The sequence below is a fragment of the Micromonospora sp. IBHARD003 genome (genome assembly GCF_056106285.1).
Map to the genome: position 1 here is coordinate 515,570 of NZ_JBWBBX010000001.1, position 459,099 is coordinate 974,668.

The window sequence follows — 459,099 nt, forward strand, 5'->3', positions numbered from 1 at the left end:
CCCGCCGTGAGCGGTAGGCGAGCAGGGCGTCCATGCTGTCGCGGGACAGCTTGATCCAGCCGCAGCCGGGGAAGTGCTGTTCGATCATCTCGCGCCAGGTCTTCACCGGCATCCGGTAGGTGGCCTCCCGGTCCCAGGGCACCGGTTCGACGTGGAATCCGCCGGCGCCGGTGAAGGCGGTGCCGGAGAACAGCATGAGCAGCGGCACGTCTCCCTGGGACAAGGCCCGGAAGTAGCGGCTCGCGGCGATGTCCATGTCGTAGGTGCAGGGAACCACCAGGTCGGCTTCCGTCTCCCCGGTGAAGCCCTGAACCGTCACGGGGACCTGGGCGAACTGCACCGGGTGGAGGGTGCTCCCCCAGCGTGAGCGCTCGCCGAACAGATCGGTGAGCCCGCTCGCCTCCTCGGTGTCGTATCCGCGCCGGGCGGGCTCGATGCGCATCTGGCAGCGCAGGGCCATGGCGTGCACCCGGGTCCCGGGAGTGGCCGTGATGCGCAGCCGGAAGACGAGGGTCGGGCCCGCGGCGTAGGCGTCGGCGCGTACGCCGGTGCAGCTGAAGGTGAACTCCGTCGGTGGGGTCGGCTGGGACGACTGGGCCGGGCGAGCCGGTGAGGTCGGGTGAGCCGGCGGGGTCGAGTGGGTCGGCTGGGTCGAGTGGGTCGGCTGGGTCATGGACGGCTCCCCTGCAGGGCCTTGGCCTGCCGCCGTACGTGGGCGAAGAGGGCGTCGAGATCGGCCCTGGCCTCCGCCCCGCCGTCGAAGCCCTGCCAGCGCAGCCGCATCCGCCCCACCAGCTCGTAGCAGATGTCGATCGGTACGAGGAAGCACTCGGTGCGGCCCTCGGAGCGGCGCAGGAGCAGCGCCTCGACGTCGGCTTCGAGCAGGGCGGCGAGCCGGGTGCCGGCGAGGGCCGTCTGCCAGGACGCGGGTTCCAGTTCGCTCTCGGTCGCACCGGCGGGGCTCGGGTAGAGAGCGACGAGCCGGTCCAGTGCGGCGTTGCGGAAGAAGAAGGCGACGCCGACCGGGATCCGCAGCAGTTCCCAGGCGGTGTCGTCGATCCGGTGCCGCGGGTCGCTCAGGAAGCGTCCGGGCACGGCACGGAAGCGGCCGTTCGACGAGCCTGGGCGGGCGAGCAGTTGGGCACACGGTGTGCAGGCACAGGCCAGCGCCCTCTTCTCGGTGTCGACGAGGTGCCGGTGACGCTGGTCGTTCAGGGGCGTGCCGCACAGCTCGCACTCCTCCTCGCGCGGGGCGCGCGGTGTGACGAAGCGGCGCAGCCCCCTCGGTGCGGGTCCGGTGGGCGTCTGTCCGTGGTCCGGGGCGGGCCACCGCAGGGGCCCCGGACCTGGAGAGGACGGGCTCACCGCGCCGTGACCGAGGACCGGACTGCCGGGGTGGCACCCAGGGCTTCGGGCGGGCCCGTGCCGATCTGGAGGAGGGCCGGTTCGCGTGCGGCGGCCCGTTCCAGCTCCACGGCCGTCACTTCGGGCGCGAAGCAGGCCAGGGCCTCGACGGCGGCCTGCCGTGCGACCTCCTGGGTGCTGGGGCAGCCGCAGCCCGTCGAGCCGGTCACCCGCAGTCTCAGCACACCGGTGGTCTCGTCGAAACCGGCGGATTCGACGGAGTGCCGGACGCCGTGCAGGGCGCGGGCGATCCGGGTGGGGACGTCCTCGGGGTGCAGGTCGTGCAGGACGAGCAGCCCTGCGACCACTTCGTCGCCGAGCAGTTCCGTGAGCGGTCCGGTGCCGGACGCGCGGTCGGCCGGGCGGCCCAGCAGTTCGACGGTCCTGGCGATGCCGGCGCCGTAGAAGTCCATGAGGACCCGTACGAGTTCCTCGACGGCCGCGCATGCCCGCTCGTCGCCGGAGGAGGCCAGCCGGTCGAGGATCTCCTCGACCCGCCGGCCTGCCTCTTGCGCGGTGACCGGGCTCATCCGGCCAGACCGCTCAGTCCGGTGGGCACGTGCAGCGACTTCACCGTCCGGCCGCCGCCCACGTACATGTGGACTCCGCACGGCAGACAGGGGTCGAAGCTGCGGACGGCGCGCATGATGTCGATGCCCTTGAAGTTCTCCGGGGAGTTCTCCTCGAAGATGGGCGTGTTCTGCACGGCGTCCTCGTAGGGCCCGGGAGTGCCGTAGGTGTCGCGGGTGCTGGCGTTCCACGGGGTCGGCGGGTACGGGTGGTAGTTGGCGATCTTGCCGTCCCTGATGACCATGTGGTGGGAGAGGACACCGCGCACGGCCTCGGTGAAGCCGACTCCGATGGACTCGTCCGGGACGTCGAACTTCTCCCAGGTCTGGGTGCGGCCGGCGCGGACCTCCTCGAGGCCCTTCTCGGCGCAGTGCAGGGCGACGGCCGCCGCGTAGGCCTGGAAGTAGGTGCGGGCGCGGTTGCGCTCCAGCGCGTTGCTCCACTGCGGGATCTTCCACTCGAAGGTGGTCTCCGGCTTGGTGAGCGTGCGCGGCAGGTTGATGACGACGCTGTGCCCGGTCGCCTTGACGTAGCCGATGTCGACGAGGCCGGACAGGGCCGTGGACCACAGTCGGGCGATGGGGCCGCCGCCGGTGTCCAGCGGCAGGTGGTCCTTGCCGTCGAACCAGCGCGGGGACATCACCCAGCTGTACTTGTCGTCGAAGTCCCGCTTCTGCGGGGCGGGGATGGTGTGCTGGTTCCACGGGTGGCGGGGATCGACCGGGTTGCCGAGCGGGTCGTGGGTGACGAACTGCTCCTGGCCCTCCCAGTCCTCGTAGTACGAGCTGCCGAGCAGGATGCGGATGCCGAGGTTGATCTGGGTGAGGTCGTTGGTGACCAGTTTGCCGTCCACGACGACGCCCGGGGTGACGAACATCTTCCGTCCCCAGTCGGTCATGTTGGCGTAGGTGAAGTCGCAGTACTCGGGGTCGTTGAGCGCTCCCCAGCAGCCGAGCAGCACACGCCTGCGGCCGACCTCCTCGTAGCCCGGCATGGCCTCGTAGAAGAAGTCGAAGAGGTCGTCGTGCAGCGGGACGACGCGCTTCATGAACTCGACGTAGCGCATGAGGCGGGTCATGTAGTCCGTGAAGAGCTGGACGGACGCGACCGTGCCGACGCCGCCCGGGTAGAGCGTGGAGGGGTGCACATGGCGGCCCTCCATCAGGCAGAACATCTCCCGGGTGTAACGGCTCACCTGGAGGGCTTCGCGGTAGAACTCGCCCTCGAGGGGGTTGAGGGAGCGCATGATGTCGCCGATGGTGCGGTAGCCGTGCTCGGCGGCGTGCGGCGCCTCCGTGCGGTCGGCCTGGTCCATCACACCGGGGTTGGTCTCGCGGACCATCTTCTCGCAGTAGTCGACCCCGACCAGGTTCTCCTGGAAGATGTTGTGGTCGAACATGTACTCCGCGGTCTCGCCGAGGTTGATGACCCATTCACCGAGGTGAGGCGGCTTCACCCCGTAGGCCATGTTCTGGGTGTAGACCGAGCACGTGGCGTGGTTGTCACCGCAGATGCCGCAGATACGGCTGGTGATGAAGTGTGCGTCGCGGGGGTCCTTGCCCCGCATGAAGACGCTGTAGCCGCGGAAGACCGACGAGGTGCTGTAGCACTCCGCGACCCGCTTCTGCTTGAAGTCGATCTTGGTGTGGATGCCGAGACTGCCCACGATCCGGGTGATCGGATCCCAGGACATCTCGACCAGGCCGTCGCCGGCTCGCGTCTTCGTTGCCATCGTCTGTGCGGTGCCCTTCTTCGGTCTTCAAGCAGGTGGTGGGATGGTCGGTGTCCTCTGTGGCCCTGTCACCACGGCGGCCGGTAGCCGGTCGTGATCTTGTCTCCGGTGTGCCGCCACTTCGGCTCCTTGTCCACGGTCCTGGCCGTGATGTTGCGGAGCCTGCGGATCACCGCGCCGTATGCGCCGCTGGAGGTGGTGGAGACACGCGCTCCGGGCGGCTCGTCCATGAACGGCATGAACTTGTCGGGGAAGCCGGGCATGGTGCAGGCGATGCAGATGCCGCCGACGTTGGGGCAGCCGCCGATGCCGTTCATCCAGCCGCGCTTGGGCACGTTGCACTTGACCACGGGGCCCCAGCAGCCCAGCTTGACCAGGCACTTGGGCGAGTCGTACGAGTCCGCGAACTGGCCCTGCTCGTAGTAGCCGGCGCGGTCGCAGCCCTCGTGCACCGTGGCGCCGAACAGCCAGGTCGGGCGGAGCTTGTCGTCCAGCGGGATCATCGGCGCGGACCCGGCGGCCTGGTAGAGCAGATAGGTCAGGGTCTCCGCGAAGTTGTCGGGCTGGATCGGGCAGCCGGGGACGCACACGATCGGGATACCGGCCTTGGACGTCCAGTCCCAGCCCAGGTAGTCGGGCACACCCATGGCGCCGGTGGGGTTGCCGGCCATCGCGTGGATACCGCCGTAGGTGGCGCAGGTGCCGATCGCCACGACGGCCAGGGCCTTGGGGGCCAGCCGGTCGATCCACTCGCTGGTCGTGATGGGCTGGCCGGTCTCGGGGTTGTCACCGAATCCGCACCAGTAACCCTCCTGTTTGATCGACTCGTTGGGCACGGAACCCTCGATCACGAGCACGAACGGATCGATCTCGCCGCGTTCCCCCTTGAAGAACCACTCGATGAAGGTGTCCGCGCCCCCCACGGGCCCGCATTCGAAGTCGATCAGCGGCCAGTGGACCTGGATCTTCGGCAGGCCGGGCAGGGCGCCGAGCGCGATCTCCTCGATGCTGGGCTGCATGGCCGCGGTCAGGGCGACCGAGTCGCCGTCGCAGCTCAGTCCCGCGTTGATCCAGAGGATGTGGATCGGCTTCTCGTCCGTGCCCACCGCCGCGCCGGACGGGTCCGCGGCGTCGGCCGTGGTCGGCGTTGCTGCATCCATGAGGACGTCTCCCGGAGTGGTATGCGACAAAGGCCCGCTTTCAGGCCTTTGTCCTTGCTAACAGGCAGCCGGTTCCCCTGCCACCGCAGGGGGTTCCGAAGAAGTACGGGGAGGTTGCTCCTTCCGGGTGAACGCCCGGCGCAGTGCGTGGTACGGGGCGTGCGGGTCACGGAAGGTCCGCAGCATGCGGGCGAGTTCCTGTTCCCGGTAGACGGCGAGCGGCCGGGTCGCCTCCCGGCGCTCGCTCTCGGCCTTCTTGGCGGCGATCCGCGACGGCGTCGCCGGGAAGGGCGCAAGCCGGGCCGCCCGCGCGGCGACCTCGGTGCCGAATTCCTCCGGGGCACAGTCGACGACCTGGTCCACCAGGCCCATCCGCAACGCGGAGGCGGCGGTCACCGGTTCCGCCTTCCGGGTGAGGCGTTCGGCTGTCGCCGCCCCCACTTTGCGGGGCAGTGTGTACGTCCAGTACTCCGAGCCGTACAGCCCCATCAGCCGGTAGTGCGGGTTGAGTACCGCGCCCGCCCGGCACCAGACCTCGTCGGCGGCCAGCGCGAGCATGACCCCGCCGGCCGCTGCGTTGCCGCCGAGCGCGGCCACCACCAGCCGGTCGTTCGTGGTCAGAACGGCCTCCACCAGGTCGTTCATGGCGTTGATATTGGCCCAGGACTCGGCCGCGGGGTCGTCGGAGGCCTCGATGACATGGAGGTGGATGCCGTTGGAGAAGAAGTCCCGGCCGCCGCCCAGCACCAGCACCGAAGTGGGCCGGGAGCAGGCCGTGCGGTACGCGTCCAGCAGCCGCCGGCAGTGGGCCGTGCTCATCGCCCCACCGGGGAAGGAGAACGAGAGGAAGCCGACCGGGCCCTCCTCCCGGTAGCGGATGTCGCTCCAGGTCCGCCCTCGCCCGTCCGGCCGCAGTGGCGGGGGGAGTTCCGGCAGTCGCGGGAGCCTGTCCGCCAGGGCGAGGGTCGCGGGCAGTTTGAGGACGGCCGGCCGGCCCGGGCGGCGCCGGGGGCGCAGTTCGGGAATCCACACCGCTCCGTCGGCCGTGGCCCGGCAGATGGCTCCGGCACGGGTGGCGAGCAGCTCCCCGGGGCGGCCGTGCAGCCCGTCCTCGGGGTGGCCACCGTGAAGGAACCATTCGCCACCGAGCAGCTCGTCGAGCACGCCCGGTTGCGAGTCGGCGGCGCGCAGGGTGCGGACAACCGTCGCGGTGGAGTCGTCCGCCCAGGAGATCCGGCGCAGCTCCTGGCGGAAGTACGGCCGGGTCCGCACGGCGTCCGACATGGCCGTCTGCGGCAGCGGAGTGTAGCCGCCGGACGCGAAGCGCTCCACGGCCAGCAGCACGGCGGTGAGCGCGGCGTCGGAGACCTCGCCCCGGTACAGGTCGCTCTTGGCGACGGGCGGAACGGCGAAGTCCGCCGTGGCCCAGATATCGCCCGCGTCCATCTCCTCGCCGGCCTGCAGGACCGTGACACCCCATCTGACGGCGCCCTCGCGGATCGCCCAGTCGAGTGAAGACGGCCCCCGGTCGCCGGCCGGGCCCGGATGCACGACCAGGCAGGTCCGGACCGCCCATACCTCCCGGGGAAGGGCGGTCTTCAGCATCGGCGCCACGACCAGGTCGGGATCGTGCCGCCGCACCGCGTCGCACACGGCCTCGCCGTTGCCGGTGGTCTCCAAGGCGACTCCGTGGCCACGGTCCCGCAGCTCGGCGTGGACCCGCTGGGTGAGGCTGTTGTAGGCGCTGGCGACGAGCAGGATGTGCATGGCGGCCTTCCAGCGGCTCCGGCGGCTCCTGGTCCCGGCCGGCGGGGAGCCGACCGCCTGCGATCGTCCGACACCTCGGTCCGGCTCCGGCGGTACGAAGCCGTGGGGGTCACTCGAAAGCGGCCGTCACCGGGACCGATCGGCGGCGCCGCGAAGCCGGGAGCCCACGGCCCTCGGGGACTCAGAACGCGGTGTACCGCTCCGGCATGGGAAGTTCGACACCGTCGAACTCGAGCGTGCATCCCGGTTTGACCCGCACCAGATGCGGTTGGTGCACCCGCACCCGGAAGCTGCGGACAGGTGTGTCGGGGAGCTCGCCCGTGAGCACCGTCGTTCCCGTGCCGTGCTCCCGCCGGTACGCGATGACTTTCCCGTCCACCAGCAGCTCGATGCCACCGTTCCTACCGGGGCCCACGTTCACGGTGATCGAGTGACTGCCCCGGTCGACGTGGAAGTGGTGGTTGCGCGACATGCCGCACCTCCGCAGTCCGGCCGGCCTCCAGGCCCGGTCCGGCCGGAGTCCAGCCTAAGACCGCGGCAACCGGTGCGCAGCGGCAGTGACCGGCGCCGACGATCCCCCCGGGGGGCGGGAACTGTATGTGGTGGGCGTGTGTCTATGGTGTGGAGAGCTTCCGAGGCCCGCAGCACCCCGCGCGGGCCCGGCCTGCGAGGGGCGGGGCGGGATGAAGGCATGGTCGGTCCCCGGGTACACGGAGACCAGAGAACTAGGTGCAGGTGCCAGCGGTCGCGTGGTCCTCGCCGTCCACGACGCGACGGGCATCCCGGTCGCCGTCAAGTATCTCGGCGACCGGCTGCGCCAGGACACGACCTTCGTACGGGAGTTCCGTTCGGAGGCGCAGCTGCTCGGGGGGCTGGACTCGCCGCACGTCGTAGGGCTCTACGAGTACGTCGAGGCACCCGAGGGTGCGGCCATCGTGATGGAGCTGGTCGACGGCGTCGCCCTGGGCACGCTCCTGGCCAGGGAAGGGCGCACCGATCCGGAGCCCGCGCTGGTGGTGCTGAAGGGCTCACTGCTGGGACTCGCGGCGGCCCACCGCGCCGGTGTGGTGCACCGGGACTACAAACCCGCGAACGTCCTCGTGGCCGCCGACGGTTCGTCCAAGCTGGTCGACTTCGGCATCGCCACGGGCCGGGGCACGACAGCCGGTGTGGCCGGCACTCCCGCGTACATGGCGCCCGAGCAGTGGAGCGGCGAGCCCGCCTCACCCGCGGCCGACGTCTATGCGGCGACGGCGACCTTCTTCGAGTGCGTGACCGGCCGCAAGCCGTACGCGGGGCAGAACTTCGCCGAGCTGGCGCTGCAGCACACCAGTGCCCCGATCCCGGAGGAGGAGGTGCCGGAAGCGATCCGTCCGCTGATCCGGCACGGGCTGGCGAAGACTCCGCAGGAGCGGCCCGCGGACGCCGAGGTGTTCGTGGCGGAGCTGGAGCGGATCGCGGTCGGCGCCTACGGCCCTGACTGGGAGGAGCGGGGACAGCGGAAACTGGCCGCGCTCGCCGCGCTGCTGCCCCTGCTGTTCCCGTCGGCGGGCGCCCCGCCCGCGCAGACCGCGGCGGTGGCGACGACGACGCTGGAGGAGCCCGCCAGCCGGCTCCGCGACCTGTGGCCCGGAGGACAGGGGCTCATCGCCGGCGGACTCGCCCTGGTGCTGGGACTGGTCCTGGTCCTCGCCGCGCGGGCCGACGGTGAGGAGGGAACGGGACGTACGACGGCGCAGGCGGTGGCCACCACCAGCGCCGTGCCGGGCACCACGCCCGCCGGGGCACCACCGTCGGACGGGGCGACGGCGAGCCCCACGGTCTCCGGCTCCCCGTCACCTTCGGCGAGCACTGCGGACCCGACGTCCTCGGACTCCCCGGGGCCGTCCGGCGGACCGTCGTCGCCTGCCGTATCGGACTCCCCGGTCGTTTCGGACCCGCCGGACGTGTCCGTCCCTCCGGTCACATCGGATCCGCCGGTGACTTCCGACCCGCCGCCTCCGACGAAGCCCGCGCCGACGGGCGTCGTCTCGGTCTCGGTCGGCTCGCTGCGGCAGACGGGGGTGGTGACCGCGCAGGCGACCGTGGACGTCGTCACGGACGGGACGGGCCCCGTGACCATCACCGTGGACTGGGCCACGAGCGACGGAAAGGGCACCCCCGGCTCTCCTGACGGCAGCCCCGTCACCTTCCGCCGGGAAGGAGCCACCCGGTATTCCCTCACGGTCGACCACGCCTTCCGCGGCAACGGCTGCTACTGGATCGCCCGGGCAGGGACGTCACCCGCGGCGGGCAACGGCAGTTCCGAGCAGCGGATCCTGATCAGGCGGTGTGTGATCACATGAGCGAGCCGCGCGACACGTCCACCGGGACCCCGGAGCCGGACGACGACTACAGCGCCACGATGCTGGCCAGCCACTGGGTCGAGAGACCGGCGGAGGAGGACGAGACCCTCCTCGAACGGGCCGAGGACATCACCGCCCCTGAGGGTGCCGAGGACATCACCGTCCTCACCCAGCCGGACGACGCCACCGTCCCCGAACGGGCCATGGACGCCACCGTCCCGGAAGGTCCCGTGGACATCACCGTCCTCACCCAGCCGGACGACGCCACCGTCCCCGAACGGGCCGAGGACATCACCCTCCTCGCCCAGCCGGACGACGCCACCGTGCCCGAGCCGACCGAGCGCATGGCGGTCCCCGACCGGACCGAGGGCACGGTGCTCCGCTTCGGCCCGGGAGTGACGGCCAACGACCACGCCCGTTTCGAACGGGAACGGCGGAACGACACCGCCACCGTCTGGCACGGCACGCTCCCCGGCGTGGCGCTCGCGCCGCCGGAGCGCACCGAGTCCCGGTTCGCGGGCCTGCGCCGCTACACCCTCGCCGCCGTCATCCTGGTCGCCGTGCTCTGCTACCTCGGCTGGGAGCGGTACGGGAGCGGTGTCGCGGTGAGGGACCTGTCGGTGCACACCGCAGACCGCGGCCCCGGCTGCGACGGCACCGCGGAGATCACCGCGCTGGTGGAGACCAACGGGCGGCCCGGCACCGTGACCTACCGCTGGGTGCGCAACGACGGGACGGCGTCGGAGGAGCTGACCGAGCGCGTCGCCCGCGGACAGCGCCGGGCGAGGATGGAACTGCAGTGGACGTTCCATGGCGAGGGCGCCTTCGACGCCCGCGCCGAACTGCAGATCATCTCGCCGGAGCGGCGTACCGCGGCGGCCCGTTTCGGCTACCGCTGCCCCTGACGATCCGGCCCGCAGCCCCGGTCCCCGTGCGCGGGGAGCCGGGGCTCCCGGCCCCCGGCGGGCTGCACCTGGCGCTCCCGTATGGCCCCATAGGGCTCAGCGGTGCTACAAAGACACCGTGATCAGGCGCTTCGACCGACTCCGGGGCGTGTCGGTTCGGCCACTGATCCAAAAACGCCCCTTGAGCGTCGCCGGGCAGGTCTTCGTCCTCCAGGTGGCGGTCGTGGTCCTGCTTGTGCTCGGGGCCATCCTGGCGCTCGTCCTGCAGTCCCAGCACGACACCGACCGCGAGGCACGAAACCGCTCGATCGCCGTGGCGGAGACCTTCGCGCACTCCCCTGGCCTGCAGGCCACGCTGAAACTTCCCGATCCGTCCCGGGTGCTCCAGCCGATCACCGAGGAGACCCGCAAGGCGGCGGGCGTCGACTTCATCGTGGTGATGGACACCAAGGGCATCCGCTACACGCATCCGTTGCCGGAGCGGATCGGGCACCGGTTCGTCGGCACCATCGAGCCCTCGCTGCGGGGCGAGGTCCTCCTCGAGAGCGTCCACGGCCCGCTCGGCCACGAAGTGCAGGCGGTGGTCCCCGTGACCGCCCGCGACGGCTCGGTGGTGGCTCTGGTCTCCGCGGGCCTCAAGGTCAAGAACGTGACCGGTGCGGTGAACCGGCAGCTTCCCGTGATCCTCGGTGCCGGAGCGGCCGGTCTGGCCCTCGCCACGGCCGGCACCGCGCTGACCACCCGACGGCTCAAACGCCAGACCCACGGCCTCGGGCCGGCCGAGATGACCCGTATGTACGAACACCACGACGCCGTGCTGCACGCCGTGCGCGAAGGCGTCGTCATCGTCAGCGGCGACGGCCGGCTCCTGCTGGCGAACGACGAGGCCAAGCGGCTGCTCGACCTCGGCCCCGAGTGCGAGGGGGAGCCTGCCGCGGAGCTGCCGGGTCTCGATCCCGCGACCGCCGAGCTACTGGGTTCGGGACGCGCGGCCACCGACGAGGTGCACTCGGCCGGGGAACGGCTGCTGGTGGTCAACCAGAGGCCCACAGACGGGCCGGGCGGCCCGCTGGGCACGGTCGCGACCATCCGCGACTCCACGGAGCTCCAGGCGCTGACGGGCCGCGCGGAGGTGGCGCGCAAGCGCCTCCAGCTGCTCTACGACGCCGGGGTCGGGATCGGGACCACGCTGGACGTCACCCGCACCGCCGAGGAACTGGCCAATGTCGCGGTTCCCCGGTTCGCGGACTTCGTGACCGTCGATCTGGCCGACCCGGTGCTCGACGGCGAGGAGCCGAACGGCGCCGGCGCGCAGATGCGCCGCACGGCCGTCAGCGGCATACGCGACGACCATCCGCTCTACGAGCTGGGCACCCTGATCGCCTTCCTCCCGTCCACTCCGCAGGCCCGCGGGCTCGGCACCGGGCTGGCCGAGCTCGTGCCCGTGCTGTCGGAGGCACCGGGCTGGCTGGCCCAGGAGCCGGACCGGACGCACGCCGTCGTCTCGTACGGGATCCACTCGCTGATCACGGTGCCGCTGCAGGCCCGCGGTGTCGTCCTGGGTGTGGCCAACTTCTGGCGCTCGGAGAAGCCCGGACCGTTCGAGGAGGAGGATCTGTCGCTGGCGGAGGAGCTGGTCGCCCGGGCCGCGGTGTCGGTCGACAACGCCCGCCGCTACACGCGTGAGCACGCGCTGGCCGTGACCCTGCAGCGCAGCCTGCTGCCCCGCGCCCTGCCCGAGCAGAGCGCGGTCGAGGTGGCGCACCGCTATCTGCCGGCCCAGTCCGGGGTCGGCGGCGACTGGTTCGACGTGATTCCGCTGCCCGGCAGCCGGGTCGCCCTGGTGGTCGGCGATGTGGTCGGCCACGGGCTGCACGCCGCCGCGACGATGGGACGTCTGCGCACCGCGGTGCACAACTTCTCCACCCTCGATCTGCCCCCGGACGAGCTGCTCGGCCATCTCGACGATCTGGTGGGACGCATCGACCAGGACGAGCCGGGCGGGGAGGGCAGCCCGTCGATGACGGGCGCGACCTGCCTCTACGCGGTCTACGATCCCGTCTCGCGCACCTGCACCATGGCCAGGGCCGGGCATCCGCTGCCCGCGCTGGTCCACCCGGACGGCAGGGTCGAGTTCCCGGAGCTTCCCGCCGGGCCGCCGCTCGGTCTCGGCGGCATGCCGTTCGAGTCCGCGGAGCTCACGCTCGAGGAGGACAGCCGGCTGGTCTTCTACACGGACGGCCTGATCGAGGACCGTACTCGGGACATCGACGTCGGCATCGAACTGCTGCGGCAGGCCCTCTCGCGCGCCGACCGCACCCCCGAGGAGACCTGCCAGGACGTGCTGGACGCCCTGCTGCCGGCCCGTGCGAAGGACGATGTGGCCCTGCTCATCGCCCGTACCCGGCACCTCGGTCCCGACCGGGTCGCCGAGTGGGAGGTGCCGTCGGATCCAAGCGCCGTCGCCGGGATGCGGGCGAAGGCCGTCAGCACCCTGGACGACTGGGGACTGTGCGATCTGGCCTTCGGTACCGAGCTGATCCTCAGCGAGCTGCTCACCAACGCGATCCGCTACGGCACGGGCCCGATCCGGGTCCGGCTGCTCCACGACCAGACCCTGACCTGCGAGGTGGCCGACGGCAGCAGCACCTCACCGCATCTGCGATACGCCGCCACGACCGACGAGGGCGGCCGTGGGCTGTTCCTGGTGGCCCAGCTCGCCCAGCGCTGGGGAACGCGCTACACCCACGGCGGAAAGATCATCTGGGCGGAGCTGCCTCTGCACGGGACCGCGTCCCCCGGAGCCGGTCCTTCCCTGCTCGGCTTCACGAACGGCGAGCTGCTCTGAGGCCCGGGGGCCTTCCCGTCGCTCCGGCCCATCCGCCTCCCCTCCGCCTCCCGTGCTCAGCCGTCCCGCTGCGGCGGTTCGGGCACCACGTGCTCGCCCGGCGTCGCGAACTCCTCGACGGCGTCCGCACCGACCACCGCTCCCGTCGACTTCCGCCCGCGCCGCAGCCGCCGCTCAAGGCGCGCCGCGCACGTGGTCAGAGCGATGTTCAGCACGATGAAGACGACGGCGACGACGGTGAAGCTGGCGATCGTGTTGGCGCCGTAGTTGGCGCTCATCGGGCGGACCGACGACAGCAGCTCGGAGAAGCCGAGCAGCGCCCCGCCGAGGGCGGTGTCCTTCACGATGACCACCATCTGGCTGACGATCGCCGGCAGCATGGCCGTCACCGACTGCGGCAGCAGCACGTACCGCATCGTCTGGCCCTTGCGCATACCGATCGCCTTGGCCGCGTCCGTCTGGCCCCTGGGCAGGGACAGAATGCCCGCCCGCACGACCTCGGCGAGGACCGAGGCGTTGTAGAGCACCAGCCCGGTCACCACGGCGTACAGCGGACGGTCGTCGGGACTGATGCCGGTGAACTCGGCGTACGCCGCGTTGGCGAACAGCATCAGGATCAGCACCGGGATGGCGCGGAAGAACTCCACGACCGTGCCGGCGACGCCCCTGACCCACCGGTGGTCGGAGAGCCGGGCGATACCGAAGACCGCACCGAGCGGCAGCGCGATCACCAGGGCGAGGGCCGAGCCGATCAGGGTGTACTTCAGTCCGGGCAGGATGTACGTCGTCCAGATGCGCGGGTCGGTGAAGAACGGCGCCCACTTGGACCACTCCAGCTGGTTCTTCTCGGCGAGGCTCGCCACGACCCACCAGCCCAGGGCTGCGAGCGCGACCAGGAAGACGGCCGTGTAAACGGCGTTGCGCCGCCGGGCGCGCGGCCCCGGTACGTCGTACAGGACGGAGGTCATCGCCGGACCGCCACCTTCCTCGCCACCCAGCCGAGCAACAGGCCCATGGGCAGGGTGAGGCAGATGAAGCCGACCGCGAAGATGGCGGAGATCAGGATGAGCTGGGCCTCGTTCTCGATCATCTCCCGCATCAGCAGCGCGGCCTCGGCGACGCCGATCGCGGCGGCCACCGTGGTGTTCTTCGTCAGGGCGATCAGGACGTTCGCCAGCGGCCCGACGACCGACCGGAAGGCCTGCGGGAGCACGATGAGGCCGAGCACCTGAGGGAAGCTCAGGCCCAGGGCGCGCGCCGCCTCCACCTGGCCGACGGGCACCGTGTTGATGCCGGACCGCAGGGCCTCGCAGACGAACGCGGCGGTGTAGGCGGTGAGCCCGAGGACGGCGAGACGGAAGTTGATCCCCTCGAAGGTGCCCGCGCCGAGGGTGACGCCCAGCGTCTGGAAGAGGCCGAGCGAGGTGAAGACGATGATGACCGTCAGAGGGATGTTGCGCACGATGTTCACGTACGCGGTGCCGAAGCCGCGCATCAGCGGGACGGGGCTGACGCGCATGGCGGCCAGGACCGTCCCCCACACCAGGGAGCCGACGGCGGAGAACACCGTGAGCCGGATCGTGGCCCAGAAGGCGCCCAGCAGGTCGTATCCCTCGAGGAAGTCGAACACGGTTCTCCCGCCTAACGCGTGTCGTGGAGGGCGACGCGCACCGCGTGCGGCGGGGCGGCGCGCCGGCCGTCGTGCGGTCAGCCGACGATGACGCCGATCTTCGGCGGGGGCTCGTTCCGGTAGCCGGACGGGCCGAAGTTCTTCTTGACGTAGGCGTCCCAGGAGCCGTCGGCGACCATCTTCTCCAGGGCGGCATTGATCTTGTTCTTGAGTTCGCTGCCCTTCTGGACCCCGATGCCGTAGTTCTCGTTGCTCAGCTTGAAGCCGCCGAGCTTGAACTTCCCCTTGAACTGGTCCTGCGCGGCGTAGCCGGCGAGGATCGCGTCATCGGTGGTCAGTGCGTCGACGGCCTTGTTCTCGAGGCCGGTCAGGCATTCCGAGTAGCCGCCGTACTCCTGGAGCTGGGCCTTCGGGGCGAGTTTCGTCTTGACGTTCTGGGCGGAGGTCGAGCCGGTGACCGAGCAGAGTTTCTTGTTGTTCAGATCGGCGGGCTTGGTGATGGAGTCGTCGTCCGCGCGGACGAGCACGTCCTGGTGCGCCAGCAGATACGGTCCGGCGAAGTCGACCTTCTTCCTGCGCTCGTCGTTGATGGAGTACGAGGCCGCGATGAAGTCCACGTCGCCCCGCTGGAGCAGCGTCTCGCGGTCGGCGCTCTTGGCTTCCTTCCACTCGATCCGGGCCGGGTCGTAGCCCAGTTCCTTGGCCACATAGGTCGCCACATCGACGTCGAAGCCGGTGTACTTGCCGTCCGGGGTCTTCAGTCCGATGCCGGGCTGGTCGTACTTGATACCGACGGTGATCTTGTCCTTGCCGTCCCCGGCCGAACCGCCGCCGCCGTCGCCGCAGGCGGTGGCGGTCAGGGGCAGGACGAGCACGGCGGCCGCCGCGGTGACCTTGCGAAGCTTCATGGTGATCATCCCTGGTGATTGCGGGGCGGCGCGGGATCCACCGCGCTCAGTGGTGCAGGATCTTCGACAGGAAGTCCTTGGCCCGGGCGCTGCGCGGGTTGGTGAAGAACTCGTCGGGCGTGGTCTCCTCCACGATCCGCCCGTCCGCCATGAAGACCACGCGGTTGGCGGCCGAACGGGCGAAGCCCATCTCATGGGTGACGACGACCATCGTCATGCCGTCGCTCGCGAGCTGCCGCATGACCTCCAGCACCTCGTTGATCATTTCCGGGTCGAGCGCCGAGGTCGGCTCGTCGAAGAGCATGACCTTCGGGTCCATCGCCAACGCCCGGGCGATGGCGACACGTTGCTGCTGGCCGCCGGACAGCTGCGCGGGGTACTTGTCCGCCTGGGCGGCGACGCCCACCCGGTTCAGCAGCGAGCGAGCACGTTCCTCCGCGGCTCCCTTCTCCTTCTTGCGGACCTTCAGCTGCCCCAGCGTGACGTTCTGCAGCACGGTCTTGTGGGCGAAGAGGTTGAAGGACTGGAACACCATGCCGACGTCGGCACGCAGCCGTGCCAGCTCCTTGCCCTCGGCGGGGAGCGGCTTCCCGTCGATGACGATCTCGCCCGAGTCGATGGTCTCCAGCCGGTTGATGGCGCGGCAGAGGGTGGACTTGCCCGACCCGGACGGCCCGATGACGACGACCACCTCGCCCCGGTGGACCGTGAGGTCGATGTCCCGCAGCACATGGAGTGCGCCGAAGTGCTTGTTGACCTTGTTCAGCTCGACCAGGGCGCTGCCCGCAACCGGCACGGCATGGTGCTTGCTCACTGTCGCTCCGCTCCTCGGCTTCATGCTCCGTCCTTGCCGGGCCTGCCGCACGCCGGAGGCAGCCGGGAGCCGGGAGCCGGTCTCCCCGGGCCGTGGCCGCGGCTATCCGCCGGGATCCGGGGCGCCGGTCAGCCCCTGTTCCGTCCAGATGGTCTTGCCCGTTCCGGTCAGCCGCGTTCCCCAGCGGCTGCTGAGGTGGGCGACCATGTCCAGCCCCCGGCCGCCTTCGTCGTCGTCCGCGGCGTGCCGCAGATGGGGGGCCGCCGTGCTGGTGTCGGAGACCTCGCAGATGAGCGTGGAGTCACGGATCAGGCGGAGCCCGACGTCCCCCGAGGAGTAGCGGACGGCGTTGGTGACGAGCTCGGTGGCGATGAGCTCGGTACTGAAGCCCAGCTCTTCCAGCTCCCACTCGGCGAGCAGCCGGCGGACCAGGCGCCGGGCGGCCGCCGCGCTGGCCGGTTCGCCCGGCAGGGCCCAGGTGCCGATGCAGTCCGCGCCGAAGACGCGGGTGCGGGCCATCAGGAGGAGGGCGTCGTCTTCGGGCGCTTCGGGGAGCAGCGTGGCCACGAGCGAGTCACACAGGTCCTGCAGAGGAGCGGCGGGCCGGTTCAGGACGGCGCGGTAGCGGGCCAGTGAGTCGCTCGGCCGCCCCTGGTGGAGCCCCTGGTTCCGCACGGTGACGACACTGCCCTCGGGGAGTTCGACGGCGGTGTTGGTGTACTCGCCCACGCCTCTGCCCAGGACCGGCCCGTCGGGACAGTCGACGATCTGGACGCTTCCGTCCGGGCGCGCGAGGACGGGCGCGGGGTGGCCGGCCCGGGCGAGGGAGCAGATCCCGCTGGCGGGGTCGTACACCACATAGATGCAGGAGGCCGTGAGGAAGGGCTCGTCGGGCCCCTGGGCGGGCAGCTCGCCGCCGAGTCGCACCGTCACGTCCTGAAGGCGCGCGAGGACTTCGGCGGGCTCCAGGTCCATCGCGGCGAAGGCACCTACGGCCGTGCGCAGCCGGCCCATCGTCGTCACGGCGCGCATGCCCCGTCCGGCCACGTCGCCGGCCACGAGCGCCACCCGTGCTCCGGAGAGCGGGAGGACGTCGTACCAGGCGCCGCTGGAGGCCACCGGCAGATAGGTGTACGCGGTCTCCACCGCGGTGTGGGCGGGCAGCAGGAAGGGCACCAGGGTGCGCTGGGTGAGCCGGGCCAGCGTGTGCTCGCGGGTGTAGCGGCGGGCGTTGTCCACACAGACGGCGGCCCGGGCGACCAGGGTGCGCGCGAGGTCGAGGTCGGCTTCGTCGAAGGAACCCGAGCCCCGTGTGCGGTAGAAGGCCGCCATGCCGAGTACGACGCCCCGGGCCGTGAGCGGGACCGCCATCAGGGAGTGAGCGCCCGCCTCCCGCAGCACTGCGGCCCATCCCGGGTCGCGTGCCAGCCAGGCGTCGTCGGTCCCGAGCTCTCGCGCCAGCCGGGGCCGCAGATCGCTCAGGGCCTGGGCGAAGGGGGTGCCGTAGTGCATGACCCGGACGTCTCCGACCTTGAAGGGGCTCATCCCGGCGATGGGGCCGGCGCACCGGAGGCCCGCCCTGCGGACGGTGAGGTGGTCCGTGAGCGGGCCGGGCGCGGGTGCGTCGCCGTGCAGGACGGAATCGAGGATGTCGACGACGACGGCGTCGGCCAGCTCGGGTGCGGCGGCGTCGGCGAGTTCCTGGGCCGTGCGGAAGACGTCCAGGGTGGTGCCGATGGTCTCACCGGCCCGGTAGAGCAGGTCGAGTCGCCGCTCGGCCTTGTCCCGCTCGGTGATGTCGACGGCGGTCGTGGCGACCCCGAGGGGCCGCCCGCCGGGATCGTGGAGGCGGAAGGCGGAGACGGAGAGCAGCCGCTGCTCGCCGCCGAGGCTCGGGAGGCTCACCCGGCAGCGCAGGTCGCTGAACGGCTCGCCGGTCGCGAGCACCCGGCGCACCGCCTCCTCGGTCCCGGCGTCGATGACTCCCAGCTCGCGCCAGGTGCGGCCCAGCACCTGATCCGCGTCGAGGCCGCGGACTCCCGGCGCCGCGGAGTTGAACCGCACGATGCGCAGCTCGCGGTCCATCACGTGCAGCCCGATGGGGGGCTGGGTGAAGAGCGCCTCGAGCACTGCCACATCGAAGTCGGGATCCATGCCGTACGGGCCTCCTTTGTCGTACGGCGGCTTTGCACACCTTGCCCTCCATTCACCCGCGCCGGACGGGCCGGCGCACCCCGGCTCCGGACCAACCGGGTGATGCGCCCGGAACCGGCCGTCGCCGGGCACCGGCAGTAGCCGCCGCGCACACGCTCGGCGACGACACGGACACGGTGTGCGCCCGGGTTGGCGGCTTCGGCATGCGGAGAGCCGCGTGGCGCACCGACCACTCCGGCCACATCGCCCGCCTACTGACGCCCCTTCCCCTTCTGCCGCCCCCGCAATGCCACGGCGGCCGGCGGCGCACCAGCGCCTTCGGTCCACGCGCGGGGGCGCGGAGGCGCGACGCGCATCCTTCTGGCCGAAAACACTCGGTGCCGCCCTCGGCCACCTTGTCTGGACCACTGGCACATGTAAGCGTTTACCCTCCGCGCCTGCTTGATCCCGCCTCGCACGGAGAGGCATTGACGCACTCTGCCGAACCTCGGCCACCTGCGCTTTTTCGTCAACTTTCACCAGAGGCGCACATAAAGCACACGGAGCCTCCACTATGTGACCGATAGGGCACGACGGCTCAGCGCTCGGGGAGGGCGCCGTCGTCGTGCCGGGGGGGTTACGGGGAGGGATCTCACCGCATGCAGCGGACCCGCACCAAGCGGACTCTACGCACGGCCACGCTCACCGCAGGGGCGCTCGGCCTGCCGGCGGCTCCGGTCCAGGCCGCCGACGGGACATCACCTACCGATCTGCGGGTGCCTGTCGTGTCCGACGGCGGCCCCGCCACGGCGGCCATCGCGGCCGGACCGGAGGGCGCCGGCAGACCGGGCGGCGCAGCTGCCCCCGTCACGGCACCCGCGCCGGACGTCCCGTGTCCACCGGAGCCAAACGCCCGGTAGCTCCCAGCACCGCTGAGTTTTCCCGCCCGGATCGCACCGGACCCGTCGGCCCCCCGTGAGACAGCGGGTTCACAGGCCGACGGCGCCCGGGATCCGGCGCTCGCCCTCCGCACCACTTTTCTTCTTTCTGCCGTGGAGCTCATCCATGCACGTTCAGCACCGCGCGCCGCGCCCGGGCGCGGCGCGCGTCACCCTGCTCACCGAAGGCACCTACCCGCACAGTCACGGCGGAGTGAGTGTCTGGTGCGACCAGCTCGTCGGGGGTATGCCCGACATCGACTTCGACGTGATCGCGGTGACCGGCACCGGCCGGGAGCCGCTGGTCTGGGACCTGCCTCCTCATGTGTCCGAGCCCGTGTCCATCCCCATGTGGGGGCCGGCGCCCACGGGTTCACCTGCGCGCGGCCGCCGCGAGCGGCGGCTGATGGCCGCCTACGAGAGCTTCCTCACCGCCCTGCTGGACCCGTCCGCCGAGGACGGATTCGGGCCCGCGCTGTACGAGTTGGCGCACGCCGCCCGTGACGGGCAGCTGGGCCCCGCACTGCGCGGTGACCGCGCTCTGCGGATCCTGACCGGGGTGTGGAACCGGCCGGGCCTGACCGTACGCGAGGCCCGGCCCACCCTGCACGACGCCGTCACCGCCACCGGACTGCTGGAGCACGCGCTGCGCCCGCTCACCGCGCGTCCCCCGGAACACGGTGTGGCACACGCGGTGAGCGGGGGCGTCGCCGTGCTCCCGGGGCTCGCCGCCCGGGAGTTGCACGGTGTGCCCCTGCTGCTGACGGAGCACGGGGTGTATCTGCGGGAGCGCTATCTGGGCTACCGGACCGCGCCGTACCGCTGGCCCGTCAAGGCGGTGCTGCTGGGCTTCTTCCGGCTGCTGGCCGAGGAGACCTACCGCCAGGCCGCCCTGATCACCCCCGGCAACCGCTACAACCGGCTGTGGGAGGAGGAGGGCGGCGCCGATCCGGGGCTCATACGCACGGTCTACAACGGCGTCGACCCGGCGGCCTTCCCGCCCGCGGGTCCCGAGCCACAGGGTCCGACCCTGAGCTGGGCGGGCCGGGTCGACCCGATCAAGGACCTGGAGACCCTGATCAGGGCATTCGCCCAGGTCCGCGGTGTCCTTCCGGACGCCACCCTGAGGCTCTTCGGTGGTACTCCGCGCGGTGGCGAGGCCTACCGCGAGCGTTGCGAGGCGCTGGCCGCATCGCTGGGGCACGGTGACGCGGTCACCTTCGAAGGCCGGGTCGACGACATACGGGACGCCTACGCGGCGGGCAATGTGGTGATGCTGTCCAGCATCAGCGAGGGCTTCCCCTTCACCCTCATCGAGGCCATGTCGTGCGGCAGGGCCACCGTCTCCACCGATGTGGGCGGAGTACGGGAAGCGGTGGGCGAGGCCGGCCTCGTCGTACCGCCGCGCGACCCGGGGGCCATGGCCGAGGCGGCACTGGAGCTGCTGGCGGATCCGGCGCGACGGGCGGCCATGGGGGAGGCGGCCCGGCTGAGGGTCATCGAGCAGTTCACGCTCCGTCAGACCATCGACACCTTCCGGGCCATCTACCTGGAGCTGTCGGTGCGCGGCTCGTTCCAGCTCGCCGATCCCTGGAGCACGGACCTCGACAGCGGGGCGATGCTGAGGAGCGTGGCCGGATGAGCGGCCCCCTGTCCCTCGAACCGGACGGCGGCCGGGACGACACGCTCGCACTCCGCCTGGCCGCCCCGCCCCCCGACACCACGCTCGCGCTACGGGTGCCGAGGGCGCCCGACGACCCGGTGGACATGCTGGCGGCCCGGATGGCCGACCGGATAGGTCCCGCCGTGCACGCCTACGAGGTGGCGGCCGTCCTGGAGTCGGAGGGGCTGACCGCGCAGCAGATCAGGGAGCGGTACGGCCATCCGAGTCTGTTCTCGCTCGCGGGAGACCTCTACGGGCGGGTGCCGCGCAGCTTCCCGGAACCGCCGCCGGGTCCCGATCCCTGGGCGCCCGACCATGTCCGGTGCGCCCTGCGTGGCGCCCTGTTCGCCCTGCCGGGGCTGGCGTATGTGCTGACGGGTCGGCTGTGGCACGGCGAGCGGGGGGTGTACGCGCTGGTCGCGGCCGGGCTGCTGTCCTGGGCGTGGGGGCAGGCACTCAGCCACCGTGCGTACCTCCGGCTGGGATGGGGACGGCAGGAGGCGGGAAGGACGCTGCTCCACGGTGCCCCGGCCGGTGCCCTGATCGCTTCGGCGGCGGCACTGGCCGTGGCGGGGCGCGGTCCGGCGGCGTTGTTCGCCGCGGGCCAGTCGCTGTATCTCGCGGCGGCCGGGGTGCTGCTCGTGTGCGGGAAGGAACGGCTGCTGCTGCTCACGCTCACTCCGCTGATCGCCGGCTCCGCGGTACTGCCGTGGTGGGATCCGGGGCCGGTGGCGCGGGTCGGACTGCCGTCGCTGACCGTGCTGTTGTCGGTCGTCGTCGCGGGGCACGCCGTGCGGGGCATGCTCAGCGACGGGCCCGCCACCGGGGGCGGCGAACGGCCGCGGCTGGCCGCATCGCTTCCGTACGGGCTGTTCGGACTGTCCGCCGGCGCGCTGGTGATGCTCGTGGGTCAGCGCAGCCCCTTCGCCGTCATCGCACTGACGGTGAGCATGGGACCCGCGGAATGGCTGCTGTACCGCTATCGGGGGCTGTCGCTGGCGGCGCTGAGGGCGACGGCGGACGAAACCGCCTTCCGGCTGCGGTCGGCGGGAACGCTCGCGCTCTGTCTCGGCGGCTATCTCCTCCCGCTCGTGCCCGCGGCACTGCTGACGGGTGCCCCACCGGGGCCGCTCCTCGCCGTCGCGGCCCTGTTGTGGACCGCGCTGCTGCTGCAGGCTTTCGGCATCGCGTGGATTCCCGCGGCGGTCACGCTCACGGCGGCGTCCGGCGCGGTCCTCGCGACGGTCGAGGCACGACCACCTGATGCCACCGTCCTGCTGCTGTGCTGCGCCACCGCGGCGGGAGTCCTCACCGCCGCCGCCCTGTGGCAGCTGGGACGGCCCACCGCACACGCCTGACCCCCAACGGATCCCGGGCGGGCGGTCACGCACCGACCGCGGCCACTACCCACCGCACGGAAGCGATCACCGAGAGCGTCCGGACCCGAGAGAACACCCGCCGCCGGCGCCACACCGCACACCGGCCGCGCACCAGAACGGAAAGAGCACCACGACCCAACGCACAACGACAACACGACCCCACGACCCCACGACGACACGACTCAACGCACCACGAACTACCCAGCACTCACGGCACATCCGGTCAGACACCGGAACCGCTGCCGACAGCGACACCCGGGAAAGGACCCACGTTGACCTCCGCACCTCTCGCCGCCGTCACCGGAGCCGAGGGCTTCATCGGCTCGCATCTCACCGAGACCCTCGTGGCCTCGGGCTACCGCGTCCGCGCCATGGCCCAGTACAACTCCTTCTCCTCCTACGGCTGGCTGGAGACCCTGCCGTCCGAGGTGCTCGACCAGGTGGAGATCGTCCTCGGCGACGTCCGCGACCCCGGCTCGGTCCGCGCCCTCGTCCAGGGCGCCGACGCGGTCTACCACCTGGCCGCGCTCATCGCGATCCCGTACTCGTACCAGGCACCCCACAGTTATGTGGACACCAATGTCACCGGGACGCTCAATGTGCTGGAGGCGGTGCGTGCCCTGGACATCCCCCGCTTGGTGCACACCTCCACGAGCGAGACCTACGGGACCGCGCAGACCGTGCCGATCACCGAGGACCACCCCATCAACACCCAGTCCCCGTACGCCGCGTCAAAGGCCGGCGGAGACAGGCTCGCGGACAGCTACCACGCGAGTTTCGGCACTCCCGTGGTCACTCTGCGTCCCTTCAACACCTTCGGCCCCCGGCAGTCCATGCGGGCCGTGATCCCCACCGTCATCGGCCAGGTCGCCGCCGGAGCGCGCACCATCACCCTCGGAGATCTGCGCCCCACCCGGGACTTCACGTTCGTCAAGGACACCGCGCGGGCCTTCCTGGCCGTGGGCACCGCCCCGGCCGACGCGGTCGTGGGCCGCACCTTCAACGCGGGCACGGGCGGTGAGATCTCGGTCGGGGACCTGGTGCGCCTCATCGGAAAGGTGATGGAAACCGACCTCGACGTGCAGGAGGACGAGCAGCGCATCCGTCCCGCGGCATCCGAGGTCATGCGCCTGGTCGCCGACGCCTCCCGGCTGCGCGCGGCCACCGGCTGGGAGCCGGACCACGACCTGGAGCAGGGCCTCCTGAAGACCGTCGAGTTCTTCCGCGACCCCGCCAACCTCGCCCGCTACAAGACCGACATCTACAACATCTGAGCCGGACGGACCATCCCGCATGTTCCTTCCGAACGCCGTACCCACAGGGGGCTCCTCATGCACGCAGTAATCCTCGCCGGAGGCAAGGGCATCCGTCTGCGGCCCTACACCACCGCCCTGCCCAAGCCGCTCGTACCGATCGGCGACCAGCACGCGATCCTCGAGATCGTCCTCCGCCAGCTCGCCGCCTGCGGCTTCACCAGCTGCACGATCGCCGTCGGCCATCTCGGGCAGATCATCCGCGCCTACGTCGGCAGCGGCTCGCGCTGGGGGCTGAGCATCGACTACGCCATCGAGGAAAATCCCCTGGGCACCATGGGCCCGCTGCTGACCATGCGGGAGCGGCTGCCCGAGTCGTTCCTGGTGATGAACGGCGACGTCCTCACCGACCTCGACTACGCGGATGTGCTGCGCCGGCACCGTGACTCCGGAGCGGCACTGACCATCGCCACCTATGCGCGCAAGGTCCGCATCGACTTCGGGGTGCTGACCACGGACGCGGACCGCGTGGTGGGCTTCGCCGAGAAGCCGAGCATGGACTACCGCGTGTCCATGGGCGTGTACGGCGTGTCCCGGGACACCCTCGCCGACTACACGCCGGGGCTGCCGCTGGGCTTCGACGAGCTGGTGCTCGACCTGCTCGGGACGGACAACCCCCCGCATGCCTACGAGTTCGAGGGCTACTGGCTCGACATCGGCCGCCCCGACGACTACGACCGGGCCAACGCCGAGTTCACCACGCACCAGTCGCTGTTGCTCAAGGGAGCCTGAACTCCACATGCGCATTCTCCTCCTTGGCTCCACCGGATATCTGGGCCGGCACATCGCCGGGCAGCTGCGCGCGCTGGGAGGCGTGCGGCTGTTCGGCGGCGGCCGGGCCCCGGCCGCGGACCTGTGCGTCGACCTCGCGAAGGCCGAAGCCAGGCAACTGGCCGAAGCACTGGCCGACTTCGCACCCGACGTCGTCGTCAACTGCGCGGGGGCCGTCGGCGGTGACACGGTGACGCTCGCGGAGGTCAACGCCCGGGGGCCGGCCGTGCTGTGCGCGGCACTGCGGGAGGCCGCGCCCACGGCCCGGCTGGTGCATCTGGGTTCGGCGGCCGAGTACGGGCCGGGCGAGCACGGCACACGGGTGGCCGAGACCGCTCCGGCAGGGCCACGCACCCCCTACGGTACGACCAAGCTCGCGGGCACCGTGGCGGTGACCTCGTCCGGGCTCGACGCGGTCGTGCTGCGGGTGGGCAACCCGGTCGGACCGGGGGCGCCGGCGGCCGGTCTGCCCGGCGGCACCGCGGAGCGACTGCTGCGAGCGGGCAACGACCCCGGTGCCGTGGTCCGCTTCGGCGCGCTGTCCGCGTACCGCGACTTCGTCGACGTACGGGACCTGGCGCGGGCGACCGCGCTGGCCGCCACCGCGCCGGGGCCGCTCCCCCGGGTCCTCAACATCAGCGGCGGAGAGGCCGTTCCGATCCGGGACCTGGTGTACGGGCTGGCGGCCGAGGCCGGCTTCACGGGCCGCATCGACGAGGCCGGGGCAGGAGGTTCGGCACGGTCCGCCGGGGTGGACTGGCAGTGCTCCGACATCACCGCGGCACGGGAGGCCCTGGGCTGGGAACCCCGGCATCCGCTCGGGGAATCGCTGGCCGCCCTGTGGGCGTCGGTGTCCCCCCGGCCGGAACCGGACACCGCGCCATGAGCCTGCTCGTGCCGCTGTATGTGCACCCCGCGCAGGACCCGGAGGCCTGGCGGCTGCTCGCCTCGGCCGCCGACCGTCTCTACGGCGTGGTGCTCAACACCGCGAACGGCCCGGGCACTTCGCCCGACCCGGCGTTCGTCTCCGCCGCCCGCGCCCTGCGGGCGGCGGGGACCCGCGTCCTCGGCTATGTCGACCTCGACTACGGGGTCCGCCCCGCCGACGCCGTCCTCCGCGACGTCGAACGGCACCGTGAGTGGTACGACGCCGACGGCTGCTTCTTCGACCAGGTGCCGGCCGACCGGTCCGCGCTGCCCGGCTGCCGCCGGCTGGCACGGGCGGCACGGCAGCGGGGTGCGGCGACCGTCGTGATGAACCCGGGCGTCCATCCCGCGCCGGGGTACGCCCGGATCGCCGACCTGCTGGTGACCTTCGAGGGCCCCTGGTCGGTGTATCTGTCGTCGTTCACCCTCCCCCGCTGGACGGATCGCCATCCTCCCGAGCGCTTCTGTCATCTGGTGTACGGGGTGCCGCCCTCGCTGGCCCGGGTCGCGGAGCGGGCGGCCCATGAGCGCGGGGCGGCCGTGTCGTGCGCGGTCGCGGACTCCCTGCCCAATCCGTGGGGCGCCCCGCCACCGGTTCTGTTCGAAGGGGCGCCGTGACTTCCCGTACCCCCGTGTCCCGGGCTCTGCCGCTCATCGCCGTCTGCCTGCTCCTTCTCGCGGGATGCACGGAGCAGCCGCGCCCGCATCCGGCGCCGGACCGCGCGCGATGGTTGCCGAAGCCCGGTACGCCCTGGCAGTGGCAGCTGAGCGGACGCGTCGATCCGAAGGCCGCCGATGTGCCCGTCTACGACATCGACGGCTTCGAGAACGACGCGGACGACGTGGCCCGGCTGCACCGCGACGGCCGGAAGGTCATCTGCTACATCAACGCCGGGGCGTGGGAGGACTTCCGCCCCGACCAGGCCGACTACCCCGCAGCCGTGCGGGGCCGGCCGAACGGCTGGAACGGTGAGCGCTGGCTGGACATCCGCCGGCTCGACGTGCTGCGCCCGCTGCTGGAGCGGCGTTTCGACATGTGCCGTGACAAGGGTTTCGACGCGATCGAGCCGGACCTCACGGACGGGTATCTCAACGACACGGGCTTTCCCCTGACGGCGGAGCACCAGCTCGCGTTCAACCGGATGCTCGCCCGCCTCGCCCATGAGCGCGGGCTGTCCGTGGGGTTGAAGAACGATCTGCCGCAGATCCCCCAGCTGGTACGGGACTTCGACTTCGCGGTCAACGAGGAGTGCGCCCAGTACGGGGAATGCGCCCGGCTCACCCCGTTCGTCAAGGCCCGGAAGGCCGTTTTCCACGTCGAATACGCCCTGCCCACAGCGGAGTTCTGCGATCAGGCCCGCAGGATCGGGCTGTCGTCGATGCGCAAGAAGCTGAAGCTGGACTCCTGGCGGCAGCCCTGCTGACCGCGGTCAGGAGCCGGGGCGCAGAAAGCGCCGGAGTTTGGTGAGCGTCCAGGTGTTGACGATGTCGTCCTTCGTCAGCCAGCCCCGCTGCGCCGTGGCCACTCCGTACCGCATGTACGCCAGATGGGTGGTGGAGTGGGAGTCCGAGTTCACCGCGAACTTCACCCCGTACCGCTTGGCACGCAGGATGTCCTCGTCGCACAGGTCGAGACGCTCGGGGTGCGCGTTGATCTCCAGGGCGGTGCCGGTTCTGGCACATGCCTCGAACACGGAGTCGAAGTCGGCGTCGATGCCGGGGCGTTTGCCGATGCGGCGGGTGGTGGGGTGTCCGATGATCGCGACGTACGGGTTCTCGCAGGCGCGGATGAGCCGGCGGGTGAGTGCCTGTCTGCTCTGGTTGAAGTGCGAGTGGATCGAGGCGACGCAGATGTCGAAGCCCGCGAGGAAGTCGCCGGGCCAGTCGACGTCACCGTCCGGGCCGATGTTGAGCTCGGTGCCGTGCAGCAGCCGCATCCCCCGGTGCTTGCGGTCGAGGGCGCGGACCTGCTCGCGCTGGGCGAGCGCCTTCTCCTTGGTCATACGCTGCATGGCGAGGTCCGGGGCGTGGTCGGTCACCGCGTAGTAGGAGTAGCCGCGCGCGGCGGCCTCGGCGATCATCTCCTCCAGCGGCGCGAGTCCGTCCGTGAGGTCGGTGTGGGTGTGCAGATCACCCCGGATGTCTTTGTCGGTGACCAGGTCCGGGAGCTCGCCGCGCAGTCCGGCGGCGATCTCGCCGCGGTCCTCACGCAGGGTGGGCGGGATCCAGGGCAGACCGAGACGCTCGTAGATCTCCTCCTCGGTCCTGGACGTGATCTTCTCGCCGCTCTCGGCGTCGAAGAGTCCGTACTCGGACAGTTTGAGCCCCATGCGTACGGCGATCTCACGGGTGCGGATGTTGTGCGCCTTGGAGCCGGTGAAGTACTGCAGTCCCCCGCCCCAGGAGTCGGGAGGAAGGACCCGCAGATCGACCTGGAGGCCCTTGGTGTTGCGGATGGAGGTCTTCTTCTCGCCGTGTGCGATGACCTCGGCGGTGTAGGGCAGGCGGCTGAGAGCCTCCATGAAGGGCGCCGACCCCTTCGCGGCGACGAGGATGTCGACGTCCCCAATGGTCTCGCGCATCCGGCGCAGCGAACCGGCGTAGGTACAGCCCTCACAGCCCTTGATGCCCGACAGCTCGGCGACGATCTGCTCGGCGGAGTCCATCGCGGCGTTGAGGAGGATCCGGCTTCCGGCCTTCTGCATCAGGGCGATGCCATGGAGGAGGTTCTGCTCGGTCTTCTCCCCGAAGCCCTTCAGATCACGTAGCCGCTCCTCGTGGATGGCGTCGAGGAGCTGGTCCACGGAGGAGACCTCCAGCTCCTGGTAGAGCAGCATGGCCTTTTTCGGCCCGAGCATGGGGATCGTCATCAGCTCACGGACGCCGGACGGGATGGACCGTCTGCGCTCCTCGACCGCGGAGATCTGCCCGGTCGTCAGATACTCGGTGACCTTGTCGGCGATGGACTTGCCGACATTGGGGATCTCCCGCAGGCCCTCGGCACCGAGTTTCGCGACGTCGGCGTGGTAGCCGCCGATGGCGCGGGCGGCCTTCTCGTAGGAACGCGCCCGGAAGGCGTCACCGCCGGTGATCGCGATGAGGTCGGCGTACTCCTGGAGCAGCGCTTCGATCTCCTCGTTGGCCCTGGGCATGATTCCAGCCTCACACGCGGCCCCGCACCGTGCCCTGCGGCCGGGACAGCGGCGCTGCGGAGGTCGAGCGGGTCTGTCCGGGTGGCTGGGAACAGGCGGCTGGGAACATTCGAGCGACCCGCCACGTTGTGCGCTGCAAGCCTGCCCCTGTCGCTGCGCTGTGCCGTGGTGCACCCTCCTCGGTACATCCCGGCATCCGTCCCGGAGAGCCATGTCCCCTTCCCGAACGCTCGTCACCGTGGTCTGCGGCGCCGCCGTCGTCGTCCTGGCCGCCGGCTGCGCTCCCGGTGGCGGCCCCGGGGCAGCCTCCGCGCCCGGTACGGCAGCGGTCGGCGCGGCGGGCGGAGGTGCGGCGGCCCCGGCACCTGCTGCGAGCACCCCCTCGGAACGCCCGGTGGCGGATCGTTCGGCAGCGGCACCGCGGTCCGCGGCGGCACAGGCGCCGGCGGCCTCGCTCGCCCGGCTGCGGACGGAGCCGGCCTCGCTGTCCATACCGGCGATAGGCGTCGGCGGTCTGACGGTCGTTCCCTATGAGGGGACGACCGACGACCGCCCCGGCACGCGGATCCAGGACCGCGGCATCGCCGCCAGTCCCTACGGGCACCGAGGCGGCACCGGCCCGGGTCAGCTGGGCAATTACCTCGTCACGGCGCACCGGCTCTCCGCCGGCGGACCTCTGCGGATGCTGCCGGACCTCGGGGTGGGCGACAAGGTCCTGGTGACCTGGGGCGGGACGGTCTACGAGTACCGGATCACCGAGCTCAGGAAGACGTCGTTCCGTTCCGAGAGTTCACTCGCCGAGCAGCGGGCGGCGGTGCCGGGCTTCCCCGGCAGGGAGGCCACCAAGGCGATGATCACCCTGTCCACCTGTGCCACGCCCGAGGACCATGCGGCGGGGAACTTCTGGCGTGACGACAGGGGCAATCCGGAGCACCGTATCGACCGGGTCGGTGTGCTGACGTCGGTGACCCGGGCGCCGCAGCAGCGCTGAGCGGCCAGGTCCTGTCCGCCCGGCCAGGACCTGGGCGGGAGCCGTGATGCGCTACGGGATGGCCCGGCCTAAGGGGGCCTAAGGGCTGTCCCGCAATACCCGGCAGACCAGCGCGCGGCGTCAGATGCGGTGCATCGCAAGGCGGAGAGGCATCCCCATACTGGGCGTATGTGGATGATTCGACAACGCAGCGTGGGGGTACCTCCCAGCGGTAGCTGGGGGAGGGCCGTAGCTGGCGTTGCGCGCGTGGCGGGAATTGCGGGACAGCCCTTAGCCTCGAATGAGTGGTCCGTTCGGGGGAATCGAGGGAGAAGAGCCGATGTCAACCGCCTATCTGCCCCATGCACCCGTACTCGAGCCCGAGGCCTCGGAATTCGCCGCGGCCACGGGCAACCACCCGTTCCTGTTCGAGATACCTCCGGCCGAAGGCCGCAAGGCCGTCGACGACGTACAGTCCGGCGATATCACCATGCCGGCGGTCGACGACGAGTGGATCACGGTGCACAGCGGCCCGACCGGTTCTCTCCGTGCCCGGATCGTCAAGCCGGCGGGCGCCACCGGGACCCTCCCCGTGATCCTCTACATCCATGGCGCCGGCTGGGTGTTCGGCGACGCACACACCCATGACCGGCTGGTCCGCGAACTCGCCACCGGAGTGGGCGCGGCCGTCGTCTTCCCCGAGTACGAGCGCTCGCCCGAGGCCCACTACCCGATCGCGATAGAGCAGAACTACGCGGTCGCCCGCTGGGTCGTCTCCGACGGCGCGGGCAAGGACCTGGACGCCTCCCGGATGGCCGTGGCCGGAGATTCGGTGGGCGGCAACATGGCCATCGCCCTGACGCTGATGGCGAAGGAGCGCGGCGATGTGTCCCTGGTGCAGCAGGTGCTCTTCTACCCGGTGACCGACGCGAACTTCGACACGGCCTCGTACCACCAGTTCGCCGAGGGGTACTTCCTGCGCCGCGACGGCATGCAGTGGTTCTGGGACCAGTACACGACCGACGAGCGCGAGCGGGCGCAGATCACCGCGTCACCGCTGCGCGCCTCCCTGGACCAGCTGAAGGGTCTGCCCCCCGCCCTGGTGATCACGGGAGAGGCCGATGTGCTGCGCGACGAGGGCGAGGCGTACGCCAACAAGCTCCGCCAGGCCGGTGTGCCCGTGACCGCCACGCGCTACCAGGGCATCATCCATGACTTCGTGATGCTGAACGCCCTGCGGTCCACCCATGCCGCACAGGCGGCGATCGCCCAGGCCACGGCGACGCTCAGGGAGGCCCTGCACGGGCCGGGGGCCTGAGGGCGGAGTTACCGAAGGGCCCGAGGGCGGGCCGGCGGCGACCGCGGCCGCGCGGCACACGGCAGGTCAGGCGACCGCGGCCAGGGTGTCCACGAGTCTGCGGCGTGCCGCGCGTGCCGCGGGCAGGACCGACAGGGCGACGGCTCCCAGCACGGCCGCGACCGCCAGCAGCGCCAGCAAAGTGACCGACGGCGCATGGGCGATCCCCGCACCGATCCCGCTGGAGCGGCCCTCGGCGTCGATCAGCCACTGGGCGAGCGGCACCCCCAGGGCCGCTCCGACCACCGCGGCGGCCAGCGCGGTGAAGCCGACGGCGACCACCGTGACCGCCGTGATCTGCCGTGGGGACAGCCCGATGGCTTTGAGCGCGAGCAGATCGCGTTCGCCTTCCCGTACGGTGCCACCGATCGCCGTGGACACTTCGGTGAGCCCGATGAGGGCCAGCACGGTGATCAGCCCCACCACCACCCCGCGCATCGCCGACAACCGGTCGGCGGGGCTGGTCACCTCGTGGATGTCGAGCCGTCCCTGTGAGGCCTGCGAGAGCGCCGTGCGCACCTGAGCGGGGTCGGCGCCGGGGCGCAGCTGCACCTGGTACAGCGTGGCCCGCAGGGCGGGGTCGTTCTCGCGGAGGGTGTCGAGCGAGGTGGAGACGGTACGGCCGGCGTTCTCCGGCTCGATGCTGCGGCCCACGATGTGCAGCACCTGCGGATGACCTCCGACGGTCATCCGCACCCAGTCGCCCACGCGTACGTCGAGCAGGTCCAGCAGTCCCTGTCCGGCGACCGCCTCGTCGGGGCCGTGGGCCGCTCGGCCCTCGGCGACCGAGTAGGGGTAGGGCTGCTCCCGGGTGCCGAGGCCGCGCAGGGCGATCGTTCCGGTCTGGCCGGGCACGAGCGCCGCGACCTCCACCCCGGGATAGGCCGCGGCGACCCGGCCGTCGCGCTCGAGGAGGTCCTCGGCCTCCCGGTCGCCGATGCCCTTGTCCGGGCGGGCCGTGAGCGCCGCTGCGAGTCCGAGCTCCTGCGGGCTGCTGTCGAAGCGGGCGATGGACGTCCAGGCGCTCAGGGCCACGGTGATCAGCAGGAGGGGCAGTGCAAGCCGGGCGACGGTGGCCGGGGCCTGGGGGCCCCGGCCGAACGCCCGGTGGAAGCCGAGCACGAGGGCCGGGGGCACTCTCATCGCCAGGGCGCGGCGGGCCGGAACGGCCAGCCGTCCCCGGGCGCCCGGCGCGGCCGGGAGCACGGGCACGGGAGGCACACGCCCCGCCCGCCAGGCGGCGAGGCAGGTCGTGACGCCGATGAACAGCACGGCTGCGACCGGCACGGCGAGCAGCGCCGCGGTGTGGTCGGGCAATCCCTGCCACACGCCGACCGCCTCGCCGAGTCTGCCGGGGATCCGGCTGCCGAGCGTGCCGGTGAGCACGGTGGCGGCGAGCGCGCCGAGCGCGGCGAACGCCAGGTGCTGGACCAGGAAGACGCGCACCACCTGGCCGGGTGTGAAGCCGATGGCCTTGAGGACCGAGATGTCCCGCAGATGGCCCCGGACGCGGGTGCTGATCGCCCCGTAGACGGCCAGGGCCGCGGCGAGCAGGGCGCCGAGCCCGAAGAGACCGAGCACCTGGCCGAGCAGCCGGGTGTCGCCCTGGGCCTCCGCACGCGCCTGCTGCCAGCTCGACACATCGGTGACGGCTCCGGCGCCGAGCCGGGTGACGGCTCGCTGCACGGCGTAGTCGGTGTCGTCGGGGTCGTCGAGCAGCAGCCCGACGACCTGCCCGGAGCGGTCCGCGGCGCCCCGTGCCACTTCACGCACGGCAGTGGGGTGCGCCCAGACGGTGCCGGCCCGCTCACCTGGGCGGTAGCGGGTCTCGGCGCTGTCCGCGACGCCGAGGACGGTGAGGTTGCGACTCGTTCCGGGCACGGTGAGGACGTCGCCGGGCCCCGCGACCAGCGCGCGGGCCAGGCTGCTCTCCAGGACGACCCCTTCCGGGTCGCCTGCGGCGAGCCAGCGGCCCGAGGTGAGCAGCGGCCGGCCGGTGGCGGGCGGTTCCGCGCCCGCGCCGCGCAGTTCGACCGCCGCTCGTGCGCCGCGTGACTCCACCGCGGCGAGGGCGGTGCGGTAGGGGCCGGAGACCGCGTCGACCCCGTCGAGCTCGGCGAGACCGGCCGCGTCGGCGTCGGGCCCGGTGTGGATCCAGACGTGCGCCCCGTGGGACTGGGCGAACACCCGCTGCCAGGGGTTGGTGGCGTAGCCGAAGAGGGCGGCGGCCAGCAGCAGTGCGGCGACGATCCCGGCGGTGGCCGAGACGATGAACAGTGCCTCGCCCCGGTGGGTGCGCAGATCGGCGTGCGCCCAGCGCAGCATGGCCCGCACGGTCAGTCCTTCAGCTCGAGGACGCCGGACAGCCCCGTGCCGCGCGCCGGTGTGCCGCCGAGTTCGGCGTCGTCGGCGATCCGGCCGTCGAAGAAGCTGATGACCCGGTCGGCGGCGCTGGCCAGCCGGGCGTCATGGGTGACCAGCAGGATCGTCTGGCCTTGCTGGTGGAAGCGGGAGAGCAGCCGCATGACCTCACGGGTGCCCTTGCTGTCCAGGCTGCCGGCGGGCTCGTCGGCGAGCAGCAGCCGCGGGTGGTTGACCAGTGCCCGGGCGAGGGCGACCCGCTGCTGCTCACCGCCGGAGAGCTCGCCGGGCATGCTGCGTGCCTTGCCCTCCAGGCCCAGGTCGGCGAGCAGTTTCTCGCGTTCGGCGCGAGCCTGCTTGGGGCCGGTGCCGGCGAGCAGGGCGGGCAGCTCGACGTTGTCGGCGACGGTGAGGTTCGACACCAGGTTGAAGAACTGAAAGACGATCCCGATGCGGCGCCGGCGCTCCATCGCCCAGCGGGCCTCGCCGTAGGAGTCGGTGCACTCGCCGTCGAGCCAGATGCTGCCGCTGTCGGGGCGCTGCAGTCCGCCGAGGAGGTGGAGCAGTGTCGACTTGCCGGCGCCGGACGGGCCGGTGACCGCCACGAACTCGCCGTGACGTACCGAGAGGTCCACTCCGCGCACGGCATGGGCGGGAGCGCCTTCCCCGTGGTGGGTCTTGACGAGGCCCTCGGCCCGCAGCAGGGGGACCTGGGCGGAATCGGCGGTGCGGCTCATTCCAGCCCCTCCAGCTCCTCCTGGCAGCGCTCCAGCCAGTCGAGGTCGGCCTGCAGATGCAGCATGGCGCCTTCGATCAGCAGGTGCGCTATGCGGTTGTCCCGGTTCTCGGTGGCGGACAGCTTGGACAGATTGCGCATGGTGTTGAGGTACTCGCGGCGCTGCTTGTTGATGAGGGCGATCTGGTCGGCGAGTCCGGTCCGGGGGGCGAGCGCGAGCTTCATGAAGAAGTCGTCCCGTACCCGCGGCTCGTCGGCCGTCTCCTCGAACCAGGCGCGCAGTGCCTCCGTCCCGGCGTCGGTGAGGCGGTAGATCTTCTTGTTGGGCCTGCTCGACTGGGCGACCTCTTCGCCCTCGATCAGTCCCGACTTCTCCAGCCGGCCGAGCGTGACGTAGATCTGGCCGACGTTCGGCTGAGGGTACGCGGAGCCCAGCAGTTGCTCAAGGTCCTGCTTGAGCTCGTAGCCATGGGCCGGGCCCCGCGAGAGGAGTGCCAGGAGGGGCAGGCGCACTCGTGCTCTCCTCCCTTTTTCCCCGCTCTTGCCGAGCCGGTTCCGTGCGTGGCCGCAGCGGGGCCCGCACGGTCCGTGATGTGGCCCGGATCGCTCTCGTCATCCGATATGGGCCCTAGTATCGCCCATGCCTAACGGGTATACATGCCCCTGAGCCGGACGACGAGGCCCGGTGCCGAGGTACAGGGAGGAACCTATGCGGTGGATACGTGCCGCCGGTAGGGGTCTCCTGATCGCAGCGGTCGTGATGGCGGGCTATGTGTCGTCCGGCGCCGGCGGCGGCTCCTCCCCGGGGGGTCCTCACGGCGATGGCCGCGGCCCTGTGACACTTGCCACGGCGGGCGATCTCACCGGTTACCTCGGCCCTCTGCTGGAGGGCTGGAACCGCGGTCACCCCGGCGAGAAGGTCACGCTCGTGGAGCTGCCGGACTCGGCCGACGAGACCCGCGCCCAGATGACGACCGAACTGCGCTCGGGTGCCGGCCGGTTCGACATCCTCAACATCGATGTGGCCTGGACCTCGGAGTTCGCCGCCGCGGGCTGGATAGCCCCGCTCGAGCGCGGACGCTTCCCGTTGGACAGCTTCCTGCCGCCGGTCGTGGACACGGCAACCTTTGACGGCAGGCTGTACGCGGTCCCTTATGTGACCAATGCCGGAATGCTCTACTACCGCAAGGACATCCTCGACCGCGAGGGCGAACAGCCGCCGGACAACTGGGCGGAGCTGGAGCGCCAGGCCAGGACGATCGCCCCGCGGTACGGCATCGGCGGCTACGCAGGCCAGTTCCTCCCGTACGAAGGGCTCACCGTCAACGCCACCGAGGCGGTCTACTCGGCGGGCGGCACGGTCCTCGGCGGTGACGGCCGGGTGACGCTGGACTCCCCCGCGGCCCGTACCGGTATCGGCTTCCTCGCCCGCGGGGTGCGTGACGGCTGGATCCCCGCGGAGGCGCTGACATACAAGGAGGAGGAGTCCCGGCAGGCCTTCCAGGACGGCCGGCTGCTCTTCCTGCGCAACTGGCCCTACGCCTACGCCGGGGCCTCCGGCGCCGGGTCGCGGATCGCGGGGAAGTTCGGTGCCGTGCCGCTCCCCGGCCCCCACGGGCCCGGCACGAGCGTGCTCGGCGGCTCCAATCTCGCGGTCAGTACCGGAGCCCGGCATCCGGAGACCGCGGGCGACCTCATCGCCTATCTCACCAGCGCCCCGGTGCAGCGGAAGGTGCTCACCGAGGGCGCGCTTCCGCCCGTACGGGCGGCGGTGTACCAGGATCCGGCGCTCATACGGGAGTTCCCGTATCTGCCCGCACTGCGCAAGAGCGTGCTGGCGGCCGCTCCCCGGCCCAAGAGCCCGCGGTACGAGCAGGTGAGCCTGGCCGTACAGGCGGTCGTCCATGACGCCATGGCCCAGCACCAGGGGCCGGACGCCGCCGTGCGCCGGCTGAGCGACGAGCTGGCCGCCATAGCCCGCCGCGGCTGAGTCCCCTCCATCTCGTTTAGTTAACCGTTAGGCATCCAGCGGGTGCACCATGCCTTTTTCCCGGGTGGGCAAAAGCGGGCATATCACCCAACTCTCCGGTACGCCTCCGCACAACCGTTGACACCTTCTCGACACCCCTACTTAACATGCATGCATAACCGCTGGCCGCACTCCGGGCCGCGGACACCCTTCGTGCAGAAACGGGTCAACGGGTGATGCTCACAGCTCCGGCCGGCGACGGCCTCACGCACCGCGGCGCGGACCGCCTCACGCAGCACCACTGGTGGCGTGACGCGGTGATCTACCAGGTCTACGTCCGCAGCTTCCTCGACAGCACCGGTGACGGAATCGGCGATCTGGCCGGAGTCCGCTCCGGACTCCCGTATCTCAAGAAGCTCGGCGTGGACGGAATCTGGCTGAGCCCCTTCTACCCCTCGCCGCAGCACGACCACGGCTACGACGTCGCCGACTACTGCGATGTCGACCCGGTGTTCGGGGACCTCACCGAGTTCGGCCTGCTGATCGCGGACGCCCACCGGCTGGGCATGAAGGTGCTGCTCGACATCGTGCCCAACCACTGCTCGAGCGAGCACGAGTGGTTCCGCGCGGCCGTGACATCGGGACCGGGCAGCGAGGCACGCGCCCGCTTCCACTTCGCCGAGGGCCGCGGCCCCGGCGGCGACGTGCCGCCCAACAACTGGCACGCGATGTTCGGCGGGCCCGCCTGGAGCCGGGTCGTCGAAGCGGACGGCAGCCCCGGCCAGTGGTACCTGCACATGTTCACGCCCGAGCAGCCCGACCTGAACTGGCGCAACCCGGAGACGGCCGCGTACTTCGAGCACGTCCTGCGCTTCTGGCTGGAGCGCGGCGTCGACGGCTTCCGTATCGACGTGGCCGCCGGGCTCTACAAGCACCCCGAACTGCCCGACTCGGCCGACCCCGAAGCCGACGCCCGTACCCGCGACTCGGTCAATCCGCTCGCCTGGAACCAGCCCGAGGTCCACGAGGTGTGGCGTCAGTGGCGGGCGGTGTGCGAGGAGTACACGGCAGCGGACGGGCGCGAGCGGCTGCTGGTCGGCGAGGTCTCCGTGCCGACGGCTCGTGAACACGCCCAGTACGTCCGCCCGGACGAACTGCACCAGGCCTTCTTCTTCGACCTGCTCTCGGCGCCGTGGGACGCCGGCACGTTCCGCAAGGTGATCACCGAGGCGATGCAGGACATCGCGGGGACCGGCTCCACGGTCACCTGGGTGCTCAACAACCACGACCAGGTCCGCACCGTGACCCGTTACGGGGAGTCCGGCACCGAGGGCAGCGGTCTCGGCGCCGCCCGGGCCCGGGCCGCCGCGCTGCTGATGCTGGCGCTGCCCGGAGCCGCGTACATCTACCAGGGCGAGGAGCTGGGCCTGCCCGAGGTCGTCGATCTGCCGGACGAGGTGCTCACCGACCCGATCTTCCGGCGCACGGGCAGCCGGGCGCGGATCCGGGACGGCTGCCGGGTGCCTCTGCCGTGGTCGGGCCACGCCTCCCCGTTCGGCTTCACCTCGGGTGCCGAGGGGGCCAAGCCCTGGCTGCCGCAGCCCGGCTGGTTCGCCGAGCACGCCACCGACCGCGCACTCGCCGACACCCGCTCGTTCTGGCACCTCTACCGCGACGGGCTGCAGCTGCGCCGCAGCCTGCCGCAGCTCGGCGAGGGGTCCCTGCGCTGGCTGGAGTCGGCGCCGGGGGTGCTCGCCTTCACCCGGGGCGACGGATTCGTCTGCGCCGTCAACTTCACCACCGAAGCCGTGGCCCCACCCGTCACCGGAGCGCCGCTGCTCTCCAGCGGGCCCTGCCCGCACGGCGTACTGCCCGGATCCACCGCCGCCTGGTGGATCGGTGACGACACGGCACCCTGATCCGCCCCCGTCCCCGCCCGTCCCTCCCGCTCCCCTCCGTCCCCTGCCCACCAAGGAGATCCCTGTCATGACGCGACGTCTCATGCTTACGGGCTGCACCGCCCTGACCCTGGCCCTCGGGGCCACCGCCTGCGGCGGCAGCCCCGTCACCACCGCGAACGGCGGTGACAAGTCACTGAACGGCCAGACGATCACCGTCGCGGGCGTCTGGTCCGGCGCCGAGCAGAAGAACTTCCAGAAGGTGCTCGACGCCTTCACCGCCAAGACCGGTGCCAAGGCCCAGTTCGTCTCGACCGGCGACAACGTCTCCACCGTCGTCGGCAGCAAGATAGAAGGCGGCAACGCACCCGATGTGGTGATGGTGCCCCAGGTCGGTGTGCTCCAGCAGTTCGCGAAGAACGGCTGGCTGACCCCGCTCTCCAAGACCGCCGAGAAGGCCGTCGAGACCAACTTCGCCAGTGTGTGGAAGCACTACGGCAGCTTCGAGAGCACGGCGTACGGCGTGTACTTCAAGGCCGCGCACAAGTCGACGGTCTGGTACAGCCCTGACGCACTGGACCAGGCGGGTGTGAAGGCGCCGAAGACGTACGCCGAGCTTCTCAAGGCCGGCCGGGCCGTGTCCGACTCGGGAGTGCCCGCCTTCGCGGTCGCCGGCGAGGACGGCTGGACCCTTACCGACTGGTTCGAGAACATCTATCTGTCCCAGGCCGGTCCCGAGATGTACGACCAGCTCGCCGCACACGGCATCCCGTGGACCGACGCGACCGTCGTCAAGGCGCTCACCACCCTCGGCCAGCTGTTCGCCGACAAGCAGCTGATCGCCGGCGGTCAGAAGGGCGCGCTGAGCACGGACTTCCCCGGCTCGGTGGAGAAGGTCTTCGGACCGAAGCCGGAGGCCGGCATGGTCTACGAGGGCGACTTCGTCGCCGGTGTCGCCAAGGACCAGTTCGGCAAGAAGATCGGCGAGGACGCCGCCTTCTTCCCCTTCCCCGCGGTCGACGCGGGCAAGGCGCCCGTCGTCAGCGGCGGTGACGCGGCCGTCGCCCTGGAGGACGGCAAGAACAAGAAGGCCGCCATGGCCTTCCTGGAGTACCTCACCACGCCGGAGGCGGCGGCCGTGTGGGCCAAGGCCGGCGGATTCCTGTCCCCGAACAAGAAGCTGGACCCCGCCTCCTACGGCGACGACGTGACCCGGCAGACGGCCAAGTCGCTGATCGACGCCGGGGACTCCGTCCGCTTCGACATGTCCGACCAGGCGCCCGCGGCGTTCGGCGGCACGAAGGGCGCGGGCGAATGGAAGCTGCTCCAGGACTTCCTGCGCGACCCGTCGGACCCGAAGGGCACCGCGGCCAAGCTCGAGGCCGCTGCGGCCAAGGCGTACAAGGGCTGACGTGATGACCGCTGCCACCTCCCCCACATCACAGAAGGCGGGCCCCCCAGCGGGGCCCGCCCGGGCCGCGGATCCCCGGCACAGCCCACGGCGCCGCGCCCAGCGGCGCAGGCGGATCGTCGCCGTGGCCTTCATCCTGCCCGCGCTCCTGCTGCTCGGTGCGCTCGTCGTCTACCCCGTGCTGTTCTCCGTCGGCCGGAGCTTCTTCGACGCGGGCGGCACACGCTTCGTCGGCGGTGAGAACTACGCCGAGATATTCCGCGACCCGGCGACCCTCAAGGCCATCCGGAACAGCGCCATCTGGGTGGTCATCGCACCGACGCTGCTCACCGGCCTGGGGCTGATCCTCGCGGTACTGGTCGAGAAGGTCCGCTGGGCCACTGCGTTCAAACTGCTGCTGTTCATGCCGATGGCGGTGTCCTTCCTGGCCGCCGGCATCATCTTCCGCCTCGCCTACGAGGAGGACCCCGACAAGGGTGTCCTCAATGCCGCAGTCGTCGGGGTACACGACGCCTTCAAGGGCACGTCGTCCTATCCGAGCGCCCGCGCCCGTGACGGACAGGGGCTGACGAAGGACGCCGACGGCTCGTACACCACGTCGGACACGGTGTCACCCGGCGACCGGAGCGTCTCCCTGGGGCTGGTCGGCGTACCCCCCAAGGAACTGCCCCCGGGCACCGGGCCCGCGTACCCGGCGGCCGGCAGGCAAGCCGGGGAGGGTGAACTGCTCGGTGTCGTCTACCTGGACTTCACACCCGGCGGAGGCGGTAAGCAGGGCACGGTCGACAAGACCGAGAGCGGGCTGCCGAAGATGACGGTCGAGGCGGTACGTGACGGGCGCCCGGTCGCCACCGCCACCACCGCGTCCGACGGCTCCTTCCGCTTCCCGGACCTTCAGGCCGGTGCGTATACCATGCGGCTGCCCGCGCAGAACTTCGCCCCGCCCTACGAAGGCGTGTCCTGGCTCGGCCCGGCGCTGGTCACTCCGGCGATCATCGGCGCGTATCTGTGGATCTGGACCGGCTTCGCGATGGTGCTCATCGGCGCGGGCCTGTCGTCCCTGCCGCGTGACACGCTCGAGGCCGCCCGGATGGACGGCGCCAACGAGTGGCAGGTGTTCCGCAGGATCACCGTGCCCCTGCTCGCCCCCATCCTGACCGTGGTCTTCGTGACCCTGGTGATCAATGTGATGAAGGTCTTCGACCTCGTCTACATCATCGCGCCCGGGCCGGTGCAGGAGGACGCCACCGTGCTGGCCACCCAGATGTGGCTGGTCTCCTTCGGCGGCGGCAACAACCAGGGCCTCGGCAGTGCGCTGGGTGTGCTGCTCCTGTTGCTGGTCATCCCGGCCATGGTCTTCAACGTCCGCCGCTTCCGCAGGAGCCAGTCATGAGCGCCACCGTCACCGATCCGACCGTCGCGAAGCACGCGTCGCCCGGGCCTCGTGCGGCCCGGCGCCGGCGCTCGGGGAGCCGGCTGGGGAAGTGGCTCGGCAACGGGGTGGTCCAGGCGTTCCTGGTCCTCGTCGGGCTCGTGTGGATCACGCCGCTTGCCGGTCTGCTGCTCTCCTCGCTGCGTTCGGCGCAGGACAACGCGGGCAGCGGCTGGTGGGCGGCGCTCACCGCACCCGGGCAGCTGTCGTTCGACAACTACTCCACACTGCTCGGCAACGCGGGAATGACCCAGGCGTTCTGGAACACGGTCATGATCTCGGTGCCCGCGACCGTCCTGGTCATCGTGATCGCGGCGCTGGCCGGCTATGCCTTCGCCTGGCTGGAGTTCCCTGGCCGGGACTGGCTGTTCCTGCTGGTGGTCGCGATGCTGGTGGTGCCGGTGCAGGTCGGACTGCTGCCGGTGGCGAAGCTGTTCGGCCAGTTGGGTCTGTTCGGCACGATCCCGGGCGTGGTGCTCTTCCACGTCGCCTACGGGCTGCCGTTCGCCATCTTCCTGCTGCGCAACTACTTCGCCGACATCCCGCGCGAGATGTTGGAGGCGGCGCGGATGGACGGCGGCAGCGAGTGGCGGATCTTCACCCGGCTGGTACTGCCGGTGGGCCGTCCGGCGATCGCGAGTCTGGCGATCTTCCAGTTCCTGTGGGTGTGGAACGACATGCTGGTGGCGCTGCTCTTCGCGGACAGCTCCTCCCAGCCGCTCACCGTCGAGCTCCAGTCCCAGGTGCGCCAGTTCGGCAGCAACATCGATGTGCTGGCGCCCGGTGCCTTCCTCTCCCTGATCGTGCCCGTGGTGGTCTTCTTCGCCTTCCAGCGGCACTTCGTCCAGGGGGTGATGGCGGGCTCGGTCAAGTGAGCGGGCCGCGGCGGCACGCCGGCAGCGGTCCGCCCCGCCGGTGCCTCACGGGGGTGGGCACCTGCGGGGCGGACGTCTGCCGTCGCCGAGGGGGTCAGGGACGGTTCACGAGCGGTACAGCAGCGCCTTCATGGCCTTGGTCAGAACCGCCTCGGGGTCGGACTCCATCCCGGGCGAGCGCCACGCCATGAACCCGTCCGGGCGGACGACGACGGCCCCGTCGGGTGCGGCGCCGTGCAACTCGGCCCAGTCGAAGCCGGTTTCCGGGATCAGGTCGGCGTCGGGTCCCTCGGCCACGACATAGGCGTCGAGCACGCACGAGAGCCGGTCGGCGACGGCTCGCGCCGCCTCGCGCCAGGCCTGGCCGCCCGGGCCGGTCAGCAGTACGTAGGACCGCTCGTACAGGTCCAGCGTGGAGATCCTGCGCTGTGCGCCGGGGCGGTGCAGCCACATGTGCGGGGCACGGCTTCCGGGTTCGCCGGTGAGCTGGATGCCCTTGGGGACGACGGGCATGTCGGGGTCCGCGCCGAGGACGGCGCCGTGCGGGTAGCGGTAGCCCATCGCGACGGCCAGCATCCCGCCCGGGCTTCCACCGGGACCACCGGCGATGCTCGGACCACCAGGACCACCAGGACCACCAGGACCACCGGGTCCGCCGGGGCCACCAGGTCCGCCCGCGCCCGGACCGCCCGGACGACCGGGGCCTCCCGCGCCCGGGCCACCGGGACCACCGGGACCACCTGAGCCTCCCGGGCCGCCGGGACCGCCGCCGCGGCCGGCCACCGACGACGGGTCGTACCCCGGGTGGCTGTGCTCCTCCGACCTGCTCGACGCCCGCATACCCGTGGCCCTGGCCACCGGCAGGCGCTCCGCCTCGTAGGTCCCCAGCAGCCCGGGCCCCGCCGAGCCGTCCAGCACCAGGGCAAGCTTCCAGGCGAGGTTGTGCGCGTCCTGGATACCGGTGTTGGAGCCGAACGCCCCGGTGGGGGACATCTCGTGGCAGGAGTCGCCGGCGAGGAAGACCCGGCCCGACGCGTAGTGCTCGGAGACCCGCTCGGCGGCGTGCCAGGGGGCCTTTCCGGTGATCTCGACGTCGATGTCCGGGGCGCCGGTCGCCTTGCGGATGTGGGCGATGCAGCGCTCGTCGGTGAAGTCCTCGAGCTTCTCGCCCTGGTCGGGCTGCCAGGGCGCGTGGAAGACCCAGTTCTCCACGTTGTCCACCGGCAGCAGGGCGCCGTCCGCCTCGGGGTTCGTCAGATAGCAGACGATGAAACGGCGGTCGCCGACGACATCGGCCAGAGCACGGGACCGGAACGTGACGCTGACGTTGTGGAACAGGTCGCCGAGGCCCGTCTGGCCGATGCCGAGCTTCTGGCGCACCGGACTGCGCGGGCCGTCCGCTGCGACGAGGTAGTCCGCCCGCACCGTGCGGGTCCGGCCGGTCTCACGGTCCTCGATGACCGCGGTGACGCCTTTCGAGTCCTGCTCGAACGAGGTGAGTTCGGTGGAGTAGCGCAGATCGCCGCCGTTCTTGCGGGCGCACTCCAGCAGCACCGGCTCCAGGTCGTTCTGGCTGCACACGCACCAGCCCGAGGGGCTGATCCTGGCCAGTCCGTCGCCGGGGTCGATCGCCTTGAGCAGCCACTCGCCCTCGTCGCCGACGAGTGACGGCGTCTGGAGGATGCCGTGGTTGCCGGCGAGTGCGGAGGCGGCCTCGTGGATGAGCGGTTCGGCGCCCGCCACCCTGAACAGCTCCATCGTGCGTACGTTGTTGCCGCGTCCTCGCGGGTGCCTCGAGGTGCTCGCGTGCCGCTCGACGAGCATGTGCCCGACGCCGAGCCGGCCCAGGAACAGCGACGTGGACAGGCCCACCAGCGAGCCACCCACGATCAGGACCGGTACGCGGTCGTCGAAGTTTTCTTCCATCAGTAGCTCCAGCTCCAGGCGCCGGTTGGGGGGAATGGAGTTTCCATGCCCTTGCGGGAGCGCCTCGATCGCCCCTTCACCCGCATGGTTCACACATCTCGCGCCACCCGTGGTATCGGCACAGGATCGAAGCCGGACAGCCACACCGCGCGAGCGCTGACCGGCCGTCCCTATGCGTCGGACCTCTTACTCCGAACCCCGGAGAGCCGGCTCCGTCACTTGCTGACGGCTTCACTGTCTCGAAGGAGATGCGTGGAACATGACAACTCTGTCGGAACGTATATCTCAGTCGGCCTTCGACGGCTCCAGGCTGCGGGTCGTACTGCTGGTGGATCTTCACGACGGTGCGCAGCAGACCTTTCTCGCCGCGTACGAGCACATGCGCAGCCAGGTGGCGTCGGTACCCGGCCATCTGAGCGACCAGCTGTGCCAGTCGATCGAGAACCCGTCGCAGTGGCTGATCACCAGCGAGTGGGAGAGCGCGCCGCCCTTCATCGAGTGGGTGAACAGCGAGGAGCACGTCGACGTGGTGAAACCGCTGCACAGCTGTGTGCGGGACACCCGTTCGCTGCGCTTCAGCGTGCTGCGTGAGACGGGCAAGATCCACACGGAGGCCCGTGCCGCGGAGCTCGGCGGTTCCCTGCAGCCATACGCGCGGATGGGTGACGGTGTGGTCCGACACGCCCTCACCTTTACCGTCAAGCCCGGCAGCGAAGAGGTCGTCGCCGAGATCCTCGCGGGCTACAAGTCACCGGAACCGCGGGTCGACGACAACACCCGGTTGCGCCGTACCTCTCTCTTCATGCACCGCAACCGTGTGATCCGCGCCGTCGAGGTGCAGGGCGACCTGCTCGCCGCCCTGCGCCATGTGGCCCGGCAGCCCGAGGTGCAGGCTCTGGAAGAGGCCATCAACCCCTATCTGGAGCAGCACCGCGATCTCAACGACCAGGAATCGGCCCGGATGTTCTTCACCCGGGCCTCCCTCCCCGCCGTCCACCATCTGGCGGCTGTCGACGGGGAACACCCGGATTCGCAGCGGCACGCGCTGTACTACCCGGCCAAGCGGGGCTGCGGTATGGCCCTGGCCAAACTGCTCGCCCGTCAGGACGAGGAGGCCGCGAACGATCCTTCCGGGGTCATCGAGAGCAGCACCATCTTCCTGCGCGACGACGTCGTCATCCGGCTCGTCGACGTGCGTGGCGGTCTCGAGGCCGCTCCGCTGCTCGCGGGGGGAGCGCACGGTCCCCGCAAGGCCGGCATGGTGGCCCGTCTGCTCGACGAGGACGCGTTCGGCGGCGCTTCTCAGGCGACGGATGCGGACATGGTCCGCTTCCTCGCACGCGCCGACATGCGCCTGATCACCGATCGCCGGTCCCCCGCCGGCCCCTGAACCGCCCGCCCTGCGCCGCGCGGTGCGGCGCGCCGGAGCGATCCGGTCCGCCGCACCGCCGGCCCAACGCCATACGGCCACGTGGAGGAATCTCATGACCACACCTCATCGCATCGTCGACCTCAGCGAGACCCAGCCCAACACCAGGCGCGGAGGCGATCTGCGCGCCATGCTCACGCCCACCACGGTGGGGGCGACGAGCGGCTTCATGGGCCTGGCGATCGTGGAGCCCGGCGACCGCATCGGTGAGCACTACCACCCGTACTCCGAGGAGTTCGTGTACGTCGTCAGCGGAGCACTCGAAGTGGACCTGGACGACGAGACATACGCGCTGCGCCCGGACCAGGGTCTGCTGATCCCCGCGTACGTACGGCACCGGTTCCGCAACGTGGGCAGCTCGGAGGCACGGATGGTGTTCCATCTCGGTCCTCTGGCGCCGCGTCCGGAGCTCGGCCATGTCGACACCGAGGAAACCCCGGCCAAGGCCGGCACCGCAGGGCACCGGCCGCCCGAACGGACGAGGACGGCTTCATGACACGGCGGGTAGCAGTCACCGGCGTCGGCATAGTGGCGCCGGGAGGCGTGGGCATACCGGCGTTCTGGGACCTTCTGGCCAACGGCCGCACGGCGACGCGGGGCATCACGCTCTTCGATCCGACGGGCTTTCGCTCGCGGATTGCCGCCGAGTGCGACTTCGACCCGGCAGCCCACGGTCTGGACTCGGAGACGATCCAGCGCGCGGACCGGTACGTCCAGTTCGCGATGGTCGCCGCCCGGGAAGCGCTGCGTGACTCGGGGATCGACCCGGAGCGCGAGGACCCGTGGCGCATCGGGGTGTCCCTGGGCACCGCGGTCGGCGGCACCACCCGTCTGGAGCACGACTACGTCAAGGTCAGCAGCTCCGGGCGGCGCTGGGACGTGGACCACAGCGAGGCGCAGCCGCATCTGCACCGGGCCTTCTCGCCCAGTGCCCTCGCTTCCGAGGTCGCGGAGCAGACGGGGGCCCGGGGCCCGGTGCAGACCGTGTCGACGGGCTGCACCTCCGGTCTCGACGCGATCGGCTATGCGTTCCACGCGATAGAGGACGGCAGGGTCGACGTCTGCATCGCCGGCGCCTCGGACTCGCCGATCTCCCCGATCACGGTGGCCTGCTTCGACGCGATCAAGGCGACCTCCGCGAACAACGACGATCCCGCCCATGCCTCGCGCCCCTTCGACGCGAACCGGGACGGTTTCGTGATGGGCGAGGGCGGAGCCGTCCTCGTCCTGGAGGAGCTCGAGCACGCCCGTGCCCGCGGCGCCACCGTGTACTGCGAGCTCGGCGGCTACGCGACCTTCGGCAACGCGTACCACATGACCGGGCTGACCCGGGAAGGCCTGGAGATGGCGCGGGCGATCGACACCGCGCTCGACCACGCCCGTATCGGCGGCTCGGACATCGACTACGTCAACGCGCACGGCTCGGGCACCCAGCAGAACGACCGGCACGAGACCGCCGCGGTCAAGGAGTCGCTCGGCGCCCATGCCTACAAGGTGCCGATGAGCTCCATCAAGTCCATGGTGGGCCACTCGCTCGGCGCCATCGGGGCGATAGAGATCGTCGCCTGTGTGCTGGCGCTGGCCCACCAGGTGGTGCCGCCCACGGCGAACTACGAAACCCCCGACCCCGAGTGCGATCTCGACTATGTGCCCCGCACCGCGCGCGCCCTCAAGCTGCGCAACGTGCTCTCGGTCGGCAGTGGATTCGGCGGATTCCAGTCCGCCGTGGTGCTCACCCGGCCAGGAGGGAGGACACGATGAGTCCTCGGCAGGACCGGCGTCCGGTCATCACCGGAATGGGTGTCGTCGCCCCCAACGGGGTCGGCACCGATGCCTTCTGGAAGTCCACGCGAGAGGGCCTCAGCGTCCTCGACCACATCACCAGGGAGGGCTGCGAACACCTGCCGGTCCGCATCGCCGGCGAGGTTCGCGGCTTCGAGCCCGAGTCGCTGGTGGAGGAACGTTTCCTCGTACAGACCGACCGGTTCACCCATTTCGCCATGGCCGCCGCCGACATGGCGCTGGCCGACGCGGGGATCGTCCCGGGCGACTACGCCGACACCCCCTTCGGTGTGGGAGTGGTCACCGCCGCCGGTTCCGGCGGCGGTGAGTTCGGCCAGCGCGAGCTGCAGCGGCTGTGGGGGCAGGGGTCGCGCTACGTCGGCCCGTACCAGTCCATCGCCTGGTTCTACGCGGCGAGCACCGGCCAGATCTCGATCCGGGGCGGGTTCAAGGGTCCCTGCGGTGTGGTGGCCAGCGACGAGGCGGGCGGTCTGGACGCCATCGCGCACGCCGCCCGGGCGATCGGCAGAGGTACCGACACCGTGGTCATCGGGGCGGCCGAGGCGCCGCTCGCCCCGTACTCGCTCGTGTGCCAGCTCGGTTACCGGGAGCTGAGCCTGTGTGAGGAGGCGGAGCGGGCCTACCGGCCCTTCACGCCCAGCGCATGCGGCTTCGTGCCCGCCGAGGGCGGCGCGATGCTCGTGGTCGAGGCGCATGCCACGGCCCGCGAGCGGGGCGCCGCGGTGCGCGCGGTGGTGGCGGGCCACGCCGCCACCTTCACCGGCGCCTCGCGCTGGCAGCAGTCCCGCGAAGGGCTCGCCCACGCGATCCGTGGCGCCCTGGCGGACGCGGAGTGCGCCCCCGAGGAGATCGACGTCGTGTTCGCGGACGCGCTCGGCATCCCCGAGGCGGACCGGGCCGAGGCCATGGCGATCGCCGACGCCCTGGGCCCGCACTGCACACGCGTGCCTGTCACGGCCCCCAAGACCGGCACGGGCCGGGCCTATTGCGGCGCTCCGGTGCTGGACACCGCCGCCGCGGTGCTCGCCCTCCAGGACGGTCTCGTCCCGCCCACACCCAATGTGTCCGACGTGTGCCACGACCTGGAAGTGGTGACCGGCAGGGCCCGTCCGGCCGATCTGCGTACGGCCCTGGTGCTCAGCCGAGGACTGATGGGCTCGAACGCGGCGCTCGTGCTCAGGCGCGGCGCCGACAACCCCTCGTGAGAAGGAGGACTCTCACATGACCACGCAAATCACCAAGCTGACCATCGAAGAGCTGGCCGCTCTGATGAAGAAGGGCGCGGGCATCACGGTCGACCCGGCGGATATGGGCGGCCGGCCCGAAGCCCGGTTCGATGAGTACGGCCTCGACTCGCTTGGCCTGCTGGGCATCGTGGGCGAGCTCGAGAACCGCTACGGACGCCCGCTGCCCGCCGACGCGGACCGCTGCAAGACCCCGCGTGAATTCCTCGACCTCGTCAACAACTCCCTCATGGCAGGAGCGTGAAGTGTCCGGGCACACCGAGAACCAGATCACCATCGACGCCCCCCTCGATCTCGTCTGGGACGTGACCAACGACATCGAGAACTGGCCCCAGCTGTTCAGCGAGTACGCGTCCGTCGAGATCGTCGAGCGCGACCGCAACACCACGACGTTCCGGCTGACCATGCACCCCGACGAGAACGGGAAGATCTGGAGTTGGGTGTCGGAGCGCACGACCGACCGCAAGGCGCTGACGGTCCGTGCCCGGCGTGTCGAAACGGGTCCTTTCCAGCACATGGACATCCGCTGGACCTACAAGGAGACCCCGCAAGGCGTCCTGATGCACTGGACGCAGGACTTCGCGATGAAGCCCGACGCCCCGGTCGACGACGACTGGATGACCGACAACATCAACCGCAACTCCAAGGTCCAGATGCAGCTCATCAGGGACAAGATCGAGCAGCGGGCGCGTGAGCGCGAGGCCGTTGCCGTGACCACCTCGGACTGATCCGGTCCGCACCACCCACCCGAAGGGACTCCCCCGCGATGCACCATGCTCTGATCGTCGCCCGTATGGCCCCTGGCACGGCCCCCGACATCGCCAAGGTGTTCGAGGAATCCGACCGGGGCGAACTGCCGGAACTCGTCGGGGTCACCCGGCGCACGCTGTTCCAGTTCGGCGATGTCTATCTGCACCTGGTCGAAGCCGACCGCCCGCCCGGGCCGGCGGTCGCCAAGGTGGTGGACCACCCCGCGTTCCGGGACGTGAGCGACAAGCTCTCCGCCTATGTCAGTGCGTACGACCCCAAGACGTGGCGCAGCCCGAAGGACGCGATGGCCCACGAGTTCTACCGCTGGGAGCGCGGCGCCTGACGGAGCCCGGGCCTCGGCCGAAGGCCGGGGAGAGTACCGAGCCCCGAGCACCACAGTCGCCGGCCCCGCGCCCGGGGAGAACGCGGAGCCGGCGAGGGGGAAGAGGAAGACGAAAAACGAAGACGACGGATGAAACAACAATCCCCCCACGAGGCCCCCACGAGGGGCAAACAGCAGAGACAAGGCCCCCGTCCGAAGACGGGGGCGCTGCTCTGTGTGGTGTTCGGTTGTGGTCCGCGTCCGGTTCAGGTGCTCAGGCCGCCGGAGTGATGCTCTCGATGGCGTGCAGATACGGGTTGACGGGACGGACGTCGCCGACGATGAGCCCGGCATCGGCCATCCGGCTGATCATGCTGTCCTTGGTGTGCTTGGCACCGCCGACGTTCAGAAGCAGCATCAGGTCCATCGACGTGGTGAACCGCATCGAGGGGGTGTCGTCGACGAGGTTCTCGATGACCACCACCCTGGACCCCGGGCGGGCCGCCCCGATGACGTTCCGCAGGGTCCTGCGGGTGCTCTCGTCGTCCCATTCCAGGATGTTCTTGATGATGTAGACGTCGGCCTCGACGGGGATGGCTTCGCGGCAGTCGCCGGGGACGATGCGGATCCGTTCGGCGAACGCCCCGCCGTCGCGCAGCCGGGGGTCCGCGTTCGCCACCACCCGCGGGAGGTCGAGCAGGGTGCCCCGCATATGGGGGTACTTCTCCAGCAGGCAGGCCAGCACATGGCCCTGGCCTCCGCCGATGTCCGCGACGGTCGTCACCCCGGTGAGGTCGAGGAGTTCGGCGACCTCACGGGCCGACTGCATGCTGGACGTGGTCATGGCCCGGTTGAAGACCTGGGCCGACTCCTGCGCGTCCTCGTGCAGGTAGTCGAAGAACCCCTTGCCGTACAGCCGGTCGAAGACGCCCGAGCCGGTCCGTACCGCTTCGTCGAGGAGCGGCCAGGCGTCCCAGGTCCAGGGTTCGGTGCACCAGAGCGCGATGTTCTTCAGGCTGTGCGGGTCGTCATCGCGCAGCATGCGGGACATCTCGGTGTGGGCGAACCGTCCGTCCCCCCGCTCCTCGAAGATCCCGTAGCAGGACAGGGCCCGCAGCATCCGCCGGAGCGCCCGGGGGTCGCTCCGCACGGACGCCGCCAGCTCCTCGGCCGTGGCGGGGCTGTCGCCGAGCGCATCGGCGACCCCCAGCTTCGCCGTGGCGCGTACGGCGGCGGCGCAGGCCGCCCCGAAGACGAGCTCCCGCAGCCGCATGGACGGCGGAGTGGTGGCCTCCTGCGAGGTGGTGGTGCTTACGGTCGTCATTCCGCCTCGTTTCTCATGGTGTGGGGGAGGTGCGTCGGCGCCCGTGTCAGCACATGCCGGCGGGTTCGGAAGCCTTGCAGTAGTTGCCGCCGAACTTGTTGCCCTCGCCGGTGTCACGGTTCGCGAGATCCGGCACGGTGTTGGCCACCAGAACGTTGTCGCTGACCTCGTTGCGGCTGTTGGGCGAACCCACCACGCTCTTGAACAGCACGATCCCGCCGGCGAACGGGGACTTGCCGGTGTGACCCCAGAGCACGTTGGACTCGACGGTCGTGTGCTCGGCACCGGTCAGCACGATCCCGGCGCCCTGGATCTCGGGCAGCCTTGCGGTCTTCGCGCAGAACTTGTTGTTCTGGAACACACTGTTCCCGCGTACGGCCAGATCGCCGGTGCGCGGTACGCCCTCGTCGCCGACGATGAACACACCGCCGCAGTTCCCGGTGATGGCGTTGCCTTCGACGACGAGATTGCGCAGTCGGCGGATCGTCACCCCGATACGGTTGCCCGCCAGGTAGTTGCCGGCGACCACGGCACCCTTGGTGTCCAGGGCACCGGCCTCCGTGTCGGTCGTGTTCGACAGGAAGATGCCGGACTCGGCGTTGTCACGGGCGACGTTGCCGCGGAAGTCACCCCCGACCGAGCGCTCCTGGGCGATCCCCCAGTTCCCGTTCTTCTCCACGGTCACCTTGCGTACGGACAGCCCCTTGGTGCGGGAGGCGAAGATGCCGTTCTTCTTGAAGGCCCGGACCGTGAGCGCCTGGATCTGCACGCCCTCGACCGACTTGGCCTCCGTGCCGAGGACGCAGATCCCGTTGCCCTTCTGGGCACAGGCGTCCTTGGCCGCCTTCACCGGCGGAGCGATGACGGTGCGCTTGCCCGCGCCGCGCAGCGTCAGGTCCGAGGTCGTGATCGTGACACTCTCGTTGTAGGTTCCGGCGGCGATGTCGATGACATCGCCGGGCTTCGCGGCATTCACCGCGGCCTGGATCGATTCCCCGGGCTGGACGTCGTGATTGTCCTTGGCATGGGCGGGCGCTGCGACGCCGACGCCAGAGGCGACGATGAGGGCGGCGCATCCGAGATAGGTGATCTGTCGTTTCGTCATGAGTTGAAATTATGGGCAGTTATGACAATTCGCCACATACTGTGCCGTTAGGGTCGCGCACCGTAGTCCGAACGGGCACCCTCTCGGCGTGTCGCCGACCGGCGACCGGCGAAACGCAACGCCGCATCCCACGTCACCCCATCCCCGGACCCCGCACACGGCGTCAGAGCGCGGGCGAGCACGGGTCCGATGCCCTCGTCGCCCCACACGCCCCGACCGAAGCCCTCCCGGCTACCCTGAGTGACGGCTTGCACGGTGAGATAACGGAACGTGTTCGATCGCGCCTCCGTTCCGTGCAGCCGCGCTCCCCCTCTGCGAAATGCGTCCGACCTCTCTACTGTCGGATCAGAGCTCGACCCTGACGGAATGCCCTGGGACACCCATCCGAACCCGGAGGTCCCCATGCCGGAGCTGTTCATCGGCGGCGCCTGGACCGCCGCGGCCGATGGGAGGACACGGGAGATCCGGTGCCCTGCCGACGGCACCCTGGTCGCCACCGTCGACGAGGCCGGGCCCAAGGACGCCGCCGCCGCGGTCGCCGCGGCCCGCGACGCCTACGACCGGGGGCCCTGGCCCGGCACGCCGGCGGCGGAGCGCGGGGCACTGCTGCTGCGGGTCGCCGCCCTGCTCGAACGGGACAAGGACGCACTCGCGCGCGCCGAATCGCTCGACACGGGAAAGCGGCTGGTCGAAAGCGCGTACGACATGGACGACATCGCCCGGTGCTTCCGCTACTTCGGCGGTCTCGTCGCCGCGGGCGGCCGCGACCGTGTCGTCGACACCGGCGACCCGGGAGTGGACAGCAGAGTGGTCCACGAGCCGGTGGGCGTCTGCTCCCTGATCACGCCCTGGAACTACCCGCTGCTGCAGACCGCCTGGAAGGTCGCCCCGGCCATCGGCGCCGGCAACACCTTCGTCCTCAAACCGAGTGAGCTGACACCGCACACCGCCGTCATGCTGATGCGGCTGCTCACGGAGGCCGGTCTGCCCGACGGGGTGGCCAATCTGGTGCTGGGCGCGGGCGCCGTCGTGGGTGCGCCGCTCACCGAGGATCCACGGGTCGACATGGTGTCGTTCACGGGCGGGCTGGTCACCGGCCGGCGCATCATGGCCGCGGCCGCACCGACGGTGAAGAAGGTGGCGCTGGAGCTCGGGGGCAAGAACCCCAACATCGTCTTCGCCGACGCCGCGTTCGACGCCGCCGTGGACCATGCGCTCACGGCGGTGTTCCTGCACTCCGGCCAGGTCTGCTCGGCCGGGGCCCGGCTGCTCGTCCAGGACGAGCTGCACGACGCCTTCGTCGCCGAGATCGTCAAGCAGGCGGAGGCCATCCCTCTCGGCGGGCCTTTCGACGAGAGGGCCCGTGCGGGGCCGCTGATCTCCGCGGCGCACCGCGACAAGGTCGAGGCCTATGTGGCAGCGGGGATCGCCGAGGGCGCGGTGTTGCGCTGCGGCGGTATGCGCCCCGAGGACCCCGCGCTGCGGAACGGCTTCTACTATCTGCCGACCGTGCTCGACGAGTGCACCCCGGGAATGTCCGTGGTGACCGACGAGTCGTTCGGCCCGGTGCTCACCGTGGAACGGTTCCGGAACGAGGACGAAGCGGTCGCCCTGGCCAACGACACGGTCTACGGGCTCGCGGGGGCCGTGTGGACCGAGGACACCGCCCGCGGCCACCGGGTCGCCTCGCGGGTGCGCGCGGGCACCGTATGGATCAACGACTTCCATCCGTACGTCCCCCAGGCGGAGTGGGGCGGGATGAAGCAGTCCGGCTTCGGCCGCGAACTCGGCCCCACCGGGCTGGCCGAGTACCAGGAGGCCAAGCACATCTGGCGCACTCTGTCACCCAGCCCGCAGAGGTGGTTCGCATGACGACGGACACCGGTCCCGCCCCCCAGGCGCAGGGCCCATCCCCCGGCCACGGCGGCCACGACGACGACGCCGCGATCGCCGAGCTCGGGTACAAGCCGGAACTCAAGCGCACCCTAGGCAACTTCCACACCTTCGCCGCGGGCATCAGCTACATCTCCATCCTCACCGGCACCTTCCAGCTGTTCTACTTCGGCATCGCCTTCGGCGGACCCGCCTACTGGTGGTCCTGGCCCATGGTCTTCGTGGGACAGCTGATGGTCGCCCTCTGCTTCTGCGAACTGGCCGCCCGCTATCCGGTGGCCGGTTCCGTCTACAACTGGGCGAAGAAGATGGGCGGCCCTCATGTGGGCTGGCTGGGCGGCTGGATGATGCTCACCGCGACCATGGTGACGCTGGCCGCGGTGGCACTCGCCTACCAGATCACCCTGCCGCGGATCGATCCGTTCTTCCAGTTCATCGGTAACGGCACCGGCTCCAGCGCCGCGGCCAACGCCGTCCTCCTGGGCTCGGTGCTCATCCTCTTCTCCACGCTCGTCAACGCCTTCGGCGTCAAACTCATGGCGCGCATCAACTCCGCGGGCGTCTTCATCGAGCTCGTCGCCGCCGTCGCCCTCATCATCTGCCTGGCCGTCCACATCACCCGGGGACCGGGCGCCGTCCTCACCCAGACCTACGGACTCGGCGCGGACTACACCTGGGGCTACTTCGGTGCGTTCCTGACCGCTTCCCTCGCCTCCGCCTATGTGATGTACGGCTTCGACACGGCCTCGTCGCTCGGCGAGGAGTCGCACAGCCCGGCACGCAACTGCCCACGCGCCATCCTGCGGGCGCTGATCGCGTCGTTCGTCATCGGCGGACTCATCCTGCTCTTCGCGCTGATGGCCGTACCGAACCTGTTCGCGAAGCAACTGTCCACGGAGGGCCTGCAGTACGTGGTGCTGGCGACACTGGGACCGAACATCGGCGAGGTCTTCCTGTGGTGCGTCGTGATCGCGATCACCGTCTGTGTGCTGGCCGTGCACGCCGCGGGCATCCGGCTGATGTTCGCCATGGCCCGGGACAACAACCTGCCCGCGGGCTCGAAGCTCGCCCGGGTCAGCCCCCGGTTCCAGACGCCCGTCGTACCTGCCGTCGTCATCGGCGTGGTCGGTGTCGTGGTTCTGGTCATCAACATCAACCAGCCGCAGATCTTCTCGGTGATCACCAGCATCGCGATCATCATGATCTACATCGCCTATCTGCTGGTCACCACACCCATGCTGATCCAGCGGCTGCGCGGCACCTGGAAGCCCGTCGAAGGACGCTTCTCGCTCGGCAGGTTCGGGCTGCCGGTCAACATCCTCGCCGTGCTGTGGGGCGCCGCCATGTCCCTCAACCTCGCCTGGCCGCGTGCCGAGGTCTACAACGCGACCGGCCCGCAGCACTGGTATCTGCGCTGGGGCGCGTTCCTGTTCATCGGCATCGTCGCTGCGGGCGGGTTCGCCTACTACTGGTTCGTGCAGCGGCACCGTACGGGCGTGCTCTCCGAACACGCCGCGCAGGTCATGGATCCGACGAGTCCCTGACAGCGGGTCACCCGGGCGCCGTTCCCCGGAGTCCCGGCCGCCCGCCCGTGCGCACGGTATCCCGTCCGCCGTCCGGCACCTGCGACCTCTCTGGAGCTCCGATGACCACAGACAGCCCCCTGGCGGAGTTCGACCACGTGGTGGTCGGCGGTGGCACGGCGGGAGCCGTGATCGCCGCGCGGCTGACCGAGGATCCGGACGTCACGGTCTGCCTGGTGGAGGCCGGACCGTCGGACGTGGGCGATGACGGCGTCCTCAGGCTGGAGGGCTGGATGGCCCTGCTCGGGTCCGGCTTCGACTGGGACTACCCGATCGAGCCCCAGGAGCACGGCAACGACTTCCTGCGGCACGCCCGGGCCAAGGTGCTCGGCGGCTGCTCCTCGCACAACTCCTGCATCGCCTTCTGGGCACCCGCCGAGGACCTCGACGAGTGGGGCGCGATGGGCTGCACCGGCTGGAGCGCCGCGGACTGCTTCCCGCTCTACCGGCGTCTGGAGACCAATGAGGCGCCCGGCGGCCACCACGGGCGCTCGGGCCCGGTCCATCTGCGCACGGTCCCCCCGCGCGACCCGTGCGGGCGCGCCCTGCTGGAGGCGTGCGAGGCGGCCGGTATTCCCCGTACGCCGTTCAACACCGGGACCACCGTGGTGCGCGGAGCCGACTGGTTCCAGATCAACTCCTTTCCCGACGGCACGCGGGCGTCCGCCTCGGTGTCGTATCTGCACCCGGTGCTCGGCAAGCGCCCCAATCTGGAGGTGCGGACCGGCCGCCAGGCCCGGCGCCTGCTCTTCGGCGACGACGGGCGCTGCACCGGTGTGGAGTATCTGGAGCCGGACACCGTTCGCACCGGAGCCGTCTCCGCGCGGCGCGAGGTCATCGTGTGCTGCGGTGCGATCGACTCGCCGAAGCTGCTGATGCTTTCGGGCATCGGACCGGCGGAACATCTGCGGGGGGTGGGGATCGACGTCCGGGTCGACTCCCCCGGGGTCGGATCGAATCTGCAGGACCACCCGGAGGGCCTGATCATGTGGGAGGCGAAGCAGCCCATGGTCACCACCTCCACCCAGTGGTGGGAGATCGGGATCTTCACCGGCACCGAACCGGGTCTGGACCGGCCGGACCTGATGTTCCACTACGGGTCCGTGCCCTTCGACATGAACACCTACCGGCGCGGCTATCCGACGTCGGACAACGCCTTCTGCCTCACGCCCAACGTCACGAGGGCCCGTTCACGGGGCACGGTGCGGCTGCGCACCCGCGACTTCCGGGACAAGCCGATGGTCGACCCGCGCTACTTCACCCATGAGCACGACCGCCGTGTGATGACGTACGGGCTGCGGCTGGCCCGCGAGATCGTGGCGCAGGCTCCGATGGCCGACTGGGCCGGTGCGGAGCTGGCTCCGGGCCCGGGTGCCCGCAGCGACGAGGAGTTGTTCGCGTACGTGCGCGACACGCACAACACCGTCTACCACCCGGCCTGCACGGTGCGGATGGGCGCGGACGAGGACGCGGAAGCGCCGCTGGACGCCCGGCTCCGGGTCAAGGGTGTGCGGGGGCTGCGGGTGGCCGACGCCTCGGTGATGCCGTTCCTCACCGCGGTCAATCCGTGCATCACCACGATGATGATCGGCGAGAAGTGCGCCGACATGGTCAGGGAAGGCTGACGGCGACGGGAACGGCAACGGCCCACGGTCCGTGGCCCGGATCGGGGGCCTCGGACCGTGGGCCGGGGATTGCGGGACAGCCCTCAGGGTGTCCTGGTGATCCAGCGCCGGAGCGTCGCGTTGGTCGTGTCGTCCAGCAGGCAGAGTGCCTCGATGGCTTCGAGGTCGCCGGGCAGCGGCGCGATCCCGGCGGAGGTGAGAGCCGTGTGCAGGTCCAGACGACGTGAATCCGCCGGGCTCAGCGCGATGGGAAGCCGCTGGTCCGGATCGGGGGCCGGCAGAAGAAAGTCACCGGCGTGGATACCGCTGGAATCGCCCAGCCTGCCGAAGATGTCGGCGCCGGGAAAACGGTAGAGATCAACAGCCATGAGAGCCTCCTCAGTGGTGACACTGAAAGCCAGGAGTCCCCCACCGCCGGGACCGGTTGCGGAAGGGGCCGACGACCACCCGAATGGCCCTGTGGTGGTGTGTCACTGCTCTACGAACGACCCCTGGCCTGCGCTCGGTTGACGGTCCCCGGGGCGCGGGGCACGGCCTCCGCACACCGCCGGCAACCTGTGACTTCGCCGTCGCCGCGCGGGCGAGGAGCGCCGGCTCACGCACGCGGCGGCCCGACCACACTCCCGGCACCGGCTCGGCCCGGGGCCCGGGCCCTTCGTCTGGCTCCGGGCGGCGACCGGACGCCCGTATTTTCCGGCCACCGGGCCACGTCGTCCGGCCACGTCACCTGGACGGATCTGCGCGGCAACAGGCCGCTATGCAGCGCTCCGCTCCGCGCTTCGCGACGGTTGCCCGCGCACACCCATGGCCGAATGCGCGACCATGCCAGTAAGGTCTTCGCCGAGTCGGCACCCCCCGCAACCATGGCGTCGTCCGCTCCTTGACTCGCCCACTCGGTCCGGAGCGGGACAGCATGGAGGGAGGGGCCGCCGGCGGTGGCTGCCCGCGCAGGGAGGCGCTACAGACAGTGACCAGGCAAAGCTTTGCGTTCTGTGGGGCGGAGCTGGCCGCTGTCTATGTGCTCGCCGAGGGGGGCCAGGAGCTCCATCTGGCGGAGATGACCGGCGACCGCAGTGTGCTCTACGGGCTGCCGGCGATCCTCGCGGTGGAGGGGCACTCACCGGCCGCCGACGCCTTCCGCGCCGGGGCCTCACTGTGGCTGAACCCGAAGGAACTCGCCGCGTACATCGAGAGCGACCCCCATCACTTCCCCGGCCGGATCATGCGGAACACGCCAGGATCGTCGACCGCCAAGGTCTCCCTGGGTGCCCTGCCCCTCGGACGCGGCGCCAAGGAGCTGGGGTGCCTGGTGGTGGCGGGAGAGGTCACGGACGGTTTCAGCCCCGACCGCCGCAGCCTTCTGGAGCTCTACGCCGACCAGGTCGCGGCAGGGCTCGAATCCGTCGCGGCCCGTGTCCCGGGCCGTGCCACGCCCCGGCCCCAGCTCGGGCAGAGTCTGGTGCCGCTGCGAGGCGGCGCGTTCATCCTGGAGCTGGGCACCGGACGCATGGAGGCGCACGCGCACGTCCTGGACCTGCTCGGTATCGATCGCGAGCACTTCGACGGCCAGGTGGAGACCCTGCTGGCCTGCGCGGTGCCGGACGACATACCCGCCCTGATGGCCGTCGTGGAACCGGACCGGCTGTCCGCCACCTCGCAGCAGCTGGCGTTCCGCATCCGCCGCCCGGGCGGCGAGCTGCGCTGGCTGGGGCTTCGATGCCGGGTCGAGGTGGACGCCGACGGGACACCGGAGCGGGTCCTGGGCGTGGTCGCCGACGCCGCCTATCTGCGTCCCAGCGCCGACGAGGTCTCCATCGTCCAGCGGCTCTCGGCCACTCTGGCGCGGGCCAGGACGATCCGGGACGTCAGCCAGCTCGTCGTCGACTCGCTGCGGGAACCGCTGCGGGCCAGCCGGGTCGCCGTCGCCGAGCTGGAGGCCGACCGGCTGGTCGTCACCCTCCTGGACCCTCCGGAACCGGATGCCTGGCCGGACCTCTGGCGTTCCGAGTGGCGATCCGAGTGGCCCGACGCGCCCACCCACGCCCTGCCGACCCTGCAGACCGCGCTGAGGGAGGGCCATGTGAGCCTCTGGCCCGCGGGCGCGGACCTCGAACCCGGGCTGGGGGGCATCGGGCCCGGCGGGCTGGCCGTGCTCCCGCTCCCGTCCGACGGCCGGATGGTCGGGGTGTGCCTGGTCGGGTGGGACGAAGAGCACCTGTTCGAAACGGAGGAGCGGTCGCTGCTGACCGCGACCGCCGGGCTGGCAGGCCAGGCCCTGATGCGGGCCCATGCGCTGGACGCCGGGCACGAACTGGCCACGATGCTGCAGCGCAGCCTGCTGCCCCGGAAGCTGCCGGAGCTGCCGGGCGGGGTGGCCGTGGCCCGCTATCTGCCCGCGACGGCCGGGCTCGAGGTGGGCGGCGACTGGTACGACGTGATTCCGCTGCGCGACGGCCATGTGGCGCTCGTCATCGGGGACGTACAGGGCCACAGCGCCGGAGCGGCCACCATCATGGGCCAGATGCGCACGGCCGTCAGGGCCTACGCGGTCGAGGGCCATCCGCCCGATGTGGTGGTCGCCCGCGCCAACCGGCTGCTCGTGGGCATGGAGACGGATCTGTTCGCCACCTGCCTCTACGTGGACCTGGACATGGAGGAGGGCATCGCCCGGCTGGTGCGCGCCGGCCATCTGCCGCCGGTCATCCGCTTCCCCGACGGCAGCACCGAGGTGATGGCCATCGAGGGCGGCCCCCCGCTCGGCGTACTCGCCGACGAGGAATTCCCCCTGAACGAGGCCGGCCTCGCCCCCGGCACCCTGCTCATCCTGCTGACGGACGGCCTGGTGGAATCCTCGACCCTGCATGTCGACGACGGCATGCGGCGGGTGTGCGACGTGCTCGCCGCGGCCGATCCGAGCGAGCCCGGACGGGTCGCCGACGAGCTCCTCGTCAGCGCGAACCGCCGTGACGACGACGTGGCCGTGCTGGTCCTGCGCTACGACGGCACCCGGGTCCGGCCCCTGCGGACGCACTGGACGGTGTGGCGGCTCCCCAACGCGGTGCTGCACGCGCGGCGCTACACGGCCCGCACGCTGCGCTCGTGGGGCGTGGTGGAGGAGCTCGACGCGGTCCTGCTGGTCGTCTCGGAGCTGGTGACCAACGCCATCGCTCACACACAGGGCGAGGTCCGCCTGGAGCTGACGCTCTCCGCCGACCGGCTGCGCATCGCCGTGAACGACACCTCGCCCCGTAGCCCCGTGAAGCCGGCCGCCGTGGACTGGGAAGCCACGGGCGGCCGTGGACTGCTCATCGTCGAGGCGACCACGGCGGCGTGGGGGTCGGTGCCGCTGTCCGGCGGCAAGCAGGTGTGGGCCGAGATCCCGCTGGCGCCGCGGGAGCGGCTTGCCAAAGCCTCGTAGCCCGTCGCTGCCCCGCACGACACGACCCACCCGCGTCCCCACCCGCGTCCCCACCCGCGTCCCCGTTCCCTTCCCCGGTCACGACACCCCCGCCCTCGCGTACCCACGAGTAGACACTGTCTACCAAGTTTTGGTAGACAGTGTCTATGACCGAAGAGGACACAGGGCTGCGCGCCCGACTGATCGATACCGGAGTCGACTTGGTGCTCCGGGAGGGGGTACAGGCGCTGTCCCTGCGGGAGATCGCCCGCAGGGCGGGGGTCTCGCACGGGGCGCCGCGGCGCTACTTCCCGTCCCACCTGGATCTGCTGTCCGCCATCGCACGCCGCGGTTTCGCGGAGCTGGCCGACCGGGCCGCCTCGACGATCGCGGAGGTGCCCGCGGACCCCCGGGAGCAGCTGGCCGCGCTCTCGCGCGCCTATCTGGACTTCGCGCTCACCCGCCGCGGCATGTTCGAGCTGATGTTCCGTCACGATCTGCTGGAGAGCAATCGTCTGGGCCTGCGGGAAACGAGCCTCCCGCTGTTCGGTCTGCTGGTCGAGCTGGTGGCCAGGGCCTGCCCGCACCTCGGCTCCGCAGGCGGCACCGCTCACGGCTCCGCACCGGTCGCGGCACCCGGCCGGGCGGCGAACACGACGCCGGGCGCGGTCGCAGACACCCCGCCGGACACGGCCGGGGACCCGGCGGCGCCGTCCGTCGTCGCCGCGGCGCTCTGGGCGAATCTGCACGGCATCGCCCAACTGTGGCTGTGGGGCAGCCTTCCCCTCGTAGCCGGGCTCGACGATGTCGAGCCGCTGCTCCAGGCCGCGCTCGACGCCCATCTCGGCCCGGTGAGCCGATGAGTGGGGCACCCCACCGCGGCGCGACACTCGTCTGCAGCATCGCCGGTGCCTCGATCGTCGCTCTGGACGGCACCGTACTGACCATCGCCCAGCCGACGCTGCAACGGGATCTGCACGCCTCGTTCGCGCAGGTCCAGTGGACCAGCACCGGATATCTCATCGCCGTGGCCGGGCTGCTCGTCTTCGCCGGCAGGCTGGGCGACCGCTACGGCCACCGGCGGGGCTTCGCCGCCGGGACGCTGGGGTTCGGCGCGGCATCGGCGGGGATCGGCCTCGCCCCCGACGTCGGCTGGGTGATCGCCCTGCGCATCGTCCAGGGGGTCTTCGGCGCCCTGCTCCAGCCGGCGACCCTCGGGATGCTGCGCGCCGTGTATCCGCGTGACGGGCTCGCACGGCCCATCGCCCTGCGCACCAGCGCCATCGCCGCGGCAGCGGCGGCCGGCCCGGTCGTCGGCGGAGCCCTCACCACCCACCTGGGCTGGCGCGCCGTCTTCTTCCTCAACGTCGTACCCGCGCTCGCCGTCGGGGCGCTCGCGCTGACCGTCCGCGTTCCGGTGCCGCAGGACCGTTCCACCGGGCTCGACATGCCGGGAGCCGCCCTTCTGTCGGCTGCGCTCGCCTGCCTGGTGTACGCGCTCGCCGGCGTCCCGGATGACGGCTGGACCACGACGACCACGGCGGCGGCGACCGGAGCCACGGTGGCGGCGGCGGCCTTCGTCAGGCACGAGCGCCGCACCCCGAACCCGCTGGTGCCCGCGGCTGTGATCGGCTCGGTACCCGTCGCCTCGTCACTCGCCGTACTGCTGGCGGCTTCCGCCGCGATGTTCGGTGCCCTGTTCGTCGGTACGTACTTCCTTCAGGGCGTTCTCGGCCTCGATCCGCTGTGGAGCGCGCTGGCCGCTCTGCCGGGCCCGGTGGGCATGGTGGTGGGCGCCCCGGTGGCGGCGCGGCTGCTGCGCAGGTGGGGAGCCCGGCGGACGGCCGTGGCCGCGGCCCTGCTCCTCGCCACCGGCATCCTCGCGCTCTCACGACTCGGCCCGACGGCCTCGTCCACGGCGGTCGGGGGGTCGTTCCTGCTGCTGGGCGCGGGGTTCGGCACGGTGATGGTGACCGCGACCGCCGTCGTCGTACGCCAGGCACCGGTTCACCACGCGGGGGTGGCCGGCGGGCTCCAGCAGACCGTGATGAACATCGGTCCTGCGCTGGGGATCGCCGCGGCGACCGCGTTGCTGGGCGCCGCGGCCCCGGGCAGGCCACAGGGGGACGCACACCTGGCAACCGGCGGTTTCGCGTCGGCGATGCCGCTCACTCTGGGGGTGCTCGCCGCGGCCGCCGCGGCCGGGGCAGTGATCGCCTGCGGGCTTCCACGGCGCACGCGCGCGGTGGCCGAGCGCAAGCCGCATCCGGTCACGGCGGACGCACCCTGAGGGGCGTGGAGGGCCGAAAAGCACCCACGGCGGCCGCCTTCTCAGGCCGACGGCCCCTGCGGCTCGAGCCTGCGCAGGCGCTCGGCGTCACAGACGCGGGGGCACGTGCCGCAGGCCTCCGCCGGGCGGATCGTGTAGTACAGGCAGCAGCCGAGCCGGTCGCGCGTCGGGTGCGAGCGCCCGTCGCGCCCGGCGAGCCGCCGGAAGTCCGCTCCGCCGGGGTAGGGCGGCAGGGGGCCGGGAAGCAGTTCGTGGGCCGCCCGTACGCCCTGCTCCTCCTGCCCGAGCATCCGGCCGAGGTACCAGATCCCGGAGACCAGGTCGTCGCCCACCATGCCCCACAGGGCACGCGGCCCCCGCCGCAGCCGCGGCCCCATCGCGGCCAGCAGGGGCCGCACATGGTCGGCGACCGCCGCACGCAACTCGGCCCGCAGCGCCTCCTCGTGCGCCACGACACGTACGCCCGGCAGTGCCGCGGCGGGGTCGCCAGGCAGACAGGCGAAGCCCCCGGGGACGACCGCGTAGCCACCGGTGGCGAGGGCGACCCTGACGTCGGCCGGGCGGATCCGGGGCACCCGGCGCTCGAGGTACCAGGGGCCGCTCATCAGCAGGCACACGGACCACAGATAGCCGTGCAGCGCGCGGGAGGCGACCACGTCGGGGCGGGCGGTGTGACCGTACTCCCGCTGGATGCCCAGGGCCTCGGACTCGAGGAAGACGTCGAGGCATTCCGGACGGGACGCCAGTTCCGCACCGTCGGCCCACCCCTGGCCGGCCGGCATGCCGGGCGGGAGGACGTCGGCCTCCCACGGCGGGCAGACCGCGCGGAGCCGCCGGTAGACGGATGCCAGCAGCGCGTTGCAGCTCATGGCGGATCCGGCCGACGGTAGTGCCGGGGCCAGGGTCACGGGCGCTCCTCAGCGTACGGTCACCACACCAGGGATTCGGTAAGGCAAGGCTCACCTTAACCATATGAAGATCCATCCGCGTCAACCGGGGCCGCGTCGCGGCGAATTGACAGACTTAGGTGTGCCTAACCTAGGCTCTCGCCCCATGGTCCTGTCCGGGTGATCTCCGAGGACGGCGGAGATCACCCGGACAGGACCATGCCCCGGACCTCCGGCCGGGGCCACGCACCTCAGGCACGGAAGTGATCCCTCATGCGGATGTATCTGCTCGCGCTGAACCCGACCGACTCGGTCAGCGAGGGATTCCTCCCCGCGGCCGGCCGGCTGGGCATAGACATCACCGTGCTCACCGACCAGCCCGCGGCACACCGCGCCCGCCGTCCGGACCTCGAGGTCCTCGCGTGCGACGTACGGGACTTCCGTGCGGTGATCGGCCGGATCTCCGCCCACCGGCCTCCGGACGCGGTCTTCACCAACAGCGACCATCTGCAGACCCAGGCCGCCCTGGCCGCGGACTACTTCGGGCTGCCCGCCAAGGACTGGCGGGCCGCACTGCGTACCAAGGACAAGGCCGAGATGCGGCGTCATCTGGCCGCACGCGGTGCCGACACGGTCCGCTCGGCGGAGCTGCCCGCCGGGCAGGACCCGGCCGCGGCGCTCGACCGCGCCGGGGTGCCCTTCCCCTGTGTGGTCAAACCGCGCGAGGGTGTGGCCAGTGAGGACGTCGTCCTCGTCGGCGACGGACGGGAGCTTGAGGTGCGCTGTGAGGAGATCCGGACGCGCCGGCCGGGTGCCGCGCTGGTCCTCGAGGAGTTCCTGCCGGGCGGGCTGTACACGCTCGAGACACTGGGTGACGGACGGGTCCGCCATGTGCTGGGCGGCTTCCACACCGAGCTGTCCGCGCCCCCGTACTTCATCGAGGAGCGGCTGACCTACGTCCCCGTCCACCCCCGGCCCATTCAGGACCAGGTACTGGCCCAACTCGACGCCCTCGGGGTCGGCTTCGGGGCCTGCCACACGGAATTCGTGGTGCACGAGGGGCGCGCCCGCATCATCGAGGTCAACTACCGCGCCATCGGGGACCAGTGCGATCTGCTGCTGGCCGAGCTGCTGGGTGTCCCCCTCTTCGAGAACATCCTGCGGACGCATCTCGGAGAACCGCTGCCGGATGATCTCGGGGCGCGCACCGACGGAGCCGCCCGGCTCGACTATCCGTATGCGGACCGCGCCGGAACCCTGGTCGCCGCGCCCGGCGCCGCCGATCTGGAGTCCGACGGTGTCAGGCTGACGTACCGACCGCTGCGGGACGTCGGGGAACGGCATGAACTCCACGGCACCAACCGCGACTTCCTGGGTGTCGTCCGGGCGACCGGCACCGACCGGGAGCGGGTGGACCGGGCCGTGACCACGTTCCTCGCCGCGCAATGCTGGGAGATCGCACCGTGACGGCACCGGCCGCCGGTGCCACGGCGGATGCGGAAGCGGTTCGCGGGACGCGTACGGGCACCGGCGCAGACGCGGACACCCCATCAGACGCGGATACCGAAGCAGGCACGCACGCCGAGACGGAGACGGGCATCACGCCGGGGACGGGCACGGACGAGGCGGCGGACACCGAAGCCGATACCGGCGCCGAGGCGGAGCTGGTCCTGCGCGTCCTGAGCGCGCTGCTGCGCGAGGACGTGCTCGGACTGCGCACCCGGAGCACTGCGGTCAAGGGCCCGGACGGGACCTGGCTGCGGCTCGGGACACCCGGGCCCGACGCGTTGCTGCTGCCGGTGTGCGACGACGGCTTCCAGTGCCGCTGGGCCGCCCGGCGGCCCCTGCTGCGACGGGAGTCCACCGGGGCGCTGCTGACGACCTGCGACGGCATCCTGGCCGCGCTGGGGACCCTCGCAGCCGACGAGGACCGTCCCGGGTTCGACGCGTTCGCCGAGGAGTGCCGGCAGACTCTCGCCACCGTGCGTCTGCACGACGGTTCGCACGAGCAGGTGCTCGGGGCACTGTCCGCTCGCTACGGCGCCGACCCCGCCCACTGGACCGGGCCGGCCGGGTCCCTCGCCCATGACACCCTCGCCGCACGGCTCGACCACCCCGTCTACCCCACCGCTCGCGGCCGGTCCGGGCTCACGCCCGGTTCGCTGCGCGCGTACGCGCCGGAATTCCACCCCCGCTTCGCGCTGCGCTGGCTCGCCCTGCCCAGGGAAGCGGTCACCGTAGCGGGACAGATCGCCTTCCCGCGCCCTTCGTCCCTGGGTATCCCCGGACTCGACGACAGCCACCTCGCACTCCCGGTCCATCCGCTGACGGCCTCCGGGCCGCTGCGGCAGGCTCTGCGCACGGCCGGACTGACCGATCGGGCCGTGCTGGCCCGAAGACCCCACCTGGACGTCGTGCCCACGCTGTCCATGCGCACCGTGGCCCTCGCCGACGACCCCTCACTGCACCTCAAACTCCCGCTGGCCACCTCCACCCTGGGCAGACTCAACCGGCGCACCATCAAGCCGGGCACCCTGGCCGACGGCGCGGCGGTGCAACGGCTGCTCCAGTCCGTGATCGCCCGTGAGCCGCGCTTCCGTGACACCGTGCTGCACGCCGACGAGACGGGCTACGCCCATGCCGGCCATGAGCTGCTCGGTGTGCTGGCGCGCCGCTGGCACGCGGGACTCGACGGCGCGGCCGTCGTGCCGATGGCGGCCCTGCTCGGCCGGGCTCCGGGCGGCCGGCTGGTCGTCGACCATCTCACCGACCGCTTCCACGGAGGTGACACCGCCGCCCTGTTCGACGACGTGCTGTCGCTCCTCATCGACTGGCAGACCATGCTCCTCGGCTACGGAATCGCCCTCGAGTCCCATCAGCAGAACGTGTCGGTGGCGTGGGACGAGCGGGCGGGCAGCCCGCGGATCAGACTGCTGTTCAAGGACAACGACGGGCCGCGGATCAACCGGGTCCGTCTTGCGGCGGCTTTCGGAGGTCCGCCCCCGGAGCTGTCCGCCCTGGACGATCCCCGGATCACCGTCGACGAAGACCGCCCGGTCCTCGATCTGTTCACCACCATCACCGTCCATCTGTGCGCGGGCGCCTACGCGTTCGGGCTCGCCCGGCACGGCCGCGCGGCGACGTCAGACCGGCTGCTGGCGCTCGTACGCACACGGCTCACCGAAGCCGCGGAGCGCCTCGGCACGGGGCCCGGTGAGGCCGGCGCCGTTTTGCGCGAACATGTCCTGGACGCGGCGCAGTTGCCCGTCAAGGCGATGGTCAGCGCGGGAACCCTGCTCACCAAGGACCGTTCGGGAGCGTCCGACATCAACAAGTACTACACGACCGGCCCCAACTATCTGCTGCGGGGAGTGTGACCGCCCATGACGTCCACCCGCTCCTCTGCTCATCAGTCCTCGCACCACCCTTCCGGTCACACTCCGCGGCCACCCGCGCAGCGCCGCGCACCGGCCGGACCGCCCACCGCCGACGAGGCCGTGGCCCACACCCTGCTCAACTGCCTGCTGCGTGAGGTCTCCGGGCCCGAGCACCAGACCGCGGTCATCGACGGCCGTCTGCTGCTGCGTCTGCCACGCCGCGGGGTGCTGCTGCGGGTGGGGCTGCGCCGTACCTCACTGCTCGGGGCGCACCGCTTCTCCGGTCCGGTCGCCGAGCAGACGGACGACGGCTGGGCCGCACTCGGCTGGCAACGGCTGGCGGAGCACATCCATGCGGAGCTCTCCCTGCGCACGGGCACCGGCAACGACGAGTTCCTGGCCCAGGTCGCCTCGAGTCACCAGGGGGTCTCCGCGTCCCTGGCCACCCGCAGGGGGCCCGTCGGCGCGGCCGCGGTCCGGCCGCGAGGCATGGATCCGCTGGCCGCCTATCTCGCCTCGGAGCAGTCCCTGGCCCTGGGCCACCGCTTCCACCCGACGCCCAAGGCCCGGGGCGGTGACCCCGTCGCCTGGGCCGCCTACGCGCCCGAGGCGGCCGCGTCCTTCCCGCTGCGGCTGCTGGCCGTCCGTGACCGTCTGGTCGTCGAGGAGTCGGTGCCGTACACGCCGCCCGGTGAGTACGGCGGAGACCGTGCCGCGAACCCGCTGGAGGCGCTCGACCGCCTCGGTCCCGTCCCGGACGGCTACCGGCTGCTGCCCGCGCACCCCTGGCAATACCGCCTGCTGCGGGACCATCCGGCGCTGCGGGAGGCGCTGCGCCGCGGTGACATCCTCGACCTGGGCAGGGGGCACAGACCGTTCGCCGCCACCGCGTCCGTGCGCACCCTCTACGACGGTGAGGTGTTCCTGAAGTTCAGCCTGAATGTGCGCATCACCAACTGCCTGCGCAAGAACGCCCGTTACGAACTCGACGGCGCGGTCGCCCTCACTCGTCTGCTCGGCCCCGCACTCGCCGACCTGGCCGCACGCTTCCCGGACAGCGGTCTGCTGCGGGAGCCCGGCTACCGCAGCGTCGCCCTTCCGGGTGCGGACGGCACACCCGAGCTCGCCCTGCTCGAGGGCTTCGGGGTGATCGTGCGGGAAGGGCTCGGCGGCAGGCTCCGCCCCGGGGTCACCCCGCTGCTGGCCGGTGCCGTCGCCGACGAGTACCCCGGGGGGCCGGGCCATGTCTCACGGCTGCTGGCCGACGGGGACCCCGGTACAGCCCTCTCGTGGTGGCGCGCCTATCTGGAGCTGCTCGTACCGCCCGTGCTGGCCGCGTACTTCGACCACGGCGTCGTACTCGAACCGCATCTGCAGAACGTCGTCGTCGGCGTGGACGGGGACGGCAGACCGGCCCAGATCCTCTTCCGCGACCTGGAGGGGACCAAGCTGCTTCCCGAGCACCACGCGGACACCCTCGCCGCGCTCGGCCCCGAGATCGGTCGTCCGCTGACCTATGACGCCGACCGCGGCTGGGACAGGGTGGTCTACTGCCTGCTGGTGAACCACATCGCGGAGGTGCTCGCCGCGCTCGCCGATCTGCATCCGGCCACGGAGGTGGCGCTGTGGACACAGGTGCAGCGGACCCTGCGCGCCTACTCCGAGCGGCATGGACGGCCGCCCCGGCTCGTCGCACTGCTGGCGGGCGAACCACTGCCCGCCAAAGCCAATCTGCTCACCCGCTGGGCGCGCAGAGCCGATCGTGAGGCAGGCTATGTCCGCCTGCCCTCCCCGCTCGCCGAGGACGTGCTGTCCGGGGCGATCGCCGCCGACGCCATCTGGAACGCACGGTGAACACCGCCCCCTCGACCACCGATCCGTCGGCCGGCGGTCTGCCGGCCTCCGGACCGCGGCCCGCCCGCCCCTCGGCCTCATGGCTGCCCACCGAGGCGGTGCGCGCACACGCCCTCGCGCTTCCGTCCGGTGAACTCCCCTCTTATATCTACGATCTGACGGCCCTTCGGCGCCATATGGCCACGGTCCGGTCCGCGCTGCCGGACCGTGTCGAGCTGTACTACGCGGCCAAGGCCAACCCCGAGCCGGAGATCCTGGCCGCGCTCGGCCCGTACGTGGAAGGCTTCGAGGTCTCGTCGGGTGGTGAACTCGCCCATGTCGCCCGGGCAGTTCCGGGGCGGCCGCTCGCCTTCGGCGGTCCCGGCAAGACTCCGGAAGAGATCGAGGGGGCCCTGGCGGCGCGCGTGGCACGGTTCCATGTCGAGAGCGCCCAGGAGCTGCGGATGCTGGCGGACCTGGCCGCCCGGGTGGTGCCGGGTGAGCGCGTCGCCGTGCTGCTGCGGTTCAATCTCCCGCTGGCCGAGGCCGCTCTGGAGGGGAGTGCGCTCTCCATGGGCGGACGGCCGACGCCCTTCGGCATCGACCCGTCGGAGGCCGACGCGATGGTGCGCCTGCTCACCGCGGGGGACGCCTTCCCCCAGCTGGAACTGCGCGGGATCCACGCCCATCTCGCGAGCGGCCTCGACGCCGCCGCGCAGATCGCCGTCGCCGAGTCCGTCGTCACCTGGGCCGCAGGCCTCGCCGGGCGCCACGGAACCGTCCTGCGCGAGGTGAACGTCGGCGGTGGTATGTCGGTCGACTACCGCGATCCGGAGGCCGGGTTCGACTGGGCCGCCTATGGAGCGGGGCTGGCCCGGCTCACCGCTTCGCACCCAGGGCTGCGCCTGCGGATCGAGCCCGGCCGTGCGCTGACCGCGTACTGCGGCTGGTACGCCACCGAGGTCCTGGACGTGAAGGGCAGCCACGGCGAGGAGTTCGCCGTGGTCCGCGGGGGCACGCACCATCTGCGCACCCCCGCGACGAAGGGCCACGACCAGCCGTGCGCGGTGCTGCCGGTGGACCACTGGCCGCATCCCTGGCCGCGGGCGGTGTCCCGGCTGGACCGGGTCACGCTGGCCGGTCAGCTCTGCACGCCCAAGGACGTCCTCGCTCGAAGTGTGCCGGCGCCGGGACTGCGGGCCGGGGACCGTGTGGTGTTCGGGCTCGCGGGGGCGTACGCATGGAACATCTCCCACCACGACTTCCTGATGCATCCGCGGCCCGGGTTCCACTTCCTGGACGCCGTCAGCGGTTGAGGCGTCAGTGGTTGAAGCGTCAGCGGTTGAAGCGTCAGCGGTTCATGGGCGGTTGAAGTGACTGAATCCCACTTCGAAGCGCTCGACCGACGTGATCCGCTGGCCTTCCCTGCGCGCGGTTTCCTCTCGGATCAGGCCGGCCCTCTCCTCGCTGTCCCGCATCGCCTGCTCGTCCTCCCACAGGGTCAGCGACACCGCCGTCCCCGAGGACCGGTCGACGAGATAGTAGACGCCCACGAACCCGGGCGCGTCCTGGACCTGCTTGACCACTGCTTCCGAACTCGCCGAAAGATCACCGTGAGCCGGCACGGGCGATCCCTGATAGGTGCTCAGTCTCGCGAACATCGCAGCACCCCTTTCTCGACGACCGGCGACCCGGACAGCCGACGGTCCCGGGACCAGGGTGCCCCCGCGGGCGGCGGGCCGCAATCCGCCGGCCCGCGAGCCGTCGCGGGCCGGGCGCCCCGCCCGCCTGTCCCGGCCGACACAGTGCCACTGGATAGAATCACCGGGTGATCATCGAACGTGCGTACGCACACCGTTTCCCGGACGACGCGGGCGCATGGCCGTGGTCCGTCCCCTGCGTCGGACAGCTCGTCGAGGAGGGCCTGCGCTTCACGGCACCGGTGACCTTCCTGGTCGGCGAGAACGGCTCGGGGAAGTCCACTCTGGTCGAGGCGCTCGCGGAGGGCTTCGGCCTCGACTCGTACGGTGGTTCGCACGACTGGGCCTACGCCTCCCACCGCCCCAAATCGGTGCTGGGACAGACCATCCGGTTCGACGCCGCACCGGGCGGCCGGCGCATGGCCACCAGCTGGTCGGCGCGCAAGGGCTTCTTCCTGCGCGCCGAGACCGCCGTCGACGCCCTGGACCGGGAGGGCTTCGCCCCGGACAGTGTCAGCCACGGCGAGGGCTTCCTCGCCGCCTTCCGGGGGAAGTTCCTGAAGACCGGGCTCTATGTGATGGACGAGCCGGAAGCGGCACTGTCCTTCGCGTCCTGCCTCGAACTCATCGGCCATGTAGACCAGTTGGCGAAGAGCGGCAGCCAGATCATCTGTGCGACGCATTCGCCGCTGCTCACCGCGCTGCCGGGCGCGGACATCATCGAAGTGGGCGAGCACGGCATGCGGCACGTCGAGTGGCACGAGCTCGCCCTCGTCGACCACTGGCGGCGGTATCTCGCGGATCCGCAGGCCTATCTGCGGCACGTGATCGAGCCGCCCGGCCCCGGCGACCGGCCCCGGGCCTGAGGCAGGACCGGGGCCGGTCGCCGGGGCCGGTGCGTGCGACCGGGCCGCGCGGCGGCCGGACACGTGGGCGAGGAGGACTCAGCCGGCCTTGACCGTCCTCACCACCGCGCCGTCGAAGTCGGCGGCAAGGTACCCGGACGCGTTGTACTCGTCCGCCACATAGACGTTGACCGTGGGCACGTTCTCGAAGACCGGGCCGCGGACGATGACGTAACGCATCGTCGGCTTCTCGACGCCGAGTTCCTTGTCGGCCTTCCGGATCAGCGCGGGCAGCACGTCCCACTTCACCTTGGCGACGTCGATCGGTCCCGAGTCCCCGAAGGTGACCGTGCCGCCCGGGCCCTCCTTCGAGGCATAGCCGTTGCGGTACTCGTACCGGTCGTACTTCTTCTTGCTGCCGGGCACGAGCACCTCGGCGATCGCGTACTCCTCGTACACCGTGAACTCGAGGAACTTGGTGGTACGCGTCTTTTCCTTCAGCGCCTTGATCACACCGCGCACACCGGCCGGGGTGAGGAGGTTCTTGGTCTCCTTGGAGGGAGGCAGCGCGACCTCGGTCGGCTTCCGGGCGCCGCCGCCCTCTCCGCCGCCCGCACCGGAGGCGTCACCGGCCCGTGCCGAGGAACCCGGCTGCTGTGTCCGCTCCTGCTTCGCGTCCGCGCCGAAAGGAATGATCCTCAGTGCGACGACCGCCACCGCGGCCACCACCGCCACGGCGCCCAGCACGGCCACCGGCCGCTTCCACTTCGCCGGCGCGGCGGCGGGGTTGCCGCGGTACGCGTCCCCCACGGTGGTGTGCGGGTGGGGCGCGCCGTAGGCACCGCCGGCGGTGGCGGGCACGGGCGTCGGGGCATAGGGGCTGCCGGCGACGGGCGCCATGGGGGCCGAGCCGTACGGGTTGCCGCCGGCGGGTGGCACCGGGGGCGCCGCATACGGATTGCCCGCGACCGGTCCGCCCCCGGGCGTGGCGGACGGCACGGTGGACGGCGGAGCACCGAACCGCTGCTCTGGTGGAGTGGCCGCGTGCGGTGGCGCGGCGGGCGAGCGCAGGGCTTCCCTGCCGGCCTCGGCGAGCATCCGTTCCAGCCGCTCCGCGTCCGGACGCGCCGCGGTGTCCCGCATCAGCAGGGCGTTCAGTACGGGTGTGAACGCTCCCGAGCGCACCGGCGCGGGAATCGGCTCGTCGAGGACCGCGACCAGCGTCGACAGACTGGTGCTGCGGCGCAGCGGATGGGTGCCTTCGAGGGCGACGTAGAGCAGCATGCCGAGCGACCACAGGTCGGAAGCGGGATTGCCCTCCTCGCCGCGGATGCGCTCGGGGGCGATGTACTCGGGCGACCCGATCAGATCGCCCGTGGCCGTGAGGCTGGTCGACTCACGCAGTGCGGCGATACCGAAGTCGGTCAGCACCGGGCTGCCGCTGGGGCGCAGGAGGACGTTGGCGGGCTTCACGTCACGGTGCTGGATGCCCTCCGCATGGGCGGCCCGCAGGGCCGACAGCACGCCCTGGCCGACCTGCAGCGCCTCGGGGAAGGTCAACGGGCCACGGGCGAGCCGCTCGTGCAGCGACTCGCCGGGGACCAGCTCCATCACGATCCACGGATAGGGATCGGCCGCCTGGCCGGAGCTTCCCGAGCCGTCGACGACGTGGTGGATCGTGACCACGTGCGGGTGGGCGAGCCTGGCGAGCGCCCTGGCCTCGCGCAGTACCCGCTCGCTGAGCATCCGCGCCCGGGCGGGGTCCGCGTCCTGCAGCGCGGTTTCCGCGGGACGCACCTCCTTCAGCGCGACCTCACGGTGCAGTACGACGTCCCTGGCCCGCCACACGGTGCCCATGCCGCCGCTGCCGAGCCTGCCCAGCAGCTCGAACCGGTCGTCGACGACCCGTCTGCCGCTCCCCCTGTTGTCCATGGCAGGTCAGCTTACGAGGAAGCGCCGGGCAGTCGCACAGGGGATCCGCCGAGCGGCACGGCGCACCGAGCCCTACTGCGGCGGGGTGCGCCCTTGCCGCTCCCGCCGCCGTACGGCTCACCGTTCCGCGGCTGCCCCGTGGCCGTCTGCGCTCAGTGGCCCGCGAGGAGTTTCACGGCGATGACCGCCACCCCGATCGCCGTGTCCAGCAGCCCGGACGCCAGCGCGCTGAACGGCCCGTTGCCCATACCCAGGCTGCTGCGCCAGCCCCACAGGAACAGGGTGGCGACCTCCACCCCGGCGCTGATCAGCAGCGCGGGGACCAGCCCCAGTACCCCCAGCGCGGATGCGCCGATCAGCAGCAGCGGGCCGACGGCTCCCAGCAGCAGCGGGCTGGACACGAGCAGTGCCGTCCGCATCTCCTGGCGGGTGGCGCTGCGCCCGGTCACCGCCCTGTGCGCCTGCTCATCGGCGACCAGGGTGGCCAGCCAGACCCCGATCGCCGTCACGGCCACGGTGAGCGCGGCCTCGAGGTGGTCGGGCTCCTTCGTCTCGGCGAGGGCCACCACGACGGCGGTCAGGGTGATCGTCGCGTAGATCCGCTCCTTGAGCCGTGCGGCGACGATGTCGCCGGCGCGTGGGGCCGTGGCGACGACCGGCTGCCGGGAGGATCCGGGCTCGGGAGCGGTCATGCCGGAGCGGTCCCGGGCAGAGTGGCCCGGACTCCGGCCGGGATCGGGGTCATCATGGCGCGCCCTTCCGCGGCGGGGATCCGCCGCGCCCGACGTACACATTCCGGTGGCTCACCGTAGCCGACCGGGTCCGCGGACGGCCGAAGCCCCACCGTGGGTTCAGGGTGTCGGGATACCGCCGGGCCGCGCGGGGCGGCCGAAGCGCACCGGGACCCCCGGGGAGTAGAGCACGCTCACCGGCGCACCGACGGGTGCCGAAAGGCCCGCCGCCCGCACCAGGTCCTCGTCACACCCGAGCAGTTCCGCGCGGTGCAGGGGCCAGCGCGGGTGGGTGTTGGGCAGGTACAGCGAGCGTTCGAAGAACGCGTTGTGCATGCCCCAGCGTGCCGTCAGGAAGTGCTCCAGTTCACTCGGTTCGCCGATGCGCTCCCCGACGCGTATCGCGATCCTGCTGTGAGCCCCGCGGGGTCCCGGCCAGCGCCGGGTGCTCGTGTACGTAAGGGTGTCGCCGTCGCGTTCGATGGACATCCGTGACCACAGGTACGGCAGCCTGAACGCGGCGCGGGCGACCGCCACCGGTATCAGCCGGGAGGCGTCGAGCGACCGGAAGACCACACCTCTGCGGCCGTGCGAGTCGACCGAGTACAGGCGGACGTTGGTCTCGGGAAAGGTGCCCAGATAGGGGATGCCCGGCAGCCGGAACCACCCGACCCGGTGCATGCGGAAGGCGACGAGCCCGACGTAGGTGTCACCGTTCAGGGTGTCGGGCACCGTCCCGGCCGGGAGGAGCCCCGCGACCTCGTCCGGGTCGGCCTTCCAGTGCAGGAAGGCGAGATCGAGCCAGGACTGGGTGAGCAGGGGGCGGGCGGTGTCGCCGGGCGGGTCGGGCGTGATGGCTTCCGGGGGCAGCGGGATCAGGGTCACCGGGCCAGTGTTCCAGCCGTGTCCCGGTGGCCCGAGGCCGGGTTGTCCGCAGGCTTGCGAACGGCGGGGAGCCGGAGCCGCCACCGGCTCAGCTGCCCGTACCGCCTTTTCGGTGCGGATACCGCCGGGCTGCTCCTTCTCGCTGCGACTGACGGCTCGAACAACGCCTCGCTTGATCCCGACGGGACAGCCCTTACCTACCGCGCGCCGGCCGCGGCATCGCCGTCCGGCGCTTGCTGCTCCCGAGCGAGCCGGTCGTTGACGTACCAGGCGGCGATTTGCGCGCGTGAGGTGAAGTCGAGCTTGGTGAGGATCCGTTGAACGTGTCCCTCGGCCGTGCGAAGGGCGATGACCAGGCGCGCGGCGATCTCCTTGTTGGACAAGCCCTCGGAGACCAGCTTGGCGATCTGCGTCTCTCTGGGCGTCAAGGGTGACTCTTCGCCTCTCGCCTGCGAGTGCTTGCCGGCCGGAGCCGCGGTTTCGACCGCGTAGTCGACCGCTGTCTGTTCGGAAAGGCCGAATCCGCGCTGGAACGCGGTGTCGTAGCGGTCGTCACCGAGGGCTTCGCGAGCCATGGTGATGTGCTGCTGGTGAACACCTCTCACCAGGTGAAAGAATTCCGGCGATGTGCCGACCGTCTGCCACATGGCGGCGGCTGCACCGAACAGGGTCGCTGCGCGGATATGGCGCGCCTGGCGTTCGTTCACCCAGGCGAGGATGTCGAACGCGAAAGCCATCAGGAACTTGGCGCTGATCCGGCGGCGCGAGTCCAGAGCCTCGCGCGCTGCCGCCTGCGCACGCTCCAGGTCGTGGTCGAGCTCGACGAAGGCGAGGGCCAGCAAGGCCCAGGAGCGCCAGATCACCTCTCCGCGGCGCGCTGTGATGTCCAGTGCTTCCTCGAGGAGGGCAAGGCCCTGCTCGCGCTCCCCCCTGTGCCCGATGAGGAGTCCGTGTATGGACGTCGCGAGAAGCCTGCCGCTGAGGTCGTGCCCCGACCTGAAGGTGGTCATGGCGTCACCTGTGAGCAGCGCGGCTTTCTCCAGGTCCCCTGAGGATGCGGCCTTCATCCCCTCGACGAGCCTCACATACGCGCTTTCGTTCGCGAGGCCGAGCCGTCCGGCCAGTTCGGCGGCCTCGGCGAGCTGCGCCTGTGCGACCTCGCTGTCACCTTGCAGCAGAGCAACCCAGCCATTTCGACGCAAAGCCGAAGCCCGCTCCGGCGAAGGCTCAGAACTTGCTGCCAGCGATTGGTCGAGCCAGTGGCGCGTCATGCTGTTGAAGCCCTGGACGCCCAAGTAGGTCCCCAGCTTGTCGGCCAGGCGCAGTGCGGTGACGGCGTCACCGGGCCGGGTGAGGCAGAAGCCGAGGGCCTCCCGCAGGTTGGCGTGCTCGAGTCGCAGGCGCTCGATCCAGGCCTCTTGGTCCGGTCCCATCCATTCGGCCTGGAATTGCTCCACCATGCGGACGTACCAGTCGCGGTGGCGGCTGCGGACGGCATCGTGCTCGCCGGCCTCAACGAGGCGCGCCTGACCGTACTCTCGTATGGTCTCCAGCATCCGGTAGCGCACGTAGCCGTCGCGCTCGTCGCGGATCAGGATGGATTTGTCGATGAGGGAGAGGACGATGTTCGGTATCTCCTCGGGCGCTACTCCATCACTGGCGCCGGCGTATTCGATCGCGGCCAGATCGAAGCTGCCGGAGAACACCGACGCGCGGGCCCACAGCTGTTGCTCGGACTGCGAGCACAGGTCATGGCTCCAGTCGATCAGCGCCTGCAGCGTGCGCTGCCGCGTGGGGGCGCTCCGCGGGCTGACGGTGAGCAGGCGATAGCGTTCGGAAAGGCGCTCCTCGATCTGACCGAGCGACAGGGCGCGCAGCCATACCACGGCCAGTTCGATCGCCAAGGGTATTCCGTCGAGCGCGCGGCAAAGCCGCGCGATTGCCGCGCAGTCCTGGCTTTGGAGATCGAATTCGGGCAGAACGCCGCCGGCGCGATCGACGAACAGCCTGACCGAGTCGTATTGCACAAGCGCATCCGGCGACGGAACCGCTTCGGGGCCGGGTACCGGCAGCGGGGGAACCACCAGGGTGGTTTCGCCGTACACGCCGAGTGACTGCCGACTCGTCGCCAGGACCCGCACCTGCGGACATGCTCGGACAAGAACATCGACGAACGGCGCACAGTCGTCGATCAGATGCTCACAGTTATCGAGCACGAGGAGCAACTGGCGGGATCCGAGATAGTCGATGAGTATCTCGTTCATCGTGCGCGAAGGCTGGTCATGCAGGCCGAGCTGCGCCGCCGCCGTATGAGCGAGCAGGGACGGGTCGTGCAATTCGGCCAGTTCGACGAGGCGCACGCCGTCTCGGAAATTCCGCCGCATATGGGCGGCCACGTGCAGGGCGAGGCGAGTCTTGCCCACCCCTCCGGGGCCGGTGAGCGTCAACAGCCTGGTGGTTGCCAGAAGCTGTTTCGCGGCAGTCACCTGCTGCCTCCGGCCGACGAAACTGGTGAGGTCAGCCGACAGTCTTCCGGCACCGTCCAGGACGCCGGGCCGAGCTGCAGGGGTCACATTTCGGGAGATTAATCCATCCCCTGACAGTAAGCGAAGTCTACTGGAGAGTAACGCGAGGGAGATGACGGTCCGAGCCGCTCGGAGGCCTGGTATCGGCGTCGGTATACGACGAGTCCGCGGCCTGATCACGCGGGCCCCGCACCCGGGGTTGTCGTGCCGCATGGTCAGGGACCACGGCCGGGGGCGCTCCATGCGTGGGGCCGGGACGCCATGCCGTGCCGGCCCCACGCATGTGTGCTCAGGCCGTGTACTGGTCGAGGAAGGTGGTGATGAGCATCTGCCACTCCTCGGGCCGTTCGACCATGGGCAGGTGGCCGGTGGCTATCTCCACGAGCTTGGCGCCCGGGATGGTGTCCGCGATCTCGTGGTGCAGGCGGGTGGAGGTGAACCAGTCCTGGGTGGTGGAGATGACCAGGGTGGGGGCCTGGATGCGCGGCAGGTCGTCGCGGACGTCGACACGGCTCGCGAGTTCGGCGTGTTCGGGAGTGCCGTCGACAACGCCTGCTGCGGTGCCTTCGACGGCTTGCCGGAGCTGCTCTTGCGGCGTCGCCTCCAGTGCGTCTGCGCCCATGGCCATCATGACCAGGAACTGGGCCAGCAGTTCGCGGTCGCCCGACTCGGCCAGCTTGCGCCAGATCGGCAGGGCGAGGGTGAGACGGTTGTCCGGGTGGGGGAGGGTCGCGGTCAGCACGAGGGCGGTGACGCGCTCGGGGTGGCGGGCGGCGGCGCGCATGGCGACGGCGCCACCGAGGGAGTAGCCGGACAGGGCGAAGGTGTCCATGCCCTCGGCGACGGCGGCGGCGACGAGCTGGTCGGCCAGGTCGTCCAGCGACAGCGGCGCGGTGGAGCGGGGGGTGTCGCCACTGCCGGGGTAGTCGACGCCGACGACGGTGTGACGGGCGGCGAGGCCTTGGAGGATCGGGCCGTAGGTGTTGTCGACGCTGCTGCCGGCGCCGTGGGCGAGGGCGAGTCCGGGGCCGGAGCCCAGGACGGTGCGGGCGAAGGTGGCTTCGGGCAGAGGGCGTGCGGACATGGGGAGTTCCAATCTTCGATGAGTGGTGCCTTGGGTGGGTCTCAGGGGCGCTGCCGGTCGTGGTGAGCGTCGTCCCCGCGTCCCTGGTGGTGCCGCGCAGGACGGGGCGGGTCACGGCCGGGGGTGATCTCAGCGGGCATCAGGGAACTTCCGGATGGGAAGGGGAGACTGCGCAAGTCCCGTCGTCGGCTGCGGCCGACACCGGCCTTTCGTCTGGACCTTGCCGGGCTCGCGCGCCCCGGAGCCCCGGGAAGCACCGGCATCCCGACAGCGCCGAAAAGGCCGTGTGTGGCTCTACCGAACGGGGTGCAACCCCTGAACGCGCGCCCCGGCACCGTGGGACGAGGCCGCTCGTACGGCTCCGGCATGACGAAGACGATCCCCTGTACTTCAATGAGCTCTTATGCGGTGTGTCACGCCACCGAGCCGGCCGCGCAACAGCGCCCCCCCCTCCCGGCCGGCGCATCTCTCGCACACCCCCGGCGGGCGAGGGCAGCCCGCCAGAGGCTTGAGGATTCGCAGGTCTCGGAAGCAGCAGACCCCACCACCGTCCGGCATGCCGCGGTCCTGGGCAGGGTGGGAAGTACGGGTATCACTACCTGTTTCCCGCACTACCCGTCTCGCCCGCACCCGGGCTGGTACCCCGCCGGGCACGGTGACCACGGCGTACGCGTAGGCGTAGGCGTAGGTGGTGCCGTCGACGGCCATCGCGCGCGCCATCAGCCGCACAAGTCGCCACACGAGAAGGGAGAACGCACAGTGCGTCAGTCGACCGTGCGGAACTCCCCGTCCTCGTCGTGACGCGGGGTCGCGCGGGCGAGCAGCACGGCCACGTCGTCCTGTACGCCGGAAGGCAGCAGCCGGTCCAGAACCTGGTCGCAGATCTCGTCCAGCGGGCGGTCGAGCCGCTCCAGCGCACCGGCGAGTTCCTGCATGCCCTGGTCGACGTCCCGGTCACGGGTCTCGATGAGACCGTCGGTGTAGAGCACCAGCAGGCTCCCGGGGGAAAGCGTCACCGGCTCCGTCCGGAAGGCGAGGCAGCCCGTCCCGAGGGGTGTGCCCGACGGGCCGTTCAGGAAGGCGACCGATCCCCGGGGGTCGACCACGGCGGGCGGCGGATGGCCGGCCCTGGCGATCACGCAGGAGCCGCCGACCGGGTCGTAGACGGCGTAGACGCAGGTCGCCATCTCGTTCTCGCCCAGATCGGCCACGGCGCCGTCCAGCGCCCCCATCATGCGGTCCGGCTCGATCCCGTGCCGGGCCAGGGTCCGCACCGCCGTGCGCAGTTGGCCCATGACCGCCGCCGCGTGGACGCCGTGGCCCATGACGTCGCCGATGACCAGCCCGGTCCTGCCGTCGGGCAGGGCGATGACGTCGAACCAGTCGCCGCCCACGTCATGGTCGCTGGCCGGGAGGTAGCGCCCGGTGAGTTCGAGGCCGTTCACCCGGGGCAGCGAGCTGTTCGTCAGGCTGCGCTGGAGCGTGAGCGCCGTCTCCCGCTGGCAGCTGTACAGGCGCGCGTTGTCGATGCTCAGCGCGGCCCGGGCGACGAGTTCGTCGATGAGCACGCAGTCCTGTTCGTCGAACGCCTCTCGCTCGCGGGTGCGCGCCAGCACCACCGCGCCCAGCACGGTGCCGCGGGCGACCAGCGGGACCAGGCGTGCGCAGCGCATCCGGTGGGCGAAGTAGGTGCGCAGCCGCTCGAACTGCGGGCCGGGCATCAGGGTGAGGAGGTCCGACTCGTAGAGGTTCATCGGACGCCCCTCGGCGATGACCTTCTCGTACACCGAGCCCGGCGGGACCTGGAACGTCATGCCCGGGGCAAGCTTCGCCGTGGGAGAGTCGGGATCGGGAAAGGTGGCGGCGAGGCGGCGGACCACGCCGTGGCTGGATGCCGCGGCCTCGTCCGGACCGAGCACCTCCTCCAGCAGCTGCACGTCGGCCGAGTCGGACACCCGGGGCACGAGCAGCTGCACCACCTCCTCCGCCGTCTGCCGCAGATCCAGCGTGGTCCCGATGCGGGTACCCGCCTCGGCCAGCAGGGCGAAGCGCCTTCGTGCCCGCTCGGCCTCGGCCTGGGCCCGCTGCCCCTCGGTGATGTCGATCAGGGAGGCGATCAGTCCGAGCCTGCGGCCGCTGCCGTCCCGCAGCGGGGCGCAGGAGCAGGACCAGGTCCGGTCGTGGTCGGGATCGGCGGGAGTACGGCCGGTGCCGCGCGCGTCGACCACCGGCTCACCGCGGGCGAGGGCCTGCCGCATCACCGTCTCGAGGGCCGCGGTGGTGGCGCCGGGCGCCACCTCGGAAGGCCGTTTGCCCACGTGTTCGGCCGCGGGGACGCCGTTCATCCGGGTCAGTGCGTCGTTGACCCTCAGATAGCGCAGGTCGGGCCCGAGCATGGCGAGCCCGATGGGCGACTGGGTGAAGAGGCCCTCCATCGCCGCCAGCCCGTCGCGCATCCTCAGGACCGCCGACGTCTCCATGGCGATGGCCAGAACACCCATGCCGCCCTTGGTGTCCGGGGAGGGGCAGAGCCACATCTCCATGGGCACGATGTGCCCGTCGCGGTGGCGGACCGGCAGCGCGCCGACGATCTCCTCGCCCGCGATGACCCTCTCGGTCAGCCGGTCGGCGAGCTCCCAGTTGGTCTCGGGGACCAGGATCGGGACCCCGTTCCTGCCCAGCAGTTCCTCGGGGCGGTAGCCGAGCAGTTCACCGGCGGCGAGCGACCATTCGACGACGGTTCCCTCTGCGTCGGTCTTCCAGAGCGCGACCGGGAGGAGTTCGCGGAGCACACCCGCGTACCCGACCGCCGTGGAGAGCCGGTCCGGTACATCGCTCGAGTGCTCGTGGGTGTCCACGCAAACGACCTCACCCCGGGGGCACGGGGCACACCACCGGTCGCTCGGCCCCCGGTGATCTTCCGGCCGAGCGCGGCCGACGGGTCGCGCCGCCGCTGCTCGTACGGAGATTTTCGCCTTCTTTTGTTACGAGATCACCCTATCCAAGGCACTCGTATGAGCAAACGAGACCGGATCCGGACCGGAGAGCGAAAACTGCGGTCAGGCCATTACACACAGTGGCCGCCCGCCATCGTCCATGTTCCCGGCCGTCCGTGTCCGGCCGCCGTCCATGTGCAGCCGTGCCGCTGCCGTGCCGTTCTCGATACGGCGCCGGCTACCGCGCCCCGGCACGCCGGGGTCACGCCGCGCCACGCGTGATGACCGTGAACAGCCCTCCGTCGGGGTCGCGCAGCATGACCCAGTGGCCGGTGTCGTCCGTCACGGGCTCCGTGACGGCACCGCCTCCGAGCCGGGTGGCGGCGCTGACGGCGGCATCGATGTCGGGTACGTAGAAGTACACGTGCCAGCGGGGCCGGATCCGCGGATCGGGAGCCGCCTCGACCGCACCTCCGGTGAGCCGCGCGACCCGGTCGCCCCGGTGCCGCAGCACGACGTGACCGTCCTCGTAAGCCACCTGGCAGCATCCAGGTTGCTCGCCGGCCCAGTCGAACACCTCGGCGTAGAAGATGGCCGCTTCGAAGGCGTCCCTGGTGCGCAGCTCCAGCCAGGCCGGAGCGCGCTCCCGGCCCACGCTCCAGTCGGGGATGACCCTGCCCTGCCAGAAGCCGAAGACCGCACCGTCCCGGTCGGCGGCCAGGGCGGCCCGCCCGGTGCCGAAGCTGATCGGGCCGACGGCGACGGTGGCGCTGCGCTCCCGGATGCGGGCCGCGGTGACATCCGCGTCACCGACGGCGAAATAGGGAACCCATTCGACGGCCACCGCGAGACTGCGCGCCAGGGCGCCGACTCCGGCGAGCGGGGCTCCGTCGAGGAACGCCACGGAGAACTCCTCTCCGAGCCGGGTGGGCCGGAACTCCCAGCCGAGCACGGCACCGTAGAAGTCCTCCGCGGCATGCAGATCGCGTGCCATGAGGCTGACCCAGCACGGAGCGCCGAACACCGCTTGACTTGACGTCGACACGAGCTTGTCAACCCCATTTCGCCGCAGAACGCGTGATTGCCACTGGACCACGCTATCCGCTCATCTGCGGACAATGAGACAACGGCTCCGCTCACCGCCCGGCACCCGTAGCCCGGCGCTCACCGCCTGGCACCCGGCACCGACCGCCCCGTCACTCCCGAACACCGGCCGCACCGGAAACGGAGCACCCCGTACGCGCGGCGGCTCCGGCCGCCCGGCGACCGGGACTGCCGCCCCTCCCGCACATCCGCCGCTCACACCGGCTCCGGCCCGTCCAGAGCACGCAGCCGGGGCAGCAGCTTCTCCCCCGCCCACCGGAGGAACTCGTGCTGGCCGTCGCCACCGATCTGCACCAGCGCCACCTCGGTGAAGCCTGCGTCCACGAAGCGCCGCACCGCTTCGACGGTCGCCGCCGGATCGTCACCGCACGGGATGGCCTCGGCGACGTCCTCGGGCCGTACGAACCTGGTGGCGGCGGCGAACGAGTCGGGATGGGGCAGTTCGGCCATCACCTTCCAGCCCAGGCCGAACCACCGGAACTGCTCATGTGCCCTGCGCACCGCGGCTTCACGGTCGGTGTCGTAGCACAGCGCGAGCTGCCCCACCCGGGGCTTCCCGGCCCCTCCGGCGCGGTCGAACGCCTCCGTGAGCTCGCGCCGCGGTTCGACGGCGATCAGGAGGTCGGCATGGCGGCCGGCGAGACCGCAGGAGTCGGCACCGGAAGCGGCGATGCCGATCGGCGGGAGGACGTCCGGCAGATCCCAGATCCTGGCGGAGTCGACCGTGAAGTGTCCGCCCCTGCGGCTGACGTGCTCACCCGCGAACAGCGCCCTGATGATCTCGACCGCCTCACCCAGCATGCCCAGCCGGACGTCGGCGGGCGGCCAGTCGCCCACGATGTGTTCGTTGAGGTTCTCACCGGAACCGAGTCCCAGCCTGAAGCGCCCCTCCGACAGCAGTTGCAGCGTCGCGGCCTTCTGCGCGACGACCGCCGGGTGGTAACGCATCGTCGGACATGTCACGAAGGACATCAGCGGGATCCGGGAGGTCGCCTGCGCAGCCGCCCCGAGGACGCTCCACGCGTACGAGGAGTGCCCCTGCGAACGCAGCCAGGGAAAGGCGTGGTCGGACGTCACGGAGAAGTCGAACCCGACTTCCTCCGCGTGCACCACATGCTCCACCAGCTGCCGGGGACCGGCTTGCTCCGTCATCATCGTGTACCCGATTTGCACCATGATGCGGGAGTTTCCCATCGCCATCTCGGGGAAACGCCACCGTCAGCCGAAGCGCCGGGACGGCCGACCCCGACCAGTGCCCGGTCCCCCTCACCGGCGCCTGCGTCCCGCCCGCCGTCCGGCGCGTGCGTTTGCCCGGCGGTCCCCCGGGTACCCGGAACGCCCGCCGGCCCCGCCGGTTGCGGCGCCCCACGGGTGGGCGCACGGTGAACAGGGGCCCGGTCCCGCCGGACGGCACCCCTCGTTCCGGCCCGGAAGACGGACCGCCCCGGAGAGGACGGAGATCCCGATGCACAAGGGCAAGACGAGGCAGCTCAAGGGCAAGCTGAAGGAGACCCTGGGCAAGACCACAGGGCGCAAGTCCATGCAGCGGGAGGGTCGCAGCGACCAACTGCTCGGGAAGGCACAGGAGATGGCCGAGAAGGCAGCCGACCGGATCCACAGGAGGACCAAGCACTGAGGGTTTTCCGCCGACGCGCTGCCGGCCGCTCGTCACACGACCCCGGCCGCGTCCGGCCGGCCCGGTCGCGAAGCACACCCGGCACACCCCGCGCTCGGCGGGCCCTTGCCCCCGGCCTCCCCCGGCGGGGGGTGGGGTGCCGCGGACGGCACCCCACGGTTCTCGTACCGTCAGGTGACGGTGGTGGTGCTGAGCACGGGGTTCGGTGCCGGGTAGCAGGACGTCGGCACGTTGACCGTGACGAAGAGGACCGGCACCTTCGCGGTGAAGGTGAGTCCCGGGTTCGCGTAGCTGCTCCCGGCGAGCTGCGTCGTGACGTTCGTGCCCGCCGCCCCGGCTCGCAGATCCAGGTTGACGGTGGGGAGCGTGAAGGTGCTGCCGCCACTGATGGGTCCGGGCACCGTCATGGTGACGGTGTTGCCGCTGACGGCGATCGTCGGTGTGCCCGAGCCCAGCCCTGAGCCGCCCGTGAGGGACTGGCCCGTCAGCGTGGCATTGGCGGGCACGGGCATGCTGAGCTTGATGTTGTTGATGTTCTTTACGGTGTATCCGCTGACGGAGCCCGGCACGGTCATCGTCGAGGGTGCGAGCGCGACCTTGAAGTCGCTGCCCGATGCGACCGACGCGGGTGCGGTGGCGTTGACTCCGCTGGCGACGTCGAAGGTCTGCGCGCCGCCGATCGGCGGGGTCGCCTGACAGGCGAAGGTCAGGGGCGTGTCGGCGGCCGAGGCGGGGGCCACGGCCATGCCGGCGAGCGCCAGGCCGGCGGCCAGAGCCATCGGTAATCGCTTGAGCGTGGGGGCAGGTCTCATCGTCACCCTCCAGGAGTGTCATCAGATAGGGGATGCCGTACGGCGGATACGGCGTCCAAACGCTGCGGCGACGCGTGGTGCGAAAGTGTCCCGGAGGCAGCCCGGAGGCGGGGTGACGTGCCCGAGCACGCACCACGGTCGGGTGGAGCCCACCCGGTGGAGCGCGTGTCTGCCCTGGCGCGCCGATGACCGGCTTCTTCCTGGATCTCCGCCCTTGGGGCCCTCGGGCCACAGGAGTGGTACGCAGACGAGCTCTATTGACGCATGCATGTCACCACGCACGGAGCCCGAAGTCCAGGGCCCTGCGCGGATGGATTCCCCGGGAGGCTTCAGCCCCGAGGCGCCGCTCCTGCGAGGGCATCCAGGAGCGTGCCCATCGTCAGTCCCGGTAGGTCGAGGCGGGCGGGCGGCCCGGCCCTGTCCGGGGTGGCTCGAAGAGGCACATCGAACGCCGGGCGAGGGTCACTTGCAATCCTGACGGGCACGCGCACCCGCCCGCGTGCGGCCCGCCACAGGGGCGCGGTCCGGATGCCGCCGCAGATACTCACCCTCGAGCTCCGTCATCCGGAGCGTGTGCGTGGCCAGGGCATCGTCGGATCCGTGCAGCAGGGTTTCATGGCGTGTCCGATGGACCGCTTCCAGCTCCTTGAGCAGCTGGGCTTCCTCCAACTGCTCCGGCGCCACCCCGCGGCTCTGTTCGTTCATGACGCGCACCTCCTGGTTGCTGTGATTCCTGTGTACGGCGGACCCGGCCACCCCGCGACCGCGATGGCGCCGCCGACGCACGGAACCGCGGCCACCTCCCCACCCGGGACCCGCCGTGAGGCAGCTCACGGCACCCCCGATCGACATTAAATAGGAGTATCAGATGCACATTTGATAGTGTCCTGGCATGCGGCTGACGAAGTTCACGGACCTGGCACTGCGCGCCGTCATGCGCCTCGCAGTCTCGGAGAACGGCGAACCGCTCACCACGCGCGAGGTGGCGGACGCGGTGGACGTGCCGTACACGCACATGGCGAAGGTCATCGCGCGACTGCAGCACCTCGGCGTGGTGGAGGCACGGCGAGGACGCGGTGGCGGACTGGCGCTCGCCGAGTCCGGGCGCCGGGCGTCGGTCGGCCGACTGGTGCGCGACCTCGAGGGCGAGGAGGAGGTCGTCGCCTGCGAAGGCGACCCACCGTGCCCTCTGCGCGGAGCATGCCGCCTCCGGCACGCTCTGCGCGACGCCCAGGAGGCCTTCTACGCCACGCTCGACCCGCTGACCGTCCAGGACCTCGTGGCCGCACCCACCGGACCGGTACTGGTCGGACTAGTCGGACGCCCTCGGCCCTAGGGGGCTTCTGACGGATCTCCGCGGCGTCGCGACGCCCGGCCCTCACTCTCGCCGCACCGGCCGAAAGCCCAAGTACATCCAGTACGAGGGCTTCCAACCGGCACTCCGAGAGCACGCACCGGACGCCGCTCCTTCCTCCACGGAGACCCATCAGAAACCCCCTAACCCCTCTCGGCGACCGGCAAACCGCCAACCACAGGCGAACCAACCACCACACCCCCACCCCTCCCTTCTTCGCGCCTTCAAATGCGAAGATCATCTACCAATTAGGAGACTTCGTGCTGTCCGAACAGTCCGCCCCGGTCGTCCGCACCACCCTGCCCGTCGTCGGGGCCGCCATCGGCGAGATCACCGAGCTCTTCTACCTCCGGCTTTTCGAGGAGAACCCCGCACTGCTGCGCGACCTCTTCAACCGCGGAAACCAGGCGAACGGGGGGCAGAAGCAGGCCCTGGCCGGCTCGATCGCCGCCTTCGCCGGCATGCTGCTCGAGCGCCCCGACAGCCGGCCCGACGCCATGCTCATGAGGATCGCTCACAAGCATGCCTCGCTGGGCATCACTTCCGACCAGTACAAGCTGGTCCACCGTCATCTCTTCGCGGCGATCGGCGAGGTGCTCGGCGGCGCCGTCACCGCCGAGGTGGCCGCTGCCTGGGACGAGGTGTACTGGCTGATGGCCAACGCCCTGATCGCCGTCGAGGCCCGGCTCTACCGCGAAGCCGGTGTGGCCGAAGGCGACACCTGGCGGCCGGTGGTGATCGCCGAGCGCCGGGAGGAAGCCGCCGGTGTCGTCTCCCTGACGCTGGCCCCCGCCGACGGCCGGCCTCTCGTCGACTCCCGGCCGGGACAGTACATCAGTGTTCAGGCCGAACTCCCCGACGGCGCACGCCAGATACGCCAGTACAGCCTCTCCGCCGCACCGGGCCGCGCGCAGTGGCGCATCACGGTCAAGCGCGTCACGGGAGATCCGGCGCCGGACGGGGAGGTGTCGTCCTGGCTGCACGCACATGCCCGGCCGGGCGACGTCCTGACCGTGTCCGCACCCTTCGGCGACCTGGTCCTGCCGCCGGGCGACGGCCCCCTCCTGCTCGCCTCCGCGGGGATCGGCTGCACACCGATGCTGTCCATGCTCGACCATCTGGCCAGGACCGGTTCACGGCGGGCGGTGACGGTCGTCCATGCCGACCGCAGCCCCGGGGATCACGCCCATCGCGCAGAACTCCTCGGACTGGTCGGGCGGCTGCCCGGGGCGAGACTGCGGCTCTGGTACGAGCACCCGGGCGACCAGGCACCGGAGGCACTGTCCGGCCTGGCGGACGCCCATGCGCTGGACCTGCCGGACGATGTGACGGCCTATCTGTGCGGGCCGCTCCCCTTCATGCGCTCGTTCCGCGGTGATCTGCTGCGCCGCGGCGTGCCCGCCCGGTCGGTCCACTACGAGGTGTTCGGGCCCGACCTCTGGCTCGGCCACCAGTGACGACGGGCCGGCGGCGGACACCCTCGCGCTGTCCGGCGGGCGGTTCACGGCTCCCCTGCGGGTCGGACGGCTTCACGGCCGCTCTCGTCGCGGTAGGGCGGCTTTATGGCGCGGAGGACCGCGACGGCGCCCTGTGCACCCGGGCGAGCATCAGCACGGTGTCGTCGTCCGGCGGATCGGGAAGCAGGCGCGCCAGGACGCGGTCCGCCGTATCCTCCAACTGCCCTGAATTCTTGCGCAGTTCGGCGCTCACCGCGGCCAGGCCCGCGTCAAGGTCCTGGCCGCGGGTCTCGATGAGACCGTCGGTGTACAGGGCGAGCACGGCACCGTCCGGCAGCTCGACCTCGGTCGTGGCGAAGGGGTGGCCGCCGACCCCGAGAGGCACTCCCAGGACGTCGCGGATCGCCTCGACCGCGCCGTCCTGGTGGAGCACGAGGGGAGGCGGGTGTCCGGCGCTGGCGATCCGGGCCCGGCCCGTCAGCGGGTCGTACACGATGCAGAGACAGGTCGCCAGTTCGATGCCGGCTTCCTGGGCGCAGTGGTCGAGTTCGGCCAGCAGTGCGCCCGGCTCCTGGGTGTACCTGGCCAGCGCCCGGGCGCTGATACGCAGCCGCCCCATGGCCGCGGCAGCCGGCACACCGTGCCCCATAACGTCACCGACGACCAGGGCGACACGCCCGTCGGGCAGGTCGATCACGTCGTACCAGTCGCCGCCGACCTCGGTGATGCGGCTGCCCGGCACATAGCGGTGGGCGACTTCCACATGCGGGCTGGCGGCCAGGGCGCTCGGGAGCAGCGCCCGCTGCAGGGTGAGCGCGATGTCCCGCACCTGGTTGTACAGACGTGCGTTGTCCAGGCAGAGGGCGGCGCGGGAGGCGAGCTCGGCGGCCAGACTGAGATCGTCCTCCGTGAACGCCGGACGGGCCGCGGAGCGTCCGAACATGGTGAGCCCCTGCACCGTGCCCCGGGCGACCAGCGGGGCGATGAGGATGCAGTCCAGACCGCTGTCCCTCAGCAGCTGGGCGCGTTCCTCACGGACGACGTTGCGGGCCACGAACTCGTCGTTCACCGGGACGGAGAGCGGTCGGCCCGTGAGCAGCATCCGGTGGATGGCGGAGCCGGGCGGGTACGTCACACGCTCGACGCCGCCCACCACCTCGGTCGCGGGCGGGGGCAGTACGGTTCCGAAGGCGATCCGGCGCGTGATCAGTGGCAGCCCGGGGTCGAACGCCAGGGTTTCGTCCATCCACTCGACGATCTCCACCACGGATGCGTCGCAGAAGCCGGGGACCGCCACGTCGACCAGCTCCTGGGCGGTGACGTCCACGTCCAGCGTGGTGCCGATGCGTGCCGCGGCCCGGTCCAGCAGCCCGAGGCGCTGACGACCGGCGGTGGCTTCCCTGATGGCCCGTTCCCTGTCGGTCACGTCCACCATCAGTCCACCGAGCCCCGAGCGGGTGCCGACCGCCCGGTTGAGCGGGAAGAAGCTCACGGACCGGACCTGGTCACGGTCCGGACGCCCGGGCGTGCGCAACCCCACCAGGGCTCCGACGACGGGCCTGCCCTCCGTCGCGACCGCGCGGAGCATGCGCAGGTAGTCGCCACCGTCGGAAGTGACCATGATGTCGTCCATTCGCCGCCCGAGGTGCTCCTGGACGGAGAGTCCATCCATGTCGGCGAGCGCCTGGTTGAGATGGATGTAGCGCAGCTCGTCGTCGAGCATGACCAGACCGATGGGGCAGGTGACGAAGAGCGTGTCGAGGAAGGCCAGGTTGTCCTTGACCCGGTCGAGCTCGGAACTGGGGCTGGCCAGACCCATGACCACCGAGCGGCCCGATGAGCCCGTCACGGGGAAGACCCGGAAGCCACAGCCGAAGACCGTTCCGTCCCGGTGGCGCGCGGACAGCCTTCCCCGCCAGTAGCCCAGCGCCCGGCCACGCTCCGCCAGCCGGCCCGCCGTGGCCTGGGCACCCGGCGGCTCGTCCGCGAAAATCATCCCCGCGGGCCGGCTCAGCGCCTCCGCGGCGTCGTGGCCGAACAGCTCCTGGGCACCCGGCCCCCAGAAACAGATCTCGTCGCCCTCCCCGATGCCGAAGACGGCGACCGAGACATGCTCCAGCAGCGTCCCGGGCTCGGACCGGAACGGACCGGGAGCCTGCTCGCCCCCCAGCCGATCCGATGCCACCAGCGGTCTCCCTTCCGTGACCACACCTTGCGGGCGCGTCCTCGGCACGCGCGGTCCGGATCAGGCCGAGCCGGGCGAGCCGGGGCTCCGTTCCGGGTTCCGCCTCGCGGGCGCGGGACGGTACTCGAACACGCTCGTCCTCCATTGTGCGGATTCCGGTTCATATCGGTACGACCGACATCGGGATCCGGCCTCGATCCGGCACCGCCCGCCCCGATGTCATTACCGACGGTAATAGCCTCCCCACCAGCCCGTAGAGCCAGTCGCGCCGCCGTAGGGCAACGGCACTCACCGGGCATCAGGTCATCCGTCCCGGACTATTGACTCCGATTGTGATAGTCGCGATTCTCATCGCACCGCCTGCACGGTCCATGACAACCCACCCACTCCCAGGGGACGGTCGTGGTCCCCGGACGGCTCGTCTCCTCCGACCGCACCCCCCACTCGCGGAAGACCAGAGTGCTGACACCGAAGGCATGGGTGATGACCATGACGCGACACTCGTACCGCAAACGCAGGCCCCGGACGGTCCTGGCGTTATTCCTCACCGTGGCAGCCATCCTCCTTGGCACGGCTCCTGTGTCGTCGGCCGAATCCGGGTGGTGGATTCCGGCCGCGCGCCCCGCACCCGATTCCCAGATCAATGTCACCGGCGAACCTTTCAAAGGGACCGATGCCCAGGGACGCGTGCGCGGCTTCGTCGACGCGCACGACCACCTGATGTCCAACGAAGCCTTCGGCGGCCGGCTCATCTGCGGCAAGACGTTCTCGGAGCAGGGGGTCGCCGACGCGCTCAAGGACTGCCCCGAGCACTACCCGGACGGTTCGCTCGCGATCTTCGACTTCATCACCAAGGGTGGCGACGGCAAGCACGACCCCAACGGCTGGCCCACGTTCAAGGACTGGCCCGCCCATGACTCGCTGACCCACCAGCAGAACTACTACGCCTGGGTCGAACGGGCCTGGCGCGGCGGCCAGCGGGTGCTCGTCAACGACCTCGTCACCAACGGCGTGATCTGCTCGGTCTACTTCTTCAAGGACCGCAGCTGCGACGAGATGACGTCCATCCGACTGCAGGCGCAGAAGTCGTATGAGATGCAGGCCTTCATCGACAAGATGTACGGCGGCCCGGGCAAGGGCTGGTTCCGGATCGTCACCGACTCCGCGCAGGCCCGCGAGGTCATCGAGCAGGGCAAGCTGGCCGTGGTGCTCGGGGTGGAGACCTCGGAGCCGTTCGGCTGCAAGATGATCCTGGACATCGCGCAGTGCAGCAAGGAGGACATCGACCGAGGTCTGGACGAGCTGCACAAGCTCGGCATCCGCAGCATGTTCCTGTGCCACAAGTTCGACAACGCGCTGTGCGGCGTCCGCTTCGACTCGGGCACCCTCGGCACGGCCATCAACGTGGGCCAGTTCCTGTCGACCGGCACCTTCTGGAAGACCGAGAAGTGCGCCGGCCCCCAGCACGACAACCCCATCGGCCTGGCGTCGGCGCCCCAGGCGGAGAAGCAGCTTCCCTCAGGTGTGCGGGTGCCGTCGTACGCCTCTGACGCGCAGTGCAACTCCCGGGGACTCACCGAACTCGGCGAGTACGCCGTCCGGGGCATGATGAAGCGCAAGATGTCGATCGAGATCGACCACATGGGCGTCAAGGCCGCGGGCCGTGTCCTCGACATCCTCGAGTCCGAGTCGTACCCCGGGGTGATCTCCTCGCACGGCTGGATGGACTCGGGCTGGACCGAACGGGTCTACCGGCTCGGCGGCTTCATCACCCAGTACATGAACGGTTCCGAGGGATTCGTCGCGGAAGCCCGGCGTACGAAGGCCCTGCGCGACAAGTACCAGGTCGGCTACGGCTACGGCACCGACATGAACGGCGTCGGCGGCTGGCCCGGGCCACGCGGGGCCGGCACCCCGAACCCGGTGCGCTACCCCTTCCGCAGCGTCGACGGCGGCTCCGTCATCGACAAACAGACCACCGGTGAACGCAGCTGGGACATCAACACCGACGGAGCGTCCCACTACGGCCTGGTGCCGGACTGGCTGGAGGACATCCGGCAGACCGGTGGCCAGGACGTCCTGGACGACATGTTCAAGGGCGCCGAGTCCTACCTCCGCACCTGGAAGGCGACCGAGAACCACAAGTCGGGGGTGAACCTCGCCTCCGGCTCGGCCGCCGCGGCCAGTTCGTCGGAGTGGAGCCTGTTCACGAGCTACAAGCCCGACCGGGCCGTGGACGGCGACACCCGGTCCCGCTGGGCCAGTGACTGGAACGACGACCAGTGGCTCCAGATCGACCTCGGCTCGCCGAACCTGGTCAAGCGGGTCACCCTCGACTGGGAGCGCGCCTACGGCAAGGCGTACCGCATCGAGGTGTCCTCCGACGGCAAGGACTGGCGGCCCGTCTGGTCCACGACCACCGCGGACGGGGGCCTGGACACGGCGCAGTTCGCGGGTACGACGGCCCGCTATGTAAGGATCCACGGGCAGGAACGCGGAACCAAGTGGGGCTACTCGCTCCACGAGGTGGGTGTCTACGGCACCTGACGTCGTCCGCGCACCGACCGATGACCGGGGCCGGCCGGATCAGCTCATGTGATCCGGCCGGCCCCGGCCGTATGCACCCCGCGACCGGGAGGACCCCATGGCACGGATGCCGTCGGCCGAGCGGCGCCGGCAGCTCATCGAGGCGGCGATCCGCGTGATGACCCGCGACGGCGTCGCCAGGGCGACGACCCGCTCCATCGCGGCGGAAGCGGGCGTCTCGCTGAGCGTCTTCCACTACTGCTTCGAATCCAAGCAGGCCCTGCTCGAATCGGTCATCACCACGATCACCGATCACTATCTGACGGTGGTGAAGGAGGCGATCCGGCCCAAGGCCTCGCTCCGGGAAACGATCCTGGCCGGCTTCCACGCCTACTGGGACCATGTGTCCGCCAACCCCGGGGAACACATGCTCACCTATGAGCTCACGCAGTACGCCCTGCGTCAGCCCGGTTTCGAGCACCTGGCGCGGCGTCAGTACACGATGTACGCGGAGACCTACACCGAACTCGTCGAACAGCTCCGGCGCAGCATGGGCTTCGAGCCCCGGGTGCCCGTGGCGGTGCTGGCCCGCTATCTGGCCGTGATGACCGACGGACTGACCCTCAACTTCCTTGTCCTCGGCGATGACGCCACCGCGGCGGACGTCCTCGGGACCATCGCCGATCAGGTGGTCCATCTGGTGGACGACACGGGGCGGGTCGCCGGACACGGCGCCGCTCAGGACTGAGCCGTCGTGGCGTACCTCGTGCCGCGGGAAGAATGCCCGCCGCGATCCGGGGTAAGCGGACCCCGCACGGGACACGGACCGGACGACAGGGGTGAAAGGGCATGGCGACCGTGATCGCAGCGTCAACCACGGAGCGCAAGACCTGGGCGGCGGCTGGTGCGCGCGGCCTTGAACTGCCCGAAGACCCGCTGCGGGTGGCCCCGCGGGACGCACGTGAACTCTCGCGCCGGTTCTTCGCCCGTATGGCGGAACTGGAGGAAGGTACACACGAGTACCAGTACGTGCGCAACACCCTCATCGAGATGAACCTTTCGCTCGTCAGGTACGCGGCGGGCCGCTTCCGCAGCCGGGGCGCGGACGAGATGGAGGACATCGTCCAGGTCGGCACGATCGGCCTCATCAAGGCCATCGACCGGTTCGACCTGTCCCGCGAGGTGGAGTTCACCACCTTCGCCGTCCCCTGCATCGTCGGCGAGATCAAGCGCTTCTTCCGTGACACGAGCTGGGCCGTACACGTCCCGCGGCGGCTGCAGGAGGCCCGCGTCGAGCTGGCCAAGGCCACCGAGGAGCTCCGCAGCCGTCTCGGTCGCACACCCTCGGTGCGTGAGCTGTCCGACCTCATGTCGCTGACCGAGGACGAGGTCATCGAGGCGCGCAAGGCCTCCAACGCGTACAACTCCGCCTCCCTGGACGCCGCGCTCGGCGGCGACTCCGCCCAGGACGACGAGACGGCACTGGCCGACTTCATCGGGGAGGAGGAACATGCCCTCGAGCTCATCGAGGACTTCCACTCACTCGCCCCGCTGATCGCCGAGCTCGACGAGCGCGACCGCCGGCTTCTGCACATGCGCTTCGTCACGGAGCTCACCCAGGCCCAGATCGGCGAGCAGCTGGGCATCTCCCAGATGCATGTCTCCCGTCTGCTGGCCCGCATCATCAAGCGGCTGCGCAAGGGGCTGCTCGACCTTCCCGGCTGAGCGTACGACGCCCGGGCTTCACTCGGGTGGCCTCAGGTCCTGTGGGTGCGGCCGCCGTACCCACAGGGCCACGCACCCGGGCGTGCCGCCACGAACGGGGGACGGCGGGGAGATAATAGAGTGGCCGTGCGGAAACGAAGGCCGATTTCGGAGCGTCGCAGAGATGAGCCCGGAGCCCACTCCCTCCCCCTCCCCGCGATGGTCGCAGGATGCCACCCGCACCGCCGGAGAGGTGGTCGAGCTGCTCGAGGTGCTCTGGGAACGGGGGCGCGAGGCGGCCTCGCCGACTCCGGTGTCCGCATCCCAGCGGCGCGTCCTCTACAGCCTCGACCGCGAGGAGGGAATCAACCTCCGCGCTCTCGGCGACCTGCTCGGGTCGGCGCCTTCGTCGGTCAGCCGGCTGTGCGACCGTCTCGAGGCGGTCGGATTCGTGGTGCGCACCCAGAGTCCGGTGAGCCGAAGGGAATTGACTCTCCATCTCACCGCACGCGGAAAATCCTATCTCCGCGATGTGCGGGCGCAGCGCGAGAAGCTGCTTCTCGAGGTCGTCGAGGACATGAGCCCTGCCGCACGCTCCGCCCTCCTCGAAGGACTCGCGGAGTTCCGTGACGCGATCGGCCGGCACAACGACCTGCGGCACAACGACTCCCGGCACGGCGATTCGCTGCGCGATCAGGGCCCACGGGGTTCCTCGATGCGATCCGCGTGAGGTTCCGCCGCGTCGGGGGCCCCGGGAGGTTCCCGGGGCCCCGACGCGGCGGCGCACCGTGCGTCTACCCCAGTACGTCTACCACCTGTACCAACGTCCGCGGGCGCCGCCGGTGCCCGCCGGGCGCACGACGAAGCCGATCAGCCACAGTACGAGGACGATGGCGGCTATCCACCACAGGGCCTTGAGCGCGAAGCCCGCGCCGAAAAGGACGACGGCGAGGAGCAGGACAAGAAGCAGGGGAACCATAGTGACCACCTCCGACGCACCGGGTGCCCCGTGGGGAAGGGTTCACACATCCGGGTGCGGTGCCTTCTGTTCCCTGCGAATTCCGTGCCGGCGCGTGGTTTGCGGGACCGTTCCGCGGTTATCCGGGACGCACACCTGCTACCGGTTCCGTGAGCCGTGTGCGCCGGGAGGCCATCGCCCCGGGGCGCCCCCCGGAGCCCGGCCGGAGCGGCTCCCGCCGCCCGGATCAGGTGCCGAGTACGTGGGGTCCGGTGGCCCGGTCGGCGGGGCCACCGGACCCCACTCGTGTACGCGGTTCGCACGGCGTCGGACCTGCGGCCCCGGCTCCGGGTCCCGTCGGGACCTGCCGGGGCGTCAGGGGCGCGGCAGCCGTACGAAGGTGACGAAGAAGTCGTCGATCTTTCTGATGGCGGCGATGAACTGCTCCAGGTCCACCGGCTTGGTCACATAAGCGCTCGCGTGCAGCTGATAGCTGCGCAGGATGTCCTCCTCGGCCGCGGACGTGGTCAGGACGACCACCGGGATGTGGGTGAGGTCGGAGTCGGCCTTGATGCGTTCCAGTACCTGCCGGCCGTCGTACTTGGGAAGGTTGAGATCGAGGAGGATGAGGTCGGGCCGGGGCGCGGCGGTGTGCTCGCCCCGCCGGTAGAGGAAGTCGAGTGCCTCTTCACCGTCGCGCACCACATGGAGGATGTTGCCGATCTTGTTGTCCTCGAAGGCTTCCCGGGTCATGAGCTCATCCCCGGGGTCGTCCTCGACCAGCAGGACCTCGATGGGCTGGGCGGCGGCGTTCATACGTGATCTCCGGTGGTGAGGGGGGCGTGCTCGGCCGGGCCCGGACCGGGCAGGAGCGCGGGCCGGTCCGCCCGCGGTGCGGGATCGCCCACGGGCAGGGTGAAGTGGATCCGGGTTCCGCCGGTGTGGACGGTGTCGATCCAGATCCGGCCGCCATGGTGCTCGACGATCTTCTTGCACAGGGCGAGGCCGATCCCCGTCCCCGCGTAGGCGTCCCGGCCGTGGAGCCGCTGGAAGATCACGAAGACCTTCTCGGCGAACTCCGCGGGGATGCCGATGCCGTTGTCGGTGACGCAGTAGCGCCAGGCGTGAGCCTCGCCGTCGTCCTCGGGCTCCGCGGTGATGCGGATCAGCGGTGGGCGGCCCGCCGCGCGGAACTTCACGGCGTTTCCGACGAGGTTCTGCCACAGCATGACCAGCAGTGTGGGATCGCCGGTCACGGTCCCCAGCCGCCCGGGGCGTTCGATCACGGCCTCCGCTTCGTCCACGGCCGTGCCGAGGTTGGCCAGGGCCTTGTCCAGGGCGCCGTCGAGGCCCACCTCGTCCCTGGCGTCGTTGACGCGGCCCACACGGGAGTAGGTGAGGAGATCGTTGATCAGGATCTGCATGCGCTTGGCGCCGTCGACGGCGAAGTCGATGTACTGCTTGGCCCGTTCGTCCAGCTGGTCGCCGTAGCGCTTGTCGAGCAGCTGGCAGAAGGACGCCACCTTTCTCAGCGGCTCCTGCAGATCGTGCGAGGCCACGTAGGCGAACTGTTCCAGCTCCGCGTTGGAGCGCCGTAGCTCGACCGCCTGTTCGTCGAGATCGGCGGTCCGCTGTGCGAGGAGTTCCTCGCGGGACCGGGACGCCTCCAGGGCGGCGATCACGCGTACCCGCATCGCCTCGACCACGTAGGCGAGCTGCCGTATGTCGGCGGGTCCTCGGGGCTCGATACGCCGGTCGAAGTCACCGTCCGCGACCCGCTGGGAGGCCAGACGCAGCGAGGTGAGGGGGCGGGCCACCGTCATGTGCAGCAGGACCGCGAGCGCGCAGGCGATCACCACGAACGCGGCCAGTGTGGCGATGAAGAGCCGGTTGTGCCCGGTGCGGGTGCGATGCATGTCGGCACGCGCGGCCTGGCGTTCGGCGAGCAGTTCCGCGTTGAGCGTCCCGAAACCGTCACGCAGCCGGTCGAACGCCTCTTTGCTGGCCTTGAGCTCGCCGGGGGTGGCAGCCGGGCGGCTCACCCGTACGCGTTCCACGAGGGGGGCGGCATGGCCGGTGCGCCAGACGTCGGCCATACGTTCCACGCCGCGCAGGGCGGCGAGCATCCGGGGATCGTCCGCCAGGGCGGACCTCAGGGCCCGGTCGGCGGACCCGGCCTCCTTCTGCCCCTGGGTGTAGGGCTCCAGCCAGCGGGAGTCGCGCGTGAGCACGTACCCCCGCATTCCCGTCTCCTGGTCGATCAGGGCTTTCTGCAGCCGGTAGGCCTCGACCCGGGCCGGCTGGATGCGGTCGACGAGGGCGTCGGACTTCGCCGCGGTCTCCGAGAGCAGCTGCGCCCCGACCGCGGACAGGGCGCACACACCGACCAGAACGGCGGTGAAGGCAAGCCAGAACCACTGGGTCACGGTGGGCCGATTTCCCGGCGCGGCCCCGGACGGCCGTGCGTCCCGGTCCGGCGGCTCATGGGTGGGTGGTGTCACTGCTGCCCGCTCCATTCCAGGTACAGAAGGGCGACGTCGTCACCGTGGCCGCCGTGGTCGGCCGACAGTGCCCGTGTCTCGGACATCAGCGTGGAGACGAAGTCCTCCGCTCCCCTGTCAGCGCAGGCCGACGCGAGCGCGAGCAGCCCCTCTTCACCCAGCCGCCGGCCGTCGACGCTGACGCGCCCCTCGAAGAGACCGTCGGTGAAGAGCGCGAGGGCGCCGTCCGCGGGGAGGTCCACCGCGTCCTCGTGCCAGTCGAACGCCCCGTCGGGCAGCATGCCGAGAGCGGGTCCCACCGCTGTCTCCACCAGCCGCACGCCGGTGTTCTCGCGGAGCAGGAGCGGAGGGTGACCCGCGCGGACCACCTTGGCCTTGGTCAGACCGGGTGGCAGTTCGACCGTCGTCACCGTGGCGAAGATCTCCGCACCCGTGCGCTCCGCCACCAGGACCCTCTGCATCAGCCGGCACACGGTGGTGCCGGTGACACCCGCCAGGGTGAAGGACCGCCAGGCCACCCGGAGGCAGACGCCGAGCGCGGCTTCGTCGGGCCCGTGACCCGAGACGTCACCGATGACGGCGTGGACGGTCCCGTCCGCCTTCTCGACCACGTCGAAGAAGTCGCCGCTGAGCAGCCCGCTGGCCCGGCTCGGTTCGTAGCGGGAGAACACCTGCACGGAACCGCTCTCCAGGAGTGGGGAGGGCAGCAGCCCGCGCTCCAGGCGCGCGTTCTCACGGGCCTGCATCCGGCTGGCCTCCAGCGCGACGGCCGTTTGTTCGATCTGACGGCGCTGCACGGCGTAGCGGATCGACCGGGCGAGAACCATGGGATCGAGAGAGCCCTTGAGCAGGTAGTCCTGGGCACCGGCCGCGACCGCGGCGAGACCCGCGCTCTCCTCGGCGAGTCCCGTCAGCACGACCACCGCGGCGCCGGGGGCCGCCGCGAGCACCTGATGAACGACGTCCAGGCCCCGGGCATCGGGCAGATGCAGATCCAGCAGCACGCAGGGCGTTCTGGCACCCGTCGTGTGCTCCAGCTCCTGTTTCGCCTCGGTGAGCGAGCGGGCCCGTCTCAGACGTGCCGTCAGGCCGCTGTCCCGCAGTGTCTCTTCCACCAGAAGCGCATCACCGTCGTCGTCCTCCACCAGGAGGAGGGTCGGGGAAGCGTCGACCTGGAGCTCGGGGGACGGTGCGGGCGACGGCAGCGGGGCCCTCGCGGCCCCCGGCGGCTGCGCACCCGATCCCTGAGCACCGACAGCGCTGGTCACAGCTCGTCTCCCCTTCACCGGACGCCGCGATAGCGGTGGGCGGCAAGCAGAATACTTGCCGCACGCCAACAATTGCACTCGCTCAGCCCGCCGCCATGGCGGCTCACCAGGACGCGAACGGCCGGGAACCCCTGGCGAGTCGGAGCGTCCTGAGAACGCCCGGGGGCGTGCCGGGTACGCGGACGGCACGGCGGCTCCCACGGGGCGTCTTTGCGGCGAACCCCCTTGAGGGCGCCCGAGCCCCGAGGACAGCCTCCCCTGACGGAACCGATGACGGAACCACGCCCGCGCCCGGGACGGAAGGCGGACCCGGGGGCGTCCGCACATCCGGTCACCAACCGCGTTTGCCGCACAGTGATCCGGTAACCCGGTGTGACAGAGATCCGCAGGAGTGCCGATCCCGGTGAAAGGAAGTGAGCCATGTCCGTCAGTGCGCTGGCCATCCTGGGGATGGCGGTCGTCGTCGTGGTCACCCTTGTTCTGGCACCTCCGGTGAAGTGGACCGACGTGCGCCGTCCACGGCGGCGGTTCGGCCGGTCGCGGATGACATCGCGGATGACACCGCTGGACGGACGGGAACGGGACCGGTACGTGGCCCTGTGGACCGGTCTCCAGGAGCGGTTCGTCGACTCCCCCGCGGCGGCGGTGACCCGGGCCGCGGAGCTGCTGGACCAACTGGCCGTCGCCCGGGGCTTCCCTCCGGGGCCGCGGGAGGAGCGGCTGCGTGCGCTGTCCGCCGTCTTCCCCGCGCAGACAGCCGGTGCGCGGCGACTGCACGGGGCGTGCGCGGACGCCGCGTCAGGGCAGACGGACGCCGAGGCGCTGCGCCAGGCACTCGTCGCGGGCCGCGCCCTCTTCGAGGAACTGGTGGCGGTGAGGGCACAGGACCGTGTGCCGCCGGCCACGGCGCCGGCACGCCGCGTCGGCCGGCTCCGGCGGATGACGGCGCGCCACACCGGACACGGCACCCGGACATGACGTGCCGTCGGGCGGGCGCGTGGCCCGGTCCCCCCGTCATCCGGTCCGTACCGCGGTCCGGCTCTCCCTCCCAGGCCTTGGTACGGCTGGAGGAGCCTGACGCGGCCGCGGAGTCCGAGCCGGGGGACGGACTGCCACCGGGCGGGCGGGGAGGCACGCGATCACCGACGGCACACGTACGAACACTGAAGGCACCCACGGTGTGCCACCGGCCGGATGGGGCACAAGAAGGCCGGTGGGACTACGTGGGGCCGAACGGGGAGATCGGGCACATGACCGCAGACGAGATCGCCGCGCCCGGCGGGAGCACGACCGGATGGTTCCTTCCGGCGAGCGCGGCCGAAGCACGCGCCGCCGTGCGTCATCTGGTGCGCGAGGAGGTCGGTGGGGGCCGTACCGCCGGGGCCGTCGAGGACACGCGGCTCGCCGACGCGCTGCTGGTGACGTCCGAGCTGGTCACCAACGCGATCCGGCACGGCGGCGGCCTCACCCGCTTCGTCGCGTACCTCACCGGAGACGGCCTGCGCCTCCAGGTGACCGATCGCAGCCGGGTCCGGCCCTCGACCGTGCACCCCGCGGACGAGGCCGCCGGTACGCTGCCCGGTGGGCACGGCTGGCCGCTGATCAAGAAGCTCAGCAGGGACGTCACCATCACCGCCCTGCCGGGCGGCAAGACGATCCAGGTCCTCGTGGGGCTCATATGACCGTCCGGCCCATGAACCGCCGTACACACAGCTGGTGTGCCGCCTCCCGGGTGCATTCGGCACGGATGCGTGGAGACCGGATGGGTACGGAAACCGGGATGCGTAGGAAAACGGGATGCGTATGGAACCGGATCGGGGGCAGGCGCCGAACAGCAGGCGGCGCCCGGACCGGCACACCGGGCGGCCGTCGGGGCATGCCCCGGGAAAAGGACCATGCGAAAGCGGAGGCTCATGCATCACCGAGAAGACAACCTCGACGTCGAGGTCGAGATCAGCGATGCCGCGACGGCGGTCGTGAAGGTCCGCGGTGAACTCGACGTCGACACGGCGACCCTGCTGCAGCATCATCTGGCGAACCAGTTCCTCCACGGGCGCCACCACCTCGTGCTGGAGCTGTCCGGCCTCGATTTCATGGACTCATCGGGGCTGAACATCGTGATCAGGACCGCACGGGAAGCCCGTGCGGCCGGTGGCGACCTCCACCTCGCCGCACCGGCCCCCCTCGTGCGCAAGCTCTTCGACATCACGGGACTCAGCCTGACGACACCCATCCACGCCGACACCGGATCGGCACTCGCCGCGGCGGCCGCCGGCACCGCACCCGCACCGGAACCGAGCGGCAACAGCCCGCGCTCTGCGGCTCGTTGACCGCCGGGCAAGACTCGTGGTGGCCCGGCAGCGCAACTGCCGGGCCACATTCCGGTCAGCGCACGCCCCGGGCTCCACGGCGGACTCGGCTACACACCGGACTCGCTGCGCGCGATCTTCTCTTCCCTGACCGAAGTGGAACTGCGCCGTATGACGGACGAACCTGCCGGGTCACGGTGCTTCGGCGAGTCCTTCCTGTGGACGGCGCTGTTCCGGAAGGACTGACCGTCCGCCCCGCTTCGGTACGGCCACAGGGCTGCGCCGTACCGAAGTGGATTGTGGCCAGGGGATGTTGGGGCGCGCCGCCGCTCAATAGGCGAAGCTGGACCTGCCCGTTCTGGTGGTCGCCACCCGTGTGATGCCACCGCCTGCGGGAATGACGGTCACCGGTTTGACGGCGGCGTTGGTGGTCCCGTCCCCCAGCTGGGCGTTGGCGTTGGCACCCCAGGCCATCACCGAGCCGTTGTCGAGCGCGGCGACGGTGTAGTCGATTCCGCCGTCGACGGCCTGGACGCCCTGCAGCGCGTCCACGGGGATCGCGGTGGTGCGATTCGTGGTGGTTCCGTCGCCGAGCTGGCTGCTGGAGTTCCGTCCCCAGGCGGACACGGAGCCGTCGTCCAGCAGGGCGAAGCCGGAGTACGCGGTCGCGAAGACCTTGGCCACGGTGTCGAGGTACTGGACGTCGACGGGAGCGCTGCTGTCGGCGACGCTGTCATTGCCGAGCTGGCCTTCGGTGTTCTTGCCCCATGCCTTGACCAGGCCGTCCGCGGTCAGGGCGAGGACGTGCTCGCAGCCGACCGAGATGGACACCACCGAGGTGAGATCGCTGATCTTCTGCGGGGTGTTGCGCGCCGTGTTGTTACCGGTGCCCAGGCGGCCGTTGTCACCGGAGCCCCAGGTCCAGACGGTGCCGTCCTCACGCAGGGCCACGCTGAAGTCGCAGCCCGCCCCGACGTCCGTGACCTTGTTCAGGCTCTGCACATCGACGGGGTTCTTCTGGACCCCGGCCGGGTCGGCGGCGGTCACACCGGTACCCAGCTGCCCCTTGGCGTTACTGCCCCAGGACAGGACGCGGCCGCCCTTCACCGCGAGTACGTGGTTGCTGCCGGCCGAGACCTCGGTGACGCCGGAGAGACCGGCGACGGCTGCGGGGAAACTCTGTGCCGTCGTGGTGCCGTTGCCCAGCTGCCCGGTGAGATTGGCGCCCCAGGACCGTACGGTGCCGTCCTCGAGCACGGCCACCGTGAAGGGGTTCGTGGTGGCGTCGCCGCCACCGGACAGTTCCCGTACGTCGGTGCGGGCGATGCCCTGGACGTCGGACGGGGTCTGCTGGTTGACGGTGCTGCCGTTGCCGAGTTGGCCGAGGCCGTTGAGACCCCAGCCGCGGACCCAGGGGTCGGTGCCGGCGGCGTGGGCGCCGATGGAGGGTGCCGCGAGCGTCGCGGTACACAGGGTCGCGATGATCGTGATGCGCAGGGTCTTGCTCATATGGGGACCTTTCGGAGGTCGGAGGACAGGTGCGGTCCGGATCAGTAGGCGTAGCTGGAATGCCATGACGTGGACGCCGAGACGCGGGTGATCCCGCTGCCCGGGGGCAGCGCGCCGACCGGGGTGAGGGACAGGGTGGTCGTACCGTTGCCGAGCTGGCCCACGGCGTTGTCACCCCAGGCGATGACGGACTGATCGGCCAGCGCGGCAAGGGTGTACTTGTATCCGCAGGCGATGGACCCGACGCCGCTGAGCCACGGGACCGGGACGGGAGTGGTCCGGTTGGTGGTCGTGCCGTCGCCGAGCTGCCCGCCGCCGTTCCAGCCCCAGGATCTGGCGGTACCGTCGTCCAGGACCGCGAAGTTGTGGTAGCCGCCGGAGGAGATGGCGGCGACTTCGGTCAGGGACTGCACGTCGACCGGTACCCGGCTGTCGGTGGTGCCGTCGTTGCCGAGTTGTCCGTCGACGCCCCTGCCCCACGCCTTGACGGTGCCTTCGGCGGTGAGGGCGAGCGTGTGGTGGCAGCCGGTGGAGAGGACCACGACATCCTCGAGGCCGGGGACCTTCTTCGGGGTGTTCTGGTCGACGGCCGAGCCGATACCGAGCTGGCCCTGATCGTTCCTGCCCCAGGTCCAGACGGTGCCGTCCTCGCGCAGGGCCGCGGCGTGGTGGCAACCCGCCACGACGTCCTTGACCCTTCCGAGGCTCTGGACCGCGACAGGACGGGTGGCGGGGGCGTCGGCCGCTGCCGCGGTGACACCGTTCCCGAGCTGCCCGTTGGTGTTCCTCCCCCAGGACAGCACACGCCCGCCCCGCACGGCGAGTGCGAAGTTGAGACCGGCGGCGACGTCCGACACCCCGTCGAGTGAGGCGACGGAGGCGGGGAGACTCTGCGATGTGACGGTGCCGTTGCCGAGCTGGCCGTCCGGGTTGCCGCCCCAGGACACGACCGTGCCGTCGCCCAGCAGGGCCACGACGAAGGAGGTGGTATTGCTGCCGCCTCCGGCCGCCAGTTCGCGTACGTCGGCACGGGCAACGCCCGCGACCGACGCCGGAGTCTGCTGGTCCAGGGTGCTGCCGTTGCCGAGCTGGCCCGCGCTGTTCAGTCCCCACGCCCGTACCCAGGGGTCGCCCGTAGCGGACCGGGCAGCGGCGACCGGATCTCCGGCCGTGACGAGGGCCGCGAGCAGGAGCACGGCGGCGGCCGAGTTGCGCAGGCGGGTACGGCCGCGGGTGCGGGTGGACGCGTACGTCATGGCGCTCACCCGCTTCAGTACGCGTACGTCGTGTTGCCGCCCAGCGAGACCGCGATGTCCTTGATCGCGGATCCCTCACTGAGGATCTTCACCGACTCGTACCGGGACACGGTGGTTCCGTTGCCGAGCTGGCCCTCACCGTTGTGTCCCCAGGTGAAGACCTCGTCGGCGGTGACCGCCACACCGTGGCGTGCTCCGGCGGCGAGGTGCTGGACCCCTTCCAGCCGGGGGATCTCCACCGGCGCCGTGCGGTTCGTGCGGGAGACGTTGGCGTCGAACGCCTCATCCGCTTCGAGGAGCTGGCCGTACTGGTTGTTGCCCCAGCCCCAGACCTTGCTGTCACTGGTCATCGCGTAGTTGTGGTGGGCGCCGGCCTCGATGGAGGCGACGTCCTCCAGCCAGTCGACGTCGACCGGGACGGTGGAAGACTTGGTACTGGAGTTGCCGAGTTGTCCGTAGAGGTTGTAGCCCCAGGACTTGACGGTGTTGTCCGAGGTCAGCGCCAGTGCGTGGTGGCAGCCCGCGTCGATCGCGACGACGTTCTCCAGCCCTGTCACCTGCCGCGGTACGGCGCTGGTGGCGCGGCTTGCGTTGCCGAGCTGACCATGGACACCGCGGCCCCAGGCGTAGACCTTGCCGTTCTCGAGCAGCGCCAGGCTGAAGTCACAACCCGCGGAGATCTGCTTGACCTTGGGCATGCCCTGGACCCTGTCGGGGACGGTACGGCTGTCGCCGGTGCGGTTGTTGCCCAGCTGACCGTAGGTGTTGTCGCCCCAGGAGTAGACCTGGCCGCTCGTGTCGAGCGCGAGACCGTGCTGGCCGCCGGCGGCCACGTCCTTGATGGCGGTCAGCCGTGGCACGGTGGTGGGCACGGTCTGATGGGACCGCCCGCCGTTGCCCAGTTGGCCGGATGAGTTGTGGCCCCAGGACTTGACGGTCTTGTCGGTGCGGGCCAGTGCGAACGAGTCGGCCGACGAGGTGCCGCCACCGGAGATCTGGTCGACGTCACCACGGAAGAGGCTGGTCACCGATGACGGCGAAAGACTGTCGGAGAGGGTGCCGTTGCCGAGTTGTCCGGTGCGGCCGGCGCCCCAGCTCAGCACGGTCGGGTTGCCCTCGTTGGCGATGGCGGGGCCGGACACACCGGTCAGAACGGTGGCCAGCGTGGCGGCGGTGGCGAGGGCGAAGCCTGTGTATCCGGACAGCGGGCTGCGGCGGGAAGGGGACATGGCTCTCCTTCGAAGGGACTGGCACGCACACGGAATGCGACGGGTGCTTGCGGGGAGACATGCGTGCGGGGCACGGGCATGCTGCGGCCTGTGGGCTGCGCCCTGGGAGCGAGCGCAACGGCCGGGCGACGGCAGCCGGACTGGCGCCGTCGGTCATCGAGCAGACTGCCCTACGAAGATGGTCAAAAGCGAGTCAAAGCCGTTGAAATACCCGTATGGCGCAAGGCCGTTCGGCACACGGTAGAGGTCGTCGATCCGCCGAAGCGGTGAGCCGGGACTTCCCCCGCGGCGCGCCGTGTGTCCTGCCGTGGCGCCGAGGGTGTTGGGGTACGTTCGGCATGCGCTTGGTGATCTTGGTGGCCGAACCGCCCCGTCCCGGCGCCTTCTCAGCCGTTCTTCCCCTTCTCCCAACTCGTCTCCAGCCGCCGGGAATTCGCATGCATCGCCTTATGTCCGTACGCCGTGCCCTGCTCGTCGCCGCTGCCGCATCCGCCCTGTCCGTGTCCGGTGCGCTGCCTCTGGGCGGGCCTGCCTCCCTTGCCCACGCCGGAGTTCGGACGGCGGCCGAGTGCCAGCCCGACGACCAGGAGTGCAAGGACCGGGAAGCCAACGCCGAGCAGGCGAAGAAGATCGAGGAGCAGCAGAAGAAGACGCAGGCGCAGTCCGACAAGGCCGGCAAGGACATCGAGGAGACCGGCAAGAAGATCCAGGAATGCCAGCCGGGTTCGAGCGCCTGCATGGAGAAGCTGGCCGGAAAGGGCGAGCGCGAGGAGGGCGGGATCAAGGAGATGACCGAGACCATCGACACCTACCGTCCGGAGCCCTCCGACAACGCGCAGCAGGCCGTCGACGCGACATGTGCCGGCTTCCCCGCGTCCCTGCCCGAAGGGTCCACGGACGCGGGGACGTCCCCCTTCCCCGTCTCCCGGCTGTGCGCGCTCCTCGGCCCGTGAGGCCCTGCACCACGGTGCGTTCGCGCTTCACCGGCGCCGTACTCCGGCGAGAGCACCGAAATCGCCGTGATTCCCCGAGCATCCCAAAAACCGAAGGGACTTCCCCATGAGCCCCCGCCCGCTACGCCGCCGGATCACCTTCCTTCCCGTACTCGCCCTCGGCATCGCCGTTCCGCTCGCCCCGCCCGCGATCGCCGAACAGGGCGCGGGTGAGGTGCCCACGGCCCGGGGCTTCACGGCAGACCACCGCGAGGCGAAGATCGGAGACATCCTGGAGTACTGCGGGACCAAGCGGACCGCGTGCACCTTCCGAATCGACCCGGCGCAGGACCGCGAATACGCCACCGCGGTGAAGTCGCTGGGTAACTCCGTCGTCAACTGCACCACCGATCCGATGCAGATCGACCGCACCGTGACCCTGCGCACCAGCAGCTCCGACAACATCGGCGGAGAGATCTCCGGCAAGGTCACCGCGGAGGGCAGCGTCACCGCCTCCGGCGAGATCACCACCACGCTCAGCAACGAGAACAGCAGCAACAACAAGACGCCCAACCTCAAGGACGGGCCGACCTCCGAGAACGGCACCAAGGTCAATGTCGGCGGTGGCGCCAAGGTCGCCGGCTCGCTGAGCGCGAAGCTGGCCTTCGAGGCCGCGTTCAAGGCGACGTACTCCAAGTCCTGGACGATCGAGAACACCGAGGTGACCACCTACAAGACCACCGTCAAGCCCTACGACATGCTGGTGTTCGGGGCGAGCGCGGCGATGCGCCGGGTGGTCGGACGGCTCGTCACCGACAAGGGGCAGACGGTCACCAATGTGGCCGTGGACAGCCCGTCCATGGTCAACAGCAGTACGTTCGTGGCCCAGACCTACGCCGTCCCCGACCGGCTCTGCGGCCGCAAGCGCCCCACCGGCGACACGGCCAACGACGGTGACAACTCCCCCTGATCAGGACCACAGCCCGGCCGTGCCGCCCGACGCTGTTCATTGGCACCGTGACGCGAACCCGACCGTATCGCCAGGCCGTTCGGTCGCACCGTGCGGCCGCCGGCCGCGGCCTCCGCGTTCGCCGCGCCGTGAGTGACACCGCCCTGCGCCCGTCGTCGCGGCACGGGCCGGCCGGCCCCCGAACCTTCGCCCCGCAGAGGAGCACCCCACCATGCGCCGCCCTTCCCGCCCATCACTGCACGCCCTGGCCACCGTCGGGGCCGCCGGGCTGCTGCTGCCGTCCGTCACGGCCCTCGACGCGTCCGGCGCCCCCGCGTCGCAGCCCGTCCCCGTCCTCAACGGCGACTTCGCGGAACCCGCGATGAAGGGGGACGGGCCCACCACCGTCGCCCTCGATGCCTGGACGGGCGCCAACCAGCGCTACTCCCCTTCCGCTTCGGGGCGCTCCGACAACGCCCACGGTGTGGCCCTCCAGAAAGACGGCAACGCCCTCCAGCAGCGGTTGCGGGGTGTCCGTGCCGGGGCTCGGGTCACCGTCAGCTACGAGGACAGTCCGGCGGTGTCCAGGGAGTGCACCGGCGAGCAGGTCGCGGACGGCCAGCCTTACACGATCGAGGGCTCCGGCGGTCAGGTCCGCGCGATCACCACGGCCGGAGATCCGGACCGCACCAAGGGCAAGCCGGGCACCGGTCGTTGGACGGCCCGCAGTTACGAGTTCACCGCAGGCGAGAACGAGCCGCTGATCGTCTTCATGTCGAAGGTCACCGACACGCGTGTCCATGTGACCTGTACGCCGATGATCGCCAGGATCCGCGCGGTCGAGGTGCCCGTGGCGCCGGACAAGACCGTCGACAAGACGGCCCTGCCCAAGTCCGAGGCCTACAAGGGCAATGAGCGCGAGAAGGCACTGCACAACGCCGCCGCGGCCTGCAACGGTGAGAACGCCTGCACCTTCCGGCCCGACACGCGCACCTCCTTCCGCTACTACGACCGGGCACGGGTGATCGGGGAGGCGTTCATCAACTGCACCCGCAACCCCCTCGAACACACCCGAACGCTCTCCTACGCCGAGCGCAGCCACGACAGCGTCTCGCAGACCTACGCGAGCGTTCAGCTCGCACTCGACGAGGTGGCGCGGCTGCCCACGACCGGAGTGCGGCAGGAGGACGAGAAGCGGATCAGGGAGCGTCCGATGGCCGCCCAGTTCGCGCTCGCCTACGAGAAGGGCTGGCAGCGCCCCTGGCAGTGGTTCAGCAGCGACCGGCGGGAGGTCGTGGAGAAGGTGCAACCCGGCGAGGTGAGTTGGGTCGAGATGCAGCCCAGCCGGGAGCGGGTCGAGGGCTGGTTCGTCAGCAAGAAGGACGACTACCGGCTGCACGCCGTCGTCGACGGTCCCTCGCGAGCCGTACCCGACCGGATCCTGCAGCGCACCGGTCCCATGACCGAGGTCGAGAAGCAGCGTTGTGCCGCCGCGCGGCCGATGACCACGACACCGGTGGGCGCGGACGCTCCGGCGGGATCCGCGGACAAGGGCCTGCTGGACATTCCGGCGCCTACGGCTCCGGGAGAGCGGGCGGTCCGGAGTGTGCCGCTGGACTGACGGCCGCGTCGCCGTCGGCCAGGTCTGCCCGCTCGGCCAGGTCTGCCCGCTCGGCCAGGCCTGCCCGATCTGCGAGGTCTGCCTGGTCGGCGGGATCGCCCTCGGCGGGCCCGTCGACCCGCTCCACGAGGACCATCGCCACGTCGTCGGCCAGGCACCCCCCGGTGTGACCGAGCAGCCGCTGGTGCAACTGATCCAGGAACTCCAGCGGAAGTGCGGCGTGCGTCGCCTCCATGGCCTCGGGCAGGGCGAAGAACGTGTCGTCGTGGTCCCGGGCTTCGATCACACCGTCGGTGTGCAGCAGCAGACGGTCGCCGGGCAGGAACGGATAGCTCTCCGACGTGCCGGAAAGACCCGTCATGAAGTCCTCCATGCCGAGGGGCGGCAGCGGAGAGGAGGGGACCAGGGGCCGGGCCCTGCCCTGGTGGAGCATCAACGGGGGCGGATGGCCCCGGTTGACCACCTCCACCACGGCCCGGTCAGGCACCTGGGCCACCAGCGCGGTGACGAAGCCCTCCATGAAGGCGTCCGGGTCGATCCCCGGGACCATGCGCTCCCGCTGCAGCGCGGCCGCACAGTGGTCCATGACGTCCACCAGGTCCTCGTGGTAGTGGACGGCCTCCCGGAACGCCCCCAGCACGGCCGCGGCCGCGCGCACGGCGGGCAGCCCCTTGCCCCGGACGTCGCCGATGATCAGCCGTACCCCGTAGCGGGTCTGCACGGCCTCGTACAGGTCACCGCCGATCTGTGCTCCCGTCTCGGCGGCGAGGTACATGCTGCCCGCCCGCAGTGGACCCAGCCGGGCGGCCACCGGTCGCAGCAGGACCTCCTGCGCCGCCACGGCGATCCTGCGGATCTGGTCGATCTCGATCTTCCTGCGGGTACGCACGGCACTACTGGTGGTGATGCTGGCGGCGGACACCAGCAGCAGGGCCAGAAGGTTGGTGTAGACCTGCTGGGTGCCCCAGGCCTGGTTGTAGGTGGCGGTGGTCACGCTGACGGCCAGGGCGAGGGACGCCGCCGCGACGGTGCCCTTGGGTCCCATCGTGACCGCGGCCAGTGCCGGTGTGGCGGTGAGCAGTGGTCCCGTGTACACGACGTGGGCGGGCGTGAGCTCGATGACCACGACGAGGAGCGCGATCGCGAACGGCAGACACTGCGCGAGCGCCCAGAGGACACCATGGTGACCGCCCGCTCCCGGTCTCCGGGACGAGCGGAAGATCGACGGCATGCCCTCAGCCTGCGCTCTCGCCGCGCAGTCTTCCACTCCACCCGCCCGGCGCTGCCGGGGCCCCTGACCGCGCCCCCGGATCCTCCGGCTCCGGCCCGGGGCGTCCGGCCCCCCGCCGGGCATCCGGTCCCCGGCCGCGGTCGGGGCTCGGCCACCGCCGCACGGACGACCCGACCCGAGTGAGCGAAGCCCCCGCACGAGGCATTCGCCCGCCGTACTCCGGGCAGTCATCGGACGTCTGTCGGCCGGTGCCCCGCGGACGCTGTCCTTGGCGGGCGCCGTAAGCCGAGCCTTCACCCGCGGAGGTCAACTCACCCATGACAGATCTCAACCGCCGTCGCTTCCTGCAACTGGCCGGTGGCACCACCGCCGCCACGATGCTCTCCGAGAGCATCGCCCGGGCGGCCGCCATACCCGCCCAGGGCAGCACCGGAACCATCCAGGACATCGAGCACATCGTCGTGCTGATGCAGGAGAACCGTTCCTTCGATCACTACTTCGGTGCGATGAAGGGGGTGCGGGGCTTCGGCGACCCCCGTCCGGTCACCCTGCCCAGCGGAAAGCCGGTCTGGAACCAGTCGGACGGCAACAAGGTGACCCTGCCGTTCCGGCCACCGGCGGACGATCTCGGCATGGAGTTCCTCCAGGGCCTCAACCACGACTGGGAAGGCGGCCAGAAGGCCTTCAACAAGGGCAAGTACGACCAGTGGGTGCCGGCGAAGACCGCAACCACCATGGCGTATCTGACGCGTGAGGACATCCCCTTCCACTACGCGCTCGCCGACTCCTTCACCCTCTGCGACGCGTACCACTGCTCCGTGATCGGTTCCACCGACCCGAACCGCTACTACCTGTGGACGGGTCACACCGGCAACGACGGCACCGGCGGCGGTCCGGTCCTCAACAACGCCGAGGCCGGCTACGGCTGGACCACCTACCCCGAGCGCCTCGAGACGGCCGGCGTCTCCTGGAAGGTCTACCAGGACACCGGGGACGGTCTCGACGCCGCCGGTTCCTGGGGCTGGATCGAGGACGCCTACCGCGGCAACTACGGCGACAACTCGCTGCTGTACTTCAACAAGTACCGCGGCGCCCAGCCCGGCGACCCGCTGTACGACAAGGCCCGCACCGGCACCGACGCCAAGAACGGCGACGGGTACTTCGACGTCCTGCGCGCCGACGTCCAGGCGGGCCGCCTGCCCCGGATCTCCTGGATAGCCGCCCCGGAAGCCTTCTCCGAGCACTCCAACTGGCCCGCCAACTACGGTGCCTGGTACATCGCGCAGGTCCTGGACGCGCTGACGTCGAACCCCGATGTGTGGGCCCGCACCGCGCTGTTCATCACCTACGACGAGAACGACGGCTTCTTCGACCACATCGTGCCGCCGTACGCACCGTCCGGGCCGGACCAGGGGCTGTCCACGGCCCCGACGACGCTGGACTACTTCCCGGGCGGCTCCGGGTTCACCGCCGGGCCGTACGGGCTCGGCCCCCGGGTGCCGATGATCGTCGTCTCCCCCTGGAGCAGGGGTGGTTACACCTGCTCGGAGACCTTCGACCACACCTCGGTCATCCGCTTCATGGAACGCCGCTTCGGGGTCCACGAACCCAACATCTCGCCGTGGCGGCGCGCGGTCTGCGGTGACCTGACGTCCGCCTTCGACTTCGCGCGTACGCAGACACGGCCGGCCGCGCTGCCTCCGACCGAGGGCTACTACCCGCCGGACCGCGAGCGCCACCCCGACTACCGTCCCACCGCCCCGGCGGTCGGCACCATGCCCCGTCAGGAGCGGGGCAGCAAGCCGACCCGCCCGCTGAAGTACGCGCCGTACGTGGACGGTTCCGCGGACACCGGGGCGGGCACGTTCCGCCTCACGTTCAGCGGCGGCCCGGCCGCGGGTGCCCAGTTCTCCATCACCTCGGCCAACCGCACCGACGCGCCCTGGACGTACACGACCGAGGCGGGCAAGTCGATCTCGGACAGCTGGAACACCCGCTATTCGAAGGGCGTCACGGACCTGACCGTCCACGGCCCGAACGGTTTCCTGCGCCGCTTCCGCAATCCCGGCAAGACCGCAGGACCCGAGGTGACCGCCCGGCACAACGCCACCACCGGCAACGTCGAACTGACCCTCACCAACGCCGGATCCGCCGACGCCCGGCTCACCGTGGTCAACGCCTACTGCGGCACCTCCCGGACCCTCACGGTCCGCAAGGGTGCGACGGTGAAGCACACCGTCGATCTGAGCAGGTGCCGCCGCTGGTACGACGTGACCGTCACCGCAGCCGGGAACACCGACTTCCTGCGCCGCTTCGCGGGCCATGTCGAGACCGGCGCCGCCGGACTGTCCGACCCGGGCATCCTCACCGTCTGACCGGTCCGCCACTTTCGACAGCACGCCCGTCCGGCACCGCCGTAACCTGCCGGTGCCGGACGGGCGTACGCATGTCCCACGCCGCCGGTCGCTCGAGACTGTTCCGCCTGCCGGTTGGCCTGTTCGTACTGGTGACACCCGCGCGACGATCGCCTATCTATGGCATGCGCGCCCGAGATCGCCAGGATCCCGCGGGTGCGCCGACGACCAGTCAGAGCGCCCGCGGGCGCCGCATCGCGGGGGTGACGGACCAGTGCCGGCCAAGAACGCACCACACACGGCGAAGTGGGACTCCCCTCGGACCTCGGCACCCGCACACGGCTGTCCGCCGGCCGCACCCGAGTCCACCCCCGGCGACGCCAACCGCTCGTGCGAGTCGCGGTATCTGATCCTGGGACCGCTCGAGGTCTGGCGGGCGGGAACGCCCTGCACCCCCACCGCCCTCAAACAACGGGCCCTGCTCACCCTGCTGTTACTGCACGCCAATCGGCCCTTTCCCATGTACACGCTGATCGACGAGCTCTGGGGCGGCCGTCCGCCGGGGGCGGCGGTGTCGACCCTGCAGATGTATGTGTCGGGACTGCGCAGGACCCTGGACCCGGACCACAGCCGGGGCGGCCACGACGCCCGCCGGCACCCGCTGCTGCTCACCTCGGGCTCCGGCTATCTGCTCCGAGTGCGCACCGGTGAGCTGGATCTGGACCGTTTCCGGGCGGCTGCCGCCCTCGGCCGCGCTCTGACGGCCGACGGGGACTGTACAGCGGCAGCCGGAATGTTCTGTGAGGCACTGGCGCTCTGGCGGGGGACGCCTCTGGGCGACCTCGGACAGACCCGTCTGCCCACCCACTACGCGGTGCGCCTCGAGGAGGAGCGACTGGCGCTGGTGCACGACCGGATCGCCGCGGACATCTGCCGCGGCCGGGCGCGCGAGGTGGTCGGCGAACTGGAGGAGCTCTGTGCACGTCACCCGCTGCGCGAGGGCTTCCATGAACAGCTGATGCTGGCGCTGGCCGACACCGGGCGGCGTGCCGAAGCCCTCGACGCCTACTCGCGGGCCCGGAGCACGGTGATGGAGAGCACCGGGACCGAGCCGGGGCCCGGACTCCGGGGCACGCAGCAGGCGCTGCTGAGCGGGATCAGGCCCGCGTACGCCGGCCATGAACGGTGCCGCCGCACCCGTACGCTCCAGCGGGCCGTGGGCGAGACCTGATCGCGGGGACGTCGGATCGTTCGAGGCGACCGGGATCCCGTCGGCGGACACAAGGCCCTACTGGTCGTCGAGGTGGCCGTCGTCGTCGGAAAGCCGCCGCCACAGGCCGGTGCGGTGCAGCGCGTAGAGCGCCGTGATGAGGAAGACCGCCTGCAGCCCCACGGCGAGCAGCCAGAAGACGGCCCCGCCCTCCAGCTCGTTTGTCAGATAGGCGAAGTTCATACCGAAGAACCCCGTCAGGAAGGTCAGCGGCAGAAAGATCGTCGACACGATCGCCAGGCGGTTGATCACGCCGTTCTGGTCGCCGGACACCAGGGAGGAGTAGCTGCCGAAGGCTCGCCGGGCGGCTTCCTGGAGCGACTCGATGTCCGTGAGCACCAACCTCGCGGTGCGCTGGTATTCGCGCACGAGCCGCTGGTGCTCCATCGGGAACCTGCTGCTCATCATCCGCCGTGTGACGGTCTCCTCCGCCACCTGGTAGTAGGGCAGGAGCGAATGGTGCAGGAGAGCCGAGGTACGTCGCAGTTGTGCCAGGCGATAGAGCTGCTCGGGCTGCCGTAGCCGGAACATCTCGTCCTCGAGGTCCTCCACGTCCAGCAGGACCTGGACGCCGGCCCGCCGATAGGTCTCCAGAGCCTCGTCCAGCAGCAGGAACAGCATGGCCACGGTGTCGGGCGGGCCTTCGAGCGGAATCCGGGTGGCGAAACTCTCCACCAGGCCGGCCGGCCCGCGGTGCACCGTGACGAGGTAGCGCCGGGTCACCACGGCGTGGACATGTACGACCTGGCCCGCCTCGATCGCGGGCACGACGAACGCGGCGCTGTCCCCGAGGAAGTCGGCCCGAGCGGATTCACCCTCCCGGCCGAGCCACGCCAGGTCCTCGGCCTCCAGACCGAGCAGGTCGGCGAGCGACTGCTCGTCGGGCGCGGTCTCCTCGGACAGTTGGACGTCCACGAACAGGAAATGGGACGCCGCAAGACGCTCACGCGCGTCCGCCACGTGAGTGCGGGTCATGATGCCCTCCGGCATGGACATCTCCGAAACGATCATCGCCCCTCGCCGTAGGTCTGTGGTGCGCTGCCTCCCAGCCTGTACGTGCCGGGTCCCCGCACAAACGCGGTGACGCATTCGCACGGCACCGCGCCCTCGAACGGGTGAGGGCCCGCCGTCGGACGGCTCGGACTGCGTTTCCCCGCGTACGGCAGTCACCCGTCCGGGCCGGGCTTCCACCCCCACGCGGTGATCATTCCTGGCGAGATCCCCGTGCACTCGGCCGAGCCGAGACAGCGGACGGCCTCGTCGATCCGGGCGTCGTCGACCAGGCCGGTCGCGAGGAGCGCGTCCCGGATGCGCTCCCAAGTGGAGGCCCAGAAACGGCTGATGGGGCTGCCGGCCAGCAGCGGCGGCACATGGATCTCGGCTGCGGTGGACGTGAGGCCCGCCTCCGCCAGCAGCCCTGGGTAGTCCGTCACCCAGGAGACGTCGGTGCCGATGGTGTGCCGCAACGCCTGCCACATGGCTCGCATGACCTCGGTGTACGCGGTGGCGGGCGCGCGGTCCGTGGTGAGGTCCACGGCGTCGCCGAGAACCAGGACACCGCCGGGAGCCACGAGCCTGCTGAGCCGGGCGACCATCCGGGCCGGCTCCGGCAGGTGCATCAACACGAACCGCGCATGGACCAGCCGGAACGTACCGGGGTCGAAGCCGGGATCGGTGATGTCCGCTTCCCGCACGTCGAGTCCCGGGACGCGTGCGGCCTCGAGGAACCGGACATCACGGTCCACCGCGACCACACGCGTGACGTGCATCTGCTCGAGAAGGAGTCGGGCGACCGAGCCGGTGCCCGCGCCCACATCCAGGCAGTGCCAGCCAGGGCCGGCGCCGAGCCGACGCAGCCGCTCCAGCGTGAAGGCGTCGTAGGCGAGCGCCCCGAGGTCGATGCGGTCGTCCTCGCCTGCCTGCTCCGGCCGGAACGCGGCCTCGCCATAGCGGCCGTCGCCCGGGGTGGGAACGGACGGCCCCGAGGACGCTCCGTCGTGGGCGCCCATACGCCACCGCCTTCCGTCCGGCGCTCCATCGCAGTCGGCGCACGGTCCGAGTCCACTATGAACCGGATCGCCGCGACCCGCCGTCCGGGGCGCCGCCCGGCACCGCCCCGCCGGGTCTCCGGTGCGCGGACCAGAGGCCGGTCATCCGTGCACCGGAGACGAGCGGCCCCGTGGCGAGCACGCGATGCGAGACTTGCCGGATGGCTACTCTCGACGGCGCTCCCGCGTCCCCCGCGGATCTGCAGGCCCTCGCCCTGACGAACTACGGGCATTTCACCACCATGCGGGTGGAGGACGGAGTGGTCCGCGGACTGTCCCTGCACCTCGAACGTCTGGTCAGGGACTGCCGGATCGTGTTCGGGGCGGAACTGGACCCCGGACGGGTCCTTGCCGCGCTGCGGCACGAAGTCGACGCGACAGGCGGGACGTTCACGCTCCGGGTGACGGTCTTCGACCCCGCGCTGGACATCCAGCACCCGGCCAGGGAGGCGAGCCCCCGCGTCCTGGTGACGACACGCCCCGCGGGTGGGCCGTCGCTGCCCGCGCTGCGGGTGAAGGCGTATCCGTTCCACCGCGACACGGCCGCGGTGAAGCACGTCGCGCTGTTCGGTCAGCTGCGGCTGAGGCGCGAGGCGCAGCTCGCGGGATTCGACGACGTCCTGTTCACAAGGTCCGACGGCACGGTCTCCGAGGGCTGCACCTGGAACATCGGCTTCGTCGACGAGTCCGGCACGGTGGTGTGGCCCGAGGCGGAGATGCTCGCGGGAGTCACCATGCAACTGCTGCGGAACGCCGGCGGCGCAAGCACGACAGCCCCCGTGCACCTCGACGAACTGCCGTGCATGCGGGCGGCTTTCGCGACGAGTGCGGCGATCGGGGTTCGCCCGATCGCCGCCGTCGGCGACGTGGAGTTCGCCGTCGGCGCACCGGAACTGGGCAGGTTGCGCGAGGTGTACGCGGCGATCCCGCCCGAGCGGCCGTAGGGGTGTCTTTCGGTGGCCAGGAGCCTCTGGTGGTGGTACCGGCCCCCCGCCGGGGAGCCGGTACCACCTCCTCAACCGTCGCGCGGTGTACGCGCTACGAGGCGTCCCGGACCGTGCCGGTGATCACCGGGCCCCGGATGGGCTCCGGGGATTGGTCCCAGATGGTCAGCTGCGCACGCATCGACTCGACGGGCTCGCGCACCTTGTCCTTGACGATGGGCACGGTCACCTCGGCGCTGAGCTTGCCCGGGGGCACGCTCATCGACAGCGAGGGATAGTCCGACATCCCGGACAGAGGACGGGCCGGATCCGGCGACACGCCGAAGGTCTCGTCCAGCCAGCGCGGGTCGACGTCCTTCGTGGACAGCTCCGTCCCGCCGGTCACCGGCTGCAGCCGGAACTCGCCCGTGATCTCGACATCGGCGGCCGCGGACAGCGAGACCCGCCAGGTCAGAGGCTTGCCTTCGGTGACGTCGGCCGCGGTGGGCTTCACCGTGATCCTGGGCACGGCGTCATCGTTCAGCGCGGTCACCCCACCGCGGTAGGAACCGACCACCGCGCCGCGGACCGACTTGACGAGCATGTCCTGGACGACGTCGTGGCCGTAGCGGGTGTTGCCCTTCACCACGACCGTCGCGCCGAGGTTCTGGCTGCCCGGGCGGACCGAGACCGTTCGCGAGGTGAAGTCCCCCGTGTCCCCCTTCGGGACGAACAGCCGGACAAGGCCGCTGCCCTGCCCGGACACCCGGACGGGAACCCGGTAGGTACGCGTCCCGGAACTGCCCTCCTTGACGGTGAGCCGGCCGATGTCGATGCGCGGCAGCGCTGCGGGGCGCACCGCCGGTGTGCCGGGGCGCCAGCCCCAGGAGTCGATCAGCCACGCCTGGCCGGAGCGGCTGCGGGACTTCAGTTCCAGTGCCTTGACCTGCTTCAGGTCCAGCCCGGCGCGCACCGCGGCGGGCATCGGTACGCGGATCTCGCGGCTCCAGTAGGACACCGTCCGCTCGCTGCCGGGCACTCCGTCGATACGTGCCCGGCCGAGGTCGGCACGCCGGCCCGCGGTGTCGACGAGGGCGACGTCCAGCTCCGTGCCGGTGGTGTTGGGGGGCACCATCACCCGCAGGGCCAGGGCCTCGGCGCCTGCCAGCGAGACGGGGCGCGCGGAGCGCACCGCCATCGTGGAACCGGCGCCCGACCAGCGCAGCGCGACCGCGTCACGGCCGGGCTCGGCCGGCCAGGAGGCGAAGTGGGGGGACTGTTCGGCCGGCAGACAGTTGCGTGCCGGGTCGGTGCCGGTCTGTGTGCAGAGCCGTCCGCCCGTGACGGTCGTCGAGGAGTCGGGCACGAAGGCCGAGGTGCGGTGGGCGCCGAGGGCGTGGGTGAGGACCCTGGCCGGATCGGCCGAGGGGGCGCGCCGGCCGGTGCCGTCCAGGAGGGGGCGCACCCGGTCGTCGCCCGCGACGAACAGCCGTGCCGCCGCCGCGATGTAGGTGGCGCCCGCGGCCTGCTGCTGCTCGGCGGTCAGCCGTGTCTTCGTCCCGGGCGTGCAGACCGGGTCGGGTGTGTCGTCGGACCAGAAGTCGTCGTCGGCCGGTGCCTTGGCCTGCCCCGGTGTCCACTCGCTGTTGAAGAAGTTGTGGTTGGCGCCGACCATGTACACCGCGCTGTGGAGCGCGGCGCCGCTGCTGATGCCGCGTGTGCCGTCGACGTACACCTCGCCCTGCAGGTCGGAGACATCGCCGTCGCAGCCGGGCAGGATGGTCGTGGAGGGCGTGTCGGGGGCCGGATTGTGCCCGAAGACGGTCGGGCCGATGAGGACGTTGCCCCGGATCTTCCAGCGCACCGGACCCTGGTAGCCGTCCTGGTCGGCGGGCGGCCGGTAAGCGCTGTCGAGCGCGGCACGGTTCACGCCCTCGCCGCCCCGGGAGTGGCCGACGAGCAGCACACGGGACAGGTCTGCGGGTGCGGTGCCGCGTACGGCCGCGGGTGCCCCGGACCGGTCGGCGGCCCAGTCCGCCCAGCGGGCCAGGTGCAGTCGCACCAGTGAGGAACGGGCCTGTGCGCCGCCGTCGTCGGCGAGATGGTCCTGCCCGTTGATGCCGTTGGCCGAGATGGACAGGGTCACATAGCCCTGGGACGCGAGCAGCTTCTGGGCCCGCAGATAGCCCTGGTGGCTGGGTATCGGCTGCATGCCTGCCTTGCAGGGCCAGTCGATGCCGAGGTCGCCCTTGGCGTTGTAGCAGGTGCCGTGGCGGCCGTGCAGGAACAGTGCCACCGGGCGCTTCCCGGGCGCGCCGGCCGGTCCCACCACTGCTGCGCGCATCTCCACGGGGGCGGGAAAGCCCGGCAACCGCACCGACTTCAGGGCGTATTCGCCGCTGACGGTGCGATAGGGGCCGGCCACGCCCGGATCCACCGGGTTCGTGGGAAGGGACGCCTCCTGCGGCTGCGGCGCCGGGGTGGGCATGTGCCGGGACGGCGCGCCGGATGCGGCCCGGGCCGCGTCCAGGCGCCGGCCACCGGCCAGGACGCGCAGATCCGCGGCCGAGTCGATCCGCGCGCTCCCGACCGGCAGTCGGTACGACCGCCCGTCCCGCGCGGCCACCGGTACACCGAGCAGCCGGCCGCCGGTATGGAACTCGACCCGTGCGTCGCCCATCGGCACCGGGCCCGGCGAGGTCCACACCAGCTGTCTCTGGTCACCCGTGCCAGTGAGCTGCCAACCCGCCGGGAGCTCTCCGTCCGCCTGTCGCGCCGGTCTCTCCGATCGGGAGCCGGTCGGCGTCTGCGCCTGCGCGGGCCCCGGCATCCCGGCGGCCAGCGCGAGGATCGCGCTCGCAGCGGTCACCACCCGTACGACACGTATCACAGTGGTCTTCCTCGCCATCGGTTCGTCGGGGCACCTCAGGGGATCCTGAGGCCTCCTTCGCTCCCGAATGACGGCAACTCATCTTCACGGGTTGCCCGTTGCCGTACAGGTTGTCCCAAACGCGTGTGCTCAGGCCTGAGTTGTACGGTCCGCCGCGTGGGCTCGCACCCCTGGAACCCCGGGAAATACCAGCCGGCCGGGGGCCGGGGGATCACACCGGCCGGAGGGTGGAGAGAGGCCTCGACGGCGGCGGGAAGCCGTCGCCCGGGACCGGCCTGGACGCCCGGGCGGGAGGGGCCGGAAGACGGCGCCGACGTCAGACGGCACCGCCGGCCCATGAACGCGGCCCCTCGCACCCCGCTCGTACACACCGCACCGGATCGATCGATTACCGTTCGTCACCATGCATACTCGCGGAGAGACCGGATCAGCCCCGGCATCCGGGGAATAGCCACGGCGCGCACGAGCACGGTGTACGTTTCCTGCGGCTTTCACCTGTTTGGGTGGTGCTTCCCTGAAGGCGGTCGTACCGTCGATTCAGGGGCAACCGTTGAGACACAGACATCGGCGCGCGGGGAGAGTCAGGTGTACAGGGAGGGCCGCCGTGCCCTCGATAGAGAGGCATCTGGGGAGCCGCAATGGTGAAACACAAGCTCACGACCTCGTTCATGCTGTGCGCCGCGGCGGTACTCACGGCAGTAGTGCCGGCATCGGCTTCCGCAGTTGCGCCCACGGCCGCTCGCGTAGTGGCCGTCGACTGTTTCTCCAATCCGCAGACCCGTCCCGGTGAGTTCCTGCTCGCCTGCGGAGACGGCAACAACCGGCTCACCGATCTGAAATGGGCCTCCTGGGGTCCGGACTCCGCCGTCGGCAGCGGGATCGACATGGTGAACGACTGTCAGCCCTACTGCGCCGCAGGAAAGTTCCACTCCTATCCCGTCACCGTGAAGCTCGACCGTCCGGAGGCCTGGCAGAAGCACCCCGAGCTCAGGCACTTCACCCGGATGCACCTCATCTACACCGACGCCCGGCCGGCGCACGCGCAGCCCGAGGTCACGTACGCACTCTGGAGCTGAACACGCAACCCGGAGCGGGCATACGGCGGGGAGAAGCCCGTCAGATTCCCGGGTCGAAGCCGGTGACCACCATCTTCTGCGCCGCCGAGACGAGTTCGGGCGGCATCGGACGCGAGCGGCGCTCGGTGGTGTCGATATGGACGCCGGTCAGCACCGTCACGGCAACCGCATCACCTGTCACCGCGTTCTCCATGCGGTGACAGAAGCGGATGACCTTCTCCCGCACCTCCAGGACCGCGGAACGGACCAGCACGACGTCGCCGGCGTGCACCTCCCGCTGGTACGAGATCCTCTGGTCCACCGCCACCATGCCGCGCCCCTGAGTCCGCAGGTAGTCGGGGGTGACACCGAGGAGGGCGAACAGGTGCCAGGTGGCCTCGTCGAACTTGCCGACGTACCACATGACGTTCATGTGACCCATGTGGTCGCAGTGCCACGGGTACACGGTGCCCCGGTACGTCACTTCCAGGTCCGGCACGCCGTCGGCCTCCTCCTCGTCGGGCCGCGTGGCCCTCGTTCGGCGTGGAACGCGGCAAGCTCGCGCCGGCATCCGGGCGCGGGAATCGACCGAGCGTACCCCGGGGACCGCAGAGCACTTCCGGGAGGCCCGGCGATCCCGGCGAGCAGCGACGGGCCAGGGCTGCGGCGGGGGCCCTCGGCCGTCGCACGCCCCCCGGCACCCGGCCGCTCGGTGACGGCGCACACCGGTCGGGAGATTTTCCGCGAGCCGCGGGCGACCGTCACCCATGTACGTTTTCTCCTACATTGGGGTTAATGCCGGATACACTCCACACGGTGCACAGCCATCCCGAACGCAGCAGGAGGGTCCCTCGGATGAAGATCCATCCGGGCCGTGCCGCCCTCACAGCGGCGGCATTGTCACTGCTCCCCGCGCTCGCCGCCTGTGGGGGGCTCGGTGAAGCGGGCGACGACAGTGGGGCCGCGGGCAAGGACGGCTTCACCGTCGGGCTGCTGCTCCCGGACACCCACACCGCCCGCTGGGCGACCGAGGACAAGCCTCTGATCGAGAAGAGGATCAAGGAGCTCTGCCCCGACTGCCGGGTGACCCACGCCTACGCCTCCGCCGATGTCGCCACGCAGCAGCAGCAGATCGAATCCATGATCGCCAACGGGGCCAGGGTGCTGATCCTGGACCCCGTGGACGACAAGGCCCTGCGCTCCTCGATCGCCCGCGCCCGTGCCGCGGACGTACCCGTGGTCTCCTACGACCGCCTCGCCGAAGGTCCCATCTCGGCCTACTCCAGCTATGACTCAAAGGAGATCGGCAGGATCCAGGCCCAGGAGCTGCTGAAGGGCATGGGCCCGAAGGCGGACGGCGGCCGGATCGTGATGATGAACGGCGACCCCACCGATCCGAACACCAGGGACCTGCAGAACGGCGCACTGTCCGTACTCAAGGGCAAGGTCAAGATCGCCAGGTCGTACTACACCGCCGGGTGGATCCCGGAGAACGCGTTCAAGAACATGTCGGCAGCCATCGCCGAGCTCGGCCCGGGCGAGATCGACGGCGTGCTGTCGGCCAATGACGGGCTCGCCGGGGGCGTCGTCACCGCACTCAAGGCGGCCGACATCCGTCCGCTGCCGCCTGTCACCGGTCAGGACGCCGATCTGTCGGCCGTACGGCGGATCGTCAAGGGCGAGCAGTACGTCACCGTCTACAAGTCCTTCGCGGCGGAGGCCGACGGCGCCGCCAGGATGGCCGTCGCCCTGGGCCGCGGAGAGAAGCTCGACGACATCGCCACGGACCGCATCCGTAACGACACCGCCAAGGACATCCCCGCCGTCCTCGGCCCGCTCGTCCCCGTGACCGTCGGCAACGTCAAGGACACGGTTGTCAAGAGCGGTCTGTACACGGTCGATCAGATCTGCACCCCGGCGATGCAAGCCGCCTGCCGGAAGGCCGGCCTCACCGGCTAGGAGGAGGGGCGGGTGAAGGGAGGTGTCCGGCATGGCGAGCACACCCCTGCTGGCGCTGCGCGGAATCTGCAAGCGCTTCGGCGCCGTCTGGGCACTGACGGACGTCGAGCTGGAGATCCACGCGGGTGAGGTCGTCGCCCTGGTGGGCGACAACGGGGCGGGCAAGTCCACGCTCGTCAAGGTGATCACCGGCGCGGGACCCGCCGACGAGGGCGTCATCGAGTGGGACGGGCGCCCCGTCCGGATCGCCCGGCCACGCGACGCCCAGGCCCTGGGCATCGCCAGCGTCTACCAGGACCTCGCGCTGTGCGAGACGCTCGACGTCGTCGGCAATCTCTTCCTCGGCCATGAGATCGGCAGCACCGGGATCCTCGACGAGGTGTCCATGGAGCGCCGTGCCCGGGAGCTGGACCTGCTGGACACCCTCTCCCGGGGGATCCCCAGCGTGCGGGTGCCCGTCGCCTCCCTCTCCGCCGGTCAGCGCAAAACCGTCGCCATCGCGCGTGCACTGCTCACCGAACCGAGGATGCTCATCCTCGACGAACCCACCGCCTCGCTCGGCATCCAGCAGAGCGCCCACTTCCTCGATCTGATCGACCGGCTGCGGGAACGCGGCGTCGGTGTGCTCCTCGTGAGCCACAACCTCGGCGACGTCAAAGCCGTCGCCGACCAGGTCGCGGTGCTGCATCTCGGTCGCAACAATGGATTCCTGAGCGTGCCGACCACGTCCCAGGAGCAGATCGTCTCCTGTATCACCGGCGCCACCAACAACGCCGTGAGCCACCGCGACGCCCGGGCGTGGGAAGGAGGCATGTGAAGAGGACACGACCTTCCGAGAACCTCGGTGTCCCCGACACGCGCAGACCCGACGCACGCCGCACGGTGGGCGAGGGGGGCTTCAGGAGCTATGTCGACGGCTTCACCCGCAGACTGCGCAGCGGGGAACTCGGAGCGCTTCCCGGTGTCGTCGGCGTCGTGGTGCTCTGGATCATCTTCCAGAGTCTCCAGCCGCAGTTCCTCTCCCCGCGCAATCTGTCCAACCTCAGCGTGGACATCGTCGGCACCGGCATGATCGCCCTCGGTATCGTCTTCGTACTGCTGCTCGGCGAGGTGGATCTGTCGGTCGGCTCGGTCAGCGGGCTCACCGCGGCCGTGTTCGCCGTGCTGAACGTGAGCCACGGTGTGCCGGAGTGGCTGGCGATCGTCGCGGCCCTGGCCGTCGGGGCGGCGATCGGGGCCTTTCAGGGCTTCTTCTCGGCCAGGATCGGTGTGCCCGCGTTCGTCGTCACCCTGGCCGGGCTGCTGGCGTGGAACGGCCTGATGCTCTACATCCTCGGCGCGAGCGGCACCATCAATCTGCCTGAGCAAGGCGTGGTCCACGCGCTGACCAGCTACTACTTCCACGACGCGGCCGTCGCGTACGGGCTGGCGGCGCTCGCCGTGGCGGCCTTCCTGTTCGCGTCGTACCGGGACGCGCGCCGTCGCAGGGCCGTCGATGTGCGGTCCCGGCCCGTCGTCGTGATCGCGGTACGCACGGGTGCGGTGGCCCTGGTCGCGTTCGGCGCCGCCTATGTGCTCAACCGGTTCGAGGGTCTGCCGCTGGCCCTGCTGATCTTCCTCGCCTTCGTCGTCAGCCTCGACTTCGTGCTCCGCCGCACGTTCTACGGACGGCGGATCGTCTCCATCGGCGGCGGTGCCGAGGCGGCGCGCCGGGCGGGCCTCAACGTGGTGTGGGTGCGGATCTCGGCCTTCATGGTGTCCGGGACCCTGGCCGCGGTGGGTGGCCTCTTCCTGGCCTCACGCGTCGCCGCGGTGGGCCAGACCTCGGGCTCGAGCATCCTGCTGATCAACGCCATCGCCGCGGCGGTCATCGGCGGCGTCAGTCTGTTCGGCGGCCGTGGGACCACCTGGGCGGTGCTGCTCGGCATGCTCGTCATCCAGTCGATCGCGTCGGGCATGGTGCTCCTCGGCATCCCGACCCCGATGCAGTACGTGATCACCGGCGGTGTGCTGCTGGCCGCCGTGACCCTCGACTCGCTGACGCGCCACTCCCAGAAGGCGCACGGCAGGGCCTGACGGCGCGCGCCGGCACGGGAAACGCGCCCGCATCGGACCAGGCGGGCGCGTTTCCCGGCGCCGGTACCCGCAACGGGCACACGGCCTCAGAAGGTGCAGGTGGGCACCCCCTCCAGCCACGCGGGGCCCTTGATGTAGATATTGGTGACCCAGGCCTTGTAGTCGGGCAGATAGGACCAGGCGTCGTTGGTGTAGCCCTCGGCGGTGACGGGCTCGGCGTGCTTCTGGCACTCCACGCGGACGGTGGTCGAGTGCGGGAAGGCATAGACACGCGCTGCCTTGACGGACGGCTCGGCCTTGGTCCATACGCCGGTGCCCCATGTCTGGAACACATGACCGGTCACCGGCCCCGGATCGATACGGACCGCACCGTAGTAGCCACCGGTGAGCCGGACGTCGCTGACCATGAGTTTGGTGCCGGACTGACGGGCCTCCACCATCTTTCCCGCCCCGAGGTAGATGGCGATGTGATGTAGGTCCCGGGACGTACCCCAGACCAGCAGATCGCCCGGGAGCAGCGGAGCGAGACCCTCTGCGGCGGTGAAGCGGCCGGCGGCGCGATGTGTGTAGTACTGAGCGCTGGCGACCCCGCCGAGGATGTCCTCGCCGGTGGCCTCGGCGTAGGCGTACCGCACCAGGCCCGAGCAGTCGAAGCCGAGCCGCTCGGGGTCGTGCTCGCTGGCCGGGTCGGTGGGGTCCACCTGGCCGTACGTGGGACCGGGACGCGGACCGTGACCGCCGCCCCACGTGTACCAGACGCCCGCGGCGACCTGCCGGCACGCGGCGGCGATCGCCCGCTCGGCGGCGGCGGAGCCGCCCGGCGCCAGTACGCCGCATGAAGCGTCCGCGGCGGAGGCGGCGTCCGCGGCGGAAGTCCCAACCGCTGTCTGCTGCTGCGCCGCCCAGGCGCCGGCGGGCGGCGAGGCCCAGGAGAGGAAGGACAGTAAACCGACGAGTACGGCGATGAGACCGGTGCGGCGATGCATGGGTGTATCCCCCGTTTCGATGTGCGGTGGGTGAAGGCCGGCTGGCTGCCGCCCCCTTGCGGGTGGCTCGGCCTGACGGTTCGGCAGAGAACGTCACGCCGATACGCCGGCCGCCCGGAGCGTTCCGTGCAGGGAACAGCCTGCGGGCCGTGACCCGGCTCGTCGAGGCTTCCGCGCGGCCCCCTGGGAATGGGCAACGGGCAACCTCCCGGGAAACCCCGACCGAGCACGGTGCTTCGTCTCAGCGACGATCGCAGCGGGAGTCGAGGGACACGGACACGGGACTGCTGCGCATGAGCGCCTCGCGCTGCTCGGGGCCGATGTTCTGGCGCAGCCGGCAGATCTCGTCCAGCCGCGCCCGCACGTCGAGGTTCCACAGCCGTACGGTGCCGTCGTTGCTGCTGCTGGCCACCGTTCGCCCGTCGGGCGCGAAGTCGATGCCCCACACCGCGTTCGTATGCCCCGTCAGGGCGGCCCACAGCCGGCGCCCCGGCACGTCCCACAGCCGGACCGTACGGTCGTTGCCGCTGCTGGCCAGGGTGCGGCCGTCCGGGGAGAAGGCGATACCCCGCACGGAGCCCGTGTGCCCGGTGAGCGCCGTGAGGAACTGGTGCCGCCGCGCGTCCCACAGGCGTACGGTCCCGTCGTTGCCGCTGCTCGCCACGGTCCGCCCGTCGGGGCTGAAGGCCACACCACGCACCGCGCCCGTGTGCCCCGTGAGCGTGGCGAGGGCGCGGCGCGCCGGAACGTCCCACAGACGCACCGTCAGATCGTCTCCGGCGCTCGCCAGGGTGCGGCCGTCGGGGCTGAACACGACGTCGTTGGCGAAGTCGGTGTGACCGGTGAGGCCGGCGAGGAGACGGCGCCCCGCCACGTCCCACAGCCGCACCGTGCGGTCGGAGCCCGCGGAGGCGAGCGTACGGCCGTCGGGAGAGAACGCCACCGAGAACACATCGCCCGCGCGGCCGTCGAGGGTGGCGAGCAGCCGGCGCCCCGCCACATCCCACAGCCGCACCGTGCCGTCGGAACCCGCGGAGGCGAGCGTACGACCGTCAGGAGAGAACGCCACCGAGAACACGGTCTCGCGGTGCCCGGTGAGCGTCGCCACCACCCGGCTCTGCGCCACGTCCCACAGCCGCACCGTGTGGTCGGCGTCGGCGGTGGCGAGCAGCTTTCCGTCAGGGCTGTACGCGGCCTGCCAGATCTCGGTGAACGGATGCGACGTCAGCACCGAACCCCTGAGGTCCCAGAGCACCACCGACTGGTCGAACCCCGCGGTGGCGAGGGTCGTGCCCCGGGGGTCAACGGCCACGCCCATCACGTAGTCGGTGTGTCCGGCGAGCGTCACGGTCGGCCGGCCGCTGCGCACGTCCCACAGCCGAGTGGTCCCGTCGCCTCCGGCGCTGACGACCGTCATGCCGTCGGGCGTGTAGGCGACTGCGTTGACGTCGTCGCTGTGCCCGGTCAGCGCCGCGACCGGGCGGCGGCGAGCCACGTCCCACAGCCGCACGGTCCGGTCGACGCCGCCGGTGGCCACCGTCTGCCCGTCCGGGGCGAACGCGGCACCCAGCACCTCGTCCGTGTGACCCTCCAGCACGGCGAGGGAGCGGGCCCCCGCCACGTCCCACAGCCGTACGCTCCGGTCGGAGCCCGCCGAGACCAGCGTCCTGCCGTCGGGGGCGTACGCCAGCGCGTTGACGGTCCCGGAGTGACCGGTCAGCGCGGCGACGGCCCGGTGGCCCGGTGCGGTGTCCCACAGGCGGATCGTGCCGTCGGCGTCCGCGGTGGCGATCGTCCGGCCCTTCGGGTCGAACGACACCGCACGGGCACCCTCGGTACGTGGGTCGAGAACCGCGTCCGCACGGCCGTGGGCGAGGTCCCGGATATGGACGGGGGCGTCCGTCGAGGTCGCCGCGAGCATCCGGCCGTCGTGGCTGAACGCGACCGAACGCACCCGGCCCGGGACGGTGAAGGTCGCGATCGTCCGGTGATCGGAAGGCCTCCGGAGGATCACCGTGCCGTCGGAACTGGCCGTGGCGAGCGTCTCGCCTCCCGGACCGAAGGCCACGGCGTTGACCGGTCCGCCGTGACCGACGAGCCTCGCGGAGAAGGGCTGGGACTGGGTGCTCAGCAAGGCTCCCCTGGCCTCGGTCGTCGCCTCGGCGCGATAGGCCTCCTCGGCCAGTAACATCGACGCCTCCGGCTGGCCGGTGGCGAGGAACGTGGACTGGACGGCGAGGGCCCGTGAGCGGGCGACGCGTTCCTGGTCGAGCGCGCCCTCGCGCTGCTGGTAGGCGAGAGCCCCGGCGGTCACGGCCAGCACCAGCAGGACGACGAGGGTGGCCAGCATCCGCTGCCGCCGCCGGAGCTGGCGCCGGGACTGCTCCTGTCCGGCGTCCTCCTCGGCCTGGCCGGCCCGAAGGAACGCCTCCTCCCGGGGGCTGAGCCGGCTTCTGCCGTCGGCTTCGTCGGCCCAGGACCGCACGGTGTCCAGACGGGTCCCGCGGTAGAGGAGGGACGGCTCGCGGTCGGCGCGCTCCCATTCGTCGGCGGCATGGGCGAGTTGCTGGTGGATCAGCAGTCCTGCCCGGTCCGCGTGGATCCAGCCGTGCAGCCGGGGCCAGGCGTGGAGCAGGGCGTCATGGGTGATCTCCACGGTGTCGCTGCCCATGGTGATCAGCCGGGCCCGTACGAAGGTGTCGAGCGCCGCGGCGGCACCGTCCGCGTCGGCGACCTGTTCCATCAGGGCGGTTCTGCTCATCCGGCGGCGCGTCGCCCCGGTGCCGTCGGCAATGTGGACCAGTCGCACCAGGAGACGCCGGATCGTCCTCTGCTCGGCGGGGAACAGGCCCGCGAACGCGTTCTCGGCCGTACGGGCGATCGCCCCCTGGATCCCGCCGGTGCGTTCGTAGCCGGCGACGGTGAGCATGGCTCCCTCGCGCTGCTGCCAGGTGGCCATCAGCGCGTGGGACACCAGGGGCAGCGCCCCGGAGGGCGTGGTCTGCGACGCCCCTCCCGCAGCGGACGTCCTGGGATCGTCACGCAATCCGGCGTCCCTCAGCAGCAGTTGCACCAGTCCCGGTTCGAGGGTGACACCCGCGAGCTCCGCGGGGCGGGTGATCGACTCCCGGAGTTCCGCCACGGACATCGGGGGCAGCACGAACAGTCCGCCGGTGAAGACCGAGGCGAGTTCGGGAAGGTCCAGGCAGTTCCCGGAGAAGTCGGCCCGCACCCCGAGCACCACGACGGCCGGGTCGTGCCCCGTCACGCCAGGTCCGGACGTGGAAACGGCGCACAGCACACGGACGAAGGCGCGCCGCTCCTCCTCGTCGGCGCAGAGCGTGAACAACTCCTCGAACTGGTCGACGAGCAGCACCGGACGGACCGGCGGGTACGGCCGGTCGCCGGAGCACGCCCCGGTGTCGTCCGACAGGACCTTCACGGCTTCCAGCAGCCGTTCCGGACGCTCCGTCAGCTCCCGTGCGCCGAGGCCGGTATCGCTGCCCAGCACCTTCGCGGTGCGGGCCAGCAGCTCGTCCAGGGGGTGCGCCGTCGGTGTGAATCTGACCACGGGCCAGGTTTCCGCGCCGGGCATCGGAAATCCGCCCTCGCGCCGGAGAGCCGGTACGAGACCGGCGTTGAGCAGGGACGACTTGCCGGCGCCCGAGGGGGCGACCAGCATCAGCGGCCCGCTACCGATCCGTTCGAAGACCCGCTCGACCAGTGCGGCCGTGGCGCGTTCCCGCCCGAAGTACCACTCCGCCTCGCGCGGGGTGAACGCGGGCAGTCCCCGGTACGGGCATGCGCCGGGGGACTGCGGCCCGGGTGCGGAGCCGTCTGCCTGCGGGCCGGTGGCGCCACCGCCCTGCCGAGGGGGCTCGGGCAACAGCCGCAGCAACTCCCCCTCCGCTCGCAGGATCTCGTCGCAGCGGCGGGCCACGTCGACCGTCGGGCGCTTCGACCCGGTCTCGATCTTGCTGAGATAACCCTTGCTGTAGTGCGTCAGACGCGAAAGGTCGGCCAGCGACAGACCGCGTTGCTGACGCAGCCGTCTCAGCTGCGCGGGGAAGACGGGCCTCGGCCCTTGCGACGGCTCGGTCCGGTCATCCGCGTCATGTCCGTACTCCTGCTCCCCCAATGGGTCCCCCATGGCGATCTGCGCCCTGGTCAAGGGGCGGCAAATGCCCAGGTTAGTGCGGGAGATACAGGGTCTGGCAAACCTTTCGATTGGTGTGACGAAATCAGGAAACCGCCGGGGCCGCGGATGGACGGCCCCGGCGGCGCTCACACGGCGATCACACGGGTATCGGCAGGGACAGGACCTACGGCCGGTACAGGGTGATGGAGTTGATCGGTGTGAGGTCGGCGTAGACGCCGTGGTCCTGGGCGATCCGCCCGCCGCAGCCCGCACCGTTGTATCCGGTGCACAGGGCAGCGGTCGCTCCGCCGGTCTGGTTGTTGAGGACCCAGTGGTTTCCGAACTGGTTGCTCAGGTTGTGGGCTCCGTAGCTCCAGAAGATATGGGTCGGCTTGACGGCGGGGTTCTGGTTCTGCGGGTAGATGCAGACCGCCCCGTCCGGGCATCCCGCCCAGTCGGCGGGCTTGGCGTCGGCCGGGCTGGTGAACGCCATCACGGCGACGGCTGCGGTCGCGAGCGCGGCGAAGCCATGGAACGTCTTGCGCATGATGTCCCCCTTGCGGGTCTTGCTGTGTGCTGACGGATCCAGCCTGTCTCCGCTGCTCACCCGGGGTCGATGGGTTTCCTGTTGCCCGAAGGAGGGGCGGCCGGGAAACCGACGGTGACCAGGCTGGTCACCGCGCAGGGGTCAACACCCGTTCAGGCCTACTCAGGACTACGACCTGCGGCGTGGCTTGCCGCGCTTGCCGCCCTTGGAGCCGCCGCCGCTCCCGCTGCCACGCGAGCCCCTGCCGGTGGGCTTGCCGCCCGATGTACCACTCGATCCGCTGCCCGACTTGGCGGCGGCCGGCCCGCGCTGCGCGGCTCCCTTGGCCCTGTCCGCCCTACTGGCCTGCGCCTTGGCCTTGGTCTTGGTCGGCGGCGTGGCCGCAGGGCGCCCCCGGGTGCTGTTGACGGTCCGGCCGCGGACGATGCCGATGAACTGCTCGACCAGATCGGTGGTTTCGTCCTGGGGCCACGACAGCACGACACTGGACTCGGGGACGTCGGTGACGGTCCGGTAGGTCAGGTCCTTGCGGTGGTACAGCCGGGCGAGCGACAGGGGCACGACGAGCAGGCCCACTCCCGCCGCGACCAGCTCGATGGCATCGGCGGTCGTCGCGGGACGCTCGATGGCGGGCCGTCCCGGCGGCCGCTCCCAGCCGAGGACGTCGTCGAGCGGATGCAGCACGATGTCGTCGGCGATCTCCTCGGCCGACACCTCGTCGACCGCGGCCACGACATGGTCCTTGGGGACCACCACCACGGTCGTCTCGGTGTACAGGGGGATCGCGCTGAGCTCCGTGCGGTCGACCGGCAGCCGTACGAGCCCCGCGTCGGCGCGGCGTGCGCGCAGCGTCCCGTCCGCCTCGGCGGCAGGAGTCGGGACGAGGTGCAGGGGGATGTCGGGCAACCGCTCGTTCCAGATGCGCACCCACTTCGCGGGCGTCACTCCTGGGACGTAGGCGAGCCGGAACGAAGGGGAAACTTCCGAGCCAGTCACGCCGCCAGGCTACCGGCCTGGTCATATCTCGTGCACATGCTCGAATACCCTGGACGGTATGACATCGCACCAGAGCGCCCAGACGATGAAGCCCGCGACGGCGGCGAAGAAGCTGGGTGTGTATCTCGAGGCCACCCCTGCGGACTTCCGCGAAGGTGTCGTCTCACGCGCCGAGCTCAACGCCCTGCAGGCCGACCCGCCCGAGTGGCTGCGCGAGCTGCGCCGCGACGGTCCGCACCCGCGGCCGGTGGTGGCCGCGAAGCTGGGCATCTCCATCTCGGGGCTGGCACGGGGCGGGATCACGGAGGCGCTCACCACGGAGCAGATCGACGCGCTGAAGCAGGACCAGCCCGAGTGGCTCCGGAAGGAGCGCGGGACCCAGTCCGAGGTCCGGAAGGAAGCCTCCCGCGTCAAGGCGAAGCAGGCGGCGCAGGCCGAGAAGTCCGGCTGACGTCCGCCCCGTCCGGCCGGCCTCTCCGTCCGGGCGTGTGAGCGCGCGGACCCACGGCACACCGGCGCCGGCTCTGCCGTGGGAGTTCCGGAGTGGTGGCGCCGACGACCGGGGCCGGCGAACCCCGCTCGGCCGTCGCTTCCGACGAGCCCCGGGCCGGGCGAGTCCGGACCCCGCGCCCGGGCGGTGTCAGGGCGCCGGGGCTTCCGCAAGGGTACGGAGCTCGTCCCGGATACGGCGCGCATAGTCGTGGCGCGCGGTGCGGACCTCGTCGGGAAGCCCGCCGATGCCGTCGAGCACATGGACGCCCAGCCAGACCCGGCCCGCGATATGAGCCTGTGCCTCCCATGTCTCCTCCTGGGAGGCACAGCGCTGCCGGGCAGCCGTGTGGGCCGCACGCCCGGCCTCCACGACGGCTTCGGCGAGCTCCCGGGTCGAAGGCGCAGTGGCACCCGATGTGCTCGCGACGCCGGCCCGGTCCAGGGCTGCCCGGTCGCGCTGCCAGTCCTCGTGGCCGCGGAACGGCCGCCGGCTGTCCAGTCGGCGCAGTGTCTCGTACGTCTCGCGGTCCATCCCGTACGGGAAGAACCAAGCTCCGTCGTCCCTGCCCGGCATGCTCATGCCCGTGGCCATACCCGTACCGGACGGAGGTCAAAGCTGTCCCCGGACGCGGGCGCGCACGGGATCCGTCCCGCGCCGGAACCGGGGCACCATGCGTGTGGTGGACGTGTCGGCGTGGTCGGCGTTGTCGATGTTGCCGATGTTGTTGGTGTCGCCCGCGTTGCGGAAGTTGTCAGCGCGGCCGGACCGGTTCGGACAGCTCGGACAGGTCGGCTCCCACGGCTCCTCGAACCGGTGCGGCGTCCGGAGTACCGGGCTCCCCCGCGTCCGTCTCCAGGGACTCCTCCCCTGCCGGCTCGGCCTGTGCCGGTGCCGGTGCCGCCTCGGCGTCCGCCTGCCGGGACCGACGCCGCTCACGGGCCTTCACACGTTCGGTCAGGACGAAGGTGACGCTGATGAGCAGGGCCCACGCGCCGAATTTGGCGAGCGCCACCGGCTGCCAGCCGCCGAGCTGATGGGGGTAGCTCCAGGCGCCGACATAGGTCGCGGCGTTCTCGGCGACCCACAGGAAGAAGCCGATGAGGACGAAGGCCAGCATCAAGGGCATGCGGTAGTCGCGCCGGCCGACGGTGAAGCCGACCCACGCTCTCGCGGTGACGATCGCCATCGCCACGGCGAGCGGCCAGCGGAGGTCGGGAAGCCAGTGGTGAGTGAAGAAGTTGGCGTAGACGGCCGCGGCGACCGCGGTGGTCGCGACGGCGCGATAGCCGGTGAAGCGCAGCCGGAGCAGTTCCCAGGCGCGAACGACGTAGCTCGCGACCGCCGCGTACATGAATCCTCCGTACAGCGGCACACCGGCGATCTTCGTCACCGCGTCCTCCGGGTAACTCCACGATCCCATGCGGACTTTGACCAGCTCGAAGAGCAGCCCGATGCCATGGCACACGGCGATCAGCACGGTGTCGCGGTTGCTCTCCCAACCCAGTCGCCTGGCGGCGAGGGTGAGCAGCACGCCGTATGCGAGCACCAGGTCGTACCGCGCGACCGGCAGCTCCGGCAGCATCCGCGAGACCGCGATCCCACCGACGAGCGCCACCGCGAACGCACAGCACCGTGCCTGCAGTACCGCGAACCTGATCAGCTGGCTTGTTCCGTCCACAATTCTCTGCACGTCAGGTGAGACGCACCGGCGGTACGGTCAGTTCGCCGCCGAAGGCGACGCACCCCCCGGCCCGGCCGGCAGGGTCGCGTCCGCGGTTCACCCGGGCAGGGTGGAGTCGAACCACGTCGGGCCATCGGTCAGCGCCTGCTTGATCCTGGCCACGGCGAAGTCCTCCAGTTCGGGGAGCGCGTCGACGGGGAACCAGCCCACTTCGAGCGACTCCTCGTCGTTGACCTTCGCGACCCCGCCCACCGCACGGCAGCGCAGGCAGATGTCCATGAACTGGCACTGATCGCCGTTGGGGTAGGTCACCGGCCTGGGCATGGCCTGGACGAGGACGACCCGTTCGACCACACAGTGCACCGCGGTCTCCTCGTACACCTCGCGCACCGCGGCCGCCGCCGGCTGCTCCCCCGGCTCGGGTATGCCGCCGATGATCGACCACCTTCCGGTGTCGGCCCGTCGTCCCAGCAGTACCCTTCCGTCGTCGTCGAAGACGATCGCGCTGACCCCCGGCAGATAGAGCAACTGAGTGCCCGCGGTGGCCCGGATCCGGCGGATGAAGTCGGGAGTGCCCATGGATTCGACCCTATGCGCTCGGGGTCGCGGCCGCCTTCAGGGCGGCATGCCGCACGGGCCGCCGCCTCAGTCCTCGGCCCGTCCGCTGCGGCGCTCACGCAGACGGGTCAGGCCGGCCCAGCCGAGCGCCCCTGCCGCGAGCGCGACCAGGAGCCCCTCGGGCAGCGTGCCGACACGGGTGGCGGGGGTGAGCGAGGAGCGCAGCGGGATCTCCGCGACCAGGGCGTCCGCGGTGAACATCCCGCTCTGCCGGACGATCGTCCCGTCCGGCCGGATCACCGCGCTGACGCCGCTGGTCACGGGGACGACCACGGCCCGGCTGTGCTCGACGGCCCGTACCCGGGACATCGCCAGCTGCTGGTAGGTCATCTCGCTGCGGCCGAAGGTGGCGTTGTTGCTCGGTACGGAGATGAGCTGGGCGCCATGGGTGACGGTGTCCCTCACCGCCCAGTCGAAGGCGGCTTCGTAGCAGGTCGCGAGGCCCACCTTCGAACCGGCGAGATCGAAGACACCCACCTTGTTGCCGGGGCCGAAGTCGCGGCTGACGCGGTCGACGTCGGCGCTGAAGATCCGTACGAGGGGGCGCAGCGGGATGTACTCGCCGAACGGCTGGACGTGCCGCTTGTCGTAGGTGGCGACCGGACCGCGCTGCGGGTCCCACTCGATCAGGGTGTTGCGGAGCTTGCCCGTCTCCGGGGTGAGGACCGCACCGATCACGGTGGGGACGCCGATGCTCCGCACGGCACTGTCGATCACAAGACGCGCGTCGGGGTTGCGGTAGGGGTCGAGGTCGGATGAGTTCTCCGGCCACAGCACGAAGTCGGGCCTGGCCACCTTGCCGGCGGCGACGTCGGCCGCGAGCTCCTTGGTGCGGCGGGCGTGGTTGTCGAGGACCGCACGGCGCTGGCTGTTGAAGTCGAGCCCGAGGCGGGGCACGTTCCCCTGGATCGCGGCGACGGTCGCGTTGCCGTCCTCGGCCGAGTCGTCGACCAGCGGCAGCGCGGCGAACGCTCCGGAGACGGGGACGAGCACACAGAGAACGGCGGCGGTCAGCGGACCGCGTCCCAGCTCGCCGGTCTGCCGGTAGCGGCGGACCCGGCGCGCACACTCGTACAGGCCGAAGCCGCACAGCACCACGGCGAAGCCCAGGACCGGTGTGCCGCCCAAGGCCGCCAGTGGCAGGAAGACACCGTCGGCCTGCCCGAAAGCGATCTTCCCCCAGGGGAAACCGCCGAAGGGCACCCGGGCCCGCGCGGCCTCTCCCAGCACCCAGACGGCCGCGCCCCACACCGGCCACCACGGCAGCCGGGAGACGACCGCGACACCGAGGCCGGTGACAGCGATGAACAGTGCCTCGACGGCCGAGAGCGCCAGCCACGGCAGCGCCCCCACTTCCTCGCCCGTCCACACCAGGAGGGGCAGCAGGAAGCCCAGACCCGCGAGGTATCCCAGGCCGAACGCGGCGCGCGGGCGCCGCCCGTGCAGGCACCACGCGAGCAGCGCGAACCCGGGCAGGGCCAGCCACCACAGGGGCCGCGGCGGAAAGCTGAGGAACAGCAGGACGCCGGACAGCGCGGCCGCGGCCGGCCGGGCGAACCGCCCGAGCAGCCGTCGGGCCCGGCCCGAGGGCACGGAAGCAGGCTGCCGGGTGTCGGCGGGGGTCATGGTCGCGCTCACGTGCCGGAGTCTACGGCGGCCGTGCGGCCCGACGGCAGTCCGGCCCAGCTCAGGACGCACCTTCCCGGCCCGGGGTGCACCGTGATGACTCGAACACAATTTCTGCGCAGGCCATCCACAAACTCCCGTCCCTGTGGTTACGGTGTCCGCCGGCCCCTTCCAGGCGGCTCGGTGCGACGGGCGGGAGACCTGGTGAGACGGGGTGTGCACATGCGGGGGTCGGGGGTACGGACTACATGACAGCACCGGCAGACCATTCGACGGTCGTACGGGAGCGTCACGAACGGGGCCACGCGCCCGATGCCGTCGGTGTCGTGGTGCTCGGTTCGTGTGCGGCCTGGGCCCTCCTCAGCGCGGCCGGCCGGGACGCGCGCCCCGAAGGGGTGCTGCTCGCCGTGCTGGCAGTCGCCGGCGGCTATGTGTGCGGGCGGATCGCGGGAACGCTCCTTCCGGTGACCACCGCCACCGCGGCGGCACTGGGCGGGGCAGGGCTGGCGGTCGCCTCGATGTGCGGGATGGTGCCCGGCCTGACGGCTGTGGCGACCACCCCGCCCGGGCAGACCGGAGCGGGGGCGGCGTTGCTGGTCATCGCGGTGGGCGCGGCGTGCTGTGCCGCGTCCGCAGCGGGGCACGTCGCGGTGCGGACGGTGCTGTGGCTGCTCGCGTCCGCCATCGTGGTCGTGTCGCTCGTGCTCGGTTCGGTGGCGGGGTTCGGTGCAGCGCTCGGCGTACTGCTGTGTTCGCTCGCGGCTGCCCGGATGCGCCGGCGCCTGGTGGGACTCGCCGGCCTCGCGCTGGCCACGGCGCTGATGGCCGGGGGTTCCTGGGCGGTGGCGCAGGACATGCTTCCGGAGGGGCTCACGGCCTCGCTGCAGGGCCAGCTCACCCAGCACCGGATGCAGCTGTGGCACGACGCCGCGGGCATCGCGCGGGACCATCCCCTGCTGGGAGCGGGTCCCGGCCGGTTCGGTGATCTGAGCCCGACGGTGCAGCAGGCGGTGTTCTCGGACGGCAAACCGCACTCGGCACCGCTGCAACAGGCGGCGGAGCAGGGGTTCGTCGGTGTGGCGCTGCTGGCCTGTCTGTTCGGCTGGATGCTGTTCGGATTGTGGCGTTCGTCCCGGCCCACACCCGTGGTGCTGAGCGCGGGTGCGGCGCTGACGGCCCTGGCCGCGCTCGCGAGTGTGGGGAACCCCTTGAGTTTCACCGCCGTCACCGCCGGGGCGGGCCTGCTCGCGGGCCTGGCCACCGCGCTCCCGGCCGCAGACGGGGAACCGCCTCACTGAGCCACCGCGGCCGCGGGACGGAGGCGCCCCGGTTGCCGGCGGCGGTCAGATCCCGGCGGCGGTCCCCTTCGATAGCCGCAGCCGATCGCGGATCACCCGGACCGCCGTCTCGGCGTCGTCCACGGTGACGGTGAAGGTCCTGCCGTCGGCGAACGTCAGGACCATGCCCTCGCCCCTGCGGACGACGACCGCCGTGCCCTGCTCGGGGCGCCAGCGGTAACCCCAACCGCCCCACTGGCGTGGACAGACCCGGGGGACGAACTCGGCCGCCACCACCGACGCCAGCGGAATCCTCCGCCTCGGGACGCCGATGTGACCGCACCTCACCTCCATGACGTCGCGGTCGACCGTGACCGCCACATGGACGAAGGCGAGGGTGCCGAACAGCATCAGCAGGCCGGCCGCGACACAGCCGATCACCGACATCAGGAGCGGGATGACGCCCGACGTCCAGGGGGCCTCGACGGCGAGTTCGATCCCGAGCGCCATACAGGCGGCTCCTGCCGCCGCGAGCACCCACTGGATGCGGTTGGTCGCGCGGCCTGTCCAGACCGGGGGCGGCGCCTGTGCGGCCTGCCCCGCGGCACGGGGGTGGTCCGTCATGCGTAGCAGCGTACTCACGTTCCGCTCCGGTGGCACCGGATCGCTGTGCGGTGCATCCCGCCCCCGGGTCCCTCGCGCGAAGGCGTCGTCGCAGGCGGGCGCGGCAGAGAACAGGCGGAAACGTTCGTGTCCGGGGACTGGGCCGGTCGCCGGATCAGTGCGCCGGAGTGACGGGATTCACCGCGCCGAGAAGTCTGCCCTCGGCATACGCCAGAGCCGGCCGCGGAAGCGCCGACGGACGGCCACTGAGCAGCACGGTCACCCTGGTGCTCGGGACGGCGGCGGGCGCGGGAAGAGCGTCTACGCGGCGCAGTGCCTGCGCGGCGACGGCCCCTGCGGAGCCGTGCAGGGCGACGGGCGGAAGGTCGTCCCGCCGGCCCTCGGCGACCGCGGCCCTGATGCGCTCGGCGACCAGTTCGTAGTGGGTGCAGCCGAGGACTACGGCCCGTACGTCCATGGGGGTGAGTGCGGCGGCAGCGGCGATGGAACGGTCGATGGCGTCCTCGTCGGCCTGCTCGACGGCGGCCGCGAGTCCCGGGCACGGCACCTCGGTGACCTCGGCGCCGCCGGCGAAGTCGCGGATGAGGCCGCGCTGGTAGGCACTGCCGGTCGTGGCCGGGGTGGCCCAGATCGCGACCCGCCCGCCGCCCGCGGCTGCCGGCTTGATGGCGGGAACGGTGCCGATGACCGGCACCGCGGGCTCCAGCTCCGCGCGCAGCGCGGGCAGCGCGTGCACGGACGCGGTGTTGCAGGCGACGATCAGCGCGTCGGGGCGCCGGGCGACGGCGGCCCGGGCGACTGCCAGCGCGTGTGCGGTCACATCGTCCGGAGTGCGCGGTCCCCAGGGCATTCCGTCGGGGTCGGAGGACAGCACCAGATCCGCGTCGGGCCGCAGCCGGCGCACTGCGGCAGCCGCCGCCAGCAGGCCGATCCCGGAGTCCATGAGTGCGATCTTCACCCGGTCACCCTAGCCGACGGCCCTTGCGGCTCCGGCGGTGTGGGGCAGACTGCGACAAGTGGGCACCCTCGCGTGGATCGCCGTGGTATCCCTGGCCGCCTGGCTGTGGCTGCTGCTGGGACAGGGCTTCTTCTGGCGTACGGATCAGCGGCTTCCCGGGCGCGCGGCGCCGGAGCCGGCCGAGGCCTGGCCGTTCGTCGTGATCGTGGTACCCGCGCGGGACGAAGCCGCCGTACTGCCGCAGAGTCTGCCGTCGCTGCTGCGGCTGTCGTATCCCGGAGAGGCCGAAGTGATCCTCGTGGACGACGGGAGCACCGACGGCACGGGCGCCCTGGCCCGCGAGCTGTCGGTGCGCTACGGGGGACTGCCGCTGACGGTGACGTCGCCGGGGGAACCCGAGCCCGGCTGGACGGGCAAGCTCTGGGCGCTGCGGCACGGTATCGGGCTCGCGCGGACCCGGGGCCCCGGGTATCTGCTGCTCACGGACGCGGACATCGCCCATGAGCCGGACAGCCTGACCGAACTGGTCGCCGCCGCCCGTACGAACGGGATCGACCTGGTCTCGCAGATGGCACGGCTGCGGGTCACCACCGTCTGGGAGCAACTGGTGGTCCCGGCCTTCGTCTACTTCTTCGCGCAGCTGTATCCGTTCCGCTGGATCAACGCGAAGCGTGCCCGGGCGACGGCCGCGGCGGGCGGCTGTGTCCTGATGCGGACCGAGACCGCGGAGCGTGCCGGGATCCCGGACTCGGTGCGGCAGTCGGTCATCGACGACGTGGCCGTGGCGCGCGCGGTGCGGCGGGCAGGCGGGAGGGTGTGGCTCGGGCTGGCCGAGCGTGTGGACAGCATCCGCCCCTATCCGCGTCTGGCCGATCTGTGGCGCATGGTCTCGCGGAGTGCGTACGCCCAGCTGCGCCACAGTCCGCTGCTGCTCGCCGGGACGGTGGCAGGGCTCACGGTGGTGTATCTCGCCCCTCCGGTGGTGGTGTTGGCGGGGTTGTCCGGCATGAGCGGCGGCGAGGCGGTGGTGGCCGTGTGGGCGGGGCTCGCGGCATGGGCGGTGATGGCGGGGACGTACATCCCGATACTGCGCTACTACGGGCAGACGCTGTGGCTCGCTCCGCTGCTGCCGCTCACGGCGCTGCTCTATCTCTTGATGACCGTGGACTCGGCGGTGCAGCACTACCGGGGCCGGGGAGCGGCCTGGAAGGGGCGCACCTACGCACGCCCCGAGGCCGCGCCGGACCGCTGACGAAAGGCGCGCGCCGCGGCCGGCCATTTACTTGCGGCTACTTGCGGCTACTTGCGGCCCGGTGTCCAGTTCATGCCCCAGCCGTAGGCGCGGTCGACGGTGCGCTGGGGGCTCACGCCTCGTTCCGGCACCAGATAACGGGCCTCCCGCTGGACCACGAGATCACCGCCCTGGTTGGTGAGGAGCGCGAGGGCGCAGACCGTCGAGGGGACGGTGCACTCGTCGAGGGAGAACTCGACGGGGGCACCGTGCTGCGGCTGGAGGGTGACCGTGGCGTGCAGATCGGCGAAGCTGCGTGCGCCGGCATAGATGGTGACGAAGATGACGAGGCGCCGGAGCTTGTCCCGGTGATCGAGATTGACCGTGAGGTTCTCGCCGGTGGCCACGGCACCGGTCCTGTCGTCGCCGTCGAGGTGGATGTAGGGGGGCTGGTGGAGGGCACCGAAGGCGTTGCCCAGGGACTGGACGACGCCCTTGCGACCGTCGGTGAGTTCGTAGAGGGCGCAGAGGTCGAGATCGAGATCGGCGTGCACGGCCACGGCACGGCCCAGCTTGGACCCCCAGCCCGTGAACTGCTTGCGCACCTCCCAGTTGAGGTTGACGCGCATGGTGCCTGACGTCCCGCCCTGCTTGCTGAGCGAGACGGTCGGGGCCTCCTTGGTCAGGGTGACCTTGCTCAGGCGTACGGGGGCGGGGCCGCCGGCAGGGGGCGCGGCGGGTGTCTGCACGGTGGGCGGTACGGCGGGGGCCGGCGGGACGGGCGGGGTCGCGGGGACCGGCGGGGTCGCGGAGACGGGCCGCTGGGGCTCGTCGACCGTGATGCCGAAGTCGGTGGCGAGGCCCTCGAGTCCGCTCGCGTACCCCTGCCCCACCGCGCGGAACTTCCACGCGCCCTGGCGCCGGTACAGCTCGCCGAGGATGAAGGCCGTCTCGACCGTCGCGTCACCGCTCTCGTAGCGGGCGATCTCCGCACCGCCCGCGGCGTCGAGCACCCGGACGTACAGCCCGGGCACCTGCCCGAAGCCTCCGCCGTCCGCCGACGCCGCGAGGACGATCCGCTCGACGGAGGGCTCGACGCGGCCGAGGTCGACGGCGAGGTGATCGGTGGTCGCGGCACCGTCGGTGCGCTTGCCCTCGTGGCGGACGGCGCCGGAGGCGTGCTGGGGCTGGTTGTAGAAGACGAAGTCCGCGTCGGAGCGGACCTTTCCGGACCCCGAGTCGAGCAGGAGCGCCGATGCGTCGACGTCGGGCACGCCGTTGCCGGAACGCCATCCGAGCTCCACACGGACGTTCAGCACGGGTACGGGAACATTCGCCCCTTTGGACATGGACATCGTCGCCCCCTCGCGGGTCCTCCGGGTCACGGTCCGGGCTCGAGATCACCCGGCCGGGGACCCACTCCGGTCGTTCCGGTGCGCTCAGCCTAGGGCTCTTCCGGCGGACAGCCCGACACCCCCGGCAACCTGTGGGTAACCCCTTCTCAGCTTGCCCTTTACACGATCTAGACGGCTCGGAGCGACCGTTTTTCCCAGATTCGCTCGCATTGGGGATCCACAGTCACCGGTAGCGCAATAAACAACCCTCTAATCGGGCTCCCCAACCAGCACATCGTGGGCTTAACTTATGTGCCATGACCTCCCCCCGCTCCACCTACGGTGGCGGCTACTACTCCGCGCCGTCGTTCCCCGACACCCCGATCTACGACTCCCTGGTCGCGGAGCGGGGCATGCCTCAGATCGCCCCGATCCGAGTGCCTGCCGCATACGACTCCGTCGGCAGCTATCTGCCGGCGCTGCCCGCGGCTCTCCCCGCCCTCCCGGCGGCCCCTTCGCAGCCCGCGTACGGGTACCCGCAGGCGATGCCGCAGCCCGTTCCGCTGCAGCAGGCGCCCGCGCCGTACATCCCCCAGCAGACCGGCGGTCCCCGGGGCTACCCGGGTGTCCAGCCGCAGCCCATGTCCCGCCCGATGACGAGTGGGTACGAGGCGATGCGCCCGGCGGCACCCCGCCCGATGCCCACGCCCGCGCCGTACGAGGACCCGTACCACCGTCCGTACCAGGGCGGCGGGTACTGAGCGATACCCGGCGGCCCGGATGACCGGAGGTCATGACGGGTCATGAGGGGCGGTCCTGTACCCAGGGCCTGACCGCGGGGCGGCGGGCGCGTGCCGGGTGGTGCCATGCGCATCGCCCGGCAGGGATGCCCGGTGTGCTGGCAGGATGAACCGTATGTCTGCTTCCGTGCTCCGTTCCGTCCACGTCCATCCCGTCAAGGCCCTCGCGGGCCATGCGCCGGACTCGGCAGTGGTGGAGCCATGGGGGCTCGCCGGCGACCGGCGGTGGATGGTCGTCGACGCCGCGGGCAAGGCCGTGACACAACGCCAGCAGGCCCGGCTTGCGTTGGCAGCCGCCGAGCCCCGGGGGGACGGCGGAATCCGGCTGACCGCGCCCGGGCTGACGCCGCTGACCGTGGCGGTGCCCGAGCCGTCGGCCACGATGGTCGTGGAGCTTTTCGGGGAGAAGGTGGAGGCGGTTCCGGGGGGTGCCGCCTCCGAGGCATGGTTCGGTGCCTTTCTCGGAACACCGGTCCGGCTGGTGCATCTCGACGATCCGGCCCACCGCCGGCCCGTCGATCCGGACTACGCGCGGCCGGGCGAAACGGTCTCGTTCGCGGACGGGTTCCCGCTGCTGGTGACCTCGCTCGCGTCGCTCGCGGCACTGAACTCGCTCATCGCGCAGGGCAGCCACCCCGAGGAGGGTCCCCTGCCCATGAACCGCTTCCGGCCCAACCTCGTCGTGGACGGCGCCGACCCCTGGGCGGAGGACCACTGGCGGCTCCTTCAGGTCGGTGAAGTCCGGTTCCGCGTCGCCAAGCCCTGCGGTCGTTGCGTGGTGACGACCACCGACCAGCTGACGGCGCGACGGGGCAGGGAGCCGCTGCGGACCCTCGCCCGGCATCGCCGCTTGGGCGACCGGCTCGTCTTCGGCCAGAACCTGGTTCCGGAGACCACCGGCACGGTCAGGGTGGGGGATCCGGTACGGATCCTCGGCTGAACCGCCCCGCCGACCGCCGCGCCCCCGACGTCGCACGAAACCTGCACGGGGCCGTGCTCGTTGGGAAGGCACCCCGGGCGTGACGGCCCTCGCCGCCGAGACCTACGAGACGGCCCTGTGTCCGTCACACGCACCGAGTCGCTGAACACCCGGGCACCACCGTCCGTAGAAGATGCCGACGGAGCGGAAGGGGGCGAAGCTGTGCGAGCCGTCTTGGACCTGTGGCGCTGGCGGCACAATCCCCTGTGCCGAACCACCGATCTCGTCGAGGGGTGGGCCGCGCTGGCCGCCGCACTGCTGCTCGCCGTCGGCGCCCCGGCCGTCGGCTGGCTCTGCGGCGGGCTCGCCGGCGCCGCGCTCCACGAGACCGTGCGTGCCCAGCAGTCCGAACGGCGCGCCACCACGGCACGTGTCGTCCGCGCGCCGGCAGAGCCCACGCGCTCCGCCGCCGACCCTGACGCACGGACGGTGGAACATACGCGCACGACGGTGGTCGTCGAATGGGCGGCGGCGGACGGGGAGAGGCACCGGGGCTTGGTTACCGTCGTCGCGCGGAGTGTGCGTCCTGGAGGCACCGTCCGGATCTGGACCGACCGCGAGGGCCGTTCCGTCAGCCGCCCGCTCGACCCCGGCACCGCACGGGCCCACGCGGTGTTCGCGGGCTTCGGTGCCGCGGCCTTCACCGCCGGGGCGGTGGCGAGCGGCAGACGGGTACTCGTACGCCGGCTGATGCAGCGGAGGTATGGGGACCTCGACCGCGCATGGGCGAAATTCGGTCCCGAATGGGGCCGTACGGGCACAGGTACCTGACCGGTCAACCGTCGCCCCTCTCTCGCGCTACGGTGGGGCAGCGCCGGGCACAGCGCGTGGAACCGAACGACGAGGTGGGGGCAGAGCAGCACCATGGCACAGGGCACGGTCCAGGTGACGCACACCGGCACATCGCGGTGGCGGCGCCGCACGGGCGAGTACGGCTCCCTCGCCGCAGCCCTCGAGGCCGCCGGTGACGGCGACATCCTCACCGTCTCCCCCGGGACCTACCGGGAGAACCTGGTGGTGCGTTGTGCCGTGACCCTGCGCGGGACCGAGGGATCGGCCGGTTCGGTGCGGATCGCGCCGCCCGAAGGGGTCCCGCTGACGGTGCGGGCCTCCGCGACCGTGCACGACCTCCATGTCGAAGGCCAGGACACCTCTGTACCGGCGCTGCTCGTCGAGGACGGCACACCGGAGTTGACGGACCTGCGGATCACCACCCGGTCCGCCTCCGGGATCGAGGTGCGCGGCGCCGCACGGCCGACCGTGCGCCGGTGCACCGTCGACAACCCCGCCGGCGTGGGCATCGCCGTTCTGGACGGCGCGGGAGGCATGTTCGAGGAGTGCGAAGTCGTCGCGGCCGGGCAGGCCGGTGTCTCGGTGCACGGCGGCGCACACCCCAGGCTGGAGCGCTGCCGGGTCCACCATGCCTCGGGCGCGGGGCTGAGTGTCACCGGCGAGTCGACCGCGCTGGAGGCGCTCGGCTGCGAGGTGTACGAGATCAGAGGCGCCGGAGTGCAGATCGCCTCGCGCGCCACCGCGCATCTCACCGACTCGAGTGTGCACCGCACTTCCGCCGACGGTGTCACCCTCGACACGGACGCCGTGCTCACGCTCTCCGACTGCGACATCCACGACGTGCCCGAGAACGCGGTGGATCTGCGGTCGCGCTCGGTGCTCACACTCACCCGGTCGACCGTGCGGCGCTTCGGACGCAACGGTCTGTCGGTGTGGGATCCGGGTACCCGGGTCGATGCCAACCAGTGCGAGATCCACGACAGTACGGGTGACTACCCCGCCGTGTGGGTCAGCGACGGAGCGACCGCCGTCCTGGATTCCTGCCGCGTCCACGACGTCCCGGACGCGCTCTTCGTACTCGACCGCGGCTCGCGCGCCGACGTCGTCGACAGCGATCTCTCGCAGGTGCGCAACACGGCGGTGTCGGTCAGCGACGGCGCGACGGCCCAGCTGGACGACTGCCGTATCCGGGATGCCTCAACGGGCGCCTGGTTCCGCGATCACGGCAGCGGCGGCACCCTGAGCAACTGCACCATCGACCAGACGCAGACGGGAGTGATCGTCACCAAGGGAGCGGACCCTTCGATCGAGCGCTGCACGGTCACCTCTCCGGCCGAGGCAGGTTTCTACGTCTCGGCCGAGGGGCGCGGTTCGTTCCACGGCTGCCGGGTGACCGGCAGTTCGGGCTACGGCTTCCATGTGACGGACGGCTGCCGTACGACGCTGACGCGCTGCCGCACCGAGCGCTGCGCCCGCGGGGGCTACGAGTTCCCCGACGAAGGCGTGCACGTCGAGGACTGCACCTCCGACACCAGTGGAGTGCGCGCCGCGCCGCAGCAGACCCCGGCGGTGCTGACGGCCCCGCAGTCCGCGCACTCCTCCGGACTGCTCGGTGTGATCCCCGAGCAGCGCGCCGCCGAGCCAGTGGCGCAGCCCGCGTCACCAGGCGCGCCGAAGCCGGACCAGGCCCGCTCATCGGCCGATGTCCTCGGTGAACTCGACGGACTGGTCGGCCTGGAGAGCGTCAAACGCGAGGTCCGTACGCTCACGAACATGATCGAGGTCGGCAGGCGCCGCAGGGAAGCGGGCCTCAAGGCCGCGTCCGTCCGCCGCCACCTGGTCTTCACCGGCTCCCCCGGCACCGGGAAGACGACGGTCGCGCGGCTGTACGGCGAGATCCTGGCGTCGCTCGGGGTGCTCGAGCGCGGGCATCTCGTCGAGGTGTCGCGGGTGGACCTGGTCGGCGAACACATCGGCTCGACCGCGATCCGTACCCAGGAGGCGTTCGACCGGGCGCGCGGCGGAGTGCTGTTCATCGACGAGGCGTACGCGCTCTCACCCGAGGACTCCGGCCGTGACTTCGGCCGTGAGGCGATCGACACCCTGGTGAAGCTGATGGAGGACCACCGCGACGCGGTGGTGGTGATCGTGGCAGGGTACACGGCGGAGATGGATCGTTTCCTGACCGTCAACCCAGGGGTGGCCTCACGATTCTCACGGACCATCACCTTCGGTGACTATGTGCCGGAGGAGCTGCTGCGGATCGTGGAGCAGCAGGCCGAGGACCATGAGTACCGGCTGGCCGACGGAACGGCCGAGGCGCTGCTGAAGTACTTCACGGCGCTGCCGAAAGGTCCCGCGTTCGGCAACGGCCGTACCGCTCGTCAGACCTTCGAGTCGATGGTGGAGCGGCATGCGGTGCGCGTCGCCGGGCTCACGGAGACGAGCACGGACGATCTCACCCTGCTGCTGCCGGAGGACCTGCCCGAACTGCGGTGAGGCACACCGGCCCACCGGCCTACCGTCTCTCCAGCACACCGGCGCACCGGTCCTCACCCCCCGGCACCGCTTCGCGGGGACGGCAGTGCGGGCGGCAGACGGTTCAGCAGTTCCCCGCGCTCCTGGGCGAAGGCGGGATCGGCCTGGTAGTCGGAGTGGCCGAGTATCGGTTCGGGGAGAGGGTGGGAGTCGGTACGGCCGTAGACGACCGGGTCTCGGAGGGCTTCCCGGTCGACATCGGGCTTGCCGTCCTCGGCCGGTAGCCGCACCGGCCCTCCGATCGGGTCCGTGTGCCGCCACAGATTGCGCCAGCAGTGCAGCTCCCGGTGGAGTGCGCGAAGCGGTACGGGCCCGAAGTAGGCGGGAAACCAGCGCCCGTAGAGCCGCTCGAGCGGTGATCCGTACGTGAGCAGGGCGACTCGGCGCCGGATGGCGGCGGGGAGCTGCCAGACCGCGGCGGCGGCCAGCACACTGCCCTGCGAATGGCCGGAGATGACGAGCCGTCCGCCGGTGCTCCCGGTCCAGGAGGCCATGCGCCAGGTGAGGTCGGGTACGGCCCGTTCGGCGTAGCAGGGCGGCGCGAAGGGATGTGCGGCGCGTGGCCAGAACGTGCCGACGTCCCAGAGGATGCCGATGGTGCGCCGGGCGGCGGCGTCCCGGTAGGCCCGTCTGCCCCAGGTGACGATCAGGACGAAGCCGAGTCCGATGAGCAGCGAACCCAGTGTCTGAGCGGCATCGGCGACTGCCTCCACGACCGGATGGGCCCGGTCGAACGCCTCGCCCGGCACCTCGCCCGTCGCCCAGGCCCCGACGACGGCGCCCGCGCCGAGCAGCAAGGTCGCCGTGCAGAGGATGCCGATGACGGTGGGGGCGGTGTCGGTGAGCGCGGCCGCCGCCCTGGTGGCGGCGATGCGCCGGGTGCGGACCTCGTCGGGCCGTTCCCCCGGGTAGTCCTGCTCGATCGTGGGGGCGAGGGAGCGGGCGGTGCGCCACGTCCGTACGCCGAGGACCGCGAGCGGGACGAGCAGAAGGAGCAGCAGTACGGGGATGACCGACGCCTGCCAGCTGAGCAGCACGGGCGGTCCCGCGATGGACCCGCGGCCCACTCCGGGAGTCCCGGGCCCGTCGAGCCAGTCGGCGACCCGCTGGGCGACCCCGCCGGTCATGACACCGCCCAGGGCGCAGGCCAGGAGAGCGACCGCGGGGCCGCCCATGCCGTGCAGGGCGGTGCGAGGGTGCCGGACCCGACGATGGAGGACGTGCGCGGTGACGGCCAGGGCGACGGTCAGGCAGCCCTGGGCCAGGGTGAGCAGACGGAACGCGGTCTCCCCGGGGAGCGTGCCGTGGGAGACCCATCCGGGGCGGGACCACGAGGCGTACAGCACGGCCAGAGCCAGCAGCACGAGCGAGACACAGGGCAGCCAGGCGACGACGGCGCGGTCGACGCGGTTGTCGACGACCTTGTCGCTGCGGCCTCTGCGGAACACGACCGCGACGACGACCACGGCGGTGAGGGCGAGCAGCGACTCCAGGATCCTGCCGGCGATGTCGAGGGCGAGGACGTCGGCACCGCGGTCGTGGCGGGCGGCGGCTCCAGTGACGGCGGCCGCGACGATCAGGAATCCCGCAGCGGTGTGGGCGGCGCGCAGCCGGGCGACGATGCGCCGGCCGTACCAGAAGCCGGGGCGGCCGAGGGCGGGACGCACGGGCGGCCCAGCGGCGCCGCAGCCGGTGTCCACCGCCCCGTCGGTCCCGGTGCCTTCCCGGGTCTCATCTGCCTCCTGGGTCTCGTCTGCCTCCTGAGTCGCTGTGATCCCGCCGGTGTCGTCGGCTCCGAAGGCCGCCGCCGTCACCGGAGTCTGCCGACCCGGAGCGCCGTCCGCCGTGACGGCGGGCGGGCGCTGGGACTCGTAGGCACTCCAGGTGCGATTGGACAGGTACCACAGGAGCCCCACCAGCGCCGCGGGCACGACGGCCGCGAGCGAGAGGCGCCGGCCGGGCTGCGACCACCAGCCGTCGCCCGCCGCGGAGAGGAAGCCCAGCCAGGAGCTGTGGGCGGAGCAGGGCGCCGAGCCCGCGCACTGCCAGGCCGTCAGATCGAGCGCCACCTCGCAGGTGGCGGCGGTGAGCAGAGCGGTGAGACTGAGCGCCACGAGCCGCACCAGCATCCCGTAGCACCTGACGGCGGTCGACGGGCCCTTGGTCGTCGGACGCATCCAGTGCGCGAGGTTGACGACCATGAAGGGCAGCAGCAGCAGCCAGAGCGCACGGGCGCCGTTGCCGGAAGTGAGATTGGCCCAGCAGTACGCCTCGGGCACCGGTCCTCGGGCGTACCGCTCGGGGTGCCGCTCGGCATCGGCGTCCTCGGGCCGGCGGTAGACGGCGGCGGTTCCGTCCCCGGTGATCCTGACGGTACGGGGGTCGCCCAGCATCTCTTGCGGGGTGGCACCGCCGACACCGTGGACCAGCAGCTCCAGTGCCGCACCGCCGCCGGGGTGGAGTTGCCCGCCGCGGTCCGCCGCCGGGGCCCGCGGCGGTTCCGCAGTCGTGCTCCGTACCGGTAACGGGGCCTGGGGCGGCTGCGGCACACGTGCCGGATCAGGCGCCGGGGTGGCAGGAGGCACGTCTCTGGCTCGCTCTCTGGAGGCGGTTGGGCCGCTCGACCAGGGTCCCGGTTGGGTGACCGGTGGCGCCGGCCTCTCCCTGAATCTCCCCCGTACGGGTGGCTGCGATCCGTGGCAGGATGAGTGACCTCCTCGGACGGCGGTGACGCGGCGCGGGAGCAGGAAACGGAAAGGGGCGGCTCGGCGGTGAGCGACAACCAGCACCTCCTGGCGGAACAGCGGCGCGCCCTGATCCTCGACGAGGTGCGGCGGCGGGGCGGCGTACGGGTCAACGAGCTCACCCGCAGGCTGAACGTCTCCGACATGACCGTGCGCAGGGATCTGGACGCCCTCGCGCGACAGGGCGTCATCGAGAAGGTGCACGGCGGCGCGGTGACCGCCGAGGCGAGCACCCATGAGCCGGGGTTCGAAGCCAAGTCTTCGCTGGAGCCGGGGGCGAAGGAGGACATCGCGCGGGCGGCAGCCGCCATGGTGGTGCCCGGGAGCGCGATCGCCCTGTCCGGCGGGACGACGACCTACACACTGGCGCAGCATCTCGTCGACGTCCCCGATCTGACGGTGGTGACGAACTCGGTGCGGGTCGCCGATGTGTTCCACGCGACGCAGCGCGGCGGGTCGGGAGGAGGTCAGCGGGCCGCGACGGCGACGGTGGTACTCACGGGCGGTATGCGGACGCCATCGGACTCCCTGGTGGGCCCGGTCGCCGACCAGGCGATCCGCTCGCTCCACTTCGACGTGCTGTTCCTCGGGGTGCACGGGATCTCGGTCGAGGCCGGCCTTTCGACCCCGAACCTGGCGGAGGCGGAGACCAACCGCCGGCTCGTCCGCTCGGCCCGGCGCGTGGTGGTCGTGGCCGACCACACCAAGTGGGGCACGGTGGGACTGAGTTCGTTCGCCGGATTGGAGGAGGTCGACACCCTCGTGACGGACGCGGGGCTGCCGGCCCGGGCGCGCGAGGAGATCGCGGAGCATCTGCCGCATCTGGTGGTGGCGGGCGAGTCGCCCGGGACCGAAACCGGCTCCCCGGACTGAGCATGGCCCTGTTCCGGATCGTGCGTACGACACCTCTTCCCGTGGAAGAGGCTTGGCGGCGGCTCACCGACTGGCCCGCGCACGCGGCGCACGTCCCGCTGACGAACATCTCGCTGCTGCCACCGGACTCGGCGAGCACGACGGATGCGGCCGGGGCGGCCGAGGGAGCCTGGGCGGCGAACGGGGCGGCGGCTCGGCCCGGGGTCGGTACACGGTTCGTCGCGCGTACGGGCGTCGGACCATGGGGCTGTGACGACGTGATGCAGGTCGTGCGCTGGGAGGATCCGGGTCCTGGGCGCCCCGGCCGCTGCCGTCTGGAGAAGCTCGGGCGGGTCGTCCTGGGCTGGGCCGAGATCGAGGTCCGGGAGGCGCCCGGAGGTTCCCGGGTGGCCTGGGAAGAGGAGCTGCGGCTGCGCGGGATTCCGCGCGCCTTCGACCCGGTGCTGGCCGGGACGGCGCGCCTTGTCTTCGGCCGGGTCGTCGACGGCCTGCTGACGGACCGCTAGTGTCCTGTCCGGGCGATCTTTGCGGGCCCGAGAAGATCGCCCGGACAGGACCTGGGGACCTTTCGCAGGGGAGCGAGCACGGGCTGTCAGGCCGAACTCGCCTGCGCGGGGGCCGGATCCCGGCGACGGACCGCATCACGCGGCGCCGGCGCTGTGTTCGCCCCCCCGGGAACGGGCCTGCACGATGGTGCCGCCCTGTCGCTCCGGCGGCTATGGTGTCCCGGCCCGCCCGCCACCCCGACCCCGGAGGTACGGTCCCGATGCCACGCCGGCTGAACCCCGTGCAGCTCGACTTCGTCGAATCCGCCCCCGTGCGCCTCGTCTTCACGGCCGACGTCGGCGCACCTCCGTCGGCCGTCCACCGGGCGCTCGCAGAGGATGTCGAAGGCTGGCCGGCCTGGTTCGGCCCGGTCACCTCGGCCCGGCCGACCCATGAGGGAGCGGGCCGGGAGGTCGCGCTGAGGGGAGGTGTCCGCTTCCAGGAGACGATCATGGCTTCCGAGCCCGGCACCCGCTACGCGTACCGCATCGACGAGACCAACCTCCCCGGCGTCCACGCCATGCTGGAGGAGTGGCTGCTCAGCCCGGCCGGTTCCGGGACACGGGTGCGGTGGACGATGGCCGTCGACGGCCCGGGGCCGCTCCGGCTCGTGATGCGGCTGGCGAAGCCGGGAGTGGGCCGTTCCTTCCGGGACGCCGTGCACAAGCTCGACCGGCGTCTGAGGGCTGTCCCGTAATCCCGGTCAGCCGGGCCAGACGCCACTGTCGAGGAACCGGTCGATCGCCTCCGTGTACGGGGCGATGTCCAGGCCCTGTCCGGCCAGCCATTCGTCCGAGTAGTACTTGTCGAGATAGCGGTCGCCGGGGTCGCAGATCAGCGTGACCACACTGCCCCGGTGCCCGGCGGCCACCATCTCGGCGACTATCTTCAGCGCGCTCCACAGCCCGGTGCCGGTGGAACCGCCCGCCTTGCGTCCGATGGCCCGCTCAAGGGCCCGCACGGCGGCGACGGTCGCCGCGTCCGGCACCTTCATCATGCGGTCGATGGCCCCCGGGACGAAGCTGGGCTCCATGCGAGGCCGTCCGATGCCCTCGATGCGCGAGCCGCAGTCGCTCGTCGCCATGGCGTCCCCCCGGATCCAGCCGTCGAAGAAGCAGGAGTTCTCCGGGTCGGGCACACAGATCCGGGTGTCGTGCTGCATGTAGTGGACGTAGCGGGCGATGGTCGCGGACGTGCCCCCGGTGCCGGCGGTGGCGACGATCCACGCGGGTTCCGGGTAGCGCTCCAACTTCAGCTGCTGGTAGATCGATTCCGCGATGTTGTTGTTGCCACGCCAGTCGGTGGCCCGCTCGGCGTAGGTGAACTGGTCCATGTAGTGCCCGCCGCACTCGACCGCGAGTGCCGCCGACTCCTCGTACACCTTCATCGGGTCATCCACGAAGTGGCACTGTCCGCCGTGGAATTCGATCAGCCGGCACTTCTCGGCACTGGTGGTCCGGGGCATGACGGCGATGAACGGAACGCCGATCAGCTTCGCGAAGTACGCCTCGGAGACGGCGGTCGACCCGCTGGAGGCCTCGATGACGGGTCTGCTCGGCCGGATCCAGCCGTTGCAGAGCCCGTAGAGGAAGAGCGAACGGGCCAGCCGGTGCTTGAGGCTGCCGGTGGGATGCGTGGACTCGTCCTTGAGGTAGAGATCGATCCCCCAGTGCTCGGGCAGGGGGAAACGCAGCAGGTGGGTGTCGGCCGAGCGGTTCGCGTCGGCCTGCACCTTGCGTACGGCGTCTTTCAGCCACGCCCGGTACTCCGCGTCGCTCCGGTCCACATCGATCGTGGCCATCGCCTCATGTGTGCTCATGCGCCCCGCTCCTCACCTTGTCGGGCTCACTCCCCACTGCACCATAAGCCCCTCACCTGCACAAACGTTCACTTTGGGGTTCCATAGCAACTCCTTGTGGCAAGGTGTCGGAATGCGCTCTGGTGGTGATGCGGGCGCCGGGGCAGACTGAACGCAGCAGCTGGTGCGAAGGGGGCGGGCGGCCATGCAGGAGCCGGATTTCAACGCCACGGGGGTGCGGATCGAGCGGTGGCCCCGCTCGCTCACCAAGGCCGGTCAAGTGCTCATCGAGGACGGCCGTCTCGCGCTGCTGACCAGCTACGGCCGGGTGATCGACAGTGCTCCGGTGGACGCCGTGCAGGCGGGCCGGCCCTGGTTCGCCGGCAGCGACAGCACCGTCGCGACGGTCAACGGCACACGCTACCGGCTGACCATGGACCGCCCTGCCCGGACCGGTGACGGCAGCAGGCTCGACGGCTCGGCGCTTGCGGGCCGCTTCCTGGATGCGGTCCGCAAGGCCGGGGGCCGCCGCGGCTGATCATGCGGCGACCGGACGGCGATCGAGCGGTGACCGGACGGATCCGGTCACACGGACGAACGCCGCACTCCGCCCGTGGGTGAGCGCCGGTGCCGGGGCGTGTCCCGCGCGTCGGTGCTGCGGTGCGTCACGAGCGGCGGCCCGTCCGCGCGAACACATCCGCGTGCGACGGCCACATCGATGTGTACGGGTCCCCGCCGTCGCATATGCCTCTCCCAACCATGCGTGTCCGTGGAGTTGCGAAGTCGTCACCCCTGGTTCACGCTTGACTTCATCACTCAGGGTTCACCGGCGGTTACACTGCGACCCAGACCGTCGGCACAACACAGCAGGCAGCCAACTGCTGGATCCGCTCCTTCGTCTTCTTCCGGACCTCATTCGGGGAGTCGCAGCCGTGATCAGCGAGGCAAGCAGGCATTGCAGGGTGGAGCTCCAGGCTCTGCCGGTGCGGATCGGTCAGGTCCGCAGAATCGTGTCGGCGCAACTGCGCTACTGGCATCTCGATCCTCTGATCGACCATGCGGCGCTGGGCGTCACGGAGTTGCTGACCAACGTCCACCGGCATGCCCAGCCGGACAAGCTCTGCGCCGTCGAGCTCGAGCTGCTGCTCAACCGGCTCACGGTCTCGGTGCACGACAACGACCCCCGGCTGCCCGCCGCGGGCGGCGCGGGCGGCAGGCTCGAGACCACCGGGCGCGGGCTCGCCCTGATAGCGGCGCTGAGCGAGAGCTGGGGCGTACATCCCAAGGGCGAGGAGGGCAAGATCGTGTGGTTCACGCTCCCGGCTCCGCTGCCCCTGGCCTGCAGGCCGTCGTTCGCCGGCGCCGCGGTGTACGGGGCGGACACCGATGTCTCCCTCACGGCGGCCGGTTCCGTGGCGACGAAGGACCCGTTCGCGGTCGTCGACGCCGGGCGTTCACGCGAGGCGCGTACGCCGGCGGCGGCACGGTCGGCCGTCCCCCGCTGACCCGGGCCGGAGAGGTGGACAGCAGTGGTGTCGTCACGTCCGGCGCCCGTCGACGGGGCGTCCGAACTGCTCGTCGGCGCATATGCACACGAACCGGGGCCCGCACCTGAACGAAACCGCAACGGCCTTGCCGCGTACGGCTGTTGGCCCGCTCGGGGAAACCGGCGCGCGTCCCTCGCGGTCGGCCACTCCCCTTACGGCACGGACGGCACGTGGCGTTCCGGGGTGGCGAGCGAGAGCAGGGCACTGAGTGCGGCGGCACCGTCGATGAGGGCCTTGGAACGCGCCGCGATACCGGCGTCTCTTGCAGCCAGCGCGGCGGCGACGTCCTCTGTCCGGCGTGCGCGCCGTAGCTCCGGGATGAGGGCGCGAAGGGGTGCGATGCGGTAACCGGCCTTGCGGAGTTGGTGAACGATCCGCGCGTCGCGGACCTGGGCCGGTGTGTAGCGACGCGTTCCCCGCGCGGAGTCCCGGTCGGGGACGACAAGATCCTCCGCATCCCAGTGCCGCAACGTCGAAGGGCGCACACCGAGCGCGGCGGCGAGTTCCGACACGCTCATCGAGTCCGCTGCGCTTACGCCCTCGATCGGCTCGCCGGAGATTGCCTCGGCAGCCTCCTTGGCCTGCCGCAGTTCCGCACGCTCTGCGTCGAGCCGGGCATGTGCCGCGTCGAGGAGGGCGAGCACCGCCTGCGAGGCGGGGAACTCGTGAACGGCCCGAACGATCTTCCTGGCCTCGGTCGGGCCCGTCCCTGCCGCGAAGGCCCGGTAGGCCAGCGCGGACCGCACATGCACCTCCCCGTAGATCCGGTAGCCCGTGGCAGTGCGCGTCGCCGGCGGCAGCACACCGTCGCGCTCGAGATTGCGGACCTGCTGGACGGAGTACCCGGCACGCCGCGCGACATCGACGGTGCGTAGCTCCCCTGATTTGAGACCTGACATCCAGAAACCCTTCAGCCTCTCCAGCCCGGACAGGACCCAAGTCTCCACGAGCACTTCAATGCAACGCTGGAGGACATGACCCCAGAAGAGATCATCAGCTTCGTGGACGGACTCGACGGCGTCCTGACCCTCAGGCCGGCACCCGGCGACGGCTCGCCGGAGGTCAGCTGGGGAGACACGTTCTTCTACTACGCGCCTGATGGCGTCACCCCGGCAGCGACCCAACCGTTCGCGACGGTCGTGACCAAGAACTACCCCGGCGACGAGGCGTCACGTCTGGACCGCCCGGGCAGCTTCCGCGTGAACGTCTCCGCCGGGAAGGAAGCGTTCACACGGTGGACCGGTCACGCGCCACGCGAGGCCGCCGCGACCGAGGTCGACCCCAGCGCCACCGACACCGTGCTCGCCCACCCCGTCTACGGCACCGTCGCCTGGCTGGCGGTGGTGAACCCGGGCCCGCGCACGGAAGCCGCAACCCGTGAGCTGCTGTCTGCGGCCTATCACCTCGCACGCGCACGGTATGGGCGACGAGCCCCGAAGTGAACCGGCGGCATGACGAAGCAGCCCGGAGCAACGGGGGGTCCAGCCAAGATGAGCTCAAAAGCCGCCACGGGATGATCTTGAAGCCGTAATCCCCTGCTGCTCCTTTATCACCGTGTCCGGCGGGTGTCCTGGGTTCCGCGGTTCTGATCTTCTCGGCCTTGTCGCACCGGTCATGATCGCGCGGGCGTGTGTGGCGCCCCCGTATGGCTGGGCGTCGAGTGGGGTGCGGATGACCTCGATCGAACGGACCGCGTACCCGCGGTTCAAGCGGCTGATCACCGCGCGTGAGCTGCATGTGTTCTTCACGCCCAGCGAGGAGGAACGGGCCTGGGCCGAGGAGGTCACGGACTCCGACGAGCATCAGCTCGCCTTGTTGGTCGCGCTGAAGTCGTACCAGCGGATGGGGTGCTTCCCGAAGGCGTACGACGTGCCGGACCACGTGGTGGAGTTCGTGCGCCGGGCGGTGGAGCTGTCGGAGAGCATCCTGCCGGTGTATGCCTCTGGCCGCACGGCGGAACGGCACCGGTCGTGGGTGCGTGAGCGGTGCGGGGTGCGCTACGACGGCCCGGCAGCGCGTGGGCTCGCCGAGGAGACGATGCGGGTGGGGGCGGCGTCGAAGAACAACCCGGCGGACCTGATCAACATCGCTTTGGAGAAGCTGGTCGAGGCCAACTTGGAGATACCGCGGTTCTCCACGCTGGACGCGATGGCCTCCACGGTGCGGGGCCAGGTGAACGAGGAGATCCTGGCCGGGATCCGTGGTCGGATGGCCGAGGAGGAGCGGCGCCGGCTGCTGGGGCTGCCGGATGTGATCGGGCTGGACCGCAAGACGCTGTTCAACGCGCTCAAGCAGAACCCGGGCCGGGCGACCTGGTCGCACTTCAAGCGGCTCAAGAGTCACCTGGAGTGGGTGGACGGGCTCGGCGACACCGGTAAGTGGCTGGAGGGGGTCGCCTCGGCGAAGGTCGCGGACTTCGCCGGCGAGGCGGAGGCCCAGGACGCCGGCACCTTGAAGGACTACGCCGACGACAAGCGGGGGGCGCTGACCGCGTGCCTGGCAGCCAAAGCCCGCATGCGCGCCCGGGATGACCTGGCCACGATGTTCTGCAAGCGCATGGCGGCGAAGGCGAAGAAGGCCCGCGAGGAGCTGGCCGAGATCCACCGCCAGCAGCAGGAGATCGTCGAAGCGCTGATCAGTAACTACCGCACCCTGCTCCAGCAGGTCGACAAGAAGGGTCCCGCGCAGGCCGCGCGGGCACGGGCGGCGGCGCTGACGAAAGGGGCCCTGGACGCGCTGCAGGGCCTGGACGAGGAGTCCAGCCCGGCCGAGGTCGCCGAGCGGCTGGAGGGGAAGGTCTCGCCCGCCTTCATGCTGCTGACGGAGGGGCTGATGGTGCAGTCGAACGGGCTGGGCTCGCTGCTGTTGGCGGTGGAGGGGCTCGGCGGGTTCGAGGCCCAGTACGCGCAGATCGAGAAGGTCTCCGCCCACCACGGCGACAACTGGGAGGTGCTGCTACATGGCCATTTGAAGGCCGACCGGCCGGTGATGTTCGACCTGACCGACGTCCTCGAACTGAAGGCCACCAGCCAGGACGCCAGCGTCCTGCACGCGCTCGCGCACGCCAAGGCCCACCGCACCCCGGCCCGCGACTACATCCCCGACCGCGACGCGGACGGAGCCGAGATCGACATCTCGTTCGCCACGCAGAACTGGCGGAAGGTCGTCCGCGACCGCCGCCGGCCCGGGTACTTCGTGCGCCGCCACTTCGAGGCAATGGTCTTCTACTACCTCGCCGAGGAACTACGCTGCGGCGACGTGGCGGTGATCGGCTCGGAGGAGTACGCCGACTGGTCCGAACAACTGCTGCCGTGGGAGCAGGTGGAGGCCAAACTGCCGGAGTACCTGGTGGAGGTCGGCCTGCGCGAGGCGGGCGATGCCGCCCCGTTCGACGGGCGCGCGCTGGTGGCCCAGCTGTGCAAGCGGCTGACCGAGGCGGCGGCGAAGGCAGATGGGGAGTACCCGGACAACGACGAGCTGTTCATCGATCCGGAGACCGGGGTGCCCAAGCTCAAGCCGCGCCGTGCGGAGAAGCCGAGGGCGAGCGCGGTGCGGCTTGAGCAGGCGATCAAGGAACGGATGCCGGAACGGTCGCTGCTGGGCATCGCAGCGCGCACGGCCTACTGGATCGAGTGGTGGCACCGGTTCGGGCCGGCCTCCGGCAACGACCCGAAGCTGAAAGACCCCTTCGGCCGCTACGTGATCACCACGTTCGTCAAGGGCACGAACATGACGTACGCCGAGGCCGCCCGGCACATCGCCGGGGTGAGCGCGCACGAACTGTCGGTCACATCCCGCCGCCACACGACGGTGGCCAAGCTGAACGAGGCGCTCTCGGACGTGGTGAACGCGCACGCCAAGCTGGACATGTCCCGCGCCTGGGGCAACGGCACCACCGCGGCGGCGGACGGCACCCACATGGACACCTACCTGGACAACCTCCTCGCCGAGACGAGCGTGCGGTACGGGGCGGTGGGCGGCATCGCGTACCACCCTGTACATCGCGTTGTTCACGCACTTCGTGCCGTGCGGGGTGTGGGAGGCCGTCTACATCATCGAGCGCCTGCTGAAGAACGCTTCCGAGGTGCAGCCGGGCACGATCCACGCCGACACCCAGGGCCAGAGCTATCCGGTGTTCGCGCTCGCCCACCTGCTCGGGATCGATCTGATGCCCAGGATCCGCAACTGGAAGGACTGCCTGTTCTTCCGCCCGTCCCGCTCCGCCGCCTACGAGCACATCGACGCCCTGTTCGGTGAGCCCGGCCGCAACGTGATCGACTGGAAGCTGATCGAGACCCACTTCAAGGACCTGATGCGGGTGACCGTCTCAGTCCGCGAGGGCGCCATCTCCTCCACCCTGCTGCTCAAGCGGCTGCGCTCCGGCTCCCACAAGAACGCCATCTACACCGCCTTCCGCGAGGTCGGACGCGTGATCCGCACCGTCCAGCTGCTTCGGTTCCTCTCGGACGCGCCGCTGCGCGGCCAGGTGACGGCCGCGACCAACAAGGTCGAGGCGTTCAACGGCTTCAGCGACTGGGTGCGGTTCGGACAACGGGGCACGGTCGCGCACAACGACCCGGTCGAGCAGGAGAAGGACGTGAAGTTCACCTCGCTGCTCGCCAACCTGCTGATTTTCCAAAACACCCTGGACATCGCGGACGTGGTGCGGCAGTTGCAGGCCGAGGGTGAGGTGATCGACCCGCTGGACCTGGCCCAGAGCTCGCCGTACCTGACGGAGCACGTCAACCGGTTCGGCGTCTACTCGACCCACGAGATAGGCATCGCCCCGGAGGACTACGACACCCGCCTCGATGTCGACTTCAGCGTGCTGGACGACGACCAGGCGCCAGCCGCGTGATCCTGCGGTGCCCCCAAGGGAAAAGCCGACCTCGGCGGCCCCTCTTCGGCCTTGGGGAAGCAGCCGCCCTGCAGCAAGCGCTGCCTCCCCTGTTACTGATCCGAACCGGTGAAAGTACTGTGGGCGCCCTCATCAGCGGGGACGCATAGCGTATGGCTGAGGAAGCACCCGGTGCCCCGGGGCCGGGGCGGCAGCGAAGTATTCGGGAGATCGACTCCACTCTTCGGGCCACGGCGACCGCGGCCGCAGGCGGAACGCTCGTCATCTGGTGGCCCGCCTTCACGTTGGGCGCGTACAACGCCGTTTTCTTCGACAATGTGCTGGCTCTTTGGGCAGTGGCCGCCGCGGTACTGCTCTCGGGCGTGGTGCTCCGGAACAGGGGCGCACTGCCCTGGGGCGGCTGGATCGCGCTGTCCCTGCCCTCCGTGTGGGTTGTCCTGGCCATCGCGGCGCCGAGGGGCCACGGCTTTCCCTACCTTCACTATTTCGAGATCGTTCTGACCCTCCTGGGCGCACCGGTGCTCACCTGGCTGCTCGCGCGCATCCTGGTAGCCGATTACGAGGCACTGCCGGTGTTCCAGCGCCTGGGTGCCGTGGCTGTCACGGTCCTTGTCGGAGTTCTGGCCTTCCTGCTGGGAAAGTTCAACTACCTGTTTCTCACGTGCGCCGACTTCGACGTGAGTGGCAACAATGCCCCCGCCAGCTGCGCCCATGGTCCAGCCTTCCATCGGCGCTGAGATTCGAAGCCGCATGCGAGCGCGGGCATGCCGTCATCCTTGAGCCGTGACAGCTAATCGTGCAGATGTCATGCGGTCTATGCGCTTTTGGGGAGTATGACCTCTCAACAATGGCACGGTGACGGTAAAGGGACGGCGGGTATCCACGGCGGTGCCTCTCCTGGGGCAGTTGGGGCGCTATTCGTGGCGCGGCGCAAGGGGGGACCTCGTGGCCGGGTTCGCGGTCGCGGTGACGCTGGTGCCGCAGGGCCTGGGGTACGGGCAGGTGGCGGGGCTGCATCCGGTCGCTGGTCTCTACACCGCGGTGGCGGCGATGGTGGTGTTCGCTCTGGTCACGTCCACGCGGCTGGTGGCCGTCGGCCCGTCCTCGACGATGGCGATCATGACGTACACGGCGGTGAGCGGCCGGTCCGGCGGGGATGCCCACCGGGCGGTGGCACTGACCGCGTGTCTGGCGCTGATCACCGGTGTTCTGCTGCTGCTCCCGGGGCGGTTGCGGGGGCTCACGAACTTCATGTCGGGGCCGGTGGTGCTCGGGTATCTGGCGGGAACGGCCGTACAGATCATGGCCAGTCAGGTGGGTACGTTGCTCGGAGTCCCGACCCACGGCAACCGTCCGATGGCGAAGCTGTGGCAGGTGCTCACACACCTGGATCGGGTGCACGTGGTGACTGCCGTCGTAGGTGTGTCGTCGCTGGTTGCGCTCATCCTGCTCAAGAAGGCTCTGCACCCCGTGCCCGCGCTGCGTGCCGTTCCCCCGACCCCCGTGGTGTGCGTGGCTGCCATCGTGGTGTCGGCTGCTGCCGACCTGGCCGCTCACGGTGTGAAGCTGACAGGTGGAATCTCCGGTGGCCTGCCTGCGCCGACCTGGCCGGACGTGAGCGCAGGGGACATCTGGAATCTCCTGCCTACTGCGGCCGGTATGGCCATGATCGCGTCGATCGAGGGCGTGGCCGTGTTGCGTAGGACGGCACCGTCAGAGGGCCGGTTCTCCCTGGTCAGGGAGTCGGTCGCCATGGGTGCGGCCAGTGCGGGTTCCGGCTTCCTTGGGGGCTTCGCGGCGATGGCCAGCACCCAGCGCACCCTCTCCGCTCGGGGTGCCGGCGGCCGCTCACAGATGTACCAGCTGGCATGCGCCGCCTTCGTCGTCATCGGTCTGCTGACCACCGGGCCGATCATCGCGCTGCTGCCCACGACCGTGCTCGCCGCGGTCGTCATGGTGTCGGCCTCGCACCTCATCGACGTCCCGGGCTTCAAGGAACTATGGCACGGCTGGCGTACGGAGGCTCTGCTCGCGCTGGCCACCATGGTGGCCGTCCTGGGGCTCGGCGTGCTGCACGGGCTGCTCGTGGCCATCATTCTTTCATTGCTGCAACTGCTGCGCCGCGTTGCCTGGCCCCACGACGCGGTGCTCACCGTCACCGACGACGGAATGTCGCGCGAAGTGGCTCCCGAGGAGCCCGCCGACACCGATGTGCTGATCTACCGGGTGGACGCTCCGCTGTTCTTCGCCAACGCCAACCGCGTCCAACAGCGGATTCAGGGTCTGGTGGCGGCCCGGTCACCCTATCCGCGGTATGTGGTGCTGGATGCCGGAGCGGTGTTCCACGTGGACGCCACGGCGGCGGAGGCCCTGGCACAGCTCACCGCTCACCTGCGGGAGCACCACTGCGAGCTGGTAGTTGCCCGCGCACGGGAGAACGTCCTCGCCACCCTGCGTGCCAACCCCTACGAGGACGGTGCCACTCGGCAGCTGCGGGCGTTCCCCACCGTGTGGGAGGCCTACGCCGCACTGCGGGCACTCTGACCGGCCGATGCTCATGTGGAGCCGGGGCGCCGCCGTGTCGTCGCTCGGACGCCTCGTCCCCTGCCCCAGAATCTGTGAGGAGAGCGGTGCCGTTCCTCCGTGGAGGCCAGATGACGTCTGACAGTGAGGTGCGCTCCGTCTGCTGTGCCCCTTCGAGGCCCGGACCTGCCCGGACACCGGTCGCACCTGTACGGGCATCTTCCGGGGGAGGCGGCCCGGACCGAGCAGGCATGGTGCGTTTGGAGGCGGTCACTTTCCAGATGGGTTCTCAGGACAAATGGGCGGTCCCCGGTGACGGCGAAGGACCGATCCACGAGGTGGATCTGGGCAGCTACTGGATCGACCGGTGCGCTGTCTCCAATGCGGACTTCGGCGCCTTCACGGCTGCCACGGGCTACGTGACGGAGGCTGAGCGCTTCGGCTGGTCGTTCGTCTTCGCCGGGCTGCTGCCGCCCGGTTTCCCCCACACCCGGGCCGTGGCCGCGGCCCCCTGGTGGCGTCAGGTGTACGGCGCCTGCTGGCGGCATCCCGAGGGGCCGGATTCCGACCTCGCCGACCGTGCCGACCACCCGGTGGTGCACGTGTCCTGGAACGACGCCGGCGCGTACGCCGCCTGGGCCCACAAGCGTCTGCCGACCGAGGCGGAGTGGGAGTACGCCGCCCGCGGAGGCCGGGAGCAGGCCGCATTCCCGTGGGGAGACGAGTTGGAGCCGGGCGGGGGGCGCCGGATGAACGTGTGGCAGGGCCGCTTCCCCGATCACCACACACGCCCAGACGGCTGGTACGGCACCGCCCCGGTGACCGCCTACCCGCCCAACGGCCACGGCCTGTACAACGCGTGTGGCAACGTGTGGGAGTGGTGCGCCGACTGGTATGCGCCGAACTACTACGCCCGCAGCCCTCGTGAGAACCCGGCAGGTCCGGCGTTCGGCACAGCCCGGGTGATCCGCGGCGGCTCCTACCTCTGCCATGCTTCCTACTGCCGCCGCTACCGGGTGGCCGCCCGCAGCTCCAGCACACCGGACAGCAGCACCGGTCACCAAGGCTTCCGCTGCGCCGCGGACGCCGGGCCCGGCAACGTGTGTTGACGGACCCGGCGCAGAGAGCCGGTGCGGGTGCGGCACCGCAGGAGTGTGTCAGTCGCGGTGGAACATCCCGATGAGTTCCTTCTCCGCATCCACGAAGGATTCCCCGCTGACGTCGACCACGACCTCGCGGATCGTGCCCCCGACGAATTCGTAGGGAGTTTCGTAGTCGCTGGAGACCGGCTGGCTACCATCGCGGCCGACGGCCAGCCCTTCACCGACCAGGGAGAAGCTACCGGGCTGGGTCTTGATGTCAGCTTCGGCGACCTGCCGGTCGCCGACGTAGAGGGCTAGCGTTCCGCGCGTGCTGCCCTGTTCGTCGCGGTCGCGGGCCCGGAAAGCGGCTGAGAGGGTGAGGTCGCCTGAACCGACCGGGTCGGGGGAGCTGATCTTCTGCTCCACACGGCCGAGCCAGTTGTACGTGTAGTGCAGATGCCCGTCCTTGAGGTACAGGCTGTGACCGCCGAACCGGCCTCCGTGGGAGAAGAGCACACCGTGGGCCTCGGGCGTGTCCAGATGCGCGTCGGCGACGATGGTGTAGGACCGTCCGCGGATGTTCACCGCCACCGACTCGGGCACGTCAGCGCATCCGGGGTAGTACACGTACCGGTCGCGCGGTTTGGCGAGCTGCGGCCTGGGAGTCGCGATGATCTCCATGGGGCTGCGGTCGTCCATCGGCAGGCCGTGGTACTTCTCGGCCTCCTCCATCCACAGGCGCTTGAGCTCCTCGAGCTTGTCCGGACGCTCGGCGGCCAGGTCCCGGTTCTCGGAGCGGTCCTTGCGCAGGTTGTACAGCTCCCACACATCCTGCTCGAAATGGCTCCAGTCGGACGGCGCCGGCGGGTGCATGGTGGCGGCGTGCCAGCCGTCGTGCCAGATCCCACGGGTGCCGAGCATGGTGTAGAACTGCGTCTGCCGCGGGTCGGGCGCCTGCGCGTCCTGCAGAACCTTCCGGAAGCTCGCGCCCTCCAGCGGGTTCTGCGTGATGCCCTTCACCACGTCCGGGGGGCTGATGCCCAGCAGGTCGTAGATGGTCGGCACGATGTCGATGGCGTGCACGTACTGGTGGCGGATCTCCCCGCGCTGCTTGATGCCCTTGGGCCATGCGATGATCATCGGATCGGCGATGCCACCCTCGTACGAGACCCACCGCTTCCAGTACTTGAAGGGAGCGTTGAACGCCCACGCCCAGCCGGTGGGGTAGTGGTTGTAGGTGGTCGGGCTGCCCAGGTCGCCGAGATGGCGCAGGTTCTCGGTGATGTCGTCGGGCACGCCGTTGAAGAAGTTGTTCTCGTTCGTCGAGCCGTTCGGACCGCCCTCGGCGCTGGCACCGTTGTCCGAGACCGCGACGATGATGGTGTTCTCCAGCTGCCCGGACTCCTCCAGGTAGTCCAGCAGGCGTCCGATCTGCGCGTCGGTGTAGGCGACGAACCCGGCGAAAACCTCGGCCATCCTGGCGAACAGGCGCTTCTCGTCGGCGCTCAGCGACTCCCATGGACGGACGAAGTCCGTGGCTGGCCACGGCTGCCCCGAAGGGCCGGTGGCCTCCGGCTCGCCGTGCGGGTTGATCGGCGTGAGTTCGGTGCCCTCCGGCATGATGCCCAGCTCGATCTGCCGCTGGAGCGCCATACGGCGGTAGACCTCGTAGCCGTCGTCGAACTTCCCCGCGTACTTGTCCGCCCACTCCTTGAAGATGTGGTGCGGCGCGTGGCCGGCTCCGGGACAGAAGTAGGTGAACCATGGCTTGTCCGGGGCGATGACCTTGGCGTCCCGGATGAACTGGATGGCCCGGTCCGTCAGATCCTTCGACAGGTGGTAGCCCTGCTCCGGACGGTACGGCGGCTCGACCGGATGGTTGTCGTAGACCAGGTCGGGGTACCACTGGTCGGCCTCGCCGCCGAGGAACCCGTAGAAACGCTCGAACCCGCGACCGAGCGGCCAGTACCGCTTCGAGGACGCCATGTTGGCCTCCTCCGAGGGGCACAGGTGCCACTTGCCCATGGCGTAGGTGTTCCAGCCCCGCTCGACCAGCACCTCGGCCAGGGTCCCGTTCTCGAACGGGATGCGCCCGCTGGACCCCGGGAACCCGCTGGTCATCTCGGCAACACAGGCCATGCCGTTGCTGGTCGCGTTCCGCCCGGTCAGCAACGACGCACGCGTCGGAGAGCACAGCGCGGTGGTGTGGAAGTTCGTGAACCGCACGCCCATGTCGGCGATCCGGCGCATCGCCGGGGCCTCCACCAGCCCGCCGAACAGGTCGAACGTGGCGAAACCGACGTCGTCCCAGACCAGGTAGAGCACATTCGGCGCACCGTCCGGGGCCTGTGGCTGCTTGTACGGCTCCCAGTCCGGCACCGACTGCCGGATGTCCTCCTGGATCACGCCCTTGAAGGGAATGGCCATCCTCGGTGTCTCCTCGTCTTCCCTGCGCCGCACGACGTCGGCCTCTGCCAGGTGAGAGGTTCCCGGTCGGGCGGAGCAGCTAGACCGGCCGGACGCCAGGTCATCCGATCGGCCGTACAGGCGGTGAAGGACCTCTCGTACCAGGTGACGATGAGTAGGACGGAGGCCTGAACGATCTCGCGCGCCTCCGTCGGGCCGGCGTCGGAAGGGGCCGAAACACGATGATGCACCAGCTGCGCCCTGAGGACCTCGCCTTCACCGAGCGAGCCCCCTTCCGCCAGACCTGCACCCGAGAGCTGCACGCCTCCGCCGACGCGATCTTCGAGCAGCTGGCCACACACCCGGAGAACTGGCCCCGCTGGTTCGCCCCGGCGAACGACGTCCACTTCGAGGGCTCACCCCCACACGGCGTGGGATCCCTTCGCTACTTCCGCCTGTACCGGGTGATCCGCGCCCGGGAACGAATCATCGCCTGGGAGCCCGGCAAGCGTTTCGCCTACTGCGCCCAGGAAGCAAACGCACCCGGTGTCTCGGCGCTGGTGGAAGAGTGGACTCTGACGTCCGTGGCAGGAACGGCAGACATGAGGACGAGCGTCGCCTGGACCCTCGCTGTCGACTCCAAGCCACCCGTGGATCAGCTCCTGCGAGCGAGCCGACACCACATCAACAAGCTTTTCGTTGAAGCGATACAACGACTGGAAGGTCTCTGCCCCCACCCCTGACTGTCGGCTGGCGTCACGGCTTGGCTCCCATTGGGCTGACGTGCGTATAGCTGCTGTCAACCACACATGTGGCTCAGCGTGACGACTGTCGCGGACAGTGATTCTCATAAATGACCAGTTGTGAGAGTTCTGCGAGAGCCCCCGGAGTGATCACGAATCCGCAGGTCGCGATTCGCAGAAGTCCTCTCAAAACCCGGGTGTTGTGCGAGACAGTTCCGACAGACTGCCGCGGTGGACCTGACACCCGATCAAGCCGCAAACGCGGTAGAACGAAACGACTGTCCGAACTGTGAAGCCCCGGCGGGCAGTCCCTGCCGCACCCGCGGGGGCAAGACCGCGACGAAGTACCACACCCCGCGCTTCATCCTCGTCCCCGCGCTCCGCGAGGAGCTGGAGATCCTCGTCCCCGAGGACCGGGAGCCCGGGCGGCCGTGGAAGCCGGGCCCGCCCGTCGAAGACGTGCCGGCCGCCGCGGCGTCCAAACCGATCCGGGTCGGGTACGCCCGCTGCTCGACCGCGCAGCAGGAACTCGCCAGCCAGCTCGCCGCGCTCGAACCGCTCTGCAAGCGGATCTTCTCCGAAAAGATCTCCACACGGGTCAAGACCCGGCCCGAACTTCAGAAGGCGCTGAAGCTGGCGTACGACATCAAGGAGGCCGCCCCCGACCAGGAGGTCATCCTCACCGTCCACGAGCTCAAGCGCCTGGCCCGCAACGCCGCCGAGCTGATGACCCTGTCCAACCAGCTCCAGACCGCCGGCGTCCAGCTCGAACTCCTCACCGGCCCCCTCACCGGCATCTACGACCCCAACGGCATGGGCGCCATGTTCGTCGCCGTCCTCGCCGTCGCGACCCAGCTCGACCGCAACTACATCCGGGAGAAAACCCTGGAAGGCCAGCAGACGGCCGCGAACAAGGGCAACCACGGCGGACGGCCGAAGGTCATCGACGACGACATGCTCACCTTCGCCCGCGCGCTCAAGGACAAGGCCGTCCCCGTCCGCGAGATCGCCAAGAAGCTGACCATCAAGACCGGCAAGAACGCCGGACAGCGCCCCTCGGTCGCCTCCGTCTACCGCGCGCTCGCCGAAGCCGAGGAGGGCGAGGCACCGGCCGGGCCGGAGATCATCGCCCCGCGCCGCCCGGCCCCGGTCGACCTCACCGGGCCCGGCAGCGGCACCGACCCCGAGCTGATGGAACGGCTTACCCGGCAGGTCCTCGACGGCACCATGGACCAGGTGCTGGACACGATCGTTGAACCGACCGAGGACGGGACGAACGATGTCGTGGCCGCGCTGCTTGCGCAGGCCCGACACGAAGGAGAGGACGCGTGATCCCGCTGCCACCGCACCGTACGAAGGGGCCGGGCGAGCTCGGCGCCACCCCCGAGTAGCCCATCGGGCTGTTCGGCCGCTGGCCCGAGCCCGGCGAGGACGAAGACCGGGAGGAGCCCGACGAGGAACATCCGGCCGCAAACCGGCGGTAGGCACCTTGGCTCGCCGCGCGGGGGCAAAATTGGTGACCCACTAATCCAAGATCATCCCGTGGCGGCTTTTGGGCTCACCTTGGCTGGACCCCAACGGCGGCGGGTGTGCGGCCGCGGGGCCGGTGTTCCTTTGTCAGGACACCCGGGCCGGCAGTACGGCCAGCGGGTCGTCCAGGACCGGCTGCCAGGCGAGTTCCGCCGCTCCCACCAGGCTGTTGTGATCGAGGGTGCAGGGCAGGATCGGCACACTCCCGCTGCGTCCCCAGAGGCTGCGGTCCGCGACGACCGCACGCAGCCGCTCGGGGTCGGCGTCCAGGAGCTCCCGGTGCAGACCACCGAGGATGATGCGGTCCGGATTGAGGATGTTGACCAGTCCGGCCAGGCCGAGGCCGAGGCGGTCGACGATCTCCTCGGTGGCCATCCTCACCGCAGGGTCGTCGTACTCGTCGCGCAGCAGATCGCGGGCCTGCTGCAGCAGCGACACCTCGGGACCCGGGTCACGGCCGGCGGTGGTGAGGAACGCGAGAGGGTCGACCTCGACGTCGAGGCAGCCGCGGCTGCCGCAGTGGCAGGGGCGGCCCTCCGGGTTGACGGTGAGATGCCCGACCTCCAGGGCGAGCCCTGAACTCCCCGCGTGAAGGCGCCCGTCGAGGACCAGCGCGCCACCGACACCGCGGTGTCCGGTGGCGACACAGAGCAGATGCCGGGCACCGCGGCCCGCACCGTGCCGGTGCTCCGCGAGCGCGGCGAGGTTGACGTCGTTGCCGGTGAAGACCGGTCCCGGGATACCGGCCGCACGAACGCGTTCCGCGAAGATGTCCCGTACCGGTACGCCCGCGGGCCAGGCGAGATGCACCGGGTTGAGGGCCGTGCCTTCGGGTTCGGCCACGGCGGACGGTACGGCGAGCCCGGCTCCCACGCAATGCCGTCCGCGGGCGCGGAGCAGTTCGGCTCCGGCGTCGACGACCTCGCCGAGCACCTGTGCCGGGTCGGCGGAGACCGTGACGCAGCCGGGTGCGGTGGCGACGATCGTCCCGCCGAGCCCGACGAGCGCGGCCCGGAAACCGTCCGCGTGGACCTGGGCCGCGAGGGCGACAGGACCCCCGTCGTCGACCGACAGGCGGTGGGACGGGCGACCCTGGGAGCCCTCGGCCGCGGGGCGGGAGTCGACACGGATCAGCCCGAGCGCTTCGAGTTCGGCGGCCACGGCGCCGGCCGTGGCACGGGTGACTCCGAGCTCGGCGGTGAGCACGGCACGGGTGGGCGCCCGGCCCGTGTGCACCAGCTCCAACGCGGGGCCGAGCACATTGCGGCCTCTCTCCAGCCTCGTCCGCGTCGTCATCACCTTGCCGCTCATGGGGCTGAGTGTCCCATGATCCCGGGGGCCCGAGGGTCCGGCGGCCGCCCCGTTACGGCCATGGCCGCGGCTGCTGTCCGATGCGCGCCCCTGCGCGGGTGCTGTCCCCCGGCTCTCCCTCGTGCCCGGGTCCCGTCACCGGCCCGCTTCCCGGCTCTCTGCCCGACCCTCATCCCGGCCCTCTCCCGGCTGTCTCCCGGCTGTCTCCCGGCTGTCGTCCCGTTCCGGATCGCGCCGGACCGCGGGAACAGCGCCATGACCCGGATCGCGGCTCGGTTGTGCCCCGACCGTGTCACCCACTAGTCTGACTTTGTGCCGCTACTAAACAAACCACGGACGGCCACTCGGGGGGACCACGGCGGAGATCCCGCCCCTCACCCCATGACCCGTCTCCGCATCGCCCTGACCCTCTTCTTCGCCCTCGACGGCTTCCTGTTCGCCGGCTGGGTGGTCCGTATCCCCGCGATCAAGCACCAGACCGGCGCCTCGGAGAGCGGCCTGGGTCTCGCTCTCCTCGGTGTGTCCGCCGGAGCGGTGATCACGATGACCCTCACCGGACGGCTCTGCAACCGCTTCGGCAGCCGCCCCGTGACGGTCGCCGCGGGTGCGCTGATGTCGCTGGGCATCGCACTGCCCGCACTGACGCATTCGGTACTCGCGCTCGGACTCGTGCTGCTGGTGTTCGGCGTGGCCTACGGCGGGCTCAACGTGGCGATGAACAGTGTGGCCGTGGACCTGGTCGCGGCGCTGCGACGCCCCGTCATGCCGGCCTTCCACGCGGCGTTCAGCCTCGGCGGCATGGTCGGAGCGGGAATCGGCGGACTCGTCGCCGCCGGCCTCTCCCCCGCCACGCATCTCCTGGCACTCACCGTCGTCGGGCTCCTGGTCACGGCCGTGGCCGGTCCGATGCTGCTGCGCCACCGGCTGCCCGCACCTCCCACGGAGGCCACCGGCGCCACGGACCGCGGACTTGCCGGCCTCACCGGCCGTGCCCGCCGGCTCGTCGTGCTGTTCGGGGTGATCGCGCTGTGCACGGCGTACGGGGAGGGGGCGCTGGCGGACTGGGGCGCGCTGCACCTGGAGCAGGACCTGCACGCCCACCCGGGTGTCGCCGCCGCCGGATACTCGCTCTTCGCGCTCACGATGACGGCAGGACGGCTGTCGGGAACCGCCCTGCTGCAACGGCTCGGCCAGACCCGGACCCTGGCCGCGGGCGGCGCGACCGCCGCGGCGGGCATGCTGCTCGGCGCGCTGGCGCCGACCGCGGGGCTGGCCCTCACGGGCTTCGCCGTCACCGGGCTCGGTCTGGCGAACATCTTCCCGGTGGCGGTGGCCCGCGCGGGCGCGCTGGCGGGTCCCGCCGGTGTGGCCGCGGCATCGACGCTCGGGTACGGCGGGATGCTGCTCGGGCCGCCCGCGATCGGCTTCCTCGCCGACTGGTTCTCCCTGCCGGTGGCGCTGACGACGGTCGCACTGCTCGCGGCCACGGCCGGCGCCGTCGGATATGCGGTACGAAAGGCCCAGCCGGAGTCCTGAACCTGCCCGGCCGCGAGAGCACGGCCGTGCCCAACCGGTGGCGTTCCCGGGCACACTGGCCCGATGGAGACGACGGAACTGATCGAGGCGCTCGAGCGGGAGGGCCGGTCGCTGGCCGGTGCCGCCGAGAAGGCGGGCCCGGACGCGACGGTGCCGACTTGCCCCGGCTGGAAGGTCAGGGACCTGCTGCGGCACACCGGCATGGTGCATCGCTGGGCCACGGCGTACGTGGCCGAGGGCCACACCGCGTACCACCCGGACGAAGGGGAGCCCGACCTCGACGGGGATGCGCTCCTCGACTGGTTCCGGGAGGGCCATCGGCGCTTGGTGGCGGCGCTCGGTGCGGCACCGGAGGATCTGGACTGCTGGACCTTCCTTCCCGCTCCCTCGCCCCTGGCCTTCTGGGCGCGGCGCCAGGCCCACGAGACCACCGTCCACCGCGTGGACGCCGAATCGGCGCTCGGCGCCCCCGCCGGCGTGCCGGAGGCGCTGGCGGCGGACGGCATCGACGAGTTGCTGGGCGGCTTCCACTCCCGTTCCCGGAGCCGGGTGCGTACCGACCGCCCGCGGACTCTGCGGGTACGGTCGACGGATACGGAGGATGTGTGGACCGTGCGGCTGTCGCCGCAGCCGCCCGTGGTGGAACGCGTCGGCGACGGCCCGGCGGACTGCGAGCTGAGCGGTCCCGTCGACCGGCTCTACCTCACTCTCTGGAACCGGCTGCCGGACTCGGCGGTGACCCTCACGGGCGACCGTGAACTGGCGACACTGTGGCGCGGCAGTTCCGCGGTCACCTGGTCCTGACCGCTCAGTCTGCCGCGCAGGCTCCTGGTCACGCTGACGAACGTGCGTACCCGCCGGGCGGGCCACAGCGCGCTGGTCGCGGCGTCGGCGTCCGTACGGGACGGTGACGCGACCGGTGAACGGGGAAGTGCCACGGCCACCGCACGGGGCGCGGTCCACGACTGAACGCCCCCTGCCGGCCGGGACGGGCCGTGGGACGCGGGTGGTTGCCCGCGCCCCACGGCCCTGTGACACTCCCTGTATGGCGGAACGCACACAGGCGCAGCGCGACGCGATCACCGTGGAGATCGGATACGCGCTGTTCAGCGCGGTCTTCGCGGCGGCGCTGGTGGCCGGGGCCGTCGTCGGCCCCGCGTTCGCGCTGGATCTGCCGCACGTCGCGGAGCGCGCGCTGCGGTGGACGGCTCTGGTGGCGGGAGTAGTGGTGTTCACGGCCCGTGTCGTGCACGTCCTGTGGCGCTTTCCCCGCGGAGGTGCCGGCGATCAGCCGATCCAGCCGGGGCGGACGAGCCCCGACTCATAGGCGAGGACGACCAGTTGGGCCCGGTCACGGGCTCCGAGCTTCACCATCGTCCGGCTGACGTGTGTCTTCGCGGTCAGCGGGCTGACGACCAGCCGGCGGGCGATCTCCTCGTTGGACAGGCCGATGCCCACGAGGGCCATCACCTCCCGTTCGCGCTCGGTGAGTCCGGCGAGGCGCTCGTCGTCGGCAGGCGCCTTCGAACGGGCGGCGAACTCCGCGATCAGACGGCGCGTCACTCCCGGGGACAGCAGCGCGTCGCCGTCCACCACCGCGCGCACCGCACGCAGGAGTTCGTCCGGCTCCGTGTCCTTCACCAGGAAGCCGGAGGCCCCGGCGCGGATCGCCTCGAAGACGTACTCGTCCAGCTCGAAGGTGGTGAGCATGACCACCTTCACCCCCTGCAACGACACGTCCCCGGTGATACGGCGGGTGGCGGCGAGACCGTCGAGCAGCGGCATCCTGATGTCCATCAGGACCACATCGGGCCTGAGTTCGGCGACCTGGCGCAGCGCCTCCTCGCCGTCCCCCGCCTCCCCGGCGACCTCGATGTCCGGCTGGGCGTCCAGCAGCGCGCGGAAACCGGCCCGCACCAGCGCCTGGTCGTCGGCGAGCAGCACACGGATCACGGTGTCTCCCTGGGCTCGACGGGCAGTTCGGCCTGTACCCGGAAGCCGCCCTCGGGCCGAGCGCCCGCCTTGACGGTGCCACCGAGCGCCTTGGCCCGCTCCCGCATTCCCACCAGCCCGCGGCCGCTGCCGTCCTGATCGGTGCCGGTCGCGGGCCCGTCGTCGTCGACGACGAGCCGGAGGCGGCCGGGCGCGTATCCGATCAGCACCCGGGCGCTGCGCGAACCGGAGTGACGCACCACATTCGTCAGCGCCTCCTGCACGATCCGGAACGCGGCGAGGTCGGCGCCCGGCGGCAGGGGTGTCTTCTCGCCCTCGGTGGTGACCTGCACGGTCAGTCCGGTCGCGGCGGCCTGCTCGACGAGTTCGGAGATCCGGTCGAGCCCGGGCGCCGGCGCCCGCGGCGCCTCCCCCGGGCTCCGCAGCGTGTCCAGTACCTGCCGCACTTCCCCGAGGGCTTCCTTGCTGGCCGTCTTGATGGTGGTGAGAGCCGTGCGGGCCTGTTCGGGGTCGGAGTCCAGCAGTGCGAGACCGACACCGGCCTGCACATTGATGACCGAGATGGAGTGGGCGAGGACATCGTGCAGTTCGCGGGCGATGCGCAGCCGCTCCTCGTCGGCCCGGCGCTCGATCGCGGCCTGCCGTTCGGCGCGTTCTCGGACCCATTGTTCTCTGCGTACGCGCGTCAGTTCGGCGGCGGCGAGCACGGCCACGACCCAGGCCGCTCCCACCAGTTCCCCGCCCCAGGACGCCGGCCCGTCGCCGGCGGGCGGCAGGTACCGGTAGAGCCAGTGACCGATGACGAGATGGCCTGCCCAGAGCATGGCGACGGCGCCCCAGGCGGCGTACCGGCGTCCCGCGACGACGGCGGAGAAGACGCCCACGGCGACGGCGACGAAGACGGGGCCGTACGGATAGCCGGCACCGAGATAGACGAGCGTGACCGCCACCACGCCGAAGAGGGCGACCACGGGGTACGTGCGGCGCATCAGCAGGATCGCGGGGCCCGCCAGCAGCAGCGCCCGCGCGAGGGCGTCGAGCGGCTCCCGGCCGGGCTGGTTCCTCGCCGCGAAGCCCGAGCCCACCGCCACGAGGACGGCGACCAGCAGGGTGGACCGCCAGGGCAGGCCCGTCCCCCGGGCCGGGTCCTGCCGGAACCACCACCGGTGCGGGCCGCCCGGCACCCCGGACCCGTCGCCGAGCCACGGCCGCCCGGCGTCCGTCCGCGGCCGGTCGTCCCGCTGCGGGCCGCTGCGCTCCTCGTCCATATCGTCACGCTAGACCCGGTGCGCCCGCCCGGGCGTCAGCCGGGCGTGGTGGTCACACGTACTCCGGGGGGAGTAGGCGGGACGACAGGCGCCCCGCGGCTCACCGGGGTTTCAGGAGCACCGTCAGGACGTGACGGGGGCGTCGTCGGATGCGGACGAGGCGTCCCCGGCGCCCTGACCGGGGGCTCCGCCCGCCCGGCCGGTGGGCGCCCCGCCCACCGGCCGGGTCCGGTCCAGCGCTTCCAGCGCACGCCTGACCACGGGCCGGGAGGCCACGATGCCGGCGAGCGAGGTCGATCCTCGTGCGATGTCCGTGAACGCCTTCCAGGCCGGCCGGAATCCGCTGAGGGCCGCGTGGAGGATGCCGGGACGCCGCTCGAAGACGGCCAGCATCCGCTGTCCGACCGCCATCTCCACGCCCAGTCCCGCCTTGATGGCGAAGGCGTAGTTCAGCGCCTGGCGACGGGCGTCCACCGCGTCGTTGGCCTCCGCGATCCGTACCGCCCACTCCCCCGCGAGCCGTCCGGAGCGCAGCGCGAACGAGATGCCCTCCCGGGTCCACGGCTCGAGCAGCCCGGCCGCGTCACCGCACACCAGCACCCGTCCCCGTGAAAGCGGCGAGTCGTCCGTGCGGCAGCGCGTGAGATGGCCGGACGAGACGGCCGGCTCGAAGCCGGAAAGACCGAGCCGGGCGATGAAGTCGTCCAGATAGCGCTTGGTGGCCGCTCCTTCGCCGCGGGCCGAGATCACGCCCACCGTCAGCACATCGCCCTTGGGGAACACCCAGCCGTAACTCCCGGGCAGCGGGCCCCAGTCGATGAGCACCCGGCCGACCCAGTCCTCCGCGACGGTGGCCGGCACGGGGATCTCGGCCTCCAGACCGAGATCCACCTGGTCGAGCTTCACCCCGACATGTGCCCCTATCCGGCCGGCGCTGCCGTCCGCTCCGACGACCGCCCGGGCGAGCACCGTCTCACCGTCGGCGAGGACGACCGCGACGGTGCGGCGGTCGGGTACGGTCGGGCCGTGCTGCTCCACACGGGAGACGATCGCTCCCGTGCGCAGCTCCGCGCCCGCCTTCTGCGCCTGTTCCACCAGTCCGGCGTCGAACTCGGGCCGGTTGACGAGGCCGAAGAGCATCCGGCGGGAGCGGCGGGTACGGGCGAGCCTGCCGTCGAGCGAGAACGTGACGGCGTGCACCCGGTCCTGGAGCGGCAGCTCGAAGCCGGGCGGCAGGGCGTCCCGGGACGGTCCGATGATGCCTCCGCCGCAGGTCTTGTAGCGGGGCAGTGCGGCCTTCTCCAGGAGGAGCACCCGGCGTCCTGCGACCGCGGCGGCATAGGCCGCCGACGCTCCCGCCGGTCCGGCTCCGACCACGACCACGTCCCACACCGGGGCGTCCGGCGCCGGCTCGTCCTGTCCGCTGACGGCATCTGCGTTCTCGCTGCTCACGATGTGCTTCTGCTCCCGATCCGACCCATGGCCCAAGCTCTCGACGGCATCCTACGGGCGCGGCCCGCCCACACCCCTGTGGGAGGATCACGCGTACCTTCGCTGTACACCCATCGAAGACGACGTCGCACCCACAAGGAGCGTGCCCATGACCGCGAATGCGATCGCCGAGACCGTCGCGACCCTGATGCCCCGTGCCAAGGCGGAGCTCGCGGAGCTGGTGGCGTTCCATTCGGTGGCGGACCCGGCCGTGGCGCCGAAGAGCGAGTGCGAGGCGGCGGCCGCCTGGGTGGCCGACGCCCTGCGCGCGGAGGGGTTCGAGGACGTGGCGCTGCTCGACACACCTGACGGTTCCCAGTCGGTGTACGGCCTGCTGCCGGGCCCGCAGGACGCGCCGACCGTACTGCTCTACGCGCACTACGACGTACAGCCGATGCTGGACGAGACGGCGTGGGTGTCCCCGCCGTTCGAACTGACCGAGCGCGACGGCCGCTGGTACGGGCGCGGAGCCGCCGACTGCAAGGGCGGCTTCATCATGCATCTGCTCGCCCTGCGCGCCCTCAAGGCCAACGGCGGCATACCCGTGTCCGTCAAGGTCGTCGTCGAGGGCTCCGAGGAGCAGGGCACGGGCGGCCTGGAGCGCTACGTCGAGGCCCACCCGGACCTGCTGCGCGCGGACGCGATCGTGATCGGCGACACGGGCAACTTCCGCGTCGGGCTGCCGACCGTGACGGCGACCCTGCGGGGGATGACGATGGTCCGCGTCCGGATCGACACGCTGGAGGGGAATCTCCACTCGGGGCAGTTCGGCGGCGCCGCGCCGGACGCGCTCGCGGCCCTCATCCGGGTGCTCGACTCACTGCGCGCCGAGGACGGCTCGACGGTCGTCGACGGTCTGGAGGCCGATGCCGCCTGGCAGGGCCTGCAGTACGCGGAGGGCGACTTCCGCAAGGACGCCAAGGTCCTGGACGGAGTCGGCCTGATCGGCGGCGGTACGGTCGCCGACCGTATCTGGGCCCGCCCGGCCGTCACCGTGATCGGCATCGACTGCCCGCCGGTGGCGGGTGCGACCCCGTCGGTGCCGGCGAGCGCCCGCGCGCAGATCAGTCTGCGGGTACCGCCCGGTCAGGACGCGGCCGAGGCGACGAAGCTGCTGTTCGCGCACATCGAGCGGCACACGCCGTGGAACGCCCGGGTGAGCATCGAGCAGGTGGGTCAGGGCCAGGCTTTCCGTGCCGACGTGAACAGCCCGGCGTACACGTCCATGGCCGATGCGATGCGGATCGCCTACCCGGGTGAGGAGATGCAGACCGCGGGCATGGGCGGCTCGATTCCGCTCTGCAACACGCTCGCCGCGCTCTACCCGGACGCGGAGATCCTGCTGATCGGTCTGAGCGAGCCGGAGGCGCAGATCCACGCGGTGAACGAGAGCGTGTCGCCGCAGGAGTTGGAGCGCCTTTCCGTCGCCGAGGCGCACTTCCTGGTGAACTACGCGCGCTCGAAGCAGGCGTAGCCGCGCAGCGCGGCCGGCGCCGGGCCGGCGCCACGTGCAGGATGCGCTCCGCGCCCCGGGTCGGAGGCGTACGGGCCCCGTCGGCCTCTAACCGACGGGCACACCCGCCTCCAGGTTGAGCACCGTCCCGCGTTCACGGGCGCGCAGGGCCCAGCGCAACCGCTCGTAGCGGGCCGGCGGCAGCATCGCCGCGGCCTCCTCCTCGGATGCGAACCGCCAGTCCCTCAGTTCCTCACCGGGCAGCAGCACCCGCGAAGCCTCCTCGGCGCTGAGCCGTCCGCCGTCGAAGAGCATCCGCAGTCCGCCGTAGCCGGGCGGCCGTGGCGGCTCCCAGTCGACGACCAGCAGCCGGGGTACGGCATCGAGGTGGACGCCGATCTCCTCGGCCACCTCGCGCATTCCGGCGCGGGCCGGGGACTCGCCCCGCTCCACCACTCCGCCGGGGAACTCCCAGCCCGGCTTGTAGGTGGGGTCGACGAGCAGCACCCGGTCCTGGTCGTCGAAGAGGAGCACACCCGCGGCCTGGGTCTCGGCGGTCGGCTCGGGCGTCTGCACGATGTCGCAGACTCCGGCGGCGCCGGTCCTTACGGCTTCAGCGACCGCCTCGGCGGTCTCACGGGGTGTCAGACGGGAGGAGTCGACGACATGGGCGTCGGCGGTGAGCCAGCCAAGTGCGTGCCGATAGGGCTCGATGTGGTCATAGGCCCACTGCCGTACGCGCTGTTCGGCGTCGGGGACGTCCGGCTCCTCACGTGCGGCGATACGGGCCCGCAGGATCGTTTCCTCCGGGGCGAGCAGGACATGACGCACGGGTATGCGCCGGGCGGCGAGACTGCCGAAGATCTCGTCGCGGTACTCCTGGCGCAGCAGGGTCATGGGCACCACGAGGACTCCGCCGCACTCGGCGAGCATCGCGGCAGCGGCGTCGACGACGAGCCGGCGCCAGATCGGCAGGTCCTGGTAGTCGGTGACCTCATCGAGCCGCTTCTGCGGCAGGAGGTACCGCAGCGCCCCGCCGATCACCTCGGGGTCGTACAACGTGCTGTTCGGGATGAGATCGACCAGTTCGCGAGCAGCGGAGGTCTTGCCCGCGCTGAACGTACCGTTGATCCAGACGATCACGGTTCCCCCTCTTCCGTAGCCCCCGGTGGGCTGTCCGCTACACCCTGCCACGGAACCCGGTGTCTCCGGGCGGGGGCAACCGTTCCGTTCCGGTCCCGGAGCGGAACCGTGCCGGGTACACACCGGATACGAAACAGCGTCGAGGCGGTCGGAAACGGGCCCGGGCGATCGGGCACGGACTCCGGCAGGCCGGGAATGGGCGCCGGGCAGGCGGGGCGTAACAGAAGCCCTGAAGTGTCGTTGGGCGTCACAAGGACGAGGGGGGTACGGAGATGACGCGCCGTAGGGTGCTGGAGGTCTTTCCCGCCGGGGGGCCACGGGGCAGCCGCCCCGCGGAGGAGTTCGCGCGAGCCCGCCGCGACGAGGGCCTTCCCGCGGAGGTCGTGATGAACCTGGATGCGGACGCGTTCCTGGTGGTCGTGCCGCACCAGCAGTCGGACGCGTACCGTCACCCGCTGTGAGGGGCGGCCCGCGGCGCCGCGCTTGCCGCCGGGCCCGCTCGAACGCCTCGGGCCACTGCCGGGCGGCGGCACCACCGCCATCGCCCGGCTGCCCCAGGGCACGTCCCCCAACATGGCCGAAACGGCGCGCTGCGCCGCAGGGGGTTACCGCGGACCGGGGAGTTCCGGTGTGAGCTCGCCGTCGTGTGCACGGTCCCGGGGCGACCGCCGCACCGGGTCTCACCCCCTGAGCGTGGCCGTCGTATCGCCGCGCCGGGCCGCTGCCGCCGCCCCCAGCAGACCCGCGTCCCTCCCGGTGCGGGCCGGAGCCACCACGAGGTGCTGGACGAAGGACAGGGTGGCGTAGTCGCGGAGCGCCTTGCGCAGGGGCGTGAAGAGCACGTCCCCGGCGCCCGCAACTCCCCCGCCGATGACGGCGATGCGGATCTCGACGAGCGTCGCGGTCGCAGCGATCGCGGCGGCCAGGGCCTGGGCGGCGCGCTCGAAGGAGGCGGCGGCGACCGGGTCACCCATCGCCGCCGCCGCGGCCACCGCCGCCGCCGAGGTGTCGCCGTCGGGGCCCGGGCGCCAGCCGTTGTTCAGCGCACGGCGCGCGATGTTGGGGCCGCTCGCGATCCGCTCCACACAGCCGCGGCCCCCACAAGGGCACAGCTCACCGTCGAGGTCCACGCTGATGTGGCCGATGTGCCCGGCGTTCCCGGTCGGTCCGGGGTGCAGCCTGCCGCCGAGCACGAGTCCGCCGCCGACCCCCGTCGAGACGACCATGCACAGGGCGTCGTCGTACTCGCGCGCGGCGCCCAGCCAGTGCTCGGCCGCCGTCATCGCGACGCCGTCGCCGACCAGTTCGACATGGTGTCCGCCGGTGAACACGCGCACCCGGTCCACCAGGGGAAAGCCCCGCCAACCGGGTACGTTGACCGGGCTGACCGTGCCCGTGGACGCGTCCACCGGCCCTGCGCTTCCGATGCCGACGGCCGTCACACGCAGCCACAGCGGTGACCTCATGAGCTCCCCGAGTACCGACTCGACCGCGCGCATCACCGTCTCGCCGTCCTCGCGGGCCGGGGTCGGCCACTGGGTACGCAGGAGGATCCTGCCGCCGACGTCCACCAACGCGCCGGCGATCTTGGTACCACCGATGTCGAGTGCGGCGACGAGGTCGTTATGCATCGGTGTGGGGTCTCCCGGGGGGACTGGCGGCCGGACAAAACGCCGACCTGCGGCTTCGATCACCAGTCTCCCCTGCCCTGACAACGTTGTCCAGGGCCTATGCTCGACGCCACAGCCTTGCACAGCAGGAACGCTGGGTGGCTCCCGGCGGTAGGGTTTTCCGTCTGGATCATGCCGGGGGCGCGCAGGGCTCACCCCGGCGCCCCGACAGGGCGCACCGACGACGACAGGACAGCTGACTGTGGCCGAGTTCGCCCGCCGACCCGCGACCAACCGCTACGGCACCCGGCCCACGATGAAGGACGTGGCCGCGCGCGCCGGGGTCGGGCTGAAGACGGTCTCCCGGGTGGTGAACGGCGAGCCGGGTGTCACCCCGGACACCGAACGCCGGGTGCAGGAGGCGATCGACGCCCTCGGCTTCCGGCGCAACGACAGCGCCCGGGTGCTGCGCAAGGGCCGCACCGCGTCGATCGGGCTCGTGCTGGAGGACCTCGCCGACCCCTTCTACGGTCCGCTCAGCCGGGCGGTGGAGGAGGTCGCGCGGGCCCATGGCGCGCTGCTGATCAACGGCTCCAGCGCGGAGGACCCGGACCGCGAGCAGGAGTTGGTGCTCGCGCTGTGCGCCCGTCGCGTGGACGGACTCATCGTCATCCCTGCCGGACACGACCACCGTTACCTCGAACCGGAGATCAAGGCGGGCATCGCCACGGTGTTCGTGGATCGCCCCGCCGGCCGGATCGACGCAGACGTGGTGCTGTCGGACAGCTTCGGCGGCTCCAGGGAGGGCGTCGCACACCTGGTCGCGCACGGACACCGGCGGATCGGGTTCATCGGCGACCAGCCGTGCATCCACACCGCGAAGGAGCGACTGCGCGGCTATCGCGCCGCCATGGAGGACGCCGGTCTGCCCGTGGACGAGCGATGGGTCGCGCTGGGCTCGACCGATCCCGAGCGGGTCACTGCGGCCGTGGAGGAGATGCTCGCGGGACCGGACCCGGTCACCGCGCTCTTCGCCGGCAACAACCGCGTGACCGTGACGGCGGTGCGGGTGCTCGCGGGGCGCGACACCCCCGTCGCCCTGGTCGGCTTCGACGACATCGAGCTGGCCGATCTGCTCGGCATCACCGTCATCGCCCAGGACTCCGCGACGCTCGGGCGTACGGCGGCGGAACAGCTCTTCCGCCGGCTGGACGGTGCGACCGAGGAGCCCGCCCGCGTCGAACTCACGACGAGGCTGCTCGCACGCGGCTCCGGCGAGCTGCCGCCGCCGCCCGGGACGCGCTGAAGGGGCGCCGGCCCGCCGGGGTCCTCCGCAGACCGGCCATGGACCTCGGCACGGGGCGGCGGACCACCGGTGACCCCGTACGGGCCCGGCGGACCCGCCGCGCCCCTCGTATCGCGGGAGCAACGCCCGCTCCCGGCCGACGAGTTCGCCATGGCGTCCTGCGATGCGGAGCCGGAGCGTCGCGCCGGGGAGTGCGTCCCCTCACACCCTCCGGGGTGCGGGGGCCACACCGCGCCGAACACGGAGAGTTGCACCGAGTTGCGCTGAGTTCACCGCTCAAGACAATGGTTGGGGCGGCAATTCCGTCCGAGGCGGAGGGAGAGGGATTGTGAAGCCTTCGATAGCTGTCTCTCAGGATTCGGGCCGTATCCGCGTCGTGAGGCTGCTCCATGTCCGCGAGGGCATGGAGGACGGTTTCGTCAAGGCGTACAAACAGGTACGCAGAAAGGCCGCGGCAAGTCCTGGGCATCTCGGCGAGCAGCTGTGCCGCTCATCAGAGAATCCCGGGCAGTGGCTGCTCACCAGCGAGTGGGAGAACATGGAGGCCATCAAGCAGTGGCGGATGAGCTCCGAGCACGAGGCGCTCGTCCAGCCGATGAACGCGTGCCTCCTCGAGGAGCGCACCACGACGGTGTTCAACATCGTGGAGTGACAGCCTGGTTCACCAGGCCGGTGGGGGCCCGTCTCCGTGCGCCGGCCGCGCACGAGGCGGGCCCGCGCCGCCCTGCGCCGTCAGTCGGTCCGCGTTCCCGCACCGGTGCGAACAGCTGTGATCACCAGCGCGGTGTAACGCATCGTGAAGCCACCCCCCAGAGCATCGACGGCGGCTCCGATGCCCGTCAGCACTTCTTCCTGCTTGTCGGGCGGGAGCTGGGCGTGTCCACCGGTGGTGGGCAACTGGTCGAGCCACTCGTCCCGGGTGTAGTTCCGCTCCCAGTCGAATCGCCACTCCTCGGGGTCACCGAACGCGCCGGTCTCGCGCATTCCGTCTGCCGCCCGGGTGCACAGCGCGGCGTACCCGTCCTCGCTTGCCCGCGGGCGGGCGGCGAGCGAGTCGGGCGCGATCCGGCGGTAGACCGCGGAGAAGGCCTCCGCGACAGCGGACGGCGGACGGTCCACGTTCCAGAACGCCGCCAGCCGGCCACCCGGCCGTAGCACCCCGGCAGCCTTCGCCGCCCCTGCCACGGGGTCCACCCAGTGCCAGGTCTGCCCGGAGACGACCACATCGAACACACGGCCCGCGGGATCCCAGGCTTCGAACGCCCCCACCTCGACGTCGAGCCCGCGCATACGCGCCCACGCGGCCATCCGCGGGTCGGCTTCGACTCCGAGCACCTCGCAGCCGGCCGCCTGGAACTGCCGCGCCGCGATACCCGTACCGATGCCGACGTCGACGACGGCCCGGCCGGGGGCGGCGGCGACGATGCGCTCCACCATGGGGCCGGGATAGCGGGGGCGGGCCCGGTCGTATCGCTCGGGGTCCGAGCCGAACGACTCTGCCAGCTCACGGACTTGATGGGGCGTGCGCGAGGAGAGGCCCGCTCGCTCGGGCGGTAAAGTGGGCATGCGCCCACTATGGTGGGCACATGCCCACTCGTCAAACGGCAAGCCCGTAGGGGAAGAAGGGACGCACGATGCCGACAGGCGTGGCCATGCGCGATGCCCGCGAGCAACTGTTCGATGCAGCGGAGCGCGTCCTGTTCCGGGACGGACCGAGCGCGCTCACCAGCCGGGCGGTCACCGCGGAGGCCGGCTGCGCCAAGGGTGTGCTGCACCGGCACTTCGCCGACTTCGACGCCTTTCTCGCCGAGCTGGTCCGGGACCACATCGGCCGGATCGACAGCCGCTCCGCCGCCCTGAACGACGACGCCGGGACCGGCGTTGTCACCGACAACCTCACCGCCGCGCTGATGGACTTGTTCGGCTCTTCGGTCGCGGTGGCGATCGTCGGCCTCGTGATCTCCAGGGACGGGCTGCGCACCCGGCTGCGCCAGGCCGGATCGACGGGGGTCCCGGTCCTGGCGGAGGCGACCGCCATGATCGCCTCCTATCTCACCGCCGAGCGGGCTGTGGGCCGTATCGCGGCCGACGCCGACGTCGGCACCCTCGCCCCCACGCTCATCGGGGCCTGCCATCTGCTCTTCGCCGACCGGGAAGGCACCCCGCCGGAGCCTGAAGCGGTCCACAGGGTCGTGTCCACGGTCGTCGCCTGCGCCGTCCCGGAACGACCGTCATGAACGGACCGTGCGGACCGTGAGCACACGGGCATCCGTTCACCGCGTTCCGGGGCTCGGTTCACCGCGTTCCGGAGCTCAGTTCGCCACGTCGCGGACGTGCGTAAGCCTCGAGCTGCTCGCGGTTCAGCCCTGCGAGCCGGGTCACCTCGTCGTCGTCGAGGGCTCCGCACTCCAGTCCGCGCAGCAGATAGCCGCTGAGCGCCTTCGCGGTGGCGGGCTCGTCCATGATGCCGCCCTCGGTCCTCGCGGCGTAGGCGGCGAGCCGGCCCGCGGCCGCCGCCATGCCCTCGCGATAGAAGGCGAAGACCGCGGCATAGCGGGTGGGGAGATGGGCCGGGTGCATGTCCCAGCCCTGGTAGTACGCCCGGGCAAGGGCACGGCGCGTCAGTCCGTAGTGCAGCCTCCATGCCTCGTGGACCTGCTCGGTGGGGCCGACGGGGAGCACGTTCGTCGAGCCGTCGGACACCCGCACGCCTGTACCCGCGGCCGCGACCTGCATGACGGCCTTGGCGTGGTCCGCGGCCGGGTGGTCGCTCGCCTGGTACGCGGCGCTCACGCCGAGGCAGGCGCTGTAGTCGAAGGTGCCGTAGTGCAGCCCGGTGGCGCGGCCCTCGGCGGCGTCGATCATCCGGGCGACGGTGGCGGTGCCGTCGGCGGCGAGGATGGCCTGACTGGTCTCGATCTGGATCTCGAAGCCGATCCGCCCCGCGTCCAGGCCGTGCGTCTTCTCGAAGGCCTCCAGAAGCCGGACGAACGCCGTGACCTGTTCGGCGTAGGTGACCTTGGGGAGGGTGAGGACCAGCCCGGCGGGCAGACCGCCGTGCTCCAACAGGCCGGTGAGAAAGACGTCCGTGGTGCGGATGCCCCGGTCGCGCACGGCCGGCTCCATGCACTTCATACGGATGCCCGTGTACGGGGCGGTGGCGCCGGGCCGTACAGCCGGTCCGGAGGCGGCGGCCCCGGAGTGCGCTTCGGCGAGGAGTCGGGCGGCGCGGGCGGCGTCGGCGTCCTCGTCGACGCCCCGGTAGCCGTCCTCGAAGTCCACGCGCAGATCCTCGACCGGTTCGCGCTCCAGCTTGGCCCGCACCCGGGCGTGGACGGGCTCGGCGAGTTCGTCGGAGAGCCCGAGCACCCGCGCCAGAGCCTCGGCGTCCGGGGCGTGCGCGTCGAGGGCGGCGAGGGCCTGGTCGCCCCAGGACCGTACGGTGTCCGCGCCGAAGTTCTCACCGGGCACGTAGACCGTGTGGACGGGCTGACGCGTGCCGGGGTCTCCCGGGTAGCGGCGGGCGAGCTCCGCGTCCACCGGTGCGAGGGAGGCGCTGATGGCCTTGCTGACCGCGTCGGCCAGGCTCGTGCTCGCCTTCTCCTGCTGCCCCATCGATGCACACCCTCCCATTTTCCACTCACCGGAATCTTCCATCCGTATGGCGAAGCTAGTGGGGGCTACTGATCTGCGTCAATGGTCCACCGGAACGGCACGGGGCCGCGCGGTGAGGTTCACCGTGCGGCCCCGGACGGATGCCCTTCGGGCTCAGCCCTTGCGGGTCTTGACCTCTTCGGTCAGCTGTGGGACGACGTCGAAGAGGTCGCCGACGACGCCGTAGTCGACGAGTTCGAAGATCGGGGCTTCGGCGTCTTTGTTGATGGCGACGATGGTCTTGGAGGTTTGCATGCCGGCTCGGTGCTGGATGGCGCCGGAGATGCCGGAGGCGATGTAGAGCTGGGGGGAGACGGACTTGCCGGTCTGGCCGACCTGGTTGGAGTGGGGGTACCAGCCGGCGTCGACCGCGGCGCGGGAGGCGCCGACGGCGGCACCGAGGGAGTCGGCGAGGGCTTCGATGACCGCGAAGTTCTCGGCGCCGTTGACGCCACGACCACCGGAGACCACGATCGCGGCCTCGGTCAGCTCGGGGCGGCCGGTGGACTCGCGCGGGGTGCGGGAGACGATCTTGGTGCCGGTGGCCTGTGCGGTGAAGGACACGGTCAGCGCCTGGGGGGTGCCGGCGGCGGGGGCGGGCTCGACCGGGGCCGAGTTCGGCTTCACGGTGATGACCGGGGTGCCCTTGGAGACGCGGGACTTGGTGGTGAACGCGGCGGCGAACGCGGACTGGGTGGCCACCGGGCCCTGCTCGCCGGCTTCCAGGTCGATGGCGTCGGTGATGATGCCGGAGCCGATCCGGACCGCGAGACGGCCCGCGATCTCCTTGCCCTCCGCGGAGGACGGCACCAGCACCGCCACGGGCGACACGGCGTCGTAGGCGGCGTGCAGGGCGTCGACCTTCGGGACGATCAGGTAGTCGGCGAACTCGGGGGCATCGGCGGTCAGGACCTTGACGGCACCGTGCTCGGCGAGGACGCCGGCGGTGGCCTCGGCGCCGGAACCGAGAGCGACGGCGACCGGCTCACCCAGACGACGAGCCAGCGTCAGCAGCTCCAGCGTGGGCTTGCGAACGGCACCGTCGACGTGATCGACGTAGACGAGAACTTCAGCCATGGGACTTCTTCTCTCCTGCTTGCAAAGGATGCGGGACGACTAGCGGTTGACCGAAGCTCAGATGAACTTCTGGCTCGCGAGGAACTCCGCGAGCTGCTTACCGCCCTCGCCCTCGTCCTTGACGATCGTGCCCGCGCTACGGGCCGGACGCTGGGCCGCGGAGTCGACCGCGCTCCAGGCACCCTCAAGACCGACCTCCTCCGCCTCGATCTCGAGGTCGGACAGGTCCAACGACTGAACCGGCTTCTTCTTCGCGGCCATGATGCCCTTGAAGGAGGGGTAGCGGGCCTCACCCGACTGGTCCGTCACCGACACCACCGCGGGCAGGGCGGCCTCCAGCTGCTCGCTGGCACTGTCCCCGTCACGCCGGCCCTTGACCGTGCCGTCCTGGACCGAAACCTCGGACAGCAGGGTGACCTGCGGGACACCCAGACGCTCGGCGAGGATGGCCGGCAGCACACCCATGGTGCCGTCGGTGGAGGCCATACCGCAGATCACCAGGTCATAGCCGGTCTTCTCGATCGCCTTGGCCAGCACCAGCGACGTGCCCATCACATCACTGCCGTGCAGATCGTCGTCCTCGACGTGGACGGCCTTGTCGGCACCCATCGACAACGCCTTGCGCAACGCGTCCTTGGCGTCCTCCGGACCCACGGTCAGCACCGTGACCTCCGCCTCGTCCGCCTCGTCGGCGATCTGCAGCGCCTGCTCGACCGCGTACTCGTCCAGCTCCGACAGCAGACCGTCCACATCATCCCGCTCGACGGTCAGGTCATCGGCGAAGTGCCGGTCACCGGTGGCATCGGGCACGTACTTCACACAGACAACGATCCTCAAGCTCACGCCGGCTCTCCTACTGCATCCGTCTTTTCCGTGGGTCCCCCGCACCGAAGCCAAGGGGGGCCTGCCTTGTGCAGGCAGCATAGGCGCCCGAAGGCGGGGTTTCCGGTCGCGACGACCGGTGCCCCGTACGTCATATTACTCGTCAGTACATAGCGGAGAGCGTCGATAAGCAAGCGCTTGGAACTGTGATGTTGACAACGCTGTGTAACCGGGATTTCGCGGTTGCCCCGAGCGTTGAATCAGTCTCTGAGCGCGTTGAAGCGGCCCTGGTGGTACACGAGCGGACGCCCGGCGCCATCGGGCTCACCGGCCACCGCCTCGGCGATCACGATGCAGTGGTCGCCCGCCGGCACCCGTGCGATCACACGGCAGACCAGCCAGGCGAGCACACCGTCCAGGACCGGAACGTCTTCGGGCCCGTTGCGCCAACGGGTGGGCGGCGCAAAGCGATCGGCGCCGCTGCGCGCGAACGTGGCGGCCAGTTCCCGCTGGTGCTCGCCGAGTATGTGCACGCCGATGTGCTCGGCGTCCGAGACGACGGGCCAGCTGGACGACGCCGTGCCGATACCGAACGACACGAGCGGGGGCTCGGCCGCGACGGAGTTGAGCGAGGTGGCCGTGAATCCGACGGGACGCTCGCCCCGTGCGGTGATGACCGCGACGCCCGCGGCGTGCCGCCGGAAGACGGAGCGGAGCAGCTCGGGTGAAGCGAGCTGTGGGGTGCCGAGACCGGGCAGTGGCGCCATCGAGTTGTCCTTCTGCGAGTGCTGCGAACAGTGGTTCCGGGGTTGTTCAGACACCCGGACAGCGCGCGGTCGCATGACGGGCCGGGTTCGCACAAGCCCGGCCGTGGAGAAGGAAGAGAGATGGCACGTCGCCAGCCTGGCGATCGCAGGCTCGCGCAGTCAAGCGGGTCCCGCGATATGGGAGCAGCGTCACGCTGCGGTGGCCGGGCGTCACAGCGCCGCACCGACGGCCGCGATGACATCGGCCTTACGGGGCTGCCCCGATGCCCGCCGTACGATCAGGCCGCTCGCGTCGAGCACCAGGACGGTCGGCGTGCGCACGATGTCCAGCGCACGGACCAGTGCGAGCCGGTCCTCGGCGTCGATCTCCACATGGGCGACTCCATCGACCATGGCCGCCACCTCGGCGAGCGTCCGGCGCGTCGCCCGGCAGGGCTGGCAGAAGGCGCTGGAGAACTGCACCAGTGTCGCCCGCTCCCCCAGCTCCGCACCCAGCTCGGTGGGCCCGAGTCGTCCTGGTGCGTGCCCGTTCATCCCCGGTCCTCGCTCGGCTGCTGCTTCCACTGCCCCTGCCCGCCTGCCACTTGCCCTGTGTCCACCCGACCGACTGCGGCCCGTCGACCGGCCGATCGACCCATCGACCCATCGACGAAGTCTGCCCGACGGACGGAGTCCGCCCGCCGTCCACATCCGTCGCCGCACCGCCCGCCGGTGCCGGTGGCCCGTCTCCGTCGCCCGTGAACAGCGCCTGTGAGGCCGCACAGATTCCCGTCCGGTGACACGACGTGATGAGAATCTCGCCCTCTGAGGCGTCCAGGGCTGGCCGTTGCGCCGCGCATGGGGCACGATCTGCCTCAATGCCGAAAACCTACGGCTGCGTAACTTCCGCCGGGCGCACCCTCCCGGGGCACAGTAAGGAAGGGTCTCCCCACCTATGGCTGAGCTTGTCTACCGGCCGGTCGTCGGCGCCGCTCTCACCTTCTTCAAGGCGCTTGACCTGAAGATCGACACCCAGGGGTCGGAGAACATTCCGCGCTCCGGCGGTGCGGTGCTGGTGAGCAATCACATCAGCTACCTCGACTTCATCTTCTCCGGCTTGGCAGCCCTGCCACAGAAGCGCCTGGTCCGCTTCATGGCGAAGGACTCGGTATTCCGGCACCGGATCTCGGGCCCGCTGATGCGCGGGATGAAGCACATCCCCGTGGACCGAACGCAGGGCGAGGCGGCTTACGCGCACGCACTGGAGTCGCTGCGCTCCGGCGAGATCATCGGGGTCTTCCCCGAGGCCACCATCTCCCAGTCGTTCACGCTCAAGAGCTTCAAGTCGGGTGCCGCGCGGCTCGCGCAGGAGGCGGGCGTCCCTCTGATCCCGATGGCCCTGTGGGGCACCCAGCGGGTGTGGACCAAGGGACGTCCGAGGAACCTCAAGCGCAGCCACATCCCCGTGACGATCCGGGTCGGCGAACCGATGGCGGCGCCCAAGGACCAGTACGCGGGCGCCATCACCCGACGGCTGCGTGAGCGGGTGCAGGAGCTTCTTGAAGCGGCTCAGCGGGCCTACCCCGTACGCCCGAAGGACGCGAACGACACCTGGTGGGTGCCCGCGCACCTCGGCGGCACGGCGCCGACCCCGGCGGAGGTCCGCGAGGCGGGCTGAGGGGGCGCGCGCCGCCCGGACAGGATCCGGGTCAGTCCGCGGCGCGGACGGTGATGCATGCCCCGGGACTCAGCTTCTCCAGCATTTCGGCGAGCTCGGCGCCTGCGGCCTCGAGCTCGCCGTTCGTCATGGGCGGCAGCGACTCCAGCAGGAACAGCGCGTTCACCGACTCCTCGGTGAGCCGGGTGCGGGGCCCCTGCCGCCAGTTCCACCGCCGGCATGTCACTCCCTCGTCGTCGCTCCAGACGATCTCCCCGGCGTCGGGGTGCTCCACCGACTCCTCGCCCTGCGCGACGGTCACGAACGGCTCGTCGCCGGTCGCGCGGACGAGGCGCATCCCGCCCTGGATACGGTCGAGGTCCTCTCCGCCCACCGGGATCAGATGCGCGACGCTGATCGCGTTGTACGCGTCCACGAGCCGGTTGATCCGGGGCAGCCCGCCCTCGGAGAGCGCACGCCGGGCGAGTGCCTCGGCGGAGTTGCGCGTACGGGACGGCTTGGCCCCGAAGGCGGTGTAGGCCGCGCGCCAGGCGGCCATGTGCGGGTCCTCGTGCGGGGCGCGACCGCCGAGTCGTTCGGCGAGACGGGCCGCAGCCTGGTCGAGCAGTGCCGAACTCGCCTCATCGCTGGGACCGTTGACCAGGTCACGAGCCTCCACGGCGAGATGGGCGAAGCCGGGGACGAGGGTCCGCACCTCGTCCGACACGGTGAGCGAAAGAGTCATCGTCTGCCTTGCTTCAGTGCTTCCGGAGTGACGGAATGAGGACCACGAAGTCCATCGTATAGCACTGCACAGTACAGCTCATTCGACTACCCCTGGGGCCGCGGCGGACGACAACCCTGCCCGCGCCACCCGGGAGCCCCGAGTCGCGCGAAGTGGACTTGAACATGTTCAACCACACCTCTAAGCTCAACCGCGACACAGTTGAACACGTTCAAGTGAGGGGGTCGCGCGATGACTGCACTGGTCAACGTGATCGTGACACTCGGGATGGCAGTGATCGTCCCCGCGGGACTCCGGCTCGTCGGCGCCCCCACTCCGCAGCCGCTGATCCGGCTCTGGCCCTGGCTCGCCGCACCGGCCGCAGTGGCTCTCTGGCTGCCGCGCGGGGCCGTCGGTACGGCACTGGCCTCGGTGTACGCGATCGCCACCGTGGCCCTCGCCCTGCACGCCCCTGTGCGGCTGTGGCGGACCCGCTCCCTGGCCCCTGCCGAGATCGCCACACTCACGGCTCTCGTCACCCCGGCCGTCGCGGGCGTCGCACTGGTGGCGGAGCGCTCCGGCCACCGGCTCTTCGGCTTCGACCTGGAGATCCTGGCTCTGACCGTGCCGCACTTCCACTTCGCGGGCTTCGCCGCGGCACTGGTGGCCGGACTCGTCTGCCGGGCCGCCGACGGACCGGCGGGCCGCTTCGCCGCGCTCAGCGTCCCCTTCGGCACCCTGCTCGTACTCGCCGGATACTTCGTGAACGACGCGACCGAGCTGGCCGGGGCGATCGTCCTGACCGCCGGGATGTGGACCGTCGCCCTGCTGACCTGGCGCGACGTCCGCACCGAAAGCACCCGGCGGCCGACCCGGGTCCTGCTCACGGTGTCGGCGGCCTCGCTCGCGGCGACGATGCTGCTGGCCCTGAGCTGGGCGGTGGGTGAGGCCACGGGACTGCCTCACCCCAGCCTCACCTGGATGGCGGCCACACATGGCATCGGCAACGCCCTGGGGTTCGCACTGTGTTCGCTGCTGGCCTGGCAGCGCCTGGCCCGTACACCGCAGACGCCGAGCGGCGCCCCAGCCCCCGTCCGCAACGCCTGACACCCGAAGAACGCCTCATACCCCGACCGAGGAGTGCCTCATGGACACCACACCCCGTCTGAGCTACGCCGAGGCCGGCGCCACCCGCCTCGACCCCCTTCCCGAGGGCTATCAGCACCTCCACCACCGCACCGCCATCGGCCACGGCCGCGCCGCCTTCGAGGCCGCCGGCCACGCGGTCACCAGCTGGCGGATGCACCGCGCGTCGGGAGCCCGGGTCTGGGCGGCCTCGCCGTTCGCCGAGCCGGGTACCGTCGTCGACGTGCGCCTGGGCGTGGGTCCGCTGCGCTTCACGGCGCCCTGTCAGGTCATCTGGGTGGAGTACGACCACGTCCGCATCGGATTCGCCTACGGCACCCGCCCCGGGCATCCCGAGCAGGGCGAGGAATCCTTCGTCGTGGAGCTCGCCGACGACGACACGGTCTGGTTCACGGTGACGGCCTTCTCCCGGGCGGCTCGCTGGTACACACGGCTCGCGGGCCCGCTGGTGCCCGTAATCCAGCGGTGGTATGCCCGCCGGCTCGGCCGCACGCTGAGGAGCATCGCCGCCGAGGAGCCGGGGGGCCGGGAGCCGCTCGGCGGCTTTGGCAGTCCGCACGCGCGTGACGGTGTGACGCCCAGCCGATCCGGTGGGGCTCCGTCGAAGTCTGCCTGACACCGCCTCCGGACCACCGAGGGCCGCCCGGCAGTGCCGGGCGGCCCTCGACGATCGATACGGGATGACCCTCAGCGGGCCATCTCCTCCTTCAGCGCCAGGACGAAGGCGTCCACGTCGTCTTCCCTGGTGTCGAACGAGCACATCCAGCGGACGTCGCCGGCCGCCTCGTTCCAGAAGTAGAAGCGGAAGCGTTCCTGCAGACGCCTGCTCACCTCGTGCGGCAGACGTGCGAAGACCGCGTTGGCCTGGACCGGGTAGAGGATCTCGACCCCGTCGACCGCTCGCACTCCCTCGGCGAGGCGCTGGGCCATGGCGTTGGCGTGCCGGGCGTTGCGCAGCCACAGGTCCTTGGCCAGCAGGGCTTCCAACTGCACCGAGACGAAACGCATCTTGGAGGCCAGCTGCATGGACAGCTTGCGCAGGTGCTTCATATGGCTGACCGCGTCCGGGTTGAGGACGACGACGGACTCGCCGAAGAGCATGCCGTTCTTCGTCCCGCCGTACGACAGGACATCCACACCGACCGCGTTGGTGAACGCGCGCATCGGCACATCCAGCGACGCGGCGGCGTTGGCTATCCGCGCCCCGTCGAGGTGGACCTTCATCCCGAGGCCGTGCGCATGCTCGACGATCGCGCGGATCTCGTCGACGGTGTAGACCGTGCCCAGCTCGGTGTTCTGGGTGATCGAGACGACCTGCGGCATGGCGCGGTGCTCGTCGTCCCAGCCGTACGCCTGCCGGTCGATCAGCTCGGGTGTGAGCTTTCCGTCCGGTGTCGAGACGGTGAGCAGCTTGAGGCCGCCCATCCGCTCGGGCGCGCCGCCCTCGTCCACGTTGATGTGCGCGGACTCGGCACAGATCACCGCGCCCCAGCGGTCGGTGAGCGCCTGGAGCGCGACGACATTGGCGCCCGTGCCGTTGAAGACGGGGAACGCCTCGGCCGACGAGCCGAAGTGGCTGTGCATGACCCGCTGCAGATGGTCCGTGTACGCGTCCTCGCCGTAGGAGACCTGGTGACCTCCATTGGCCAGGGCGAGGGCAGCCAGCACCTCCGGGTGCGCACCCGCGTAGTTGTCGCTGGCGAAGCCCCGTACCTCGGGATCGTGGTGCCGACGGGCATCCGTGGTCACATGCTTCGACGGGCTCACGGCTTGGGGGTCAGCCACAGACGCTGTCCATTCACTTCCTGGGCGGGCCGCTCCCAGACTCCGGCGATGGCCTCGGCCAGTTCCTTGACATCCGTGAAGCCCGCGAACTTCGCATTGGGGCGCTCCGCGCGCATCGCGTCGTGCACCAGTGCCTTGATGATCAGGATGGCAGCCGCGGCGTGCGGACCTTCGTCGCCCCCGGCCTTGCGGAAGGCGTCGGCGAGCGCCAGGGTCCACGCCTCGGCCGCCGCCTTCGAGGCGGCGTACGCGGCGTTGCCCTCGGTGGGCTTCGCCGATCCGGACTGGCTGACCAGCACGAAACGGCCCCGGTCGCTGCGCTTGAGCGCTTCGTGGAACGCGAGGGAGGTGTGCTGGACGGTACGGATCAGCAGCTTCTCCAGCAGGTTCCAGTCGGCGAGCTCCGTCTCGGCGAAGGTGGCGCTGCCGCGCCAGCCGCCCACCAGGTGGACCAGACCGTCGATCCGGCCGAACTCCTTCTCGGTCTGCTTCGCCCAGTCGCGGGTGGCGTTGAGATCGAGCAGGTCGACCGTGTCCCCGGTCACGGTCGCACCGCCGTGCGCGTACCGCGCGGCGTCGACCGCCTCGGCGAGACGCTCGGTGTCGGCGTCAGCGGCCACGACGACCGCCCCGGCCTCCGCGAGGCGCAGCAGACAGGCACGGCCGGCGGGCCCGGCGGCACCGGCCACCGCGATCACGGCACCGTCCAGCACTCCGTTGCCGTTCGATTTCATGGTGTCGGTCTCCTCGGTACGAGTGTTCACGCAGCAGCTCGCTCGGCGTTCTCCGCCGTGATCCCCTTGGTGGAGGCGATCACATTCTTCAGCTTCTTGGCGAGCGCCTCAAAGAACATGCTGAGCGGAAACTCGTCCGGAAGCACGTCATCCACGAGCTTGCGCGGCGGCTGAGAGAGGTCCAGGGCGTCGGGACCCTTGGCCCAGCGGGAGCCGGGGTGCGGGGCGAGGTAGGTGGAGACCAGCTCGTAGGCCTTGAACCAGTGGACCAGCTTCGGGCGGTCGATGCCGTCCCGGTAGAGCTGCTCGATGTCGGCGCAGAGCTCGTTGGTGACCTGCGGGGCCCGCTCCCAGTCGATGCGCAGCTTGTTGTCGGTCCAGCGGATCACGTCGTGCTTGTGCAGGTAGGCGAAGAGCAGCTGGCCGCCGAGGCCGTCGTAGTTGCGCACCCGGTCGCCGGAGAGCGGGAAGCGGAACATACGGTCGAAGAGGACCGCGTACTGCACGTCGCGCCCGTGTCCGTTGCCCTCGGCGTCGAGCTTCACGGCCTCCTTGAAGGCGGTGAGGTCACAGCGCAGCTCCTCCAGGCCGTACATCCAGAACGGCTGGCGCTGCTTGATCATGAACGGGTCGAAGGGCAGGTCGCCGTGGCTGTGGGTGCGGTCGTGGATCATGTCCCACAGGACGAAGGCCTTCTCGCAGCGCTCCTGGTCGTGGACCATCGCGGCGATGTCCTCGGGCAGCTCCACACCGAGGATGTCGACCGCCGCCTCGGTGACCCGGCGGAAGCGGGCCGCCTCGCGGTCGCAGAAGATGCCGCCCCAGCTGAACCGCTCGGGCGCCTCGCGCACGGCGATGGTCTCGGGGAACAGCACGGCCGAGTTGGTGTCGTAACCGGCGGTGAAGTCCTCGAAGGTGATGCCGCAGAACAGCGGGTTGTCGTAGCGGGTGGCCTCGAGCTCGGCGAGCCACTCGGGCCAGACCATGCGCAGCACGACCGCCTCGAGGTTGCGGTCCGGGTTGCCGTTCTGCGTGTACATGGGGAAGACGACCATGTGCTGCAGGCCGTCCCGGCGGTCCGCGGCGGGCTGGAAGGCGAGCAGCGAGTCCAGGAAGTCCGGGACGTCGAAGGCGCTGTCGGCCCACTTCTTCAGGTCGTCGACGAGCGCCTTGTGGTACGCGGCGTCGTGCGGCAGCAGCGGCGAGAGCTCCTCGACCGCGGCGACCACCCGCTCGACGGCGTACTCCGCCGCGGCCCGGACCGGAGCGCCTTCGGCGTCGAAGTCGATCGACCCGTCCTTGGACTGCCAGGGCCGGATCTCCTCGACGGCATCCTTGAGTGTCCGCCAGGCCGGGTGCTCGATCACCCGGTCCGCGGTGGCTATTTCGCTACGGGTAGCGACCTGCACAAGGATTTCCGTCATTTCACTTCCTTCTCGGGAGAAACTCGCGTCAAGGCAGCGTATCCAAGCGCCTGTCCTCGCTACAAGGGTGACCTTGGGAAATTATCCTGCCAGACCCCCTTGGTCGCCGCAGATTCTTCTGTCGTATACAGATGGCGAAGCGATGACTGCGGCGAGTGAGGGTTCGGGCGGATGGAGACCGGGCGGCCGCCAGGGATCGTGCGCCGGCCCGTGGATGTGTTCCCCGGTGGCCGGAAACCATGCCTCCGGGGCTACCGGTCGCACCTCCGGGGAGCCCGTCCGGCAAGTCCGTCAAGCCGGGCGAGGACGCGCCCACGCACGGGTGAGCGCAAGCTCCGCGCCGGCGGCTGAAGCTCCCGTTCCCCCCAGTCCTACCAGCTCGTGCACGACCGGTTACGCCGTGCACGCGGGCCACTAGGCTGCGCCGTGCCGCGTGGCGGACCGGCGGAGCACCGGGGGCCGCGCGGGAGCTGCAGGCGACCCGAGCCCGAACCAACGACGGAAGCGAGAAGATCTTGAGTTTCCTCACCATCGGTCATCGCGGGGTCATGGGTGTCGAACCGGAGAACACCCTCCGCTCCTTCCTACGCGCCCAGCAGACGGGCATGGACGTCATCGAGCTCGATCTCCATCTGAGCAAGGACGGCGCCCTCGTCGTCATGCACGACGCGGAAGTGGACCGTACGACCGACGGCACCGGGCCGATCGCCGAGAAGACCCTGGCCGAACTGCGGGAGCTCGACGCGGGCCAAGGGGAGCGCATCCCGGTCTTCGAGGAGGTCCTGGACGCCGTGCGCGCTCCCCTCCAGGCGGAGATCAAGGACGTCGCGGCGGCCCGGGCGCTCGCCGAGGTGATGCTCAAGCGCGATCTCGCCGGCCGGGTGGAGGTCTCGTCCTTCCATGACGAGGCGATCGCCGAGATCGCCTCGCTGGTACCCGGGGTGCGCACGGCCCTGGTGGCCAGCCGCTGGGGCAGCGACGTGGTCGAGCGCGCCCAGGCGGTCGGTGCCGCCACGCTGTCGCTGAACATCCGCCGGCTCACACTGGAGACGGTGGAGCATGCGCACGGCGAGGGGCTGAAGGTCATCGGCTGGGTCGTGAACACCCAGAACCATCTGCGGCTTGCGCGCGCGCTCGAGCTCGACGGCGCGACCACGGACTACCCCGAGATCCGGCGCACCGGCCGCTTCACGGCCTGACCACCCCTGCCCGCAGTTCGCACTCGAGGTCGTCGCCCCGCGGGTATCCGAAGCGCTCGTCGCCGTATGGGGAAGGGCGTCGCCCTTCCCCATACGGCGGTGGCCGCACCGGTCGTTCGCACCGGGCGATGAGCTGGTCGCGCACCGGCACCGCCGTCACCTGGCGACGACCGGCCGCCCGGACCGCCACCGCGGAGGTCGCCCGGCGGATGCCCTCGGGCAGCCGCGTCCAAGTGTCGGATCTCCGATCGCTCGTGCGCCCTCTACTGTGCTGAGCATGATGCACGTGCTGAGCAGCCGCATCCTGCTGCGCCCGACGGATCCCGAGCGGTCCCGGCGGTTCTACGAGGACGTACTCGCCCTGCAGATCTACCGGGAGTTCGGCACCGGACCCGATCGCGGGACGGTCTACTTCCTCGGCGGCGGTTTCCTGGAGCTCTCGGGACGCTCCGACACCCCGCCGGCGCCCGGGATCTCGCTGTGGCTCCAGGTCTCGGACGCCAAAGCAGCCTACGGACACGTCCTGGCGCACGGTGCCACGGTCGAGCAGCCGCCGCGAAGGGAACCGTGGGGCCTGGTGGAGATGTGGGTGCGCGATCCCGACGGGGTGCGCATCGCCGTGGTCGAGGTGCCCGAGGACCATCCGCTGCGGCACCGGCCCTGACACCGTGGCCGGCTGCCGGCCGGTGAGTGAGGCGCCGGGCTCCGCTCCCCGAGCTCCCCGTGTACCCCTGTGCGCTCGTATGCGCCCCGGGCGCCACGGGCATCACGCCCTCGACACCGTCGAGCGGGGAGGTGCCCGGTGCACGGAACGGCGATGTCGGCGTGGCTGCTGGTCGTGGTGTCCACGGCGTCGGGCGCGTACTGCGTGCTCCGGATGCGCAGCAGCGCGGGCGGGGAGCGCAGGAGGGCGGGCGAAGAGGCGGTGATGGGGTTCGGGATGGCCGCGATGGCCGTGCCGGCCACCGCCGTACCGCTGCCGTCGTGGGCCTGGCAGGTGTACGCCGTGGTGTTCGCGGCGGCAGGCGCCGGCGCCCTCTGGGAGGCGGTACGCGGCGCACCGGGGGACGGGGTGCACCATCTGCATCATTTGCACCATCTGATGGGCTCACTGGCCATGGTGTACATGGCCGTGGTCATGGCGCCCGGCGGCGGGACGACCCCGGGACACGCAGGGCACACGGGACCCGCCGGGCACGCCGTGCAGGCCGGACCCGGCGGCGTCCCCCTGCTCACAGGGGCACTGCTCGTGTACTTCGTGGTGTTCGTGCTGCGTGCCGGTGCGGGGCTCGCTCCGGCGGCCGCACCGTCGGTGGCCGCGGGCGTGGCCTGGGGCGCGCGGCCCGAGCTGGCGCTGGCGTGCAGGGTGTCGATGGGTGTCGCCATGGTCGCGATGCTGCTCACCGTCTGACACACCGGGGCACGAACCCCGTGGCGTACGTCACTTGCCGTTCGAGGGCATACCCGGCGGTAGTACCGCGCTCATAGGCTGGTGCCCATGATGGTCTCCCTCGCGCTGCTTCTGCTCGGCGCACTGGCCGCCGTCGTGGCTCCGCGACTGATGTCGCGGGCCGACTGGCCGGAGCGCGAGCCGGTGGTGGCGTTGTGGGTGTGGCAGTGCGTGGTGGCGGCGGTGCTGCTGAGCTTCGCACTCTCCATGACCTTCAGTGCCGCCGCGGCCTGGCAGGCCGTACGGGGCCAGGTCTTCGCACCCGCGCCGCACGCGGTGGTCGAGGCGTACGCGCTCGGAGCCCACGGCCCCTGGTCGGCGGTGCTCGCGGTGGTACTGGCCTGCGGCGGGCTGTGGACCGGTGCGATGCTGGCCCGCGAGGTGTACCGGGCCCATGTGCGCCGCAGTCGGCGCCGGACCGAACTCCTGGTGCGCGCCCCCCTGTTGCCCGGAGAGGCCCCCGGCAGCGATCCGCTGGTCCTGCTGGAGGGCGAACGCCCCGACGCATGGTGGCTGCCGGGCGGCGCACCGCAGTTGGTCATCACCACGGCGGCGCTGCGCAGGTTGAAGGGGCGTCAGCTCGACGCGGTGCTCGCGCACGAGCAGGGGCACGCTCGCGCACGGCACGACTGGCTGCTGCACTGCTCGTCCGCGCTCGCCAACGGGTTTCCCCAGGTGCCGGTCTTCGCCGCGTTCCGGAACGAGATGCACCGGCTGGTGGAACTGGCCGCGGACGACACCGCGTCACGCCGCTTCGGCCGGCTGACCATCGCCCTGGCGCTGGTGGAACTGAACGAGCACCGCGGAGTGTTCGGCCCCTGCCCCAGCGCCGACGCGCAGCTGCCGCAGCGGGTGAACCGGCTGCTGGCGCCGGTGCCCCGGCTCACCGCGGGCCGCCGGCTGCGGCTGACCGCCGCGGCAGCGCTCGTCCCGGTCGTTCCGCTGGTCGTGGCATTCGTGCCCGGGCTGAGGGCACTCGGATAGCCCGCGGCGGTGATCGTGGGCAAAGATCGGTCCCATGCCGGCTCCAGCCCCTCCCGCCCGTTCCTCACGGGCACGTTCCCCCGTTCCCTCCCCCGCGCGCACCGCGGCGGTGACCGCCCTGCTCTCACTCGCGCTGCTGATACCGGTCGCCGCCGGATGGGCCCCGCTGATGACGCTGGACGCCACCATCGCGCGGTCGCTGCACGACTCGGCGCTGGCCGAGCCCGGGTTCACCCAGGTCAACAAGGTCTTCAGCGACTGGGTCTGGGACCCGTGGACCATGCGCGCGCTGCTGGCCGCCGCGGTCCTGCTGCTGCTGTGGCGCGGGGCGTGGTGCCTCGCTCTGTGGCTGATCGCCGCGGGTGCGCTCAGCGCCGCCGTACAGCAAGGGCTTAAGTCCGCGGTGGGCCGGGAGCGGCCGCACTGGCAACACCCGCTGGACAGCGCGCAGTACGCCGCCTATCCCTCCGGTCACGCCATGACGGCGATGGTCACCTGTGGGCTGCTTCTGTGGCTGCTCGGGCGGCAGGACGTGGGGCCGCGGCTGTGGTGTGCCGCGGTGGTCGTCGCGGCCGTTTCGGTGCTGGGGGTGGGCTTCACCCGGCTCTACCTGGGCGTCCACTGGTTCACGGACGTTCTCGGCGGGTGGCTGCTGGGGCTGTGTCTGGTGGCCCTGACCATCGTGACCTACGAGCGGTACGGCCGTCGGATGTCCGGATTCCGGATATGACGTCGCCGAGGACGCCACCGACCGGACCGGGCGATCCCCCGTGTCGCCCGGTCGGGCCAGCCATCGCCGCTGACCAGGCACGCAGACCCGGCACAGCGGAGTGCGCCGAGTATATTGGCTGGAAGCCAGTCAACGCAGGAGTCAAGCATGTCCCCGCGGAGCGCGTCGGTCAATGAAGAACTCCGGCGGCGCTCCAGGGAGCGTCTGCTGCAGGCCACCGTGGACCTCGTCGGGGAGCACGGTTACGACGCGACGACCCTGGGTGACATCGCGGACCGCGCGGGGTCGGCACGCGGTCTGATCTCGTACTACTTCAGCGGCAAACGGCAGCTCTTCCAGTCGGCGGTGCACCGGTTGATGCACCACACACTCGAGGCGGCGCTGGAGCGCGAGCCGCGCACGGACGACGGCAGGGAGCGTCTGGCACGCGCGATCGACGCGGTGCTGGGGCTCGGGGTGGACCGGCCGGTGCTGATGCGGGCGCATATGGCGGGAATGCTGCAGGCGGAGGGCTTCGTCCGGTGCCCCGAGCAGCAGCGGCTGGAGTTCCTGTTGCGGGACACGATCCGGCGGTACGGCTCGTCGGACGTGGACGCGGACTACCCGCTGCTGCGCGCCCTGCTGATGGGCGCCGTGTTCGCGGTGGCGCTGCCGGGGGCGCCGATGCCGCTCGCGAGGCTGCGCGCGGAGCTGTTCCAGCGGTACGGGCTGGAGTGGGAACTCGGCGTCCCGCCGGGCGGCATGCCGCCCGGCGGGACGCGTCTCGAGCCCGGGGACTCCGGTCAGTAGCGGTCGAAGTAGTCCGGCTGGGTCTGCACATTGAGCTCGCGCATCCGGATCCGCTTCGCGGGATCGGTACGACGGTCGTCGAGTCTCAGCACGTCGAGGCCCTTGACGATGTCGTTCGAGTAGATGTGGCCGTTGTAGTAGTACGCCGACCACGAACCGCCCGTGGTGAGGGTGTCGGTGGACAGCGGACCGCGCTCGAAGTAGGCGATCTCCCGCGGCTTGGCGGAGTCGGTGAACTCCCATACCGACACACCGCCCTGGTACCAGGCCTGGACCATGATGTCGCGACCCTTGACCGGGATCAGCGAGCCGTTGTGGGCCACGCAGTTCTCGGTGTCCGCCTGGTGACGGTCGATCTTGTAGTAGCTGCGGAAGACCAGCTTGCGCTTGTTCCCCTTGCCGACGATGTCGTAGATGCCATCGGCACCGCGGTTCGGCCCGGTCTTCGCGTTGCAGGTGGCACCACTGCCACCGCCCAGCTCGTCGGTGAAGACGACCTTGTCGGCACGCTGGTTGAACGTCGCCGAGTGCCAGAACGAGAAGTTGACGTTGTCCTGGACCCGGTCGATGACCTTGGGTTGCTCGGGATCCTTGATGTCGAAGAGGATTCCGTCACCCATGCAGGCGCCCGCTGCGAGGTCCTTCGAGGGCAGCACGGTGAGATCGTGACAGCCCGTGGTCTTGGAGAGGTCCGGGTTCGTCGGATCGCCGGGGTTGCCGCCGCCGTCCGGTCCCTCACCGGGAAAGAGCACCGGGAAGTTGACGACGGCTGCCTTCTGGGGCGCCTTGCGCGGCACCTTGATCACGGAGATGCCGTCGTGCGGCGGCTGGCAGTCCGGGAAAGCGGCGTCGGGCGAGTACGAGGACACGTACACATAGACGTCGCGGCGCTCGGGCACCAGGGTGTGCGTGTGTGAGCCGCAGGCCGTCTCCACCGCGGCGACGTACTTCGGATTGCGCTTGTCGCTGATGTCGAAGATCTTGATGCCCTCCCAGGAGGACTTCTCGGTCGCAGGCTTCGATGTGCTGGTGCAGGAGTTGTCGCTGCGCGAGGAGTCGGTGGAGAGGAACAGCAGATCGCCCGAGACGGAGACGTCGTTCTGGGATCCGGGGCACAGGACCTGGGCGACCGTCTTCGGGGCCTTCGGATCGCCGATGTCGAAGATCCGGAAGCCGTCGAAGTTGCCGGCGAAGGCGTATCTGCCCTGGAAGGCGAGGTCGGAGTTGAGGCCCTTGAGGGCTTCCTTGGGGATGTTCGCGAGAGGGGTGACGTTGTCACTGTGGACGATCTCGTCCACGCCGGGTATTTCTCCGTTGGCCACCGCGGACTTGGCGTCGGCGCGCTGGGCCGCGGAGACGGACCCGTGGTGCGGGGCGTCCCCGGGGTCGGGGGTGGCGGCCGCGGGTCCGGCCGTCAGCAGTGTGGCGAGCATCCCGGACGCGACTGCTGCCACGACCGTACGTCTGCGCCGCATGCGGGTGGTGGGTAACGAGATCACTACAAGCTCCCTTGTTTCCGTTCGGAGTTGAACGGATTGCGGACCTCCGGCAGTATCCCTTTCAAGGTCCACTCCAATAGAGTCAAAAATGAGCCGTCGTGCAGGATTCTGATCATTCGGCCGCGCGAATGTGCTCAGAACGGCACCGACGAGCCGCGAACCGCAGGAGGTTGCCGTGCCGCTGTCCCGTGAAACCCGCTTATTCACCAGCCCCGCCGTCACGGCGGCGGCTCTGGTGGCCGCCCTCCTCGCCCTCAGCGGCTGCGAGTCGGCATCCGAGGGGCATGCGAAGGCGGGGAGCGACGACGGCGTGACCGTGGTCGCGCCGGGCAGACCGGGCGAACCGGCCAGGACGCTGTCGGCCGACGAGGCCAGAAAGGCCGCGCCGGACAACAGCCCCAACGCCGCGGATCTCTCGTACGCCGAGATGATGGTCGTCCATCACCGCCAGGCGCTCGAGATGACCGCCTTGGCGCCGGACCGCGCGGACAGCGCCGGGGTGAAGCGGCTTGCCGAGCGGATCGCCGCTGCCCAGCAGCCGGAGATCGGCGCCATGCAGGCCTGGCTCAAGACCAACGGCAAAGAGGGCGGAAACGGCAGCGGTCATGGCGCCCATGGCCACGAGCACGGCTCGATGCCGGGCATGGCCACCGCGGAACAACTGGCGCAGCTGCGTGATGCCCGGGGCACCGCGTTCGACAAGCTCTTCCTCAAGTTGATGATCACCCATCACGAGGGCGCGGTCACCATGGCGGTCGGTGTGCTGTCCAAGGGCAAGAACGTCCAGGTGGAAGAGATGGCCAACGATGTGATCGCCCAGCAGACCGCAGAGATCAGCCGTATGCGCGCAATGTGACCCTCCCCGGCTGCCCCTCCCGGTGCCATGCTGGAATCACCCCTGCGGGAAGGAGCGCAGCCGTGCTTCGTGTCGCCGTCGTCGGTTCTGGCCCGAGCGGGGTGTACACCGCTCAGGCCCTCGTCCAGCAATCCCAGGTCCCGGACGTCCATGTGGACGTACTCGACCGTCTCCCCTGCCCTTACGGACTGGTGAGATACGGAGTCGCACCCGACCACGAGAAGATCAAGTCCCTCCAGAACAACCTGCGCACGGTCCTGGAGGACGAACGGATCGGCTTCATCGGCAATGTCGAGGTGGGCACCCGGGGGCTGTTGCCCTCCCGACTGCTCGAGCTCTACCACGCCGTCGTCTACTGCGTCGGGGCGGCACGTGACCGCGCGCTGGGAGTGCCGGGTGAGGACCTGCCCGGCAGTCGCTCGGCCACCGACTTCGTGTCCTGGTACAGCGCCCACCCCGACTCTGCGGGCAATGGCTTCGCGCTGGGCAGTGCGCGTTCGGCCGTGGTGATCGGCGTCGGAAACGTCGCCGTCGATGTCACGAGGATCCTGGCGCGCGGGGCGGACGACCTGTATCCGACCGATGTGCCGCGTGCCGCGCTCGACGCACTGGCCGGCAGCGGGGTGCGCGAGGTGCACATGGTCGGCAGACGGGGGCCTTCGCAGGCGAAGTTCACGACCAAGGAGTTGAGGGAGCTCGGCGCGCTGCCCGGGGTCGCGGTGCACGTCGAGCCCTCGGACCTCGAGCCCGACCCCGGGTATGCGGACCCTTCCGCGCTTCCGGCGGTGAACCGGCGCAACGTCGACGTCATCCGCGGCTGGGCATCCGCCGCAGCGGCACCCGGCCCCGCGCGGTGCATCCGGCTCCGGTTCTTCCTGCGACCGGTGGAGCTGCTCGCGGGCGGGGACGGACGGGTCGCCGGGGTGCGTTTCGAGCGGACGGTGCCGGACGGCACGGGCGGGGTGCGGGGCACGGGGACGTACGAGGACGTCGAGGCACAACTGGTGCTGCGGGCGGTCGGCTACCGCGGTGTGCCGCTCGAAGGCCTGCCCTTCGACCAGGCGCACGGAACGGTCCCGCACCAGGCGGGGCGTGTGCAGCGCGAGGGCACGGCGTCGCCCGGCGAGTATGTCGCGGGGTGGATCAAGCGGGGTCCCACCGGAGTGATCGGTACCAACAGGCCCTGCGCGAAGGAGACGGTGGCCTCGCTGCTCGCGGACGCGGACGTACTTTCGGAGCGTCCCCTGGCCGGTGAACCGCTCGACGTGCTGCGGCAATGGGGCCATGAGCCCGTCGAATGGCCGGGGTGGCTGGCCATCGAGGACGCCGAGGCGGCGCTCGGCCGGTCCCTGGGGCGGCGTTCGGTGAAGATTGCCGACTGGCAGGGGCTGCTGGCGGCCGCGCTGGGCGGTGGGACGACGGCATCGGATGCGGGCGCCGGAGCTTCAAGCCAGGCGGTGTGAGACCGACGGACGGCGTGCGGGCGGGCCGGGGGCCGGGGAGGCGCCCGGGTGACCCCGGTCAGCCCGCGCCGAGGCGCCCCGCCTCACGTGCGGCCGCGGCGAGAACGCTGTCCAGAAGCCCCGGGAAGAGGGCGTTCAGATCATCGCGGCGCAGACCGTTCATCTTCGCCGTGCCGCGGTAGATCTGCCGGATCACCCCGCTCTCGCGCAGCACGCGGAAGTGGTGGGTGCTCGTCGACTTGGTGATGGGCAGCTCGAAGTGCGAACAGGACAACTCGTCGGGCGCCGTCGCCAGTTCACTCACCACCCGCAGCCGCATCGGGTCGGAAAGGGCGTGGAGCACGGCCTCCAGGCGGATCTCATCGCGCACGGGGTGCGCGAGCGCACGGGCGCTGGTCGCGGTGTTCACAGCGGCACTCCCCTTCCGGGTGCAGAGGTCCGGGACGCAGACATTGTACGAGGCTCGTCGTCATTCGGACGTCGCTCAAGGCCCACCGAAAACACGGCTCGGCGGTGCGGCGCCCTCGGGGGAAAGGCACCGCACCGCCGTGGACGACCGCCCCTCGCACCAGGGGGCTCCCGTCACTCGCCGGACTACTCCACGACGAGCTGGACCTCGATGTTCCCGCGGGTCGCCTTGGAGTACGGGCAGACCTGGTGGGCCTGCTTGACCAGCAGCTCGCCGGTCTCGCCCTCGAGGGCCTCGGGCAGCTCGACACGCAGCACCACCGCGAGACCGAAACCGCCGTCCGCCTCGTCCTTGCCTATGCCGACCTCGGCGGTCACCGAGATCTCGCTGGTGTCGACCTTCGCCTGACGGCCGACGAGACCGAGGGCGCTCGAGAAGCACGCCGCATACCCGGCCGCGAAGAGCTGCTCCGGGTTGGTGCCCTCACCGTTGCCTCCGAGCGCGGGGGGCATGGCCAGCGGCAGGTCGAGACGGCCGTCGGAGCTGACCGCACGGCCATCGCGACCGTTGGCGGTGGCAACTGCGGTGTACAGCGCGTTCATGGAGATCATCCCTCTGTCGTCGGGCCGGGCCCCTGGTCGGTGGACCCCGGATGACCATCACTACATCACACAATTCAGTTGTGCACAACTAGGTTGTTCGCTGGCTAGGTATCCTGAGGCCATGACGACCACACCCGACACCCCGCGGGACGCGGAGATCCTCCGCCTCGACCGCCAGATCTGCTTCTCCCTGCACGCGGCCTCCCGCGCGTTCAACGGGGTCTACCGGGCGATCCTCAAGGACCTCGGCCTCACCTACCCGCAGTACTTGGTGATGCTGGTGCTCTGGGAGCACGGCGAGCAGCCGGTCAAGACGATCGGGTCCCGACTGCGCCTGGACTCGGGGACCCTTTCCCCGCTGCTGAAGCGACTCGAGGCGGCCGACTGCGTAGAGCGCCGCCGCAGCACCGAGGACGAGCGCTCCGTGACCGTGCGCCCGACCGCCAAGGGCCTGGCCCTTCGCGAGCAGGCGGCACTCGTGCCGTACCGGATCGCCGCGGCCACCGGGCTCACCCTGGCCGAGATCGGCGACCTCCAGGAGCGGCTGACGACTCTCACCGCCAAGCTCGACGGGGCCGACCTGGCCCGCGACCCGGAATTCGGCTGCGGGGGCAGCGGCGACTGACACCCTGCCGCACCCCACCGCCTTCTCACTCGTCACGACGGACCGCCTGAGCGATACGCATCGTAGTTTGACGCTTCTCGTACTACGATGCCTATCGTATTAGTGCCGGCTTCGGCACCACCGTGAAATGGAGTCCGCCGTGAGCGCACTGTTCGAGCCGTACACCCTTCGGTCGCTGACCGTCCCCAACCGGGTATGGATGCCGCCGATGTGCCAGTACAGCGCCGCCCCGGCCGGCCCGGACGCCGGCATCCCGACCGACTGGCACTTCGCGCACTACGCGGCCCGGGCCGCCGGTGGCACCGGGCTGGTCGTCGTCGAAGCCACCGCGGTCAGTCCCGAGGGCCGCATCACCCCCTACGACCTCGGCCTCTGGAACGACACCCAGGTCGAGGCCTTCCGACGCATCACCGGCTTCCTCAAGTCCCAGGGCACCGTCCCCGCGGTCCAGCTCGCCCATGCCGGCCGCAAAGCCTCGACCGACCGCCCGTGGAAGGGCGGCGCCCCCGTCGGCGCCGATGCGCACGGCTGGCGGCCCCTCGCCCCGAGCCCCGTCCCGTTCGACGACCGGCACCCGGTGCCCACCGAGCTGACCACCGCTGACATCCGGGGCCTCGTGGGCCGGTTCGCCGACGCGGCGCGCCGCGCGCTCGACGCCGGCTTCGAGGTCGCCGAGATCCACGGCGCCCACGGCTACCTGATCGGCGAGTTCCTCTCCCCCCATTCCAACAGGCGCACCGACGCCTACGGCGGCTCCTTCGCCGACCGCACCCGCTTCCCGCTCGAGGTCGTCGACGCGGTCCGCGCCGTCTGGCCCGCGGAACTGCCTCTGTTCTTCCGCGTCTCCGCCACCGACTGGCTCGGCGATGAGGGCTGGACCGCCGACGACACCGTCCGCTTCGCCGCACTCCTCAAGGAGCACGGCGTGGACCTCCTCGACGTCTCCAGCGGCGGCAACGCCTCGGGCGTGCAGATCCCCGTTCGCCCCGGCTACCAGGTGCCCTTCGCGGCCCGCGTCAGGAACGAGACCGGCCTCCCGGTCGCGGCCGTCGGCCTCATCACCGAGCCCGCCCAGGCCGAGAAGATCGTCGCCAACGGTGAGGCCGATGCGGTCCTCCTCGGCCGTGAACTCCTGCGCAATCCCTCCTGGGCCCGTCACGCCGCGCGCGAACTCGGCGGCGAGGTCCGGGTGCCGGATCAGTACCACCGGTCCTGAGCGACGGCCCGCCCTACGAGCCGGCCCTTCGCTCTGCGGAACAACGGCCCCGCCCCGGGAGCAACGGCTCCGCAGGGCGGGGCCGTTGCTCACTCGCCTCGCCAGATGTTGTCGAAGGCGGCCTGCTCGATGGCACGTTGCTGCCGCATGGCCTGCAGTTCCACCAGCGCGCCGTGGACAGCGGCGAGCACGGCGTCCACGGCGTCGTCACCCACGCCCGGGGCATCGCCGGGACTCCCGTCGGCGCCGTCGCGGTCCGAGGGTTCGGCGGTTTCCTCCCAGGCGCCGCCGCCCTGGATCCCGACGGCCGACGCGAGTGCGGTCAGCACGGGCTCGTCCGACGCCCAGCGGCCGGCCGCCTCCCGGCGCTCCGACGAATCGGTGAGCTCGACGCGTCCGCTCCGGAAGGAAAGCCCGTGGCGCTTCCGCCCGAGCAGCCCCTCCTTCTCGAGGGCCGACAGATAGGCCGCGGACAGGCCGCGGCCCCGGCGCCAGAGCCAGTCGCCCACCGACTCGTACGGTGCTTCGCGTACGAGGGACGACGCGGCCCGGTCCAGCAGGGGATCGGCGATGGTGGGCGGGTAGCCGGGCACGATGCGGTCGCCGTCCAGCGTGACCGCCTGGGCTTCCAGAAGGTCGATCACCTCGGCTCCGGCGAGCGCGAGCGACAGGTCACCCTGCTCCACAGGGCGGCTGGACGCCACGTCCATGGTGACGATCATCAGGTCCCGTGATGTGGTCATGGATCAGGTCCGCCTCGAGATGGTCGAAGTGGTCGTCGCGACCCGGTCCTCGGGCCGTCCGCAGCCCTTCGTACACGGAAGCGAGCAGTGTGTCCAACGTCGGTGGGCGCGTGGCGCGGTGGCGGGCCGGTCTGAGGGCCGCCCGCGGCGACGGCCTTTGCGAGTCGGCAAACAGTCATGTGGATCCCTCCCGTCATCGGGCGCGTCGCCCCCGCCCAGCAGACCAGCTCCGGCCCGATCGCGCGCGCCGTCCTGGAAGCCGTCAGGAAGCCGTCGGGATGACGCAGGGGGCGAGGGGGTGGGTACGGGTCCGTTCCCGCCGCACGGCCGTCCTGAGCTGCGGCGACGCACACGGCAGGGGACGTTGTCGGTGGTCGGGTGCAGACTTGCCCGTATCCGCGACAACGGCGTCATGGAGGTTCGGCGATGAACGATGTGCTGCTTGCTGTGGGCACCCGCAAGGGGCTCTTCCTCGGCCGCAGGCGCGGCGGCGGGTGGGAGTTCGACGGCCCGCACTTCACCGCGCAGGCCGTGTACTCGATCGGGATCGACACCCGTCGGCCGGTCCCCCGGCTGCTCGCGGGGGCCGACAGCTTGCACTGGGGCCCGTCGGTGTTCCACTCCGACGACCTGGGCGCGACCTGGGAGGAGCCGGCCAAGCCCGCCATCAAGTTCCCCAAGGACACCGGCGCCTCCCTGGAGCGCGTCTGGCAGCTGCACCCGTCGGGCCCCGCGGCCCCCGACGTCGTGTATGCCGGGACCGAGCCCGCGGCGCTCTTCCGCTCCGACGACGCCGGTGAGACCTTCGAGCTGGTCCGCCCGCTCTGGGAGCATCCCACGCGGTCGCGATGGGTGCCCGGCGGCGGCGGGGAGGCCGTCCACACCGTGATCACCGACCCGAGGGACACGGGCGCCGTCACGGTCGCCGTCTCGACCGCCGGAGTCTTCCGCAGCCTCGACGGCGGCGCCGGCTGGGCCCCTTCCAACGAGGGGGTCTCCGCGGTCTTCCTCCCCGACCCGCACCCCGAGTTCGGTCAGTGCGTCCACAAGATCGCGCAGGACGCCGGCGATCTCGACCGGCTGTATCTGCAGAACCACTGGGGCGTGTACCGCAGCGACAACGCGGGCGGGAGCTGGACCGACATCGGCGCGGGCCTGCCGTCCGACTTCGGCTTCGCCGTCACCGCGCATCCGCACCGCGCCGACGTGGCGTACGTCTTTCCCCTCAACGCCGACGCGGATCGTGTCCCGGCCGGCCACCGGTGCCGGGTCTACCGCACGAGCGACGCGGGCGGGAGCTGGGAACCCCTCAGCGCCGGGCTCCCCGAGGACGACCACTACGGCACGGTGCTGCGCGACGCGATGTGCACCGATGGTGCCGACCCCGCGGGCGTGTATTTCGGCAACCGGAACGGAGAGCTGTACGCGAGCGCCGACGACGGGGACAGCTGGCAGCTGCTCGCCTCGCACCTGCCGGATGTGCTGTGTGTGCGGGCGGCGGTGGTGGGGTGACCGGGCCGGCGGTGCGGGGCGTGCCGTCCGCCGGCACCCCTACGACAGCCGCCAGTCCACCGGCTGGGCGCCTTGTCCGGCAAGCAGCTCGTTGGTGCGGCTGAAGGGACGTGAACCGAAGAAACCCCGGTCTGCCGACATGGGGGACGGATGAGCCGACTCGATCGCCGGAAGGCTGCCTAGGAACGGCCTGAGATTGCGGGCGTCACGCCCCCACAGGACCGACACCAGCGGCTTGCCGCGCGCGACGAGCGCCCGGATGGCCTGCTCGGTCACTTCCTCCCAGCCCTTGCCTCGGTGGGCCCCGGGCTTGCGGGGCGCCGTGGTCAGTGCCCTGTTCAGCAGCAGCACACCCTGCCGGGTCCAAGGCGTCAGATCACCGTTCGCCGGCCGTGGAAGCCCCAGGTCCGAATGCAGCTCGCGGAAGATGTTCTCCAGGCTGCCCGGGAGGTTCCGGACCTCGGGCGCGACCGCGAAGCTGTGGCCGATGGCCATCCCCGGGGTCGGATAGGGGTCCTGACCCACGATCAGCACCCGCACCTCGTCAAAGGGCTGCTGGAAGGCGCGCAGGACATGGGGACCCGCGGGTAGATAGGTACGGCCTGCCGCGATCTCGGCGCGCAGGAAGTCCCCCATCGCGGCGATGCGCTCGGCCACCGGCCTCAGCGCTTCCGCCCAGCCGGGCTCGACAAGTTCGTTCAACGGTCGTCGTGCTGCCACGCCGCGTCACTCTACTGGTGCAGGGAGTGTGCTTTCGAATCCGGCTGCCGTCGTGGGCGACCTCGCCCGTGCGACGGCACCGGCGGCGGACGCTGTGTCCCGGTTCGCGCGGAGCCTGCGCCGTTCCCACAGCCGCTACGGACCGGCCCGGGATAGTGTGGCGCCGTCAGTCCTCCGCTCTTCCCGGAGTCGGACCATGAAGACGCACAGGGGACGCACAGGGAGTGCGCGATGACCACGGATGGCACCGACGCGGCCGGGTGGGCCCTCGGTGTCGATTCCGGCGGCTCGGGACTGCGCGTCGCGCTCGCGCCCTTCGGCGATCCGCGCAGCAGACAGACACTGTCCTCTCCGGAGCCCGTCCGCACCGGCCCCGCCGGTATCGACGCCGCACAACTGCTCGAACGACTGCTGCCGATGGCTCGCTCGTTGCTGGCGCGTGCCGGCGCACCGCGCCCGGACGCGGTCGCGATCGGAGCGGCCAGCATGGCATCGCTCGGGGACCAGCTGCGGGAAGTCCTGCCCGCGGCGCTGAAGTCGGAACTCGGCACGCGGACCGTGGCGCTCGCCGCCGACGCGGTGACCGGCTATGTCGGGGCACTCGGGCAGCGTCCGGGAGCCGTGATCGCGGCGGGAACCGGGCTGATCGCCCTGGGCACCGACATGGCTTCCTGGAGACGCGCCGATGGCTGGGGGCATCTGCTCGGGGACTGCGGGAGCGGGGCATGGATCGGGCGTGCGGGACTGGAGGCGGCCCTGCGCGCCCATGACGGGCGCAGCGGCGGTTCGCCGGTGCTGCTGGCACGGCTCGAGGAGACTTTCGGCCCGGCGGACCGGCTGCCAGGGCTGCTTTATCCGCGCTCCGACCGGCCCGCGGTGCTGGCCTCCTTCGCACCCGGGGTCGCCGCCTGCGCCGCGGACGACCCGGTCGCCGGAAGCATCCTCACCGAGGCCGCGGGGCACATCGCGGAAGCCGCTGCCGCGGTGTGCCCGCCCGGCTCGGCCGGGGAATGCCACATCGCCCTCACCGGCGGTCTGTTCAAGATCGGGGACCCGTTGCTGCGACCCCTCATGGCCACGCTGTCACGACAACTCCCGTATGCACGGCCGGTGTCCGCGGCGGGCGACCCGCTGAGCGGTGCGCTGACCGTCGCTGCCGCTCTCGCCACGGGCCGGCTGGTCGTGCCCGGGGATGCCCGCTTGCTCCATGTGACGGCGTGACCATCGTCCCGTAACCACCGGCTCCACAACCGGACATGAAGCTTTTTGCGAACCCATCGGGTAAATCGGGACAGACAGCGCTCGACTGCCCCCTCCCCGAACAGGCACGACGGCAAAACCAGTAGCATGCGGCGCCATGAGCTCCCCCACTGGGCCCGCAGGCCTCCCCGTACGAATGCCGCGACCCCGCCAGTCAGGGCGGCACCGCCGCCCGGAGCCCGTGGCGGCCCCCGAGGGCGCGCCCGCGCTCGTCCTCGCGGTGCCCGGCACCCCTTCCTCCGCGATACGCAGTCTCGCTGAGGAGGTCGTCAGCATCGCCCGCTCCGAGCTGCCCGGTCTCGAAGCCGTCATCGGCTATCTCGACGGCGACGACGCCGAGTACCCCACGCTGGGGAGCGTGCTCACCGGGGCGGCCGCACTGCGGACCGAACGCTATGAGCTGGCCCGGGCCGCCGGCCGGGAGGTCGCCGAGCCGGAGGGTCCCGCGTCCGTCGTGGTGCCGCTGCTCGCGGGTCCCGACAGCGCCCTGATCCGCCGTATCCGCCAGGCGGTCATGGACAGCCGGACTGCTGCGGAGCTGACCGATGTCCTCGGCCCCCACCCGCTGCTCGCCGAGGCGCTGCACGTGAGGCTGTCCGAGGCCGGTCTCGCCCGCGCCGACCGGGCACGGCTGTTCACCGTCGCGACGGCCGCCGACGGCATCGTGCTGGCCACGGTCGGCGGTGACGAGGCCGTCCAGGCGGCGGGGATAACCGGGATGCTGCTGGCCGCCCGGCTCGCCGTGCCGGTGATGGCCGCCGCGCTGGACCGTGAGGGCGCGATCGCCGCCACGGCCGATGAGCTGCGGGCTTCCGGTTCGGGGCAGCTGGCGCTCGCTCCGTACCTGGTCGGCCCCGAGCTGCCGGAGGGCCTGCTGGCCGCGGCGGCCGCGGAGGCGGGCTGCGCCGCCGCCGAGCCGCTGGGCGCCTACCCGGCGATCGGCCGGCTGGTGCTGTCCCAGTACGCGAGCACGGTGGGCATCCAGGTGCAGTCTCAGGGGGCTCAGGCACGCTGAAGTGCCGTGACCGTCCGACGGGCCCGCGCCACTCAGGCGCGGGCCCGTCGTGCATACGGCCGGTGTCCCTTCTGCCGCGGGTTCCACGGCCCGTGGCATGCCGGCACTAGGGGGTTTTCTGATGGATCTCCGTGGAGGCCGCGGAGATCCATCAGAACCCCCTAGACCAGCTCCGTCTCCCCTCCCTTGGCCCGCGTCAGCGCCTCGGGGTGGTGTACGAAGGTCGGCGTCAGCTGCGTGGTGTCGTACGTGCGGTGGAAGACCGGGGTGGCGCTGCCGGACATGGGCGGCACGATCCAGGACCAGTCGGCGCCCACCTCGCGCCCCTTCTCGTCCTCGCGGTCGATGTGGGTGAGGAAGCGGAGGGACTCGGTGTGATGGTCGGCGAGCGTCACGCCGGCCTCGTCGAAGGAGTGCAGGACGGCCCGGTTGAGCTCGACGAGCGCCCGGTCCTTCCAGAGGGTCCGGTCGGTGGAGGTGTCCAGGCCGAGCCGTTCGGCGACGGCCGGGAGCAGGTGGTACCGGTCGGTGTCGCCGAGGTCACGCGCGCCTATCTCGGTGCCCATGTACCAGCCGTTGAAGGGAGCGGCCGAATAGCAGATGCCGCCGATCTCCAGGCACATGTTGGCGATGGCGGGTACGGCGTGCCAGCGCAGACCGAGGTCGTCGGCCCAGTCCGCGTCGGGATGGGACAGCGGGACTTCGAGTACGGCGTCGGCCGGCAGCTCGAACCAGCGCGGCTTGTCGTCGCTGCCCTGGACGACGAGGGGCAGGACGTCGAACGGGGTGCCGGGGCCGCCGGGCCAGCCCAGCCGCTGGGCGTAGGCGGTGATCCCGGCGTTGCGCGGATCGCCGGTGCAGACGCTGCCACCCGCGTCGGTGTAGCCGGCGTAGCGCACCAGCTGCTCGTTCCAGATGCGGGGGCCGCGGCGACCGGGGGCGTCGGGGGCGAAGACGGTGATCACGGGCCGTATACGACCGCCGTTGGTGGCCTCACGCAGATGGGTGACGGCCTCGGCGGCCATGGTGTCCGCGTCGTGGACGTCGCGCCGGTCCCTGACCCTTAAAGAGCGCCAGTAGAGGCGGCCGATGCACCGATTGCTGTTCCGCCAGGCGACACGTGCCCCATGGGTGAGCTCGGCGGTGGTGTGCCGGTAGGTGCCGGTCGCCTCGATTTCGGCCCTTACGACGGAGATCCTGTCGGCCAGTGCGGCCGGGCCGCCAGCGGCCGGCTCCTCGCGATGGAAGAGCCGCAGGAAGTCCTCCGCTTCCTGCCGCAGTTCGTCCAGGCCGCGCCCGGCCTCGCCATGACGCGCCGCGCCCGGTCCGTGGGCTCCGTTGTGGACGGAGGCTCCATGGTGGACGGGGCACTGCCCGGGCGGGGCCCCGGGATCCGCCGGGGCGCTGCCGCCCGAGGACGCGGCACGCGGTGGCCGGTCATTGAGGGTGGCGGCTCGACGAAGGAACTTCCGCATGGTGGGCACCTCCGGGCCTGAACGGAACAGCGGACGACGGACGGTGGACGACGGACAGCGAGCAACGGACAGCGAGCGACGGACAACGGACGGTAGAACCCGATGCCGGACAGCCGACCATGGACGACCGCCCGCGATCAAGGTTTGCGGACATCTGATTACGGATGACGACCGGACTACCCCATACGGGGACTGATCCACCTTCCAAGTGCCAAATGCATGTGCATCGTTCACCAACGCGCACGGCCCGGCGGTATCCGGTCCGGCAGAGGAGGGCTTCGAAGCAAGGCGGTCAGGTCGGTTCGAAACCCCCCTGATGCTTCGGAAACCCGTCCCGCTGAGGCTGCACAGCGCGGCCCGTGGATGCCGCGCAGCGCGCCCCGGCCTAGCCGGGTGCTCCGCGTCGTTCCGGACGGGTCAGAATCGAGCCAGCGGAGTGCGCGGAGGGACGCCGAGCGGTGTCGCCAGCTCCGACAGGGTCCTCTCCAGGCCGTGCAGATGGGCGAGGGCCGGCTCACCCTCCCCGCGCCGGGGTGTCTCCTGGGTGGCCGGTGCCACCTGGCCGTGCCGCGCCGTCCCGCTCGTGGTGAGTGCCGCCACTGCCGCCTCGACTCGCCAGCAGGCAGCGGTGAGACGTAGGTCGTGCGACGCGGTCGGATCGGCCGCGACCGATACGAGCCCGTGTACTTCGCGAGCACAGTCGTCGAGCAGTTCGATGACCTTTCGCGCTCGGGCCTTCCTGGCACGGAGGGGAGCCAGAGGGTGTACCAGCGGAGCGATCGCCATTCGCGCCCGGCCGAGGAGCAGCTCCAGTTCGGCGGCATGCGGGGCCGGGTCGGCCGTGGGGTCGCCCGCGAGACGGGCGGTGGCCTCGGCCGTTGCCGCGTGCACACAGTGCAGTGCCCGGTGGATCCAGGCGTCGTTCGTGGCGTGTGTGGTGACCGGCAGGACGAGGACCACGGCGAGCGCGGCACAGAACGCCCCCACCCCGGTCTCCGCGAGCCGGAGCGCAAGCAGCCCGGGGTCCAGCACACCCAGCAGGCCGTACAGCAGACTGGCCAGGACCGTCACCGCCAGCATCATCCAGGAGTACGAGACGGCAGCGGTGTAGAAGATCCCGAAGACACAGACGGCGGCCAGAGCCGCGGTCGGGGTGGGCGCGCCGTGGAGCGGGATGGCGATGAGCAGACCGACGGCGATGCCGGCCACGGTCCCCAGAACGCGGCGGAAGCCCCGGACGAGGGTCTCACCGCGGGAGGCCGTGTTGACGAAGATCCACCAAGCGGTGCCGACGGCCCAGTACCAGCGCTCCTCGGAGAGCATCTGCCCGACGGCCAGGGCGAACGCGCAGGCAGCGGTGGCCTGGAAGGCCTGCCGGGTGGTGGTCCGGGCCAGTCCGGTACCCGGCAGGGCGGGCGGGAACGGCGGCGGAGGGTCGCGCCGTTCGATGGGCCAGAGGACGAAGCGCGTGGTTCCGGCGGCGGCGAGTGCGAGTCCCATCGCCGCGTACAGTGCCGGCAGCTGGGCGGGAACGGCATGCAGGAACTGGGCGACGAAGAAGGTCATGAACCCGAAGATCCCCAGCGCGTGCCCCCGCGGGCCCCAGCGCCGGGCGTAGACCCCGCAGAAGACGACGGCCAGGAACGTGATGTCGCGGGCCGGCGCCATACCGTGCAGGGCGGTCGCGAGCGCCAGCACCGGGCAACCGGCGAGGGGCAGCAGAGCGGTGGTGATCCGCTGGTCACGGACGGTCGCGTCGGTGACGGTGAAGAGTGCGAGGAGGGCCGCGAGTCCGCCGGTGATCGATGCGGTCAAGGAGAGCCCGCAGAGCACGGAGACGGCGACGGCCGCGGAGACCCCGATGACGGCACGGGTCGCGTTACGCAGTCTCAGGCGCCCCGGATCCGGCGCTACGAACATCCTCTTCACGGCGGTACGCCGCCCCCTTGCGGTGGTACGCGCCGCACCCGTGGCCGTCCGGGTGGCGGTCGGCAGGCGGGCACGACGAAGGCGCCGCGGACCGGTCCGGCCTCGTCGCCGTCCGGCGCTACGCGGCGCCGCAGTTACATGAATGAGCGAAGGATAGCCCCTTCCACCCCCACTGGCTCAACAGCCGCGCTGCCGACTGTGCCATTGGCCCAGTCGGAGCCGGGAATCCGCGCTATCGAGAGGTCCAACGGAGCAGCCGGCCTCCTTGGACCGGGCACGGACACTGCCACGAGCGGCCCGGCGACCACCCGGATGCGGCACCCGGACACCCGCCCCGGACATCGCGCCAGGCATCGTCCCGGACCCGGCCGGACACCAGTCCCCTCCCCACCTGGGCCATTGGTACAGTGAAGATCACGTTTCACAGGCCGGAGGCAACGGCCCGGAGGGGGCTGACCGACCATGGCCGTAGACGAGCTCGACACCCGCATCCTGCGTCTGCTGCTCGAGCAGCCCCGCACCAGCGTGCGTGAATACGCACGCCTCCTCGGGATCGCTCGGGGCACCCTCCAGGCGCGCATCGACCGCCTGGAGCGGGACGGGGTGATCACCGGCAGCGGACCGTTCCTGGCTCCGGCCGCGCTGGGACATCCGGTCCTGGCGTTCGTCCACATCGAGGTCACCCAGGGCCATCTGGACGAGGTCGGCGACGCGCTGGCCAAGGTGCCGGAGATCATCGAGGCGTTCTCCATCACGGGCGGCGGGGATCTGCTGACCCGAGTGGTGGCCCGGGACAACGGCCATCTCGAGGACGTCATCCAGCGGCTGATCAATCTGCCGGGCGTGGTCCGTACGCGCACGGAGATGGCACTGCGCGAGCGCGTGGCACACCGGCTGCTGCCGCTCGTGGAGTCGGTTGGCCGGGCCGCCCACGAGCCGCGCTGATCCGCGTCACGCCGCAGGGCTGTCGTGCATTCACGGACACATGGGATCGTCCCGGATATGCCGAGGAATTCCGTCGACGCGACCGCACATGGGGCATATTCACTTTCCGCCTATTGCGACCCGCACCCCGATGCGGAATTCACCCGGCAGGTTCCGAACTCCTCGAGTGAAGTGCACCATACGACATTCGGGGCCGGACTCCGGCACACTGCGCGGCAGTTCCAAACCTCGAAGCGGGCCATTCGGGCAGCCAAAGGGACGATTCGGGCCTCCGGCCCGTCAAGAGTGACCCACCCCACCGGGCCCGCGATGAACCATTCCGCCGTCTCATCCGTCGACCCCAGGGCACTCGCTGAAACCCTGGGAGGGACTCATGACGCGCAGATGGTCACTCATCGCGCTGATCGCCGGGCTCAGCGCCGCCCTGACCTTCGTCATCGCCGACATCGTCCGTGACGGAGCCTCCGGCACATCCGTCGGCACGGCGCCCGCGCCAGCGGGTGCCACCTCCTCGGCGACCGCCCAGCTGCGGGGTGTGGCCTGGTGGCCTGCGCACGAGAAGAGCGGCGCCGTGATCAGGGACGTCACCGGCGGACGGCGGGCGACGCTCATGGGCGGGGCGGGCTGGACCCCGGGCCCGAACGGGGGTGCACTCCTACTGGACGGCAGCAGTGGTTACGCGGACGCGGGCGAGCCCGTGCTCGACACGGACACCGATGACTACTCCGTGACCGCCCGGGTCCGTCTGGACGCCAAGGGCTTTCGCACCGCCGTCTCCATCGACGGCGACGCCGCCAGTGTCTTCTGCCTGCAGTACTCCGAGGACGACGCACGCTTCGCCTTCGGCTTCGAGAGCGCCCGCGCCGTGGCGACAAGCTCCCCCAAGCCCGAACTCGGCCACTGGTACCACCTTGTCGGCACCTACACCCAGCAGACGGGCACGCTGAGCATCTACGTGAACGGGGTCCTGGCCGGCACCGATCACGCGGTCAACGCCCAGTCACCGACGGGGTCGTTGTTGATCGGACGAGCCAAGGTCGATCGCAAGCCTGCCCACTTCTGGAGCGGCGCGATCACTGATGTGCACCTATTCGACCGGGCGTTGAGCGCCGACGAGGCCTCCTCCCTGGCGGCCCGTGAACCGAGCGGGGCATAACGCCCACGGTCACGCGGCCTGTTGGGGCGGCCGGCGGGTCCTTCCCCCTCGCCCGGCCGCCCCTTCGTTTTACGCCAGAGTCAGGCTCGATCGGCGGGAAACGGTTGCAAGCGGAGGTGAAACGGGCACGCGTTCACCATCGAACGGGCAGAACTGCAGACAACCGGACCCAACGAACCACCCCGGTCAGCGTGTTTACATACGGAAACCAGACACATTCGGTCGGCCTTTCGGGCTGTATCGGAGGCACGAATTCCCTCGAATGCCGGTAGAAAATTAGCGACGGCTCGATCAGGCACAGCCCGCCGATATGAGACAGGTGGGGAGACCTCCATGTCGGCTCGATCACGAGCCGTACACGCGCGCACACGAATTCGCCGCGCGTTCAGCACGACCGAGGAGGGAACCCTTTTTGCCGTACACAGAGCTGTCCGCCGAACCCGCGGAGAAAGTCGAGTGCGGGGAGCCGGCCGACAGATTCCTCAGAGATCTGTACGAGCAGCACGGCTCCGTGCTGCTGCGCTTCGCCGCACGACTGCTGGGGGGTGACTGGCACCGGGCCGAGGACATCCTGCAGGAGGTGGCGATCCGCGCGTGGCATCACGCGGCCCGTCTGGATTCCACCGTCGAGTCCCTGCGGCCCTGGCTGTTCACCGTCGTGAGGAATCTCGTCATCGACGGCTACCGCGCCCAGCAGTCGCGCCCGCCGGAGTCCGACGAACCGGACATGGCGCTGGTGACCGTGTCCGACGGCGTCGACCACGCGCTGACCACTCAGGTCGTGGTCGAGGCCCTCAAGGACCTCCCGCCCTTCCAGCGCGAAGTGCTTCTGCACGTGCACTACATGGGCCGGAGCGTCAAGCAGACGGCACACGTCCTCGGCGTGCCGCCCGGCACCGTCAAGTCGCGTACCTTCTACGCCACGCGGGCACTGCGCGACGCGCTGCACGATCGCGGCTTGCGGGCGGCGGCCTGACGAACCGGCCGCCCAGAAGCGGCTCGCATCAGGTAAGACGCCCGGCGTGAACGTCGATCCGCAGGTCCAGGGGCCCGGTATCGAGCGAACCGTCGTCGTCGACCCTGAAGTGCCAGCCGGAGTCCGCCACATCGCCGAGCACGAGTAGCGCGTCCTGCGGGTCGAGGCCCGCCACGGCAGCCTTCTCGTCGGCGAACTGGGCTTCGTCCAGCACGTACAGTCGAGGAGCACACCCCTGCAGCGTCCCGGGGTTGTTGCCTTCGATGAGCCGGAAGACCTGGGTGACCGAAGCCACCGAGCCGGACGGGGAATCCGCCCCCGCCCCGTCCGCTCTCCTGGCCAGCGCCTCCCCCAGTGTCGCGACGGTGTGCAGACGGGCCGAAGAAAGGCCGGCGATCATGTCAGGGGTCGCTACCCCGCCCACCAGCGTTACTTCGGCACGCCCACCCACCGGCCCCGTGATCAGCTCGCCGACGAACGCCCTGGCGAGCTCGCGGACTTGACCGCGCGTACCGCTCAGTGCGATGGCCGCCGATGCCCGGGAGAGATCGACCAGCACCCGCTCGCCGTTGTCCATGCCGATCGTGACGGTCAGGGAGTACGGCTGTTCCGGTGCGCCCGCTTCCCCGGCCGCCGTCTCGCTGAGGAGTTCCTTCCGCACGCTCCAGTTCTCACCGGGCCCGTCCGCGGCCCATGGCCGCGGCGCCAGCGGGTCGGCGCCCGCGAGGCGCACGGTGAGGCGGTCCCCCGAGTGCACGACCGCGTACACGTCCGGCAGCGCGCGGCCTTCCCGCACGCACGACGCCGACAGCTGTCGCAGGGCCAGATCGACGGTGTCCAGCGCGTCCCGCCCGGTGAGGTCCACAGCCGGCCGGGGTGGGGCGGGCTTGTTCCCCCGTTCGGTGACGATCAGGGCGACCACTGCGGCCACCAGGGCCAGGCCGAGCACGACGGCCAGGGCCACGGACAGGTTCATACGACTACCTCGGTCAGGTCCCCGGGGGCTCCACGGACGGGTCAACGGCGACCTACGGACCGCGCCCGCGGATGGTTCACCGCCGAAGGACGCCCGGGCGAGCCGCGCCCCGGTCAGCCCAGGAAGCTCAACCGCACCTGGCGGTGGGGGTTGTCCCTGTTCGTATCCGCCAACCTCCGTTAGGACTGTGAGGATGCTCGGGTGCCGCTCCGGCGGTGGCCTGACTCGCGATACGACTGGCCCTGGTGCCTTGAGTTTGATCTGTCGGCCACTGCTCGGGGCGGCAACTCGCTGCCGCCGGGCAGGGGACGTGTCCCGATAGGGGCCTTAGCGACAGGCACCGTCACAGTCTTGACCGCCCCCGGCCCGGCGACGGCCACCGGTTCCCGAGGCGATCATGAGGCAGGCGACCTTGACCAGCATCACGCAGTCCACCGCCCCATGTCACGTTCCGGCGGACGTCGAGGGCGTTCTGCTCGGCGTGGACACTCACAAGGACGTCCACGCCGCAGCCGTCATCACTGTGCTTGGCGCCGCCCTGGACGGCCGCAGTTTCCCCGCGACCGCAGATGGCTATCGACAACTCATTCACTGGGCACGATCATTCGGTGTGCTGCGGCGGGCCGGCGTCGAGTGCACCGGCTCTTACGGAGGCCGCCCTGACCCGTCACCTGCGCGCCGAGGGCATCGAGGTGACCGAGGTCAACCAGCCTGACAAGGCCGCCCGGCGCTGGCACGGCAAGACCGACGCCATCGACGCAGAGGCCGCCGCCCGCGCCGTGCTGACCGGACGTGCCACCGCGGCGGCGAAGACTGGCGAGGGTCCAGTCGAGATGCTCCGGCTGTTCAAGCTGGCGAAGGGGTCCGCGATCAAGTCCAGGACCCAGACGATCAACCAGCTCAAGAGCGTCCTGGTCTCAGCTGACTCCGCTCTCCGCGAGTCGCTGGCCGGGCTGAGCAACCCGCACCTGTTCAACCGGTGCGCCGACCTCGACACCCAGCACGCGAGCGGGCCGGCCGGGGCCGCCCGTTACACCTTGAGGCTGCTGGCCCGCCGCATCCACCACCTGACCGAAGAGGTCGACGACCTCAACAAGCGGATAGCCGAGGCCGTCGAAGCCAGTACGCCAGGACTGCTGGAAGTCCGCGGCGTCGGCCCGGACAGCGCCGCCGCCCTGCTCATCTCGGCCGGCGACAACCCGGAGCGACTCGTCAGCGAGGCGTCCTTCGCCGCCTTATGCGGCACCAGCCCAGTCGAGGCATCCTCCGGGAAGACACAACGGCGGAGGCTGAACCGGGGCGGTGACCGCCAGGCGAACGCCGCCCTCTACCGGATCGTCCTCAGTCGTCTGCGCTGGGACGAGCGCACCCGCGACTACCTGCAACGACGTCTGACTGAGGGCAAGACACGGCGCGAGATCATCCGCTGCCTCAAACGCTACGTCGCACGAGAAATCTACCGACGCCTTGTCCCAGCGAACCCTCTGGCTGACCAGACAGGACCCGCCGCAGTCGCTGCTTGACATCCATAGGGGCATCAACCTGAGAGTAGCTCGCGCAACAAAGAGAGGCTGCTCCGATCCTTGCTCCTCCGGGAAGCCGCCGCTGCTGACCTACGTAGCACGCGCATGTTCCAGCTTCCACCCACCGTGCTAACCGTCATTGCCAAGCGCCTGGGCCTTGGTAGAACCATCGCGCACAGGCAACCCAGCCAGCGCCGCGTATGGGTTCAACTCGGCGGTCGGAGTCGGCCAGTGACGATACGGGTGTGGTAGCGCAAGAGCGGCTCACGCCGCATGAGACGCCAGGCGGCCTCGGCTCGCCTGAACAACCGGCTCTGTCCGTGCTCATGCTGCTTCGAGTGCGGAGACCACGGCTGCAATGACTTCTATCCTCAGCACCGCCACACATAGGGCACGCTTAGCACTCAGAGACATATCGGCCCGGAGAAACCATATGCAGCCATATGCAAGATTCACCACATATCTCGTGGGCGTCCTCCCTCACAGATCTGTTGTTACGTCTGATCACCCTCAAGCATGATTCGTAGTATCTTGTCTGCTTCAGCGTTAGGAATGGCCTTGCCGCAACTAGGCGTATGATGTGCAGCCCTTGGTGCGGTGAGAGCGATGGGGGGACATCGTGGGTGCCGCGCCGCGTTTCATGGCCGCGAAGGCTCGTCCGTTGCCGGTGCTTGTACTGGCGGACGTGAGCGGAAGCATGGGGGAACCCCGAGAGAAGATTGATGTACTCAATGAGTGCATCCGCCACATGCTCGACGATTTCGCTACCGCCGATGTCGGGCGAGGCGCCATCCACGTCGGCGTGATCGCCTTCAGCCAGAACCGGGCCGAATTGCATCAAGACATGGTGCCCGCGGCCGAGGCTTCCTGGATCGACATGGAAGCCCAGGGAGGCACCCCGCTCGGCGCGGCTCTCGGGCTCGCCGACGAGGTGCTGCGCGACGAGTCAGCCGTCCCGGCCCGCTCCTTCTCTCCCACTCTCGTTCTCGTCTCCGACGGAATGCCCACTGACGAGTGGGAAGATGCCCTCGACCGTTTGCTTGACTCCCCCAAGGGTTCTCGAGCCAACCGGCTGGCTGTCGCCATCGGTCCCGACATGACTGAACAAGCGAAGGCCGTACTGCGTCGCTTCGTCAGCGACGAGGCCAACGGCGTGTTCGAGGCACATGACGTCGGACGTATTCAGCAGTACTTCCGCTGGGTCACGGTCACCGTCACTCAACAGGCCCGAAGTACTCGTCCGGACCGGGCACCGGTATTGCGCCCCGACGATCTGTCCGACTTCGGCGCCTGAACCTGTCGAAGAACGCAGCGAGAGGAAGCACCCGTGGCATCGCGCTGGGATCTCGGCGGTCTGCTGCGGCCCATCGAGGACGAGTACCACCAGCTGTGGCCGCTGTCCCACTCGATAGGTGCCGGTGGGCAGGGCGAGGTGTGGCTGGCCCGTGGCGGACGTACCGCCATCAAGATGATCACTGCTCCGACTCAGGAAGCAGCGGAAGCCGTTCACACTCGGCTGCGCCGCATCCAACGCCTGCCGCTGGACGGCGTTCCGTTGGCCGGCGTCCTCGCCCTGCTCGCTCCGCCGAAGCTCGGTTATGTGATGGAACTCGCCGACGAGATGGTCCCGCTGGACACCTTGTGTGTGCCCGACGAGGAAGACCTCGCGGCCTGGTACCTGCGCACCGGCGGCCTGGAACGCCGACTGCGGCTGCTCGCCAAACTCGCGGATGCCGTCGCCCGGCTTCACTCACGCGCCATCGTGTACCAGGACCTGTCGCCCTCGAACGTGCTGGTCTCCGTAGCTCCCGAGCAGCAGGAGATCCGCCTTATCGACGTGGACAATCTCGGTCTTGTCTCGGCCGTCGCATCTGCGCCGGTGCACACCCCGGGATACGGGGCACCAGAAATCGTGTCGGGGCGCAGTGGTGCCACGACGCTGGCCGACGCGCACGCACTCGCCGTCCTGATCTTCGAGACCCTCACGACAAGCCACCCGTTCCGGGGCGACGAGGTTCTGGACTCCGATCCCGCCTACCAACAGGAGTACGCGGACTACTTCCGCCTCCCCTGGATCGACCATCCCACTGACCGCACCAACGAGTGCACCTTGGGCATCACGCCGCGGGAAGAGGTATTGTCCGGTCAGCTGTGGGGCCTTGCCACCCGGTGCTTCGTGGACGCCGTGACCGATCCTTTGGTCCGGCCGTCGGCTGCCCGGTGGGCCGCGGCACTGCACTCCGCAGCGGGACAGACAGTCGAGTGCCCGGAGTGTCGCTGGAGCTACCGTGCCGCCGCCTCCTCCTGCCTGGCCTGCGGAAAGCCCCGAGACCGGGTCTGGCTGCTGCGCCACGGACTGACCGGCCCGGTCGGTACCGAGCCAGGAGACCGGTCAGGGAATGATGACGACCCTCCCCTTGTAGAGCTAGCGGAGGTGCCTCTGCCCGACTTCACCGTACTGCGCCCCGATAGCGAGACGACACTGACCGCCCGTCACACCTCTCCTGCTCCGGACCGGCTCGATGCGGTGGTCGCGCAGTTGCGGTGCCAGGGCCGGGACGTGACTGTGTCGAACCTCTCGCGCAACAGTCTCTGGCTCGACCACCAGGACGGTCGGCCGTGGCGTGAGATCGGCCAGGGAAGCCAGGCAACTGTGCCGGTCGACGGCCGTTCCTGGACACTTCACTTCGGCAGGCAAGGTGTGATCCATCGCTGGTTACGTCTGATGGCGCTGGAGGCGAGCGGATGAGCGCGCGCCCCAAACAGCCGGCCATGCCGGCCCGTATGCCGGGCGAACCCGTGCTCGTGTCCTTCCTCTGGCATCGAGTACCACAGGGGTTCACCGACCAGGCTATCCCCGACGGCAGCGAAGTCCGCCTCTATCACCGGCCCACAGGCCAACTGGACCTGGTCACCGATTCCGCTACGTTCGGGATCAAGCCAGCGACTCCGGAGGACGAGCGGAAGCTCGATCGAGTCCAGGCGGCCGGGACCACTTGTGTGACAGTCACCGCACATCCGGTCCGCCCGCAGCCGCCCACGCCCGTCCCGTCGCCTCGACGCCGTACCGGAAACCCGCATCAGCCCTCGTCGGCGGCCGATAGTCCTTTCACCCTGCGGGTTCACATCTACGCCCCTGCCGCAGGACTCGCGGTACCGCTCACCACCGGACTGCTCCTCGATGTCGATGACGCCGTGCTGGAGGACGCCACCAAGTACGCGGACCGCACGGACAACGTCAATGTCGGTTCACTCATGGAGTTCATGGCACGCGAACTCCTCCTGGAGCCCCGTCCCGGGGCTCCAGCGGGCGCAAGGCGCATGGTGGTCTCGGCCGGACCGGCCGGAAGCTTCGCAGCCGGCTTCCGGGTGCACGGACCAGGGCTCATGGCTGATGTCGAGAAACACAGTGCCGGCTACCGCATCGTCCGTTTGCTCAGCTCGGTCCACGATCGGCACGGCACCGTTCAGAAGGCACTGGCCGTCGGGTCCATCGAGTTCCGCGACATGACCGCCAGGCAGCGGGACCGCGAGAGGATACAGCAGGGCCTCGACCTGGTGGCCAGCCAGAACGGCTACCTGGCCATGTGGGACAGGTACCAGGAGCTGGAGGCGCGCCACATCAGGAGACGCCTCCGTGACTTCGGAACCATCCGCTACACCGACGTCAAGGTCGAGTCCGACGGCCGCTGCGCGTTCACTGTGGACCTCAGCCGGGCCCTGCCCCGTACCCGAGCCGTGTTAGAGAACACAGCTGCGGCCGAACGCGTCGAGCTCGAGGCTGCTGAGAGACTTCCGGCCTCCGTGACGGACACCGCGATGACCGACCGGGAGTGGCTCGTAGCATCCCGCGCGCAGAAGGTGAAGGCCTGGGTCGGTGAACCGCTCGGATACGACAGTGTCACCGAGGTCCTGAGGCTCACTGCGACCCTCAACAACCAACAGGACCCGCCCCCTCAAGGGTGGCTCTACCTGGCGCACCGCGGTGATCAGCGTCGGCTCGACCGGCGCGAAAAGGCCATGCAGCAGCTGCGCACCGACGGAACGCACATTCCTGCGCTACCGACTCTGCTGGAGGGAGGTGCCTGGCCGCAGCCGGCACGACAGCGGATCACAAAGCTCTCCCCTTCCGCACTCAGCTGCTTCGCTCCTCACGGACCGACACCGGCCCAGCGGGAGGCGGTGCTCACCGCCCTCAACACTCCAGACATCGCGATCATCCAAGGACCACCGGGCACCGGCAAGACTCAGGTAATCGCTGCTCTGGTCAACCAGCTGGGCGACCTCGCCCTAGGGGGAGATGTGGCCGGGAGCACCCTGTTGACGAGTTTCCAGCATGCGGCAGTGGACCACCTCGTCACTCGTGGCTGGGTCTTCGGGCTTCCACCGCTCAAGGTGGATTCCCGCGGCCGGGGCAGCAAAGTGGCACTGGATACCTGGCGTATCGAGGCAGCCCGCGCTGCCGACCTGCGGTTGCGTGAGCGCCCGGCAGGGCCTCATCTGGCCGCTCGGCGAGCCGCCGCCGAGCTGGCCGCCACCTATCGGGCGGCACCGGTCCCGCCCGAGTTCCTGCCGCGCTTCCTGGACCAGGTGCTCACCCAGGTCGGGGACATCGCCGAACCGTCCCTGTTCGGTGAACTCCGCAGTCACAGGGACCGGGCCGAACAGCAACGCATGCGAGCCGCCGCCATGGCCGACTCCGACGTGCGCGCGGATCTGCTGCCTTACATCCGGTCGCTGCGCTGCACCGTAACCGGATTCCACGATGACGGGCCCCGCACAGCCCGGGCGCTGTTGACACGGCTAGAACTCGCCGACAGTCCGCTGTTCGACGGCATCTCGTACCAGGAACCCCTGCGCGCAGCGATCGGCGCCACCACACCACATACCGAACTGCTCAACGCGCTTACCGCGTTGCGCGACGCCCTGGTCGACCGTCTCACCGCGCGCATCCGACTTCCAGAGGTCACCGTGGCCGATCCCGCGATCGTCGACCTCCTCGACCGGCTCGCAATACAGCTCGCGGAAGCGGTGACCCGGTCGCCCGACGCCATAGCCGGGGCGCTGCTGGACTACCGGGATGATCTGCGCAGCGATCCAGAAGGTGTCGACGACACACTCCGCGCCTATACCGTCTCGCTGGCCTCGACCTGCCAGCAGGCCGTTTCCAAAGCCATGGTCGATGTCGGCCGTCGGGATGGAGCGTTCGAGTCGGTCGTCGTCGACGAGGCAGCGCGGGCCAACCCGCTGGATCTCCTCATCCCCCTCGCCCAGGCCCGCCGCCGGATCGTGCTGGTCGGTGACCACGCCCAGCTTCCCCACATGCTGGAACCCGACGTGGAGCGCGAGCTGAGTTCGCTCGGCGACGACGTCCGTGACCGGCTGCAGGAGAGTCTGTTCCAACGACTGGCCCGTCAGTGGGAGCACGGCTCATCCGACGGGCACTCCCGGTTCGTCCGCCTCGACACCCAGTTCCGCATGCATCCGGTACTCGGCAACTTCGTCAGCGACAACTTCTACAAGGGACAATTGCGCAACGGCCGTGAGGCGAGTGACTTCACCCACGGGATCGAACGGTACGGTGAATTTCCCGCAGTATGGCTTCCCGTGCCGCAGTCCGCCGGCGGTGAGACCCAACGGGGAACGAGCCGTGCCCGTCACGCCGAAGCCGTCGTCATCGCCGCGGAGATAGCCGCGCTGATCGAGCGGAACCCGAGGATGACCTTCGGCGTCATCTCGTTCTACGCCGCACAGGTCACCGAGGTATGGAAAGAGCTGAAGAAGGCCGGGCTCGCCGAGTTCACCGATGCGGGCGGGTGGCGCCCCGTGCCCCGGCTCAGCCGTGATGAGGACGGCACACCGCTCGACCGATTGCGGGTCGGCACCGTCGATGCCTTCCAGGGCATGGAGTTCTCGGTCACCTATCTGTCCACTGTGCGCAGCTGTGCACCAGCCGCACGGACCGACGCCAAGCGCGCTTACGGGCACCTGACCGTCGCCAACCGGCTGTGCGTGGCGATGAGCCGCCAGCAGCGGGTGCTGGCCGTGGTGGGCGACGACTACATGTTCGGCCCCGGCAGTCCGGAGGCGGTCAAGCCTCTTGCCGCGTTCCTGACGCTGTGCCAGAAGGGAGTGGACGGCCGTGTCGTTCGACCGTGAGACCCCTGTCTTCCAGCTGGCTCTCCCGCCCCGCCAACGGTACCGGCCTGTTCTGCTGCCCGTGTGGGTTCACCAGGCAACGGCACCGACCGGCTACTCCCGGACACTGGACGTCTTCCAGACCGTGGTGCTGCGCCTGTGTGCCGCCGGGGTCCGAGATGTCGGTGACCTGTCCCGGTTGATCGGGCTGGAGACTGCCCTGTGCCGCACGGTGATTGCCCGGCTCGTGGAGGGGCAGCTGATGGCAAACGGGCTGCAGCTGACCGAGGCGGGGCAGCGCACCGTGGCCGAAGGCGAAGTCGCGGAGACGGAGCCCCGGCTCGTCCGTGTCTTCCAGGACCCGGCCACCGGAATGCTGTTGCCTCGTATCCTGGTCGCCGATCCCGTACGCGCTGACCTGCGAGCGCATCGCGGCCGCTGGGTCACCATCCAGTTCGGTACTGCTGGTGCCTCCCGGGAGGTCAGCGCGCTGACGCTCCCGGCCGACGGCTCCTGGATGCGTCCGTCGGAACGTGATGTCCTCGAAGCCTGCAAGTGTCACGATCTGGCGGCGCGGGGCCTGCGCGGTGCTTCCCGCGATCCGGCCGGCTCCGTGGGGACGGCCCGACGGGTCGGATTTCACGGTACGGCGAACCCAGCCCATGTCGTGTGCTACGTCGTCGAGGGCAACGACGGGTCCGGGCGCATGTGGACCGTGGAGGACCCGTTCGCGGTGGGCGACGGACGTTTCTTCGCAGATCTTTTGGCCGCCCGTGCAGAGGCTGATGAGCAGTTGGCCCGGCTGATCGACGACATGCTCGGAAAGGGCCGCCGCGACCGGACCACCGCCGCGCGCAAGGTCGACCGGGAGCTCGCCGAGGATGCCCGCGCCGACGTGGTACGTATGCTCGGCGAGGAGGTCCGGAACCACTCGGAAGTATTGACCCACCTCGCGGACATCGAGCTGGCGCTGCTGAAGGACACTGCGCGGGAACGGGAGAACGCCGCACGCAACGCCATTCGCGTCTTCGAGTGCATACTCCCCGAACTCAACGAACGATTCCCCGCCCGGATCCCACCGTCCAGGGAGCCGGGGGTGCGGGAGCGCACGTTTGTACTGACCGCCCAGCGCCTGGGCGCCACATCCGTGCCGCCGGAGATGCGCAAGTACTGCTCCAGACCGGCCGGCGGGCTGGCCGGCGACATCATTAGAGCCGTCTGGGCGGCCGGGGAGAACGCGCAGCATCCGTTCGCCGCGTTCATCCGCGAGCGCCCCACCCTTCTGGAGGATCTCGACCGGTCACGCATCCTGCGCAACAACGCGACGCACGGACCGACCGGCGCCCCGGCCCCTGATGAGCTGGAGCACATCCGAGCTCTAGCTTACGACGCAGCCCGCCACTTGCTCGATCTGAGCAGCGGCCGAACCACAATCAGCAAGAGGGTGAACTGACGACATGGGGAAGAGGCAGACACGACCACGTCAGAAGGGCAAGGGGACGGTCTGGCCGGGGCAGCCGCCCGCTCCTAAGCACACCGAGGCCGCCCATGGTCGTCAGCCGGCCCCGATGGCTTCCCCCATCGGCCCGAAGAGCGCCGACGACACCGCGGCGCTGCTGGCGGAGATACAGCAGGTCGCGAACGAGGTCCAAGTGGTGGTCGCGGCGGGGGCCGGGTCCGACGGCGCGAGCTCCGACCTCGCGTCGGCCTGGCAGCAGTACCGTGCACTCGCCGAGCGCCAGGCAGACGCAGCGAACGCGTTGTCGGTGCAGGCGGAGGCGCTCCGTGCCGAGCAGGAGGAACTCACTGCCGCGACCGCCCGACGGGCCGAGGAAGCCGCAGCTCTGCAGGAGAGGAGCGCCGCGCTGGATGCCCGCACGGAACTCCTCGACCGCAAGGAACGCGATCTGTCCGACCGCGAGCAAGCGGCTGAAGCGGCATTCACCGAACGCCGCCTGGAGGCAGGCCGAGAGCTGGAGGCCTGGCTGACGGAGCAGCGCCGGACGGCAGTGGCCGCCATCGACACCGAACGCCAGGACCGACAGGCACGGTGGAGCGAGGAGCAGCGTCGCCTGGCCGACACGCAGACGGCCCTGGACCAGCGGGAGAGTGAACTCGCCCAGCGCGAGAGAGATCTGCGATCCGCCCGGCTCCGGCTGGAGGACGAACGTGAGGACATCGCCCACCTCAAGGCCGCCCTCAAGGAGCAGCAGGCCACCCGTGCGGAACGGTTCGAACATGAGGTGACAAGCCGCACCGGCCAGTTGCTTCAGCAGATGGAGGAGAGCCGGCGCAGGATTGCTGTCCTCACCGAAGGGAGCGAACGTCTGAGCGCCCGACTCAACGAGTACGACGGCGCACTGGCGTCCCTGGGGGGCATGCCCCTGGAGCAGGTCGTCGAGCGCCTGACCGAGCTTCGCGCTGAGAACGCCCGTCTCCTGGAGGAGAACGCCGCCGCGCCACAAGCCGACGCCCTCCTGCTCGAGCAACTGCGGCAGCGAGTCACACGCCTCGCCGCCGACAACGAAGAGCTGGTGCGGGAGCGCGGGGAACTGGAGTCCGCGCTCCAACGTGATCGCATCGCGGTCAACGAGCGTCAGAATTACGTCGAACACAATAACTGGTTGCGCGCTGCCAACGACCAACTGCAGCAACTGCTCAACGAGGAAGCGGCCAAACTCCGAGCCACGGCCCAGGTCGGCAAGGAAGGCCAGGCTTTTCCGGCCTGCTCGTACATGGACCGGGAGTTCGGCACGCCCCGGCCCTTCGACACACGTACGCCGGCTATGCCCGAGCTAGTGCACCAGATGCAGGCGGTCATCCGCCAGCAGGCCGGTCTCTCCTATGGTCTGTCCGACCTGCGCCTGGTCCTGGCGGGCATGGCGATGAGCCGTCTCCATCTTTTCCAGGGCATCAGCGGGATCGGGAAGACCGGTCTGGCCCGCGCGCTTGCCGTCGCCTTCGGCAGTGACACCAGTGCCGCCGTGGTGCCCGTCCAGGCCGGCTGGCGCGACCCGCAGGACCTCATGGGCTACTACAACAGCTTCGACCGGATCTTCTACGAATCCGAGTTCACCAAGGCTCTGTACCGTGCCCAGTGCCCCGCTTTCAAGGACCGGCCCTTCTTCATCGTCCTCGACGAGATGAACCTCTCCCATCCCGAACAGTACTTCAGCGGAGTGCTGTCGGCCCTGGCCATCAAGGATCGGCCCAGTCTGGCACTGACCACGGCACCGGTCAGAAACCCTGCCGACCTGATCATCGGCGGAACGCACATAGCTGTCCCGGACAATGTCTGGTTCATCGGTACCGCCAATCACGACGAGACAACCGTCGGCTTCGCCGACAAGACCTACGACCGGGCCTTCGTCCTGGAGCTGCCCTGGCAGCACCCGGACGTGCCGGAGACGGCACCCGCATTCCCGGAACCACTCGGCCATCAGGGTCTCACCCAGTCCTTCGACAAGGTAGAGGCCACCTACGGCGCGCAGGCCGACGGCATCATCGAATTCCTCGACACCCACTGGCGCGGTCGCCTCGCGGAGGAACTGCGCATCGGGTGGGGCAACCGGCTTGAGAAGCAGATCAGGCAGTTCGCACCCGTCGTGGTCGCCGCCGGAGGCAGCCCGGGTGAGGCATTGGACCATCTTTTGGCCACACGCATCCTGCGCTCGGTCCGGGGACGGTATGACATCCATACCGACACCCTCGACACACTGCGCACCGACCTCGTCGAAAGCCTGATGCGGTTCGACAGCGCTCACGAACCGGCGGCGACGCGACGGCTGCTGGACGACGAGCTCCGCTCGCGTGGTCGGCAATGAAGCGGGAAGCAGTCGAGCCGGAACTCGACTCCCTCCTCGTCCGCCATCTTCTGGCCCTGTCGGCCCGTCTCAGCGAAGCCACCGCGCTCGGCGACTGGCTGGCGATACCGCCGATCATCCTCGATGTCACCGAGGAGGCAGATGCCTTGCCGCTGGAGGACATCTTCGAGCGCGAGTCCGGTGCGCTGCGCGCGGTCTGCCACCGCCCGTACACGCGTCTGCGCACAGTGGAGGAGGTGGTGCCGACGTCCCGGGCCCGCTCGATCGCTTCCGGCGCTGCGGCGCGCCTGGCTTCCCGGCCCGAGGACTGGGCTTCGCACACGCTCGCCGGCGTGCGCCCCAGCCGTCTGCTGGCCCGGCGCAGTGAGGAGGACGTCGACATCTACGAGAACCGAGTCGCTGTGGCTGTCCTCAATGTAATGCGGTCGCATCTGCAGCAGCGGATCGCCCAGCTCAGGGACCTCAGCAGGATGGTGGACGATGTACACGGTCTGCTCATGACCTCGGAGGAGACCTCCTGGCGGGCCCGGTGGGACCTGGCCGGGCTGCTGAGAAACATCGAGGACTCCGGTCGGCAACGGGCGGCCGCAGGAACGCGCCTGCGGACACTGGAATCGCTGCTTGCGGTAGTGGAGATCATGCTGAGTTCGCCGTTGGCGCGCGCGGTCGACCACCGCTCCGCACCACCCCGCGAACTGCATCCCACGAATTTACTCAGCAGCGACCCGCACTACCGCAGGGTGGCCTCACTCTGGCAGGCCTGCATCACCATCGCCACCGTACGCCCCGGGGAGGCCGAGACCGCCCGGCGCCGCCAAGAGGTCCGCGTCGCCTTCGAACGGTTCACCGGCCTCCTGCTGCTCCTCGCCTGCACACTGCTTCAGGCCATCCCGGACGCCCATCAGCCGGCCCCTGCTCCCGGCCGGACCACCCGCTTCCGCATGCGCGGTGAGCAGTTGACGGTCACCTGGTCCCGAACAGGTGACTTCATCCTTCACTGGCGTGACCGCCAGGCGCTGCGCGTCATTCCGCTCACGACCGACCTGTGCACGGCTCCCGACGCAGCCTCCATCGCCGCGTCGATCTCAGGCGTCCGCCGAGACCGGCCGGCCACCGAGTGTGGCGACGACCTCATCGTCCATCCGGGACTGCTCCAGGAACGCCAGGACGCAGAGCCCAACGTCGCCGGGGCCGCGTATCGGATCGGGCACGGCGACGGCGATGCGTCGGGGCAGCATGTCGGCGTTGCCCCGCTGTCCCCACTGGACATCTTCAGCGTCAGCCGTCTGGTGCGGGCCGTCCAATGGGCCACCTTGGGCGCCGACGCGCGCCGCTACCCTCTCACCGTCTCCATGCCCGCTGGCATGCGTTCCACTGTGGCGAACTGCGACTGGCTCGAGCCCCGTCCTGACGGTGTGGCGGTCGTGCGCGCCCCAAGCTCGGGGGAGCTTGAGCGGCTCTCCGTCCTGCTCAAGACGGCCCAAGGGCGGCACGGCAGTAGTCGAGCAGCGGAGCACGACGTCCAGCGACTGCGGACTGTTTCCAAGACGTTGAAGGACGCAGCCGCCCAGACCGAACTGCTCGAAGTGTGCCCGGTGTGTGCCAAGACCGGCTCTCAGCGCCAGACCGTGTTCGAGCCCCGCGATGGCGGCCTGTTCGCAGCACTCTGCTCCGCGTGCCGCACCCGATGGGAGCTCCGCCGCTGCCTGGCCTGTAGACGGACCTTCCCTCTACTGGAACCGGATGGCTCCGCCGCTACCGGAGCCCCCGAGTCCGACCTCGATGGCCGTCTCGGTGGCGCCTTCCTGGCAGTCTCGTGCTGGGCATCGCAGGGCACCGGTCAGTTCATCTGCCCAGCGTGCAGCACCTGCGGCCAGGCGACTCGAGCCGTTTCCTGCCCACGCGGATGTTCAACTTGGGCACCACGCTAACTGAGCGTTTGGTCCTTTTTCGTTGCAGTCGGTTGGGGATTGGCGGGCGTGTCGGCTCGGGACTGAACAGGCTGCTGAGTCGACCGGTGCGGGATCCGGCGGGAGAGGACCATCTCGTCCTGACATCTCCTGTCTCCCAGGACGACGCGATGCCACCCCCTTCTGCCCCCTCGCCAGCCAGCCGCCGCACAGTACATCGAAGACGTGACTCCCGCGACGGGTTCCCCAGCGATCTGTCCGACTACAGCGCCCCGATGCTGACCGCAGAGGTGTCCGGGAAGTCTGCAGCCTCGCCGTGCGGCCTGAGCCACGTCGTAGGGCGCCGGACCCCACCCGCAAAGGCACCTGTACGCGCGGTGCGCCGAACACTCTTCCGCCACCCACTGCCCACTGTCAGTGCCCAGGTCTATCGTCATGCGTGACGGTTCGAGGATATGAAGGCGTCATGCGTCATCTGCTGCCGTAGGTCACGTCCGCTGGAGTGGTGTATTGACGGCCACTCGGTGATCTCGTTTTGAGGTTATGCGGTGAGTTCGGTCGGGAGGACGGTGTCGTCGGATTCTGACTCGATCGGGTGGAGGCGGGCCTTGGCGAGCAGGTCGAGTCCCATGTAGCGGCGGGCTTCGGTCCACTCGTCGTTCTGCTCGGCCAGCACCGCGCCGACGAGCCGGATGAGGGCGGTGCGGTCGGGGAAGATGCCGACCACGTCGGTGCGGCGGCGGATCTCCTTGTTCAGCCGCTCCTGTGGGTTGTTCGACCAGATCTGCCGCCAGATCTCGCGTGGGAACGCAGTGAAGGCCAGCAGGTCGTGCTGAGCGGTGTCCAAGTGGGCTGCAGCTTTGGGGAACTTGGCTTCCAGCGCGTTCAGCACATGTCGCATCTGGGCCTGGACGGCGTCGGCATCGGGCTGTTCGAAGACCGTCCGCAGTAGCGTGGCCACCCACGGCTGGGCGGACTTCGGCACCTGGCTCAGCAAGTTCCGGGCGTAATGCGTGCGGCATCGTTGCCAGGAGGCGCCGGGCAGGACCGCGCCGATCGCGTTCACCAGGCCGGTGTGGGCGTCGGAGACGACCAGCTGGACGCCGGACAGGCCGCGGGCGGTCAGGGAGCGCAGGAAGGCGAGCCAGCCGGCGCCGTCCTCGGCGGTGGCGACGTCGATGCCGAGGATCTCGCGGTGGCCGTCGGCGTTGACGCCGACCGCGATCAGGGCGTGGACGTTGATGATGCGGCCGCCCTCGCGGACCTTCTGGGTCAGCGCATCGACCCAGACGAAGGCATACGGGCCGGTGTCCAGGGCCGGTTACGGAAGGCGGCGACCTGCTCGTCGAGGTGTTTGGCCATCGCGCTGACCTGGGACTTCGACAGCTGGGTGACGCCGAGGGACTCGGCGAGCTTCTCGACTCTGCGGGTGGAGACGCCGAGCAGGTAAGCGGTGGCGCCCACGCTGATGAGGGCCTGTTCGGCCCGTCGGCGTCGTTCGAGAAGCCAGTGGGGGAAGTAGCTGCCCTGCCTCAGCTTGGGGACGGCGAGTTCGACGGTGCCGGCCCTCGTGTCCCACTCGCGTGGGCGGTAGCCGTTGCGGTGGTTGACGCGTTCCTCGCTGACCTGGCCGTATTCGGCGTTGCAGAGAGCGTCGGCCTCCGCGGACATGAGTGCGTCGGCGAACGTCTTGACCATCGCGCGCAGCAGATCGGGACTCGCCGCGGCGAGGTTGTCCTCGGTGAGGGCGTGCAGGGGCAGACTGTCAGGTGCGGTCATCGTGCTGATCTCCTTCGAGGCTTCGACACTTCGAAGATCAGCCGGTGGCCGTTCATCTATGCGGGCCCCATCCTGATGCCGGAGCAAACCCCCGGATCAGGTCGAACCCGTACACCACTTCCCTGGACGCAACCAGAGCGTCAGCCCTTCTAAGCTATGCACTTGGCCGCAGGTTCCAGCCCAGTTCATTGCGCTTCGAGCGAGACCTTTGAGCAGAGTGGTACGAGCCTGGGTGTTTCAGTACACCAGCGGGTGCCTCGAAGCATCCCCAATCCCGGGGATCCACGCTTCCGTGGGACACGGACCTGCCGGACTGCACTCGACGCCGTAGGTTGGCGACCAGCCATAGCGAGTCGAGTGGAGCGCGAAGTCGTGAAGTACACGTTGACGGAGCAACAGGTCCGACTGCTTCGCAAGGTCGCAGCTTCCTCGGATGCGTTGCCCGTCCCCTCCCAGAGCTCGACCACGGCTTGGGCCCTTGAGCAGCGCGGCCTGATCAAGCGCAACTGGACCAGGAACGGCGCGCACGTCGCGACCGTGACCACAGACGCTCGCTATTACCTCAAGCACGGCAAACACCCGCAGGAGGTGCAAGCCGAGAAGGAACGCCTGAAGAACGACTCAGGCCAGGCCGCTCGCGCACCCGGCAATGGAGCCGATCTCATCGCCCGACTGAAATCCGTCGCCGGGAAGATCACTGTGGCCGACCCGGGCCCCAAGACCCGAGGGCGGTGGAGGGCCGCTTGCTACGCCGCCCTCCACCAAGGCCACGTGCCTGCAGGGCACAAGCTCCGTTGGACGGGTCGGCAGCGGGGCGACTGCGTCTTCACTCTCGTCGACGAGGAGGGCGAGAGGGCAGCTCAACCCCCGCCCCTGCCGACCGTCGAAGTCCCAGACACACTGGAACAGCCACACCGTCTTGTCCGCGCGACGATGAAGGCCCTGGGGCGCTCCCAGACCGTCGTCGACACCCGAGGCAAGGCCGATGTGATCCCCGTGCACACATCGCGCACACTCGTGGACCGAGCCCTACGGATCATGCACGATCTACTGATCGAAGCGGAGAACCGTGGCTACCAGGTGGAGACGCGGACCGAACTTCACCGCGGTGAAGCCGAGCACAGCCTGGTCGTGGTCATCCGAGGGCGAGCCTTTCCGCTCTCGATCACCGAGGAGAAGACCAAGGTTCCGCACGAACCAACCCCTCAAGAGATCCGGAAACAACAGCGCAACCCCTGGACGCGGCTCCCCAAGTACGACGAGGAGTTCAACGGTCGCCTCGCCGTCGGCGCATCGGTAAAGCACCATTGGCAGCGCTCCTATGCATACCGCGACGGCGCCCGCTGGACTCTGGAATCCCGGCTGGGGCACCTGCTGCGTGACCTCGAAGACCGGGCGGCGGAAGCGGAACGCCAACAGCGCGAGCGGGAACTCCGGGAGGCAGAGCAGCGGCGGCAGTGGTACCGAGTGATCGCGCGAGTGCGGCAACAACAGATCGAGCGGCATCGGGCCCAATTTCTGCTCGAACAGGCACGAGCCTGGCATCAGGCCAACGAGATCCGAGCGTTGTGCCAGGCCCACGCTCGGGCGTGTGGCCCCACGCCGGCAGGTGAGCGAGAATGGCTCGAGTGGGCCGAAGCGTACGCGGCGACACTCGACCCGCTCACTTCTCCGCTCCTCGCCCCGCCGGATCCGCCCGCCACTCGGGAGGCTCTACGCGAACTCCTCAGAGGAGACCTTCACGCTTACCCATGGCCCTTCGACGCCCAGGGTCACTGGACGCCCGACGCGGAGGAGCCGAGCGTCTAGCGATCCTCTTGTTCGGGCCTCGACGCCCTCGCCGATACAGTGGGTGACCTCGAGCCAGTGTCCGAGGCCTTCACGCTCCCAGAGCACTTCAGGAGTGGATCAGCGGCATTGGGGAGAAGGAACGCCGCCGCACCGTGCAGGTCAAGGAGCAGTTCCTGTCCGCGATCACGCTCTACCGAATGAATAGCGCAGGCGTACGCTCCTACCAGCTACGTTATGAACCGAGTTCCCTCTCCCGGGCCGGAGCTCCATAGACGGCTGCCGGCCCGGGTGTGCCACCCGGTCCTCAGATCGGCAGGAACGGGCTGGGCTTGTCGTGCCAGCTGATGTTGAGAGCGTCGCGGGCGCGGGTGGCGGCGACGAACAGTAGAGAGCGGGCCTTACGCTGTTCGCGCTCGTAGCGGGGAGGGTCCTCGGTGCGGTAGCGCTCGATCACGCTGGTGCGCGGAATGATGCCATCGCTGGCGCCGACGATGGCGAGGCGCTGGTATTCCAGGCCCTTGAAGCGGTGCATGGTGCCCACGTGGATCTCACCGTCGCCCTTGGGACCTTCTTTCGTGAGCTCGGCGCAGGTGATGCCCGCCTTCGTCTCCAGGTAGTACATGGTCTGGCTGACCATGTCGCGGTCGGCGACGCACACGGCGATCCGGCCGCTGGGATCGAGAGGGGCTCCGTACTCGTCGGTCGACAGCTCTGCACGCCAGGTCGTCAAGGTGGTCGCTACGCCAGCGAGTTCGTCCTCCCAGGTCTCGTACGGAACGAAGCCCGGCTTCGGGCCGTGGAGGACGGAGCGGTATCCGGCGAGGTTGTCGGTGCCGTCGTCGAGATCGTCGTAGGTGATCTTTCCGCTGTTCTCCTTGGGCGCGACGACGCGGAGGGCTTCGGCGAGGATCTCCTTGGTGGTGCGGTAGCTGAGGGTCAGGCGGGAGGCTCGGCCGCGGATGTTGATGCCGAGGGCGCCGAGGGCGACCTGGTGGTCGTAGATGCGCTGGTGGGTGTCGCCGGCGATGAACAGGTCGTTGGGCAGGTCGGGGTCGGCCATGGCACGCAGCATCTTCCAGTGCGCGGGGCGCAGGTCCTGGGCCTCGTCGACGACGATGTGCCGGTAGCGGTGGCCGAGGTAGCGCATGCCGGAGCTGTTGTCGCGGTGGATGAGGTCCTTGCCGCCGATCTCTTCCTTGTACTCGCGGCGGGCCCTGATCTTCGCGGCGCGCTCGATCTCGTAGCGGGCGGCTCGTTCGGCGGCTTGGCCCCAGGTTTCCACGCCCAGCTTGTCGAGGCGGGCGGTGAACTGCTCGATGAGCTTCCAGACGTGGTGGCGCTCGGGGCGGGTCAGCGCCCGGCCGCGGCCGGCCCGGCGGGCCTTGAAGTAGTCGGAGCGGGTGGCGACGGCCTGGCCGAGGATGACCTGTTCCCACTCCTCCAGGAGGAACTCCGGCTCGAAGCGCCGGTCGTCGAGTTCGGCCAGCAGTTGGCGCATCTCGTTGAGGGCCACGTGGTCGTACACGCGCTGCTTGCCGCGGCCGGGGGCGGTGTTCTCGCCGAGGACGCGCGCGGCGAGTTGGTCGATGTGGGCGATGTCGACGCGGGCCAGGAGTTCGGGTTCGATCAGGGAGGCAAGCCTGAGCCGCAGGTCGGTGGTGAGGTTCTTGGTGAAGGTGGTCAGCAGGATCGGCTTGCTGTGGCCGGGAGGAAGCTGCTCGGCGAGGTGCTTGACGCGGTGCAGGGCGACGATCGTCTTACCGGTGCCGGGGCCGCCGGAGACCCGGGCGGGGCCTTTGTAGTGACGGTGGACCAGGCGTTCCTGCGTGGGGTGGAGGAAGACCTTCCAGGCTCGGAAGTCTCCTTCCTCGATGGCGTCGCGTACGTCGTCGTCGACCGTGGTCACCTTCGTGCGGGAGAGGGCGGCGGCGAAGTCGTCGAGGTCGGGGCGCTCGTCGAGCTCGACCGGGGCGGTGATCTCGCGGCGTACGTCGTCGATGTCCATCCCCGCGGCGAGGCCGTACAGGACGTCCTTCGACAGCAGCGGGGCGCCCTCCAGGAGTTGGTCGAGCTCCTCGCTGGTGGTCACGATCAGCGCCAGCTCGATGAGTTGGTCCGCGACGCCGAGCTCGCGCAGCTGTCCGGCGTCGTACGCGGACAGCAAGGCCGGAGCCACGGGTACCGGCTCGGGGGCGGGCTCTACGGCCTGCGGCTTTGCCTCAGGCTCCGGCTCGGGCTCGGGCTCGGGCTCGGGCTCGGGCTCGGGCTCCGCGAGGGTCAGCGTGATGCCGGCCCTGCGCAAGGCACTCTGGCCGACGACGGACAGGTCGACGAACTCGATCTCACCGGTGACGCGGTTGACGGCTACCTGGAGCTCTTCGTAGACGTCCTTGCGGTGGCGGACGGCGATGAGCAGCCAGCTCTCGATACCGTCCGCGTCGACTCCGGTGGGGGTAAGCAGGGCCCGGTAGTCCTTGCTGACGCGGGCGGACCAGATGCGTGAGTCGCCCTTGAGCTGCTTCTTGCGCAGACCCGGCAGCTCGGGGTTGTCCCGGAAGTGGTGGCAGAAGTTGTAGAAGTCCGACTTCACCGAGCGGTCGAGCTTGTACAGCTCCTGTTCGGCCTTACGGTACAGGCGGAGCCGGGCGGTCATCGGGGAGTGCCTTCTTCCGTGTCGGGGAGCTGGGCGATCAGCTCGTCGAGGTGGTCGAGCCATGCGGCCGCGGTCCGTACGGTCCAGCCGTCCGCGGTGTAGGCGGCGTCGCGCCGGTGTGCCTCGTCGTCGTCCTCGCTCGTGGGAGCGGGGACCACGGCGATCTTCACGCCGGAGGTGTGCCATGCGAAATCGGCCGGCCAGCGGCTGGTGCTTCCCAGTTCGTAGCCGAAGACGGGCGCCTGCTTGCCCCGGTCGGCGAGCACCTCGGCGAGGCGGAGCAGGTCGGGTGCCTCGACGGAATCCTCGCGAAGGAACTCCAGGATCTCCTCGTCCCAGGCCGCGTCACGCAGGAGCCGGGCGACGGCCTGCTCGACCGCCGAGTCCTGGTCCGGGCGCGGGTCGGCCGGCTTGACCGTGACGGCGGGTACGCCGATGAGCGAGTCGAGCTCACCGAGGCCGCCGCAGACGGCAAGGACCTCGACCTCGAACTCAGCGGCCTTGCTGGTGGCGAGCTGCACACCGTCGCCGCCAGCCGACGAGAGGAACTGGGTGAGGTTGCTCCAGTACAACCAGGACCGCCAGCGTTCCTTGTGCTCGTCGGTGTCCAGTACGGCGTCGCTATCGTCGAGGACGGTGAGCGCGGTCCACCTCAGGTTCTCGGGGTCGCCACCGTCCACCGCGAACACGATCGGCAGCCCGGTGTCGTCCTGGGTGCGGAAGACATGCACGGGTCCGATGCCGGCGGCGTCCGGGACGACCGGCTTGTCGTGGCGGTCGGCGACGGAGAACGTGGCCAGCTGGCCGCGCAGCGCGGCGACGAGTTCACTGCGCCGTCCGGTCGCGGCGACCGGGGCCGTACCGGGCTGGGCCGTCAGCCCGGTGACGAGCGCGCGAGCCCGGCGGGTCCAGCGCTCGGGGGCCGGGTCGCGCAGGTAGGCGATCAGCGTGTCGATGGGGTTGGCGAAGACAGCTCCGGCGAAGTGGGCGCGCTTTCCGCCGTACTGCTCGTACGCCGTTTTGGCCCCTTCCTGTGCGGTGCCACGGTAGGGCGGCCAGACGGGCTTCGTGCGGGTGGGCCGGTTCTCGAACAGGTCGATGTCGGCCCAGGTGACCTGGAAGACGATCTCCCCGTCGGCGCGCAGACGGGTGCGCTTGGCCGCGTCGGCGGCGATCTGATTGTGCTCGCGGCTGGCGTGAAAGCGGAAGCCTTCGAGGTAGACCTTGACGCTCTGGGCCGGGCCGTCGACACGAGTGAAGGTGAAGTCGCTGACAGTGCCGCGGAGTTGCTGCTGCGCGGTCAGCCGCCAGTGCGTCACACCGGAGCCGCCAGTGCTGCTGGCTCCGCTGGTGAAGCGGAGGTGGCCGCTGGCATGACCGTCCTCGTCCAGGGAGGCGTCCTCGGTGACCTTCACCCAGTCGCGCAGGGCGGCCAGGAAGCGGGCCTCCAGGTCGGACTCCACCTGGGCGTCCAGGCCGACGAGCCCGGTGTGCTCGACGTCGTCGATCTCCCAGCCGTTCTCGCCGTCCTTCGTGAACAGCAGGGACTCCAGCATGGTCAGTGCGGACTGGCGGGAGACGATGTCCTGGAAGGGCTCCGGGGTGTAGCGGTGCAGGCAGCGGTGGCAGGCGCGGCGCTGCTCCTCGGCGCACGGGCAGTTCTTCAGCGTCTCGTACGCCGCCAGGAGGGTGTCTCGGAACGCATCCCGGTCGGTGAGCCGGTCCAGGTAGCCGGTGCCGCCGGGCAGGGAGTCGAAGAGCACCAGAAACCAGCGTCGTTCCCCGCTGCCGGTGTCCGGCATGGAGGCGACCGTGGTGGCCAAGTGCTGCGGGTCGCCCCCGAAGTGCAGGTCCACGCCGAGCCGCAGTGCGGCCCGGAAGGAGTGCACCTTGGCGTCGACGTCCGCGGTGGCGGCCGGGATCAGCACGCGCAGTGCCTCGGTCTGCAACTGGTGGGCGAGCAGCACCGGCTCCTCGCGGGCGCCAGTCTTCTTGCCGCGGCGCAGTGGGCACCACGGGCGGTGGTGCTTAAGGCGACCACTGCGGGCGGCGAGGGAGTCCAGTTCGTCGGTGTCGTGGTCGAAGACGGGCTGTCCGTCGGCGCTGGCCGCGCCGCACGCCGTGCACACGTGGAACGGGTTGAGCCGCACCAGGTGTCCGGCGAAGTCGTCACGGGACTGGGCGTCGTAGCGGACTGGCCCGACGTTGATCCGCCGGATCATGGCCCGGCGGCAGTAGTCGACCCCGAACGTCTGATGCTTGTGCCGCCACGAGCCGGGCTCGATGTCGGCCTCCGGGATGTCCACCGCGTCCACGACGGCATAGGAACGGCGGTCGCGGTCGTCCTTGTCGTCACGGATCCGGGCGTCCTCCCGCTTGTCGCGCGAGGTGACGGTGGCGGGTTCGACGATCTGGAACAGGCACGAGCCGTCGTCGGCGATGTGCGCGGTCTTGCATCGCGGGCACGGCGAGCGGTCCTCGGCGGCGTTCTCGGTACGGACGTAGCCGCAGCCGGGGCACACCCGCCAGGTGCGCCACTCCTGCTTGCCACCGGTGGCGACCTCCAGGCCGCTTATCTGGTGCTTGTAGCCGTTGACGTAGAAGGTGTTGCCGGGCGCCAGTTCCTCCAGCGCGATACGCCGGGGCCGCTCGTAGGCGTAGGTGTCGGAGGTGTACTTCGTCTTCTTCGTCTCGGGGTCTACACCGTCCTCGCCGTACAAGGTCGCTGACAGGATGGTCGTGGAGTCGATCAGGGCGTAGTTCGGCAGCAGCCCCAGGTCGCACAGCGCGGTCTGCGCCGGGGTCTCGCCCAGGTTCATCAGACGCCGCCCGACACCGCGCCGTTCGGCGTCGAGTTCGGCCTTCTGCCGGGCCTGGTCCGGGTCGGAGTCGTGCAGCTCGTCGTGGGCCTCGTCGATCTCCTTCAGCCGGGCCCGCAGGGCGCGTTCGCCCCGGAACCACTCTCGTTCGGCCTCCTCGACCTTGCCGCGCAGTTCGTGCGTGGCGTACCTGATCAGGTCCTCCTTGGCCTGGTCGCTGACACCAGTGGGGAACAACTCCAAAAATTGCTTGGCGAGTTCTTCACCCTGGGCGATGGCCAGTTCCACCAGGTCGACGAGATACCCCGACGGGCCGAACAGGCGCGGTGCCTTGTGCGGCAGGGCCCGCAGCACGATCCCGTCCGCGCGCACCAGCCGCCCGGCGGCGGCGTGGTCGAGCAGATGGGCCAGGTACTGGCGGCGCAGGATTTCGATGGCCGACAAGTAGCAGCCCGGGGGCACGATCGTGCCCGCGATCAGGTCCTTGGGACGCTCCAGGAAGTACAGGTCCCGGCGCCTGCGGTCCGGGATGGTCAGCAGGAACGCGTTGCCCGTACGGCGTCCGGCTCGCCCGACCTGTTGGGCGTACGAGGCCGGGCGGCGCGGCAGCGCGGCCAGCACCACCACCGACAGGTCACCGATGTCGATGCCCATCTCCAGCGTCGGCGTGCAGGACAGCACGTTCGGGTCTTTGAACCCCTCACGCCGCTTGAAGGCCTGCTCAACCTGCTCGCGCTGCGGGCGGGTAAGCATGCCGGTGTGCTCGGCGGTGACCACCTGATAGGTGCCGGCCCGGCGGTAGAGGCTCCGGTAGTAGTCGCGGGTGTAGTCCCGGTCGCGGTGGTGGACTCCAAGCCCCTCGGGCCGGTCGCCGGCGACCAGACGGCCCCGGCGGCAGCGGTACGAGGGGCAGGGCTGCTCGTGCCACTGGTCCAGCAGCGACGGATGCACCGTCTGCTCCCAGAAGCACACCGGGCAGCGCACATAGGCGTGCCGCACCTGTTCGTCGTCCAGCAGCCGGGCCTCGATGTTGCCCGGCTTGAGCCCGTAGACCCGCAGCGACGTGTCCTGCGGAGTGCGTACCGACAGCAATCCGAGAGCGGCCAGTTCGGGCAGCAGCTTCGACCAGAACTCCGGTGCCAGCTCACGCGGTAGCTCAAGGCAGCGGCCGGCCCACCGCTCGTACCAGGAGAGCCGGCCGGTGGCGAAGTCGAACTCGCTGCTGTTCTTGGGCTGGTTGAGCAGGAACACCGGGGCCGCCACCCGCTTGGGGAACGCCTTCATCCCCGGCGCGCGCCCACCCCAGACGAAATACCGGCTGGTACCCGCCTCGTCCATGTACTTGTTCAGCCACTTGTGCGCGACCGCTCCGCGGGTCCGCAGCCGCTCCAGGAAGATCCGTACGAACGCCAAGTAGCGGGCGTCGTCCTGGGCGACCAACGGCACCCCGTCGCGCACGCACTCCTCATGGATTCGCCGGACCAGCGCCACCACGGCCGCCGTGTCGTCGATGCGCACCTGCGCTGCGGCGGTACGGGTCAGCTCCAGCGTACGGCCATTGCGGGACCGGAACCCGAACTCCATCAGCGCCTCGAAGGCGAGCCGTTGCCCGATCAGCCTCCATACCGGCATGCTGCCGCCACGTCCCTGACCGGACAGCAACCGGTCAACTCCCTTGTAGACATGCAGATCGGGTGGCACGACGGCGGCGAGGGTGCCCTTGTCCGTGGTGGCTTCGACGACGTTCGCGATCAGATCGTTGAGCGCGGTCGGCTCGTCGTGGCTCAGGTGCTTGGCCAGCAGCGCGCGCAACGAGAAGGTGTACGACCGGTTCGCAACGAACCCGGCCCGGTGCGCAGCGTCCTGCACCGAGTCGTTGAACATCAGCGTCTTGTTCTCGTGCAGCTCCTTGTCGAGCTCCCCGCCCGTGAACAGCTGCGTGATCGACGCTGCGGCCATCGCCGCCGATCCAGTACCCAGGAAGCGGATCGCGTTGCGCTCACCGCAGGCCGGGCACCAGTCCTCGCGGGCGGCGGTGTTGGCGACCGTACCGCCGAAGTGGACCAGCACGAAGGCCGAGTCGCGGGCCGTAAGGCGCGGCTCCTTGGTGTCCTTGTCGTAGTCGTTGAGGGGGTCGGGCAGCCGCAGCCGCTTGCGCGCGCCGTCGAGCACCATGAGCAGCCCGCCAGCGCCCTGCCCGGCCGAGGCCCCGTTCGTGCCCCGGCCCCCGCCGGCCATGGGTGCCGCGCCGGACCCTTCCCGTGCCTCCCGGTCGGTAGCCGCGACCAGGTTCCGCACGCGCGCCTTGTCCTGGCCGAGCGAGGCGCGCCGAATCTTGAAGGTGTCGAACTGGACGTCGTGGTCATCGCTCTCCGGCGAGAACACCGCCCAGCCGGACCGCCCGCAGTCACGGCAGTACACGGCCGGCAGGAAAAGGTTGGCATTCTGCCCCGAGGTCGCCGTCGTCACGGGCGCCGGACGTCCGCTGTCACTCGCGCTTGCGTCGGCCAGCCCGGCGGCGTCCCAGCGGAACTCCGCCTTCGGCCACGGCAGTACGCCACGCAGCAGCCTCGACACCGACCGGGCCCACTGGTGCACCTCGACATGCACAAACGGCCGCGGCTCCCCCGGCGGCGACTTCGGATCCCGCGCGTACGACAACAACGCCACGAACCTGGCCAGCGCCTCAGCCGCTTTCTCCGGCTGCCGGGCCACCGCCTCGGCCCAACCGGCCGCACCCGCCCGCCACATGACGTCCAGCACCTCGGCGCTGTTCTTCACCTCACCGTCCAGCGCCTGCATCACGGCTCGGGTGAACAGGTGTCGCTTCAGATTCTCGCCGAGGAGGAGCGGATCCTTGTCGCGGATGCCGGTCACAGACTCGATGAGGTCAAGCAGAGCCTCTTCGCCAGAGGCGGGATCGGGCAGCGCCAGCATCTCGTCCGGCGTGGGAAGACCCTGCATCTTGACGTCGGTGAGCGGAACGAACTCCTCGACCGACAGCCGGTTCTCCCCGACGATGGACTCTGCCGTGAACTCGGTGCCGAAGACATCCGTGGCCACGTCGAGCAGCCGCGCCATGCCATCGTCGTCCGTCCCCGACGCGAGCGTCGCGGAGGTCGCCACCGGGCAAATAGACCCGAGCGGGCGCCCCTTTTCGGACACCCCGACGGCGGAGGCGAGCCGCCGCAGCAGCATGGCCACGTCGGTGCCTTGAGCGCCGTCATAGGTGTGGAACTCGTCGACCACCACGTACCGGATGTCCGCCCCCTGCCACAGCGGGGCGTCGTCCTCGCGCTGCAGCAGCAGGTCCAGCATCTTGTAGTTGGTGATCAGGATGTCCGGCGGCGACAACTGCATGTCGGATCGCCGGGTGCGTACCTTCTCGTACTTGGTCGCCGCACGGTCCCCGATGTACAGCCCCGCCCACAGCTTGCCGAGCCCAGCCTCGTTCTGCGTGAGCAGGTCGTTTATGCGCTGCGCCTGGTCGGTGGCGAGCGCGTTCATCGGGTACAGGAAGACCGCCTTGACCCCGGTCTTCCCGGCCTCGCGCTCTCGGCGGCAGTGGTCGAGGACGGGGTAGAGGAAGGACTCCGTCTTGCCCGATCCCGTGCCGGTGGTGACCAGGGTCGGCTGTGGGGTGTGCCCGTTGGCGGAGGTCAGCCGGGCGAAGGCGAGGGCCTGGTGGGCGTACGGCGTGAATCCCTCACGCTGCCATTCGAGGTGCTCACGCCAGCTGTCGTCGGCAGTGGTGAAGGGCGTACGGATACGGAGGTACGGGCCCCGGAACATCCCCGCCGTCTCGTCCCCGAGGAACCGGTGCAGAGCCTCCCGGGCGCCCTCGTCGGTGAGCGCGTAGGTCGTCGACAGGTACTGCAGCAGGCTCTCCTTGAGCCCGCGCGCCTGGAGAGTCGGCCTCACGGGTTCGGTACCTCCTGCTTCACCGGGTCCCACTTGCCGTCGGCGACCGCTTCGTCGAGCCGCTGCTTGAAGTAGGCGTGCGCCTCACGCATCTCTTGCTCGCGGTCCGCCCTGTGGAAGGGGAGGGTGTACCCGTGCGGCACGGGGGCAGTGTCCGGGGCGGCCTGGTACGCCTCGAACTGCTTCCAGGTCTCCTTCGTCTGACGCTGGCCGATCGTGCGGGCGTTGCCAGCGAGCTTCCATCCGTTGGCGTCGAACCAGGTGACCGCCTCGTACTTCTGGAGCACGGGGAAACGGCCTCGGTACGCGGCGATGAGGGCGTCGGCGTCCATGCCCAGCCATACGGCTACGAGGGCGTCGATCTCTACGAGGGCGGAGCGGCGGGCTCGTTCGGTACGGAGGGGGGTGTCGGGGGTCCAGTCGGGGGCTACGTCGTTGAGGGGCGGGAGGCCTGGCCAGGTACAGGCCCAGGGTTCTTGGGCCGTCCAGGTGGGGTCGTGGAGGTCTTGCCAGAGGTCGGCGTAGGCGCGGGTTAGGCAGTTGAGGCGGAGGGTGCGGAGGAGGAGGGCGGGGGCCAAGGGGTGGTTGGGAGTGGGGGCCGGCATGGCCTTGGCCCCGGCGATGCGGAGGTCACCTCGGCCGGTGGCCCGGAGGAAGTAGTCCAACGGCAGAGAAGCCCAGAATCCGGCCACTAGCGCAGTGAGACGAGGGAAGGGCATAGCCAGGCTGTGTACGGCATCGATGTGCGCGGTGCCTGGCGGGACTAGCGCTGCGTACAGCGCCCGCTCCGTGTCAGGAGCGACCTGACGACGCCACGCCAGCCGAGGAAAGACAACGTACCGTCGCCGGGCCCGCTCCTCCAGCGCGGCATCGATCTGCTCCGCCGTCACCTGATCCTCGGGGGTGCGATGGTCGTGTGCGATCTTGCGACGCGTGCGGGCGATCTCCTTCTGGCTTGACCGCAGCCACGCGAGCGCGCCGTCGTCGACCCACCGCTCCTGCTCTCGCAGGTACGCCTGGTTCCTGCCTGGCGCCCGTACGTACTCCGTGTCGGGCACGAAGTCCGGCGCAAGGGCAACAAGATCCGTCCCATACGGATCGTTACTACTGGCATCGTGTCGCTTGAATACCGGTGTGGCGATACTGATCTGGGTGCCCTTGAGGATCACCCGGCGCCACCGGTCCGGCTGGTACACCTGGCCGGTGGCGGGGTCAGGCCGGTTGTAGTCGATCAGATTGTCTTTCTTGGCACCACTCTCGTGGTAGCCCGGCGAGATCTGCGGCGCCAGAGGCCGAAGCCTCAGCGGGTAGTCCGCCAACGCCTCGATCGCCGCTGCCTCCGCTCTGCTCACCGGGAAGAGCATGCGAGCCTGCTCGACTGGCTGGTCGCCCTCGTCCAACAGACGCTGCCACACAGCAAGTTGATGCGAGTCCACTCGCACAACTCGCGCCTTATGCGGACGCTCGTCGAACTCCCCATTGCGATAACGCACTCCAGGCACCTCACCCGAGCCGTCATGCTGAGCAGAGTGCCGCAACGCGTCCGCTGAGACCAGCCAGGAGAGGTGGTCAAAGCTGATCTCTCCAGGCTTGCCGTAGACATGGACCCCGAAATGCGTGGTGTGACCAACAGGCTTGGGGAAGAAGCGCCAGACAGCGTTAACGAAGTCCCCGTGAACCCGAAGCCGTCGATACGCCGCCTCCCGAAGAACTCCCTCCTTGTCCCCGGTGAAATGTGTATCGGGATGCACCATCCCTGCTGTTCCGTCTGGCGAAGAGTGCGCCCAGACCTGTGACATGAACGCCCGATACACATCAGGCTGCGTCCCCGTCAGCAACGGATACATCTGCGGCGACCCGAACACGGCAACCTGCGCGCTGGTGCTGGTCAGCTCACCCAGCACATACCGCCGAGCATCCGCCTCCCCCAGCACCTCCCCGCGCCGCCGCTCCTTGTCCGCCGTAGACGCCTTCGCCTCCAGCTCGAACCACGGCTCATGCTCCGCAAGCACCGCCGACTCGTTCCACCGCGGCCGTACCCAAGGCGGATTCCCCACCTGAAGATCGAAGCCCCCACCCCGCGCGAACACGAGGGCGAACTCCAACTCCCAGTGCAGAAACCCCTGTTCCTTCGCAATGTCCCGCACGGCCCGCAACCACGGGAACCGGTCCTCCGGGTTACCGGCATCCATGCCCATGAACCCAGGCAGCGTCTCCTCGAAGCCCTTCAGCGCATCGAGACTGGTGAAGCTGTCGAGCAGCGTGCCCTCGGGCACATCCGCCGTACCCAGCATCGCCTCCAGGAACTCGATCCAGTCGGCGAGATTCTTGAGCGGCACGGCCAGCCGCCGCTCAGGCGCGTTCATGCCCGCCTTGGACGTACCCGGCTTCGACCTCGACGCCCCAACCCGCTTCAGTTCGACGACGCCTTCGTCGTCCGCACTCAGCTCAAGGTCCTCGAAGCTGGTTTGCTCGGGCCCCATCGCGAACAACGCCGTAGCCTCGACGAACCGCGGTTCCACAGCCGCAGGGACGGCCTCAGCCCGCTCTCCCGTAAACGGCACCCCGCCGAGCACCTCGCTCAGCCCCTCCGCGTCACCGATGTCGGCGGCAACGGCCCCGACCGCATACTCGCCATCGACCCCGTCCAGCAACCCGGCCTTCTCCACCGGCCAGAACCACAGCGCACACCACGCGTCCATGACGGTCTTCAACCGCCAGTACGGCGTGTCGACGGCGTTGAAGAGATCCTCCAGCACCTTCTCTTTCCGCACCGCTTGCTTAGGACGTTGCAGGAACGCGTACTCGGGATCGGCCGGGTCGGCCTGCCATACGTCGATGCGTCGGGCGATCGCCTCCTCAGACAACTCCATGCGCTTGACGACGGCAGACCACAGGAACTCGACCCGCCGGGCGGCATCCCGCAACTTCGTGAACTGCGAGGCCGCTTCCACCTTTGGCTTCCCGGTCTTGCCGTCGATCTTGCGGCTGCCGTCCTTGTCGAGGTGCGCGGTGCTGCGCTTGGGACGCTGGAGAATCCCCTTCCTCCACGTGGCAAGCTGCTCGACACCCGGCTTCGCGAGCTCCTTGGCCTCCTTGGACCCGGCGACCGCCGCCCACCCAGGACACGGCAGCAGGAACTGGTGAACCGCGTCATCCGGCAGCGGCTGAACCTCGCCGTCCTCGAGGAACGGCAGCGGCGTCGGCGCGAGTGCCCCCTTCGCCTTCAGCCACGCCTTCTCCGCACCCGAGACGTCGTCACCCTCGTACACGGCCCGTCGCCCGCCGATGAGCGAGTTGCCGCGACGCAGGTGCAGGCCGAACCAGGGGGCTCGCATGCCGGGGTGCATGGTGTTGAGCCACAGCGACACCTCCGCCAGCTCGACACCGGTGGCGTTCAGGTCGACGCCGTACGCATTGTGCAGCGCGATGTACGCCTTGGCCTTCTGCTTCTCGGTGATCGCGTCGGCGGTCGGGATGGTGATGCCGAGTTCCTCCTGGCGGCGGCGGAGGTATTCGTCGGCGACCTGGTCGATGGCCTCGTTGAGAAACGCGCCTGAGCCGAGGGCCGGTTCGCAGATCTTGTATTTCAGCAGTTCTGCGGCCCGCGTCTTGATGACCTGGCCGTGCTCGTCCCGTTCCTGGTCGAGGCGATGCTTGAGGGTGAGTTCGACCGTGACCTGTCGCAAGGACTTGGGGGTGTAGTAGGAGGCGGAGGTCTCCCGGTCGCGGCCGGCGAGCCGGTAGACGAAGGAGCCCTTCTCATACTTCTTCACGCCGCGCAGGCCCTTGCGGGCGTCCTGCTCGCCGTACTGGACGAGGGTCCTGTCAGGGTACTGGTCCCGCTTGCGCGCGGGGATGAGCCAGGAGCCCTGCTCCGGGTCGCCGCCGCGGGCCACCTCGCACAGCTGCTCCTCGGCGATGATGCCGGTGTAGGACATCAACCCCTCGTAGACGGCGCCGAGTTGGTCGATGCCGAGGTTGCGGTACGAGATGAAGCCGCCTCGCTCACCGCGTCGGCCCTTCTTCATGGTGAGCAGGCGCAGCACCTCGTGCAGGACTTCGTTGCGCAGGCGCAGGTCGAGCCAGCGGGGCGCCTCGTCCTCGTCGCTGCGCGGGTCGATGACTCCGCGGCCGATGAGGCGGATGGCGTCCGGTTCGAAGAGTTCGCTGCGCAGGGGCTCGAAGCGCAGGCCCCGGCCCTCGATGCGGCGGGCCGCCTTGGCCTTGCGGGTCTCCTCGTCGTCGCCGGGCAGGTCGTCGTCGGCTTCGGTGCCGTATGCGCGATGGCCGTAGTTGACCTTGTTGAACAGGACGTCGAGGGATTCGTGGAGGTGAAAGCCGTTCTTCGCCTCCTCCTCCACCAACTCCTCGTCGCGTTCGACGAGGTCGCGCAGCCGGGCCATGGAGTACCCGGCCTCGTACGAGCCGTCGTCGGCGGGCAGAATGCCCAGTTCGGGGCGGGCCTCGGCGTACAGCAGGAACAGGATGCGGTAGAGGTAGCGCAGCGACTCGCGGGTGAGTTCCTTGGTGAAGGGGATCTTGGGGTCTTCGACGTCGGCTGGGGTGACGTCGTTGTCCGGCTCGGCCATCCGGTGCAGGACCTCGTTGGCGATGAGCTCCACGGAGTGCTGCAGGCCGTAGCGGAGTTCGTTGGAGACGCCGGCCGCGTTGTCGCCGGAGGACTTGAGGAGGGCGTCGATCGCCCGGCTCTGGTCGTTCTCGCCGGGGCGGAGCATGTCCAGGCTGAACAGGGCTGCGATGGTGGCGAGTTCGCCCTGCTGGGTGCGGTCGTTGCGTTCCAGCGCGGCGTCGAGGTTGGCGGCGAGGCAGCGGCCCTCGTTCCAGGACCGGCGGTCGGCGAGGATGATCACGCCGCCGCACAGCAGCAGGACGAAGCGGGGGTGCGGGCCGCCCGCCTCGCCGAGTTCGCTCTGGAAGAGCCAGGAGGCCAGCGCCGCCCCCGTCTCGTACGACTCGCCCGAACCGGCCCGGAAGGGTGTGAGCAGGCGTCCGGCACCGTCGGCATCCAGGGCCGCGTCGTTGTCGGCGGACCAGCCGCAGTCGAGGGCGATGACGCCGTGGCCGTGGTAGGCGACGGGCAGGGTGTGGTCGCGTCCGGCGCGGTGCACGGTGAGGTCGGCTGGCGCGGAGTCGTAACCGAGGCCCCGCAGAACCGTCTGGTGCCACTCGGCGAGCCGCTTGGCCCACTCCGGGTTGTTGTGCGTGTTGAGGCGGGCCTCGTCATCGGCGTCTGCCTGGGTGGTCTGGGCGAAGTATCCCCGCACCTCCTCGGCGAGGTAGGGCGTGCGCAGGGTGCGTAGCAGTTCGCGCGCGGTCTTGCGTGGGTCGTTCTCGTCGCCCTCGCGTAGGGCCCAGGTGGCGAACAGGCCCTTCTTCAGGTCCGTACCGAGTTGATCGGCGAAGTAGTGCGCGGAGATGTATTCGCCGCGGTTGGCGAAGGAGTCGAAGTCGGTGCTCATCGCTGGGTGCCTCCTTCGGCGGCGGTGTGCGGTTCGAGGACGGCCAGCAGGCGCAGCATGGGTTCGCCTGCCGTCTCCAGGGAGTTGACCAGCTTCAGCCGCCGCTGGGCCGTCCGGTCGAGCTCCGCCTCCTTCGGCCGTGCGCTGGCGAAGAGCGCTTCCTGCCGCCATTCAGCGACCCGCTCGCGGTAGGGGGCGAGGGTGCCGTCGATCTGCTTGCGGTACTCGGCTTCGAGGGCGACGAGATGGCTTCGCGCCGCGTCGATCGCGTCGGGCACGAGTGCGCTGAGGCCGGGCAGGTCACGGGGAGTGGCGCGGCCGGGCATGCTCGGTCCGACGCCGTGGCGTTCCAGCGACTCCGCGGTCAGCCTCTCGACGACGGGGCTGCCGGGCAGGCCGGATACGGCCATCCACTCGACGACCGTAGGCTTGCCGAGTGCGTTGGAGTAGATGCCCTGCACCAGGTACGTCGGGCTGTCCACGGTGGCGGCGAGCACAGGTGCCTTGTGGCGGCCGATCTCGATCAGCACCTTGTCCGTGAGCCAGTCCAGGACGGGGTGGACGTCGGTGACGTACGAGACGTTGGGCCACTGCGACTCGGTGGTCTCGCGTGCCGCTTTCAGTCGGGTGCCGGCAAGATTCTTGGAGAAGGTGACGCGGATGCGCCCCGGTTCGTTCTTGCGCGGCAGGATCTGCTGCTCGTCCAGGTACGACTTGGGGAGCGCCTTGAGCCGGTACAGCAGGTCCTGCGGGGGTTCGAAGGCGATCGTGCCGTCGTCGTCGCGGCGCAGGGACAGCATGTCCTCGGGGTTGGGGCGGCAGACCTGCCGCAGCGCCTCCTCGAAGTAGTCGGCCGTGGACCGGAAGAGCTTCGGCACCACCGCGCGGGCCACCTCGGGGTGTTCGTGCACCGCGCCCACCTGGCCGAGCAGGCCAGCAAGGAAGGCGGCGCCGCCCTGCTGGGACTGCTTGATGGACTCCTCGACCGTGTGGCCGGCGATCAGGTCCTGGGTGAGGCGGTTCTCTTCCTCCTTGGCCCGGTAGAGACCGGTGACGGCCTCCGCCGACCCCTCGATCCGGTGCGCCTCCTCCTCACGCTTGAGGAGCTTCTCCCCCACCAGGCGGTCGTCCAGGGTACGCGGCTGCCCGGTCGCCTCGTCGGTGCGCCACGGGATGTCGCTGGTCAGGACGAAGGCACGGAACTCGGGCCGGTGTTCCTGGCCGTAGCGGTCGATACGGCCGTTGCGCTGCTCGATGCGGATCAGGGACCACGGAAGGTCGTAGTGGATCAGCAGATGGCACTGCTGGTGGAGGTTGACGCCCTCGGAGGCAACATCGCCCGTGAACAGGATGCGCACCGGGTCGTCGCGCAGGCCGAACTTCTCGACGATGTCCTGCTGGTCCTGGTCCGTGGTGGCTTCGCCGTGCATGACCTGCACGGCTCCGCCGTAGCCCAGCCAGGGCTTCTTCTCGTCCGGACTGGTGGCGAGCCGGAAGCCGAGCGCGGCCGGCACGGTCTCCGCCAGCCACTTCAGAGTGGGGATGCTCTCGGAGAACACCACGACCCGGGTGTCGGAGCCTGGTTTGACACCCATGGCGCGCAGTTCCTCGACCAGCGCCGCCATCTTGGCGGAGTCCTGGTCATCGATCTGCTCGGCGAGGTCCCGCAGGTCGACGAGCGCGGCCCTCTCCGCCTTCCGCGCCGCTTCACGAACCGCCGGATCCTCAGTCCGGGTCTGCCGCTTGGTGCCGTTGGCCTTGTCGGGCAGTGGGTTGTCGAGGTTCCCGATCCGGGTCTTGATCGTCTTTAGCAGGGCTTTGTGCGACGACAGGAACGATTTCAGCAGCCGGTACGGCACGAGCTGATGCCTGCTGGCCGACGGCGCCGACGGGTCGGCGGGGATCCAGCGCGTGGCCAGCTCCTTGAAGACCGCCAGTTCCTTGTCGGTGGCGGCGGCGTGGAGCGGCTTGGACGGGCCGCGGTCGGCCCACGCGCCCTTGAGTGACTCGCGGACCTCGGGCGAAGTCTTCGTACGCCGGATGTAGAGGTGGTCGAGGTTCTCCACCTTGTACTGGCGCGGATTGGCGATCGCCGCCTCGTCCAGCATCCTGACCAGCTCGGCGAACGACTCGGCGTCACCGTTGTGCGGCGTGGCCGAGGCCAGCACCAGGGCGTCGGTCCGGCGGGCCAGCAGACGGGCCAACGCGTTGTTCTTCGTGCCGCGGTTGACGAGGTTGTGGGATTCGTCGATGACGACGGCGTCCCAGTCGGTGTGCTCCAGGTGGTGCGCGTACACATCGCTCTTCAGCGTGTCCACGGAGATGATCACGCGCTTGAAGTACGCGAACGGATTACGGCCCGCGGGGATGTCCTGCTGCACCCGCTGAATGCCGGTCGAGTCGAGCCGCACCAGCGGGATCCCGAACCGGGTCCACAGCTCCCGCTGGAACTGCTCCAGGACATGCTGCGGCGTCACCACCAGAATCCGCTCACCGCGCCCACGCCGGATCAGCTCCGCCAGGAGCACGCCGATCTCCAGGGTCTTGCCGAGCCCCACCACGTCGGCGATCAGGATCCGCGGCTGCGGATTCTTCATGGAGAGCGCCAGCTCCGCCGGCCGCAGCTGGTGGACCTGCTGGTCCATGAGGAAGTTGTCCGCCAGCGCCAGCCCGTGCTCGGTCTGCGGCAGAAACGTCTTGCGCATGATCGCTTCGAGAAAGAGCCGGGAGCGGCGGTGGTTCGGCGAGTCGTCCGCGACCAGCTCGGTCTCGCGCGGATCCAGCTCCTGAACGGCGTCGAGCCGGTCGTAGAACGTGGCGTCCATGCCGCGGACGAACGACGAGATCCCGGTGACCTCGATCATCCAACCGTCACGAGTCCACGTGCAGTGGCGCACGAGCCACAGTTCGTCACGGATCAGGACCTGCGCTCCCGGCGCGTACCCGGACGAGCCCAGCGACCGCGTTCCCTCCGCGGCTTCGTCCGGCTCCACCGTAACGCTCCGACCGCTCACAGCCCCCGCCTCGACGCCCACACTCGCTCCGATCCCTCACACCTACGGCGCACCCCACGCGGTTCACCGGTCACACGACGTATGGGCAGCCCCAGGCCACTCCACACGCGTGCCCGCCAAGCTTCTCACCAGCCACGGACGGTTCGACCGTCACAGTGCGGTATTAACCGCGTACTCCGTCCGCAGCTCGTCCGCAACCCGTTTCGAGGCGGGCGACCTCCCGGCCTTGGACCGGACCTTCGGCTCCGCAGGTGTATCCGAAACCGGCCTGGCGGGCTCCCTTGGCGTGACGCTTTCCTCGGCGTCCGCCTCGGCAGCATCGTCATCCGCTTTTGCATCCGTCCTCAGACCGTCGAGGGGCGAATCGGGACCAGAGATCTCGACGATCTTGCCCTGTGCCTCAAGCAGCTTTTCGAACGACGGTGACAACGGCTCCTTGGCCGCATCAGGGGTGCCACCCGCGGTCGTACGCGCGATCAGCTGAAGCCGCGCCTCAGCCGGGGGCAGCCCGGCTGACTTCAATAGCTGCGCGCACCCGTCGGCCACGGCCCCGAGCGTCGGCCGCTCCTCTGGGGCATGGGCCAGCATCGACGCGATCAACGGCTTGATCGCGTCCGGTACGCCACTCAGATCCGGCCCGATGGCAGGATTCGCCACCTGCACGGCGACGGCTTCCCACGCCGCACCGTCGTACGGATAGTGCCGCGCCGCCGCGTACAACAGCACCGTGCCCAGCGCGTATACGTCCGCGGCAGGCGTCACCTTCGGCTGCCCGCTCGCCTGCTCCGGCGGCATACAGCGCACGGTCCCGATGATCATGCCGCTGTGCGACAGCGACTCCGTCGCGGCGTCCATGAACGCGCCGAGCCCGAAGTCGATGATCACGGGACCGTCCTTGCCCATGACAACGTTCTGGGGCTTCAGATCCCGGTGCAGCAGTCCAGCTGAATGGACAGCACTCAGCCCCTCGGCAAGCAGCGCACCAAGGCTGGCGACCAGCGCCGTGGGAAGGACACCCTCCTCGTCGACACACGCAAGAAGCGTGCGCCCGGCCACGTACTCCATGGCCAGCCACGGCCGGTCGGCAAACGGGTCGGCGTCCAGGAACCGCGCCACCCGGTTCGTACCGATCACGGTCCGCGCGATCAGGGCTTCCTTCTCGAACCGCGCCCGCATAAGGGGATCCAGCTTGTCGCTCCGGATCCGCTTCACCGCGACCGGATCGCCACCGGGGGTGTAGGCGAGGTAGACCTCGCCCATTCCCCCCGAGCCCAGCTCCTTGGCCACGGTGTACCGGCCGATCCGCTCGGGCGTCCCCGTCATCTGCTGCTCAGCACTCCTTACACGTACCCCTGCGCCATCCGGTCCAGATTCGTGGGCGCCGATCAAGCCTAGTCGCTCGCTGTACGGGGCATGCAGGGTTCTATCGTCTCTGCCGCTCTACCATGGGGCATCCCGCCCCAGCGGCTGTCGCCTGCCTGCTCAGCAGGTCATCACCCGCCCATGATCAGAGTTGGTCACCCCAATCCGCCAGGAGGGCGTCAGCGACGCCTTCCTCGTAGACAGCCGCCTGATACTCCTGCATCGCATTGCGCAAACGCGGGTCCCATGAAGTGCTACGGGCCTTCCCGGACAAGGCAACGTGGTCGTCTTCGGTCCGGAGCCCGTCTAGGTAATCCTCAGCGCTCATCTTCCAGGGCTCGGCTCCGTAACGGCCGATGAGCTGATTGGTCATGTCGATTCCCGGCCAGTCGAAGTCCCCGTGGTAGAGGAGCCGGACAAGCCGACCTGGTAGAGGACCTCGCCATCCCGCTCCCGGTAACCGTCATCTGCGAGATGCTCGGTGTACCAGAAACCGATCGCGCAGAAGTCCGCCGCTGGTCGAACGACCTCTTCGCCGCCGGCCAGCCGGACCGCATCGACGCTGCCTCACACGCGGTCGCCGAATACATGGGGGTGCTGGTCGGCACCAAGCACTATTCACCGGACGACAGCCTGCTGCACGACCTCATCGCAGTCCGCGACGGTGAGGACAGACTCAGCGAGGACGAACTGATCTCACTCGCCGTGCTGTTGCTGGTGGCAGGACACAAGACCACCACCAATTTCATCGGAAACGCGGCTCTGGCTCTGCTGCAGACGCCCGACACACTGTCCCGCCTCCGCGACGCCCCGACGCTGATCGGCTCCATGCTCGACGAGTTGCTGCGGTTCGACTCCCCCGTGGGGATAGCGACCTTCCGGTACAGCGCCGAGGCCCTCGCTCTTGGCGGGACAACAATTCCGCAGGGCGCTCCCGTGCTTATCGCTCCCGGAGCAGCCGATCGCGACCCGGCCCGTTTCCCCGATCCTGACCGCCTCGACCCGGACCGTGACACCGCTGGTCATCTCGCCTTTGGCCACGGCATCCACCGTTGTATCGGAGCTCCATTGGCTCGAGCGGAAGGCGAAATCGCTCTCGGGACCCTCCTCAGCCGTTTCCCGCGACTGCGCCTTGGTATTCCGGCCGAGCAGTTGGAGTGGCGTCATACGCGTCTGATGCGAGGGCTACGTTCACTACCCGTCTCTTGGTAGCCGTCGCCGCCCTCTACACCAACGAGTCCTGAGGACGCTGCGGTCGGCAGGTGACGCACTGTCGCGTGGCCGGACCATTGCACATCCGCAGATGTCTGTGTGTGCTTGTCGAATGCACCGTTGGTCACCCCTCAACGATCGACAACACCGACTCCTCGAACGCCTCTACGGAGGTGAGCAGCTCGGCGCAGATTCTGGCGAACGGCGTTCCGCCTATGCCCTCCGCGATCGGGGCCTGCTGGTCATACGGCGTAGCCGTGGTGTTCTGGCGACGGAAGTGACGGCCGCCGGCGAGTTCTATGTCGAGCACGGTCACCACCCGGACCACCCCGCGTACCAGGGTTCGGTGCCAGCAGTCGCTCCTCAGTCTCGGGCCCACCGCCGGGCGCGCGGGAACAAGGACATGTCAGACGCGGAGACCAAGCGGAAGGCCGCCCAGGCCGAGGCCCGGCCCAAGAGGGTGCCCATGCCTTACTGCGAACGCCCAATCGCGCGCGCTCGACGCGCGAAGGCGCTCGAACTCGTCGAGCGCCTTGTCACGGAACGGTCTGTAAGCGTTCGGCAAGCCGACGAAGCAGAGATGACTGAGTGGCGACGCGTCATCGACTACGCCAAGCGACACAGCCTGGTCCCGGCTGGTAAACGCATCGAGAAGTCGGGCGTGTACGACAATGGCCTGCACATCTCGTTGGTCGATGGTGTCCACCCGAACGCACGTCGGCAGCCACACGATGAGGTGCCTCCCGTGCCCGTGCCGGAAAAGCTGCGTGCGCGACATCCCGTTGTGGTTGCCCTGAAGGAAGACGCGACTCAGCTCGCGATGCCACCACAGTTGCGTCATCGAGCGCTACGGCTTCTGCAAGCTCTGGTTGCTGAAGCAGTCCGCCGAGGGCATGAGGTGCGGGAGCACGGAGGTACGAAGCGCCGACGCCCGCGTGGCTACTCCTACGAGGGCCGGTTCTTCCCGCCCAGTCATGCTAGGCGGGAGGGAGAGGTCGATCTCGTTGTTGGCGGGTTCACGTACACGGTGACCATCCAGCAGGAGTTCCCTCAATCGACCGACCCTGAGCGGTCACAGAAGCTGAGCATCGAGCTCGGGTATCACCACATCACCCGTCGGCGGCAGTGGGGCGACCGGAAACGGTGGACCTTGGAAGACGTCCTTGGCTTAATACTTCACGAGGTCGAGAGCCGTGCCGTTGACGATGCCAAGAAGCAGGTGGACGAGGAGCGAGCCAAAGCCGACCGACTGGTCCGGTGGCAGGAAGCCATGGAAGCCGCGAAGAAGCAGGCGGTCCAGACGGAGCTGGCCGCCATCCTCCTCCGACAGGCCAAGAGTTGGGAGGAGTCAAGCGCGCTGCGTGCCTATTGTGCGGCGCTGGAAGAGAGCCTCGCCTCGTCAACCGGTGACGGTGCGGCCATCGCCTCAGCTCAGGAGTGGTTGTCCTGGGCCCTACGGTACGCCGACGCCATCGACCCGCTGAAGTCGCTCCCGACCATGCCGTCGGTGCCAGCACCCAAGCTTGAGGAGCTGAAGCCCTACCTGAACGGCTGGAGTCCCTACGGCCCGGAGTCACACAACTACGGGTGGAGGTAAGCCGAACGATTGCTCCGGCAACGGCAGCTACTCCATGGAGTGAACCGATCCAACGCCGACAGCGCCACAGGGCCTTCGTCTGTAGCGTCGACTGCCGGTCAACTCACGACGCCAACTCGTCGGAGTCCTGTCCGGTATCACCCGCTGAGCAACGAGGAAGACAGCATGGCTGGCGCTACCGACAACCGACCTCTCCGCCTACCGGACGGTCCGGTCAATGCTCCCCTGCTCAAGCGGCTGCCAGGCGCCCCTCGCCCACGTCGGGAGATCTTGCGTGAGTGTGAAGCGGAAGTCGCCGAGATGCGCGAGCGCATCCCAAGAGTGCTGTGGGTGTTCCTGCTACCGGATCTGACGAAAGCGTTCCGATGGCGTGTTCAGCTCGACTGCGGCTGCGTTACCGAGGTGATGACTCGCGGAGACTCCGTCGCGCCGCATGAGGTGGATTGGGATGAGCCCGTCCACAGGTCGAAGCTACCAACGGGGCAAGTACTCTGCTGCCACGAAGACTCAGCCCCGGCTCCCTATCACGACATCATCAGCTGGGGAGAGCGGGAAGAAGTACGCTTTGCCGCAGATCCTGTTGAGCCACCTGAGGGCATCGACCCGAAGACCTGGTCGGTGATCCGCCACGACGAACCGCACACCTCAGCGTTCTGGACCGTGACCCTGGCCTGTGGCCACACCTCCTGGGCCGTCGCCCCGGACGTCGACTGGTTACCTGCCTCGGGGCCTCGACGGGCGCCCGTGGAGAGGGTTCAAGAGATGACCGCTGTTTTCGAGCGGGCCTGGCTCGCCGACCCAGATTTCCAGTCCGACCAGGATCGAGAACACTACAGGCGAATGCTCGCGGACGGATGGCCGAGACCGCAAACCGCGCAAGCCTGCTCCACGTGCCCTGGAGCGCGGCAGATCCTGGCCTACGACAGGATCGGCTGGCTTGTACCCCGACGACAGGTTCCGACGCCAGCTGTGAGCGTCGCCACCAAGCCTCCGCGATCCGCTCTGAAAGGTCAGCTCAGACAGGCTGAGGCCGAGGCTGAACGCCTTCGAGCCGAGTTGAAGCAGTTCGACGACGAGCGGCCCGAGAGGTAGCGACCACGGCGCCTTGGCGTTCACAGCCATGTGCTGTCAAGCCCTCCGAACGCTCAGCTCTGCTCGCAGCCGGGCGACGAAGGGCTGTCCGTGCTGCGCCCGCCGGGCGACACCACGGCGACAGTGCCCAGCACGGCCCAGGCGGCCTTGGTGCCACTGTCTGTGACATGGAACCCCCATTGTCCCCGGGTTAACTCGTTCACGATGCGCAAGCCCCGTCCGCGCTCGGCGAGCGGGTCGACCGCTTCCTCCCCCGTGTCGACGTTCCACGAGGGCACGACGGAGAGGTAGAGATCTCCGGGGATGAGCGCGTCCCCGTCATGGATCTCGCAGATGTACCGGCCCGCGGCGGAGCGAAAGTGCATCTCGTACGGACCGCACGCGTGCTCGTGCGCGTTCGCCACGAGCTCGGAGACCGCCAGCACTCCGTCGCTGACGATGTCGCCGGGCAGGCCCAGATCCTTCAGAAGACGTCGCAGAACGACACGGGCTTCGCCCGTAGGGTTGATGGTGTGGTCGGTCCAGCGGTACACGAGGCCGAGAGCGGCGGATGGCGCGCTGATCATCGGGCGACGGACCTCCTGAGGGTGACAGCGATGGCCTTCTCCCGGGCTGCGACGTGGTCGCGGAATTGCGGCCGGTACGCCGCTAAGAGGCATACCGGCCGCAGGAAGCAATTTGCTTCGGGCACGCGGCCCCGGAAGGGTCGTGGCTCCAGCACCAGCCACGAGGCCGGTCGCGAGTCACGCACTCAACGATGGCTGCCGGCGTCCCTGATGCTCATAGGCGTTTATGAGCGCAGGGGGTACGAGCGGGCGACAGGGCGCTACAGCGAGACCGCCGACCCGCCGCCGGCTTTCGCCTCTGCCCGTATGGTCACTGGGAGTATGGGTGGGTGAGTGCTGACGTGTTGGGACGCTGGGTGCCGGATCGACCCGAGGATGTGGCCGCGGTCTTCGCCAAGGCGGACTTCCCGTGGTGGATCGCCGGTGGCTACGCGATCGAACTCGCGGTCGGCCTCGAGCTGCGCGCACACGGCGACCTCGACGTCCTCGTCCTCCGGCGTGACCAGGCCCGCGTACGGGATCTCCTGGCCGACTGGGACCTGTACGTGGCGGACCCGCCCGGCCAGGGGAAGTTGCGACCGTGGCGTCCTGGAGAGGTCCTACGGCCACCGCTCCACGACATCTGGTGCCGACGAAAGCCGGAGGCGCCCTGGTCCGTGCAGCTCATGCTGGACGAGGCCGAGGGCACTCAGTGGGTCTCGCGGCGCACCCCGGAGATCCGGCTCCCGATCGACCGGCTCGGGAGGACGAGCGAGACGGGCATCCCCTATCTCGCGCCCGAGGTGCAGCTCTTCTACAAGGCGAAGGCGACCCGGGACAAGGACGAGACCGACTTCGAAGCGGTACTGCCGCGGCTCGACGCTCCGGCACGCGCCTGGCTGACGGACGCGATCAAGGTGATCGCGCCCACCCACCACTGGCTCCGGCGGCTCCTGCCGGTCAGCCGAACGTGAGCAGCGGCACGTCGTAAAGGTCGGGGTTCCGGGGCCGGGTCATCGTGGGCGACGTGACCTCCACGATCAGCAGTTCGCTGAGGAACTGGACCTTGGCGCTGAGGAGGTGGCTCGTCCTGCCGTCGGCCGACTGGGCCTTCAGGCCGGCGGAGACGTGGATGTGCGGGAGTATCCCGCCGGTGGCCGGGTCGTGAGCGAGGGTGCCGGCGCCGAACGCCTCGACGTTGGTGACGTACGTCTTCGCCCAGACCGGTGCGTCCGGGTCGGCGAGCTTCGCGCAGGCACCCACGATCTCGGCCTCCGCGAAGGCCCCGATGAACGAGGGGATGTAGCCCTGCCGTACTCCGTTGTCCCGGCAGAAGGTGGACAGCGCATCGAAGAAGTCCTCCCCGTGGTCGAAGGTGACGCCGAAGGTACGGCCGACGGTCAGCTCGTGAGCACGCATGTGCGGGTGTCTCCTGAAGAGGTGGGGTCAGCGGGCGAAGGCGGTCGTGAAGGTCTCTCGGACCGCCGCCCCGTCGGCGCCCTGGGCGAGCAGGGCCTGCAGCAGGAGCCGCGCCTGGTACGGGCCGAGGTCGCCAGCGCCGATGAGTCCTCGTCCGAGGAGGTCCTTCTCGGAGCCGGGGAAGCCGTACGTGTCGGACAGGACGGGGCCGTTGCCGATGCGGGAGGCGAGGACCACGGGGATGCGGGACGCAAGCTTGGTGAGCCCTTCGACCAGACGCTCCGGGACGTGGCCGACGCCGAAGGCCGCGACCACGAGTCCGTCACAGTTGCCGTCCCACAGGTCGAGCAGTGCACCGTCGTCGCCAAGGGTGACGACGTAGAGCCCGACACGCGCCTCACGGTCGGGGGCGCCGACCAGCGGCCCGCGGGACGGCAGGCCGCCGACCATCCGCACCCGGTTCTCCGCGACCCGGGCGATCGGGCCGCACGCTGGTGAGGTGAAAGCGGCGGGGCTGGTGGTGTGGGACTTGCGGACGGTCCGGGCCGAGTGGATCTCGTCGCCGAGTACGACGAGGCAGCCAGCGCCCCTGAGGCCGGGGTCGGCGGCGGCCAGGACGGCGGCGTGGAGGTTGGCCGGTCCGTCGGCGCCGGGAAGGGTGGGGTTGCGCATCGCGCCGGTGACGACCACCGGCTGCTCGTGGCCGTGGTAGAGGTCGAGGAGGAACGCCGTCTCCTCGATGGTGTCAGTACCCTGGGTGATGACGACTCCGTCGACGTCTCCAGCCGCAAGCTCGGCCGCGATCGCGGCCGACAGTGCGGTGAGGTCATCGAAGGTCAGGGAGGCGCCGGGCAGGCGTCGGAAATCCCGTACCTTCAGGCCGATGCCGCTCGTGGCCAGGGCGGGTACCGCGGCGAGGAGTTCGTGGGCCGAGAGCGCGGGTACGACGCCTCCGGTGGTGGGATCGGTGGTCATGGCGATCGTGCCGCCGAGGGAGAAGACCGCCACGTTCCTGACCGACTCCGTCATATCCCCTGCTCCCCTGTCCGGACGCCGCCGAGCGCGGCCTCACGAGTGGTTCACGCAGGCTATCGGGTCGGCGCCGTCCGGGTACGCGGAATGATCACCAGTTGCTCGGCCACGAACCGGCACGCGGCCTCCAGCCCTTCGATACCGAGCAACCTGCTGCGCGGCCGGGCGAGCCGCTCCGTGCCGACGGTCGACAGCTGTGCGCATCGACGGCCGAGCCAGGAGGCGTCGAGCCCGAGGTACTCCGCCGTCGCCGCGAGGCGCTGTCCGGCTTGCTCGGCGGCTGTGGCCGAGTGGTGGCTGACGTGGCCTGTCACGTCGGCGAACGTGCGCAGGGCTCCCGGCCGCGCGGTGACCGCGAGGTGGGACGCCCCCTCGGTCCGTACCCAAGAGGCGATGACGGCTCGTCGCCCTAGGGAGAGGGCGAAGCCGTCGGTGTGTGCGAACCCTCCGTCGTCGGTCACCCAGGTGCGGATGCCGAAAGACTCCATGAGCGCGATGGCGAGGAAGAGCAGAACGCGCTCGTACGCAGGCGAGGAGGCTACCGCCGTCTCGGGGACGCAGAACCCCCGGCCGCTGGCACCGCCCGGACCTCGCGGGGCCATTCGTTCGAGGTAGTGGTACTTGTGACGGAAGAACAGCCACGTGGCCGCCTCCTCACCGCGCTGTTCCCTGGTCCAGAAGACGGGTGCGTCGCCCAGGTGGTCACGGTGGCCCAGGATGTACCGGGCTGCGGTCTCCGAGCCGATCAGCATCCGAGAGACTTCGGTCAGGCCGTGGTCGGAGGCGAGCGGCGAGCCTGGGGAAGGGGTGAGCGAAGCCAGCGAGGTGTGCAGGGCCTGGTCGTCGCCGAGCAGTGCAGCCTCGAATCCCGACATGGCCCACAGGATGCCGTAAGTCAGGTCATCCAGTTCGTATGCGGCGGGGATGTCGACCGGGTCGGAGGCGGTGGCTCGTACGCCGCTCGGTCGGGCGTCGGTGACGAACTGCCGGACCGCCCCATCCACCGTGCGGTTCGCGACGACAAGCGCGCGCATCGGCATGGTGCGCCAGGCATCCAGTTCCGGGCGGGAGTCAAGTCTCAGGCTGTCTCCGAGGAAGGAGGCCGCGGGAAGGGTCAGTACGGGGAGCGCCGTCGTCGAGACGGACCCGCCGGCGGGTAACAGAAGCTGGCCCGGCCCTTCGGGCAACGCCTCGTACCCACGGGCTCCGGTGTCCGCTGCTCCCGGTCGGCCCGTGGCGTCTGGGGTGTGCGGATCGGCCGTGGGCAGGAGCCCGAGCAGCTCCTCCGGGACTCCCAGCGCATCGGTCCACTGGACGAACTGCCTTCGGTCGCGGATCTGTTTGAGCCCGCGTTCCAGTCTGCTGACCTCGGCTTGGTCGATGCTGACCATCCGCGCCACGCCGGTCTGGGAGAGGCCCGTGTGCTTCCTGAACAGCTTGACGACGGTGCCGAGTTCCCATGCGGCCACGGCTCGCCGGACCGTCGGATCACGCCAGAAGGCCGGGTCGGCCCGTCGGGCGGCCGGCCCGTCCTGGCACGAGGCGCATCGCGTACCGGCGTTGAAGCGACTGAGAAGGGCACCGCAGCGCGTACACCGCCGCTGTCCGCTGTCGACCATGGTCGGCATTCTCCCTCGCTCTGCGACCACCCGGACACGTTCCGCTGGTGGGGCTCATAAACACTCATAGGCGTGGGCCTTCGTGGCGGCCATCGTGGTGGAGCACCACCGACCGGAGCCGCGTGCCGCGACTCCCCGGACGTGAGGATCCGACCTGTGACCTCCTTGGCCCTGCCGCCCCGGCCACCCGGTTCGCCGCCGCTGGCCCATGCTTGGCAGACGCTGGCGGACGGGCTGCTGACCCAGCGGCTCCATCTCCATCTCGACGAATGGCGGGCTGCCGTCGCCGAGGAGAAGGCGCTGCCCGACGTGCCGGGTGCCGATGTCTCCGTGCTGGCCCAGCGCCCGTCTCCGCTGCCGGCAGGCGACGAGTCCGCGATGGCGCTGCTGGAGGACGCCGGGCTCGGCTTCTGGTGGGAGCTGCCCCAGCGGCACGGAGCGGAGTCGCGGAACCGGCGCGGGGCTCTTCACCGCGCCGCCGACACCGCTGCCCAGAACCTCCTCACGGAGCAGGCCGGGGCGGCCTGGTCCGACGCCGTGACGGCCGTCAGCGCCGCCGCCGCGTGGTGGGTGGGCTTCTTCACGGTCATCCGCCACCGCGGGGTGCACCACATCACGCTGGAGCCGCACCCGAGCCCGCTCCATGAGCAGGCCCTGGGCACCGTAGTGGGCGTCGTGGCCCACGGCGTGGCCACGCGGGTGCTGGAGGCGGCGCTGCGTACGGCCGACGACGACCCGGCCCTCCGCGCGGCGTACTGCCGGGCCGTCGAGGCCGGCATCTGCAGCGAGCCCGAGCTGCCCCGCCTCATCGACGAGTTGGCGGAGCTCCGCCTGGTGGACCTGGTGTCCACCACGGCCCGCTGGCGGGGTCGCTTCACCAAGTACGCCGGCGGCACGGGGGCGGGGCAGGTCGAATGAACCACCGCTATCCGTTCATCGTCATCGAGGGGCTCGACGGCACCGGCAAGACGACGCTGCGCAAGGGCCTGTTCCGGCTCTGGGAGGGACTCTACGGAGTCACCGCGCTGTGCGTGCTCACCACCAACTTCCTCGCCGCCGACCAAGCCGCCGCCATCGTCACCGGCAAGTACCAGCCGAACGCAGGGAACCGTGACGCCTACCTGTCCGCGATCGCGGCGGACAAGCGGGCCACGCTGGATCGCCTCGTGCTCCCCCAGCGGCCGGCCCGGCCCGTGATCGCGGATCGCTGGCTCCTCAGCGAGCTGGCCTTCTTCACAGTGAAGCACGGCATGAGGGCGTCGGAGACGTACGAGACGCTGGCCGCGCAGCTCACCGCGGCCCCCGATCTCACGCTCGTCCTGGACCTGGAGACCGACGCCTCGATGAGCCGGGCGCAGGCCCGCCAAGGAGACGCCGTCCGGGCCGACTGGGACGTGCACGACGTCCAGAGCCGGGTTCGCGAGACCTACGAGGCCGTGGTCACGAAGCCCGACGAGTTCCCGCTCCTTGGCGACGTGGTCCGCCTGGACGCCCGCCGGCCCAGGTCCGAGGTACTGCTCGCCGCCTGGGACGTACTGCGCGAACGGCAGCTGATGCCGTCCATCGCCGCCCACACGGAAGGAGGAGAGACCCATGGCTGACAGCACGAAGGCAACGCGTCTGCGCGAGGCCCTCGATGACAGCGAGCGGAAGCACCCGCTCCTGGCGATCGGTGCGGTGAACGCGCTCGCCGCGCACGTCGCGGCGGAGGCGGGCTTCGACGCCCTGTGGGTGAGCGGTCTGGAGGTGTCCGCGGCCTCCGGGCTGCCGGACGCCAACGTCCTGGGCCCCCGGGACCTGTCCGACGTGGTCGCCTCGCTCGGCCGTGTCACCGAACTGCCCGTCATCGTGGACATCGACAACGCGGGCGGTTCAGTGCGCACGGCGGAGCGGTTCGCGTACGACCTGATGCGCGCCGGAGCCGCAGCGGTGTGCGTCGAGGACAGCGCGTACCCGAAGTGCAACAGCTTCGCGGCCCACCGGGCACAGAGCCTCGCCGACCGGGACCTGCTGTGCGAGCAGGTGGGGCGCATACGGAAGGTCGCCGGTGACAGCCTCGTGGTCGTGGCCCGCACCGAGGCCCTGATCGCCGGTGAGGACCTGGCCGTGGCGATCGGTCGGGCCGAGGCGTACGCCGAGGCCGGAGCGGATGCGGTACTCATCCACTCCAAGGACGCGACCGGTGAGCAGGCGCGGGCCATCGGACGTGCGTGGAGCCACGGCATGCCGCTGGTCAGCGTTCCCACGGCGTTCCCGGACCTGAGCGCCGCCGAACTCGGCGACGCCGGCTTCCGCCTCTGCATCTACGCGAACCAGCTCAGCCGTGCCGCCCTCGCGGGAATGCGCGCCGCCGCCCGTCAGTTCCGGCGTGGAGGGAGTTTCCGCTCCACCGTCGCGGGGTCCCTCGCGGAGGTCGGCGACCTGATGCGCGTCGGCGAACCGGAGGCGCTGTCGTGCCTCTGACACCCGAACTGCCTCGGATCAGTGTCTCCGTGAAGGCGGCGATCGTGCGCGACGGCGCCGTCCTGTTGCTGTCGTACGACGACGAGGCCGGGTTCCACTACAACCTCCCGGGCGGCAAGGCCCAGGTCGGCGAGGACCTGCGCCAGGCCGTGAACCGCAAGGTCGCGCAGGAGACCGGCCTCCAGGTCGTGGCCCGGCGTCTGCTGTGCGTCGTCGAGTACGTCCCCGAGTCGTGGCAGGGCGAGTTCGGAGACGTGCAGAAGGTTCAGTTCAACTTCCTCGCCGAGCAGGTGGACGACGCCGAGCCGCGCATGCCGGAACCGCCGGACCCCATCCAGGTGGGCTTCGAGTGGGTTCCGCTGGATCGTCTGGGCGACGTGTACCTGCTGCCCCGGATCAACAGCCCGTTGTCGGCGGCATTGAACGGGGTGCTTGCCGACCCCTTCGTGGACAGGTGGTGACCTTCATGGATCCGATTCTGAAGGATCTGCGGGAGTGGCTGCTGCGGGAGCACGCCGGGACGGTCTGTGCCGACCGGCTCCGCGTGATCGCCGACGAGCTGGCTGACCTGACCGCCCACGGTCTGCCGGGCCCCGTGGTGGAACTCGGCTGCTACAGGGGCGCGATGGCCCTCTGGATCCGAAGCGTGCTCAACTCGCTGGGCGATCGCGACCGCGAGATCCACGTCTATGACTCCTTCCAGGGCATGCCCGCGCCCGGCGTCGAGGACTCGGACCATCTGGCGGCGGGCGAACTCCGGTCGTCCCCGGAGGACGTGCGCGCCACGCACGCAACCTGGGGCAGGTCGGCACCGGTCATCCATCCGGGGTGGTTCGACGAGACCCTTCCCAAGGAGCTGCCCGACGAGATCGCGTTCGCCTACCTAGACGGCGACTTCTACGACTCGACCCTCACGGGTCTCACGCACTGCGTCACCCGCCTGGTGCCGACCGGCGTATTGCTCGTCGACGACTACGCGGACACGGCGGTCAACCCGCGGGCCTGGGACGGGCTCCCGGGGGTGAAGCGCGCCTGCGACGCGTACTTCGGCGCGCCGTCACCCGTGACCGTCATCGTCGGCGAGGGCGATCTCGCCTTCGGCCGGTACACGAAGCCGGAGTTCCTCGGATGAGCGCTGTCCTGGTGCTACGCGATGCGGCGGACGTGAGCGCGATCCGCCGCGCCCTGCCCGATGTCGTCGTACACGAGTTGCCAGACCTGGACTCGCCTCTGCCCGCCGCCACGGCCGTGCTCGTCCTGCGTTCCGGCGTCCGTGTCGGCGAGAGGGAGCTGGACGCGCTCCCTCACCTGCAGCACGTCGTACGGACCGGCTCCGGCATCGACCACATCGACGTGAATGCCCTTTGGGATCGTGGCATCACACTGCACCGTAACGCCGAGGCCGGCGCGGGCGCCGTGGGCGAGTGGGTCCTGGCCTCTGCCCTCGCCCTGGCCCGGCGGATCCCCTTGGGGCATCACGCGCTGCTGCTCGGACAGCACGAGAAGCGGGCGTGCATGGGTGCGTCACTCGGCACCCTGGCCGCAGGCATCTGGGGCGCGGGCCCGGTGGGGCTGGCAGCCGACTGTGCCCTCGCCCCCTTCGTGGGCCGCACGGCCTTCGCCGCGTGGCCGTCGAACCCTCCCGGCCTGCGGGAGCTGTCAGCGACAACCCTCATGGAACAGTCTCAGGTACACGTGATCGCTCTGCCGCTGCGTCCCACGACCGAACAGCTCATCGGCGAGGACTTCCTCGCTTGCGCCGCGCCGCAGCGGCCTCTGCTGATCTGCGCAGGACGGTTGGAGACCCTCGACGTCACCGCCTGCCTGCGGGCACTGGCGGACGGGAGGCTCTCCGGCCTCGCCCTCGACCCGGTCGAGCGGGAGCACCTGCCGCTCCTCACCGGCTCCACGACGCCGCTCAACCTCCTGGCCTCACCTCACATAGGCGCCCAGCGGTCCGACGTGCGCGGCGCGCTCGACCTTTGGGCCATAGATCTCCTCAGGGAGATCACCGCTGCCGACAAGATCCTGATCAAGGGAGGCCCCGGTGAACCCATCGGCACGACTGCGCCGGGAGATCGCCGACAGAGTCGCCCAGGCGCTACTCGCGTCCGGCGAGGCCCGCGAGGTCTGGCTGGAGGGAGCCCTCGCCTGCGGATTCGCACACGCGGCGAGCGACATCGACCTGCGTGGCATCGTGGACGGCGCCCTACCGGCGTGGGAGTCGCGCATCGTGGACGGCGTCCGTGTCGACCTCCAGGCAGAGGCGCCGCAGCGGGCGGAGGAACTCCGTCACCTGCTCCGCTCCTTCGACGTCCGCCGCGACGACCTCGGATCGTTCCGCCGGGTACGCGCCTCGATGGGCGACCTCGTGTGTCTGCGCACCGCTCTCTCGTACGACTCCGGACGCTGGGGTCCGGTGCTCGATCCCGGGGAGCGCCAGGGCTACCGACGCTGGGCGGTCGCCGACCAGGCCGAGGTCGCTACGAGTCTGGCCGAGGACCTGACCGGCCTCGTCGAGGACGGCCTCGCCGAATCGGCCGGCGTCGTGTGCCGGAAGCTGGAGACCTGCCTCACCGCGCTCGAGTGCGCGGCGGCTGGTCATCCGGTTCTGGGCGACAAGTGGCTACCGCTGCTTGCCGGCGCTCCGTTCAGTCCGTCGATCGACCCAGCCCGCGCGGAAACGTGGGAGTGGTTCCGTCCGGTTCAGCGACGCGTGGCAAGAGCGCTCCTGGGCTGCTGGCCCGTCGACGACCCGGTGCAGGAGCCTCCCAACCTGGTTGCCCCCGATGCCGGCTGGCTGCCCCAGCGGTACGCCGACGGGTGGTTCCTTCGCCGCGGCGACGTCCACCTCCCCATCACTGGCGGACAGCTTCTCGGGTGGCTGTCCACGGTCTCCACCGATGGCGCGTAGACCGCGCCTCTCCTCCTCGGGAGTCCTCATGATGCCCGTCACCCGCACCGCACCCACGGACCTGGAGAGTCTCTACGCCCCGTTGTCGAGCACCGGCCCGGACACGGCGGTCTCCGTCATCCTCAAGCTCCGGGGAGAGACCTGCGACATCGACTGCCTGTACTGCTTCGAGAAGCGCAAGGAGTCTCCGGGCGGCGCCCGTATCAGCGCGGCACAGGTCCACCGCCTCGGTTCGATCTTCTCCGGGCGTCCGCTCAGCGTCGAACTCCACGGCGGGGAGCCCCTGACCGCCGGCCGGGAACGGATCGCGGAGATCCTGGACGCGCTCGCCGGACAGCCGAACGTCATCCGCGTGAGCCTCCAGACCAACGGCCTCCAGCTCGACGACGCCTGGCTGGACCTGTTCGAGCGGCACTGCCCGGAGCTGGAGATCGGCATCTCCCTCGACGGGGACGCACTCGGGAACTCGTGGCGTGTGGGCTACGACGGCCGCCCGACGTACCCCCGAGTGGTCGAAGCCCTGGAACTCCTGGGCCGTCGGCAACGCCGCGTCGGCGTCATCTGCGCCGTCACCCCGTACGTCCTCGGCCGGGCCTCCGAGGTCATGGAGCACCTCGCCTCCTTTCCCGCCGTGACGACGGTCAGCCTGGTGCCGTGCTTCGACGCGGCGGTCACCCGGTCGACCACGGTGGCCGGATCCCGTACGCCGACCAGTCGGGCACTCCAGCGACGGGCTATCGGCCCCACCGGCCCGGCCTGGGCCGTCACGCCTCGTCAGTATGCCGACTTCGTGTTGGAGGCCGCCCACCACTGGGTCGCCGACGGCCTGTTCCGCCGCGTCAAGCTGGAACCCGTCGTCTCCGTCATCCGCCGTCTGAGGGGTCTGCAAACCCGTTCCTGTCACTTCTCCGACCTGAAGTGTGACCACGTCCTCACCCTTTACCCCGATGACCGCCTGGGAAGCTGTGACGAGCTGCCCTGGCCGCAGGCCGGCCTGACCACGCTCGGCGACGTACACGCTGAGGCGGACGTGGCCGGCGCCCAGGTCAGCTCTCCCCTGCTTCAGCAGGCACGCTCCCTGGTCACGAGTTGCACGACCTGCGACTACCGCGACACCTGCGGCGCGGGCTGCCCGGCGGTCCGCCTCCGCTTCGCCGCCGCGGGCGACGAAGACGCGTACTGCGACCACCGCATGCGCCTGATCGACGGCGTCACCGCCCTGCTCGCCCAGCCGGACCTCCCACCCCCTGCCTCCTGTTCCCGGCTGCGCTGGCGTCCCGTCCGCCCCAACGACATGCACCACGTCGCTGCCTTCCTGGCCCGCTGGGACGACCCCACCGTGCCCCGCACGCCCGCGCGTCTCCAGGTCAGCGCCGACGGGAACATCAACACGGTCGGTCTGCCCGGCGTGCACGAGGCGGACGATCTCGACCCCCATCATCCCCAGTGGTACGAGGGCATCGAGCCCGGCGTCCGTCCGGTCGTCGACGCGCTCACCGCGGGCTGGAACACCGTCACCTATGACAGCTGCCAGGGCCACGCCTACGCCGACCTCCCCGGAGCCGAGCCCCGCTTCCTGTCGGTCGGCATCCTGCCGCGCGACCGCGCTGAGTACGCGCGCACAGCGACGCGCCTGTGCCGTGCCGCCAGCCGAGCCGAGTCCTCCCTGCCGGGCGCGTGTTCGCTGGTCCTCGGTCGCAGCGAACTCACGTGCCGCACCACCGGCCGGATGTACCCGACGCTCGACCTCCATCTTCTTCCCGGTGCCGGCACCACGCCTGCCGAGTACTTCGAGGACCTCGCCCAGGCAGTGCGCGTACTCACGGTGGCCCTGGCCGAAGCCGCCACTGCCCCGCTCTCCACCCCCTGCGCGTGCGGAGGTGAGCAATGATCCACATCGCCGAGACCCTGTCCATCCGCACTGTGGAGGGCTTCATCAAGCCGGACGAGATCGAGCGACTCAACCTCGTCATGGATGACATGCTCGGCCCCCTCGGACGCGACCGGTACGGCACGGGCCGCCACACCACCATCCACGAGATCCCCGGTCACTCCCCCGCCGAGGCGCAGGACGTCTACGAGCCGGCCGGCCGGATCGAGATGACCGAGATCCCGCACGAGGCGACCGCCCTCCTCGACCAGGCCCTGAAGCTCCACATGGCCGCCATCACGCGCACCCTGCCGTCGGTCACCAGCCACCGGCCGTGGATCTACGTCGAGTACGGCGCCGGCCAGTACATCACGCCACATGCTGACGGCATCGCCCCCGATCCCCTCACCCGTCCCCGCCAGATCGCCGCCGCGACGGTCACGCTCACGGACATCCAGGACACCGGCGGCGCGTTCTACGTGGAGACCACGGGTAGCGACACCATCTGGACCACGGACAAGGCGCCGACAGGGTCGGGTTACGCCCCGGGGATGCGCTTCGCACACGAGGGGACGGACATGTCCTCCCCCTGGTTCCGCAGCATGCCGCGCACTCGATGGAGCGTCGCCCCCTCTCCGGGAACGCTCGTGGTCTTCGGCAGCCAACTCGTCCACGGCACGGAGCCCGTCCGCACCGGCCGTGTGCGCAAGTTCCTCACGCTCTTCGTCTCCGAGTGAGCAGGCAACCCGCCATGAACGGACCCCGTGGTCCGCCGTCCCTCCCACCCCCTCACCGCCAACCCACGGCCCCGATCAGAGGAGAGAGCGAGCAGTGGCAGACGACAAGACATTCGACGAGTTCCTGGAGGCGGTCGCGTCCCTGCGTGACAGCGACACGGTGCGCACGACCGCGCACACCTCCAACGCGGCCACCGAGACCTGGCTCGCCGCCACGGTGGAGCCAGACGCCACCGAGCCCACCACCACGGCCTGACCCGCTACCGGGGCCGGACCCAGCCGGGTCCGGCCCCGGTCCACACCTGGAGTCCAGATGAGCACCCTGTCCCCGGAAGCTCTGGTCACCCTCGATGACATCGCCGGCCACCAGCACCTCCGGACCAGCCGCATCGCCTCCGTACTCGGCAACGGCCTCGGCTCGTCCGCCCTCGACTACGCCGTGGCCCACCACCTACTTGAAGGTGCCGAGCAAGCCGCGCGCGCCCGGAACACGGACCTCCTCGTCTGGTACCGGAAGACGACGACGCGAGACCTGACCCACCTGTCCGCCGGCCCGCACATCGTGCTCAGCCCGCGGCCCGAGAACCTGCTCCGTTCGGAGATCTCCGAAACCGCGTACTACCTCATCCGCCCCGACACCAGCCCTCCCCTGCCCGAAGCCCAGGCGCTCGTGCGCGCCGCGCTTGCCTCCGCCACCGAGCACGGCTTCGGCACACTGCTCACTCAGCACGCCCCCGTCGTCTGCCTACTCAACCGCCGCCGGCTGGATGAGACCCTCCGCAGCTGGGCCCTGACCCGCCTCCCTGGCACCGTCTTCACCGACTACACCGCCCACCCCGAGGTCCTAGCCCGCGACCTGATCCACGAGGCCGCCCACAACTGGCTCAACGACGCCCTGGCCGCGCATGACGTGGGCCTTCCCGCCGACGTCACCTTCTTCTCCCCCTGGCGGGGAACTCCTCGCCCCGTATACGGCTTCCTTCACGCCTGCTGGGCCTTCTCCCTCACCGTGCTGTACGCACGGCAGGCCCGCCGCAGCGCCACGGGTGCCGTGGTCTCCTTGCTTGACGCCCACCTTCGCCAGCAGGAGGGCCGGTTCGCCTCCGCACTCGATTCGCTGGCCGGGGCACTCTCATATCTCTCAACCGACGCGCTCCGCGATCGCGTCAGCCGTGCCGTAGGCAACGCCGTCGAATCGGCGTAACCCCGGGGCCATCCGAGCTCTCCCATCCCCGACGGCGCGCGCCTGTACCCAACCGGGTCGTCGAGGTTCCAGACGCCCTCGTGGCCGTAGGTGACGAGGAGCTTGCCCTCGTCGCGCATCTTGTAGCCGGTGTTGAGGCAGTCGACCACGTTGCGGCCGAGCCGGTCGACGGCCGCGGCAACCAGCCCGTCGTACTTGCCCCGCTCGTCGCGGAGCCACGGGCCGAGCTTCGGACGGGTCATCGGGTCGGTGGCGCCGGACACCTCCCAGTCGTCCGCCCATTCGATAATGTGCCCGCCGATGGCCGCAGCGGCCGTCAGCACGTCCTCCCGCTGCCGCTCCGGCGAGGTCGTGGCGGCCTTGACCCGCGACAGTCGGCGTACTCCGAGCAGGCACTTTCCGCAGCCGTCGTACGGCCGCTCGATCTCGTCCATGGTGGTACCGCGCAACTTTCTCCCGTTTCGCCGGAGCGTAAGGAGAATCGGCGGCCACACCCAGGACGATCTTGATCGACTCGATCAGCCCAGGAAGCTCAACCGCACTTGACGGTTGTCTTTGTCTTTATTGGTGTCGACGAGACACACCGACTGCCAGGTACCGAGCTCCATCCGGCCGTCGATGACGGGCACGGTCGCATACGGGGGCACGAGGGCCGGCAGGACGTGGTCCCGCCCGTGCCCGGGGCTGCCGTGGCGGTGCCGGTAGCGGTCGTCGGCGGGCAGCAGGCCGTGGAGGCTGGCCAACAGGTCCTCGTCGCTTCCGGCGCCCGTCTCGATCAGGGCGATGCCGGCGGTCGCATGCGGCACAAAGACGTGGAGGAGACCGTCGCGGCCCGCCGCCGTCTCCTCGAGGAACCGCCGGCATTCGCCGGTCAGATCGGTCACGGTCTCGGACGAACCGGTGGTCACGTTCAGGACTCTGGTGGTGAAGGCTTGGGGCATACGTCCATCGTCCCGCGCCCCGCACCCGGGAAGGACCGGCGCCCCACCCGTGTCGCGGCGCTCCATGGACGGGAGCAACCATCGGCGGTCACCATGGCCTCATGGCTCGCGACTCTGCTCGTACGCCCGCGGCGGAACCGTCCGCACCCTCCCCTGCCGCAGCCCTCTCACGCCCTCCGCCCCCTCTGCGCGCCTGCTCCCCCGCGCCCGCCGCCGCGGGGCCCGCTGCCAGCCCCGAGGCCGCCTGGAGGTGCCCATGGATTCCCGTATCCCCACCTGGCGGTTGCGCGCGGCGTTCGCCCGCCGTCTGTCCGCGATGTACGGCACGGAGGTCCCCGCGTACACGACACTGGTCGATGTCGCCGGTCAGGTGAACGAGACGGTGCTGCGCACCCGCGGCGAGAGCGCGGAGCGGCTCGGCAGCATCGGACGGGTCACCGCGGAGCGGCACGGTGCCATCCGTGTCGGCACACCGCGCGAACTGCGCCAGGCGGCTCAGATCTTCGCCGCCCTCGGTATGGAACCGGTGGGCTTCTACGATCTCCGTGACGCCGCGAGCAGTGCCGTGCCGGTCGTATCCACCGCCTTCCGGCCGGTCCTGCCCGTGGAGCTGGAGCGCAACCCGTTCCGGGTCTTCACCTCGATGCTGACGCCCGCGGACCGCCGCTTCTTCGACGCCGGCCTGGAGCGCCGGCTGGAGACGTTCCTGGCGCGCCGCCGGCTCTTCCCGCCCGAGCTGCTGGAACTGGCGGTGCGGGCCGAGAAGGAGACGGGTCTGCCCGATGAGCAGGCGGAGCGGTTCCTCAGCCTGGCGGTGGCCGCATTCACGCTGTCACCGGAGCCGGTGGACCGTGCTTGGTACGCCGAGCTGGAAAAGGTCTCGGCGGTCGCCGCCGACATCGGCGGGGTGACCTCCACGCACGTCAACCATCTCACCCCGCGGGTCCTCGACATCGACGACCTCTACCGGCGGATGGAAGAGCGCGGGATCGCGATGATCGACCGGATCCAGGGGCCGCCCCGCTGGGACGGACCCGATGTGCTGCTTCGTCAGACGTCCTTCCGGGCGCTGGCGGAGCCTCGCACGTTCCGCGAGGCCGACGGCAGTGTCACCACCGGCGCACTGAGGGTGCGCTTCGGGGAGGTCGAGGCCCGCGGCATCGCGCTCAGCCGCGAAGGCCGCGCCCTGTACGACCGGCTCGTGGACCGCCCGGCCGGGGAGTGGACCGCGCACTTCCCGCGCACCGAACGCCGACTCGCCCTGGACGGGCTCGGGTTCTTCACCTACGCGGTGGTCCCGGACCGGCCCCGGGACGGACGGCGGCCTCCCGACACTCTCGCCGCACTGCTCGACGAGGGCTGGCTGACCGCGCGGCCCATCGTCTACGAGGACTTCCTGCCGCGGTCCGCGGCCGGGATCTTCCAGTCGAACCTCACCGATCCCGGTGCCCATGACTCCACCCGGGCAGGCGCCCACTACGACCAGGAATGGATGTCCGGGGCGATCGGGCGCACGGTGCACGACTCCTTCGACCTGTACGCCACGCAGCAGAACCACTCCCTGAACACGGCCCGCCGGGCCCTCGCAGCGGTCTGACGCCGGGGCCCGCGCGTGCACGAACCGAGGAGAGCGACGCATGACCACCACCGCACCTCCCGACACCGAGGCGCTGCGGGCGCGCGCCGTGGAAGCCCTGCGCCGCTGCGGCGCACAGCCACCGGCCTCCGGCACGGGGGTCACCGCCCGTACACCGCTGACCGGCGGCACACTGCTCACCCTGCCCGCCGCCACCGCCGATGACGCCGCCACGGCGGTCGCCGCGGCTCGGGCCGCGTACGGACGGTGGCGTACGGTTCCGGCTCCACAACGGGGCGCCCTGGTCAAACGTCTGGGCGAACTGCTGTCGGCACACAAGGGGGACCTGGCGGACCTGGTCACCATCGAGGCCGGAAAGATCCGCTCGGAGGCGCTCGGCGAAGTACAGGAGATGATCGACATCTGCGACTTCGCCGTCGGGCTCTCGCGGCAGCTCCACGGGCGCACGATGGCGTCGGAGCGCCCTGGGCACCGGCTCTCCGAGAGCTGGCATCCGCTGGGCGTGGTGGGTGTGATCTCCGCGTTCAACTTCCCGGTGGCGGTGTGGTCGTGGAACACGGCGATCGCGTTGGTCTGCGGTGACACGGTGGTGTGGAAACCGTCCGAGCTGACCCCGCTCACCGCCCTGGCCTGTGACGCGCTGCTGAGCCGGGCCGCGGCGGACACCGGCGCCCCCGAGGGCGTGCACCGGCTGCTGCTGGGCGGCAGGGAATGCGGCGAGCTGCTCGTCGACGATGCGCGGGTGGCGCTCGTCAGCGCCACCGGGTCGGTACGGATGGGGCGCGAGGTGGGGCCACGGGTGGCCGCCCGCTTCGGCCGCTGTCTGCTCGAGCTCGGCGGCAACAACGCCGCGGTCGTCATGCCCTCCGCCGATCCCGCTCTCGCGGTCCGCGGCATCGTGTTCTCGGCGGCCGGGACTGCGGGGCAGCGCTGCACCACACTGCGCCGGCTGATCGTGCACGAGGAGATCGCGGACGAATTGGTGGAGAGGATCGTGCACGCCTACCGGCGGCTTCCGGTGGGTGATCCCTTCCACCCGGACACACTCGTGGGCCCGCTGATCTCGGCAGCCGCGTACGACACGATGGCCCACGCACTGGAGCGGGCGCAGGCGGACGGCGGCAAGGTGCTGACGGGAGGTGACCGTCAGCTGCGCGACCTGGTCCCGGACGCCGCGTATGTGCGCCCGGCGATGGTCAGGATGCCCGCTCAGACGGCGATCGTGCGTGAGGAGACGTTCGCCCCCGTCCTGTACGTCCTGACCTGCCGGACGCTGGACGAGGCGATCGAACTGCACAACGGGGTCCCCCAGGGGCTGTCGTCGTCGATCTTCACCGGGAGCCAGCGCGAGGCGGAGCGGTTCCTGGCCGTGGACGGCTCCGACTGCGGGATCGCCAATGTGAACATCGGCACCTCGGGGGCCGAGATCGGCGGTGCGTTCGGCGGTGAGAAGGAGACCGGTGGCGGGCGGGAGTCCGGCTCGGACGCCTGGCGTGCCTATATGCGCCGGGCGACGAACACCGTGAACTACTCCGACGAGCTGCCGCTCGCACAGGGCGTGAACTTCTTCTGAGACCACGGGCGCCCGCGGCGGTGGGAAGAGCCTTGACCTCTCCATAGTTAGTGGAAGCGTGAACTACTTTGGGGAACGGGCCGTGGACGTGGTCGTCATCGGCGCCGGACAGGCCCGACTGTCCGCCGCGTATCACCTGCGACGTGCGGGGCTGCGCCCCGATGTGGACTTCGTGGTCCTCGACCACTCACCGCGGCCCGGCGGTGCCTGGCAGCACCGCTGGCCCTCGCTCACCTACGGCAAGGTGCACGGGATGCACGCCCTGCCCGGCATGGAGCTGGCCGGCGCCGACGAGAGCCGCCCGTCCTCCGAGGTCATCGGCGGCTACTTCACCCGATACGAGCGCATCTTCGGGCTGCGGGTGCACCGCCCCGTGGACGTGCGTGCCGTGCGTGAGGCCGAGGGCGGGCGACTGCGGGTGGAGTCGTCGGAGGGCACGTACGCCACGCGTGCGCTCATCAACGCCACCGGCACCTGGGACCGCCCGTTCTGGCCTCGCTATCCCGGCCAGGAGACCTTCCGTGGCCGTCAGTTGCACACGGCGGACTATCCGGGACCGGAGGCGTTCGCGGGCCTGCGGGTGGTCGTGGTGGGCGGCGGCGCGTCGGGCACCCAGCATCTGATGGAGATCGCGGATGTGGCGGCGGAGACCACATGGGTGACCCGCCGCCCACCGGTCTTCCGCGAGGGCCCCTTCGGTGAAATGCAGGGCCGGGCCGCCGTCGCACTGGTGGAGGAGCGGGTCCGGCGCGGGCTGCCTCCGCAGAGCGTGGTGTCCGTGACCGGGCTGCCGCTGAACGACGCGATCCGGCGCGCTCAGGCCCAGGGCGTACTGGACCGGCTGCCGATGTTCGACCGGATCACCCCGAGCGGTCCGGCCTGGAACGACGGTCGTACGGTCGCGGCGGACGTCATCCTGTGGGCCACGGGTTTCCGGGCCGCGATCGACCATCTGGCCCCGCTCAGGCTGCGCGAGCCGGGGGGCGGTATCGCCCTGGACGGCACTCGTGCGGTGCGGGACGAGCGCGTCCATCTCGTCGGCTACGGTCCGTCGGCTTCGACGATCGGCGCGAATCGCGCGGGCCGCGCAGCGGTGCGTGAGATCCGGCGCCTGCTGGCGCGCACCCCGTCGCAGGTGACGGCGGTACAGGTCACGAGTGCCGCGCCAGGAATCTTCTGACCCGCCGTTGACGAGTGCCGCAGAGCTCCCGACCGGTCGCTGAGGGCCCCGTGAACCTTTCTGCCCCGGATGCCGACTGTCACGGTGGAACGTGGCGCGGGGCAAGGGGGTGCGATGAGCGGCGAGGGGCGACGCGACGGACTGCTGGTGGTGCGCTGCCAGCTCGGGGAACGTGCGGCGTTCGGCGAGCTGGTCCGCGTCTGGCATGCGCCGTTGTGGCGCTATGTGCGGGGCATGGTCGGCTCCCCGCATCTCGCGGACGATCTCGCCCAGGAGACCTGGGTCGCCGTGGTCCGCGGACTGCCGCGGCTGCGGCAACCGGAGCGGTTCGCCCCGTGGCTGTTCACCATCGCCCGGCGCACGGTCGCCGACCATCTGCGGCAGGCGTACCAGGCTTCGGAGACGTCCGCGGAGGAGGTGGGCGCCGTCGAGGACGACTCGCTCAGCGGCGTGCTGACGACGATGCAGGTGGAATCCGGTCTGAGCGAGCTGCCACCCCCGGAGCGTGAGGTCCTGATCCTCTTCCACCTGCAGGATCTGCCTCTGACTGCCTGTGCGGAGGTGCTCGGTGTGCCGACCGGCACGGTCAAGAGCAGGCTGCACCGCGCGCGGCGCATGTTGCGAAGCGTCCTCGCCGAGAGGGGATACGAGGTATGAGCGAGGAGAACCCCGCGGCTCAGCGGGGTGTGCCCAAGAAACTCGAGCGCGCGCTGGCTGCGGAAGTCTCGCTGCGCTCCCGCATGCGCCATGTGGCGGTGGGTCTGGCGGGAGGGTGCGCGTCGGCGCTGATCACGGTGCTGTGGGTCACCGAGCCGCATCCGCTTCCTGCGCGCACCCAGGCCGCCTTCGGCGGGCTGATCGCCATCGGCCTGGCTTGGGCCGCCTTCGCGGGTTGGGTGCTGAGCAGGCGCCGACCGCTGTTCGCCCGGGACCGGGTGCTGGGGGCCCGGCTCGCCCTCGTCGCCACCGTGGTGACCGGCATGGCCGGGACGGCCCTTGCCGCGGCACGCGGCACCACGGCCGGGTCAGTGGCCACCGGCCTGGGCGGCGTCGCCCTTGTCGCCGTAGCCGTACTCGTCCTTGTCCGGGCGCAATCCCGGCGTCGTCGACTGCAACGGCTGCGGGACGCTCTGCGACATGACACCTCCTGATCCCCCTAGGTCCTGTCCGGCTCATCCAGTTCACCAAGGAGATCGCCATGAGCAAGAAGACCACCCCGATCGGCCCACTGGCCCTCGCGCTTCGCCTCCGCGACGCAGGTACGCGCACCATCTGGCTGGTTGCGGCGCTGGCGTGCATGGCGATGTTGATCGGGATCGGCCTGCTACTGACCTGAGCCTCGGCGTCCTGTGCTCCGGTACTGGGGAACTGCCGTTCAACGAGGCCACGTTCCCTCTCTGCTTCAGGACCTATTAGGCGGTGACCGTCGCCGGCTCCGCATCCCGTCGCACCAGTGCCGCATAGCGGGCGTCCCGGTCCATCAGGTCGACGTGGCTTCCGCGTTCCGCGATCCGGCCTCCGTCCAGCACGACGATCTCGTCGGCTTCCCGCACCGTCGAGAGCCGATGGGCGATGGTGATGGTGGTCCGTCCCGCCGAGAGGGCGTCGATCGCCTGCTGCACCGCGTGTTCGGTACGGGTGTCGAGGGCACTGGTCGCCTCGTCCAGGATGAGCACCGGCGGGTCTCGCAGGATGGTGCGGGCGATGGCGAGGCGCTGCTTCTCGCCGCCCGAGAAGCGGTAGCCGCGCTCGCCGACGAGGGTGTCGTAACCGTCGGGCAGGGACGCGATGTGGTCGTGGATCTGGGCTGCGCGCGCCGCCGCCTCGATCTCCTCGTCGGTGGCGTCGGGTTTGGCGAACCGCAGATTTTCGGCGACGGAGGCATGGAAGAGGTAGGTCTCCTGGGAGACCACGCCCACGGCCTTCGCGAGGGTGTCGAAGTCCAGGTCGCGTACGTCGACGCCGTCGAGGGTGACCCGGCCGCCGGTGACGTCGTACAGCCTGGGCACGAGATAGCTGAGCGTGGACTTCCCGGATCCGGTGGGCCCGACGACGGCCAGGCTGCCGCCCGCCGGGACGGTCAGGTCGATCCCGGTGAGGGTCGGCCCGCGCCGTGTGTCGTAACCGAATTCGACGTCCTCGAAGCGCACTTCGCCGCGTACCTTCCCGAGCCGGACCGGATTCTCGGGCTCGGTGATGTCCACCGGCAGATCCAGATACTCGAAGATCCGCTGGAAGAGCGCGAGCGAGGTCTGTATCTGCACTCCGGTGGACAGCAGGCTGACTGCCGGGCGGAACAGACCTTGCTGGAGCGAGACGAAGGCGACGAGTGTGCCGAGGGAGATCGCCGCGCCACCGCTCTGGAGCGTCAGTCCCGCCGCCCAGTACAGGAGTGCGGGCATGGCGGCCATGACGATGCCGATGGTGGCCATCCGCCATCGCCCGGCCATACTGGAGCGGACCTCGAGATCGACCAGCCGTTCGGACTCGTCGGAGAACGAGCGCGTGAGCGAATCGGCGCGGCCCATGGTGCGGCCGAGCAGGATGCCGCTGACCGACAGCGATTCGGTGACCGTGGAGGCCATCGTCGCCATCTGCTTCTGCCGCTGTGTGGTGATGGTCTTGCGCTCCCGCCCGACCCGGCGACTGATCGCGACGAAGACCGGCAGGAGGACGAGAGAGACGACGGTGAGCCGCCAGTCGAGGGCGAGCATCGCCACGATCGTGGCGACCACGGCGGTGAGGTTGGAGACCAGGGAGGTCGCGGTGGAGGTGACCGTCGCCTGCATGCCGCCGATGTCGTTGGCGATGCGCGACTGGACCTCGCCGGTCCGTGTCCTGGTGAAGAATGCGAGAGGCATGCGCTGGAGCTGGGCGTAGACGCCCGTGCGCAGGTCGTGCATCACCCGCTGGCCGACGGTCGTCGAGATCAGCGTCTGCAGCACGCCGAAGACGCTCGTCGTCACCGCCGCGAGGATCATGCCGAGGGCGAGCAACGACAGCAGACCTGTGCGGGCTTGCGGGATCGCCGTGTCGAGGATCTCCCGGAGCAGGAACGGCGAGACGACGGTGACGAGCGACGAGGCACCGACGAGCAGGCCGACGAGGGCGAGCCTGCCGCGATAGGGCCTGAAGAGCCGCAGGATGCGACGGATCTCCGCGGGCCGGCGTTCCGGGAACGCGGTCCGCGAGGGATCGAGCGGGCGATCGGGGGGTGTCCAGGACGGATCGTCGTGAGGGCGCATGGGCTCCTTCCGAAGGAACGGGTCACGGCGAGGCGAAGGTCGCCGCACCGCATGAGGAGCATAGCTCATTGTTACCTATACTCACAATGAACCTGGTCCTGATAGTGTTCCCGCATGAACACCCCCGCCCCCGCCCCCGATGCGGACGGCCTGCTGGCCGAGCAGCTGCTGCGGCTGGCCCGACGGCTCCACCGGATCCAGAAGCATCATCTGGAGCCGGTCGGCATCACCCCGGCGCAGTCCCGGCTGCTGAGGGTTCTCGCGCACTACGACGTACCTCCGCGGATGGCCGACCTCGCCGCTCGCCTCGAGGTCGTCCCGCGCGCGGTGACCACGCTGGTCGACGGTCTCGAGTCGAGCGGCCGGGTGCGTCGGGTCCAGGATCCGGCCAACCGCCGGGTCGTGCGAGTCGAGCTCACCGACAGCGGCCGCGCCACGCTGCGGGAGCTGCGCAGCGCCAGGCGGTCGGCGGCCGAGGACATCCTCGCGCCACTCGACGCGGAGCAGCGCGAGGCGCTCGGCGGGCTGCTGTCCGCACTCGTCGACCGCTGCTGAGGCACGGCTCCCGGGCCCCGGTGCGGTGAGGCGTACCGAGGTCCTGTCCGGGCGATCCGCCGGCACTACGACAACGACAACGACTGCGGCAACGACTATGGCTGCGACAGCGACAGCGGCGATGACTGCGACAACGGAGACGCAGTGCCTCAGCGATTGCGTGTGCGTCTCAGCAACGCCTGCGGTCCTCGGTCACGACGCCCTGCACCGTCGTCAGCGCGCGGTCGTAGCAGCCGCCCGGCGCCTGCGCGCCGAACAGCCGGTAGCGCTCCGATGTGGTGCCCACCGCATGCCGCTGGTCGCGGGGCACATTGGCGGTATAGGTCGCGTCGCCCCGGTATGTGTCGTCGAACCATGACCGGGCGATGCGCGTGCCGCCGCGCCGCACGGCGGTCTCGGCCCGGTCCCCGAGCGTCAGCACGGTCCGCAGCCGGTCTCCCGCACCGAGTGTGGTCTCGCCGTCCATCGTGTACGTGCGGTGCACACGGGTGACGGTCCGGCCCGACGCCACGGTCTCGTCGTCGGTCCAGCGCGCCCGCAGCGCGTCGGGGTTCTCGCCCTCACCCCAGCGGTGGACCGAGTCAAGGGTCAGCGAGCGGGTGACCGTGGTCGTGATCCGCCCGTGTGAGGTGTTCAGATGTCCGGCGACGGTGAGCCGGTGGCCGCCGTCCGTGTCCAGGCGGTGCACCGGACCCGGTGTGTGGCGTGACGAGTTGACGGGGGTGCCCTCCTCGTGACGGGTGAGGGCGCCCGTGACGACCCTGCTGCCGTGGTCCTGCCAGATCAGCAGATTGGCCGGGGTACTCCAACCCGGCTGTCCGGACGGCACTCCGGCGACGGACACCTCGATCCGGTGCGGGCGCCCGTCGTTGAGTACGGCCGCGAACGGGGTGAGGTCGTACGTCAGGGGCTTGACGTCGAAGGCGCGCGGCCCCGGAATCACGTACCAGAGGAAGGGGTTGGGTAAATGTAAGGGAGCACGTCTGACCTGCGGTCTCACAGGAATCACGCGGGATATCACGACACTTGGTGTGCCCGGAGTAGCCCCAGGTCACCCCGCGGATTCCCCGATCTCGTGCACCGCCAGGTGCCCGGGAGTGCCCGGAATCCGACGGTGCGTCAGAACCAAGGGGCGTGTCCTCATGCCGCCCTGATGGGGCCGCGACACCAGGACGATACGGGGCTGATCGACCTCGTCGGCAGCCTTGGCGACCGCGACGCCTACCGGGAGACGGAGGCGGAGCGCCTGTTCCTCCACGTCCGCCACGGGCACTGCAACTCCCCTATCGCCGGGTACACCCGGGAAGCGCGGCGGGGAGCTCTCGCTCCCGCCATGATGTGATTCACGCCCACGAATGGGTCAGCCGCCTTGCCCCGGCCACACTCTGCACGTCCGTGGCCGTCGCCCTTCTTCGTCAGGGCGCGCGCGAGCTGATCGACGGCATCCAGCATTGGCGGGCCACGTCTACACGTCCGCGCCCTCACCGGAACCACCCTGCCGAGGAGCCGGTCGAGGTACGCCATCGGGGGCGGACCTCCGCGGCCAGGAGGGTGCGGGCCCGTACGATTCATCCATGCCCTCACCCTCCTGGCCTCACGGTCGGCTGCGCCCTTCTGCTGCGCGGATCAACACGGCGATCCGCTGGCTCATGGAGGAGGCCGACACACCCCGGCGCACGGCGGAGTACCAGCGGCTCCCCTGATCGAGTGGGATAAAGCCACCCGGGCCGACATGGTCAAGGCGGCGTAACGCACGAGCACCCCACCGACTGGGCGAATCCCACTGAAGTTGAACTGGTGATGTTGACGCCGAGTTGATCACCTTGGTGCGCTGGCCCGACCCCGCGAGTGGCACCAGTCCTCGTAGTCGCAGGACCCAGGGGTACGAACCAGGGCTCGGGTGTGTGCCGCCCAGCTGCAGACCCAGGCTTCTCCGGTCGACGTTGACTCGTCGGTCAGCGCGCGCAGCCTCACTTCAGGCATCGTCCGGAAACGTGCGCACGGCGTTGCCCAGCCGTCAGCACAGACAGCCAAGGAAGAACTGGTGGCGAGGGCACCACCCTTCGGCTACCACGGTCACGAATAGCGAGTCTCCGATCGCTACCCATGGCGCGCTCATCCGAGCACAGCGAGGCGGAGTTGCTGATGTCACGGTTGACCACCGATTCACTCCGGGGCCAAGGCCTCAAGCTCCAATGCCTATCAAAGCGCCGACCAAGCCCGGCAAACCCCCCGGCCCATGGGGCAGTCTGCGCTTGTCCTCAGGTCAACGCAGGCCATCTGTGTCGTCGCGCTCTTCGCCGACTGGGAGTGGCCGATGGTCGTCCCTCGGGGTCTCGCTGTAAATGACCGAGGAGACCGCCTCGTCGTATGCATCGTTGAGGCCGTTCCCGCTTGTACCGAGCATGTTCTCCCAGTCAATTCCCATACCTACGAGCCTATCTGCACCGCTCGAGTGCATCGGCGATGCGGGACACTGCGACCCTGTGGCTGCACAGCCGGGAGCTACATCCGATCGACGGATCTACGGGCCCGCAGTCAGCCGAAGGTCAACCAGGACAAATGAGCTGCTCGACGCCGCTGTCACGCCATTCGAGCCGACGCCATCAACCTGCGCTCCGCGCACGGTTCACCGATGGGGAGGCAATGGTGGCGGCGTCTACGACAAAAGATGCTCGTGCACATCGGCGGACGATCATGCGGCAGCTGTACGGGTACCAATTCACGCGCCTGTCTACGGCAGCGCCAGCCACACGGTGCTGATCAGCAGCGCGGACCTCGTCGTCCGCTCCTGGCTACGAGCGAAGCACCGCACTCAAGGGACGCGCAGATCCACAAGGCCGGTGTGAGTGGCGACGCACTGCACGCGGTGCTGCACAGGCTCATGGAAGAGGCCGGATGGATCCGTAGGCATACGGCTTCCACAGTCTGCGAGCTGGTCACGTCACTCAGGCAAGGCGGAACGGCACGAGCACCGAGGGGATCATGCGGGCCGGCCAATGACGGAAGCCCGAGACGGTGAACGTCTACGACCGGGAGTCCAACCAGGCCGCCCGCAACAGTGTCATGCGCCGGGGTCTGTGACCTCTCCGGCCGGCTTGTTGCGGACATCACGCATCCGGGCGTCGAGAGCAGCCCGGGTCTCAGGGTCGAGCTCGTAGTCGCCGGCGGTTTCAGGGTTGACGTCCAGCGCGTGAGAGCGGAAGGCCTCCCGCTCGGCGGAGAGTTGCTGGATGGTCTGGGTGATCCGGTGGATCTTCTGGCGCAGCCTCTCCCATTCCTGCTCGGCGAGGGCGAGCTCGGCGAGCTGCCTCTGGATCTCAGCCTCGTTCTCCTGGGCGTAGTTATCGCTGACCAGTGTGATCAGAGGGACCCCGAGAGCCTCGGCAGCGGTGACCGCCTCGTCGAGCCTGACCGCGCGGGTCTGCTGCTCGATGCGTGTGATGGCGGTGGAGTCAACGTTCGTGCCGAGCAGTGCGGCCATACGGCGCGCTAGCTCTGCCTGGCTGATGCCGAGGCGTTCGCGTTCTTGACGAAGTCGGCGGGCGAAAAGGTCCCCGGGCAGTGGGTTCATGGCGGTTTGGTGCTTCCTGGTCGAGATCGCGATCGACGGGGTGCGCGAGGGTGGCCCGCCTCGAAATCGAGCAGGCCGGCGTCGCAGCGGTGCTGGAGCGGCACATTACACATCTCGCACTGCGGATTCCACAGGCGTCCGCCACGGTCCTGCGGTCGCGCATCGCGATGCCGATTCGCCTCGTTCCCGAGTCCCTTTCGATTCTTATCAATAGATCCTTTCACGTACCTCTACGACTCTCCATTTGAATGGGGTAGATTGGTCACTGCAGATGCGCACGTATACGAGCCACCGGGGGGAGCCGACAGCATGCCATCGGTCACTTCATCTGCTATCACTGCCCTTCCTGGTGGGCGAGCTGCGCTTGTTGCCTTGTGACTCACTGTCATGCCATCGAATGATTCGAAAGGCGAGAGGAAAGAACCATGACGAAGATCTACGAGGCAGCCGTCCTCACACAGTCCTCCCTGCCGAGCGCTGCCTGGGACCTGACCAGCTTCCTGCAGAACGCCAAGTCCCAGATCCAGCTCTGGGGCGGTCTTCTGCTCATGCTGCTCGGTGCTGTCGGCCTGGTCTGGGGCGGCGTGCTCCTGATCAAGAAGTTGATGGCCAACCCGCAGTCCGCGGGGCATCAGCAGGGCTGGGGCACGATTGCGCTCCTCATTCTCGTCGGCGGAGCCCTGGGCACCGGCGGGTGGTCGCTGATCTCGACGGTCGGTTCCGGCGGCCAGCAGACCATCACGGACCTCGGTGGCGGCACGGTGATCGTCCAGACCGTCGATCAGCTCAGCGGGTTCCTGAGCGGCCCTTCCAAGTAAGAGGCCGTCACAGACCGCGCACACGACCGGGGACAGAGGCATCGAGCGACCGGGTCGGTTGAGGTGCAACCTCCTCCGGCCCGGTTCGCCATATCCGGGCCCGCAGCACGGTGCAGGCACGAAAGAGAGCAGAACATGGGGATCAAGGACAAAGCGCTGGCCTTCAGCAGGAAGTTCAAGCTCGACTCGCACCACGCGATCGAGCGTTTTGGGGTGTTCTTCGGCATCTTCGCGGTCACAGGCGCGATCGTGACCAGCGCATCGGGGGCCTCGGCGTACCAGGCGGAGCGTGTCTCGCTGTCGCAGACGGCGCTGTACACCAGCGACTTCAAGACGTCGAAGACGAATCTCGACGGCACCGTCGACGGGGTCTATACCAACGAGAGCGGCAACAAGGCGCTCGTGATCATGCACTTCAGTCCGACCGCTCAGGTCTCGTACAACGCCGCGGACTACAGGGCGTTCCTGCTCGGGTCGGACACCTCGCTGAACAGTGAGCCGGTCAGCACCAGCGGGATCAAGGGCTCCTTCTATGCCTTCGGCTCGACCGGTTACGTCGGGGTCCTTCTGAACGCCGACCGACCCTTCGACCGCCAGGTGTTGAACCTGACGGTCCGTGCGAACGCTGAACTCACCACGCCCGGAGCGAAGCAGGCGCAGAGCAGCGGCAAGCTGGCCGACGACGAAACCTTCTCCAAGTACGACCAGTGGCGGATCTTCTTCAACCCCGGCGCATCCGGGGTCCAGAAGATCGCGGCGCTCGACGCCCTGACCTTCGACCCGGCGCAGGCCTACTACGAGGTCGCGCTCAAGGCGAAGGAGGCCGAGGCCAGGGACGCCCTGGACCAGAAGCTCGTCGAGATGCGCACGAACCTGACGCAGATTCAGTCCTACACGTCCGACATGCAGACGACGAAGATAGACGGCCTGTTCCTGCGTCCGCCGACCGTTCCGGTCTCGATCGCCACCGACAAGATCACGGGCGTCTCCGCGGCCGGGGCCAAGGACGGAATCTCGACGCTGGCGCTGCAAACCAAGCACGTTGTTCCGGGGGGCTTCGACCTCAACTGGCGTGCAGGCAACGTCTACGACGGCTACCTCGACGCCCTGGTGCCAGCCGGACAGAGCTACACCCAGTTCTTCACCAAGAAGCGTGACGAGGGTTCGGATCCGACGAGCCAGCAGATCTCGGACATGCAGTGGATCCTCTCGGACGGCACCAGCCTCGCCAAGGACTACCAGTCCTCTGACGTGACGATGCGCCCTCTCATGAACATCATGAACAACCTTTCACAGGCGTATCAGCACTACTCCCGAAACAAGTCGCAGTACGAGTCGGATCTGTCACTCGACCTGATCCGACTGGACACGACCCTGCGGGACGTGCAATCCAACAGCACCCTTCGCGACGACAAGGACTTCCTCACCACTCTCCATTGAGCGAGGCGAGAAGGGGACGCATCCCGCTACCTGGAATTGATCCGGAAAGGAAGACACATGGCCACCGACAAGCCGAATCGGAGTCCCAAGAAGGGGACGAGGAAGGACCAGCCGAGCACGTCGGTGAGTCAGGGGATGCCCCGGCAGGGTCGCGGGACCAAGAGCCTCGGCCCTGAGGAGGGCGCCGAGAAGCCCCCCGAGGGCAAGGCCAGCGTGCCCAAGCAGCTCTCGGGGCCGGGAGCTGGCTCTTCTGGCCCTTCTGGCGCGGCGAACACTGCGCCGAAGATGCCGGAGGCCGCGTCGAAGATGCCGGACGAGGCAAACACCGCAGAGACCGCGGGCAAGGCGGCCGGTGCCGCGAATGCCGGGTCGAAGATCAAGCAGGGCATGAACGGCGTCGCCGGGACCATGGCCGGAGGCGCGGCCCAGAAGGCGATCGAGGGAGACGGCAGCAGCGCGACCCGCCGTAACGCCGGGCGTTACGCGGGCGCTGCCGTCTCCGGTGCCGTAGCCGGAGCACGGGCTGGCGGGCTTCCGGGAGCCGCCGTTGGCGCAGCGAAGAATGTCGGCGTTGAGGGAGCCCAGGACGCGGTCAAGGGCGTGTCCACGGTCACCGGTGGCAGCCCGGACGCCAAGCTGGCCGACCAGCGTGAGCTGGGTGCCGGCGGCACGGGCTACGAGCGCGGTGCGTCGAAGGACGACGAGGGCCTGGGCTCGAAGGCGGCCAAGGGCGTCGCCGTCGGCGGTGGCGCCACTGCTGCTCCGCCGGCCATGGGCGTGGTCATGGCCATGGCCTTTCTGAACTGGCTGAAGTCCATGTTCTTTGCGGCCATGGCGATGGCCGTCAACGCCGGGAAGCTGCTGTGGACGCTCATCGTCAACATCGCCAAGGCGGTTGGTCACGCGATCGCTGCGCCGTTCATAGCGATCGGCAGCTTTATAGCCAAGGGGGCCGGCGCGGTCCTGGGCGTCACTATCACAGCGACGATGACCCCGGTAGCGGCAGCCATGTCGGGTGCGGTCGCGATGACCGCCACCGTGGCCCTGCTAGGCACGGTCTTAACCAGCGTCCTCAACTCGACGGCGCTGACCGAAGGCAGCATCAACGCGAACGGGACGGCGTGCGTCATCAACGCGGGTAGTAGCGGCAACGGTTCCGGGGCCACCGTCCCGGTGGGCGTGGAGAAGAACGCCAAGGAGATCTACTCGGTGCTCAGCAGCTGGGGGATGCCGAAGGAGAACATCGCGGGCATCCTCGGCAACTGGTCGCAGGAGTCCGGGATCGACCCGACGAGCGTGCAGAACTTCCCCACGGGGACGTATGCCATGACCGCCGGGAAGGCCAGCGCCGCACAGAACACGGACAACGGCATCGGTCTCGGGCAGTGGACGTTCGGCCGCAACACGTTGCTGCACCAGTACGCGAAGAGCAAGGGTGTCGACTGGTTCACGATCAAGGCCCAGTTGGCCTTCATGGTCGATGGGGACAATCCGGGCGATGTCACGGTCTTCAAGGACATGCTCAAGAAGTCGCAAGGCTCGCCGCGTACGGCGGCGCTGCACTTCCACGAGAACTGGGAGCGTTCGGCTGACGGCGCGGCGGGACTCACCGCACGAGGTGACAACGCCGAGATGTGGTTCGGCAAGATGAGTGGCTGGTCGGTCGACAGCTCGATCGTGGGCGGCGTCAAGAACATCGTCGGCGGGATCATCGAGAACATCGTCAACGGCATCAACACGATCCTGGGCAACTGCAGCACCAAGGGCGGTACTTCTGTCTCATTGAAGGACGGCGGGATGACCCAGGAAGAGGCTCAGGCCCTCGTCGACCTCTTCAACAAGGAGGGTGACAAGTTCCTCGACGACCGCTACGGCGGCCAGGGTGGTCCTGGCTCATGCGGGAGCAACCATGCGGAGAACTGCGTGTCGTTCTCGACCTACTTCGTGAACAAGTACACGACGTTCCAGACCTACCCGGCCGGTGACGGCAAGGAGACGGCGTACACGATCGCGAGGGAGACTGGAAAGCCGATGTCCCCGTCTCCTGCGGCATATTCGGTGGGCTCCAGCCCTGGCTCCACCCCCGCCGGCCACACGCTCGTAGTGCTCGGCGTCCAAGGCGACAAAGTCATCGTCGGCGAGGCCGGCTACTGCGCTTACATGGGCCGCGTCCGTGTCGACAGCGCGGCGCGGATGGCGGCCGAGGGTTGGAAGTTCGTGGACATGTCGGATTCGATGCTCCCCTCCGACAAGATCAAGACGGCCTGATGCGCTGCATCTGATCGGGAGTGAGAAGCCGGTGCCGGGTGATCTGGGCACCGGCTTCTTCATGTCCGGTGCCGGCCCTACGTGCCGTCTTCGCATTTCAGAGCCCTTATCGAATGGATTCAGAGTCAGCCATAAATACTTTTCGAGATAGACTTGAGTCGTTTATGAGAGCAACGTGGAGTGAGGAGTGTGTTCCGTGACGACAACCCATCACGAGTCCGGGAGCACGAGCCCCGAGCGGGAGACCGGGTCGATACCCCAGGAGACGCCCGCGGTACCGAAGACGCGCAAGAAGGTCACCGGAGCTGAGCTCGAAGAGCGCTTCGTGAGCTGGACGATGCGCCAGCGCGAACGGGTCCAGATACGAAGCCCGGAGGACAACGCGCGCCTGATCCGACGAAGCGTGACCGCGGCGATGGGGGTCGGGATCCTCACCCTGGTCATCGCCACGGGCGTGGCCGGCGAGAGCTTCAAGGCGAACACGGCGGACAACGAGGCCCAGATCGTCCAGCTCAAGGAACAGTTCGATGCTGCCCACTCCACTCCCGTGAAGGCGGACACCGGCGCGCGGTTGTCCAAGCTCACCGGGGCGGCAGCCGCCGACGCAAAGAAGGTCGCGACCGGCGAGCAAGCCTTCGCCACGTTGTACCACCAGGCCAGCGTCCAGCCCAGCCCGAACAACGGGGCCCCGAACCCCTCCACGCTGGAGATCATCAAGCACCGCCGGGACATGGCAACGCTGTTCAGTAAGGACTCCTTCCTGGTCAGTGACAAGGAGGCGTACAGCACCTCGTCGCTGACACCGTTCGATGCGACCACCGAGATCGATCCGCGCCACGCCTGGTACATCCGCTACGACGGCCAGAACGCAGCTGCCCCGAGCACGTACACATGGAAAGTCGAGACGGTGATGCCCGATCTGAGCGTGAAGGACAGCTCGGGCACGACGAACCAGGCAAAGGTCGTCTGGCTGTGCCGGGACACGAAAAGCGGTGAGGTGCTCGCCTGGGCGAGCGCGCGCTACGTGCGCAACGCCACGACGGGGGCTTTCGACCACTTGGCGCTCGTGGTGACCGCCACCGGTGCTCAGTACGAGAACCCCGCGATCAAGATGCCGTCCGGGTCCGGCGTCCCCGAACTCGGCGGCACGGGCACACAGAAGAAGGGCGGGAAGCGATGACGGAGCAGACGGCGGCACCCACACAGCGGGGATTCTTCCGGCGCAACCTCTCGGTCCTGGTGACGGCAGCGGTCCTCACGGTCGTCGCGACGGTTGGCGGCGCGACCTGGAGCAGCCAGCACTCGGCCCTGGCTGAGCAGCGAGCCCAGATCAACGACGTCGAGGATCATCTGGCAGGCATCCAGAAGAAGAACGCCGAGCAGGTGAACGCGGACGTTATGGCGGCCCTGGGCGTCAGCCAGAACCGACTGAACACCGACGGTGAGCGCATCAAGTCGCTGCTCTCGATGGCCTTCACGTGGGACTCGGGACAGAGCTACGAGGCGGCGCGCCAGAGCCTGAAGAGCCGGTTCGGCCTCACCGAGAACGAGATGTTCCTGAAGTCGTTCATGCCTCCATCGAGGGTCAACGAGGACTCCCAGGGGCGGCGTTACTACTACATCGACACGGTCGGCCTGAACTCGGCCCTCGGCGCGGATCCGGACATCGAGGTCGTCGACGTCAAGGCGGGCCTCTACACCTACGCCGTCCTGGCCGACGCCGAGGTCACCTCCGACGCGGTGTCCCAGAACAAGGCGAGCAAAGCCAGTGTCGCGGCCCGCCGGCGCGCGCTGCTCTTCGTCACTACCGACGCCCAGGGCAAGGTCTCGCATCTCTCCGGAGTCCCGGCGAGTGGCGAGACTCGCCATTCCGGATGACTCGCAGCTCCTCTTGACTCGCCTTATTGATAGAGTTGCCCTGGTATTCAAGTGAAACGGCGAGTTGAGGACTAATGGCATCGATACAGACCGATGAGTCGGGTGGCGCAGTGCGCAAGACGCGCTTTGTCGCGACGTCCACGTCCTCGCAGGAGAACGTGGACACTCCTGAGCAGACGGAGCCTGCGGACGGCCTGCGCAAGCGCACCCTCGTGGCCGGCATGAGCATGGGTGTGGGCGGACTGCTGTGCTTCGTACTCTCTGCGGGGTTCTCCAGCGGTCAGAGCGCGGTGAGCGATACGACTGCGCCGGAGATCTCGACCACAAGTCCCGGGTGCTCACCGAGTTCGTGCCGGAGTGGATGACGGCGACCGGAGCCACGAAGGGCGCTGGGACGACGTACACGCTCGCTGATCTGGACATTGATGTGAGTCGGGTGCAGGGCCTGAACTACTCCTACACGGGGGCGGCCCGGCTCGATCCGGTCCGCGTTGGACCGGATCAGAACAGCGCTGCCAAGAGCGAGCTCATGGTCTTCACCTACGCCACCTCACAGGACGGCACGGTGACGCCGCTAGTCGCCTATCGGGCCTCCAGCAAGACCCGCGACGCCCTCGCTGCCGCCAGCGGGGAACAGCCCTCCCCCAAGCCGACCGGGTGAGCGAAGCGCCCACCGCTTCAGCCCGCACCCAGAAGACCCCGACGAGACGTAAGGACACGTACATGTCGACCCAGACCCTGGAGAAGGCCGAGACGACCGCCCCGACGAGCACGGCCGCGACGGCGAAGAAGACCACGGTGATGCCCGTGAAGGAACAGAAGGACTCGAAGCTGCGCACCGGATGGCGGCGTCTGGCCCCGAAGCAGGAGACCGGCAGGTTCTCCGTCGTTATAGGGGCGGGGTTCTTCCGGGCCATCGTCCTTCTCACCGACTACCTGCTGGCGTTCATCACGGCCGTGGTCGTCATCCCGCTGTTGGGCGCATGGCTACACCAGCAGTCGGGCGCATCCCGGGGTGCGCTCAGTGCGGACGGAACCATCGCCATGTGGCTGATGCCGCTCCTCTTCCTGGTCGCACTGCTCGCCGCGGGCGAGATCGTCGTGATGCGCGGCATGTGGCGCTGGGCAACGCGGATGATCGCGAAGATCCGGGACGCCCGGGGCGAGGCGACCGGGGCCGACGTCACACCGAAGTCCACGACCAGGACCACCAACCAGAGCAAGACCAACCGCAAGAGGAGCAAGTGATGCGCACCGCAGGACTGACGATGAACGACGTATGGGCCCACCGTGTCCTGCGTGAACGAGGAGTTGAGACTTACCGGCTGGAGGGGGTGACCGCCGAGCTCGGAGTCATGGTCGAATCGCTCGACCTCAAGCACCGGGGCAAGGAGGAGAACTACCGCCCGTATCTGCACATGACGGGCGAGCTGCGCTCGGTCACCCCGGCCAAGGCCCTGCCGTTCGGCATCTCCCAGGTGACCTACTCCCCCGGCCAAGGCGAGAAGGTAGACACCTTCTACGAGTTCGACGACCAGCAGCTGGTCGTGCTCGCCAGCAAGGGCTACTTCACGAACGGCTTCGCCGTGCCCGAGCAGGTCACCGGGATCGTGTGGGAGCTACCGGCCACGGCGGACATGCTTGTCCTCGCTCCGTCGGGGGCGCAGACCGAAGGCGATGCGCCCGTGGTCTTCACCCAGATCCACGACATCGGGGGCCTGGAGATCGATCTCGAGTCCAGCGGCTACGACCTCGCCAGCTACTTCGCCGACCACTCCAAGGACGGCGTCCCGCGAGCCGAGGCCGTAGTCGATGCACGTGGGCTGAAGGCGCGCTCGGACGCGATCAATTCCCTGTTCACCGAGGACGAGCTGGGCCTGGACACCGAGGTCAAGCAGGTCGTCGTAGCGCCCGTGCCTAAGGCAGCGCCGGTCGCTGACGGCATGAGCGCTCGCCTGCAGCAGATCGAAGCGGAGATCTCCGCCGAACGGGAGGAGTACCAGACCGAGCGCGCGAGCACCGAGGGCACCACGGAGAACCTCTACCGGGAGCGCGTGGCGGCAGCGTTGCAGACGGCTGAGGAGCAGGAGGAGCCGTTCGCGCCCCCGGTCCCGGCCCGTGAGGTGCAGCGCGACTTGAACATGGATCTCGACCTGGAGCTGGAGGAGCAGGAGCAGGAGACCCAGCGACGTGAGGTCAAGCCCGCTCCGAGTCTGGACGAGCGTAAGCGCCAGGTGTCCCAGCGTGCGGCCGATCTGGATTTCGGCGAGGACGGCGAGCAGGGCTTGGGGTCCTGAGGACGGATCAGGCTTGACGAGCGCGGCCCCGGTTGCTGGCAAACAGCAGCCGGGGCCGTAGTGCATCGGTACCGAGACAGGAAGGAGAGCGACGATGGGTCTGAAGCAGTACATCATCGTGATCAACGAATTCAGCGTGCCGCTGCCCGGCGGCAAGGGATCGCGCGGTGCGACGCCGGGCGACTACGTCACCCGGTACATGGCCCGCGAACAGGCGACCGAGTCGCTGGCTCCCATCCAGCGCCTGCGCACCGACGACTTCATCATGCGCTACATGGCGCGGGAGTCGGCCGTCGAGCGCGCCGGCATCTCGCGGGGCGCGGCGAAGCATGAGATGCGCCAGGCCCAGGGCGACGGCGGCGTGGCCTTCGGCTACGGCTCGGTATCGCTCTCCGACGAGCAGCTGCGCGCGGCCGGCAACGACATCCAGCAGCACTTCGAGAACGGCAAGACCGTGCTCAAGACGGTGCTCTCCTTCGACGAGGAGTACCTGCGGAAGCACAAGATCGTCGGCGAGGACTTCCACTGCGAAGCCCGCGGCGACTACCGCGGTCATATCGACCAGATGAAGCTGCGCATGGCGATCATGCACGGTCTGGAGCGGATGAGCTCGGGCACCAGCGGCTTCGACGACCTGCGCTACGTGGGCGTGATCCAGGTCGACACCGAGCACGTGCACTGCCACCTGGCCATGGTCGACAGCGGCCGGGGCCAGGTGACGAAGAACGGTACGCAGCGCGGCAAGCTCCTGGACCGGCACAAGTCCAGGCTCCGCCGCGGTGTTGACGCCTGGCTCGGTGAGAAGCAGGCGGTGGCTCATCTCTCCAGTGCCGTCGGCTACGAGCGGCGCAACGTCATCACCTTCATCAAGCGGTGGGCACACGAGCGGATCCGCGCCGAGTCCCTGCCGCAGTTCCTGCTCGCCTGCCTGCCGGCAGACCGAACGTTGTGGCGCGCCGGCTCGAATGACGCCCGCATGCGCAAGGCGAACCAACTGGTGACCCAGCTCGTGGAGGAGCAACTCATCCGCGCCGGGTCCCCGATGCCGGAGGCCATGGAACGCATCGTCGACTACGCCAACGAGCGCCGCGCGAAGGAGTCTCTGAGCACGGAGGAATGGCAGAAGCTGGTCGAGCAGGGACGTACGCAGATCATGGAGCGCGCCGTCAACGGCATCTACCAGATGCTGCGGGCCATGCCGGAGTCGGAGCTGTGGGTGCGTACGCCGATGCTCGAAGTCATGGGGATGGACTACCAGCAGATGGCGGTGCTCGCCGCGGACGGGCAGGGCGAAGACGAGAATGCTGAGGCCGACTTGGTCTCCTTCGGTTTCCGGCTGCGCAGCTACGCCTCACGCCTGCAGCATCACCGGGAGAAGGCCGGGGTCTACCGCGACCTCGCGCACCAGTGGGAACAGGCCGAGAAGGCCGACGTCGCCGCCGAGGACTCGCGCCCGCTCTACGACTTCTACCGCTTCGAGGAGAACTACCACCGGCGGCTGATGAGCAAGTACCGGCACTTCCTGCCCTTCCTCGGGGACGCCGGCCAGTGGTACGAGCAGCAGCAGGACGTGGCGACCTACGGCCAGCGGCTGCTCTCGCTCATGACGCTGCGCGCGGATGCTTCCCTGCAGCGGATGAAGGACCCCGAGGAGGCCGAGAACCTGGGCCGGACGATCTACGATCAGCCCGGCGGTCGGCTTCTGACCGAGGGCAAGCGCGGCCGGGCGGTGCTGGACGCGCGCATCCGGACGATGAAGCAGTCCTATGACCAGAAGCTGGACGGCCTGCGGGCCGATCTCGCTTCCTCCGGCCTGGTGCTGCGCGTGGGGTCGAGCGCCGAGGATCCGGCGAGTACGGAGACCGACGCGGTCAGCACGGACTTTGAGATCGTCGCCGGTAGGGCGTATGACTTCGATGAGGTCAAGGCCCTGGATCTGCACCACCTGGGATACGACTTCGTCACCGACGTCGAGATCGGGCCGCAGGCACGCCAGACCTTCGTCGAGGCGACCAGGGATCGCCGGCGGCTGCTGCTGGCGGCGATGGACTACCTGGACCAGTCCGGCCAGGCCGAGGCAATTCCAGATCTGCCGGTGGACGATGTCGCGGCGATGACACGGGTCTTCCGGGAGCTGACGCTTCAGCATACGGACGAGGAATCCGGCGCACTCGTGTTGCGTTCCCGGATGGCGGAGCTGCGCGCTGAGCGCGAGCAAGCCGAGCGGCTGCGGCGGTCCAAGGCTTCGTCGCTGGACGCCGGCCTCGTCGTGCGGGTCCAGGCCCAGGTCGATCAGGCTGTGACCACAGCGGATGCCGGGATGGTATTCGACTCGCAGTCAGCTTCCAACTCGACCGATTTGGAGCGCGAGTAGAAAGACTAGTAGCGCGCCTTGTCCAATGCTCTATAACAGTATTAGTGTGAAGGGTGTTCGGCAAGGACTCGATGCCCTGCCCGGACTATGTGACTGATCGCCGCCGACTTGTCAGATGGCAGTCGGAACAAGCGGAAGGAAGAGATCATGACGCACCTCAAGGGCAAGGGCGCGATGACCGGAGTCAACCTCATCGCGAAGGTCTACAAGAACGGCGTCACCAAGGACGGCAAGTCCCAGTACGCCGACGTCCAACTCGACGCTCGAGATCCGCGCGGTCCGGAGCAGACGAACCTGCATCTGAAGTCCGATCGGGTTCAGGGTGAGGACGGCAAGGTCCGCTACAACAACGGCGCTCCGTACTCCACCGGTCAGATGGAGGAGATCGTCAAGGCCGCGGGTCCGAACACCGAGCCGATCCTGAACAAGGACGGCAACGAGGTCGGCACCATCTACGGCTTCAAGGGCAACGTGATGCCCGCGACGCGCGGCACCGGCCTGGTGGTCAACACCAAGTCCGTCGAGGCCTCCGAGTTCAAGGTCGACAGCAAGACGCTGGACAACCAGTTCGCGTCCATGCGCGCCGCCCGCGAGGCACGGGCGGCAGCCAAGGAGTCGCAGGCCCCGGCTCCTGAGGCCAAGCAGGAGCAGGCAGCCGAGGTCGAGGTCGACGAGCCGGCGGTCGGCTGAGACCGAGGCCGAGTCAACCCTTATTCAAAAGGCGCGGGTGAGCGACCCGCGACCAGCGCATGGAACAAAAGGCTCCGGAGTGGACTCCGGGGCCTTTTGCATTCCCCATTCAATACCCTATCGAATGCAACTCATGATATGGTTTCGACTGATTTTCCAGTTGAATCTTCAGTCCAGTCGAGAGGTCTTGCGCGGGATGTTTCACGAAGCACAGCTCGATGAGCGCTACCCACTCCTGTCCAAGCTCTCGGAGCCGCTGAAGAAGGCTGAGCGCGACATCGTCGGCCGTGAGCGCGAGACGATGCAGCTGCTGGCCTCGATGAGCCGTCCCGAGCTGTGCAATGCGCTGCTGCTGGCCGAAGCCGGAACGGGTAAGACCTCATTGGTCCAGGCCACGATGCTCGTGGATCCGGATCGCCTCTATCTCGAAGTGGACCCGGCGCGCATGATCTCCGAGGCGGGCAACGCCGAGATCATGGCCGCGATACTCAAGGGCTTCTTCGACGAGGCCGAGGACTTCGTCAAGGACGAGAAGCACGAACTGGTGCTTTTCATCGACGAGTTCCACCAGATCGTCCAGCTCTCCGACGCCGCCGTCGAGGCGATCAAGCCGGTCCTCGCGGCCTCGGGAACGCGAGGCATCAGGATCATCGCGGCGACGACCTACGAGGAGTTCCACAAGCACATCTCGCCGAACCAGCCGCTCGTCGAGCGCCTGCAGCGCATTAACCTCAACCCGCCGGACCAGGCGACGACCATCAAGATCCTGCAGGGCATGGCCGAACGGTACGGGGTGGCCGACGAGTTCTACGACGACCACGTCTTCCGGCAGATCTACGAGTACACCCAGCGCTACATGCCGGCCAGCGCCCAACCGCGTAAGTCGATCCTCGTGCTCGACTCCATGGTCGGCTGGCATCGCACGACGCACCGGCCGATGGACCGGGACCTGCTCTCGGACGTGCTCATGGAGTCCCTGAACGTGAACGTCGCATTCCGGGTCGACGGCGCGAAGATCAAACAGCAGCTGGACGCCAAGGTGTTCAGCCAGGACTGGGCGACCAGCGCGGTGGCACGTCGTCTGCAGTTGTCGGTGGCGGACCTCAACGACAAGGGAAAGCCGATGGCGAGCCTGCTGTTCACGGGCTCCACTGGTGTGGGGAAATTCTGCATCGACTCGACGCAGGTCCCTGTCTACTCGAGCGACGGCGAGACCACCTGGAAGCTGCACGGCGACCTGGTCCCGGGCGACAGGGTGTTCGGTCGCCAAGGCCGCCCGGTCGAGGTGCTCGGACACTTCCCGCAGGGCATGCAGGACGTCTACCGGGTCACGCTCTGGGACGGCCGGACTCTCGACGTTGGAGGACCGCACTTGTGGACGGTCTACACAGCCAAGCAGCGGTCGAAGAAGCACGCGGGCAAGGACGTCGCGCCGATGGTGCTGAGCACGCAGGAAATGGTCGAGCGTGGCGTCGTACGGACCTACCCCGGCGACTCTCGGGAGCATCTGAAGTTCTTCATCCCGGCGAACGGGCCGGTGCACTGGCCGGAGCAGGACTTCGACGTCGACCCGTACGTATTGGGCGTCCTCATCGGCAACGGGTGCCTCACTGAGACGCAGCTGACACTCTCGTCTGACGGGGACGACGCCGACCACACCGTGTGGACGGTGGGCGAATGGCTGGGATCGGCACCGAAGTCGTACGGGCACAGCTACAGCTGGGTCTTCCCTGTCGGCCTTGGCCCGGTGGATGACCGCCGCGATTCGCTGTACCAGACGAAGGACGTGCTTGCCTCGGTTCCCGATCTGATCGGTGCGCGCTCGGCGGAGCGCCGTATCCCGGAGAGGTACAAACACGGATCGGTACAGCAGCGGTGGGCGCTGGTGCGGGGCCTTTTCGACACCGACGGATCGATCGGCGGCTCGAACGACCGCTTCAACGTCTCGTACTCGACGTTCTCCAAGGGGCTCGCGGAGGACCTCAGGGAGGTGCTGTTCTCGCTCGGTGTCTCGAACACGATCAAATCGTGGACACGCACGAAGGAGGGCGGGCGCGAACTGGCTGAGTACGGCGTGCACGTGAAGGTCGGCAACGAGGATAAGGCCCGGTTCTTCTCCCTCCCCCGCAAGCACGAGATCGCACGGCGGGCGGTCATCGAGACCTCGGGTCGTAAGCGCGTGAAGAAGTTCGACATGGTCGGCATCGCGTCGATCGAGAAGCTGCCGGAGCAGCGGAGCTCGTCGTGCATCTACGTCAACGACGAGGAGCACCTCTACCAGGCTGGTCAGTTCGTGGTCACGCACAATACGGAGCTCACGAAGGAGCTGGCGCGACTGCTGTTCGGCGATGACCAGCGGCACCTCATCCGGTTCGACATGACGGAGTACGCCGAGGACTCGTCGTTCGCAGCGTTCCGTTCTGAGCTCACCAAGCGCGTGTGGGACCTCTCCCACGCTGTGCTGCTTTTCGACGAGGTCGAGAAGGCCTCGGCGATGGTCACGCGCGTACTGCTGCAGGTGCTCGACGACGGCCGGCTCAACGACGACAACAACCGCGAGGTGAGCTTCCTCAACACGTACATCGTGCTGACGACGAACGCGGGCTCGGAGATCTACAAGGAGATCTCGCAGTACGCGGCGGACGACACGGGGTCGGGCAAGCAGCTGATGGATTACGAGAAGCTCATCCGTCGCTCTATCTCCTCGACGACGGGCGACAACCGGTTTCCGCCCGAGCTGCTGGCCCGTATCGACGCGATCGTGCCTTTCCAGCCGCTGTCGCTGCCGACGCAGCAAAAGATCGTGCGGAAGAAGCTGCGCCAGATGGTGCAGGAGGTGTTCGTCAAGCACAACGTGCGGGTCGACGTCGATGCGAGGGTCCTGCAGTACCTCATCGAGGACAAGGGCGACACCGACTCTGATGCCGGCGGTGCGCGTGCGGCCGTGGCGAAGTTGACCGACGAGGTCACCACCGCGGTGGCGGCCTTCCTCAACGAGCACCCCTCGGAACGACGGATCCGCATCGACGTCGTCGGCGACCTGGTCAGTGACGACAAGAACCTGTTGAGTTCCGACGCCTACGTCGAGGTCAGCGCGGCGCGATGAACCGGTCCGAGGACAGGGGAAGCCAGTCGACTCATGAGTCGATAGCCCACTAGTACCCTATAGTTGCCTACCATGATAGAAGGGCAATAAGATACTCATAAACCAGGCGAACTGTGTTTTATTAGCGAAGGGATCGCGCACCAATGGGCATTCTGGGTACAGCAACGGGAAGCCACAGGAAGGAGCGGAAGAAGAAGCCCGACGAGCTTCTGGCCTCCGTGGTGAGAGAGACGGCGATCCCGGCGGCGGTCGAGCTGCTGCGGTCGAACACGCAGTTCGTCTTTCCCAGCGGTACGGCCTGGGTGATGCTCGTGCTCGCAGCCGACTCGATCGGAGGATTGAGCAAGCGGCACGGCCGGGACGAGGCAAAGGGCTCGATCATCGAACTCATCAGCTCCGACCAGATCCGCACGGTGGCCACGGCGGAGATGCTCGAAGAGGAGGTCTTCGGCATCATCCCCACCGACGAGACTCTCGCACGCATGGAGGAGTACTCGCTGCTCACCGGTGCCACCTACACCTGGGCCGTCGTGTGGCAGAAGCCCAGCGGCGACCTGCTCGTCGATCTGGTGAACGATGCGACCTTCGCGCAGGCGCGCTTTGTCGCTGCAGGTAGCACGAGCCTCGAAGAAGCCGTAGGCAAGCAGGCATGGGAAGAGCACAGCGGCCTGGTCGCCGAGGCTGGGACCACTGGCCCCGTCCCCGCGGTTCTCGGGGAGGACGAGGGCGATGCGATCTTCGACGGGATCCCCGGTGACGAGGGGGCTGACGAGGGCCTGGACGATGAGCCGCTCTTCAGCGACGTCGTCGACGAGGATGAAGGGGCGGACGCACCCATGTTCGACGAGGACGCCGCAGGTAACGACGACGCGGGCACCGTCCCGGTCGAGTCGGAGCCGGACTACGACGGCGACGAGGTGGCCGGCTACGAGGGCTTCGACGAGACCGACGCTGGCTACGGCGTCGAGAGCGACTACCAGGAGCCCGGCGACACTGTGCTGCTGGCCGATCAGGCCCAGGTGCGCGACGTCATCGCCCGCCGGTTCCTCTCCGAGGAGCTTGACCTGGACGTCCGGCTCGATGAGTTCAACGCGACCTTCGCCATCGGCGCGCCGGTCGTGCAGATCGCTGTGCCCGAGGGCGCGACGGAGTGGCTCGGGGACCAGGTCGCCCAGCTCAACCGGCAGGCCAACGCAGACCTGATGCAGCTTCGTTCCGCGCACGAGGACGAGCTGCGTGCGCTCTATGTCAACCTCATGTCGGCGCATACCGAGCAGGTCATCCGCGATGTGGCCACCGACCGCGCGGGCTCCCGGTACAAGCTGCTGAAGGGCGCCGCCGAGGCCGAGCACCAGCAGCGGCAGACGGAGAAGGATGAGAAGATCCGGGCCCGCCGGGCGGAGATCGCCAAGGACTACGAGTCGCAGGCCTCCAAGGTGGCCCAGCAGGCGGCGCTCTCGGCGGAACTGCAGTACAAGGAGCGCAATCGCTCAAAGATGGAACGCGAGCAGACCGACTCCGCCGCCGAGATCGAGCGAGACATCGAGGATACCCACGCGCACAACCAGCAGGAGATCCTGCGGGTCCGGCGTTCGGACGCGACACTGAAGATGCAGACCGGGCAGACGCGGATCTTCGAGGTGCTGGCCGAGCGGCAGTCAGAGTACCTGGCGGCGGAGGAAGAGCGCCTGAACCAGTGGAAGTCCGAGATCCAGCGGATCGTCGACGACAACCGCAAGGCCGACATCGCCCAGTCCGAGGCGCTGGCCGAGCACCTGCGGACCACGGACGAGATCGGCGTCCTGCGCCGGGAGCAGCAGGACCTCCTGGAGTCGGTGCGCTCTGAGCACGCCGACCGGATCCGCCGGATGGAGGACGAGCTCGAACGCAACCGCAAGGACGCCATCACGCAGATGACGGCTCGGGACGCCGAGTGGCAGCACAACCTCGACCTGGAGAAGGAGAAGACCAACTCGCAGGTGGCGCGGGTCACCGACCTGCTCCAGCAGCTGTCGACGATCGAGGATTCAGTGACCAGGCGGTACGAGGTGCGCCTGGCGGAGATGCAGGCCGACAAGGAGTCCTACGCCAACGAGCTGGCGCGGGCCTCCGGGATGCAGAGCCGTTCGAACAAGATCCTCGTCGTCATGATCGTCACACTCTCGCTCCTGATGGGCGTGGCCGGCTTCATCGTCGGGGTGGTCTTGACCCGTTGAGCGGACCGGTCATGACCGACGGGGTGATCTGACGGCGCATGGGGCGCGTTCCCCATGCGCCGTCGTCGTCTGCGCAGGCGGGCGCACTGGACAGCAGGACAGCAGAACGAGCGAGGCTCGAGAGTAAGGGATCACGATGGCCACGAACAGGCGGAAGGCGGCACGGCCGAAGGCAAGCAGCTGGGACAAGATCTCGGCACGGACGCCGGGCGAGACGCTGACGAACCGAGACGTCTACGACAACCAGCAGCTGGACCGGAGCAAGTTCCTGACCCTGAGGTCCACCAGACCGGGCATCGTCGCCGCGGTGATTACCGGCATGCTGGTGACGATCGTCGCCTGGGTCTTCTACTCGCTCATCGCCGCAGCGGTGCTCTCGTTGGGTGTGTCCGTGGGTTCGGGTGTGTCCGGCAGCGGCAGCAGCACCGGTAAGCCGAGCGCGTACTACGTCCAGGACACCACGACGGGTGCGGGCGGCTCGGTCGTGAAGTGTTACCGGCCCCTGACCAAGGACGGCAACTCGGACGTGAAGGCGAAGTGTTACTCCAGCGCTGAGGCTGTTCCGGTTCCCAGTTGGTACGCCGCGGCGAAGAACGGCAAGCCCAGCGCCGCGAGGCCGGCTGACCCCAAGAAGAGCGCGACGACGGTCGGAGAGCAGCTGGCCGACGTCTCGGGGTTCAAGCTTTTCATCACGCTCGGCTCGGGTCTGATGGTCGCCCTCATCATCGGTACGTGGTTCTCGCGGAAGGTCGCCGCGGCGAACCTGATGAACACCACGAGCGATATCAACCAGTACCAGAACGACCAGCACATCGCTCTGCCGGAAGAGATCCAGCAGAACTACGACTGGTTCCCCGACGCCGGTGCTCACTCGAGCGTGCAGGTCAGCTCGATGCTCAGCCACATGATGCTCAAGAAGAAGGGCCTGGGCACCGTCGAGGTCGGCCAGCGCGCCAAGAAGGACGTCATCGAGGAGGAGGGGAACCTCGTCTATTACGCCGGCGAGGTCATGGACGACGACGAGGGCAATCCGCTGACGCAGACCCTGCCGATCATCGACGAGGACTTCGGTGACAGGCTGTTCGAGGCATCCGGGCTACCCGATGACAAGACGCTGCGTCAGAAGTACGACACGACGCGGATCCCGTACAACCCTGACGGCAAGAACCGGGACAAGCTCGGCTTCGGGTCGGACACGTACAAGACCGTCGCTGACCTGATCAAGGAGGACTGGGAGTTCCCGGCGTACGAGGTCCAGCGCCCGGCCGGGGCGTACGTGGTCGATACCGCGCCGGTGAACACCATGGTGCTGGCCATCACCCGAGCCGGCAAGGGCCAGACGTACATCGAGCCGATCATCGACATGTGGTCGCGGGAGAAGAAGCCCTCGAACATGGTCATCAACGACCCCAAGGGCGAGTTGTTGGTGAAGAACTACGTGCCCCTGGTCACACGCGGGTTCGAGCCGGTGCAGTTCAACCTGATCAACTCCATGAAGACCGACATCTACAGCCCCCTGGGGCTGGCGGCCGACGCGGCGCGTGAGGGCAACTTCACCAAGTGCGCGCTGTACGTGGAGAACATCGCCGGGATCTTCTTTCCGCTCGCTGGCGGCGAGGACCCGGTCTGGCCCAATGCCGCCAACAACGCCTTCAAGCGCGCAGCTTACGGGTTGATCGACTTCTACCTGGAGGAGGAACGGGAGCTGCGCAGCGCCGCAGCCTTGCTGAATATGGACCCGGCTCTGCTGGAGCAGAAGCTTGATGATCTCTGGGGCAAGGTCACGCTCTACAACTGCTACCAGCTCTTCGTGCAAATGAGCTCGAAGAAGATCAAGAACCCTGAGGCCGAGCTGGAGAAGCGGGTCAAGACCGGCGAGTTCGAGAACAACGAAGACGCCTTGGCCGAGGAGCAGGAGAAGGCGGCGGCCCAAGCCTTCATGTGGGAGGGCAAGGCCGATCAGGACATGCTCAGCCTGTACTTCAACGCGAGCGAGGAGCTGCCCCGCAACAACATGCGCACGCTGGTGGGCAACGCCCACAACGCGCTGCGCTCGATGGCCGGGGCGGAGAAGATGCTGGCCTCGGTGTACGGCATCGCGATCACCGCCATGTCGTTCTTCACTGACCCCACGATCTCAACGCTGACCTCGGGCAAGCCCTCGCAGAACACCGACCTGGCCGGCCTGAGCTTCCCGCGTCGCCTCGGAGTGCGCTTCGATCCGAACTACGTCAAGCGCGACCACCTCGTCGGTCAGCAGGCCGTGTGGTCGGCCTACGCGGACCCGATGTTCACCGGGAACCTGGGTGAGGACTTCGAGCACGAGGAGATCGTCGGCCGCGAGGGTTGGGCCCGGTACAACTTCAAGGGCAAGTTCCCTGGCGACGACGCCTGGCTCAAGCTGGAGCTGGTCAACCCGCAGACGAAGATGCTGGTGCGCACCTTCTACTTCAGCTTCACGAAGAACTACCAGGTCTCGCTCAACGGCCGGCACTACGTGGTCGAGCCGGTGACGGGCAAGAAGATCGTGAAGAACGGCGTGATGCGTGAGCTCAAGCCGGTGCGTGAGGGTGGCACCCGGGACGGGAAGGTCCTGTCCTTCCAGCCCGGGGACACGCTCTACCCGGACACGCGACTCGACTTCTCCGGCGGTGGCAACCCGGAGAAGGTCCCGTACCAGGCACGGGCGATCACGCAGACGCTGTCGCGCTACTCGGAGTCCCCGAAGGCGCTTTTCTTGGTGACTCCACCTCACCTGATGAAGTACGCGAAGCTGATCCTGATCCTGGTCAAGCAGCTGTTCGACGTGAGCGCCGATCAGGCGTACATGACGAAGTCGAACCAGAAGCCGCTCTACCGCACGCGGTTCATGCTCGACGAGCTCGGCAACCTGCAGTCGGAGGGCAAAGGCATCGACGGCTTCGAGACGATGCTCTCCATCGGCCTAGGCCAGGAGCAGCAGTTCACGCTCATCCTGCAGACCCTGCAGCAGCTGCGCGACGTCTACGGCGAGAGCGTCGACAAGATCGTGCAGGGCAACACCTCGAACATCGTCTTCTTGAAGTCCACGGACGATTCGATGATCGAGACGCTGGAGAAGATGGGCGGCAAGACGCACCGGTCGTACCGGGACAGCAAGCAGATCAGCCAGGATCTCGACAAGGTCATCGGCGGCAAGACCGAGGGCCGGGTCTCCTACACGATGAACACCAAGGAAGAGCCGCTGATCCGCTACAACGACATGGCATTCCTCTCGCCACGCAACTCGATCGTCTTCCGGGCCGGCGACGCGCCGATCTGGAACCGCAACCAGACGATCCTGCCGATGTCGTTCCGGCTGCTGGGGAACACGATCAAGCACCCGGGGCACACCTACTCGCTGCAGACGATCCCGACCCTGTCCAGTGCCATGGACTTCGACGTGCGGATGAACCAGCCGGACTTCGTGAAGATGCTGGGGAAGCGCATGCGGCAGGCGGTCAAGGCCGCGGACGCGAAGGCGCAGTACAAGGAGATCTACGGCTACCAGGAGGTCGACATTGAGCGCCTGGACCCGGATGTCTACGCCGACGAGGTCATGGAGGTCATCACGACGATGACCACGGTCGACGAGGGTCAGGACCCCAACGTCCCGGTGGTCGTCGACCCCGACGATTACGAGGGGATGAGCATGTTCGACGAGGACCAGTTCATCGAGAACGTCGAGGTCGGGGTTGCGGTCGCCAAGAGTCAGGCGGTCAGCGCCGAGCGGCAGCGCCTGCTCTACGCCGAGGGGGCGATCAGCAAGGAAATGCTGATCAACCCCGACGGCTCGGCGAAGGTCAAGAACCTGGACATCGAGATCGGTGAGGCCTACAAGTCGACACAGACCGAGTTGGAGCAGGACCGCGAGCACTTCTCGGTCGGCGGCGACGGCGAGCTGCGCAGCGCTGATGGGTCCCAGACGTACATCAGCCAGATCCGCTCGGACGCGTACGCCAATGCGGCCCGCCGGATCAACGGCCACGTGAACGACGAGGACTCGCGGGTGTTCGCGGAGGAGGACGTCACCGAGGAGGACCTGAAGTCGCTGGCGACGGTGAAGGTCCACTCGGCCTTCTACCAGTACCTGGCCTCACTGCCGAGCTGGGAGGTGCTGGCCGACGGCCGGTTCGACCGGGCCATGGCCATCGAGATGAACTCGAAGTAGCCGGCGGCCACCTTGGGGGCCAGCCGAGGATCACGACCAGTGCCGAGGGCGTCTCTCGACTAAGAGAGACCACCTCGACACCTACCTTTCCAAATGACCTATCACATCCTTTCGATAAGCAAGGTAGTCTCTATGCATACTTATGTAATCCCGAGCTTCCACAGGAGGCTGATTAGCCATGAAGAAGGCGCACGGACTGCGCAGGTACTTCTACGAGTACGTCTACTACAAGGCAGTCGAGCAGGCCCGGGAGCAGACCGGACAGGTCATTCCGATCTCTCAGGCCAAGGCGATCCGCGCCCGGGTCGACGAGATCCTCGGCCAGCGGGGCACCGCGCTGGCCGACCCGCGGCTGGGCGTCACGGACTGCCTCACCGCCGTCGACCAGGCGTTCGCGGAGAAGGTGTCCAACTACGAGCCACAGTTCGGTGACCATTCCCCGCAGAACGAGCGCTACCAGCAGTCGCAGCGGGAGTTCACCCGTGCCACCGGCGTCGGTGCCTCGGCCGACCCGAAGTCGGCCCGGCTGCCGATCAGCCCCTACGCCCCCGACTGGTCCGAACGCGCGACCGTGAAGCGGGCCGGGACCGCGCTGGTGTACCTGCCGGACGAGACGATCGCACGTGTGGCCGGCGGCGAGGTGGAAACCCTGGCCGATCCCCGGCGCGGGAACATGGTGCTCTGGCGCATCGACGACGAAGGCAAGCCGTTCGAGGCGGGCCGCGCGATGACGAACGACGACGCCGCTGGACTCACCGCGCTGATGGACAAGATGAGCCAGCAGGAGTACGACCAAGTCCGCGAGTGGGTCATCGACGGCGGCCGGGATCCCCAGACGAACCGTGTCGACCGCAACCGCTTCATGTCCCAACGCGCCGTGGCACGCTCGGCAGCACTGCTCGAAGAGCTGAAGGCCCAGGGCGTGTCCTACAAGGTGATGCGCGACCGCGAGCCCGGCCAGATCAAGGCGAAGATCGCCCAGACCGGCATGGAGATCCGCCTCACCGACACGCGCCAGGAGGAGTACGCCGGAGCCCGGATCTACGACAACGGCACCGTGCTGCGCTACTCTACGAACTACCGGGTCCCGGGCGGCATGGCGGTCTACTCCCCCTCGCCGGCGGAAGCCGTTCAGCTGCTGCGCTTCGCCCAGGGCCACCGCGTCAAGCGCACGGATCTGCCGGGGCACGCCGCCGGCGAAACCGGCACGACGCACCAGGAGCGCGACCGTGGCCGCACGGTCGTTGATGTACCCGACAGCTACCACGTCGACCGGGAGTCGATGTTCGTGGTCGGCGACTACGTGGCCCCGGGTGAGTCCGGTCCCCGGACCGGGTCGAAGGTGATGCTGCGCCGGGACGCGAAGAACCGCTCCCTGCCGACCTTCTTCGTCGACTCCGAGCCCGCCGAGGCCTACGCGAAGGCCGCCGTCAAGAGCGCGCGGGAGAATCTGCAGGCAGCTCTTGGCGTCGAAGACCTGATCACTCGCGCTGAGGCCGAGCTGGAGCGAACCGGCGGACAGCTGGATGCAATCGAGCCGCCACACTACTCGGCTGACACTGAGGTTGCTGCGATCCAGCGCTCCTACTGGGACGTGCTCACCGGCGCGCACAGCGATCTGCTGCGCCCCGGCGCGACCGAAGAGATGTACCACGAACGGCTGGAGAAGATCGGCGAGCTGCAGGCCGAGGAGGTGCCCGAGATGGGCAACCTCGTCTACGGTGGCACCGCCGTCGAGAAGGTCCGGCAGCACGCCGAGGACGTCCCCTTCGAACTCATCGGAACGTGGAAGGCGGAGCCCCACGACGTCAACGGCGAGTGGGTCGATCAGCGCTTCGACCCGGACCGGGTGGCGCGGTATATGACCAGCCCCACCGGGCAGTGGTCGAACCTCGACAACCTCGCCTCGGCGCTTCGTCGTTGCGGGATCTCCCCCGACGAGATGATGGGCTCGACCTTCCAGACGACCCGGTTCAAGGACCGACTCGTCCGCTTCAACGCCGAGCGCTCCATGCCGATCGCCGATCACGAATCTGCGTTCATGCGGCGCATCGGGGCCACCGTGCTCGAGAGCATCGAGCACAACGCGGCGACGGTCTCCGAGATCCTGGTCGACGAGCAGGGCGTCATCCGCTGGAGCGGCGAGAAGCTGCGCCGTGACGGCAAGGGGACTCCGATCTCGGGTGAGATCGGCCAGGTCTTCGATGTCGGCGAGTACGGCGAGATCACCACCGCCTTCGCCAGCGGGGAGAACGCCCTGGTCGTACCGGGCTACGAGGCCACAATCACGGCCCAGACTCCGGGCGAGGCTCCGACCTCGGTCGAGGAACGCACACGCCTGCGCGGCTACGAGCAGCTCATGCACGAGCGCATCCAGTACCAGATCGCCAGCGACCTCATCGCCGGGCGCAGCGAGACCGGCGAGCCCTCCTCGCTCAACGCGGTCTACTCACAGCTGTACGGCACGAAGCACCCGACCGATTTCATCGAGCGCGCCACCACGTACCAGCTCGACGAGTCCACCGGCGAGATCAAGGAGCACCTGGACGAGTGGACGGCCGCGATCCTGCAGACCGAGGCGCGCCGTGTGCGCTACTCCAACGAGATCAAGGCCGGCTCGACGATCTACGCCGAGTACCGGGCCCAGCGCGACCGAACTGACCCGGCTGACGACAACCGCTTCGACGCCTGGCGGCTCACCGGCGGGCGGAACATGACAGTGCTCACCGGCAAGGACCGGAACAACGTCACTGCGCCCAGCGGCTACTTCGACCCGGTGATGACCGGAGGCGCGACCAACCAGGGCATCGTGCGGTACCTGACCACTCAGGCCCAAGTCGACGCCGACGGCAGGATCGTGCCGGGCGACGAGAGCGTGGCCGGACAGCGTGCACCGCTCATGGCTCTCCCCGAGCTCGAGACGCTGCGGTACGACCCGTTCGACCGCCAGCAGATGACGGCCTCGACGATCATGCAGTCTTCTGAGGTCACCGCGCCGGCGAAGACGGCGCTGATGACCTTCGGCGGCTGGACAGCTGACGACCCGATCGTGGTGTCAAAGGAATTCGCCGAGCGCCACCGCATCCGCGGGGCCGGCGGCCAGAAGCGCGATCTCGTCGTGGGCGACAAGATCTCGGATCTGCACGGCAACAAGGGCGTGATCTCGCTGATCGTCGACCGTGACATGCGGCCGCGGGACGCGCAGGAGAAGGATGTCGTCGAAGAGGTCAACTGGTTCCGGGCCAACCCGGGCCTTGACGTGGTGATGAGCCCGTTCAGCCTGATCTCCCGGCGCAACGCGGGCTCGGCGCGCGAGCTGATGAACGGGAACGTCTCCGACCTGCGCTCCCCCGACGGAGAACTGCGGCCGAGTGCCCTGGGAGAGATGCGCTTCGTGGTCACCCACATGGCCGTCGACGAGAAGACGAAGATCTACGACGACGAGCAAGTGCGTGCCGGCAAGGGCCGTAAGGCCTCCTCTCAGCTGGCCTGGGCGCTGCAGTCTCAGGACTGCCCGTCGATCATGCGCGAGTTCTACGGCCACAACAGCGGGGCCGAATCAAACCTGCGCGAATACCTACTGGTGACCGGCATGGACATGGAGGCTGACGGCACACTGCGGGTGATCGGCCAGGCCGAGGACCTCGACGAGCGCCCAGAGCGCCGCTTCATCCCGATGCCCGAGCTACTGCGCACTCAGCCGCGCAAGGAGGGCCAGCTCCCGGGACTCAACACCACGGGGATGCGCAAATCCTTCGGCGATCTCATCGGCGACCGCGGCGGCGACATGGAAATCCCATTCCCACTCACGTACCCGACCGGTGAACAGACCGAGACGATGAGCGCGAGCTCGTGGAAGCTGCCAGTGATGTCCTCGCATCTGCGCAGTGGCCAGGAGTTCGAGGACGGGTCCTCCGTCACGCACGACTACACCCGCAGCTACCAGGACGTCTTCGTCGAGGCCTGCCGCTACCGCTACATGGCCGAGCAGCTCGACAGCCAGGGCCTGCCCGCACAGAAGCGCGCCGAGGTGCGCCGCGGCATGAGCGAGTCGGTCTCGCGCGCTCAGCGCGCCTTCGAGGCGATCACGACCGAGGTGCAGAGCCGGGTGCTGACGGGCAAGAACAACATCTTCAAAACCGGGCTGATGGCCTCGCGGCTCACCGACTCGGCGACGATGGTGTGGACCTCAGACCCACGGCTGGACGTCGACCAGGTTGCGCTCAGCTCGGTCAAGGCCGAGCAGCTGGGGCTGGCCGAGGGCGACCACGCGCTGGTGTGGCGTGACCCGGTGCTCCGTGACGCCGGCGTGCGTTACATGCGGGTCGCGATCGACGACCGGCTCACCGGTGCCGCGATCAACCCGGTGATGGACGCCTGCTTCGACGGCGACTTCGACGGCGACGCCGTCGCCGTGGTGAAGCTGCACAGCGAGGCTGCCAAGGAGGAAGCTCTGGCAAAGCTCTCTGTCCCGGCCAACCTGCTGGACACCGGCGTGGTCAAGAACGACGGCTCGCACCCGCTGGCCATGCAGGTGTCGCTGGACACCCAGGTCGCGCTCTCCAAGGACGCCGGACTGGCCGAGGAGCTGGAGAGCTCTCGGAGAGAGGCAAACCGGCTTCGACTGCAGGCGCTCACGGGCGCAGAGGCGCCGGAGGAGATCAAGCTCGACCAGCAGAGCGTGACGCAGGAGTTGAGCTGGCTGTACCGCCAGGCGCAGCGTGGCGAGTTCGGCGCGGCACTGACGTTCTCGGATCGCGAGACGCACCTGCAAAGCGTGCGCGAGGTCTGTGTCGAGACCGGGGCCAAGGGCAGCGAGAAGAAGCTCGCCGACTACGCCCGGAACCTGGGCGATGCGCAGGGCACGCCCGGCATCACGCAGGCCGACCAGGAAGCCTCGATGTTCGCCACGGCGATCAAGGCCCACGGCACCGGCCTGGGCGGCTCGTTCAGCCAGCGCGCCGTGCGCGCGCTGCGCGGCGAAGACCTCAAGGCCGTCCTTGAGGTCACCTACCCGGTGACTCAGTCGATCCTGCAGGCCAAGCACGACGCCGCCGAGGCCCGGCACAAGTACGCGATGCTTCAGGGCCCCGGCCGCGAGCTCTGGAGGGGCCGCAGCATCGAACACGTCGGCCCCGGTCAGTGGCGCACGGCGTTCCTCGACGGTGAGCCGGTCCAAGCCACGGCCGAGGAGTGGGAGAAGCAGTTCATCGAGTTTTACGAGTCCAAGGAGGGCTTCGGCGTCACGGTCAACCCGGACTACGTGGCCCGCGTGGTCAATGCGCTGGAGGACCCGAAGACCGGGCTCATCCGCAACCTCGAAGAGGACCCATCGCTGGCCGGCACCGTGATGGACCGCATGGCCTACGGCGGTGGCTTCGAGGCCCTCGTGCAGGCGGCCAAGAACCGCGAGAGCGTCTACGACGGCGAGAAGAACGAGCAGTTCGCGTCCTCGGGGACCCGGAAGGCCCGGGCCGAGATGTCCCGGCAGCTCGATCAGCTGAGCTCCGCTGAAGCAATCAGCCTGGACAGCGCTGTGATCGCCGTCGATGACTCGGTGGTCAAGCGCGACGTGATCACTCAGGACGCGGGGGCCTCCCGCACCCGCGGCTCGCACCGCCGCTCTGCGCATGCCGTGGGCGTGGGCGCGTCGCGCCCGCTCTACACGCCGAGCATCGAGATCGATCAGCCGCAGAGCGACGACGACTACGGGATGGGGTGCTGAGATGGCACAGCGCAAGGAACTGGGAACGGGGCCTGCGGGCCGTCCGCGCGCGGCCAAGGAGCTTCCGGTTGACGACGATCGGCAGCAGGCTGACGAGCCTCAGGGCGACGCGTACGCCTCCCGGGACTCGCGTTCGGCCGACGAGCCGATCGACGCCGAGGTGATCGACGTGCCCGGACCGGAGGACGCAGACGGTTCGCGCGCCTGGCGCGAGCGGCTCCGGGACCGTGCCCGCGGGTTCTTCGGCGCTAAGACCCGGGAGCGGATGGCCGCCCGCGAGCGCGTGCACTGGATCGACGTCGACCGGGCCGAGGACGAAAGCGAGGGCCTGGATCAGCGCGAGCAGCTGCTCAAGCTCCGGGCGGAGATGCGGCTGGCCGGCGAGAAGTACATGACCTCGCTGCGGGACTCGAAGCTGCTGGTGCCCGGCTTCAACGACGAGGAGCGGACTCAGGAGCTCGGCGTCATGCACCACGTCTACATGCAGATGATGATGCAGTCGTGTCTCAAGCCGCTCTCGCGAGGGGTGAATGCCAACTCGGTCGTCCAGGCCGTCGGCATGGTGATGGCGATGCGGATGCTTGCCCCGGACTTCAAGAAGGAGATGGACAGTTACCTCCAGCCCTTCAAGGACAAGATCCAGGAGCGCATCGACACCAGGACCCGCGGCATGGTCGCCTCTGCCGAGAGGGGCATCGCGCACCGGCAGAGGATCTTCAAGGATGTGCCGAGCGACGCCCGGCGCGAGCGCCTCATCGGCAGCACCGATCCGCGTGATCACCTGCCGAAGAAGTGGCGCAAGCGCTTCGACGCCATGCAGCACCGCGAACGCGGTCACCGGGAGATGTTCACTCCGGACTCGGCGGCCATGACCGAGGTCGCGCTCATGGAGAACGCCTTCTGGAAGATGCGTGAGCCAGGCGCGGATGCCGGCCTGATTCGCGACAGCTACCGGGCGATGCGCAAGCGGCTGCACGAGCAGATGAGCGAAGACGGCCTGGAACGCCAGGAGGTCGTCCAGCGCGCGCGGATGATCATCGGCGAGCGGATGGAATACGAGCCCGAGCTGCGCACGATGTTCAACGGCTTGGCCCACGGCCGGATCGTCAAGGCCCCTGCGCACGAGGAGCGGATCGCGGGCTCGGACAGAGTCCGCACGGTCTGGAGCGGGGAGTTCGACGACCAGCTGGGCCAGCGTCTGCCCAAGGACGGGATGTTCACGCTGCGCCGGCCCACGGACGCGGACGCCCACCAGGTCCAGCTCGCCGAGACGATGAAGACCTCGATGCTCGACGCGCTGGGCCGCGGCGACCAGGAGGGCTACGGGGGCAACATGCTGGGTTACCTGGTCGGCTTCGCGGCGCAGAAACAGGGCCTGGACACCAGCGGGCTGCCCGACATGCTCCAGCACCGCCTGGACCAGTCCGAGGTGATGATCGCGAGCATGGACATCGACGGTCTTTCGCCCGAGGAACAGCAGCGGGTCTACTCCAACGCTTACGTCGACGCGTTGGAGGCAGTGAACGAGAAGTACCCGGAACTTGAGGCTGAGTTGAAGCGGAGCCTCGGGGAGAACTGGCAGCAGACGCTGCAGACGGCGGTCGACGACCCGGGCGGCTTCTTCGAGAAGCAGCGGCTCAAGCCGCGGTCGCGCCCTACGGGCCCGTCGTCCGAGAGAGAGACCGGCCCGCAGAACGACGGCCCGAACGCTGAGGCCGATGCCGAGGACTACCAGCCCGCCTGAGGGTGATCCGAGAACACGAAACAAGGAGCAGAGGGAAGGGTCATGAGCCAGGAACAGAATGAGGGACAGCAGGTCAGGTTCGGATCGCGTTTAGCGCAGATGTTCGGCTACGTCACGCCGGAGGACCGGAACCGATGGAAGCAGCAGCGGGCCCAGAACAAGCCGAACGTCAGCGCGACCAAGCAGGGCACGAAGTCATTGCTGGGCTCGATGATGGAGTTCGGGGAGCGCAACATCGGCGCGAAACTCGATGCGGCCCACCGTGTGGCGGCGCAGCGGCGGTTCGAGGAGTCCCACGACAAGGTCGTGAACCAGCGCCGCGATCCGAACACGCGGAGCATCATCGAGTCGGTCGACTACGAGCCCAGGGACGACCGGGAGGAGATCGAGCCGGATCTGGAGCTCTAGCCGAATGGGGAACTATAAGCGAAGCGAGCGGCACTCGATAAGACCGCCCCTCCTTCTAGACTCGTGACTACCTTCGATAGACTGGTTTCTAAGTGAAACCGCGGCATGAAGGACGACAGGACAGGGCGTGGGCATGGAGACGACGACGAATCCGCGTGTCAGTAAGCGCAAGTTCATCTCTCGGGTCGCGACTCGCAGCGGGTTGCCGGTCCGGGTGGTGAACAAGGTGTACGAGTCGTTGCTCGGTGAACTCACGGGTGCGGTCAGCTGTGGGGAGACGGTCGTGCTCACGAGCTTCGGCCGCTTTTACCGACAGGATCACAAGGGTCACAAGGTGCGCTTCGGCAAGAGCAACGTCGACGACTACGTGGTGCTGAAGTTCTCCGCGTCGAGCAGCTTCAACCGCCGGCTCGGGGGCGACAAGAACGAGATCTCACCGGAGACTTACGGGACGATCGAGGATGCCGACGAGTTCGAGAACGTGATTGAGGATCGTGAGCTACAGGCCGCGTCGTAGGCGACGAGGAGCTGGCAGAAAAAGAGAACCCCCGTGATGCGCAGGCATCACGGGGGTTCTTTCGTGGTGGGAGGAGCCCAGTTGCGAGGCTCAGCCGTCGGCGATGGCGAAGATCAGCACGAGCATGATGACCGGGACGAGGAGCACGCCGGCCCCAGCCTCCCATCCCAGCGGCGAGTTGATCCAGCCCATGAAGTCGTTCCACAGGCAGGCGCCGGTGCTCGAGACCGAGGCGAAGAAGCCGGCGCCCCATCCGATGACGGCTGCCAGGCTGACGCCGCCGATCAGACCAAGGGCGATGATGACGCGGGCGCTCTTGAACATGGTCCCGCACATGACGCCCCGCCCTACTTCCGGTCCTCGAAGAGCAGGTAGTACAACCCGATGTGCGGGATGACGAGGGCCGCCAGCGCGATCCAGGCCCGCCCCGGATCCTCGACCACCCAGCCGACGAGGCCCTTGACGGGTCCGACGTAGGCCAGCACGGGGGCGAGCACCTCAGTGCGGAAGATGACATGGAAGATGCCGTAGGCCATGCCGAGGGCGATCGCCAGTCCGATGCCGCGCCGTACGAAGAGCGCGGAACGAGGACCGATCCGCCGGCGGCGTCCCGCGGCTGTGCTGGACTGGGGTTCGGCATCAGGCGCAATCGCCTGGGATATTGGTTCGTAGTCGCACATCGCCACCATCCCGACATTATCGAATTACTATTGCATCCATTTCACAAGAAGCCCTCAATGGGGAAAGCAGCGCTCGATCGGCAGTTTCGAAACGTCACCCGCGGGCGAGCCTGACCCCACGATGCTCATCCGCCCACTGCCGACCGAGCGGGCCGAGGCTCTCGGCGAGCTCCTCGATGGTCATGCTCGGCTCGCCGGAGGCGTCGGACTCCCGCGTGCGACGGGAAAGCTCGGCCTGGAAAGCAGCCTCAGCGTGGACGTGGGCCGCGTGGTGGTACTTCATGAGGCGCACGAACGCGGCGAAGGGGATGACCGCAGCCTCAGGCTTGCTGCCGTCCCCGAAGATCAGCGGCGTGATCTCGCCGCGGCGATAGAGGGTCAGCATCGTGGCGAGGTCCTCGCGCCTGAGCTGGTCGGTCGGGACGACATTGACGGGGAACTTCGGGAGCTCGGCGTCGGGAGTGCCGTTGTCGTGAGTATTGCCGTTGTGAGTCATACCTTCAGTCTAATCAGTCGGGAATAACTTGTTGTCGACTCGAATGCGACAGTTCTCGTCGAGTCTATATGGGCGTCAAATGGACGATCGCCCCGTCTCTGAGAGGCAGGACGGGCAAGAGAATGAGGAGACCCGTGCCCCAGTCCCGCACGGTGCGGGGCTGGGACACGGGCCATGATGGATGGACGGTCGTGACCTCAGAAGTTCCCCTCGTCGACCTGCAGGCAGACGATGCCGAGCGAGCGCCACAGGGCCACCACTCGGTCACGGTCGTCCAGGGCCAGGAGAACGTCGTAGGTGTCACGAACGTGGGTGTTGAACAGCTCGTGCTTGACGACGTGGTCGGGGCGCATGTCTCCCTGGTCGCGCATCAGCAGCAGAGCATCGTCAGCCCACTCCCCCAGGTGCTGGCTTAGCCATCCCCGGGTCGCAGCGCGGACGCTGTACCCCCGGTCGTCACGCTCGGGCCGGCCAGAGCAGAAGATGATCTGGCTGCCAGCATCGCGCAGCGCGTTCACCGTATCGATGATCGGCGGGTTGGGCAGATCCCAGACCACCAGTCGATAGTCGTGATGGCCCCGTAGCAGCGTGCCGTCAGACAGCACATGCTTGGCGACCGTCCCGTCGATGTCGACGATGACTGCCCGGGGCTGGCGCGACGTCCCCATGGTCGTGCGTGCGTTCATAACTGGCGTTTGCCTCCGCGTCGAGGCTGGTGCTTCAGTCGGCCTCCGGAGGAGATTCGGGGACGAAGTCGCCGACCACGGGGGCACGAATGAGCCCGCCGTCTTGGACGATCCAGTCGGAGCGGTTGGCCAGGGTGTGATCGTCGGCATCGAACAGCTCGTCGGGCACGGCGTTTTCAGGCATCGGTGGGCTCCTCTCGACTGACAACTGGCCCCGGCAGCGCCGGGGCATCGAACGACGAGGCTTCAATGGATGGCTCGGCACCGGTCAGACGGATGACCTCCAGGACGTGGGCCTCGATGTCGGCGCGGGCTTGGGCGACGACCTGCTCACCAGCCTCCACGAGTGAGTCGACGGTGAACTGGGCGTTGCTGCCCGCACCGGCGACGGCGTTCTCCAGCGCGCTGAGTGCCTCCTTGGTGGCCCTCACGCCCTTCTTCTCGTGGATCGCCTCATGCAGTGCCGCCGTGGCAGCCTTGACGCGGGTATACATCCGGTCGGTGACCTCCCGAACCTCCCGCAGATTCTCGGCGGTGCGGGGCTGGTGAGAAATCTCGGGTACGAAGGGATCGTGCTCGGTACGCCGGATGGTCACCGGCACGCCGCTGCCGAGGCCCATGGAGGACACGAGTGAGCCCCATTGCGCGAGGCTCATCTCGATCTCCACGAGCTCTCGGCCTGGATAGACCCAGTCGTGGTTGAGGTCGCGCTTGCGCACGGCCTCGTGGACGGAGAGCGAGACGGTCTCGTTGTGGAGCAGGTCGGACTGGAACAGCGAACGGCCTCCTCCGCTTCGTCGCGTGACAACCGCGACGCCAAAGGCGGGGTGGATCTCCCCGCCGTGCTCCGCATCGGTCGCTGGCTCCTGGGCCGGACGGCGGCTCATGCCGGCATCACCTCAGACGCCTCGATCTGCTGTGCCTGGTGCCCTCGCATGATCGCTCCTCGGTGGCGTATTCGATGACGATGGCGGTGTCGCGGACGTGGAAGCGGAGGGCATCTCCGGGGATCGGCTCTGCACTAGGGCGCGGCACAGGTCCGCGTCGGCCTGGTCCACGAAGCGACCGTCCGCCTGCCTCTTCCGGACCGCGACCGCGAGCGGGTCTTCCCGGGCGGACGCCGGTGTACGTGACCACCGGCGTACCGATCGGGTACAGGGCGTTCCACTGCTCGTCGTTCATGGGCTGCCCTCCTCGTTGTCGGCTGGCGGCCGGTGCGGGATGTCGATCCCTTCGCCCAGGGCAGGCTTGTTGTAGGAGACGAGGACTGCCTGCCACTTCCGCCGGAAACGGGCAGCCTGGATGAGCGACCACGCGGTGGTCACGAGCTGCGCGCACACCAGGCTCGCCATTGGCGACGGTGTCTCGCCTGCGGCCACGAGCCAGATGCCGTTCACGACCAGGGCTCCAGCCATGCCGCTCAGGAAGGCTTGGGCGAGCAATCGGAGGAGCGGGAAGCGCGTCATGACGGCACCTCTCCAGTTACCGTGACATCGCGGTGGCCAGCCGAAAGGTGGGGATCCCCGTCGACCTCGACGGTCTCTTCGCCGACGTACATGGCGAGGAAGCTGTCGTCGAGCGGATCGACGGCATGCTCCTCGGTGAACTCGGCCTGGTACTTGCGGGGATCGCGGCCCCCAGGGTGCTTGCGCACCTTGCCGATGGCGTCGGCGATCCATTCAAGGGTTGCACCGGACCAGTCCGGTGAGGAGCCAAGACCGAGCGCGATCGCGTCGACCACGTCGGTGTCAGTAAGGGGGGTGTGGTCCCCGCTGCCGTTCGCACGGGAGAGCGGCAACTCGTAGTCCGTAATGAATCCCATGCCGATGAGCACGCTCTCGGGCAGTTTGTGGGCGTCCCAGATCGCTTGGGTCGCGTTCGTGGGACTGTCGCCGTTGGAGGGCCCACCGGAGATGTAGAGCCTGTAGTTGGCGACCGTGAGGAACGTGGTCTCTCGGGAGTCGAGGGCCTCTTCAAGTTTGTTGATGACCACGAGACCGGCAAGCCGGGCGTACTCGATGAGCACTTCGCCGTTCTCGTGGACAAGGTCGGACTCGCCGTCCAGATCCGGCAACAGCTCCTCGATCTCGGTCTCGGGCTCGTCGAAGGTGAAGAGCGAGGGGTCTTCGATCTTCTCGAGCAGCTGACGGCCGCGGTCGAAGTTCGGCGGTCCGGTGCATTCAGCCGGGAAGGCGATGGTGGCGGTGAGCATACTCACGCCCATGATGATCTGCTCCTTCAAGTTCGTACCTTGGGCCGACCGACAGCCGGCCCAGAGCTGCGCTGTCAGCTGGTCTTCTTCGGTTTCGCGACGCGGCATGGGCCGGGACCTTCACAGCACGTGGCTTCTCGGGGGTTGTCCCACTGACAGGTCGGGCAGCGCCAGAGAACGCCAGCCACGAACGCCGCTTCCCGGATTGCCTGATCCTGGTGGTCATCGGCTGCGTCGAGCAGCGTGGTCAGCAGATCCCGCTTGGCGGTGACCTCCGCACTGTCATCCAGCACTACGTCATCATTGATCTCCACGCGCAACGGCACAGTGCCGTCGGGACGCACCAGCCGGTCTTCCGCGGAATCGAGGTTCACGGAGACCCGGACGGCACCGGCCTCGTGGTCGAGGTAGGCAAACACCAGGACGCCGTCGACCTCGATGCATGGGAGGTCGTTGTCGTCGGTCTGCGGGTGGAAGGTGGCGTCCCGGTTCGCCTGCTCGCTCGCATCCTCATCGGGGAAGCGGTAGTCGAGCGGCACGATGCGGGTCCGGCCGCGCCTGCTGATCTCCTCGGCATAGAGGTTGTACCCCTCGTCCGGGCGGCCGTCGCGGTCGGGGCCGTAATAGAGCCGCACAGCGTCACGGTCGTCCGTAGGCGGCTGGTCGGGGATGCCTCCCCCGCTTAGGAGGTTGGCCCAGACTCCGCGTACGTACTCGGCGAGATCGGCCAGAGCGGAGTCCTCATCGACATGGAGGGTCACCACGTCCTCGTGGCGATCCCAGCGGCGCAGCACCCATGCCTGTCCTGCCGGGCGCGGGCTGATGAAGGTCACTGCTTCGGGGTGAGAAGGTTTCTGGTCAGCATGTTCGGCGAGCCGCAGTTCGCGTGCGCGGTTGAGGGTGTCCTGCTGGTGTTCGGAAAGATCGCTGGGGTCGACGTCCTCCCACAGCTCCACAGCGGTCTTCACGAGGCATTCGATGTCCAGCGGGTTGAAGAGTGCAGCAATCACAGGCTCTCCTTGAGGGGGTGTGTTGAGCGGCATTGAAAATGCCCATGTCGTGGGCGATCTTGCAGTGTTGAACATGCCGACGATTTCGGTTGCAGGCCGATGAGGTCGGGGTATTCGTTGGCGGTGACACCTTGCCGATGAGGACATGCAAAAGGCCCGGCTGTGCTCGCCGGCCCCGACGACGAGGTCCGCGTTGCACAGTTCGTCAGGCACGGTGCTCGTGGTGGGCTCAGGTATCGGTGCGATCCTCTTGGCTGGGAGCTTGCCCCGGCAGCGCCGGGGCATCGAATGACGAGGCTTCGATGGAGGTCTCGGCACCCGTCAGCCGGACGACCTCAAGGACGTGAGCCTCGATGTCGGCACAAGCCTGGGCGACGACCTGCTCGCCGGGCGCTGCCCGGCCGGGGCCCGGCCGCCGTGTTGGCGGCCGGGACGACGAGGTTCGAGGTGGTCACTGTGCGCCGCCCTGGATCTCGTTGGTGTGGATGAGGTGGCCGAAGCCGTGGTTGTCCTTGCCGTAGACCACTTCGTTGTCGAGGGGCAGGTCGCCGAGGGCCGCGCGCAGGGCGTAGCCGAGGCTCGCCGGGTGCCCTTGCATGTCCATCCAGGAGCGGCCGAATGCACGGTCGTTCCAGTCCTCGATCCGGAGGTCGAACGGCGTGGTGTCGGCGTGGCCGTCCACCGCGGAGGCGGGGGCTACGGTGACGGTCTGCCCGGCGAGCGGGTGGGTGGTGGTGTGGTGCATGTGTCAGTCACCTTTGGTGTGGTCGCAGCCGGTGTAGCGGTGAGCTCCGCCGGGTTGCGGGGTGTGGACGGTGGTCATGTGGTCGCAGATGGTGGTGTCGCAGGCGAGCCAGCTGGCCCCCGCCGGGTGCGCGGTGAACGCCGCGTACGGCGGGACCGCAGCGGGCTTGTGTCGGCGGAGGGCCGGGCCACGCGAGAACCGGGACTCGTGCGGCGACAGGCCGAGCACTGCGGCGATCTCGCTACCGCCGATCCCGGACCGCCGGGCCGCGTGCCACTCTTCTGACCCGGGCTCGAACATGCCGACCACGACCGGGCCGGCGCCCGGGGATCGCTCCCCGGCCAGCGCGGTGTCCGTCATCGGCCGTCACTGCCCTCGGTGACGTCGGTGTGGCCGGCGGCCCAGATGGCCTCCCGGTCGCCCTCTTTGTAGGCGCAGGGATCTCAGCTGCCATTGAAGAAGCGCCAGCCGAGCGCGGTGCGTGCCCCGTCCTCGAGGGTGCGGTCTTCGTTGCAGACCAGGCGGGGCAGCGTCGGTTCGTCGCGCTCCACCTGTCACGGGCCCGCAGTGGCGGCGGTCGCACGGGCCGAGATCTCGATCAAGCGGTTGTCGTTCATACCGCCACCGCCTTGCGGACGGGCATCGGGCGGGCCACAGAGTCACGGGACACACCGCGGCCGTTCCCCCACGGGCGCCAGACGATCGGGCCGTGGCACCGGCGGAAGGGGTCGTGGTGGGTGGTACGGGTGAAGGAGAGGCGCCGGCAGTCCGGACATTGGATTTGCGGGCCGATCTTCTGACCGTGATGGCGGCTGGCGAACGCTTCGTGTACGTCGAGGTGGTCCATGCGCTGGACCTCGATCGACCCGTCAATGGCCGTCTCCCCGGTCAGGCTGATGTCGGTCGGGTCGTCGCCGTAGTAGGCCAAGGCGTCGTCCTCCGACGGGGCGCTGACCCACAGCACGTACCGGGTGACGGTCTTGACGACGACGGGGTACTCCCGGTCGTCGAGGTCGTACAGATCGCGGCCGACGTTGTGGCCCTCGGTGATCAGGTCATTCAGGTTCTCGTCCAGGCCGAGGGGGATCGTGCGGGGGTACTTCCGTCCCCGCGCGTCCTCGTGTGCCTCCGAGTGACGCAGGTCGAGCACACAGTTGTAGTAGCTGTACTTCTGGCCGTCCTCAAACAGGGGCTCTTCGCACTTCATCGGGCATCGTCCTTGCGGGTGTAGAAGCGGACGACCGGGCGTCTCGTGGCGGTCGAGGAGGCCGGTGGAGTGGTGGTGGGCGAGGACTCGGCGTGCGGCCTGGTCGTGCGGGCCGGGGAGACCAGCGGCACGGAGGACACGCATCTCGATCCGGGAGATCAGCCGCTCCCACTTCCCCAGCTTCATGTGGGCCTGGTCGTCGTGGAATGCGGTGAGCCTGGGCGATCCGCCAGCGGCGCTGAGCCGGTCCTTCAGCTCGTTGAAGCGCTGATCGGGCGTAGGCTCAGTGCTCTTCTCAGATGAGCCAGGTCATGAGTTAGTTCCTGATGCCTATCGCGTCGGTCAGTACCTCTTGCGCCGGCGCGCGAGACGCCAGCGGTAGAGGGGGGTTGGCACGCGGTTGGACTTCCGCCGGTTGTGCCGACGACAGAGCAACTGGCCGTTCCACAGTTCAGTCGGCCCGCCGCGGCTCCAGGGGTGTATGTGATCGGCCTCGGTCCCCGGTGCCGGGCACCGGAACCAGAGCGGCGGCTTGTGCTCGCACCAGCCGTTGGCCTGGCGGATGAGCTGCTGCTTCTGCGACCAGTTGAAGAACCGGGCAGGATCCCGCCAGCGCCGCTTACGGCCGATGCCGGCGACAAGGTACAGAATGCCGATCGCGGCGACGGCCAGGTAGGCGAGCAAAGCAGTCGGTTCTGGCTGCATGGCGCTCAATGCAGGTCGTTGCTGAAGGAGATCAGCTCACGCGCGACGGCTAGGACGCCAGCCCAGCCGACGGCCTCATGGTCGTCGGTGAGCAGTCGGACTTCAGTGTCTCGCGAGAGGTAGGCGCCGCGGACCCTGTCGAGGACCTCAACTGTGAGATAGGGCTCAACGATCTCGCTGTCGGGGGCGGAGATGTCCATTCCTGGGACGAGTCCGGACTGACCTAGGGCAATCGCGACCAGCTGGACGGTGTCGTTGAAATCCTTCGCGTTTCGGAGAGGCGTGGTCTCGCCCGCGAAACTGTCGGGGTCGATCACTGGAATGCTGGCGAGAGTTGCTTCCCTCAGGGCGCGGGTGATCTCTTCGTCGGAGAAGGTGAAGCCGGGGTGGATCTCCTCAACGGAGACGATCCGGCGGAGCAGGTGTTCACTGAGCTGCGATCTGGAGGCGGTTCTGACCGCTCGGACTAGGTCTTCGGCCTCGATAACGGTGACGAGGCGGATGCCGTCATGACAGAGGTCGGTCCCCCGGGATTCACGGTGCTCAGCTTCGGGGTCGGGCTCGGAGACGATGCGGTACTTGGGCATGGTCGAAGGTTGCTTTCTGTACAGGAACGCCTGAGCGGGGACATCGAACGCCGAGGAGGCGGCCGGAGTGGCTCCTCGGATGGTTCGGATGGTTCGGATGGGGGCGTCTTCAGAAGTCGATGGAGTACTTCCGGGGGCGGCGCAGGGTCACCGCGGCGGCACGCAGGTCCTTCTCGTCGTCGGGCGACTTGTCGTCCTCGTCACGGAGGTCGGTGAGTGTGAAGGCACCATCCGGGAGCAGGTAGCCGTCCTCGGACGGGACGGCGTCGCGCATGCGGAAGTGCAGCCCGGTGCCGGTGTCCCAGTCGTTGATGGTCTGCAGGCTGTCGCTGTTGAACAGATCGACGCGGCCGTCGAAGAGGTCGGTGTCACCGTTCTTCCAGGTGACGTGTACCTCGATCCGCGAGCTGGCGTGCTCGCTGCGCTTGATGTTCAGGTCGCCGATCACCTCAGCGAACGACTCACCGAGGCGCAGCTCGAAGGCGATCGCCCGCAGGTGGTCGAAGTTGATGTCGTACTTCCGGGAGAAGTCGACGATCTCGGCCACCTGCTTCTCTGCCACTCCGGGCACCTGGTCGCGCAGGTAGGTGGCGACTGTGTCGGGCTCGGGGTAGGCGAAGCGCATGTGGTAGTGGAAGCGGCCGGGGCGGTTGAGCATGTAGTCGCTGACACGGTGCAGCTCGTTGACCGACAGGACGTAGAGGCGCTTCGTCGTGCTCAACCCGTCGAACAGGCTCAGGAACTGGTTCTGTGACTCGTCATCTTCATTGGAGAAGATCTTTTCGAACTCGTCGAAGACGACGACAACTTCACCGAGCTCGTCGAGGAAGGCGGCGAGCCCCGGCGTGTTGTGCTGCACGAGCACGGTGGGCAGGTGGCACTCCTCGCGCATACGCTCGGTAAGCAGGCGGAGCATGAGGCTCTTGCCCATGCCCTTGTCGCCGGAGAGGATGACGCCGAGCGAGCGGTCCATGGCGGAGTAGCCTGTGACGATCCGCTGTACACGGGAGGCATGGCTGCCGTAGACGGTCTCTTCGGCGGATGCCAGCGGCTCCGTCTGACGCAGGCTGTAGCCGGCCACCTGGGAGAAGGAGATCGTGTAGGTGGCCAAGGGCAGATCAGCGAACGTCTGCACGGAGTCCCCGTAGAGGCGGAACTCCCCGTCGGAGGCGACGATCGTGGATGCGGGCATGGAGACTTCTCGCTTTCGCAGGGGTATGTAGGTGGTGGCGGCGCAGCGGCACTCAGCGGATCGGAAGCACGCTGCTGTCCGGGCGGTAGACGCCCTCGTCCTCGTTGAGCACGGACTTGGAGAGGGTGACGGTGGCCATCAGGAGAGTTGCGACAGGCGCGGCTAGGCGCTGCTCGTCGACGAGCTAGATCTTGGGGATGTGGCCAGGCGAGGTGAAGAAGTGCTCGGCGACCGTCTGGCCGGGTCCGTACTCGGTGATGACCGAGTAGAGCGCCTTGGGGGTCGCGCTCTTCTTCGCGGTGGCACTCACATAGAGCTGGATGCCCCACTCGCGGCAGACAGAGTTCGACGAGGGCATTGACGACCTCGTCCGGGGTGGCGCAGAGCTCCTGGATGTTGCTCTGCCGCTTGCGATGTCGGCGTTGTGGAGATCGCGGATCCAGGCGCCGCTGGTGGCGCTGATGGTACTGGTCAGGACATCGGAGTCCCTGAGGATGCCGATTCATATGCGCAGCCGCTGCTCGGCGACTGCGATGTGGGCGTGGGAAACGGCGCGCCCGTTGGCGTGCGTCCCGGCGGTGGCGGGCAATGCGTGCAGCGTAGAGCCGTCAGGGACCACGAACTGGGCCATGCCCCCCTTCATTCGACTGCGGTGACGGCCGCGTTCGCGGCGGCCATCTGCTCGGCCAGCGCGCACAGCTGAGCGAGCTGCTCAGGTGTGAGGTGATACCTGCTGGTCTCCTTGCCGGCCGCCCAACCGATGGCGTCCTCCGAGGTGATACTCACGGATTTGAGGCCCTCAAGGCGCTCGCGCTCGGCTGCTCTGGCCCTGTCCTCCTCCAGCGCATCCCACAGGAGCTCGGCGACCTCGGCGGTCTCGCCGAGCTTCCAGCCGTCTGCGCGGCGGACCTCATGGCCGTCCGGGCCGGTGATGACGATGGCGCCGACGTCCTCACCCCACATGCCAGTGAGGAGGATGGTGTACCCGCTCTTCGTGGTGGCCTGTGCCCGGACTGCGCCCTTGTACTTCTTCGCAAGACTGGCGAGCTCGGCAGCGAATGCGCTGCGCCGGTCGGTGGTCATGTGTCTGCCCCTTCTGTTGGTGTCTCGGTTACTGCTCGACGACCGCCCCGGTCGTCAGGGGCGTCCTGTGGTGCGGGAGCATCCCTTCCGGCAGCACCGACACTGCCGCGGCCGACCGACCACACGTACAGCGGCTAGGCGAGTTCGGGGTCAGGGCTCGTCGCGGCGCAGGGTGACGCGGTGCGCCTCCTAGCGGCCCCGGTCGTACAGCTCGATCACGCCGTCCGGGTAGTGCGTGGTCTCGGTGTTCGCGCACTCGGCGGCGCCGTGCGCGAACGCGTCCTGTCCGGCGGTGTGCGTGTACCGCTCCGGCGTCCACTCGCCCCACAGCACAGGCCGCAGATGGCGTACAGGCCATGCGCGTCCGGGGTGACGGTGTGGGTGTCGGGCTTGTCGAACCACATTCCGCGTCGTACTGGTGGAGGTCATGACGATCAGGTTGGCCGAGTCCTGGGTGAAGAGTCTCGGCGGTCGACGCCTGTTCGTCGGCCACGGGCGAAGCGGGCATGATCCAGAGCTGATAACACGGCACACGCTCGTTCGAGGCCAAGCCTGGCAGCAGCCTGTATGTCTGACCGAAGTGCAAAGCGCTGAACTGAATCTAACGGTTCCATTTCTGGCTGTGCACTGCAGCGTATGCGCCGCCGAAGCTCTTCACGTCGATGACGTCGTCGCCGTCCTCGTCGTTCACCCAGGTCTGGCCCTATGCCGAGCAGATCTCCTTCACGGCGGCCATCGGCTGTCCTTCAGACTGCGTCATTCAGGAGTGTGAAGTGTGGAAGACCGCAGGGGCGGGTGTCTCGCTCGTCGAAACGCCCGTCCCTGCGGCATATGGTGGTGGCGGCGGTTGGTCAGACGGCCGCGGTGACCGCGGAGCGGTCGTCGGCGCTGCCGGGAGCAGCGCTGTCGTTGTCATCCAGGAGATCCGGATCGATGCCGAGGGCACGAGCGGCGTTCCTCTTGTCGCGCTCGGTCAGAGCCGTCACGATCTGCTCATAACTGCTTTGGATCGGAGGGTTCTTCACAGTGCCGTAGCCGAGTACGTACTGGCTCTTCATGGCACGAGTGAAGGCGACGTAGAACATTCGCTTCGCGTCTTGGGTCATCTTCGTGTCCTCCCTGTAGAGGACGACAGCGTTGTCGAATTCGAGACCCTTGGCACCGTGGATCGTCGAAATGACCAGGTCGGCCTTGGACTCGAGGTTCTTCCGCTTGCGCTCCTGGTTCTTCTGCTTGTTGATGTTAAGTTTCTGCTGGTTTCGCTGAATCTCGAAGGAGAGCAGGTTGTCGCGCAGTCGATCGAAGAACACTTTGTGCGTGAGCGTGCCCTGGTGGGCGAGCGTGACCCAGCCGTTGATGGTCGCACTGTTCTCGATCCACCACTCGGAGATCGTGCGGAGGATCGCCTTCTCGACATTGGCATTGGCAGCGTTCTTCGTCAGCTTGTCCATGTTGTCCTTGATCCCCTGGGAGACCACGAACGCGGCGTTGGTCGGCGGTGCCTGCAGGACGTCGTTCCAGAAGAACTTGATGTACTTCGAGAAGATGTCCGTGGCATAGACGCGATCGCTGACCAGAGAGGCGACACGGCGGTCCGGGTAACGCTTTTCAAGCACATCCTGGATCAAGGACACCTCGCGGCGCGAGTAGGCCAGGAAGGCCACCTGCTCGCCCCGGTCCAGGCACTTGTCCACGTAGTTGGGGATGACCGTGTTGCGCACGATCGCCTGCAGGTCCTGGGTGACAAACCCTGTGAGTCTGGCCACCTCGCGGTACTCCAGGGTGACCTTCTCCTGGAACGAGTCCGCCGTAGGCATTGCGAGCGAGTTTGCCTGCAGCTGGATGTTGGCGAACTGGTTGGTCTCCAGCCCGCCGAGCACGACGTTCGCGAAGTCCAGGATCTCCTGGTTGCTCCGGTAGTTCGTCGTGAGCTTAAAGGTCGCGAAGACACCAGAGCCCTCGAGCGTGTTGAGCGCGCGCGGGTTCGCTGAGCGGAATTCGTAGAGCGTCTGCGAGGCATCGCCGACGATGAACAAGGACTGAGCGTGCTTGGTGATGTATTTCAGCACGTAGATGAACTCAAACACGCTGTTGTCCTGGACCTCGTCGATGATGAGGTACTTCGACTGCACGTGGCCCGGCTCGGCCATGTCGTCGATCTTCTGGTAGCAGATGATGATCTGCAGCTCCAGCGACGTCTGCTCGATGCGGTCGAGCAGGCCGATCACCTCGTCGAAGTGGCTCTCGACGAAGGTGTTCAGGGCCGTGAAGGCTCCGGTCCTATTCTGGTCGACCTCCAGCAGGCGGTGTCGGAACGTCGCCGCGAACTGGCTGTTCGGGTAGAAGATGTCGATCGAGTTGATGATGGTGTCTATGGCCGAGACTTTGTGCCGCGGGTGGTTCATCGAGTAGATGTCAATAATCATCTTGGCGATCGTCATCGAGCCAACGTCCGGGTTCCTCTCGGTGATGTTGTCGGCCGCAGCGTTGGTGAACGACAGCACCGTGATGTCCGAAGCGGGGACCCCACAGGCTTCGAGGTACTTGATGCGCTCAAGGATCACGGTCGACTTGCCGGTTCCGGCTCCCGCCTGCGTCATCACCAGCGGCTCATGTGTGGTGAGCGCATCGAGCTGCTGCCTGGACAGGTGGGCTGGCAGTGCCGGAGGCGTGGCCGGCCGCGCGGGTACGACCAGCTGAGCCTTCATCTGCTCCAGGTGGTCGAGCGTGTGGTTCATCAGCAGGCTGAGGTTCTGCTTCGACAGCGTCGTGGCGATCCGATCGGAGAAAGTCGCATCGATGCGCTTGTGGATCTGGCGGTATGCCTCCAGCGGGACGTTGTAGTTCTCCAGGTAGCGCAGCTGGACGGCGAGCATGTTCAGCTGGTGTTCCGTCGGGCTCGCGGGCATGTCCTGGATGTAGCGGCAGACCTCGTCGGCGATCGTCTCGGAGTCCCAGGTTTGAGCCAGGCGCGTGATGCGCTCGTAGATCGGGTACTGGCGCATCCACTCGTCGAACTCATCGTCGAGGTTGGAGGCAGTCAGGCCAGCGGATGTGAGCACGTCCTGGACGTAGTCGCGAGCGTTCTCCAGCGGGCTGGTGTCCCACTGCAGGAAGACAGCGGCACCGTGGCTCCCGTAGCCGACCGAGCGCGAGACTGCGGTCGCGTACTCGGGCTCGGGGAGCCCCTTCTTGAAGAAGTACAGCTCCATCCTGTACTGGATGACGAGGTCGCGCGTGGACTTGCCGCCGGATTTGTCCTCGTAGAACACGAGGGCCTGCGGGGTCATGTCGAAGACGACGTCCCAGTCGTTGAATCGGCTGGACGAGATGTCGACAACGAAGCGGTCGTCCGTATGTGGGCTCGGCAGTGTGAAGGACCCGCCTACGTTCAGAGCGCGGCGCGTGATCGGCGCGAGCGGGATCTGTGTAGTGGCGACGTCGTGCTGCGTCGAGCTCTGCTTGACCTCGATATCGGCGGCCATGGCGTAGGCGGTGTTGGTGGCAGTGTTGATCGGCAGCAGGGATTCGTTGAGCAGGCCGACCTTCTTGCCGTTGCCGGTGAGCTTCGAGGAGAAGAACTTCGGGTCGACGGCCTTCTGAGCAACGGCATTGGCCGAGAGATCGAGGTCATCAAGCAGGACAGGCATGTCGTTGCCTTTCTCCAGTGGGTCGAGAAGTGGATTGAGAGAAAGCATGAATCGCGTCGCATAACAATTCTTACAAGAGTGAATAGCCAGTCGAATACTCGAAGGCGAGCGAAAAGCGCAGCGACAGGGCTGGGTCATGGGCGCAGGCACGAACACGGGCGGGGCTCTCGTCAGCCGACGAGCCCCGCCCGCGTTCCTCTCAACCCACCCGTCAGGGGCCGTTAGGCCCCTGAATCCGGGGTACGTGGCGAAGCCACACCCCGGACACCGCGCGCTACCCAGGCGCGCGGTCGTTCATCAGCGGCAGCTCACCTCACTTCGAGGTCGACTCCGAGCGCCGGTCGGGACCATCGGCGACAGCATCGCCGGCATCGAGATCCCAGGGGCAGGCTGTGACGAAGGATCCTGCGGAATCGACCTCGATCAGGCCAAGCATGAGGCCCAGTTCGCGAAGTTCATCGGCGCTCCGAACATGGATGGTGAGGTTCGCTCGGGCCGCGGTAGAGAGCTCCTTGGCTCGCTTTTGATGCTCGCGGAGCAGAGGTTCAGGGAGCATGGTGGACATGACTGTCCCCCTTTCTGAGCAATGAGGGAGCGAGGGTGAGATATGCCGAGCGCTCCTGTTCCGGAACATCCGGAACAGGAGCGCTCGGTGTGATGTGAACGGCTGCTCACTCATCCGACGGGGATGCCGAGGCGGTGCCGCCGGTCTGAGCAGCGAGCAGGTAGTCCTCAATCCAGGTACGAACAGCCTTGCGCGCCGGCCGCGCACCCTGGGAGTCCACGTAAGTGCTCTCTTCGATGGCGCGCAGCTCATCGTCGGGCATCGATCCGGGCAGCGCCTGGGCCAGCCGCGGCTTGGCCTCGACGATCCGTTCACGCTGCCGCTCGTAGTCGGCGGCCATGATCTGCCGGTAGGTCTGCCGGTCGACGGGGTTGAACCCCACGACCAGTGAGAACCGGCCCAGCAGCTCCGCGTCGAAGAACTGCTCCAGTGCCTTGTTGAGGCTCTGGTTCGAGATGGCCTTCGGGTTGTTGCCGAAGCCGATCAGCTTGCCGTCGAGCGAATCACGGGCGGCGTTGGTCGTGCAGATGACCAGGGCCTTGGAGAAGTCCAGCATCTTGCCATGTGCGTTGCGGATGTAGCCTTCGTCGAACGCCGAGAGGAACAGGCGCTGCACGGCCTTGTCGGCCTTCTCGAACTCGTCGAGCAGGATCACCCGGTGGGGGTTGGACTCCAGCGTGTCGAACGGGAGCTCCTGGTTGGAGTCCGATCCGACATAGCCGGGAGGTGGGCCGATGATCTTCGACGTCGACCACTCGCTGTGGAATTCGGTCATGTTGAGGATGATCGGCTCGGTGCCGGTCGTCTCCTCAGCGATGATCTTGACCGCCTCGGTCTTACCCACACCCGAGGCCCCGGCGAAGAGCCACGTCGTGGGCGTCTTCGTCGGGAACAGGTCGAGCTCTTCGCGGGCCAGACGGTCTGTGAGTTTGGCGAGCACGTCGTCCTGGCCCTGCAGGCGGCTGGTGAGCGTGGCGCTCAGCGCGGCGACGTCGAGGTCCTTGCGCTGGGCGTTTCCGGTCATCAGGCGCTTGGCTACATCGAGCACACGGGTGCTCGTCAGCGGCACTTGCGGGATGGACCGCAAGGTCTGCGCGAGTGCCGTGTCGCCAGCGTTCTCTGCCTGGACGATAAGCTTCTTCTGCTCCAGGACTCGGTCAGCCATCGCGCGGTCGAGCAGGGTGATGGCGTTGTCCGGCCGGTGCTGGACAGCCCGGGAGTTCGCTTCGGCGATCTGCACCACCGAAGCCAGGACGTCGTCGGAGACCCCGATCTGGTGGCGGTAGTGCGCCATGAGGCCGGGCCGGACCGTGGTCATCACGGCCAGCGTCTGTTCCACGCTCAGCTCGTCGACGATGAGCCGGGTGAAGCGACGGGCGAAGGCCGGGTCCTCGTCGAAGGCCCGAGACTCGGTGCTGGTGGTCGCGCCGATGACGGACATGTCGCCGCGGGCCAGGGCTGGCTTGAGGATCTGCGAGATCTTGCGGCCGACGGCGTCACCATGGCTGCCGGATCCGCCGGTGATCTGGTGGATCTCGTCCATGAACAGGATGGCCTTGTTCTTGGGGTCCGAGGCGAACTCGACGATCGCCTTGACCTTCTCCTCCAGCGAGCCGACGATGCCGGTCCCGGCGATGATGTTGGTGATGGGCAGCTCGTAGATCGTGTGGTCCTTGAGCTGGTCGGGGATGCGGGTGTCACCGAGCGCGATGCGCCGTGCGATGTCCTCGACGATCTTCGTCTTGCCGACGCCGGCGGAACCGACCAGCAGAGCGTTGGGCTTGGTCTTGCTGATGATGACCGAGAGGACCTGCTCGATGAGCGTGTCACGGAACATGGTCGGATCGGCGTTCTTGAACTTCTCGTTGTAGTCGACGAGGAGCTCCTTGACGTCATCGGCGCTGCCACCACTGAACGGCAGTCCCCCGGACGGAAACTGCGGAGGGTAGTTGCCGCCGCCGTTGGCCTTGTCGTCGTCGGAGCCGCCGGGTGTGAAGTTGCTGAGACCCACCGGGTCCTCCTTCGGTGCAGGTCGCTCGGCGTGGTGGCGCGCTGGGTCGATGCGCCACGGTGTCCCGAGCAGGGATATGGATGAGTGAGAGGGAAAGACAGGGGCGTCAAGAGCGGCACTGCTCTTGACGGTTTTCGAGGGGCAACCGGATCAGGTGGCCTCGACAGCGCCCGGCGCGGTGGTAGGCGCAGGCTTGGTGAGCGCCGCGGCAACCTCTTCGAAAGCGGCGACCGCCTTGCGAAGATCAGCGACGATCTCCGCGGTGATGTCCGCCGGGTTTCCGAGTCCTTCCGTACCCTGGGCGGCGATGTCGGGCGCAGGCCAGACTGGCTTTCGATCTCAGCACGGGCTATCCAGCGTTGAAGCTCGCAGCGACTATGCCGGATGGCCCCTCGGAAGTAAGCTGCTCGACCTTGGCGTTGGACCGATCGAGACGGAACCCCCGCAACGGCTTGTCATCGAAGTACTGAATCGATGTCAGTGCGGGGTCTCTGCTGGGGCCACCGCAGACGCTACGCAGCGCCTCGTCCTCGTTCTCGGCACGGACGACGACGGCGTCATACTCGTCAAGCTCCCAGCCGTCTGTGCGGGTCACCTTCCACAGCTTCATGGTCTTCAGTCCCCTTCTGGGTTTGCGGTCAGCTTGACAACCATTTCCTGAGTGACGAACCACTCGACTCACCGGTAGCGAGCACAGGGGCGGGCACCTAAAGAGCGCCAGTGGGGAAAAGGTGGGCACCGTCGGACTTCGTCCACCAGCCACCGATCGTTCCGAGAAGCTCGTTGACCCGCTGGCCTAGTGCGGGCACCATGCGGGAGCCGACCAGAACCAGGCGAGGGCCGTCAGTCTTGGCACGGTCTGATAGGGCTGGGGCAGGGATTTGGGTTGATGAGAAAGTCAGTGTCACCGAGAGCAGTGCCAATAGAGCGAGTCGCACGGCACCGCTCCTGGCGGTCCTTGGGGACAGCAGGGTCAGACGACCATGCCGAGGAGCCTCTGCCGGATGCTCGGGTCGATGTGCTGCATCGAGTCGGCGTAGCGCTTGGCCAGGTCCACCATGAACGACCAGTCCATGGCGGAGCACGGCGCGTAGTACAGGTTCTTCGGGTGGTCCTGACGCGTGGACGGCGGCAGCCAGTCGAAGTCGGTGACCATGAGCGAGAGCCTGCGCTGGCGTACCCGGCTGGCGTTGATGTACTGCCAGATCTGCGTGTATTCAGTTCCGCCCGACACCTTCGGGATCCTGCGGAACTCCTTCCAGATCTGAGCCGTCGACTTGTTCTCCGTACGCAGCATCACCTCCTGCGACAGGAAGTGGCTGAACGAGTTGAAGTACAGGTTGATGTTGAGCTTCTTGGCGATCTGAATGAGCATCATGACCGCCTCCTGGTAGTTCTCTTCGGAGATCGAACCAGAGGTGTCGATGTAGATATGCAGGTCGGGCATGTACTGCACCGAGGTGATCCGACCGGGCTTGTTGAAGTCGTCCGGGTTCCGGCGGTTGGCCTTGAGGAAGGTCGCTGTCGTCGTGCGGAAGATGTTCTGCGACTTGTTGACCTTGCCCATCCGACGCAGCACGCGGGTGATGTCTTTGAACAGGTCGAGCTTGCTCGGCGGCTGCTTGCGGAACGCCACTTGGGCGCTACGGCTGCCGGGCTGGCCCGGTTGCTGCTTGGCTCCCAAGGCGGCGGCCCGGGCCGCGGCTCGTGGCAGCGACGTGAGCTTGGACAGCGATGTGTTCGAGACGACCTTCACCGGCGAAGTCAGCGACTGGTTGATGAGGTTCCACTCCCCCGTGATCTTCGCCGCGGTGGCCCGGGCATGGGCCTCGACGTTGACCAGGACGAGGGAGCACGGGCAGAACAGCTCCCCGACCGTGAACGGTAGGACTCCGGTGTCCAGGGTGGTGTGCTGCTGGCTGGCCTGGGCCCGCTGCTGCTCAACGTAGTTCATGAGCATGTGCACGAGCACGCGGGCGAAGGAGTGCTCATCGTTGGCGTCAGAGTCTTCCTTGCGCACCAGCAGCGACTCGGTGAGCCCCTTCAGGGACAGAGCCGTGAAGTCGTTGAGCAACTTGGTGGTGGCCGGCGGCAGCGCGCTGGCCATCGTCTGAGTCTGCTGGGACAGCCAGATCTTGAAGTCGTCGAAGGCCGCGGAGGACTGGAACCAGAACCCGAGGGTGTCGGGGTGGAAGGTGTAGGCAATCGAGGCGAAGAAGGCGCTCTCGTCGCCGGTCCCCGCCAGCAGCGCCTTCGCGGCCGGGAGGACATCAGCCTGTGCGGTGTAGAGCACCCGCGGGGAGGGCGCGGGCATCTTGTTCTGCTGCCCGGCCTGGACGGCGAAGAGCTCGGCGACCGGCAGCGGTGTGCCCTGGTCGAAGTTGATCAGGGTCTGCCCGAGCAGCTCCTTGACGGTCTGCTCGCTGGACGCGTTCAGCGTGTCGCCGAGGCAGCTCAGGACCAGATTCGGGATGTCCCCCGTCAGATCAGTGCCCTTGGCGTCGGTGATGCTCGCCGGGGCATTGGGGTTCAATGGCTCCAGCAACGGGTCGATGAGGGTCTGCTGGATCGCCAGCATCGGGTCGTAATCACCGGTGCACGAGATGATGTGCAGTGCGTCGAGTACGGCCGGCTTCTGGTTCGTGACGGTGATCGTCATGGGTCGTGGTCTCCTTCTGAGAACAAGGCAGCGGCAGGCCGCCGGTGGTGAAGAGTTGCGGCAAGGACGGCAGCCCGCAGCAGGTCCACCACCGGCGAGCGAGCGATCAGAGGAAGGCCGAGAGGACCGGCTTGGCCTGGTTGACGATCGGAGCGTCGATCTCCATGAATGCCTCCAGGTTCTGGCGGTCGATCTGCTGGCTGGTCACCATCTCGATGAGCGTGCGGGTGTGCTCCGGCTCGATCTGGGTGACGGCCTGGGCCAGCTGCTCGATGAGGCGCGCGTTGTCCTTGCTCTCCTTGAGTGCGTACAGCAGCGACCCGGACTTCTCGTTGTCGGTCAGCGTCGCGATGACCGCGATCATGTCGGTCACGGTCGCTGCGGTCTTCAGGCTCTGGTAGCAGTTCGGCTTCGGGACGTTCACCCGGTTGTGCTGCACGCCGCCGGCGTTGTTCGCTAGGTCCTGGGCGATGGTGGCCACGAGCTGCGTGGTGAACATGGTGTCTCCGACGTAGGCCTCGATGGCCTCGTTCAGCAGCGAGGTCTCGCGGTCGACGATCTGGATCGGGGTGGCCAGGTACTGTGCCAGCTGCTGCGGGTCGGCCGCGTTGAGCCACTTCGACAAGTTGTCGATGGTGCGCGGCGTGGTGAGCTGGTTCATCTCCTCGCCGCCGTCGAACAGCTCGGCCATGGTGACGTTGCCGTTGTCGTCGTCGTCCTGTCCGTCGGCGACGATCGCCTCGGGCGTCGACTTCTGGAAGATGAGCGCGGGGTACTGCGTGAGTACCGTCTTGACCCATGGGTTGATGTTGTCGCCGAGGACGGACATGAGGGTCGCGGCGTCGGGCTCGACGTGGAAGATCGCGAAGCGGCTCAGGCTTGCCTCGTCGAGGGAGGTGACGTTGCCCCTGTCGTTGCCGGCCACGACGATGCGGACGTTCTTGGGCAGCTCGACGTATCCCATGCGGCGCAGCGTGACCAGGGTCAGCGCGCCGGAGGTGACGTCGGAGGTGGTGCGGTTGATCTCGTCGAGGAAGAGGATCGGCCACTCGCGCGGGTTCTTCTCGGCGTAGTCGATGCACTCCTGGATCACCTGGTGCGGGTAGAAGACCTGCTTGTAGCTCTGCGTGCCGTCGTCCTTGGTGTACGGCACCAGGCGCGCACCGGTGAGGTCGGCCTTGTCGGCGAGCTGGTTGCACGGCAGCGTGAAAGCCTGCGTGCCCATGGAGTAGGCCAGGGCTTCGACGAAGCTGGACTTGCCGATGCCGGGTTCGCCCATGAGAGCGGGCGTCGCGCCGATCTCAAGGGACTGCTTGATGAGGGTCGTCAGGGTGTCGTTGAACTTCATGTCGATGTCTTTCTGTGCGCGGGCGAGGAAGAGAGGAAGAGAGAAGAGATGTCGGAGGACGGCCTCCTGCTCTCGGTGTCGCCGAGGCTGCATTGGCCGTGAACGGTCCTGTGGCGCGGGCCGCGCCGTCGGAAGCCCGGCGGAGACCTGCACTCCCGCCATGGGTGGCGATGGAGCCCCGCTGCACATCGCCACCCGATCGCGCTCCGCGCGATCCAGCACTGTCCCCCACCTGTGCTCGACCCCGCCGCAGCACCCGTCACCCACCCCACCCGCTGCCGGAGGCAGCAGATGAACCAGGAGCAGAAACAGCAGCAGGAACAGGCACAGAGCGTCAGTCAGTTGGTCGACGAGGAACGGGCCTCGCGGTCGGCCACGAGCGCAGCCGCCCGGTCGAGGAGGAAGGGCCGGCCGTTGCGCCGCTCGCTGTGCTTGGGGCGCGCAGGAATGACATCGACCGCCGCCTTGTAGAGCAACCACGCGGTGTCGCCCTTCGAGTACTCGACGCCGAGGGCGCTGTAGGCGCGCAGCTGCGTCCGCATCCAGCCGTAGAGCGACGCGAGAACCGAGAACTCCCAGCGGGACATGTCGTGGTTGAAGTCGTCGGGATCCCGAAGCTGATGGCGTGCACTGGCCAGGGTCTGCTCGACGATGGCCTGCGAATACGGGATGTCGGGCATGTCCGCGGCGGTGTCGACATCTGATCCTGAAGCACCGGAGCTCTCGCTGGCGTTCACGGCCAGCTGCGCGTAGAGATCCTCTATGGAGGCGAAAGTCGGCGCGCTAGTTGCTGCGTTGACGTGAGCGACTATGCGATCGGGCACCGGCTGGCGGGTGAAGGTCGACCAGTGGTCCAGGAGCAGCTCGTACCAGCCGTGTTCCTCACGCAGAACCCGCTTGCCGGCGGCTACGGGGAAGTCGTGGAAGTTCTTCGGCAGCGGCATGACGAGATGGAAGCCCTGGCCGGACATCGACAGTTCCGAGTAGAGGATGCCCGGCAGCCGCAGCAGGTCTGTGGCCACACCTGGCGGGCAGTCGGCCTCGATGTCGAGGACGAGCAGCCCGTCAGTCTGGGCTTGGAGGTAGAAGGCGGTGTTCGCGGCGTTCGGTATCGCCGCGGTGAGTTCGTCGAGGGTGAGCAGGCAGGTCTTGTCCAGGGCGAAGGCTCCGCGTAGTGGGCCGGCGTGCTTGCAGCTGGAGGTGCAGCCGGCGAGCAGGTGCCGTACGTCGATCGGGGCCTTGCGCTTCGGCGGCTTGGTGGGGTCGTCGGGGGTCTCTTCCCCGATCTGTCCGGAGATGGTCCACCGACAGGCACTGGCGAGAGTGCGGATTGCGGGGTTGCCGTAGAACTGCGGGAACCAGGCATGGGGGTCGGCTGGAGTCATCGCGGGACGCACGCTTTCGATCGGAGGCGTCAGGAGGGGAAGAGAAGGACAGGACCCCCGTACTGCACGGATGCGAGTACGGGGGTCTCATCGATGGTCAGAGTGGATCAGCCCTGGTAGGTAATCCCCGCCTGCTGGGTCGGGTCGGAGCCGTTCCACGGGCCGGTGGCCACGGGCGCGCCAACGGCCGAACCGGCGTCCTTGAGGGAGGCGTTCTCGGCCTCAAGACGCGCGAGCTTCTGCTCCAGGGTCTCCTGCCGGGCAGGGGCCGGAGCGGCGACAGGAGCAACTGCGGCGGTCGCCGGGGCGGCCTGAACCAGAGACTGCGCGGCCATGGCCACAGGTGCGGACGCCGGCTGCGGGGCCGGGAAGGACAGACTGTCCTCTACCTCGGTCGCCACCGGGACGGCCGCGGCAGGGGCAGTATTGGCAGGAGCAGCCTGGGCCGGGCGAGGCGTGCCGTTGAGCACGATGCCACGCGCAGCCAGTGCAGCCTGGTCGACGCCGAAGGCGTTGTAGTAGCGCGGCGCCTCGTGGACGATAACCTGGTCGAGAGCCAGGCCGCGGTTGTTGAAGTCCTTCGGCTTGTAGACACGCAGCACGAGCGTAACGTCGAGGCCCTGCGCGAGCTCCCGGCCGGTCTCGTCCTGGTCGTAGGTACCGTCACCTGCCGCGGACGGGATCGCGATGATCGGCAGATTTGAACCCTTGGAGTCGATCGCGTAGTTGAGGCCGGTCTCCGGTCGCATCGTGGAGTTGTAGCGGCGCTCGGAAACGAACTGCTCCTCGATGGTGGGGTTATTCGGGTCGGCGAACTGGACTTCGGCGTTGGTGATCGTCGCAGTGGTGTGCGGCCTGCCGATGGGGCTCATCCCGTTCTTCACCTTGCGCTGGTCGCTGGCCGCGAGTTCCTCCCCCTGGATGACACGGGCGAGCACGGCGAAGGCGAGCTTCCCGCGGATGAAGACGCTGGTGTTCTCGGTGAGCTTGCTGGCGGAAACGGTGTAGTTGGCCATGGTGGTGCGGTTCCTTCGCTCGGTTTGACGGTTCAGGGGTTCAGTGGTTCAGGAGTTCAGGGGTCCATTGGCGTCCTATCCGACAGGATTCCGACTGCCACTCAATCCCATATCCTATCAACTTCGATTCAGCTATGAGTAGAATGTCGACGTCGGACAGAATGGATGCGCGCGCTATTCGCAGAGGAGTTGGGGCAGCGATGACGGCTACGATGCAGAGGACGGTGGGCACGGCGTTGGAGCAGTCGGCGCAGACGAGAGCAGCTGCCGGGAGTCACGCCGGCCCGATGGGCTTCGGCAACGGACCCGTCATCGCCGCCAGCGTCATGATGGGCGGAGCGGCGCTCTTCGCCGGATGGGGCCTGATGCAGCTCGCGATGTCCGACGGCGGCCTGATCCAAACGCTGCAGGGCAATCACGCTCCGGTCGAGGTACCGGGAAATCCCGGCGAGAAGAACGCCGGAGGTGGCAGCGCCCAGCAGCCGAGCGAGGGTGGCACGGGGAAGCAGGACGAGAGCGGGGTGAGTCAGGATCCGATGCCCGGTCGCGGCGACGAGGACAAGCCCAACGGATCGGATGCACCGGCCGAGGCGAAGCCGTACACCGTCAAGCCAGGCGATACGCTCAGCGCGATCTCGGGGACGACGGGGGTGCCGATCGGCATTCTGGTCGAGACGAACAAGATCCAGAATCCGGATCTCATCTACGCGGGCGCTTCGCTGCTCATCCCGCCGGTGTGACGACCCGGCAGGGCGGCACTGCCGCATACCGAGCCTGATTCGATGCCCTGACCGCCTCATGGCGATCAGGGCATCGTCGTCTTCTCAGGCGGAGGACTCTGCTTCCCGGCGGGCCTGCAGGTCCATCAGTCGCTTGCGCAGCTGGTGCAGCTGGTGCAGCTGCCCGACCTCGTCGTTCATGGACCGGATGTCATCCGGCACGCAGTCCTGCGGGTATTCGAGCTTGCACTCGCTGAGCAGCTCGATCTTCGCATCGACGACATCGAGCGCTGCGCTCAGATCGAGGACATCGTCCAGCGTGAGCCCGGAATCAGCGGAGGCGGTCATGCTTCGGTCCTGGGCTCTGCCACCCAGTCGCTGCCCGAGGTCGGGGGAAGGTTCTGGATGTCCAGCCAGTGGTTCATCGCTTCATCCTGGTCGGCGACGCCGTCTGCTTCTTTGTGCAGAGTCAGAAGCGTAATCCACCCGATGGGGACGAGGGTCGCGATCTCGTAACTCGGCCGGGTTCAGACGCTGGACGACGCGGAACCTGACCGTGAGGTCCTCCATGCTCAGCGGTTTGCTCATGGTTGCTGCTCCTGGAAATCGAAGGTGTCGAAGACGAACTGCTTGGCCTCGTAGGGCTCACCGCGAGGCGTCACCCGGGACCGGCGTGAGCCGGTCCACGGCATATCTCCCCGCAAAGCACTCGGCCGGGGTTCGACACCCGGATCAGCTGTGCTGATCCCCTCCCCTGTTGCGAAAATGCAGCACTGCAACGGCGTCAGAGATCAGAAAACCCCGCTGGCCAGGCTGCCGGCGGGTCGTCAGAGGTACGAGGCCGTGGTCTTTCACGCCGCATCAGTGTCGTCGGACTCACCCCGGCCAAACAGGAATCCGCGGACGTCACCGTTCTTCATCATGTCCTGCAGATGCGCCAGGAACACCGCGCGCTGCGTGGCCCGGCGATCGGCCAAGGGGTCGTACTCGCGCAGTATCTTCAGGTTGACGACCCAGCCGTTCTCGCGAGAGATGGCCTGGTCAAGCTGTGAGTCCGGCACGACGCCCATGCCGGTGAAGTCGTGGTCGAACTCGGGCGCGATGTTGAGGTGTTGATTTGGCTCATCGATGTAGAGCGTGTCCACGCCGACCTGCTGGCCGGCCTTGTCGAATGCCCCGAGGAACACACGGTCTGCCCTGGTGGTGTTGTCGACGTGGACCGCTGCAACGTTCGTGTCACCGATGAAGCTCGTCTGCTCGAACCGCTCGTACACGCGGGCACGAGCATCATGGCACCACATGATGCGCCGGGCTTCGTTGAAGCCTTTGAACTCGTCAGAGTTGGACGCTTCAGCGTGGGGGTGGATCATCGGTGCGCTCCTTCACGGCACGAGTGGTGACTGGCGTTCGGTCGCGGAAGTGCGGGTACTCACGGCGCTGGCCGCTCTTTGTAGCCGGTGCGCTAACGGACTCACCCAGGCCCCCCAGATTTGATGTGTGCGCGTCAAGCAGCCGTCGATGTAACCTCGCGGCCGGAGCGTCACCAGCGAGCGGTCACGCGCGCCGAGAACAGCGCGCAGCAACGCTCAGGCGTGAACGCGGGCAGCCTGCAGCGTCGGTCAGGGCGGCGCAGGGTTGATCAACAGCAGGCTCGATCCTGGTACGGATCACCTTGTGATGTCAACACTAGTTACGTCAGCGCCGGGTAGGTGCTTCCAGTGCACAGCGACGGGCCCGTGCGATAACAATTGTTTGCCGTCTCTGGGTGACGTGATCAAAGACGGGCGCTAACCTTCCGACAGGTGCGCGCACGCGGCCGTCACTGCCTACTGATCTGGAGACCACTCGGCCATGGATGCAGCCACTGCCGCACAGGTCGATGACCTCGCGGAAGCTGTAGCAGCGATCGACGAGTTGCTCCTCACGCTTCGCCTGGATCGCAACGATATCGACTTCGAGAAGCTCTCCTACGAGACCGGCATCACGGTTGAACGGGTCGCAGCCCTGCTGGACGGCAAGGACGTCGCCCCGGAGAACGTGTCCGAGATTTTCTCGCACCGTCTCAGGTTCCTTCGGGATACGCGGCTCAAGCCCAACGGCAAGAAGCACACCCATGAAGAGATCGGCACTGGCGCCGGCGTCAGCCGCGTCTCGATCGGCTATCTCGTCAAGGGGCAGCGCAGCCCGGGCCTGGAGACCCTGGCCAACCTGGAAGCCTTCTTCGAAGTCCCCCCCGGCTTCTTCACGGCGACGGACCGGCAGGCCTTGCTCCGAGCTCTGACCCCGATCCACGACCAACTGCGCGCCGCGGCACTTCTCAAACGCAAGGGGATCACCCAGCTCGCCATGCGCAGCAGCAGGTCCGCTCCCGCGGAGGGCACAATCGCCCGGGAATTCCGCGATGCTCTCGTCCATGCTCTGCACCAGACAGATCCCGTGGAGCTCGAGCCTGCGGTCGCTGACCCGGAGGTGCGGGCCCTCACCGACCAGATGCAGGCTCTGCCGACCGGGAGTAGGAAGCGGATCCTGCCTGTGATACGGAACATCCTGGGCCTGGTGCCTTCCGGCGACGAAGCGGACAGCAGTTCCCCGACCCGGCCGTAAGCGTTCCCGGCCTCGCTATCGCGCTGTCCCTGTTCGGACCCGCAGTGGGCGGTGCAGGGTCCACCGTCTACTCTGTTTCGCCGCCGTGGGCGGCCATGTGACGTTCATAGGCGCGGCCCAGGGCGAACTCCCCCTTGACCCCGTACAGCTCCCGGAGCTTCTTGATCTCTTCGCGGACAGTGCGTTCGCTCAGCCCGATCTCCCTGCCGATGACCGCATGGGACAGGTCGGCGGTGAGGCCGATCAGGATCTCTCGCTGGCGCTGGGTGAGTGCTGTCTCGGGGAGCTTTCGGTCATGGCCGCTCAGCCAGGGTTCCGCCTCACGCCACTGCACCTTGTACACCTCGAGGAGCCACGCGCACATCTCAGGTTGCGTGACCAGGACAGCGGCGCTGCGAGCGGGTTCGCCGTTCGCAGCGAGGTTCAGATAGTCGCTGAGCAGGATGAACTCGCCGTCAACGATGACCATGCGCAGGAAAGGCCTGGACAGCGTCCGGACTTCCCCGCCGGCCTCGGTGACCGCCTGGGCCCATTCCGCCTGGTGCGGTCGATTGCGTCCGGATTCCTTGTAGATCGTGCGCAAGCCGATGCCCCGCTGGAGGTTCGCCACGTCGAACGGAATCCGCGCGATCATCGTCTTCACAGGCCGGTCGAGAGGGTGAGAGGTCCAGATGTACTTCGTCGCACTGGCGGTAGCTCGCTCCAGGGCCTGGGAGACTTCCTCCTTCTGACTGAAGACCCGGATACCGGCGTGACCGACGCCGGTCGGCTTCGGCAGCTTCGCGAGGATCTCCGGCAGCTGTTCGATATCCTCGACCGCGGCCCTGATCTTGGTCAGGCCACGGGCCACCTGCTGGCGCCAGACGGTGCTGGCATCGAGAAGGAAGAATTTGCCGTCTTCGTACGGGTTCTTCACAACGAGACCGAGTTTGGACAATTCCGTCAGCTCGTCGGCGTGCTCGGTCTCGTCGATCATGGCCGCGGGTTCGTGCTCCATACGTGCGCAGAGCTCGAGTGCTCGTGAAGAGAGACCACACTCAGCCTCATCCTGACTTTTGTCCACTGTGCCCACCTTTGCGCTCTTCCGCTTTCGGAGCTGCCGGATCCGGCAGCTCTTTTAGCTTGATGCCGACTATAAGATCGGCGAGCCTTCAGGAGGTCACTCGTTCAAATGACCGACACTACAGGCAGGGCGTTCGAGCGGAGTTGACCACTCCGCTGCCGGCCCGGCCCTGATCTGCGGACTACCTGACGCAGCCTCATGGGAGACGCGCATGCAGAGACTACGGAAGATCTTGATCGCCGCGAGCGTCGGCACATTTCTGGCCGCCACGCTGCTCGGGGGTGCCAGCCTCACCGGCCCCGCGGAGGAGCCGACGTGGGATGTGAAGCCACACGCCGCGGGGGATTCCGATCGGCCCACCGGTGACCGCGCTCCGAACGAACCGACCTGGGACTAGCGCTCCACTGACAGTCGCGAGGCCCGGTGCCAGCGCCGGGCCGGACAAACCGGGGGGACAGACTCGTGTTCGCGTACACGCACGCCACCGACATGACACAGCGTCGACTACTGATGGCACTGCACCCCCCCGATTTGCTACCCAAGGTAAGTGCGGTCGCGCTGTGCGATCAGGCAGCAGTACGGAGATAGGCCACACGAGTCATGTGCGAAAGCTCAAGCAGTAAGTCCCAGGCAGACGAGGGACTTTCACCAGTGCACCAGAAGCCCCGAGCCGACGGGCGGCGCCACAAGGTGAGGTCGTTTCTCGCGTCCGCTCGCGAGCACCTGGCCATCTTCTTCGCCACGTGGTCCACGACCCGCCTCATCCGACGCGACCTGAGGCTCTCGGGCGTACAGACCCTGCAAGACCTCGTCGACACCATCGCAGAGCGCCGCGGTAAGCCGATCACCCTCACCGAGGCTCCGCTCCCCCCTGAGGTCTCAGGGTTCTGCGCCCATGGACGGGAACACGACTACATCGTCGTCGACGCTGGCGCGAGCGAGTTGACCCGGTTGCACGCCAGTCTGCACGAGCTTTTTCATCTCTGGGACGAGCACCCGTCGTCCTCCGACGATGACCGTCCGATGACGGAGGACACCGTGCGGCAGCTGCTGCCCGGGCTCAAGCCCGGCCCGGTGCTTCGAGTCTTGACCAGGTCGCACTACTCGAACGTCCACGAGCGGCGGGCGGAAGCATTCGCCACGGTGATGTTGGAGCGTCACCTGCGGCTGCGGAGCAGCAGAAACAGCAGTGGTTTCCTCACGTCGGCGTTCTCACACAGGAGGTCAGGTGTCTGAGAGCACCGCGAGCATCGTCTATTTCATCAACTTCGCGCTCGCCTTCACCCTGGCCATCTACAAGTGCCTGGCACTGCGCCGTGACCCCACCCCCACCCTGGCTTTGACCGCAGCAGTGTTCGTGACGTCGGCGCCCGTCTACATTCTCGCGTCGCCGGCTGGCTACCGTGCTGCGGGCCAGGCTCTGGACGAGCCGAGCGTTGCCTCCCTCTTCGTCTACCTCGGCATCCTGGCGGTCTTCGCCTACACGCACATGTTCACTTTCCTGGTCGACCAGGAGCTCCGGGAGAACCGGACCGCCCTGCGTCGCCGCATCACCGCCTGGACTCTGGCCTACTTGGGGGCCGCAATCCTGATGGTGCTGTTTTTCGCCGTCGCAGACCTGGAAGCTCCGCCGGACCCCTTGCAATTCAACACCAGCTTCGCCCACGATCCCTGGGTCGTGGCGTGCCTCGCGGTCTTCCTGGTAACCCTCACCCTGGGGACGCTCAACACCTATTGGCGCTGCCGCCGGCTCACCCCCGAAGACCCCGGGGTTCAGCACAGCCTGAGAGCATTCGCACTGGCCATGTGGTTTGTTTTCGGCTACGCCCTCTGTCAGGCGCCGGCAGTCGTCTTCGCCGCGGCAGGCAATCACTCCCTGGACCAACTCGGCCTGTACGGAGCCGTCCCGGGCTGCATCGGCTTCCAGGCCATGTGCTACGGCATGTCCGGCTCCGCCATCGGCGCCTGGCTCCGCGAGCGGCGCGACACCAAGGCGCTGCAGCCCCTGTGGGATCTGGTCGTCGGCGGCGTCGACGAGGAACTCGCCTTCAGCGCACGCAGCGCACGCAGCAGGCGCCTGACGGCGAACGTCACCTTCAACCTGCACCGCCGCGTGATCGAGATCCTTGACGGAATGCGGGCCCTGCGACCGTGGGTAACACGTGACGCCACGGAAGCCGTGTACGCACTTCGCGAGGGCTGGGACTCCGAACGCCCAGAACTGGCACAAGACCTGTCCGACGCCGAGCTCGAGGCAGCCGCGACCGCCGTGGCACTCCGCGACGCGGTGGAACGCCTGCAGACAGCGAGGCGTGAGTGGGTGCGGCTGGGACGTACCGGCCGCCCTCAGCCGCAGGGCGTGTCCGCCATGCTCCCGGGTGAGGACACTCCCGCCGGCGAGGAGCGCGAGCGTCTCCTCCTCGTCGCCGCAGCCCTGTCGCAGCCCATCGTCCAGGCGGCGCTGCTGAACCTGCACGAGGAACGCGTCGCTACGACCGTATCCCGGTAGGACCGGCCAAGCCCCGGCTCCAGCGCCGATGGCTACCCGAACACACAAGCTATGGTCATCTCTGTCGCCAAGGGGGCGGTCGACGGGATCCCAGCGCAAAGACCGGCGCGGATCAACGCGTCGTCAGCGAAGAGGGGAATCTTGCGTGCGCAATGCAGTGGTGCTGGGCGGCTCTTACGCCGGACTGATCGCAACTCGAGTACTGAGCGATCACGCCGACGAAGTCGTCGTCCTGGAGCCAGATGACTACCTCAACGGCGACGCCGGACGGGGCGCCCCCCACCGCGACCAGCTCCACGCCCTGCTCGCCATGGGGCACACCCAGCTTGAGCGGCAGTTTCCCGGAATCACGGACGAACTCGTCGCCGAAGGTGCCTGCCTGGGCACCGGCCGCGCCATCCAGTACTACGTGGACGGCATGCGCCGGCCCGACGTTCCCGACGCCCGCATGCTGGGCGCCTCCCGACCGTTCGTCGAAGACCACATGCGCCGGCGGATCCTTGCCCTGCCCAACGTCACGATCCGTACCGGCCGGGCTCGTGACCTCCGGTTCAGCGGCACGCGGGTGAGCGGCGTCAACTACACCCCCGCAGGCGAACCCCCTGCCGACGACCACTGGCTCGACGCCGACCTCGTCGTCGACGCCATGGGCCGGTCCAGCCGGCTGGGCACCTGGCTGCTGAAGCACGGCTGGGACCAGGCCCCCTTCACGCGCATGAAAGTCGACCTCGGCTACGCCACCTGCCACTTCCGCCGCGGAGACGAGCTCCCCGACACCGTCGTCGCCCACGCCTCCCCCGGACCCGCCACCGCGTACAACTACCACAAGGCGTCTATCGAGCCAGCGGCCATCACCGCCCTTGAGGGAAACCGGTGGGGCGTCGTCCTGGCCGGCTACACCGACTACCGGCCCGGTACCGACCCAGACGAGTTCACCGCACGCATGATGAACTCCGTAGCCCCCATCCGCGAAGTCGCCGAGCAGTGCGAAATGGTCTCGGAGATCAGCACCTTCCACTTCCGCGAGAGCCTTCGCCGCGACTTCACCGCGCTGGGCCGCTTCCCCGGCGGCCTGATCGCCATCGGCGACGCAGTCGCCTCCGTCAACCCCATCTACGGCCAGGGCCTGACGGTAGCCGCCCTGCAGACATCCGCGCTCTCCGCATACCTGAGCACCGGAGCGTCACCGCACGATCCGGCCTGGGGCTACTTCCGCCGAGCCGCCGTCATCGTGGACGCCGCCTGGCAGCTGTCAGCAACTGCCGATCTCGCACAGCCCCACGTCACCGGCCCCCGCCCCCGCGGCTACAGCATGACGCGGTGGGTCAGCGACAGAATCCTCAAGGCCTCGGTCGTCGACCCGACCGTGAACACCGCCTTCATGGACGTCATACACATGCGCGAGCACCCCAGACAGCTCGGTCAGCCGCGCATCCTCCTGGCGGCAGCACGGGCTCTTTCGGACCTCGCCCGTCAGAGGCACACCACACCAGACGCGCAACGCGCCCCCCGAAAGCAGACCCACAGCACCCCGGCCAGAACCCGCGGAGACCGAGTCGTGCAGAACGCCCTGTCCTTTTGGAGCGAACCCAACTTCACCGGAAAGCTCCACCGCGCTTCAGGCCGCTCCGAGGACCCCATCGGCCTGCCCTTTCCCGCCAAGTCGGCCAGGAACAACACCCGGGATCAGTCCTACGTCCTCCACGAGCACGGCACCGGCGCGGACATCTGGGGCGCCGTACACATAGCCATGCTCGGTCCCGGGGAAACCTGGAGCAGTGACAATGCCCTGGTCGGGATGTACGAGTACTGGCCCGAGGAAGACTGACCCTCACTTTCCTGGAGCCGCCCGGTGCACAACCAACCGGGCGGCGGGCGAGGATCTCAGGCAGCAGCCGCTCCCGGACCGCTGCGCTGCGGTAGGTCAAGACACTTCTACTCGAGATGGCCGCCCACATCGACCGTTGTGCCGTGCTCGTCCGAGACGAACAGCACCTTTCCCCAACCCGCGTCAACAATGCGCCTAGTTTGCCCATCCACGAGTCGGGATGCGCTGGCCGTGAAAGAGGATGACGGGCTGCCCCGGCTCCTGCGTCCGGGGAGCGATCCTCCAGGCCCGCGGCGTGGAACGTGAAGACGGCCGCCTGGAGGGCAAGAGGACGAGGGAGCCGCAGCGCCGCACGCTCAATAGCGGATGGGCAGCCTGAGCAGTCCCCGGGCTCGTAGCGAAGGTCGCCACTGCAGTTCGTTGTAGGGCGCGTCGAGCTCCAGGCGGGGGAACCGCTCCAGCAGCGCGGCCAGCGCGATCTCGGTTTCCATCCGGGCGAGCGGGGCTCCCAGGCAGTAGTGGATGCCGTGGCCGAGCGCCAGGTGCCCGGTGACGTCCCGTCCGATGTCGAGGCGGTCGGGGGAGGTGAAGCGGAGCGGGTCGCGGTGGGCGGAGGCGAGTGAGAGAAGGACCGTCTCGCCGGCGGGAATGGTGACGCCGCCGATGATGATGTCCTCGGTGGGGAAGCGGCGGATGGCGAGCGGCACGGGGCCGTCGTAGCGGGCCAGCTCCTCGACCGCACCCGTCAGTTTCGCAGGGTCGGCGCGTAGCGCGGACAGCTGATCCGGGTGCGTGAGCAAGGCAAGGGTGGCGTTGCCAATGAGGTGAACGGCGTTCTCGTATCCGGCGAACAGTATGAGGAAGGCCAGAGACATCAGCTCGTCCTCGTCCAACCGTTCCCGCTCGTCGCGCGCGGCTATCAGAGCGGAGAGCAGATCGTCGGCCGGCACGGCGCGTTTGCGGGCGATGAGCTGAGTGAAGAATGCCATGATTGACCCGATCGCCTCCTTCGCCCGCGACGGCTCCGCGGGGTCCGGGGAGACCAGGGCGTCCGTCCACGCCCGGAAGTCGCGCCGGTCCTCGTGCGGTACACCGAGCAGGTCGCAGATCACGGCTATCGGCAACGGCGCAGCGTACGAGGCGATCAGATCGGCCCGGCCGTCCGGAGCGATGGCGGACAGAAGCCGATCGGCCGTATCCCGGATCGGCTCGCGCAGATTCGCGACACGGCGCGGGGTGAACGCATGGGACACCAGACGTCGGATGCGGGTGTGGTCCGGCGGGTTCATATTGAGCAGGTTCGCATCCAGCGCGGGAGGAAGCGCGAGCCCCAGGTAACCGCCCGGTGCCGCGTGGCGTTTGTCCAGGGAGAGCCGGGAGTCGGCGAGTGCCTCGCGCACATCGTCGTAGTGGGTGACCAGCCACGCGGGCCGCCCGTCCGTCCCGGCGATACGGTGCACGGGTCCGGACTCGCGAAGCCGCGCGTACACGGTGTAGGGGTCGGACATCAGCTCGGCCGTCGGATCTTGAAGCACCATGCGCTCACCCTAAGGGGCTGCCCCGCCGGGTATTGCGGGACAGCCCTTAGACACGGAGTTCGCGGGTTGCAGGAAAGTGCACAGGTCCGCAGGATCACTGATCCGAAGCAGGTGGAACCCGTACGCAGCCGCTCCTTCTTGTGGTGTCGAGGCAAGGGCTCTGACGGGGCCTCGCGTGAGACTGGCCCTGCCCGGGAGAGATGTCGCCGATCGAGGGACTGCAAAGAGCCTGCATGTCGGCACGCCCAGAGCGTCAAGACCTCCGCCAGCGTCCCCGCCGCCGGCCAGGGCATCGACGCCGGCAAGAAGATCGTCGGCAGGAAGCGGAACATCGTCACCGACACGCTCGGACTCCTCCTCGCCGTGCTGGTCACCGCAGCCAGCGTGCAGGACTCCACCGCCGGAACCCGGGCTCCTGGACCATGTCGCCGCACAACACCCCGGCATCCGCAAGGTCTGGGCCAACGGCGGCTACCGCGATGCTCCACCGGCGCCTGGCCCGCGACTACGAAACCCTGCCCACCCGCTCCGAAGCCGTGATCCACCTCGCCATGACCGACCTCATGGCCCGCCGCCTCACCGGCGAGAACACGATCTCCTGGCGCGATCCGAGAATGACCGCCAATCAACTCATCCCGGGATGAAACATCGGACGAAAACGACCTCTCAGGTGCCGACCGTCCTGCCTGAAGTCGCCCTCTTCCAAAAGCTGTTCCAGCGCAACCCTCCAGTGGTTGACCTGGTACTGCATGAACTTTTGCATGCGGGCCATGCGTCAGTCCCTCCTCGAAAGTCGCGATGCGGGTTGGATGTTGTGCGTGATGCTGGAGTTAGGCGCGGGGGTTCAGTGCCATGTGCCGGCGCAGGCTCTGCCCTGCGCCGGCGAGGACGTCAGTGACCTCCTTGGGAAACGTCACGTAGACGAAGTCGAGGGACGTCACCTTGTCGAACAGAAGCATCAAGGCCTCGTGGCGCGGGATGCCCCGGCTTATGAGGTAGAACAGCTCTTCCTCGTCGAGCACCGGCTGCCCTCCGAGCGAGTTGAGGGTCGCGTCGGGATCCGACGCGAGCTCCATGGGCCGCTCGGCCACGACATACTCGTGGGGCCAGAGGTGCAGGTCGCCTCCAGGCGTGGTGATGACAACCTGCTTCGGCGCGATGCTCGCGCCGTCTATCCTGATCGCCCCCGAGTTCAGCTCGTGCGGGCGGGCTCGCCACATGCTGAGGGGCGGGATCCGGAAGCGCGACATGAGCTCGGTGCACGGCTCCTCGACCACGATGATCCAAGCCCCCTCGTCGGGGATCTGCTTGCCGTCGTGCTCGGGGAAGTACATCGACGGCTCGGAGCCCACGGAAGCGGCGATCTCCCAGCCGTCGTCGACGGCGGCGCGCTGTCGCTCTGCGTCCCAGGCCAGCCATTCGGACGTTCCCTCGGTGCGACGGGCGTCGGCGTACTTCTTCGGAGGATGAGGGCGCATGAGCGGTGCTCTCCTGTGACGGTGTCAGGGGATCTGTTCGGGCGTGTACAGCCGGACGTCGACGTTCGAGACCGCCGCTCCGAGGACTCTCAGGTGGCCGCCGGGCCGCTTCTTGCGGGCCGAGCGCCTGGGGGGGTGACGGGGGCATGCGGATGCCTTTCTGGCTCGTGTGGGAGGGGCTTCGGCGTGTGGAGGCGCGGTGCGCAGCTAGGGCACGACGACGATGACTCCCTTGTCGAGCACAGCGCGGATCTCGTCGATGCGCGCTGCTAGTCGATCTCCGTCGTCGGCTCAGCGCGAGAACCGGCAGCATGCTGCTGCACATGAGTGGGCTGGGCCGAGGTCTCCCTCCTCTTCGGCGGCACGCCGGCGTCCATCGAAATGGTGACGGCGCGTGCGGTACCGCCGCTGTCGTCGGACATGTCAGGGACCAGCTCGCAGAAGTAGTGGCCGGCTTCGATGTCGAGTGCTTCGTTGAACTTCCAACCGGTGATGTATGCGGTTCCGTTGGAGTTGAGCCCACGGACTTCGTAGACGTGCTCGCCGGTCTCGTTGTCGGCGCAACGCTGCAGCATGAGCTTGCGGGCGTCCCGGTCGACAAGGACGATGAGCTTCATCGTTGGCATGTTGCCCGGCCAGCGAGCACCAGCGTCGCCGGGCGTGGGACGGAGCCAGTTCCGCGTGCCCGCGGACAGGGTGATCTGCGAGCGTCCGTTCTCGCTGTGGAGCACGGTGAGCTTCGCTGGTCGCTGCTTGCGCCGCGGCTGGCCCAGGTCGGGGCGATAGATCTCGAAGGGCATGATTGCGGTCCTTTCAGAGGCCGGTGGGGAGAGTGTGCCTGGGTCAGCCGGCGAGGTGGTGGCTCAGACGCGCGATGCAGTCGGCATAGCCCTCGCGACGGCGAAGCCGCTCGTCTCGGTCGCCAGCCGGTCTTCCCACGAGGGATAGGTCTGGCGGGTGGTGCTCCTGTATGCCTGCATCAGCGATGCCTCCTTGGTGTCTGGTTGGCGGCCGAGGCGTGTCCCGGCTGGTGCATTGACGGGCCTCATCGGTGTCTTGCTCGGGGCTTCGGCGATTAGCGTCGTTTTCGCGTCCGGCCGGTGGCGGCAAAGCGTCTCCGCGAGACACCACCGGAACCCGGGGATGCCCATGACGAGACGCCGACGTATCAACGGGGAACAGGCCGGGTGAACACCCGGCCTGTTCCGGCATCGATCCCGCACCCGGGTCGGCTATGCCGGCCCAGAGGCCATCTACCGGTCGTCGTGTGTCCCGTCTCATTCGATCTTGCCGTCGGACAACGTCCTAACCTGCGCGGAGACAAAGTCGAGTGAGACGCCGAAGCCCCGTCGTCTCACTTGATGCTGTCGGCCAGGCACGTTTCCCCGCCTCCGGGGCGCGGCGGGTCACGCGGTGTCTCCGGGGTTGGTGCGAGCGTCGAGGGCTGCGTGGACGCGGGCGACGGCGTCGCGGCGGCCGGCCATGGCGTAAGGGTTCAGGCCGGTGGTCTCGCTGTTGAGGGCGGCGAGTTCGGTGCGCACGGCGTTGAGGGCGGCCCCAGCCCGCTCAGCGCGCTGCTTCTCCTCCCGCCACTGGCGGTTGCGGAGGCGGATCTGCGCCCACAGGTTCTGAATCTGGGTGGGGTCGGCGCCGCTCGCCCGGAGGCCACTGCGGAGAACGTGGAGTTCGGTTTCGGCTATCTTGGCCCGGCTGCACTGCTTCTTGGCGCTCCGCTCGGCTTTCTCGGAGCGCTTGCCGATGAGCCTGGTGAGGTGCGCTGCTGCGGAGACCGCCTCTTCGGCATCCTGCTCGGCCTCCTCGACGCGCTTACGCAGTTGATCCACCTCGGCAGCGGGGTGGACGTGGGGCTCGGCGGCGGGCGGCGTGAGGTCGTCGCGGAGTGCCTGGGCCCGCTCGGGTTCCAGCTCCAGCCAGTACGGCTGACCGTCGGGCCCGGAGAGGCAGACGATGGTGGTGTCGTCGTCGCCGTGGAGGACGTCGCCGTGACCCCAGCGGAGCGGGACCGGGTCGTCGGCGGTGGTCGGGGCCGGCCCGCCGGTGGCCTGACGGGCGGCTCGGTCGTGGCGCCGCTCAGCGACGGCGGGGCTGAGCGTCTCCTCGGCGGTACGCAGGATGACCAGGAAGGCGTGGGTGGCGGCGAAGGATTCAGGGGCGGTCTTGAGGTCGTCGATGAGGTCGGATATCTCGTTGTCGTGAATCTCGACGTGGATGCGGCGCTGGCCATCGATGCGGTCCATGGTGGGTCTCCGGGGTGTGGGGGCCGCCCGGGCAACGGGGCGGCCCACGAGGGACGAAAGTCAGGTGTTGTCGGCCATCTGCCGCAGGTCTGCGGCCAAGACGACGAGGACGTCCACGTCCGGCAGGTCACCGTCAGGCGCTTGACCGCCCTGTTCAACCCAGGCATCGGTGAGGGCACCGATGGGTCCGGCGAGGTCGGCGAAGTTGTAGCTGAGGTCCAGCAGCACCTCGCAGAGGGAGCTGGTGTCGCGCAAGTTGTCGATTTCGGCGAGCGCCTGGGAGGTGATCCGGAGCGTGTGGGTCTCGTTGGCACCGAGGTGCTTCAGGTCGGTCATGGTGTTCAGCTCCTGACGTTGGGCCCGCCCGTGGCCGAGCAGGGGGCTGGTCCAGCCGCTGCTGGCGAGTACCGCCCGTAATCCGTCGCGGATCGAGGCGTCGGGGCGGTGATCGCCTTCATGAGGAAGTCCTCTTCTTGATCACGTGTGTTTGGTGAGCGGTCGCCGCAGCGACGGCCCGGCTGTGGGATCACAACCGGGCCGCCCGTTGTCGGGTGGATGTGGGTTAGACCCTCTCGGCAGCCCAGAGGTCGTTGAGGTCCTCGCGGATCTCTTCCTCCAGGGCGGCGAGAAGCGCCTGCTCGGCGTTGAAGTCCCCGGAGACAGCCTCGATGAGGTCGTCCTGGACTTGCTGCTTGCTGGCGAGTACCGAGGGCATCCGCTCGTCCTGCGTGCCCTTGGCGATGAGCCGATGGACGGTCACCGGCTTCGTCTGGCCCGTTCGGAAGAGCCGGCCGTTGGTCTGCAGGTAGTGCTCGAGCGAGAACGGCAGCGTGTACCAGATCATCGTCGAGCCGCCGTGCTGCAGGTTCAGACCGTGCCCTGCGGCGGCAGGGTGGAGCAGCATCACCGGGATCTGCTTGGCATTCCACCGTCGGACCATCTCGCGCGAGCCGTCGAAGGCCTGCGCGTCGATGCCGGCCTTCCGGAGCCGCGTGAGCAGCTGCTCCTTGTCGGACTTGAAGTGATAGGCGATGAGGACGGGCTCGCCGCCGTTGTTCCGCACCAGGTACTCGGTCATCTCTATCTTCTTGTCGTGGATGACCTCGTACCGGCCCTTCGTGGTCGGGTCGTCAGGATCCGCGGTGTAGAGCGTGCCCGAGGCGAACTGCATCAGCTTGCTCGTTAGCACCGCCTGGTTCGCGGCAACGATCGATTCGACGCCCTGCGTCAGCTTCCCATCGTCGTCGGTGTAGGTCTGCACGATGTCCAGGACTAGGTCGCGCTTGAAGTCCTTGTAGGCCTGGAGCAGGTCCGGCGGGAGCGTGACATTGACGTCCTGGATGCTGAGCGCCGGAAGTTGCAGGCTCGTGTTCTGCGCGCTCATCACCAGGTGCGAGATGGCCTGATGGATCTCGGCTTCGGCGTTCGCCGTGGGGATCCACTTCGCCGGCGTTGTGGTGCCGGGCACCATCTTCGGCGTGAACCAGCGGTTGCGGTACGCGGTGATGTTCTGTCCCAGTGTCTGGCCCTGGTCGAGCAGGTAGACCTGGCTCCACAAGTCGTGGAGACCGTTAGGGCTGGGCGTTCCCGTCAGCTCGATGAGTCGGTTCATGGCAGGCCGCACGGTCGCCATGGCCAGGAAGCGCTGTGAGTCGTGCGACTTGAAACCCTGGGACTCGTCGATGATGACCGTTTGGAAGGGCCAGATGATGGTGTTCTGGCCGTTGATGTTCTGGACCGGCAGCTGGTCGACCAGACCGAATCGGCATTGAGCGCAGCCTGCGCCGGAACAGGTTCGGCAGTCATAGGCTTCCCACGTCACCAGGGCCGACTTGAGCAACTCCTGAATCCAGGCGCGGATCTTGGTCTTGGCGGGGACGCGGTTGTTGGCGTTGCCGGCGGCCAGAGCACGGTACTCGTCGATCAGTTCGTCTCGGCCCAGTGGCCCCCGTGCCTGGAGCAGACCCAGGATCGCCGTCGCCTCCGGCGAGACGGTCGGGGCAGGCACTGCGCCCGGTACCGGCGTGATCAGCGTCGTCTCCTGGGACGGCTGAGTCAGCAGTTCCTGGTTGATGAAGTACATCGTCGGCGGATCGGTGGCGACCTCCTGGAAGCGCTTCAGGCGCTTGGCCTTGGAGAGCTTCCTGTCGTTCTCGTCGACGATGAGCGACTTCGTCCGGATGGGGAAGTCCCACTTCTCGATCTCGTCGATCCAGGTGGAGCGTGCGATCGCCACGGGCGCTATGACGAGGATGTGACCCATCGGGCGGACCGTCTGCAGGACACTGAGGGTCGTGAGCGTCTTGCCTGCCCCGACGCCGAGCCAGGCGCCGGCGAAGGGGTGGTCAACGAGGAAGTCGTGGATCTGCTGCTGATGCGGCTTCAGCGAGATCGGAGACGGAGCAGTAGCCGCGGTCATGTCGCTGGTCATCCCTTCTCTTCGAGTGAGTGTTCATTCGCTTTCTGCGGAGTCTCGGGAGTGATGTCGGAGTTCGTTCTGGTTGCGGGAACCGACGCGGCACAATCGAGGTGGACTCGCCGACGCGAGCCCAGAGCAGCCGCAGTGCTGAAGGGCCGCCGGCAGAGCTCGTATCTGAACTCCTGTGCCTGGGGCGTGTATTCGGCTTCGGTCTCGGCTTCAGCCGCGCGTATGACCTCGAATAGCGGCTGACCGGACTCGTCAAAGGTCACCTTCAGCGGCGTATCCGCGGGAAGGCTGCCTGCTTGGGCGTCGAACCAGGCGGTGAAAGCTGTGCTGTGCTGGATGAACGCCTGGCCACCGTGATCTCTTGGGCCGGTCTGGGTTCCTGAGTGGAGTCCGACGATGGAACTTCAGCATGGTGCTCGGCCATGAGCCGGCGCATGTCGGCCCTGGCTCGCCCAGACGGCCCCGGAGGGTGCTTAGCACCCCGGGGTCTCCGTCGGCCAGCAGTTCATCCAGCAGGCGGAGGCTCTGTGCGTCCAGTCGGTTCCGCAGACGGCGTTCAGCCTGGAGAGGCGCCACCTTCTGAACGGGCTCCCGGATCTTTCCGCTGTACCTCACGACGCGCCCCCGATGCCGTAACGCTCCAGCGCCGCGTCCACGCCTCGCCGGAACGACTCCAGGTTCAACCGAATGTCCGCCGGGACGGGCACGCCCCGGTAGTGCGGCTGCGGAACATCCCGGCTGCCGAACCCAGGGCCCCACTCCCCGGCCGGAGGGCGCTCGCCGTAGGGGTACGCCATCGGCAGCGGGCCGTCGTTGTGCGTGCCCCACATCTTGGCCGTGTGCATGGTCGGGATAAGGGTCCCGGCCAGGCCCCGGCAGCGGTTGCAGGGGTAGTTGACGTACCGGATGTCCGTGTTCGCCCGCTGTCCGTCGCAGGCGGAGCAGTTCCACGTGCCGCACCGGCGGCACGCGTAGCGAGGCTCGCTCACGACGCACCTATGTATCTGTGGGTCATGGTGCTGCTCCCTGTTGGTCGGATGAGGTCCTGAGGAGGTTCGCGATGAAGACGTCGACGCTCGGCTTGTCGTCGACGACGTGAACCTCGGCCCCGTGTCGGCGCAGCTTGGCGTGCGTGAGCTGTTGCCGCTTCCGCAGCTGGCCGCCGGGGCGCTTGACCTCGACGAACACAGTGCCGCCGGGGGCGACGACGATCCGGTCGGGCACTCCCCCGCGTGTCGGCGAGACGAACTTCAGGCACAAGAAGCCGCTCGCCCGGCACTGGGTAAGGAGGTAGTCCTCGACGACGCCCTCGGGGGTGCGTGTCATCAGCTCTGCTTCTCTTGGTCTGAGGGGGCCGCCGGCGCGCCGTACGTCAGTTCACCGGGGGCGACGAGCCGGAAGCCGGTGGGGTGCTTGTGCATCCGGGAGACGCTGAGGGCGGAGTGCTTCGTGCCGTAGTGATCCCGGACTTGGGCCTCCCCGTCCGCAACGGACTCGATGACGACGCGGCGCTTGCTCTGCCGGGTGTCGAGGTCCTCCCAGATCTGGCCCCGGCGGACCAGGATGCCCTCGCGGGTCGTGTTCTTCTCCTGCTGGGCCGGGGCGTCGTCATCCTGGGCAGAGGTATCGGTCGGCACGGCATCGGACAGGAGCTCATACTTCCTCAGGAAAGAGCCGAGCTCGGTGATCGTCCGACGCTGCGCTCGGTGATGGACCGAGCGCCGGAATTGGAAGGGTGAATCTACGTAAATGACCTTGGTCAGAACCCCGTCATTTTTGCGCCGCCAGCGCTGACCGGGCTGAACTGATTTGGTCGCAGCACTCACAACTCGTCTCCCCCCTCAACGGTGTGGACGGAGAGTGTGGTCTGAAGCATGACGTCTCTCGATTCTCTTGCCACGGCGAGCCAGACTCGCCTTCATCTCACATTCGACTCGGGCACCGAGCAGCGTCGTGTCGGCACGAACCGGCACCCTGTGATCCGGTGGTGGTGTAGGCGGTAATCAGGCGGCGTTCTTCCAGTTCTTGGTGAACGTCTCGTCGAGCATCCGGGTGTAGATGTCGAGGCCGAGCGCCCCGATGAGCTGCTCGACTCGGGAGGCCGGCAGCGCGCGGAGATCGTCGTTGACGACGAGTACCGACCAGCTCGGGTCGATGCCGTTGATCCGGCGGATCACGACGTCCTGGTCATCGGGCAGCAGCGTGAGGCCATCGGAGGTGCTCGCCTCGTTGCGGTTCTTCGCCCACCCGTGGTGGCGCAGGATCTCCAGCGCGATCGGGTCACGTCGCACCCCGGCGCTGCCCGACGCGCGTCGCTTGCTCTGGCTGGCCGGGTTCACCTTCCATGCGCCGGCGTTGTGCAGGCTCACAGCGCCATCGGTGCCGTCGTGGACGATGAAGACCCGGTTGACCATCTGCAGGGCCCGCGGGTTCACCAGCTGCGCGTCGGCGTCTTCGTCGTCGTCATGGTCGGGCCCGGCGCTGACAGGGTCGGCGGCGAACGGGTAGGTGATTGATCCACGCGAGGCGGCGAGGACGTTCTGGAACAGCAGCAGCGTCCGCACGGGATCGACCGGATCGATCGCCTCCTCGATCATCTTCCGGCCCAGCGCGGGATCGAACGGCTCGGCGAGAGCCTCCTCTCCCCTGTTGGCGACGGTCTGCAGGTAGCGGGCCAGGGCGAAGTCGATCACGGCCGGGTGGGCCAGCGACTTCGTCGGGGTAGGACCCGCGTGGCAGGCCAGCGTCCCGCCGGAGGCGGTGATGATTGGGCTGTCGGCGACGCTCCGGTCCTCACTGGGCGACTCCAGCTCGAGCCGGTTGTTCGAGTCCTTGCTGATGAGGAACATCAGCTCCGGTTCGATGTCAATGCCGATGGCGGTCTGCTGCTCGGCGAGCACCCGGTTGTTGGTGGTCTCGTCGAAGCCGTTATCGCCGCCGACGACGGAGTAGAGGCCGTCGGTGTTCGTCGAGATGATCCGCGCGCCGGCCAGTGTCTGGGCCTGCCCGATCCGCCAGCTGAACAGCTGGCCGATGATCCGCATCGAGATGGTGCGGTTGTTCATCCTGATCGGGGTCCGGTGCGCGGCGTCAGCCGCTCCAGAGGCCGAGTTGAGGACCAGCTTCGTGCCGTTGCGCAGGGTCGTGAGCCGGACCTTCTCCTCGGCGGAGATCCCCAGCTTCTTCATCTCGAAGCCCAGGCGCTCCTTCTCGAAGAAGATCGTCGTGTAGCGGTCCTCGCCCAACTCGGGGTTGTAGAACGCCCTCATGTTGCGCAGCAGGTTCGGGTAGTAGCTCGTGAAGTCCTCGTGGATGACGAGGCCGGCCGAGGTCCGTGCGAACTTCGGGTGCAGCTTGGTGGACTTGTCGGCCTTCGCAGTGAACAGCGTGGGGGCCTTCTTCGCCGGCTCATCGCGATAGATGGCCTTGACCGCCGAGGTGACGGCCAGGACGACCTTGCCGTCGAGCACGGTCCCGTCGGCCAGGCGCACGTGCAGCGCCTCGGTGTCCGGGCGCTGAGTGTCCAGCAGCTGGGCCGGATGCGGCACTTGGGCCTGCGCACGCGCGAGCTGCTCGGCCTGGTCCAGGTCGTTCTTCTTCGGCTTGCGGTACTTCACCTTTTTCGGGTCCGAGCCGAGCAGCACGAGCCGCTTGTCGACGGCCGTGCCGTCGGGCAGCGCGAGCAGGTTGTGCTGGCGCTTGGCCTCGGCGACGAAGTCCTTCGCGTCCGGGTAGAAGAGCTTGGCGAGGCCGATCATGGCTGCCTGTTCTCGGTGCTCGAAGGAGTCGGCGTCGAAGACTGTCATGTCTGCCTCGGCTCCGTGGATGCCGCCTGTGCTGAACGTGGCAAAGCACGACGACGCGGAGGCGTCACGGTGGAAGTAGGGCACGTTGTTCGGCGTCTTCGGCAGCTCGTGCAAGGACTTGGCCGGGAGGTCGAACAGGTCGCGGTACTCCTCGGAGTCGTTGAAGTTCTGCCCCTCGATCGAGCGGTAGTAGTTGACGACCTGCATGAACTGGCGGTGCGCCTTCGCCTGTGCCGGCGTCGCGGCTGGTTTCTTGGCAGGGTCGGGGGCCACGTTCTCCTCGAAGAAGCGCACGCACTCGTCGAGCACGTTGACCTGGGAGATGCCCTGCTCCTCGGCCACCTCCTTGGCCGGATAGAGGAACGACACGGCCTCGATGTCGTTCAGCGAGGTGTACGGTGCGAGGATGCGGCCGACGAACTTCGCCGAGGACGAGTCGATGGTCAGGCGGTCCCGGCGCACCGAGCCGTTCTTGGCGTAGACGGTCTCGGAGTACTGCGCCAGCAGACCGGCCTTGAGGTCGAAGTTGCTGGCGTAGGCCGGGTGCTGGAAGAGCTGGGCCAGGCCCAGGCAGTCGGAGACGTTGTAAGCCAGCAGCTCGTAGAGATCCTCGATCGCGGCGATCGAGGTGTCGTGGCTGAGCTTTTCGGACTCCTTGATCTGACGCCCTAGCATCCCGAGCAGGCGCTTGAGGCTCACCTTGGTCTGCAGCTCGTTGAGACGGGCGACGTCCAGGTGCCGGCCCGAGTGCATCATGGCGCGGCGGATCTTGGCGGCCGGGCCGTCCCAGCCGAGGTAGCCGGGCATGTACTCGATGTGCTCGTTGAACAGCTTGTCGTTGTACTCGCGCATCTCGCGCGCGGTGGTCGGCTGGACAAGACGACCGGAGTGCGGAGCCGGGAAGGTCTCCATCAGGTACAGCGCGAGCATGGTCGTGTCGTAATGCAGCGAGTTGTACCCGGCCAGGAACGGGTGCTTCAGCGGGTCGTACTCGGGATCCGTGTCGCAGACCGGGCGCAGGCCTGCCGGATAGGACGAGACCTCGCTGCGGTCGTTGACCTGGTCGGCGTTCGAGAGGCCCATCAGCTCGGCGAGGCGGAGGTTGCCCCGCTCGCCGCGCAGGTTCCACAGCTGGACGCTTACCGCGGGCAGGCCCGGGTTGGAGCGCACCACGGTTCCATAGAGTGCCTGCGGGTCCACGGCGTCGGAGAGTTGCTGGCCATCGACGAGGAAGAAGATCTCCAGGTCGTCGACGGCTCTTTCGGACCGCGGGGTGTAGGCGCACAGGGTGAAGACGTCCGACAGCGACTCGATGTCGTAGAAGGTGAAGCGCGCCTTCGAGGCCGTGACGGGTGTTCGCTGTGTGGTCATGATGGGGATCTCTTTTCGTCGGTCCGACCATCACGGCCGGTGTCTGGGGAGGAGGCGCGCGTCGCCTCAGAGGGAGTCGTGAGCAGAGCGTCGGCGCGGGGTATCCATGCGCCGGGACGCCTCACTCATGAGCCGGGCCTTCTCCACGGGGTCTCCCGTGATCTGCGAACGGACGATGAGGTTGGTGATCCGCTGCTCGCGCGACGTCGGACATCGCCGTAATCAGGCGGCTCTGGCCGCAGGCGAGTTCGAGTACGGCCTGGGTAAGTTCGCCGATTGCGCCAGCAGTTCTAGCCATGGGTGCATCAGTCCTGTTCGTCAGCGGTGTTGCCGGTCAGGGCGGACGCCCCCGTGTGCCGGAGCAGTCCGCGGTAGTTGGCCTGCAGCGCCGGCTGGGACTTCTTCCTCGGGTCGCTGCCGGTGTAGCTCGGGTGCATCCACTTCTTCAGCTCGTACTCGGCGATAAGCGTCTCGGGGTTACTCATCATCTGGCCGGGCCGGATCTTGCGGTTCTTGTCCGGGCAGTGCCACAGGGCATCCGGCCGGACGATTGCCACGAGGTCGGTGATGAACTGCTTGTTGCTCACCGGGGAGCCCGACGGCGAGACGTCGGCGAACCAGGCCTTGTACAGGTCGTAGAGGAACGTGAACGGTGCCAGGTCCCAGACCAGCCGCCCGCGGAACTCTTCCCAGAAGGCGCGCACGGGGTCGTTGGCCTCCTTGTACTCGGCCAGGACTTCCTTGGTGGCCACAGGCTCTGAGAGCTGGTAGTAGTCACCCGGAGATGACGCGCCGGCGCTGTTGATCGCGTACCAGAAGACGTACTCCAGGACCTCGCGGCGCTGGAGGTAGTCGTCCTTGATGTACTTCTTCTCGGCTCCGGTGAAGCTTTTGGTGAAGGGCACGAAGAGCTGTCGGCGGTAGAACGACTCGGACTTGTCTTTCACGCGCGGGAACTCGTTCAGGCACTGGACCATGAAGCCGAAGAACTGGTAGGCGATCGGCATCCGGTACTTGCGGTTGATCTGGATGACATCGTTGGTCACGATCGCCTTCAGGTTGGCCGCCTTGTCGATGAAGGTGCCGACATCGTTCTCGTCGACGATGATCGCGTTGGCGCGCACCAGCGGTTCGAGCGCGAAGTCCTTGCCGAAGTCCGAGAGCGGAATCGAGGTATGCGCGCCGCTGCCAACGAGGTTGCGCATGAGCGCACAGAGCGTGCCCTTACCGTTGTTGCCCTGCTCGGAGTAGAACCAGGCGGTCTTGCCCCAGCGCACGTGCGGCCGGATGATCGCGCCGATGATCTCCCAGATCAGGTCGGCGAGGCCCTCGTCACCGGGCTGGTCGAAGAGCTCTTCGATCCAGGCGACGACTTCCCAGTCTCCGTCCTCGGGGTGCGTGATGACCTGCTGCGGGGCGTCGTCCACGTAGTCGACGTCGTTCTTGGTCAGCAGCACGATGGCGGGGTCGAAGGGGTGGACCTGCTTCGGCTCGAAGTGGAAGTCCTTGCCGAAGATCGTGACGTCCAGCGGGTCGGTGCCGTAGTAGACGATGCCGTTGCGCGCGGCGATGAAGTCGCGGTTCGTGCTCTGGTGCCGGCGCGGGCTGTCCTCGCGCAAAACGGCCAGGACCTCGGCGAACTCCTTGAGGGTCAGCTGGGTGTTGTACATGCGCGCCATGGTGCGGATGTCGTCCTCGCTGGTGGTGTACGTCCCGCGCGTACGGCCCGTGGCCTGGTACATCGCCAGCAGGTCGTACTCGCGGTCGGTGTCCTTCGCGTTGGGCGCGATGCGGATGACGTGGTGCAGACGCAGGAGGATCTGCGCGACCTGCCAGTACGTCAGATATCTCGGCAGGGGGTACTTCTCGGCGGCCACGGCCGCCTTGAAGTTCTCGGCCTTGATGACGCCTCCCACGATCGCCAGCAGCTCCTTCTCCAGCATGCGAGGCGTCGGAGGATCGGTCGGGTCGATCTGGTCGAGGTAGGCGGCGGTGACGTAGGTGACGATCTCGTTCTGCGGAGCCATGTCGTCGCGGTTCGAGAAGTACCCCATGACGCTGGCCAGGACGTCGGCGACAGGGTTGGTGCGCGGTCCGGCGCTGGAACCGGCGACAGATACGGATGTGGGGGCATCAGGAGGTGTCATGTTGCTGCTTTCTCGATCGTGATCGAGTTCCTGCCGGCGATGAGTGGGAAGCCGATTCGACTCGTAATCGAACGGAACGTGATCTTGAGACTACGTCATCCGAGTGCCCTGTTGCAACGATTCAACTATCAGTCAACAAGGGAGTCAACCGAGGCCCTAGACGGCTATCAAAAGGGGGCCAGAAAGGGCCGCGACAGGGACTGGAGAGGGTGCGCTCGACCACCACAGCCATGCCACACGCGTCGCGAGCCTGGATGGGACGTGAGAACCAGTGACTCCGTCGGGCGCATGCCCCACGGAGTCACCGGCTGATCGCGCTCGACCACGCACCCGCGGGCGGCGTGAGCCGACCGGCCTGCGGTCGAGGTTCGGGGGAGTTCTTCTGACCCGCACGAGCCGGCCGCCACCAGGGCATCGACTGGACGCCATCCAGGAGAATCCCGAGAGCCGCATACCATCTAGGGGTATGCGAGCGTGTACCACTTAACGTGGTACACCTGTTTTCCCAGGCCAGAACAGGAATTTCGGGAGCTCAAGAGCTGGCTGTACCACGTGACATTTCTACGTGGTACAGGTATTTGCCGAGGTCAGGCGGGTTCTATATACCCCCCGTACCACTTGTACCAGGAATTGGAGGCTAGATACACGCGCATGGGGGATAAGAGAGCAGATTGGCGAGCTGGGGCCGGATCGCTCCCGAACACGTCCCTTATGTAAACGGTCAAAAAAACGTGGTACTCGTGGTACATCGGCGGAGAACGCTGGTTGACCAGGCGAAACGTCGTACCACATCGGCACTCCCACGTGGTACGCCCGGCGTGCGAAAGACCCTCGTGGTACAAGCATTTACCCAGGTCAGACGCGGTTCTCAGGGCTGTACCACGTCTCGTGGTACACCTGGGCAGCCCAGAAGCCTGGCGTACTCCCCTGACGACCAATCCGAGGCGGACTTCCGCGCCGAGCCGACGTGCGGTTCCAGGCGGCGCGGCCGAGCCTCAGCGGGACTGGAAGCCGCATGGAACATCCTCGGCGTCCCGAGGCTTACAGAAGGCTCCTGACGCGTCCTCCGAGCGCGAGTCAGAACTCTGTCCGAGTCGTTCGTCCACGAGGCTCCACTGGCAGCGAGAGGGTATTGGACAGACATTCACTGCTCATTGCGAGTGATCCACGACAGCTGCTATCGTTGACGTCAGGTGATCGATGTTGCACTGGAACGTGAAAACAGAGAGGCCGGAGAGCATCCCCGTGGGAAGGGAGCTCTCCGGCCTCTTTGCATGTGCTGATGAGTGCGAGGCGTGGATGGCGCGCATCACTCAGGGGGTGACCGTGCTCCAGCCTCGTTGGCGTCCCGCATTGGGGGACTCGGGACTGCGGCTACAGGATCGCTCGTCTGCTTCGACGACGTAGAGGATCTCGTAGGAAATCGTGGTGTTGAGGTTGAGCCGGTTCCTACTCTGGCTCTTCTTCATCGTGATCTTGCAGAAGCCGCGAACGGCCTTGGCGCGATCGAAGAACCGGCGCAGTCGCGCGTTCACGCGCTCACGGGCCTGTTCGGCCGTGATGCCCATGTCGGAGACGACGAAGACGTGCGTGTGACCGCGATCGAAGGTGGGCTTCTCACCAGTGTCGAGGTCCAGACGGATCTTCGCACGGCTGATGTCGAGCGTGTCGGGACGGACGAGCTTTCCTCGTGAGTCGTACGTGCAGGTGCTGACGATGGCCATGATGAGATCCTCTCCTCTCCTGATGAGTATGACTGAATAGTTACTTTCAGTCATACCCCGGTGACCGGATCACCCAGGTCACCACGAGCATGCCCTCCGCACGAGGAACCGGCGGCTGAAAGGCCGCCGGGGCCCGCACGGAGGGCACCCATCGTTTTTCAGAAGAGGCTGAGTACCTCGCTCACTGCATCGCGGACTTGCCTCCCGCGCCCTGGACTGTGCCTGGCGCAGTCCCGCCGGCGACCCGCCGGTAGAGCCCCAAGGCACAACCAGCGAAGGCCAGGGACAGGAATACCGTGGAGACGGGGTTTGCCAGAGCGCCGAGCGCCTGTGCTGGAACAACGGCGGCAGCAAGGTTGAAGCCCAGGTGCAGGAGTACGCAGGGCCACAGTACGCGTGTGCGTTCGTAGACCAGGGCCAGAAGCACCGCCAATGGCAGAGTCGAGGCGAACTGTACGGCGCTGCCGTGCACCAGGCCGAACACCACCGCGGTGACCAGCGTTGAGGCGAGGATGCTCACCCGCTTGCGCAGCAACGGGTAGATCAGCCCCCGGAACAGGAACTCCTCCCCGGCGGGAGCCGCGGCCAGGGTGAGCAGAAGGGTTGCCGCGGCCCCGGCCGCGTGCCTGGTTTGGTTCGAGGCGTCGAAGCCGGCGGACCCGGTCGTGACGTAGATCCACAAGGCCAGCGACTGTCCTCCGAGGAAGGCCAGGACCGCGCAGCCGACGACGGTCCACCCGAAGCGCGGGATTTCCATCCTCGGCCGCGGGGCCGGCGCATGCGCGAGCCACTGCGGCCGCTGGATCCTGACCGAGCCGACCAGGACGACAACAAGCATGCCCAGGACGGTCGTCGCGAGGATCGGCTCTCCGATGAGTAGGACTGCAAAGGCGCCAAGGCCGAGATGGGCCGCGACGACGGCGAACGGCACGAGGGCGCACCACCCGATGCCGAGCAGGCGCGAAGTGATCGGTGGCGTCGTCATGGTCTCCTCCTCTGCGGGTCTCAAGCAGCCGTGGTGATCTGTTCGTTGATGACGGCCTGGACGCGGGTGTCGCCGCGGAAGGTGTTCAGCTGCAGCGTCGCCGTGAAGCGCAGCGTGCCGAGTTCGGTGCGGCTTGCGCGCTGCACGAAGCTCTGGATCACGTCGAACTTCTCCTCGGCAGCGTTCCACCACAGGCAGGACAGGCCGGCCCGGGTGACCAGGCGCAGGTGCTGCGATTCGGATCCGATCCGGTCCACGCGTAGGCCCAGGGGCTCGATCGCGATCTCGACGACTGGCGCGGTGAAGCCGTGCCCGAAGGGCTTGAGCCTCTCGGTCCGGCGCACCAGCTCGAACAACGGCTGCAGGTCCTCGAGGCCGGCGTCGCAGTCGGCATCCGGACCGAGTACGAGATCACCGTTCGGGCCATCGGTGCTGACGGCGAGCAGGGCTACCTGAGTGGCTTCCTGCAGCACGGCGACAAGATCGTCCAGGTTCTCGGCTTTCGCGACGCGGACGCCGCAGGCCTGCTGGTGTCCGATGGCGCTGAGTCCGTCGTGCGGTTCCAGGCTGGTGATGATGTCGAACCAGCCCGGCGCGCGACCGGAGCCGCTGACGAAATCGTCGGGACTGGTGGGCCGATTGGCGACGATGACCGGGTGGCCGTTAAGCGCCATCAGCCGGTTGGCCATCAGCCCGTACATGCCCGGGTAGGCGTCCGAGAAGTACACCCACGGGGCCAACGGCTGGTCCCCGGTGGTGAGTTCTTTCATGTGTTCGATGACCAGCTGCTTGCGCAGCTCGTTGCTCTCGATCACCTGGTGGGCGGCCTTGAGCTTGACGTCAGCACCGGCGGCCGTGAACACCGCGAAGCACGGCTCAAGCGAGGCCCCCGTACGGCGCGGGCTGTTCATCGCCGGGGCGAGGTAGAAGCCGAGGAAGCCTTCGTCGAGGTCGTCGACGTCTCGGATCTTGCCGATCTGAGCAAAGGCCTTGAGCACGATCGCGAAGCCCTCGAATGCCCGGAGGAAGACCGGGTGGTGCGGCTCGGTTCGCAGCATCTGTATCAGGATCGACTGCTCGACGTCGATGGCATCGGGGTCAGCGTCGAATCCACCCCAGGGGTTGGGAATCGTCTTCGGCGCGGCGACGCGCAGCAGGCGGGCAATCGAGATCGCATCGCGCACCAGCTGGCGGTTCTCGTACAGCACGGGCATGACGTCGGAGACGGTGCCCAGGCCGGCGAACAGGCGCAGCAGGTGGATCTCCCAGAGCTTCTCGGGCCGGTGCACGCGGGCGTAGGCCCCGATCACCTGGTAAAGCACGTGGGCACCGCAGATCCCGGTGTGGGCGTAGGTCTCGTCGATCCGGCACGGGTCGACGGTGACGTCCGCGGTCGAGCCCGGCGCGAGCTCCTCGTGGTGATCGGTCACCAGCGTCATCCAGCCCAGGGCACGCGCGGCGGCGATACCGCGGTGGGAGTTCACTCCCCCGTCGCAGGTAAGCAGGACCCGCGTGTCGGGCCACTTCGCGTGGATCTCGGCGATGTCCTCGGGCGCAAGCTCGTGGCCGCGGCGGTAGTCGGGCAGGTGCAGCTCGACGTCGAAGCCGAGCTCGGACAGGCCGGCGTAACCGAGGACACCGGAGGAGATGCCGTCCATGTCGAAGTCGGGGGCAATGGCGATCTTCTTGCCCGTGGTCCGGGCGTCATGAAGAGCCTCGACCATCTCGGCCAGGTCCAGGAGCTCGTCATGCTCGGTGAACTCGATCTCCTTCAGGTACTGGGCTGACCACCCCCTGCGCTGGCACAGCAGCTCGAAGAGGTCGGTGTCCTCGTCGGTGAGCGAATGGTCGTCGACGGTGTCGAGCATGGACATGGCGGAGACCTCTCGATCGGGGTTGTTGGCCGGTGGAGAACGGGGTATGTGACGCCCCTGATGTTGCTGTGATTTTAGCAGTGCCATTCTCTCCTTCTGCTCATTTAGCAGTTACTTCCGAGTCTCATTCGCGTCCAAATCGCACACTTATCTCGAATGGTTGCGACAGACTTTCCAAGGACCTTGCGCTTCAGCTACTCTCGCGGGTATGGCCATTCGAAGCATTGTCGAGTCAGATCTCAGCGGTAAGCCGGATGCGACTACTGTGACCTTCGGCCTGGGTGACACCTGGTACGAAGTCGACCTCACGGCGGAGGAGCAGAAAAAGCTTGAGGATGCACTGAAGACTTACTTGAAGGTCAGCCGGAAAGCCGAGAACAAGCCCACCAAGAAGCGAGTCGTACCCGATACGACTGCCGAGGAGCGCGAGAAGATCCGTGAGTGGGCCAGGAAGAAGGGCCACGACTTCGCTGAACGCGGACGTATCCCGAAGACGGTCATGAAGGCCTATGACGAGGCACACGGCATCGATCGGAGCAAGTAGCTCTGAGCTGGGTGTTCGCCTACAGGTCGACTCCTCCCATCCGTCCTTGAGGGCCCTGCGTGCCGCAGGGCCCTTCGCGCGTCTCAGAACGGCGACAGCGACGGATGGAGCACGGTGGCCGTCTCGATCCCCGCGGCTCGCGCGCGAGACCTGCAGTGGATCGTGCCGTGCGAGAAGTGCCCCGGCGTATGCGGCAAGAGCTGCTCCTGGCCTCGCTGCTGGCACCCAGGCTTCAGGCAGAGGTCGAGGAAGGCCACGCACAGCACCTGAGCCCCGGCCTCACGGAAGACCTGGGCGGCGTCGACCATCTCCTGGTTGCGCTGGAAGCCAGCCCGCTTCCCATGAGCCGACCAGTCGGCGGGGAAGGTGCGGATCTCGAAGCCTGCGGCCCGCCACAGGCGCTCGGCCATGGCGTCGGCACCTTCGGGGCAATGCCCCGAGATGAGTACCGGCCGGGTGACGTTCTTCGCCCCCCAGTCGCGCCAGGCGTCGTTGAACGCCGAGCGCATGCTCTGCTCGTCGTTCCAGCTGCGGGAACCGGTGACGAGGACGACATGCGAGAACGATTCTGGAATCATTTCAGCAATCATTCGAGTCTCCTCTCCTTGTGACTCGGCGGTCTCCACAGCTGGAGTCGAGAGCTGTGGCCACGATGTCTGGACAGGCACGGGGGCCTGCATGTCGCTGGCTCATACCGGCCGGCCGGTACTGAGCTCGATGACGGCCAGGTCCTTCTCTCGGTGGAGCTCGACGCGGATCTGATCGTCATCACACATCGGCATGAGGTGGACGGTGCACATCCCGTCATTGCTGCGGGAAACGTGCACGGTGACGACCGTGCCGTTCTCGCCGTTGGTGAAGTCGACGTTGCCGACCCGGCTTCGCCGTAGTGCATCACCTCGGCCACGGCTTCGCTGTTCGGTTGCCACAACTTCGGCTCGTAGCGGGCTCCCGTGTCGTAGGGCGAGATTCGGGCTGGGACTGCGTCATGGTGGCGCCTCTTCGTGAACTCGGGTACGGGTTGGCGACCATCGAGTGCGGACCCCGGTGGGGGCCGTGTGATCTCGATGTTCGACCCAGCTCCCGTGCCAGCTTTGCTGGCTGACGACTCGGAAGATCTTGCTGGCGTGATCTGCTCCCGGATGGATCGCGTGGTGAGCCGTCGCACCGGTCGTCACTTCTCGCCTGAGCCAGGCGCCCAGCGCCGCGCGATCCACCACTGCTGCACCCTTTGCTGCTGTCCGCATCTGTGGACAACTGCAGCGGGGCAGTGGTGGGGCTTCCTCTCTCAAGCGCAGCGCTGGGCATAGCCGGAGGGAGCGCTAGCGACCGACGGACCGGTGAGCGAAGCGAGCGGTGGAACCCGTCGGCTATGCCGACTAACACGTCCTCGGAGCGCAGCGGAGAGGCCGAGCGAAGCGAGGGTCCGCAGGACACGTGTTATCAGGTTCCCTTATGCCCTTTGCTTCCTTGTCGTCGTCCTCGCTGTTCCACGGCTGGAGCGTTAGCGGAAGCCTGGAACATCAGGGGAAACGGTCCGTACCCTCTTGACCCGTACCCCTCTTCCCTTTCCGCGCAGCGGGGGTACGGGTCCGGCTGTTTCGCCTGGTCATCGCACCTTTTGGGTGTACTGCTGTTTCGACGTCCGTGATACGGCCGTACCCCCACGCTGATCCGTCCTCGTGAGGCACGAGCGAGGCGGGGGTACGGGTCTGCTCCTGAGGGGGCGCAGCCCCGGTTCATCACCTTGCTTCCGTCGGCGGCACAGCCCTCGCCGCGCAGCGGATCCGCCCTCTCGCGACACCGTCGCTTCGGCTGTGGATAACGCTCTGCTCCACCACTTGCTGCGGCGGCGGCAGCCGGCCTCGCCCCCAGTCGCGTTGTGCTGGCTGCACCGACGTGGATTCACCTCGCTCTGGTGCTGCCGCGGCAGCGTGCCAGCACTTTATACACCGCGTCCGAGGCGGGCGTTCTGCACTGTGTCGACGACGCACGTTCCGGCCCCGGGCTGTGCTCCGTCTCGCGCTTGCGGGGCGAGCCCGGGGTGGTCCCCCGTGGACGCATCAGTAGAAGAGAGACCCGACTGCTGCGACAAGCTGCCCATCACAGCGAGCAGCCCCAGCGTCATCGGGCCGTTGTCGTCTTCCTCCAGGAGCTGCTTCCGCAGCAAATGCCTCTGCTCTTCCTCTACCCCACGGGCCTTTGCTGCGGAAGCAAGTCGTTCCTCGCACCCTCGCTGTGTGCGGGGGTCTACTCCCCCTTCACGCCTTCTCCCTCTGCTCTCCTCTGCTCTCCTCTGCGCGACCGTGACGGCTCGATGACGCCCTGTACCGACCGTCGCAACAGCACCGTGCCGACGGCTGTTCTGGTCTCGCTCCGCCGGCGCTTCGTGGCTGCCTCAACGTGCCCGCCGGCGGGCCTCGGCAAGGGGCGCAGACAGACTTCTCGGCCCCGTGAAACAGCGGTGAAACAGCGTCTCCCTCGTGTCTCTGAGGTGACTCATCGGGACACCCCGGGGGCACGACTGAGACATCCATAGGGCATCGACTGCTTCCGTTGGGTCTCTCAGAGTCCCGCGCGCGTCCTCACGGTGTCTCGTGCGTGCTCCAGCAGTGCTGCCCTGGTGTCGCTCACAGCGCCCTTAGAGGACACATCTGCGCAGAAGTGCCGGGTGGCGTCTATCAGGAGGCACAGTCGGGGCGCCAACGGGACCTTACGCGTACCTCCATGCGGCTCCCCCGGGGCGGCGCCGTGACCCCAGGTGTCTCGCAGGTGTCCCGGGTGAGCACTTGCTGCGTCGCAGGTGGGGCTCATAGGCGCATCTCGCCGGCGGCCGCGCGCAAGCCGCCCCAGGCGGGGGCACTGCAGTGTCTCGTAGGTGTCCCTGCCAGTACGCGATAGGGACATCACTGGCGTCTCACTCGCGTATCGAATGGGACTTGCACAGGACTCCATAAAGACACTAGGTTGGACTCGCATCGATTCCCATCCGAGGGGAGGCGTGAAAGGCAGTGAGTCCATATGGCAGAGCAAGCGGCATCCAGCGATCGACGGAATGGAGTGCAGGAGCAAGCGACAGGGCGAGGTGAGTGCTATGGCGAGTCAGTCGGGTGAACCTCGCAAGGTCCGTTGGACCGTGCCCGCTGTCGATACCTCGGTGATCGAGTGGCTCGATCAACAGGAGAACATCTCGCAGTCGCTGCGATTGCTCATTCGGGAGTCCATTCAGCGCGACGGGTACATCGACGTCTTCTACAAGCCCGTCGATCAGCTGCCGCGTCGCGGCCGGCCGCCGCTGGAGAACACCGAGCAGCGCGAGGACGACGAGGTCACAACCGATCGCCGTCCGGCCGCCCGGCCGGTTCAGTCGCAGCCGCAGCCCGTGGTCACCGACCAGGCCGACTCCGGCGCCGAGAGGACAGCACCAACACCAGCGTCGATAGCCCAGCCCGAGCCGGTTCCCGCGCCGGTTGAGACGGCCGAGGAGCCCGCGGCAAACGTCCCCGATCCAGCGCCGGAGCCGCCGAAGCAGGCGTCCATCGACGAAATCATGGCGAGCACTCGGCGCTGAGTGACGCGGTGAATTTCATTTTCCAGGCAGACAACGCAGACACCGAGGGATCGAATTCATGAGCACGAACACCACCGACGTCATCACTCTCACCGGCGGCATTGACGTTGGCAACGGCTACGTCAAGGGCGTTATCCAGAACACGAAGCAGAAGACTTTCGACGAGATCGATTTGCCCAGCGCGGTCGTTTCGACTTCCCGCACCTCGCCGAAGGTGCCACTCCCCGATGCGGATGCAGCATCCGTGCTGGTCGGTGACTTCTACAATCAGATCGACTGCTCGCTCACCACTCCCCTGGTGGCGGCGTCCGACCGCCGGATCTTCGGCCGGGCGGCGCTGAGCGTGCGCGGTTCGAAGTTCACCGAGTTCGAGGTGCTGGGCAAGCACTCCAAGGCCGATCAGGAACTGAGCAAGGTCTTGGTCCTGGGCGTCTTCGCCGCGAAGGCCCTGCGTGACTACGTCCGCGAGAACGGCGCGCTGCCCGATCACGAGCTGCGCGTGCAGGTGCGCGCCGGCCTGGCGCTGCCGATCTCCGAGTTCGTCGCGCGCCGCCACGCCTACGCCGCCGAGTTCATCGGCCTGCTGGGCAGCTCCGACCCCGCGGTGCACCTGGTGACGATCAAGAACTTCAGCACCCCGGTCTCGGTGCGTCTGCAGTTCGTCGACGTCCAGGTGATGGCCGAGGGTGCCTCCGCGCAGTTCGCCATCACCGACAAGGGCGAGCCGCTGGCCCAGGCTCTTCTCGATGATCTGCGCACTCGCGACGCCTCCCTCGTGGAGGGCGTCGCCGCCTCTGATCTCGTGTCGGTCCAGCACACCATCGGCGTCGACGTCGGTGAGGGCACCGTGAATTTCCCGGTCTTCACCGACGGCCGGTTCAACCCTGAAGCAGCGGCCACACTCGACGAGGGCTACGGCACCGCGCTGATGAATGCCATGGAGCGCATGAGCGAGTCGGACGCCACGCTGCAGTTCTCTTCACGCAAGCAGCTGGCGGACTTCCTCCACGCGGAGCCGTCCGTGCTGGTGAAGAACCGTCACCAGCGGGCCGCCGGCTTCGTCGAGGACGAGGCCAGCTATCTGGTCGACGAGATCGTCTCCTCCTTCGGCGACGTCCTCTCCCAGGCCGGCGCGACGACTGAAGTTGTTTACGTCTACGGCGGCGGCTCGGGTCCGATCAAGCACCTGCTGCACCCGGCGCTGCTGAAGGCCGCGGGCGACGTGCCGGTGCTCTACCTCGACTCGAGCTACTCGCGGCACCTGAACCGCGAGGGCCTGTACATCGCAGCGCGCCACGTCGAGCAGCAGACCCTCGCCGCGAAGCCCGCGGGCAAGCGCAGTAGGGATGCGGCCTGATGCGTGAGGTGCTGGATGCCGTCGCAAGGGCAGAGGTCGTGCTCACCTCGCGAACCTCCACGGTTCTCCTGCTCCAGGAGGGCGGTGAGGGTCATGCCTAAGCCCATCACTCCGGAGTATCTGGACGCAATCTGGGCGCGGTTGGACGAGAAGGACCGGACGGTCGCCGAGGTCACCGAGTACGCGGAGGAGCTGGTCCACGAGGTCGACCGGCTGCGTGCCGAACTGGACCGGGTGCGGGGCAAGGAGTCTGCCGCGTCCGACGGGGTCCGTCGCTCTGCGATCCGTATGGAGAAAACAGCGTCGGGCTGTCGGGTGCGATGGCGGGAGGACGGGCGCAGGCGGTCGCGCAGTCTGGAGGGCCGGCGCGAGGCCGAGCAATTCATGCGCTACCTCGCCGAGGGTGGGCAGTGATGGCCACTCCCACGAATCCGATCGAGCGCTTGGACGTGCCCCTCGCCGAGGACGCGGCGCAGTTGCTGCGCCGCCATGAGGCAAGGGTCACCCGCAAGCAGGGTCGGGCCGCTTGGCACAGGTCAGACGAAGCGCTTCGGGGCATGTCTGCGATTTTCAGGGTCGGCCCGACGAGCACCCTCGGGCCGAGCGTATGAGCGGCTACCGCGGGATCGTGAAACTGCTGACGCCGAACACCGGCGCGAAGCGGATGAGCGAAGTCTTCGACAACTTCGTCGAGATGGCGGCGCTGGCTCTGCGCAACGCCGTGGACGTCCGCGGGAGCGAGGCCTGGGAAGCGCGCGAAGGGCAGTATCTACAGATCGTCGGCCGCTACAGCAGAACAGAGCTGGACCGCTTCGCGCACGCCCTGGCGCTAGTGACCACGGAGTTGGAGCGCGAGCCCTGCGACGTACTCGGCCGCCTTTACATGGAGTTGGAGCTCGGCAACGAGCGGCTCGGCCAGTACTACACGCCCTACGACATCGCCCAGCTGATGGCCGAGATGCAGATCGACTCGGTGGTCGAGCAGGTGCAGAGGGACGGCTTCGCCAATGTGTATGAACCCAGCTGCGGCGCGGGCGCGTTCATGGTTGCTCTGTCGCAGGCGATGCTCAAGCACGGCCTGAACCCACAGACGCAGCTGCATGTGACGGCAGAGGACATAGCGCCGCAGGCCGTGCACATGATCTACGTCCATCTGACGCTGCTGCACATCCCCGCGGTGGTGCGCCGTCGCAACGTCCTCACGCTGGAGACCTTCGAGTCGTGGCCCACTCTCGCTCATATCTTGGGCGGTTGGGACCGGAAGCTCAGGCTGGGTCAGGCCGTCAGTGGATCACGGCAGCTGGCCATCGCGCCTCCCCAGGAGACCACCGGAATACCCGCTGATGCTCTGGAGGTGCAGCGATGACGATCACGCAAGAACGAAACGACGACGCCGCCCGAAGGGCTGTCACCACTCTCACCGAGCCCGCCGGCTCAGAGGTGGCGAACAGCTGCACGGACCGGTGGCTCGACGAGAGCAACGCCCGATCCGAACTGCCGCGTATGGGATGGTGCACAGGGCTGGCCGACGTCCTGGCCGCCGCGTACGCGGGAGACCTGCACGCGGATACGTCCGGGATCGTCCGCCGCCCTGAGGGTCAGGGACGCCGGGTACGGGCCGCCCTGGTCGAGCTGCTGGCGTCCGGCGGCTATATCGCGGTCCCCCCCGCCGGTCGGCGCGGCCCTGTCACGGTCACCCCCGACGGCGTCACCGCACACCGTTGGTGCACCGCCGCCCCCGACCTGCTGCACGAGGACCATCAGGCCGCCTACTGGGCGAGGGTGCGTGTTCACCACACCGGCCGGACCAGTAAGCAGACGGCGCGGGACCAGGCCAGGCGCCTTACTCCGCTGCCGAACGGGGAGGAGGAGAAGCGCCGCCGCGCCGCGCAGATGCGGCAGGTCGAGCAGTGGGCCAAGGAGATGGAGGCCACGCGGGAGCGGCTTGCGGCGGAGCAGGCGGAGCGGGATGCGCAGGCCGAGCAGGAGCAGGCGGCCGCTTGGGTGCGGAGCGAGCAGGAGGTCGAGGAGCGGCAGGCGACGGAGGATGACCGCCGCGATGACGGTCTCGTCATGTCACAGCACGGCCCGCATGAGATCGTCATGGGCGCGGGCAAGCGTCGCGTCACGGTGACGCGGGTCAGCCCGAGCATCTGGGAAGCGGTGGTCCGCGGAGCGGTCTACGTGGTTCGAAGGAGGGTGGCGAAGACTGGCCCTGGCTGGCCATCGCGCCGGACACCACGCGCATCGGCGTCTGTTCGGTGATCAATGACTCGCCGTACGCGGCCAGCGTCCGGGACATCGTCCGCGCCCACGCGGACGCCACGGAGCACGGCAAGACGTTTCCCGAGTGGACGCCGCCCGGTGCCGCCGTCGTTACGCCCGAGGAGACCGGCCAGGACCGGCCGGCCGCGGGCGACAACTGCGCCAGGCAGGACGCGCAGGAACCGGAGCCGTTCGGCGCTGACCTGGCAGACGCCGACCGCACGGTAACTGCCGCCGAGCCTGGCGCATGCGATGGTTACGGCTGCACCGCGACCGGGCCGCGCTGGAGGGTCGCCTATCTGTCGACGTCGCTTCTGTGCGCGGTCCATGCTGCAAAGTGGGGGCGCGTCGCCGTCGCCGACCTTCCGGCGCTCGTCGACCTGCCCAAGGTCGGGGAGGCGTACAGTACCCCCGTCCCCGCGCGGGCGGTCGCTCTCGACCTGATCGGCTCCAAGTGGGTGGCCGAGTGCGACCGGCATGGCCCCGTCTCCCTAGGACTGAACAAGTTCGGTGACGCGGTCGCCAACGTCGCCGCTGCCTACGTCTACGACAACCAGCAGGATGCGGCCGACGCTGCCCGCGCCCACCTGGACGCGCACGCTCGGGAGGACGCCGACGTGATGGCGCCGGAGGACATTGACGCTGCCCAAGCGCTGAACTTCTCCCGTGACCAGTGGCGGACGCTGGGGTGGATATGTGACGGCAAGGTGCGCGAGACCGCCCACGGGTTCAGCGCCTACGACATCAGCCCCGACCGCGCCGACGTCTCCAAGAGGATCAGGAAGACCCTGGTTGCGCGCCTGTGGGCGGCCGGGTTCGTGAAGGTGTTCGCCATCGCCCCGGGGGTCCGCACGTTCGGTCTTAGCGACGAGGGAGCACGCGCGTTTCTTCTGTGGTCGAACGCGATGCGCATCAACGCCGTCACGGAGCCGGAGAAGGACACCCGGCACGCCGCCGTGAAGGGCTCCCCCTATCAGTGGCTGTCCGCCGGGGAGACCTGGCCCGGGGAGCAGGAGAAGGCGCAGGCCTCAGCGGAAGCTGAGCAGGCCGCCGACGAGCAGGCCGCCGCGCTGCGGGCCGCGGAGGAGAAGGCGGCGGCCGAGCGAGCCGCCACCCCCACGGTTGACGAGCTGGCCGTGTTGGAAGCGCTGAACGCTGACGGCTTGGACTCGGGGGCGGCCGCGGTGCTGTCGGCCGCGTACATCGGCCATGTGGTCACCCGTCACCGTCCCGGGGCCACCTCGGCACGTCTCGATGAGGGCGCGGGCAAGGGCCACCGGCGCGTGACGCGTACCTACAACGTCAACGGCGTTGAGAAGCCGATCACGCCAGAAGCTGACGACGCCCTGTCGACGATCCCCGCGAACCTCACCGACGCCACGGCCGAGACGTGGCACGCGCTGTGTACGTCGGTGGATGAGCGGTACGGGGTGTGCCAGCTCGACCTGGCCGCCGCCGTCAAGGCAGGCACGGCGACGCTCGCCCTGCTCGACCAGGCCGAACAAGGGCCGGCGGAACCGCCGGAGTTGTGGGCTTCGCGCGAGTTCGTACAGACCGCCAAGCCGGGCACGGAGGCCGAGGTAATTGAGTGGGCCGAGGCGGGGCTGCTGTGGCAGAGCGGTGACGGCTTCCGCCACGCTGGCCGCAAGGTCAACGCCTCCCGGGTGCTGCCGCTGATCGAGGCTGGGACCCTGTTCCGCAGCGCTGACGGCCGGGTGTACCCCACCACCCGGGCCCGGTGCCCCCAGCCGCAGAACGACAAGGCTGCCGCCCCGGTCTCCGCCGCCGAGCACTCCGGCTCGGGGGACGCCAGCAGCGACGCAACACCGAAGACCGAGGAGTCACGCCTGGTCCGGGTGCCGGACACCTTCACCGCCTCGGGTCGTACACCGCTCACGTACACGACCTGAACGGCTGGACGTACGCCGACTTCGTCGCCGCGCACGCATCCGAGGAGGATGCCGCTGACCTGGTGAGGCTGGCCGGGCCAGGGCGACGCCCCCCCGTTACCGTCTTCGTGGCTCCGCAATGGGGCTACCGGCCTTCGGGTCCGGCATGACTTCCCCCCTTGTTGCAGTTGATGATCCAGGGGGTGGTGTCACCGGGCCCGGAGGCATCGACGGACCGCTGATGAGGGGCTTGACCTCCACGACCCGGGCGTTGTCCACGGTCGGGACTTTCGCCGCGACTGGCGGACGCTTCCCTGAGCCCGCTGCCCGACCCTTGATCCGTGGGTCCGGCCTAGGCTGTTTCTTGTGGATCACCCGTGAGAGCGGAACGATGTCAGCCATGACCTCTGTAGATCCGCCCCCCGGCCCCTCGAATGACCCTGCGAACGGCCTTGTCACCTGCCCCTGTTGCTTCCAGCGGACCCTGGAGGAGCGGGCCAACTTCGAGATCTGTCCAGAGTGCGGCTGGGAGGACGACGGACAAGACGACGCGGACGCACACATTGTCCGAGGTGGGCCCAACGGCTCGCTGAGCTTGGCGCAGGCTCGGCTGGACTACCTTGAAGAAGTGGCCGAGACGGGCGATGAGTCTGTGACGCGCGGCGGTGAGGGTCTGTGGCTGTCGGAAGCACGACGCCCGGTCCCAGACCTGGCTGAGTAGAGAGGCGTCTGGTAAGGCTCGCCCTCGTTGTCCAGGTGTGCCGTTGACTGATGCGCTGTGGGCGCGGATCGAGCTGTTGCTCCCGGACCGGACGCCGAAGCGGGGTGACCGCTGGCGGGACCACCGTGAGGTGATCGACGCGATCGCCTACAAGTTCCAGACCGGGATCCAATGGGTGCGCCTGCCGGAGAAGTGCGGTAACTGTCGGGGCGTCTACAACCGGTTGCGGATGTGGGCCGTCGATGGCACCTGGGAGCGGGGGCCTTGACCCAGAATCTTGGACACGGGCTATGCGGCTTGGGCCAGGGTAGTTGATGTTGTGTCGAGTGCTGTCTCGTAGGCGATGGGACTCCGTTGTCCGAGGTGGGAATGACGGCGTCGGGTGTTGTAGCGGTTGAGCCAGCGGAACGCGTCGAGACGGGCTTCGCGTTCGCTGGACCAGTGCTTTCGGCCCTGAAGAGCCTCGCGTTTGAACGTCGCGTTGAAGGACTCGGCGAGCGCGTTGTCCGCCGAGCTGCCGATCGCGCTCATGGACTGGCGGACGCCGGCTTGGCGGCAGGCGTCGGCGAAGGCCCGGCTGGTGTACTGGGCGCCGTGATCGGTGTGCATGACCGCCCCGGAGAGGCTGCCGCGGGTGCGTTCGGCGGCGGCCAGGGCGTCGATGACGAGGCCGGTGCGCATGTGGTCCGCGATCGCCCAGCCGGCCAGGCGGCGTGAGGCGAGGTCGATGACGGTGGCCAGGTAGAGGAACTTCCCGCCTTCCAGCGGGAGATAGGTGATGTCGCCGACGTACTTCGTGTTCGGCTCGCTTGCTGTGAAGTCGCGGCCGATGAGATCCGGGGCCTTCGCCGCGGCCGGGTCCGCGACCGTGGTGCGGTGCCTGCGGCGCAAGCGCACGCCCGCCAGACCGGCGGCCCGCATCAGCCGCGCGATCCGCTTGTGGTTGACGCGCTCGCCCGCCTCGCGGAGCTCGGCCGTGATCCTGGGAACGCCATAGGTGCCATCCGACTCGCGGTACACGGCCCGTATCCGGGCGGCGAGGCGGGCGTCGGCTGCCTGCCGGGCGGCCCGATCCGCGGCGGTGCGGCGCCAGTAGTAGAAGCTGGAGCGGGCGATGCCCAGGATGGTGCACAGCCGCTTCACGCCGTAACGGCGCTGATGGTCGGCGACGAACTGGAAGCGGTTCACCAGCGCGTCTCCCCGGCGAAATACTTCGCCGCCTTCCGCAGGATCTCGCGCTCTTCCTCCAGCTCACGGACCTTCTTGCGCAGAGCGGCGTTCTCCGCCTCCAGCGGTGTGGGCGGCTCGGCGGGCGCCTCCGCCCGCCGCCCCCGGGGCCGGCTCGCACCGGCCGCTCGGACCCAGTTCCGCAGGGTCTCGGGGCTGATCCCCAAATCGGCGGCGACCTGCCTGATCGTCGCCTCGGGCCGCGACTCGTACAGCGCGACCGCGTCCGCCTTGAACTGCGGCGGATAGTTCTTCATGACCACGAGATGTCCGTTCTCAGATCCTCAGGATCCAGTGTCTCGTGTGTCCAGGATCAAGGGTCAAGGCCCCGGGTGTTCACTGCCCCGGAGGCCAGGCTGAAGATCCACCTCGCGGCCGACGGCCGGTGTCGGCAACTGGCGTTCGTCCGCACCGTCGGCCAAGCCGGCGACGCACCCGCCTTCACGGACGTCATGGCCCGCCTGTGCGCAGGCCAGCCCACCGCGGGTGGAACAGGATGAGCAGGTCTGGGAACGCCCCGACCGAGGCTCCTCAAAGCCATTTGAGGGGGCCGGAAGCATGTGGTGCAGAGTTGACCAGGCGGGATCCGTGGCCCGGGCTCATGGGCAGGGTCGTTCCGGCCGCCGATGTCACCCGTGGTCTTCCCAGTCCTGTGCGCAGAACCGGGCTTCGCTCACCGTGGTGTCCCCGGCGCGAGTTGCCCTTACGTACATGTTGAGCTCGTTCGGCCCGAGGTCTCCGCCGCAACCGAAGACCAATTCCATTCCGCGGTCCTCTGTGTACTGGGCCAGGGCCGTCTCGACGTCGGAGACCGTCATGCCGATCAGCCGGGCGCCGTCGAGGGTGACCTGGGGACCGGTCCTGCCGTGGACGGTCACAGCACCGAGAGCGGGCACACCCTGCTCGTACCAGTAGTGCGCGGTCACCCCGGCCTTGTCGAACCGCTCTGTCGTCAGGCACCACTGTCCCGGCTCGTGGTGCCACGACCAGGGATAGTGTCCCTCACGGACGGCTGGCACCTCACCACGCAACGCGGCTGCTATCTGTTGCTGGCTCATTCCGAACCTGAGCGGGCCGACCCCCTGCAGCGGTGTCCAGTCCCAGCGTGGCCGGTCCTGGTCGGGGACCACCGGCCATGCCCCGGAGTTTGTTTCACGCTCGCGGACATCGCACCACTGGATGACCGGGTCTGTCCCGTAGGGGTCCTCGGCCAGCTCGGGGCCGACAAGCAGGGCATCGGTGATCATCGCGTCCATCCGCTGTATGGATCCCTCTGCCGACCGCCCCCATTCCTGAGCGGCCCCCATGGAAACCCCCCACGCCGCGACTTCCGGATCACCGCTCCAGTTCACCCGTACCGCAGATCCGTCCCCACGGGCGAGGTCCTCGATGTCCGCGCGGACTTCGGACGGAACCCGGGCGATCAGCTCAACACCCCGCAGCCGCACCTGCGGTCCGTCCAACGCATGGACCGCGACAGCGACCAGATGCGGCCCCTGCCCGTAGATCGCGGTCACCCCCACCTCACCGTATGTCTGCCAGGACAACCTCTCCTCTGTGCCCTGTGAGACGGTCGCGACCGCCCCGCGCCAACCGGACGAGCCAGGAGCAGCGGATCGGTGCGGGCGAAGAGGAACGCAGCGAGCGCGGCGAAGTCCTCCTCGCAGCACTCATCATCCGGCGCTCTGCCGGCTGACTCGTCCTCGTCGTACAGCACGCGCCTCTCCCCTCTCGCAGGCTTCAGACGAATCTGTCGGTAGGGACGGCTGTTGGTGATGGGTGAATAGCCCTCGCGGACGTCGTAGAAGGGTACTGGCCGACTGGCCGTACCCGCACAGCGCCATCACACTGCGGCAGAGCAAGGGTGCGAGAATCCAACCGTGTCCGAAGAGCTCTCGCGTTGGTATCGGGGTCGCCTGGTGGGCGGTCCTTTCAAACGGTTCGACCCAGGTGAGTGTGACGTGCTCGAACGGGAAATCGGGCTGCCCCTGCCGTCCGCGTACCGCTCGTTCCTGGAAGCTGCGGGCGGCGGAAGGCTGGGCTACTCAATCCGTCTCCCGGCTTGTGAGCCGGAACCGCTCCAAGGCTTCGACGCCCTTTATCAGTTAGGCCGTGACGACGCCGGTGAGTACGGCTGGGGCACTCTCCTGGGAGAGTACCGGCGCAGTCGCGACGGGTGGCTCGTTGAGAACGTGCCCCTGACCGGCCTGCTGCCCATCGCCCGCAGCGGCGGCAGCGACACCCTCTTCCTGGACCTGAACCGGGCTACTCATGGCCAGCTCCATGCGTTCATTCATGCCATTCCCCACCCGGGGTATCTGGGCAGCCATGTCTTCACGAAGGTGGCTGACGACTTCGAGGCATACCTCGACAGCCTGTTCATCGACCCCGACATGGCGGAGGACGCGTGGGCGGATGTCGCCGACAGCGACCCCTCGGATCGTTGGCGGAGGACCATCGAGGAGTGGCTGGACAAGGAACTGCCAGACTGGCGTGCTGAAGCCTGGGCCAGAACCTGATCTTCAGGCGCTCGCCTCAGCCGTCTTCGGGTCCCCGGGGGCTTCGCAGGGCCGCAGATATCGACGACGGCTAACGACCCTCTTCGGCTTGATGCGGATCTCGAATTTTCCCCACTGCGGCTCTTCGCCCCACTTGGTTCACGGAGTGAACCAAGTGGGGAACGTGGGGAGCGGAAAGCAGAAGGACTCACCGATGGCTGAGTCGGTGAGTCCTTGAGTGTGGGTGGGTCAGTGGGACGAGACGAAGCCAGCTGACTGGTCGAGGTGGAAGGGTGAGCCGGGGTTCTCGGGGGTCCAGCCATCGGTGAGAGCGGTGCGGATGCTGTCAGCCACTTGGGCGGGTAGGACCGGGCTGCCGGCTGTTCCGAACCAGTTACTCGGGTGCGGCTGGTTGGTGGTGATCACCAGTGTGGTGCCGGGAGTCTGGGCGTGTTCGACCGCGTAGGTGAGGGGTGACATGACCAGGCCCTGGTCGTAGGTCGGCCGTCCGCGGAGTCGCCACCGGTAGGTGGTGCCGTCCACGGTGATGAGCCGCGATCCCCTTTTGACCAGTGCCATGTCCACATCCTTTCCTCTGTGACAGTAGTGAACGGCGGCTCATCGTGTCGTGCCGATTCTCGTCGGACCGTCTCAGCTTCTGCGCATGGGGATCACGTCCCGGTTTGCTGCCGGGACGGTGGGTCGTGCGGCCTCGGGAGTGGCCAGCAGGGCGACGATGGTAACGGGCTTGTCGCAGTGCGGGCAGTTTCGGACGGCCGTCGGCGCTCAACAGGTCGTTCACCTCGCCCTCGGTGAGCCCACGCGCATCGTCCACGGCGCTCGGGATGCCCCTCCGCCGTCCCTGACGGCCCGCACAGCACGACCACCCTCGCCGCCACCCCGCGCGTCATCGACGGTCGCGGCACCCTGAACGCTGACGCCTGGCGCGATGCTGGATGGTCCGTCCGCGCCCTCGGACGCCCCCGAGCCGAGGTCTCGTCGCCCGGCCCGTGACGGCCCGGCAATCGGCGCACGCGGCCGGGGCCACGCCAGAGCCGCCAACTACTTCCTGACGATCACGGAGGCGATGGCACACTGATGGGCTCAACTTGCCCATCGCGCAAGGGAGATTACCTGATGAACGCCACCCCCGCCGCCGACCCCCAGGGAGCCGAAACAGCCAGGGAACGTACCGGCGGCTGTCTGTGTGGCCGCATCCGTTTCACCACCCGAGGTCCCGCCGTCTTCCCTCACACCTGTGTCTGCCTCCACTGTCAAAAGCTCGGCGGTACACCAGTGATGTGGTGGGTGGGCTTCGAGACGGTCACCTGGACCGGTGCGGGCGGCGAGCCGACCTGGTGCGAGACCTTCGAAGGCGAGGCGAAACGCGGCTTCTGCCCGACCTGCGGCAGCCGCATCGCGGCGATCGACAGCGACATCCCGGAGATTGGCATCAACGTCACCGCCCTCGACGACACCAGCGGCGAAGACCTTGTGCCCATCCACGCGTCCTTCAAGGACAACGCGGTGCACTGGCTGCCCCCAGTGCCGGAGACCGAGCACAGCGCGGCCGGTTGAGCGCCCGTCCCCTGTTCGGCAACATCACCTGCCCCCTCGATGGCTCCGGCCGGCACCCCGTTCCCGCCCGCGAGCAGTATGTGAACTTCGACCCCTAGCCGCCGCGGCGGCTGGGGACCGGCGGCTCAGCCTGGTCCGGGCCATCCGTGGATCTTGGCAGCTCCTGGGCACGGCGCTGCAGGAGACCACCAGGAAGCCCTCATGGGGGAGATCGTTTTCCCGCCCTTCACGGGACTCAGGCCGTAGACACACGCAGGGCCGCGGAAGAAGACCCCACCGTTGGACCAAGTGCTCCGAGCGGTGGGGTCTTCGCTGCACTGTCTGCAGCATCAAAATCAAAGCGGGAAGTGAAAAAGAGGAAGCCCTCCCGCAGCGGAGCATGGCGCTCTGCCGGGGAGGGCTTCCGGTGTGGCAAACAGACCATCAGCTGTGGTGTGCGCGAATGGTCATCAGCAACTCGCCGAGCATGTTCGTGCCTGGGACCCGCTCGTGTTTCGGACAGAAGCACGAGCCCCAGAACTGGTCATGCCAGTGATTCGTCTCGACGAGCATCAGGTCACCCGTGGCGACGAGCCGCTGGCTCAAGCTGCGGACAGAGAACTTGGCCATGAGCACACGCTGCATGGCCCAGACGCGCATTCCGGTGTTCCAGCCGGGGCGCAGCGTCACCCGGCCGCCCCGCCCCTTGCTTTCGCCGGGAGTCGGAGCACTGAGCACGTGGTTCTGCTCAGCGGGATCGAGGGTCTTCAGCGCGTTGAATGCGTGTTCACCGGAGGCAGCTTCGCGTCCCAGCGGCGGGACGAAGAAGGGCGTCTCATCGAAGTTCGAGAGGAATCCGAGAGTGTCAGTGAACATGGGCATCTGACTGTATTGGGCCACGGTGGTCACTCCTGACGTCTCATGAGCTCATACTTGCGAGTCGTCTCCCGGATCAGCGGTGCTGATCACAGAGCAGTAGAAGCACAGAAAAGAGATTCCCTGCAGTCCACGTGCTCCTCCGGCATTCCGGGTAGCAAGAGAAGAACCCCGGCCTGATGCCGGAGCACCAGGTCGGGGTTCGTGTAGAGATTTGGCGTCAGTGAGTCCTCTGGGGCAGTCGCAGCCCGTCCATGCCCAGAGCATCCGAGTGGAAGCTGACTTCCATGGCGACCAGCCCGTCGACGACCTGCTGGGCCGTTTCGCCGAGCTCACGCACGGCGTCGCGGTTGTTCTTCCCGAGGATCTGCTCTACGCCATGCGACTGCGTGATCTGCAGGTTCAGACGCACGCGGCCGTCCGCTTCGCAGACCGCGGCGAACACATCCAGCTCCAGCTCGCCGGCGTACCCGCCGATGCAGTTGTTGAGCATCGCACCCCAGCGGGAGAGCGTCTCGGCATCTCGGGCGACGACGAGGCTCAGACCGGGGGCTGCTTCCCGACCATCCAGCAGTGCGGCCGTCTGCAGTGCCCATTGGTGGCGCTGGGCCTGCTCCGCGATCCGCTCGAGGCGGCGGGCCTCCTCGCGTGCGTAGCGCTCACGATCGCGGGCAGCCATCAGCTCGCGCCGATGGTCCTCGATCAGACCCAACGCCTGCACGCGGAACGCCTCGTCCTTCCAGAGGTCCCAGTCAGCGACCTGGGCCGTGCCCTCGGGAAGCAGCCGGATCTCGCGGTTGTAGTGCTCCATCTCGTGAAGGGCGCAGATCTCCTCCTGTATGACGCGCTGGGCCGTGCGGCCTCGGGGGTCGTGCCAGCGCTCGATTGCGGGCAGGTCCCGGACCAGGTGCTCGAGGTCACGGGAGCCGCGGACCCGGCGCTGCCCGCGGGTAGCGATGATCTCCGGGAGGAGGTCGAGGTCACGGGTGACGGCCAAACGGTGAGCCGTGCAGTCGGCTGCATCGGCCAGCGTGCGCCGCGCCTGGTGGACGGGCTCCTTGAGGATCCGTCGCAGCACCGGCTGCGGAGTCCGGCGCAGGATCGAGCGGATCCCTCGCTGCTGCAGAGACGTGAGCGACAACTGGCGCATCAGGCTGCTACCGCTGGTTGTTTTCGTGGTGCGCATTGCGTCGATGAGCCAGTCCACGGGCACCAGCCCGCGAAACATGGCGAACCAGCTCAGGGTGCTGATGTCCAGACGCTCCACCTCGCGGGCCAGCGGCCGACGGTAGGCCCGTACGCCGAAGAGGTTCTTCGCGACCTGCGCATGGTCGTGGGCATCGAGATAGGGCAGGTAGGTGGAGGCCGGACGTTCCTGCCGGTCGTCCCTCAGCAGCGGGAAGCGGCCGTTCCAGTTCGGCAGCTCGCCGATGTGTTCGCGGATCGCGGCGATTGCCTGGTCCACGGCGTTGTCAACTCCCTCGGGCTCCGGTCCTTCGAGCCGACGGGCCTGCGGGTTGCTGCGCATCCACCGCTGCAGTGTCCCGGACAGCCCGTGGATCCAGAACTCGACCACGGTCTCGGAGAAGACATGGCGGGTGGTGGATTTGCCGGTGCGGCGGTCGATCTCGCGCAGGACGACGAGGTCCTTCTTCGTGCGAGCCATCGACGTGAGCTTCTCGGAGGTCCAGTAGTGGAATGCCTTGCCCGAGGCGCGCATGCGATGCACGCGCCTGTAGAGCGAGACGGCGACGGATGTCCGGCCGTCAGGTAGAGCCCGCGCCAGGATCCTCAGGCTGATGCCGGAGATCGCGCCTTCGACTGCGGCGACACCCTGCTCGGCAAGGGCGTCGTCGACATACTTGATGTAGAGCAGGGTGTGCTCGGTGCGCTCGGGCATGGCGATCTCCCCCGGGAAGTTGAGATGGATTCGGCAGTGAGACCCCCGGCGCTGCCTTGCAGCGCAATGCCCGTGTCTCATCCGAATCCCTCTCCCCCCAACTCGCCCCCCTGTCAGGCCATTCGGGATTGCCTGTCGATTCGAGGCCATGACATCCGAAATGCCTTTTAACAAGGACTGCACAGTCCGACTGACTCTCAGAGGGAGAAGCCTGGGCTGAGCGTGTGGAAAGAGGAAGACCCCCGCCGACGGTCCCTGCGGGGGTCTTGGCTGTGCTGTTCATCGGGCGACGCGCTCGATGCGCGTGGCCCCGGAGTCGTCCTGGAGCCCGGTGGTCAGGTCGTAGCAGGAACCGTTCACACGCCACGACTGACGAGGCTTGGCGGTCATGGCGGGAACACCTCCGGGTGGGCGTCCTTCCAGGCAGCCCAGTCCTTGCTCGGGTATTCGGTGTGCATGTGCTTGTCGCGGTCCATGACCTGCACGAGGGTCAGCTGGCCGAGCTTGGCCGTGTCGTACCGGCTGCCTCGACTGCGGGGCGCCAGCGGAACCCAGAACGGTCCAGACGTCCAGGTGACGACACGGTACGACCAGTCGCCCTCGACCCACTTGTGGAAGATCCGGGTGACCGCATCGGTGTCGAGGGGCTGCTCTTCCAGTTTGCGCTTATACCAGCCGTCAGCGCCGAAGAAGTACACCTTGTACTGCTCGATGTAGGACGCGAGCTGGGCGGCCTCCAGGTCGGTGGGGCGTTGCTCGGATTCGCGGTCGAAGGCGGCGATGTACCGCCAGTGAGGGTGGGTGCCGGTGACGGGGATGCGGAGCGCGGTGAGCGGGTCGTCGCGGTCGGCGTCGCGGCCGTAGGGCCAGGCGGTGACGGTCATGGGACGGGTCTTGTCGTCTCGGGTGGTCAGTCGGTGGTGCGAACTGCGGCGAGGATCCTGTCAGCGACCTCATCGGCCATGTTGGTGCCCGTGGCGCCCGGCATCAGTCCGGCGAACATTTCCCGCGCCACCTTCCGGGCCCGCGCCCGCGCCGCGTCCGTGTCGGCGAGGGCGCGGAGGTCGCCCATCGTCAGCCCGGTCTGCACGCCGTCCGCGTAGACGTTGTGCGTGGCCTGCACCATCAGGCGGGCGCCGCCTTCGTCCTTGAAGACTGCCACCACGTGGGACAGCGCCTCCTCCGGGGTGGACGGCTCGGGGTGCGCCTCGATGAACGCGTAGGTCTCACGAGTACGATGAATCACGGCTGGAGTCCTTTCGGCGGTGGGGTACGAGTACGGCGGGAGTTAGGCGCCCCCGCGCCGGCAGAAAGGCCGGCGCAGGTCTGTTCAGTACCAGTGGCCGGACGGGTTCCGGACGCGGACGTACCGTTCGGCTTTTCTGGTGCCGTCCGGGTTCGAATGGGAGACGGGCAGCGCGTACCAGACCAGGGCGCCATGCCGGTAAGTGGCCAACACGACCGCGGGATCGTGGTGGCCGTGCATGCAGTACAGGGTGATGCCGTCACCCACGTGCAGGCCAAGGAAGTCGGCGGTGGGTATGTGGGCGATGTTCCTGCGCCACCACCCCCACGATGATTCCCCAGTGGCTACCTTGTCGGTGCCGCGGGGCGCGTTGGGAAGGGGCTCGAAGTCGTTGCCCGGCCGGTAGTCGTAGACGGTCCCGAGGTCGAGGGCCCAGCGGGCCTGTTCGAGGGTGGGGCTATAGAGGTGGCCGCGGTCGAAGGCTGCGGGGACGGCGGAGTCGGGGTATGCGGTCAAGTCACCCATCAGGCGTGGCCTACCTCGATGAGGAGGAGAGCGACACGCTGGCCGAAGACGTAGGCCTCCGTGTCGCGGATAGTGCCAGCGGCGAGCCCATCGACGAGGCCTGGGCCAGGGAGGTGGGCCACGCGGTGCGGTCGACGTCGATGTAGGTGTCGGAGTTGTAGGCGGCGAGCGGCTGGATGCTGGTAATGAGTGTGTCCTTGGGAGCGGGCGATTGCGGCGCCTCGGGCGTGCCTGGCGCGGTCGTCCGCGAGCATGGCGTGTACAGCGCCCAACTCCTGTTGTTCGTACCACCAGACGAGGTCGTCGTCGGTGAGGGCCTCGACGAAGGCGTGCTGCTCGTCGGTGGTGGCGTACATGCTGATGGTGGGGCGGCTGGCCATGAGGGGTCCTTTCGGTGGGCAGTCAGGTGTTGTTGCGGCGGTCGATTTCGTCGCTGATCCGGTCGGCGTAGTCGGCGTGGAATTCGATCACGTGGTCGCCGCCCGTGTAGGCGTCGGTGGTGAGTAGCAGGCAGGCGTCGCATTCGGGCCGGAGTCCGGGGCGGGAGCATGTCGGCGAGGTGCTCTGACCAGGGGCAGCATCTCGCGGACGGCCGCGCCGAACCCGTCCCGCATCCCGGTGAGGTGCGGGAGCTGGGCGCCCATCGCGGCGGGGAGAAGGGTGTTGAGCCAGCCGGCGGTCACGCAGGGCTGGGAGGTGGTGCCGTAGCGGCTGGTACGGGTGGCGTGTTGGTCGAGTTCGGTGGCGAGGGTGGCGAGGCCGCAGGTGGCGCTTCGGTCATGGTGGTCTGGGTGTTCATGGCTTGTTCCGTTCTCGGAGTGGTGCGCGGGCGGGGGTCAGGCGACATCGTTCGATGGTCACGGTCAGTCGGTGCCGATGCCGGGGCACCACACACCGGGCCGGTGGTGCCACTCGTGGGGGTCGTGGTAATCGTCGTGGCCGCACGGCCGACGCCCGGGCTCTTCGTCGGCCGGTTCCCTGTCGGGTCCGGCGAGGTTTCGGCGGAGTACGGCCGCGCGTTCCGGGTCGAGTTCCAGCCAGTACGGGCGCCGTTCCTCATCGGACAGCAGCACGATCACGGTGTCGTCATCGCCCCAGATGACGTCGTCCAGGCCCCAGCGGAGATGCGTCGGGTTGTCGGCGGCCGCGAGGTCCTCGGCGGTCGGGGCGGCGGGCGGGATGAGTCCGGCGGCGACGGCAGCGCCCAGCCATGACTCAGCCTCTCTGACGAGGAACTGACGGGTGCTCGGAAGGAGTTCTTCCCAGGATTCGGCGACGGTCGGCCCGTACCCGTTGCAGTAGCGGGACTCGGCGAGCTGGACGGCTCGGGGATCGGTGCTGTTCATCAGAGGCTCCACAAGGTCACTGTGCGGTATTCGAGGACGAGTTCTTCCTGGCCGGGCATGTGGTCGTCGCGGCTGCTGGTGCGGTTCCGGGCCGGGATGCCGTTGATGCGGCGTTCACAGACCAGCTCGTAGACGGATGCGGTGCGGTGCTTCATCCGACGTTTGCAGTCGCGGCACCGGGGCGGCTCACTCACGGCCCGGTCCGTTGGCGAGTTCGAGGTGTACGTCGGCGCGACACGACACCAGCACCTGAGGTCGCGTCCCGCGCAGGAGCCGCGGAACAGGCGCACGGTGTCGGTCTGCTCGGGCTCGCGGATCCACCGGGCGTACCGGTCGGCAGCGTCGGCGCAGGTCGTGGGGCGGGGTTCAGCGCAGGCCCATGCTGGCCTCGATCGCGTCGCCCTCCTCCTGCCGGTCCTGCCAGCAGGGCTCGCATGGGTCGCTCTCGGAGCACTCCGGGCGGGGCTGGCCGTTGGGGCATAACTCACCGGCGGCCCCGGCGGGCTGGGCGGGAGTTCCGCCGGTACCGCACTCGCACGTGTGGGCGCAGTCGCCGCAGTCCTCGCAGACCTGGTGCGGGCAGCAGCCGCACGCCAGGCGGCGGGTGGGCGGCAGCGTGCAGCGGTGAGCGTCCTCAGCGGCGGCCGCGGCCTCGGCTTCCTTGCGGGCCAGCGCCTTCACGCAGGCCTGGCACGACACTTCGGTGTCGGGGTCCTCGAGGCTGCTCACCGTGTCCCGCGGAAAGTACATGCCGCACGCGCCGGCGTCGCCGATGCCGTCATCGAGCTGCCGGGTGGCATGCACGGTGCGGCCGCGGTTCGTCTTCTTCCGGCTCGGGTAGCCGTCCGGGTCAGCTTGGCGCTCCAGAGCACGCAGGGCTTGGCGTACCGCCTCGGCGTCGGCGTCGCTGGTGATTCCGACGGCGCGCACCGACTTGCACGGCCACGGCACCTGACCGCCGATCGTGTGCTCGCTGCTCCGGCACTCCGGCCGGTGCGTCCCCTTGCAGACCTTCGGCGTCGCGCAGCAACCGTGCCGGGGGTTCGCGGTCTTCGGGTGCAGTGCGAGCATCGCGCCCTGGAGGCACAACACGCCCACCGCGACGGCTGCCCGGATCGCGTCCTCGTGGGCGTCGAGGAGCGCCTTCGCCTCCTCGTGGAAGACGGGCCCGCCGGCCTCGGGGGCAACGAGCTGGTTGAAGATCGGGCGCCGGGTCTCCCGCACGGTCGGATCCGGGGCCTGCCCGCCCAGCTCGTCGGCCTGGTCGTCCAGCCGCAGAGCGGAGATGAGGATGGCGTCGTGGGTCTTGGAGTCGGCCGTGGCCGGCAGGTTCAGTTCCGTACGACGCAGGAACTTCGCGGCCCGGCGCAAGGCGGGGATATCTTTCGGGGTGAAGTCGACGGTGACCATCGGTGTCCTTACTGTGTAGGTGGGTTGATTCCGGCTACTCGTAGGATCGGGAGGCCCAGGAACGCCGGGTGGCACACGGGCGGCCTCGTTGGTCTGCTGGCGGCGGAGCCGATGCCGACGACTGGCTCGTGCGTGAGGTTCACGGCGACCTGGTCATACATCAGGGCGCTGTTGAGCCGAACGGAATGCGTGGGCCACGTTCGTCGGCGTGCACGGGCGCCGTGCAGGGCGCCCGTGCACGTCGGTCATCCGTCCCCGGCCCCCGCTGTACTGGGTGGCGCGGGTGAAGCATGCGGCGCTGACCGCGCCGCACGCTGGCCGTGTGGTGCCGGACCAACCGGCCGCGCGCCGCGATGATCGTGACTGTCATCGTGTCGGATCCCGTCTCAGTAGGCCTTGATGGCCGCCGCGCGGACCTGCGCTTCGGCGTCACGAGCAGGGATGGTGGTGAGGAGTTCACTGGCGCTCGCGGCCCTGGCGAGGGACTTGGTACGGGCCGGGTCGGTGTACAGGGTCCACACGTCGCCGCCCATACGGGGCCAGTAGGAGAGCTGCCAGAACCGGCGGTTGGCGTAGCTGATCTGCCAGGAACGAGGGCCGGACGGGTGCGCGCTCACACCGGCTGGAAGGTCCGGCAGCTTCGGCGCGGGACCGAACGCGCGGTCTATGTAGGCGAGATGTTCGGCGGTCGGCACGATGGCGACGCGTACCGTGTGCGGCCATCGATGCCCCTCAGGCAGCATCGGCGCCCACTCCTTCCACTGCGCCTCGCTGCTCGCGCTGCCGGTGTACGGCGCCCAGGCCGCGCCACGCGCGTAGTTGAAGCCAAGCCGCATCAGGTGCCAACCGGCGGCGATCTTCAGCCCTTCCGTGTTCGCCCCGTCGGTGATGGTGTCCAGGTAGGTCCCGGCCGGGTCGTTCTCCCGCCCGGCCGCACCCCGCTCCGTGAGCGGGATCATGTGGCATTCCGCCGTGCTGCCCTCGGCGGTCATCAGCCGCAGCATGGCGCCCCCACCCGCGAGCGGGTACGCCATCCGGATTTCCGCGACGGTCGGCAGGGCGGCGAGCTGGCCCGTACGCATCCGCCCTAGCCGCTCGGTCATGGTGGCCGACACCTGGGAACTCTCGCCGCCCTCGGCTGCCAGGCGCGACGCAGCACCGCGCGCACGGGCGTCCGGGTCACGAGTTGCTGGCGCAACGGCCTCCTCCCGCTGCTGGGCAACCGAGTTCACCGCGAGCGCGAGCGCGCCCTTACGCGTCGTGCTGTCGGGTCCGACCTGCCTGCGCTCGCCCCCCACCTCCCGCACCCTCCAGAACAGCGCGCCGCGCTCGCTCACGTGAAAGGCGGCGTACATGGCCTGCGGGAACCGAACCCCGCCGAGCATCTCGCCGGGCAGCGCGAACAGCCACCCGTCAGCGCCGAAGTCGGCGCCGTCGGGCTTCTTGCCGTTGGTCGGCGTGTACCGGGTGTATTCGGGCTTGACGGTCTCCCGGACGATGCTGCGGGCCTGCGTGGTCATGCTGGGATTCCTCTCGGGTTGCTACCGTGGTCGGGTGTGTGCTAAGTGCCCCCGGCCGGTCTCGAACCGGCCGACCCGCCCGCACGCGTCGCAGGGTCGGGGCGCCATGACGGCTAGAACGGGGGGCAGCACAGGGGGCCGGTGCACTCGTGCGCGGCGGCCTGCACCTGCGCGGCCTGGCGCTCGCGCTCGGCCTGATCGCTACGCATGATGCGCCGGGCGACACACGGCGCGTTGTCGCACGTGGTGTGCCCCTTCAGGGCGTCCGTGGGGTCGTCGAAGACCTCGATCAGCCCGTAGTCCTCGCACCAGCCGCACAGCGGCTCCGGGGCGTGCACGCTCTCGCCGTCCACGCACCCGATCCAGTTGGACGAGTCGTACCAAGCGCCCTGCCCGTCGGCCTCGATCCACTCGATAACGCGCGCGCAGTGCAGACAGGTGTACTCAGGCTCCGGCACGGTCAGCCCGAAGTGACCAGCCACGACGGCAGCACACTGCCCGGCCTGCATGCCCGCACTCGCCGTGGGCTTGTGCTCGTCGCCAAACCCGTTGAAGACGAACCGGGTTCCCTCGTCGTCGGTGACCGTGGCGGCCACGGCCCACAGTGCGAACGTGGGCAGGTCGTAGTGATCGGAGAAGCGGCGCCCCTCCAGGGTGCGGGCGGACGGGTCGGCCACACAGTGAATCCACACCCGCGCACGCTCCGGCACGCTGCACACGACGTACTCCGTAGGCAGGCCGCGCCACGGCTTGTCAACGTGGTAAACGATCCCGATCGCTTCGAGCGCCTCGCGGAGCATGGCGCCGGTGTGGCCGACGTACGCGGGACGTGTCTTGGTGAGGCTGGGGCGTGCGGTGAGCGTGGACATCCGGGGTTCTCCTCGGGATTGGTGCGTGTGCCGTGGTCGTGGGGCGCCCCGCCCAAGGGGCACGGCACCGTGCGGGAGTTGGGGCGCCCTAGCCGGTCAGACCGAATACGGTGCGGTAGGCGGGGATGAGGTTCAGGTGGAGCCGAGCCGGTACCACCAGAAGAGTTCGTCACGGTCGCGGCCGGTCGCGGTCTTGCGGGTGCCGCCGTCGGTGCACGCTGCGACGTCAAAGACGAATGTCTGGGACTGAGCAATTTCCCAATTGTCGTTCCGCTTCGGTCACCACCAGTGCCGGAACAGGTAGTCGCCCCGCGGCAGTTCGCCGCAGCGGATCAGATCGGCCAGGACCAGCCGCAGCGACGGCGAGAAGGCGCGATCGGCGAAGAACCGGTCCTCGAACACGGCGTTCTCAAGGTCTTGCCTCGCCGGCGGGTTCGCCTCGACGGTGGCTGTTGTGTTGTCGTCGGCGACGCGGATGCTCAGCCAGTAGTCCAGCTCCGTCATGCCGGTCTTGAAGGCGCTCTCGCCGGTGCGGGAGTCCCAGCCCAGGTAGATCTCGGCGTCGGCGAGGTCGCCGAGTGCCTGCAGATAGTCCCCGTCGGAGGTGAGCTCGTAGAGTTTCACGCTGTCATTGCCGATGTGCTCGTCGTCCCGCTGGCATCCGCGCAGCGAGCTGTACGGCTTGCCGTAGACGCGCTCGGCGATGGCCTCGATCGCAATGTATCCGTTCTCGGCGGTCACAAAATCAGTGTGCGGTTCCAGCGTGTAGACGCTGCGGGGCGTGTATTCGGGTGCATCGGGCATGACGAGGCCCCTTTACGAGGTTCGGTTATGGTTCCGGAGGACGAGCCAGTGCGGCTCAGTGCTCGCCTCGCAAAAGGTCAGCCAAGGCCTGGGCATGGGCGTTCTTCGCCGATTCGACGGCTTCCTGCTCCTGGAGGGAGTGGATCTTCTCCCCGGCCTGGATTCGCTCGTCCACGGCGTCCATGGCGAGAACGGCGGCAGCGAGCTTGAGCCGGGCGTCCGCCACACGGCGCTTCAGCTCAGGGTGCCGCTCGGACATCACCCCCAGCCGGTGGACGGCGTCGGTCTTCTGCTCTTCACTGACGGTGGAGATAGCGGAACTGGTTTTTGCTGAGTGGTGTTGAGGAGCATGGGGTCAGGGAACAGAACGCGGCGCCACGAGACGAGGAGGACGGGAGAGGATCCGGTCCGGGACATGGCGTCTGCCTGCTGTCTCAGTCGAGTGCGGCGAGAACAGGGGCCCCGGCAGGGCGTGATCCCTGCGGGGGCTGATGGTGGGGATGCGTTGTGCTCGTGGGGTCATGCCTGGCCCAGGGCCCCAGCGAGGTCGACCTTCCGGCCTCGGGCGATCTCGGCGGCCGGGACGTCGATGCGGAAGCCGCCGGCCGGGTAGTTCGGGTGAGTCGAAAACACCACGGCGCACATCCAGGAGCCCGAGTGGCGCTTGCGCGGCAGCGGCTCCTCCTCGGCGCCCTCGGGCAGAGCGTCCTTCCGGAACTCGATCGGCACCACGACGACGCGGTAGGCCTGGTCTGTGCGCGGCTCCTGCCAGGGCAGTTCGACGAGCAGGTCCTTGGGCCACTCGTCGATGGTCACGGACAGAGTCGACAGGTAGTGGTTCAGCGAGCCTTCGGGGGCCTGGGCCAGCCGGGTCCGCTCCTGCTCTTCGGTCTCGATGAAGCCAATGCGGCTGAGGAAACTCATGATGGTCAGTGCTCCTTGGTCAGTGCTTGTGCTGGGGGTGGGCCGCAGGCATGGGTTCGAAGAAGGCGAGCTCGTCGAGCTCGCAGCACACGCCGTAGATGCGTGTGTCCTCCAGGGCAGCGAGGTCCTGGTGCACGAGGTCGTCTGGCTTCGTCAGCCAGTGGACGAACACCCCGGCGTCGTCAGTGCTGTTCTGGGAATGGCGGACGATGATGCCGATGCGGCCGGAGAAGGCGAGGTGCTTGTCATCGGGGAGCTGGCGAAGAAAGGTTGCCTCGCCGAACTGCTTTGCCTTGGTGACCAAAGGCCTCTTCCTTACCTGGCTGTGCTGTCAGCACTACTCGGTAACCGCAGAGAGGATGCCCCTGGGGTACGGATGCTGGAGTGCAAGGGCCAGCACAGGACAGCCCCGAGCGCTCCGGCACCGCAGATAACCCAAGTCGCGGTGACACCCCCGCCGTTGCTGAGCGACCACGCGGCGATGAGAGGCGCGGTGACGACGGCCAGCGCGAGGTTGCAGCCCCACAGGCCGGCGTACCGTCCGTGTGCTCCAGGCGGGGCAAGATGGCCGACAAGATCTCCTGCCGCGATGAAGAGGATGATCTCGCCGGGTACAGCAGCGGCAGCGGCAAGGCAGTATCCGGTCGTGGAGTCAGCCAGGCCAGCTAGGCCCATGCCGATGCCGAGGAGGATGGAGCTGGCGGCGAGCAGGCCTGTCATGGGTTCGCCTTGTGCGGCGCGTCTGCTGAGCCAAGGGGTCAAGAAGGGGGAGAGAAGGAGTACGGCGGCTGCGTTTGCCACCTGCGTCCACCCGTACGCAGTAGCGTCGAGGCCGTCCGAGCTCATAAGCATCGGCAGTGCCGTGAAGACACTGCCAGCGCAGGTGAGAGCACAGAGGCTGGCCAGGGACAGCAACCACAGGCGGCTGTCACGCAGTGCCTGGGAGTAGCTCGGACTGCTGCAGTCCAGGCCCGGGCCTGGCCTTCGGGGCGGGAGCAGAAGCACCGCGGCAAACCCGAACAATGCGCAGGCGCAGGCGTTGATCCAGAACAGCGTCGGTAGTCCTGCTGTGGCAGCGAGGTAGCCACCCAGTGATCCAGTGAGCGCGGCTCCGATGTTGACGCAGAAGTGACGCCACCCGCTCACGAGTACCTGCTGCGCCTTGGTGGGAAAGGTGTCGTCGATGAGTGCCGTGATCACCGGCCGTGCTGCGTCATATGCCACTCCGGTGAGGAATGACGATACGAGGAGTGCCACTGGAGACCGCACTTCAGCAAGCACCGGCAGGATCACGGTAGCTGCCCCCATGGCGTAGCCGAGCGTCGCGCGTGGACCGAATCGGTCGGACAGCCACCCACACCCGACCTGCCCTACGAGCCAGCCGGCGCCGAAGCTGGCCACGATCCAACCGGTCATATGGGCGGAGAAGCCCAGGTTGTTGGCGTGATAGGGGAGGAATGGGTAGGCGAAGCCGAAGGCGCGGATGGTGAAGGTTCCAATGAATGCCGCCCAGATGATGGGCGGCCAGCGGCGGGCCTTGAGATCGGGGTCGGGGGCGGTCTGCGGCGTAGCAACGGTAGAAGGCACTGGTGCTCCATCTGTGGTCAGGTTCCCTCTGGGCGTGTGGTCGTGCCGAGGCGGAGATCAGGTCCGCGGAAGGCAGATGGAGTTCGCGACCAAGGCGGTGTCGGCGGCTGTCGCAACACCGGTCTTGTCGGGTTCCGCAGCAAGCACCGGACGATGGGTGAGCCAACGACGACGCCAGCCACGAAAGGGACGATCTGCTCGGAGCGATCGACATGCAGGTCGCGCATGGCGTCCCGGTCGCCGGCGAGCAGCGGGCGACTCCCTTGCTGCCGAACAGCAGGTGGCGTCCGGTGGAGCGGCAGAGGACATGGGGAGTCTCGGGCGGAATGCGTCCTTGGCCGTCTCGGCGAAGAGCGTGGTCTGCTTCGAGATTGCAGCCGGAGGGAAGGAGGAGCCGCTCAGCGTGTTTCGCTGTAGCCGCACTCGGAACAGGTGTGCGTGACCTTCTCGGCCGTCTTGCTGGCGCGGACGCCGTGGGCTTTCGACTCCATGTCGATGGCACAGTTCGGGCAGTTCATGGCTCAGCTCCTGACGTGACGAGGATGTTCTTCAACGCCAGATCCGGATCAGCTCCGCTGATCCTTTGTGCTCACTGCCTTCACGGGCGAGCAAGGCGAGCCACTAAGCACTGTTTCTCGGATCTCCGGACAGGAGTGGGGAGTTGGGGTAAGGGTGGCTGAATGGGCCGTGGAGATCTGACCAACGTCGGAGTGGGATCGACTGGAGTCGTTCCTCCCTCCTGGTGGTGCACGTGGGGGCGGTGGAGTGACCACCGTCGGGTGATCAACGGGGTGCTCTACCGGGTCCGGACGGGTGTGCAGTTTGCGGGACCTCCCGGAACGGTTCGGGCCGTGGGAGACCGCCTACAAGCGACATTGCCGCTGGTCAGCGGATGGAACGTGGAAGATGCCGCTGTCTCCCATCCAGGCAGCCGAGGACGCCGCGGGCCAGATCGACTGGGACGTGTCCGTGGGCTCGACCGCGGTGCGGGCCCACCAGCACGCCGCCGGCGCGAGGAAAGCGCCGGCGGCCACGTGTCTTCAAAGGGGGAACGTTCGGGGGGACGAACCGGGTCGCTCCGATGTGACGGAAACTGGCGTCCGGCTGGAGGAGGTAGTCCGATCGGCGAGTGTCTGGGACGATCCCGCAGCGGATTCACCAAGCGCAACACCGTCGAACGCGCCATCAACCGCCTCAAAGGCTTCCGCGCCGTCGCCCCCCGCTACGAGAAACGTGCCTACATCTACCTCGGCACCGTCACCCTCGCAGCCCTCATCATCTGGCTCCGCACATGATCCGAGAACAGTGCCTAGTGGTCTCCGGGTGCCCGTGCCGTGGCTTGCCCGGCGGAGCCGACTATCTCAGCGGGACGAGGGAGTGGCCTGATTATCGGACGGATGGAAGAGCTCGGCGACGTCCACATGGAGCGCATCAGCGAGGGCGAACAATTTGTCGAGCGACACGTTGCGTTTGCCGCCTTCGATGCCCACGTAGAAGGCTCGGTTCAGGCTGGCCGCCTGCGCCAGTTGGGCCTGGGAAAGACCTGCCTCCGTGCGCAGGGCAAGCAGGCGGCGCCCGAAGGCTTGGCGCCTGGCCAGCACCGTGTTCTTGTCCTGTGTGGCAGGCGAGTTCGGCATGGGCTCACGCTATCCGACCCGCTGGTCGTTGCCTATAAGCGACACCGTCTGTAGCTTATAGGCAACATTTAGGGGTGGTGGGCATGTCACGTGGGGAGGAATCGGCGCTCAGGCGGGCCCGGTTAGCGAGGAACATGACGCTGGAGGACGCGGCCGACGCCCTCAACGCCATCACCGGTGGCGCTGCGGACGCGAGCATCCTGAGCGCCTGGGAATCCGGCCGCAGGCGCACCGGTAAACGGAACCGTGCCGGGCTGTGCCAGCTGTACCGCGAGCGCAGTGAATTGCTTTTCGCTCATCAGGATGGTGCCCCGGCGGATCTGATGGGAACGGCCCCGGCCGACGCCGTCGTCAAGGTGCTCACCCGCTGGGCCGACCTGATCGACGCCATGGTGGAGGTGGTCGTCGGCGCGCAGGAGCAACTCGTCGTCACCGGCTCCCGCAGTCGCGAGCAGATGTACCTCACCGCGATCGAGACGGCCGTCGCCCAGCAACTGGACTTGATTCACTACCGGGTTCTGTACGGACCGCCGCGCCATCAGGCTCTGACCGATCACCTGGTGCGCCTGCTGGAGTTGCGTGACCCGTGCGAGCGGCGCAACGGGGTGAAGACCCTGCACATCGGCATGGTCGATCCAGCCGTAGCGCCGGAGCGGTTCTTCGTCGCCTCCGAGTCCGCGGCGATCGTGCCGCTGCCGTCCTTCCACGGTGCCGACGGATTCGACTGCGGAGCCCTGCTCGACCGGACAGCAGCCATCGGGCTGGTCCACCACGGACGTGAGGCATGCGCATCCGCTCGCCCGATCGAGACCATCGACGCCGTTCGCGCCTTGCCGCGCCGGCGTAACTGACCCAGGGAGAAGCGTGAGTCACCACCTTCAGCAGGTCCAGGCCCGCACCGGATCCGTGATCAGCCTTGCCCAGGAGCTGATCCGGCGCCCCAGCCGAGGCGGGATCGACGCCTACGAGCCTGTCTTGGACGTCCTGGAGGCATGGCTCGCCGCGCACGCCCTGCCTCACCGGCGTCTGCGCGACTCCGCGGGGGAGCTGGTAGGCCTGCTGGTCGAGATTCCCGGTCGCCACCCCGGCCGCTGGTGGGCCCTGGACGCCTGCCTGGATACCGCCCCGTACGGCGACGAGGAAGCCTGGTCCTTTTCCCCGACTGCGGGCGACGTGCGGGAGGGATGGCTACTCGGCCGAGGCGCGGCCGACTCGAAACTGGCTGCCGCTATGTTCTGCCACATCGCTGCCGACCTCATGCCCCGCGCTGCGCAGCTGCACGGCGGACTCGCCGTACTACTCGATGTCGATGAGCACACCGGAACCTTCGGCGGCGCCCGCGCCTACCTCAACGACTCCCACGCGCACTGTCCCGCAGGCGTCATGATCGGTTACCCCGGACTGGACGACGTCGTCGTCGGCGGCCGGGGCCTTTGGCGCGCCACCCTCACCGTGCACGCGCCCTCCGGCCATTCCGGATCGAGCCGTACCGTCACCGGAGCGATCACACGGGCCGCGCACCTCATCCGCCTCCTGGACGACGCGGGCCTTCCCGGCCCCGATGCCACCTCGGGATTCCCGCTCCCCCCGAAACTGTCGGTCACCTCCGTCCACGGCGGCGAGGGCTTCTCCGTCACCCCGGACCGGTGCGATCTGAACGTGGACGTACGCACCACCCCGGCCTTCGACGCACACAACGCAGAGGCCCTGGTCCGCAAGGCCACTGCCGAACTCGACGCCCACCTGCCCGCCCCCACACCCACCCGGGTGACACCGGTCGCGGCCTGGCCTCCCTTCCAACTCGCCGAACACGAGCAGCCCGCCGCCGCCCTGCTCAACGCCGCCCGCGCTGCGGGTCTCACCCCCCGAGCAAAGGTCGCGGGCCCGTCGAACATTGGCAACCTGCTCGCCGGCGAAGGCATCGCGGCCACCGCAGGGTTCGGCGTCCGCTACGAGGGACTGCACGGCATCGACGAGCGAGCCCACCTCGCCGACCTCACCGCCGTCTACGCCGCCTACCAGCACGCAGCACTCAACCTGCTGCAACACGGCTGACACACCAGTCCGGTCCCAGGTATCTCCCACCCTGGCACCCAGAAAGTCCCCAACTCCATCTCTGGGAACAGGCCTTCGAATCCGGTGAAGTAGAGGCAGCACCAACCCCTTCCCGCCGGTGGACGGCGGGGAGCCGTCATGACCGAGCTGGCCGGACTCGACGGGCGGCAGCCTGCCGCCCCTCTACAGGCTCGACCTGCACGGCCGACACCATCGGCGGCCGCCTCGTCGCGTATGCGGGGACGCGGCGGCCATGGGGAAGGCAGCCATGAACGACGACCACGATCACGATCAAGACCTCGAACCCGAGGCCGGTGTGTACGTCGCGCCGGCCCTGAGCGATCTGGGTTCTGTCACCCAGGCGACCTTGGGTACGGCGGGCTTCGACCGCGTGGACGACACCCAGTACTTCGACTGACGATCCGCCCGCCGAGACAGCCGGTTCGTCAAGTGACACACCACCACCCCTACGTCATGAGAGGCAGACCAGCATGCAGAACGCCACCACCACCGCCATCACCACCACCGAGCCGACCGTGCCCGAGGCCGACTACATCACGCCGGGCGTAAGCGACTTCGGCCCTGTCACGACGGCCACCCTCGGCCACGCGGGTGCCAACAACGCTGACGACACCCAGTACTACAGCAACTGGTAGTCAGCACTGGCGCGGGCACGACCCCTGGCAAGGGATCGTGCCCGCGTCGCGCTTCGACTGTTTCAGCAGACACGGAGGATCGATGCGTTTCATCGTGGGAGCGTTCTCCGCCGCTCGCCCTGAGCCAGGGCACCTGCCCGGCCTGCGGCCCCGCGGTGCCCTACCGGTCCCGTTCGACGGACCGCCGCTGTGGGCGGTCGGATACCTGGCCGAAGAGCTCGCGCACAGCCCCGCGCTCGGCGGGAGCGCCGAAGTCCTCGCGGTTGGCACCTGCCTGGCATCTGCTGCCGAGCTGCGCGAGGCACGGGACGCGGCAGAACGCGGAGCATGGGCCACCGCGACGCGGCTGCCCGGCTCCTACCTCACGCTCGTGCGTACCCAGCGCACGGTGCGCGTCGCCGGAGACCGCGCCGGCGTGCACGTCGTGTACTGGACCACCGACGGCGACACCGTGCTGTGGTCCACCTCCCAACTCGCCCTCGCCACCTACCAAAACGCCCAACCCGACCTCGTGCCGCTGCTCTCCGCGCTCAGTGTCACGGGTGTCGACCCGCTGGAACGGGCGTCGCTCTTCCCCGGAATCCACCGCGTCCCGCCCGGATCCGCGCTCGTCCTGCAGACCGGCCGCACCCCGTCCATCGAAACCATCCCCACCCTCGGCACGAGGACGCTCGACCAGGCCGCGGAACTCCTCGCCCCACACCTCATGACGGCGGTCGAGCGCCGATGCACCAGCGCCCCCGGGATGATCTCCGCGGACCTGTCCGGAGGCATCGACAGCAGCTGCCTCACCTCGCTGGCCGCCGCCCGCCACCCGCTCGTCGCCGTCACCTACACCGACGCCCAGATGGCCGACCAGGACGACATCCGCTACGCCCGCACCGTGGCGGCCGTGTACCCGTCGATCACCCACGTAGAGATCAACGGCGCCCACGAGAAAGTCCGCCACTTCGACGGCCTCGACGACCTGGCAGCCCTTCCCACCACGGACAGCCCCTCCCTCAGCCTCGGTCTGCTCGCCATCAAACGCGCCCAGCTCGCCCCCGCCCGCGCCCACCACGCGCGCCTGCACCTCACCGGCCGCGGAGGGGACAACGTTCTCGACTCCATCCCCCTTGCCGCCATCGACCGGGCACGCTGTGGTGACACCGCCAACGCCGCCCGGCAACTGGCCGCATTCGCCCGCGCCCGCCGCGCCCCGCTGCACGCCTGCCTCACCCAAGCGGCCATCACAGCCCGCACCCCGCAGCCGCGCGCGCTCGAGTGCCTCGCCGCACGGCTGCGCCAGGGCGGCCGGCAGGCAGGTCCGGCCTACCTCCAGCCCGCGCACCTGCTCACCTGGTGCGGCCCGCTGCCGGCCGCCGCCTGGCTCACCCCGGCCGGCCGCCGCATCGTGGCCGACACCGCCGACGCCCGCGCCGCCACCGCCGATCCGCACGCCCTGCCCGGCACCGTGCACGAGCGCCTGGCGCTGGAGCGCATGGCCGAGGAGCACGCTTCCTACGACCAGATCACCCGCCAGCTGTGGCACCTGCCCATGCACGCCCCGTACCTGGACACACAAGTGGTGGACACGTGCCTGACCGTCCCCGGCTGGCAGCGCTGGGTGCCCGGTGACTTCAAACCCCTCGCCCGCACCGCCCTGACCGGCGCCGTCCCTGGCGAGATCCTCACCCGCCGTACCAAGACGGCGATGACTGCCAGTCTCCACCTCGGTGTCCGGGCCAACCACACCAGGCTGAACGCCGTCATCACCGGCTCACGGCTCGCAGAGGCCGGGCTCCTCGATCCCGCCCCCGCCCTCGCCGCCCTGGCGGCCGCCGCGCGGGGCGAGATGGCCCCCCTCGGCTCCCTGCACTACCTGATCGCCGCCGAGTTGTGGCTCAGCGCTCTCACCACCACCCGCGACCACTGGTGGGAACCAGCCACCGAGACCACGGAGACACACGCATGACCCGTACGACCGGCCTGCACCACGCCGTCACCGTCCACGGGACCGCACTGCTCGATACCCGTCACGGCCGCGGACGGTGGCGCTTCCTCGACCCCATCAGCAGTGACCTGTGGCAGCGCATCATCACCGGCACCCCGATCACAGACGCCATCGACGACCTGACCCGGCAGTGGGCCGACCGCGGAACCGACGCGCACACCGTACGCACCGACTTGACCCGTGTCGCCGAACACCTCACCGGCAGCCACTTGCTGACCCCCGCCCCACCCGCCGAACCCGCACCCCAGACGATGCGCGTGCAGGTGGCGCGGCACCAGCCTACGTCCTTCCCGGCCCGGCTCGCCGCCCGCACCGGCCTCGCGCTCGCCCTGACCCTCCTGCACTGCCTGCCTCTACGTCACACCCTTACCGCGGTGCGCGCGGCCCGCCGCCTGCCCGGACGGCCCGCAACCGCGGCCCGCGCAGAACTCCTGCACGCCGCCGTGCGGCAGGCCACCCGCGGCTGGCCCGGCCGCGCGGCGTGCCTGGAGGAAACCCTCGCCACCCTCCTGGCAGGAGCCCTGACCGGTCAACAGATGCACTTCGTGCTCGGCGCGCGATTCCTGCCCCACGGTGCGCACGCCTGGATCGAAGCCGACGGCCACATCATCGGCCAAGCCCCCGAAGACGAAGCCTGGCCCTACGAGACCGTCCTCAAGGTCTAACGCCCGAACGGAAATTCGCCACCCCTCGCCACCGCAACCACCCATCCGGGTGAACAGTTGCTCCAGACGTGACCGACACACTGCACTCCAAGATCACATCCGAAGCAACCAACCCGGCCCACCGCTTCCTACCCCGGTGGCGAGCCACCCGCACCCACGCAGAACCTGATGCCCTGCCCCAATACACCGTCAGCGCCGAACGCCACGACGACGCCCTCACCGACCCACCCTGGACCATGGCCCGCCGCCTGCCTGCCCTGGCCACCCTCGTCCTGCGCCTCGCCTGGCACACCGACCGTCGCGCCGTCCTCTGGATGGCCGCCCTCCAACTCACCTGGGGCACGCTGACCGCCGCCGGGCTCTACGCCACCCGCAGCGCCTTCCAGCACCTCTTCGCCACCGGACCGGTCACCGACCGCCTCCACGACGCCGTGCCCGCCCTGACCGTCATCACCGCAGCCGCCATCGCCCGCGCCGCCGCCTCCGCCAGAACCCTCACCATCACCGCCCGCCTCGGACCCCGCGTCGACGGACAGGCAGAGCTGCAGTACCTGGACGCGGTCACCCGCGTGCCACTGGCCGCCTACGACGACCCCGCCTGGTGCGACCACAGCGAGGCAGCCAACCGCGCCTCCAAGGACGCCCACCAGATGATCGACGCCCTCGCCGCCGTCGCCGCCGCCGCCATTGGCATCCTCGCCGCCACCGGTGTCCTCGCCGCCCTCCACCCCGCCCTCGTCCCCCTGCTGCTCCTGGCCGTCATCCCCCGTGGCATCGCCGCCGTCCACGCCGCCCGCGCCGCCCACCGCGCCGAACGCCACACCCTCACCGACCGCCGCCTGCGCCACACCCTCATGTACTACGCATCCGGCCGCGCCACCGCACTCGACATCCGCGCCAACACCATGCGCACCTGGCTGCTCGCCGAGTTCGCCGACGTCACCCGCCGCCTCGAAACCCACGCCGCCCACGTCGGCCGCAGCACCGCACGCTACCAACTCCTCGGAGACACCATCTCCGGCACCGGCATGCTCCTCGTCTACGCCGCGCTCCTCGCCCTCGTCACCGCCGACGCCATCCCCCTGCCCGCCGCCGGCACCGCACTCATCGCCGTCCTCACCGGCCGCAACCTCCTCACCAGCCTCGTCACCGGCCTCCACACCACCTACAAGATCGGCCTCTACCTCAGCGATTGGGACACCTTCTGCACCACCACCCACCCCCACGCCGCACCCGCCACCGAAACAGGCACCGGCACGGGAACCGACATGGCCGCCGTGCCCGCCCAGCCCTCGACGATCCGCACCGAGAACCTGACCTTCTGCTACCCGGGCGCGAGCGAACCCGTCCTCAAAGACATCAACATCACCCTGCACCGCGGTCAGGTCCTCGCCGTCGTCGGTCACAACGGCGCCGGCAAGTCCACCCTCGCCAAACTCCTCGCCGGCCTCTACCAACCCACCAGCGGCACCGTCTCCTGGGACAACACCAACCTTGCCAACGCCGACCCCGAGGCCGTATGGGAGCACCTCGCCATGCTGCCCCAGGACATCTCCCGCTGGCAGACCACCGCCCGCCACAACATCACCCTCGGACAAGGCCCCGGCGACGACACCTCCATCCGCACCGCCACCCAAGCAGCAGGAGCCGACACCGTCATCGACCAGCTCCCCGACCGCCTCGACACCTACCTCTCCCCCTCCCAATGGGGAGGACGCGACCTCTCACCCGGCCAATGGCAACGCCTCGCCGCCGCCCGCGCCTTCTACCGCACCGACGCATCACTCCTCATCTGCGACGAACCCACCTCAGCCCTCGACCCCCGAGCCGAAGAGGCCATGTACGAACGCATCCGCACCCTCAGCAAAGGACGAACCGTCCTCCTCATCACCCACCGCCTCGGCTCCACCCGCAACGCCGACCACATCGTCGTCCTCGGCCACGGCCGCATCCTCGAACAAGGCACCCACGACACCCTGCTCACCACCGAAGGATCCGAGTACGCCGCCATGTGGAAACTCCAGGCCGCCAACTACGACCGCACCTGAGAACCCACGCCACGGAGCACCCGCGGCCCGATACCCAGCCCGAACCGTAGGTCCGGCTGGTCCGGGATGGCCTGGCCTGAGAGGTCCCGGTGTGCGCCGACGCCGAAACTGTCCGCTCTGGGTATGCGGCGCCGAGGCGCGAGACTATGTCCGAGCACTTGTCTCGACTGACCGGGGGGGTGGGATGGCTAAAGAAGTGGATTCGTTTCACGGATCGCATCTATAAGAAGAAAAACAGCACCCCGGCGCAACTGCTGCCCGAAGGCAGAGCGCGCACCGGGGTGCTGGGGAAGCCGGAGCCGCGGAGATCTCCAGGGACGCACCGCAGGGATCAGCTGCAGCGCTCAGGAATCGAACCTGTTCCGCGGTCGGTCTACACGGTGTGCCAACTGGCGCATGCCGAGGATCAGTCGGCGCACTGCGGATTCGAACCGCTCCGTGCAGAAGACGTGGTGGTGTGTCGTAGATCGCCCGGATCAGCTGCTCTGATCTCGGACGGCCGGGGTTTACTTCTCGCGCATCACGGCACTTGCAGGAACCAATGGGGATGCCGACGGTGCTGCCTTCGCACGCGCCGCAGCAGGATCTCACGGTATTCGCGCCCCCCTCGCAGACGATGGCGATCCCGCGCCCAGGGCAGGGGGGTGGACGCCGTCGTGGGGCACGTAGTACCGCAACCCCGGGACCTGCCCAGTGGGGAACTGCTCGGGGAAGGGGGGTGGCGGGCGCGGAAGCTGAGCGTGACCCGGTCAGCAGGACTCGGCAAGCATGCTGGCCAGCGCGCGGTTCAGGTTCGTGAGGAACCCGGGCGTTTCCGCCTCGCGGCCGTAGGGGACAGCCTTCGCGGTCCGTCGGAGAAAGTCGGCGAGCGCCTGACCAGGCAGGCTCAACTCGGCGGTCCCGTGCGGGGAATCCAGGCGAAGGCGCAATGTGTGCGAAGGAAGATCGGTGGGGTCGATCTGCACATCGCCCATTCCCGCGGGCCCGCTCAGTCCGTCCCTCAGCAGCTCCCGCCCTAGGGTCCACATCACCGGGGCATGGTCACCGCCCAGGTCAAAGGTGACCTCGACGCAGTGTGGGGTGTCCGGCGAGTAGGACAGACGGGCTAGGGCACACGCGGCTGCCGGGAAGTCGAGGTGCACGTAAAACTGCGTTTCCATTCGGTGCTCCATTGGAATGTTGCCCCAGGCGGGCCGGTGCGTTGCCGCAGAGGCGCTCAGAACCTCCGGCGCCACGCTCTGTCACGCCAAGCCAGCCGGGGAAGCGGACGGACCGGGGGTCTGGGTACGGGCCGGGCGAGGTGGGTATGCCCAGGCCCACCCGGCCTGGGAGGGCGGCGGGGTGGGCCTGCGTGAGGGGGAGAGCTGCGAGGGGGCACGGATGCGGCGCCGGAACGAAGCCACGGCGAACCGTGGGGCGTGCCCCGGAAGGTGGCTGCCGGGACGCTTCGTTTTCTTGCGACGGGCTGCGGTTACAGATGGGGGTTGCGGGAAGCCTCGTCGGCCCAGTCGGCGGCCTCACGGTCCTCGCGGTCCTCGATTTCCGCCGCGAACGCTCTCCATCCGCCCATCGCGTTCGCGGCGCTGAGGTAGCCGTGTGCCCACATCGCGACGGCGGTTGTATCTTCGGAGACGGCGACTGGTTCAGGTGCGCCGTGCCCGGTGAGGTAGAACCTGTGGTGTTCGGCCTCACAGGGGAACCAGGCGAGGTCGGCGATGACGAACTCAGCCTCGGGGTAGCGTGCGACGACATCCGCGATGGTCATTCCGCGGTCTCGGCCGTGCTGTGTCGGCTCGTGCCACACGATGAGGAGGTCCGGGTCGTTGGAGCCGTGGCTATGCCAGACTTCTTCGACTCTGGCGGCCGGAGGGGCGCCGCACTGGGCAGAGGGAACGGTGACGGTCGGGGCACGGGGAACCGGAGAGGTCATGACACTCCTGATGAGTTGACGGGGTCCTGGGCTGACAACCTGGGATGGTGGGTGTACCTGGCCACCGGCGATGCAGTACACACAACAGGGCCCGCTATGAGTGCAGTTGACGCTACGCGGCGGGTCTGGTCTTGAGGTAGGCCAGCGCCAGCCCCGTACGGATACGCGGGCCGGCGCTGCTTGCTTGCCCGGGTGTTCCTAGTCGGCGTCGGGGAGGTCGGCGGGGCGGATCACGGGCGTTTCGGCAATGTTCCAACCGGTGCCCGTGCCCTGGTAGCTCCCTGGAATCGAGTCGTCGATCAGCTCCCCGTCATCGTCCCAGCGCAGGACGGCGGGGTCGTCGGGGTTCTCATCCTCGCGGTACCGCTCCTCGGCGTACGCGCGGGCCGTCGCCTCGTCCACGCACGGGATCGCGCCCGGGTCCTCGCCCCGGGTGACGAGCCATATGGTCGGCTGCGGCTCCGCAGCGGGCTCGCGAGGGTACTTGTCCTGGTTAATCTCGTGGACGAGCGCGATGATCTCGTACTGCGGGCGGCCCAGGAGCCCCGCGGCGCCCATGAGCCGGTTGGCCTCGTACGCGGCGGAGGTCAGCGCTTCCTCGGAGCGGTGCGGGTCCTCAAGAGCGGCCCGCAGGGTCTCGGTCAGCCGATAGTACGACTGCACCGCGGCCCGGGTCGTGTCGTCCATGTCAGCTCGCCTTTCGAGTAGGGCGGGTGGGCTACTTCACCGAGGTCACGTGGGTTTCTCCTCGGGATGTGTCGGTCCGGGGGCCCCGAGGATGTCGACTCCGTGGGGCAGGGCGACTCCGTGGGTGCCACTCCCTCACAGCACACGAGAGGGGTTCGTGCGGGGCGATGCGCGGCTGAACCGGCGTTGGTCGAGAACGGCCCCGGCCGGTGCCTGCTAGCAGGGCTCAGCCGAACGGCAGCTCCTCGTCCACAGCGCTGGCGGCGTGCACGACGGCTGGAACCGCAGCGGCGACCGGGGCGGGAACCTGGGCCTGCAGGTTCTGGTTCTGGGCCTCGGCCTTGGTAACGCGCTCGGCCAGGCGGGCCTGGGTGGTCGCGCGGGACTCCAGGAAGGAGATGTTCTGGATCTCGAGCTTGACCTCGAAGACCTCCACACCGTTCTTGGTGTACCGGTTCATGCGGGGCTCGTAGCTGAGGGAAACCAGGTCACCCTTGTGCACATGCGCGAAGGGGCCGGTGCCCGGGGTCTGTGCGCGGACGAAGGCCTCGAACGGAAGGGCGTCGGAGATGCGGTTGCCCTGGGCGTCGGTGTAGCTGCGGTCAACGAAGACGGTGAGCATGACCTTCTTCGAGCCGTCCTTGTTCTCGAAGACCTTCGGGTCGTTCGCCAGGCGGCCGATGACGGAAGCGGTGCTGTTCGGGTTCGACATGATGGATTCTCCTTGAATACAGCGCAGCGCCCGGATCGATGTCATCGTCCGCGCGCAGTGAATGGGTTGTTGAGATGTTCGGGTGTTTGTCACACCACCATCCGGATCAGCTTCGCCGATCAGATGATGTTCTCTTTCAGTGCTTCTTTCGAATCAGCTGTGCTGATCGAATGCTTGTCATTCCGAGTCCCGAATCGGCTTCGCCGATCAGGCTCGTGTTCTTCGCTGGGTTACCGGCCACTCCCCCGACCAGACCTCCGGTGTGATGCCCGGATGTCCCGCAACTCGGCCTCCAGTTGGTCCGCTCGTGCGGTGTCGCCGACCTTGCAGGCGAGCCGGTAGGAGTGTTCGAGATCGACGATCTTGCCTCGGTGGACGACCGCCAGGGAACCAGAACAGCAGCAGGACCAGCCCCACGGTGATGAGGATCCCGGGACTCACAGCGTCACCTGCACTTCGTAAGCCGTCGAACCGAAGGGTCCGACGGTGAGTGCGTGCACCGGCTTGACCAGACCGGCCCGCTCCAGGCGAGCCGTCAGGCCCGAGTGCTCGGACCAGTCCTTGATGAAGACGTTCCCGGGATCGGGCATGAGACTGTAGCCCTGCAGGCTGATCGAGATGGGCTCGGCGGGGCTCGCGTCGTCGTCCTGGTCTTGGTCATCGGGGCCGTCCTGGGGGGCCAGTTCGGCGGTCGCCTCGGAGTCGACCTCGCCGGTGCCGTCGCAGATGATCACGCCGAAGAGCTCGTCGGGCACGCTGTAGGAGGGCGGGTCGAAGTCGTCGTTCTCGTCGCCGGTATCGTAGGTGCGGCGGGTGCAGTCGGGGCCGTGCAGTCCCAGACCTCCTCACCCTCGACCTCGATCCGCCCCGTCACGATCGAGCAGTCCGGGCACGGCGGCGGAGTGACGGACGTCACGGACGGCTCCCGTCGTCGGCGGGCAGCTCGGCGAGCAGGGCGGCGCCGCCGCTTCCACCCGCAAGGCCGGTGCCCCGGCAGTGCCCGCAGTAGCCGGTGCCGTCGGAGTGGGCGGCGCGGAAGGTGTCCAGCTCGCCCCGTACCAGGGCGGTCACCCAGTCGAGCTGGCCGGGCTCGATCGGGACCGGGCGCTGCTCTCCGGTCGCCGGGTCTGCGACCGTGACGATCACGGGCGCGGTGCCCTCGGGGTCGGTCGGGTATCCGTCGGCCAGCTCGGCGAGCGTCCGGGCGAAGTCACCGACGGCTGTCGTGGCCTTGGTGCTCATTGCATCGGCTCCCGCTCGCCGGGCGATCTCTTCGTCGAGCAGGTACGCCTCGCCCCACGGGTTCGGCTCCTCGACGGGGAGGCGGTGCCTGATGTCGCACAGCCGTTCGAGGCGACGGTCCTGGACGTAGCCGCGGCAGAGCAGGGCGTCGTGCTGGGAGGTTGGCCAGTTCGAGGCGGTCGCGCACCACCCGCAGTGCGGCGCGAGTGTCAGGGCGCGCCGGATGGCAAGGGCGAGCAAAGTGGCGGCGCAGCCGAGCAGCGCGCCGATCGCGAGCATCACGTGGCGTCTCCGTCTGTCGTGGTGGTGTTGGCTGCGAGCGAAGAGCCGGCGGCTTCTTCGCTCGTGTCGTATGTGAGGTCCTCGGCTGCCTCCGGGACCTTGCGGTTCGCGGCGGTGGCGCTTCACCACCAGGCTGGGTTCACAGCCTCGGTGCTGACCGGGTGGGCCACCGCTTGCGTGAGATCTGGCGGGTCATGCCCCCAGGCGGCGCCAAAGCGGGAGCAGTTCGCGCCGTACGTCTCGGCCTGACCTGCCGCAGAGTCCACGAAGTGACCGCGCCCGTGGTCGAGGGGGTGCGGTGCCGATGCTCCCTGCAGATCTGCTTCCGGATCGACTGCGTCGATCCAGTTCAGTCACCCGCCGGCGCCCGCTCGCGATACAGCTCGCTAATCCGGGCGACCTTCGGTGTGCCGACGGCCGCGGCCGGACATCACTGCCGTCGCGGCGGTGTGTGCGGTCCAGACGGTCACGTCCACGACAGTGACACCGGCAGCAGCCGACCGTCGGGGGGCTGGCACCGAAGGCGCCGGACTCCCCCGGCCACACCGGGCCGGGGCAACGGGAGCAGGCTGCGTCAGCTCTCCTCGCGGATCTCGATCAGGTGGGTGCGGACCTCGCCCATCGGGTCCGGTGCCTGCACCCGCAGGCGCACCGGCTCGCCGGGCACAGGTGGGATCTGTTCAACGCTGACGATATCGCCGTACTATATGCCGGCCTTCTTGTTCAGCGCGGTATGGATCAGTGTGCGCAGCTCGATCGGGCTCACCGGCCGGCTCCCTTCATGGCGGCGCGGTGCGCGGCGAGAGCCCTGGTGTGGCGGTCCAGCTCCGCGACGATGTGCTCGACGATTTCGCGGTCCTGGTCGGTGCCGCCGAACGTGCCCCAGTGCTGCCAGCTCTTGCGCTCGGTCGGCTTGAAGCGGTCGATGGTGTCGGAGGAAAAGACGTCCTTCGGAGCACCGGCGGCTTTCGCCTCGGCGCAGCGGTCGATCGTGTAGTAGGCGTTCGAGCCCAGCAAGATGTGCCAGGCGACGATGTGGTGGTAGCCGTGGTTGACGGCCGGGTCCGCGAGGTGCTGCTTGCCGTCGCGCCACTGGATCGAACCGCCGTAGCGGCTACGGAAAACGGGAATGTTCATGTTCAGCTCTCCTCGGTCGGCATCGGCTCGCACAGGTGGTCGGCGATGAGCATCGGTACGGTGCGGTGGGCGTCCTCGCGCTGGGCGCACGGGCTGCGGGTGGACTTGAAGGTGCGTTCGCCATCAGAGCTGGTGACGAACAGGTCGTACGTGGTGGCCACGAGTCAGTTCTCCGGTCGGTAGGCGTGCGCGGCGGAATAGTTCGCGAGCCAGCCCTCGATGCTGGAACACAGGTGGGCGTTCTTCGACGCGTAGTACTCGTTGAAGTCGAAGATGCGTCCGGCGAGTGCCCGTGCATCGCGGTGGTTGTCGCCGTCCACCGAAACGTTGTTCCAGTCGATCGCGGCGATCTATTCGAACGTTGCGTGGAATGGATGGGGCAGGTCGACCGGCGAGGACGGGGGTGCCATGAGCTTGTTGATCTCGTCGGCGTTGTGCCGCATCCACGTGTCTGCGTCGAGGGTGATCGCTTGGATCAGCGCGTCCCGGAACTCTGCGGCGGTCTTCTCGTGGGGCATGAGTGCGGTGAGGCCGATGAGTCCCTCGTAGTCGGAGGGGACCAGGCATCCGGTGCGCGGGGGGTAGCCGACGCTGATCTCCCACATGTGGGCGCGGTGGATGACCATGCTCAGGTTGTCGGGGGTGATCTCGGGGATGCCGATCCGGGTCAGCATCCGGGCCATGTACATACGGGTGTCGTGTGCGGTGGTGTCGTCCACGGGTGCTCTTTCTGGGTTCAGGTGGTCGGACGGCCGCCGTAGAAGCCGCCGAGGATGGGGTCGGTGTTGCGTTTGACCAGCAGGTCGTAGAAGGCGGCCTGGGCTCGGTTCATCACCTCGATCTCGTCGGCCAGTGCGCCGTGGATGGTCCTGACGACGACGTTGTCATCGCTGCCCTCGTTGTCGAAGTCCTCGAAGGCGAGGTATGCGGTGTCGGTGCCGGCGTGGAAGAGGTCGAGCCAGACGTAGGTGGTGATCTTGTAATCGCCGCGGCCGTCGTGGTCGTTGGGGAGGTTGAACTTGGTCTCGAGCTGGCTGAACAGGCGTGGCAGGCTCTCCTCGACCCCGTAGCGCTTGGGGCCGCTGCGGTGCTCGATGCGGTGGTGGTCGTGGTCGACGGAGTCGATCTCCAGGGTGGGCGTGAGGGTGTCGAAGAAGATCAGGTTGATGTTCGTACGGACCAGGTAGTGGGAGTTGTTGTCGGGGCCCTCGGACACGGGGTTCCTCCTGGGGTGGTTGGCCGGCCGGCCACCGCCACGCCCCCTGAAGGGGCGGACGGAAGCTGTCCGGTCAGCCGCGCAGGCGCCGCTTCGCCGCGTACAGCGCGCGGGCCGCGAGCGCGATCTCGTTGTGCGCGTTCGCTTCGGCCTCCAGGAAGTTCTCGTCCTCCTCGTCCCAGGACAGACGGGCCTCCTCCCAGGCGAGCCAGTCACCCAGCTCGGGCTGCCGCTCGCTCGTGGGCTTGGTCTCACGGAGGCCGTGCGGCGCATCGGCCTGCACGTGGTTGCCTCATGTGGTGCAGGTGAACGTGTGCTTCTCCCAGGGCTGTTCGCAGTAGAAGCAGGGGTCGTTGTCGTACTGCGGCGTGGGCATCAGCACGATGCGCTGCGGGTTGCCCTTGGCGTGCACGGTGGCGTAGTCATGCGGGAACATCGCGGCGGCCTGGCGGACGTTGCCTTCCGTGATGAACTCCGGGTGCGACAGGCCCCACTCGCGCAACTTCCTGGCGATCTCTCGGGCCAGGGCCTGCGGCAGCTCGTAGTCGTCGCGGACCCAGCGGGTCAGACCGGCCTCGGTCGACGACTTCTCCCCGAGCTTCATCCACTTCCCGCACCGGTCGCACTTCTCGTCCTCGATCTCGCCGCGCTCTCCGTCCGGTAGCTCGGTCAGCTCCGTGCGGGCCTGCTGGCTGGAGATCGTCTTCGGGAAGTCGCTGGAGTCGTAGGAACGCTCGTCGCTGTAGTCGACTCCAACCCGCTCGGCGGCCCGCCGGATCGCCTCTTCGTGGTCACTGCTGTGGGCGACCTTGATGCCGTTGGCCCGCATCCGCCCGATCGTGCAGGACGGGCACAAGTTGTCGTCGTAGTACGTGTAACCGACTACGGTCATGGTCAGACCTCCTGGAAGTGGTAGCGGCCGGCGAACAGGTTGTGGTGGGTGGGCAGGTCGATCCAGGTGTCCCGGTAAGTGCGGGAGACCTTCTCGAAGGCCGACTCGGTGTCCAGCGGTACGACGACGGACCTGGACCAACAGATCGACAGGTGGCGGCTGTTCTCCACGAAACGGACTTCAGCGGTCTCGATGCCCCGCTCGTGCATGGCACGGGCCTCGTCGCGCATCTCCTCGAAGCGCGGGGACTGGACGCCGTAGAGCTGCTGGCCGCCGACGTAGACGTAGAACCGGCCGGTGGTGTGCGTGACGGTGTAGCCCAGGCCGATCTCGTAGACATCGAACGAGTGCCAGCCCTTGTCGTCCTGGCACAAGTTCATCCAGCCGAGCGGGTTGGGCATGGAGAAATTGAGGCCGGTCTCGGGATTCAGGAGCTACCCAAAACCCTCCCCCTCGTCCATGATGCGGACCGGCATGAACTTGTTGTACAGGCCCATGCTCGTCACGCATTCCGATGCGCCGAGCTTGACGAGCACGGTGTCTCCGGCCTTGACGTAGCGATTATCGGGCCTCTTGTAGTGCAAGCTCATATATCCTCCCTGAAATCGAGCATCGCTTGCGACGTGGCCGCCATTGCTGCTGCGTCCTGGATTGCCGTGCACGCTCCATCGCTGTGCACGACAAATGTCTGCCGGAATTCACGGCCGAGATAGTCCCGGACCTTGACGCGGAACGGGCCGCCCTTGCGGCTGTTCATGTGACGGACCGCTGCGACCGGGTCCAACTCACTGGAACTTCGGCGGGGCTTGAGTTGCACGTACCGGGTCGCGGTATCGGTCCACGCGCCCTGGCCCTCGTACTGCTGGAGCATGAAGAAGTACAGCTCCACGTCAGTTGTCCGGCACGACCCTGCCGTCCGGGTACACCGTGTGCGGTCGGGCGGCGAACTCGCTCACCCATACCGAGACCCGGCCGCGCCACTCGTACTTCGGCTGCTCCACCGGCAGCCAGCGCAGGAACGGCAGCGCCTCAGCCTTGAACTCGTGTGGCTGCCCTGCCAATCCGGTGGCGCGGATCGAGAACCCGGACTTCCAGTTCTCCCACTCGCCGTCCGAGCCGACCGGGCGCCGCTGCTGCTGCATGATGTAGAGGGACCGGCCCTCACGCGCGTCCGCCTCACCGAGCGGCCAGCACACCATCCGGTCGAGTCCCTCGCCGAACACCTTCTTCGGGTTGACGTAGGCGCATCCCGTCTGCCAGCGGTTGCCGTGGTCATCGACCAGGCTCGCTTCGCTGCGCGGCATGGTGGGGCGTGTACCGAGGATCAGGTAATGCGTCGTACTAGCGGGCGTACATCCGGTCGCCGTGCGGTGGTAGACCAGCTCATCGCCCTGGATCTTGATCGAGATTCCCATGTCGGCACGGCTGATCCTTTTCTTGCCGTCCCATTCGTACGGCAGACGCGGACGCGTCATCGATTTTCTCCTCTCAGGAATTCGGCTTCGCCTGCGGGTCGGGGATTGCGCGGATCGGGTCGTACATCGACATGCGATGGCCGTTCAACGTGCACCATGTCTGGTCGTCGTGGGTGACGTCGTACCAGCCGTTGAAGTGCTCACCGCCGTGGTCAATGCTTTGACCACGCGTGAACTGCTCTGGCTCGAGGGTCCCCCACTTGCGGTCGACCGGGTAATCCGGCCCGGTCCGGTCTTCTTCGCAGTGCGCTTTCGAAAGCCAGCGTTTGATCCGCCAGTGCTCCAAGTCCTCCCACCAGACCGCGAGTTTCTCGCAGCCCATGCGATGGCATAGGATTTCGCCGTTTGGACCTCGTCCAGCGTGGACGACGTGGCTTTTAGTCGGTCGGCCCATTCCCCGATTCCTCGCCCGGCGAGTAGACGTACTCGTACATGCGGGGCACGCGGCCGGTGCTGAAGCCGTTCATGAAGCCGAGCCACATGGGCTTGCCCTCTCGGTCTTCGACTTTCCAGGAGCACAGGTAAAGCCGTTCTCACGGTCCTCACGCATGGCCTTGTTGCACCGCTCGCGTGTCAGTGCCCGAGGCTCCCAACCGAAGCCACGGGGTCGGCAGCGGCTGGGCTGCGCCGCCTCCTGGGTGCAGCCGCTGGAGGCGCGGCGGTTGGGCTCCACCGAGCAGGCTGGCGAGGTCGACCTGCCATGACCCGGATGCCCGACCGGATTGGGAAAAAGGCTGCAAGTTCCTAGCAGTGGCGATTCAGTCCTCTGTGCGGGCGACGCTAACGATCAGCGCCATGTCGTCGGCGTCTCGCCATTCGCCGATCATTCGCCACCCAGCATCGCTCAGAAGCCGCTCAGCCGCGCGCCTGCCGTCCTCGGGGTCTCCGCCTTTGGCGGCGATCGTGGTGCGCTCGCTGAACGCAGCAGGCGTGTCATAGTCGGGCGACCATGCCCGCTCGTCCCCCGGATGCTCGCCGGTCAGCTTGTCCTGCCATACCGAAACATCCATGTGTGGCTGAGAGAGGTGACCGGTGCCGTAGGTCATCCAGGCACTGAAGTGTGGGCGGCTCGACCACTCGGCCTCACGCTCGTTCTCCAGGTCCCAACGCTTGAACAGCTCGCCGAACTGAGCGTAGATATGGCGGGCCTGCCACTCGCTCAGGGTGAGTGTGCCGCCCCGGAGCCTTCCGTCTTCGGTGGGGGCAATCGGTGCGTAGTACTCAATGCCTGCGCGGTACCGGGCGATGTCACCGATGATCAGTTTATGGCGACCGTGCAACGACTGCTCCACCGGCAGCAAATGGTTGAGGTCGGCCTCGTAGTAGGGCGGAAGCTTGCGGACGTCGATGATATCGCGTTCGGACATAAGGTTCCCCTTTGGGGTTTTCTCGGTCCAGCACACCTGAGCCGTACTCGGTTCAGGCTCCGGTCCGCCATCCGGATTGTCGTGGTACGGAGGCTCGTCGTGCAGGGAGCCAAGCTGCTGCCTGCCCCACTCTTCGAGAACTTCCTCAGACATGTTCCTCCCCTTTCCAATCGCCCCCGGAAATCGGGGGATTGAGTCCCTCCGGACTCGCACCGGACTAGGAGACCTTGATGTCTCTCCAGGACTGTTGGTTAGTGTGGTGCTTCGAATCGCAGCGTCAGTGTGGGCGCTCGACCGCCGGTGTACGCATGGTCAGCCTTGTACTTGGTGATGGCAGTACCCTCGATGGTGAAATCGTCACCTTCCAGTGGCCATGTGTACCGGCTCGGCGCTCCCTTGGTCGGATTCATCCTCATCTCGGATACATTGACCTCGGCAACGCTCAGTTTCCCCCGGAACTCGTTGGCCTCGTGACTGGTCCAGTGCACGGTCCAGCCCGATTGAATAAAGGCGATCAATTCCCGGAGCCTTTCCATGTTTCCGGGGAAAATAACGTTTGCACCAGAGACCCTGGCGGATGTCTCCTTGACTCCCGGCTCAGCAAACAGCGGGCGATAGGCCACACGACGATCCGGAAATTCCACCCCAGGCGGAATCTGATCGGCGTTCGGTCCCGGTTCAACTTCCCTGAACTGAACCAGAACCGGGGGAGCCGAGACACGCTCCACCTCGTAATGGCCAGCGTGCTTGTGGCCGTCGCTGTAGCGGACCCTGGCGAGCCCATACACGGTCTCACCCTTCACACGGACTCGTACGCGGAGACCCGTGAGAGGCCGCTTTTCGGTTGACATAACATTTTCCCTTTCCAGATGATTGCGGTTCAGCGCCCCATTCGGGGATCGAACGGCGTCGCAGATGCCGATGGATCTCAGTCGCAAGCCAGCTCTGTGGCCCGCGACCAACTGCCCATCCGGAAGCGGATGGTGGTGGCCGGCGGGACATTACGCTTCAGGTCCGCCGGATCCGTGCGCCAGGCCTCGTAGGCCGCTAGCGTCGTGGATCCCGCCTCCCGCAGGCACTGCCGGATCGAGGCGATGAGCTGCTCCTGGGTCCACTTCGTCGTCACAGTCTGGAGCTGCCGGGGCTGTTCGATCACGGCGAGACCCGCGAGCTCCAGCGCACGGTTCCAACTGCCGAAGCGGCGCTCGTAGAGCGGAGCTGATGGATCGGTGCCCCTGCGGCGCTGCTCGAAGGTGCGACGTCCCAGGGTGTTCTCTCCCTGCGCCAGGTGGATGAGCACGTGTAGGAGCTGCTGGTCGTTGTAGACGACCGGCCCGGACTTCATGGGCGCAGGGACGTGTACAGCAGACAGAGTCATGGTCGGTCCTCTCGTTCTGAAAGCCGGCTGCGCGTCAGAGCGTCTGCACCTGCACGAGCTGCAGGTCGCGGGCGATGGACGCGAACATCGCGTTGAAGGTCCTGGGGAACTCACCGTCGAAGTCGATGGGGCGCCAGGTCTTCTGGTCATCGCTCACGCTGCACGTGAGCGATGACCAGATCGGCGTCGGTGGTGGCGGGGGCAGGAGCAAGAGCGGTCATGGCGCGCGGTCCTTCGTGGGATGAGATGAGAAGCCCACGAGCAGCCGCCCTGCAGGGGGCTACCTGCAGCCGACATGTGCATGACGTGCCACAGAGCCCTCCGGATCAACTCCGTTGATCCCCCAACGCCAGACAGACCCGCAGGCGCCTTGCGCGTCCGAGTCCCGCTCGGCGCGCCCTCTCCACCTCCTATCTCGTGGCATTCTGACTCATCACAGACTGTCATTCAATAGGCGTTTAGATAAGATGCGCTCGAAGATCAGTCGATCCAATCGGACTGGACGGCGACAGGAAGGGCGAGGCGAGAGGCGATGAAGACCTGGAGGACGAGGAGGGCTGGGATCTCTGCTGTGCCGTTGGCTGTGGCCGCGGGTGTTGCGCTCGCGGGATGTTCCGGCGGCGGCACAACCCAGGCACAGCCGTCATCCGCCCCGAGTCCGGCGTGAGCACCGCCAAGGTCACCGGCAAGACCCTCGGCGAGGCACTGGACAAGCTCGTCTTCCATGACACCGGAGGCTCCAGCAAGGACGGAGGAGCCTGCTTGACCGCCGCCGTGCGGAAGGCCGGCATGTCGGAATAGGCGCTGGCCTATCTGGTCAAGACCGGCGGTGGCGACACCGGTTCGGTCATTGACGGCCTGGACTAGGTGAGCAAGGACGACGCTGCGCTTCTGGCCTCACGGTCGCTGCGCGAGGACTTCGACGCGTGCGTCGACAAGACTGTGCCGCCGAGTGGCAACAGCAGCCCTAAGGCCCAGAGTTACAAGGAACCGAAGGTGGCGTCGAAGCCCGTGGCGGGCAAGCTGAACCTGAAGCCGGTCTATCCGGCCCGCGGGGATCAGCCGGTCAACTCGTCCATCGAGCTCACCAAGGGCCTGGTCTCGATATTCTCCTCCTATGCCCGGGACGAGGGCCAGAAGAAGGTCTACGCGGCGGCCGGCCAGTGCATGTCGACCCTGGTGCACAACGCCGGACTGAGTCAGGAGACGCTGCACTTCTTCGTGGGCGAAGCACCCCTCGGAGCCGGGTCGATCGTCGAGCATCTGCCGAACGACGAGGACAAGGCGATCTGGCAGTCGCCGAGGTTCACCCAGGGCTCGTCGATTGCACGACGAATGCGACGCCGACTCCCCCGCCCGGCCCTTGAACGGGAGTCCATCAGACAGACGAAGGGCCCGGTGCGACGCATCGCGAGCTGGGACACCTGCTGCGGCGATGCGCCGTCAGGAGGGGGCCGACTGGGCGCGGCTGCGACTCTACTGGTATTCGAGACCAAACACAAAGAGTACAGGCAGCCTATCAAGTCGCATTGATAAAGTGGCTTCATAGATCAGTCGAACAAGGCAAGGAGAGGTCGCGCATGACCGTCACGCAGGAGTGGGAGAAGAAGACGCAGCCTGCGCGCGGCACGAAGAAGAAGCCCTCGGGTGCGACACAGAGCAGCAGTAGTGGCCGCCAGGGCATGTTCGTCCGGCTGGACCCGGACGACAAGCAGCGCGCGGAGTACTGGGCCGACAAGCGCGGGTTCTCCTCGGTGAACGAGTACGTGGCCGAGGCGGTGGTCGAGAAGATCCGGCGTGAGAACCTCGACTACGACCTGCCGACCTTGGAGATCGCGCGCCTCAACGAGCTCGTCGACCAGGTCGCGGCACTGGCAAAGAACTCGGCGAACCTCGAACGCGTCGTCACCACGGGCTTCGACTCGCTGATCGGGCTCACTCGCGGCGACAACTACCTCTTGGACGACGAGGACGGTGAGCTCGGATGAGCCGGGACTTCGCAGAGATGCTGGAAGCGGCCACACCCACCGCCGAGGTGATGGAGGTGGATACGTCCTTCCTCGACGCCTACCGGCGCGGCGGGAGCGAGGAGCTCAAGCGCGTCCAGGCCCAGGCGGCACAGTCTGAGCTTGAGGTGACAACGCCTGAGCCGGAGGCGCAGCTTGATGAGGCCGGCGACGTCGACTCTGAACCCGAGGTTGAAAGTCTGCAGGCTGATCTCGATGAGGACGCCGAAGAGGATCGCCTGGGCCCGGAGCCGGACTACGAGCCCGACGCCGGCGACTCCGAGCGGGCCGGCGGATCCAGTCAGCGTGGTGGTGACGGCGGTGGACAGGGAGGAACTGCCGGGGTGCTCCCGGGCGGTGCGTCGGCGGGCCCTGCGGCTGATGCTGTTCCGGCTCCCGGGACACAGCCGGACGTCGAGGACGCCGCTGCAACCGAAGCCGCTGCTCATGACGTCGTCGCCGCACCGGATGAACCCGAGCATGTAACGGCCGGCTCGCTCCAGCTCACCGACTATCAGGACGCCGTGCAGAGCGCGGCCTCGAAGGGGGGCACAGGCAGCACAGCCGAGACCGCCACGCTCCCCCAGTCGGGCTTCCGGCTCGCCGGCGTGCAGAGCCAGCCGCACATCAAGGCGCTGCCCGAGAGCATCATGAACGCGCTGCGGGAGCAGCTGCGAGCAGCAGCGGTCCGCGAGCTGGGCGTGAGCGACAGCGCTGCTCGGGAGTTCAGTCAGCGGCTGAGCCAGGGCACACTGGTGACCGCGTTCCTGCTGGCGCAGCTCGACCTGCACCTTGACGCCGATCCTGCCACCGAGTGCGCCGTCGAGCTGTTCCGCTCCCGCGACCCGTTGCTGGGCAGCGTGGTGGCACGCCTGACGAACATCGAGGCCGCTGAACGCGAGCGGGACGGATTGCTGCGCAAGCTGCGCGACGAGTTGGGCGAGGTGCGCCAGACCAGCGCGGTGGTCGAGCAGGCGCTGGCGTACTCCATCGCCGACCGTACGGAGAACTTCCTGCGGGGCTCGCACAACCTCCACGACGCGCCGATCACGCACAAGGAGGCGATCTTCCTCCGGGACAAGGCCCGGGAGGCGACCAGGAGGCAGCTGAAGCTTGAACGCGAGCAAGAAGGACGGCCGATTCGATGACCACGACGAGCAAGGAGAAGCTCTTCCCCGCCCGGCAGCGCTAGTGGATGACGTCTGCGGTGTGCTCGGCCTGGGTGCGCAGCGCGCCGCCGAGGACGGACAGTGCATCGGGTCGGTCCCGGCGCGAAGCGGCCGCCTCTGCCTGCCGAGCCGTCTGCACGGCCTTGTCCCCGTCCTCCATCCTCCCGGTGCGCTCGAACCGGTTACGCAATGCGGTGCTCAAGTGGACGAGTCGGCGTGAGAGGTCCGGGTCTGAGGCGGGGCCGCTTCCACTCCCTGCTCGAACGCCTCACCCCACTTGTCCGCATCCTCGATCGCGTCGGTGCGCTCGAACCGTAGCTGCCAGGTTGCGCCGAGATCGCACAGCGCCGATGCCCGGTCGGGGGCGCCGACGGGCATGGCATCCACCGCTCGTTCGCGTGCCTCGATCGCCTCATCCAAGAGGGCTAGGGACTGGGGGACTTCGCTCTGCTCAGCCAAGAGCTGCAGGGCTCAACGCCTACCGGGCCAACGACAAGGCCGCCATGCGCCGTGTCCGCGACCGACTTCCGTACATCGGCGAAGCCGCCGGCCTGGATGGACTCGGTCTCGAAGAGATCGAGTGGCTGGCCGCCGAGGGCGAACCGCTCACTGCCGAGGGGCGCGGCTGGTGAGAGTCATGACCGCCTCGCATTTTCGTAACGCCACGATTCGCACCCTCACACCAAACCAGGAGATCTGACCGTGAACATCAGCGAGCTCGCATCCGCCGCGGCCGAGGCCCTCGCCGACCGTGAGTCCACGGGCAAGGCCGTCACCTCCGTCACGGTCGAGGCCATCACGGACGACTCCGGCTGGATCAGATCCAGGACTGCACGTGCGTGGAGTTCTGCGACGACGACCCGAAGAGGGCTTGCGGTCTCTCGGGCTCGGCACGTTCACCCGGCCAGCCGGGGCGCAGGCTTCGGGCCGTGCTCCGTCCATCCGGATGCCCCTGGTGATGTCTGATCGGCAGCCGTCAACCCGTACGCATGACCCTATGATTCGAGGTCTCTCGTACGGGTTCCCGTCCTCTGGCGCTCAGGATTCCTGGAATCCGCGCGCCTTTGTCAGTCGAGGGTGCAAGGCTCCGTTCGTGATCAACGAATCGAGCGAAGTTTTGCTATCAGGGCTGGATGACCTCGACTGGGCTGGCCTCCAGCATGCCTACGGGAGTGCTGAGGACGTGCCTGGGCGGCTGCGTCAGGTGTGCGGGGCCGACGAGGAAGCCCGGGAGGACGCCTGGCGCCATCTTTTCTCGAGCATTTTCCACCAGGGCACCCGCTACACAGCTTCCAACAGTGCCGTCCCTTTCCTTGCCCGGATTGCGATAGCCGGGCCCGAGCCGGCCCGCGGTAGCGCGCTGCTCATGTTGACCCGCCTGGCAGTCGACTGGCATGACGAGTACGACCTCCCTGGCGGTATCGACATCGTCGCCTGGCGCGCGGTGGCTGCGGAGTTCACCCCGGAGAAGATGCTGGCCTCCTACGAGGAGGCGCTCGCCGTCGAGGATGACCCCGAGAAACGCTGGTTCCTGGAGGAAGGACGGGCCTACTGCGCGGCCGGAGGGACCACCGACAGCAGGGCCAGCGCCCTGGCCTCCTACGATGCCGTGCGGGCCGAGCTGCCCGCCCTGCAGTTCCTTCTGGAGGATCCGGACCCTGAAATCCGTACCCGGACCGCTTACCTGCTGGCCTGGTTCCCCGAGGAAGGTGCCGGCACCGTCCCCGGGCTGCTCGCGTGTCTGGATCGCGAGGCTGATCCCCGTGTCGCGGCTACCGCCTTGGTGGCGGCCGGGCTCGTCGGCGACCACGCCCTGGTGGACCGCCTCCGGCCATGGCTCGCAAACCTGGATCCGCTGGTGCGGTGGGGTGCCGCCACCGCACTGGCCCGCCTGATGACGACCTGCCCGGCCATCGCCCCCAACGATGACAGCCTGGTGGCCCAGATCGTGGAGGAGCTGACGCGGGCCGCCGCGGCACAGTTGTCCGCGCCCGGTGTCGACTTCAACGACGGCAAACTCCGCGAGTACGCCGCTCGTTCACTCGCCCCGCTCGCCATTCACGCGCCGGGCGCCGTGCTGTCCGCGATCGTGAGCACCCTCGGTCTCACCGGTGTCGCCGAAGAGGCCATCACAGCCGCACTCACGAGCGCGTTCCCCAGCCCGGAAGGCCACACGAGCGTCCCGTTCACCGACCTCAACGAAGGCCGCCAGGACATCCTGCGGTTTGTCGCGGAAAACGGGCCATGGGACCAGTACGGCACACCGATCGAACACCACCTCCGAGAGCTCGGCCTGCCGGACAACCAGCCCGACCTGCGCGCGTACACCGCCATGCGCCCGTCCGCTCCCAGTTGGTAGGCGTCCTGGAGGGATGAAAGCTGCGGGTACGTCTCTTCGATGCGCTCCATTCAGCGGCTCCTCACGGTGACGCCCTGGGAGACAACTGGGCTGGTAAGGACCGTGGTGAGCCAGTGCATGAACGGCTCGTACTCGGCGGACAGGCTCCAGCGCACCTTCGTTCCCCAGCCAGCGGGCGCCTCGGTGGTACGGCCGATGGCGTCCATCTCGATAGGCAGATGGTCGGAGTCGACGAAGGGAAGGTCGAGCGCGGCGGACAGTGTCAGCGCGTCGTGCTGCATGCTGCCCGGGTAGAAGTCGGCGAACCACCGGTCGAGATGGTTGACGAGCAGGGCTGCCCAGGGCTCGCTCTTCAGCGCCCGCAGCCGCTTGTACAGGTCGCTCGTCGCCGTGACTTCTATGCGGGGGGTGAACGTGACCTCGGAGGCAATGAACTCAGGGGCGGTGAGCAGGCCGTCGGACACGGCGGTGAGGACCGCGTGCGCGCTGGTGACGTCCAGCCGGATGTTGTGCTCGGCGCTGTCGGGGTTGCGGTAGCGCAGGGCTCCGCCCATCTGCGTCACCCGCAGCCGTGGCGCCAGCTCGGGTGCTTCCGCAAGGACCCGGGCGAGGTTGCGGAGGGAGCCATCCCCACCCAGCGGACCGGCCCGTCCGTTGCTGCGCAGACCTCCCGCACGGCGGCGACTGCGTCGGCGGGCTGGGAGGGCACCTGGTCCGGGACGAGGCCGTCCACGCAGTAATAGGGCGACTCCCCCAGGGAGGCGCCGGCCACCGTGCTCACATCGGCGCGGTCCATCAGGTCGAGCAGGTGGCGGGCAAACCGTGCCCGCTCACCTCGCACTTCGTCCCCGGTGAGCACCAGTGTCAGCTCCGGGACCTGTCGTGCTGCCGCAGCCACGGCGAGGGCATCGTCGGCGTCACCGCCAATGTCCGTGTCGATGATCATTGGGCTGTTGCTGAGGTCCTCGGGCCAGGGTCCGGAGGCCGCCAACGCCGCGCCGATCGCGGCCAGCCCAGTGCCGGGTGTGTTCTCGCCGAGTCGTGTCGTCGCACGCCAGTGCTGCCGCAGCTCCTCGACGGTCTCATTGCGGTTCTCGCCCATGGGCTTCACCTCTGTTCCAGTCGATCTTCTTTGCCGTCCGTCGGGCTCGGCAGTGGTCATGTCTGCGGTCGGCCCGTCCCGGGATGCGGGATGAGGCCGTTGGTCTCCGCGCCCCGATGGTTGGTCAGGTGAGGGAGAAGAACAGCGTGTCCTGGGTGTACCAGTCGACGTTCTTCGTGGCGCGCTCCCATTCGTCGTGCTCGAACTCCAGCTTCTCGATCAGCTCTCGGACGTCGTAGTGGAAGTCGGGGTCCATCCGGTCCAGGACGGCGCGGTAGGCATCGGCGGCGGGCTTGGACTTGGCCAGCGGCAGGTGGCCGATGGCCGGGTAGCCGTAGGCCGAGTGCGGGATGGAGGGGAAGTCGTCGGGCAGTCCGCCGTAGAGGAAGCCGTGCGGCAGGAGGTCCGCGGGCACGCCGAGGCGGTTCATCTCCTCGTCGACCAGGCTGAAGAACGTCGACGGCTTGGAGTAGGTGCCCAGCTGGTACGGGTCACTGGCGTTGCGGTCGATGATGAGCTGCAGGGCGGCGTGGTACGCGTTGCCCGCCCACTCCCCACCCGCGTGCGTGCGGCCGGCTATGAGGTGCTCGAGGGCATCCGGGATGGGCAGGCCCCAGTCGATGTCCTGACGGTCGAGATCCTCCTGATAGGCCCGGGCATACGACCGGGCCTTGTCGAGTGTCCACTGCTGATCGGCCGTGAGGTTGCCGTTGCTGCCCAGAAAGGCCAGGACGTCGGCCTTGTCCGCGCTGGAGTACGAGATGTTGTGGCTCATGATCGCAATTCTGCCCAGCGGTACTGACAGCCGGACTGCCCGGGGTTTACGCCTCGGCGCGGTTCCATGCGCTGGGCACGATGCCGGGCATGCGGTGGTCGATCTGGTGCTCGCCCTTATGGTGACCTGGCTCGACTCCCCGGCGCCTCCCCTGTGACCACGGCAGTGGACGGCCACCGTGCGGTGGCACGCAGGCGGACGTCTCGGTCAGGTCACCAGCATCGGACTCGCCAACTGTCCTGGTGACGAAGCCAGCACCGTGGTGACCCGCCTTGGCCACTGTCCCGATGCCCATGGGCACATCGCTGCGGCGGGACAGCTCTTCCCGGTCCTTCCTCCCCACGTCGACCGATAGCCGCACCCCATGGCGCCCAAGAACCGTTCCGCCCGCGTTCGCAAGTGGCCCCGAGATTGTCTGAGCTCTTCGGACTCGTTTGCAGCAAGCACGAGTGGATCGAGGCTGCCACCGAGAACCTGCGCTACGAGCGCCTGGCGGCTGGGGTCCGGAATCGTTGGGCGCTGGCGGGAGGGCGGCGGTTAGGTTGGCTCCGTGTATCCGATCGAATTCCAGGCCGTTGAGGCGGAGGGCGTCCATGCCTTCCACTACATCCCGGGCGACAACCTGGCTGTGAGTCGACACTGGGCAGGACTGGTCCAGAGCTGGCCTGAGGGCAAGACTCCATTCACCGAGTGGGCAGTAAACAACAACAATATGGAGGAGGTCGCCGTTTATGTCGGTCTGGTCTGGCGCCTGACGACGGGGCTGGCCCGCTATGCGATCCCGACGTACTACCGCGACGACGCCGAACGGATCCTGGGACGCACCCCGACGCTCGTGGATTGGGAGTATGAAGTCGACGCCGAGCAGCTGACCGCCGGCTTGAGGGACAGGGGTTTCGTTCCCGGACGTTCGGCGGTCTCAATGCGCCCGAAGCCCACTCCCGGGCAGCTGGGGAACGCCGACCGCGCGGGCGTGTTCCCGCTGGCGACGCCGCGGGATCTGGTGGCCGCCTTGCACGCCGTCCTCCTCGACGCCTCGTCGGAGGTCACGGTGTTTGCCGTCGCCCCAGGCCCTGAACGCTTTGCGCGTTTGACGGCGGCATTGCGGAGCCCGGCCCGTCCGACCCTGGCCGAAGTCCTGGGCGACGAGGGAGTATTTGCTGACCTGACGATCGGTTCTGATCTGGGCAACTACGACTCGATCATCGTGGCGTCGCCCGCTGATCTGATGCCTCGGCTCGCTGGTCTGACATTGGACCATGCGCGCCGTATCGAGGCGTATGAACAGGGACTGGACGCGCTCAGGGACGTTCCCGATTTCCTGCGAGCCATGCGCAGTCTCGCCGGTGTGGACCTGGACGCTCCCTGAGTCGATCCCCCGCATTCTTCGCATCGGTGGCGTTCAGCACCACCGCGCTGTGCCCTCTTGAAAGCTGGTACTGGCCGTATGGTCCAGTCTGCCAGCGTGCGGGCTCCAGGCGCCGCACGTACGGTTGCAGTGCCCCGCTACGACAGGACAGCGCGGCCCGGCGGCCCCCGCGCCCGCTTCGCACGTTGCGTCGGGGGTCGCCCCTCAGTGCCCGTCAGAACTCGTGGTAGCCCAAGGGAACACGCCAGCCGTTTCGGTCGCACCGACGGCGCTGGACCTCGCGCCTTCGGACGATCGTGCCGACCTGACAGTCGACGCTATGGATGCTGCCTGGGTGGTGCTGAATCCACTAGCCTGATGGCACGGGTCGACCAGCTGCGGACGGCCCCGGCCGAGTAGTCCGGCCTGTGACCGGACGGCGAAGAAGCCCGAACTCGCTCAGCGGGAATCAGCGCGCAGAACCATCAGTGTCCGCTTCCAGGTCCGCCCTGTACGCCAGGCGTGCCCGGGTCACGGGGGCGTGCGCGCAGCGAAGGGGAAATCGCCGTGGGAGCCAAGAACCAGGCGCTGAAGAACGCCGCCCGCCGACGCGCGGAGGAGACCGGGCAGTCCTATGAGGCGGCGCCGCGGGACGTGCGCTCCGCGTACGAGCAAGGCGCACTCGCAGGCGAACGCGACCAGGACCGGATGGGATTCGACGAGGCAAAGCCAAGATCGGAACCCCCGAGGACATCCCCTGGCTGTTTCCCGGCGGCCGCCCAGGACACCCCCTCGGCGACGACCGGATCGGCCAGCGTCTCCACAAGATCGGAATCCGGCCTCGGCAGGACCGCTCCACCGCACTGTTCACCCTCGCCGCCGAACTACCTGCCGCCATCCTCGCCCGGGTACTCGGCGTACACATCCAAGTCGCCGTCCAATGGCAGAAGGCATCAGCCGGCGACTGGGCCTCTTACGCCGCCGATGTCAGCCGCCGTGTCCCGGAGAACCAATGAAGCTGCCCATCACCATCCACCAAGCACGCCTCGGATCCACGGAGTTCAAGGTCATCCGACCCGCCCGGCCCCTGGTCCACGCAGTGCTCATCGACCACGATCGGCACCTGGACACCTACCTCGATCAGGACGCCGCCCAGCGAATCGGTGGGCTATGGAAGCTCGCTGCCTCTTCACCGCGCTCGCTGGTCCACCTGCCGATGCGGGGGACCCGTGGCCCCTCCCGCGGGCTCCCAGAAGACGGCACACGACAGCTTGATCTCGTGCTGCTGCACCACTCGCTCCAGTTCGCACCCTCACGCTGGAGGGAAGTACGAGGACGGCTCGGCCCAGGGCGTCCGCAGACCGTGACGCTGCCCGGCCCAGGACCCACCGACGAAGCCGTGATTGATCACGAGGCACGGCACTACCGGGAGAACCGGGATCTGTTCCACCAGCATCTCCACGCCGAGACCCTGTTCATGACCGGCAGCGCGAAAGTCTTCAGGGACACCGCCCGGCACTTCTTCGACGTCGCCCGAAACGGCCCCGGATACGTCCCCATCCATCCGAGCTACCCGCACTTCTGCACCGAGCTCCACTCCAACGACGGCATTCTCGGCGACGCGCGCGAGATCCACATCGAGTACTGCGACCAGTGGGACTCATGACCCCGACCGACAAGACCCCACCGACCATGACGTTCAACGATCACCTCCAGCCTCTCGTCGAGAGGGCCCTCGTATCCATCCCGGCCGCCGACGCCGGCGACATCTACGCTGTCTCCTTCCTCATCGACAACGAGGACGACGACCCTCGTCAGCCGACCTTGACGATCGGCTACAACACTGAAACTCAGGCCCGACGCAGCATCCAGGACGCCTCTGACCAGGCAGAAGCCCGCTGGAACTACGCTTTCTGGATCCAGAATGAGCTGACTGTGGTCGGCGACCTGACCAGCGACCCCGCCGGGGCCACAGCTCGCCATGAGTGGATCAGCGACCTCGGACTTTGGTACGACGAGCCGACCGACCTCGCCGACTGGGATTCAGTCATCGGGCCACTCGCCGCGCAGATCGAGGCCCGCTTCAACCGGACCTGCTGCCAGCTCGCCCGAACCCTCCATACGACCGGCGTCATCAAAAGATCTATCGGCCGAACCGTGCCGGTGATCGTCCACGAGCTGGAGTACTACGAGGCGATCGCCCGGCAGACCGAGGCCGCCAACCCGCCCGGTCTCGCCGATGAGTTCACCTCATGGGTCCGCAATGGCTGAGGCATTCAGGCAGTTCCAATACCCGACTCCACCATTTATCCCGGAGTCGCGACGGCATCCACGACCTGCTCGACATTGAGACCGCCAGAGCAACCGCCGACACTCTCGCGACCCTCGCTGCAGACCGGGCCGCTGGCGGTGGTATATCCGGACCGGCCGTACGGCGGGCCATCCTCGCCGCCGGTCAGGCCCCCGCCTTCGAGGGCGTCGTCTTCACCGCCCGGCAGGCTCGCAAGCTTCTGACGAACCCCCACTCTGGCCGTTCACGCCAACCCGAACGCCTTGCTGACCTGCGTGATCGCATCCGCGCGGCCATGGACCGCATCCTCGGCGGAACCCCGCAGCGGTCGAACGGAGCCCTGACCATCGTCGCCCTCGCGACGGAGGCCGACGTCCCCCGCAATGCTCTCACCCAACGGCACCTGGACCTCAAGAACGAGTTCTACGAGAAGGTCCGGGCCCGCGGTGAGATGCCCAACAGCGAGAAGCGACTCCGGCGGGAGCTGGTCAAGGCCAAGGAACTCCGAGCCGAGGCGCTGAAGGAGATCGACCGCCTCAAGACCGACAACGAGGCACTCGTCGGCGCACTGCACCAGGTGGTGATGGAGAACCGTCAGCTCCGGCTCCAGCTGAGCGAACAGCCGGGCAACCTCCGTGTCCTTCCGACGCAGCCGCGGCCATCGGCGCAGCGAGCACGCTCGAAGACAGTTCGTGCGGCACTGTCAGTGCCGGGGGCTACCCTCTGATCTAGCTCAAAAGAGGACCCCGGCGGCGTCGAGGTCGACGGGCACCGGGGTCTCTCCTGATTGGCATCTGGAACATACCTCGAACGCAACGTCGAAGGCACTTGGTGCCATGTCGTTGTGATCAGTGCCTCTCGATCTGGCACGCCGGGCCACCTCACTGGATACGAGGAAGGACCCCAGCACAGTGCAGCTGATTAAGGCCCGTATCACCGACTACCGGTCCGTCGAGGACTCCGCCATATTCGACGTCGAGGAGGACGTCACCTGCTTCGTTGGGAAGAACGAGTCGGGCAAGACGACGCTCCTCCAGGCGCTCTTCCGGCTCAACCCCGTGGAGCCCGCAGCCTTCGACGAAGTGGTCGACTTCCCCGCCCGCAAGACCCGAGACCGCAAGAAGCTTCCCGCCGACCAGAAGATCCCCGTGGTCCGGGCGACGTTCCGCTTCGACGACACCGAGATGAAGACCATCGGGGAGGACCTCGGCCCGACGGCCATGAGGAGCTCCGAATTCGAGGTGGTCATCGGCTACCGGGACGACGAAGAGACCTTCGAGCTCCACTACAACGAGGCTGCGGTCGTCGACCACCTGCGTTCCGCGCTGGACCTGCCGGCCGCGGCCGCTAAGGCCATCGGCGGCGCGAAGACGATCGGGGACCTCCTCGATGCCCTCGACGCGCTGGACGAGCTCCCGTCCGCCGCGTCCGCGCTGGCCGACCGCATCCGGAGCTGGCGCAACTGCGATCTCGGCTTGTACTTGATCGACAAGTACGCCGCCCCGTTCATGCCGAAGTTCGTCTACTTCGCGGACTACGACACGATGCCCGGCAAGGTCTCATTGCCCGATCTGGTGCGGCGGCGGGAATCGGGAGACCTCAAGCGCGGTGAGCGCGCCCTGCTGAGTCTGCTGGACATGGCGGGAGTCTCGCCGGAGGACTTCCAGGACTCTGGCCAGCACGAACGGCTCATCCGTGAGCTGGAGAACGCGGGCAATGTCATCTCGGACGAGGTCTTCGACTACTGGTCGCAGAACAAGGAGCTGGAAGTCCGGCTGGAGGTCTTGGCCCCCGAAGCCGGGGCCCAGGCGCCCTTCCAGGAGGGGCCGATCCTTCAGGTCCGCGTCTTCAACAGCCGTCACCGGGCATCGGTCCCGTTCGACGACCGGTCCCGCGGCTTCGTCTGGTTCTTCAGCTTCCTCGCCTATTTCAACGAGCTGGAGGATGCAGGCACCACGGACCTGTTGCTGCTGCTCGACGAGCCGGGTCTGTCCCTGCACGGCCGGGCACAGGCGGACCTGCTCCGTCTCATCGACGAGCGGCTGACTCCCAAGCACCAAGTCCTTTACACCACGCATTCCCCGTTCATGGTCGATCCCGATCACATCCAGAGGGTCCGGACCGTCATCGACATGGACCGGGGAGGCGCGAAGGTCTCCTCGGAGATCTTCAAGGCCGACGAGGACACCGTGTTCCCGCTGCTGACCGCGATGGGGATCGAGATGACCCAGACGCTGTTCGTGGGCGAGCACGTCTTGCTTCTCGAAGGCCCGAGCGACCTGATCTACCTGGACGTCCTCACGGAGATCGCCGAGGCGAACGGCTCCACCGGGCTTGACCCCCTCTGGGTGAAGACCCCCATCGGCGGATCGGGGAAGCTGTCCACCTTCGTGACCCTCCTGGGCGCGAACAGACTGAACGTTGCGGTCCTTGTCGACTCCAGCACCAAGGACGTCGGGGCCATCCAGCGCCTCCGGGACAACGACCAGCTCGCCAGGAACGGACTCGTCGAGATCAGCGAGTTCACCAGCGCTGCCGACGCGGACGTCGAGGACCTCTTCGAACGTGACTTCTACCTGGAATTGGTCAACCGCGCCTACGCCACCGAGCTCACCACCCCGATCACGGCAGCGGACCTCAACGCCAAGGACCCCCGCGTTGTTCGCCAGATCGAGGCCGAGTTCAAGAAGCGGAACATCACTACGCGCTTTAACCACTACAAGCCGGCAGCCGTTCTCCTCCGCGAGCAGGCCGCCCTGACGCCGCTGATCGACCCGGCAACGGTCGCACGAGCCGATCAGCTGTTCACCCGCCTCAACTCCCTCATCTCTGGGCGCTGAGCCGATTCTGCACCGAGCGTCCTCCTGCTCCCTCTGATCTTTCGGTCGGTTCAACAAGCAGAACTTGACAGATAACGGGTACTACAGACAGTGGCCGCTCTACAGCACGGCCGCCGCGCTCGCCTTGGACGAGAGCCTCGTCAGGCAAGCCGTCACCGAGCGCACCGCGTGGCTAGAGGCAAGCATCACCCGGGACGAAGCCGTCGGACGGATCAGTGGCACTGGCGCGACCTCGCCCGCATGGCCGACGAAGGCCGGGTCGCGGTGTGCGGGTATGGCCGCGCCGGCCTCGCGCCCCGAGGACGCGTCGCGCGGATGCCGGACGCAGCGCGAAGGGACGTGGGCCTTCAAGCGCCGCTACCGGAGCGAGCAGGAGATCCCCGCGAAGCTCCGGGAAGATGCGTCGGCGAGCTGGTACTGATGCGAAGAGAGCTGTGGCGCAATCTACGTCGGCCACACGCGCATGGGCGAGCGGGAGAAGTTCCGGATGTTCAAGGACCTGACCGCGGACCTGACGGATCTGCTGATCAAGCTCAGGGGCCAGGCACGTGCAAGCAGGTCGCCGAGATGGCCGGCGTGCGGCCCATCCGACTGAAGGAGCTGGAGGAGGCCTGAAGCGCCCTGAGGGACTCGAGACGCTCGGCAAGGTACTGCGGGTGTGCCGCGTCCGGCTCGGCGTGGCGATGCCGACTCGGTAATAGCGTTCGACAGACGACGGCCCCGAGAAGCACAGCTTCTCGGGGTCTTCTCGAGCGGAGACTACTCGAACAGCGCGCCGGCGCTGGCACTCTCTGCGTGCCCCCCGCACCATTCAAGCCTTTTGATGACCATCTCGACTCCCATTCGAGCACCCTTTTCAAGTAGACTCACACTCGCTTCTGAGTCAATGACGATAAGGAGTCAACATGGTCGCGATTGTGGTCGCAGAGAAGCCGAGCGCAGCGAGGAACATGGCCAGCGCCCTTGGCGGGACGAAGGGCAGCTACAAGGGCACGACCTACGAAGTGGCGAGCCTGCGGGGTCATCTCTATGAGTTCGCCCAGCCGCACGCCATGGTGGACTCCTCGCTCGCGGATTCCTATGAGAAGTGGGACCTGGGCAACCTGCCATGGAATCCGGAAGACCTGACGTGGAAGCGCGAACCGCAGAAGAACGTCGCAGACGTCATCAAGGCCCTCCGTGCGGCGCTCGGCCGCGGTGCCGAGATCGTCATCGCCACGGACCTGGATCCGTCCGGCGAGGGCGATCTGCTCTTCTGGGAGGCGATCGACGAACTCGGCTTCCACAGCGCGAAGTTCAGCCGCATGGAGTTCACCGACGAGTCGAAGGCCTCGATCCAGAAGGCGTTCGAACTGCGCCGGCCGGTGAAGTCCATGCAGGACGAGGGCGATTACCGTAAAGCGATGTACCGCTCGCAGTGGGACTTCCTCTCGATGCAGTTCACCCGCATCGCCACGGCGATGGGCCGCCAGTCCGGCCAGGACCTCGTGCTGCGCCAGGGCCGGCTGAAGTCGGCGATGGTCTCTCTCGTCGGCGACCAACAGAAGGCCTACGACGCATACGTCAAGAAGCCGTTCTTCCAGAACCGCTTCCGTGACGAGAACGACGTCATGTACACGAACCCTGATGAGCCGCGATGCGACCAGAAGAGCCGGGTGCCGCAGCAGTACGGCCCCTCCCCTGTCGTTCTGGACGGCAAGGCGGACAAGAAGACCGCGCCGCCGAAGCTGCTCGACCTCGCTTCTTTGTCCTCGATGCTCGTCGGCAAGGGTGTGAAGGCGAACCTCACGCTCTCGACCTACCAGAAGATGTACGAGGACCAGGTCGTCTCGTACCCGCGCACCGAGGACAAGACGATCACGCCCGAGCAGTTCAAGGACCTCGCCCCGCTGGTCGACCGGATCGCCGCCGTGGTCGGCGTCGACGCTGGGGTTCTGACGCATCGCCAGCCCCGGTCCACACACGTGAAGCCCCAGGGAGCGCACGGTGCGAACCGTCCGGGCCTGAAGGTGCCTTCTTCGCTGGACGAGGTCGAGCACAAGTACGGCAAGGCCGGACGACTCATCTACGAGATGCTCGCGAAGAACTACCTGGCCATGCTCGCCGAGGACTACCTCTACGAGCAGCAGAAGGGCCACGTGGAGAAGTACCCGGACTTCGTCGGCATCGCCAACGTGCCCAAGAGCCCCGGCTGGCGAGCCGTGTTCGATCCGGACGCCGGCGACGACACGGCCGAGGGCGACGAGAACGAGTCCGGCAAGGGTCTGGGCCAGACCGCGGAGCCATTCATCTTCGAGGGCGCGAACAAGCGCCCTGAGCACCCGACGATGAAGTGGCTGATGAAGCAGCTGGAGAAGCGCGACGTGGGAACGGGCGCGACCCGCACCTCGACGTATTCCGAGGTCACCAATGGCAAGGCGAAGTACCCGCTGCTGACGGAGAAGGGCCGGAAGCTCAGGCTGGCGCAGGCCGGCGAGATGAGCTGGCGGCTCCTGCCGGGCACGCGCATCGGCGACCTCGGGCTCACTGAGAAGGTCTACGCCGATATGCGCGACATCGCCGCGGGGACGGCGACGGCCGAGGAGCGCCTGTCCGTCGTCGCCGACTGGGTGCGCGAGGACATCGCCACGATGACGAAGAACGCCGCGTCCATGCGCGCCGAGCTGGGCCTGAAGGAGCAGGTGGTCGCTCCGCGCGCCGAGGGTGTGTGGCAGGCCGCTCCAGGCGGCCCGAAGAAGGTCGCCTTCAAGAAAATCTGGTCGGGCCACGAGTTCAGCGCTGACGAGGTGGCGAAGCTGCTCGCGGGCGAGACGATCTCGTTCGAGGCGAGGTCGAAGGCGGATAAGCCCTTCACGGCTACCGGAGCGCTCGGCGTCGGCGACTACAAGGGCCGCAAGTTCGTCGGGTTCCAGCTGGAGGTACCGGACGAGCCGACGAAGTGGTCCGGCCGGACCTTCACGCCGGCGGAGGTCACGGCGCTCTTGGCGGGCCAGGCGCTGGAGATCGACGACTTCGTCAGCGCGAGGACCGGTAGGAACTTCGGTTGCAAGGTCAGCTGGAACGCGAAGGCCAAGAAGGTCGTCCCGGACTTCGGCTCTGGCGACGAGCCGCCGCGGTCCTGGTGCCAGGTGACCTTTACTGATGCGCAGCGCAAGGACCTGGCAGCCGGCAAGACCATCCAGGGCACGGGGTTCATCTCGTCGAAGGGCAAGACCTTTGACGCGAAGGTTGCCTGGAAGGAACAGGGCGGCAAGAAGAAGATCGTGCCGTCGTTCGGCTGATGCCCGGACAGGCACTGACAAGCAACAGCGACATTCCCTAAGTCTGAGCGTGTTGCGACTTCTCTACGTCAGCCCCCCAAGCCCAGCCACAGGACCTCGATCCACTCACAAACCGTAACCGGAGATCGAGCACTCTCCGGAGTCCGGATGGATTCCTGGGCAGGCATAGCAGAGCCCTGGGGACGCGACGATGAGGTCGGTCTCCAGGGCGCTCGGGGTCGTACGAGGTGAAGCTCGTTCACCAGCAGATGGTCAACCGGGTGTCCGGGCGAGCGACCCTGGCGCCGACGGCGAGTGAGTCGTCTGCTGTGGTGGCCGGGTGCTAGAACGCGCGGACAGATTCGATTGTCAGTGGTCCGCGCGACCATGGCGTCCATGACGCCGGAACCCTCCCGCTCCGCTGCCGTGCGGCAGATCCCCGTCTGGGCCGCCACCGTCGGGCCCGGATGGGCCGCCCTGCTCGACCGGCTGCACCACGGCCTGCTGGCCCTGGACGCCGACTACCGGATCGAGTCGTTCGGCACGAAGTTCGGCGGCCTACGTATTACCGTCGCCGACCGCTTTATCGAGGGCGAGTTCGACGGGGAGTTCGCCGACCGGGCCACCGCACTGACCGACGCCGCCGAGACGGACTCGGAGCACATCTGTGAAGCCTGCGGCGAGCCCGGCCGTATCCGCCTGCGCGGCGACGGGCCGCGGGTATGGATGCAGGCCAGCTGCGGCAACTGCCGCGTCCCCGCATTCTCCGGGTCTGCCTCGCCACCCGGGGCCGGCAGCCCGATGTGAAAGGGCGACTCCGCAGCCATCGGCCGGCGCGGTGGAAATCAGGTAGGCGTGTTCACTCCCGGGTCGCCTGTTCGCGGTACTTGCGCTCCTTGTACTTGCGGATTAGCTCCCAGGGGCGGGGTTGTAGGCCATGTCACAGCGGGCAGCGTCCAGGAAGGCGCTCTTGGTGACCACGCTGGCGCGCGGACGGCTGCGGGGGTGAGAGGTTCCATCCCGATGTTGTCCAACGGCCTCGTCTGACTGCCGGGGGCGGCTACCGGTTCAGTTGTCCTTCTGCCGCCTGTAGTTCGGCGAGGGCCCCTCGGGAGCGGGCAGTTGGGAAGGTCCCAGGCCGGAGCCAGGTGCCGACGCTGACGTCCGCGCTGGGCGCCAGCCACACCGGCACCTTGCGAACATCGACCGATGCATGCGGGTGCCGGGCCGGACGTGGTGCGAGGCGGAACTGCCGCACGGACGAACAGCCGGTCGGCCCCCTGAACGCCGGAGTGAGCCCCGACATGGTGGTGGCTCACGAGGCGCTGGCGGTCTCGGGGCTGCTGCAGCGGATCGGCGACGGCCGTGGCTGGCACCCCGACGATTTGACGTACGCGCGTGAGGCGCAGCGGGGTACACACCGCACGGGTGCTCTCGGTGCTCGATCCGGCCAAGGAGACGCTGTGCGTTGCCGGGCACTACCACTTCCGGCACTCGGAGCGCGCAGTGCTCGATGGGATGCCGGTCCGTCAGGAGATCCTCGACCGGGACGGCTCAGCCGATGCGCTGGCCGTGCTCGATCTGGATGACGACGTCCCGCGTTTCGAGGCGGTAGCGATGGGCTGAGCACCTCTGCTCCCGTGGCATGGCTGCTCTGTCAGCCGCTCAGACGACGCCCGATGACTCGGACCCGCTAGTCCAAGTCATCAGGCGTCGCCATTCAATTCCCTTTCGATCCCGATTCAAATTACTTATCTGAGATAGGATGTCATCTACACAACTCATACATGAGGACTTTTTGATAGACCGAGCAATGACCATCGCGACCGCAGGGGGAGATGAGAGATTCATGGCGAAACTGTCCTATAAGGTGCCGAGTTCGCTGAACAGGAGCTTCCTCGACCACGAGATCACGCTGAGCAAGGGAGGTTGGGCGGCCAGGCCCTCCCCGATCAAGCAGCTGCTCTTCTTCGGCGGCGGCATCCTCGCCCTGCTGTGGTTCAGCACGTCGACGTTCGTGGCGAGCTCAGGACCGGTGGCCATCACGTTCTTCGTTCTTTGGGGACTGTCGACGATCGCCTACTTCGGCGGGCTGGTGAAGACGAAGGAGCTGCGCATCATGCGGGTGCCGGCCTTCCTGGCGTATCTGCCCCGGAAGGCCCGTCACGTCTTTACGCGCCGCAGCTCGAACCCCACGGACTTCTACTCGATCGTCGGCATCGACGGGATCGACGAGGCCGGGCGGATCCGCTTCTCCGACGGCGGTGAAGGCCAGGTCTACCTGGTCGTCGGCTCGGCTAGCTACCTGCTCTTCGACGAGGATCGGGGCGGGATCCTCGACCGGGTCGACTCCTTCTGGCGCAAGGTCGAGACGGCCTGCGAGCACAGCTTCATCACGACGAAGGAGCCACAGCGGGTCTACCACCAGGTGGCGAACCTGGAACGGCGCAACCAGGCCCTGCAGGTCCGCGATCCCGATCTGATCGAGCTGCAGAACGAGCAATACGACATTCTCACGCAGCACGTGGGCGGGAAGTTCACCTCGATCCACCAGTACCTGCTGCTCAAGGGCAAGAACGCCGACGCACTGCGCAAGGGGCACCAGGTCCTCCAGGCCGAGGTCGGCGGCTCGACCCTGATGATCAAGGAAGCCACGATGCTCGACCGCGAGGAGGCCCTGCCGATGCTCCGGGTCTTCTACCAGGGCATCGACGACGAACTGCTCGATCTCGAGGCGTCGCTGAACTGACCAGCGCCAGGCCGACCACCACGACGAGGAACGAACGAAGGACACCATGGCGCTGATGACGAAAGTCCGGGCACAGCTCGGCATTCCGGGAAAGAAACCTGACGAGACGAATGAGACCGCGGAGCTTGTGGTCGATGATCCGCGCGCGGACGGTGCTGCTCAGGCTGAGGGCGTGCAGAACGCTGCGCCGACGGACGGCGCAGCCGATGAGGCCGCCGAGCCGGAGAAGAACTGGTGGCAGCGCCGCCGGGAGGTGAAGCACCTCCAGGGCACGTTCGACGCCTACCCTCACCTGCTCGCGCTGAAGCCGAAGGAGAAGTACCTCTTCCGCTCCGACTACTTCGAGGTCGACGGCTCGGTCGCCTGCATCCTGGCGTACTTCCACGACGACGCCGCGCACGACAACTTCGCCGCCTTCTGGGGTATCGACCGGATCCCGGACGGCCTGGACGAGCGGGTCACCGCCGTCGTGCTTGAGCAGGTCAAGCGGATGGATGAGAAGTGGATCGACTCGTACACCAAGCAGTCGGAGAAGTTGGACCGGCTGGATGCGAACGAGCAGGAGGAGACGGGCACGGCCTCCTCCAGGCGCAAGGCCGCGAAGATCTCCGGTGACCTCGGGATCACGATCGGCGAGATCCAGGACGGTGCGAGCTACCTCTCGGTGCACAACCGCCTCTTCCTCAAAGCCCCCGATCTGGCGACCCTGGACGACACGATCGACCGGGTCACGCGTCTGCACATCGACCGATTCGGCACGCTGAAGGCTGCGCCCTACGCCGGCGAGCAGCGTCAGGAGCTCTCGGGCCTGTGGAAGAACAACGAGAAGAAAAAGGGCAAGGGCTTCCACTTCACCTCGACCGAGCTGGCCGGCTCGTACTCGCTGGTGACCAACGGCCTCAACGACCGAGGCGGCGAGTACGTCGGCTACATGGTCGGCGACGTCAACAACAGCGCCGTGCTCATGGACGTCAACGCCTACGACCACCACGCGATCGTCGCCGACGCCACGCTCAGCGAGTACTTGGACCGCCAGCGGGTGGCCAACATGTGGTGCTCGAAGATCTCTCAGGCTGCGCTGCTGAACAACGGCCAGGTCGTCCATCTCATCCTCGACGGAGCGAATCTCGACAAGCTCGGCCCGAAGTTCGAGCGACTCACCTCGCGCGTGGACCTGAATCAGGGCGACGTGAACATGTTCGAGATGTTCGGCGAGGAGGAGGACGAGCTGACGATCTTCTCCGCCCAGATGGAGAAGCTCAAGCTGATGTTCGAGCAGCTCTACGAGACCAGCGACGGAGCGATCGGCTCGATCATCCGCAGCGCCCTCGAAGACACAGCGACCGACTTCTACATCGAGCAGGGCATGTGGCGGCACAACGCCAAGGAGCAGCGTCACCGCCTGCGCGTGGTGAACATCCCGCACACCCAGGTGCCGCGTCTTCAGATGTTCGTCTCCTACTTGGCAACCGCGCACAAGGCACTGCTGAACTCCAGCAAGACCGACCCGGACCAGCTGCGCGCCTTCAACGTGCTCAGGGGTATCGCCAACGCGATGCTGAGCACCAACGGCGACCTGTTCAACAACCACACGGCCTCGGCCGTGGACGGGGTCCGGGATTCGCGGCGCGTGGTCTACGACTTCTCGCGGCTCATGCGCCGCGGCAAGGGCGTGGCGATGGCGCAGCTGGTGAACATCGTCGGCTTCGCCGTCGGCAAGCTGGGGCTCGGCGACACGGTGATCATCCACGGCACCGAGCACATCGACGACCGGGTGAAGAAGTACATCAAGGACCAATTCGACCATATGTACGAGCGCGGCGGCCGGGTGGTCTACAGCTACAACGACGTCGACAAGATGCTGGCCGACAGCGACTTCAACAAGTTCGATGCCGCGGACTACACGCTCTTCGGCCCGATGCGCGACGGCACGGTGGCGGAGTACCAGAAGCAGCTGCACCAGCGGATCCCGCCGGATCTCGCCCAGCTCATCACGACCAAGGGTGAGAACCTCACGTACCTGCGCCGTGGCGTCTCCAACGTGGTCTTCCACCTGGACCTGGCACTGGGGATCAACCCCTACCGCGAGGCCCAGCGCCGGCAGGTCCGCCTGGAGGCGGCCAGGGCCGAAGAGGTGGCGCGGATGGACGCGATCATGCACGACAAGCCTGCACCGGGCGCGAACCTCACCAGCATCCGGAAGCACAGCGAGGGCGTCGACGGCGAGCCTGACGCGGGCCAGAGCAGCGGGGGCAAGCGCCGCGACAGCAAGAAGAGCCTGCAGCAGCCCGAGGACGGTGCAAGGCGGCCAGCGAGGAAGCCCAAGCCGAAGAAGCTGGTCAAGGCATGAGCGGGGTCAGCACTGATACGAAAGTGAGGAGTAGAGGAGAGACGATGAACGGGACGATTACGGTGGTGGCGCGGATGCGCGCCTGGGCCGGCCACGGCGGTGGCGGAGCCCGCCAGGGCATGCTCGCGCGCGGGCTCGCCCTCGTGCTCCTGGCCGCGCTGTTCGTGCCGGTCTTCATGATGGCGACCGCTTCGCCGGCGTCCGCGGACGACCAGAAGGAGCGCGACAACTACAGCCTCTACCAGCTGGCTTCGAACGCGAGCTCGTACTTCAGCGAGAAGAACTCGCCGTCGAACGACAAGGGCATGCACGAGAACTGGAAGCCGGTCACAAGCAGTCCTGCTTCGGGTGGTTCCATGCTCGGCTACGCCGACCCGGATTTCAGCCCGGGCAACATCGTGGGCTGGTTCTTCGCTGCGGTCTCGGGGTCTTCACAGACAGTCACGTACGAGACCCTGGCAGCGAAGGATGACAAGGGCAACGCGAAGTACTCGGGCATGCTCGACTACGCGCACTTCGGGGCGGCGAACGCTGACCTCGGCCTGGACACGATGTCCTCGGGCATCGGCGGCCAGATCGTGAGCGTGATCGGAGGCTCCGTCATCTGGGTCCTCTACGCCCTGGCGCTGGCGGTCGGCACGCTGTTCTACGTCATCCTCCAGTTCCTGAAGCTCATCAACCCGTTCATGTGGTTCTACCAGGCGGTCAGGGCGGTGAATCCGACCTTCGCCGACGGGATGACGGGAGGTGACACCGGAGGCGGTGCGCTCTCGGGTCTGCAGCACTGGATCAGCGGCTGGTACGGCTTGCTCGTCGACATCTCGTGGCAGGCGTTGGTGCCGATCTTCATCGGCTTCCTGCTCATTGGCCTGGTCATGTTCAAGAAGATGGACCGCGGCTCGGCGATCAAGAAGCTCATCGTGCGCATCGTCTTCATCGGCGTCGGCCTGCCGCTCATCGGGTCGATGTACACCAGCGTGCTCGACAAGTTCGACAACTCGGTTCTCGGCCAGCATGCCGGTCCGACGCGCGTCGTGCTGAGCACCTACGTCGACTTCGAGGCGTGGATGATGAATGACCGCCTCGGAATCCCGGACCAGGCTGTGGTCTCCTGGAACGGCGACCAAGCCAGCTCTGACGCGATGATGTCGGTACGCACGAGCGCGCTGGCGATCAACAAGCAGTCCCACGGAGCGACGTTCAACGGCATCAGCATCGGCACGAAGGCCAACGACGCTGAAGCAGCTTGGAAGGACGGCACGGTCTCCGTCGGCACCAGTGCGTCGGACGACTTCAAGGCGGTGTTCTCAACCTTCGGGATCATCGGCAAGTACATCGCCAACAACGAGATCGCAGCCTCCGACTTCGAGTCGGGGATCAAGAGCTCGATCACGCAGCTGGACGAGAGCGCGGACGTCAAGAAGAGCTGGTTCGTCGACAAGAACAGCTACGGCGACGTGGAGCAGTTCGGTGAGGAGAAGGGGCCGAAGCCGGTCGATCACCCGGTGATCTCGACCGACGGCACGGGCCTGACCTCCTCTCGCCCGGGCAAGGACTCGACGGTCTTCACGACGACCGGGACGAAGAGCAACTGCGGCTTCACGGTGGGCAAGACGCCTTCTTCGTGCAACGTGTCTCCCCTGACGGCGTACAACTACCTCAACACCGGATTCAGCCCCAGTTCGCTGACCATGTACTCGTCGAACAACGCCACCAGTGGGTTCACCCGCGAGAACCACATGGCCGTCAGCCAGGTGGGCACGGGGCCGGCGAAGTTCATGTACTGGTCCAACGCAGTCACGGTCCTGGGCTCCATCGTCCTGCTCGGCTTCTGGTACGCCATCGGCATGCTGTCCGGCGCGATCAAGAGGACCTTCGGCCTCGTGGCAGCCGTGCCATTCGCGACGCTGGGCGCGATCGCCGCGATCGCCAAGGTGATCGTCTACTCCATGGCGCTGATCCTGGAGGTCCTCGTCACGCTGTTCATCTACCAGTTCGTCGCCGAGTTCCTGATCTCGGTCCCGGACATCATGGCTGGACCCCTGTCGAGCTTCATGAGCCCGGGCGGCCTGTGGGGCAGCGCCGCACTCGGCGGCATCATCGTTGTGATCCTGACGCTGGTCTCCTCGCTGCTGATCACGGGCATCACCTTCGCTCTGCTGCGGGTCCGCAAGACGGTGCTACAGGCGATGGACGAGGTGGTCACCAAGCTCGTGGACAAGTTCCTGGAGACCAACACCGCGCCGAAGCCGGACAAGGGCGGACTGATGCCTGCTCTGGCCGCGGGTGTAGGGGCCGGCGCGGGTATGGCCATGGGCAACAAGCTCGCCAATGGGTTCAACAGCAAGACCAGCGGCCCGGCGTCCCCGAGCACGGGCAAGCCCGCGGGCAAAACGGCGTCGACGAACGCCGGCGGCACGAACGGCGACGCCACGGCTCTTCCTGCTGGCGAGCAGGCACTGAACCTGGAGGGCGGCGGCGAGGGTGGTCCAGGCGATCCGAACAGCCCGGCGCTGGACGGTGGTCCTGGTGGCGGTGGCTCCGGTGGCGGTGGCGGTGACGACGCCAAGGCTCTGCCGGGCGGTGGCGGTCCTGCTGGTGCTCTGCGCGCGTCTGACCAGGGCGACGGTCCCGACGACAAGGGCAGTCCACTGCAGCTGACAAATGGCGGAGCGGGCAGCTCGCACTCGGACAAGCAGACGGCGCAGAATCTGAGCACCCAGGGCGGCCTGTCGAACCTCGGGTACACCTCGGACGGCAACAAGGTCATCCCCGGCGAGGTTCTGGCCTCGTACACGGAGCCGCCGAGCTCTCGCCGCGGAGCTCAGGGGCAGAGCAGCGCCGTCGGCGCTGGTTCTGTCCCGACCAGCGGAGAGGCTGTCGCCGGCCAGACGGGCCAGACGCAGTTCGGCACGGGTGCTCCGAGCCAGCAGAGCTCCTCGGGCGGGAATCAGCAGGCTGCACCGCAGCGCTTCAGCGGCGGCGCTACTCCTGATCTCGTTCTCGTTCCTGCTTCCGGGCAGCAGGCCGCGCCGGGCACGCGTCCGACGCGCTCCGCCCAGGACACTTCGGCTCCGAGGCAGTTGGGAGCCGGAACGTCGGCTCCTCGTCCCGTGGTCGCTCCGGTTTCGGGTCAGTCTCCGGCTGCGCCTGGTGCGCGGACTCCGGCTCGGACGCAGGCAGCGCGTCAGCCGAGTTCGACTCAGGTGTCGACGCCGACATCGCGCCAGACGCCCGCCCCGTGGGCCGAGGCTCCGCGGACGTCGGCTCCTTCGCCGCGGCAGGCTCCGGTTCTACGTTCCCGTCCGCGCCGGGTTGCCGATCCGGCCCCTCAGAGCGTGGAGACTCCGGAGTCGCAGCAGCGGCCGGCCGGTGGTCTTCGCCGGGGCGGGCGCGAGAAGCCGCAGGACTGATCGGGCGAGCGTGGAGGGCTGACGCACCCGGTGAGGACGAGCATTGCGATCGTCCTCACCGGGTGCGTCGTCTTTTACTCGGCAGGAGGAGAAGGAAGAGCATGAGGCTCGGATCGAGGCTTCGCGGCGAGTTCCCGTGCGGCTGGTGGCGCTGGGCGCGATGGTGGATCACCGGAATCCGCGAACTGGCATTGAACACCACGGCGGCCGTGGCCACCGTGGTGTTCGTCGGCGAGATGATGCGCGCCGTGCGGCATCGCGACGAGCCGCGGACTCTGGCGCGCCTGTCCGGCACGTTCGAGGGGCACCTGGCCAGCCTCTTGGTCAACAGCGCAGGCTTGGTCGTTCTGGCCACCATGGCGATCGAGGACGGTCTGCCTGTGGTGCTGACAACGCTGCTGGCCGGGTGGTGTCTGCTCAACATCGGCGTCAGCGCCGTGGTGTTCGTCCTGGTGGCCCAGTCGAGGATTCGGAGGCCAGCAGCGTGGGCTGAGCTCGATTTCGTCGAGCAGCATGCCCCGAAGTACGGCCGGCCGCCGGAGACGATCGAGGAGTACCGGGCGCAGCAGCTTCAGGAGTAGACGTTAGAGGCTTGACCAGCCGAGGAACGACAGGACCCCGTGTACGCGACGCCCACGGGGTTCTGTGCTGCTTGCGAGCGGGACGTCGACGTTACTTCCTGCACTTGACCTTGAAGCTGTCCAGCAGAGCCTTGCCAGCATCGGAGTTGTCGAGTACGTACGCGCTACCGCTGATGCTGATCGAGGTGTCGCTGGTTGCGATGGACTCGCTGCCGGTCCGCTTGTTGCGGCTGTCCTCTCCGGCGACCGTCCAGATGATCTGGGACTGGTCCTTGTTGAACTCGCCGGTGCTGGTCACGTCCGGCTTCTCGTAGACGCCATCGCAGGTGTACTCATGATGCGAGACACTGTTGCCTTTGACGACCAGCTGGCCGAGTTCGGACGTGCCGTTGACGTCCTTGACGTAGTAGGTCCCGTCGAGCTTGCTGGCGCTGTCGCTGCTTCCACTGCAGGCGGTGAGTACGAGTAAGCCCGCGGCCAGGGTCGCGATGGACACGGCGATCTTGGCCCGCGTCCTACGTACGGTCCTGGTGATGCTCATGACGTTCTCCCTTCGTTCGTTCTGGACAGTCAGCTTGAGACAGAAGGCCAGTCAAAATAACCCATGGATAAGTGACTTTGACTGACCGGTACCGCCTGTCAGGCGCCTTCTCGGAGGTTGTCGAGTCGATGCTCAGTCAGCGCTAGCGCGACCTCGGCCTGATTGAGCGCGTGTTCGCCGTCCTGTATGCGCCACTGCAGACGCTGCACGGGCGGGGCGTCTGCTTCTTGGACTGCCAGGTCGCCGAGTTTACGCAGCTCTGCGTACGCTCCCTGCAGCTGTTCCTCGTGGTGTGCTGACCGGACCCTGAGGCGGCCGGCCCGCTCTTCCCACCAGCGCACCCGCGACTGGCGGTCGAGCGTGGTCTTCCCCTCGATCCAGGCACGGAGCTCGGTTGGGTCGACGTCACTCGGGAGCCCGGTGGCGAAAGGCCCCTCGGGTTCCGGCATGTCGATAGGGATGTGCGACAGAAGCACCGCGGGGGTCGTGTCGAGCACATAGGCGATCGCGACGAGATCGTCGACGGTCACGGGGCGAGCACATCGCTCCATGTCCGCGAGGGCGTCGGCTGAGATCGGGTGATCGAGCATCAAGAGCACGTAGGCCAGCTCGTCGATGGTCAGCTCGCGCAGCTGGCGGTAGTGGGTGATGGCGTCGGACACAGCAAGGGACGTGGGAAGGGGCGACGGCATGCCTCGATCATAGGTGTGCCCGGCGCGGCCCCAGGCGGGTTGTGACGTACTCCCTGGCCGTCGTCACATAGACAGTCACAGAGGCCCGGGAGCAGTGCTCTGTGCGTACGGGTTCGTGTTCGCGGTGCTCGGCGATCACGAGGTCGACGTGGGCCGACTGCCCGCGCCGGTACGCGCTGAGGTCGAAAGCGGAGATCGGCCGCTGCTTCCTGGAGCCGGACCCGCATTGCGCGGGGTGGAAAGCTGGCCACCAGGGAGGCGGCGGGCCGGCTGGTCGGGGATCTTGAGGGCGGCCCGGTGCGAGTCGTGGTCGACGGCCGGACCCTGTCGTGGGACGAGCTGGGCGAGGCGTTGTCCTCGTTCGAGGGCTGGCGGTTTCACCTGATCATCGACGATCCCCTGACCGATACGCGATCGGATGCGGGCAAGGCTGCGTTCAGCAAGCAGCACTGGCCTAGTTGAGTACGCCCGTCTCCTCTCCCTCGTACTCCCCGCCGGAAAGACCGCGGACGGGCTGCCGCTCGCCATCCAGATCATCGGCCCCTACCTCAGCGACCGAACCGCACTCGAAGCGGCCTGGCAGCTCGCCCGCCGTCTTCCCAAGCCGCCTCACTCGTCCGCGTTCTCGGCGTAGGGTTCTGCTGACGGCCCAGGCCGGTCGGCGACGTTTGTACACGGGTCAAACGGTTGCCGCGTGATCGGCAGGGGAGGAAGGTAGAAGTACGGCAGCGTCCCTCCCCATCTGGGTTGAGGAGGGACGCGGCCGTACTGGGCCCTTGATCAGCGCCCGGCGTTCATGCAGGGGCGATCAGCCGAAGTGCCCCCGCTTCACATCCTCGACGAACGTACTCCAGCCCTCTGGGGAGAACGCGAAGGCGCCCAGGCTGGGGGTCTTACTGTCTCGTGCGGCTACGAGTCCGTCATGTGTGATCTGCACTTCCAGGCAGTCTCCGGACTGTGCTCCGCTGTAGGATGACTTCTTCCAGTTTTCTTCAGGCAGGTCATGCCGCATCACGGCCGCACCTTTTCACTTTCGTTTGGTGTTCAGAGATCTCGACGGATCTTCGAGATCAGGTCGCGGGACTCTACCGCCGGCAGAGTCGAAGATCGCAGTAGGTCCAGCGATTCTCGATACTTTCGTACCGTCTTGTCCTCCTCCAGGTAGAGGGCTCCGTCCAGGTACTCGACTTGCACCACGTCGAGGTCAAAGGGATCGGGGTAGCTGTAGAGCGTGAAGGCGCCGCTCGTTCCCGTGTAGCCAGGCTGGCTGAACGGGATCACCCCGATCGCGATGTTGGGCTGTTGGCCGATCTGCAGGAGGTGTTCCAGCTGCTGCTTCATCACCTCGGGGCCGCCAACCTGCTGGTGAAGCACACCCTCCGTGACAAGGCACAGGTACTCGGGCGGCTCCCCTTTGGCAAAGATCTCCTGACGCCGGAGGCGGAAGTCGGCGAAGAAGTCGACCTGATCGTCTGCCAGCGCCGGGTCGGTCGAGCGTATGACCGAGGTTGCGTAGGACTTGGTCTGAACGAGGCCTGGCAGCACCTGAGGCTGGAAGGCGACGATACGTTCCGCGTCCTCTTCCAGCGTGAGCAGCTCCTTGAAGTCCTGCTCGAGCCTGTCGCCGTGACTGCGCCACCAGCTTCGTCGTTGGCCCTCTGCCGATAGGGCGACCATCCAGGCACGGACCTTCTGGTCCGTGACGCCGAAGAGATCCATCAGCGTTTCGAGCTCCAGGCGGCTCACTCGATGGCGGCCGGTCTCAATGCGACTGATCTTCGACTTGTCGCCATGGATGGCCTTGGCTGCCTGCTCTGGAGTAACTCGCGCCTTCTCGCGGGCCTCCCGTAGCGCGGCGCCCAATCGCCGACGGCGTGCAGTGCGACGCGCTGGCTGTCCCACCTCTGTGTCCTCCCCTGGAATGGGCCACGCCCAGTGTGACGGACGCGGGACGTTACGGCTACGACGGGGTGGGCTGCACCTCGCCCGCAGAGCAATCCTGCAATTTGTAGCTCAACGGGTTGCGGACTGTGGGAAGTTAGGTCCATCGTAAGGAGGCGGCAACGGAGAGCAAGCAGTTCTCCGTTGCCCCAGGGCTATCAACTGCCGTTCTGTTGACGGCTGTCGGCCGATCATCAGCTGATGGCGGCAAGTATGCGTATGCGCCACTGCCGCTTTGACACCGCTGTTCGGCCTGCCAGTGACGTGCGCCCGTGCGCGCTTGAGAGGCAAGTCCCCCATGACGATTGACTCGAACGACACGTGCAAGGCCACGGAGGCGGGGCTGCCCGACAGCCGAAACTCCGTTCACCCGCACTGCCCTGTGGGCGCCTTCCAGCCGCCCACGAGGCGCAGGGTCGGCGCCACCGTCGACATCAGGAGCTGTGGAGCATATGAGTTACCTAGACAGCCCTCCGCGGGGGCGCTCGTCTGCGGACTTCCAGTAGTCCTGAAGCATGTCGGTGGGCCACTCCGGCTGGCGGACCGGGCCACGGGGCAGCATCTCGCGGAAGACGGGCGCCAGGTCGATCACGGGAGTGCCGTCGTCAGCGTCCAGGTCGACCACATGAAGGTCGCGCCCCTCGACGCGAAGGAGCCTCGGGTAAGACGTGGCGATGCGAGCGGGACGCCGGTGGTTGCGGTGGACGAGGCCGCCGGTGGCCGGCCAAGCCGTATTCCCCCGAGGACTCCGCGGCTCAAATTCGATGTCCGTGTCCGAGCCCAGGCTGAAGTGCCAGGTGACTTCGACGTGGCTGAACTCCTCAATGCCTTGCAGGGCACTCTCCGGGATGCCCGGTACGAGACGGATGATCGACTCGACTCCGCCCTTGTAGTCGTCAAGACGGCCGGTTTGGCCCCCTACGACAGTGGCGATCACCGGCACCTGGATGTACTGGTCGAACACGCGTCACCTCTCCTGGGGCTCTCCCGGCGCCAGCGAAGTCGTCCTCCGCTCCGAGCTTCCTTACCGTACGGGTCACCTGTCTGCGAGGACCGCGCGGGCTCGGGCGTCGAGGTCGGCAGCGGGGCCACCTCCTCGGCGGAGCACAGGACTCAGCGCACGGCGCATCTGGACCACGGTCTCTCGGGCTCGCCCGGACTGGACGCCGGTCATCGTGTCGAGTGCCTGATGCCACGTGGCGCAAGCCGCGTCGAGTTGTCCCTGCCGGACCTGGACCTCGCCGAGGTACCCGAGGGTGACGGAGTGGGTCCGCTTGAACGGCGTCTTGCGCGTGCGGACGCTCCGCTTGAACTCGCGCTCGGCGCCCTTCAGATCGCCCATGTCCCGCAGCGCAGCGGCGGTCTCATGCGCGAGGCTCGCCTCGGCGAAGAACCACACCCGGCCGGGCTCGTCGCCGTCGTCGCGAGCGCGGGCGAGATCGGCCTCAGCACGAGTGAGCGCTTGCGCGGCCTGCTTCTTGTCGCCGGCGGCAGCCAGCCCGCGGGCGTGGACGACGCCGAGGAGGGCCTTCTCCCGCCAGCAGGCTTCGGCGTAGCGGCGGCTGGAGAGGGATCCCTCGGCCAGGCGCACGGCTTCTGCCGGCTGGTGCAGGTCCACGGCCTGGTGGGCCATGGCCCTCAGCACGTGCCCGGCGAGCGGCGCGTCGCCGGCCTCCTCGGCCAGTTGGGTCGCCAGGGTCAGCCACCGCAGCGCGATCGGGTGCTCGCCAGCGTCGAAGCTCGTCCAGCCCGCGAGGTAGGCGAGCTCGGCAGCGGCCGACGTCATGTCCCGGCGCAGCACGTCAGACGGGAAGCGTCCGCCCAGGAGCTCGGCAACGTCGGTGCGCAGGTAGGTGACCAGGGCGGCCCGCCCCACGCCGCGGCCGCCGCGCTGCTGGTCTCGTTGGGACAGGAAGGCGGTCATCTCGCGCACGCTGGTGACGTCCTCGTGCGTGACCGTGTACTTCGACAGAGGCTTGCGGGTACGGGCGCGTTCGGCAGCGTCCTGCCACCAGCTTTCGGTGGGCAGGGTCAGGCCGGCGACCGAGTAGGCCGACCGTGCCAACACCTGGCGCCGAGCTATGTCCATGTCCGTGCTCCCGAGGGTCGCCAGCGTCGCGAGGGTGTCGACGCTCCACACCGGCGTCCGCGGGGCGGTGGCGTCGTCCGTTGCCAACCCGATGTCGGTCAGCGTGATGGTGCGACCGAGGCCGCGGGAGAGCGTCTCGGCCAAAATAGCGGGCGCTCGCCCCGTGGGACGTGTGCCACCGATCCATCGAGCGATGTGAGACTGCGTCACGTTCCGCAGCTCGCTCGCTCCGTTCTCGGCGGCCACAGCACTCATCCTTGCGGCGAGGCGGCTCTGGGGCAGGCCCAACTCCCCCACGACAGCTTTCAGCTTGATGTTGCGCGTGCGCCCCATGGTGCGCCCCTGTCCCCGAAACGATCTTTCATCGCTTTCATCGGGTCCGTGGGCTCAGCGGGATACCGAGCGGCGGACGAAAGCGGTTTTCTCGTGCAGACGATATTCCCCCAACCCCCAGGCGGCGTACCGGAATCGGCCACGTCATGCCCACGAGCTCAGATGGTGACCGGAAATGGCTCCTGCGGGGCCGGGAAGGGCAGCTGATGAACGTGCACTACGTCCGGGGCGCGCGCACCGTCTCGTTGGCGCGCCGCGACCGAGGAGTGGGTGGACTTCCGTCCGGAGACAGCACCGTGCCGGTCTGCCGCATCCGCGACTTCCAGATGGCCACTGTGGTGCCCGCTCGGGCGGAGGCGGTCGCAGGAGCACGCCGTCAGCTCGCCGACCTGCTGCAGAGCTCGGGGCTGTCCGAGTGTGCCGACACGGTGATGCTCGTCGCACAGGAGCTGATGGTGAACGCCATGGTGCACGGGTGCGGGAATAGGCCAGAGCACCGGTTCTCCGTTCGGGCCACGCACGGGCGCGGGCGTGTGCGGGTGGAGGTGGAGGATCCGTCCACCGAGCAACCGTACGCCCGGCCTGCGAGCGCGGATGAGGAGGGCGGCCGAGGGCTCCACCTGGTCGATGCCCTGGTCACGCGCTGGGGAACGGAAAGCTCGGCGCCGGGCAAGACGGTGTGGTTCGAGCTGGACCTCCTCAACGGGGAGGCGGCGTCGTGAATCTCGCCCGCATCCGCTCCGGCCGACGCCCAGCCTCCCCCACTGACGCTTCCCGGTCGTCTATTGCTTCTGCCACGGAAACCATCGGCTCGGTCCTCGACGAGGATGCCCCTGTTCTCGACGGCGAACGCGACGTTGACGACCTGGTCCTCAGGTTGCATGGCCACCTCATGGAACTGGGCCACCCCGCTCCTAGCCGACCTTGCCCTGCCCTTGAGAGAGCGCTCACGGCAGCCCGCCAGCTCGGTGACAACGACGTACCCGCGGAGTACGTTGCGGCCCGCGTGTACCTGCGCCATCTGGCAGCGGCTGTAAGGACGGTGATCAGCGAACTGGCCGCCGATGGTCTGCCGTGTGACCACCGTCCCAAGTGCCCGCCGACCAGTGCTGCCAGCCGTCTGGCGGCGAGAGTTCGGGGCGTGCACCTGACAGCGAGTTGGACATCAAAGACACCCGGAAGACTGATCGACATAGTCGAGGACACCGGGTACCTCCTGCCGTCCGGCGACACCGTCGGGTCGCAGCGGCCGCTGCCGCGCGAGGCGGTGGCGACATGACCTTCCTCCCCATGCCGTGGCAGCCCCTAGGCGTGCGACTTCTCCCCGCGACGACCGCCTACGACTACGAGTTCTGGGAGTCCCGGCTCGTGACCCCCGGCCTCCTGCGCGGCGCGGTAGCCGTGGCGCTGCACCGGCTTCCGCTGCTGGCGGCCCCGGTCGGAGCGGATCGCCGCGGAGGGTTCATGGACATGGCCAGCCCGGTCTTCGCCGAGGCGCTCGCTGCCGCCCTGCAGGGGCATCCCGGCTTCGACCAGGTCACGGTCTCCGGGCATGTCGTCCGATGGGGCGAGCCAATGCCGGAAGGCCTCGCCCCGGATGCCCGTCGCCGCTTCCAGGGCCTGCGCGAGGAGCCAAGGCACGGGACCTGTATACGGCCCCCCGCCGGACACGGGGGGCATGACCTGGACATGGGGAGCTGGCCTCCCATGCCCGGGTCACCGCCTCGGCGACAGCCCACTCCTCCCCGGGCGATCGTCAAGGCCGGCGCCGCGCACGCCCCCTGACAGCAGCGGCGCCCTGTCCCCGCTCTGGTGCCGCGTCGGCCATCCCGGCCGCGGCGCGGCGTCAGAGCCCCGATCACTCGCTGGAGACCACCCTCATGACCTTACGCAGTAACTACTTATGGCATATCGCTCTCGGTGAGCATCCGCCCACGGGGCTTCCTTCGGACCTGGCCTCGGTGCGGGTGGGCATGGCGCTCGGCCTGCCCGCGATCGACGCGCTCGTCGAGGACGGCACGGATGTCGGGCCGGTGAAGTACTGCCTGGCCCATGGCCAGCTCGTGGTGCCGGTGGAGGCCGAGGCGGTTCACCGATGGAGGGCCGCGCACTCCGACTGCGTACCCGCGGCCGGGTCCCGGAGCTGTGGTGCGGGCGGCTACCGCGGCTGTACGGGCCTGTGGGTCACCCGCCCCGGCCCGGACCGGACCACGGTCACCCCGGCTGACGCGCTGCACGACGCACTCAGCCTCACCCGCGCCCACCTGCGCACAGCACCCGGCACGCACTACCCCCGTCGCCAGGAGGCGCGCTGTGCGTAGACCACGGTCCGAGAGCAGTCCCTCGTGGAACGAGGCGGCCCAGCCGCGGTCACCGCCGCGTCCCGACGTTCGTCCCCACGGTGGTCACCATCGTCTACGCCGAATCCGTGCCGAGGCAGTGGTGACCGCCACCGGACTGGTCATCACCGTCCTGATCGTGCTGGCCATGGCCGCCCTTGTGCTCCTCGGCCCCCGGCTGACCGGTCAGCCGCCCCCGCCAGCGACGGATGACCCTGCTCCGTCCCCACCTCACAACCTGCCCTGACCATCCATACACCTACGCGAGGACCTTTCCCCCATGCTTCACGCTGTTCCGTCGCCGCTGGCCGAGGTGCCGCAGACGCCTGCCCGGATCGTGACGGGCCTCTACCTACGGTGCCTGCGCGAGGCGCAGTACATGGGGCTGGAGCACGCCGCCCGCGCCGTCCGGGTGTCCGCATCGGCCGTCAGCCGGTGGGAGCGAGCTGAGTCCCCCATCCGGCCGGACGCGCTCGGCACGCTGCTGCGGCTCTACGGCGTGGCAAACGACCATGCGAGTTTCCTGGTGGGGAGTCTGCCGCCGCAGGGCTACAACCGCAGGGAGTACGAGGAGCGGGGGGAAGGCCGGCGCGCCCCGCACGACTGCTGGGTGGACGTGGCCTGCGACGAGGCGACGGCCCGTCATATCGCCGTGATGCGCTTGGCGAGCGAGGTCGTCCAGTACTGCCTGCTGCTGCCGGCCGGTCTGCGCACCCAGGCCTACCAGCGGGTCGTGCTGGACCCGGGCGTGTGCGTCGACCCTGATGAGCCGGTGCTCGGGCTGCCGTCGTGGGTGCACGACGTGGACTGGGCCGAGCGGCAGCGGCGGACCGTGCTGCTAGACGAGACCGTGTTGACCCGGGGCGGCGGCGATCACCCCGCGACGATGGCTGGCCAGCTGCGGCATCTGGCCGATCTCGTGAGCCGGGAGAGCTCTGACGGGCAGGGCCTGACCATCCGCATCCTGCCGACGAAGAGAGCGCTGTTCATCCACACGGTGGGTGCGGCCGCCGAGGTGATCCTCAATGGGCACCGCATGGTGGTGACGGTCGGCCTCTTCCCTTGCTACGAGACCGGCTCGGGCGCCGCCCGGGTTATCAGCGCCGGCCTGCACGAGGCCGTCGGCGCCGCGTGGAGCCGTGACGCGACGTACGAGGCTCTCGTGAGCGCGGCCGAGGGCGTGGAGCGGAGGACCGCCTCGTGATCACCATCATTCGGCTGCTCGCTGTCCTGCTCGGTGCCACACCATCAGAGGCGCCCATGACTCGGCTGCTCGCTCTCGAGGAGGCGGCCTTCGCCCGCCGCGCCCGGACGCGGCGGTGTCCCGACGGCGTGGGCCGCAGGGTCTCGGACGCCGGGCACGCCTGCGCACGTGTGGCGGTGAGGGTGTGAACTCCGCTCTCCCCGAGGGTTACTTCAAGAGACCGAATGTCGCTCGGGTGCAGAACCGTCTCGACGGCGGCACCGACAACTACAACCCGGACCGGGACTTCGCTCGCGACCTGGTTGCGGCGGCGCGGTGGGTGCCGGGCAGCGTGCGCGTCAACCGCGCACACGGCCCCCGTGTCCTCAACTGCCTCACCCGGGAGTACGGCATCTGGGATGTCCGCGGCGGCCGGAGGCATTTCACCCACTCCAAGATCATGTGCTGGGTGGCAGTCGACCGGGCTCTGTGCATGGCCGACGCCGGTGCCCTCGCCACCGACCGGGACGCCCTGGCCGCGCTGCGCGAGGAGATCTACCAGGACGTGTGCACGCGCGGGTTCGACAAGGCCCGCAACACTTTCACCCAGTCCTACGGCTCCAAGGAGCTGGACGCCTCGCTCCTGCTGCTCTCCCGAAGCGGATTTCTGCCGGCGGACGATCCGCGGGTGGCCGGCACGGTCGACGCCGTCCGCCAGGCGCTGGAGCACGACGGCCTGGTCCACCGCTACCCCACCGACGGCAGGTACCGGGGCGTTGACGGTCTGCCCGGCGACGAAGGTGCCTTCCTGCTCTGCTCGTTCTGGCTCGTCGACGCCCTGGCTCTGACCGGGCGCCTGGCCGAGGCGACGGCCCTGCTGGCCGAGGAGTACGACCCCGTGGCCATGCGTCAGCTCGGGAACTTCCCGCAGGCCTTCTCACTGTGCGGCCTTGCCGAGAGTTCCATGCTGCTGGTGGAGCTGAGCCGTCCGGCCGAGCTGGTGACGGCCCCGTGACCGCCGAATCCACCCCGCCCGAGCTCCCGAGCCTGAGGAACACGACCGCCGTCTCCGTGAGGATCCGATGACTCTGATACAGGACGTTGCGCTGCTGGCGCTGCCGGGCGGTGTCGCTGCGGTCGCGGGCGGGGCGGCGGTGTACTTCGCCAAGTCCGCCGCACGCCACCGCAAGGACGCCGGCGCGGCCAACCGGCGTGCCAAGAAGGCCGAGCGGGCGGCGGCGGCGCGCGACGAGGAGGCCGTACACCTGGTGCACTCCCGGCTCCCCGCGCTGGTCTACACACTGCAACAGGGGACCGGAAACCCGGTCGCCGCGTACGGTGCGGTGCTGCACCAGGCGCTGGCCGGCACCGACACCGACAGGGCTTTCCAGGCGGTGCTGAAGCAGGTGGCCACGGCGCTGTCCGAGGCGGCCGCACGGTCCGAGGGCGCGGCGCGGGTGACGGCGCAGGCGACCACGAAGTCGCTCCAGCCCCTGGGCTACGAGCTCCAGGCCGCGATCACCAAGCTGCTGGACGCCGAGCACGACCCCAAGACACTGGAGTTGGTGCAGCCGATCGACCACGCCGCGAGCCAGATGGCCCGGCGGCTGCAAATCATCGGCGTGCTGACCGGCACATGGCCCGGCCGCCTGCGCGACGACGTCCCGATGCTCGACGCGGTCCGCGGCGGCGTCTCCCGGATTCGTGACTACCCCCGCGTCCGAGTCCCGGACACGATGCCGCTCCACGTCGCCGACCGTTTCGTGGAGCCCCTCGTGCTGATGCTGGCCGAGCTCATGGACAACGCCGCCCGTCACAGTTCACCGAAGACCCCGGTAGAGGTGTCGGTCCTTCAGGCCCACAACTCGGTGAGCATCGAGATCCACGACGCCGGACCGGGGATGACCCAGGAGGTCCTTCACGAAGCGCAGCGGCGGGTGTCCGGCCGCGACCCGGTCCAGTTCACCAACTTGAGCAACCCGGCCGCCTTCGGGCTCCTCGGCGTCGGTGTACTGGCTGCCAAGTACGGCTTCCGCGTCAGCCTCGACCTCGAACACTCCCGTCACGGCGGCGCTCGGGCCGTGGTGCAGGTGCCTCGCACCATGCTCGTCCCGGCACCCGCCCCGCAACCCGAACCCGCGCAACGGCAGACCGCACCTCATCCGGCGCCCGCCGCCGGGGCGTCCGGCGAGCAGCAGCGCTACGAGGTAGGCGACGACGGCCTGCCCCTGCGCCGCCGCCCCGCCACCCCGCCGCCGACGTGGGAGCCCGCCCCTGCCGCGCCGACTGCCGCGCCCCCTCCGCCGCTCGCCGGCCGCGCCCTGGCCGCGTTCATCCAGGGCACACGATCCGCCCCCGTCCCGACCCCCAACGAGGAGCCGAACCCGTGAACCAGTCCGCCCGCCCCGACCTGTCGTGGATCCTCGACGAACTCGTCGACTTCCCCGCCGCCCGCCACGCCGTGGTGCTCTCGGCCGACGGGATGCGCATGGCGGCATCCCGCGAGGTCACCGCTGATCTGGCCGACAAGATCTCCGCGACCGGCTCCGGGATGCAGTCGCTCAGCCGCAACGCCGCCGACTTCGTCAGCCCCGGCACCATCACCTGGCACCAAACGATGATCCAGTACGACGGCGGCTACCTCTTCCTCGTCGCCGCCAGCACCACCTCCTACCTGGTGGCCTCCGCGACGATCGACGTGGACGTCCTGGCCTTCTCGGACCGGATGGCCAAGGTCGTCGAGCGCCTCGGGCCCTTCCTCGCGGCCGACCCGCGCCAGCAGCAGGACGAGCTGGGATGAGCCCGACGGGGCACGGCGACGACCGGCTGGTGCGGTCCTACGTGGTCACCGGCGGCCGGGCGCAGCCCAGCCGCAACCACTTCGACCACATCACCCTGGTCACCCTGTCCGCGTCCTCCAGACGCCTCAACCGTGCCCCGCTCAACCCCGAGCAGCTCGCCATCCTCGACGCGCTGGCACGGACCTCCCAGTCGGTCGTCGAACTCGCAGCCCTCCTGCGCCTACCAGTGAGCGTGATGCGGATCCTGCTCTCCGACCTCATGGAAAGCGGCCACATCACCACCCAGCAGCGCATCACCCACACCGCCGCCCCCGACATCAAGATGCTGGAGGACGTCCTTGCCGGGCTTCACCGACTCTGAACCGCCGATACTGCGCGGCGACGAGCGCACCGCGAAGATCCTGGTCGCCGGACACTTCGCCGCGGGCAAGACGACCCTGGTCCACGGCCTGTCCCAGATCCCGCCCGTCAGCACCGAAGAGGTCATGACGAGCGCCGGCACGGACGTCGACCACACCGATCTGCCAGCCAAGACCGCCACGACCGTGGCAATGGACTTCGGCCGCCTCCACCTCGCCAACGACCTCGTCCTCTACCTCGTCGGCGCGCCCGGCCAGCCCCGCTTCTTCAACATCCTCACCGACCTGGCGCGCGGCGCGCTCGGCGCGCTCGTCCTGACCGACACCCGGCGCCTCGACGAGACCTATCCCATTCTCGAGCGCGTCGAGCAGCTCGGCCTGCCGTACGCGGTGGCCGTCAACGCGTTCGACGGCGCCCCCACCTACCTCGAGGCCCGGTTGCGCGAGGTGATGGCCCTCGACGACAGGACGCCCCTGGTCACCTGCGACGCCCGGGACCGGGACAGCGCCCGCAACGCCCTGATCGTCCTCGTCCGCCACCTCGTCACGCTGAACTCGGAGCCCTCCCGATGACCGCCCGTCCTCATTCCGCCGCGCAGTGCCCCGTGCGCGGGTACACCCCGCCGCCCCAGCGGCCTCTGCCGATCTATGGCCCGGTGTTCGATGCCGACCCCCAGGCCACCTACCGCCGCCTTCGCGAACAGGGCCCGGTCGTCCCCGTCGAGATCTCCCCGGGCGTGTTCGGCTACCTCGCGGTCACCTACCAGGCGTGCGTGTTCCTGCTGCGCAACACGCCCTCCTTGTTCGCCAAGGACCCCACCGACCACTGGGAGGCCTTGCGGAACGGGCAAATCCCGTCGGACAGCCCCGCGCTGCAGATGATGATGCCCAGGGACAACGCCCTGTGGAAGGACGGGCCGGAGCACGCCCGGCTGCGCGGCGTCATCACGGGCGCGCTCGCCCGGATCGACACCTACGCGCTGGCCGACACCGTCGCCCGCGTCGCCGACCGGCTGATCGATACGTTCCTCGCCTCTGGGCAGGCCGACCTCGTCGCCCAGTACGCCGATCCGCTGCCGATGCTCACCGTCATCGACCTGTTCGGGTCCACGCCCGACCACGGGCAGCGGATCATCCAGCTCGTCACCCGGCTGTTCGCCGCCGGCCCGGACGCGGCCCAGGCCAACGCCGCGCTCGAAGCCGCCTGCCTGGAGCTGGTCCGTCTCAAGCGGGACCAGCCCGGACGGGACATCGTCACCTATCTCATCCAGGCCGGACTCAGCGACACCGAGATGGTGCAGACCCTGCTGCTCCTCTTCGGCGCCGCGGCCCCGCCGACCGCCAAGGCCATCGGCCGCGGCATTCAGCGCCTTCTCACCAACGAGCGGTTCGCCGGCAGCGTGCACACGGGCGTAACCCCGGTGGCCGCTGCCCTCGAAGAGGTCCTGTGGACGGAACCGCCGGTCCCCAACTACTCCCCGCTGTACGCACGGGGTCGCCAGTACGTCGAGGGCGTCCGCGTTGAGCCCGGCTACCCGATTGTCATCTCCTTCGCCGCGGCCAATTCCGATCCGGCCGTGACCGTCGACTACGACGACCGCGTCGGCAACCGCGCGCACCTCGCGTTCTCGGCCGGCGCCCACGGCTGCCCCGCCCCCGGGCTGGCCCGCGTCATCTCCGAAGCCGCTATCGAGCACCTCCTGGACCGCCTGCCCGCCCTCACCCTCGCCGTGCCCGCCGGCGAGATCGCCGAGCTGCCCGGCACGTTCCTCGCCGGACCCGCGTCCCTGCCCGTCCGCTTCCAGCCCGCCCGAACCGGAAGGTGACCACCATGACCACGAGCACCCCCAACACCGAGGCCCCCGCGGCCGGCTGCCCCTACCGCCTCGACCCGGCCGGTTCCGACATCCACGGCGAAGCCTCCGCCCTGCGCGAGCGCGGAGCGGCCACCCGCGTCATGCTCCCCGGCGACGTTCCCGCCTGGTCGGTCACCGACCCCGGCCTCATACGCCGGCTGCTCACCCACCCCGACATCTCCAAGGACGCCGCGCAGCACTGGCCCGCCTACACCAGCGGGCAGCTCCCGGCCGACTGGCCGCTGCGGATATGGGTTGACGTCCGCAACGCGCTGTCCGCGTACGGCCCCGAGCACCGGCGCCTGCGCCGCCCGCTGGCCACCGCGTTCAGCTCCCGCCGGGTCCGCGCCCTCGTCCCGCAGATCGAGAACCTCGTCTACGCCCTCCTCGACGACCTCCAGAGCGCCGGGCCCGACGAGGTCGTGGACCTGCGGGCCCGGTTCGCCTGGCGCCTTCCGCTCCTGGTCGCCGGCGCGATCCTCGGCGTCGGCGAGGACCTCCACGACGACTTCCGCGACGCGGTCGGCGCCCTGTTCGCCACCGACCTGGCGCCCGAGGAGGCCGGTGCGGCACAGGCCCGCGTGTACGAGCTGATCGGCCAGCTGATCGAGCAGAAGAAGGCGAAGCCGGACGACGACGTCACCTCCGGTCTCATCGCCGCCCAGCAGGCCGGGAGCATCAACGGCACCGAGCTCCGCGACAGCCTGGTCCTCCTCATCGGCGCCGGCCACGAGACGACCGTCAACGCCCTCGACCACGGCACCGTCAACCTGCTGACCCACCGCGACCAGCTCGCCCGCTTCCTGGACCGCGAGGCCGCCTGGGACCAGCTCACCGAGGAAGTGCTTCGCCACCAGGCCCCGATCGCCACCATCATCATGCGATTCGCCGTGACCGACGTCGTCGACGAGGCCACCGGAATCACCTTCGCCCACGGCGACGCCCTCGTCATCAACTACGCCGCCGCCGGCCGCGACCCCGAGGCGCACGGCCCGGATGCCGACGAGTTCGACGCCGGCCGCACCACCGCCCGCGACCACCTCGCCTTCGGCCACGGCCCCCACTTCTGCCTCGGCGCCGAACTCGCCCGCAGCAAGATCCGCATCGGCCTCCACGCGCTCTTTACCCGTTTCCCCGACCTCCAGCTCGCCGTCCCCGCCGAAGACCTCGTTCCGCTGTCCAGCTTCATCTCCAACGGCCACGTCTCCCTGCCCGTCCGCCTCGGCCAGCCCACCGCGTGCATGAAGCCCTCCCACCCGGCCGCCGTCTGACCACGTGACCAACCAGGAAATCGAGATGACCACCACCGACACCCCGGCCACGACCACGCTCCTGACCGACGCCCAGAGGCGTGCAGTTGCCCCTCTCGTCTACGGCGGGACCAACGAGTCGATCGGCGCCCAGATACACCTGTCCGCGGAAGGAGTGGCCAGCCACCTCAGGACGACGCGCAAAGCCCTTGGCCGTCGCGGATGCACCCGACCGGTCCTCGTCCACGCCCTGCTCACCACCCGCGAAGTACGGCCGCCGGCCTGCCAGCGACCCTGCCCGGACTTCACCGTGGAGGACCTCCGGCTCCTCCAGGCGCTCGCCGAGCACTCCCGCAATGAGGATGTCGGCCGCGCCATAGGTGTCCCGGGCAGCGACGTGCGAGCCGAGATCGACGCCCTCGTGGCCAAGGCATGCGCGGACAACGCGGTCCACCTCGTCGGCCTGGGCCACGCCTGGGGAATCCTCGGGGAATCCGCACCGCCCGGCGCCCGCAGCCAGCTTGAGCTCGCCGCGTCCACGGCGGGGGCGGCATGATGGGCGCCGTCGGTACACCGGTGTACGCGATGCTTCCGGTCCGCACCGGCGCGGCGAGAGCAGAGGCCGCAGCTCTCGCCCAAGAGGCCACCCGTCAGCTCGCCGACCAGGGCATCGACCATCCTGCTGATCAGATGGGCGACCTCATCCGGTCGCAGGCCACGGTCGCCGGCCTCTACGACGACGGCGAGCTCGCCGGATGTTTCGTCGTGCACCCCGGTGAGTACCTGCCGCAGTGGTGCCGCGACTGCCCGGGCGCTGGAGTCTGGGTGTCCCTGGTCCCGCCGGTGCCGGGGCGCGATGACCAGGCGGCGCGGCTGCTGACACTGTGGCTCGCCGATCACGCGGCACAGCACGGCCTGGAGTGGATCTGGTGGGAGGTTCCAGCCACCCACCAGCCGCGGGCGACGCTGCTGGCCTTGCTGCGTGACCTCGGATGAGAGGACCTGCCGGCTGTCCGCCGAGTCAACGGCGAGCGCATCACGCCTCTGCGACTGCGAGCCGAGCTGCGCCCCGCGCCCACAGTGGCGATCTCCGCCTCCGCCGACGCACTCCCCTTGCCAACGGTAAGCGCCCGATGAGCACCCAGGCACCCGCCCTGTCTGTCGGCGTCGATCCGCCGTCTCCCCTTCGGCCGCCCGACGACCTCCGTACGCTCACGCCGCGGGCTCGCGGCCAGCGCCCCGCACCCGCGCCGCTATGGCGCCCGGCAGGATCTCAGGCGCTCGCCAGGCAGAGGGCCGCGATCAACCAGGCCGCACTGCGGCACGTCGACGGCCCACCGTACGTGGTCCTGTACGCCCTCACCCGTGCAGGCGTGGACCCGCACGACGACCTCGCCGCCGCCCAAGGACACGCCGCCCAGCACTCCTTCACCGTCGCCGACCGGATCGTCGACTCGCTCGACGGCCACGGCGGCGGCGACGACCGGCCTCGCCCGTACGCGGCGTCGCGGCCGTCAGCCGGACCTCGGTATCCCCCATCGACCGGATCTACGAGGCGCAGCTGCACTGGATAGCTGTTCGGTCGGGCGGTCTTTGGCTGGTGCGCGCCGAGACCGAAATCTGACCGCCGGACCGATCGAGAGGCAGGCATATCACGATGACTACGCCCAGGAGCCCGCCCAGCTGGCTTTCCATCGGCCGCGACCTGATCGCTCGGGTCGACACCGCGAGGGAGTCGTGGCGGACGCCCGCCCACCGCCGGGCCGCCGCACCAGCGGATGCGTTCGCGGCAGCCCGGGAGGCCGACGCCGGCGCGGATCAGCGGGTACAGCAACGACCGTCCGGTCAGCGTCTCACTGGTGCGCTCCCGGCTGACGAACACGCTGACCGGCGCACCGACCGTAGCAGTTCCGCGAGACACGAATAGAACGAAGGCATTCAAGCTATGAATGAGAGTCCTCGCCGGTTCCTCTCCGCCGCTCATTGCAGGCCCGAGGCCACTGGGGGAGGCCTTGCAATGTCTGATCCGCAAGTCGCTGCTGTACGGGTCGCCGATTGCGGAGAGCCACTAGTGTCCCTACGCGACGACGACC

General features: G+C 68.9%; 411 protein-coding genes and 6 pseudogenes (2 of these 417 only partly in view). 217 read left to right on the forward strand and 200 right to left on the reverse strand.

Annotated features, from left to right (window positions below; all coding sequences use genetic code 11):
• The 7 genes from ACTWOL_RS02120 to ACTWOL_RS02150 form a co-directional block, all read right to left on the reverse strand.
• Positions 1-673, reverse strand: the 5' portion of a protein-coding gene (locus tag ACTWOL_RS02120) for a DUF6084 family protein (protein WP_474293686.1). Its footprint begins 128 nt before the window's first position; the window shows 673 of its 801 coding nt (coding positions 1-673); the start codon lies at positions 671-673; its stop codon lies off the left edge, out of view.
• The gene (locus ACTWOL_RS02125; protein WP_474293687.1) at positions 670-1,365 is read right to left on the reverse strand and encodes a DUF5947 family protein; all 696 of its coding nucleotides are present in this window, start codon (positions 1,363-1,365) and stop codon (positions 670-672) included. Before ACTWOL_RS02125 ends, ACTWOL_RS02120 begins: the two co-directional genes overlap by 4 nt.
• A complete protein-coding gene (locus ACTWOL_RS02130) occupies positions 1,362-1,934 on the reverse strand; it encodes a hypothetical protein (RefSeq protein WP_474293689.1) in 573 nt (190 codons plus the stop codon). The genes ACTWOL_RS02125 and ACTWOL_RS02130 overlap by 4 nt, the downstream gene beginning before the upstream one ends.
• Positions 1,931-3,706, reverse strand: a complete 1,776-nt coding sequence (locus ACTWOL_RS02135; RefSeq protein WP_474293691.1) for a nickel-dependent hydrogenase large subunit — start codon at positions 3,704-3,706, stop codon at positions 1,931-1,933. The genes ACTWOL_RS02130 and ACTWOL_RS02135 overlap by 4 nt, the downstream gene beginning before the upstream one ends.
• A gap of 68 nt (positions 3,707-3,774) precedes the next feature.
• Entirely contained in the window at positions 3,775-4,866 is a 1,092-nt protein-coding gene (locus ACTWOL_RS02140) for an NADH-quinone oxidoreductase subunit B family protein (RefSeq protein WP_474293693.1), read from the reverse strand.
• Positions 4,867-4,923: 57 nt separating this feature from the next.
• Positions 4,924-6,633: a hydrogenase maturation protein gene (locus ACTWOL_RS02145; protein WP_474293695.1), complete on the reverse strand. Its 1,710-nt coding sequence runs from the start codon at positions 6,631-6,633 to the stop codon at positions 4,924-4,926.
• Between the two features lie 181 nt (positions 6,634-6,814).
• Entirely contained in the window at positions 6,815-7,105 is a 291-nt protein-coding gene (locus ACTWOL_RS02150; RefSeq protein WP_474293697.1) for a hypothetical protein, read from the reverse strand.
• A gap of 211 nt (positions 7,106-7,316) precedes the next feature.
• On the opposite strand from ACTWOL_RS02150, the gene ACTWOL_RS02155 reads away from it, so the two are divergent.
• From ACTWOL_RS02155 to ACTWOL_RS02165, 3 genes are all read left to right on the forward strand, one after another.
• Positions 7,317-8,978, forward strand: a complete 1,662-nt coding sequence (locus ACTWOL_RS02155; RefSeq protein ID WP_474293699.1) for a serine/threonine-protein kinase — start codon at positions 7,317-7,319, stop codon at positions 8,976-8,978.
• Positions 8,975-9,883, forward strand: a complete 909-nt coding sequence (locus tag ACTWOL_RS02160; protein WP_474293701.1) for a hypothetical protein — start codon at positions 8,975-8,977, stop codon at positions 9,881-9,883. Before ACTWOL_RS02155 ends, ACTWOL_RS02160 begins: the two co-directional genes overlap by 4 nt.
• Before the next feature lie 181 nt (positions 9,884-10,064).
• A complete protein-coding gene (locus ACTWOL_RS02165; RefSeq protein ID WP_474293703.1) occupies positions 10,065-12,731 on the forward strand; it encodes a SpoIIE family protein phosphatase in 2,667 nt (888 codons plus the stop codon).
• Positions 12,732-12,787: 56 nt separating this feature from the next.
• On the opposite strand, the gene ACTWOL_RS02170 is transcribed toward ACTWOL_RS02165, so the two are convergent.
• From ACTWOL_RS02170 to ACTWOL_RS02190, 5 genes are all read right to left on the reverse strand, one after another.
• On the reverse strand, positions 12,788-13,699 hold the full coding sequence (locus tag ACTWOL_RS02170; protein ID WP_474293705.1) for an amino acid ABC transporter permease: 912 nt from the start codon (positions 13,697-13,699) through the stop codon (positions 12,788-12,790).
• Entirely contained in the window at positions 13,696-14,361 is a 666-nt protein-coding gene (locus ACTWOL_RS02175) for an amino acid ABC transporter permease (protein ID WP_474293706.1), read from the reverse strand. Before ACTWOL_RS02175 ends, ACTWOL_RS02170 begins: the two co-directional genes overlap by 4 nt.
• A 77-nt stretch (positions 14,362-14,438) precedes the next feature.
• On the reverse strand, positions 14,439-15,269 hold the full coding sequence (locus ACTWOL_RS02180) for a glutamate ABC transporter substrate-binding protein (RefSeq protein WP_474293708.1): 831 nt from the start codon (positions 15,267-15,269) through the stop codon (positions 14,439-14,441).
• Between the two features lie 46 nt (positions 15,270-15,315).
• Positions 15,316-16,044, reverse strand: a complete 729-nt coding sequence (locus ACTWOL_RS02185; RefSeq protein ID WP_474301075.1) for an amino acid ABC transporter ATP-binding protein — start codon at positions 16,042-16,044, stop codon at positions 15,316-15,318.
• 141 nt (positions 16,045-16,185) lie between these two features.
• The gene (locus ACTWOL_RS02190; protein WP_474293709.1) at positions 16,186-18,237 is read right to left on the reverse strand and encodes a SpoIIE family protein phosphatase; all 2,052 of its coding nucleotides are present in this window, start codon (positions 18,235-18,237) and stop codon (positions 16,186-16,188) included.
• Between the two features lie 1,044 nt (positions 18,238-19,281).
• Here ACTWOL_RS02190 and pelF point away from each other — a divergent pair.
• The 7 genes from pelF to ACTWOL_RS02225 all read left to right on the forward strand — a co-directional run bounded on the left by pelF (position 19,282) and on the right by ACTWOL_RS02225 (position 26,631).
• Positions 19,282-20,796: a GT4 family glycosyltransferase PelF gene (pelF, locus tag ACTWOL_RS02195; protein ID WP_474293711.1), complete on the forward strand. Its 1,515-nt coding sequence runs from the start codon at positions 19,282-19,284 to the stop codon at positions 20,794-20,796.
• Positions 20,793-22,175 (forward strand): hypothetical protein, encoded by a 1,383-nt coding sequence (locus ACTWOL_RS02200; RefSeq protein WP_474293713.1) that lies wholly within the window; start codon positions 20,793-20,795, stop codon positions 22,173-22,175. Before pelF ends, ACTWOL_RS02200 begins: the two co-directional genes overlap by 4 nt.
• Before the next feature lie 293 nt (positions 22,176-22,468).
• The gene (locus tag ACTWOL_RS02205) at positions 22,469-23,470 is read left to right on the forward strand and encodes an SDR family NAD(P)-dependent oxidoreductase (RefSeq protein WP_474293715.1); all 1,002 of its coding nucleotides are present in this window, start codon (positions 22,469-22,471) and stop codon (positions 23,468-23,470) included.
• Between the two features lie 57 nt (positions 23,471-23,527).
• Entirely contained in the window at positions 23,528-24,241 is a 714-nt protein-coding gene (locus ACTWOL_RS02210) for a nucleotidyltransferase family protein (protein WP_474293717.1), read from the forward strand.
• Positions 24,242-24,248: 7 nt separating this feature from the next.
• The gene (locus tag ACTWOL_RS02215) at positions 24,249-25,166 is read left to right on the forward strand and encodes an NAD-dependent epimerase/dehydratase family protein (protein ID WP_474293719.1); all 918 of its coding nucleotides are present in this window, start codon (positions 24,249-24,251) and stop codon (positions 25,164-25,166) included.
• Positions 25,163-25,825, forward strand: coding sequence for a spherulation-specific family 4 protein (locus ACTWOL_RS02220; RefSeq protein ID WP_474293721.1), 663 nt, complete (start codon positions 25,163-25,165; stop codon positions 25,823-25,825). Before ACTWOL_RS02215 ends, ACTWOL_RS02220 begins: the two co-directional genes overlap by 4 nt.
• Complete coding sequence (locus ACTWOL_RS02225; protein WP_474293723.1) at positions 25,822-26,631, forward strand: endo alpha-1,4 polygalactosaminidase; 810 nt, start codon at positions 25,822-25,824, stop codon at positions 26,629-26,631. Before ACTWOL_RS02220 ends, ACTWOL_RS02225 begins: the two co-directional genes overlap by 4 nt.
• Before the next feature lie 6 nt (positions 26,632-26,637).
• On the opposite strand, the gene polX is transcribed toward ACTWOL_RS02225, so the two are convergent.
• On the reverse strand, positions 26,638-28,359 hold the full coding sequence (gene polX / locus ACTWOL_RS02230) for a DNA polymerase/3'-5' exonuclease PolX (protein ID WP_474293725.1): 1,722 nt from the start codon (positions 28,357-28,359) through the stop codon (positions 26,638-26,640).
• A 211-nt stretch (positions 28,360-28,570) separates the two neighbouring features.
• Between polX and ACTWOL_RS02235 the strand changes: the two genes are divergently transcribed.
• Both ACTWOL_RS02235 and ACTWOL_RS02240 read left to right on the forward strand, forming a co-directional pair.
• Positions 28,571-29,350: a class E sortase gene (locus ACTWOL_RS02235; protein WP_474293727.1), complete on the forward strand. Its 780-nt coding sequence runs from the start codon at positions 28,571-28,573 to the stop codon at positions 29,348-29,350.
• A gap of 319 nt (positions 29,351-29,669) precedes the next feature.
• Positions 29,670-30,647, forward strand: a complete 978-nt coding sequence (locus tag ACTWOL_RS02240) for an alpha/beta hydrolase (RefSeq protein WP_474293729.1) — start codon at positions 29,670-29,672, stop codon at positions 30,645-30,647.
• A gap of 66 nt (positions 30,648-30,713) precedes the next feature.
• Here the strand turns inward: ACTWOL_RS02240 and ACTWOL_RS02245 are convergent, their stop codons facing one another.
• From ACTWOL_RS02245 to ACTWOL_RS02255, 3 genes are read right to left on the reverse strand one after another with little or no spacing between them, the layout of a single operon-like run.
• A complete protein-coding gene (locus ACTWOL_RS02245; RefSeq protein ID WP_474301076.1) occupies positions 30,714-33,011 on the reverse strand; it encodes an FtsX-like permease family protein in 2,298 nt (765 codons plus the stop codon).
• Positions 33,012-33,022: 11 nt separating this feature from the next.
• Positions 33,023-33,784 carry an ABC transporter ATP-binding protein gene (locus tag ACTWOL_RS02250; RefSeq protein ID WP_474293730.1) on the reverse strand — a complete coding sequence of 254 codons (762 nt, stop codon included), beginning with the start codon at positions 33,782-33,784 and terminating at the stop codon, positions 33,023-33,025.
• Positions 33,781-34,296 (reverse strand): PadR family transcriptional regulator, encoded by a 516-nt coding sequence (locus ACTWOL_RS02255; protein WP_474293732.1) that lies wholly within the window; start codon positions 34,294-34,296, stop codon positions 33,781-33,783. The genes ACTWOL_RS02250 and ACTWOL_RS02255 overlap by 4 nt, the downstream gene beginning before the upstream one ends.
• A 196-nt stretch (positions 34,297-34,492) precedes the next feature.
• Between ACTWOL_RS02255 and ACTWOL_RS02260 the strand changes: the two genes are divergently transcribed.
• The 5 genes from ACTWOL_RS02260 (at position 34,493) to ACTWOL_RS02280 (ending at position 41,368) form a co-directional block, all read left to right on the forward strand.
• The gene (locus tag ACTWOL_RS02260) at positions 34,493-35,773 is read left to right on the forward strand and encodes an ABC transporter substrate-binding protein (RefSeq protein WP_474293735.1); all 1,281 of its coding nucleotides are present in this window, start codon (positions 34,493-34,495) and stop codon (positions 35,771-35,773) included.
• 215 nt (positions 35,774-35,988) lie between these two features.
• Complete coding sequence (locus tag ACTWOL_RS02265) at positions 35,989-37,671, forward strand: glycoside hydrolase family 13 protein (protein ID WP_474293737.1); 1,683 nt, start codon at positions 35,989-35,991, stop codon at positions 37,669-37,671.
• Positions 37,672-37,738: 67 nt separating this feature from the next.
• Entirely contained in the window at positions 37,739-39,061 is a 1,323-nt protein-coding gene (locus tag ACTWOL_RS02270) for an ABC transporter substrate-binding protein (protein ID WP_474293738.1), read from the forward strand.
• Positions 39,062-39,065: 4 nt separating this feature from the next.
• Positions 39,066-40,454 (forward strand): ABC transporter permease subunit, encoded by a 1,389-nt coding sequence (locus ACTWOL_RS02275; protein ID WP_474293740.1) that lies wholly within the window; start codon positions 39,066-39,068, stop codon positions 40,452-40,454.
• Positions 40,451-41,368 (forward strand): carbohydrate ABC transporter permease, encoded by a 918-nt coding sequence (locus ACTWOL_RS02280; protein WP_474293741.1) that lies wholly within the window; start codon positions 40,451-40,453, stop codon positions 41,366-41,368. The genes ACTWOL_RS02275 and ACTWOL_RS02280 overlap by 4 nt, the downstream gene beginning before the upstream one ends.
• 105 nt (positions 41,369-41,473) lie before the next feature.
• On the opposite strand, the gene ACTWOL_RS02285 is transcribed toward ACTWOL_RS02280, so the two are convergent.
• Positions 41,474-43,294 carry an FAD-dependent oxidoreductase gene (locus ACTWOL_RS02285; RefSeq protein ID WP_474293743.1) on the reverse strand — a complete coding sequence of 607 codons (1,821 nt, stop codon included), beginning with the start codon at positions 43,292-43,294 and terminating at the stop codon, positions 41,474-41,476.
• A 259-nt stretch (positions 43,295-43,553) separates the two neighbouring features.
• On the opposite strand from ACTWOL_RS02285, the gene ACTWOL_RS02290 reads away from it, so the two are divergent.
• The 7 genes from ACTWOL_RS02290 to ACTWOL_RS02320 all read left to right on the forward strand — a co-directional run bounded on the left by ACTWOL_RS02290 (position 43,554) and on the right by ACTWOL_RS02320 (position 48,863).
• The gene (locus ACTWOL_RS02290) at positions 43,554-44,684 is read left to right on the forward strand and encodes a SchA/CurD-like domain-containing protein (RefSeq protein ID WP_474293745.1); all 1,131 of its coding nucleotides are present in this window, start codon (positions 43,554-43,556) and stop codon (positions 44,682-44,684) included.
• Between the two features lie 94 nt (positions 44,685-44,778).
• Complete coding sequence (locus ACTWOL_RS02295) at positions 44,779-45,219, forward strand: cupin domain-containing protein (protein WP_474293747.1); 441 nt, start codon at positions 44,779-44,781, stop codon at positions 45,217-45,219.
• Positions 45,216-46,484: a beta-ketoacyl-[acyl-carrier-protein] synthase family protein gene (locus ACTWOL_RS02300; protein WP_474293749.1), complete on the forward strand. Its 1,269-nt coding sequence runs from the start codon at positions 45,216-45,218 to the stop codon at positions 46,482-46,484. Before ACTWOL_RS02295 ends, ACTWOL_RS02300 begins: the two co-directional genes overlap by 4 nt.
• Positions 46,481-47,731 carry a ketosynthase chain-length factor gene (locus ACTWOL_RS02305; RefSeq protein WP_474293751.1) on the forward strand — a complete coding sequence of 417 codons (1,251 nt, stop codon included), beginning with the start codon at positions 46,481-46,483 and terminating at the stop codon, positions 47,729-47,731. The genes ACTWOL_RS02300 and ACTWOL_RS02305 overlap by 4 nt, the downstream gene beginning before the upstream one ends.
• 16 nt (positions 47,732-47,747) lie before the next feature.
• On the forward strand, positions 47,748-48,014 hold the full coding sequence (locus ACTWOL_RS02310; RefSeq protein WP_474293753.1) for an acyl carrier protein: 267 nt from the start codon (positions 47,748-47,750) through the stop codon (positions 48,012-48,014).
• A 1-nt stretch (position 48,015) separates the two neighbouring features.
• Positions 48,016-48,498: an SRPBCC family protein gene (locus ACTWOL_RS02315; RefSeq protein WP_474293755.1), complete on the forward strand. Its 483-nt coding sequence runs from the start codon at positions 48,016-48,018 to the stop codon at positions 48,496-48,498.
• Between the two features lie 38 nt (positions 48,499-48,536).
• The gene (locus ACTWOL_RS02320) at positions 48,537-48,863 is read left to right on the forward strand and encodes a TcmI family type II polyketide cyclase (protein WP_474293756.1); all 327 of its coding nucleotides are present in this window, start codon (positions 48,537-48,539) and stop codon (positions 48,861-48,863) included.
• 253 nt (positions 48,864-49,116) lie between these two features.
• Here ACTWOL_RS02320 and ACTWOL_RS02325 read toward each other — a convergent pair whose 3' ends face one another.
• Positions 49,117-50,166 (reverse strand): methyltransferase, encoded by a 1,050-nt coding sequence (locus tag ACTWOL_RS02325; RefSeq protein WP_474293758.1) that lies wholly within the window; start codon positions 50,164-50,166, stop codon positions 49,117-49,119.
• A gap of 46 nt (positions 50,167-50,212) precedes the next feature.
• Entirely contained in the window at positions 50,213-51,271 is a 1,059-nt protein-coding gene (locus ACTWOL_RS02330) for a right-handed parallel beta-helix repeat-containing protein (RefSeq protein ID WP_474293760.1), read from the reverse strand.
• A gap of 402 nt (positions 51,272-51,673) precedes the next feature.
• On the opposite strand from ACTWOL_RS02330, the gene ACTWOL_RS02335 reads away from it, so the two are divergent.
• The 3 genes from ACTWOL_RS02335 (at position 51,674) to ACTWOL_RS02345 (ending at position 56,372) form a co-directional block, all read left to right on the forward strand.
• Positions 51,674-53,143: an aldehyde dehydrogenase family protein gene (locus tag ACTWOL_RS02335; protein WP_474301077.1), complete on the forward strand. Its 1,470-nt coding sequence runs from the start codon at positions 51,674-51,676 to the stop codon at positions 53,141-53,143.
• Entirely contained in the window at positions 53,140-54,708 is a 1,569-nt protein-coding gene (locus ACTWOL_RS02340; protein WP_474293762.1) for an APC family permease, read from the forward strand. The genes ACTWOL_RS02335 and ACTWOL_RS02340 overlap by 4 nt, the downstream gene beginning before the upstream one ends.
• Positions 54,709-54,809: 101 nt before the next feature.
• Positions 54,810-56,372: a GMC family oxidoreductase gene (locus ACTWOL_RS02345; RefSeq protein WP_474293764.1), complete on the forward strand. Its 1,563-nt coding sequence runs from the start codon at positions 54,810-54,812 to the stop codon at positions 56,370-56,372.
• A gap of 83 nt (positions 56,373-56,455) precedes the next feature.
• On the opposite strand, the gene ACTWOL_RS02350 is transcribed toward ACTWOL_RS02345, so the two are convergent.
• A complete protein-coding gene (locus ACTWOL_RS02350) occupies positions 56,456-56,740 on the reverse strand; it encodes a hypothetical protein (RefSeq protein WP_474293766.1) in 285 nt (94 codons plus the stop codon).
• A gap of 545 nt (positions 56,741-57,285) precedes the next feature.
• Between ACTWOL_RS02350 and ACTWOL_RS02355 the strand changes: the two genes are divergently transcribed.
• The 3 genes from ACTWOL_RS02355 (at position 57,286) to ACTWOL_RS02365 (ending at position 62,059) form a co-directional block, all read left to right on the forward strand.
• Positions 57,286-59,790 carry a SpoIIE family protein phosphatase gene (locus tag ACTWOL_RS02355; RefSeq protein WP_474293768.1) on the forward strand — a complete coding sequence of 835 codons (2,505 nt, stop codon included), beginning with the start codon at positions 57,286-57,288 and terminating at the stop codon, positions 59,788-59,790.
• A gap of 146 nt (positions 59,791-59,936) precedes the next feature.
• Positions 59,937-60,632 (forward strand): TetR/AcrR family transcriptional regulator, encoded by a 696-nt coding sequence (locus ACTWOL_RS02360; protein ID WP_474293770.1) that lies wholly within the window; start codon positions 59,937-59,939, stop codon positions 60,630-60,632.
• Positions 60,629-62,059: an MFS transporter gene (locus tag ACTWOL_RS02365; protein WP_474293772.1), complete on the forward strand. Its 1,431-nt coding sequence runs from the start codon at positions 60,629-60,631 to the stop codon at positions 62,057-62,059. Before ACTWOL_RS02360 ends, ACTWOL_RS02365 begins: the two co-directional genes overlap by 4 nt.
• 41 nt (positions 62,060-62,100) lie before the next feature.
• Here the strand turns inward: ACTWOL_RS02365 and ACTWOL_RS02370 are convergent, their stop codons facing one another.
• Positions 62,101-62,967, reverse strand: a complete 867-nt coding sequence (locus ACTWOL_RS02370; RefSeq protein WP_474293774.1) for a (2Fe-2S)-binding protein — start codon at positions 62,965-62,967, stop codon at positions 62,101-62,103.
• Between the two features lie 252 nt (positions 62,968-63,219).
• Between ACTWOL_RS02370 and ACTWOL_RS02375 the strand changes: the two genes are divergently transcribed.
• Genes ACTWOL_RS02375 through ACTWOL_RS02390 form a run of 4 tightly spaced genes read left to right on the forward strand, consistent with a single transcriptional unit; the run spans position 63,220 to position 69,472 of the window.
• Positions 63,220-64,413 carry an ATP-grasp domain-containing protein gene (locus ACTWOL_RS02375; protein WP_474293776.1) on the forward strand — a complete coding sequence of 398 codons (1,194 nt, stop codon included), beginning with the start codon at positions 63,220-63,222 and terminating at the stop codon, positions 64,411-64,413.
• Positions 64,410-66,323 carry an IucA/IucC family protein gene (locus ACTWOL_RS02380; protein WP_474293778.1) on the forward strand — a complete coding sequence of 638 codons (1,914 nt, stop codon included), beginning with the start codon at positions 64,410-64,412 and terminating at the stop codon, positions 66,321-66,323. Before ACTWOL_RS02375 ends, ACTWOL_RS02380 begins: the two co-directional genes overlap by 4 nt.
• A 6-nt stretch (positions 66,324-66,329) precedes the next feature.
• Positions 66,330-68,177: an IucA/IucC family protein gene (locus tag ACTWOL_RS02385; RefSeq protein ID WP_474293780.1), complete on the forward strand. Its 1,848-nt coding sequence runs from the start codon at positions 66,330-66,332 to the stop codon at positions 68,175-68,177.
• Positions 68,174-69,472, forward strand: coding sequence for a type III PLP-dependent enzyme (locus tag ACTWOL_RS02390; RefSeq protein ID WP_474293782.1), 1,299 nt, complete (start codon positions 68,174-68,176; stop codon positions 69,470-69,472). Before ACTWOL_RS02385 ends, ACTWOL_RS02390 begins: the two co-directional genes overlap by 4 nt.
• 42 nt (positions 69,473-69,514) lie before the next feature.
• On the opposite strand, the gene ACTWOL_RS02395 is transcribed toward ACTWOL_RS02390, so the two are convergent.
• Entirely contained in the window at positions 69,515-69,817 is a 303-nt protein-coding gene (locus ACTWOL_RS02395; RefSeq protein WP_474293784.1) for a hypothetical protein, read from the reverse strand.
• A gap of 167 nt (positions 69,818-69,984) precedes the next feature.
• On the opposite strand from ACTWOL_RS02395, the gene ACTWOL_RS02400 reads away from it, so the two are divergent.
• A complete protein-coding gene (locus ACTWOL_RS02400; RefSeq protein ID WP_474293786.1) occupies positions 69,985-70,722 on the forward strand; it encodes an AAA family ATPase in 738 nt (245 codons plus the stop codon).
• Positions 70,723-70,800: 78 nt separating this feature from the next.
• Here ACTWOL_RS02400 and ACTWOL_RS02405 read toward each other — a convergent pair whose 3' ends face one another.
• The 8 genes from ACTWOL_RS02405 to ACTWOL_RS02440 all read right to left on the reverse strand — a co-directional run bounded on the left by ACTWOL_RS02405 (position 70,801) and on the right by ACTWOL_RS02440 (position 83,074).
• A complete protein-coding gene (locus ACTWOL_RS02405; protein ID WP_474293789.1) occupies positions 70,801-72,633 on the reverse strand; it encodes a serine/threonine-protein kinase in 1,833 nt (610 codons plus the stop codon).
• A 152-nt stretch (positions 72,634-72,785) separates the two neighbouring features.
• Positions 72,786-73,325 carry a hypothetical protein gene (locus ACTWOL_RS02410; protein WP_474293791.1) on the reverse strand — a complete coding sequence of 180 codons (540 nt, stop codon included), beginning with the start codon at positions 73,323-73,325 and terminating at the stop codon, positions 72,786-72,788.
• A 159-nt stretch (positions 73,326-73,484) separates the two neighbouring features.
• Complete coding sequence (locus ACTWOL_RS02415) at positions 73,485-74,243, reverse strand: YqjF family protein (RefSeq protein ID WP_474301078.1); 759 nt, start codon at positions 74,241-74,243, stop codon at positions 73,485-73,487.
• A 203-nt stretch (positions 74,244-74,446) separates the two neighbouring features.
• Positions 74,447-76,735, reverse strand: coding sequence for an ATP-binding protein (locus ACTWOL_RS02420; RefSeq protein WP_474293793.1), 2,289 nt, complete (start codon positions 76,733-76,735; stop codon positions 74,447-74,449).
• Between the two features lie 328 nt (positions 76,736-77,063).
• Positions 77,064-77,858 carry an alpha/beta fold hydrolase gene (locus tag ACTWOL_RS02425; protein ID WP_474293795.1) on the reverse strand — a complete coding sequence of 265 codons (795 nt, stop codon included), beginning with the start codon at positions 77,856-77,858 and terminating at the stop codon, positions 77,064-77,066.
• A gap of 764 nt (positions 77,859-78,622) precedes the next feature.
• Positions 78,623-80,716, reverse strand: coding sequence for a SpoIIE family protein phosphatase (locus ACTWOL_RS02430; protein WP_474293797.1), 2,094 nt, complete (start codon positions 80,714-80,716; stop codon positions 78,623-78,625).
• 340 nt (positions 80,717-81,056) lie between these two features.
• Positions 81,057-81,788, reverse strand: coding sequence for a VOC family protein (locus tag ACTWOL_RS02435; protein ID WP_474293799.1), 732 nt, complete (start codon positions 81,786-81,788; stop codon positions 81,057-81,059).
• A 305-nt stretch (positions 81,789-82,093) separates the two neighbouring features.
• Positions 82,094-83,074: an LLM class F420-dependent oxidoreductase gene (locus ACTWOL_RS02440; RefSeq protein ID WP_474293801.1), complete on the reverse strand. Its 981-nt coding sequence runs from the start codon at positions 83,072-83,074 to the stop codon at positions 82,094-82,096.
• A gap of 289 nt (positions 83,075-83,363) precedes the next feature.
• Here ACTWOL_RS02440 and ACTWOL_RS02445 point away from each other — a divergent pair, with 289 nt between their 5' ends.
• Positions 83,364-83,534, forward strand: a complete 171-nt coding sequence (locus tag ACTWOL_RS02445; RefSeq protein ID WP_474293803.1) for a CsbD family protein — start codon at positions 83,364-83,366, stop codon at positions 83,532-83,534.
• 170 nt (positions 83,535-83,704) lie between these two features.
• Here the strand turns inward: ACTWOL_RS02445 and ACTWOL_RS02450 are convergent, their stop codons facing one another.
• Positions 83,705-84,346 carry a cyclodehydratase gene (locus ACTWOL_RS02450; RefSeq protein ID WP_474293805.1) on the reverse strand — a complete coding sequence of 214 codons (642 nt, stop codon included), beginning with the start codon at positions 84,344-84,346 and terminating at the stop codon, positions 83,705-83,707.
• Positions 84,347-84,808: 462 nt separating this feature from the next.
• A complete protein-coding gene (locus ACTWOL_RS02455; protein ID WP_474293807.1) occupies positions 84,809-85,051 on the reverse strand; it encodes a DUF6158 family protein in 243 nt (80 codons plus the stop codon).
• Positions 85,052-85,238: 187 nt separating this feature from the next.
• On the opposite strand from ACTWOL_RS02455, the gene nsrR reads away from it, so the two are divergent.
• Positions 85,239-85,682 (forward strand): nitric oxide-sensing transcriptional repressor NsrR, encoded by a 444-nt coding sequence (nsrR, locus tag ACTWOL_RS02460; RefSeq protein ID WP_474293809.1) that lies wholly within the window; start codon positions 85,239-85,241, stop codon positions 85,680-85,682.
• A 278-nt stretch (positions 85,683-85,960) separates the two neighbouring features.
• Positions 85,961-87,157, forward strand: a complete 1,197-nt coding sequence (locus tag ACTWOL_RS02465; protein ID WP_474293811.1) for a globin domain-containing protein — start codon at positions 85,961-85,963, stop codon at positions 87,155-87,157.
• A gap of 103 nt (positions 87,158-87,260) precedes the next feature.
• Here the strand turns inward: ACTWOL_RS02465 and ACTWOL_RS02470 are convergent, their stop codons facing one another.
• Complete coding sequence (locus ACTWOL_RS02470; RefSeq protein WP_474293813.1) at positions 87,261-89,342, reverse strand: SpoIIE family protein phosphatase; 2,082 nt, start codon at positions 89,340-89,342, stop codon at positions 87,261-87,263.
• 489 nt (positions 89,343-89,831) lie between these two features.
• On the opposite strand from ACTWOL_RS02470, the gene ACTWOL_RS02475 reads away from it, so the two are divergent.
• The 4 genes from ACTWOL_RS02475 to ACTWOL_RS02490 all read left to right on the forward strand — a co-directional run bounded on the left by ACTWOL_RS02475 (position 89,832) and on the right by ACTWOL_RS02490 (position 94,302).
• A complete protein-coding gene (locus ACTWOL_RS02475; RefSeq protein WP_474301079.1) occupies positions 89,832-91,889 on the forward strand; it encodes a galactose-binding domain-containing protein in 2,058 nt (685 codons plus the stop codon).
• 97 nt (positions 91,890-91,986) lie between these two features.
• Positions 91,987-92,616, forward strand: coding sequence for a TetR/AcrR family transcriptional regulator (locus ACTWOL_RS02480; RefSeq protein ID WP_474293815.1), 630 nt, complete (start codon positions 91,987-91,989; stop codon positions 92,614-92,616).
• A 101-nt stretch (positions 92,617-92,717) separates the two neighbouring features.
• Positions 92,718-93,593: an RNA polymerase sigma factor SigF gene (locus ACTWOL_RS02485; RefSeq protein WP_474293817.1), complete on the forward strand. Its 876-nt coding sequence runs from the start codon at positions 92,718-92,720 to the stop codon at positions 93,591-93,593.
• Positions 93,594-93,756: 163 nt separating this feature from the next.
• Entirely contained in the window at positions 93,757-94,302 is a 546-nt protein-coding gene (locus ACTWOL_RS02490; RefSeq protein ID WP_474293819.1) for a MarR family winged helix-turn-helix transcriptional regulator, read from the forward strand.
• A gap of 78 nt (positions 94,303-94,380) precedes the next feature.
• Here ACTWOL_RS02490 and ACTWOL_RS02495 read toward each other — a convergent pair whose 3' ends face one another.
• The 4 genes from ACTWOL_RS02495 to ACTWOL_RS02510 form a co-directional block, all read right to left on the reverse strand.
• On the reverse strand, positions 94,381-94,551 hold the full coding sequence (locus ACTWOL_RS02495; protein ID WP_474293820.1) for a hypothetical protein: 171 nt from the start codon (positions 94,549-94,551) through the stop codon (positions 94,381-94,383).
• A gap of 354 nt (positions 94,552-94,905) precedes the next feature.
• Positions 94,906-95,346 carry a response regulator gene (locus ACTWOL_RS02500; RefSeq protein ID WP_474293822.1) on the reverse strand — a complete coding sequence of 147 codons (441 nt, stop codon included), beginning with the start codon at positions 95,344-95,346 and terminating at the stop codon, positions 94,906-94,908.
• Positions 95,343-96,956 carry a sensor histidine kinase gene (locus ACTWOL_RS02505; RefSeq protein WP_474293824.1) on the reverse strand — a complete coding sequence of 538 codons (1,614 nt, stop codon included), beginning with the start codon at positions 96,954-96,956 and terminating at the stop codon, positions 95,343-95,345. The genes ACTWOL_RS02500 and ACTWOL_RS02505 overlap by 4 nt, the downstream gene beginning before the upstream one ends.
• Before the next feature lie 71 nt (positions 96,957-97,027).
• Complete coding sequence (locus tag ACTWOL_RS02510; RefSeq protein WP_474293826.1) at positions 97,028-98,299, reverse strand: PP2C family protein-serine/threonine phosphatase; 1,272 nt, start codon at positions 98,297-98,299, stop codon at positions 97,028-97,030.
• Positions 98,300-98,719: 420 nt separating this feature from the next.
• Here ACTWOL_RS02510 and ACTWOL_RS02515 point away from each other — a divergent pair, with 420 nt between their 5' ends.
• The 3 genes from ACTWOL_RS02515 (at position 98,720) to ACTWOL_RS02525 (ending at position 100,629) form a co-directional block, all read left to right on the forward strand.
• The gene (locus tag ACTWOL_RS02515; RefSeq protein ID WP_474293827.1) at positions 98,720-99,277 is read left to right on the forward strand and encodes a hypothetical protein; all 558 of its coding nucleotides are present in this window, start codon (positions 98,720-98,722) and stop codon (positions 99,275-99,277) included.
• A 272-nt stretch (positions 99,278-99,549) separates the two neighbouring features.
• The gene (locus tag ACTWOL_RS02520; RefSeq protein ID WP_474293829.1) at positions 99,550-99,981 is read left to right on the forward strand and encodes an ATP-binding protein; all 432 of its coding nucleotides are present in this window, start codon (positions 99,550-99,552) and stop codon (positions 99,979-99,981) included.
• Between the two features lie 231 nt (positions 99,982-100,212).
• Complete coding sequence (locus ACTWOL_RS02525) at positions 100,213-100,629, forward strand: STAS domain-containing protein (protein ID WP_474293831.1); 417 nt, start codon at positions 100,213-100,215, stop codon at positions 100,627-100,629.
• Between the two features lie 309 nt (positions 100,630-100,938).
• Here the strand turns inward: ACTWOL_RS02525 and ACTWOL_RS02530 are convergent, their stop codons facing one another.
• The 3 genes from ACTWOL_RS02530 to ACTWOL_RS02540 are packed head-to-tail and all read right to left on the reverse strand — an operon-like array spanning position 100,939 to position 104,602.
• Positions 100,939-102,117 (reverse strand): RCC1 domain-containing protein, encoded by a 1,179-nt coding sequence (locus ACTWOL_RS02530; RefSeq protein WP_474293833.1) that lies wholly within the window; start codon positions 102,115-102,117, stop codon positions 100,939-100,941.
• 41 nt (positions 102,118-102,158) lie between these two features.
• On the reverse strand, positions 102,159-103,373 hold the full coding sequence (locus ACTWOL_RS02535) for an RCC1 domain-containing protein (protein WP_474293835.1): 1,215 nt from the start codon (positions 103,371-103,373) through the stop codon (positions 102,159-102,161).
• 14 nt (positions 103,374-103,387) lie between these two features.
• Positions 103,388-104,602 (reverse strand): RCC1-like domain-containing protein, encoded by a 1,215-nt coding sequence (locus tag ACTWOL_RS02540; protein ID WP_474293837.1) that lies wholly within the window; start codon positions 104,600-104,602, stop codon positions 103,388-103,390.
• A gap of 437 nt (positions 104,603-105,039) precedes the next feature.
• Here ACTWOL_RS02540 and ACTWOL_RS02545 point away from each other — a divergent pair, with 437 nt between their 5' ends.
• From ACTWOL_RS02545 to ACTWOL_RS02555, 3 genes are all read left to right on the forward strand, one after another.
• Complete coding sequence (locus tag ACTWOL_RS02545; RefSeq protein ID WP_474293839.1) at positions 105,040-105,555, forward strand: hypothetical protein; 516 nt, start codon at positions 105,040-105,042, stop codon at positions 105,553-105,555.
• 106 nt (positions 105,556-105,661) lie between these two features.
• Positions 105,662-106,504, forward strand: a complete 843-nt coding sequence (locus ACTWOL_RS02550; protein WP_474293841.1) for a hypothetical protein — start codon at positions 105,662-105,664, stop codon at positions 106,502-106,504.
• A gap of 211 nt (positions 106,505-106,715) precedes the next feature.
• Positions 106,716-108,104 carry a hypothetical protein gene (locus ACTWOL_RS02555; RefSeq protein WP_474293842.1) on the forward strand — a complete coding sequence of 463 codons (1,389 nt, stop codon included), beginning with the start codon at positions 106,716-106,718 and terminating at the stop codon, positions 108,102-108,104.
• Here ACTWOL_RS02555 and ACTWOL_RS02560 read toward each other — a convergent pair.
• Positions 108,058-109,335 (reverse strand): PP2C family protein-serine/threonine phosphatase, encoded by a 1,278-nt coding sequence (locus tag ACTWOL_RS02560; protein WP_474293843.1) that lies wholly within the window; start codon positions 109,333-109,335, stop codon positions 108,058-108,060. The two genes, ACTWOL_RS02555 and ACTWOL_RS02560, sit on opposite strands and share 47 nt — an antisense overlap.
• A 317-nt stretch (positions 109,336-109,652) precedes the next feature.
• On the opposite strand from ACTWOL_RS02560, the gene ACTWOL_RS02565 reads away from it, so the two are divergent.
• Both ACTWOL_RS02565 and ACTWOL_RS02570 read left to right on the forward strand, forming a co-directional pair.
• Positions 109,653-111,710, forward strand: coding sequence for a phosphocholine-specific phospholipase C (locus tag ACTWOL_RS02565; protein WP_474293845.1), 2,058 nt, complete (start codon positions 109,653-109,655; stop codon positions 111,708-111,710).
• 253 nt (positions 111,711-111,963) lie between these two features.
• Positions 111,964-112,920, forward strand: coding sequence for an AfsR/SARP family transcriptional regulator (locus tag ACTWOL_RS02570; RefSeq protein ID WP_474293847.1), 957 nt, complete (start codon positions 111,964-111,966; stop codon positions 112,918-112,920).
• Positions 112,921-112,977: 57 nt separating this feature from the next.
• On the opposite strand, the gene ACTWOL_RS02575 is transcribed toward ACTWOL_RS02570, so the two are convergent.
• Positions 112,978-113,934 carry a magnesium transporter CorA family protein gene (locus ACTWOL_RS02575; RefSeq protein WP_474293849.1) on the reverse strand — a complete coding sequence of 319 codons (957 nt, stop codon included), beginning with the start codon at positions 113,932-113,934 and terminating at the stop codon, positions 112,978-112,980.
• Positions 113,935-114,125: 191 nt separating this feature from the next.
• Positions 114,126-114,968, reverse strand: a complete 843-nt coding sequence (locus ACTWOL_RS02580; RefSeq protein ID WP_474293851.1) for a class I SAM-dependent methyltransferase — start codon at positions 114,966-114,968, stop codon at positions 114,126-114,128.
• A gap of 200 nt (positions 114,969-115,168) precedes the next feature.
• Here ACTWOL_RS02580 and ACTWOL_RS02585 point away from each other — a divergent pair, with 200 nt between their 5' ends.
• Positions 115,169-115,951 (forward strand): aminotransferase class IV family protein, encoded by a 783-nt coding sequence (locus tag ACTWOL_RS02585; RefSeq protein ID WP_474293854.1) that lies wholly within the window; start codon positions 115,169-115,171, stop codon positions 115,949-115,951.
• Positions 115,952-116,045: 94 nt separating this feature from the next.
• Here the strand turns inward: ACTWOL_RS02585 and ACTWOL_RS02590 are convergent, their stop codons facing one another.
• Positions 116,046-118,820: an alpha/beta hydrolase family protein gene (locus ACTWOL_RS02590; RefSeq protein WP_474293856.1), complete on the reverse strand. Its 2,775-nt coding sequence runs from the start codon at positions 118,818-118,820 to the stop codon at positions 116,046-116,048.
• A 638-nt stretch (positions 118,821-119,458) separates the two neighbouring features.
• Here ACTWOL_RS02590 and ACTWOL_RS02595 point away from each other — a divergent pair.
• Positions 119,459-119,896: a hypothetical protein gene (locus tag ACTWOL_RS02595; RefSeq protein ID WP_474293857.1), complete on the forward strand. Its 438-nt coding sequence runs from the start codon at positions 119,459-119,461 to the stop codon at positions 119,894-119,896.
• A 40-nt stretch (positions 119,897-119,936) separates the two neighbouring features.
• On the opposite strand, the gene ACTWOL_RS02600 is transcribed toward ACTWOL_RS02595, so the two are convergent.
• Positions 119,937-120,374: an acyl-CoA thioesterase gene (locus ACTWOL_RS02600; protein ID WP_474293859.1), complete on the reverse strand. Its 438-nt coding sequence runs from the start codon at positions 120,372-120,374 to the stop codon at positions 119,937-119,939.
• Positions 120,375-120,730: 356 nt separating this feature from the next.
• On the opposite strand from ACTWOL_RS02600, the gene ACTWOL_RS02605 reads away from it, so the two are divergent.
• Genes ACTWOL_RS02605 through ACTWOL_RS02615 form a run of 3 tightly spaced genes read left to right on the forward strand, consistent with a single transcriptional unit; the run spans position 120,731 to position 123,910 of the window.
• A complete protein-coding gene (locus tag ACTWOL_RS02605; RefSeq protein WP_474293861.1) occupies positions 120,731-121,834 on the forward strand; it encodes a sugar ABC transporter substrate-binding protein in 1,104 nt (367 codons plus the stop codon).
• A 31-nt stretch (positions 121,835-121,865) separates the two neighbouring features.
• A complete protein-coding gene (locus tag ACTWOL_RS02610) occupies positions 121,866-122,651 on the forward strand; it encodes an ATP-binding cassette domain-containing protein (protein WP_474293863.1) in 786 nt (261 codons plus the stop codon).
• Positions 122,648-123,910 carry a sugar ABC transporter permease gene (locus ACTWOL_RS02615; RefSeq protein WP_474293865.1) on the forward strand — a complete coding sequence of 421 codons (1,263 nt, stop codon included), beginning with the start codon at positions 122,648-122,650 and terminating at the stop codon, positions 123,908-123,910. Before ACTWOL_RS02610 ends, ACTWOL_RS02615 begins: the two co-directional genes overlap by 4 nt.
• A gap of 86 nt (positions 123,911-123,996) precedes the next feature.
• On the opposite strand, the gene ACTWOL_RS02620 is transcribed toward ACTWOL_RS02615, so the two are convergent.
• The 4 genes from ACTWOL_RS02620 to ACTWOL_RS02635 form a co-directional block, all read right to left on the reverse strand.
• Positions 123,997-124,896: an NlpC/P60 family protein gene (locus ACTWOL_RS02620; RefSeq protein ID WP_474293867.1), complete on the reverse strand. Its 900-nt coding sequence runs from the start codon at positions 124,894-124,896 to the stop codon at positions 123,997-123,999.
• Positions 124,897-125,137: 241 nt separating this feature from the next.
• Positions 125,138-129,046 carry an nSTAND1 domain-containing NTPase gene (locus ACTWOL_RS02625; protein ID WP_474293869.1) on the reverse strand — a complete coding sequence of 1,303 codons (3,909 nt, stop codon included), beginning with the start codon at positions 129,044-129,046 and terminating at the stop codon, positions 125,138-125,140.
• 172 nt (positions 129,047-129,218) lie between these two features.
• Positions 129,219-129,581 carry a hypothetical protein gene (locus ACTWOL_RS02630; protein WP_474293871.1) on the reverse strand — a complete coding sequence of 121 codons (363 nt, stop codon included), beginning with the start codon at positions 129,579-129,581 and terminating at the stop codon, positions 129,219-129,221.
• A 168-nt stretch (positions 129,582-129,749) separates the two neighbouring features.
• Positions 129,750-130,577, reverse strand: coding sequence for a LysR substrate-binding domain-containing protein (locus ACTWOL_RS02635; protein WP_474293873.1), 828 nt, complete (start codon positions 130,575-130,577; stop codon positions 129,750-129,752).
• Positions 130,578-130,635: 58 nt separating this feature from the next.
• Between ACTWOL_RS02635 and ACTWOL_RS02640 the strand changes: the two genes are divergently transcribed.
• Entirely contained in the window at positions 130,636-131,028 is a 393-nt protein-coding gene (locus ACTWOL_RS02640) for a DUF5997 family protein (protein WP_474293875.1), read from the forward strand.
• Between the two features lie 189 nt (positions 131,029-131,217).
• Here ACTWOL_RS02640 and ACTWOL_RS02645 read toward each other — a convergent pair whose 3' ends face one another.
• The 4 genes from ACTWOL_RS02645 to lnt all read right to left on the reverse strand — a co-directional run bounded on the left by ACTWOL_RS02645 (position 131,218) and on the right by lnt (position 135,007).
• Positions 131,218-131,661, reverse strand: a complete 444-nt coding sequence (locus tag ACTWOL_RS02645) for a hypothetical protein (protein WP_474293877.1) — start codon at positions 131,659-131,661, stop codon at positions 131,218-131,220.
• A 160-nt stretch (positions 131,662-131,821) separates the two neighbouring features.
• Positions 131,822-132,748 carry a DUF817 domain-containing protein gene (locus tag ACTWOL_RS02650; RefSeq protein ID WP_474293879.1) on the reverse strand — a complete coding sequence of 309 codons (927 nt, stop codon included), beginning with the start codon at positions 132,746-132,748 and terminating at the stop codon, positions 131,822-131,824.
• 99 nt (positions 132,749-132,847) lie between these two features.
• Complete coding sequence (locus ACTWOL_RS02655) at positions 132,848-133,330, reverse strand: NUDIX hydrolase (protein WP_474293881.1); 483 nt, start codon at positions 133,328-133,330, stop codon at positions 132,848-132,850.
• A 66-nt stretch (positions 133,331-133,396) separates the two neighbouring features.
• A complete protein-coding gene (lnt, locus tag ACTWOL_RS02660; RefSeq protein ID WP_474293883.1) occupies positions 133,397-135,007 on the reverse strand; it encodes an apolipoprotein N-acyltransferase in 1,611 nt (536 codons plus the stop codon).
• A 236-nt stretch (positions 135,008-135,243) separates the two neighbouring features.
• Here lnt and ACTWOL_RS02665 point away from each other — a divergent pair, with 236 nt between their 5' ends.
• Positions 135,244-136,293, forward strand: coding sequence for an O-antigen ligase family protein (locus tag ACTWOL_RS02665; RefSeq protein ID WP_474293885.1), 1,050 nt, complete (start codon positions 135,244-135,246; stop codon positions 136,291-136,293).
• 45 nt (positions 136,294-136,338) lie between these two features.
• Here ACTWOL_RS02665 and ACTWOL_RS02670 read toward each other — a convergent pair whose 3' ends face one another.
• A complete protein-coding gene (locus tag ACTWOL_RS02670) occupies positions 136,339-136,896 on the reverse strand; it encodes a hypothetical protein (protein ID WP_474293887.1) in 558 nt (185 codons plus the stop codon).
• Positions 136,897-137,050: 154 nt separating this feature from the next.
• Positions 137,051-137,854, reverse strand: a complete 804-nt coding sequence (locus ACTWOL_RS02675) for a glutamate racemase (protein ID WP_474293888.1) — start codon at positions 137,852-137,854, stop codon at positions 137,051-137,053.
• Positions 137,855-137,912: 58 nt separating this feature from the next.
• Between ACTWOL_RS02675 and ACTWOL_RS02680 the strand changes: the two genes are divergently transcribed.
• A complete protein-coding gene (locus ACTWOL_RS02680) occupies positions 137,913-139,106 on the forward strand; it encodes a glycosyltransferase (protein WP_474293890.1) in 1,194 nt (397 codons plus the stop codon).
• A 47-nt stretch (positions 139,107-139,153) separates the two neighbouring features.
• Here the strand turns inward: ACTWOL_RS02680 and ACTWOL_RS02685 are convergent, their stop codons facing one another.
• Positions 139,154-140,440, reverse strand: a complete 1,287-nt coding sequence (locus ACTWOL_RS02685; protein WP_474293892.1) for a TerD family protein — start codon at positions 140,438-140,440, stop codon at positions 139,154-139,156.
• A 296-nt stretch (positions 140,441-140,736) separates the two neighbouring features.
• Between ACTWOL_RS02685 and ACTWOL_RS02690 the strand changes: the two genes are divergently transcribed.
• From ACTWOL_RS02690 to ACTWOL_RS02705, 4 genes are all read left to right on the forward strand, one after another.
• Entirely contained in the window at positions 140,737-141,180 is a 444-nt protein-coding gene (locus ACTWOL_RS02690; protein ID WP_474293893.1) for a DUF6643 family protein, read from the forward strand.
• Between the two features lie 154 nt (positions 141,181-141,334).
• Positions 141,335-142,159, forward strand: coding sequence for an MOSC domain-containing protein (locus ACTWOL_RS02695; protein ID WP_474293895.1), 825 nt, complete (start codon positions 141,335-141,337; stop codon positions 142,157-142,159).
• Positions 142,160-142,360: 201 nt separating this feature from the next.
• Positions 142,361-142,969 (forward strand): Rv1733c family protein, encoded by a 609-nt coding sequence (locus ACTWOL_RS02700; RefSeq protein WP_474293897.1) that lies wholly within the window; start codon positions 142,361-142,363, stop codon positions 142,967-142,969.
• A 93-nt stretch (positions 142,970-143,062) separates the two neighbouring features.
• Positions 143,063-145,489 (forward strand): right-handed parallel beta-helix repeat-containing protein, encoded by a 2,427-nt coding sequence (locus ACTWOL_RS02705; protein WP_474293899.1) that lies wholly within the window; start codon positions 143,063-143,065, stop codon positions 145,487-145,489.
• 53 nt (positions 145,490-145,542) lie between these two features.
• On the opposite strand, the gene ACTWOL_RS02710 is transcribed toward ACTWOL_RS02705, so the two are convergent.
• Positions 145,543-148,077: a hypothetical protein gene (locus ACTWOL_RS02710; protein WP_474293900.1), complete on the reverse strand. Its 2,535-nt coding sequence runs from the start codon at positions 148,075-148,077 to the stop codon at positions 145,543-145,545.
• 222 nt (positions 148,078-148,299) lie between these two features.
• On the opposite strand from ACTWOL_RS02710, the gene ACTWOL_RS02715 reads away from it, so the two are divergent.
• From ACTWOL_RS02715 to ACTWOL_RS02725, 3 genes are all read left to right on the forward strand, one after another.
• A complete protein-coding gene (locus ACTWOL_RS02715; RefSeq protein WP_474301080.1) occupies positions 148,300-149,145 on the forward strand; it encodes a DeoR/GlpR family DNA-binding transcription regulator in 846 nt (281 codons plus the stop codon).
• 2 nt (positions 149,146-149,147) lie between these two features.
• Positions 149,148-149,651, forward strand: coding sequence for an SRPBCC family protein (locus ACTWOL_RS02720; protein WP_474293902.1), 504 nt, complete (start codon positions 149,148-149,150; stop codon positions 149,649-149,651).
• A 260-nt stretch (positions 149,652-149,911) separates the two neighbouring features.
• Positions 149,912-150,388 (forward strand): SRPBCC family protein, encoded by a 477-nt coding sequence (locus tag ACTWOL_RS02725; protein WP_474293904.1) that lies wholly within the window; start codon positions 149,912-149,914, stop codon positions 150,386-150,388.
• Between the two features lie 6 nt (positions 150,389-150,394).
• Here the strand turns inward: ACTWOL_RS02725 and cds1 are convergent, their stop codons facing one another.
• Positions 150,395-151,510, reverse strand: a complete 1,116-nt coding sequence (gene cds1 / locus ACTWOL_RS02730; RefSeq protein ID WP_474293906.1) for an L-cysteine desulfhydrase Cds1 — start codon at positions 151,508-151,510, stop codon at positions 150,395-150,397.
• A gap of 184 nt (positions 151,511-151,694) precedes the next feature.
• On the opposite strand from cds1, the gene ACTWOL_RS02735 reads away from it, so the two are divergent.
• Both ACTWOL_RS02735 and ACTWOL_RS02740 read left to right on the forward strand, forming a co-directional pair.
• A complete protein-coding gene (locus ACTWOL_RS02735) occupies positions 151,695-152,027 on the forward strand; it encodes a hypothetical protein (protein ID WP_474293908.1) in 333 nt (110 codons plus the stop codon).
• Positions 152,028-152,421: 394 nt separating this feature from the next.
• Positions 152,422-152,994 carry an ATP-binding protein gene (locus tag ACTWOL_RS02740; protein ID WP_474293910.1) on the forward strand — a complete coding sequence of 191 codons (573 nt, stop codon included), beginning with the start codon at positions 152,422-152,424 and terminating at the stop codon, positions 152,992-152,994.
• A gap of 194 nt (positions 152,995-153,188) precedes the next feature.
• On the opposite strand, the gene ACTWOL_RS02745 is transcribed toward ACTWOL_RS02740, so the two are convergent.
• Positions 153,189-153,983 (reverse strand): MerR family transcriptional regulator, encoded by a 795-nt coding sequence (locus ACTWOL_RS02745; protein ID WP_474293911.1) that lies wholly within the window; start codon positions 153,981-153,983, stop codon positions 153,189-153,191.
• A gap of 27 nt (positions 153,984-154,010) precedes the next feature.
• Here ACTWOL_RS02745 and ACTWOL_RS02750 point away from each other — a divergent pair, with 27 nt between their 5' ends.
• The 5 genes and pseudogenes from ACTWOL_RS02750 (at position 154,011) to ACTWOL_RS02770 (ending at position 161,526) form a co-directional block, all read left to right on the forward strand.
• Positions 154,011-154,478 carry a DUF6194 family protein gene (locus ACTWOL_RS02750; RefSeq protein WP_474293913.1) on the forward strand — a complete coding sequence of 156 codons (468 nt, stop codon included), beginning with the start codon at positions 154,011-154,013 and terminating at the stop codon, positions 154,476-154,478.
• Between the two features lie 229 nt (positions 154,479-154,707).
• Positions 154,708-157,894 (forward strand): annotated as a pseudogene (locus ACTWOL_RS02755) (Tn3 family transposase).
• 152 nt (positions 157,895-158,046) lie between these two features.
• Positions 158,047-158,631, forward strand: coding sequence for a hypothetical protein (locus tag ACTWOL_RS02760; RefSeq protein ID WP_474293915.1), 585 nt, complete (start codon positions 158,047-158,049; stop codon positions 158,629-158,631).
• Between the two features lie 208 nt (positions 158,632-158,839).
• Positions 158,840-160,438, forward strand: coding sequence for a SulP family inorganic anion transporter (locus ACTWOL_RS02765; protein WP_474293917.1), 1,599 nt, complete (start codon positions 158,840-158,842; stop codon positions 160,436-160,438).
• Between the two features lie 110 nt (positions 160,439-160,548).
• On the forward strand, positions 160,549-161,526 hold the full coding sequence (locus tag ACTWOL_RS02770; RefSeq protein WP_474293919.1) for a formylglycine-generating enzyme family protein: 978 nt from the start codon (positions 160,549-160,551) through the stop codon (positions 161,524-161,526).
• A gap of 48 nt (positions 161,527-161,574) precedes the next feature.
• Here the strand turns inward: ACTWOL_RS02770 and ACTWOL_RS02775 are convergent, their stop codons facing one another.
• Positions 161,575-163,926: a sulfatase-like hydrolase/transferase gene (locus ACTWOL_RS02775; RefSeq protein ID WP_474293921.1), complete on the reverse strand. Its 2,352-nt coding sequence runs from the start codon at positions 163,924-163,926 to the stop codon at positions 161,575-161,577.
• A 221-nt stretch (positions 163,927-164,147) separates the two neighbouring features.
• Here ACTWOL_RS02775 and ACTWOL_RS02780 point away from each other — a divergent pair, with 221 nt between their 5' ends.
• Both ACTWOL_RS02780 and ACTWOL_RS02785 read left to right on the forward strand, forming a co-directional pair.
• On the forward strand, positions 164,148-164,648 hold the full coding sequence (locus tag ACTWOL_RS02780) for an SRPBCC family protein (RefSeq protein WP_474293923.1): 501 nt from the start codon (positions 164,148-164,150) through the stop codon (positions 164,646-164,648).
• 231 nt (positions 164,649-164,879) lie between these two features.
• Positions 164,880-165,980 carry a recombinase family protein gene (locus tag ACTWOL_RS02785; RefSeq protein WP_474293925.1) on the forward strand — a complete coding sequence of 367 codons (1,101 nt, stop codon included), beginning with the start codon at positions 164,880-164,882 and terminating at the stop codon, positions 165,978-165,980.
• A gap of 285 nt (positions 165,981-166,265) precedes the next feature.
• On the opposite strand, the gene ACTWOL_RS02790 is transcribed toward ACTWOL_RS02785, so the two are convergent.
• Positions 166,266-167,489: an ROK family protein gene (locus ACTWOL_RS02790; RefSeq protein WP_474293927.1), complete on the reverse strand. Its 1,224-nt coding sequence runs from the start codon at positions 167,487-167,489 to the stop codon at positions 166,266-166,268.
• Positions 167,490-167,870: 381 nt separating this feature from the next.
• Between ACTWOL_RS02790 and ACTWOL_RS02795 the strand changes: the two genes are divergently transcribed.
• The 4 genes from ACTWOL_RS02795 (at position 167,871) to ACTWOL_RS02810 (ending at position 170,352) form a co-directional block, all read left to right on the forward strand.
• A complete protein-coding gene (locus ACTWOL_RS02795; protein ID WP_474293929.1) occupies positions 167,871-169,025 on the forward strand; it encodes an MFS transporter in 1,155 nt (384 codons plus the stop codon).
• Between the two features lie 63 nt (positions 169,026-169,088).
• The gene (locus ACTWOL_RS02800) at positions 169,089-169,829 is read left to right on the forward strand and encodes a maleylpyruvate isomerase family mycothiol-dependent enzyme (RefSeq protein ID WP_474293931.1); all 741 of its coding nucleotides are present in this window, start codon (positions 169,089-169,091) and stop codon (positions 169,827-169,829) included.
• Between the two features lie 42 nt (positions 169,830-169,871).
• Positions 169,872-169,994, forward strand: a complete 123-nt coding sequence (locus ACTWOL_RS02805; protein WP_474293932.1) for a hypothetical protein — start codon at positions 169,872-169,874, stop codon at positions 169,992-169,994.
• 76 nt (positions 169,995-170,070) lie between these two features.
• Positions 170,071-170,352: a DUF6332 family protein gene (locus tag ACTWOL_RS02810; protein ID WP_474293933.1), complete on the forward strand. Its 282-nt coding sequence runs from the start codon at positions 170,071-170,073 to the stop codon at positions 170,350-170,352.
• On the opposite strand, the gene ACTWOL_RS02815 is transcribed toward ACTWOL_RS02810, so the two are convergent.
• The 3 genes from ACTWOL_RS02815 to ACTWOL_RS02825 form a co-directional block, all read right to left on the reverse strand.
• On the reverse strand, positions 170,313-170,978 hold the full coding sequence (locus ACTWOL_RS02815; RefSeq protein ID WP_474293935.1) for a response regulator transcription factor: 666 nt from the start codon (positions 170,976-170,978) through the stop codon (positions 170,313-170,315). The two genes, ACTWOL_RS02810 and ACTWOL_RS02815, sit on opposite strands and share 40 nt — an antisense overlap.
• Complete coding sequence (locus tag ACTWOL_RS02820; RefSeq protein WP_474293937.1) at positions 170,975-172,246, reverse strand: sensor histidine kinase; 1,272 nt, start codon at positions 172,244-172,246, stop codon at positions 170,975-170,977. The genes ACTWOL_RS02815 and ACTWOL_RS02820 overlap by 4 nt, the downstream gene beginning before the upstream one ends.
• 123 nt (positions 172,247-172,369) lie before the next feature.
• The gene (locus ACTWOL_RS02825; protein WP_474293940.1) at positions 172,370-173,698 is read right to left on the reverse strand and encodes a geranylgeranyl reductase family protein; all 1,329 of its coding nucleotides are present in this window, start codon (positions 173,696-173,698) and stop codon (positions 172,370-172,372) included.
• Between the two features lie 148 nt (positions 173,699-173,846).
• Between ACTWOL_RS02825 and ACTWOL_RS02830 the strand changes: the two genes are divergently transcribed.
• Complete coding sequence (locus ACTWOL_RS02830) at positions 173,847-175,211, forward strand: M20/M25/M40 family metallo-hydrolase (RefSeq protein ID WP_474293942.1); 1,365 nt, start codon at positions 173,847-173,849, stop codon at positions 175,209-175,211.
• An 87-nt stretch (positions 175,212-175,298) separates the two neighbouring features.
• Here the strand turns inward: ACTWOL_RS02830 and ACTWOL_RS02835 are convergent, their stop codons facing one another.
• Entirely contained in the window at positions 175,299-176,333 is a 1,035-nt protein-coding gene (locus ACTWOL_RS02835) for an NUDIX hydrolase (protein ID WP_474293944.1), read from the reverse strand.
• A 272-nt stretch (positions 176,334-176,605) separates the two neighbouring features.
• Between ACTWOL_RS02835 and ACTWOL_RS02840 the strand changes: the two genes are divergently transcribed.
• The gene (locus ACTWOL_RS02840; protein ID WP_474293946.1) at positions 176,606-176,794 is read left to right on the forward strand and encodes a hypothetical protein; all 189 of its coding nucleotides are present in this window, start codon (positions 176,606-176,608) and stop codon (positions 176,792-176,794) included.
• A 219-nt stretch (positions 176,795-177,013) separates the two neighbouring features.
• Here the strand turns inward: ACTWOL_RS02840 and ACTWOL_RS02845 are convergent, their stop codons facing one another.
• The gene (locus ACTWOL_RS02845) at positions 177,014-177,964 is read right to left on the reverse strand and encodes an ROK family protein (RefSeq protein WP_474293948.1); all 951 of its coding nucleotides are present in this window, start codon (positions 177,962-177,964) and stop codon (positions 177,014-177,016) included.
• Positions 177,965-178,205: 241 nt separating this feature from the next.
• Here ACTWOL_RS02845 and ACTWOL_RS02850 point away from each other — a divergent pair, with 241 nt between their 5' ends.
• Entirely contained in the window at positions 178,206-179,249 is a 1,044-nt protein-coding gene (locus tag ACTWOL_RS02850; RefSeq protein ID WP_474293950.1) for a LacI family DNA-binding transcriptional regulator, read from the forward strand.
• Between the two features lie 328 nt (positions 179,250-179,577).
• Positions 179,578-179,901 (forward strand): antibiotic biosynthesis monooxygenase family protein, encoded by a 324-nt coding sequence (locus ACTWOL_RS02855; RefSeq protein WP_474293952.1) that lies wholly within the window; start codon positions 179,578-179,580, stop codon positions 179,899-179,901.
• Positions 179,902-179,981: 80 nt separating this feature from the next.
• On the opposite strand, the gene ACTWOL_RS02860 is transcribed toward ACTWOL_RS02855, so the two are convergent.
• Positions 179,982-180,815: a class I SAM-dependent methyltransferase gene (locus ACTWOL_RS02860; protein WP_474293954.1), complete on the reverse strand. Its 834-nt coding sequence runs from the start codon at positions 180,813-180,815 to the stop codon at positions 179,982-179,984.
• Between the two features lie 68 nt (positions 180,816-180,883).
• On the opposite strand from ACTWOL_RS02860, the gene ACTWOL_RS02865 reads away from it, so the two are divergent.
• Complete coding sequence (locus ACTWOL_RS02865) at positions 180,884-181,486, forward strand: TetR/AcrR family transcriptional regulator (protein WP_474293956.1); 603 nt, start codon at positions 180,884-180,886, stop codon at positions 181,484-181,486.
• Between the two features lie 58 nt (positions 181,487-181,544).
• Here ACTWOL_RS02865 and ACTWOL_RS02870 read toward each other — a convergent pair whose 3' ends face one another.
• The 5 genes from ACTWOL_RS02870 to ACTWOL_RS02890 form a co-directional block, all read right to left on the reverse strand.
• Positions 181,545-182,864, reverse strand: a complete 1,320-nt coding sequence (locus tag ACTWOL_RS02870) for a DUF6986 family protein (RefSeq protein WP_474293958.1) — start codon at positions 182,862-182,864, stop codon at positions 181,545-181,547.
• A gap of 153 nt (positions 182,865-183,017) precedes the next feature.
• Positions 183,018-183,980 (reverse strand): electron transfer flavoprotein subunit alpha/FixB family protein, encoded by a 963-nt coding sequence (locus ACTWOL_RS02875; protein ID WP_474293960.1) that lies wholly within the window; start codon positions 183,978-183,980, stop codon positions 183,018-183,020.
• Positions 183,981-184,037: 57 nt separating this feature from the next.
• Entirely contained in the window at positions 184,038-184,817 is a 780-nt protein-coding gene (locus ACTWOL_RS02880; RefSeq protein ID WP_474301081.1) for an electron transfer flavoprotein subunit beta/FixA family protein, read from the reverse strand.
• A gap of 245 nt (positions 184,818-185,062) precedes the next feature.
• Positions 185,063-185,569 carry a flavin reductase family protein gene (locus tag ACTWOL_RS02885; RefSeq protein WP_474293962.1) on the reverse strand — a complete coding sequence of 169 codons (507 nt, stop codon included), beginning with the start codon at positions 185,567-185,569 and terminating at the stop codon, positions 185,063-185,065.
• 210 nt (positions 185,570-185,779) lie between these two features.
• A complete protein-coding gene (locus ACTWOL_RS02890; protein ID WP_474293964.1) occupies positions 185,780-186,103 on the reverse strand; it encodes a TlpA family protein disulfide reductase in 324 nt (107 codons plus the stop codon).
• A gap of 400 nt (positions 186,104-186,503) precedes the next feature.
• On the opposite strand from ACTWOL_RS02890, the gene ACTWOL_RS02895 reads away from it, so the two are divergent.
• Positions 186,504-187,226, forward strand: a complete 723-nt coding sequence (locus ACTWOL_RS02895) for a lysophospholipid acyltransferase family protein (RefSeq protein WP_474293966.1) — start codon at positions 186,504-186,506, stop codon at positions 187,224-187,226.
• A 31-nt stretch (positions 187,227-187,257) separates the two neighbouring features.
• Here ACTWOL_RS02895 and ACTWOL_RS02900 read toward each other — a convergent pair whose 3' ends face one another.
• Entirely contained in the window at positions 187,258-187,950 is a 693-nt protein-coding gene (locus ACTWOL_RS02900) for a B3/B4 domain-containing protein (protein ID WP_474293968.1), read from the reverse strand.
• 231 nt (positions 187,951-188,181) lie between these two features.
• On the opposite strand from ACTWOL_RS02900, the gene ACTWOL_RS02905 reads away from it, so the two are divergent.
• Together ACTWOL_RS02905 and ACTWOL_RS02910 are read left to right on the forward strand one after the other, a co-directional pair.
• Complete coding sequence (locus tag ACTWOL_RS02905) at positions 188,182-189,036, forward strand: YndJ family protein (RefSeq protein ID WP_474293970.1); 855 nt, start codon at positions 188,182-188,184, stop codon at positions 189,034-189,036.
• Positions 189,037-189,076: 40 nt separating this feature from the next.
• The gene (locus tag ACTWOL_RS02910; protein ID WP_474293972.1) at positions 189,077-189,691 is read left to right on the forward strand and encodes a DUF1990 family protein; all 615 of its coding nucleotides are present in this window, start codon (positions 189,077-189,079) and stop codon (positions 189,689-189,691) included.
• A gap of 71 nt (positions 189,692-189,762) precedes the next feature.
• On the opposite strand, the gene ACTWOL_RS02915 is transcribed toward ACTWOL_RS02910, so the two are convergent.
• From ACTWOL_RS02915 to ACTWOL_RS02925, 3 genes are read right to left on the reverse strand one after another with little or no spacing between them, the layout of a single operon-like run.
• Positions 189,763-190,842, reverse strand: coding sequence for a threonine aldolase family protein (locus ACTWOL_RS02915; protein WP_474293973.1), 1,080 nt, complete (start codon positions 190,840-190,842; stop codon positions 189,763-189,765).
• Positions 190,839-191,624: an SDR family NAD(P)-dependent oxidoreductase gene (locus ACTWOL_RS02920; protein WP_474293975.1), complete on the reverse strand. Its 786-nt coding sequence runs from the start codon at positions 191,622-191,624 to the stop codon at positions 190,839-190,841. Before ACTWOL_RS02920 ends, ACTWOL_RS02915 begins: the two co-directional genes overlap by 4 nt.
• The gene (locus ACTWOL_RS02925; RefSeq protein WP_474293977.1) at positions 191,621-193,018 is read right to left on the reverse strand and encodes a DUF6421 family protein; all 1,398 of its coding nucleotides are present in this window, start codon (positions 193,016-193,018) and stop codon (positions 191,621-191,623) included. Before ACTWOL_RS02925 ends, ACTWOL_RS02920 begins: the two co-directional genes overlap by 4 nt.
• A gap of 515 nt (positions 193,019-193,533) precedes the next feature.
• Between ACTWOL_RS02925 and ACTWOL_RS02930 the strand changes: the two genes are divergently transcribed.
• The 6 genes from ACTWOL_RS02930 to ACTWOL_RS02955 all read left to right on the forward strand — a co-directional run bounded on the left by ACTWOL_RS02930 (position 193,534) and on the right by ACTWOL_RS02955 (position 198,170).
• Positions 193,534-194,217 carry a glycerophosphodiester phosphodiesterase gene (locus ACTWOL_RS02930; RefSeq protein WP_474293979.1) on the forward strand — a complete coding sequence of 228 codons (684 nt, stop codon included), beginning with the start codon at positions 193,534-193,536 and terminating at the stop codon, positions 194,215-194,217.
• A 277-nt stretch (positions 194,218-194,494) separates the two neighbouring features.
• A complete protein-coding gene (locus ACTWOL_RS02935) occupies positions 194,495-194,881 on the forward strand; it encodes a VOC family protein (protein ID WP_474293981.1) in 387 nt (128 codons plus the stop codon).
• A gap of 138 nt (positions 194,882-195,019) precedes the next feature.
• The gene (locus tag ACTWOL_RS02940) at positions 195,020-195,628 is read left to right on the forward strand and encodes a DUF5134 domain-containing protein (RefSeq protein WP_474293983.1); all 609 of its coding nucleotides are present in this window, start codon (positions 195,020-195,022) and stop codon (positions 195,626-195,628) included.
• 87 nt (positions 195,629-195,715) lie between these two features.
• Positions 195,716-196,651, forward strand: coding sequence for a M56 family metallopeptidase (locus ACTWOL_RS02945; protein ID WP_474293985.1), 936 nt, complete (start codon positions 195,716-195,718; stop codon positions 196,649-196,651).
• A gap of 34 nt (positions 196,652-196,685) precedes the next feature.
• Positions 196,686-197,381, forward strand: coding sequence for a phosphatase PAP2 family protein (locus ACTWOL_RS02950; protein WP_474293987.1), 696 nt, complete (start codon positions 196,686-196,688; stop codon positions 197,379-197,381).
• A 147-nt stretch (positions 197,382-197,528) separates the two neighbouring features.
• Positions 197,529-198,170 carry a TetR/AcrR family transcriptional regulator gene (locus tag ACTWOL_RS02955; protein WP_474293989.1) on the forward strand — a complete coding sequence of 214 codons (642 nt, stop codon included), beginning with the start codon at positions 197,529-197,531 and terminating at the stop codon, positions 198,168-198,170.
• On the opposite strand, the gene ACTWOL_RS02960 is transcribed toward ACTWOL_RS02955, so the two are convergent.
• Entirely contained in the window at positions 198,164-199,645 is a 1,482-nt protein-coding gene (locus tag ACTWOL_RS02960; RefSeq protein ID WP_474301082.1) for an LVIVD repeat-containing protein, read from the reverse strand. The genes ACTWOL_RS02955 and ACTWOL_RS02960 overlap by 7 nt on opposite strands.
• Positions 199,646-199,844: 199 nt before the next feature.
• Here ACTWOL_RS02960 and ACTWOL_RS02965 point away from each other — a divergent pair, with 199 nt between their 5' ends.
• Both ACTWOL_RS02965 and ACTWOL_RS02970 read left to right on the forward strand, forming a co-directional pair.
• On the forward strand, positions 199,845-200,525 hold the full coding sequence (locus ACTWOL_RS02965) for a DUF305 domain-containing protein (RefSeq protein WP_474293991.1): 681 nt from the start codon (positions 199,845-199,847) through the stop codon (positions 200,523-200,525).
• A gap of 62 nt (positions 200,526-200,587) precedes the next feature.
• On the forward strand, positions 200,588-201,988 hold the full coding sequence (locus ACTWOL_RS02970; RefSeq protein ID WP_474293993.1) for an FAD-dependent oxidoreductase: 1,401 nt from the start codon (positions 200,588-200,590) through the stop codon (positions 201,986-201,988).
• A 58-nt stretch (positions 201,989-202,046) separates the two neighbouring features.
• Here the strand turns inward: ACTWOL_RS02970 and ACTWOL_RS02975 are convergent, their stop codons facing one another.
• A complete protein-coding gene (locus tag ACTWOL_RS02975) occupies positions 202,047-202,397 on the reverse strand; it encodes an ArsR/SmtB family transcription factor (RefSeq protein WP_474293995.1) in 351 nt (116 codons plus the stop codon).
• A 185-nt stretch (positions 202,398-202,582) separates the two neighbouring features.
• Positions 202,583-202,999 carry an organic hydroperoxide resistance protein gene (locus ACTWOL_RS02980; protein WP_474293997.1) on the reverse strand — a complete coding sequence of 139 codons (417 nt, stop codon included), beginning with the start codon at positions 202,997-202,999 and terminating at the stop codon, positions 202,583-202,585.
• Positions 203,000-203,120: 121 nt separating this feature from the next.
• On the opposite strand from ACTWOL_RS02980, the gene ACTWOL_RS02985 reads away from it, so the two are divergent.
• Together ACTWOL_RS02985 and ACTWOL_RS02990 are read left to right on the forward strand one after the other, a co-directional pair.
• Entirely contained in the window at positions 203,121-203,624 is a 504-nt protein-coding gene (locus ACTWOL_RS02985; protein WP_474293999.1) for a MarR family winged helix-turn-helix transcriptional regulator, read from the forward strand.
• A gap of 139 nt (positions 203,625-203,763) precedes the next feature.
• Positions 203,764-204,840 carry an NADH:flavin oxidoreductase/NADH oxidase gene (locus ACTWOL_RS02990; protein WP_474294001.1) on the forward strand — a complete coding sequence of 359 codons (1,077 nt, stop codon included), beginning with the start codon at positions 203,764-203,766 and terminating at the stop codon, positions 204,838-204,840.
• Between the two features lie 89 nt (positions 204,841-204,929).
• On the opposite strand, the gene ACTWOL_RS02995 is transcribed toward ACTWOL_RS02990, so the two are convergent.
• Positions 204,930-205,583 carry a GOLPH3/VPS74 family protein gene (locus tag ACTWOL_RS02995; protein WP_474294003.1) on the reverse strand — a complete coding sequence of 218 codons (654 nt, stop codon included), beginning with the start codon at positions 205,581-205,583 and terminating at the stop codon, positions 204,930-204,932.
• Between the two features lie 426 nt (positions 205,584-206,009).
• On the opposite strand from ACTWOL_RS02995, the gene ACTWOL_RS03000 reads away from it, so the two are divergent.
• On the forward strand, positions 206,010-207,095 hold the full coding sequence (locus tag ACTWOL_RS03000; RefSeq protein WP_474294005.1) for a WD40/YVTN/BNR-like repeat-containing protein: 1,086 nt from the start codon (positions 206,010-206,012) through the stop codon (positions 207,093-207,095).
• A gap of 39 nt (positions 207,096-207,134) precedes the next feature.
• Here ACTWOL_RS03000 and ACTWOL_RS03005 read toward each other — a convergent pair whose 3' ends face one another.
• The gene (locus tag ACTWOL_RS03005; RefSeq protein ID WP_474294007.1) at positions 207,135-207,815 is read right to left on the reverse strand and encodes a uracil-DNA glycosylase; all 681 of its coding nucleotides are present in this window, start codon (positions 207,813-207,815) and stop codon (positions 207,135-207,137) included.
• Positions 207,816-208,046: 231 nt separating this feature from the next.
• On the opposite strand from ACTWOL_RS03005, the gene ACTWOL_RS03010 reads away from it, so the two are divergent.
• A complete protein-coding gene (locus ACTWOL_RS03010) occupies positions 208,047-209,036 on the forward strand; it encodes an N-acetylglucosamine kinase (RefSeq protein ID WP_474294009.1) in 990 nt (329 codons plus the stop codon).
• A gap of 136 nt (positions 209,037-209,172) precedes the next feature.
• Entirely contained in the window at positions 209,173-210,090 is a 918-nt protein-coding gene (locus ACTWOL_RS03015) for a sirohydrochlorin chelatase (protein WP_474294011.1), read from the forward strand.
• Positions 210,091-210,251: 161 nt separating this feature from the next.
• Here the strand turns inward: ACTWOL_RS03015 and ACTWOL_RS03020 are convergent, their stop codons facing one another.
• Together ACTWOL_RS03020 and ACTWOL_RS03025 are read right to left on the reverse strand one after the other, a co-directional pair.
• Positions 210,252-211,565 carry a nitric oxide synthase oxygenase gene (locus ACTWOL_RS03020; RefSeq protein WP_474294013.1) on the reverse strand — a complete coding sequence of 438 codons (1,314 nt, stop codon included), beginning with the start codon at positions 211,563-211,565 and terminating at the stop codon, positions 210,252-210,254.
• Positions 211,566-211,982: 417 nt separating this feature from the next.
• Positions 211,983-213,485 (reverse strand): FUSC family protein, encoded by a 1,503-nt coding sequence (locus tag ACTWOL_RS03025; RefSeq protein ID WP_474294015.1) that lies wholly within the window; start codon positions 213,483-213,485, stop codon positions 211,983-211,985.
• 471 nt (positions 213,486-213,956) lie between these two features.
• Between ACTWOL_RS03025 and ACTWOL_RS03030 the strand changes: the two genes are divergently transcribed.
• The 3 genes from ACTWOL_RS03030 (at position 213,957) to ACTWOL_RS03040 (ending at position 216,571) form a co-directional block, all read left to right on the forward strand.
• Positions 213,957-214,439 (forward strand): Lrp/AsnC family transcriptional regulator, encoded by a 483-nt coding sequence (locus ACTWOL_RS03030; protein WP_474294017.1) that lies wholly within the window; start codon positions 213,957-213,959, stop codon positions 214,437-214,439.
• Between the two features lie 373 nt (positions 214,440-214,812).
• Positions 214,813-215,595 carry a LamG domain-containing protein gene (locus ACTWOL_RS03035; RefSeq protein WP_474294019.1) on the forward strand — a complete coding sequence of 261 codons (783 nt, stop codon included), beginning with the start codon at positions 214,813-214,815 and terminating at the stop codon, positions 215,593-215,595.
• A 412-nt stretch (positions 215,596-216,007) separates the two neighbouring features.
• Positions 216,008-216,571 (forward strand): sigma-70 family RNA polymerase sigma factor, encoded by a 564-nt coding sequence (locus tag ACTWOL_RS03040; RefSeq protein ID WP_474294021.1) that lies wholly within the window; start codon positions 216,008-216,010, stop codon positions 216,569-216,571.
• Positions 216,572-216,599: 28 nt separating this feature from the next.
• Here ACTWOL_RS03040 and ACTWOL_RS03045 read toward each other — a convergent pair whose 3' ends face one another.
• Positions 216,600-217,547 (reverse strand): hypothetical protein, encoded by a 948-nt coding sequence (locus ACTWOL_RS03045; RefSeq protein ID WP_474294023.1) that lies wholly within the window; start codon positions 217,545-217,547, stop codon positions 216,600-216,602.
• A 608-nt stretch (positions 217,548-218,155) separates the two neighbouring features.
• Between ACTWOL_RS03045 and ACTWOL_RS03050 the strand changes: the two genes are divergently transcribed.
• The 7 genes from ACTWOL_RS03050 to ACTWOL_RS03080 all read left to right on the forward strand — a co-directional run bounded on the left by ACTWOL_RS03050 (position 218,156) and on the right by ACTWOL_RS03080 (position 230,963).
• Positions 218,156-219,070, forward strand: a complete 915-nt coding sequence (locus ACTWOL_RS03050; RefSeq protein WP_474294025.1) for a transposase — start codon at positions 218,156-218,158, stop codon at positions 219,068-219,070.
• A 619-nt stretch (positions 219,071-219,689) separates the two neighbouring features.
• Entirely contained in the window at positions 219,690-220,364 is a 675-nt protein-coding gene (locus tag ACTWOL_RS03055; protein ID WP_474294027.1) for a vWA domain-containing protein, read from the forward strand.
• Between the two features lie 33 nt (positions 220,365-220,397).
• Positions 220,398-221,819 carry a protein kinase domain-containing protein gene (locus ACTWOL_RS03060; RefSeq protein WP_474294029.1) on the forward strand — a complete coding sequence of 474 codons (1,422 nt, stop codon included), beginning with the start codon at positions 220,398-220,400 and terminating at the stop codon, positions 221,817-221,819.
• A complete protein-coding gene (locus ACTWOL_RS03065) occupies positions 221,816-225,229 on the forward strand; it encodes a DEAD/DEAH box helicase (RefSeq protein WP_474294031.1) in 3,414 nt (1,137 codons plus the stop codon). The genes ACTWOL_RS03060 and ACTWOL_RS03065 overlap by 4 nt, the downstream gene beginning before the upstream one ends.
• Positions 225,230-225,407: 178 nt before the next feature.
• The gene (locus ACTWOL_RS03070; RefSeq protein WP_474294033.1) at positions 225,408-226,661 is read left to right on the forward strand and encodes a hypothetical protein; all 1,254 of its coding nucleotides are present in this window, start codon (positions 225,408-225,410) and stop codon (positions 226,659-226,661) included.
• A 115-nt stretch (positions 226,662-226,776) separates the two neighbouring features.
• Positions 226,777-229,032, forward strand: coding sequence for a hypothetical protein (locus ACTWOL_RS03075; protein WP_474294035.1), 2,256 nt, complete (start codon positions 226,777-226,779; stop codon positions 229,030-229,032).
• Positions 229,029-230,963 carry a DUF2357 domain-containing protein gene (locus ACTWOL_RS03080; protein ID WP_474294036.1) on the forward strand — a complete coding sequence of 645 codons (1,935 nt, stop codon included), beginning with the start codon at positions 229,029-229,031 and terminating at the stop codon, positions 230,961-230,963. Before ACTWOL_RS03075 ends, ACTWOL_RS03080 begins: the two co-directional genes overlap by 4 nt.
• Positions 230,964-231,483: 520 nt before the next feature.
• Here the strand turns inward: ACTWOL_RS03080 and ACTWOL_RS03085 are convergent.
• A pseudogene (locus ACTWOL_RS03085) lies at positions 231,484-232,721 on the reverse strand (IS256 family transposase).
• A 357-nt stretch (positions 232,722-233,078) separates the two neighbouring features.
• Between ACTWOL_RS03085 and ACTWOL_RS03090 the strand changes: the two are divergent.
• The gene (locus tag ACTWOL_RS03090) at positions 233,079-234,530 is read left to right on the forward strand and encodes a hypothetical protein (RefSeq protein WP_474294038.1); all 1,452 of its coding nucleotides are present in this window, start codon (positions 233,079-233,081) and stop codon (positions 234,528-234,530) included.
• Positions 234,531-234,816: 286 nt separating this feature from the next.
• On the opposite strand, the gene ACTWOL_RS03095 is transcribed toward ACTWOL_RS03090, so the two are convergent.
• The 6 genes and pseudogenes from ACTWOL_RS03095 to ACTWOL_RS03120 form a co-directional block, all read right to left on the reverse strand.
• Entirely contained in the window at positions 234,817-237,165 is a 2,349-nt protein-coding gene (locus ACTWOL_RS03095) for a UvrD-helicase domain-containing protein (protein WP_474294040.1), read from the reverse strand.
• Positions 237,162-243,905 (reverse strand): DEAD/DEAH box helicase, encoded by a 6,744-nt coding sequence (locus tag ACTWOL_RS03100; RefSeq protein WP_474294042.1) that lies wholly within the window; start codon positions 243,903-243,905, stop codon positions 237,162-237,164. The genes ACTWOL_RS03095 and ACTWOL_RS03100 overlap by 4 nt, the downstream gene beginning before the upstream one ends.
• Positions 243,902-249,388, reverse strand: a complete 5,487-nt coding sequence (locus tag ACTWOL_RS03105; RefSeq protein WP_474294044.1) for a class I SAM-dependent DNA methyltransferase — start codon at positions 249,386-249,388, stop codon at positions 243,902-243,904. Before ACTWOL_RS03105 ends, ACTWOL_RS03100 begins: the two co-directional genes overlap by 4 nt.
• Positions 249,385-252,381 (reverse strand): SNF2-related protein, encoded by a 2,997-nt coding sequence (locus ACTWOL_RS03110; RefSeq protein ID WP_474294046.1) that lies wholly within the window; start codon positions 252,379-252,381, stop codon positions 249,385-249,387. The genes ACTWOL_RS03105 and ACTWOL_RS03110 overlap by 4 nt, the downstream gene beginning before the upstream one ends.
• A 171-nt stretch (positions 252,382-252,552) precedes the next feature.
• Positions 252,553-253,791 carry a serine/threonine-protein kinase gene (locus ACTWOL_RS03115; protein ID WP_474294048.1) on the reverse strand — a complete coding sequence of 413 codons (1,239 nt, stop codon included), beginning with the start codon at positions 253,789-253,791 and terminating at the stop codon, positions 252,553-252,555.
• A gap of 118 nt (positions 253,792-253,909) precedes the next feature.
• Positions 253,910-254,170 (reverse strand): annotated as a pseudogene (locus ACTWOL_RS03120) (DUF2399 domain-containing protein); the annotation flags it as partial.
• Between the two features lie 68 nt (positions 254,171-254,238).
• Between ACTWOL_RS03120 and ACTWOL_RS03125 the strand changes: the two are divergent.
• A complete protein-coding gene (locus ACTWOL_RS03125; protein ID WP_474294050.1) occupies positions 254,239-254,976 on the forward strand; it encodes a cytochrome P450 in 738 nt (245 codons plus the stop codon).
• A 124-nt stretch (positions 254,977-255,100) separates the two neighbouring features.
• Here the strand turns inward: ACTWOL_RS03125 and ACTWOL_RS03130 are convergent, their stop codons facing one another.
• On the reverse strand, positions 255,101-255,286 hold the full coding sequence (locus tag ACTWOL_RS03130; protein ID WP_474294052.1) for a hypothetical protein: 186 nt from the start codon (positions 255,284-255,286) through the stop codon (positions 255,101-255,103).
• A 93-nt stretch (positions 255,287-255,379) separates the two neighbouring features.
• Here ACTWOL_RS03130 and ACTWOL_RS03135 point away from each other — a divergent pair, with 93 nt between their 5' ends.
• On the forward strand, positions 255,380-256,573 hold the full coding sequence (locus tag ACTWOL_RS03135) for a hypothetical protein (RefSeq protein WP_474294054.1): 1,194 nt from the start codon (positions 255,380-255,382) through the stop codon (positions 256,571-256,573).
• 300 nt (positions 256,574-256,873) lie between these two features.
• Positions 256,874-257,665, forward strand: coding sequence for a hypothetical protein (locus ACTWOL_RS03140; RefSeq protein ID WP_474294056.1), 792 nt, complete (start codon positions 256,874-256,876; stop codon positions 257,663-257,665).
• Between the two features lie 53 nt (positions 257,666-257,718).
• Here ACTWOL_RS03140 and ACTWOL_RS03145 read toward each other — a convergent pair whose 3' ends face one another.
• A complete protein-coding gene (locus ACTWOL_RS03145; protein WP_474294058.1) occupies positions 257,719-258,231 on the reverse strand; it encodes an ATP-binding protein in 513 nt (170 codons plus the stop codon).
• 329 nt (positions 258,232-258,560) lie between these two features.
• On the opposite strand from ACTWOL_RS03145, the gene ACTWOL_RS03150 reads away from it, so the two are divergent.
• The gene (locus tag ACTWOL_RS03150; RefSeq protein ID WP_474294059.1) at positions 258,561-259,184 is read left to right on the forward strand and encodes a nucleotidyltransferase domain-containing protein; all 624 of its coding nucleotides are present in this window, start codon (positions 258,561-258,563) and stop codon (positions 259,182-259,184) included.
• Here ACTWOL_RS03150 and ACTWOL_RS03155 read toward each other — a convergent pair.
• From ACTWOL_RS03155 to ACTWOL_RS03165, 3 genes are read right to left on the reverse strand one after another with little or no spacing between them, the layout of a single operon-like run.
• A complete protein-coding gene (locus ACTWOL_RS03155; protein WP_474294061.1) occupies positions 259,171-259,629 on the reverse strand; it encodes a PPC domain-containing DNA-binding protein in 459 nt (152 codons plus the stop codon). The genes ACTWOL_RS03150 and ACTWOL_RS03155 overlap by 14 nt on opposite strands.
• 27 nt (positions 259,630-259,656) lie before the next feature.
• On the reverse strand, positions 259,657-260,658 hold the full coding sequence (locus ACTWOL_RS03160; RefSeq protein ID WP_474294063.1) for an asparaginase: 1,002 nt from the start codon (positions 260,656-260,658) through the stop codon (positions 259,657-259,659).
• Between the two features lie 59 nt (positions 260,659-260,717).
• Positions 260,718-262,130 (reverse strand): helix-turn-helix domain-containing protein, encoded by a 1,413-nt coding sequence (locus ACTWOL_RS03165; RefSeq protein WP_474294065.1) that lies wholly within the window; start codon positions 262,128-262,130, stop codon positions 260,718-260,720.
• Positions 262,131-262,436: 306 nt separating this feature from the next.
• On the opposite strand from ACTWOL_RS03165, the gene ACTWOL_RS03170 reads away from it, so the two are divergent.
• The 11 genes and pseudogenes from ACTWOL_RS03170 (at position 262,437) to ACTWOL_RS03220 (ending at position 271,468) form a co-directional block, all read left to right on the forward strand.
• Positions 262,437-263,198 (forward strand): hypothetical protein, encoded by a 762-nt coding sequence (locus tag ACTWOL_RS03170; RefSeq protein ID WP_474294067.1) that lies wholly within the window; start codon positions 262,437-262,439, stop codon positions 263,196-263,198.
• Complete coding sequence (locus ACTWOL_RS03175; RefSeq protein ID WP_474294069.1) at positions 263,195-263,881, forward strand: dTMP kinase; 687 nt, start codon at positions 263,195-263,197, stop codon at positions 263,879-263,881. Before ACTWOL_RS03170 ends, ACTWOL_RS03175 begins: the two co-directional genes overlap by 4 nt.
• Positions 263,874-264,743 (forward strand): isocitrate lyase/phosphoenolpyruvate mutase family protein, encoded by an 870-nt coding sequence (locus tag ACTWOL_RS03180; protein ID WP_474294071.1) that lies wholly within the window; start codon positions 263,874-263,876, stop codon positions 264,741-264,743. The genes ACTWOL_RS03175 and ACTWOL_RS03180 overlap by 8 nt, the downstream gene beginning before the upstream one ends.
• Positions 264,734-265,204: an NUDIX domain-containing protein gene (locus tag ACTWOL_RS03185; protein ID WP_474294073.1), complete on the forward strand. Its 471-nt coding sequence runs from the start codon at positions 264,734-264,736 to the stop codon at positions 265,202-265,204. Before ACTWOL_RS03180 ends, ACTWOL_RS03185 begins: the two co-directional genes overlap by 10 nt.
• Positions 265,205-265,209: 5 nt before the next feature.
• The gene (locus ACTWOL_RS03190) at positions 265,210-265,875 is read left to right on the forward strand and encodes a TylF/MycF/NovP-related O-methyltransferase (RefSeq protein WP_474294075.1); all 666 of its coding nucleotides are present in this window, start codon (positions 265,210-265,212) and stop codon (positions 265,873-265,875) included.
• Positions 265,872-266,630, forward strand: a pseudogene (locus tag ACTWOL_RS03195) (NAD(P)-dependent oxidoreductase); the annotation flags it as partial. The gene ACTWOL_RS03190 and the pseudogene ACTWOL_RS03195, both read left to right, overlap by 4 nt.
• Positions 266,631-266,790: 160 nt before the next feature.
• On the forward strand, positions 266,791-267,657 hold the full coding sequence (locus ACTWOL_RS03200) for a hypothetical protein (RefSeq protein WP_474294077.1): 867 nt from the start codon (positions 266,791-266,793) through the stop codon (positions 267,655-267,657).
• Positions 267,647-269,548 (forward strand): radical SAM protein, encoded by a 1,902-nt coding sequence (locus ACTWOL_RS03205; protein WP_474294079.1) that lies wholly within the window; start codon positions 267,647-267,649, stop codon positions 269,546-269,548. Before ACTWOL_RS03200 ends, ACTWOL_RS03205 begins: the two co-directional genes overlap by 11 nt.
• Positions 269,545-270,264, forward strand: a complete 720-nt coding sequence (locus ACTWOL_RS03210; protein WP_474294081.1) for a 2OG-Fe(II) oxygenase — start codon at positions 269,545-269,547, stop codon at positions 270,262-270,264. Before ACTWOL_RS03205 ends, ACTWOL_RS03210 begins: the two co-directional genes overlap by 4 nt.
• Before the next feature lie 94 nt (positions 270,265-270,358).
• Positions 270,359-270,520 (forward strand): hypothetical protein, encoded by a 162-nt coding sequence (locus tag ACTWOL_RS03215; protein ID WP_269730655.1) that lies wholly within the window; start codon positions 270,359-270,361, stop codon positions 270,518-270,520.
• A gap of 57 nt (positions 270,521-270,577) precedes the next feature.
• A complete protein-coding gene (locus ACTWOL_RS03220; protein ID WP_474294083.1) occupies positions 270,578-271,468 on the forward strand; it encodes an aKG-HExxH-type peptide beta-hydroxylase in 891 nt (296 codons plus the stop codon).
• A gap of 98 nt (positions 271,469-271,566) precedes the next feature.
• On the opposite strand, the pseudogene ACTWOL_RS03225 reads toward ACTWOL_RS03220, so the two are convergent.
• Positions 271,567-271,902, reverse strand: a pseudogene (locus ACTWOL_RS03225) (recombinase family protein); the annotation flags it as partial.
• Between the two features lie 84 nt (positions 271,903-271,986).
• Complete coding sequence (locus ACTWOL_RS03230; protein ID WP_474294085.1) at positions 271,987-272,409, reverse strand: secondary thiamine-phosphate synthase enzyme YjbQ; 423 nt, start codon at positions 272,407-272,409, stop codon at positions 271,987-271,989.
• Between the two features lie 256 nt (positions 272,410-272,665).
• Between ACTWOL_RS03230 and hglS the strand changes: the two genes are divergently transcribed.
• The 6 genes from hglS to ACTWOL_RS03260 all read left to right on the forward strand — a co-directional run bounded on the left by hglS (position 272,666) and on the right by ACTWOL_RS03260 (position 278,095).
• Positions 272,666-274,006, forward strand: coding sequence for a 2-oxoadipate dioxygenase/decarboxylase (gene hglS / locus ACTWOL_RS03235; protein WP_474294087.1), 1,341 nt, complete (start codon positions 272,666-272,668; stop codon positions 274,004-274,006).
• A gap of 40 nt (positions 274,007-274,046) precedes the next feature.
• On the forward strand, positions 274,047-275,579 hold the full coding sequence (gene amaB / locus ACTWOL_RS03240; protein WP_474294089.1) for an L-piperidine-6-carboxylate dehydrogenase: 1,533 nt from the start codon (positions 274,047-274,049) through the stop codon (positions 275,577-275,579).
• Positions 275,580-275,637: 58 nt separating this feature from the next.
• Complete coding sequence (locus ACTWOL_RS03245; RefSeq protein WP_474294091.1) at positions 275,638-276,759, forward strand: NAD(P)-binding domain-containing protein; 1,122 nt, start codon at positions 275,638-275,640, stop codon at positions 276,757-276,759.
• Between the two features lie 114 nt (positions 276,760-276,873).
• Positions 276,874-277,416 carry an RNA polymerase sigma factor gene (locus ACTWOL_RS03250; protein WP_474294095.1) on the forward strand — a complete coding sequence of 181 codons (543 nt, stop codon included), beginning with the start codon at positions 276,874-276,876 and terminating at the stop codon, positions 277,414-277,416.
• On the forward strand, positions 277,413-277,910 hold the full coding sequence (locus tag ACTWOL_RS03255; RefSeq protein ID WP_474294097.1) for a hypothetical protein: 498 nt from the start codon (positions 277,413-277,415) through the stop codon (positions 277,908-277,910). Before ACTWOL_RS03250 ends, ACTWOL_RS03255 begins: the two co-directional genes overlap by 4 nt.
• A gap of 47 nt (positions 277,911-277,957) precedes the next feature.
• Entirely contained in the window at positions 277,958-278,095 is a 138-nt protein-coding gene (locus ACTWOL_RS03260) for a hypothetical protein (RefSeq protein ID WP_474294099.1), read from the forward strand.
• 76 nt (positions 278,096-278,171) lie between these two features.
• Here the strand turns inward: ACTWOL_RS03260 and ACTWOL_RS03265 are convergent, their stop codons facing one another.
• Positions 278,172-280,004, reverse strand: a complete 1,833-nt coding sequence (locus tag ACTWOL_RS03265; RefSeq protein ID WP_474294101.1) for an ABC transporter ATP-binding protein — start codon at positions 280,002-280,004, stop codon at positions 278,172-278,174.
• Positions 280,005-280,118: 114 nt separating this feature from the next.
• Here ACTWOL_RS03265 and ACTWOL_RS03270 point away from each other — a divergent pair, with 114 nt between their 5' ends.
• The gene (locus ACTWOL_RS03270; RefSeq protein WP_474294103.1) at positions 280,119-280,559 is read left to right on the forward strand and encodes a MarR family winged helix-turn-helix transcriptional regulator; all 441 of its coding nucleotides are present in this window, start codon (positions 280,119-280,121) and stop codon (positions 280,557-280,559) included.
• Positions 280,560-280,728: 169 nt separating this feature from the next.
• On the opposite strand, the gene ACTWOL_RS03275 is transcribed toward ACTWOL_RS03270, so the two are convergent.
• Positions 280,729-281,580: a peptide-N4-asparagine amidase gene (locus ACTWOL_RS03275; RefSeq protein ID WP_474294105.1), complete on the reverse strand. Its 852-nt coding sequence runs from the start codon at positions 281,578-281,580 to the stop codon at positions 280,729-280,731.
• 132 nt (positions 281,581-281,712) lie between these two features.
• On the opposite strand from ACTWOL_RS03275, the gene ACTWOL_RS03280 reads away from it, so the two are divergent.
• Entirely contained in the window at positions 281,713-281,901 is a 189-nt protein-coding gene (locus ACTWOL_RS03280; RefSeq protein ID WP_474294107.1) for a hypothetical protein, read from the forward strand.
• 232 nt (positions 281,902-282,133) lie between these two features.
• The gene (locus ACTWOL_RS03285) at positions 282,134-282,262 is read left to right on the forward strand and encodes a hypothetical protein (protein WP_474294108.1); all 129 of its coding nucleotides are present in this window, start codon (positions 282,134-282,136) and stop codon (positions 282,260-282,262) included.
• A gap of 1,361 nt (positions 282,263-283,623) precedes the next feature.
• On the opposite strand, the gene ACTWOL_RS03290 is transcribed toward ACTWOL_RS03285, so the two are convergent.
• A complete protein-coding gene (locus ACTWOL_RS03290; RefSeq protein WP_474294111.1) occupies positions 283,624-284,133 on the reverse strand; it encodes a helix-turn-helix domain-containing protein in 510 nt (169 codons plus the stop codon).
• 425 nt (positions 284,134-284,558) lie between these two features.
• On the opposite strand from ACTWOL_RS03290, the gene ACTWOL_RS03295 reads away from it, so the two are divergent.
• The 17 genes from ACTWOL_RS03295 to ACTWOL_RS03375 all read left to right on the forward strand — a co-directional run bounded on the left by ACTWOL_RS03295 (position 284,559) and on the right by ACTWOL_RS03375 (position 313,803).
• Entirely contained in the window at positions 284,559-284,951 is a 393-nt protein-coding gene (locus tag ACTWOL_RS03295; protein WP_474294112.1) for a hypothetical protein, read from the forward strand.
• A 135-nt stretch (positions 284,952-285,086) separates the two neighbouring features.
• Positions 285,087-286,391, forward strand: a complete 1,305-nt coding sequence (locus ACTWOL_RS03300; protein WP_474294114.1) for a hypothetical protein — start codon at positions 285,087-285,089, stop codon at positions 286,389-286,391.
• Positions 286,392-286,448: 57 nt separating this feature from the next.
• Entirely contained in the window at positions 286,449-288,659 is a 2,211-nt protein-coding gene (locus ACTWOL_RS03305; RefSeq protein WP_474294116.1) for a phage tail tip lysozyme, read from the forward strand.
• Between the two features lie 196 nt (positions 288,660-288,855).
• Positions 288,856-289,839, forward strand: coding sequence for a hypothetical protein (locus ACTWOL_RS03310; RefSeq protein ID WP_474294118.1), 984 nt, complete (start codon positions 288,856-288,858; stop codon positions 289,837-289,839).
• Positions 289,836-290,537, forward strand: a complete 702-nt coding sequence (locus ACTWOL_RS03315) for a hypothetical protein (RefSeq protein ID WP_474294120.1) — start codon at positions 289,836-289,838, stop codon at positions 290,535-290,537. The genes ACTWOL_RS03310 and ACTWOL_RS03315 overlap by 4 nt, the downstream gene beginning before the upstream one ends.
• 247 nt (positions 290,538-290,784) lie before the next feature.
• The gene (locus ACTWOL_RS03320; protein WP_474294122.1) at positions 290,785-291,198 is read left to right on the forward strand and encodes a hypothetical protein; all 414 of its coding nucleotides are present in this window, start codon (positions 290,785-290,787) and stop codon (positions 291,196-291,198) included.
• A gap of 62 nt (positions 291,199-291,260) precedes the next feature.
• The gene (locus tag ACTWOL_RS03325) at positions 291,261-291,785 is read left to right on the forward strand and encodes a hypothetical protein (RefSeq protein WP_474294124.1); all 525 of its coding nucleotides are present in this window, start codon (positions 291,261-291,263) and stop codon (positions 291,783-291,785) included.
• Positions 291,785-292,834, forward strand: coding sequence for a hypothetical protein (locus ACTWOL_RS03330; protein ID WP_474294126.1), 1,050 nt, complete (start codon positions 291,785-291,787; stop codon positions 292,832-292,834). The genes ACTWOL_RS03325 and ACTWOL_RS03330 overlap by 1 nt, the downstream gene beginning before the upstream one ends.
• Before the next feature lie 94 nt (positions 292,835-292,928).
• Positions 292,929-295,208, forward strand: coding sequence for a relaxase MobL (gene mobL / locus ACTWOL_RS03335; protein WP_474294128.1), 2,280 nt, complete (start codon positions 292,929-292,931; stop codon positions 295,206-295,208).
• A 147-nt stretch (positions 295,209-295,355) separates the two neighbouring features.
• On the forward strand, positions 295,356-295,898 hold the full coding sequence (locus ACTWOL_RS03340; protein ID WP_474294130.1) for a hypothetical protein: 543 nt from the start codon (positions 295,356-295,358) through the stop codon (positions 295,896-295,898).
• Between the two features lie 37 nt (positions 295,899-295,935).
• Positions 295,936-299,004, forward strand: coding sequence for an AAA family ATPase (locus tag ACTWOL_RS03345; protein ID WP_474294132.1), 3,069 nt, complete (start codon positions 295,936-295,938; stop codon positions 299,002-299,004).
• A 143-nt stretch (positions 299,005-299,147) separates the two neighbouring features.
• Complete coding sequence (locus tag ACTWOL_RS03350; RefSeq protein WP_474294134.1) at positions 299,148-301,220, forward strand: hypothetical protein; 2,073 nt, start codon at positions 299,148-299,150, stop codon at positions 301,218-301,220.
• Between the two features lie 136 nt (positions 301,221-301,356).
• The gene (locus ACTWOL_RS03355) at positions 301,357-305,409 is read left to right on the forward strand and encodes a type IV secretory system conjugative DNA transfer family protein (RefSeq protein WP_474294136.1); all 4,053 of its coding nucleotides are present in this window, start codon (positions 301,357-301,359) and stop codon (positions 305,407-305,409) included.
• A 178-nt stretch (positions 305,410-305,587) separates the two neighbouring features.
• Positions 305,588-311,134: a hypothetical protein gene (locus tag ACTWOL_RS03360; RefSeq protein WP_474294138.1), complete on the forward strand. Its 5,547-nt coding sequence runs from the start codon at positions 305,588-305,590 to the stop codon at positions 311,132-311,134.
• 1 nt (position 311,135) lies between these two features.
• Positions 311,136-312,878, forward strand: coding sequence for a hypothetical protein (locus ACTWOL_RS03365; protein WP_474294139.1), 1,743 nt, complete (start codon positions 311,136-311,138; stop codon positions 312,876-312,878).
• Positions 312,879-312,920: 42 nt separating this feature from the next.
• Positions 312,921-313,286, forward strand: a complete 366-nt coding sequence (locus ACTWOL_RS03370) for a hypothetical protein (RefSeq protein WP_474294141.1) — start codon at positions 312,921-312,923, stop codon at positions 313,284-313,286.
• A 133-nt stretch (positions 313,287-313,419) separates the two neighbouring features.
• Positions 313,420-313,803: an HU family DNA-binding protein gene (locus ACTWOL_RS03375; RefSeq protein ID WP_474294142.1), complete on the forward strand. Its 384-nt coding sequence runs from the start codon at positions 313,420-313,422 to the stop codon at positions 313,801-313,803.
• A 90-nt stretch (positions 313,804-313,893) separates the two neighbouring features.
• Here the strand turns inward: ACTWOL_RS03375 and ACTWOL_RS03380 are convergent, their stop codons facing one another.
• The 27 genes from ACTWOL_RS03380 to ACTWOL_RS03510 form a co-directional block, all read right to left on the reverse strand.
• Positions 313,894-314,127, reverse strand: a complete 234-nt coding sequence (locus ACTWOL_RS03380) for a hypothetical protein (protein WP_474294144.1) — start codon at positions 314,125-314,127, stop codon at positions 313,894-313,896.
• A 23-nt stretch (positions 314,128-314,150) separates the two neighbouring features.
• Positions 314,151-314,492: a hypothetical protein gene (locus ACTWOL_RS03385; RefSeq protein ID WP_474294145.1), complete on the reverse strand. Its 342-nt coding sequence runs from the start codon at positions 314,490-314,492 to the stop codon at positions 314,151-314,153.
• Positions 314,493-314,577: 85 nt separating this feature from the next.
• Entirely contained in the window at positions 314,578-314,979 is a 402-nt protein-coding gene (locus tag ACTWOL_RS03390; RefSeq protein WP_474294147.1) for a hypothetical protein, read from the reverse strand.
• Between the two features lie 197 nt (positions 314,980-315,176).
• Positions 315,177-315,665 (reverse strand): phosphatase domain-containing protein, encoded by a 489-nt coding sequence (locus ACTWOL_RS03395; RefSeq protein ID WP_474294149.1) that lies wholly within the window; start codon positions 315,663-315,665, stop codon positions 315,177-315,179.
• 34 nt (positions 315,666-315,699) lie between these two features.
• Positions 315,700-315,849 carry a hypothetical protein gene (locus ACTWOL_RS03400; RefSeq protein WP_474294151.1) on the reverse strand — a complete coding sequence of 50 codons (150 nt, stop codon included), beginning with the start codon at positions 315,847-315,849 and terminating at the stop codon, positions 315,700-315,702.
• On the reverse strand, positions 315,842-316,552 hold the full coding sequence (locus ACTWOL_RS03405; RefSeq protein ID WP_474294153.1) for a hypothetical protein: 711 nt from the start codon (positions 316,550-316,552) through the stop codon (positions 315,842-315,844). The genes ACTWOL_RS03400 and ACTWOL_RS03405 overlap by 8 nt, the downstream gene beginning before the upstream one ends.
• A gap of 291 nt (positions 316,553-316,843) precedes the next feature.
• The gene (locus ACTWOL_RS03410) at positions 316,844-317,131 is read right to left on the reverse strand and encodes a hypothetical protein (RefSeq protein WP_474294154.1); all 288 of its coding nucleotides are present in this window, start codon (positions 317,129-317,131) and stop codon (positions 316,844-316,846) included.
• Positions 317,128-317,889: a hypothetical protein gene (locus ACTWOL_RS03415; RefSeq protein WP_474294156.1), complete on the reverse strand. Its 762-nt coding sequence runs from the start codon at positions 317,887-317,889 to the stop codon at positions 317,128-317,130. The genes ACTWOL_RS03410 and ACTWOL_RS03415 overlap by 4 nt, the downstream gene beginning before the upstream one ends.
• A 62-nt stretch (positions 317,890-317,951) precedes the next feature.
• Positions 317,952-318,887 (reverse strand): hypothetical protein, encoded by a 936-nt coding sequence (locus tag ACTWOL_RS03420; protein ID WP_474294158.1) that lies wholly within the window; start codon positions 318,885-318,887, stop codon positions 317,952-317,954.
• Positions 318,888-319,338: 451 nt separating this feature from the next.
• A complete protein-coding gene (locus ACTWOL_RS03425) occupies positions 319,339-319,632 on the reverse strand; it encodes a hypothetical protein (protein ID WP_474294161.1) in 294 nt (97 codons plus the stop codon).
• 3 nt (positions 319,633-319,635) lie between these two features.
• Positions 319,636-319,992: a YqaJ viral recombinase family protein gene (locus tag ACTWOL_RS03430; RefSeq protein ID WP_474294163.1), complete on the reverse strand. Its 357-nt coding sequence runs from the start codon at positions 319,990-319,992 to the stop codon at positions 319,636-319,638.
• Between the two features lie 253 nt (positions 319,993-320,245).
• Positions 320,246-321,025 carry a hypothetical protein gene (locus ACTWOL_RS03435; RefSeq protein ID WP_474294165.1) on the reverse strand — a complete coding sequence of 260 codons (780 nt, stop codon included), beginning with the start codon at positions 321,023-321,025 and terminating at the stop codon, positions 320,246-320,248.
• Between the two features lie 156 nt (positions 321,026-321,181).
• On the reverse strand, positions 321,182-321,544 hold the full coding sequence (locus ACTWOL_RS03440) for an HNH endonuclease (protein WP_474294167.1): 363 nt from the start codon (positions 321,542-321,544) through the stop codon (positions 321,182-321,184).
• 5 nt (positions 321,545-321,549) lie between these two features.
• Positions 321,550-322,131: a hypothetical protein gene (locus ACTWOL_RS03445; RefSeq protein ID WP_474294169.1), complete on the reverse strand. Its 582-nt coding sequence runs from the start codon at positions 322,129-322,131 to the stop codon at positions 321,550-321,552.
• Between the two features lie 109 nt (positions 322,132-322,240).
• The gene (locus tag ACTWOL_RS03450; protein ID WP_474294171.1) at positions 322,241-323,323 is read right to left on the reverse strand and encodes an AAA family ATPase; all 1,083 of its coding nucleotides are present in this window, start codon (positions 323,321-323,323) and stop codon (positions 322,241-322,243) included.
• A gap of 184 nt (positions 323,324-323,507) precedes the next feature.
• Positions 323,508-323,681, reverse strand: a complete 174-nt coding sequence (locus ACTWOL_RS03455) for a hypothetical protein (protein ID WP_474294173.1) — start codon at positions 323,679-323,681, stop codon at positions 323,508-323,510.
• A gap of 144 nt (positions 323,682-323,825) precedes the next feature.
• Positions 323,826-323,954 (reverse strand): hypothetical protein, encoded by a 129-nt coding sequence (locus ACTWOL_RS03460; RefSeq protein ID WP_474294175.1) that lies wholly within the window; start codon positions 323,952-323,954, stop codon positions 323,826-323,828.
• An 8-nt stretch (positions 323,955-323,962) separates the two neighbouring features.
• Positions 323,963-324,406, reverse strand: a complete 444-nt coding sequence (locus ACTWOL_RS03465; protein ID WP_474294177.1) for a hypothetical protein — start codon at positions 324,404-324,406, stop codon at positions 323,963-323,965.
• Between the two features lie 189 nt (positions 324,407-324,595).
• A complete protein-coding gene (locus tag ACTWOL_RS03470) occupies positions 324,596-324,739 on the reverse strand; it encodes a hypothetical protein (protein WP_474294179.1) in 144 nt (47 codons plus the stop codon).
• A 518-nt stretch (positions 324,740-325,257) separates the two neighbouring features.
• Entirely contained in the window at positions 325,258-328,104 is a 2,847-nt protein-coding gene (locus ACTWOL_RS03475) for a UvrD-helicase domain-containing protein (RefSeq protein WP_474294181.1), read from the reverse strand.
• 265 nt (positions 328,105-328,369) lie between these two features.
• Positions 328,370-328,621, reverse strand: a complete 252-nt coding sequence (locus ACTWOL_RS03480; protein WP_474294183.1) for a hypothetical protein — start codon at positions 328,619-328,621, stop codon at positions 328,370-328,372.
• Positions 328,622-328,727: 106 nt separating this feature from the next.
• Complete coding sequence (locus tag ACTWOL_RS03485; protein WP_474294185.1) at positions 328,728-330,632, reverse strand: AAA family ATPase; 1,905 nt, start codon at positions 330,630-330,632, stop codon at positions 328,728-328,730.
• A gap of 349 nt (positions 330,633-330,981) precedes the next feature.
• Positions 330,982-331,242, reverse strand: coding sequence for a hypothetical protein (locus ACTWOL_RS03490; protein ID WP_474294186.1), 261 nt, complete (start codon positions 331,240-331,242; stop codon positions 330,982-330,984).
• 363 nt (positions 331,243-331,605) lie between these two features.
• The gene (locus tag ACTWOL_RS03495) at positions 331,606-333,291 is read right to left on the reverse strand and encodes a hypothetical protein (RefSeq protein WP_474294188.1); all 1,686 of its coding nucleotides are present in this window, start codon (positions 333,289-333,291) and stop codon (positions 331,606-331,608) included.
• 106 nt (positions 333,292-333,397) lie between these two features.
• Positions 333,398-334,639: an AAA family ATPase gene (locus ACTWOL_RS03500; protein ID WP_474294189.1), complete on the reverse strand. Its 1,242-nt coding sequence runs from the start codon at positions 334,637-334,639 to the stop codon at positions 333,398-333,400.
• Between the two features lie 338 nt (positions 334,640-334,977).
• On the reverse strand, positions 334,978-336,024 hold the full coding sequence (locus ACTWOL_RS03505; protein ID WP_474294190.1) for a hypothetical protein: 1,047 nt from the start codon (positions 336,022-336,024) through the stop codon (positions 334,978-334,980).
• Positions 336,025-336,131: 107 nt separating this feature from the next.
• Positions 336,132-337,040 carry a hypothetical protein gene (locus ACTWOL_RS03510; protein ID WP_474294192.1) on the reverse strand — a complete coding sequence of 303 codons (909 nt, stop codon included), beginning with the start codon at positions 337,038-337,040 and terminating at the stop codon, positions 336,132-336,134.
• Between the two features lie 287 nt (positions 337,041-337,327).
• Between ACTWOL_RS03510 and ACTWOL_RS03515 the strand changes: the two genes are divergently transcribed.
• Entirely contained in the window at positions 337,328-337,780 is a 453-nt protein-coding gene (locus tag ACTWOL_RS03515) for a LysM peptidoglycan-binding domain-containing protein (RefSeq protein WP_474294194.1), read from the forward strand.
• Positions 337,781-337,864: 84 nt separating this feature from the next.
• On the opposite strand, the gene ACTWOL_RS03520 is transcribed toward ACTWOL_RS03515, so the two are convergent.
• Positions 337,865-338,107 carry a hypothetical protein gene (locus tag ACTWOL_RS03520; RefSeq protein ID WP_474294195.1) on the reverse strand — a complete coding sequence of 81 codons (243 nt, stop codon included), beginning with the start codon at positions 338,105-338,107 and terminating at the stop codon, positions 337,865-337,867.
• 503 nt (positions 338,108-338,610) lie between these two features.
• Positions 338,611-339,129, reverse strand: a complete 519-nt coding sequence (locus ACTWOL_RS03525) for a hypothetical protein (RefSeq protein WP_474294197.1) — start codon at positions 339,127-339,129, stop codon at positions 338,611-338,613.
• A 481-nt stretch (positions 339,130-339,610) separates the two neighbouring features.
• On the opposite strand from ACTWOL_RS03525, the gene ACTWOL_RS03530 reads away from it, so the two are divergent.
• Complete coding sequence (locus ACTWOL_RS03530; RefSeq protein ID WP_474294199.1) at positions 339,611-340,363, forward strand: helix-turn-helix domain-containing protein; 753 nt, start codon at positions 339,611-339,613, stop codon at positions 340,361-340,363.
• A 67-nt stretch (positions 340,364-340,430) separates the two neighbouring features.
• On the opposite strand, the gene ACTWOL_RS03535 is transcribed toward ACTWOL_RS03530, so the two are convergent.
• Entirely contained in the window at positions 340,431-341,339 is a 909-nt protein-coding gene (locus tag ACTWOL_RS03535) for a hypothetical protein (protein WP_474294201.1), read from the reverse strand.
• Positions 341,340-341,637: 298 nt separating this feature from the next.
• On the opposite strand from ACTWOL_RS03535, the gene ACTWOL_RS03540 reads away from it, so the two are divergent.
• The 4 genes from ACTWOL_RS03540 (at position 341,638) to ACTWOL_RS03555 (ending at position 345,763) form a co-directional block, all read left to right on the forward strand.
• Complete coding sequence (locus tag ACTWOL_RS03540) at positions 341,638-341,823, forward strand: hypothetical protein (RefSeq protein WP_474294203.1); 186 nt, start codon at positions 341,638-341,640, stop codon at positions 341,821-341,823.
• Between the two features lie 254 nt (positions 341,824-342,077).
• On the forward strand, positions 342,078-342,662 hold the full coding sequence (locus ACTWOL_RS03545) for a hypothetical protein (RefSeq protein WP_474294205.1): 585 nt from the start codon (positions 342,078-342,080) through the stop codon (positions 342,660-342,662).
• Entirely contained in the window at positions 342,655-343,935 is a 1,281-nt protein-coding gene (locus ACTWOL_RS03550) for an MAB_1171c family putative transporter (RefSeq protein WP_474294206.1), read from the forward strand. The genes ACTWOL_RS03545 and ACTWOL_RS03550 overlap by 8 nt, the downstream gene beginning before the upstream one ends.
• Before the next feature lie 145 nt (positions 343,936-344,080).
• Positions 344,081-345,763 carry an FAD-dependent oxidoreductase gene (locus ACTWOL_RS03555; protein WP_474294208.1) on the forward strand — a complete coding sequence of 561 codons (1,683 nt, stop codon included), beginning with the start codon at positions 344,081-344,083 and terminating at the stop codon, positions 345,761-345,763.
• 356 nt (positions 345,764-346,119) lie between these two features.
• Here ACTWOL_RS03555 and ACTWOL_RS03560 read toward each other — a convergent pair whose 3' ends face one another.
• The gene (locus ACTWOL_RS03560) at positions 346,120-347,301 is read right to left on the reverse strand and encodes a cytochrome P450 family protein (RefSeq protein WP_474294210.1); all 1,182 of its coding nucleotides are present in this window, start codon (positions 347,299-347,301) and stop codon (positions 346,120-346,122) included.
• A gap of 111 nt (positions 347,302-347,412) precedes the next feature.
• On the opposite strand from ACTWOL_RS03560, the gene ACTWOL_RS03565 reads away from it, so the two are divergent.
• A complete protein-coding gene (locus ACTWOL_RS03565) occupies positions 347,413-347,841 on the forward strand; it encodes a transposase (RefSeq protein WP_474294212.1) in 429 nt (142 codons plus the stop codon).
• Entirely contained in the window at positions 347,781-347,945 is a 165-nt protein-coding gene (locus tag ACTWOL_RS03570; RefSeq protein WP_474301330.1) for a hypothetical protein, read from the forward strand. The genes ACTWOL_RS03565 and ACTWOL_RS03570 overlap by 61 nt, the downstream gene beginning before the upstream one ends.
• A 186-nt stretch (positions 347,946-348,131) precedes the next feature.
• Here the strand turns inward: ACTWOL_RS03570 and ACTWOL_RS03575 are convergent, their stop codons facing one another.
• The 13 genes from ACTWOL_RS03575 to ACTWOL_RS03635 all read right to left on the reverse strand — a co-directional run bounded on the left by ACTWOL_RS03575 (position 348,132) and on the right by ACTWOL_RS03635 (position 365,372).
• The gene (locus ACTWOL_RS03575) at positions 348,132-348,779 is read right to left on the reverse strand and encodes a hypothetical protein (RefSeq protein WP_474294214.1); all 648 of its coding nucleotides are present in this window, start codon (positions 348,777-348,779) and stop codon (positions 348,132-348,134) included.
• A gap of 269 nt (positions 348,780-349,048) precedes the next feature.
• Complete coding sequence (locus ACTWOL_RS03580; protein ID WP_474294216.1) at positions 349,049-349,579, reverse strand: hypothetical protein; 531 nt, start codon at positions 349,577-349,579, stop codon at positions 349,049-349,051.
• Positions 349,580-350,185: 606 nt separating this feature from the next.
• On the reverse strand, positions 350,186-351,037 hold the full coding sequence (locus ACTWOL_RS03585; protein WP_474294217.1) for a hypothetical protein: 852 nt from the start codon (positions 351,035-351,037) through the stop codon (positions 350,186-350,188).
• Positions 351,038-351,097: 60 nt separating this feature from the next.
• Positions 351,098-351,373, reverse strand: a complete 276-nt coding sequence (locus ACTWOL_RS03590) for a hypothetical protein (protein WP_474294219.1) — start codon at positions 351,371-351,373, stop codon at positions 351,098-351,100.
• 226 nt (positions 351,374-351,599) lie between these two features.
• Positions 351,600-353,468 (reverse strand): SNF2-related protein, encoded by a 1,869-nt coding sequence (locus ACTWOL_RS03595; RefSeq protein ID WP_474294221.1) that lies wholly within the window; start codon positions 353,466-353,468, stop codon positions 351,600-351,602.
• 608 nt (positions 353,469-354,076) lie between these two features.
• Positions 354,077-354,454 (reverse strand): hypothetical protein, encoded by a 378-nt coding sequence (locus ACTWOL_RS03600; protein WP_474294222.1) that lies wholly within the window; start codon positions 354,452-354,454, stop codon positions 354,077-354,079.
• A gap of 22 nt (positions 354,455-354,476) precedes the next feature.
• Positions 354,477-354,791, reverse strand: coding sequence for a VRR-NUC domain-containing protein (locus ACTWOL_RS03605; RefSeq protein ID WP_474294224.1), 315 nt, complete (start codon positions 354,789-354,791; stop codon positions 354,477-354,479).
• Positions 354,791-355,102, reverse strand: coding sequence for a hypothetical protein (locus ACTWOL_RS03610; RefSeq protein ID WP_474294226.1), 312 nt, complete (start codon positions 355,100-355,102; stop codon positions 354,791-354,793). Before ACTWOL_RS03610 ends, ACTWOL_RS03605 begins: the two co-directional genes overlap by 1 nt.
• A gap of 366 nt (positions 355,103-355,468) precedes the next feature.
• Positions 355,469-358,642 carry a hypothetical protein gene (locus tag ACTWOL_RS03615; RefSeq protein WP_474294228.1) on the reverse strand — a complete coding sequence of 1,058 codons (3,174 nt, stop codon included), beginning with the start codon at positions 358,640-358,642 and terminating at the stop codon, positions 355,469-355,471.
• A 305-nt stretch (positions 358,643-358,947) separates the two neighbouring features.
• Positions 358,948-360,789, reverse strand: coding sequence for a DNA primase family protein (locus ACTWOL_RS03620; protein ID WP_474294230.1), 1,842 nt, complete (start codon positions 360,787-360,789; stop codon positions 358,948-358,950).
• 1,313 nt (positions 360,790-362,102) lie between these two features.
• Positions 362,103-362,513, reverse strand: coding sequence for a hypothetical protein (locus ACTWOL_RS03625; RefSeq protein ID WP_474294231.1), 411 nt, complete (start codon positions 362,511-362,513; stop codon positions 362,103-362,105).
• Positions 362,514-362,694: 181 nt separating this feature from the next.
• A complete protein-coding gene (locus tag ACTWOL_RS03630) occupies positions 362,695-363,498 on the reverse strand; it encodes a lysostaphin resistance A-like protein (RefSeq protein WP_474294233.1) in 804 nt (267 codons plus the stop codon).
• Positions 363,499-363,518: 20 nt separating this feature from the next.
• Positions 363,519-365,372, reverse strand: a complete 1,854-nt coding sequence (locus ACTWOL_RS03635; RefSeq protein WP_474294235.1) for a DHH family phosphoesterase — start codon at positions 365,370-365,372, stop codon at positions 363,519-363,521.
• A 208-nt stretch (positions 365,373-365,580) separates the two neighbouring features.
• Between ACTWOL_RS03635 and ACTWOL_RS03640 the strand changes: the two genes are divergently transcribed.
• Positions 365,581-365,916, forward strand: coding sequence for a histone-like nucleoid-structuring protein Lsr2 (locus ACTWOL_RS03640; RefSeq protein WP_474294237.1), 336 nt, complete (start codon positions 365,581-365,583; stop codon positions 365,914-365,916).
• A gap of 83 nt (positions 365,917-365,999) precedes the next feature.
• Here ACTWOL_RS03640 and ACTWOL_RS03645 read toward each other — a convergent pair whose 3' ends face one another.
• Together ACTWOL_RS03645 and ACTWOL_RS03650 are read right to left on the reverse strand one after the other, a co-directional pair.
• Positions 366,000-366,494 carry an SLOG family protein gene (locus tag ACTWOL_RS03645; protein WP_474294239.1) on the reverse strand — a complete coding sequence of 165 codons (495 nt, stop codon included), beginning with the start codon at positions 366,492-366,494 and terminating at the stop codon, positions 366,000-366,002.
• 111 nt (positions 366,495-366,605) lie between these two features.
• Positions 366,606-366,845, reverse strand: coding sequence for a hypothetical protein (locus tag ACTWOL_RS03650; RefSeq protein ID WP_474294241.1), 240 nt, complete (start codon positions 366,843-366,845; stop codon positions 366,606-366,608).
• Between the two features lie 2,207 nt (positions 366,846-369,052).
• Here ACTWOL_RS03650 and ACTWOL_RS03655 point away from each other — a divergent pair.
• The 8 genes from ACTWOL_RS03655 (at position 369,053) to ACTWOL_RS03690 (ending at position 375,987) form a co-directional block, all read left to right on the forward strand.
• The gene (locus tag ACTWOL_RS03655; protein WP_474294243.1) at positions 369,053-369,487 is read left to right on the forward strand and encodes a hypothetical protein; all 435 of its coding nucleotides are present in this window, start codon (positions 369,053-369,055) and stop codon (positions 369,485-369,487) included.
• 58 nt (positions 369,488-369,545) lie between these two features.
• Positions 369,546-370,844, forward strand: a complete 1,299-nt coding sequence (locus tag ACTWOL_RS03660; RefSeq protein WP_474294245.1) for a hypothetical protein — start codon at positions 369,546-369,548, stop codon at positions 370,842-370,844.
• Between the two features lie 93 nt (positions 370,845-370,937).
• Positions 370,938-371,258 carry a hypothetical protein gene (locus tag ACTWOL_RS03665; protein ID WP_474294246.1) on the forward strand — a complete coding sequence of 107 codons (321 nt, stop codon included), beginning with the start codon at positions 370,938-370,940 and terminating at the stop codon, positions 371,256-371,258.
• 193 nt (positions 371,259-371,451) lie between these two features.
• Positions 371,452-372,210, forward strand: a complete 759-nt coding sequence (locus ACTWOL_RS03670; protein WP_474294248.1) for an N-6 DNA methylase — start codon at positions 371,452-371,454, stop codon at positions 372,208-372,210.
• The gene (locus ACTWOL_RS03675; RefSeq protein ID WP_474294250.1) at positions 372,207-373,109 is read left to right on the forward strand and encodes a hypothetical protein; all 903 of its coding nucleotides are present in this window, start codon (positions 372,207-372,209) and stop codon (positions 373,107-373,109) included. Before ACTWOL_RS03670 ends, ACTWOL_RS03675 begins: the two co-directional genes overlap by 4 nt.
• On the forward strand, positions 373,106-375,019 hold the full coding sequence (locus tag ACTWOL_RS03680) for a hypothetical protein (protein WP_474294252.1): 1,914 nt from the start codon (positions 373,106-373,108) through the stop codon (positions 375,017-375,019). The genes ACTWOL_RS03675 and ACTWOL_RS03680 overlap by 4 nt, the downstream gene beginning before the upstream one ends.
• Before the next feature lie 379 nt (positions 375,020-375,398).
• On the forward strand, positions 375,399-375,719 hold the full coding sequence (locus tag ACTWOL_RS03685; protein ID WP_474294254.1) for a CPCC family cysteine-rich protein: 321 nt from the start codon (positions 375,399-375,401) through the stop codon (positions 375,717-375,719).
• Between the two features lie 43 nt (positions 375,720-375,762).
• Positions 375,763-375,987 (forward strand): transposase, encoded by a 225-nt coding sequence (locus tag ACTWOL_RS03690; RefSeq protein WP_474294255.1) that lies wholly within the window; start codon positions 375,763-375,765, stop codon positions 375,985-375,987.
• A 20-nt stretch (positions 375,988-376,007) separates the two neighbouring features.
• Here ACTWOL_RS03690 and ACTWOL_RS03695 read toward each other — a convergent pair.
• Positions 376,008-377,209 (reverse strand): IS3 family transposase gene (locus ACTWOL_RS03695; protein WP_474294256.1). Its coding sequence is split into 2 segments (ribosomal slippage): positions 376,008-376,918 and positions 376,918-377,209, totalling 1,203 coding nucleotides; the frame shifts between segments, so codons are not numbered across the junction.
• Between the two features lie 69 nt (positions 377,210-377,278).
• Between ACTWOL_RS03695 and ACTWOL_RS03700 the strand changes: the two genes are divergently transcribed.
• Positions 377,279-377,446 (forward strand): hypothetical protein, encoded by a 168-nt coding sequence (locus ACTWOL_RS03700; RefSeq protein WP_474294257.1) that lies wholly within the window; start codon positions 377,279-377,281, stop codon positions 377,444-377,446.
• A 129-nt stretch (positions 377,447-377,575) separates the two neighbouring features.
• Here ACTWOL_RS03700 and ACTWOL_RS03705 read toward each other — a convergent pair whose 3' ends face one another.
• On the reverse strand, positions 377,576-378,493 hold the full coding sequence (locus ACTWOL_RS03705) for a hypothetical protein (RefSeq protein WP_474294258.1): 918 nt from the start codon (positions 378,491-378,493) through the stop codon (positions 377,576-377,578).
• Positions 378,494-378,826: 333 nt separating this feature from the next.
• Here ACTWOL_RS03705 and ACTWOL_RS03710 point away from each other — a divergent pair, with 333 nt between their 5' ends.
• Positions 378,827-379,465, forward strand: a complete 639-nt coding sequence (locus ACTWOL_RS03710) for an SMI1/KNR4 family protein (RefSeq protein ID WP_474294259.1) — start codon at positions 378,827-378,829, stop codon at positions 379,463-379,465.
• 228 nt (positions 379,466-379,693) lie between these two features.
• On the opposite strand, the gene ACTWOL_RS03715 is transcribed toward ACTWOL_RS03710, so the two are convergent.
• Entirely contained in the window at positions 379,694-380,023 is a 330-nt protein-coding gene (locus tag ACTWOL_RS03715) for a hypothetical protein (RefSeq protein ID WP_474294260.1), read from the reverse strand.
• A 558-nt stretch (positions 380,024-380,581) separates the two neighbouring features.
• Here ACTWOL_RS03715 and ACTWOL_RS03720 point away from each other — a divergent pair.
• Positions 380,582-381,022, forward strand: a complete 441-nt coding sequence (locus ACTWOL_RS03720; protein WP_474294261.1) for a GFA family protein — start codon at positions 380,582-380,584, stop codon at positions 381,020-381,022.
• A 423-nt stretch (positions 381,023-381,445) separates the two neighbouring features.
• Here the strand turns inward: ACTWOL_RS03720 and ACTWOL_RS03725 are convergent, their stop codons facing one another.
• The 16 genes from ACTWOL_RS03725 to ACTWOL_RS03800 all read right to left on the reverse strand — a co-directional run bounded on the left by ACTWOL_RS03725 (position 381,446) and on the right by ACTWOL_RS03800 (position 394,008).
• Entirely contained in the window at positions 381,446-381,877 is a 432-nt protein-coding gene (locus ACTWOL_RS03725) for an NADAR family protein (RefSeq protein ID WP_474294262.1), read from the reverse strand.
• A gap of 220 nt (positions 381,878-382,097) precedes the next feature.
• Positions 382,098-383,777, reverse strand: coding sequence for a PcfJ domain-containing protein (locus ACTWOL_RS03730; RefSeq protein WP_474294264.1), 1,680 nt, complete (start codon positions 383,775-383,777; stop codon positions 382,098-382,100).
• 386 nt (positions 383,778-384,163) lie between these two features.
• Positions 384,164-384,661: a hypothetical protein gene (locus ACTWOL_RS03735; RefSeq protein ID WP_474294266.1), complete on the reverse strand. Its 498-nt coding sequence runs from the start codon at positions 384,659-384,661 to the stop codon at positions 384,164-384,166.
• 26 nt (positions 384,662-384,687) lie between these two features.
• Positions 384,688-385,023, reverse strand: a complete 336-nt coding sequence (locus tag ACTWOL_RS03740) for a hypothetical protein (RefSeq protein ID WP_474294267.1) — start codon at positions 385,021-385,023, stop codon at positions 384,688-384,690.
• Positions 385,024-385,107: 84 nt separating this feature from the next.
• Entirely contained in the window at positions 385,108-385,548 is a 441-nt protein-coding gene (locus tag ACTWOL_RS03745; RefSeq protein WP_474294269.1) for a hypothetical protein, read from the reverse strand.
• Positions 385,548-385,928 carry a hypothetical protein gene (locus ACTWOL_RS03750; protein WP_474294271.1) on the reverse strand — a complete coding sequence of 127 codons (381 nt, stop codon included), beginning with the start codon at positions 385,926-385,928 and terminating at the stop codon, positions 385,548-385,550. The genes ACTWOL_RS03745 and ACTWOL_RS03750 overlap by 1 nt, the downstream gene beginning before the upstream one ends.
• A 483-nt stretch (positions 385,929-386,411) precedes the next feature.
• Positions 386,412-386,894, reverse strand: coding sequence for a hypothetical protein (locus tag ACTWOL_RS03755; RefSeq protein ID WP_474294273.1), 483 nt, complete (start codon positions 386,892-386,894; stop codon positions 386,412-386,414).
• Positions 386,894-387,049: a hypothetical protein gene (locus ACTWOL_RS03760; protein ID WP_474294275.1), complete on the reverse strand. Its 156-nt coding sequence runs from the start codon at positions 387,047-387,049 to the stop codon at positions 386,894-386,896. Before ACTWOL_RS03760 ends, ACTWOL_RS03755 begins: the two co-directional genes overlap by 1 nt.
• A gap of 211 nt (positions 387,050-387,260) precedes the next feature.
• Complete coding sequence (locus tag ACTWOL_RS03765; protein WP_474294277.1) at positions 387,261-388,304, reverse strand: hypothetical protein; 1,044 nt, start codon at positions 388,302-388,304, stop codon at positions 387,261-387,263.
• 386 nt (positions 388,305-388,690) lie between these two features.
• The gene (locus ACTWOL_RS03770) at positions 388,691-389,824 is read right to left on the reverse strand and encodes a hypothetical protein (protein WP_474294279.1); all 1,134 of its coding nucleotides are present in this window, start codon (positions 389,822-389,824) and stop codon (positions 388,691-388,693) included.
• A gap of 113 nt (positions 389,825-389,937) precedes the next feature.
• Positions 389,938-390,693: a hypothetical protein gene (locus ACTWOL_RS03775; protein ID WP_474294281.1), complete on the reverse strand. Its 756-nt coding sequence runs from the start codon at positions 390,691-390,693 to the stop codon at positions 389,938-389,940.
• 279 nt (positions 390,694-390,972) lie between these two features.
• Positions 390,973-391,497: a hypothetical protein gene (locus ACTWOL_RS03780; RefSeq protein ID WP_474294283.1), complete on the reverse strand. Its 525-nt coding sequence runs from the start codon at positions 391,495-391,497 to the stop codon at positions 390,973-390,975.
• A gap of 55 nt (positions 391,498-391,552) precedes the next feature.
• Positions 391,553-391,756: a hypothetical protein gene (locus ACTWOL_RS03785; RefSeq protein ID WP_474294285.1), complete on the reverse strand. Its 204-nt coding sequence runs from the start codon at positions 391,754-391,756 to the stop codon at positions 391,553-391,555.
• Between the two features lie 260 nt (positions 391,757-392,016).
• Complete coding sequence (locus ACTWOL_RS03790) at positions 392,017-392,421, reverse strand: hypothetical protein (protein WP_474294287.1); 405 nt, start codon at positions 392,419-392,421, stop codon at positions 392,017-392,019.
• 19 nt (positions 392,422-392,440) lie between these two features.
• Positions 392,441-392,725, reverse strand: a complete 285-nt coding sequence (locus ACTWOL_RS03795; RefSeq protein ID WP_474294289.1) for a hypothetical protein — start codon at positions 392,723-392,725, stop codon at positions 392,441-392,443.
• Positions 392,726-392,736: 11 nt separating this feature from the next.
• Positions 392,737-394,008: an MFS transporter gene (locus tag ACTWOL_RS03800; RefSeq protein ID WP_474294291.1), complete on the reverse strand. Its 1,272-nt coding sequence runs from the start codon at positions 394,006-394,008 to the stop codon at positions 392,737-392,739.
• Positions 394,009-394,688: 680 nt separating this feature from the next.
• On the opposite strand from ACTWOL_RS03800, the pseudogene ACTWOL_RS03805 reads away from it, so the two are divergent.
• Positions 394,689-395,303 (forward strand): annotated as a pseudogene (locus ACTWOL_RS03805) (IS5 family transposase).
• A 66-nt stretch (positions 395,304-395,369) separates the two neighbouring features.
• Here the strand turns inward: ACTWOL_RS03805 and ACTWOL_RS03810 are convergent.
• Positions 395,370-395,645, reverse strand: coding sequence for a helix-turn-helix domain-containing protein (locus tag ACTWOL_RS03810; RefSeq protein ID WP_474294293.1), 276 nt, complete (start codon positions 395,643-395,645; stop codon positions 395,370-395,372).
• 83 nt (positions 395,646-395,728) lie between these two features.
• Here ACTWOL_RS03810 and ACTWOL_RS03815 point away from each other — a divergent pair, with 83 nt between their 5' ends.
• The 7 genes from ACTWOL_RS03815 (at position 395,729) to ACTWOL_RS03845 (ending at position 403,062) form a co-directional block, all read left to right on the forward strand.
• The gene (locus tag ACTWOL_RS03815; RefSeq protein WP_474294295.1) at positions 395,729-396,496 is read left to right on the forward strand and encodes a helix-turn-helix domain-containing protein; all 768 of its coding nucleotides are present in this window, start codon (positions 395,729-395,731) and stop codon (positions 396,494-396,496) included.
• Positions 396,497-396,509: 13 nt separating this feature from the next.
• The gene (locus ACTWOL_RS03820; protein ID WP_474294297.1) at positions 396,510-397,700 is read left to right on the forward strand and encodes a M20 family metallopeptidase; all 1,191 of its coding nucleotides are present in this window, start codon (positions 396,510-396,512) and stop codon (positions 397,698-397,700) included.
• A gap of 268 nt (positions 397,701-397,968) precedes the next feature.
• Positions 397,969-398,118 carry a hypothetical protein gene (locus ACTWOL_RS03825; RefSeq protein ID WP_474294299.1) on the forward strand — a complete coding sequence of 50 codons (150 nt, stop codon included), beginning with the start codon at positions 397,969-397,971 and terminating at the stop codon, positions 398,116-398,118.
• Positions 398,119-398,191: 73 nt separating this feature from the next.
• Positions 398,192-398,356: a hypothetical protein gene (locus ACTWOL_RS03830; protein ID WP_474294301.1), complete on the forward strand. Its 165-nt coding sequence runs from the start codon at positions 398,192-398,194 to the stop codon at positions 398,354-398,356.
• Positions 398,357-398,438: 82 nt separating this feature from the next.
• Entirely contained in the window at positions 398,439-400,310 is a 1,872-nt protein-coding gene (locus ACTWOL_RS03835) for an asparagine synthase-related protein (protein ID WP_474294303.1), read from the forward strand.
• On the forward strand, positions 400,307-401,014 hold the full coding sequence (locus tag ACTWOL_RS03840; RefSeq protein WP_474294305.1) for a lasso peptide biosynthesis B2 protein: 708 nt from the start codon (positions 400,307-400,309) through the stop codon (positions 401,012-401,014). Before ACTWOL_RS03835 ends, ACTWOL_RS03840 begins: the two co-directional genes overlap by 4 nt.
• Before the next feature lie 68 nt (positions 401,015-401,082).
• Positions 401,083-403,062, forward strand: coding sequence for an ABC transporter ATP-binding protein (locus ACTWOL_RS03845; protein ID WP_474294306.1), 1,980 nt, complete (start codon positions 401,083-401,085; stop codon positions 403,060-403,062).
• Between the two features lie 749 nt (positions 403,063-403,811).
• Here ACTWOL_RS03845 and ACTWOL_RS03850 read toward each other — a convergent pair.
• The 22 genes from ACTWOL_RS03850 to ACTWOL_RS03955 form a co-directional block, all read right to left on the reverse strand.
• On the reverse strand, positions 403,812-404,222 hold the full coding sequence (locus ACTWOL_RS03850; RefSeq protein ID WP_474294308.1) for an SsgA family sporulation/cell division regulator: 411 nt from the start codon (positions 404,220-404,222) through the stop codon (positions 403,812-403,814).
• Positions 404,223-404,533: 311 nt separating this feature from the next.
• Positions 404,534-404,992, reverse strand: coding sequence for a hypothetical protein (locus ACTWOL_RS03855; RefSeq protein ID WP_474294310.1), 459 nt, complete (start codon positions 404,990-404,992; stop codon positions 404,534-404,536).
• 198 nt (positions 404,993-405,190) lie between these two features.
• On the reverse strand, positions 405,191-405,679 hold the full coding sequence (locus ACTWOL_RS03860) for a hypothetical protein (RefSeq protein WP_474294312.1): 489 nt from the start codon (positions 405,677-405,679) through the stop codon (positions 405,191-405,193).
• Between the two features lie 226 nt (positions 405,680-405,905).
• On the reverse strand, positions 405,906-406,391 hold the full coding sequence (locus ACTWOL_RS03865; protein WP_474294314.1) for a single-stranded DNA-binding protein: 486 nt from the start codon (positions 406,389-406,391) through the stop codon (positions 405,906-405,908).
• Positions 406,392-406,828: 437 nt separating this feature from the next.
• Complete coding sequence (locus ACTWOL_RS03870; protein ID WP_474294316.1) at positions 406,829-407,146, reverse strand: hypothetical protein; 318 nt, start codon at positions 407,144-407,146, stop codon at positions 406,829-406,831.
• Positions 407,147-407,303: 157 nt separating this feature from the next.
• Positions 407,304-407,915 carry a hypothetical protein gene (locus ACTWOL_RS03875; protein ID WP_474294318.1) on the reverse strand — a complete coding sequence of 204 codons (612 nt, stop codon included), beginning with the start codon at positions 407,913-407,915 and terminating at the stop codon, positions 407,304-407,306.
• Positions 407,916-408,677: 762 nt separating this feature from the next.
• Positions 408,678-409,052 (reverse strand): hypothetical protein, encoded by a 375-nt coding sequence (locus ACTWOL_RS03880; RefSeq protein ID WP_474294320.1) that lies wholly within the window; start codon positions 409,050-409,052, stop codon positions 408,678-408,680.
• Between the two features lie 2 nt (positions 409,053-409,054).
• A complete protein-coding gene (locus ACTWOL_RS03885; protein WP_474294322.1) occupies positions 409,055-409,213 on the reverse strand; it encodes a hypothetical protein in 159 nt (52 codons plus the stop codon).
• Positions 409,214-409,216: 3 nt separating this feature from the next.
• The gene (locus ACTWOL_RS03890; RefSeq protein WP_474294324.1) at positions 409,217-409,372 is read right to left on the reverse strand and encodes a hypothetical protein; all 156 of its coding nucleotides are present in this window, start codon (positions 409,370-409,372) and stop codon (positions 409,217-409,219) included.
• 30 nt (positions 409,373-409,402) lie between these two features.
• On the reverse strand, positions 409,403-409,771 hold the full coding sequence (locus tag ACTWOL_RS03895) for a hypothetical protein (RefSeq protein ID WP_474294326.1): 369 nt from the start codon (positions 409,769-409,771) through the stop codon (positions 409,403-409,405).
• A 17-nt stretch (positions 409,772-409,788) separates the two neighbouring features.
• Positions 409,789-410,268 (reverse strand): hypothetical protein, encoded by a 480-nt coding sequence (locus tag ACTWOL_RS03900; protein WP_474294328.1) that lies wholly within the window; start codon positions 410,266-410,268, stop codon positions 409,789-409,791.
• A 73-nt stretch (positions 410,269-410,341) separates the two neighbouring features.
• The gene (locus tag ACTWOL_RS03905; protein ID WP_474294330.1) at positions 410,342-410,551 is read right to left on the reverse strand and encodes a hypothetical protein; all 210 of its coding nucleotides are present in this window, start codon (positions 410,549-410,551) and stop codon (positions 410,342-410,344) included.
• 9 nt (positions 410,552-410,560) lie between these two features.
• Positions 410,561-411,160: a hypothetical protein gene (locus tag ACTWOL_RS03910; RefSeq protein WP_474294332.1), complete on the reverse strand. Its 600-nt coding sequence runs from the start codon at positions 411,158-411,160 to the stop codon at positions 410,561-410,563.
• Positions 411,161-411,162: 2 nt separating this feature from the next.
• Positions 411,163-411,561, reverse strand: a complete 399-nt coding sequence (locus ACTWOL_RS03915) for a hypothetical protein (protein WP_474294334.1) — start codon at positions 411,559-411,561, stop codon at positions 411,163-411,165.
• Between the two features lie 33 nt (positions 411,562-411,594).
• On the reverse strand, positions 411,595-411,750 hold the full coding sequence (locus ACTWOL_RS03920) for a hypothetical protein (RefSeq protein ID WP_474294335.1): 156 nt from the start codon (positions 411,748-411,750) through the stop codon (positions 411,595-411,597).
• Positions 411,747-412,049, reverse strand: coding sequence for a hypothetical protein (locus tag ACTWOL_RS03925; protein WP_474294337.1), 303 nt, complete (start codon positions 412,047-412,049; stop codon positions 411,747-411,749). Before ACTWOL_RS03925 ends, ACTWOL_RS03920 begins: the two co-directional genes overlap by 4 nt.
• Position 412,050: 1 nt before the next feature.
• Positions 412,051-412,635: a hypothetical protein gene (locus tag ACTWOL_RS03930; RefSeq protein WP_474294338.1), complete on the reverse strand. Its 585-nt coding sequence runs from the start codon at positions 412,633-412,635 to the stop codon at positions 412,051-412,053.
• Between the two features lie 13 nt (positions 412,636-412,648).
• Positions 412,649-412,957: a hypothetical protein gene (locus ACTWOL_RS03935; RefSeq protein ID WP_474294340.1), complete on the reverse strand. Its 309-nt coding sequence runs from the start codon at positions 412,955-412,957 to the stop codon at positions 412,649-412,651.
• Between the two features lie 436 nt (positions 412,958-413,393).
• A complete protein-coding gene (locus ACTWOL_RS03940; protein ID WP_474294341.1) occupies positions 413,394-414,155 on the reverse strand; it encodes a hypothetical protein in 762 nt (253 codons plus the stop codon).
• A 98-nt stretch (positions 414,156-414,253) separates the two neighbouring features.
• On the reverse strand, positions 414,254-414,805 hold the full coding sequence (locus ACTWOL_RS03945) for a hypothetical protein (RefSeq protein WP_474294343.1): 552 nt from the start codon (positions 414,803-414,805) through the stop codon (positions 414,254-414,256).
• A gap of 125 nt (positions 414,806-414,930) precedes the next feature.
• Complete coding sequence (locus ACTWOL_RS03950) at positions 414,931-415,380, reverse strand: homing endonuclease associated repeat-containing protein (RefSeq protein WP_474294345.1); 450 nt, start codon at positions 415,378-415,380, stop codon at positions 414,931-414,933.
• Positions 415,381-415,414: 34 nt separating this feature from the next.
• A complete protein-coding gene (locus ACTWOL_RS03955; RefSeq protein WP_474294347.1) occupies positions 415,415-415,537 on the reverse strand; it encodes a hypothetical protein in 123 nt (40 codons plus the stop codon).
• Between the two features lie 506 nt (positions 415,538-416,043).
• Between ACTWOL_RS03955 and ACTWOL_RS03960 the strand changes: the two genes are divergently transcribed.
• The 4 genes from ACTWOL_RS03960 (at position 416,044) to ACTWOL_RS03975 (ending at position 418,534) form a co-directional block, all read left to right on the forward strand.
• Positions 416,044-416,181 carry a hypothetical protein gene (locus ACTWOL_RS03960; RefSeq protein ID WP_474294349.1) on the forward strand — a complete coding sequence of 46 codons (138 nt, stop codon included), beginning with the start codon at positions 416,044-416,046 and terminating at the stop codon, positions 416,179-416,181.
• 66 nt (positions 416,182-416,247) lie between these two features.
• Positions 416,248-416,913 (forward strand): hypothetical protein, encoded by a 666-nt coding sequence (locus ACTWOL_RS03965; protein WP_474294351.1) that lies wholly within the window; start codon positions 416,248-416,250, stop codon positions 416,911-416,913.
• Between the two features lie 47 nt (positions 416,914-416,960).
• The gene (locus tag ACTWOL_RS03970; protein ID WP_474294353.1) at positions 416,961-417,368 is read left to right on the forward strand and encodes a hypothetical protein; all 408 of its coding nucleotides are present in this window, start codon (positions 416,961-416,963) and stop codon (positions 417,366-417,368) included.
• Complete coding sequence (locus tag ACTWOL_RS03975; protein ID WP_474294354.1) at positions 417,365-418,534, forward strand: hypothetical protein; 1,170 nt, start codon at positions 417,365-417,367, stop codon at positions 418,532-418,534. Before ACTWOL_RS03970 ends, ACTWOL_RS03975 begins: the two co-directional genes overlap by 4 nt.
• A gap of 40 nt (positions 418,535-418,574) precedes the next feature.
• Here ACTWOL_RS03975 and ACTWOL_RS03980 read toward each other — a convergent pair whose 3' ends face one another.
• Positions 418,575-418,757 (reverse strand): hypothetical protein, encoded by a 183-nt coding sequence (locus ACTWOL_RS03980; protein WP_474294355.1) that lies wholly within the window; start codon positions 418,755-418,757, stop codon positions 418,575-418,577.
• Positions 418,754-418,975, reverse strand: a complete 222-nt coding sequence (locus ACTWOL_RS03985) for a hypothetical protein (RefSeq protein ID WP_474294357.1) — start codon at positions 418,973-418,975, stop codon at positions 418,754-418,756. Before ACTWOL_RS03985 ends, ACTWOL_RS03980 begins: the two co-directional genes overlap by 4 nt.
• Before the next feature lie 83 nt (positions 418,976-419,058).
• Between ACTWOL_RS03985 and ACTWOL_RS03990 the strand changes: the two genes are divergently transcribed.
• Positions 419,059-419,187, forward strand: coding sequence for a hypothetical protein (locus ACTWOL_RS03990; protein WP_474294359.1), 129 nt, complete (start codon positions 419,059-419,061; stop codon positions 419,185-419,187).
• A gap of 461 nt (positions 419,188-419,648) precedes the next feature.
• Positions 419,649-420,914 carry a HEAT repeat domain-containing protein gene (locus ACTWOL_RS03995; protein WP_474294361.1) on the forward strand — a complete coding sequence of 422 codons (1,266 nt, stop codon included), beginning with the start codon at positions 419,649-419,651 and terminating at the stop codon, positions 420,912-420,914.
• Positions 420,915-420,964: 50 nt separating this feature from the next.
• On the opposite strand, the gene ACTWOL_RS04000 is transcribed toward ACTWOL_RS03995, so the two are convergent.
• The 3 genes from ACTWOL_RS04000 to ACTWOL_RS04010 form a co-directional block, all read right to left on the reverse strand.
• A complete protein-coding gene (locus ACTWOL_RS04000; RefSeq protein WP_474301083.1) occupies positions 420,965-421,579 on the reverse strand; it encodes a nucleoside hydrolase in 615 nt (204 codons plus the stop codon).
• Positions 421,474-422,016 (reverse strand): hypothetical protein, encoded by a 543-nt coding sequence (locus ACTWOL_RS04005; RefSeq protein WP_474294363.1) that lies wholly within the window; start codon positions 422,014-422,016, stop codon positions 421,474-421,476. Before ACTWOL_RS04005 ends, ACTWOL_RS04000 begins: the two co-directional genes overlap by 106 nt.
• Positions 422,017-422,140: 124 nt before the next feature.
• Positions 422,141-422,791 (reverse strand): DUF7691 family protein, encoded by a 651-nt coding sequence (locus ACTWOL_RS04010; protein WP_474294364.1) that lies wholly within the window; start codon positions 422,789-422,791, stop codon positions 422,141-422,143.
• 550 nt (positions 422,792-423,341) lie between these two features.
• On the opposite strand from ACTWOL_RS04010, the gene ACTWOL_RS04015 reads away from it, so the two are divergent.
• The 13 genes from ACTWOL_RS04015 (at position 423,342) to ACTWOL_RS04075 (ending at position 441,622) form a co-directional block, all read left to right on the forward strand.
• Positions 423,342-424,160, forward strand: a complete 819-nt coding sequence (locus ACTWOL_RS04015; protein WP_474294366.1) for a hypothetical protein — start codon at positions 423,342-423,344, stop codon at positions 424,158-424,160.
• A 991-nt stretch (positions 424,161-425,151) separates the two neighbouring features.
• Positions 425,152-425,805, forward strand: a complete 654-nt coding sequence (locus ACTWOL_RS04020; protein ID WP_474294367.1) for a hypothetical protein — start codon at positions 425,152-425,154, stop codon at positions 425,803-425,805.
• Positions 425,802-426,410 carry a hypothetical protein gene (locus ACTWOL_RS04025; protein ID WP_474294369.1) on the forward strand — a complete coding sequence of 203 codons (609 nt, stop codon included), beginning with the start codon at positions 425,802-425,804 and terminating at the stop codon, positions 426,408-426,410. Before ACTWOL_RS04020 ends, ACTWOL_RS04025 begins: the two co-directional genes overlap by 4 nt.
• 314 nt (positions 426,411-426,724) lie before the next feature.
• Complete coding sequence (locus ACTWOL_RS04030; protein WP_474294371.1) at positions 426,725-427,156, forward strand: hypothetical protein; 432 nt, start codon at positions 426,725-426,727, stop codon at positions 427,154-427,156.
• 184 nt (positions 427,157-427,340) lie between these two features.
• Positions 427,341-429,269: an AAA family ATPase gene (locus ACTWOL_RS04035; RefSeq protein WP_474294373.1), complete on the forward strand. Its 1,929-nt coding sequence runs from the start codon at positions 427,341-427,343 to the stop codon at positions 429,267-429,269.
• Between the two features lie 64 nt (positions 429,270-429,333).
• Complete coding sequence (locus ACTWOL_RS04040) at positions 429,334-429,690, forward strand: hypothetical protein (RefSeq protein ID WP_474294374.1); 357 nt, start codon at positions 429,334-429,336, stop codon at positions 429,688-429,690.
• Positions 429,691-430,174: 484 nt separating this feature from the next.
• Positions 430,175-432,550 carry a DNA topoisomerase gene (locus tag ACTWOL_RS04045; RefSeq protein WP_474294376.1) on the forward strand — a complete coding sequence of 792 codons (2,376 nt, stop codon included), beginning with the start codon at positions 430,175-430,177 and terminating at the stop codon, positions 432,548-432,550.
• Positions 432,551-432,925: 375 nt separating this feature from the next.
• Positions 432,926-433,336 (forward strand): hypothetical protein, encoded by a 411-nt coding sequence (locus ACTWOL_RS04050; protein WP_474294378.1) that lies wholly within the window; start codon positions 432,926-432,928, stop codon positions 433,334-433,336.
• Positions 433,337-433,957: 621 nt separating this feature from the next.
• Positions 433,958-434,155 carry a hypothetical protein gene (locus ACTWOL_RS04055; RefSeq protein ID WP_474294379.1) on the forward strand — a complete coding sequence of 66 codons (198 nt, stop codon included), beginning with the start codon at positions 433,958-433,960 and terminating at the stop codon, positions 434,153-434,155.
• 223 nt (positions 434,156-434,378) lie between these two features.
• A complete protein-coding gene (locus tag ACTWOL_RS04060; protein ID WP_474294381.1) occupies positions 434,379-435,278 on the forward strand; it encodes a hypothetical protein in 900 nt (299 codons plus the stop codon).
• Positions 435,279-435,450: 172 nt separating this feature from the next.
• Positions 435,451-437,628: a hypothetical protein gene (locus tag ACTWOL_RS04065; protein ID WP_474294383.1), complete on the forward strand. Its 2,178-nt coding sequence runs from the start codon at positions 435,451-435,453 to the stop codon at positions 437,626-437,628.
• 44 nt (positions 437,629-437,672) lie between these two features.
• The gene (locus ACTWOL_RS04070) at positions 437,673-441,041 is read left to right on the forward strand and encodes a hypothetical protein (protein ID WP_474294385.1); all 3,369 of its coding nucleotides are present in this window, start codon (positions 437,673-437,675) and stop codon (positions 441,039-441,041) included.
• 101 nt (positions 441,042-441,142) lie between these two features.
• Entirely contained in the window at positions 441,143-441,622 is a 480-nt protein-coding gene (locus ACTWOL_RS04075; RefSeq protein WP_474294387.1) for a hypothetical protein, read from the forward strand.
• 91 nt (positions 441,623-441,713) lie between these two features.
• On the opposite strand, the gene ACTWOL_RS04080 is transcribed toward ACTWOL_RS04075, so the two are convergent.
• Positions 441,714-442,163 carry a hypothetical protein gene (locus tag ACTWOL_RS04080; RefSeq protein WP_474294389.1) on the reverse strand — a complete coding sequence of 150 codons (450 nt, stop codon included), beginning with the start codon at positions 442,161-442,163 and terminating at the stop codon, positions 441,714-441,716.
• A gap of 98 nt (positions 442,164-442,261) precedes the next feature.
• Positions 442,262-442,855, reverse strand: coding sequence for a hypothetical protein (locus ACTWOL_RS04085; RefSeq protein ID WP_474294391.1), 594 nt, complete (start codon positions 442,853-442,855; stop codon positions 442,262-442,264).
• Positions 442,856-443,098: 243 nt separating this feature from the next.
• On the opposite strand from ACTWOL_RS04085, the gene ACTWOL_RS04090 reads away from it, so the two are divergent.
• Positions 443,099-443,317, forward strand: a complete 219-nt coding sequence (locus ACTWOL_RS04090; RefSeq protein WP_474301084.1) for a DUF7713 domain-containing protein — start codon at positions 443,099-443,101, stop codon at positions 443,315-443,317.
• A gap of 346 nt (positions 443,318-443,663) precedes the next feature.
• On the opposite strand, the gene ACTWOL_RS04095 is transcribed toward ACTWOL_RS04090, so the two are convergent.
• The 4 genes from ACTWOL_RS04095 to ACTWOL_RS04110 form a co-directional block, all read right to left on the reverse strand.
• Positions 443,664-443,867, reverse strand: coding sequence for a DUF397 domain-containing protein (locus ACTWOL_RS04095; RefSeq protein ID WP_474294393.1), 204 nt, complete (start codon positions 443,865-443,867; stop codon positions 443,664-443,666).
• Between the two features lie 32 nt (positions 443,868-443,899).
• The gene (locus ACTWOL_RS04100) at positions 443,900-444,757 is read right to left on the reverse strand and encodes a helix-turn-helix domain-containing protein (RefSeq protein ID WP_474294395.1); all 858 of its coding nucleotides are present in this window, start codon (positions 444,755-444,757) and stop codon (positions 443,900-443,902) included.
• Positions 444,758-445,253: 496 nt separating this feature from the next.
• The gene (locus tag ACTWOL_RS04105) at positions 445,254-445,760 is read right to left on the reverse strand and encodes a TrmO family methyltransferase domain-containing protein (RefSeq protein WP_474294398.1); all 507 of its coding nucleotides are present in this window, start codon (positions 445,758-445,760) and stop codon (positions 445,254-445,256) included.
• A 72-nt stretch (positions 445,761-445,832) separates the two neighbouring features.
• Positions 445,833-447,218, reverse strand: a complete 1,386-nt coding sequence (locus ACTWOL_RS04110) for a Tat pathway signal protein (RefSeq protein WP_474294400.1) — start codon at positions 447,216-447,218, stop codon at positions 445,833-445,835.
• A 206-nt stretch (positions 447,219-447,424) separates the two neighbouring features.
• On the opposite strand from ACTWOL_RS04110, the gene ACTWOL_RS04115 reads away from it, so the two are divergent.
• From ACTWOL_RS04115 to ACTWOL_RS04200, 18 genes are all read left to right on the forward strand, one after another.
• Positions 447,425-447,940, forward strand: coding sequence for an ATP-binding protein (locus ACTWOL_RS04115; protein WP_474294402.1), 516 nt, complete (start codon positions 447,425-447,427; stop codon positions 447,938-447,940).
• A complete protein-coding gene (locus ACTWOL_RS04120) occupies positions 447,937-448,497 on the forward strand; it encodes a DUF5999 family protein (RefSeq protein WP_474294404.1) in 561 nt (186 codons plus the stop codon). Before ACTWOL_RS04115 ends, ACTWOL_RS04120 begins: the two co-directional genes overlap by 4 nt.
• Positions 448,494-449,003 carry a DUF6302 family protein gene (locus tag ACTWOL_RS04125; RefSeq protein ID WP_474294406.1) on the forward strand — a complete coding sequence of 170 codons (510 nt, stop codon included), beginning with the start codon at positions 448,494-448,496 and terminating at the stop codon, positions 449,001-449,003. Before ACTWOL_RS04120 ends, ACTWOL_RS04125 begins: the two co-directional genes overlap by 4 nt.
• A 95-nt stretch (positions 449,004-449,098) precedes the next feature.
• The gene (locus ACTWOL_RS04130; RefSeq protein WP_474294408.1) at positions 449,099-449,539 is read left to right on the forward strand and encodes a hypothetical protein; all 441 of its coding nucleotides are present in this window, start codon (positions 449,099-449,101) and stop codon (positions 449,537-449,539) included.
• Positions 449,540-449,660: 121 nt separating this feature from the next.
• Positions 449,661-449,804, forward strand: a complete 144-nt coding sequence (locus ACTWOL_RS04135; RefSeq protein WP_474294410.1) for a hypothetical protein — start codon at positions 449,661-449,663, stop codon at positions 449,802-449,804.
• Between the two features lie 33 nt (positions 449,805-449,837).
• Positions 449,838-450,761 (forward strand): Scr1 family TA system antitoxin-like transcriptional regulator, encoded by a 924-nt coding sequence (locus ACTWOL_RS04140; RefSeq protein WP_474294412.1) that lies wholly within the window; start codon positions 449,838-449,840, stop codon positions 450,759-450,761.
• The gene (locus ACTWOL_RS04145; protein ID WP_474294414.1) at positions 450,758-450,949 is read left to right on the forward strand and encodes a hypothetical protein; all 192 of its coding nucleotides are present in this window, start codon (positions 450,758-450,760) and stop codon (positions 450,947-450,949) included. Before ACTWOL_RS04140 ends, ACTWOL_RS04145 begins: the two co-directional genes overlap by 4 nt.
• A gap of 47 nt (positions 450,950-450,996) precedes the next feature.
• Positions 450,997-451,755 (forward strand): glycoside hydrolase family 15 protein, encoded by a 759-nt coding sequence (locus ACTWOL_RS04150; RefSeq protein ID WP_474294416.1) that lies wholly within the window; start codon positions 450,997-450,999, stop codon positions 451,753-451,755.
• A gap of 67 nt (positions 451,756-451,822) precedes the next feature.
• Positions 451,823-453,130 (forward strand): ATP-binding protein, encoded by a 1,308-nt coding sequence (locus ACTWOL_RS04155; protein WP_474294418.1) that lies wholly within the window; start codon positions 451,823-451,825, stop codon positions 453,128-453,130.
• A complete protein-coding gene (locus tag ACTWOL_RS04160; RefSeq protein ID WP_474294420.1) occupies positions 453,127-453,540 on the forward strand; it encodes a roadblock/LC7 domain-containing protein in 414 nt (137 codons plus the stop codon). The genes ACTWOL_RS04155 and ACTWOL_RS04160 overlap by 4 nt, the downstream gene beginning before the upstream one ends.
• Positions 453,537-453,902, forward strand: coding sequence for a DUF742 domain-containing protein (locus ACTWOL_RS04165; protein WP_474294422.1), 366 nt, complete (start codon positions 453,537-453,539; stop codon positions 453,900-453,902). The genes ACTWOL_RS04160 and ACTWOL_RS04165 overlap by 4 nt, the downstream gene beginning before the upstream one ends.
• On the forward strand, positions 453,880-454,473 hold the full coding sequence (locus ACTWOL_RS04170) for a GTP-binding protein (protein ID WP_474294424.1): 594 nt from the start codon (positions 453,880-453,882) through the stop codon (positions 454,471-454,473). The genes ACTWOL_RS04165 and ACTWOL_RS04170 overlap by 23 nt, the downstream gene beginning before the upstream one ends.
• Complete coding sequence (locus tag ACTWOL_RS04175; protein ID WP_474294426.1) at positions 454,470-455,726, forward strand: cytochrome P450 family protein; 1,257 nt, start codon at positions 454,470-454,472, stop codon at positions 455,724-455,726. Before ACTWOL_RS04170 ends, ACTWOL_RS04175 begins: the two co-directional genes overlap by 4 nt.
• A 5-nt stretch (positions 455,727-455,731) precedes the next feature.
• On the forward strand, positions 455,732-457,027 hold the full coding sequence (locus tag ACTWOL_RS04180) for a cytochrome P450 family protein (protein WP_474294428.1): 1,296 nt from the start codon (positions 455,732-455,734) through the stop codon (positions 457,025-457,027).
• Positions 457,028-457,052: 25 nt separating this feature from the next.
• Positions 457,053-457,562 carry a hypothetical protein gene (locus tag ACTWOL_RS04185; RefSeq protein ID WP_474294430.1) on the forward strand — a complete coding sequence of 170 codons (510 nt, stop codon included), beginning with the start codon at positions 457,053-457,055 and terminating at the stop codon, positions 457,560-457,562.
• Positions 457,559-458,002 (forward strand): hypothetical protein, encoded by a 444-nt coding sequence (locus tag ACTWOL_RS04190; RefSeq protein ID WP_474294432.1) that lies wholly within the window; start codon positions 457,559-457,561, stop codon positions 458,000-458,002. Before ACTWOL_RS04185 ends, ACTWOL_RS04190 begins: the two co-directional genes overlap by 4 nt.
• Before the next feature lie 137 nt (positions 458,003-458,139).
• Positions 458,140-458,580: a hypothetical protein gene (locus ACTWOL_RS04195; RefSeq protein ID WP_474294434.1), complete on the forward strand. Its 441-nt coding sequence runs from the start codon at positions 458,140-458,142 to the stop codon at positions 458,578-458,580.
• A 443-nt stretch (positions 458,581-459,023) separates the two neighbouring features.
• Positions 459,024-459,099: the beginning of a M15 family metallopeptidase domain-containing protein gene (locus ACTWOL_RS04200; RefSeq protein ID WP_474294436.1), read on the forward strand. Its footprint extends 578 nt past the window's final position; 76 of the gene's 654 nt are visible here — the first part of the coding sequence; the start codon lies at positions 459,024-459,026; its stop codon lies beyond the right edge, outside the window.

What these genes read in the sequence shown, in the direction of transcription:
- ACTWOL_RS03835 (WP_474294303.1), top strand. Translation starts at nt 398,439, where the DNA reads ATGCGTTTCATCGTGGGAGCGTTCTCCGCCGCTCGCCCTGAGCCAGGG.
- ACTWOL_RS02365 (WP_474293772.1), top strand. Translation starts at nt 60,629, where the DNA reads ATGAGTGGGGCACCCCACCGCGGCGCGACACTCGTCTGCAGCATCGCC.
- ACTWOL_RS02210 (WP_474293717.1), top strand. Translation starts at nt 23,528, where the DNA reads ATGCACGCAGTAATCCTCGCCGGAGGCAAGGGCATCCGTCTGCGGCCC.
- ACTWOL_RS03300 (WP_474294114.1), top strand. Translation starts at nt 285,087, where the DNA reads ATGGGGATCAAGGACAAAGCGCTGGCCTTCAGCAGGAAGTTCAAGCTC.
- ACTWOL_RS03480 (WP_474294183.1), bottom strand. Translation starts at nt 328,621, where the DNA reads ATGTCCACCATGCTCCCTGAACCTCTGCTCCGCGAGCATCAAAAGCGA.
- ACTWOL_RS02980 (WP_474293997.1), bottom strand. Translation starts at nt 202,999, where the DNA reads ATGAACGCGCTGTACACCGCAGTTGCCACCGCCAACGGTCGCGATGGC.
- ACTWOL_RS03155 (WP_474294061.1), bottom strand. Translation starts at nt 259,629, where the DNA reads ATGCGTGCTCACGAGCTGACCGTCGGCCGTACCTTCGGCGTCACCTTC.
- ACTWOL_RS02345 (WP_474293764.1), top strand. Translation starts at nt 54,810, where the DNA reads ATGACCACAGACAGCCCCCTGGCGGAGTTCGACCACGTGGTGGTCGGC.
- ACTWOL_RS02285 (WP_474293743.1), bottom strand. Translation starts at nt 43,294, where the DNA reads ATGGAAGAAAACTTCGACGACCGCGTACCGGTCCTGATCGTGGGTGGC.
- ACTWOL_RS03250 (WP_474294095.1), top strand. Translation starts at nt 276,874, where the DNA reads ATGAGCGGCGAGGGGCGACGCGACGGACTGCTGGTGGTGCGCTGCCAG.
- ACTWOL_RS03265 (WP_474294101.1), bottom strand. Translation starts at nt 280,004, where the DNA reads ATGCGCCCTCACGACGATCCGTCCTGGACACCCCCCGATCGCCCGCTC.
- ACTWOL_RS03770 (WP_474294279.1), bottom strand. Translation starts at nt 389,824, where the DNA reads ATGACCACGCAGGCCCGCAGCATCGTCCGGGAGACCGTCAAGCCCGAA.
- ACTWOL_RS02935 (WP_474293981.1), top strand. Translation starts at nt 194,495, where the DNA reads ATGATGCACGTGCTGAGCAGCCGCATCCTGCTGCGCCCGACGGATCCC.
- ACTWOL_RS03775 (WP_474294281.1), bottom strand. Translation starts at nt 390,693, where the DNA reads ATGTCCACGCTCACCGCACGCCCCAGCCTCACCAAGACACGTCCCGCG.
- ACTWOL_RS03640 (WP_474294237.1), top strand. Translation starts at nt 365,581, where the DNA reads ATGGCCATTCGAAGCATTGTCGAGTCAGATCTCAGCGGTAAGCCGGAT.
- ACTWOL_RS03990 (WP_474294359.1), top strand. Translation starts at nt 419,059, where the DNA reads ATGCGCCGTGTCCGCGACCGACTTCCGTACATCGGCGAAGCCGCCGGC.
- ACTWOL_RS04045 (WP_474294376.1), top strand. Translation starts at nt 430,175, where the DNA reads ATGGTCGCGATTGTGGTCGCAGAGAAGCCGAGCGCAGCGAGGAACATG.
- ACTWOL_RS02445 (WP_474293803.1), top strand. Translation starts at nt 83,364, where the DNA reads ATGCACAAGGGCAAGACGAGGCAGCTCAAGGGCAAGCTGAAGGAGACC.
- ACTWOL_RS03325 (WP_474294124.1), top strand. Translation starts at nt 291,261, where the DNA reads ATGTCGACCCAGACCCTGGAGAAGGCCGAGACGACCGCCCCGACGAGC.
- ACTWOL_RS03015 (WP_474294011.1), top strand. Translation starts at nt 209,173, where the DNA reads ATGAGCTCCCCCACTGGGCCCGCAGGCCTCCCCGTACGAATGCCGCGA.
- ACTWOL_RS02450 (WP_474293805.1), bottom strand. Translation starts at nt 84,346, where the DNA reads ATGAGACCTGCCCCCACGCTCAAGCGATTACCGATGGCTCTGGCCGCC.
- ACTWOL_RS02130 (WP_474293689.1), bottom strand. Translation starts at nt 1,934, where the DNA reads ATGAGCCCGGTCACCGCGCAAGAGGCAGGCCGGCGGGTCGAGGAGATC.
- ACTWOL_RS02960 (WP_474301082.1), bottom strand. Translation starts at nt 199,645, where the DNA reads ATGCGGCGCAGACGTACGGTCGTGGCAGCAGTCGCGTCCGGGATGCTC.
- ACTWOL_RS03950 (WP_474294345.1), bottom strand. Translation starts at nt 415,380, where the DNA reads ATGACTCTGTCTGCTGTACACGTCCCTGCGCCCATGAAGTCCGGGCCG.
- ACTWOL_RS02350 (WP_474293766.1), bottom strand. Translation starts at nt 56,740, where the DNA reads ATGGCTGTTGATCTCTACCGTTTTCCCGGCGCCGACATCTTCGGCAGG.
- ACTWOL_RS03290 (WP_474294111.1), bottom strand. Translation starts at nt 284,133, where the DNA reads ATGAACCCACTGCCCGGGGACCTTTTCGCCCGCCGACTTCGTCAAGAA.
- ACTWOL_RS03380 (WP_474294144.1), bottom strand. Translation starts at nt 314,127, where the DNA reads ATGTTCAAGAGCGCCCGCGTCATCATCGCCCTTGGTCTGATCGGCGGC.
- ACTWOL_RS03930 (WP_474294338.1), bottom strand. Translation starts at nt 412,635, where the DNA reads ATGACGCGTCCGCGTCTGCCGTACGAATGGGACGGCAAGAAAAGGATC.
- ACTWOL_RS02560 (WP_474293843.1), bottom strand. Translation starts at nt 109,335, where the DNA reads ATGCCGTCGATCTTCCGCTCGTCCCGGAGACCGGGAGCGGGCGGTCAC.
- ACTWOL_RS02870 (WP_474293958.1), bottom strand. Translation starts at nt 182,864, where the DNA reads ATGGGGCAGCAGGAGAAGGCGAGCACGAGCCTGGCCGACGCGGTCAGC.
- ACTWOL_RS03220 (WP_474294083.1), top strand. Translation starts at nt 270,578, where the DNA reads ATGAGCACCCTGTCCCCGGAAGCTCTGGTCACCCTCGATGACATCGCC.
- ACTWOL_RS02140 (WP_474293693.1), bottom strand. Translation starts at nt 4,866, where the DNA reads ATGGATGCAGCAACGCCGACCACGGCCGACGCCGCGGACCCGTCCGGC.
- ACTWOL_RS02540 (WP_474293837.1), bottom strand. Translation starts at nt 104,602, where the DNA reads ATGTCCCCTTCCCGCCGCAGCCCGCTGTCCGGATACACAGGCTTCGCC.
- ACTWOL_RS04155 (WP_474294418.1), top strand. Translation starts at nt 451,823, where the DNA reads ATGACTCTGATACAGGACGTTGCGCTGCTGGCGCTGCCGGGCGGTGTC.
- ACTWOL_RS03280 (WP_474294107.1), top strand. Translation starts at nt 281,713, where the DNA reads ATGGGGCCGCGACACCAGGACGATACGGGGCTGATCGACCTCGTCGGC.
- ACTWOL_RS03755 (WP_474294273.1), bottom strand. Translation starts at nt 386,894, where the DNA reads ATGAACAGCACCGATCCCCGAGCCGTCCAGCTCGCCGAGTCCCGCTAC.
- ACTWOL_RS03540 (WP_474294203.1), top strand. Translation starts at nt 341,638, where the DNA reads ATGCAGAGACTACGGAAGATCTTGATCGCCGCGAGCGTCGGCACATTT.
- ACTWOL_RS03735 (WP_474294266.1), bottom strand. Translation starts at nt 384,661, where the DNA reads ATGACCGTCACCGCCTGGCCCTACGGCCGCGACGCCGACCGCGACGAC.
- ACTWOL_RS04125 (WP_474294406.1), top strand. Translation starts at nt 448,494, where the DNA reads ATGACCTTCCTCCCCATGCCGTGGCAGCCCCTAGGCGTGCGACTTCTC.
- ACTWOL_RS03385 (WP_474294145.1), bottom strand. Translation starts at nt 314,492, where the DNA reads ATGGTGGCGATGTGCGACTACGAACCAATATCCCAGGCGATTGCGCCT.
- ACTWOL_RS02290 (WP_474293745.1), top strand. Translation starts at nt 43,554, where the DNA reads ATGACAACTCTGTCGGAACGTATATCTCAGTCGGCCTTCGACGGCTCC.
- ACTWOL_RS02200 (WP_474293713.1), top strand. Translation starts at nt 20,793, where the DNA reads ATGAGCGGCCCCCTGTCCCTCGAACCGGACGGCGGCCGGGACGACACG.
- ACTWOL_RS03750 (WP_474294271.1), bottom strand. Translation starts at nt 385,928, where the DNA reads ATGGCCAGCCGCCCCACCATCAGCATGTACGCCACCACCGACGAGCAG.
- ACTWOL_RS03560 (WP_474294210.1), bottom strand. Translation starts at nt 347,301, where the DNA reads ATGGTGCTTCAAGATCCGACGGCCGAGCTGATGTCCGACCCCTACACC.
- ACTWOL_RS02830 (WP_474293942.1), top strand. Translation starts at nt 173,847, where the DNA reads ATGACCGCGAATGCGATCGCCGAGACCGTCGCGACCCTGATGCCCCGT.
- ACTWOL_RS02455 (WP_474293807.1), bottom strand. Translation starts at nt 85,051, where the DNA reads ATGAACGAACAGAGCCGCGGGGTGGCGCCGGAGCAGTTGGAGGAAGCC.
- amaB (WP_474294089.1), top strand. Translation starts at nt 274,047, where the DNA reads ATGACCACCACCGCACCTCCCGACACCGAGGCGCTGCGGGCGCGCGCC.
- ACTWOL_RS04050 (WP_474294378.1), top strand. Translation starts at nt 432,926, where the DNA reads ATGACGCCGGAACCCTCCCGCTCCGCTGCCGTGCGGCAGATCCCCGTC.
- ACTWOL_RS02625 (WP_474293869.1), bottom strand. Translation starts at nt 129,046, where the DNA reads ATGGGGGACCCATTGGGGGAGCAGGAGTACGGACATGACGCGGATGAC.
- ACTWOL_RS02610 (WP_474293863.1), top strand. Translation starts at nt 121,866, where the DNA reads ATGGCGAGCACACCCCTGCTGGCGCTGCGCGGAATCTGCAAGCGCTTC.
- ACTWOL_RS03430 (WP_474294163.1), bottom strand. Translation starts at nt 319,992, where the DNA reads ATGACGGACACCGCGCTGGCCGGGGAGCGATCCCCGGGCGCCGGCCCG.
- ACTWOL_RS03465 (WP_474294177.1), bottom strand. Translation starts at nt 324,406, where the DNA reads ATGACCACCGACCGGCGCAGCGCATTCGCTGCCGAGCTCGCCAGTCTT.
- ACTWOL_RS03520 (WP_474294195.1), bottom strand. Translation starts at nt 338,107, where the DNA reads ATGACCGCCTCCGCTGATTCCGGGCTCACGCTGGACGATGTCCTCGAT.
- ACTWOL_RS02135 (WP_474293691.1), bottom strand. Translation starts at nt 3,706, where the DNA reads ATGGCAACGAAGACGCGAGCCGGCGACGGCCTGGTCGAGATGTCCTGG.
- ACTWOL_RS03585 (WP_474294217.1), bottom strand. Translation starts at nt 351,037, where the DNA reads ATGGACCGCATCGATGGCCAGCGCCGCATCCACGTCGAGATTCACGAC.
- ACTWOL_RS02845 (WP_474293948.1), bottom strand. Translation starts at nt 177,964, where the DNA reads ATGCATAACGACCTCGTCGCCGCACTCGACATCGGTGGTACCAAGATC.
- ACTWOL_RS03350 (WP_474294134.1), top strand. Translation starts at nt 299,148, where the DNA reads ATGGGCATTCTGGGTACAGCAACGGGAAGCCACAGGAAGGAGCGGAAG.
- ACTWOL_RS03370 (WP_474294141.1), top strand. Translation starts at nt 312,921, where the DNA reads ATGAGCCAGGAACAGAATGAGGGACAGCAGGTCAGGTTCGGATCGCGT.
- ACTWOL_RS03255 (WP_474294097.1), top strand. Translation starts at nt 277,413, where the DNA reads ATGAGCGAGGAGAACCCCGCGGCTCAGCGGGGTGTGCCCAAGAAACTC.
- ACTWOL_RS02190 (WP_474293709.1), bottom strand. Translation starts at nt 18,237, where the DNA reads ATGGATCCCGACTTCGATGTGGCAGTGCTCGAGGCGCTCTTCACCCAG.
- ACTWOL_RS03000 (WP_474294005.1), top strand. Translation starts at nt 206,010, where the DNA reads ATGAACGATGTGCTGCTTGCTGTGGGCACCCGCAAGGGGCTCTTCCTC.
- ACTWOL_RS02435 (WP_474293799.1), bottom strand. Translation starts at nt 81,788, where the DNA reads ATGGCACGCGATCTGCATGCCGCGGAGGACTTCTACGGTGCCGTGCTC.
- ACTWOL_RS03285 (WP_474294108.1), top strand. Translation starts at nt 282,134, where the DNA reads ATGCCCTCACCCTCCTGGCCTCACGGTCGGCTGCGCCCTTCTGCTGCG.
- ACTWOL_RS02385 (WP_474293780.1), top strand. Translation starts at nt 66,330, where the DNA reads ATGACGTCCACCCGCTCCTCTGCTCATCAGTCCTCGCACCACCCTTCC.
- ACTWOL_RS03490 (WP_474294186.1), bottom strand. Translation starts at nt 331,242, where the DNA reads ATGAAGCTGTGGAAGGTGACCCGCACAGACGGCTGGGAGCTTGACGAG.
- ACTWOL_RS02475 (WP_474301079.1), top strand. Translation starts at nt 89,832, where the DNA reads ATGACGCGACACTCGTACCGCAAACGCAGGCCCCGGACGGTCCTGGCG.
- ACTWOL_RS03355 (WP_474294136.1), top strand. Translation starts at nt 301,357, where the DNA reads ATGGCCACGAACAGGCGGAAGGCGGCACGGCCGAAGGCAAGCAGCTGG.
- ACTWOL_RS02245 (WP_474301076.1), bottom strand. Translation starts at nt 33,011, where the DNA reads ATGCTGCGCTGGGCGCACGCCGATCTGCGCACCCACCGGGGCGAGGCA.
- ACTWOL_RS03410 (WP_474294154.1), bottom strand. Translation starts at nt 317,131, where the DNA reads ATGACGCGCTTCCCGCTCCTCCGATTGCTCGCCCAAGCCTTCCTGAGC.
- ACTWOL_RS02220 (WP_474293721.1), top strand. Translation starts at nt 25,163, where the DNA reads ATGAGCCTGCTCGTGCCGCTGTATGTGCACCCCGCGCAGGACCCGGAG.
- hglS (WP_474294087.1), top strand. Translation starts at nt 272,666, where the DNA reads ATGGATTCCCGTATCCCCACCTGGCGGTTGCGCGCGGCGTTCGCCCGC.
- ACTWOL_RS03125 (WP_474294050.1), top strand. Translation starts at nt 254,239, where the DNA reads ATGCTCGGTGTACCAGAAACCGATCGCGCAGAAGTCCGCCGCTGGTCG.
- ACTWOL_RS03105 (WP_474294044.1), bottom strand. Translation starts at nt 249,388, where the DNA reads ATGAGCACCGACTTCGACTCCTTCGCCAACCGCGGCGAATACATCTCC.
- ACTWOL_RS02150 (WP_474293697.1), bottom strand. Translation starts at nt 7,105, where the DNA reads ATGTCGCGCAACCACCACTTCCACGTCGACCGGGGCAGTCACTCGATC.
- ACTWOL_RS03140 (WP_474294056.1), top strand. Translation starts at nt 256,874, where the DNA reads ATGCGCGAGCGCATCCCAAGAGTGCTGTGGGTGTTCCTGCTACCGGAT.
- ACTWOL_RS03660 (WP_474294245.1), top strand. Translation starts at nt 369,546, where the DNA reads ATGAGCACGAACACCACCGACGTCATCACTCTCACCGGCGGCATTGAC.
- ACTWOL_RS02340 (WP_474293762.1), top strand. Translation starts at nt 53,140, where the DNA reads ATGACGACGGACACCGGTCCCGCCCCCCAGGCGCAGGGCCCATCCCCC.
- ACTWOL_RS02565 (WP_474293845.1), top strand. Translation starts at nt 109,653, where the DNA reads ATGACAGATCTCAACCGCCGTCGCTTCCTGCAACTGGCCGGTGGCACC.
- ACTWOL_RS02355 (WP_474293768.1), top strand. Translation starts at nt 57,286, where the DNA reads ATGGAGGGAGGGGCCGCCGGCGGTGGCTGCCCGCGCAGGGAGGCGCTA.
- ACTWOL_RS03145 (WP_474294058.1), bottom strand. Translation starts at nt 258,231, where the DNA reads ATGATCAGCGCGCCATCCGCCGCTCTCGGCCTCGTGTACCGCTGGACC.
- ACTWOL_RS03685 (WP_474294254.1), top strand. Translation starts at nt 375,399, where the DNA reads ATGACCTCTGTAGATCCGCCCCCCGGCCCCTCGAATGACCCTGCGAAC.
- ACTWOL_RS03535 (WP_474294201.1), bottom strand. Translation starts at nt 341,339, where the DNA reads ATGATCGACGAGACCGAGCACGCCGACGAGCTGACGGAATTGTCCAAA.
- ACTWOL_RS02695 (WP_474293895.1), top strand. Translation starts at nt 141,335, where the DNA reads ATGTCTGCTTCCGTGCTCCGTTCCGTCCACGTCCATCCCGTCAAGGCC.
- ACTWOL_RS02875 (WP_474293960.1), bottom strand. Translation starts at nt 183,980, where the DNA reads ATGGCTGAAGTTCTCGTCTACGTCGATCACGTCGACGGTGCCGTTCGC.
- ACTWOL_RS03725 (WP_474294262.1), bottom strand. Translation starts at nt 381,877, where the DNA reads ATGTTCACTGACACTCTCGGATTCCTCTCGAACTTCGATGAGACGCCC.
- ACTWOL_RS03460 (WP_474294175.1), bottom strand. Translation starts at nt 323,954, where the DNA reads ATGGCCCAGTTCGTGGTCCCTGACGGCTCTACGCTGCACGCATTGCCC.
- ACTWOL_RS03360 (WP_474294138.1), top strand. Translation starts at nt 305,588, where the DNA reads ATGAAGAAGGCGCACGGACTGCGCAGGTACTTCTACGAGTACGTCTAC.
- ACTWOL_RS02750 (WP_474293913.1), top strand. Translation starts at nt 154,011, where the DNA reads ATGACCCCAGAAGAGATCATCAGCTTCGTGGACGGACTCGACGGCGTC.
- ACTWOL_RS02905 (WP_474293970.1), top strand. Translation starts at nt 188,182, where the DNA reads ATGACTGCACTGGTCAACGTGATCGTGACACTCGGGATGGCAGTGATC.
- ACTWOL_RS04180 (WP_474294428.1), top strand. Translation starts at nt 455,732, where the DNA reads ATGACCACGAGCACCCCCAACACCGAGGCCCCCGCGGCCGGCTGCCCC.
- ACTWOL_RS03670 (WP_474294248.1), top strand. Translation starts at nt 371,452, where the DNA reads ATGAGCGGCTACCGCGGGATCGTGAAACTGCTGACGCCGAACACCGGC.
- ACTWOL_RS04095 (WP_474294393.1), bottom strand. Translation starts at nt 443,867, where the DNA reads ATGCGGCATGACCTGCCTGAAGAAAACTGGAAGAAGTCATCCTACAGC.
- ACTWOL_RS04010 (WP_474294364.1), bottom strand. Translation starts at nt 422,791, where the DNA reads ATGAGCCACAACATCTCGTACTCCAGCGCGGACAAGGCCGACGTCCTG.
- ACTWOL_RS02775 (WP_474293921.1), bottom strand. Translation starts at nt 163,926, where the DNA reads ATGGCCATTCCCTTCAAGGGCGTGATCCAGGAGGACATCCGGCAGTCG.
- ACTWOL_RS03180 (WP_474294071.1), top strand. Translation starts at nt 263,874, where the DNA reads ATGGCTGACAGCACGAAGGCAACGCGTCTGCGCGAGGCCCTCGATGAC.
- ACTWOL_RS02645 (WP_474293877.1), bottom strand. Translation starts at nt 131,661, where the DNA reads ATGGCCACGGGCATGAGCATGCCGGGCAGGGACGACGGAGCTTGGTTC.
- ACTWOL_RS02525 (WP_474293831.1), top strand. Translation starts at nt 100,213, where the DNA reads ATGCATCACCGAGAAGACAACCTCGACGTCGAGGTCGAGATCAGCGAT.
- ACTWOL_RS03175 (WP_474294069.1), top strand. Translation starts at nt 263,195, where the DNA reads ATGAACCACCGCTATCCGTTCATCGTCATCGAGGGGCTCGACGGCACC.
- ACTWOL_RS03445 (WP_474294169.1), bottom strand. Translation starts at nt 322,131, where the DNA reads ATGCCCAAGTACCGCATCGTCTCCGAGCCCGACCCCGAAGCTGAGCAC.
- ACTWOL_RS03605 (WP_474294224.1), bottom strand. Translation starts at nt 354,791, where the DNA reads ATGACACGCACCCCCGAGGGCGTCGTCGAGGACTACCTCCTTACCCAG.
- ACTWOL_RS02885 (WP_474293962.1), bottom strand. Translation starts at nt 185,569, where the DNA reads ATGGCGCCACTGCCCGGTCTCGGCACCCCACAGCTCGCTTCACCCGAG.
- ACTWOL_RS02215 (WP_474293719.1), top strand. Translation starts at nt 24,249, where the DNA reads ATGCGCATTCTCCTCCTTGGCTCCACCGGATATCTGGGCCGGCACATC.
- ACTWOL_RS02810 (WP_474293933.1), top strand. Translation starts at nt 170,071, where the DNA reads ATGGCGGAACGCACACAGGCGCAGCGCGACGCGATCACCGTGGAGATC.
- ACTWOL_RS03745 (WP_474294269.1), bottom strand. Translation starts at nt 385,548, where the DNA reads ATGGGTGACTTGACCGCATACCCCGACTCCGCCGTCCCCGCAGCCTTC.
- ACTWOL_RS02860 (WP_474293954.1), bottom strand. Translation starts at nt 180,815, where the DNA reads ATGCCCACTTTACCGCCCGAGCGAGCGGGCCTCTCCTCGCGCACGCCC.
- ACTWOL_RS02630 (WP_474293871.1), bottom strand. Translation starts at nt 129,581, where the DNA reads ATGCGCAAGACGTTCCATGGCTTCGCCGCGCTCGCGACCGCAGCCGTC.
- ACTWOL_RS03065 (WP_474294031.1), top strand. Translation starts at nt 221,816, where the DNA reads ATGAGCGCGCGCCCCAAACAGCCGGCCATGCCGGCCCGTATGCCGGGC.
- ACTWOL_RS03405 (WP_474294153.1), bottom strand. Translation starts at nt 316,552, where the DNA reads ATGAGCCGCCGTCCGGCCCAGGAGCCAGCGACCGATGCGGAGCACGGC.
- ACTWOL_RS02305 (WP_474293751.1), top strand. Translation starts at nt 46,481, where the DNA reads ATGAGTCCTCGGCAGGACCGGCGTCCGGTCATCACCGGAATGGGTGTC.
- ACTWOL_RS02945 (WP_474293985.1), top strand. Translation starts at nt 195,716, where the DNA reads ATGATGGTCTCCCTCGCGCTGCTTCTGCTCGGCGCACTGGCCGCCGTC.
- ACTWOL_RS02485 (WP_474293817.1), top strand. Translation starts at nt 92,718, where the DNA reads ATGGCGACCGTGATCGCAGCGTCAACCACGGAGCGCAAGACCTGGGCG.
- ACTWOL_RS03305 (WP_474294116.1), top strand. Translation starts at nt 286,449, where the DNA reads ATGGCCACCGACAAGCCGAATCGGAGTCCCAAGAAGGGGACGAGGAAG.
- ACTWOL_RS02405 (WP_474293789.1), bottom strand. Translation starts at nt 72,633, where the DNA reads ATGGACAACAGGGGGAGCGGCAGACGGGTCGTCGACGACCGGTTCGAG.
- ACTWOL_RS03825 (WP_474294299.1), top strand. Translation starts at nt 397,969, where the DNA reads ATGAACGACGACCACGATCACGATCAAGACCTCGAACCCGAGGCCGGT.
- ACTWOL_RS02770 (WP_474293919.1), top strand. Translation starts at nt 160,549, where the DNA reads ATGACGTCTGACAGTGAGGTGCGCTCCGTCTGCTGTGCCCCTTCGAGG.
- ACTWOL_RS03615 (WP_474294228.1), bottom strand. Translation starts at nt 358,642, where the DNA reads ATGACCACACAGCGAACACCCGTCACGGCCTCGAAGGCGCGCTTCACC.
- ACTWOL_RS03080 (WP_474294036.1), top strand. Translation starts at nt 229,029, where the DNA reads ATGAAGCGGGAAGCAGTCGAGCCGGAACTCGACTCCCTCCTCGTCCGC.
- ACTWOL_RS03840 (WP_474294305.1), top strand. Translation starts at nt 400,307, where the DNA reads ATGACCCGTACGACCGGCCTGCACCACGCCGTCACCGTCCACGGGACC.
- ACTWOL_RS02640 (WP_474293875.1), top strand. Translation starts at nt 130,636, where the DNA reads ATGACATCGCACCAGAGCGCCCAGACGATGAAGCCCGCGACGGCGGCG.
- ACTWOL_RS02790 (WP_474293927.1), bottom strand. Translation starts at nt 167,489, where the DNA reads ATGAGCGGCAAGGTGATGACGACGCGGACGAGGCTGGAGAGAGGCCGC.
- ACTWOL_RS03865 (WP_474294314.1), bottom strand. Translation starts at nt 406,391, where the DNA reads ATGTCGAACCCGAACAGCACCGCTTCCGTCATCGGCCGCCTGGCGAAC.
- ACTWOL_RS02925 (WP_474293977.1), bottom strand. Translation starts at nt 193,018, where the DNA reads ATGACGGAAATCCTTGTGCAGGTCGCTACCCGTAGCGAAATAGCCACC.
- ACTWOL_RS02795 (WP_474293929.1), top strand. Translation starts at nt 167,871, where the DNA reads ATGACCCGTCTCCGCATCGCCCTGACCCTCTTCTTCGCCCTCGACGGC.
- ACTWOL_RS04115 (WP_474294402.1), top strand. Translation starts at nt 447,425, where the DNA reads ATGAACGTGCACTACGTCCGGGGCGCGCGCACCGTCTCGTTGGCGCGC.
- ACTWOL_RS03030 (WP_474294017.1), top strand. Translation starts at nt 213,957, where the DNA reads ATGGCCGTAGACGAGCTCGACACCCGCATCCTGCGTCTGCTGCTCGAG.
- ACTWOL_RS02490 (WP_474293819.1), top strand. Translation starts at nt 93,757, where the DNA reads ATGAGCCCGGAGCCCACTCCCTCCCCCTCCCCGCGATGGTCGCAGGAT.
- ACTWOL_RS02950 (WP_474293987.1), top strand. Translation starts at nt 196,686, where the DNA reads ATGCCGGCTCCAGCCCCTCCCGCCCGTTCCTCACGGGCACGTTCCCCC.
- ACTWOL_RS02580 (WP_474293851.1), bottom strand. Translation starts at nt 114,968, where the DNA reads ATGGGCGCCCACGACGGAGCGTCCTCGGGGCCGTCCGTTCCCACCCCG.
- ACTWOL_RS03340 (WP_474294130.1), top strand. Translation starts at nt 295,356, where the DNA reads ATGACGCACCTCAAGGGCAAGGGCGCGATGACCGGAGTCAACCTCATC.
- ACTWOL_RS03830 (WP_474294301.1), top strand. Translation starts at nt 398,192, where the DNA reads ATGCAGAACGCCACCACCACCGCCATCACCACCACCGAGCCGACCGTG.
- ACTWOL_RS03715 (WP_474294260.1), bottom strand. Translation starts at nt 380,023, where the DNA reads ATGGCACTGGTCAAAAGGGGATCGCGGCTCATCACCGTGGACGGCACC.
- ACTWOL_RS03205 (WP_474294079.1), top strand. Translation starts at nt 267,647, where the DNA reads ATGGCGCGTAGACCGCGCCTCTCCTCCTCGGGAGTCCTCATGATGCCC.
- ACTWOL_RS02545 (WP_474293839.1), top strand. Translation starts at nt 105,040, where the DNA reads ATGCATCGCCTTATGTCCGTACGCCGTGCCCTGCTCGTCGCCGCTGCC.
- ACTWOL_RS03915 (WP_474294334.1), bottom strand. Translation starts at nt 411,561, where the DNA reads ATGCCCAACCCGCTCGGCTGGATGAACTTGTGCCAGGACGACAAGGGC.
- ACTWOL_RS03035 (WP_474294019.1), top strand. Translation starts at nt 214,813, where the DNA reads ATGACGCGCAGATGGTCACTCATCGCGCTGATCGCCGGGCTCAGCGCC.
- ACTWOL_RS03630 (WP_474294233.1), bottom strand. Translation starts at nt 363,498, where the DNA reads ATGACGACGCCACCGATCACTTCGCGCCTGCTCGGCATCGGGTGGTGC.
- ACTWOL_RS03365 (WP_474294139.1), top strand. Translation starts at nt 311,136, where the DNA reads ATGGCACAGCGCAAGGAACTGGGAACGGGGCCTGCGGGCCGTCCGCGC.
- ACTWOL_RS02410 (WP_474293791.1), bottom strand. Translation starts at nt 73,325, where the DNA reads ATGACCGCTCCCGAGCCCGGATCCTCCCGGCAGCCGGTCGTCGCCACG.
- ACTWOL_RS03760 (WP_474294275.1), bottom strand. Translation starts at nt 387,049, where the DNA reads ATGAAGCACCGCACCGCATCCGTCTACGAGCTGGTCTGTGAACGCCGC.
- ACTWOL_RS02520 (WP_474293829.1), top strand. Translation starts at nt 99,550, where the DNA reads ATGACCGCAGACGAGATCGCCGCGCCCGGCGGGAGCACGACCGGATGG.
- ACTWOL_RS03530 (WP_474294199.1), top strand. Translation starts at nt 339,611, where the DNA reads ATGGATGCAGCCACTGCCGCACAGGTCGATGACCTCGCGGAAGCTGTA.
- ACTWOL_RS02900 (WP_474293968.1), bottom strand. Translation starts at nt 187,950, where the DNA reads ATGACTCTTTCGCTCACCGTGTCGGACGAGGTGCGGACCCTCGTCCCC.
- ACTWOL_RS02295 (WP_474293747.1), top strand. Translation starts at nt 44,779, where the DNA reads ATGACCACACCTCATCGCATCGTCGACCTCAGCGAGACCCAGCCCAAC.
- ACTWOL_RS03230 (WP_474294085.1), bottom strand. Translation starts at nt 272,409, where the DNA reads ATGCCCCAAGCCTTCACCACCAGAGTCCTGAACGTGACCACCGGTTCG.
- ACTWOL_RS02360 (WP_474293770.1), top strand. Translation starts at nt 59,937, where the DNA reads ATGACCGAAGAGGACACAGGGCTGCGCGCCCGACTGATCGATACCGGA.
- ACTWOL_RS03730 (WP_474294264.1), bottom strand. Translation starts at nt 383,777, where the DNA reads ATGCCCGAGCGCACCGAGCACACCCTGCTCTACATCAAGTATGTCGAC.
- ACTWOL_RS03720 (WP_474294261.1), top strand. Translation starts at nt 380,582, where the DNA reads ATGAACGCCACCCCCGCCGCCGACCCCCAGGGAGCCGAAACAGCCAGG.
- ACTWOL_RS02180 (WP_474293708.1), bottom strand. Translation starts at nt 15,269, where the DNA reads ATGAAGCTTCGCAAGGTCACCGCGGCGGCCGCCGTGCTCGTCCTGCCC.
- ACTWOL_RS04140 (WP_474294412.1), top strand. Translation starts at nt 449,838, where the DNA reads ATGCTTCACGCTGTTCCGTCGCCGCTGGCCGAGGTGCCGCAGACGCCT.
- ACTWOL_RS02725 (WP_474293904.1), top strand. Translation starts at nt 149,912, where the DNA reads ATGCCACGCCGGCTGAACCCCGTGCAGCTCGACTTCGTCGAATCCGCC.
- ACTWOL_RS04070 (WP_474294385.1), top strand. Translation starts at nt 437,673, where the DNA reads ATGAACGGGACGATTACGGTGGTGGCGCGGATGCGCGCCTGGGCCGGC.
- ACTWOL_RS03395 (WP_474294149.1), bottom strand. Translation starts at nt 315,665, where the DNA reads ATGAACGCACGCACGACCATGGGGACGTCGCGCCAGCCCCGGGCAGTC.
- ACTWOL_RS03665 (WP_474294246.1), top strand. Translation starts at nt 370,938, where the DNA reads ATGCCTAAGCCCATCACTCCGGAGTATCTGGACGCAATCTGGGCGCGG.
- ACTWOL_RS02670 (WP_474293887.1), bottom strand. Translation starts at nt 136,896, where the DNA reads ATGACGGACCACCCCCGTGCCGCGGGGCAGGCCGCACAGGCGCCGCCC.
- ACTWOL_RS04110 (WP_474294400.1), bottom strand. Translation starts at nt 447,218, where the DNA reads ATGGGGCGCACGCGCAACATCAAGCTGAAAGCTGTCGTGGGGGAGTTG.
- ACTWOL_RS03810 (WP_474294293.1), bottom strand. Translation starts at nt 395,645, where the DNA reads ATGCCGAACTCGCCTGCCACACAGGACAAGAACACGGTGCTGGCCAGG.
- ACTWOL_RS02595 (WP_474293857.1), top strand. Translation starts at nt 119,459, where the DNA reads ATGGTGAAACACAAGCTCACGACCTCGTTCATGCTGTGCGCCGCGGCG.
- cds1 (WP_474293906.1), bottom strand. Translation starts at nt 151,510, where the DNA reads ATGAGCACACATGAGGCGATGGCCACGATCGATGTGGACCGGAGCGAC.
- ACTWOL_RS03785 (WP_474294285.1), bottom strand. Translation starts at nt 391,756, where the DNA reads ATGTCCGAGCGGCACCCTGAGCTGAAGCGCCGTGTGGCGGACGCCCGG.
- ACTWOL_RS02995 (WP_474294003.1), bottom strand. Translation starts at nt 205,583, where the DNA reads ATGACCACATCACGGGACCTGATGATCGTCACCATGGACGTGGCGTCC.
- ACTWOL_RS02260 (WP_474293735.1), top strand. Translation starts at nt 34,493, where the DNA reads ATGCGGTGGATACGTGCCGCCGGTAGGGGTCTCCTGATCGCAGCGGTC.
- ACTWOL_RS02955 (WP_474293989.1), top strand. Translation starts at nt 197,529, where the DNA reads ATGTCCCCGCGGAGCGCGTCGGTCAATGAAGAACTCCGGCGGCGCTCC.
- ACTWOL_RS02270 (WP_474293738.1), top strand. Translation starts at nt 37,739, where the DNA reads ATGACGCGACGTCTCATGCTTACGGGCTGCACCGCCCTGACCCTGGCC.
- ACTWOL_RS03020 (WP_474294013.1), bottom strand. Translation starts at nt 211,565, where the DNA reads ATGCGGAAGTTCCTTCGTCGAGCCGCCACCCTCAATGACCGGCCACCG.
- ACTWOL_RS04175 (WP_474294426.1), top strand. Translation starts at nt 454,470, where the DNA reads ATGACCGCCCGTCCTCATTCCGCCGCGCAGTGCCCCGTGCGCGGGTAC.
- ACTWOL_RS03025 (WP_474294015.1), bottom strand. Translation starts at nt 213,485, where the DNA reads ATGTTCGTAGCGCCGGATCCGGGGCGCCTGAGACTGCGTAACGCGACC.
- pelF (WP_474293711.1), top strand. Translation starts at nt 19,282, where the DNA reads ATGCACGTTCAGCACCGCGCGCCGCGCCCGGGCGCGGCGCGCGTCACC.
- ACTWOL_RS02760 (WP_474293915.1), top strand. Translation starts at nt 158,047, where the DNA reads ATGGCTGAGGAAGCACCCGGTGCCCCGGGGCCGGGGCGGCAGCGAAGT.
- ACTWOL_RS03880 (WP_474294320.1), bottom strand. Translation starts at nt 409,052, where the DNA reads ATGAACATTCCCGTTTTCCGTAGCCGCTACGGCGGTTCGATCCAGTGG.
- ACTWOL_RS03595 (WP_474294221.1), bottom strand. Translation starts at nt 353,468, where the DNA reads ATGACCAGCGACATGACCGCGGCTACTGCTCCGTCTCCGATCTCGCTG.
- ACTWOL_RS02335 (WP_474301077.1), top strand. Translation starts at nt 51,674, where the DNA reads ATGCCGGAGCTGTTCATCGGCGGCGCCTGGACCGCCGCGGCCGATGGG.
- ACTWOL_RS02605 (WP_474293861.1), top strand. Translation starts at nt 120,731, where the DNA reads ATGAAGATCCATCCGGGCCGTGCCGCCCTCACAGCGGCGGCATTGTCA.
- ACTWOL_RS04080 (WP_474294389.1), bottom strand. Translation starts at nt 442,163, where the DNA reads ATGAGCATCACCAGGACCGTACGTAGGACGCGGGCCAAGATCGCCGTG.
- ACTWOL_RS02145 (WP_474293695.1), bottom strand. Translation starts at nt 6,633, where the DNA reads ATGCACATCCTGCTCGTCGCCAGCGCCTACAACAGCCTCACCCAGCGG.
- ACTWOL_RS03390 (WP_474294147.1), bottom strand. Translation starts at nt 314,979, where the DNA reads ATGACTCACAACGGCAATACTCACGACAACGGCACTCCCGACGCCGAG.
- ACTWOL_RS03975 (WP_474294354.1), top strand. Translation starts at nt 417,365, where the DNA reads ATGAGCCGGGACTTCGCAGAGATGCTGGAAGCGGCCACACCCACCGCC.
- ACTWOL_RS03935 (WP_474294340.1), bottom strand. Translation starts at nt 412,957, where the DNA reads ATGGGCTGCGAGAAACTCGCGGTCTGGTGGGAGGACTTGGAGCACTGG.
- ACTWOL_RS03970 (WP_474294353.1), top strand. Translation starts at nt 416,961, where the DNA reads ATGACCGTCACGCAGGAGTGGGAGAAGAAGACGCAGCCTGCGCGCGGC.
- ACTWOL_RS02780 (WP_474293923.1), top strand. Translation starts at nt 164,148, where the DNA reads ATGATGCACCAGCTGCGCCCTGAGGACCTCGCCTTCACCGAGCGAGCC.
- ACTWOL_RS02985 (WP_474293999.1), top strand. Translation starts at nt 203,121, where the DNA reads ATGACGACCACACCCGACACCCCGCGGGACGCGGAGATCCTCCGCCTC.
- ACTWOL_RS03375 (WP_474294142.1), top strand. Translation starts at nt 313,420, where the DNA reads ATGGAGACGACGACGAATCCGCGTGTCAGTAAGCGCAAGTTCATCTCT.
- polX (WP_474293725.1), bottom strand. Translation starts at nt 28,359, where the DNA reads ATGCCCAGGGCCAACGAGGAGATCGAAGCGCTGCTCCAGGAGTACGCC.
- ACTWOL_RS03635 (WP_474294235.1), bottom strand. Translation starts at nt 365,372, where the DNA reads ATGTCCATGCTCGACACCGTCGACGACCATTCGCTCACCGACGAGGAC.
- ACTWOL_RS03920 (WP_474294335.1), bottom strand. Translation starts at nt 411,750, where the DNA reads ATGAGCTTGCACTACAAGAGGCCCGATAATCGCTACGTCAAGGCCGGA.
- ACTWOL_RS04195 (WP_474294434.1), top strand. Translation starts at nt 458,140, where the DNA reads ATGAGCACCCAGGCACCCGCCCTGTCTGTCGGCGTCGATCCGCCGTCT.
- mobL (WP_474294128.1), top strand. Translation starts at nt 292,929, where the DNA reads ATGGGTCTGAAGCAGTACATCATCGTGATCAACGAATTCAGCGTGCCG.
- ACTWOL_RS02425 (WP_474293795.1), bottom strand. Translation starts at nt 77,858, where the DNA reads ATGTCCGCACGCCCTCTGCCCGAAGCCACCTTCGCCCGCACCGTCCTG.
- ACTWOL_RS04025 (WP_474294369.1), top strand. Translation starts at nt 425,802, where the DNA reads ATGACCCCGACCGACAAGACCCCACCGACCATGACGTTCAACGATCAC.
- ACTWOL_RS02690 (WP_474293893.1), top strand. Translation starts at nt 140,737, where the DNA reads ATGACCTCCCCCCGCTCCACCTACGGTGGCGGCTACTACTCCGCGCCG.
- ACTWOL_RS03455 (WP_474294173.1), bottom strand. Translation starts at nt 323,681, where the DNA reads ATGCCCTCGTCGAACTCTGTCTGCCGCGAGTGGGGCATCCAGCTCTAT.
- ACTWOL_RS02395 (WP_474293784.1), bottom strand. Translation starts at nt 69,817, where the DNA reads ATGTTCGCGAGACTGAGCACCTATCAGGGATCGCCCGTGCCGGCTCAC.
- ACTWOL_RS02325 (WP_474293758.1), bottom strand. Translation starts at nt 50,166, where the DNA reads ATGACGACCGTAAGCACCACCACCTCGCAGGAGGCCACCACTCCGCCG.
- ACTWOL_RS02890 (WP_474293964.1), bottom strand. Translation starts at nt 186,103, where the DNA reads ATGAACGGGCACGCACCAGGACGACTCGGGCCCACCGAGCTGGGTGCG.
- ACTWOL_RS03440 (WP_474294167.1), bottom strand. Translation starts at nt 321,544, where the DNA reads ATGCAGCCAGAACCGACTGCTTTGCTCGCCTACCTGGCCGTCGCCGCG.
- ACTWOL_RS02500 (WP_474293822.1), bottom strand. Translation starts at nt 95,346, where the DNA reads ATGAACGCCGCCGCCCAGCCCATCGAGGTCCTGCTGGTCGAGGACGAC.
- ACTWOL_RS02235 (WP_474293727.1), top strand. Translation starts at nt 28,571, where the DNA reads ATGTCCCCTTCCCGAACGCTCGTCACCGTGGTCTGCGGCGCCGCCGTC.
- ACTWOL_RS03475 (WP_474294181.1), bottom strand. Translation starts at nt 328,104, where the DNA reads ATGCTTTCTCTCAATCCACTTCTCGACCCACTGGAGAAAGGCAACGAC.
- ACTWOL_RS03415 (WP_474294156.1), bottom strand. Translation starts at nt 317,889, where the DNA reads ATGGGCGTGAGTATGCTCACCGCCACCATCGCCTTCCCGGCTGAATGC.
- ACTWOL_RS03575 (WP_474294214.1), bottom strand. Translation starts at nt 348,779, where the DNA reads ATGCGCCCTCATCCTCCGAAGAAGTACGCCGACGCCCGTCGCACCGAG.
- ACTWOL_RS03500 (WP_474294189.1), bottom strand. Translation starts at nt 334,639, where the DNA reads ATGAAGTTCAACGACACCCTGACGACCCTCATCAAGCAGTCCCTTGAG.
- ACTWOL_RS03210 (WP_474294081.1), top strand. Translation starts at nt 269,545, where the DNA reads ATGATCCACATCGCCGAGACCCTGTCCATCCGCACTGTGGAGGGCTTC.
- ACTWOL_RS02665 (WP_474293885.1), top strand. Translation starts at nt 135,244, where the DNA reads ATGACAGCACCGGCAGACCATTCGACGGTCGTACGGGAGCGTCACGAA.
- ACTWOL_RS03850 (WP_474294308.1), bottom strand. Translation starts at nt 404,222, where the DNA reads ATGGAAACGCAGTTTTACGTGCACCTCGACTTCCCGGCAGCCGCGTGT.
- ACTWOL_RS04075 (WP_474294387.1), top strand. Translation starts at nt 441,143, where the DNA reads ATGAGGCTCGGATCGAGGCTTCGCGGCGAGTTCCCGTGCGGCTGGTGG.
- ACTWOL_RS02375 (WP_474293776.1), top strand. Translation starts at nt 63,220, where the DNA reads ATGCGGATGTATCTGCTCGCGCTGAACCCGACCGACTCGGTCAGCGAG.
- ACTWOL_RS03675 (WP_474294250.1), top strand. Translation starts at nt 372,207, where the DNA reads ATGACGATCACGCAAGAACGAAACGACGACGCCGCCCGAAGGGCTGTC.
- ACTWOL_RS02495 (WP_474293820.1), bottom strand. Translation starts at nt 94,551, where the DNA reads ATGGTTCCCCTGCTTCTTGTCCTGCTCCTCGCCGTCGTCCTTTTCGGC.
- ACTWOL_RS03330 (WP_474294126.1), top strand. Translation starts at nt 291,785, where the DNA reads ATGCGCACCGCAGGACTGACGATGAACGACGTATGGGCCCACCGTGTC.
- ACTWOL_RS03570 (WP_474301330.1), top strand. Translation starts at nt 347,781, where the DNA reads ATGCTCCACCGGCGCCTGGCCCGCGACTACGAAACCCTGCCCACCCGC.
- ACTWOL_RS02170 (WP_474293705.1), bottom strand. Translation starts at nt 13,699, where the DNA reads ATGACCTCCGTCCTGTACGACGTACCGGGGCCGCGCGCCCGGCGGCGC.
- ACTWOL_RS02655 (WP_474293881.1), bottom strand. Translation starts at nt 133,330, where the DNA reads ATGGGCACTCCCGACTTCATCCGCCGGATCCGGGCCACCGCGGGCACT.
- ACTWOL_RS03315 (WP_474294120.1), top strand. Translation starts at nt 289,836, where the DNA reads ATGACGGAGCAGACGGCGGCACCCACACAGCGGGGATTCTTCCGGCGC.
- ACTWOL_RS02735 (WP_474293908.1), top strand. Translation starts at nt 151,695, where the DNA reads ATGCAGGAGCCGGATTTCAACGCCACGGGGGTGCGGATCGAGCGGTGG.
- ACTWOL_RS02720 (WP_474293902.1), top strand. Translation starts at nt 149,148, where the DNA reads ATGGCCCTGTTCCGGATCGTGCGTACGACACCTCTTCCCGTGGAAGAG.
- ACTWOL_RS02280 (WP_474293741.1), top strand. Translation starts at nt 40,451, where the DNA reads ATGAGCGCCACCGTCACCGATCCGACCGTCGCGAAGCACGCGTCGCCC.
- ACTWOL_RS03580 (WP_474294216.1), bottom strand. Translation starts at nt 349,579, where the DNA reads ATGCCCTTCGAGATCTATCGCCCCGACCTGGGCCAGCCGCGGCGCAAG.
- ACTWOL_RS04165 (WP_474294422.1), top strand. Translation starts at nt 453,537, where the DNA reads ATGAGCCCGACGGGGCACGGCGACGACCGGCTGGTGCGGTCCTACGTG.
- ACTWOL_RS03295 (WP_474294112.1), top strand. Translation starts at nt 284,559, where the DNA reads ATGACGAAGATCTACGAGGCAGCCGTCCTCACACAGTCCTCCCTGCCG.
- ACTWOL_RS03590 (WP_474294219.1), bottom strand. Translation starts at nt 351,373, where the DNA reads ATGACCGACCTGAAGCACCTCGGTGCCAACGAGACCCACACGCTCCGG.
- ACTWOL_RS02330 (WP_474293760.1), bottom strand. Translation starts at nt 51,271, where the DNA reads ATGACGAAACGACAGATCACCTATCTCGGATGCGCCGCCCTCATCGTC.
- ACTWOL_RS04020 (WP_474294367.1), top strand. Translation starts at nt 425,152, where the DNA reads ATGAAGCTGCCCATCACCATCCACCAAGCACGCCTCGGATCCACGGAG.
- ACTWOL_RS03940 (WP_474294341.1), bottom strand. Translation starts at nt 414,155, where the DNA reads ATGTCTGAGGAAGTTCTCGAAGAGTGGGGCAGGCAGCAGCTTGGCTCC.
- ACTWOL_RS02820 (WP_474293937.1), bottom strand. Translation starts at nt 172,246, where the DNA reads ATGGACGAGGAGCGCAGCGGCCCGCAGCGGGACGACCGGCCGCGGACG.
- ACTWOL_RS02275 (WP_474293740.1), top strand. Translation starts at nt 39,066, where the DNA reads ATGACCGCTGCCACCTCCCCCACATCACAGAAGGCGGGCCCCCCAGCG.
- ACTWOL_RS04130 (WP_474294408.1), top strand. Translation starts at nt 449,099, where the DNA reads ATGACCTTACGCAGTAACTACTTATGGCATATCGCTCTCGGTGAGCAT.
- nsrR (WP_474293809.1), top strand. Translation starts at nt 85,239, where the DNA reads ATGCGGCTGACGAAGTTCACGGACCTGGCACTGCGCGCCGTCATGCGC.
- ACTWOL_RS03190 (WP_474294075.1), top strand. Translation starts at nt 265,210, where the DNA reads ATGGATCCGATTCTGAAGGATCTGCGGGAGTGGCTGCTGCGGGAGCAC.
- ACTWOL_RS03260 (WP_474294099.1), top strand. Translation starts at nt 277,958, where the DNA reads ATGAGCAAGAAGACCACCCCGATCGGCCCACTGGCCCTCGCGCTTCGC.
- ACTWOL_RS03790 (WP_474294287.1), bottom strand. Translation starts at nt 392,421, where the DNA reads ATGAGTTTCCTCAGCCGCATTGGCTTCATCGAGACCGAAGAGCAGGAG.
- ACTWOL_RS03135 (WP_474294054.1), top strand. Translation starts at nt 255,380, where the DNA reads ATGTCAGACGCGGAGACCAAGCGGAAGGCCGCCCAGGCCGAGGCCCGG.
- ACTWOL_RS04030 (WP_474294371.1), top strand. Translation starts at nt 426,725, where the DNA reads ATGGACCGCATCCTCGGCGGAACCCCGCAGCGGTCGAACGGAGCCCTG.
- ACTWOL_RS03515 (WP_474294194.1), top strand. Translation starts at nt 337,328, where the DNA reads ATGGGCTTCGGCAACGGACCCGTCATCGCCGCCAGCGTCATGATGGGC.
- ACTWOL_RS02320 (WP_474293756.1), top strand. Translation starts at nt 48,537, where the DNA reads ATGCACCATGCTCTGATCGTCGCCCGTATGGCCCCTGGCACGGCCCCC.
- ACTWOL_RS02895 (WP_474293966.1), top strand. Translation starts at nt 186,504, where the DNA reads ATGGCTGAGCTTGTCTACCGGCCGGTCGTCGGCGCCGCTCTCACCTTC.
- ACTWOL_RS03505 (WP_474294190.1), bottom strand. Translation starts at nt 336,024, where the DNA reads ATGACTCCAGCCGACCCCCATGCCTGGTTCCCGCAGTTCTACGGCAAC.
- ACTWOL_RS03625 (WP_474294231.1), bottom strand. Translation starts at nt 362,513, where the DNA reads ATGGCCATCGTCAGCACCTGCACGTACGACTCACGAGGAAAGCTCGTC.
- ACTWOL_RS02480 (WP_474293815.1), top strand. Translation starts at nt 91,987, where the DNA reads ATGGCACGGATGCCGTCGGCCGAGCGGCGCCGGCAGCTCATCGAGGCG.
- ACTWOL_RS03160 (WP_474294063.1), bottom strand. Translation starts at nt 260,658, where the DNA reads ATGACGGAGTCGGTCAGGAACGTGGCGGTCTTCTCCCTCGGCGGCACG.
- ACTWOL_RS04060 (WP_474294381.1), top strand. Translation starts at nt 434,379, where the DNA reads ATGGCGAAACTGTCCTATAAGGTGCCGAGTTCGCTGAACAGGAGCTTC.
- ACTWOL_RS03645 (WP_474294239.1), bottom strand. Translation starts at nt 366,494, where the DNA reads ATGATTCCAGAATCGTTCTCGCATGTCGTCCTCGTCACCGGTTCCCGC.
- ACTWOL_RS03450 (WP_474294171.1), bottom strand. Translation starts at nt 323,323, where the DNA reads ATGCCCGCATCCACGATCGTCGCCTCCGACGGGGAGTTCCGCCTCTAC.
- ACTWOL_RS04185 (WP_474294430.1), top strand. Translation starts at nt 457,053, where the DNA reads ATGACCACCACCGACACCCCGGCCACGACCACGCTCCTGACCGACGCC.
- ACTWOL_RS02800 (WP_474293931.1), top strand. Translation starts at nt 169,089, where the DNA reads ATGGAGACGACGGAACTGATCGAGGCGCTCGAGCGGGAGGGCCGGTCG.
- ACTWOL_RS02585 (WP_474293854.1), top strand. Translation starts at nt 115,169, where the DNA reads ATGGCTACTCTCGACGGCGCTCCCGCGTCCCCCGCGGATCTGCAGGCC.
- ACTWOL_RS03075 (WP_474294035.1), top strand. Translation starts at nt 226,777, where the DNA reads ATGGCTTCCCCCATCGGCCCGAAGAGCGCCGACGACACCGCGGCGCTG.
- ACTWOL_RS03510 (WP_474294192.1), bottom strand. Translation starts at nt 337,040, where the DNA reads ATGGCCAACTACACCGTTTCCGCCAGCAAGCTCACCGAGAACACCAGC.
- ACTWOL_RS03765 (WP_474294277.1), bottom strand. Translation starts at nt 388,304, where the DNA reads ATGGTCACCGTCGACTTCACCCCGAAAGATATCCCCGCCTTGCGCCGG.
- ACTWOL_RS02250 (WP_474293730.1), bottom strand. Translation starts at nt 33,784, where the DNA reads ATGAGCCGCACCGCCGATTCCGCCCAGGTCCCCCTGCTGCGGGCCGAG.
- ACTWOL_RS02685 (WP_474293892.1), bottom strand. Translation starts at nt 140,440, where the DNA reads ATGTCCATGTCCAAAGGGGCGAATGTTCCCGTACCCGTGCTGAACGTC.
- ACTWOL_RS03525 (WP_474294197.1), bottom strand. Translation starts at nt 339,129, where the DNA reads ATGATCCACCCCCACGCTGAAGCGTCCAACTCTGACGAGTTCAAAGGC.
- ACTWOL_RS02515 (WP_474293827.1), top strand. Translation starts at nt 98,720, where the DNA reads ATGTCCGTCAGTGCGCTGGCCATCCTGGGGATGGCGGTCGTCGTCGTG.
- ACTWOL_RS04085 (WP_474294391.1), bottom strand. Translation starts at nt 442,855, where the DNA reads ATGCCGTCGCCCCTTCCCACGTCCCTTGCTGTGTCCGACGCCATCACC.
- ACTWOL_RS03435 (WP_474294165.1), bottom strand. Translation starts at nt 321,025, where the DNA reads ATGAAGCTGGGGAAGTGGGAGCGGCTGATCTCCCGGATCGAGATGCGT.
- ACTWOL_RS03095 (WP_474294040.1), bottom strand. Translation starts at nt 237,165, where the DNA reads ATGACCGCCCGGCTCCGCCTGTACCGTAAGGCCGAACAGGAGCTGTAC.
- ACTWOL_RS03620 (WP_474294230.1), bottom strand. Translation starts at nt 360,789, where the DNA reads ATGACACCTCCTGATGCCCCCACATCCGTATCTGTCGCCGGTTCCAGC.
- ACTWOL_RS02910 (WP_474293972.1), top strand. Translation starts at nt 189,077, where the DNA reads ATGGACACCACACCCCGTCTGAGCTACGCCGAGGCCGGCGCCACCCGC.
- ACTWOL_RS03425 (WP_474294161.1), bottom strand. Translation starts at nt 319,632, where the DNA reads ATGCACCACACCACCACCCACCCGCTCGCCGGGCAGACCGTCACCGTA.
- ACTWOL_RS03495 (WP_474294188.1), bottom strand. Translation starts at nt 333,291, where the DNA reads ATGACGATCACCGTCACGAACCAGAAGCCGGCCGTACTCGACGCACTG.
- ACTWOL_RS03045 (WP_474294023.1), bottom strand. Translation starts at nt 217,547, where the DNA reads ATGAACCTGTCCGTGGCCCTGGCCGTCGTGCTCGGCCTGGCCCTGGTG.
- ACTWOL_RS02310 (WP_474293753.1), top strand. Translation starts at nt 47,748, where the DNA reads ATGACCACGCAAATCACCAAGCTGACCATCGAAGAGCTGGCCGCTCTG.
- ACTWOL_RS02155 (WP_474293699.1), top strand. Translation starts at nt 7,317, where the DNA reads ATGAAGGCATGGTCGGTCCCCGGGTACACGGAGACCAGAGAACTAGGT.
- ACTWOL_RS03010 (WP_474294009.1), top strand. Translation starts at nt 208,047, where the DNA reads ATGACCACGGATGGCACCGACGCGGCCGGGTGGGCCCTCGGTGTCGAT.
- ACTWOL_RS03855 (WP_474294310.1), bottom strand. Translation starts at nt 404,992, where the DNA reads ATGACCTCTCCGGTTCCCCGTGCCCCGACCGTCACCGTTCCCTCTGCC.
- ACTWOL_RS02620 (WP_474293867.1), bottom strand. Translation starts at nt 124,896, where the DNA reads ATGCATCGCCGCACCGGTCTCATCGCCGTACTCGTCGGTTTACTGTCC.
- ACTWOL_RS03780 (WP_474294283.1), bottom strand. Translation starts at nt 391,497, where the DNA reads ATGCCCGATGCACCCGAATACACGCCCCGCAGCGTCTACACGCTGGAA.
- ACTWOL_RS02555 (WP_474293842.1), top strand. Translation starts at nt 106,716, where the DNA reads ATGCGCCGCCCTTCCCGCCCATCACTGCACGCCCTGGCCACCGTCGGG.
- ACTWOL_RS03860 (WP_474294312.1), bottom strand. Translation starts at nt 405,679, where the DNA reads ATGGACGACACGACCCGGGCCGCGGTGCAGTCGTACTATCGGCTGACC.
- ACTWOL_RS02705 (WP_474293899.1), top strand. Translation starts at nt 143,063, where the DNA reads ATGGCACAGGGCACGGTCCAGGTGACGCACACCGGCACATCGCGGTGG.
- ACTWOL_RS02240 (WP_474293729.1), top strand. Translation starts at nt 29,670, where the DNA reads ATGTCAACCGCCTATCTGCCCCATGCACCCGTACTCGAGCCCGAGGCC.
- ACTWOL_RS02300 (WP_474293749.1), top strand. Translation starts at nt 45,216, where the DNA reads ATGACACGGCGGGTAGCAGTCACCGGCGTCGGCATAGTGGCGCCGGGA.
- ACTWOL_RS02535 (WP_474293835.1), bottom strand. Translation starts at nt 103,373, where the DNA reads ATGACGTACGCGTCCACCCGCACCCGCGGCCGTACCCGCCTGCGCAAC.
- ACTWOL_RS03400 (WP_474294151.1), bottom strand. Translation starts at nt 315,849, where the DNA reads ATGCCTGAAAACGCCGTGCCCGACGAGCTGTTCGATGCCGACGATCAC.
- ACTWOL_RS03815 (WP_474294295.1), top strand. Translation starts at nt 395,729, where the DNA reads ATGTCACGTGGGGAGGAATCGGCGCTCAGGCGGGCCCGGTTAGCGAGG.
- ACTWOL_RS02840 (WP_474293946.1), top strand. Translation starts at nt 176,606, where the DNA reads ATGACGCGCCGTAGGGTGCTGGAGGTCTTTCCCGCCGGGGGGCCACGG.
- ACTWOL_RS02160 (WP_474293701.1), top strand. Translation starts at nt 8,975, where the DNA reads ATGAGCGAGCCGCGCGACACGTCCACCGGGACCCCGGAGCCGGACGAC.
- ACTWOL_RS02265 (WP_474293737.1), top strand. Translation starts at nt 35,989, where the DNA reads ATGCTCACAGCTCCGGCCGGCGACGGCCTCACGCACCGCGGCGCGGAC.
- ACTWOL_RS02530 (WP_474293833.1), bottom strand. Translation starts at nt 102,117, where the DNA reads ATGAGCAAGACCCTGCGCATCACGATCATCGCGACCCTGTGTACCGCG.
- ACTWOL_RS02575 (WP_474293849.1), bottom strand. Translation starts at nt 113,934, where the DNA reads ATGACCCGCACTCACGTGGCGGACGCGCGTGAGCGTCTTGCGGCGTCC.
- ACTWOL_RS04190 (WP_474294432.1), top strand. Translation starts at nt 457,559, where the DNA reads ATGATGGGCGCCGTCGGTACACCGGTGTACGCGATGCTTCCGGTCCGC.
- ACTWOL_RS04005 (WP_474294363.1), bottom strand. Translation starts at nt 422,016, where the DNA reads ATGGGCGAGAACCGCAATGAGACCGTCGAGGAGCTGCGGCAGCACTGG.
- ACTWOL_RS02865 (WP_474293956.1), top strand. Translation starts at nt 180,884, where the DNA reads ATGCCGACAGGCGTGGCCATGCGCGATGCCCGCGAGCAACTGTTCGAT.
- ACTWOL_RS02550 (WP_474293841.1), top strand. Translation starts at nt 105,662, where the DNA reads ATGAGCCCCCGCCCGCTACGCCGCCGGATCACCTTCCTTCCCGTACTC.
- ACTWOL_RS02440 (WP_474293801.1), bottom strand. Translation starts at nt 83,074, where the DNA reads ATGGTGCAAATCGGGTACACGATGATGACGGAGCAAGCCGGTCCCCGG.
- ACTWOL_RS03910 (WP_474294332.1), bottom strand. Translation starts at nt 411,160, where the DNA reads ATGACCGTAGTCGGTTACACGTACTACGACGACAACTTGTGCCCGTCC.
- ACTWOL_RS03270 (WP_474294103.1), top strand. Translation starts at nt 280,119, where the DNA reads ATGAACACCCCCGCCCCCGCCCCCGATGCGGACGGCCTGCTGGCCGAG.